The 446905-nt window shown below is 65.0% G+C and carries 464 protein-coding genes, 3 tRNA genes, 2 pseudogenes and 2 riboswitches (2 of these 471 running past the window's edge); of the genes and pseudogenes, 220 read left to right on the top strand and 249 right to left on the bottom strand.

The features are described 5' to 3' along the window. The 5 genes in view from HOY44_RS07390 to HOY44_RS07370 are tightly spaced (each overlapping or abutting the next) and all read right to left on the bottom strand, a layout consistent with a single transcriptional unit that may run on beyond the window. On the bottom strand, positions 1-340 hold the start of the coding sequence (locus HOY44_RS07390; RefSeq protein WP_287433977.1) for a DUF7146 domain-containing protein. The gene continues 878 nt to the left of window position 1, outside the view; only the first 340 of its 1218 coding nucleotides appear in the window; its start codon is at positions 338-340; its stop codon lies off the left edge, out of view. Next, a complete protein-coding gene (locus HOY44_RS07385) occupies positions 340-636 on the bottom strand; it encodes a hypothetical protein (RefSeq protein WP_287433975.1) in 297 nt (98 codons plus the stop codon). The genes HOY44_RS07390 and HOY44_RS07385 overlap by 1 nt, the downstream gene beginning before the upstream one ends. Beyond that, positions 636-1280 (bottom strand): MT-A70 family methyltransferase, encoded by a 645-nt coding sequence (locus HOY44_RS07380; protein ID WP_353806611.1) that lies wholly within the window; start codon positions 1278-1280, stop codon positions 636-638. The genes HOY44_RS07385 and HOY44_RS07380 overlap by 1 nt, the downstream gene beginning before the upstream one ends. Then, positions 1277-1798, bottom strand: coding sequence for a YfbR-like 5'-deoxynucleotidase (locus HOY44_RS07375; protein WP_287433971.1), 522 nt, complete (start codon positions 1796-1798; stop codon positions 1277-1279). Before HOY44_RS07375 ends, HOY44_RS07380 begins: the two co-directional genes overlap by 4 nt. Beyond that, positions 1791-1991 carry a hypothetical protein gene (locus HOY44_RS07370; RefSeq protein ID WP_287433969.1) on the bottom strand — a complete coding sequence of 67 codons (201 nt, stop codon included), beginning with the start codon at positions 1989-1991 and terminating at the stop codon, positions 1791-1793. Before HOY44_RS07370 ends, HOY44_RS07375 begins: the two co-directional genes overlap by 8 nt. A 785-nt stretch (positions 1992-2776) precedes the next feature. On the opposite strand from HOY44_RS07370, the gene HOY44_RS07365 reads away from it, so the two are divergent. Further along, a complete protein-coding gene (locus HOY44_RS07365; protein ID WP_287433967.1) occupies positions 2777-3064 on the top strand; it encodes a hypothetical protein in 288 nt (95 codons plus the stop codon). A 35-nt stretch (positions 3065-3099) separates the two neighbouring features. Here HOY44_RS07365 and HOY44_RS07360 read toward each other — a convergent pair whose 3' ends face one another. Continuing rightward, positions 3100-3576 (bottom strand): hypothetical protein, encoded by a 477-nt coding sequence (locus HOY44_RS07360; protein WP_287433965.1) that lies wholly within the window; start codon positions 3574-3576, stop codon positions 3100-3102. A 424-nt stretch (positions 3577-4000) separates the two neighbouring features. Beyond that, the gene (locus HOY44_RS07355; protein ID WP_287433963.1) at positions 4001-4174 is read right to left on the bottom strand and encodes a hypothetical protein; all 174 of its coding nucleotides are present in this window, start codon (positions 4172-4174) and stop codon (positions 4001-4003) included. A gap of 869 nt (positions 4175-5043) precedes the next feature. Between HOY44_RS07355 and HOY44_RS07350 the strand changes: the two genes are divergently transcribed. The 8 genes and pseudogenes from HOY44_RS07350 to HOY44_RS22635 all read left to right on the top strand — a co-directional run. After that, positions 5044-5289, top strand: coding sequence for a hypothetical protein (locus HOY44_RS07350; RefSeq protein ID WP_287433961.1), 246 nt, complete (start codon positions 5044-5046; stop codon positions 5287-5289). 168 nt (positions 5290-5457) lie between these two features. Further along, entirely contained in the window at positions 5458-6099 is a 642-nt protein-coding gene (locus HOY44_RS22640; protein WP_353806610.1) for a helix-turn-helix domain-containing protein, read from the top strand. Positions 6100-6319: 220 nt separating this feature from the next. Next, positions 6320-6535 (top strand): hypothetical protein, encoded by a 216-nt coding sequence (locus HOY44_RS07340; protein WP_287433958.1) that lies wholly within the window; start codon positions 6320-6322, stop codon positions 6533-6535. Next, positions 6532-6726: a hypothetical protein gene (locus HOY44_RS07335; protein WP_287433957.1), complete on the top strand. Its 195-nt coding sequence runs from the start codon at positions 6532-6534 to the stop codon at positions 6724-6726. Before HOY44_RS07340 ends, HOY44_RS07335 begins: the two co-directional genes overlap by 4 nt. Positions 6727-7039: 313 nt before the next feature. Then, positions 7040-7411 carry a hypothetical protein gene (locus HOY44_RS07330; RefSeq protein ID WP_287433956.1) on the top strand — a complete coding sequence of 124 codons (372 nt, stop codon included), beginning with the start codon at positions 7040-7042 and terminating at the stop codon, positions 7409-7411. Beyond that, complete coding sequence (locus tag HOY44_RS07325; protein WP_287433954.1) at positions 7408-7623, top strand: hypothetical protein; 216 nt, start codon at positions 7408-7410, stop codon at positions 7621-7623. The genes HOY44_RS07330 and HOY44_RS07325 overlap by 4 nt, the downstream gene beginning before the upstream one ends. A gap of 523 nt (positions 7624-8146) precedes the next feature. Continuing rightward, positions 8147-8368 (top strand): hypothetical protein, encoded by a 222-nt coding sequence (locus HOY44_RS07320; protein WP_287433952.1) that lies wholly within the window; start codon positions 8147-8149, stop codon positions 8366-8368. Between the two features lie 130 nt (positions 8369-8498). Beyond that, a pseudogene (locus tag HOY44_RS22635) lies at positions 8499-9518 on the top strand (recombinase family protein); the annotation flags it as partial. Positions 9519-9542: 24 nt separating this feature from the next. On the opposite strand, the gene HOY44_RS07310 reads toward HOY44_RS22635, so the two are convergent. The 6 genes from HOY44_RS07310 to HOY44_RS07285 form a co-directional block, all read right to left on the bottom strand. Then, entirely contained in the window at positions 9543-9857 is a 315-nt protein-coding gene (locus tag HOY44_RS07310) for a hypothetical protein (protein ID WP_287433949.1), read from the bottom strand. Between the two features lie 208 nt (positions 9858-10065). Continuing rightward, a tRNA-Met gene (locus HOY44_RS07305) sits at positions 10066-10142 on the bottom strand. Between the two features lie 63 nt (positions 10143-10205). After that, the gene (locus tag HOY44_RS07300; RefSeq protein WP_287433948.1) at positions 10206-10670 is read right to left on the bottom strand and encodes an SH3 domain-containing protein; all 465 of its coding nucleotides are present in this window, start codon (positions 10668-10670) and stop codon (positions 10206-10208) included. Between the two features lie 53 nt (positions 10671-10723). Continuing rightward, positions 10724-11581 carry a mechanosensitive ion channel family protein gene (locus tag HOY44_RS07295; protein WP_008333643.1) on the bottom strand — a complete coding sequence of 286 codons (858 nt, stop codon included), beginning with the start codon at positions 11579-11581 and terminating at the stop codon, positions 10724-10726. A gap of 80 nt (positions 11582-11661) precedes the next feature. After that, positions 11662-12096: a large conductance mechanosensitive channel protein MscL gene (mscL, locus tag HOY44_RS07290; RefSeq protein ID WP_008333644.1), complete on the bottom strand. Its 435-nt coding sequence runs from the start codon at positions 12094-12096 to the stop codon at positions 11662-11664. A 161-nt stretch (positions 12097-12257) separates the two neighbouring features. Next, the gene (locus HOY44_RS07285) at positions 12258-12449 is read right to left on the bottom strand and encodes a PLD nuclease N-terminal domain-containing protein (RefSeq protein ID WP_008333645.1); all 192 of its coding nucleotides are present in this window, start codon (positions 12447-12449) and stop codon (positions 12258-12260) included. Positions 12450-12868: 419 nt separating this feature from the next. On the opposite strand from HOY44_RS07285, the gene HOY44_RS07280 reads away from it, so the two are divergent. Further along, complete coding sequence (locus HOY44_RS07280) at positions 12869-13303, top strand: hypothetical protein (protein ID WP_287433946.1); 435 nt, start codon at positions 12869-12871, stop codon at positions 13301-13303. Positions 13304-13369: 66 nt separating this feature from the next. On the opposite strand, the gene HOY44_RS07275 is transcribed toward HOY44_RS07280, so the two are convergent. The 9 genes from HOY44_RS07275 to pyk all read right to left on the bottom strand — a co-directional run bounded on the left by HOY44_RS07275 (position 13370) and on the right by pyk (position 20877). Continuing rightward, positions 13370-13816, bottom strand: a complete 447-nt coding sequence (locus HOY44_RS07275; protein ID WP_287433944.1) for a YtoQ family protein — start codon at positions 13814-13816, stop codon at positions 13370-13372. 151 nt (positions 13817-13967) lie between these two features. Beyond that, positions 13968-16373, bottom strand: a complete 2406-nt coding sequence (pheT, locus tag HOY44_RS07270; protein ID WP_287433942.1) for a phenylalanine--tRNA ligase subunit beta — start codon at positions 16371-16373, stop codon at positions 13968-13970. A gap of 24 nt (positions 16374-16397) precedes the next feature. Beyond that, positions 16398-16820 carry an ASCH domain-containing protein gene (locus tag HOY44_RS07265; protein ID WP_287433940.1) on the bottom strand — a complete coding sequence of 141 codons (423 nt, stop codon included), beginning with the start codon at positions 16818-16820 and terminating at the stop codon, positions 16398-16400. Between the two features lie 2 nt (positions 16821-16822). Then, the gene (locus HOY44_RS07260; protein ID WP_287433938.1) at positions 16823-17104 is read right to left on the bottom strand and encodes a YrhK family protein; all 282 of its coding nucleotides are present in this window, start codon (positions 17102-17104) and stop codon (positions 16823-16825) included. Between the two features lie 84 nt (positions 17105-17188). Continuing rightward, positions 17189-18262, bottom strand: coding sequence for a phenylalanine--tRNA ligase subunit alpha (gene pheS / locus HOY44_RS07255; protein WP_287433936.1), 1074 nt, complete (start codon positions 18260-18262; stop codon positions 17189-17191). Positions 18263-18480: 218 nt separating this feature from the next. Beyond that, on the bottom strand, positions 18481-18843 hold the full coding sequence (gene rplT, locus HOY44_RS07250; protein WP_008333654.1) for a 50S ribosomal protein L20: 363 nt from the start codon (positions 18841-18843) through the stop codon (positions 18481-18483). A 14-nt stretch (positions 18844-18857) separates the two neighbouring features. Beyond that, positions 18858-19058 carry a 50S ribosomal protein L35 gene (gene rpmI / locus HOY44_RS07245; RefSeq protein WP_008333655.1) on the bottom strand — a complete coding sequence of 67 codons (201 nt, stop codon included), beginning with the start codon at positions 19056-19058 and terminating at the stop codon, positions 18858-18860. A 109-nt stretch (positions 19059-19167) separates the two neighbouring features. Next, positions 19168-19392 carry a hypothetical protein gene (locus HOY44_RS07240; RefSeq protein ID WP_287433934.1) on the bottom strand — a complete coding sequence of 75 codons (225 nt, stop codon included), beginning with the start codon at positions 19390-19392 and terminating at the stop codon, positions 19168-19170. 39 nt (positions 19393-19431) lie between these two features. Further along, complete coding sequence (gene pyk, locus HOY44_RS07235; protein WP_008333657.1) at positions 19432-20877, bottom strand: pyruvate kinase; 1446 nt, start codon at positions 20875-20877, stop codon at positions 19432-19434. A gap of 153 nt (positions 20878-21030) precedes the next feature. On the opposite strand from pyk, the gene HOY44_RS07230 reads away from it, so the two are divergent. From HOY44_RS07230 to HOY44_RS07220, 3 genes are all read left to right on the top strand, one after another. Beyond that, positions 21031-21771: an N-formylglutamate amidohydrolase gene (locus HOY44_RS07230; protein WP_287433932.1), complete on the top strand. Its 741-nt coding sequence runs from the start codon at positions 21031-21033 to the stop codon at positions 21769-21771. 18 nt (positions 21772-21789) lie between these two features. Then, positions 21790-22104, top strand: a complete 315-nt coding sequence (locus HOY44_RS07225) for a DUF1244 domain-containing protein (RefSeq protein ID WP_287433931.1) — start codon at positions 21790-21792, stop codon at positions 22102-22104. 89 nt (positions 22105-22193) lie between these two features. After that, positions 22194-22988, top strand: a complete 795-nt coding sequence (locus tag HOY44_RS07220) for a DODA-type extradiol aromatic ring-opening family dioxygenase (RefSeq protein ID WP_287433929.1) — start codon at positions 22194-22196, stop codon at positions 22986-22988. Positions 22989-23055: 67 nt separating this feature from the next. Here HOY44_RS07220 and HOY44_RS07215 read toward each other — a convergent pair whose 3' ends face one another. The 5 genes from HOY44_RS07215 to dgcN all read right to left on the bottom strand — a co-directional run bounded on the left by HOY44_RS07215 (position 23056) and on the right by dgcN (position 28106). Then, entirely contained in the window at positions 23056-23646 is a 591-nt protein-coding gene (locus tag HOY44_RS07215; protein ID WP_008333662.1) for a helix-hairpin-helix domain-containing protein, read from the bottom strand. Positions 23647-23655: 9 nt separating this feature from the next. Next, positions 23656-25101, bottom strand: coding sequence for an OmpA family protein (locus HOY44_RS07210; protein ID WP_287433927.1), 1446 nt, complete (start codon positions 25099-25101; stop codon positions 23656-23658). A gap of 81 nt (positions 25102-25182) precedes the next feature. Continuing rightward, positions 25183-26043 (bottom strand): D-amino-acid transaminase, encoded by an 861-nt coding sequence (locus HOY44_RS07205; RefSeq protein ID WP_287433924.1) that lies wholly within the window; start codon positions 26041-26043, stop codon positions 25183-25185. A 9-nt stretch (positions 26044-26052) separates the two neighbouring features. Further along, a complete protein-coding gene (gene dgcA / locus HOY44_RS07200) occupies positions 26053-27018 on the bottom strand; it encodes an N-acetyl-D-Glu racemase DgcA (protein ID WP_287433923.1) in 966 nt (321 codons plus the stop codon). Between the two features lie 83 nt (positions 27019-27101). Then, the gene (gene dgcN, locus HOY44_RS07195) at positions 27102-28106 is read right to left on the bottom strand and encodes an N-acetyltransferase DgcN (protein WP_287433922.1); all 1005 of its coding nucleotides are present in this window, start codon (positions 28104-28106) and stop codon (positions 27102-27104) included. A 384-nt stretch (positions 28107-28490) separates the two neighbouring features. Here dgcN and HOY44_RS07190 point away from each other — a divergent pair, with 384 nt between their 5' ends. After that, positions 28491-29450: an L-malyl-CoA/beta-methylmalyl-CoA lyase gene (locus HOY44_RS07190; RefSeq protein ID WP_287433921.1), complete on the top strand. Its 960-nt coding sequence runs from the start codon at positions 28491-28493 to the stop codon at positions 29448-29450. Between the two features lie 29 nt (positions 29451-29479). Beyond that, a complete protein-coding gene (locus HOY44_RS07185) occupies positions 29480-30739 on the top strand; it encodes a glycosyltransferase (protein WP_287433920.1) in 1260 nt (419 codons plus the stop codon). Here the strand turns inward: HOY44_RS07185 and HOY44_RS07180 are convergent. Genes HOY44_RS07180 through HOY44_RS07170 form a run of 3 tightly spaced genes read right to left on the bottom strand, consistent with a single transcriptional unit; the run spans position 30736 to position 32560 of the window. Further along, positions 30736-31341: a GyrI-like domain-containing protein gene (locus HOY44_RS07180; protein ID WP_287433918.1), complete on the bottom strand. Its 606-nt coding sequence runs from the start codon at positions 31339-31341 to the stop codon at positions 30736-30738. The genes HOY44_RS07185 and HOY44_RS07180 overlap by 4 nt on opposite strands. Next, positions 31338-31727: a DUF1801 domain-containing protein gene (locus HOY44_RS07175; protein WP_287433917.1), complete on the bottom strand. Its 390-nt coding sequence runs from the start codon at positions 31725-31727 to the stop codon at positions 31338-31340. Before HOY44_RS07175 ends, HOY44_RS07180 begins: the two co-directional genes overlap by 4 nt. Beyond that, positions 31724-32560, bottom strand: coding sequence for an AraC family transcriptional regulator (locus HOY44_RS07170; RefSeq protein ID WP_287433915.1), 837 nt, complete (start codon positions 32558-32560; stop codon positions 31724-31726). Before HOY44_RS07170 ends, HOY44_RS07175 begins: the two co-directional genes overlap by 4 nt. A gap of 118 nt (positions 32561-32678) precedes the next feature. Here HOY44_RS07170 and HOY44_RS07165 point away from each other — a divergent pair, with 118 nt between their 5' ends. After that, positions 32679-33644 (top strand): acetyl-CoA carboxylase carboxyltransferase subunit alpha, encoded by a 966-nt coding sequence (locus HOY44_RS07165; RefSeq protein WP_008333694.1) that lies wholly within the window; start codon positions 32679-32681, stop codon positions 33642-33644. A gap of 85 nt (positions 33645-33729) precedes the next feature. Here HOY44_RS07165 and HOY44_RS07160 read toward each other — a convergent pair whose 3' ends face one another. The 4 genes from HOY44_RS07160 to HOY44_RS07145 are packed head-to-tail and all read right to left on the bottom strand — an operon-like array spanning position 33730 to position 36641. Further along, the gene (locus HOY44_RS07160; RefSeq protein ID WP_287433913.1) at positions 33730-34335 is read right to left on the bottom strand and encodes a pyridoxamine 5'-phosphate oxidase family protein; all 606 of its coding nucleotides are present in this window, start codon (positions 34333-34335) and stop codon (positions 33730-33732) included. Then, on the bottom strand, positions 34322-35065 hold the full coding sequence (locus HOY44_RS07155) for a lysophospholipid acyltransferase family protein (RefSeq protein ID WP_008333696.1): 744 nt from the start codon (positions 35063-35065) through the stop codon (positions 34322-34324). Before HOY44_RS07155 ends, HOY44_RS07160 begins: the two co-directional genes overlap by 14 nt. After that, on the bottom strand, positions 35065-35970 hold the full coding sequence (locus tag HOY44_RS07150) for a cell division protein FtsX (RefSeq protein WP_008333701.1): 906 nt from the start codon (positions 35968-35970) through the stop codon (positions 35065-35067). Before HOY44_RS07150 ends, HOY44_RS07155 begins: the two co-directional genes overlap by 1 nt. Further along, entirely contained in the window at positions 35967-36641 is a 675-nt protein-coding gene (locus HOY44_RS07145) for a cell division ATP-binding protein FtsE (RefSeq protein ID WP_008333703.1), read from the bottom strand. The genes HOY44_RS07150 and HOY44_RS07145 overlap by 4 nt, the downstream gene beginning before the upstream one ends. A gap of 164 nt (positions 36642-36805) precedes the next feature. Here HOY44_RS07145 and HOY44_RS07140 point away from each other — a divergent pair, with 164 nt between their 5' ends. Further along, positions 36806-37645 (top strand): zinc-ribbon domain-containing protein, encoded by an 840-nt coding sequence (locus HOY44_RS07140; RefSeq protein ID WP_287433909.1) that lies wholly within the window; start codon positions 36806-36808, stop codon positions 37643-37645. A 68-nt stretch (positions 37646-37713) separates the two neighbouring features. Here the strand turns inward: HOY44_RS07140 and HOY44_RS07135 are convergent, their stop codons facing one another. Beyond that, the gene (locus HOY44_RS07135; protein ID WP_287433907.1) at positions 37714-39633 is read right to left on the bottom strand and encodes an FAD-dependent monooxygenase; all 1920 of its coding nucleotides are present in this window, start codon (positions 39631-39633) and stop codon (positions 37714-37716) included. 150 nt (positions 39634-39783) lie between these two features. Between HOY44_RS07135 and HOY44_RS07130 the strand changes: the two genes are divergently transcribed. Continuing rightward, complete coding sequence (locus HOY44_RS07130) at positions 39784-40230, top strand: MarR family winged helix-turn-helix transcriptional regulator (protein ID WP_287433905.1); 447 nt, start codon at positions 39784-39786, stop codon at positions 40228-40230. Between the two features lie 93 nt (positions 40231-40323). Here HOY44_RS07130 and HOY44_RS07125 read toward each other — a convergent pair whose 3' ends face one another. Continuing rightward, complete coding sequence (locus tag HOY44_RS07125; RefSeq protein ID WP_287433904.1) at positions 40324-42912, bottom strand: TIGR02302 family protein; 2589 nt, start codon at positions 42910-42912, stop codon at positions 40324-40326. 36 nt (positions 42913-42948) lie between these two features. Continuing rightward, positions 42949-44214 carry a diaminopimelate decarboxylase gene (gene lysA, locus HOY44_RS07120; RefSeq protein WP_287433903.1) on the bottom strand — a complete coding sequence of 422 codons (1266 nt, stop codon included), beginning with the start codon at positions 44212-44214 and terminating at the stop codon, positions 42949-42951. A gap of 143 nt (positions 44215-44357) precedes the next feature. Here lysA and HOY44_RS07115 point away from each other — a divergent pair, with 143 nt between their 5' ends. The 3 genes from HOY44_RS07115 to HOY44_RS07105 all read left to right on the top strand — a co-directional run bounded on the left by HOY44_RS07115 (position 44358) and on the right by HOY44_RS07105 (position 47035). After that, a complete protein-coding gene (locus HOY44_RS07115) occupies positions 44358-45179 on the top strand; it encodes a class I SAM-dependent methyltransferase (RefSeq protein ID WP_287433900.1) in 822 nt (273 codons plus the stop codon). A 180-nt stretch (positions 45180-45359) separates the two neighbouring features. Further along, on the top strand, positions 45360-46265 hold the full coding sequence (locus tag HOY44_RS07110) for a LysR family transcriptional regulator (protein ID WP_008333711.1): 906 nt from the start codon (positions 45360-45362) through the stop codon (positions 46263-46265). Positions 46266-46423: 158 nt separating this feature from the next. Continuing rightward, entirely contained in the window at positions 46424-47035 is a 612-nt protein-coding gene (locus tag HOY44_RS07105) for a Crp/Fnr family transcriptional regulator (protein ID WP_287433899.1), read from the top strand. Here HOY44_RS07105 and HOY44_RS07100 read toward each other — a convergent pair. Further along, positions 47032-48162: a GNAT family N-acetyltransferase gene (locus tag HOY44_RS07100; RefSeq protein WP_287433897.1), complete on the bottom strand. Its 1131-nt coding sequence runs from the start codon at positions 48160-48162 to the stop codon at positions 47032-47034. The genes HOY44_RS07105 and HOY44_RS07100 overlap by 4 nt on opposite strands. Positions 48163-48314: 152 nt before the next feature. Here HOY44_RS07100 and HOY44_RS07095 point away from each other — a divergent pair, with 152 nt between their 5' ends. After that, positions 48315-49109, top strand: a complete 795-nt coding sequence (locus tag HOY44_RS07095; RefSeq protein ID WP_287433895.1) for an SDR family NAD(P)-dependent oxidoreductase — start codon at positions 48315-48317, stop codon at positions 49107-49109. Positions 49110-49112: 3 nt separating this feature from the next. Here HOY44_RS07095 and HOY44_RS07090 read toward each other — a convergent pair whose 3' ends face one another. The 6 genes from HOY44_RS07090 to HOY44_RS07065 form a co-directional block, all read right to left on the bottom strand. Next, a complete protein-coding gene (locus HOY44_RS07090; protein WP_287433894.1) occupies positions 49113-50060 on the bottom strand; it encodes an OmpA family protein in 948 nt (315 codons plus the stop codon). Next, entirely contained in the window at positions 50057-50623 is a 567-nt protein-coding gene (locus HOY44_RS07085) for a peroxidase-related enzyme (protein WP_287433892.1), read from the bottom strand. The genes HOY44_RS07090 and HOY44_RS07085 overlap by 4 nt, the downstream gene beginning before the upstream one ends. A gap of 1 nt (position 50624) precedes the next feature. After that, entirely contained in the window at positions 50625-51368 is a 744-nt protein-coding gene (locus tag HOY44_RS07080; RefSeq protein ID WP_287433890.1) for a GNAT family N-acetyltransferase, read from the bottom strand. Further along, positions 51365-52096 carry a competence/damage-inducible protein A gene (locus HOY44_RS07075; protein ID WP_008333724.1) on the bottom strand — a complete coding sequence of 244 codons (732 nt, stop codon included), beginning with the start codon at positions 52094-52096 and terminating at the stop codon, positions 51365-51367. Before HOY44_RS07075 ends, HOY44_RS07080 begins: the two co-directional genes overlap by 4 nt. A 119-nt stretch (positions 52097-52215) precedes the next feature. Next, positions 52216-53391 (bottom strand): acetyl-CoA C-acyltransferase family protein, encoded by a 1176-nt coding sequence (locus HOY44_RS07070; RefSeq protein WP_040885769.1) that lies wholly within the window; start codon positions 53389-53391, stop codon positions 52216-52218. Positions 53392-53441: 50 nt separating this feature from the next. Next, positions 53442-53903, bottom strand: coding sequence for a MarR family winged helix-turn-helix transcriptional regulator (locus HOY44_RS07065; RefSeq protein WP_008333729.1), 462 nt, complete (start codon positions 53901-53903; stop codon positions 53442-53444). A 114-nt stretch (positions 53904-54017) separates the two neighbouring features. Between HOY44_RS07065 and HOY44_RS07060 the strand changes: the two genes are divergently transcribed. Then, complete coding sequence (locus tag HOY44_RS07060) at positions 54018-55205, top strand: MFS transporter (RefSeq protein ID WP_287433887.1); 1188 nt, start codon at positions 54018-54020, stop codon at positions 55203-55205. Here HOY44_RS07060 and HOY44_RS07055 read toward each other — a convergent pair. Next, a complete protein-coding gene (locus tag HOY44_RS07055; protein ID WP_287433886.1) occupies positions 55202-56521 on the bottom strand; it encodes a DEAD/DEAH box helicase in 1320 nt (439 codons plus the stop codon). The two genes, HOY44_RS07060 and HOY44_RS07055, sit on opposite strands and share 4 nt — an antisense overlap. A gap of 365 nt (positions 56522-56886) precedes the next feature. On the opposite strand from HOY44_RS07055, the gene HOY44_RS07050 reads away from it, so the two are divergent. Next, on the top strand, positions 56887-57909 hold the full coding sequence (locus HOY44_RS07050) for an aspartate-semialdehyde dehydrogenase (protein ID WP_008333736.1): 1023 nt from the start codon (positions 56887-56889) through the stop codon (positions 57907-57909). Here the strand turns inward: HOY44_RS07050 and HOY44_RS07045 are convergent. Continuing rightward, the gene (locus HOY44_RS07045; protein WP_287433885.1) at positions 57906-58388 is read right to left on the bottom strand and encodes a hypothetical protein; all 483 of its coding nucleotides are present in this window, start codon (positions 58386-58388) and stop codon (positions 57906-57908) included. The two genes, HOY44_RS07050 and HOY44_RS07045, sit on opposite strands and share 4 nt — an antisense overlap. Before the next feature lie 123 nt (positions 58389-58511). Here HOY44_RS07045 and HOY44_RS07040 point away from each other — a divergent pair, with 123 nt between their 5' ends. From HOY44_RS07040 to HOY44_RS07015, 6 genes are all read left to right on the top strand, one after another. After that, positions 58512-60146: a mucoidy inhibitor MuiA family protein gene (locus HOY44_RS07040; RefSeq protein ID WP_287433884.1), complete on the top strand. Its 1635-nt coding sequence runs from the start codon at positions 58512-58514 to the stop codon at positions 60144-60146. A gap of 222 nt (positions 60147-60368) precedes the next feature. Then, positions 60369-60554, top strand: coding sequence for a hypothetical protein (locus tag HOY44_RS07035; RefSeq protein ID WP_008333739.1), 186 nt, complete (start codon positions 60369-60371; stop codon positions 60552-60554). 23 nt (positions 60555-60577) lie between these two features. Next, positions 60578-60838, top strand: coding sequence for a hypothetical protein (locus tag HOY44_RS07030; protein ID WP_287433882.1), 261 nt, complete (start codon positions 60578-60580; stop codon positions 60836-60838). A 220-nt stretch (positions 60839-61058) separates the two neighbouring features. Then, the gene (locus HOY44_RS07025) at positions 61059-61235 is read left to right on the top strand and encodes a hypothetical protein (RefSeq protein ID WP_008333741.1); all 177 of its coding nucleotides are present in this window, start codon (positions 61059-61061) and stop codon (positions 61233-61235) included. An 86-nt stretch (positions 61236-61321) separates the two neighbouring features. Next, positions 61322-61495 (top strand): hypothetical protein, encoded by a 174-nt coding sequence (locus HOY44_RS07020; protein ID WP_008333744.1) that lies wholly within the window; start codon positions 61322-61324, stop codon positions 61493-61495. Between the two features lie 54 nt (positions 61496-61549). After that, complete coding sequence (locus tag HOY44_RS07015) at positions 61550-61732, top strand: hypothetical protein (RefSeq protein ID WP_008333746.1); 183 nt, start codon at positions 61550-61552, stop codon at positions 61730-61732. 53 nt (positions 61733-61785) lie between these two features. Here the strand turns inward: HOY44_RS07015 and HOY44_RS07010 are convergent, their stop codons facing one another. Genes HOY44_RS07010 through HOY44_RS06990 form a run of 5 tightly spaced genes read right to left on the bottom strand, consistent with a single transcriptional unit; the run spans position 61786 to position 65021 of the window. After that, positions 61786-62400, bottom strand: coding sequence for a CDP-alcohol phosphatidyltransferase family protein (locus HOY44_RS07010; RefSeq protein WP_287433879.1), 615 nt, complete (start codon positions 62398-62400; stop codon positions 61786-61788). Continuing rightward, positions 62397-62774 carry a hypothetical protein gene (locus HOY44_RS07005; protein WP_287433877.1) on the bottom strand — a complete coding sequence of 126 codons (378 nt, stop codon included), beginning with the start codon at positions 62772-62774 and terminating at the stop codon, positions 62397-62399. The genes HOY44_RS07010 and HOY44_RS07005 overlap by 4 nt, the downstream gene beginning before the upstream one ends. Then, positions 62774-63718 (bottom strand): phosphatidate cytidylyltransferase, encoded by a 945-nt coding sequence (locus HOY44_RS07000; protein WP_287433876.1) that lies wholly within the window; start codon positions 63716-63718, stop codon positions 62774-62776. The genes HOY44_RS07005 and HOY44_RS07000 overlap by 1 nt, the downstream gene beginning before the upstream one ends. Continuing rightward, positions 63715-64371 (bottom strand): lysophospholipid acyltransferase family protein, encoded by a 657-nt coding sequence (locus HOY44_RS06995; protein WP_287433875.1) that lies wholly within the window; start codon positions 64369-64371, stop codon positions 63715-63717. The genes HOY44_RS07000 and HOY44_RS06995 overlap by 4 nt, the downstream gene beginning before the upstream one ends. After that, on the bottom strand, positions 64371-65021 hold the full coding sequence (locus HOY44_RS06990; RefSeq protein ID WP_008333755.1) for a carbonic anhydrase: 651 nt from the start codon (positions 65019-65021) through the stop codon (positions 64371-64373). Before HOY44_RS06990 ends, HOY44_RS06995 begins: the two co-directional genes overlap by 1 nt. A 142-nt stretch (positions 65022-65163) precedes the next feature. On the opposite strand from HOY44_RS06990, the gene HOY44_RS06985 reads away from it, so the two are divergent. The 3 genes from HOY44_RS06985 (at position 65164) to HOY44_RS06975 (ending at position 67886) form a co-directional block, all read left to right on the top strand. Next, positions 65164-65541, top strand: a complete 378-nt coding sequence (locus tag HOY44_RS06985) for a hypothetical protein (protein ID WP_040885106.1) — start codon at positions 65164-65166, stop codon at positions 65539-65541. A gap of 84 nt (positions 65542-65625) precedes the next feature. Next, positions 65626-67011, top strand: a complete 1386-nt coding sequence (locus HOY44_RS06980) for a leucyl aminopeptidase family protein (protein ID WP_287433873.1) — start codon at positions 65626-65628, stop codon at positions 67009-67011. Then, positions 67008-67886 (top strand): C40 family peptidase, encoded by an 879-nt coding sequence (locus tag HOY44_RS06975; protein WP_287433871.1) that lies wholly within the window; start codon positions 67008-67010, stop codon positions 67884-67886. The genes HOY44_RS06980 and HOY44_RS06975 overlap by 4 nt, the downstream gene beginning before the upstream one ends. On the opposite strand, the gene HOY44_RS06970 is transcribed toward HOY44_RS06975, so the two are convergent. The 3 genes from HOY44_RS06970 to HOY44_RS06960 all read right to left on the bottom strand — a co-directional run bounded on the left by HOY44_RS06970 (position 67887) and on the right by HOY44_RS06960 (position 71179). Then, positions 67887-68222 (bottom strand): DUF2794 domain-containing protein, encoded by a 336-nt coding sequence (locus tag HOY44_RS06970; protein WP_040885109.1) that lies wholly within the window; start codon positions 68220-68222, stop codon positions 67887-67889. A gap of 345 nt (positions 68223-68567) precedes the next feature. Continuing rightward, complete coding sequence (locus tag HOY44_RS06965; protein WP_138421917.1) at positions 68568-69491, bottom strand: AEC family transporter; 924 nt, start codon at positions 69489-69491, stop codon at positions 68568-68570. 38 nt (positions 69492-69529) lie between these two features. Beyond that, entirely contained in the window at positions 69530-71179 is a 1650-nt protein-coding gene (locus tag HOY44_RS06960; RefSeq protein ID WP_287433870.1) for a Y-family DNA polymerase, read from the bottom strand. Between the two features lie 176 nt (positions 71180-71355). On the opposite strand from HOY44_RS06960, the gene HOY44_RS06955 reads away from it, so the two are divergent. Next, positions 71356-71796: a c-type cytochrome gene (locus tag HOY44_RS06955; RefSeq protein ID WP_287433868.1), complete on the top strand. Its 441-nt coding sequence runs from the start codon at positions 71356-71358 to the stop codon at positions 71794-71796. A gap of 51 nt (positions 71797-71847) precedes the next feature. On the opposite strand, the gene HOY44_RS06950 is transcribed toward HOY44_RS06955, so the two are convergent. Both HOY44_RS06950 and HOY44_RS06945 read right to left on the bottom strand, forming a co-directional pair. After that, positions 71848-72120 carry an I78 family peptidase inhibitor gene (locus tag HOY44_RS06950; RefSeq protein WP_287433867.1) on the bottom strand — a complete coding sequence of 91 codons (273 nt, stop codon included), beginning with the start codon at positions 72118-72120 and terminating at the stop codon, positions 71848-71850. Beyond that, positions 72117-72398 carry an I78 family peptidase inhibitor gene (locus tag HOY44_RS06945; RefSeq protein ID WP_138421913.1) on the bottom strand — a complete coding sequence of 94 codons (282 nt, stop codon included), beginning with the start codon at positions 72396-72398 and terminating at the stop codon, positions 72117-72119. Before HOY44_RS06945 ends, HOY44_RS06950 begins: the two co-directional genes overlap by 4 nt. Positions 72399-72498: 100 nt before the next feature. Here HOY44_RS06945 and HOY44_RS06940 point away from each other — a divergent pair, with 100 nt between their 5' ends. From HOY44_RS06940 to mbfA, 4 genes are all read left to right on the top strand, one after another. After that, positions 72499-73629, top strand: coding sequence for an S-(hydroxymethyl)glutathione dehydrogenase/class III alcohol dehydrogenase (locus HOY44_RS06940; protein ID WP_287433864.1), 1131 nt, complete (start codon positions 72499-72501; stop codon positions 73627-73629). Between the two features lie 91 nt (positions 73630-73720). After that, complete coding sequence (locus tag HOY44_RS06935; protein WP_287433863.1) at positions 73721-74506, top strand: hypothetical protein; 786 nt, start codon at positions 73721-73723, stop codon at positions 74504-74506. A 54-nt stretch (positions 74507-74560) separates the two neighbouring features. After that, positions 74561-75265, top strand: coding sequence for an NYN domain-containing protein (locus HOY44_RS06930; protein WP_008333773.1), 705 nt, complete (start codon positions 74561-74563; stop codon positions 75263-75265). 73 nt (positions 75266-75338) lie between these two features. Continuing rightward, on the top strand, positions 75339-76319 hold the full coding sequence (gene mbfA / locus HOY44_RS06925) for an iron exporter MbfA (RefSeq protein ID WP_008333776.1): 981 nt from the start codon (positions 75339-75341) through the stop codon (positions 76317-76319). A 13-nt stretch (positions 76320-76332) separates the two neighbouring features. Here mbfA and HOY44_RS06920 read toward each other — a convergent pair whose 3' ends face one another. The 5 genes from HOY44_RS06920 to HOY44_RS06900 all read right to left on the bottom strand — a co-directional run bounded on the left by HOY44_RS06920 (position 76333) and on the right by HOY44_RS06900 (position 80977). After that, positions 76333-77283, bottom strand: a complete 951-nt coding sequence (locus HOY44_RS06920) for a 2-hydroxyacid dehydrogenase (protein ID WP_287433859.1) — start codon at positions 77281-77283, stop codon at positions 76333-76335. After that, positions 77283-77621 (bottom strand): tRNA-binding protein, encoded by a 339-nt coding sequence (locus tag HOY44_RS06915; protein WP_008333779.1) that lies wholly within the window; start codon positions 77619-77621, stop codon positions 77283-77285. Before HOY44_RS06915 ends, HOY44_RS06920 begins: the two co-directional genes overlap by 1 nt. Continuing rightward, positions 77618-78433, bottom strand: coding sequence for a pyrroline-5-carboxylate reductase (gene proC / locus HOY44_RS06910; RefSeq protein WP_287433857.1), 816 nt, complete (start codon positions 78431-78433; stop codon positions 77618-77620). Before proC ends, HOY44_RS06915 begins: the two co-directional genes overlap by 4 nt. A gap of 113 nt (positions 78434-78546) precedes the next feature. Beyond that, on the bottom strand, positions 78547-79050 hold the full coding sequence (locus HOY44_RS06905; protein WP_008333781.1) for a type III secretion system chaperone family protein: 504 nt from the start codon (positions 79048-79050) through the stop codon (positions 78547-78549). Positions 79051-79369: 319 nt separating this feature from the next. After that, positions 79370-80977, bottom strand: coding sequence for a GMC family oxidoreductase (locus HOY44_RS06900; RefSeq protein ID WP_287433856.1), 1608 nt, complete (start codon positions 80975-80977; stop codon positions 79370-79372). Between the two features lie 168 nt (positions 80978-81145). Between HOY44_RS06900 and HOY44_RS06895 the strand changes: the two genes are divergently transcribed. Beyond that, the gene (locus tag HOY44_RS06895; protein ID WP_287434731.1) at positions 81146-81868 is read left to right on the top strand and encodes a LytTR family DNA-binding domain-containing protein; all 723 of its coding nucleotides are present in this window, start codon (positions 81146-81148) and stop codon (positions 81866-81868) included. Positions 81869-81921: 53 nt separating this feature from the next. Further along, on the top strand, positions 81922-82938 hold the full coding sequence (locus tag HOY44_RS06890; RefSeq protein ID WP_287433855.1) for an LLM class flavin-dependent oxidoreductase: 1017 nt from the start codon (positions 81922-81924) through the stop codon (positions 82936-82938). Here the strand turns inward: HOY44_RS06890 and HOY44_RS06885 are convergent. Both HOY44_RS06885 and HOY44_RS06880 read right to left on the bottom strand, forming a co-directional pair. Next, positions 82914-83657, bottom strand: a complete 744-nt coding sequence (locus HOY44_RS06885) for an IclR family transcriptional regulator (RefSeq protein WP_287433854.1) — start codon at positions 83655-83657, stop codon at positions 82914-82916. The two genes, HOY44_RS06890 and HOY44_RS06885, sit on opposite strands and share 25 nt — an antisense overlap. Continuing rightward, a complete protein-coding gene (locus HOY44_RS06880; protein WP_287433852.1) occupies positions 83650-84075 on the bottom strand; it encodes an acyl-CoA thioesterase in 426 nt (141 codons plus the stop codon). The genes HOY44_RS06885 and HOY44_RS06880 overlap by 8 nt, the downstream gene beginning before the upstream one ends. A gap of 89 nt (positions 84076-84164) precedes the next feature. Between HOY44_RS06880 and HOY44_RS06875 the strand changes: the two genes are divergently transcribed. From HOY44_RS06875 to HOY44_RS06850, 6 genes are all read left to right on the top strand, one after another. Continuing rightward, positions 84165-86891 (top strand): benzoate-CoA ligase family protein, encoded by a 2727-nt coding sequence (locus HOY44_RS06875; protein WP_287433851.1) that lies wholly within the window; start codon positions 84165-84167, stop codon positions 86889-86891. A gap of 65 nt (positions 86892-86956) precedes the next feature. Next, positions 86957-88135: an ABC transporter substrate-binding protein gene (locus HOY44_RS06870; protein WP_287433850.1), complete on the top strand. Its 1179-nt coding sequence runs from the start codon at positions 86957-86959 to the stop codon at positions 88133-88135. Positions 88136-88189: 54 nt separating this feature from the next. Continuing rightward, on the top strand, positions 88190-89113 hold the full coding sequence (locus tag HOY44_RS06865) for a branched-chain amino acid ABC transporter permease (RefSeq protein WP_138421902.1): 924 nt from the start codon (positions 88190-88192) through the stop codon (positions 89111-89113). Position 89114: 1 nt separating this feature from the next. Next, positions 89115-90086, top strand: coding sequence for a branched-chain amino acid ABC transporter permease (locus HOY44_RS06860; RefSeq protein WP_287433847.1), 972 nt, complete (start codon positions 89115-89117; stop codon positions 90084-90086). After that, positions 90083-90835: an ABC transporter ATP-binding protein gene (locus HOY44_RS06855; RefSeq protein ID WP_287433846.1), complete on the top strand. Its 753-nt coding sequence runs from the start codon at positions 90083-90085 to the stop codon at positions 90833-90835. The genes HOY44_RS06860 and HOY44_RS06855 overlap by 4 nt, the downstream gene beginning before the upstream one ends. After that, positions 90835-91536, top strand: a complete 702-nt coding sequence (locus HOY44_RS06850; protein ID WP_008333797.1) for an ABC transporter ATP-binding protein — start codon at positions 90835-90837, stop codon at positions 91534-91536. Before HOY44_RS06855 ends, HOY44_RS06850 begins: the two co-directional genes overlap by 1 nt. Positions 91537-91613: 77 nt before the next feature. Here the strand turns inward: HOY44_RS06850 and HOY44_RS06845 are convergent, their stop codons facing one another. After that, entirely contained in the window at positions 91614-92963 is a 1350-nt protein-coding gene (locus HOY44_RS06845; RefSeq protein ID WP_287433844.1) for a flavin monoamine oxidase family protein, read from the bottom strand. 144 nt (positions 92964-93107) lie between these two features. On the opposite strand from HOY44_RS06845, the gene HOY44_RS06840 reads away from it, so the two are divergent. The 6 genes from HOY44_RS06840 to HOY44_RS06815 are packed head-to-tail and all read left to right on the top strand — an operon-like array spanning position 93108 to position 99236. Then, the gene (locus tag HOY44_RS06840; protein ID WP_287433843.1) at positions 93108-94088 is read left to right on the top strand and encodes a 3-oxoacyl-ACP synthase III family protein; all 981 of its coding nucleotides are present in this window, start codon (positions 93108-93110) and stop codon (positions 94086-94088) included. Beyond that, positions 94078-95061 (top strand): NAD-dependent epimerase/dehydratase family protein, encoded by a 984-nt coding sequence (locus HOY44_RS06835; RefSeq protein ID WP_287433842.1) that lies wholly within the window; start codon positions 94078-94080, stop codon positions 95059-95061. The genes HOY44_RS06840 and HOY44_RS06835 overlap by 11 nt, the downstream gene beginning before the upstream one ends. Then, positions 95058-95882: an MBL fold metallo-hydrolase gene (locus HOY44_RS06830; protein ID WP_287433839.1), complete on the top strand. Its 825-nt coding sequence runs from the start codon at positions 95058-95060 to the stop codon at positions 95880-95882. The genes HOY44_RS06835 and HOY44_RS06830 overlap by 4 nt, the downstream gene beginning before the upstream one ends. After that, positions 95879-97129: a F390 synthetase-related protein gene (locus tag HOY44_RS06825; protein WP_287433838.1), complete on the top strand. Its 1251-nt coding sequence runs from the start codon at positions 95879-95881 to the stop codon at positions 97127-97129. The genes HOY44_RS06830 and HOY44_RS06825 overlap by 4 nt, the downstream gene beginning before the upstream one ends. Next, positions 97126-98256 carry a GNAT family N-acetyltransferase gene (locus HOY44_RS06820; RefSeq protein ID WP_287433837.1) on the top strand — a complete coding sequence of 377 codons (1131 nt, stop codon included), beginning with the start codon at positions 97126-97128 and terminating at the stop codon, positions 98254-98256. The genes HOY44_RS06825 and HOY44_RS06820 overlap by 4 nt, the downstream gene beginning before the upstream one ends. Next, on the top strand, positions 98253-99236 hold the full coding sequence (locus HOY44_RS06815) for a Rieske 2Fe-2S domain-containing protein (protein ID WP_287433834.1): 984 nt from the start codon (positions 98253-98255) through the stop codon (positions 99234-99236). The genes HOY44_RS06820 and HOY44_RS06815 overlap by 4 nt, the downstream gene beginning before the upstream one ends. On the opposite strand, the gene HOY44_RS06810 is transcribed toward HOY44_RS06815, so the two are convergent. The 6 genes from HOY44_RS06810 to HOY44_RS06785 form a co-directional block, all read right to left on the bottom strand. Further along, the gene (locus HOY44_RS06810; RefSeq protein ID WP_287433833.1) at positions 99221-100378 is read right to left on the bottom strand and encodes an ATP-grasp domain-containing protein; all 1158 of its coding nucleotides are present in this window, start codon (positions 100376-100378) and stop codon (positions 99221-99223) included. The two genes, HOY44_RS06815 and HOY44_RS06810, sit on opposite strands and share 16 nt — an antisense overlap. 38 nt (positions 100379-100416) lie before the next feature. Further along, the gene (locus HOY44_RS06805; RefSeq protein ID WP_008333809.1) at positions 100417-101367 is read right to left on the bottom strand and encodes a dipeptide ABC transporter ATP-binding protein; all 951 of its coding nucleotides are present in this window, start codon (positions 101365-101367) and stop codon (positions 100417-100419) included. Beyond that, complete coding sequence (locus HOY44_RS06800) at positions 101364-102338, bottom strand: ABC transporter ATP-binding protein (protein WP_287433830.1); 975 nt, start codon at positions 102336-102338, stop codon at positions 101364-101366. Before HOY44_RS06800 ends, HOY44_RS06805 begins: the two co-directional genes overlap by 4 nt. Before the next feature lie 2 nt (positions 102339-102340). Next, positions 102341-103252 carry an ABC transporter permease subunit gene (locus tag HOY44_RS06795; protein WP_008333824.1) on the bottom strand — a complete coding sequence of 304 codons (912 nt, stop codon included), beginning with the start codon at positions 103250-103252 and terminating at the stop codon, positions 102341-102343. Between the two features lies 1 nt (position 103253). After that, a complete protein-coding gene (locus HOY44_RS06790) occupies positions 103254-104261 on the bottom strand; it encodes an ABC transporter permease subunit (protein ID WP_287433829.1) in 1008 nt (335 codons plus the stop codon). A gap of 98 nt (positions 104262-104359) precedes the next feature. Further along, positions 104360-105931, bottom strand: coding sequence for an ABC transporter substrate-binding protein (locus HOY44_RS06785; RefSeq protein WP_008333828.1), 1572 nt, complete (start codon positions 105929-105931; stop codon positions 104360-104362). 299 nt (positions 105932-106230) lie between these two features. Between HOY44_RS06785 and HOY44_RS06780 the strand changes: the two genes are divergently transcribed. Further along, positions 106231-106599 (top strand): GFA family protein, encoded by a 369-nt coding sequence (locus HOY44_RS06780; RefSeq protein ID WP_287433825.1) that lies wholly within the window; start codon positions 106231-106233, stop codon positions 106597-106599. 10 nt (positions 106600-106609) lie between these two features. Here the strand turns inward: HOY44_RS06780 and HOY44_RS06775 are convergent, their stop codons facing one another. Beyond that, complete coding sequence (locus HOY44_RS06775) at positions 106610-107794, bottom strand: M24 family metallopeptidase (RefSeq protein ID WP_008333832.1); 1185 nt, start codon at positions 107792-107794, stop codon at positions 106610-106612. A 161-nt stretch (positions 107795-107955) separates the two neighbouring features. Here HOY44_RS06775 and HOY44_RS06770 point away from each other — a divergent pair, with 161 nt between their 5' ends. The 8 genes from HOY44_RS06770 (at position 107956) to HOY44_RS06735 (ending at position 121158) form a co-directional block, all read left to right on the top strand. Continuing rightward, complete coding sequence (locus tag HOY44_RS06770) at positions 107956-108435, top strand: Lrp/AsnC family transcriptional regulator (protein ID WP_008333834.1); 480 nt, start codon at positions 107956-107958, stop codon at positions 108433-108435. Positions 108436-108544: 109 nt separating this feature from the next. After that, positions 108545-110020, top strand: a complete 1476-nt coding sequence (locus HOY44_RS06765; protein ID WP_287433823.1) for an NAD-dependent succinate-semialdehyde dehydrogenase — start codon at positions 108545-108547, stop codon at positions 110018-110020. Positions 110021-110044: 24 nt separating this feature from the next. Next, positions 110045-111415, top strand: coding sequence for an aspartate aminotransferase family protein (locus tag HOY44_RS06760; protein WP_008333837.1), 1371 nt, complete (start codon positions 110045-110047; stop codon positions 111413-111415). A gap of 152 nt (positions 111416-111567) precedes the next feature. After that, positions 111568-112620: a quinolinate synthase NadA gene (nadA, locus tag HOY44_RS06755; protein ID WP_008333839.1), complete on the top strand. Its 1053-nt coding sequence runs from the start codon at positions 111568-111570 to the stop codon at positions 112618-112620. Between the two features lie 14 nt (positions 112621-112634). Further along, positions 112635-114185, top strand: coding sequence for an L-aspartate oxidase (locus tag HOY44_RS06750; protein WP_138421884.1), 1551 nt, complete (start codon positions 112635-112637; stop codon positions 114183-114185). Continuing rightward, a complete protein-coding gene (nadC, locus tag HOY44_RS06745; protein WP_287433820.1) occupies positions 114182-115030 on the top strand; it encodes a carboxylating nicotinate-nucleotide diphosphorylase in 849 nt (282 codons plus the stop codon). The genes HOY44_RS06750 and nadC overlap by 4 nt, the downstream gene beginning before the upstream one ends. 201 nt (positions 115031-115231) lie before the next feature. Next, positions 115232-117043, top strand: coding sequence for an autotransporter assembly complex protein TamA (locus HOY44_RS06740; RefSeq protein ID WP_287433818.1), 1812 nt, complete (start codon positions 115232-115234; stop codon positions 117041-117043). After that, positions 117043-121158 (top strand): translocation/assembly module TamB domain-containing protein, encoded by a 4116-nt coding sequence (locus tag HOY44_RS06735; RefSeq protein WP_287433817.1) that lies wholly within the window; start codon positions 117043-117045, stop codon positions 121156-121158. Before HOY44_RS06740 ends, HOY44_RS06735 begins: the two co-directional genes overlap by 1 nt. 248 nt (positions 121159-121406) lie before the next feature. Here HOY44_RS06735 and HOY44_RS06730 read toward each other — a convergent pair whose 3' ends face one another. The 3 genes from HOY44_RS06730 to HOY44_RS06720 form a co-directional block, all read right to left on the bottom strand. Beyond that, entirely contained in the window at positions 121407-122072 is a 666-nt protein-coding gene (locus HOY44_RS06730; protein ID WP_287433815.1) for a hypothetical protein, read from the bottom strand. Positions 122073-122163: 91 nt separating this feature from the next. Continuing rightward, complete coding sequence (locus tag HOY44_RS06725; protein ID WP_287433813.1) at positions 122164-122820, bottom strand: hypothetical protein; 657 nt, start codon at positions 122818-122820, stop codon at positions 122164-122166. A gap of 131 nt (positions 122821-122951) precedes the next feature. After that, entirely contained in the window at positions 122952-123593 is a 642-nt protein-coding gene (locus tag HOY44_RS06720) for a hypothetical protein (RefSeq protein ID WP_287433811.1), read from the bottom strand. Positions 123594-123745: 152 nt separating this feature from the next. Here HOY44_RS06720 and HOY44_RS06715 point away from each other — a divergent pair, with 152 nt between their 5' ends. Further along, positions 123746-125959 (top strand): sensor histidine kinase, encoded by a 2214-nt coding sequence (locus HOY44_RS06715; RefSeq protein WP_287433810.1) that lies wholly within the window; start codon positions 123746-123748, stop codon positions 125957-125959. Beyond that, entirely contained in the window at positions 125956-126603 is a 648-nt protein-coding gene (locus HOY44_RS06710; RefSeq protein ID WP_008333850.1) for a LuxR C-terminal-related transcriptional regulator, read from the top strand. Before HOY44_RS06715 ends, HOY44_RS06710 begins: the two co-directional genes overlap by 4 nt. On the opposite strand, the gene HOY44_RS06705 is transcribed toward HOY44_RS06710, so the two are convergent. Together HOY44_RS06705 and HOY44_RS06700 are read right to left on the bottom strand one after the other, a co-directional pair. Further along, entirely contained in the window at positions 126600-127133 is a 534-nt protein-coding gene (locus HOY44_RS06705) for a helix-turn-helix transcriptional regulator (RefSeq protein WP_212747992.1), read from the bottom strand. The genes HOY44_RS06710 and HOY44_RS06705 overlap by 4 nt on opposite strands. 330 nt (positions 127134-127463) lie before the next feature. Further along, entirely contained in the window at positions 127464-128579 is a 1116-nt protein-coding gene (locus tag HOY44_RS06700; protein WP_287433807.1) for a HupE/UreJ family protein, read from the bottom strand. Between the two features lie 64 nt (positions 128580-128643). On the opposite strand from HOY44_RS06700, the gene HOY44_RS06695 reads away from it, so the two are divergent. Then, on the top strand, positions 128644-129444 hold the full coding sequence (locus tag HOY44_RS06695) for a DUF4198 domain-containing protein (RefSeq protein WP_287433805.1): 801 nt from the start codon (positions 128644-128646) through the stop codon (positions 129442-129444). A gap of 157 nt (positions 129445-129601) precedes the next feature. Here HOY44_RS06695 and HOY44_RS06690 read toward each other — a convergent pair whose 3' ends face one another. Further along, positions 129602-130225, bottom strand: coding sequence for an arylesterase (locus HOY44_RS06690; protein ID WP_287433804.1), 624 nt, complete (start codon positions 130223-130225; stop codon positions 129602-129604). A gap of 67 nt (positions 130226-130292) precedes the next feature. On the opposite strand from HOY44_RS06690, the gene HOY44_RS06685 reads away from it, so the two are divergent. Together HOY44_RS06685 and HOY44_RS06680 are read left to right on the top strand one after the other, a co-directional pair. Then, positions 130293-130961, top strand: a complete 669-nt coding sequence (locus HOY44_RS06685) for an ABC transporter ATP-binding protein (RefSeq protein WP_287434730.1) — start codon at positions 130293-130295, stop codon at positions 130959-130961. Beyond that, positions 130958-133477, top strand: a complete 2520-nt coding sequence (locus HOY44_RS06680; RefSeq protein ID WP_287433803.1) for an ABC transporter permease — start codon at positions 130958-130960, stop codon at positions 133475-133477. The genes HOY44_RS06685 and HOY44_RS06680 overlap by 4 nt, the downstream gene beginning before the upstream one ends. Here HOY44_RS06680 and creD read toward each other — a convergent pair. From creD to HOY44_RS06620, 12 genes and pseudogenes are all read right to left on the bottom strand, one after another. Further along, positions 133461-134864: a cell envelope integrity protein CreD gene (creD, locus tag HOY44_RS06675; RefSeq protein WP_287433802.1), complete on the bottom strand. Its 1404-nt coding sequence runs from the start codon at positions 134862-134864 to the stop codon at positions 133461-133463. The genes HOY44_RS06680 and creD overlap by 17 nt on opposite strands. A gap of 195 nt (positions 134865-135059) precedes the next feature. Next, on the bottom strand, positions 135060-135839 hold the full coding sequence (locus tag HOY44_RS06670; protein ID WP_008333876.1) for a succinate dehydrogenase iron-sulfur subunit: 780 nt from the start codon (positions 135837-135839) through the stop codon (positions 135060-135062). 12 nt (positions 135840-135851) lie between these two features. Next, positions 135852-137657 carry a succinate dehydrogenase flavoprotein subunit gene (gene sdhA / locus HOY44_RS06665; protein WP_008333878.1) on the bottom strand — a complete coding sequence of 602 codons (1806 nt, stop codon included), beginning with the start codon at positions 137655-137657 and terminating at the stop codon, positions 135852-135854. Between the two features lie 10 nt (positions 137658-137667). Next, on the bottom strand, positions 137668-138045 hold the full coding sequence (gene sdhD / locus HOY44_RS06660; RefSeq protein WP_008333881.1) for a succinate dehydrogenase, hydrophobic membrane anchor protein: 378 nt from the start codon (positions 138043-138045) through the stop codon (positions 137668-137670). Between the two features lie 10 nt (positions 138046-138055). Further along, on the bottom strand, positions 138056-138439 hold the full coding sequence (sdhC, locus tag HOY44_RS06655; protein ID WP_287433799.1) for a succinate dehydrogenase, cytochrome b556 subunit: 384 nt from the start codon (positions 138437-138439) through the stop codon (positions 138056-138058). Positions 138440-138608: 169 nt separating this feature from the next. Further along, a complete protein-coding gene (locus HOY44_RS06650) occupies positions 138609-138848 on the bottom strand; it encodes a DUF4344 domain-containing metallopeptidase (RefSeq protein ID WP_246146584.1) in 240 nt (79 codons plus the stop codon). Between the two features lie 18 nt (positions 138849-138866). Beyond that, positions 138867-140141, bottom strand: a pseudogene (locus HOY44_RS06645) (DUF4344 domain-containing metallopeptidase); the annotation flags it as partial. Positions 140142-140179: 38 nt separating this feature from the next. Further along, the gene (locus tag HOY44_RS06640) at positions 140180-140725 is read right to left on the bottom strand and encodes a hypothetical protein (protein ID WP_138421867.1); all 546 of its coding nucleotides are present in this window, start codon (positions 140723-140725) and stop codon (positions 140180-140182) included. A gap of 28 nt (positions 140726-140753) precedes the next feature. Continuing rightward, positions 140754-141788, bottom strand: a complete 1035-nt coding sequence (locus tag HOY44_RS06635) for a MaoC family dehydratase (protein WP_287433797.1) — start codon at positions 141786-141788, stop codon at positions 140754-140756. Between the two features lies 1 nt (position 141789). Further along, entirely contained in the window at positions 141790-141993 is a 204-nt protein-coding gene (locus tag HOY44_RS06630) for a DUF1737 domain-containing protein (protein ID WP_008333892.1), read from the bottom strand. Positions 141994-142002: 9 nt separating this feature from the next. Then, a complete protein-coding gene (locus HOY44_RS06625; RefSeq protein WP_287433795.1) occupies positions 142003-142548 on the bottom strand; it encodes an NnrU family protein in 546 nt (181 codons plus the stop codon). Positions 142549-142551: 3 nt separating this feature from the next. Next, complete coding sequence (locus tag HOY44_RS06620; protein WP_008333896.1) at positions 142552-143406, bottom strand: HpcH/HpaI aldolase/citrate lyase family protein; 855 nt, start codon at positions 143404-143406, stop codon at positions 142552-142554. Between the two features lie 280 nt (positions 143407-143686). Here HOY44_RS06620 and HOY44_RS06615 point away from each other — a divergent pair, with 280 nt between their 5' ends. Beyond that, entirely contained in the window at positions 143687-143998 is a 312-nt protein-coding gene (locus tag HOY44_RS06615) for a hypothetical protein (RefSeq protein ID WP_138421863.1), read from the top strand. On the opposite strand, the gene HOY44_RS06610 is transcribed toward HOY44_RS06615, so the two are convergent. Beyond that, complete coding sequence (locus HOY44_RS06610; protein ID WP_008333901.1) at positions 143991-144743, bottom strand: sulfite exporter TauE/SafE family protein; 753 nt, start codon at positions 144741-144743, stop codon at positions 143991-143993. The genes HOY44_RS06615 and HOY44_RS06610 overlap by 8 nt on opposite strands. 152 nt (positions 144744-144895) lie before the next feature. On the opposite strand from HOY44_RS06610, the gene mdh reads away from it, so the two are divergent. After that, positions 144896-145858 (top strand): malate dehydrogenase, encoded by a 963-nt coding sequence (mdh, locus tag HOY44_RS06605; protein ID WP_008333903.1) that lies wholly within the window; start codon positions 144896-144898, stop codon positions 145856-145858. Between the two features lie 217 nt (positions 145859-146075). On the opposite strand, the gene HOY44_RS06600 is transcribed toward mdh, so the two are convergent. Together HOY44_RS06600 and HOY44_RS06595 are read right to left on the bottom strand one after the other, a co-directional pair. Continuing rightward, complete coding sequence (locus tag HOY44_RS06600) at positions 146076-147092, bottom strand: glycosyltransferase family 2 protein (protein WP_287433790.1); 1017 nt, start codon at positions 147090-147092, stop codon at positions 146076-146078. Continuing rightward, positions 147085-148137 (bottom strand): glycosyltransferase family protein, encoded by a 1053-nt coding sequence (locus tag HOY44_RS06595; RefSeq protein ID WP_287433789.1) that lies wholly within the window; start codon positions 148135-148137, stop codon positions 147085-147087. Before HOY44_RS06595 ends, HOY44_RS06600 begins: the two co-directional genes overlap by 8 nt. Positions 148138-148257: 120 nt before the next feature. Between HOY44_RS06595 and HOY44_RS06590 the strand changes: the two genes are divergently transcribed. The 10 genes from HOY44_RS06590 to lpdA all read left to right on the top strand — a co-directional run bounded on the left by HOY44_RS06590 (position 148258) and on the right by lpdA (position 159377). Beyond that, a complete protein-coding gene (locus tag HOY44_RS06590) occupies positions 148258-148809 on the top strand; it encodes a TetR/AcrR family transcriptional regulator (protein WP_008333909.1) in 552 nt (183 codons plus the stop codon). Positions 148810-148989: 180 nt separating this feature from the next. Next, a complete protein-coding gene (gene sucC / locus HOY44_RS06585) occupies positions 148990-150183 on the top strand; it encodes an ADP-forming succinate--CoA ligase subunit beta (protein ID WP_008333911.1) in 1194 nt (397 codons plus the stop codon). An 11-nt stretch (positions 150184-150194) separates the two neighbouring features. Then, entirely contained in the window at positions 150195-150941 is a 747-nt protein-coding gene (locus HOY44_RS06580) for a sulfotransferase family 2 domain-containing protein (protein WP_287433787.1), read from the top strand. A 2-nt stretch (positions 150942-150943) separates the two neighbouring features. Further along, positions 150944-151828 (top strand): succinate--CoA ligase subunit alpha, encoded by an 885-nt coding sequence (sucD, locus tag HOY44_RS06575; protein ID WP_138421857.1) that lies wholly within the window; start codon positions 150944-150946, stop codon positions 151826-151828. A 59-nt stretch (positions 151829-151887) separates the two neighbouring features. Beyond that, positions 151888-154863 carry a 2-oxoglutarate dehydrogenase E1 component gene (locus HOY44_RS06570; RefSeq protein ID WP_138421856.1) on the top strand — a complete coding sequence of 992 codons (2976 nt, stop codon included), beginning with the start codon at positions 151888-151890 and terminating at the stop codon, positions 154861-154863. 4 nt (positions 154864-154867) lie between these two features. Then, positions 154868-156391: a 2-oxoglutarate dehydrogenase complex dihydrolipoyllysine-residue succinyltransferase gene (gene odhB / locus HOY44_RS06565; protein ID WP_287433785.1), complete on the top strand. Its 1524-nt coding sequence runs from the start codon at positions 154868-154870 to the stop codon at positions 156389-156391. Positions 156392-156482: 91 nt separating this feature from the next. After that, positions 156483-156875: an MAPEG family protein gene (locus HOY44_RS06560; RefSeq protein ID WP_008333921.1), complete on the top strand. Its 393-nt coding sequence runs from the start codon at positions 156483-156485 to the stop codon at positions 156873-156875. Positions 156876-156991: 116 nt separating this feature from the next. Next, the gene (locus HOY44_RS06555) at positions 156992-157489 is read left to right on the top strand and encodes a hypothetical protein (RefSeq protein ID WP_040885127.1); all 498 of its coding nucleotides are present in this window, start codon (positions 156992-156994) and stop codon (positions 157487-157489) included. 7 nt (positions 157490-157496) lie between these two features. Beyond that, positions 157497-157907, top strand: a complete 411-nt coding sequence (locus HOY44_RS06550) for an MAPEG family protein (RefSeq protein ID WP_008333925.1) — start codon at positions 157497-157499, stop codon at positions 157905-157907. A gap of 84 nt (positions 157908-157991) precedes the next feature. After that, the gene (gene lpdA, locus HOY44_RS06545) at positions 157992-159377 is read left to right on the top strand and encodes a dihydrolipoyl dehydrogenase (RefSeq protein WP_287433782.1); all 1386 of its coding nucleotides are present in this window, start codon (positions 157992-157994) and stop codon (positions 159375-159377) included. A gap of 447 nt (positions 159378-159824) precedes the next feature. Here the strand turns inward: lpdA and HOY44_RS06540 are convergent, their stop codons facing one another. From HOY44_RS06540 to HOY44_RS06530, 3 genes are all read right to left on the bottom strand, one after another. Then, on the bottom strand, positions 159825-161009 hold the full coding sequence (locus tag HOY44_RS06540) for an amino acid aminotransferase (protein ID WP_008333928.1): 1185 nt from the start codon (positions 161007-161009) through the stop codon (positions 159825-159827). A 37-nt stretch (positions 161010-161046) separates the two neighbouring features. Further along, positions 161047-161904 carry a 3-mercaptopyruvate sulfurtransferase gene (gene sseA, locus HOY44_RS06535; RefSeq protein WP_040885129.1) on the bottom strand — a complete coding sequence of 286 codons (858 nt, stop codon included), beginning with the start codon at positions 161902-161904 and terminating at the stop codon, positions 161047-161049. Between the two features lie 92 nt (positions 161905-161996). Then, complete coding sequence (locus HOY44_RS06530) at positions 161997-162584, bottom strand: TetR/AcrR family transcriptional regulator (RefSeq protein WP_287433780.1); 588 nt, start codon at positions 162582-162584, stop codon at positions 161997-161999. Positions 162585-162635: 51 nt separating this feature from the next. On the opposite strand from HOY44_RS06530, the gene HOY44_RS06525 reads away from it, so the two are divergent. After that, entirely contained in the window at positions 162636-163067 is a 432-nt protein-coding gene (locus HOY44_RS06525) for a VOC family protein (protein ID WP_287433777.1), read from the top strand. Here HOY44_RS06525 and HOY44_RS06520 read toward each other — a convergent pair. The 5 genes from HOY44_RS06520 to HOY44_RS06500 form a co-directional block, all read right to left on the bottom strand. Continuing rightward, a complete protein-coding gene (locus tag HOY44_RS06520; protein ID WP_287433776.1) occupies positions 163064-164098 on the bottom strand; it encodes a permease in 1035 nt (344 codons plus the stop codon). The genes HOY44_RS06525 and HOY44_RS06520 overlap by 4 nt on opposite strands. Further along, on the bottom strand, positions 164095-164460 hold the full coding sequence (locus tag HOY44_RS06515) for an ArsR/SmtB family transcription factor (protein ID WP_287433774.1): 366 nt from the start codon (positions 164458-164460) through the stop codon (positions 164095-164097). Before HOY44_RS06515 ends, HOY44_RS06520 begins: the two co-directional genes overlap by 4 nt. Positions 164461-164673: 213 nt before the next feature. Further along, positions 164674-165117 (bottom strand): YaiI/YqxD family protein, encoded by a 444-nt coding sequence (locus HOY44_RS06510; RefSeq protein WP_008333947.1) that lies wholly within the window; start codon positions 165115-165117, stop codon positions 164674-164676. Next, entirely contained in the window at positions 165114-165944 is an 831-nt protein-coding gene (gene fghA / locus HOY44_RS06505) for an S-formylglutathione hydrolase (protein ID WP_287433769.1), read from the bottom strand. The genes HOY44_RS06510 and fghA overlap by 4 nt, the downstream gene beginning before the upstream one ends. A 73-nt stretch (positions 165945-166017) precedes the next feature. Continuing rightward, on the bottom strand, positions 166018-166593 hold the full coding sequence (locus HOY44_RS06500; RefSeq protein ID WP_008333950.1) for a YqgE/AlgH family protein: 576 nt from the start codon (positions 166591-166593) through the stop codon (positions 166018-166020). A 116-nt stretch (positions 166594-166709) separates the two neighbouring features. Here HOY44_RS06500 and HOY44_RS06495 point away from each other — a divergent pair, with 116 nt between their 5' ends. Further along, positions 166710-167510, top strand: coding sequence for a protein-disulfide reductase DsbD domain-containing protein (locus HOY44_RS06495; protein WP_287433767.1), 801 nt, complete (start codon positions 166710-166712; stop codon positions 167508-167510). On the opposite strand, the gene HOY44_RS06490 is transcribed toward HOY44_RS06495, so the two are convergent. From HOY44_RS06490 to HOY44_RS06475, 4 genes are all read right to left on the bottom strand, one after another. Next, the gene (locus tag HOY44_RS06490; RefSeq protein ID WP_287433765.1) at positions 167502-170858 is read right to left on the bottom strand and encodes an efflux RND transporter permease subunit; all 3357 of its coding nucleotides are present in this window, start codon (positions 170856-170858) and stop codon (positions 167502-167504) included. The genes HOY44_RS06495 and HOY44_RS06490 overlap by 9 nt on opposite strands. 3 nt (positions 170859-170861) lie before the next feature. Continuing rightward, a complete protein-coding gene (locus HOY44_RS06485; RefSeq protein WP_287433764.1) occupies positions 170862-172334 on the bottom strand; it encodes an efflux RND transporter periplasmic adaptor subunit in 1473 nt (490 codons plus the stop codon). A gap of 105 nt (positions 172335-172439) precedes the next feature. Continuing rightward, a complete protein-coding gene (gene moaB / locus HOY44_RS06480; RefSeq protein ID WP_287433763.1) occupies positions 172440-172982 on the bottom strand; it encodes a molybdenum cofactor biosynthesis protein B in 543 nt (180 codons plus the stop codon). After that, entirely contained in the window at positions 172979-173773 is a 795-nt protein-coding gene (locus HOY44_RS06475) for a uracil-DNA glycosylase (protein WP_287433762.1), read from the bottom strand. The genes moaB and HOY44_RS06475 overlap by 4 nt, the downstream gene beginning before the upstream one ends. A gap of 118 nt (positions 173774-173891) precedes the next feature. Between HOY44_RS06475 and HOY44_RS06470 the strand changes: the two genes are divergently transcribed. The 12 genes from HOY44_RS06470 (at position 173892) to HOY44_RS06415 (ending at position 180808) form a co-directional block, all read left to right on the top strand. Then, on the top strand, positions 173892-174848 hold the full coding sequence (locus HOY44_RS06470) for an aspartate carbamoyltransferase catalytic subunit (protein WP_287433761.1): 957 nt from the start codon (positions 173892-173894) through the stop codon (positions 174846-174848). Continuing rightward, a complete protein-coding gene (locus HOY44_RS06465) occupies positions 174845-175393 on the top strand; it encodes a hypothetical protein (protein ID WP_287433760.1) in 549 nt (182 codons plus the stop codon). Before HOY44_RS06470 ends, HOY44_RS06465 begins: the two co-directional genes overlap by 4 nt. After that, positions 175390-175782 carry a hypothetical protein gene (locus HOY44_RS06460; RefSeq protein ID WP_287433758.1) on the top strand — a complete coding sequence of 131 codons (393 nt, stop codon included), beginning with the start codon at positions 175390-175392 and terminating at the stop codon, positions 175780-175782. Before HOY44_RS06465 ends, HOY44_RS06460 begins: the two co-directional genes overlap by 4 nt. Then, positions 175779-176327, top strand: coding sequence for an aspartate carbamoyltransferase catalytic subunit (locus HOY44_RS06455; protein WP_287433757.1), 549 nt, complete (start codon positions 175779-175781; stop codon positions 176325-176327). Before HOY44_RS06460 ends, HOY44_RS06455 begins: the two co-directional genes overlap by 4 nt. Then, positions 176324-177586 carry a dihydroorotase gene (gene pyrC / locus HOY44_RS06450; RefSeq protein ID WP_287433756.1) on the top strand — a complete coding sequence of 421 codons (1263 nt, stop codon included), beginning with the start codon at positions 176324-176326 and terminating at the stop codon, positions 177584-177586. The genes HOY44_RS06455 and pyrC overlap by 4 nt, the downstream gene beginning before the upstream one ends. A gap of 47 nt (positions 177587-177633) precedes the next feature. Continuing rightward, a complete protein-coding gene (locus HOY44_RS06445) occupies positions 177634-178023 on the top strand; it encodes a GNAT family N-acetyltransferase (protein WP_287433754.1) in 390 nt (129 codons plus the stop codon). Positions 178024-178032: 9 nt separating this feature from the next. Continuing rightward, positions 178033-178638 carry a glycerol-3-phosphate 1-O-acyltransferase PlsY gene (gene plsY / locus HOY44_RS06440; protein WP_008333965.1) on the top strand — a complete coding sequence of 202 codons (606 nt, stop codon included), beginning with the start codon at positions 178033-178035 and terminating at the stop codon, positions 178636-178638. Next, positions 178635-178856, top strand: coding sequence for a toxin-antitoxin system YwqK family antitoxin (locus HOY44_RS06435; protein ID WP_008333966.1), 222 nt, complete (start codon positions 178635-178637; stop codon positions 178854-178856). The genes plsY and HOY44_RS06435 overlap by 4 nt, the downstream gene beginning before the upstream one ends. A 93-nt stretch (positions 178857-178949) precedes the next feature. After that, positions 178950-179399 carry a DUF805 domain-containing protein gene (locus HOY44_RS06430; RefSeq protein WP_008333968.1) on the top strand — a complete coding sequence of 150 codons (450 nt, stop codon included), beginning with the start codon at positions 178950-178952 and terminating at the stop codon, positions 179397-179399. Between the two features lie 28 nt (positions 179400-179427). Beyond that, positions 179428-179880 carry a DUF805 domain-containing protein gene (locus tag HOY44_RS06425; protein ID WP_008333971.1) on the top strand — a complete coding sequence of 151 codons (453 nt, stop codon included), beginning with the start codon at positions 179428-179430 and terminating at the stop codon, positions 179878-179880. Positions 179881-179969: 89 nt separating this feature from the next. Next, positions 179970-180359 carry a DUF805 domain-containing protein gene (locus HOY44_RS06420; protein ID WP_287433752.1) on the top strand — a complete coding sequence of 130 codons (390 nt, stop codon included), beginning with the start codon at positions 179970-179972 and terminating at the stop codon, positions 180357-180359. Next, positions 180356-180808 carry a DUF805 domain-containing protein gene (locus HOY44_RS06415; protein ID WP_287433751.1) on the top strand — a complete coding sequence of 151 codons (453 nt, stop codon included), beginning with the start codon at positions 180356-180358 and terminating at the stop codon, positions 180806-180808. The genes HOY44_RS06420 and HOY44_RS06415 overlap by 4 nt, the downstream gene beginning before the upstream one ends. Before the next feature lie 15 nt (positions 180809-180823). Here HOY44_RS06415 and HOY44_RS06410 read toward each other — a convergent pair whose 3' ends face one another. The 5 genes from HOY44_RS06410 to HOY44_RS06390 form a co-directional block, all read right to left on the bottom strand. Continuing rightward, positions 180824-181531 carry an ABC transporter ATP-binding protein gene (locus tag HOY44_RS06410; protein WP_287433749.1) on the bottom strand — a complete coding sequence of 236 codons (708 nt, stop codon included), beginning with the start codon at positions 181529-181531 and terminating at the stop codon, positions 180824-180826. Next, complete coding sequence (locus HOY44_RS06405) at positions 181528-182298, bottom strand: ABC transporter ATP-binding protein (protein ID WP_287433747.1); 771 nt, start codon at positions 182296-182298, stop codon at positions 181528-181530. Before HOY44_RS06405 ends, HOY44_RS06410 begins: the two co-directional genes overlap by 4 nt. Beyond that, positions 182295-183557 carry a branched-chain amino acid ABC transporter permease gene (locus HOY44_RS06400; protein WP_138421831.1) on the bottom strand — a complete coding sequence of 421 codons (1263 nt, stop codon included), beginning with the start codon at positions 183555-183557 and terminating at the stop codon, positions 182295-182297. The genes HOY44_RS06405 and HOY44_RS06400 overlap by 4 nt, the downstream gene beginning before the upstream one ends. After that, positions 183554-184486: a branched-chain amino acid ABC transporter permease gene (locus tag HOY44_RS06395; RefSeq protein ID WP_008333979.1), complete on the bottom strand. Its 933-nt coding sequence runs from the start codon at positions 184484-184486 to the stop codon at positions 183554-183556. Before HOY44_RS06395 ends, HOY44_RS06400 begins: the two co-directional genes overlap by 4 nt. Positions 184487-184577: 91 nt before the next feature. After that, positions 184578-185813, bottom strand: a complete 1236-nt coding sequence (locus tag HOY44_RS06390; RefSeq protein ID WP_287433744.1) for a branched-chain amino acid ABC transporter substrate-binding protein — start codon at positions 185811-185813, stop codon at positions 184578-184580. A gap of 163 nt (positions 185814-185976) precedes the next feature. Between HOY44_RS06390 and HOY44_RS06385 the strand changes: the two genes are divergently transcribed. The 12 genes from HOY44_RS06385 (at position 185977) to HOY44_RS06330 (ending at position 196706) form a co-directional block, all read left to right on the top strand. Beyond that, positions 185977-187164 carry an acyl-CoA dehydrogenase family protein gene (locus HOY44_RS06385; RefSeq protein ID WP_287433743.1) on the top strand — a complete coding sequence of 396 codons (1188 nt, stop codon included), beginning with the start codon at positions 185977-185979 and terminating at the stop codon, positions 187162-187164. Between the two features lie 4 nt (positions 187165-187168). Next, a complete protein-coding gene (locus HOY44_RS06380; protein ID WP_287433741.1) occupies positions 187169-188275 on the top strand; it encodes an acyl-CoA dehydrogenase family protein in 1107 nt (368 codons plus the stop codon). Continuing rightward, entirely contained in the window at positions 188272-189090 is an 819-nt protein-coding gene (locus tag HOY44_RS06375) for an SDR family NAD(P)-dependent oxidoreductase (RefSeq protein ID WP_138421828.1), read from the top strand. Before HOY44_RS06380 ends, HOY44_RS06375 begins: the two co-directional genes overlap by 4 nt. 4 nt (positions 189091-189094) lie before the next feature. Beyond that, positions 189095-189553, top strand: a complete 459-nt coding sequence (locus tag HOY44_RS06370) for a MaoC family dehydratase (RefSeq protein ID WP_138421827.1) — start codon at positions 189095-189097, stop codon at positions 189551-189553. Beyond that, on the top strand, positions 189550-190479 hold the full coding sequence (locus HOY44_RS06365) for an SDR family NAD(P)-dependent oxidoreductase (RefSeq protein WP_287433738.1): 930 nt from the start codon (positions 189550-189552) through the stop codon (positions 190477-190479). Before HOY44_RS06370 ends, HOY44_RS06365 begins: the two co-directional genes overlap by 4 nt. Before the next feature lie 14 nt (positions 190480-190493). Beyond that, positions 190494-191696 carry an acetyl-CoA C-acyltransferase gene (locus HOY44_RS06360; protein ID WP_287433737.1) on the top strand — a complete coding sequence of 401 codons (1203 nt, stop codon included), beginning with the start codon at positions 190494-190496 and terminating at the stop codon, positions 191694-191696. An 81-nt stretch (positions 191697-191777) separates the two neighbouring features. Beyond that, positions 191778-193013 carry an acyl-CoA dehydrogenase family protein gene (locus tag HOY44_RS06355; RefSeq protein WP_287433736.1) on the top strand — a complete coding sequence of 412 codons (1236 nt, stop codon included), beginning with the start codon at positions 191778-191780 and terminating at the stop codon, positions 193011-193013. After that, positions 193014-193670, top strand: coding sequence for a histidine phosphatase family protein (locus HOY44_RS06350; RefSeq protein WP_287433734.1), 657 nt, complete (start codon positions 193014-193016; stop codon positions 193668-193670). Between the two features lie 7 nt (positions 193671-193677). Further along, positions 193678-194700 (top strand): phosphotransferase family protein, encoded by a 1023-nt coding sequence (locus tag HOY44_RS06345; protein ID WP_287433732.1) that lies wholly within the window; start codon positions 193678-193680, stop codon positions 194698-194700. Then, positions 194693-195475 carry an SDR family NAD(P)-dependent oxidoreductase gene (locus HOY44_RS06340; protein ID WP_287433729.1) on the top strand — a complete coding sequence of 261 codons (783 nt, stop codon included), beginning with the start codon at positions 194693-194695 and terminating at the stop codon, positions 195473-195475. Before HOY44_RS06345 ends, HOY44_RS06340 begins: the two co-directional genes overlap by 8 nt. An 11-nt stretch (positions 195476-195486) precedes the next feature. Further along, entirely contained in the window at positions 195487-196305 is an 819-nt protein-coding gene (locus tag HOY44_RS06335) for an IclR family transcriptional regulator (protein ID WP_008334005.1), read from the top strand. Continuing rightward, positions 196302-196706 (top strand): PaaI family thioesterase, encoded by a 405-nt coding sequence (locus HOY44_RS06330; RefSeq protein WP_287433726.1) that lies wholly within the window; start codon positions 196302-196304, stop codon positions 196704-196706. The genes HOY44_RS06335 and HOY44_RS06330 overlap by 4 nt, the downstream gene beginning before the upstream one ends. A 213-nt stretch (positions 196707-196919) precedes the next feature. On the opposite strand, the gene HOY44_RS06325 is transcribed toward HOY44_RS06330, so the two are convergent. From HOY44_RS06325 to HOY44_RS06310, 4 genes are read right to left on the bottom strand one after another with little or no spacing between them, the layout of a single operon-like run. Beyond that, a complete protein-coding gene (locus HOY44_RS06325) occupies positions 196920-197978 on the bottom strand; it encodes an acyl-CoA dehydrogenase family protein (RefSeq protein ID WP_287433725.1) in 1059 nt (352 codons plus the stop codon). 1 nt (position 197979) lies between these two features. Next, a complete protein-coding gene (locus tag HOY44_RS06320; RefSeq protein ID WP_287433724.1) occupies positions 197980-199167 on the bottom strand; it encodes an acyl-CoA dehydrogenase family protein in 1188 nt (395 codons plus the stop codon). Between the two features lies 1 nt (position 199168). After that, on the bottom strand, positions 199169-201265 hold the full coding sequence (locus tag HOY44_RS06315) for a 3-hydroxyacyl-CoA dehydrogenase NAD-binding domain-containing protein (protein WP_287433723.1): 2097 nt from the start codon (positions 201263-201265) through the stop codon (positions 199169-199171). A gap of 18 nt (positions 201266-201283) precedes the next feature. After that, the gene (locus tag HOY44_RS06310) at positions 201284-202798 is read right to left on the bottom strand and encodes a class I adenylate-forming enzyme family protein (protein WP_287433722.1); all 1515 of its coding nucleotides are present in this window, start codon (positions 202796-202798) and stop codon (positions 201284-201286) included. 217 nt (positions 202799-203015) lie between these two features. Between HOY44_RS06310 and HOY44_RS06305 the strand changes: the two genes are divergently transcribed. Then, on the top strand, positions 203016-203873 hold the full coding sequence (locus HOY44_RS06305) for an urea carboxylase-associated family protein (RefSeq protein ID WP_287433721.1): 858 nt from the start codon (positions 203016-203018) through the stop codon (positions 203871-203873). A 6-nt stretch (positions 203874-203879) separates the two neighbouring features. On the opposite strand, the gene HOY44_RS06300 is transcribed toward HOY44_RS06305, so the two are convergent. The 4 genes from HOY44_RS06300 to HOY44_RS06285 are packed head-to-tail and all read right to left on the bottom strand — an operon-like array spanning position 203880 to position 210608. Continuing rightward, on the bottom strand, positions 203880-205949 hold the full coding sequence (locus HOY44_RS06300) for a hypothetical protein (protein WP_287433720.1): 2070 nt from the start codon (positions 205947-205949) through the stop codon (positions 203880-203882). Then, complete coding sequence (locus HOY44_RS06295) at positions 205946-208738, bottom strand: DUF4159 domain-containing protein (RefSeq protein ID WP_287433718.1); 2793 nt, start codon at positions 208736-208738, stop codon at positions 205946-205948. Before HOY44_RS06295 ends, HOY44_RS06300 begins: the two co-directional genes overlap by 4 nt. Continuing rightward, positions 208738-209604: a DUF58 domain-containing protein gene (locus tag HOY44_RS06290; protein ID WP_287433716.1), complete on the bottom strand. Its 867-nt coding sequence runs from the start codon at positions 209602-209604 to the stop codon at positions 208738-208740. The genes HOY44_RS06295 and HOY44_RS06290 overlap by 1 nt, the downstream gene beginning before the upstream one ends. Continuing rightward, the gene (locus HOY44_RS06285; protein ID WP_287433714.1) at positions 209601-210608 is read right to left on the bottom strand and encodes an AAA family ATPase; all 1008 of its coding nucleotides are present in this window, start codon (positions 210606-210608) and stop codon (positions 209601-209603) included. The genes HOY44_RS06290 and HOY44_RS06285 overlap by 4 nt, the downstream gene beginning before the upstream one ends. Before the next feature lie 271 nt (positions 210609-210879). On the opposite strand from HOY44_RS06285, the gene HOY44_RS06280 reads away from it, so the two are divergent. Beyond that, positions 210880-211464 carry a DUF1285 domain-containing protein gene (locus HOY44_RS06280; RefSeq protein ID WP_171042870.1) on the top strand — a complete coding sequence of 195 codons (585 nt, stop codon included), beginning with the start codon at positions 210880-210882 and terminating at the stop codon, positions 211462-211464. 3 nt (positions 211465-211467) lie between these two features. Here the strand turns inward: HOY44_RS06280 and HOY44_RS06275 are convergent, their stop codons facing one another. From HOY44_RS06275 to HOY44_RS06260, 4 genes are all read right to left on the bottom strand, one after another. Beyond that, on the bottom strand, positions 211468-212172 hold the full coding sequence (locus HOY44_RS06275) for a hypothetical protein (protein WP_287433711.1): 705 nt from the start codon (positions 212170-212172) through the stop codon (positions 211468-211470). Positions 212173-212280: 108 nt separating this feature from the next. Beyond that, entirely contained in the window at positions 212281-212970 is a 690-nt protein-coding gene (locus HOY44_RS06270) for a HupA family protein (RefSeq protein ID WP_287433709.1), read from the bottom strand. Positions 212971-213045: 75 nt separating this feature from the next. Further along, positions 213046-213369, bottom strand: coding sequence for an ArsR/SmtB family transcription factor (locus tag HOY44_RS06265; RefSeq protein WP_008334031.1), 324 nt, complete (start codon positions 213367-213369; stop codon positions 213046-213048). Positions 213370-213445: 76 nt separating this feature from the next. After that, complete coding sequence (locus tag HOY44_RS06260) at positions 213446-214126, bottom strand: hypothetical protein (RefSeq protein ID WP_287433707.1); 681 nt, start codon at positions 214124-214126, stop codon at positions 213446-213448. A 415-nt stretch (positions 214127-214541) separates the two neighbouring features. On the opposite strand from HOY44_RS06260, the gene HOY44_RS06255 reads away from it, so the two are divergent. The 5 genes from HOY44_RS06255 (at position 214542) to HOY44_RS06235 (ending at position 217145) form a co-directional block, all read left to right on the top strand. Next, positions 214542-214889 (top strand): AtpZ/AtpI family protein, encoded by a 348-nt coding sequence (locus tag HOY44_RS06255; RefSeq protein WP_287433705.1) that lies wholly within the window; start codon positions 214542-214544, stop codon positions 214887-214889. Continuing rightward, positions 214879-215640, top strand: a complete 762-nt coding sequence (locus HOY44_RS06250; RefSeq protein WP_008334041.1) for a F0F1 ATP synthase subunit A — start codon at positions 214879-214881, stop codon at positions 215638-215640. The genes HOY44_RS06255 and HOY44_RS06250 overlap by 11 nt, the downstream gene beginning before the upstream one ends. 74 nt (positions 215641-215714) lie before the next feature. Beyond that, entirely contained in the window at positions 215715-215951 is a 237-nt protein-coding gene (locus tag HOY44_RS06245) for a F0F1 ATP synthase subunit C (protein WP_008334043.1), read from the top strand. Positions 215952-216031: 80 nt separating this feature from the next. Next, positions 216032-216583 (top strand): F0F1 ATP synthase subunit B', encoded by a 552-nt coding sequence (locus HOY44_RS06240; RefSeq protein ID WP_040885150.1) that lies wholly within the window; start codon positions 216032-216034, stop codon positions 216581-216583. A gap of 4 nt (positions 216584-216587) precedes the next feature. Continuing rightward, positions 216588-217145, top strand: coding sequence for a F0F1 ATP synthase subunit B (locus HOY44_RS06235; protein WP_287433704.1), 558 nt, complete (start codon positions 216588-216590; stop codon positions 217143-217145). Positions 217146-217205: 60 nt separating this feature from the next. Here HOY44_RS06235 and HOY44_RS06230 read toward each other — a convergent pair whose 3' ends face one another. Genes HOY44_RS06230 through HOY44_RS06220 form a run of 3 tightly spaced genes read right to left on the bottom strand, consistent with a single transcriptional unit; the run spans position 217206 to position 218647 of the window. Continuing rightward, positions 217206-217532 carry a hypothetical protein gene (locus tag HOY44_RS06230; protein ID WP_287433702.1) on the bottom strand — a complete coding sequence of 109 codons (327 nt, stop codon included), beginning with the start codon at positions 217530-217532 and terminating at the stop codon, positions 217206-217208. Further along, positions 217532-218233, bottom strand: coding sequence for a DUF599 domain-containing protein (locus tag HOY44_RS06225; protein WP_287433699.1), 702 nt, complete (start codon positions 218231-218233; stop codon positions 217532-217534). The genes HOY44_RS06230 and HOY44_RS06225 overlap by 1 nt, the downstream gene beginning before the upstream one ends. Before the next feature lie 3 nt (positions 218234-218236). After that, on the bottom strand, positions 218237-218647 hold the full coding sequence (locus tag HOY44_RS06220) for a CopD family protein (protein WP_008334049.1): 411 nt from the start codon (positions 218645-218647) through the stop codon (positions 218237-218239). A 102-nt stretch (positions 218648-218749) separates the two neighbouring features. On the opposite strand from HOY44_RS06220, the gene HOY44_RS06215 reads away from it, so the two are divergent. The 6 genes from HOY44_RS06215 (at position 218750) to HOY44_RS06190 (ending at position 224870) form a co-directional block, all read left to right on the top strand. Beyond that, positions 218750-220180 (top strand): FAD-linked oxidase C-terminal domain-containing protein, encoded by a 1431-nt coding sequence (locus HOY44_RS06215; protein WP_287433697.1) that lies wholly within the window; start codon positions 218750-218752, stop codon positions 220178-220180. An 84-nt stretch (positions 220181-220264) separates the two neighbouring features. Then, positions 220265-221389, top strand: coding sequence for an FAD-binding protein (locus HOY44_RS06210; protein WP_287433695.1), 1125 nt, complete (start codon positions 220265-220267; stop codon positions 221387-221389). Further along, positions 221390-222676, top strand: a complete 1287-nt coding sequence (gene glcF / locus HOY44_RS06205) for a glycolate oxidase subunit GlcF (RefSeq protein WP_287433693.1) — start codon at positions 221390-221392, stop codon at positions 222674-222676. Between the two features lie 84 nt (positions 222677-222760). After that, positions 222761-223591, top strand: coding sequence for a trypsin-like serine peptidase (locus HOY44_RS06200; protein WP_287433692.1), 831 nt, complete (start codon positions 222761-222763; stop codon positions 223589-223591). 139 nt (positions 223592-223730) lie between these two features. Then, complete coding sequence (locus HOY44_RS06195; RefSeq protein ID WP_040885152.1) at positions 223731-224186, top strand: Hsp20 family protein; 456 nt, start codon at positions 223731-223733, stop codon at positions 224184-224186. 165 nt (positions 224187-224351) lie between these two features. Then, complete coding sequence (locus HOY44_RS06190; protein WP_287433690.1) at positions 224352-224870, top strand: globin domain-containing protein; 519 nt, start codon at positions 224352-224354, stop codon at positions 224868-224870. A 182-nt stretch (positions 224871-225052) separates the two neighbouring features. On the opposite strand, the gene HOY44_RS06185 is transcribed toward HOY44_RS06190, so the two are convergent. The 10 genes from HOY44_RS06185 to HOY44_RS06140 all read right to left on the bottom strand — a co-directional run bounded on the left by HOY44_RS06185 (position 225053) and on the right by HOY44_RS06140 (position 235904). Continuing rightward, entirely contained in the window at positions 225053-226531 is a 1479-nt protein-coding gene (locus HOY44_RS06185; protein ID WP_287433688.1) for an NAD-dependent succinate-semialdehyde dehydrogenase, read from the bottom strand. An 87-nt stretch (positions 226532-226618) separates the two neighbouring features. Then, positions 226619-227173 (bottom strand): hypothetical protein, encoded by a 555-nt coding sequence (locus tag HOY44_RS06180; protein WP_287433687.1) that lies wholly within the window; start codon positions 227171-227173, stop codon positions 226619-226621. A gap of 59 nt (positions 227174-227232) precedes the next feature. Then, complete coding sequence (locus HOY44_RS06175) at positions 227233-228225, bottom strand: P1 family peptidase (protein WP_287433686.1); 993 nt, start codon at positions 228223-228225, stop codon at positions 227233-227235. Positions 228226-228305: 80 nt separating this feature from the next. Beyond that, a complete protein-coding gene (locus HOY44_RS06170; protein ID WP_287433684.1) occupies positions 228306-229046 on the bottom strand; it encodes a glucose 1-dehydrogenase in 741 nt (246 codons plus the stop codon). A 36-nt stretch (positions 229047-229082) separates the two neighbouring features. Beyond that, the gene (locus HOY44_RS06165) at positions 229083-230240 is read right to left on the bottom strand and encodes a winged helix-turn-helix domain-containing protein (RefSeq protein ID WP_287433682.1); all 1158 of its coding nucleotides are present in this window, start codon (positions 230238-230240) and stop codon (positions 229083-229085) included. Positions 230241-230351: 111 nt separating this feature from the next. Further along, positions 230352-231803, bottom strand: a complete 1452-nt coding sequence (locus HOY44_RS06160) for an aldehyde dehydrogenase family protein (RefSeq protein ID WP_287433680.1) — start codon at positions 231801-231803, stop codon at positions 230352-230354. Continuing rightward, entirely contained in the window at positions 231796-233382 is a 1587-nt protein-coding gene (locus tag HOY44_RS06155; RefSeq protein WP_287433679.1) for an ABC transporter ATP-binding protein, read from the bottom strand. The genes HOY44_RS06160 and HOY44_RS06155 overlap by 8 nt, the downstream gene beginning before the upstream one ends. Then, complete coding sequence (locus tag HOY44_RS06150; RefSeq protein WP_502710682.1) at positions 233379-234200, bottom strand: ABC transporter permease; 822 nt, start codon at positions 234198-234200, stop codon at positions 233379-233381. The genes HOY44_RS06155 and HOY44_RS06150 overlap by 4 nt, the downstream gene beginning before the upstream one ends. After that, positions 234197-235144 (bottom strand): ABC transporter permease, encoded by a 948-nt coding sequence (locus HOY44_RS06145; protein WP_287433678.1) that lies wholly within the window; start codon positions 235142-235144, stop codon positions 234197-234199. The genes HOY44_RS06150 and HOY44_RS06145 overlap by 4 nt, the downstream gene beginning before the upstream one ends. Positions 235145-235376: 232 nt before the next feature. Continuing rightward, on the bottom strand, positions 235377-235904 hold the full coding sequence (locus HOY44_RS06140) for an SRPBCC family protein (protein WP_287433676.1): 528 nt from the start codon (positions 235902-235904) through the stop codon (positions 235377-235379). 290 nt (positions 235905-236194) lie between these two features. Here HOY44_RS06140 and HOY44_RS06135 point away from each other — a divergent pair, with 290 nt between their 5' ends. The 3 genes from HOY44_RS06135 to HOY44_RS06125 are packed head-to-tail and all read left to right on the top strand — an operon-like array spanning position 236195 to position 240277. After that, the gene (locus HOY44_RS06135) at positions 236195-236872 is read left to right on the top strand and encodes a response regulator (protein WP_287433675.1); all 678 of its coding nucleotides are present in this window, start codon (positions 236195-236197) and stop codon (positions 236870-236872) included. Between the two features lie 34 nt (positions 236873-236906). Beyond that, complete coding sequence (locus tag HOY44_RS06130; RefSeq protein WP_287433674.1) at positions 236907-238082, top strand: FIST N-terminal domain-containing protein; 1176 nt, start codon at positions 236907-236909, stop codon at positions 238080-238082. Continuing rightward, positions 238079-240277, top strand: coding sequence for a hybrid sensor histidine kinase/response regulator (locus HOY44_RS06125; RefSeq protein ID WP_287433673.1), 2199 nt, complete (start codon positions 238079-238081; stop codon positions 240275-240277). Before HOY44_RS06130 ends, HOY44_RS06125 begins: the two co-directional genes overlap by 4 nt. Before the next feature lie 73 nt (positions 240278-240350). On the opposite strand, the gene HOY44_RS06120 is transcribed toward HOY44_RS06125, so the two are convergent. From HOY44_RS06120 to HOY44_RS06080, 9 genes are all read right to left on the bottom strand, one after another. Further along, positions 240351-241820, bottom strand: a complete 1470-nt coding sequence (locus HOY44_RS06120) for an ABC transporter substrate-binding protein (protein ID WP_040885792.1) — start codon at positions 241818-241820, stop codon at positions 240351-240353. Between the two features lie 120 nt (positions 241821-241940). Beyond that, positions 241941-242618, bottom strand: a complete 678-nt coding sequence (locus tag HOY44_RS06115) for a DUF1523 family protein (protein ID WP_008334103.1) — start codon at positions 242616-242618, stop codon at positions 241941-241943. A 7-nt stretch (positions 242619-242625) separates the two neighbouring features. After that, positions 242626-242901, bottom strand: a complete 276-nt coding sequence (locus HOY44_RS06110) for a hypothetical protein (RefSeq protein WP_008334104.1) — start codon at positions 242899-242901, stop codon at positions 242626-242628. A gap of 4 nt (positions 242902-242905) precedes the next feature. Continuing rightward, complete coding sequence (locus HOY44_RS06105) at positions 242906-244255, bottom strand: DUF6638 family protein (protein WP_287433669.1); 1350 nt, start codon at positions 244253-244255, stop codon at positions 242906-242908. Positions 244256-244394: 139 nt separating this feature from the next. Next, the gene (locus HOY44_RS06100; RefSeq protein WP_287433667.1) at positions 244395-244730 is read right to left on the bottom strand and encodes a hypothetical protein; all 336 of its coding nucleotides are present in this window, start codon (positions 244728-244730) and stop codon (positions 244395-244397) included. Continuing rightward, positions 244727-246664: an AAA family ATPase gene (locus HOY44_RS06095; protein ID WP_287433665.1), complete on the bottom strand. Its 1938-nt coding sequence runs from the start codon at positions 246662-246664 to the stop codon at positions 244727-244729. Before HOY44_RS06095 ends, HOY44_RS06100 begins: the two co-directional genes overlap by 4 nt. Before the next feature lie 95 nt (positions 246665-246759). Continuing rightward, positions 246760-247902: a hypothetical protein gene (locus HOY44_RS06090; protein ID WP_008334108.1), complete on the bottom strand. Its 1143-nt coding sequence runs from the start codon at positions 247900-247902 to the stop codon at positions 246760-246762. After that, the gene (locus HOY44_RS06085; protein ID WP_287433664.1) at positions 247895-248104 is read right to left on the bottom strand and encodes a hypothetical protein; all 210 of its coding nucleotides are present in this window, start codon (positions 248102-248104) and stop codon (positions 247895-247897) included. Before HOY44_RS06085 ends, HOY44_RS06090 begins: the two co-directional genes overlap by 8 nt. Before the next feature lies 1 nt (position 248105). Continuing rightward, positions 248106-249185: a coiled-coil domain-containing protein gene (locus HOY44_RS06080; RefSeq protein ID WP_287433662.1), complete on the bottom strand. Its 1080-nt coding sequence runs from the start codon at positions 249183-249185 to the stop codon at positions 248106-248108. 156 nt (positions 249186-249341) lie between these two features. Between HOY44_RS06080 and HOY44_RS06075 the strand changes: the two genes are divergently transcribed. Continuing rightward, positions 249342-250622 (top strand): acetylornithine deacetylase/succinyl-diaminopimelate desuccinylase family protein, encoded by a 1281-nt coding sequence (locus tag HOY44_RS06075; protein WP_287433660.1) that lies wholly within the window; start codon positions 249342-249344, stop codon positions 250620-250622. Positions 250623-250724: 102 nt separating this feature from the next. Here the strand turns inward: HOY44_RS06075 and HOY44_RS06070 are convergent, their stop codons facing one another. From HOY44_RS06070 to HOY44_RS06055, 4 genes are all read right to left on the bottom strand, one after another. Continuing rightward, positions 250725-252203: an inorganic phosphate transporter gene (locus tag HOY44_RS06070; RefSeq protein ID WP_287433658.1), complete on the bottom strand. Its 1479-nt coding sequence runs from the start codon at positions 252201-252203 to the stop codon at positions 250725-250727. Positions 252204-252287: 84 nt separating this feature from the next. Continuing rightward, positions 252288-252746 carry an NUDIX hydrolase gene (locus HOY44_RS06065; protein WP_287433657.1) on the bottom strand — a complete coding sequence of 153 codons (459 nt, stop codon included), beginning with the start codon at positions 252744-252746 and terminating at the stop codon, positions 252288-252290. 102 nt (positions 252747-252848) lie between these two features. Next, positions 252849-255263, bottom strand: a complete 2415-nt coding sequence (gene hrpB, locus HOY44_RS06060; RefSeq protein WP_287433656.1) for an ATP-dependent helicase HrpB — start codon at positions 255261-255263, stop codon at positions 252849-252851. A gap of 36 nt (positions 255264-255299) precedes the next feature. Then, on the bottom strand, positions 255300-255929 hold the full coding sequence (locus HOY44_RS06055) for a DUF3108 domain-containing protein (protein WP_083783417.1): 630 nt from the start codon (positions 255927-255929) through the stop codon (positions 255300-255302). A gap of 150 nt (positions 255930-256079) precedes the next feature. Here HOY44_RS06055 and meaB point away from each other — a divergent pair, with 150 nt between their 5' ends. The 3 genes from meaB (at position 256080) to HOY44_RS06040 (ending at position 261111) form a co-directional block, all read left to right on the top strand. Then, positions 256080-257057, top strand: a complete 978-nt coding sequence (gene meaB / locus HOY44_RS06050; protein ID WP_287433653.1) for a methylmalonyl Co-A mutase-associated GTPase MeaB — start codon at positions 256080-256082, stop codon at positions 257055-257057. A 350-nt stretch (positions 257058-257407) separates the two neighbouring features. Next, positions 257408-259231: an ABC transporter ATP-binding protein gene (locus HOY44_RS06045; RefSeq protein ID WP_287433651.1), complete on the top strand. Its 1824-nt coding sequence runs from the start codon at positions 257408-257410 to the stop codon at positions 259229-259231. Positions 259232-259278: 47 nt separating this feature from the next. Continuing rightward, positions 259279-261111 (top strand): ABC transporter ATP-binding protein, encoded by a 1833-nt coding sequence (locus HOY44_RS06040; protein ID WP_287433650.1) that lies wholly within the window; start codon positions 259279-259281, stop codon positions 261109-261111. 1 nt (position 261112) lies between these two features. On the opposite strand, the gene HOY44_RS06035 is transcribed toward HOY44_RS06040, so the two are convergent. Continuing rightward, on the bottom strand, positions 261113-262330 hold the full coding sequence (locus HOY44_RS06035; protein ID WP_287433648.1) for an MFS transporter: 1218 nt from the start codon (positions 262328-262330) through the stop codon (positions 261113-261115). Between the two features lie 242 nt (positions 262331-262572). Here HOY44_RS06035 and HOY44_RS06030 point away from each other — a divergent pair, with 242 nt between their 5' ends. The 5 genes from HOY44_RS06030 to rpmB all read left to right on the top strand — a co-directional run bounded on the left by HOY44_RS06030 (position 262573) and on the right by rpmB (position 265865). Continuing rightward, on the top strand, positions 262573-263220 hold the full coding sequence (locus HOY44_RS06030; RefSeq protein WP_040885162.1) for a DUF1236 domain-containing protein: 648 nt from the start codon (positions 262573-262575) through the stop codon (positions 263218-263220). 147 nt (positions 263221-263367) lie between these two features. After that, positions 263368-264120 carry an alpha/beta hydrolase gene (locus tag HOY44_RS06025; RefSeq protein ID WP_008334130.1) on the top strand — a complete coding sequence of 251 codons (753 nt, stop codon included), beginning with the start codon at positions 263368-263370 and terminating at the stop codon, positions 264118-264120. A gap of 57 nt (positions 264121-264177) precedes the next feature. Continuing rightward, entirely contained in the window at positions 264178-264390 is a 213-nt protein-coding gene (locus tag HOY44_RS06020) for a hypervirulence associated TUDOR domain-containing protein (RefSeq protein ID WP_008334131.1), read from the top strand. A gap of 1 nt (position 264391) precedes the next feature. Continuing rightward, the gene (locus HOY44_RS06015) at positions 264392-265363 is read left to right on the top strand and encodes a DNA topoisomerase IB (protein WP_287433646.1); all 972 of its coding nucleotides are present in this window, start codon (positions 264392-264394) and stop codon (positions 265361-265363) included. Between the two features lie 214 nt (positions 265364-265577). Continuing rightward, positions 265578-265865, top strand: coding sequence for a 50S ribosomal protein L28 (gene rpmB / locus HOY44_RS06010; protein WP_008334140.1), 288 nt, complete (start codon positions 265578-265580; stop codon positions 265863-265865). 212 nt (positions 265866-266077) lie between these two features. On the opposite strand, the gene HOY44_RS06005 is transcribed toward rpmB, so the two are convergent. Beyond that, on the bottom strand, positions 266078-267091 hold the full coding sequence (locus HOY44_RS06005) for a class I SAM-dependent methyltransferase (protein WP_287433644.1): 1014 nt from the start codon (positions 267089-267091) through the stop codon (positions 266078-266080). A gap of 119 nt (positions 267092-267210) precedes the next feature. Here HOY44_RS06005 and HOY44_RS06000 point away from each other — a divergent pair, with 119 nt between their 5' ends. Beyond that, on the top strand, positions 267211-267549 hold the full coding sequence (locus HOY44_RS06000; protein ID WP_287433642.1) for a hypothetical protein: 339 nt from the start codon (positions 267211-267213) through the stop codon (positions 267547-267549). A 34-nt stretch (positions 267550-267583) separates the two neighbouring features. Then, positions 267584-268063 carry a copper chaperone PCu(A)C gene (locus HOY44_RS05995; RefSeq protein WP_287433639.1) on the top strand — a complete coding sequence of 160 codons (480 nt, stop codon included), beginning with the start codon at positions 267584-267586 and terminating at the stop codon, positions 268061-268063. Here HOY44_RS05995 and HOY44_RS05990 read toward each other — a convergent pair. Then, positions 268060-268746 carry an NAD-dependent deacylase gene (locus HOY44_RS05990; protein ID WP_287433637.1) on the bottom strand — a complete coding sequence of 229 codons (687 nt, stop codon included), beginning with the start codon at positions 268744-268746 and terminating at the stop codon, positions 268060-268062. The genes HOY44_RS05995 and HOY44_RS05990 overlap by 4 nt on opposite strands. 73 nt (positions 268747-268819) lie before the next feature. Here HOY44_RS05990 and HOY44_RS05985 point away from each other — a divergent pair, with 73 nt between their 5' ends. The 10 genes from HOY44_RS05985 (at position 268820) to HOY44_RS05940 (ending at position 280544) form a co-directional block, all read left to right on the top strand. After that, the gene (locus HOY44_RS05985; RefSeq protein WP_287433635.1) at positions 268820-269245 is read left to right on the top strand and encodes a hypothetical protein; all 426 of its coding nucleotides are present in this window, start codon (positions 268820-268822) and stop codon (positions 269243-269245) included. A 77-nt stretch (positions 269246-269322) separates the two neighbouring features. Continuing rightward, positions 269323-270117 carry a 3-oxoadipate enol-lactonase gene (gene pcaD, locus HOY44_RS05980; protein ID WP_287433633.1) on the top strand — a complete coding sequence of 265 codons (795 nt, stop codon included), beginning with the start codon at positions 269323-269325 and terminating at the stop codon, positions 270115-270117. Beyond that, positions 270117-270830 carry an alpha/beta fold hydrolase gene (locus HOY44_RS05975; protein ID WP_287433632.1) on the top strand — a complete coding sequence of 238 codons (714 nt, stop codon included), beginning with the start codon at positions 270117-270119 and terminating at the stop codon, positions 270828-270830. Before pcaD ends, HOY44_RS05975 begins: the two co-directional genes overlap by 1 nt. Positions 270831-270908: 78 nt before the next feature. Continuing rightward, entirely contained in the window at positions 270909-272000 is a 1092-nt protein-coding gene (locus HOY44_RS05970; RefSeq protein WP_287433631.1) for a Zn-dependent alcohol dehydrogenase, read from the top strand. A 322-nt stretch (positions 272001-272322) separates the two neighbouring features. Then, positions 272323-273039, top strand: coding sequence for a Crp/Fnr family transcriptional regulator (locus HOY44_RS05965; protein ID WP_287433630.1), 717 nt, complete (start codon positions 272323-272325; stop codon positions 273037-273039). After that, positions 273029-275206, top strand: coding sequence for a cyclic nucleotide-binding domain-containing protein (locus HOY44_RS05960; RefSeq protein ID WP_287433629.1), 2178 nt, complete (start codon positions 273029-273031; stop codon positions 275204-275206). Before HOY44_RS05965 ends, HOY44_RS05960 begins: the two co-directional genes overlap by 11 nt. Further along, the gene (locus tag HOY44_RS05955; RefSeq protein WP_287433627.1) at positions 275203-275583 is read left to right on the top strand and encodes a DUF3307 domain-containing protein; all 381 of its coding nucleotides are present in this window, start codon (positions 275203-275205) and stop codon (positions 275581-275583) included. The genes HOY44_RS05960 and HOY44_RS05955 overlap by 4 nt, the downstream gene beginning before the upstream one ends. Before the next feature lie 136 nt (positions 275584-275719). Beyond that, positions 275720-277102: a TolC family protein gene (locus HOY44_RS05950; protein WP_287433626.1), complete on the top strand. Its 1383-nt coding sequence runs from the start codon at positions 275720-275722 to the stop codon at positions 277100-277102. Next, positions 277099-279237, top strand: coding sequence for a type I secretion system permease/ATPase (locus tag HOY44_RS05945; protein ID WP_287433624.1), 2139 nt, complete (start codon positions 277099-277101; stop codon positions 279235-279237). Before HOY44_RS05950 ends, HOY44_RS05945 begins: the two co-directional genes overlap by 4 nt. Further along, entirely contained in the window at positions 279237-280544 is a 1308-nt protein-coding gene (locus HOY44_RS05940; protein ID WP_287433622.1) for an HlyD family type I secretion periplasmic adaptor subunit, read from the top strand. The genes HOY44_RS05945 and HOY44_RS05940 overlap by 1 nt, the downstream gene beginning before the upstream one ends. On the opposite strand, the gene HOY44_RS05935 is transcribed toward HOY44_RS05940, so the two are convergent. Then, entirely contained in the window at positions 280490-282787 is a 2298-nt protein-coding gene (locus HOY44_RS05935; RefSeq protein ID WP_287433621.1) for a CHASE2 domain-containing protein, read from the bottom strand. The two genes, HOY44_RS05940 and HOY44_RS05935, sit on opposite strands and share 55 nt — an antisense overlap. Positions 282788-282985: 198 nt before the next feature. Between HOY44_RS05935 and HOY44_RS05930 the strand changes: the two genes are divergently transcribed. The 3 genes from HOY44_RS05930 to HOY44_RS05920 all read left to right on the top strand — a co-directional run bounded on the left by HOY44_RS05930 (position 282986) and on the right by HOY44_RS05920 (position 288914). Then, positions 282986-287524, top strand: coding sequence for an Ig-like domain-containing protein (locus HOY44_RS05930; RefSeq protein WP_287433619.1), 4539 nt, complete (start codon positions 282986-282988; stop codon positions 287522-287524). 78 nt (positions 287525-287602) lie between these two features. After that, positions 287603-288568, top strand: coding sequence for an MDR family oxidoreductase (locus tag HOY44_RS05925; protein WP_287433618.1), 966 nt, complete (start codon positions 287603-287605; stop codon positions 288566-288568). 4 nt (positions 288569-288572) lie between these two features. Beyond that, a complete protein-coding gene (locus HOY44_RS05920) occupies positions 288573-288914 on the top strand; it encodes an ArsR/SmtB family transcription factor (RefSeq protein ID WP_287433617.1) in 342 nt (113 codons plus the stop codon). A 95-nt stretch (positions 288915-289009) separates the two neighbouring features. Here HOY44_RS05920 and HOY44_RS05915 read toward each other — a convergent pair whose 3' ends face one another. Further along, positions 289010-289909, bottom strand: coding sequence for a LysR family transcriptional regulator (locus HOY44_RS05915; RefSeq protein ID WP_287433615.1), 900 nt, complete (start codon positions 289907-289909; stop codon positions 289010-289012). Between the two features lie 127 nt (positions 289910-290036). Here HOY44_RS05915 and HOY44_RS05910 point away from each other — a divergent pair, with 127 nt between their 5' ends. The 5 genes from HOY44_RS05910 (at position 290037) to HOY44_RS05890 (ending at position 296716) form a co-directional block, all read left to right on the top strand. Further along, positions 290037-291044, top strand: coding sequence for a TAXI family TRAP transporter solute-binding subunit (locus HOY44_RS05910; RefSeq protein ID WP_040885167.1), 1008 nt, complete (start codon positions 290037-290039; stop codon positions 291042-291044). A gap of 108 nt (positions 291045-291152) precedes the next feature. After that, complete coding sequence (locus HOY44_RS05905; RefSeq protein WP_287433612.1) at positions 291153-293069, top strand: TRAP transporter permease; 1917 nt, start codon at positions 291153-291155, stop codon at positions 293067-293069. Then, positions 293056-294102 carry an amidohydrolase family protein gene (locus tag HOY44_RS05900; protein WP_287433610.1) on the top strand — a complete coding sequence of 349 codons (1047 nt, stop codon included), beginning with the start codon at positions 293056-293058 and terminating at the stop codon, positions 294100-294102. Before HOY44_RS05905 ends, HOY44_RS05900 begins: the two co-directional genes overlap by 14 nt. Beyond that, complete coding sequence (locus HOY44_RS05895; protein ID WP_287433608.1) at positions 294099-295748, top strand: FAD-dependent monooxygenase; 1650 nt, start codon at positions 294099-294101, stop codon at positions 295746-295748. The genes HOY44_RS05900 and HOY44_RS05895 overlap by 4 nt, the downstream gene beginning before the upstream one ends. Next, complete coding sequence (locus tag HOY44_RS05890) at positions 295745-296716, top strand: amidohydrolase family protein (RefSeq protein ID WP_287433606.1); 972 nt, start codon at positions 295745-295747, stop codon at positions 296714-296716. The genes HOY44_RS05895 and HOY44_RS05890 overlap by 4 nt, the downstream gene beginning before the upstream one ends. 254 nt (positions 296717-296970) lie before the next feature. Here the strand turns inward: HOY44_RS05890 and HOY44_RS05885 are convergent. The 8 genes from HOY44_RS05885 to HOY44_RS05850 all read right to left on the bottom strand — a co-directional run bounded on the left by HOY44_RS05885 (position 296971) and on the right by HOY44_RS05850 (position 300016). After that, positions 296971-297047 (bottom strand) — tRNA-Arg (locus tag HOY44_RS05885). Between the two features lie 52 nt (positions 297048-297099). After that, complete coding sequence (locus tag HOY44_RS05880) at positions 297100-297276, bottom strand: hypothetical protein (protein WP_008334176.1); 177 nt, start codon at positions 297274-297276, stop codon at positions 297100-297102. A gap of 83 nt (positions 297277-297359) precedes the next feature. Continuing rightward, positions 297360-297536: a CTP synthetase gene (locus tag HOY44_RS05875; protein WP_287433604.1), complete on the bottom strand. Its 177-nt coding sequence runs from the start codon at positions 297534-297536 to the stop codon at positions 297360-297362. Continuing rightward, positions 297533-298018, bottom strand: coding sequence for a cytochrome b (locus tag HOY44_RS05870; RefSeq protein ID WP_287433603.1), 486 nt, complete (start codon positions 298016-298018; stop codon positions 297533-297535). Before HOY44_RS05870 ends, HOY44_RS05875 begins: the two co-directional genes overlap by 4 nt. Before the next feature lie 68 nt (positions 298019-298086). Next, a complete protein-coding gene (locus HOY44_RS05865; RefSeq protein ID WP_287433601.1) occupies positions 298087-298308 on the bottom strand; it encodes a hypothetical protein in 222 nt (73 codons plus the stop codon). A 63-nt stretch (positions 298309-298371) separates the two neighbouring features. After that, positions 298372-298746: a DUF4112 domain-containing protein gene (locus HOY44_RS05860; protein WP_138421752.1), complete on the bottom strand. Its 375-nt coding sequence runs from the start codon at positions 298744-298746 to the stop codon at positions 298372-298374. A gap of 83 nt (positions 298747-298829) precedes the next feature. After that, positions 298830-299261, bottom strand: a complete 432-nt coding sequence (locus HOY44_RS05855) for an FAD synthase family protein (protein ID WP_008334192.1) — start codon at positions 299259-299261, stop codon at positions 298830-298832. Next, the gene (locus HOY44_RS05850) at positions 299234-300016 is read right to left on the bottom strand and encodes a LicD family protein (RefSeq protein ID WP_287433598.1); all 783 of its coding nucleotides are present in this window, start codon (positions 300014-300016) and stop codon (positions 299234-299236) included. Before HOY44_RS05850 ends, HOY44_RS05855 begins: the two co-directional genes overlap by 28 nt. Positions 300017-300271: 255 nt before the next feature. Between HOY44_RS05850 and HOY44_RS05845 the strand changes: the two genes are divergently transcribed. Beyond that, positions 300272-300826, top strand: a complete 555-nt coding sequence (locus tag HOY44_RS05845) for a hypothetical protein (protein ID WP_287433597.1) — start codon at positions 300272-300274, stop codon at positions 300824-300826. A gap of 513 nt (positions 300827-301339) precedes the next feature. Here the strand turns inward: HOY44_RS05845 and lepA are convergent. Next, a complete protein-coding gene (gene lepA / locus HOY44_RS05840) occupies positions 301340-303139 on the bottom strand; it encodes a translation elongation factor 4 (RefSeq protein WP_287433596.1) in 1800 nt (599 codons plus the stop codon). A gap of 124 nt (positions 303140-303263) precedes the next feature. On the opposite strand from lepA, the gene HOY44_RS05835 reads away from it, so the two are divergent. After that, on the top strand, positions 303264-303428 hold the full coding sequence (locus HOY44_RS05835; protein WP_008334195.1) for a glycine zipper domain-containing protein: 165 nt from the start codon (positions 303264-303266) through the stop codon (positions 303426-303428). Between the two features lie 9 nt (positions 303429-303437). Next, positions 303438-303596 carry a hypothetical protein gene (locus tag HOY44_RS05830; protein ID WP_171042862.1) on the top strand — a complete coding sequence of 53 codons (159 nt, stop codon included), beginning with the start codon at positions 303438-303440 and terminating at the stop codon, positions 303594-303596. Positions 303597-303603: 7 nt separating this feature from the next. Here HOY44_RS05830 and HOY44_RS05825 read toward each other — a convergent pair whose 3' ends face one another. Then, positions 303604-304443, bottom strand: coding sequence for a helix-turn-helix domain-containing protein (locus HOY44_RS05825; protein ID WP_287433590.1), 840 nt, complete (start codon positions 304441-304443; stop codon positions 303604-303606). Between the two features lie 119 nt (positions 304444-304562). On the opposite strand from HOY44_RS05825, the gene HOY44_RS05820 reads away from it, so the two are divergent. Further along, positions 304563-304790, top strand: a complete 228-nt coding sequence (locus HOY44_RS05820; RefSeq protein ID WP_287433588.1) for a DUF2061 domain-containing protein — start codon at positions 304563-304565, stop codon at positions 304788-304790. Between the two features lie 97 nt (positions 304791-304887). On the opposite strand, the gene HOY44_RS05815 is transcribed toward HOY44_RS05820, so the two are convergent. Next, positions 304888-306093, bottom strand: a complete 1206-nt coding sequence (locus HOY44_RS05815; protein ID WP_287433586.1) for a glycerophosphodiester phosphodiesterase family protein — start codon at positions 306091-306093, stop codon at positions 304888-304890. A 119-nt stretch (positions 306094-306212) separates the two neighbouring features. Here HOY44_RS05815 and HOY44_RS05810 point away from each other — a divergent pair, with 119 nt between their 5' ends. Then, positions 306213-307160 (top strand): 1-phosphofructokinase family hexose kinase, encoded by a 948-nt coding sequence (locus tag HOY44_RS05810; RefSeq protein ID WP_287433584.1) that lies wholly within the window; start codon positions 306213-306215, stop codon positions 307158-307160. Positions 307161-307244: 84 nt separating this feature from the next. Next, positions 307245-307547, top strand: a complete 303-nt coding sequence (locus HOY44_RS05805; RefSeq protein WP_287433583.1) for a hypothetical protein — start codon at positions 307245-307247, stop codon at positions 307545-307547. Here HOY44_RS05805 and HOY44_RS05800 read toward each other — a convergent pair. The 6 genes from HOY44_RS05800 to HOY44_RS05775 are packed head-to-tail and all read right to left on the bottom strand — an operon-like array spanning position 307544 to position 312547. Beyond that, a complete protein-coding gene (locus HOY44_RS05800; RefSeq protein WP_287433582.1) occupies positions 307544-307987 on the bottom strand; it encodes a low molecular weight protein-tyrosine-phosphatase in 444 nt (147 codons plus the stop codon). The genes HOY44_RS05805 and HOY44_RS05800 overlap by 4 nt on opposite strands. Positions 307988-307990: 3 nt before the next feature. Further along, positions 307991-309205: an endonuclease/exonuclease/phosphatase family protein gene (locus tag HOY44_RS05795; RefSeq protein ID WP_287434727.1), complete on the bottom strand. Its 1215-nt coding sequence runs from the start codon at positions 309203-309205 to the stop codon at positions 307991-307993. Positions 309206-309217: 12 nt separating this feature from the next. Next, positions 309218-310186: a threonine ammonia-lyase gene (locus HOY44_RS05790; RefSeq protein ID WP_287434726.1), complete on the bottom strand. Its 969-nt coding sequence runs from the start codon at positions 310184-310186 to the stop codon at positions 309218-309220. Further along, on the bottom strand, positions 310183-311013 hold the full coding sequence (locus tag HOY44_RS05785; RefSeq protein WP_287433580.1) for an alpha/beta fold hydrolase: 831 nt from the start codon (positions 311011-311013) through the stop codon (positions 310183-310185). The genes HOY44_RS05790 and HOY44_RS05785 overlap by 4 nt, the downstream gene beginning before the upstream one ends. After that, a complete protein-coding gene (locus HOY44_RS05780) occupies positions 311013-311702 on the bottom strand; it encodes a haloacid dehalogenase type II (RefSeq protein WP_287433578.1) in 690 nt (229 codons plus the stop codon). The genes HOY44_RS05785 and HOY44_RS05780 overlap by 1 nt, the downstream gene beginning before the upstream one ends. Before the next feature lie 56 nt (positions 311703-311758). After that, entirely contained in the window at positions 311759-312547 is a 789-nt protein-coding gene (locus tag HOY44_RS05775) for a hypothetical protein (protein WP_287433576.1), read from the bottom strand. Positions 312548-312737: 190 nt separating this feature from the next. Between HOY44_RS05775 and HOY44_RS05770 the strand changes: the two genes are divergently transcribed. After that, positions 312738-313364, top strand: coding sequence for a hypothetical protein (locus HOY44_RS05770; protein WP_287433574.1), 627 nt, complete (start codon positions 312738-312740; stop codon positions 313362-313364). Between the two features lie 9 nt (positions 313365-313373). Here the strand turns inward: HOY44_RS05770 and trmB are convergent, their stop codons facing one another. Continuing rightward, positions 313374-314087: a tRNA (guanine(46)-N(7))-methyltransferase TrmB gene (trmB, locus tag HOY44_RS05765; RefSeq protein WP_287433572.1), complete on the bottom strand. Its 714-nt coding sequence runs from the start codon at positions 314085-314087 to the stop codon at positions 313374-313376. 146 nt (positions 314088-314233) lie between these two features. Between trmB and HOY44_RS05760 the strand changes: the two genes are divergently transcribed. Continuing rightward, positions 314234-314662: a DoxX family protein gene (locus HOY44_RS05760; RefSeq protein ID WP_287433570.1), complete on the top strand. Its 429-nt coding sequence runs from the start codon at positions 314234-314236 to the stop codon at positions 314660-314662. Between the two features lie 158 nt (positions 314663-314820). Here HOY44_RS05760 and metK read toward each other — a convergent pair whose 3' ends face one another. The 11 genes from metK to miaB form a co-directional block, all read right to left on the bottom strand. Then, complete coding sequence (metK, locus tag HOY44_RS05755; RefSeq protein ID WP_287433568.1) at positions 314821-315987, bottom strand: methionine adenosyltransferase; 1167 nt, start codon at positions 315985-315987, stop codon at positions 314821-314823. A 6-nt stretch (positions 315988-315993) separates the two neighbouring features. Continuing rightward, positions 315994-316042, bottom strand: a riboswitch (SAM-SAH riboswitch). Positions 316043-316054: 12 nt separating this feature from the next. Next, positions 316055-317584 (bottom strand): apolipoprotein N-acyltransferase, encoded by a 1530-nt coding sequence (lnt, locus tag HOY44_RS05750; protein ID WP_287433567.1) that lies wholly within the window; start codon positions 317582-317584, stop codon positions 316055-316057. Beyond that, positions 317585-318475, bottom strand: a complete 891-nt coding sequence (locus HOY44_RS05745; protein ID WP_138421735.1) for a hemolysin family protein — start codon at positions 318473-318475, stop codon at positions 317585-317587. Positions 318476-318499: 24 nt separating this feature from the next. After that, complete coding sequence (gene ybeY / locus HOY44_RS05740) at positions 318500-318988, bottom strand: rRNA maturation RNase YbeY (protein ID WP_287433565.1); 489 nt, start codon at positions 318986-318988, stop codon at positions 318500-318502. A gap of 39 nt (positions 318989-319027) precedes the next feature. Continuing rightward, positions 319028-319957 carry an SDR family NAD(P)-dependent oxidoreductase gene (locus HOY44_RS05735; protein WP_287433563.1) on the bottom strand — a complete coding sequence of 310 codons (930 nt, stop codon included), beginning with the start codon at positions 319955-319957 and terminating at the stop codon, positions 319028-319030. Positions 319958-320019: 62 nt separating this feature from the next. Further along, the gene (locus HOY44_RS05730) at positions 320020-321003 is read right to left on the bottom strand and encodes a methylenetetrahydrofolate reductase (RefSeq protein WP_138421732.1); all 984 of its coding nucleotides are present in this window, start codon (positions 321001-321003) and stop codon (positions 320020-320022) included. Continuing rightward, positions 321000-321569, bottom strand: a complete 570-nt coding sequence (locus tag HOY44_RS05725; RefSeq protein ID WP_008334252.1) for a methylenetetrahydrofolate reductase C-terminal domain-containing protein — start codon at positions 321567-321569, stop codon at positions 321000-321002. The genes HOY44_RS05730 and HOY44_RS05725 overlap by 4 nt, the downstream gene beginning before the upstream one ends. 132 nt (positions 321570-321701) lie before the next feature. After that, positions 321702-322712 carry a PhoH family protein gene (locus tag HOY44_RS05720; RefSeq protein WP_040885179.1) on the bottom strand — a complete coding sequence of 337 codons (1011 nt, stop codon included), beginning with the start codon at positions 322710-322712 and terminating at the stop codon, positions 321702-321704. A gap of 284 nt (positions 322713-322996) precedes the next feature. Next, a complete protein-coding gene (locus tag HOY44_RS05715) occupies positions 322997-323332 on the bottom strand; it encodes a hypothetical protein (RefSeq protein ID WP_008334249.1) in 336 nt (111 codons plus the stop codon). Next, on the bottom strand, positions 323329-323916 hold the full coding sequence (locus HOY44_RS05710; protein WP_050771986.1) for an OmpA family protein: 588 nt from the start codon (positions 323914-323916) through the stop codon (positions 323329-323331). Before HOY44_RS05710 ends, HOY44_RS05715 begins: the two co-directional genes overlap by 4 nt. A gap of 195 nt (positions 323917-324111) precedes the next feature. Continuing rightward, the gene (gene miaB / locus HOY44_RS05705) at positions 324112-325443 is read right to left on the bottom strand and encodes a tRNA (N6-isopentenyl adenosine(37)-C2)-methylthiotransferase MiaB (RefSeq protein WP_287433561.1); all 1332 of its coding nucleotides are present in this window, start codon (positions 325441-325443) and stop codon (positions 324112-324114) included. Between the two features lie 135 nt (positions 325444-325578). On the opposite strand from miaB, the gene HOY44_RS05700 reads away from it, so the two are divergent. From HOY44_RS05700 to HOY44_RS05690, 3 genes are all read left to right on the top strand, one after another. After that, the gene (locus HOY44_RS05700) at positions 325579-326448 is read left to right on the top strand and encodes a hypothetical protein (protein ID WP_008334243.1); all 870 of its coding nucleotides are present in this window, start codon (positions 325579-325581) and stop codon (positions 326446-326448) included. A 152-nt stretch (positions 326449-326600) separates the two neighbouring features. Then, positions 326601-327029 carry an FKBP-type peptidyl-prolyl cis-trans isomerase gene (locus HOY44_RS05695; RefSeq protein ID WP_008334242.1) on the top strand — a complete coding sequence of 143 codons (429 nt, stop codon included), beginning with the start codon at positions 326601-326603 and terminating at the stop codon, positions 327027-327029. Positions 327030-327128: 99 nt separating this feature from the next. Continuing rightward, positions 327129-327581, top strand: coding sequence for an SRPBCC family protein (locus HOY44_RS05690; protein ID WP_040885177.1), 453 nt, complete (start codon positions 327129-327131; stop codon positions 327579-327581). Here the strand turns inward: HOY44_RS05690 and irrA are convergent, their stop codons facing one another. Beyond that, positions 327582-328004: an iron response transcriptional regulator IrrA gene (gene irrA, locus HOY44_RS05685; protein WP_008334240.1), complete on the bottom strand. Its 423-nt coding sequence runs from the start codon at positions 328002-328004 to the stop codon at positions 327582-327584. Between the two features lie 206 nt (positions 328005-328210). Between irrA and fabA the strand changes: the two genes are divergently transcribed. The 6 genes from fabA to HOY44_RS05655 all read left to right on the top strand — a co-directional run bounded on the left by fabA (position 328211) and on the right by HOY44_RS05655 (position 333472). Next, positions 328211-328720 carry a bifunctional 3-hydroxydecanoyl-ACP dehydratase/trans-2-decenoyl-ACP isomerase gene (gene fabA / locus HOY44_RS05680; RefSeq protein ID WP_008334239.1) on the top strand — a complete coding sequence of 170 codons (510 nt, stop codon included), beginning with the start codon at positions 328211-328213 and terminating at the stop codon, positions 328718-328720. 43 nt (positions 328721-328763) lie between these two features. After that, on the top strand, positions 328764-329993 hold the full coding sequence (locus HOY44_RS05675) for a beta-ketoacyl-ACP synthase II (protein WP_138421728.1): 1230 nt from the start codon (positions 328764-328766) through the stop codon (positions 329991-329993). An 11-nt stretch (positions 329994-330004) separates the two neighbouring features. Next, entirely contained in the window at positions 330005-330793 is a 789-nt protein-coding gene (locus HOY44_RS05670; RefSeq protein ID WP_287433559.1) for an enoyl-ACP reductase FabI, read from the top strand. Positions 330794-330934: 141 nt separating this feature from the next. Continuing rightward, positions 330935-332287 (top strand): 3-phosphoshikimate 1-carboxyvinyltransferase, encoded by a 1353-nt coding sequence (aroA, locus tag HOY44_RS05665; RefSeq protein ID WP_287433557.1) that lies wholly within the window; start codon positions 330935-330937, stop codon positions 332285-332287. A 62-nt stretch (positions 332288-332349) separates the two neighbouring features. After that, the gene (locus tag HOY44_RS05660) at positions 332350-332856 is read left to right on the top strand and encodes a hypothetical protein (protein WP_287433556.1); all 507 of its coding nucleotides are present in this window, start codon (positions 332350-332352) and stop codon (positions 332854-332856) included. Positions 332857-332860: 4 nt separating this feature from the next. After that, positions 332861-333472: a (d)CMP kinase gene (locus HOY44_RS05655; protein ID WP_287433555.1), complete on the top strand. Its 612-nt coding sequence runs from the start codon at positions 332861-332863 to the stop codon at positions 333470-333472. A gap of 90 nt (positions 333473-333562) precedes the next feature. Here HOY44_RS05655 and HOY44_RS05650 read toward each other — a convergent pair whose 3' ends face one another. The 3 genes from HOY44_RS05650 to HOY44_RS05640 all read right to left on the bottom strand — a co-directional run bounded on the left by HOY44_RS05650 (position 333563) and on the right by HOY44_RS05640 (position 335823). Further along, a complete protein-coding gene (locus tag HOY44_RS05650; protein WP_287433554.1) occupies positions 333563-334240 on the bottom strand; it encodes a sulfotransferase family 2 domain-containing protein in 678 nt (225 codons plus the stop codon). Next, on the bottom strand, positions 334237-335343 hold the full coding sequence (locus tag HOY44_RS05645; protein WP_287433552.1) for a sulfotransferase family protein: 1107 nt from the start codon (positions 335341-335343) through the stop codon (positions 334237-334239). Before HOY44_RS05645 ends, HOY44_RS05650 begins: the two co-directional genes overlap by 4 nt. 87 nt (positions 335344-335430) lie before the next feature. Further along, positions 335431-335823 carry a DoxX family protein gene (locus HOY44_RS05640; protein WP_287433550.1) on the bottom strand — a complete coding sequence of 131 codons (393 nt, stop codon included), beginning with the start codon at positions 335821-335823 and terminating at the stop codon, positions 335431-335433. A 250-nt stretch (positions 335824-336073) separates the two neighbouring features. Between HOY44_RS05640 and rpsA the strand changes: the two genes are divergently transcribed. From rpsA to HOY44_RS05585, 11 genes are all read left to right on the top strand, one after another. Continuing rightward, entirely contained in the window at positions 336074-337756 is a 1683-nt protein-coding gene (gene rpsA, locus HOY44_RS05635; RefSeq protein WP_040885185.1) for a 30S ribosomal protein S1, read from the top strand. A gap of 115 nt (positions 337757-337871) precedes the next feature. Beyond that, positions 337872-338051, top strand: coding sequence for a hypothetical protein (locus tag HOY44_RS05630; RefSeq protein ID WP_040885186.1), 180 nt, complete (start codon positions 337872-337874; stop codon positions 338049-338051). A gap of 236 nt (positions 338052-338287) precedes the next feature. Next, positions 338288-338569 carry an integration host factor subunit beta gene (gene ihfB, locus HOY44_RS05625; protein WP_008334268.1) on the top strand — a complete coding sequence of 94 codons (282 nt, stop codon included), beginning with the start codon at positions 338288-338290 and terminating at the stop codon, positions 338567-338569. A gap of 13 nt (positions 338570-338582) precedes the next feature. After that, the gene (locus HOY44_RS05620) at positions 338583-338933 is read left to right on the top strand and encodes a lipopolysaccharide assembly protein LapA domain-containing protein (RefSeq protein ID WP_008334269.1); all 351 of its coding nucleotides are present in this window, start codon (positions 338583-338585) and stop codon (positions 338931-338933) included. 10 nt (positions 338934-338943) lie between these two features. After that, positions 338944-339582 carry a phosphoribosylanthranilate isomerase gene (locus HOY44_RS05615; protein ID WP_287433547.1) on the top strand — a complete coding sequence of 213 codons (639 nt, stop codon included), beginning with the start codon at positions 338944-338946 and terminating at the stop codon, positions 339580-339582. Further along, on the top strand, positions 339579-340031 hold the full coding sequence (locus HOY44_RS05610) for a GNAT family N-acetyltransferase (RefSeq protein WP_287433546.1): 453 nt from the start codon (positions 339579-339581) through the stop codon (positions 340029-340031). The genes HOY44_RS05615 and HOY44_RS05610 overlap by 4 nt, the downstream gene beginning before the upstream one ends. Positions 340032-340066: 35 nt before the next feature. Then, the gene (locus tag HOY44_RS05605) at positions 340067-340321 is read left to right on the top strand and encodes an N-(5'-phosphoribosyl)anthranilate isomerase (protein ID WP_287433545.1); all 255 of its coding nucleotides are present in this window, start codon (positions 340067-340069) and stop codon (positions 340319-340321) included. Positions 340322-340393: 72 nt separating this feature from the next. Then, positions 340394-341629 carry a tryptophan synthase subunit beta gene (gene trpB / locus HOY44_RS05600; RefSeq protein WP_008334273.1) on the top strand — a complete coding sequence of 412 codons (1236 nt, stop codon included), beginning with the start codon at positions 340394-340396 and terminating at the stop codon, positions 341627-341629. Between the two features lie 154 nt (positions 341630-341783). Beyond that, entirely contained in the window at positions 341784-342290 is a 507-nt protein-coding gene (locus HOY44_RS05595) for a hypothetical protein (RefSeq protein ID WP_287433543.1), read from the top strand. Further along, positions 342253-342813, top strand: coding sequence for a hypothetical protein (locus HOY44_RS05590; protein ID WP_287433542.1), 561 nt, complete (start codon positions 342253-342255; stop codon positions 342811-342813). The genes HOY44_RS05595 and HOY44_RS05590 overlap by 38 nt, the downstream gene beginning before the upstream one ends. Continuing rightward, a complete protein-coding gene (locus HOY44_RS05585) occupies positions 342813-343397 on the top strand; it encodes a helix-turn-helix transcriptional regulator (RefSeq protein ID WP_287433541.1) in 585 nt (194 codons plus the stop codon). Before HOY44_RS05590 ends, HOY44_RS05585 begins: the two co-directional genes overlap by 1 nt. A 48-nt stretch (positions 343398-343445) precedes the next feature. On the opposite strand, the gene HOY44_RS05580 is transcribed toward HOY44_RS05585, so the two are convergent. From HOY44_RS05580 to pth, 7 genes are all read right to left on the bottom strand, one after another. After that, positions 343446-343964, bottom strand: a complete 519-nt coding sequence (locus tag HOY44_RS05580; RefSeq protein WP_008334277.1) for a hypothetical protein — start codon at positions 343962-343964, stop codon at positions 343446-343448. 251 nt (positions 343965-344215) lie between these two features. Further along, positions 344216-344938, bottom strand: coding sequence for a hypothetical protein (locus HOY44_RS05575; protein ID WP_287433539.1), 723 nt, complete (start codon positions 344936-344938; stop codon positions 344216-344218). A 274-nt stretch (positions 344939-345212) separates the two neighbouring features. Further along, a complete protein-coding gene (locus HOY44_RS05570) occupies positions 345213-345878 on the bottom strand; it encodes a hypothetical protein (RefSeq protein WP_287433537.1) in 666 nt (221 codons plus the stop codon). 330 nt (positions 345879-346208) lie between these two features. Then, entirely contained in the window at positions 346209-346583 is a 375-nt protein-coding gene (locus HOY44_RS05565; RefSeq protein ID WP_138421714.1) for a DUF2237 family protein, read from the bottom strand. After that, complete coding sequence (locus HOY44_RS05560) at positions 346564-347733, bottom strand: serine hydrolase domain-containing protein (protein WP_287433535.1); 1170 nt, start codon at positions 347731-347733, stop codon at positions 346564-346566. Before HOY44_RS05560 ends, HOY44_RS05565 begins: the two co-directional genes overlap by 20 nt. Before the next feature lie 30 nt (positions 347734-347763). Continuing rightward, the gene (locus HOY44_RS05555) at positions 347764-348795 is read right to left on the bottom strand and encodes a DUF2332 domain-containing protein (protein WP_287433534.1); all 1032 of its coding nucleotides are present in this window, start codon (positions 348793-348795) and stop codon (positions 347764-347766) included. Further along, positions 348792-349475, bottom strand: a complete 684-nt coding sequence (gene pth / locus HOY44_RS05550) for an aminoacyl-tRNA hydrolase (RefSeq protein ID WP_008334284.1) — start codon at positions 349473-349475, stop codon at positions 348792-348794. The genes HOY44_RS05555 and pth overlap by 4 nt, the downstream gene beginning before the upstream one ends. A gap of 106 nt (positions 349476-349581) precedes the next feature. On the opposite strand from pth, the gene HOY44_RS05545 reads away from it, so the two are divergent. Further along, positions 349582-350259: an FkbM family methyltransferase gene (locus tag HOY44_RS05545; protein WP_287433533.1), complete on the top strand. Its 678-nt coding sequence runs from the start codon at positions 349582-349584 to the stop codon at positions 350257-350259. 51 nt (positions 350260-350310) lie between these two features. On the opposite strand, the gene HOY44_RS05540 is transcribed toward HOY44_RS05545, so the two are convergent. Then, the gene (locus HOY44_RS05540; RefSeq protein WP_040885193.1) at positions 350311-350952 is read right to left on the bottom strand and encodes a 50S ribosomal protein L25/general stress protein Ctc; all 642 of its coding nucleotides are present in this window, start codon (positions 350950-350952) and stop codon (positions 350311-350313) included. Between the two features lie 298 nt (positions 350953-351250). Between HOY44_RS05540 and HOY44_RS05535 the strand changes: the two genes are divergently transcribed. Next, positions 351251-352390, top strand: a complete 1140-nt coding sequence (locus HOY44_RS05535) for an MFS transporter (RefSeq protein ID WP_287433531.1) — start codon at positions 351251-351253, stop codon at positions 352388-352390. A gap of 262 nt (positions 352391-352652) precedes the next feature. Here the strand turns inward: HOY44_RS05535 and HOY44_RS05530 are convergent, their stop codons facing one another. Next, positions 352653-353816, bottom strand: coding sequence for an alpha-hydroxy acid oxidase (locus HOY44_RS05530; protein WP_008334288.1), 1164 nt, complete (start codon positions 353814-353816; stop codon positions 352653-352655). Positions 353817-353925: 109 nt separating this feature from the next. Between HOY44_RS05530 and HOY44_RS05525 the strand changes: the two genes are divergently transcribed. The 3 genes from HOY44_RS05525 (at position 353926) to HOY44_RS05515 (ending at position 355586) form a co-directional block, all read left to right on the top strand. Beyond that, positions 353926-354699: a ZIP family metal transporter gene (locus HOY44_RS05525; RefSeq protein ID WP_287433530.1), complete on the top strand. Its 774-nt coding sequence runs from the start codon at positions 353926-353928 to the stop codon at positions 354697-354699. 93 nt (positions 354700-354792) lie between these two features. Beyond that, positions 354793-355131: a hypothetical protein gene (locus HOY44_RS05520; protein ID WP_287433529.1), complete on the top strand. Its 339-nt coding sequence runs from the start codon at positions 354793-354795 to the stop codon at positions 355129-355131. Further along, entirely contained in the window at positions 355128-355586 is a 459-nt protein-coding gene (locus HOY44_RS05515) for a MaoC family dehydratase (RefSeq protein WP_008334291.1), read from the top strand. The genes HOY44_RS05520 and HOY44_RS05515 overlap by 4 nt, the downstream gene beginning before the upstream one ends. 18 nt (positions 355587-355604) lie before the next feature. On the opposite strand, the gene HOY44_RS05510 is transcribed toward HOY44_RS05515, so the two are convergent. Both HOY44_RS05510 and HOY44_RS05505 read right to left on the bottom strand, forming a co-directional pair. Beyond that, a complete protein-coding gene (locus tag HOY44_RS05510; protein WP_287433528.1) occupies positions 355605-356162 on the bottom strand; it encodes a LapA family protein in 558 nt (185 codons plus the stop codon). Then, the gene (locus HOY44_RS05505; protein WP_287433527.1) at positions 356159-357820 is read right to left on the bottom strand and encodes an NAD+ synthase; all 1662 of its coding nucleotides are present in this window, start codon (positions 357818-357820) and stop codon (positions 356159-356161) included. The genes HOY44_RS05510 and HOY44_RS05505 overlap by 4 nt, the downstream gene beginning before the upstream one ends. A gap of 149 nt (positions 357821-357969) precedes the next feature. Between HOY44_RS05505 and HOY44_RS05500 the strand changes: the two genes are divergently transcribed. Then, positions 357970-359754 carry an MORN repeat-containing protein gene (locus HOY44_RS05500; protein ID WP_287433526.1) on the top strand — a complete coding sequence of 595 codons (1785 nt, stop codon included), beginning with the start codon at positions 357970-357972 and terminating at the stop codon, positions 359752-359754. A gap of 72 nt (positions 359755-359826) precedes the next feature. Here the strand turns inward: HOY44_RS05500 and HOY44_RS05495 are convergent, their stop codons facing one another. From HOY44_RS05495 to HOY44_RS05480, 4 genes are all read right to left on the bottom strand, one after another. After that, the gene (locus tag HOY44_RS05495) at positions 359827-361110 is read right to left on the bottom strand and encodes an NAD(P)/FAD-dependent oxidoreductase (protein ID WP_287433525.1); all 1284 of its coding nucleotides are present in this window, start codon (positions 361108-361110) and stop codon (positions 359827-359829) included. A 149-nt stretch (positions 361111-361259) separates the two neighbouring features. Continuing rightward, a complete protein-coding gene (locus HOY44_RS05490) occupies positions 361260-361850 on the bottom strand; it encodes a TetR/AcrR family transcriptional regulator (RefSeq protein ID WP_287433524.1) in 591 nt (196 codons plus the stop codon). 146 nt (positions 361851-361996) lie between these two features. Then, positions 361997-363526 (bottom strand): cryptochrome/photolyase family protein, encoded by a 1530-nt coding sequence (locus HOY44_RS05485; RefSeq protein WP_287433523.1) that lies wholly within the window; start codon positions 363524-363526, stop codon positions 361997-361999. Further along, on the bottom strand, positions 363520-364188 hold the full coding sequence (locus HOY44_RS05480) for an SDR family NAD(P)-dependent oxidoreductase (RefSeq protein ID WP_287433522.1): 669 nt from the start codon (positions 364186-364188) through the stop codon (positions 363520-363522). The genes HOY44_RS05485 and HOY44_RS05480 overlap by 7 nt, the downstream gene beginning before the upstream one ends. Before the next feature lie 259 nt (positions 364189-364447). On the opposite strand from HOY44_RS05480, the gene HOY44_RS05475 reads away from it, so the two are divergent. From HOY44_RS05475 to HOY44_RS05445, 7 genes are all read left to right on the top strand, one after another. Continuing rightward, positions 364448-366010, top strand: coding sequence for a 2-isopropylmalate synthase (locus HOY44_RS05475; RefSeq protein WP_287433521.1), 1563 nt, complete (start codon positions 364448-364450; stop codon positions 366008-366010). Positions 366011-366223: 213 nt separating this feature from the next. Continuing rightward, a complete protein-coding gene (locus tag HOY44_RS05470; protein ID WP_040885198.1) occupies positions 366224-367261 on the top strand; it encodes a rod shape-determining protein in 1038 nt (345 codons plus the stop codon). Positions 367262-367302: 41 nt separating this feature from the next. After that, the gene (gene mreC, locus HOY44_RS05465) at positions 367303-368274 is read left to right on the top strand and encodes a rod shape-determining protein MreC (protein ID WP_287433520.1); all 972 of its coding nucleotides are present in this window, start codon (positions 367303-367305) and stop codon (positions 368272-368274) included. Next, positions 368271-368810, top strand: a complete 540-nt coding sequence (locus HOY44_RS05460; RefSeq protein ID WP_138421699.1) for a rod shape-determining protein MreD — start codon at positions 368271-368273, stop codon at positions 368808-368810. Before mreC ends, HOY44_RS05460 begins: the two co-directional genes overlap by 4 nt. Then, entirely contained in the window at positions 368807-370750 is a 1944-nt protein-coding gene (mrdA, locus tag HOY44_RS05455; protein WP_287433519.1) for a penicillin-binding protein 2, read from the top strand. The genes HOY44_RS05460 and mrdA overlap by 4 nt, the downstream gene beginning before the upstream one ends. Next, positions 370747-371886, top strand: a complete 1140-nt coding sequence (gene rodA, locus HOY44_RS05450; protein WP_138421698.1) for a rod shape-determining protein RodA — start codon at positions 370747-370749, stop codon at positions 371884-371886. The genes mrdA and rodA overlap by 4 nt, the downstream gene beginning before the upstream one ends. Then, positions 371886-372815, top strand: a complete 930-nt coding sequence (locus tag HOY44_RS05445; protein ID WP_287433518.1) for a 2-hydroxyacid dehydrogenase — start codon at positions 371886-371888, stop codon at positions 372813-372815. The genes rodA and HOY44_RS05445 overlap by 1 nt, the downstream gene beginning before the upstream one ends. 103 nt (positions 372816-372918) lie before the next feature. Here HOY44_RS05445 and HOY44_RS05440 read toward each other — a convergent pair whose 3' ends face one another. From HOY44_RS05440 to mgtE, 4 genes are all read right to left on the bottom strand, one after another. After that, complete coding sequence (locus HOY44_RS05440) at positions 372919-374697, bottom strand: SLC13 family permease (protein WP_287433517.1); 1779 nt, start codon at positions 374695-374697, stop codon at positions 372919-372921. Between the two features lie 64 nt (positions 374698-374761). Beyond that, entirely contained in the window at positions 374762-375574 is an 813-nt protein-coding gene (locus tag HOY44_RS05435) for a TIGR00282 family metallophosphoesterase (RefSeq protein ID WP_138421695.1), read from the bottom strand. 43 nt (positions 375575-375617) lie between these two features. After that, entirely contained in the window at positions 375618-376166 is a 549-nt protein-coding gene (locus tag HOY44_RS05430) for a 5-formyltetrahydrofolate cyclo-ligase (RefSeq protein WP_287433516.1), read from the bottom strand. Next, positions 376166-377548 (bottom strand): magnesium transporter, encoded by a 1383-nt coding sequence (mgtE, locus tag HOY44_RS05425; protein WP_287433515.1) that lies wholly within the window; start codon positions 377546-377548, stop codon positions 376166-376168. The genes HOY44_RS05430 and mgtE overlap by 1 nt, the downstream gene beginning before the upstream one ends. A gap of 124 nt (positions 377549-377672) precedes the next feature. Between mgtE and guaD the strand changes: the two genes are divergently transcribed. Continuing rightward, positions 377673-378959, top strand: coding sequence for a guanine deaminase (gene guaD / locus HOY44_RS05420; RefSeq protein WP_287433514.1), 1287 nt, complete (start codon positions 377673-377675; stop codon positions 378957-378959). 89 nt (positions 378960-379048) lie between these two features. After that, a complete protein-coding gene (locus tag HOY44_RS05415; RefSeq protein WP_138421692.1) occupies positions 379049-379711 on the top strand; it encodes a methyltransferase domain-containing protein in 663 nt (220 codons plus the stop codon). A gap of 1 nt (position 379712) precedes the next feature. Here the strand turns inward: HOY44_RS05415 and HOY44_RS05410 are convergent, their stop codons facing one another. From HOY44_RS05410 to trxC, 3 genes are all read right to left on the bottom strand, one after another. After that, positions 379713-380444, bottom strand: a complete 732-nt coding sequence (locus HOY44_RS05410) for a SapC family protein (RefSeq protein ID WP_287433513.1) — start codon at positions 380442-380444, stop codon at positions 379713-379715. A gap of 109 nt (positions 380445-380553) precedes the next feature. Continuing rightward, a tRNA-Ala gene (locus HOY44_RS05405) sits at positions 380554-380629 on the bottom strand. Positions 380630-380687: 58 nt separating this feature from the next. Continuing rightward, on the bottom strand, positions 380688-381134 hold the full coding sequence (trxC, locus tag HOY44_RS05400) for a thioredoxin TrxC (protein ID WP_138421690.1): 447 nt from the start codon (positions 381132-381134) through the stop codon (positions 380688-380690). Positions 381135-381209: 75 nt separating this feature from the next. Here trxC and HOY44_RS05395 point away from each other — a divergent pair, with 75 nt between their 5' ends. Beyond that, positions 381210-381395 (top strand): hypothetical protein, encoded by a 186-nt coding sequence (locus HOY44_RS05395; RefSeq protein WP_287433512.1) that lies wholly within the window; start codon positions 381210-381212, stop codon positions 381393-381395. Between the two features lie 18 nt (positions 381396-381413). After that, positions 381414-382598: a geranylgeranyl reductase family protein gene (locus HOY44_RS05390; protein ID WP_287433511.1), complete on the top strand. Its 1185-nt coding sequence runs from the start codon at positions 381414-381416 to the stop codon at positions 382596-382598. Between the two features lie 156 nt (positions 382599-382754). Here HOY44_RS05390 and HOY44_RS05385 read toward each other — a convergent pair whose 3' ends face one another. The 6 genes from HOY44_RS05385 to gcvT all read right to left on the bottom strand — a co-directional run bounded on the left by HOY44_RS05385 (position 382755) and on the right by gcvT (position 388941). After that, complete coding sequence (locus HOY44_RS05385; protein ID WP_287433510.1) at positions 382755-383735, bottom strand: class I SAM-dependent methyltransferase; 981 nt, start codon at positions 383733-383735, stop codon at positions 382755-382757. A gap of 64 nt (positions 383736-383799) precedes the next feature. Next, positions 383800-386646 carry an aminomethyl-transferring glycine dehydrogenase gene (gcvP, locus tag HOY44_RS05380; protein WP_287433508.1) on the bottom strand — a complete coding sequence of 949 codons (2847 nt, stop codon included), beginning with the start codon at positions 386644-386646 and terminating at the stop codon, positions 383800-383802. 11 nt (positions 386647-386657) lie between these two features. Continuing rightward, positions 386658-387011: a VOC family protein gene (locus HOY44_RS05375; protein WP_287433506.1), complete on the bottom strand. Its 354-nt coding sequence runs from the start codon at positions 387009-387011 to the stop codon at positions 386658-386660. Then, complete coding sequence (locus tag HOY44_RS05370; protein WP_287433504.1) at positions 387008-387472, bottom strand: SRPBCC family protein; 465 nt, start codon at positions 387470-387472, stop codon at positions 387008-387010. The genes HOY44_RS05375 and HOY44_RS05370 overlap by 4 nt, the downstream gene beginning before the upstream one ends. Further along, on the bottom strand, positions 387469-387828 hold the full coding sequence (gene gcvH / locus HOY44_RS05365; protein ID WP_287433502.1) for a glycine cleavage system protein GcvH: 360 nt from the start codon (positions 387826-387828) through the stop codon (positions 387469-387471). Before gcvH ends, HOY44_RS05370 begins: the two co-directional genes overlap by 4 nt. Positions 387829-387846: 18 nt before the next feature. Beyond that, positions 387847-388941, bottom strand: coding sequence for a glycine cleavage system aminomethyltransferase GcvT (gene gcvT / locus HOY44_RS05360; RefSeq protein WP_287433500.1), 1095 nt, complete (start codon positions 388939-388941; stop codon positions 387847-387849). A 139-nt stretch (positions 388942-389080) separates the two neighbouring features. Continuing rightward, a riboswitch (glycine riboswitch) is annotated at positions 389081-389180 on the bottom strand. A gap of 68 nt (positions 389181-389248) precedes the next feature. On the opposite strand from gcvT, the gene HOY44_RS05355 reads away from it, so the two are divergent. The 4 genes from HOY44_RS05355 (at position 389249) to HOY44_RS05340 (ending at position 391978) form a co-directional block, all read left to right on the top strand. After that, on the top strand, positions 389249-389815 hold the full coding sequence (locus HOY44_RS05355; protein WP_138421682.1) for a gamma-glutamylcyclotransferase family protein: 567 nt from the start codon (positions 389249-389251) through the stop codon (positions 389813-389815). Between the two features lie 220 nt (positions 389816-390035). Beyond that, a complete protein-coding gene (locus tag HOY44_RS05350; protein WP_138421681.1) occupies positions 390036-390896 on the top strand; it encodes a branched-chain amino acid aminotransferase in 861 nt (286 codons plus the stop codon). Between the two features lie 201 nt (positions 390897-391097). After that, entirely contained in the window at positions 391098-391553 is a 456-nt protein-coding gene (locus HOY44_RS05345; RefSeq protein WP_008334356.1) for a universal stress protein, read from the top strand. A 35-nt stretch (positions 391554-391588) separates the two neighbouring features. Next, complete coding sequence (locus tag HOY44_RS05340) at positions 391589-391978, top strand: hypothetical protein (protein WP_287433497.1); 390 nt, start codon at positions 391589-391591, stop codon at positions 391976-391978. On the opposite strand, the gene HOY44_RS05335 is transcribed toward HOY44_RS05340, so the two are convergent. After that, the gene (locus HOY44_RS05335) at positions 391953-392846 is read right to left on the bottom strand and encodes a DMT family transporter (protein ID WP_287433495.1); all 894 of its coding nucleotides are present in this window, start codon (positions 392844-392846) and stop codon (positions 391953-391955) included. The two genes, HOY44_RS05340 and HOY44_RS05335, sit on opposite strands and share 26 nt — an antisense overlap. Before the next feature lie 104 nt (positions 392847-392950). Here HOY44_RS05335 and HOY44_RS05330 point away from each other — a divergent pair, with 104 nt between their 5' ends. Genes HOY44_RS05330 through HOY44_RS05320 form a run of 3 tightly spaced genes read left to right on the top strand, consistent with a single transcriptional unit; the run spans position 392951 to position 394513 of the window. After that, positions 392951-393511 carry a NifU family protein gene (locus tag HOY44_RS05330; RefSeq protein WP_008334363.1) on the top strand — a complete coding sequence of 187 codons (561 nt, stop codon included), beginning with the start codon at positions 392951-392953 and terminating at the stop codon, positions 393509-393511. Next, complete coding sequence (tsaB, locus tag HOY44_RS05325; protein ID WP_287433493.1) at positions 393501-394103, top strand: tRNA (adenosine(37)-N6)-threonylcarbamoyltransferase complex dimerization subunit type 1 TsaB; 603 nt, start codon at positions 393501-393503, stop codon at positions 394101-394103. Before HOY44_RS05330 ends, tsaB begins: the two co-directional genes overlap by 11 nt. Positions 394104-394114: 11 nt before the next feature. Then, positions 394115-394513 (top strand): GNAT family N-acetyltransferase, encoded by a 399-nt coding sequence (locus HOY44_RS05320; protein ID WP_287433492.1) that lies wholly within the window; start codon positions 394115-394117, stop codon positions 394511-394513. Here the strand turns inward: HOY44_RS05320 and HOY44_RS05315 are convergent. Continuing rightward, entirely contained in the window at positions 394510-395124 is a 615-nt protein-coding gene (locus HOY44_RS05315; protein WP_008334370.1) for a PAS and helix-turn-helix domain-containing protein, read from the bottom strand. The two genes, HOY44_RS05320 and HOY44_RS05315, sit on opposite strands and share 4 nt — an antisense overlap. Positions 395125-395213: 89 nt before the next feature. Between HOY44_RS05315 and HOY44_RS05310 the strand changes: the two genes are divergently transcribed. The 8 genes from HOY44_RS05310 to HOY44_RS05275 all read left to right on the top strand — a co-directional run bounded on the left by HOY44_RS05310 (position 395214) and on the right by HOY44_RS05275 (position 402979). After that, the gene (locus HOY44_RS05310; protein ID WP_008334372.1) at positions 395214-396407 is read left to right on the top strand and encodes a substrate-binding domain-containing protein; all 1194 of its coding nucleotides are present in this window, start codon (positions 395214-395216) and stop codon (positions 396405-396407) included. 65 nt (positions 396408-396472) lie between these two features. Further along, positions 396473-397237, top strand: coding sequence for an ABC transporter ATP-binding protein (locus HOY44_RS05305; RefSeq protein WP_008334375.1), 765 nt, complete (start codon positions 396473-396475; stop codon positions 397235-397237). Next, entirely contained in the window at positions 397234-397947 is a 714-nt protein-coding gene (locus HOY44_RS05300; RefSeq protein WP_287433489.1) for an ABC transporter ATP-binding protein, read from the top strand. Before HOY44_RS05305 ends, HOY44_RS05300 begins: the two co-directional genes overlap by 4 nt. A gap of 235 nt (positions 397948-398182) precedes the next feature. Continuing rightward, positions 398183-399169, top strand: coding sequence for a branched-chain amino acid ABC transporter permease (locus HOY44_RS05295; RefSeq protein ID WP_138421675.1), 987 nt, complete (start codon positions 398183-398185; stop codon positions 399167-399169). 11 nt (positions 399170-399180) lie between these two features. Next, positions 399181-400239 (top strand): branched-chain amino acid ABC transporter permease, encoded by a 1059-nt coding sequence (locus HOY44_RS05290; RefSeq protein WP_287433488.1) that lies wholly within the window; start codon positions 399181-399183, stop codon positions 400237-400239. Beyond that, positions 400236-401099: an alpha/beta fold hydrolase gene (locus HOY44_RS05285; RefSeq protein WP_138421673.1), complete on the top strand. Its 864-nt coding sequence runs from the start codon at positions 400236-400238 to the stop codon at positions 401097-401099. The genes HOY44_RS05290 and HOY44_RS05285 overlap by 4 nt, the downstream gene beginning before the upstream one ends. Positions 401100-401164: 65 nt before the next feature. Further along, complete coding sequence (locus HOY44_RS05280) at positions 401165-402325, top strand: amidohydrolase family protein (RefSeq protein WP_287433486.1); 1161 nt, start codon at positions 401165-401167, stop codon at positions 402323-402325. Positions 402326-402361: 36 nt separating this feature from the next. After that, positions 402362-402979 (top strand): nucleoside/nucleotide kinase family protein, encoded by a 618-nt coding sequence (locus HOY44_RS05275; protein ID WP_008334395.1) that lies wholly within the window; start codon positions 402362-402364, stop codon positions 402977-402979. Here the strand turns inward: HOY44_RS05275 and HOY44_RS05270 are convergent. Next, positions 402969-403475, bottom strand: a complete 507-nt coding sequence (locus HOY44_RS05270) for an Lrp/AsnC family transcriptional regulator (protein WP_171042857.1) — start codon at positions 403473-403475, stop codon at positions 402969-402971. The genes HOY44_RS05275 and HOY44_RS05270 overlap by 11 nt on opposite strands. A gap of 61 nt (positions 403476-403536) precedes the next feature. Here HOY44_RS05270 and putA point away from each other — a divergent pair, with 61 nt between their 5' ends. Genes putA through HOY44_RS05255 form a run of 3 tightly spaced genes read left to right on the top strand, consistent with a single transcriptional unit; the run spans position 403537 to position 408782 of the window. Continuing rightward, on the top strand, positions 403537-406953 hold the full coding sequence (gene putA, locus HOY44_RS05265; RefSeq protein ID WP_287433484.1) for a bifunctional proline dehydrogenase/L-glutamate gamma-semialdehyde dehydrogenase PutA: 3417 nt from the start codon (positions 403537-403539) through the stop codon (positions 406951-406953). A gap of 60 nt (positions 406954-407013) precedes the next feature. Further along, a complete protein-coding gene (locus HOY44_RS05260; protein WP_287433483.1) occupies positions 407014-407949 on the top strand; it encodes a diacylglycerol/lipid kinase family protein in 936 nt (311 codons plus the stop codon). Beyond that, positions 407946-408782, top strand: a complete 837-nt coding sequence (locus HOY44_RS05255; protein ID WP_287433481.1) for a metallophosphoesterase family protein — start codon at positions 407946-407948, stop codon at positions 408780-408782. The genes HOY44_RS05260 and HOY44_RS05255 overlap by 4 nt, the downstream gene beginning before the upstream one ends. Here the strand turns inward: HOY44_RS05255 and HOY44_RS05250 are convergent. Next, positions 408750-409562, bottom strand: a complete 813-nt coding sequence (locus tag HOY44_RS05250; protein ID WP_287433479.1) for a division plane positioning ATPase MipZ — start codon at positions 409560-409562, stop codon at positions 408750-408752. The two genes, HOY44_RS05255 and HOY44_RS05250, sit on opposite strands and share 33 nt — an antisense overlap. A 320-nt stretch (positions 409563-409882) precedes the next feature. Here HOY44_RS05250 and HOY44_RS05245 point away from each other — a divergent pair, with 320 nt between their 5' ends. Both HOY44_RS05245 and HOY44_RS05240 read left to right on the top strand, forming a co-directional pair. Then, positions 409883-412015, top strand: a complete 2133-nt coding sequence (locus HOY44_RS05245) for a calcium-binding protein (protein WP_287433478.1) — start codon at positions 409883-409885, stop codon at positions 412013-412015. Between the two features lie 156 nt (positions 412016-412171). Continuing rightward, on the top strand, positions 412172-412828 hold the full coding sequence (locus HOY44_RS05240) for a hypothetical protein (RefSeq protein ID WP_287433477.1): 657 nt from the start codon (positions 412172-412174) through the stop codon (positions 412826-412828). A 58-nt stretch (positions 412829-412886) separates the two neighbouring features. Here the strand turns inward: HOY44_RS05240 and rpmE are convergent, their stop codons facing one another. The 12 genes from rpmE to ffh form a co-directional block, all read right to left on the bottom strand. After that, a complete protein-coding gene (gene rpmE, locus HOY44_RS05235) occupies positions 412887-413108 on the bottom strand; it encodes a 50S ribosomal protein L31 (protein ID WP_008334405.1) in 222 nt (73 codons plus the stop codon). 11 nt (positions 413109-413119) lie between these two features. Continuing rightward, a complete protein-coding gene (gene rplS, locus HOY44_RS05230) occupies positions 413120-413500 on the bottom strand; it encodes a 50S ribosomal protein L19 (protein ID WP_008334407.1) in 381 nt (126 codons plus the stop codon). Positions 413501-413775: 275 nt separating this feature from the next. Further along, the gene (locus HOY44_RS05225; RefSeq protein ID WP_287433475.1) at positions 413776-414060 is read right to left on the bottom strand and encodes a GNAT family N-acetyltransferase; all 285 of its coding nucleotides are present in this window, start codon (positions 414058-414060) and stop codon (positions 413776-413778) included. Next, positions 414057-414680 carry a CDGSH iron-sulfur domain-containing protein gene (locus HOY44_RS05220; protein WP_287433474.1) on the bottom strand — a complete coding sequence of 208 codons (624 nt, stop codon included), beginning with the start codon at positions 414678-414680 and terminating at the stop codon, positions 414057-414059. Before HOY44_RS05220 ends, HOY44_RS05225 begins: the two co-directional genes overlap by 4 nt. Before the next feature lie 70 nt (positions 414681-414750). Continuing rightward, positions 414751-415548, bottom strand: coding sequence for a tRNA (guanosine(37)-N1)-methyltransferase TrmD (trmD, locus tag HOY44_RS05215; protein ID WP_287433473.1), 798 nt, complete (start codon positions 415546-415548; stop codon positions 414751-414753). A gap of 156 nt (positions 415549-415704) precedes the next feature. Then, positions 415705-416634, bottom strand: coding sequence for a hypothetical protein (locus HOY44_RS05210; protein ID WP_287433471.1), 930 nt, complete (start codon positions 416632-416634; stop codon positions 415705-415707). A gap of 53 nt (positions 416635-416687) precedes the next feature. Further along, positions 416688-417494, bottom strand: a complete 807-nt coding sequence (locus HOY44_RS05205) for a hypothetical protein (RefSeq protein ID WP_287433470.1) — start codon at positions 417492-417494, stop codon at positions 416688-416690. Next, positions 417491-418003, bottom strand: coding sequence for a ribosome maturation factor RimM (rimM, locus tag HOY44_RS05200; RefSeq protein ID WP_138421659.1), 513 nt, complete (start codon positions 418001-418003; stop codon positions 417491-417493). The genes HOY44_RS05205 and rimM overlap by 4 nt, the downstream gene beginning before the upstream one ends. Before the next feature lie 81 nt (positions 418004-418084). After that, on the bottom strand, positions 418085-418483 hold the full coding sequence (gene rpsP, locus HOY44_RS05195) for a 30S ribosomal protein S16 (protein WP_287433468.1): 399 nt from the start codon (positions 418481-418483) through the stop codon (positions 418085-418087). A 35-nt stretch (positions 418484-418518) separates the two neighbouring features. Further along, a complete protein-coding gene (locus tag HOY44_RS05190) occupies positions 418519-418848 on the bottom strand; it encodes a chorismate mutase (protein WP_407943647.1) in 330 nt (109 codons plus the stop codon). After that, positions 418845-419453 (bottom strand): GNAT family N-acetyltransferase, encoded by a 609-nt coding sequence (locus HOY44_RS05185; RefSeq protein WP_287433467.1) that lies wholly within the window; start codon positions 419451-419453, stop codon positions 418845-418847. Before HOY44_RS05185 ends, HOY44_RS05190 begins: the two co-directional genes overlap by 4 nt. Before the next feature lie 99 nt (positions 419454-419552). Beyond that, on the bottom strand, positions 419553-421058 hold the full coding sequence (gene ffh / locus HOY44_RS05180) for a signal recognition particle protein (protein WP_287433466.1): 1506 nt from the start codon (positions 421056-421058) through the stop codon (positions 419553-419555). A 393-nt stretch (positions 421059-421451) separates the two neighbouring features. Here ffh and HOY44_RS05175 point away from each other — a divergent pair, with 393 nt between their 5' ends. After that, positions 421452-422222, top strand: a complete 771-nt coding sequence (locus HOY44_RS05175) for a putative nucleotide-diphospho-sugar transferase (RefSeq protein ID WP_287433465.1) — start codon at positions 421452-421454, stop codon at positions 422220-422222. Here the strand turns inward: HOY44_RS05175 and HOY44_RS05170 are convergent. The 4 genes from HOY44_RS05170 to HOY44_RS05155 are packed head-to-tail and all read right to left on the bottom strand — an operon-like array spanning position 422219 to position 423943. Then, positions 422219-422677: a hypothetical protein gene (locus HOY44_RS05170; RefSeq protein ID WP_287433463.1), complete on the bottom strand. Its 459-nt coding sequence runs from the start codon at positions 422675-422677 to the stop codon at positions 422219-422221. The two genes, HOY44_RS05175 and HOY44_RS05170, sit on opposite strands and share 4 nt — an antisense overlap. Next, positions 422674-423120 carry a hypothetical protein gene (locus tag HOY44_RS05165; protein WP_287433461.1) on the bottom strand — a complete coding sequence of 149 codons (447 nt, stop codon included), beginning with the start codon at positions 423118-423120 and terminating at the stop codon, positions 422674-422676. Before HOY44_RS05165 ends, HOY44_RS05170 begins: the two co-directional genes overlap by 4 nt. Positions 423121-423128: 8 nt before the next feature. Further along, a complete protein-coding gene (locus tag HOY44_RS05160) occupies positions 423129-423602 on the bottom strand; it encodes a hypothetical protein (RefSeq protein WP_287433459.1) in 474 nt (157 codons plus the stop codon). Continuing rightward, positions 423599-423943, bottom strand: coding sequence for a hypothetical protein (locus HOY44_RS05155; protein WP_287433458.1), 345 nt, complete (start codon positions 423941-423943; stop codon positions 423599-423601). The genes HOY44_RS05160 and HOY44_RS05155 overlap by 4 nt, the downstream gene beginning before the upstream one ends. Before the next feature lie 302 nt (positions 423944-424245). On the opposite strand from HOY44_RS05155, the gene HOY44_RS05150 reads away from it, so the two are divergent. Together HOY44_RS05150 and HOY44_RS05145 are read left to right on the top strand one after the other, a co-directional pair. Beyond that, the gene (locus HOY44_RS05150) at positions 424246-425112 is read left to right on the top strand and encodes a LysR family transcriptional regulator (protein ID WP_008334440.1); all 867 of its coding nucleotides are present in this window, start codon (positions 424246-424248) and stop codon (positions 425110-425112) included. Next, on the top strand, positions 425109-426008 hold the full coding sequence (locus HOY44_RS05145) for a DMT family transporter (RefSeq protein ID WP_287433456.1): 900 nt from the start codon (positions 425109-425111) through the stop codon (positions 426006-426008). The genes HOY44_RS05150 and HOY44_RS05145 overlap by 4 nt, the downstream gene beginning before the upstream one ends. A 3-nt stretch (positions 426009-426011) precedes the next feature. Here the strand turns inward: HOY44_RS05145 and HOY44_RS05140 are convergent, their stop codons facing one another. The 11 genes from HOY44_RS05140 to xdhA form a co-directional block, all read right to left on the bottom strand. Beyond that, complete coding sequence (locus tag HOY44_RS05140) at positions 426012-427166, bottom strand: lipocalin-like domain-containing protein (RefSeq protein WP_287433455.1); 1155 nt, start codon at positions 427164-427166, stop codon at positions 426012-426014. A gap of 41 nt (positions 427167-427207) precedes the next feature. Further along, entirely contained in the window at positions 427208-428272 is a 1065-nt protein-coding gene (locus tag HOY44_RS05135) for an NAD(P)/FAD-dependent oxidoreductase (RefSeq protein ID WP_287433453.1), read from the bottom strand. Positions 428273-428362: 90 nt separating this feature from the next. Next, positions 428363-428914, bottom strand: a complete 552-nt coding sequence (locus tag HOY44_RS05130; protein WP_287433451.1) for an EF-hand domain-containing protein — start codon at positions 428912-428914, stop codon at positions 428363-428365. Positions 428915-429064: 150 nt separating this feature from the next. After that, complete coding sequence (locus tag HOY44_RS05125) at positions 429065-430150, bottom strand: BMP family ABC transporter substrate-binding protein (RefSeq protein WP_008334445.1); 1086 nt, start codon at positions 430148-430150, stop codon at positions 429065-429067. A gap of 1 nt (position 430151) precedes the next feature. Further along, a complete protein-coding gene (locus HOY44_RS05120) occupies positions 430152-430904 on the bottom strand; it encodes an ion transporter (RefSeq protein ID WP_287433449.1) in 753 nt (250 codons plus the stop codon). Between the two features lie 40 nt (positions 430905-430944). Further along, positions 430945-431868: an ABC transporter permease gene (locus HOY44_RS05115; RefSeq protein WP_008334450.1), complete on the bottom strand. Its 924-nt coding sequence runs from the start codon at positions 431866-431868 to the stop codon at positions 430945-430947. A 119-nt stretch (positions 431869-431987) separates the two neighbouring features. Beyond that, positions 431988-433079 carry an ABC transporter permease gene (locus HOY44_RS05110; RefSeq protein ID WP_040885823.1) on the bottom strand — a complete coding sequence of 364 codons (1092 nt, stop codon included), beginning with the start codon at positions 433077-433079 and terminating at the stop codon, positions 431988-431990. 2 nt (positions 433080-433081) lie between these two features. Next, positions 433082-434614, bottom strand: coding sequence for an ABC transporter ATP-binding protein (locus tag HOY44_RS05105; protein WP_287433448.1), 1533 nt, complete (start codon positions 434612-434614; stop codon positions 433082-433084). Beyond that, positions 434589-435560, bottom strand: coding sequence for a xanthine dehydrogenase accessory protein XdhC (gene xdhC, locus HOY44_RS05100; protein ID WP_287433446.1), 972 nt, complete (start codon positions 435558-435560; stop codon positions 434589-434591). The genes HOY44_RS05105 and xdhC overlap by 26 nt, the downstream gene beginning before the upstream one ends. A gap of 88 nt (positions 435561-435648) precedes the next feature. After that, the gene (gene xdhB, locus HOY44_RS05095; RefSeq protein ID WP_287433445.1) at positions 435649-437922 is read right to left on the bottom strand and encodes a xanthine dehydrogenase molybdopterin binding subunit; all 2274 of its coding nucleotides are present in this window, start codon (positions 437920-437922) and stop codon (positions 435649-435651) included. Then, positions 437919-439295, bottom strand: coding sequence for a xanthine dehydrogenase small subunit (gene xdhA, locus HOY44_RS05090; RefSeq protein ID WP_287433444.1), 1377 nt, complete (start codon positions 439293-439295; stop codon positions 437919-437921). The genes xdhB and xdhA overlap by 4 nt, the downstream gene beginning before the upstream one ends. A gap of 295 nt (positions 439296-439590) precedes the next feature. On the opposite strand from xdhA, the gene HOY44_RS05085 reads away from it, so the two are divergent. Further along, a complete protein-coding gene (locus HOY44_RS05085; RefSeq protein ID WP_287433443.1) occupies positions 439591-440415 on the top strand; it encodes a DUF6544 family protein in 825 nt (274 codons plus the stop codon). Here the strand turns inward: HOY44_RS05085 and HOY44_RS05080 are convergent. From HOY44_RS05080 to HOY44_RS05060, 5 genes are read right to left on the bottom strand one after another with little or no spacing between them, the layout of a single operon-like run. Continuing rightward, positions 440385-440861 (bottom strand): SRPBCC family protein, encoded by a 477-nt coding sequence (locus HOY44_RS05080; protein WP_287433442.1) that lies wholly within the window; start codon positions 440859-440861, stop codon positions 440385-440387. The two genes, HOY44_RS05085 and HOY44_RS05080, sit on opposite strands and share 31 nt — an antisense overlap. An 11-nt stretch (positions 440862-440872) precedes the next feature. Further along, positions 440873-441325, bottom strand: a complete 453-nt coding sequence (locus HOY44_RS05075; protein WP_287433441.1) for an SRPBCC domain-containing protein — start codon at positions 441323-441325, stop codon at positions 440873-440875. After that, positions 441322-441777 carry an SRPBCC family protein gene (locus HOY44_RS05070; protein WP_287433439.1) on the bottom strand — a complete coding sequence of 152 codons (456 nt, stop codon included), beginning with the start codon at positions 441775-441777 and terminating at the stop codon, positions 441322-441324. The genes HOY44_RS05075 and HOY44_RS05070 overlap by 4 nt, the downstream gene beginning before the upstream one ends. Then, complete coding sequence (locus HOY44_RS05065) at positions 441774-442124, bottom strand: ArsR/SmtB family transcription factor (protein ID WP_287433437.1); 351 nt, start codon at positions 442122-442124, stop codon at positions 441774-441776. The genes HOY44_RS05070 and HOY44_RS05065 overlap by 4 nt, the downstream gene beginning before the upstream one ends. Positions 442125-442179: 55 nt before the next feature. After that, complete coding sequence (locus tag HOY44_RS05060) at positions 442180-442641, bottom strand: SRPBCC domain-containing protein (protein WP_008334472.1); 462 nt, start codon at positions 442639-442641, stop codon at positions 442180-442182. A gap of 120 nt (positions 442642-442761) precedes the next feature. Here HOY44_RS05060 and dnaE point away from each other — a divergent pair, with 120 nt between their 5' ends. Then, on the top strand, positions 442762-446277 hold the full coding sequence (gene dnaE / locus HOY44_RS05055) for a DNA polymerase III subunit alpha (RefSeq protein ID WP_287433435.1): 3516 nt from the start codon (positions 442762-442764) through the stop codon (positions 446275-446277). A 235-nt stretch (positions 446278-446512) separates the two neighbouring features. After that, positions 446513-446905: the start of a formate/nitrite transporter family protein gene (locus HOY44_RS05050; RefSeq protein ID WP_287433433.1), read on the top strand. Its footprint extends 468 nt past the window's final position; only the first 393 of its 861 coding nucleotides appear in the window; its start codon is at positions 446513-446515; the stop codon falls past the right edge of the window.

The following is a 446905-nucleotide window of genomic DNA, read 5'->3' as shown; positions in this document are numbered from 1 at the left end:
CGATCATCCAGTCGATCGCCGCGCCAAAATCACAGGCCAGGACGTGACGTACCAGGTTCACGCCGCCCCCGTTCGCACCGCAGCTGCGGCAGTTGAAAACGCCCTTGGCCGCGTTGATCGCAAATCGATCCGTGCCGCCACAGGCGGGGCAGGGACCGACCAACTCGCCAGACTGGCGCTTGAGGTTCGGGATCTGCAGCCGTTGCACCAGCTCGCCAATCGGCAGGGCCTTGGCCTGCGCCTTGCGGTCCTCGATCACGGCATTGAGCGCAGCCTTGGCCTCCGCCTCGTTCCCACCGTGGGATGCCAGGAGGTCGCGATATGTGGCCCGCATATCCATCAGCGTCCGCAATCCGCACGGCGTTGCCAGTCATACTCGGGAGGATTCTCGACCTGCGCGGGGAACTGGGCCTGCACCCAATCGACAAGCGCAGCACCGGCTCGGGCCTGGTCGCCACATGCGATTCCGTCGAGGTAGAACCTGACCGCCTCGGACGCATCGTCATCCAGGCGCAGCGGGTCGCCCAGTAGCAGGATCGACAGCGCGATCCCGTCGCGCGGCGTGGCACGGCCGTCCTTGGCTTTCATCCCGGCCGCGAGGGCGGCCATCGGGAAAGAGAACGGGCGCGACGACATCAGGCTGCCCCTTGAGTGCAGAATTTGTCGGTCTGATTGCCCCATGCGCGCCAGCCTGGGCGGGCCTGCCGGGAAAACAGCTCGATCCGTGGCACATCGGGCAAGAGCGCCTCGGCGGCCACAAAAGCCTCGTCGGGCTTGCGGGAATGCTCGCGGGCGACCGCTTCGATCGTCACCGTGCTCTTGGGCCAGTCGCCCTCAAACAGATCGATGTCGCAGTAGGTCGGGATCGTCGAGCGGGTCGACCGGGTCGCCTTCGGCTTGCCGCGCTTTCCGATCAGAAACGGTTCGTTCGACGAGCGCAGGACATATCCGGTCCCGAACGCCACCTTGCCGTGCACCGTGCGCTTAACCCAGGTGCCGGCCGTCGCGAACTCGAAATTCCAGGCGTCGAGCACCTCGAACGCCTCGCGCAACATCGGGTTCGTGGCCCAAAGCCATAGGAGGCAATTGTCGGCCGCGAGCACTTCGACGGGTAGTGACTTGATCCAGTCGAGCGAGGTGCACTCGTAGTGCGCCGTCGCGTTCTTACCCTCGCCCTTGGCCGAGAAATTCTCGAACCGCCAGGGCGGGTCGGCCATGATCAGGCCGAACCCGCCGCCGGGGCGCAGATCCGCAAACTGTTGGACGACGTTCGCGGTCATCCGCGCCATCCCATCCGCTCGATCGCGTCGCAGACCTGTTCGGCCTGGTGCGGCAGATCATGCATGAGCTCGGCTGTCGTTTTGATCAACCAGGCGCGGCATTCCGGCCAGCCATCGCCATAGAGCACGTGCGGCGCATGGTGCGCGGCCCACATATAGGCGTCGAGCCGATCCGCGAACTTGAGCCAGGCGCGGTCGTACTCCGCCAGGTATTCCGGTGCGATCAGGTCGTCCCAAATGTCGCGCGCGGCGTTGGCTTCTATCTCTGCAAGCCGGATCGCAAACTCCCGATCGGCATCTTTGGTCGGAGCCTTAACGTCGCCGACGACGCTTTCGCCGTCGTCGTGCGTGAGGGCTTCTCGAATCAGCACGAACGAGGGGTTCGGATGTAGGGCGATCAAGATCCGCGCGACACGGGCCGAGTGACCATCGATCCGGTCGCAGGTATGTGCGAGGTCTGGGTTCATATGCCAGCGGCGCACGAACCCGGCGCGAAAGATGGCGACCAGATCAGGCATCGTCGTCCCCGATCCCAAGCAGCTGCTCGCCCTCGATTTTCGCCTTGGCAAAGGCCTCGTCATCGCCCTCGCGTGCCGCCATGATCAGATCAACAAGGATCTCGGTTGCGCGATCTACCTTGTGCGCGGTCGCTTTGGCGATCCGCTCGACCTCCTCGTCGTCGAAGGTCCCGTTCAACGTCAAATCAGTCATGCCGCACCGCCTTTCAAATCGGCCGGGGCGTGACCTTCGCCACCTGGGGAAGTGTCTGCCGCGAGGGGCGCCCCGGCCTCCAGGCGGGGCTGCAACACCGCCCGGTTCTGATTGAGAAAATGGATCGCGTCGGCCTCACCCAGGGAGGGAGAAGGGATCGCCAGGCGCTGCATCGGACGGGCACGCGTCCCGACCGGTGGTTCTGAATGAGTAGAGCGGCACGCCGCAGCGCACGCGTCCGCCCCAACGGGTGCACCTCGGGGCGGGACAGACGCAGTCGCCGCGACTTTCCATTGGGCACTCAAACCTGCCCCCCAGGTTTCAGGACCAGACCCGCGCGGTGGCGAAGCGCAACGACCAGCAGCGCGTTGATGTCGGATTTGAAGTACGCAGTCGCGTTCCCGGAATTGTCGAATCAGGAATGCATAAGTTCCCAATCGGTCCCGCCGGCGGGCCAGCGTCGGATTGTAACCATGCTTGCGCCTTTCTTGCAGCTGGATCGGCACACGTCCGCCCCAACATTGAGGCGGTAGGTTGCGGTACGGCGAACGGTAAGCACGTGTTGCCGAGACTGTTGAAATTCCAAACTTTTCTCTGGACGGGTTAACCAGACCCTCGGTAGGGAAACCCATACCATTCAAAGAAGTACTGGGCGGTAAGACGAAATGAGAAACGCAACTCAAGGCCAAGAACTGACCCCGTGGCGGGTCGTATATCTGGACGATTTTCGTCAGTCCTCGCGACTGCGGCCGAGCCGCGAACAGGCCGTGGTTGCCGACGCTAGAATGCTCCGCGAACTCGCGGACCCGGAGTGGGAGCAGGACATTATCGAGGCGCGTGCTCTGCTGAAGGATCTCAATGTTCGTAAAGCCGGAACTCCGTTCCACCGGGCATCGACGGGGTTGCTTGACTCGGACGTGGTGATGGTTGCCGTCATGCTCCTCGCTACGGGTGCAGTCGCAGTCTGCGCGGTGGGTCTCACTGGCCTCCCACTCGTCCCGGTCGTCGTCGCAACAGCTGGCGTAATGGCTTTGGCGTTGTCTTGCATTCAACGCCTGCACCGGACCACCTGATGCACTAGTCGCCCTGGGCATTCGCTTGAGCGGCGTCATTTCGAACACCGCACTTTCATCATCAAAGCGGCGCGGTGGCGCAAAGCGGCCGTCACCAGTTCGTCGATCTCCCGGATCTGTTCCGTCGCTTCGCCAAGCGTATAGTCGCGTGGATCGGGCGAGCCGTCGGAATGTGCGACTGCATGAAGGGTGACCACGTCCGCAAACTCTTTGGATATCCCGGCCATATCCGACCAGCTCGGTCCGGATAGATCGACGGGATGAAACACGCCGCCGGCAAGAGCCGAGAAGTGCTGCGCCATGGGCAGCGCGGCCCCCGGCTCGATCCGGCCCAGCCGATCCAGATGGTTGACGCCAAGCCCGCCGGGACGATCCTCGCGTTGTTCTGTGCCGTAGCTGAGCGTCGAGATCGCAATCCCTGCCTCGAGCGCGGCCGCTTCGATTCCGCCGTAGGCGGCGATGACCTGTTGTACGGTGGATTGGATCGAGCCAGGGCGAGTTCTGCGAGTCATCGCGAAACCTCCTGCAGGGCGTGGTGATTTGAGTGTGCCCGGCGTCTGAACCGCGCCACCGACGGGCGGGATATCCGTAAGGCGGGAAACGTGCCTTGTTCAGGTCCTGGACATCTGAGACTGTCCGAACATCCTTTCGAATAGGCAATCTGCTTTGGCCATTGTCTGGACCGAAGGGTGGCGCGGTGATCTCCGACTAAGTCGGCGCTGTTAAACCCGTAAATCTGATTCGGGTTTGAACGTTCGAAACCGAAAACTTCGTCCTTATTTTCGGCAAGATATGAACGATCAAGTGCCCGGCGAGCGCCCCGGGTTTTCCCAAAACACCAGCCGATGGACGGCAATGTGTCGAGGTTGCCCCAATCGCGCATTTTGGGTGGGTAGGGTTTCACGACTACCGAAAAACCTGATCCTCGGGTCTCATTTAGGTCAGCTGAAAAGTAAGAAGGTACAAAACAATGACCATGTCGTCTGAGACAAAAATCGACATCGGCACTCGGGTTAGCCTCATGGACTCGATGACCGAAAGGGCTGTTTCTACATTTGCAAAACCCTGCCTGATCATGGGCCTGGTCTCGGCCTTGGCAATCTCGGTCATGGCGCCGTCCATACCGATCGCATGCATCGCGCTTGGATTGTTTGCAGCGCAGCTCGTTGCGTTCGCTGTTGCGACGTGGATCCAGGGAAAGTCCTACAACCGAGATCAACGGCACTATTAATAAGAGCGCGAAGCCAACGCTCGGACAAATGCCCCGTCGGAAAGACGGCGCATGGCTCCTGCATTCGCGCAACCCACCGAAGGACGAGGCGCACGTGAACGAAACAGGGACAATTTCGCAAGACGTTGCGTTCTGCAACAGGCGATATTTGCGATATGCAAACGGAGCCGATATCAGACACTGAATCTCAAAAGTATAGGATGGTGATATCCTTACTTGCCATTGCGCCGATGGTTTCGCAGTCTTCGGGCTTCGATTGGCGACACCAGAGGGAGATGCGGAATGGATGGTCGGATCTACGGGCCTGCTTACGACGACCCGCGTCACCGCCCCCATACAAGCAGCCGCCCAACCTTTGGATGTCTGATGCACCGGTCGCTGACCTTCGGCCTTGTGGTCGCTCTTGGTGCCTGTCTCTGGTGGGGGCACGGGTTTTGGTCGATTGCCGGCATCGCGATAATCGCGTGGGGCATCGGACTGGGTGCGCAACTCCTTTACGTGCGAAGGGTTTCTTAGATCACAGACAGCCGAGGGGACGGGGCGCGCTCTCGACGTCCGCCAGGTTGGCCCATCGCCCTTCTTGCGATCCGCGCCGTAGCCCGTGCCGAGGCATCCATGAAGTCGATCCCCGGCTTTCTTCTGAAATTCTCGCTCCACAGTGCCGCTGCCGAAGCCCCGATATATGCCGAACTCTCGGTCGGTTAGCGTCACGCTCCGCCCTCCGTCTCGAAAGGACAGGCCATCCACCATGGACTGGAAAAAGCACTTCCTCGCGCTGGACACGCCGCAGGGTACATTGGCGATCCATCGCCTTCCCGACGGATATCATCTGTTTTTCGACAACGAGGATCTTGGCTGCTACGCATCGCTGGCCTCAGCGTTGGAAGATCTCAGTTCTGGGAAAACCTTCCGTCGGTCGAACGGTGAACCCATCTCATACAGGTGTCCCGAAGACGCTGACGACTGGCAGCTTCGATCATATTCGTTCCGGTAGGGCGACTGCGCCGCCTTTGGAGAAGGGGTACTGGCAGGATTACGAAGGTGCCCTTGAGCTATCTCGTCGGGTTTGTCGAACGACACACCCAGAGTGCCTAAATTTTCACTGCAGAGCAGGACGCCGTGTTGGTCTGCGGGTAGGAAAGGTGTGGGAGCCTGACGGGTCATGCGGCGTCCTCCCGTGGCCTGCCGTGGGCGGCGTCAGCCAGGCGAACAAGGTCCGCAGCCGATACCGCAAGCTGACGATCGTGGGCAGCGCGCAGAATGGGGGCGAAGAATTTCGAAGGGATTGGCCGATCTTTGGCCCATTTGTGGACGCTTCCAACTTGAACGCCGAGGTCGGCAGCGAAACTGGTCCGGTCAGGCCAGAGGGAAATCAGGTCGGAAAACGTGTTCAACTTGTCCATGGCGCTCAGTTGTATGGACAAAATGTCCATATATCAAGTGCGGACATGTTGTCTGTGGACGATTTGTCCAATACTCCGCATGTGTGGGTCGTAGATCAGTGATGACATTGGGACCAATGGTCAGCTTCAATATCGATCCAGTCGAGGTAGGGCGCCGACTTCAAAGGTTGCGCGAGCACCACAATCTATCCGCAGGGGCTTTTGCCGATTCCGTGGGGATTGATAGGTCGACGTACTCGAAGCTTGAGCAGGGCAAGCGCCTCATCAAAGCTGACTCGGCCTTCGCGATTGCAGAGCGATGGGGTGTCTCAATGGACTTCATCTATCGGGGGCGGTTGACCGAGTTGCCGCACAGCTTAGCCGATGCTCTCATGCAAGCGCGAACCAACGGCGAGCGGTAAGCTCGGTCTACCGATAATCTGAAAATTATGGCGATGACGATTAGCGTGCGGTCATCCGGATCAATACGGTCGTCCATGGGATTCTCGGGAACAATATGTGAACACCTCCTATGGTGAGGCTGGCGTGCGCTCAAGGCAATAGACAACTTGTCCATTTTTCTTCTTGATAGTGGACAAAATGTCTATAATGTAGAGTGTCATCAACCGATGGAGGCCCCGCATGCCGTGCCAAGTCCCCGCCCAGCCCCGATCCCGCATCGACGCAGCGCATGTGTTGGCAAATCCCGCCGCATATGCCGACCGGCCCACGCTGGTCCATCTGGCCCAACTCGTCTGCGCCAGCGCCAAGGGGCAGGCACTGGCCCAGACCCGCAACGAACAGGTCCGTGCTCCTTGCCGCCCGCGCCTGATCGTCATCGAGGGTGGTCGCACATGATCAGCACGCTGATTGAGATTTTCGCGATGTCCGTTCTGGCCCTCGGTACCGGCTTCCTCGCCGCGACACTCAGCAACGACGAAAACTACGCCTCGGCCATTGTCATAGCTTTCATCGCAGTGATGGCCGCATGGGTCATCCCCAGCCCCATCGAATACGCCGTCATCGGCGGCGGCGCGGTGCGGCCATGAACCTCCCAGTTCACAAAGCCCCTACGGACAAGTATGCTTTACTTGGCGTGACCGGGGGGTGTGGCGCAAGCGCAATGCTTTTCCGGCCCTCCATCCAGCTAACCCCATGGCTCGTCACGCACCGCACCCCTCAGTCGTTTGCCGCCAAGCAGGTCCCTCCGGGGGGTGCGGACCTGGAACAACATACGTTAGTAGACGTTGTGGTCCGAGCCGCTCGCGGCTACCGTCTTCCGGGCGTGACCCTGGACGGGAGCGCGGCAGCGGGACGGAGAACGCCCTCCTTCTCCCCGCTGCCGCGTGACGCGAGTCCCTCATGACCGCGCGAGCCGACTTCCTCACCCGCCTCGCGCGCCTCCCCTCGACAGATTATTTCGATGCATTCTTCGCCGAGTCGATCGAGCATGGCGGGCGCTTCGACTTGGGCGCCAGCAAGACGATCGAGTTGCACGACGTGTCGGTAAACCACGAGACGACCGAGGGCGCGATGATCGCCTGGGTCCGCGCGGCCCGAGCGAAAGAGATAGAACTGGATCTGATCTGGGCCGAAATGGTCTTGAAAGATCCGCAGGCGTTTGGCTGCGAACGACGCAAGGCCGCACGCCTGATCCTATTCCACTGCCACGATGCCGCGCTCCGGATGATGGCGCAAGCGGAATTGGGCCGTCTGAGCGGGGAGGCGTCATGAGTATCCGTGAATTCGTCCGCTTCTGGACGGCCAACCCTTTTCTGCTCCCCGTCGAAAAGCCACGGCTCAAAACGCTCGAGGGACTTCGCCGACCGCTGCATGACCGCGCGATCCGCGTTGATGTTCCCGACGAGACCCGCCCTCACGTCGGGCTGCAACGGGTAAATATCCTCCCTGATGGTCGGCGTGCCGTGAGAAGGGGGCCGGCATGAACGTAGTCTTTGACCCCGCGACCCTTAAAGACCATCCTGCCGGTCTCCCTGCCGAGTCGCGCACAGTTATGGCGTGCGACGGGCTGACTTCCGGGGGTCGATCCTCTTCGACCCCCGGACTTTCCTCGACACTTCGCTCTAGCCGCTGTGCGCGACATGCAACACTTACTAACGGTTGTAGCGCCGCCCTGTGCGTAAGACCGAGGCTAAGACCGTGAAGAGTATTGGATTCGAAGCTAGGTCAACGACGGCTTGTAGAATTGGAGTTGTTCGAAGTCTTGCTGGTATCTTTCGAGGTCAACCCGCAAACGCTGTTCCGTCTCCAGATCATTCTGAAGTCTTGCCCGTTCGAGCCGCAGCTCCAACACTTGGATCAGACTCTCCAGGACCCGAGCATGACGTTCGTAGAGTTCCGGCACTGTCTTTTCTCCACTTTCGACTTCCGAGATGTTGGAAAGTTGCATTTAAGCCATTTGTTTTCAACAAGGTTGTCGCGAACTGGAAATGCTTGCAGGGCCGCACGTTGCCGGAACACACTGCCCTGAACAACGCTCGCAGCCAACGCGCCCGCGAACACGCCGCAGTCATGATGGCAACCGAAGCCCTGTCGGACCTCACAGCCGACCAGGCCGTCGCGATCATCCGCACGCACCTGCGCACCCGTCTCGACATCGAGGCAACGGCCCTGCACACCCTCGCCAACCAGCTGGGCCGCCACGCAGACGACATCGAACGGCAAGGTTGATGCCCGGACTGCGACCCTCCCAGCCAAGCGAGGCACCGCCTCCGGACCCACGGTTGCTCGATCTTGCGCGAGCACTTGCCAGGGCGCATGCGCGGGCCGATCATGAACGGGCCACCCGGGGAGAGAAGAAATGCAGCGAATCGACGGCCGACGCGCCGCCCTCTACGCCCGATTCTCGACGGACCTGCAAAACGACCGCTCGATCGAGGATCAGCTTGCGCTTTGCAACGGATACGCCGTCCGCGAAGGGTTGACGGTTACCCATCGCTACGAAGACCGCGCGAAATCGTCCGCGACGCTCTTCGGTCGAGACGGCCTCTTGGCCCTGATTGCAGACGCCAAGGAACGGGTTTTCGACGTGATCGTGGTGGAGGCGCTGGACCGCATTAGCCGAAACCCGGCCGACCTTCACCCGCTGTTCCAGACGCTCGACTTCGTAGGGATCCGAGTGCTCGAAGTGCACCGGGGGCAAGCCGACGCGCTGACCGTCGGCATCCAAGGCCTGTTCGGCCAAATGTTTCTCGACCAGCTGAAAGAAAAGACCAGGCGCGGGCTTGCCGGCGTGGTGCGTGACGGGCGCAGCGCCGGGGGCAGGGCCTATGGTTACGCGACCGTGCCCGGTCAGCCAGGCCAGCTGACGGTCGTCGAAGGCGAGGCCAAGATCATCCGCCGGATTTTCGACGAATACATCGGTGGCGCCACGACGCGCGAGATTGTCGCTCGACTGAACGCAGAGGGTATTCCGGCACCGCGGGGCAGTGTCTGGCGCTCGACGGTGCTGACCGGGAATGCCGCGCGCGGCTATGGCATACTTTGGAACGACCTCTACGATGGCAAGCGTATCTGGAACCGCGTGCGAATGGTGCGCGATCCGGAAACTGGTAAGCGCGTGAGCCGCACGAACCCGGAATCGGAATGGCAGATCGAGGCGGCCGAGCATCTGCGCATCGTACCGCCCGCAACCTTCGCCGCCGTCCGAAAGTTGCGTCTCGCGCGCATGGAGCTGAGGGGAGAGAAGCGCAAACGCCCGGCGCGGCCTCTGTCCGGACTGATGGCCTGCGACTGCTGCGGCGGCTCCATCGTGATTCGCGCACGCCGACCGAATGGCGCGGTCCAGGCGGCCTGTTCGAACGCGGTGGAAGCTGGCACCTGCACAGAGCGGAAGTCCGTCCGGCTAGACCAGATCGAAACTGCGGTGTTCGCCGAACTGGCCCAACTCTTGCGCGAGCCTGACGTAATGGGTGAATACCTGAAGGCTTATCACGAAGAACGTCAGCGCCTCGCCCGCGAAAAGGGGCGGACCCGTGCCACACTTGAACGTTCGGCGGCCAAGGCACGCGGTGCCTTCGACCGGGCCCACCAGCTCTACATTGACGGGGTGACGGACGGTCCTAAGGCTAAGGCCAGCATCCTCGAATTGCGGCTCGCGGCCGAGCGGGCCGAAGCTGCGTTGGCGGAAGCTGACCCGCCCGAGGTCCTTACACTGCATCCTGACGCGACGAACCGATACTTGGCTGCGCTCACCGATCTCGCACCATCACTGTCTGACCTCGACACGCCCGAAGCGCGCAAGGCAATGGATACGATCAGAGAGTGGATTTCGGAGATTCGTGTGCGACGAGAGGGCGACGAAGTCCACGTAACGGTCTACGGATACCTCGCCGCCCTCGTCGAGCCATCCACCCGGCGGGGCGAGATGGTAGCGTGGGGCGGACTTGAACCGCCGACCCCAGCATTATGAGTGCTGTGCTCTAACCGGCTGAGCTACCACGCCATTCACACGAAGGGGCAGATAGCCGCCGGGGCGGGGCGTGTCAACGCACAAATGGCGGGTTTTTCAGCGGTGGAGGTATTTCTCGAACGCCCAGCCGACCGCGCCGCTTTGATGCTTCACCCGCACCCATCCGCCGGACCGCTCAAGCAGGGTGACGGCTTCGCCATTATACATCGGGCGGATGATCTGGTAGCGCGTGCCCGGTCCGGTCCGAAGGTTCAGGTATCCGTCGTTCGGCGAATACACGTACCGGACGTTGGTCGCGGCGGGACGGACGAGGTACTTGGCGAAGGCCCAGCCGACGGCACCGCTTTCATGCCGGACCCGGACCCAGCCGTTCGCGTATTCCAGCGTCTCGACCGCGCTGCCGTGATACATCTTGCGGATGATATCGTATTGCGAGCCGGGGCCTGTGCGCAGGTTCAGGAACCCGTCGCCGGGGGAATTCACCAGCAGGCGTTCGGCACGGGCTGTCGTCGCGGTGACCAGCGCGGCGGCGGCGGACGTCAGGAACAGACGGCGTTTCATGGAACCCTCCCCTCGGTGTGACGAGGGAAGGATACCACGGTTTCGGAATCGCGCTATGCGTCAGACGCGCGCGCGACGTTGACCACGTCGCCTTCGTCAGATTTGACGTAGAGCGTGCGATGCGGGAACGGGATCGAAAGCCCGGCCTCGTCGAAGGCGGCTTTCAGGCCCTTGGTGAACTCGAATTTCAGATCCCAGTAATCGGCGGCATCGGCCCACATGCGCATGGTGATGTCCACCGAACTGTCGCCCAGATTGGTGACCTTCGCCCAGGGCTCCGGATCGTCATGCACCCGTGCGTCGGCGCGAGCCATGTCGAGCATGACCTCGATCGCCTTGTCCATGTCGTCGGAATAATCGATGCCCATCACGATATCGACACGACGGGTCGCATGGTGGGACCAGTTGGTGATGATCGCCCCCCATGCTTTTCCGTTCGGCACCACGATCTGCACGTTGTCCGGCGTCGCGAGCTCGGTGAAGAACAGGTTGATCTCTTTCACCGTGCCGGCGGTGCCGTCGATGGCGATGTATTGCCCGTTCCGGTAGGGCCGGAAGAGGATAATCATGAAGCCCGCCGCAAGGTCCGAAAGCGTGCCCTGCAAGGCAAGCCCGATGGCCAGCGTGGCCGCGCCCAGCATGGCGACGAGCGATGTCGCCTCGATCCCGAAGATGTTGAGCACGGTGATGAGGACGACCGCGATCAGAACCCAGCGCACGATGGACGAGATGAAGCTGCCCACGGTCGGGTCGATCCGCTTGGCGCCCTCGATCCGCTTGCGCACCATGCGCGCGACGGCGGCGGCAAGTATCCAGCCGACGATCAGGATGACGAGAGCTTTCACCCCGTTGACGATGTAGGGCAGGAACTCCCCGAACTGGTCGAGCCAGATGGCGATTTGGTCTTCCATGATGTGTCCTTATCTCCTGTGCTGCTCGGTCATAGAAAAAGGGCCCGGAGACCGGGCCCTGTGTCGTGTCTCAGGCGCGGTCAGCCTTTGGCGAGGGCGTCGCGGATTTCCGTCAGAAGCTGGATTTCCGGCGGCGTCGGCGGCGCTTCGGGCGGGCTGACCTCTTCCGGTTTCTCGGCAAGATCCTTGATCCGGTTCACGGAGCGAACCAGCAGAAAGACCACGAAGGCGATGATGAGAAAGTTGATGACCGCCATGATGAACGATCCGTAGGCGAAGATCGACGCGCCGGTTTCCCGCGCTGCTTCGAGCGATGCGCCCGCCGGCACCTCGCCGCTCAGGACCGCGTAGTTGTTGGTGAAATCGATTCCGCCCGTGAACAGGCCGATGATCGGGTTGATCAGGTCTGCGACCAGTGACGACACGATGGCCGTGAAGGCCGCGCCGATGATGATCCCGACGGCCATGTCCATGACATTGCCACGGGCGATGAAGTTTCTGAATTCCGTCAACATTTTCCAGCGATGCTCCCATGCTGCCCGGACCACGCACTCGGCCCTGCGTAAACCTTAACACGGGGTGCAAAAAAACTGGAAGGGCCGGAACGCGAAACCCCGCCGCAGATCGGCTGCGGCGGGGGCGTGAAACACGTGGGGCGCGCGAAGCACGCCTCAGGTTAGACCGCAGCGCGGTTCGACTTCGGACCGGCGACGAGCCAGATGATGAAGCCGAGAAGCGGCAGGATGATGACGAGCAGCGCCCAGAGCACTTTGGAACCCGTCGATGCGCCGGACGAGAAGATCGAGATCAGCGCCCAGATGTCGAGCGCCAGAAGAATGATGCCGAAAAGGCCAGAAAGTTCGAACATGTGTATCTCCATTCAGGATCGGTCGTAGAGCGACCTTTGGATTTGGAGAATGAACGCAGGCACACCCGCGCATGTTCCCTGCGGGCGCATAAGTGCTTGCAGGCGCGTCGCTTCAGGCCATCAAGACTGCCGGCTCGCAGGTCTTCGGGATCACGGCCTGTAAGTCGCGCAGGACATGCCAACGGCCAAAAAGTTCCATCCCGCGGCGCGAAAACCACTGCCCGGCCCTGTGTCGGCAATGCGCTGCCGAACCCCGCCGCCTTTCCCGCTCACGGCGGGCAAGGTTCAGCCGCCCCTTGGCGAACGGTCGCTGAATCGCCGGGCCGCTGCCGCCGGGGGCTTCAAACCGCCGCGCATCGTTGTTTGGTCTGAGGCGAGGGGCATCGGACCCCCGAACGTAACCATGAAAGGAAACGATCATGAAACCGACCAAGACCCTGACCATCCTCCCGCTCGCATTCGGCGCCGCCCTGGTCGCCACAACGGCCTCGGCTCAGACGATGAGCTTCGATGGCATCGATCAGAACGGCGACCGGGTGCTCGAGATGGCGGAACTCGAAGCGGCCTTCGGTGCCAATGCGCAGGCCGCGCTGACCATGTACGACACCAACGGCGACGGCATGGTGGAGCGCAACGAAGCCGCCAGCGCGCAGGCCAGCGCCAGCGCGAATGTCGGTGGCGCCGTGCAGGGCATGGAAGACGAGACGATGCAGTCCGCCGAGACCGCGCTCGACGACGTGACGGGCACGGTGCAGGACGCGGGCGACGACCTTGCCAATGCGACCTCGGACCTGCTGGACGACACCTCGGTCAGCGGTGGCGCGACTGTCGACGGAACGGTCATGTCCAACTGATACCGGGCCGTGGAAGCGTGAGTGCTTCCGCAAAGGGGCGTCCATCCGGGCGCCCCTTTTTATATGTCAGGTCGGCAGTTTGCCGGTCAGCACGTACCGCAGAATGTCCACCACTTCTCCAGGTGTGCGCGTCACGGCAAGTGCGGCGGCATCGACCTCCTTCAGCGCGTGGTCATGTTCGGCCGGTTGCAGGATCACCAGAGACTTGCCCAGAGCGGCCGCCATACCTGCGTCGAAAGCCGCGTTCCACTGCTTGTATTTCTCGCCGAAACGCACGACCACGACATCGGCGTCCTCGATCCCCTTGCGGGTGCGGATCGCGTTCAGTTTGGCGCCCTTGTGGTCGTGCCAGAACTTGTCCGACTCCTCCCCCATGATCGCCACGCCGCAATCGTCGGACGCCGCATGATCGGTGACGGGCGACGAGAATGTCACGTCCAGCCCCTGCGAGCCGTCGATGATCCGCTCGCGCCAGTCCGTGTGGATTTCGCCGGACAGATAAACTTTCAGCATGATGAACCTCTCTGTCTGTGTCGTTCGGGCTGCTGGCACCGGGGCCCTGCTTCTCTGGTCCCCAAATACCTCGGGGGGTCCGGGGGGCTGGCCCCCCGGCGGGTCGGACGGGCTCTGCCCGTTCGACCCCACTCAAGATGCAGGCTTACGGTCAGCCGCGCAGCGTGCCGCCGGTGGCTTTGCCCACCTTTTCCACGATCTTGGCGGCCACCGCCTCGATCTCCTTCTCGGTCAACGTGGCGTCGGTCGGCTGCATCCGCACGGTGATCGCGATGGATTTCTGCCCGGCCTCACCCAGCTTGCCGCCGGTGAACTGATCGAACACGCGCACGTCCTCGATCAACGCCTTGTCGGCGCCCGCGGCGGCGTTGACCAGCGTCAGCGCCTCGACATCCGCATCGACCACGAAGGCGAAGTCACGTTCGACCGGCTGAAGATCCGAGATCGTCAGCGCGGGCCGGGTCGCGTTCGATTTGCGCGGCAGCGGGATTTCCTCGGGATAAAGGGTGAAGGCGACCGCCGGCCCCTTCACGTCCATCTCGGCCAGCACCTTGGGGTGCAACTCGCCGAAGACGCCGAGCACCTTTTTCGGGCCCAGACAAATCTTGCCGTGCCGACCCGGATGCCACCAGCCTTCGGCACCGCGCAGGATCTGCACCTTCGCGGGCGCGCCCATCGCGGCGAGGATCGCCTCGGCGTCGGCTTTGGCGTCATAGATGTCGAACCCGCGCGCCGCACCATGCACGTCCTTCGGCCCCGTCGCCCCGACGAGAATGCCGGAGATCGCCAGACGTTGCTCCTCCGGTTCGCCGCCATGCCAGATCGCACCGACCTCGAACAGGGCGAGGTCCATGAACCCACGGGCCTGATTGCGGGCGGCGGCCTGAAGCAGCCCCGGCAGCAGGTCGGGGCGCATGTGGCTCATCTCGGACGAGATCGGGTTTTCGAGCTTGGTGGCATCCTCGCCACCCGCGAACAGCGCGGCGCTGGCCGCGTCGATGAAGCTGTAGGTCACGCATTCGTTGTAGCCGAGCGCCGCCGCGGTGCGCCGGCCGGAGTTCTCGCGCACCTGCATCGGGGTCAGAACGGGTTTCGGCACGCCGGTCGAAGCGCGCGACATCGGCTTGCCCACCAGCTTGGTCAGCGATGCGATACGGGCGACCTCTTCGACCAGGTCGGCCTCGCCCAGCACGTCGGGGCGCCACGACGGCACGTGGGCCATGTCGCCCTCCATGACGAAGCCGAGCGCCTTGAGCGAGGCGCGCTGCGTTTCGGCCGGGATGTCCATGCCGACAAGCGACGAACAGCGGTCGGTGTCGAGCTTGTAGGCGCGGTCGGTGTTCGGCACCTCGCCTGCCGTCACCACCTCGGACGCCTCGCCGCCGCACAGATCAAGGATCATCTGCGTCGCCAGTTCGATCGCCAGCGGGTTGAACGCCGGGTCGATCCCGCGTTCGTTGCGATACCGCGCATCCGAGTTGATCTTGAGCGCGCGGCCCGTGCGCGCGATCTGGATCGGCTCCCACACGGCGGCTTCGAGGAAGACGTTCACGGTATCCTCGGTGCAGCCCGACTCCTCACCGCCCATGATGCCGGCCACGCTTTCGACGCCCCGGTCATCGGAAATGACCACCATCCCCGGCTCGAACGTGTAGGTCTTTTCGTCGAGCGCCAGTAGTTGCTCGCCCCCGGTCGTCTTGTGGATGCGCAGGTCGCCCTGAACCTTGTCCGCGTCGAAAACGTGGAGCGGGCGGTTCTGGTCGTAGGTGAAAAAGTTCGTCACATCGACCAGCGCCGAGATCGGACGCAGACCGATGGCCTTTAGCCGCTTTTGCAGCCACGCGGGGCTGGGGCCGTTCTTCACGCCTTTGATAAGGCGGCCTTGGAAGATGTAGCAGCCATCGTCGCCTTGGGTATCGCCGTCGATGGTGACGTTGATCGGACTCTTGAAGGTGCCTTTCACGTTCGCTTCCGGCGCGGGCTTCAGTGTGCCAAGACCACGTGCCGCCAGATCGCGCGCCACGCCGCGCACACCCAGCGCATCGGGGCGGTTCGGGGTGATCGCGATGTCGAACACCGGGTCGACCTTGGAAGGATCGTTCTCGGCCAGCCAATCGACGAATTTCTGGCCCACGTCGCCGGAGGGCAGTTCGATGATCCCGTCATGCTCGTCCGACAGCTCCAGCTCACGCTCCGATGCCATCATGCCGTGGCTCTCGACACCGCGGATCTTGCCGACGCTCAGCGTCACGTCGATCCCCGGCACATAGTCGCCGGGTTTGGCGAGCACGACCGTGATCCCGGCCCGCGCGTTCGGCGCGCCGCAGACGATCTGCTTGTCGCCCTCGTCGGTCTCGACCGTGCAGACGCGCAGACGGTCGGCATCCGGGTGCTGCTCGGCATGTTTGACCTTGGCCAGCGTGAAGACGCCCAGCCGATCAGCGGGGTTGATGACCTCTTCGATCTCGAGCCCGAGGTCGGTCAGGGTTTCCGCGATCTCGTCCACCGAGGCGGTGGTGTCGAGGTGGTCTTTCAGCCAGGAGAGTGTGAATTTCATCGTCTTGTCCTCGTTCGGCACCGCTCAGCGGTCTGCCAGATCCTCTACCAGTTCGAAGTGCTCGAAGAGCAGCATCATGTTCTCGTCGAACCCGCCGTTGCGGGTGAAATAGGCCTCGTGGTCTGCGCGCCAGCCTGCGAGGTCGTCGTTTTCGCCCTCGGCCAGCGCCATCTCTTCGGTCACGTCCTTGAACGCCACCTCGTCCACCTGCGTCGTGCGGATGACGAGCGCGGGGGTGCCGTCCCAGTTCATCGCGATGTCGCAGCGGCCCACCTTGGGGCGCGCATCGGGGTCGCCGTCGAACTCCGACAGCCGCTCACAAGTCGCGGTCTTGGTCCCAGCGCGCACGAGCGCGAGCAGGTCCGCGCAAAGCTTCGGGGTGTCCCCGAAGGTGAAGTTGCCCGCACCGGGATAGGTCTGGTTCAGGTCTTCCATGTCGTCTGTCATGGTCAATCCTCGGCCCGTTCGGCCAGCGTTTCGTATTTGCCCATGCGGTAGAGCTTGATTTCGCGGATCAGGCGGATGGTCGGTTTGGCCGCGAAGCAGAACGAGCCGATCACGAAAAGCCACGTGGCCGCGTATTGCGTCGCGTCCGAGAAAAACAGGAACGACCCCACCACGAAACAGATGGCCGCCACGAAATCGACGACCGTGTAGGCGATCTCATACTTCGCATAGAGGTCGCGGGCTGCCTCGGACTGCTGTCGGTTTTCGTGTCGGAAGAGGGGCATTCGTGTTTTCGTCCTCTCGTAGGGTGGGTGACAACCCACCGATGTCCGGGCAAGGCGGGTTCGCACCCGCCCTACGGTTTCGATCTATCGCGACAAGCCCCCCCGCATCGTCGGCATATCCAGTGCGGCGAAGCCGTAGTGGCGGAGCCAGCGAAGGTCGCTGTCGAAGAAAGCGCGCAGGTCCGGGATGCCGTATTTCAGCATGGCGATCCGGTCGATGCCCATGCCGAAGGCGAAGCCCTGCCATTGGGTCGGGTCGACGCCTGCGGCCTCGAGCACCTTGGGGTGGACCATGCCGCTCCCGAGAATTTCCATCCAGTCATCGCCCTGACCGACCTTGAGCTGTCCGCCCTCCCACGAGCAGCGCAGATCGACTTCCGCCGACGGCTCGGTGAACGGGAAGTGTGAGGCGCGGAAGCGCAGTTCGACTTCGTCCACCTCGAAATAGGCGCGGCAGAATTCCTCAAGCGTCCACTTGAGGTTCGCCATCGAGATATCGCGGTCGATGGCGAGGCCTTCGACCTGATGGAACATCGGCGTGTGGGTCTGATCGTAGTCCGAACGATACACACGGCCCGGCGCGATCACGCGGATCGGTGCGCCCTGCTTTTGCATCGCGCGGATCTGCACGGGGCTGGTGTGGGTGCGCAGCACATGCGGTGGGCGATTGTCGCCCGGATCGCGGTGCATGAAGAAGGTGTCGTGCTCCTGCCGCGCGGGGTGGTGCGGCGGGATGTTGAGCGCGTCGAAGTTGTGGAAATCGTCTTCGATCTGCGGGCCTTCGGCGACGGCGAAACCCATGTCGGCGAAGATCGTGGTCACTTCCTCGGTCACTTGGCTCACAGGGTGGATCGTGCCGACGCGCCGGTCGCGGGCGGGCAGGGTGACGTCGAGCCATTCGCCCCGGAGACGCTCGTCCAGCGCTGCATCTGCGAGGGCCGATTTCTTGGCGGCGAGGGCCGAGTTGATCTCGTCCTTCAGCGCGTTCAGCTTCGGCCCCTGCACCTGACGCTCTTCCGGCGTCATCTTGCCAAGCTCGCGCATGGCCAGCGCCACTTCGCCCTTCTTGCCGACGGCCTGAAGGCGGATGTCTTCGAGCGTCGCTTCGTCGGCGGCCCCGGCCACCAGTTCCAGATATTTCTGCCTCAGATCGTCCATCCCGGACCCCCTTGGTTTCAGTCGCCCTTCTGCTAGCACAGGAGGGGGTGTTTGCAAGTGCTCCGGCCCCGGCTCTCCAAGGCCCTTGGCCCCGCTGCGCCCGGACCCCGCGAAGACGAGCCAGAGGCTCGGATGAGCGGTGCCGGAAAGCAAAGAAGCCGCAGACCCCCTGCGAGGTCCGCGGCTTCCTGTGTTTCCAAATCCCTTACGGGAAAAGCTTACGCGAGCGCGGCCTTCGCCTTATCGACGATGGCACCGAACGCATCCGGCTCGTTCACGGCGAGGTCGGCGAGAACCTTGCGGTCCACTTCGATCCCGGCGGTGGCGAGGCCGTTGATGAATTTCGAGTAGGTTAGCGCCTCGTCATGCGCGCGCACGGCGGCGTTGATGCGCTGGATCCACAGCGAACGGAAGTTCCGCTTGCGGTTCTTGCGGTCGCGCGTGGCGTACTGGTTCGCCTTGTCGACGGCCTGCGTGGCGGTCTTGAAGTTGGTCGAGCGGCGGCCGTAGTAGCCTTTCGCGGCGTCGAGCACCTTCTTGTGGCGGGCGTGGGTCGTGGTTCCACCTTTGACTCGGGACATGGTCGTGCCTCCTCTTAGCGGTCGTAGGGCATCATCGACTTGACGATTTTCGCGTCAGGAGCCGACATGACAGTTGTCCCGCGTGCGTCGCGGATGAATTTCTTGTGGCGTTTGATCATGCCGTGGCGTTTGCCGGCCTGACCGCTGATCACCTTGCCGGTGGCAGACACCTTGAACCGCTTTTTGCAGCTCGATTTGGTCTTCATCTTGGGCATTTGCGTCTCCGTATATCTTTGACGTGACACGCGACTCGGCATGCCTCTCGAGCCGGCCGCGCTTGGAAATGCGGCGTATACGGGGGTTGGCCTCGTCTGGCAAGGGGGATCAGAAGAAATAGTGGCCGATCACGTTGACGAAGGCCTCGGGCACGTCGGCAAGGCTGTAGCCGCCCGGTTTCTGCGTGATCGCATATCCGATCAGACCCCCGCCCACAACGATCAGCAGGGCTGAGACACGGGGCGGGCGCCGGTCGATCCATGCGCCCATGGCGGACGGAATGGCGAGGGCGAGGATGATGACGCCGATCACCATGTAGAGGTCAAAGGGCATCGCGCACCCGGCCGCTGAAGTCTGAGAACATGGTCCCAGTTATTCAGGGTCGGTGGCGAAAATCAATCTTTCGGCGCAGGGGGCGACGCGCAGGATGTTGGTGGTGCCGGGCACGTTGAACGGCACGCCGGCAGTCACGACGATCTGGTCGTCCTCGGTCGCGATGCCCGAGGTGCGCGCCGCGCGGGCCGCCGCGACGACCGCCATCTTGAACCGGTCGATCCGCCCGGTCATGAAGCTTTGAACGCCCCACGACAGGCACAGGCGACGCGCCGTTCCGGTCAGCGGGGTGAGCGCGATGATCGGCACATGCGGCCGCTCGCGCGCGACCAGCAGCGCCGTGGTCCCGGATTGCGTGAAACAGGCGATGACCTTGATCTCGGTCGCTTCCGCGATCTCACGGGCCGCCGAGACGATCCCGTCGGCGATGGTCGTGCGTTCCACGGTGCGCGAGCGGTCGATCACGTCGCGATAGGTCGGGTCGCTTTCCACCTCGACCGCCACGTTGTTCATCGTCGCCACCGCTTCGCGGGGGTAGTTCCCGGCGGCGGATTCCGCCGACAGCATGATCGCATCGGCGCCTTCGTAGATGGCGTTGGCGACGTCCGACACCTCGGCGCGGGTCGGCACCGGGCTTTCGATCATCGATTCCATCATCTGCGTCGCCACGATCACGGGTTTCGCGGCGCGGCGGCAGGCATGGACGAGGCGCTTCTGAATCGGCGGCACGTTCTGGACGGGCAGTTCCACACCCAGATCGCCACGGGCGACCATGATTCCGTCCGAGGCGTCGAGGATGGCGTCGAAATCACGCACGGCGGAGGGTTTCTCGATCTTCGACAGAACCGCGGCGCGACCCTGTGCTAGGGCGCGGGCCTCTTCCACGTCGGCGGCACGCTGCACGAAAGAAAGGGCAAGCCAGTCGACGCCCAACTGGCAGGCGAATTCGAGGTCTTCCTTGTCCTTGGGCGACAGCGCCGCGAGGGGGAGCACGACGTCCGGCACGTTCACGCCCTTGCGGTCCGAAATCGTGCCGCCCACGATGACCTCGCAATTGGCGAAGTCGTCCCCGCATTCCTTGACCTTCAGGCGCATCTTGCCGTCATTGACCAGCAGGGTCGATCCGACTTCCAACGCCTGAAAAATCTCCTTGTGGGGGAGGCAAACGCGATGGTTGTTGCCCGGCGCGGGATCGAGGTCGAAGCGGAACATGTCGCCCTCTTCGATATCCGCGGCTTCCGCGATGAACGTGCCGCAGCGCAGTTTCGGCCCTTGGAGGTCGGCGAGAATCGCGATCGGCCGTCCGGTTTCCTTTTCGACTTCGCGGATCGCGGCATGGCGGGCGCGGTGCTCGTCATGCGAGCCGTGGGACATATTGAGGCGGAAGACGTCCGCCCCCGCGTCGGACAGGGCGCGGATCATCTCGCGGGTGGAGGATGCGGGTCCGAGCGTCGCGACGATCTTGGTATTGCGGGAGCGTGTCATTGTGCCTCGTCTGTTTGCGGTAACAGTCGCATCGTCTGTATCCGGTGCCTGTGCCTATCGCAACGGCAACTGCTGAAATCGCGGGCAAAAAGCGGGCCTTTTGCTTTGCCTGCGTCTCCGCTACGCAGGTTTGGCGAAAATCACGACAGGCGCATGACGTATCACCCGTTTCACACCTTCGGCGAGGACCGGCCCGGCCGCTGGCTCGTCACCTGCGACCACGCGACGAACACCGTGCCCGCCGAGGTGGCGGGCGGTGACCTTGGCCTGCCGCCCGAAGACATGGCACGCCATATCGCATATGATCCCGGCGCGGCGGGGGTGAGCCTTGCGCTTGCGGAACTTCTGGACAGCCCCTGCATCTGCTCGAACTTTTCCCGCCTCGTGATCGACCCGAACCGGGGCGAGGACGACCCGACGCTTCTGATGAAGCTTTATGACGGCTCGATCATCCCGGCCAATCGTCACGCGGGGCAGGCCGAGAAAGAGCGTCGGCTCAACCTGTGCTACCGCCCGTATCATCAGGAGGTCGCGCGGCTGGCCGCGCGGCAGGACGATACGATCTATGTCGCGATCCATTCCTTCACGCGCCAGCTTCGCGGCCGCGATCCGCGCCCGTGGCATGTTGGCGTGCTCTATGCCGAGGACGAACGCTTTTCGGCACCGCTGATCGAGCGATTGCACCGGGAAACCGATCTCGTCGTCGGCGCGAACGAGCCCTATGGCGGCCATCTGGACGGTGACAGCGTCGACCGGCACGCGACCCTTCATGGCCGTGCGAACGTGCTGATCGAAGTGCGCAACGACCTGATCGAGACCGACCAGCAGCAATACGACTGGGCCGCACGGCTTGCCCCGATCCTTGAAGAGGTGCGGGCGAAGGCCGATCTTTGAGACATGATGGAGGACCGAATGGACGACCAGACCCGTATCGAACTTGAAGCCGCCGCGTTCCGCCGCCTGCGCCAGCACTTGATGGAGGATCGGCCGGATGTGCAGAACATCGACCTGATGAACCTCGCCGGGTTCTGCCGCAACTGCCTGTCGCGCTGGTATCAGGAAGCCGCGAACGAACGCGGGATCGACATGTCGAAGGACAAGGGCCGCGAGATTTTCTACGGCATGCCCTACGACGACTGGAAGGCCGGGAACCAGACCGAGGCGGGGCCGGACAAGCAGGCTGCCTTCGAGAAGGCTTTCAAAGAGAACGTCACCGACAAGTCCTGATCCTTATTGCACAGAAACTGTGAGAACATCACGGGTTCTGTGCGCAATCGGGTGGGCTTATCTAGGTCGAAACGATCGGAGTTATCGCCATGGCACGTATGCCCACCTATTTCATCTCACACGGCGGCGGCCCCTGGCCGTGGATCGAAGACATGCGCCGCAACTTCGCGGTGCTTGAGAAAAGCCTCGCCGCCATGCCGGACGAGCTGCCGGAAACGCCGAAAGCGGTTCTGATGATCTCGGGCCACTGGGAAGCGGGCGAAGTGCGCGTCATGCACTCCGAAAAACCCGGCATGGAATACGACTATTTCGGGTTTCCGCCGCACACATATGACGTGGTTTACCCCGCGCCCGGTGCGCCGGAGATCGCCGAGAAGGTCAAGTCACTGCTCGATGGGGCGGGGATCGAGGCCGTGCTCGACGACACGCAAGGGTTCGACCACGGCACATTCGTTCCGGCCTATATCATGTATCCCGAAGCCAAGGTGCCGGTGTTTCAGGTGTCGATGCTGAAGGGATACGACCCGGAAGCGCATTTCAGGATCGGCCGGGCGCTCGCCCCGCTGCGTGACGAGGGGGTGCTGATCGTCGGATCGGGCCTGAGCTATCACAACCTGCGCCGGTTCGGACCGCAGGCCGAGGTGCCGTCGAAGGCCTTCGACGATTGGCTGGCGGACGCGTTGGGGCAAGCGCCCGAAAAGCGGACCGAGGCGTTGATCCATTGGGAAGACGCGCCCTACGCCCGGATCTGTCATGCGCAGGAAGACCACCTTGTGCCGCTCTTCTCCGCGCTGGGTGCGGCCGAGGACGGGACGGCCACGCGCGTCTATCACGAAGACGGGATCTTTGGCGGTGTCACGGCGTCGAGTTGGCGTTTTGACTGACCGACCCTAAGAACTGAGACGAAAACGCCCGGCCAATGACCGGGCGTTTTTCTTGGAACAGGCGGGTTCAGTAGACGTCGCCGTCCTTCACCTTTTTGGAAAAAGCCGTGGCGCCGCCGTCGGCGAGCACGCGGGCCTGTTCGACCCAGCCGTCGCGGGTCACGCGGCCCTTGAACCCTTCGAGGTTGTCGTCGACCCATGACACCTCGGCCGGTGTCCACGCGGCGATCTGGTCGAAATGATAAAAGCCGAGCTTGTTCACCAGCGTTTCGAGCTTCGGCCCGATGCCCTTGATCTGCTTCAGGTCATCCGCCCCGCCTTCGCGCGGCCCGTCGATGGTCGCTGGCTTGACGGCGGCAATCGGTGCCTGCGGCTGGTCCGGTTCGCGGGTGGGCACGACGGTCGGACCGCTGGTGCCGGACTCACTCCGCTCGAGCGACGCGACCTTGTCTTGCAGGCGCGCGATCTCGGCGGCCTGATCGGTGCCCGCCTCACGGCAGGTGGCGAGTTCGGCACGCAAAACCTCGACCTCGCCGACCGCCGCGGTCGGCGCCTTGCGGCGACCCCACACGATCCATCCGACGATCAGGCCCAGAATGGCGGCAAGCACCAAGAGCACGACCATTTCGGTGATGAGAAAACCCCAGTTCTCGAACATTCGCCCCTCCTACTTGGGCCATTCGAAGGTCGTGCGCCGGTTGGCCGCGCGCCCTTCTTCCGTATCGTTGTCGGCGATCGGCTCGGTCTCGCCGAACCCCAGCGCCTGCATTCGTCCAGCGGGCACGCCACGCGCGACAAGGGCATCGCGCACGGCATTCGCCCGCGCGACCGACAGCCGGTAATTCTCGTTATCGTCGCCTTGGCTGTCGGTGTGCCCGCCAATCGTGACCCGCATTCCGATCTTGTCGGTGCAATGCAGAAGCAGCCCCGCCATGTCGTTGATGATGCTCATGGACGCTGTGTCGAGCTCGGCCGATCCCGTGACGAACTGGATCTGACGCCCCGCCTGCACCTGCGCCGCGGCATCGTTGCAGGCCTGTTTGGAAATCTCGAAGTCGTAGACCGGAAGCCAGTAACCTGCCGAGGCCACCTGATCCGCCCCGGTCGCACGGTTGGTGCGCGTCACCCAGTCGTCCGGCGCGTCGCCGGCGGTGATCTCTATTCTGGCGTCGTCCCCAAGGGCGGCGCGAAGCTCCGACGTGACATAGCCGGGATCGAGACCCGGCGAGGCGACGCCGGTCGCGATGATCTGGCCCCCCTCGTCGCGCAACGACAGACGTTCGAGGTCGGGCAGAAGGCCGGGAAGGTCGGACAGCCGCTCGGGGAGCGCAGCATCCATGCCGAAGGTGGTGGTGGTGTCGCCCGCGATATCGGTGAAGCCGAGCGCCTCGGCCATGGCGGGCGCATCGAAGTTTTCGGGCACGGTTCCGAAGGCCGAAAGACCTTCGCCTGCGTCGTAGATCAGTTCGAACGACACGACGCCGGTGTCGAGCACGTCGACCGAGACGACCCGGTCGATCCCTTCGGGCAGGGCGTTCAACGCGGTGGTGGCGGCCTTCGCCTCGCGCGGGGTGGCGGCGGTGCCCGACAGGATCGCGGTCATGCCGGTCAGCGCGAAACTGCCCTCGTCCAGCGGCCCCAGCGCGTCGACGCCCGCGCCCACGCTCTCGGTCCAGCCTTCGGGCGCACCCGAGGCGAGGGGCAGGTCCATCGCACCTGTCGCGCCATGTCCAGCCGCGACTTCGGCCTGCGCCGCGCTGGGCGCCGAGCCGGTCAGGGACAGCGACCCGTCGATCCCCTTGGCCAGGGCGGTTTCATAGGGGTCGGCCACGGGTAGGACATCGACATCGTCCGAGCGCACCACACGCCGCCCTTCTACCGCGTCGAGCGAGGCGACGATGTCGATCAACTCGTCCTCGGTGTCGGCCGTTCCGGTCAGCGTGATGTCGCGGCCCGACACCTCGACCCGCATCGGGTGTATCGCACCCGTGACGACACCTTTCGCGGCGACTTCGACCTCGTCTTCGATGGTCCGTGCCTGATGGCTGCTGCCCCACCATGCCAACCCGGCGATACCGGCCACGAACAGGACCAGACCCAGCAATATCCGCATTTCATTCCCCCGTTCGGGTGTTTTCCCCCGGTGTGGCACCACAAGGCCGCATGCGGCCCAATGGTTCAAGGAAAAACAGGGTCAGATCGCGGCGTTGCGGCTTTCTTCAAGGTAGATTTCGCGCAGGCGGGCGGCCACGGGGCCGGGTCTGCCGGTGCCCACGGTCGCGCCGTCCACTTCCACCACGGGCATGACGAAGGTCGAGGCCGAGGTGATGAACGCCTCGTCCGCGTTCTGCGCTTCTTCGATGGTGAAGGGGCGTTCTTCGACCTTCATCTGCGCTTCGGCGGCAAAGCGCAGCACGGCGGCGCGGGTGATCCCGTGCAGGATGTCCGTGGACAACTGCCGCGTGATGATCGTGCCGTTCTTGACGATATAGGCGTTGTTCGACGTGCCTTCGGTCACCGCGCCGTCTTCGACCATCCAGGCATCATCCACGCCCGCCTTCTTCGCCATCATCTTGCCCATCGACGGGTAAAGAAGCTGAACGGTCTTGATGTCGCGCCGGCCCCAGCGAATGTCCTCGATCGAGATGACCTTGATGCCCTGTTTGGCCACCGGGCTGTCGGCCAGCCCCGGCTTGTTCTGAGTGAACAGCACGACGGTCAGCGGCGTGTCTTCGTGCGGAAAGGCGAAGTCGCGGTCGCCCGGTGCGCCGCGGGTGACCTGCAAGTAGATCATCCCCTCGTCGATACCGTTCTTGGCGACCAGTTCGCGGTGAATGGCGAGCAGATCGTCGGTACTCATCGGCATGGCCATATCGAGTTCGCTCAACGACCGTTCCAGCCGCTTGGCGTGGCCGTCGAAGTCGATCAGCTTCCCGCCCAGAACGCTCGTCACCTCGTAGACGCCATCGGCCATCAGGAACCCACGGTCGAAGATCGAAACCTTGGCCTCTTCTTCCGGCACGTAGTCCCCGTTCACATAAACGATGCGGCTCATGGCTGTCTCCTAACCCCAGAGGCCGGGGGTGGGCGGGTGCACACCGGCCTCGTCGAATTTCAACGGTTCGTCGCGGTCTTGGGCGAGAAGCAGCGGGCCGTCAAGGTCCGTCACCATCGCGCCCTGCGCCACGAGCGTCGCGGGGGCCATGGCGAGCGAGGTTCCGACCATGCAGCCGACCATGATCCGGTAGCCTTCGGCCAGAGCGGCCTCGCGCAGCCGCAGCGCCTCGGTCAGCCCGCCGGTCTTGTCGAGCTTGATGTTGATGACGTCGTATTTTCCCTTGAGCGCGGCCAGCGTCGAACTGTCGTGGCAGGACTCGTCGGCGCAGACGGGCAGGGGGCGCGCGATCTCGGCCAGCATGTCGTCTTCGCCTGCGGGGAGGGGCTGTTCCACCAGCGCGACGCCAAGGCGCACCATGTGGGGCGCGAGATCGGAATAGACCTCGGCGCTCCAGCCCTCGTTCGCGTCCACGATGATCCGCGACTTGGGCGCGCCGCGCCGCACGGCTTCGAGTCGCGCCATGTCGTCGGCGGTGCCGAGCTTGATTTTCAGGAGCGGACGATGCGCGTGCTTGCGCGCGGCCGCCTCCATCGCGTCCGGCTCGCCCAGCGACAGGGTATAGGCGGTGATCTCCGGTCCCGGCTTGGGCAGGCCCGCCAAGTCCCACACCCGCTTGTCTGCGTGCTTGGCCTCCAGATCCCACAGGGCGCAGTCCACGGCGTTGCGGGCGGCCCCGGCAGGCAGAAGCGACTGCAACGCGGTTCGGTCGAAATCCTCCGGCAGCCCCTCGACCTCGGCGCTGACGCTCGCGATGGTCTCATTGTAGCGCGCATAGGGCACGCATTCGCCCCAGCCCTCGGCGCGGCCATCCGACACGCGCACCGTCACGACCTCGGCCGCCGTCTTGGAGCCGCGCGAGATGGTGAACACCTCGGCCAGTGGGAAACTTTCGGACGTCACCGACAGGCGCATCGCGTCCTCCTTCTCTGTTTCCGGAAACCTCGGGGGTGCGGGGGCAGCGCCCCCGCCTTGGTCCGGGGCATCAGCCCAGGAAACTACCCCATCTCCGCCAGCGCATCCACCAGCTTGGCCGATCCGAAGCGGTAGGGGTCGGTCGCAGGCAGGCCAAGACGCTCTTCGACCTCGGCAAGGTATGCCTTGGCCTCGGCCTCTTCCATGTGCTGCGTGTTGACCGAGATGCCGACGACTTCGCAGGCCGGGTTGCCCACGCGGGCCAGCGGCAGGGCGGTGTCGCGCAGGGTTTCCAGCGACGGGGGCTGATAGCCGGGCAGGCCGCGCATGTGATCGCGCGTCGGCTCATGGCACAGGATCAGCGCATCGGGTTGCCCCCCGTGGATCAGCGCCATGGTCACGCCCGAATAGCTGACGTGGAACAGCGACCCCTGACCTTCGATCAGGTCCCAGTGGTCGTCATCGTTGTCGGGCGTCAGCCATTCGATCGACCCGGCCATGAAATCCGCGATCACGGCGTCGAGCGGCACGCCGTCGCCGGTGATGAGGATGCCGGTCTGGCCCGTGGCGCGGAAGGTCGATTTCATGCCGCGCTCGCGCATCTCGGCATCCATCGCCATGGCGGTGTACATCTTGCCGACCGAGCAATCCGTTCCGACGGCGAGGCAGCGTTTGCCGCTGCGCTTCTCGCCGTTCGCGATGGGGTATTTGACCGACGGAACGCGCACGTCGTGCAGGGTCTGCCCGGTCGCCTTCGCCACGGCCACGAGGTCTTCCTCGTCGCGCAGCAGGTTGTGAAGCCCGCTCGCCAGATCGAAGCCTTCCTCGAGCGCGGCGATCAGGACTTTTTTCCAAGCCTGACTGATGACGCCACCCCGGTTCGCGACGCCGATGACGAGTGTCTTGGCGCCAGCTTCCTTGGCTTCGGCAAGTGTCATGTCGGGCAATTTCATGTCGGCCTTGCATCCGTCCATCCGGAATTGACCGACGGCGTTCTCGGGGCGCCAGTCCTTGATGCCCTGCGCCACTTTCGCGGCAAGGGGGTCGGGCGCATCGCCGAGGAATAGAAGATATGGTGTCTGGATCATGTGTCACTAACTCACGAGTGTCGCGTTTGATCCCAGATTGCCATGCTGCGTCTGCGAAATGCTCCCGATTCTTGCGTCAGTCGCGTCGTGATTGGGAGAAAACATGGATATGGCGCAAATCTTGCGCAGAATATCCCGCGGATTGCCCTATCTATCGTCGAAGGAAAGCACAATGGCAATGCAACGCCCAAGTTCGATTCTGCGGTCTTTGGCACTCAGTTGGTTCCCAGTTCCCGCCTGCCTCTGCCTGACCGAGCGAAATCTGCAAAGGATCGAACTCCGGGTAGATCTAAAATGCTGCGGGTGCGAAAAACATGGTTGAAGGCTGCTGCGCAATAATCTAACCGGAAAGGCGACAAAAACGAAACGACGTTGCGAGGCCTCATGTCCTTCCGTATCCAACCCGCCGCTCCCGCCCGCCCGAACCGCTGTCAGCTCTTCGGCCCCGGCTCGAACACCAAGCTGTTTGCGAAGATGGCCGCGTCGGACGCGGATGTCATCAACCTCGACCTCGAGGATTCGGTGTCGCCATCCGACAAGGACACCGCGCGCGCCAATGTGATCGAGGCGATCAGCACGGTGGACTGGGGCAAGAAAACCCTGTCGGTACGGATCAACGGGCTCGACACCCCGTATTGGTATCGTGACGTGGTCGATGTGCTGGAACAGGCAGGCGACCGTCTTGACCAGATCATGATTCCCAAGGTGGGCTGCGCGGGCGACATCTACGCGGTCGATGCGCTCGTCACGGCGATCGAACGTGCGAAGGGTCGCGAAAAGCCCATCGATTTCGAGGTCATCATCGAAAGCGCCGCCGGCATCGCCCATGTGGAAGAAATCGCTGCGGCCTCCCCCCGCCTCGTCGCCATGTCGCTGGGCGCTGCGGATTTCGCCGCCTCGATGGGTATGGCCACGACCGGGATCGGCGGCACGCAAGAGAACTACTACATGCTGCATGAGGGCCAGAAGCACTGGTCCGATCCTTGGCATTGGGCACAGGCGGCCATCGTCGCGGCCTGCCGGACGCACGGGCTTCTGCCGGTCGATGGGCCCTTCGGCGACTTCTCGGACGACGACGGTTACATCGCGCAGGCCCTGCGGTCCGCGACCCTCGGCATGGTCGGCAAATGGGCGATCCACCCCAAGCAGATCGCGTTGGCGAACAAGGTCTTTACCCCGTCCGACGCGGCGGTGGCGGAAGCGCGCGAAATCCTCGCCGCGATGGAAGAGGCCAAGCGCACCGGCGCCGGGGCGACCGTCTACAAGGGGCGCCTCGTCGATATCGCCTCGATCAAGCAGGCCGAAGTGATCGTCAAACAGTCGGAGCTGATTGCCGGGTCGTAACATGCAGGCACCCGCGATAGGGTGCTCACATGCGGATCCTGATCCTCACTTACGGCTCGCGCGGTGACGTCCAGCCCTTCGTGGCGCTCGGGCGCGCGCTCGTCGCACGCGGGCACGACGTCACGCTTGGCACCGCGCGTAGGTTCGAGACGTTCGTGCGCGAGGCCGGTCTGGGATTCGCCCCGATGTCCGACGCCATGCTGAACCTTCTGGATACCGAAGCCGGGCGCGACATGATGGAATCGACCCAAGGCGTGCTCCAGTCGCTGAAATGGACGGTGATGCTGACCCGCACGGTCGGACCGGCCCAGGCCGAACTGATCGGCGACAGCTGGGCCGCGGCCGAGGCGGTGGACCCGGACCTGATCGTGTTTCATCCCAAGACCTACGCCGGGCCTCACATCGCGGAAAAGCGCGGCATCCCAGCGGTCCTCGCGATGCTGGTGCCGATGATGGTGCCGACGGGCGAGCGGCCGAATGTCGGCTTTCCCGATACCGGCTGGCAGTGGTGGAACCGGTTCTCCTATCGCTTCGTCAACCGGACCATGGCGTTTTCCGCCGGGCGGCACGTGCGCGAGATGCGGGCCGAGCGCGGGTTGCCGAAACAGCGGCGTTTCGATCTGTTGCGCGACAGCCGTGGGCGGATGCTGCCGGTGTTGAACGCGGTCAGCCCGTCGGTTCTGCCAGCCCCGCGCGACTGGCCCGACGAGGCGGTGATGACAGGCTACTGGTTCACGGACCACGGCGACTGGACGCCGCCAGACGACCTCGCCGCATTTCTGGAGGCCGGGCCGCCGCCGGTCTACGTCGGGTTCGGGTCGATGGCGGGCCGCTCGCCCGGGCGGCTGGCAAAGGCGGTGATCGAGGCGCTGACCCGGACCGGGATGCGCGGGATCATCGCGACCGGCTGGGGCGGGCTAAAACCGGCGGACCTGCCGGACACCATCCACAAGATCGAAGGTGCGCCGCACGACTGGCTGTTTCCCCGCATGGCAGCGATCGTGCACCACGGTGGCGCGGGCACGACGGCGGCAGCGATCCGGGCGGGCAAACCTCAGGTTATCGTCCCGTTCTTCGGGGATCAGCCGTTCTGGGGAAAGATCATGGCCCAGCACGGCGTCGCACCCGACCCCATCGCGCAGAAATCACTGACGGCGGACAATCTGGCCGAGGCCCTGCGCCGTGTGACAGGCGACCCTGCCATGGCGCGAGCCGCCGAGGCGCTTGGCGCGGCGGTGCGGCAGGAGGACGGTCTGAAACGTGCGGTCGAGGTGATCGAGGCCGCCTAGGCCGGCTTCACCGGCTGGCGCAGGATGGTCTTGAGCTTCTCCGGCGCGGTGCGCCCCGGGTTCGACAGGTAGACCTCGTGATGCGGCCCGGCGAAGGTGACGCCAGCTTCTGGCATCAGTTCGTCGTGCAGTTCCGCAAGCTTCGGGGCCTCGTCGGCGTAGGGGCCGATGTGGAGCATCTGAAAGCAATCGCCCTCGTCGATGATCTCGAGCCGGACCTCGTCACGGCGCGGGCCGGGTTTCGCAGACTTGCGGGCGGCGTCGAGAAAGGTCGTGTCGATGAAGTCCGGCATCCGGATCATGGCCTGCCATTCCCATTCCTCCCGTCGGCCTTGCACGAAAGCGGTCGGGTCTGCGGCCCACCACTGGGTCGACAACGGCGGAATGGTGAAGTCGCGCCCTTCGGCCTTGGCGGCGAATTTCATGGCATAGGCCAACGGATAGAGCGCGGACATCGCTTCGGCATAGGCCGGGCCGTCGGGCGCGCCCTTGCCGGTGATCGCGAGGTAGGGAATGGGCGGCAGGGTCAGCCTTTGCCAGACACCGGGCTTGCCGCCGTAATAGGCTTTGTCCGACTTGCGGATTTCGAGTTTCGCGGTCATGCCGCCCTCCTGTGCCATGTGAGTGCCCGCGCGATGAGCGGGGCGAGCGCGTCGTCGTCGATGTCGGCGTCCTGCGCGAACAGGACGGCCCGGTTGCCCTCGGTTTCGAACCGCCCTCCGGTCATGTCGCGAAAATCCGCGATCAGCGAGGTGCGGCAATGCGCATAAAGCGCGAAGCCGCCGGTCGCGGGGGTGCCGAGCCGCAGGGTCGAGCCATGCGGGGCGAGATAGGCTGGCTGACCCCACCGCAGCGCCTCGGTCACTGGGCCGGCGCTGGTCGTTTCGGCCACCGCGAAGATCAGACCGCGCAGATGCAGAAGGCCCCGCCTCGCGCCCTCCGGGGCCGCATCGAACGCGGCCCGCACGTCGTCGAGCATCGGTGTCATAGGAGCGGCACGCCGATGAGCGTCACCAGATCGTCGGGGGCCGTGTTCATGGGGGTGTTTACGTAAAGCTCGAACGGAGGCGCCTCGCGCGGCATTTCACCCGCAGTCGCGAGCCACTCGCCGAACAGATATTTATAGGCCTGCGCTAGACCCGTGTAGGGCCCGGTATGGGTCAGGATGGCGTGCTTGCCGCCCTCCAGCCGGACTTCCCTGAGCGGCGGGGCGATCTCGGCGGTCTCGTCCATCTCGAACCCGGCGGCGGATCTCAGATCTTCGGCGGCCCCGCTTTCCGGGTCGTCGAAATAGATGCCAAGCATCGCGCCAAGATGCGGGCCAAGGCCGCGCGCCATGACCGTCGATCCGGCCTTTTCGAAGGCTTCGCCGATCTGGATATAGGGGCCTCGGTGGTCGATCACGCCAAGCCGGCGGGCTGGTTGGTCTTCGATCTTTACGTCATACATCTGCGTCTCTCCCGATGTGCCAAGTCGCAGGGGAGGGACCGGCTGGGCATGCGCGCGAAACTCGGACGGGGTGCGCCCGAAGGCGTCGCGGAAACTGCGCGAAAAGCTGCGCGCGTTGTCGTAACCCATCTTCGCCGCCACGTCGGCCACCGGGGCATCCGACGACAACAGTTCCAGCCCGGCGCGGTGCAGGCGCACACGCCGGATGAAATGGGCCACGGGTTCCCCGGTGACGGCGGTGAAGACCCGGTGGAAATGGAACCGCGACAGCGCGGCCACATCCGCGAGCGTGTCGAGCGACAGGTCGCCGTCGAGATTGTCGTAGACGTAATCCAGAACCCGGAGCAGTCGTTTCTCGTAATCGTTCGCCATTCCGGTCGATCTCCCTTGCCCGTCTTTCTGCCATCGGGCGAGGTCACAAATCTTGCCGAGTTGCAATTCGCCCCCGTGAAACCTTATATCGGCCCAAACTGTCCGGCGAGGCGCGCGTATGACCAAGAACTATCTCGACTTCGAAAAACCGCTCGCGGAAATCGAGGGGAAAGCCGAAGAGTTGCGCGCGATGGCGCGGGCCAACGAAGAGATGGATGTGAAGGGCGAGGCCGAGGCGCTCGACAAGAAGGCCGAGCAGATGCTCGTGGACCTCTACAAGAACCTCTCGCCCTGGCGGAAATGTCAGGTCGCGCGCCACCCGGAGCGGCCCCACTGCAAGGACTACATCGACGCGCTGTTCACCGAATACACGCCGCTGGCCGGCGACCGGAACTTTGCCGACGACCACGCCGTCATGGGCGGGCTGGCCCGGATGGGCGACATTCCGGTGATGGTGATCGGGCATGAAAAGGGCCACGACACCAAGTCGCGGATCGAGCGCAACTTCGGCATGGCCCGGCCCGAAGGGTATCGCAAGGCGATCCGGCTCATGGATCTTGCCGACCGTTTCGGCCTGCCGGTGGTGTCGCTGGTGGATACGCCCGGTGCCTATCCGGGCAAGGGTGCCGAAGAACGCGGGCAGTCCGAGGCGATTGCACGCTCGACCGAAAAATGCCTGTCGCTGAACGTGCCGCTCGTGTCGGTCATCATCGGCGAGGGCGGTTCCGGCGGGGCCGTGGCCTTTGCCACCGGCAACACGGTGATGATGCTGGAGCACTCGGTCTATTCGGTCATTTCGCCCGAGGGCTGCGCGTCGATCCTGTGGAAAGACGCCGAGAAGATGCGCGAGGCCGCCGAGGCGCTGCGCCTGACCGCGCAGGACCTCAAGAACCTCGGTGTGATCGACCGGATTATTTCCGAGCCGGTGGGCGGTGCGCATCGCGGCGTGGGTCAGACCATCGCGGCCGTGGGCCATGCCATCGAGGCGGAGCTGAAGGCGCTGGGCAAGAAAAAGCCGGGCGAGCTAAAGACCTCGCGGCGTGAGAAGTACCTCAAGATGGGGTCGCAGGGTCTGGCGGCCTGACGCACGCCCGGCTCATCCGAGCCGCTGGCCCGTCTTCGCCCATGCTTGCCCGCGAGGAGCCGCTGTCAGGCGCGCGAAGAGCTTGTCACCACAGTGTGTCCTTCGCGCGCTCACCCCATTCAAGGTCATAGGTCGCCCCGTCGAACGCGCCGTCCGTCACGTCGCGCAGCATGTCGCCCACGCTCGGCAGGCCCTCGGCATCGTTCCGTTCCCACAGCCCCGCCCGCAGAACGGCGCGTGCGCATTGGGAATAGACTTCGCGAATCGTCACCACGATCACGGACTTAGGATTGCGCCCCTTGTGCTCGAACCGCCCGGTCAGCGTCGGGTCGTCCGTCAGCACCGCCGTCCCGTTCACACGCATCACGTTCATCGACCCCGGCACCATGAACATGAGCGACACCCGCCCGTCGCGCACGATATTGCGGAGCGTGTCGAGCCGGTTGTTACCCTTCCAGTCGGGGATGGCGAGCGTGCGCACATCCAGTTCCAGCGCCACCGGCCCATCCTCGCCGCGCGGGCTGGCATCGGTTCCTTCCGGCCCCACGGTCGAGACGATGCAGAACCGCGAGGCGGCGATCCATGCGCGGTAGCTGGGCGTGAGCCGGTCGGTGACCTTGATCGTCGCAGGGTCGGAGGGCTTCGCAGGATAGAGCGCCTCGAGCGCCGCGATGGTTTCAATCACCTTCATAGCTGTCCGGGTCGAACCCCGCCTCGCGCATCAGCCGGTCGGAGTTCTTTTCGACCGTTTCCTCCAGCACCGCCTGAAACGTCTCGATCGGCAGGCCCGGTTCGATCGCGGGCAGGAATTCCAGCACCGCCGTGCCCGGGTACTTGGTGATCCCGTTCTTTTTCCAGAACACGCCCACGTTCGTCGCCGCCGGAATGCAGCGTTGTCCGCTTTCGGTGTAGATCACGCCGGAGCCGATCTTGTAGGGCTTCTTCGCCCCCGCCGCGACGCGCGTGCCTTGCGGAAAGATGATGAGCTGACCGGGGCGGGACGCGCCGCTGGCGACATCGGCCATCATCTGCTTCACCGCCGCACCGCGCTTGCCGCGATCCACGGGGATGCAGCCGATGGCCTTGGCGAAGTAGCCGAGCACGGGGGCGTAGACCAACTGCTTCTTCATGATGAACTTCGGGCGCGGCACGGCCGACACGATCAGGATGATGTCGAAAAAGCTTTGGTGTTTCGAGCAGATCAGAACCTCGTCCGTCGGCACCTCGCCGCGGATTTCGGATTTCAGCCCGATGACCCATCGCGCGAGGAACCGGACCACAGCGGTGTAGTGGCTTACGGCCGTATAGGCGTAGTCGCGGTCGATGAGCGTGAGGAAAAAGTAGATGACCCCCATCACCCCCATCGCGCCATACATCAGCCCGGCGAAGAGGATCGAGCGGATGAACTGGATGGCCTGCATCAGGTCAACTCCCGCAGCGTGCTGTTGGCGGCGGCGCGCGTGGCGGCAAAGGCCACGATGGCCGCGAGCAGCGGAATAGCGAAGGGCAGGGCCCAATGCCAGCCCTGGAAGCCGAGACCGGTCAGGAACTGGCCCCCGATGTCGGCGGACGGCAAGAGCAGGATGGCGATCATGCCGACGATCATGCCGACGCTCGCCCCGATCAGCGCACGCAGGGTGAACCGGCGCACGAAGGCCCCCGCGATGTAGCTGTCGCGCGCCCCGACGAGCCGCAGGACGTGGATCACCTGTGCGTTGGCCGCCAGTGCCGCGTTGGCGGCAAGCGTAATCATCGCCGCCGTCGTCAGCGTGATGAGCAGGATCGAGATCGCGCCCAGCCCGCGCAGGCGTTTGGCCGCGCGCACCAGCGGGTCGCGCCAGCGGGTGTGATCGTCGAGCACGGCGCCCGGCGCTTCACCGGCAAGGCGTTGGCGCAGCCCCTCGGCGTCGTAGCCGTCGCCCTCTTCGATCACTTCGATCAGTCGGGGGATCGGCAGGGTGTCGAGCGGAAGGTCCGGGCCGAACCACGGTTCGAGCAGCGCGCGCTGTTCCTCGTCGGTGAGAACACGCGCATCCGCGATGCCCGGTGTCGTGCGAAGCACGTCCATGACGGCGATCACCTGCTGGTCCACCTGACCCTCGGGCGCCGACACGCGGATGGTCGACGATTGGGCCAGCGCATCGCCCCATTGCTCGGCCAGACGCCCGGTGGCGAGCGACAGGGCCAGCGCGAAGACAGCGAGAAAGGCCATGGCACCGGACGCGAACAGGGTCAGGCGCGCCGTGAAGCCGGTCGGCGGCACCACCCGGTCGGCCTGCGCGTCGCCCGTGAGAAGCGTCAGGAAACTGGCGAAACGCGAGATCACAGGTCCGCCCCCGCCAATTGCAGCCGCCGGTCGGAAATCCGCAGCACCCGCGCCTGAACCTGTGCTTTGGCTTGCCGGATGAGGTTCATGTCATGGGTCGCAATCATCACGGTCTTGCCCATGCGGTTCAGTTCGATGAGCAGGCGCAACAGGCGCAGCGACATCTCCCAGTCCACGTTGCCCGTGGGTTCGTCCGCCAGAATGACCTCGGGCGACATGATGACGGCGCGGGCAAGGGCCGCGCGCTGGCGTTCGCCCCCCGACAACTCTGGCGGCAGCGCCTCCATCTGGTCCTGAAGCCCGACCCAGCCCATCAGGTCCGACAGGTCCTGAAGCTCGGTATCGCGACCCGACACCATCAGGGGCAGGGCCACGTTCTCGATCACCGTCATGTGGTCGAGGAATTGAACGTCCTGATGCACGACGCCGATCCTCCGCCGGGCCTCGGCCACGTCGTCGCGCGTCATCGTGCGCACGTCATGGCCGAAGAGGGCCGCGCGGCCCTGCGTCGGCACGAGCGCCCCGTAGCACAGCTTCATCAGCGTGGTCTTGCCCGCGCCCGATGGTCCGGTCAGGAAGTGGAACGACCCCGGCGCCAGCTTGAGCGACACGTCGGACAGAAGCGGCCCGCCCCCGCTGTAGCCGTAGGAGACTTCCTCGAATTCGATCACCGCCCCGCCTCTCTTTCTTCGGAACCGTTTTGCCCCACGGTGTGAATTGTTTCAATCTCGGGATTGCAAAGGTTTGATTTTCCGGGCTTTGCTTCGCATAGTGGCGCAAACGGGTGGACCGGGCGACCGGGGAATACGAAGGACAGGGCGAGGTTACAGGTCATATGCGGCTGGTATGCCCGAATTGCGGTGCGCAGTACGAGGTCGACGATCGCGTGATCCCCGAGGGTGGACGCGACGTTCAATGCTCGAATTGCGGTCACGCATGGTTCCAGCGCAGCGCGAACTGGCAGGAGCGTGCGCCGGATCACGACCCCGACGCCGCACTGGCCGCGCCCGAAAACACCCACGACAGCCAGACCGCCCCGGACGAAGACGACGGGGGTGACGAGCCGGAAACACCCGCTCCGGCCCGGCCACGGCGCGAGCTCGACGACGGGGTCCGGGACATTCTCGCCGAAGAGGCGCAGCGCGAAATGGCCGCGCGCGCCCATGAGGGCGGGACAGTCGAGACCCAGGGCGAGCTGGGCATCGAGGATTACGGCGACCCGGAAGAGGAACGTCGCCGCATCGCCCGCGAACGGATGGCCCGGATGCGCGGGATCGAAGAGGGCGAGACGCTTGAGCCCGAGGTCGCGCCGCCGCCTTCCCCCGGCCCGCAGGCGCGTCGGGACATGTTCCCCGATATCGACGAGATCAACTCGACCCTCGATACACCGGACAGCGCCAAGCCGAAACCGAAGCGGACGCCGCGCCCGGCTGCCGACAAGGACAAGGGCCGCGAACCGCGCGGTGGGTTCAGCCGTGGGTTTTCGATCGTGGTCCTGCTGGTCGCCATCGCCTTTGGGCTTTACGTTTTCGCGCCCAGGATCGTGGAGCTGTTCCCCGGACTCACGGACACCATGGTCGCCTATGTCGACCTCGTGAACCGCCTGTTCGGCTGGATCGAAGGGCTGATGCAGGGTGTCGTCGACAAGCTCGAGGATGCCGCGGGCGAGGGCTGATCGTCACCACATGAACAAGAAAAAGGGTGCCTCACGGGCACCCTTCGTCGTTTCTCGGTCCGCTCATGTCAAACGGGGAGCAGGATGTCCGCGAAAAACGCCGACAGTTCGTCGTAGCCATCCAGCGGCAGCACATGGGCGACATACTGGTCCGGGCGCACGACGATCATGCAGCCCTTGTCGCGGTCGATCCCACGCATCTCGTAGATGTCGCCCAGCCCCTTGTGGTCGAGGCAGAAGACCTTTTCGTAATCCTGCAACCCAAGCGGGCCTTTGATCGGTTTCAGCAGCGACGGCATCTTCTCATACGCCATCTTGTCGAACGTGGTCTGAAAGATCGCGCGCAGGTCGATGACGGCGTCGATATCCTCGTCCTCGCGGGTGTGGCGCACAACGGGCGAGGCCGGGTCGCTCTCCAGCCAGTCGGCCAGCTTGTGCAGCGCCGAACCCGGCTCCGACGTGTCCTCCTTGCCGCCGAAGGCATAGATGCGCCAGCGCCCGTCCGCCTCGGCGGCGTGGCCAAGCTGCATCTGCATCGCATCCGACACCCGCACGACAGGGGCCGAGTGGAACCTGCGCCCGATCTCCTCCCCCGTGGCCAGCGCCTGATGGGTCGGCGCGCCCGTCACCCGCGACGGGTCGTACTTGACGGCCAGCCCTCCGGTGAATTCGAGGTTCTCGATGAAATGCTTCTGGATGCGTGGCATGTCGGTGCCGTCCAACTCGCTCTCGCCCGGCGGGGCCGACATGATGCGCGCCCATTTGTGGTCGGTCTCGACCAGCCGCTTGGCTTCGGTCAGCCGCTCGGCGCGGTAGGTGTGCAACAGGCTCGCATCGGCCCGGCCCGTCAGCACATGCGCCAGCTTCCAGCCAAGGTTGAAGGTGTCCTGCATCGACACGTTCATGCCCTGACCCGCCTTCGGGCTGTGGGTATGGCAGGCATCGCCCGCCGTGAAAACGCGCGGATTGCGCGTGGCACGGTCCTCGGGCGGCACGTCGTCGAATGTCTCGGAAATCCGGTGCCCGATCTCGTAGACCGACCACCACACCACCTCTTTCACGTCGAGCGTGTAGGGGGTGAGGATGCGCTGGGCCGCGGCGATCATATGATCCTGCGTCAGGTTGCGCGCCGACACCCGTTCGTCGGGGTTCAGCTTGTCGAGTTCGACATACATGCGGAACAGGTAGCCACCTTCGCGCGGCAGGATCAGGACGTTGCCTTCGGATTTCGACGCGATCAGGCACTTCTGGCGCACGTCCGGGAAATCGGTATTGGCGAGAATATCCATCACGCCCCAGGCCTGATGCGCCGCGTCCCCTTCCAGTTTGCCGCCGATGGCCGTGCGCACCGACGACCGCGCCCCGTCGCAGCCGACGACGTAGTTCGCCCGCACCACATGGGTTTCGCCCGCGTTGATCCCGGTGTTTTCGAGGATCACGGTCACCGGATGATCCTCGGTCGTGGTGTCGACGGTCAGGTCCTTCACCTGCCAGGAATAATCCGGCACGTTGCGGGCCGCCGACTTGCGCGCGACGTCGAGGAACAACTCGTGCACCCGCGCCTGATTGATGAGCGTGTGCGGCATTTCGGAGGAATCGTCGGCCACGTCCTGCACCCGCCCGATCCGCTTGATGTGGCCGGGGTTCGCGGTGTCCGGCACCCAGAAATTCGTCTGGTTCACCCAATAGCTCTCGCGCTTGACCTTCTCGCCGAAGCCGAAGGCCTGAAACATCTCCATCGTCCGGGTGTTGATGCCGTCCGCCTGACCCTTCTCGATCGGGCCGGGTTTGCGCTCGACCAGCATGGTGTCGATCTCGGGAAACTGCGAAAGCTGCGCGAACAGGCAGGTGCCCGCGGGGCCGGAGCCTGCGATCAGCACGTCGACCTTGTCGGGCAGGGGGGCGAAGGGCGCGCGGTCGCGCCGTCCGGGCGCCGCCTTTTTCAGGTCCGGGTCACCGCCGCGAAAGCCGTCTTCGTAATACTGCATGGTCCATCCTCCTCTCGCGGCGCGGGTCGCACCGACCGTCCGGCAAATTAATATCTATACATATCATTTTCCGTCAAGGAAAAATAAGTATACATATCATATCTGCCAAGCTACTGTCTTTGCGATGGTTTCGGGCAAGGAGGGCCGGGGATGGAAGCGCAGGGCATGGCCGGGCACCTGATTCGGCGCCTCAATCAGGTCTCGACGCAGGTCTTTACCAAAGGGATGCAGGCGGCGGGGTACGACCTCACCTCCGTGCAGTTCGCCGCGATGGACGCGATCCGGGAGGAACCGGGGATCGATCAGGCCACGGTCGCCGCGAAAATCGCCTATGACCGTGCCACCATCGGCGGCGTCATCGACCGCCTCGTCCAGAAAGGGCTGGTCGAACGCACGGTCTCCAAACGCGACCGCCGCGCCCGCGAAGTGCGCCTGACGCATGAGGGCGAAACGCTGTTCGCCGACATCCTGCCGCTCGTGCGCGCGCTTCAGGCCGACATCCTGCCGGGCCTCACCGAGGATCAGCGCGTCACCTTTCTGGCCTTGGCGCGTCAGGCGGTCGCCACTGCCGAAACCGCCGCGCAATCCGGCGACTGACGCGTTCCTCTTCTCTGGTCTGAAAATACCTCGGGGGGTGCGGGGGGCTGGCCCCCCGCCTTGGTCGGGTCGCGCCACGGCGCGATCCGAAACTCAGAACAGGTCCAGCAGTCGTTCGATGTAGTCGCGTTCGACCTGCGGGCGCTCTGTTTCACCCGACCGGCGGCGCAACTCTTCCATCAGTTCCTCGGCCCGGCGATAGACGTCTTCGCCATCGGCGAGCGGGCTGTCAGACGACAACGCCCCGCGCTCGCCCGCCTCGCGACCCAGCGGGTCACGCTCGTTGCCCTGCGGCCCGCCGCGGTTCGCGCTTTGCTCGCCGCCCTGCTGGCCTTCCTGCTGTTGCTCGGCCTCGCGCCGCATCGCGTCTTCGAGGTTGCGCATCCCTTCGCGCATTTCCTCCATCGCATCGGCCTGACGGTCGAGCGCACCCGAGGTGTCGCCCCGTTCCAGCGCCTCGGCGGCTTCGTCCATTGCGCGGCCCGCACGGTCCAGCGCGTCGCGTGCCGCTTCGCCCTCTTCCGTGCCGGCACCGGGCAGGTTGTTGCGCTGGCGTTCCAGTTCGCGCTCCAACTGCCGCTGGCGCTGCGACAGGCTGCCCTGAAGGTCGCTCTGACCTTCCTGCGTGCCCTGCTGGCCCTGTCCCGGCTGCCCCTCACCGGGCTGGTTCTGACCCATCTGGTCGCCGTTCTGGCCTTCCTGGCCCTGCTGACCTTGCTGTTGCCCCTGCTGACCTTGCTGTTGCCCCTGCTGCTGACCCTGTTGGCCCTGCTGTCCTTCCTGCTCTTGGAACGTCTCGTCGGACAGGTCGCGCTGGTTGCGCAGGGTCTCCTGCAAGCCGCGCATCGCCTGTTGTCCCGGCGACTGCTGGCCCTGACCCTGCTGCTGGGTCATCTGCATGTTTTCCATCATCTGCTGAAGCATCTGGAGCATCTGCGCCGCTTCCTCGGTCCGGCCCTCACGCATCAGTTCCTCGATGCGGTCCATCATCTCCTGCAAATCCTGCTGGGTCATCTCCATCGTGTTGTCGCCCTGATCAGGCTGGTCCAGCTGGTTCTCGGGCGGCTGCGCGTTCTGCGCCAACTGCTCCATGTAGTCGCGCATCGCCTCGCGCAACTCGTCCATCAGTTCCGACAACTCGTCCGGGGTCGCGCCCTGCCGCATGGCTTCCTGCAACCTCTCCTGCGCCCGGCGCAGCCGTTCGAGCGCGTCGTTCAGCGCGCCTTCCTCCAGTTCGATGGCAAGATCCCAAAGTGCCTGAGCCACCTCGTCGCGCACCGACGGGTTCAGGTCTTCTTCTTCAAGCGGACCCAGCGAGGCGCGCAGCATCTCGGCTTGTTCGGCCTTGGGGAAGAAATCCTCCGGGCGGTTCGAAATCGCGCGCAGGATACGGGCCGACGCCGCGGCGTTGTCCGTCGTCCAAAGGATGTCGCGGCGCATCTCGATGACGGCCTGAGCGATGGGGTTCAGAAACCGGCGGCCCGGCAACACGATGTCGAACGGGGTACTGGTCCCGGTCTGGCCCGCCGCGTCGGTCGCGGTGAACGTCACCGAAACCGGCAGTTCCGCCCAGGGGTGCTGCGCGAAGTTCTCGACCAGAAGCTCCTCGACCTCCGAGCGGTCGCCGCGGAAGGGCATCGGCAGATCGACAACGATCGGCTCGCGCGGTTCGGGCTCGGCGGCAAGGCCGAAGCTGCGGTCGACGCTCGGCATGTCGATGGTGACCTGCGCCGTGCCGGTGGCCACACCGTAATCGTCGGTCGCGCGAAAGCCCTGACGCATCTCGCCAGCGAGGGTGCGGGACAACTCGCCCGACACCTCGATGGCCGGGTCCGCGTCGTCGATCGCGCTCACCTGCCATTCGTCATCGCCAATGGTGAGTGTGCCGTCGGTGTCGATGGTGAACAGGCGCGTCGGCACCGGCTCGGTCGGCGGTTCCTCCGACCATGTCTCGGTAATCTCGATCTCGTCGACCTTGCCGTAAAGGCGCAGGGTGACGCGCGAGCCTTCGGGCACTTGAAGCGTGCCGGGGGCCTGATCGCCAAGGTAAAGCGTGGGTTTCCCGGTGTAGGACGGCGGTTCGACCCAACCCTCCCAGCTTGCCTGTGCGACGGGGTCGCCACCCGCGCCGGGGATCATGGCGGTCAGCCCCGGACCCGCGGCGCGCACGCCGAAGAGCAGCGCGACCGCGAGGGCGGTCAGCGCGATGAGGCGGATGGCATAGGGATCGCGCGGGGCGAGGTCGGCGCGCGGAGCCTGACCCTTGGCCGCGTCCAGCTTGGTCGCCATGCGCGCAAGATGCGCCTCCCACACGGCGCGCGAGCCGAGGTCGGTTGCCCCGACGGCCTGTGCATCGGCCAGCGCCGCAATGGGCGCGCCGGGGAGAGAGGCGTCGAGACGCGCCATCGCGTCGATCTTGGTGGGGGCCCGGTATCGGGCGAAGCCCAGAACCAGCGTTGAGATCCCCGCGATCACCACAAGCCCCGCGACGACCTGCGTGACCAGCAGCGGCGCGATAGCGGCAAGGCCGGACAACGCCCATGCGAGGGCGAGGAACAGGACTGTGGCAAGGGGCCAGAACGCGCGTGTCAGCCGTTCGACGAACAGCCCCGCCCATGTCAGGCGGAGCGGGCGTTTCACGCGCGCGGCGGCGGCTTCGGGGAGATTGTCGTAACGCTCCATCGGGGCCTTTCGCTGTCTCGCGGCCCCGAATTTAGGTCAGAGCCACTCAGGTATCGTATCGCGGGCCAGCATCTCTTCATAGGTGGGACGCGCGCGTATGACCGCAAAGTGATCCCCGTCCACCAGCACCTCGGGGATGAGGGGGCGCGAGTTATACTCCGACGCCATCACCGCGCCGTAAGCCCCTGCCGAACGGAAGGCGACCAGATCGCCCGCGCCCAAGGGCGGCAGATTGCGCTGCTTGGCGAAGGTGTCGCCGGTTTCGCAGACCGGGCCGACGATGTCGTGCGGAGCCTGTTCGACACCCGGCTTGGCCTCGATCACCGGCACGATGTCGTGGTGCGCGTCATACATCGACGGGCGCACGAGGTCGTTCATCGCACTGTCGAGAATAAGGAAATCACGGCCTTCGCCATGCTTCAGATAGATCACCGAACTGACCATGAGGCCCGCGTTGCCCGCGATCAGCCGCCCCGGTTCGATCTCGATCTCGCAGCCCAGATCGCCCACCGTCTCGCGGATCACCTGCCCGTATTCGAGCGGCAGGGGCGGGGCCTGATTGGAGGTCTCGTAAGGGATGCCGAGCCCGCCGCCGAGGTCCAGCCGAATGATCTCGTGCCCGTCCTCACGCAATGCGTGAGTGAGGTCCGCGACCTTCTCGTAGGCTGCGCGGAAAGGCGCCAGATCGGTCAGCTGTGATCCGATGTGAACGTCGATCCCCACGGCTTTCACACCGGGGAGGCCGCGAATCTCGGCATAGACCTCGCGCGCCCGCGCGATGGGAATGCCGAACTTGTTCTCGGACTTGCCGGTCGCGATCTTGGCATGGGTCTTGGCGTCGACATCCGGGTTCACACGGATGGTCACCGGGGCCACCGTGTCCATAGACATGGCGACCTCGTTCAGCGCCAGAAGCTCCGGCTCGCTTTCCACGTTGAACTGGCGGATGCCGTTTTCCAGCGCGAGGCGCATCTCGTCGCGCGTCTTGCCGACGCCGGAAAACACGATCCGGTCGCCCGGAATACCGGCGGCCAGCGCGCGGCGATACTCACCGCCCGACACCACGTCGGCACCCGCCCCCAGATCGCCCATCAGCTTGACGACGGCGAGGTTGGAGTTGGCCTTCATCGCGTAGCAGATCAGGTGATCCATGCCCGCGAGCGCATCGTCGAACACTTGATAATGGCGGCGCAGGGTCGCGGCGGAATAGACGTAGAAGGGCGTGCCGACACTGCGGGCGATATCGGTGACCGACACGTCCTCGGCGTGCAGAACGCCGTCCTTGTAGATGAAGTGGTCCATTCCGGCCCCCTGAGAAATGCCCGAACGCCCTACACCGCGCGAAACCCGCGATCAATGAGGATCGAAGGCGGTTTCCTTTGGAGAATCGACCGGGCGGGTGCTTTCATGGGCTTGGCAGCCGGACACATCGGAAGGGCCAAGCCATGGACACGCGCGAATTCGCAGACCTCGAGCGCCGGGAATGGGCCGATGCCGATGTCGCGCGGTCCTATGCCAATGCCTTTGCCAAAGCCTCGGACATGGTGGTGCCGCATCTGGTGGCGGCGGTGGACACTGGACCGGGGCGGACCGTGCTCGACCTTTGCTGCGGCCACGGCAACGTCGCGGCGGGGCTTGTCGCAACGGGCGCGGATGTGACCGGGCTGGATTTCTCGGCCGCCATGCTGGACCTCGCGCGGGCCAATGTCCCGGATGCACGCTTCGTCGAGGGCGACGCCATGACCCTCCCATTCGCAGGCGCGGACTTCGATGCGGTGACCATCGGTTTCGGAATGCCGCATCTGCCCGACCCACCCGCCGCCCTGCACGAGGCGCGGCGCGTTCTCAAACCCGGCGGCAGGATCGCCTTTTCCGTCTGGTGCGGGCCCGAGGTCGACACGGCGCTGGGCTATGTCTTCGACGCCATCGCCACGCATGGCGACCCGTCCATCGTTCTGCCACCGGGGCCGGGGGCGAACGATTACGCCGACCCCGACACGGCCTATCCCGCATTGGACGCCGCCGGGTTCACGGATTTCACCTGCGAAACGGTCCCGTCAGGCTGGGACGTCACCGATCCCGGCGCGCCCTATGACTTTTTCCTCGAAGGTACGGCGCGGGGCGGGGCGCTTCTGCGCCCGCAGCCCGATGCGCAGGCCCGCGCCATTCGCGCAGCGGTCGTCGCCCGCGTCCGCGCCAATCATGGCGACGGCCCCCGTTGGAATGTGCCCATTCCGGCTGTCGTCATCTCGGCGCGCGCGATTTAGGGCAATCCGGCCTGTGGATAAGTGATTATCCGCGGTGGGCGAACGGAAAACGCGGTCTCGTTTCCACGCCAAACCCAATTCCCGAGAAAACCAACCTTTTGTCCGGAACGCATCACAGTCTTGCCCGATTTGGCGGCGATACAATTTCTTGTTGGGGCGATGACTGTAGAAAGATCAATTATGGACCGACTGACCGAAATGGAGGCCTTCGCCACTGTCGTGGACCAAGGCGGCTTCACGGACGCGGCGAAGAAAATGGGGATTTCCAAGTCTGCCGTCTCCAAGCACGTATCCTCGCTGGAGGCGCGCCTCGGTGCCCGCCTTCTTAATCGCACCACGCGCCGCGTCTCGCCGACCGAAATCGGTCTGGCCTACTACGATCGCGCCCGCCGCGTTCTGAACGACGCGGGCGAGGCCGACGCACTGGTGACCTCGATGCAAAGCGCGCCCTCGGGCCTTCTGCGCATCTCGGTGAACACCGACTTCGGCGTGAACCACCTGTCGCCGGTTCTGGGCCAGTTCCTTCAGGACTTCCCGGACGTGAACGTGAACATGGTTCTGAACAACCGCTACGTCGAGCTGATCTCGGAGGGCTTCGACATGGCCATCCGCGTGGGCGAGATGGAAGACAGCAGCCTGCGCGCCCGCAAGATCGCGGACACGACCCGGCGCATGGTCGGCAGCCCGAACTACTTCCAGAAATACGGTCGCCCGATGCGCATCGACGACCTGAACGAACACAAGCTTCTGCACTACAGCTCGCAATCCTCGGGCAACGTGTGGAAGGTGCCGGCCCCCTCGGGCGAAGTGCGTCAGGTGCGCACCGCCGGGTGGCTTTCGGTCAACGACGGTCAATCGCTTCTCAACGCCGCAATCGCCGGTCTCGGCATCGCTTACCTGCCCTCCTTCCTCTATGCCGACGCGTTGGAGCAGGGGCTGGTCGAGGACGCGATCCCCGAGCTTCCGATGGATGTGCAGGGCATTTACGCGGTCTACCCGCCGGGCCGTTTCACCCAGCCCAAGGTCCGTGCCTTCATCGACTTCCTTGTCGCGGCATTCAACGACAAGGGCCCCGACAACTGGTAATACGGACGGTCGGTCCAGACTTTCCCAGCCTGACATGAGGGCAACCTGAGCACCAGAAGGATGGCAGTCCTCTGGTGCTCGTTCTTTTTTGCAGGCGACGACCCTTCGGATGCGAATGTCTTTTGCGCGACGTGTCGGGAAAGGTTAAACTGTTAAGTATGAGCGAATTGCCCTGGATCGACATCGCGTCTTATGTCGCCTCGTCCCTGGTGTTCGTTGCCTTTTTCATGAAGGCGATCCTGCCGCTCAGATTGATGGCCATCGCATCGAATGTCGCCTTCATCGTCTATGCCTTGGGCGCGGGGCTTTTTCCGATCCTCGTCCTTCACCTTTGCCTCTTGCCCCTCAATGCCTGGCGTATTCTGCAACATATGGCGGTCGTGCGGCGTGTGCGCGATGCCGCGACCGGAGCGCCGGACATTCGCAAAATCCTGCCGCTGATGGAGATGCAGACCTATGGCGCAGGCGACGTGATCTTCCGCAAGGGCGATCCGGGCCGGTCGCTCAGGTATCTGGCGGAAGGTCGCGTTCGGTTCGACGAAGTGGGGGTCGAGATCGGCGAGGGAACCGTGTTCGGCGAGATCGCTCTGTTCCTCGATACCCAAAGCCGCACCGCGACCGCGACCTGCCTGACCGACTGCACGGTTTATCGGTTGTCGAAGGAAAAGGTGATCGAACTCACCGTGCTCGATCCGGGTTTCGGGCTGTTCCTGACGCGCATGGTGGCCGAGCGTCTTCAACAGAATGTCGAGGCGACGCGGTCCGCCTAGGTCGGGCGTCGCGCGGTCCACATGCTCCCGGCCTGTCGCCCCGCATCGCAAGCGAGCGCGAGCGCACCGCGCGGGTTGAAGGGGTAGATCCGAACCTTGGTCGCTTCGACGCCCTGGTCCGTCCAAGTGCGTTTGAAGTCGTCGAGCCGCCCCTGAAAGTCGATCCTCGACACACCCTTCCCGGCCAGCTCCCGCAAAAGGTAGAACTGCTTCAGGATACCGGGCGCATACTTGCGGTAGTCTTCGTCATAAGCGGTCTTGTGCGCCCAGTAGGTGCCGCCATAGAGCTCGCCGATGCTCATGGCGATGGATTTGCCGTCGAGATCGAGAAAGGTCAAATGCAGCCGCCCATGTTCTGCCAGCGTGCGGCAGTAGAAGCGGAAGAAGCTTTCCTGCTGCGGGTCGGTCGCAAGCGCGACTCCGGCGCGGGATTTCCACCCGCTCGCCTCGATCGCGAGCGCAGTGTCGAGCAGGGCGTCGACGTCCGACACGGACGGGGTCAGAAACATCGTTTCGAGCTTTCCAAGCTCCGTCAGCCGTCGTTCGCGCCGACGGATGGATTGCGCGGTCTTTTTCTTCAGGTGCTGCGACGGGTCCGTCCATGTCGCGTCGAGGTTCAGCCACGGCTTTGCCAGCCCCGGCAGCGGGCGTGTCAGCACCAGTGCGCGGCCACGGGCCTCGTCCCGAAGGGCGGGGATGAGGGGCGAATGCGCCGGATAGTCGCCAAGCGTGATCGGGGCCCCGAAACCGATGAGGGCACGGGCAATCGCGGGAATAGCCGCTTCCGAACGGCGCGGAATTTCGACCCCGCCGCCTTCGTTACCCAGCAGGCTATACCAGCCGATCGCGTCGCGCCGCCGCATCAGGGGGATGAGTGCCTCGGGCCGCTCCGCATCGCCGACAAGGATGATCTTGGACTTGTCGCGCACCCCGTAGGACTTGAGCGAAATGTCCGACCAGACGCGCAGGTTCATCGGCGTGCGCCGATCCTCGGGCACGACCGCATCCCATGTGGCGGCCGAAACTTCATCGAGATCGACCGTGCGTATCGGCTGAAGTGCGTCCAGCGTTTCGGACTCCTCGCGTCCCAGTGTGCCCGAAGGGGTCATGTCGTCGGCAGTCAGCATATGTTCGGTCAGGTCTCGATAACAGTCTGGGAGGCCAGTGGTTCGAAGTGATCGAAAGTCAATTTACGGAACAATCCGGCGATAACATGGCAATTGACCCGAAAATGCGCGCGCTATTAAGTGGACATAAGTGACCAGATAAGGGGGCCAAGATGAAACTCGAAGGTAAGGTGATCGTCGTCACCGGCGGCGGCAGCGGCATCGGTCAGGAGCTGGTGCTCGCACTTCTCAAGCGCGGCGCACTGGTGGCCGCCGTAGACCTGCGGATGGAGGGGCTCGACGAGACGGCGGCCAAGGCGAACGCCGGGGATCGGCTTTCGCTGCACGAAGGCAATATCGCGGATCGGGAGGCGGTCATGGCGCTGCCCGCCGCCGTCGAAGCGGCCCATGGCGCGGTGGATGGCCTTATCAACAACGCGGGCGTCATCCAGCCTTTCGTGGATTTCGCGGATCTCGACATGGCGGTGATCGACCGGATGGTGAACGTGAACCTCGTCGGTCCGATCAATGTGACCAAGGCCTTCCTGCCTGCGCTCATGGCGCGGCCCGAGGCGCATCTGGTCAACGTGGCCTCGATGGGCGGGTTCATCCCGTTTCCGGGGCAGACCATGTATTCAGCGACCAAGGCGGGCGTGAAGCTGCTGACCGAAGGCATCTATGCCGAACTGATGGACACGAAGGTCGACGTGTCCTGCGTCATGCCGGGAGCCGTGAACACGCATATCGCCGAGAACTCCGGCATCGAGATGCGCGGCGGTGCCGACGCGTCGAGTGCGCGCATGACGTCGGCTCCCGATGCGGCCCAGATCATCCTCGACGGGATGGAGGCGGGCAAGCTCCACATTCTCGTCGGGTCCGATGCCAAGATGCTGTTCCGTCTCGTGCGGCTCGCCCCGACATGGGCCATCGGGTTCATCCAGAAGCAGATGGCGAAAATGGTGAAGTGACGCCTAGTCGGTCGTCACGAGGATCGCCTCGACGCGGCGATTGAAGGTGCGCCCCTCGTCCGACTGGTTCGAGGCGAGGGGGGAGAGATAGCCGATCCCTTCGGCTTCCAACTGGCTCGACGGCACGCCGTGGGCGGTGACGAGCCGCTCGAGAACCGACGTCGCGCGACGTTTCGAGATCGCGATATTCGCCGAGAGCGGGCCTTCGGCATCGGTATGCCCGACAAGGGCCACGCGCCGGGTCGGGTGGCTTTTCAGATAGGCGGCGAGGTCGGTGAGGCTGTCATACGTGCCGTCACCCAGAGCCGATGATCCGGTTTCGAACCTGAGATCGGTCAGAACATACCGCCCGACGCTTTCCATCGCCTGACCCACATCGCCAAGCGCCTCCTGCGGCACGGCGGTCTGGGTTTCGGGCGTTTCGGCTTTGGACGAGGTGACGGTGGGGTCCGGCAATTCGCCACGAGGCCCGACCTCGATCACCTGAATGTATCCGGCGCTTGCGGATCGGCTGACCAATACCGACGCGAACATGCCGCTGTCGCCGGGGACGTGGGCCGACAGGAACATGAAGTCGCCAAGGTCGACATGCATTTCGGGTTCGTGGACGACATCGGTGTCGAAACGGAAGTCGTAGCCTCCGCAGCTATCCTCATCGCATTCGAACAGGATGTCGTAACCGTCGTCGATCAACTGCTGACGAAAACCCAGCATGATCTGATAGCTGGATTGCCCGGTGCCGCCGATCCGGTAGGCCCGGGTCAAAACCGCGCCCTCAGTGCGGATGGTCGGCATGACGTCGCCATTGTGGGCGCCGATCGGCAGATCATAGGTTCCGCCCGTCTCGCGCTCCTCGAACCTGAGCGCGGCGCCGGACGGCAGCAGCACTTCGGCCGCCACCGGGGCGGCGAGCCAGAGGCACGCAAGAGCGAAGGGGGCGGGACGGATCATCGGGCCTGCGCGTGATACTCGTCGTTGGGTTGCATGTCCGTCGCGGCGGCGACCCGGTTCGACATATTGTAGAACCCGACGGTCGAGGCGATGTCGAAGATGTCGCGATCCGAGAAGCCCACGTCGCGCAGCGCCTGACGGTCGCTTTCCTCGATCTTCGCCGGTGTCTCGGTCAGTTTTTCGGCGAAATGCAGCATCGCGTCCTGCCGTGCGTCCAGATGGGCGGCGCGGAAGTTCATCACCATCGCTTCGCCCAGCTTCGGGTCGCCCGACAGCTGGCGCACGGCGGCACCGTGGGCGACGAGGCAATAGAAGCATTTGTTCACGCTCGACACCACGACCGCGATCATCTCGCGTTCCAGCTTGGACAGGCCGGAGTCGCCCAGCATGAGATCGTTGTACATCGCCGTGAAGGCGTTGAGCTTTGCGATGTCGAAAGAGTAGGCGCGCAGGACGTTCGGCACCATGCCGAGCTTTTCCATGCAGATGTCGAAGTATTTCTGCGTCGCCTCCGGCAGCGGATCGACGGGCGGCAGGTTCAATGCACCCAAGGGTTCGCTCATGTCAGGCCTCCTCCGATTTGATCCGGTAGTGATATTGCCCGCGCAACGTCATGCCAAGTGCGGCATAAAGCGGGTTCGCCGCGGTATTGCCCTGCGTCACGGCAAGGCCGATCACGTCGGCCCCGTGATCCAGCGCCCAGACGGCGCAGCGTTTGACGATCTGCCGCGCCACGCCCTTGCGCCGCTCGTCGGGGAGGACGTGAAGCGCGTGGATCAGGGCGAGGTTGTCGTGGATCGCCACGAACGCCGCCCCGCCCGGATAATCGCCCGACCGCATCAGCACCCCGGCTTTCGGGCCGCCCGCACGCTCCATCACCGCCTGACGTTCCGGCCCGATGCCGCCGTCCTGCCAGATGTCGCGGATCAGGTTGAGCGGCGGCCACATGGCATAGCACATGCCCATCTTGAACGCGCCGTCGCCGGCCAGTCGCCGCGCATCGGCAGCCCAGAGGTTCGTGGGGTCCTTCACCTCGTAACCATGCGCGGCGAGCAGGTTGTCGAGGGCCCCCTCACCGTCGCGCACCATGAATTGCGGCGTCTGGCCGAGCGCCCGCATGGCCGCTTCGGCCGTCGGCAGGTCGGCTTCGGTGACGGGCCAGTCCTCGGTGGCCGATGACACGCGGCTTCCGCCCCCCTTGCCTTCGCGGATGGTCCAAGCCCCTTCGCGATGGATCGAGGCGGGCGGCCAAGTGGCCAAGACAGCTTCGACAAGGGTTCGGCTGTCGGGGAGGGGGACGTGGTTCACGCGAGGTTTCCCGGAAAAAGTTCGGCCAGTTTGACCATGGCCGCATCGACCTCGGACCCGTCATGGCCCCGGATCACGATGTTCGAGCCGAAAGCGCCGTTGTGCTGGAACGGGTAGGAGCCGATCGAAAGCGTCGGATGGGCTTCGGCCAGCCCCCGCAGAGGGCCGGCGATCTCGCCCTCGGGCAGTTCGATCCGAAGGGTCTGGCTCAGAAGCGGTGCGCCCCCCTTTATGGTCGGCAGGACCGAGGCGACCATCGCTTCGAACACGCTGGGCACACCGGCCATGACATGCACGTTTTCGATGGTGAAGCCGGGGGCGACGGACACGGGGTTTTCGATCAGCGTCGCGCCGTCGGGTATCCGCGCCATACGCATCCGTCCTTCGGTCGCCTCGACCCCACGGCGCTCGAAGAACGCTGTGAGTAGCGCGCGTGCGTCATCGCGAATGTCGATATGGACACCAAAGGCTTCGGCCACGCAGTCCGCGGTGATGTCATCGTGGGTCGGGCCGATCCCGCCCGATGTGAACACCTGATCGTAAGCCTCGGACAGGGACTTCACCGCGTTCACGATGGCGTCGCGGTCGTCGGAGACCACCCGCGCCTCTTTCAGATCGATCCCGTGCTGCGTCAGCGCCTGCGCCAGAACATGCATGTTGATGTCGCGGGTGCGGCCCGAAAGGATCTCGTCTCCGATGACGAGCATCGCGGCGGTGGGGTTTGTCATATCTCGCTCCCGGTATGGCGTGGCGCGAATCTAGTCGCTTTTGCCGGGGGCCAAAAGGCCGAGTTGACCGGGGATGGGCGAAGGTTGGCCGGGCGGGGCGGGCCGCCCGGCCAGGTGGATCAAAGCCGTTCGATGGCGATGGCGATGCCCTGACCGCCGCCGATGCACATGGTGATGAGGCCGATCTTGCCGCCGGTGCGCTCAAGCTCGTACATCGTCTTGACCGTGATGATCGCGCCGGTGGCGCCGACCGGGTGGCCCAGTGCGATGGCGCCGCCGTTCGGGTTCACCTTGGCCGGATCGAATTTCAGCTCGTTCGACACGGCCAGTGCCTGCGCCGCGAACGCTTCGTTCGACTCGATCACGTCGAAATCCCCGACCGAAAGGCCCGTGCGCTGCATCAGGTTCTGCACCGCCGGGATCGGGCCGATGCCCATGACCTCGGGCCTCACACCCGCGTGGGCGTAGCCCAGAATGCGGAACTTCGGCGTCAGGCCCGCCTTTTCGGCCGCCTCGGCGCGGGCGAGCACGATGGCCGCTGCCCCGTCGTTGATGCCGCTCGCGTTGCCTGCGGTGACGCTACCGTCCTTCTTGAACGCCGGGCGCAGTCCGGCGAGGGCTTCGGCGGAGGTCTGTTTCGGGTGCTCGTCGGTATCGAAGGCGACGGTGTCGCGCTTGACCTTCACCTCGACCGGAACGATCTGGTCCTTGAAATAGCCCGCCTCGATGGCCTTGGCCGCGCGGGTCTGGCTTTCCAGCGCGAAGGCGTCCTGATCCTCACGGCTGATCCCGCATTCGCCCGCCACGTTCTCGGCGGTGACGCCCATGTGGCCGGTGCCGAACGGGCAGTTCAGCGCGCCCAGCATCATGTCCTGCGCGCCTGCGTCGCCCATTTTTTGACCCCAGCGGGCCTGCGGCAGGATGTAGGGCGAACGGCTCATACATTCCGCACCACCCGCAAGACCGAAGTCGGCGTCGCCCAGCATCAGGTTCTGGGTCACCGAGACGATGGCCTGCGCGCCGGACCCGCACAGGCGGTTCACGTTCATGGCGGGGGTGGTGTCGGGCACGCCCGCCTCCATCGCCGCAACGCGGGACAGATACATATCGCGGGGTTCGGTGTTGATGACGTTGCCGAAAGCGACGTGCCCGATTTGGCCGCCCTCGACGCCGGCGCGGGCGAGCGCCTCTTTCGCCGCCGTAGCGCCGAGTGTGATGGGGGGCGTCCCGGCCAGCGATCCGCCGAAGGTGCCGATGGCGGTGCGTGCGCCGCCGAGAATTACGATGTCAGTCATGAAGTCCTCCGTGTATACGCCGACCATCTACAAAATATGCAGATAGTCCATCAGAACGTTCCGTCAGCCGGATCTCTTTCCCGCGTCCGGGTGGTCAACAGGACCACCGCATCGCGGAAGGCGTCGTACTTGTCACCCAGAACGTCACGTAGTTCGGCGTCGTAGCCCTGCGCGATCGGGGCGAGCGTCTCGATCATTTCGCGTCCCTTGTCGGTCAGGGTAAGCTGGACGAGACGTCTGTCGGTTTCGTTCACCACCTTCTTGACGTATCCGCCCGCCTCGAGCCGCGTGGCCGCCCGGCTGACCTTGGGTTTGTCCATGCCGACCCGGCGCGTGATCTCGCGCACCGAAACGGCGTCTTCTTGGCTGAGATGCGCGACGACGCGCCATTCGGCAACCGTGATCCCGTAGCGTTCGCGATAATGGTAGGAAAACCCGGCGCTGACGGCCCGCGACAGTTCGTTCAACTGGTACGGCAGAAAGGTTTCGAGGTCGAATTTCGTCACGGGCATCCCCCTTTTGGCGGACATATGACGTGAAGGATCGCTAGGGCGCAAGGCTCGCACCCTTGTCATTCCCCGCGCTTTCGGTCCATCTGGCCGGACGCGGAACGGGAGGAGGACCACATGCGCGCCGGGATCGTCACACTCGTGGTGGCTTACGTGTTGAGCCAGTTCTATCGCGCCTTCCTTGCCGTCATGGCGCCGGTGCTGAACGCCGACATCGGCGCGACGCCCGAGGATCTGAGCCGCGCCTCCGGCCTTTGGTTCCTCGTCTTCGCCGCGATGCAGATTCCCGTGGGCTGGCTTCTGGACAACGTGGGGCCGAAAAAGACCTCGTCGATCCTTTTTGGGATCGGGGCTGCCGGGGGCGCGGCCCTGTTCGCCGTGGCGCAGGGGCCGGGCACCGTGAACATGGCGATGGCGCTGATCGGTATCGGGTGTTCCCCGGTGCTGATGGCCAACTACTTCACCTTCGCCCGCGTGTTCGAGCCGCGCGTGTTCGGGACGCTTGCGGGCGTCGTTCTGGGCACGGGCACGTTCGGAAACGTGGTCGCGTCCTATCCGATGGCCTGGGCGGTCGAGACGATGGGGTGGCGCGAAACCATGTGGGGACTTGCCGCGATCAGCCTGCTCATCGCGCTGGTCATGGCGGTGCTGGTCAAAGACCCGCCGCCGTTCGAGCATGAGCCGGGGGCCAAGAAGGGCTCGGTCCTCACGCTGCTCGCCATTCCGGCGCTGTGGTTCATCATCCCGATCCAGATCGTGAACTACGCCCCCGCCGCAGGTCTGCGTGGGCTTTGGGCGGGACCGTATCTTGAGGATGTCTTCGGCCTGACCTCGAACGGGATCGGGATCGTCACGCTGGTCATGGCGCTTGCGATGATCGCGGGCAACTTCCTTTACGGCCCGGCGGACCGCCTGTTCGGCACGCGCAAATGGGTGATCTTCTTCGGCAACGGGCTGGCGGCGTTGAGCCTGTTCGGCCTCTGGCTCTTCCCCGACAACAGCGTGGTCACGACGACTCTGCTACTGTCCGCCGTCGGCCTGTTCGGCGCGTCCTTCCCGCTCATCATGGCGCACGCGCGGGCGTTCTTCCCGCCGCATCTGGCAGGGGCCGGGGTCACGCTTATCAACCTGATGGGGATCGGGGGCGTGTCGCTGTTCCAGTTCGCGTCGGGCGGCATCTTCGCGGCAACGAAAGAGGGCGCAGCCTCGGCGGCCGCGCCCTATCAATCGTTGTTCCTGTTCTTCGGCATACCGCTTCTGATCGGGCTGGCGATCTACCTCTTCAGCACCGACCGCACGGATTAAGCGGCGCTCCGGCTCCGCGAACGGCGGCGGCGCTGGCCGCTGCGGGCGGGTTTCTTGGCGCCCTGACCCTCGGACTTCGGTTTGGCCGCCGCTTTGGGCTTGCCGCCACCGCGCCGCGGGCCACGCCCGCGACCGCCGCCACCGCCATTTCCGCCGCGACCCTGTTTCGGGGGCGCGAGTTCTTCGGGCCGGTTGCCGCCCAGAACCGGAATGTCGATCTTCATCAGCTTTTGGATGTCGCGCAGGTAGCCAAGCTCATCGCCCGTGACGAGCGAGATCGCGTCGCCATCGGCGCCTGCGCGCGCGGTGCGGCCGATCCGGTGAACGTAGTTCTCGGCCACGTTCGGCAGGTCGAAGTTGAACACGTGGCTCACACCCGGAATGTCGATGCCGCGCGCGGCCACGTCGGTCGCGACGAGAACGCGGGCCTTGCCGTCACGAAACGCGGCAAGCGCCCGGTCGCGCTGACCTTGGCTCTTGTTGCCGTGAATCGACACCGCGTCGAAGCCAGAAGCGCAAAGCTGCTTCATCAGCCGCTCGGCCCCGTGCTTGGTGCGCGCGAAGACCAGCGACAGACCGTCCGGCTCGTCCGAAAGGTAGGCTTTCAGGATGTCGATCTTGTCGCCCTTGTCCTGCGCCCAATGCACGCCTTGGGTGATCTTGTCGGCGGCCTTGCCCGGCGCGGCGACCTGCACCTTGACCGGATCGGTCAGGTAGGCGCGGCTGAGTTCCTCCATCTGTTTCGGCATGGTGGCGGAGAACAGCATGGTCTGGCGCGGCGTGCCAAGTTCCGGCGCGATCCGGCGCAGGGCGTGGATGAAGCCCATGTCGAGCATCTGGTCGGCCTCGTCGAGCACCAAGAACGTCGCCGTGTCGAGGCGCACGGCCTTGCGGTCCATCAGGTCGATCAGGCGGCCGGGGGTGGCCACAAGAATGTCGGTGCCTTTGGCGAGGATTTGCACCTGCTTGTTGATCGACTTGCCGCCGACCACGGTGTTCACCTTGATATGCGTGCCTTTGACATAGGCGATCAGGTTGTCGGCGATCTGGTTCACCAGTTCGCGCGTCGGGGCGAGGACGAGGGCGCGCACGCCCTTCGGCTCGCGTTTGTCATGGCCGCCGAGTAGCTGTTGCACGAGCGGCAGACCGAAGGCCGCCGTCTTGCCGGTGCCGGTCTGGGCCAGACCCAGAACGTCGGTGCCCGCAAGGGCGTGGGGAATGGCCTGCACCTGAATGGGCGAGGGGGTCTGGTATCCCGCAGCCTTCACGGCGGCGAGGAGTTTCGGGTCCAGCCCGAGATCGTTGAAGGTCGTCATATTGTCTTTCCGCGAAGCGCAAAGGCTCCGCCTGTCCGGCGCATCGGCGCCGTCATCGCTGGGACGCGCACGGGCCTCATGACAAAGCGATTGCCTGCCACCGTCCGGCGCGAAGCCCCCCGCGTGAAATGGGAACCTGTATCGGGGCGCTTCGCCCCTGCATCCTGACCCTGCCGCCCATGTTTTTGGTCGTTGTCGTGGCGACGGCGGCTCACGCGGCCGCGGTCAGGATGAGCGGCATATCGGGCGTGCCGTCACAAAAGTCAATGGAGCCTGTCACGAATGGTGAGCGATGAAACTCTTTCACCTCTCTCTGCATTCCTGTATCAGCGCCCGAAACCTGAGACACCGAAAAGGAGAGCCAGATGGGCTACAAGGTCGTCGTCTGCGGCGCCACGGGGAACGTGGGTCGCGAAATGCTCAACATCCTGGCCGAGCGCCAGTTCCCGGTCGACGAGATCGCCGCGCTCGCGTCGCGCCGGTCACTGGGAACCGAGGTGAGCTTCGGCGACAAGACCCTGAAGACCCAGGACCTCGACCAGTTCGATTTCTCGGGCTGGGACATGGCGCTGTTCGCCATCGGCTCGGACGCCACCAAGAAATACGCGCCGATCGCCGCCAAGGCCGGTTGCGTCGTGATCGACAACTCGTCGCTCTACCGCTACGACCCGGACGTTCCGCTGATCGTGCCGGAGTGCAACCCCGAGGCGGTGCACGGCTATTCCAAGAAAAACATCATCGCGAACCCGAACTGCTCGACCGCGCAGATGGTCGTGGCGCTGAAGCCGCTGCATGACCGCGCCAAGATCAAGCGCGTCGTTGTCTCGACCTATCAGTCGGTCTCCGGCTCGGGCAAAGACGCGATGGACGAGCTGTGGAACCAGACCAAGGGCATGTTCGTGCCGGGTCAGGAGGTCGAGCCGTCGGTCTATCCGAAGCAGATCGCGTTCAACTGCATCCCGCAGATCGACGTGTTCATGGATTCGGGCGACACCAAGGAAGAGTGGAAGATGGTCACGGAGACGAAAAAGATCGTCGATCCGTCGATCAAGGTCACCGCGACCTGCGTGCGCGTCCCGGTCTTCGTCAGCCACTCCGAGTCGGTCAATGTCGAGTTCGAGGAATTCCTCGACGAGGACGAAGCCCGCGAAATCCTGCGTCAGGCGCCGGGCCTGCTTGTCGTCGACAAGCGCGAGCCGGGCGGCTACGTCACCCCGGTCGAGGCTGTGGGCGACTTCGCCACTTTCATTTCGCGCATCCGTCAGGACGTCACGATCGAGAACGGCCTGAACTTCTGGTGCGTCTCGGACAACCTGCGCAAGGGCGCGGCGCTGAACGCGGTTCAGATCGCCGAGCTTCTGGGCCGCGAGGTTCTGAAAAAGGGCTAATCGTCCTCGATCAGAATGAGATCATCGTCGCCGTCGGGGGAAACTCCGGCGGCGATGTCATTCAGGATGTGCTGCATCCGGTGCGGATGGCCCGGCATCGGGCAACGGAATTTGCGCACGAAGCGCGCATAGGCAAAGCCAAGCTCAGACGATTTGCACAGCCGCGCGCCGGTCACGCGGTCATGGATCGTCAGGCCCCCGCCCGCGGGCCGGACCTCATACCCTTTCAGCGATAATCTCCCGGCAAGGTCCGCCCATCCATTCGCGCTGGCCATCTCTGCTGCGAGGAGCCGCTGAAGGCGGGCGACGAGCGGCTCATCCGCCTGGTTGGGCGTCTTCGCCCCGGTGTGGCGTTTAATTTCCTTCTCGACCAAAGCCCGCACGATCTGGCCCGGCGTCAGATCACGCGCTTCGGCAATACGCTCAAGCCCCCGGATCATTTCGGGCGGCATGGACAGGGTGACGGGTTCAAGGGTCATACCCCACCCTCCCGCATCGTCCTTAACGATCGGTGAATTCGCGCCGACGAAAATCCCGGTGCTATGCCCGCGCCCCGCCCCGCGTTAGCGTGCCTTCACCTCAATTCAGGAGAGCACCCAGTCATGCGCGCCACCGTTTCCCTCATCGCTCTGATCGCCGCCGTTCCCGCTCAGGCCGATACCTTCTTCGCGCAGGCCCCAGTGGCCGAAGCGATCATCTATCCCGACGGGGCGACACTGACCCTGCGCGCCGAACTCGATCTGCCCGCGGGCGAGCACGTCGTCATGGTGCCTTACCCCGAGGCCGACGGCATGGGCAGCCTGCCGCGTATCGCGGTGAGCGAGGGCGTGGTGGTCGGCGCGCTGGGTTTCCGGCGCGACGTGGTTTCAGACGCGCGCGACCTTTATACCGAGGCGCAGGAGGAAGCAGCCGCCCGGATCGACCGAGCCGAACAGGCGCTCGAAGCCAAGATGGACGAAATCGAGGTGGCTCGGGTGGACCTTGCGGCCTTGCAGGCCAAAGCCGACTATCTTGCCGCGATTACACCGCCGGCCGAGGCGACGGCGGAGGAAATCCTCGCCATCGCAGACCTCGTCGCGACGCAGACGGCCGAAACCCGCGCCGCGCTTCTCGTCGCCAAGGCTGCCCTGCGGCCGTTGGAGGAAGAGCTTTCCGATCTGAAGGGTGACCTTGCCGCTGCCCAAGCCGCGCTCACCCGCCTGTCCCCGCCCACGACCGAGAACGACATGCTGACCGTCGAGGTTGTCGTCGCCGAAGCGGGGCCGGTTGCGCTTGAGATGACCGAGCAGAGCTGGGCCGCTGGCTGGCGCGTGGATTACGACATGAACCTCGACCGCGAGGCGGGCGAGATCACGATGGACCGCAAGCTGATCGTCACGCAGGACGACCGGAGGGCCTGGACCGATGTGGCGCTGACCCTGTCGACCGCACGGCCCAACGACCGCATCGCGCCGAGCGAGGTTTATCCGGATATGGCCGATATCTTCGACCCTGAGGAGCGTCGCCCGATCCCGATGGCCCCGCGCGCGGAAATGGAGATGGCGGACGAGGATATGGCCGTTGCGGGAATCGTCGCCGAACCCGCGCCGATGAAAACGGCCGGTTTGCAGATCGACGGGCTTGCGGTGTCCTATGTCTATCCAGACCCGGTGTCCATCGCGCCGGGCGAGGCGGCCGAACTTGCGCTCGACACGCTGACCATACCGGCCGATGTCACCATCGAGGCCGCGCCGCGTTGGGACGAGACCGCGTTCCTCATGGCCGAATTCACGAACGAGACCGGCGAGCCGATCCTGCCGGGCGAGGCGAGCTTGATGCGCGACGGTCATTTCGTCGGGCGCATGGCGATCCCGATGATCCCGGCGGGCGGCGACGAGGAGCTGGCGTTCGGCCCGATGGAATCGATCCGGCTCGACACGATCCTCAAGCGCAATGCGGAAGGGGACGCCGGGATCATCAACCGATCCTCCACGCGCGTTCAGGACATCACCTTCACCGTCGAGAACCTGTCGGACGAACCGCAGGAGGTTCGCGCACTCTTTCCGCTGACCTTCTCGGAGAAGGAGGATCTGGAGGTCGAAATCGTCGCGTTGCCCGCGCCGGACGAAACCGACGTCGATGACCGCCGGGGCGTGTCGGCCTGGGATCTGACGCTTGCGCCGGGCGAGACGCAGGAGGTCGAGATCACGATCACCCTCGACTGGCCCGAGGGGCAGGTGCTCAGTTGGAACCCGTGACGACCGGTCGATTTTAACTCAACTAAAATCGTTTCCTTGAGGCACCGTTTCGCCGCAAGTCAGCGCGATTTGTGACCGAATTCTTAGCGACAACGTAGGGGTCGGCGGACAAGCCGACCCTGCGGCAAAGCCCGCTCGGCCCGAGAGGCCCCAGCCGGAAACCGGTTTTCCCTTCTTCAGAACAGCGGGCCAACAGCGGCCCCGAGCAAGGACCGGATCGTCATGAACAGCATCGTCATCGCCTTTCCCAAGACACGCGCCGCCAATTCCAATGCGCCGCGTCTGCCTATGGCTGCCGCGAACATCGTGTCGCTCGAACGGTGGAAAGGCCGCACGCGCCCGCACCGCACCGCGAACGGCGTGTTCTTCATGACCCGTGTCCTCGCCACCTCCGGCGATTTCGCCTGATCCAACATTCCGGGAGAATTACCATGACCGCCTTTAACGCCACCACGACCACCGTTCTTGAAAGCGAAGGGTGTGAGGATCTGCCGATCGTCGAAAAGGTTCGCCGGGGTCGTCTAGCCGCGCTTGCCGCACTGCGGGCCGTGACGGCCGACTCAGGCAACGTCGTGTCCATTTTCGACGGCACCCTGCCCAAGCGCGCGGACCGTCCGGTTTTCCATACCTGCCGAAAAGCCAGTGAAAACAAGCTCCCGCCGCTGATGCTTACGAATCCCATTGCGGCGTGAATGCGACTCACTTGTGTCGGGGGTCATGGCAGGGCCGCATTTGAACCGGCTGGTTACCGCGAACTAGGGCGAAGGTGGGTCTGAAAGGGGCAAAAACCGGTATTTTTAGGTGTCGAAAGGGTGAAATGCCCCAGTCTTGCCCCATTTGGGCACATTTCCCGCCCGAATCGGGGCGCAGCTTTGTCCTCATCGGAACAGAAAAGTGCCAACGAGGTTTAGAATGGCTGCCACCGCTCAGAACCAGAAAGACGAAAAGGTCGTTCGCTTCCCGAAGCCGTTCAAAGGCATCGCGAACCGCGACCGGAAAAAACGTCTGCCCGAGCTGTCGAGCACCGACATCGAGGATTTCTTCTCGAATGCCGACAGCAAGGGCACCATCAAACGACTAGCGGCCTGACCACCGCGCTCTCCTGACCACCTGACCAAACCTGACCACACGGCCACACAAAAACAAAACGGCCACAAAATCCTGGGGAAACCAAAATGACCAACGTTATCGACTTCACCGCCTACGCCGCCAAAGCTCCGAAAGCTGCCGCTGGCAACGTCTACCAGAACAACGTCGTGTCGATGGCCGACTGGAAAGCCGCCGCGAATGCCCGCCGCTGCAACCACGTCACCACCGACGTCCTCGCCTCCGGCGGTTCCGTCGCCTGAGCGACTGACCCCGACGCCCCCCCAACGACACCCCTGAATTCTGGAGACACCCCAATGACCCTCATCGAAAAAGCCCGCGCCGGACGCCTTGCCGCTCTCGCTTCGCTGGATGCCGCCAACGACCACGCTCACAATGTGGTTTCCATCTTCGACTTCGAACCTGTGAAAAAGGCCCAGCCGATCCCGGCCTTCAGCTCGATCCGTTCGCAAGGCTCCGTGGTGCGCCTCGCCGCCTGATCGGCCCCGACAGTCGGAAAGACGGATGCGGACGCCCTCGCCGCATCCGTTTTTCATTTCCGGGACAACGCTTCGCGAAAACGGACCGCCCGCCTTACGAAGGTCAGGACCGTCCCGATCAAAACCACCCAAAGCGCAAGTTCCAGGGTCGCATGACCGGCGATCCGGGGCAGCGCAATGGCCAGAAGCGCCGCGATGGTTATCGCCGCCATGCGGTGCGGTTTCGCCATCGGGCCTGAGAAATCCGCGTCCAACCCCTGCGCGACACGTGCTTCACGGACATAGGCCGTCCCGACGGCGACCGATCCGACCGCCCACCCGAGGGCGGGGTTGTCGACGGCAAGACCCGCACCGACAAGTATGGCGACATCCGCGATCCGGTCGGGAAACTCATTCCAGAACGCGCCGTCCGCGGACGCTTTCCCCCCTTCGACCGCCACCATGCCGTCGAGCAGATTGCACAAGAGGCGCAACTGGATCGCCGTGGCTGCAACCACCAGCCAACCATCGGCAACGCCGCGCGAAGCCCAGAACGCCACACAGGCGAGGCCGGCGAACAGCACGGAAGCCATCGAGATCGCGTTCGGCGTGACCTGCGTTCGGGCCAGCCCGCGTGCCAGTGCTTTGGCCCAGCCCGCGCTGCGTGTCGCAAGCGGGCGGCGGGTCACTGTGCCCGGCTCGGTGCGAAGGACCGCCGAAGTGTTAAAGTGTACGTCGCGCCATAGATCGTGGCGACCGTGAAGGGCACGATAACCGTGGCCCAGAAGGCGGGCGTGCCTGCGAGCGTGTGGATCACGGTGAGCATGGTGGCCGAAATCGTGCTTGCCGCAAGCGTCGGCGGCAGCACGCCCGTCGTGCGTTGGGCCACCCATTCCAACGCTTTCTTGATGAAGAACGTCATCGTGCCCGTGATCGCCCCCTGCACCAGCCCGGCGATCAGGGCGGCCGGCCACGGATGACCGAGGTTCGCGATGAAGGCCCAGCCCCCCATCAGGAGGACGCCCGCAAGGACGTGAGCGATATTCGAATGCAGAACTGCCATTAGACCGACCAGAAATACCTTACGACGTGGAAAAATACGGGCGCGGAAAACACAACGGAATCAAGACGATCGGTAAAGCCTCCGTGGCCTGCGATCAAGTGCCCCCAGTCCTTTACGCCCTTATCCCTTTTGATAGCTGACATTACCAATCCGCCGAAGAATCCCATGAGAGTGACGAGAATGGCAAGTAAGGCTGCCTGCCATATGGCGAAGGGCGTGAGCCATGCGAGAAGCGCCCCGAGGGCCGAGGCCGAAAGAACGCCGCCGGCAAACCCCTCCCACGTTTTCGAAGGCGACAGGGATGGGGCCACCGGGTGACGCCCGATCAGCTTGCCCCAGACGTATTGCAGCACATCCGAGCCCTGAACGACGACGACGAGCCATGCGATCAGCAGCACTTCGCGGCCTTCGAAGCCCGGAATGTCCAGCGTCAGAAGCGCCGGAACGTGGGAGGCGGCGAAAACCGCGACCATCAGGCCCCATTGGGTTTCGGCTACGCGGCTCAGAAAACGCGAGGTGTCGCCGCGCAGGGCGACGAGGATCGGCATGAATAGGAAGGCGTAGACCGGGATAAAGATCGAATAGAGGCCATACCAGTCGATGTAGATCAGCCAGTATTGCACCGGGATGACGACGAAGAACGACACCAGAAGCGCCCAGTGGTCGGCGCGGGCCTTGACGGTGAGGGTCAGGAACTCGCGCAGTGCCGCAAAGGACATCAGTGCGAACAGAACGACGACGCCGATGCGACCGAACAGAAGCGCGAGCGCCAGAAGGAACACCATCGCCCACCACGAATTGATTCGGGCGTTCAGGTTTTCGATGACCGTGTTCGTGCCGTCCGCGTCGAAGCGACGGCGCAGCACCTCGCCAAGGCCTGACGCCAGCGACAGAACCACCACGACGGCGAGCAGGAGGCGAAAGAACTCTTCGGGGGCGTTCATGCGTCACGCTCCGGCTTGAGGGCGACCAGCGCCTGTTCGGCTCGCTTCAGGAACGCCTCTTTCGTTTCCCCGTCGCCCAGATGGATCGGCGTGCCATAGGTGACCGTGCACAGCAGCGGCACCGGAACGATCTCGCCCTTTGGCAGGATGGCATTCAGGTTTTCGATCCACGTCGGCACGAGATCCACCTTGGGCCGCTTCGAGGCGACGTGGAACAGACCCGTTTTGAACGGCAGGAGCGGATCGGGCCCCATGTTGCGCCCGCCTTCGGGAAACAGGATCAGGCTGGAGCCTTCGTCCAGCGCGCCGACCATGAGCTCGACAGGGTCGTCCGCCCGGTTTTCGGGGTTCCGGTCGATGAGCACCGCGCGAAACACGTCGCGACCGGCGAACGCGCGAAGCGGCGACTTGAGCCAGTAATCGGCGGCGGCCACGGGCCGGGTGCGGTCACGTAAAGCAGGGGGCAGGACGGCCCATGCGAGCACGAAATCCCCGTTCGACGTGTGGTTGGCGTAATAGATGCGTTGGGCGGGAACCGGGTCGATCCCCGCCCAGATCGCCCTAGGGGCCGTGACCAGCCGGGCGAAAAGAACGATGGCATGTCCTGCGACGAGCGCCGCGAAGGCTTTCAGTCCTCGCAGCGCCCGGTGCATCAGACCGGCTGGAAGGAGTCGGTTTCGGTTTCGTAGAACAACAGCCCGCCTTCCCCGATGTCGTGCCACAGGCCATGCAGCGAAAGCTCTTCCTTCTTCACGGCGTCCGCCACGAAGGGGAAGGTCATCAGGTTGTCGAGCGACACCTTCACGGCTTCTTTTTCAAGGTGATCGACGCAATCCTGCCCGGAGTGGTGGTCCTTGATCCGGTCATAACCCGGTTGCAGCACGTCCATCCAGCGACCGACGAAACTTTCGGGCGCCTTCAGCTCGGGCGCGGCGCCGGTGGCCATGTCGTAGAAACCCTTGACGCCCCCGCAGGACGAATGGCCGATCACGATGACATGCGCGACCTTGAGTGCCGTGACGGCGTATTCGATGGTCGCCGAGGTGCCGTGCCGATTCCCGTCCGGTTCATAGGGCGGCACGAGGTTCGCGATGTTACGGTGAATGAAGAATTCACCCTGATCGGCGCCGAAAATCGACGTCACGTGCACGCGGCTGTCGCAGCAGGAAATGATCATCGCGCGGGGATGCTGTCCCTCGCTCGCCAATCGGCGATACCATGATTTGTTCTCGGAATAGCTCGTCGCTTTCCAGCCTTGGTAACGCTGGACAAGATATTTCGGAAGCGGTCTCGCGTGGTCCATGCTTCTCCCCGTTGTTGCGCGCGGTCAAAGCTGTTTAGGCGGATTTTTCGGGAAATTCGAGTGATTTCAAGATCACGCGGAAACCTTTTCTTGAGGCTGAGGGTGCACGGTTCATGCGCTTTGAGGGGAAAGGGTGAAGGTGATGTCAGTTGCCGTTTTGAAATTGGCCGAAGCGGTCGCGCTCGACCGCGACCAGTTGGAGGTGCTTTACCGGCAATTGGGTCCGGTCGGGGCCGACAAGGTCGTGCAGCACGCGCTCGAGGAATTGTCGGCGCTGCTCGAAGCCCTGCCGGGGGATTACCGCGATGGACGCTTCGACGATCTCACGGCCGGGGCGCGCGCGCTTGCCGCAGTGGCGCAGCAGGTCGGCATGACCAAGCTTGCGCGCGTGTCGCGTGATTTGTCCGATCTCTCCTCCGGACGCGACGCCCCGGCGCTGGGCGCTGTCATCGCGCGGCTGGAACGGATCGGGGATCGGTCACTGGTCGCTGTCTGGGATATGTCGGACGGGATCGGCTGAGGGGCGCAGGCCCCGCGCGGCCCCCGTTGCAGGTGCCCGCACATGGGATAGGGTGGCGCGGTCGACAATCTGACCGGAGCCAACATGAGCCTGACATTCGCCGCACCGACCGATGATGCCATCCCCCTGACGCTCGTGCCGAAGGAGTCGCTTGCGAAGGTCAAGGAATCCCTGCCGGACAGCCATGCGGCATGGCTCGACGCAAGCGGCTATTCCGCAGGTCTCGGGGTGGTGCTCGTCTTGCCGGGCAAAGGCGGCAAGATCGACGGCGCTCTCGTCGGATTGGGCGATGCCAAGGCGCGCGCGCGAATGCGGTTCGGCACGGCAAAGGCCCGCGCGGCGCTGCCGGAGGGGACCTACCGGCTTGTCACGGACCTGACCGGCCACGCGCTTGACGAGGTCGCGTTGGGCTGGCTTCTCGCCGGTTACACCTTCGAGAAATACGCCAAGCACCCCGCGCCCAAGGCCGGACTGATCGCGCCCGATGGGGTCGATGCGGCGCGGTTGCAGGCGATCGCGGCGGGTGAGGCACTGACCCGCGATCTCATCAATACGCCCGCAAGCGATATGGGGCCGGCGGACCTTGCCGATGCGGCCCGTGCGCTGGCGGACGAATTCGGCGCCGAGATCGACGTGATCGTCGGCGACGATCTGATCGAACAGAATTTCCCGATGATCCATGCGGTCGGCCGCGCCGCCGTGCGTGCGCCGCGCCTGATCGACATGCACTGGGGCGAAAGCGGGCCCACCCTGACGCTGGTGGGCAAAGGCGTGTGCTTCGACACCGGGGGGCTCAATCTGAAACCGGGCGCGTCGATGGGCCTTATGAAAAAGGACATGGGCGGCGCGGCGACCGTGCTTGGCCTCGCGCGGATGATCATGGCGCTGGGGCTGAAACTGCAATTGCGCGTTCTGATCCCCGCGGTCGAAAACGCCGTCTCGGGCGATGCTTTCCGGCCGGGCGATATCCTGATCAGCCGCAAGGGGCTGACGGTCGAGATCAACAACACCGACGCCGAGGGGCGGCTGGTGCTGGCCGATGCGCTTGCACTGGGGGACGAGGATATGCCGGACCTGATGGTGTCGATGGCGACGCTGACGGGGGCCGCGCGGGTGGCGGTCGGCCCGGACCTCGCCCCGTTCTACGCGACGGACGAGATGGATGCCGACGCGCTGCGCGTGGCCGCGCCGAAAGTGGCGGACCCGGTCTGGGAAATGCCGTTCTGGACGCCGTATGACGCGATGATCGAGCCGGGGATCGCCGACCTCGACAACGCGCCGAAGGGCGGGTTCGCAGGGTCGATCACGGCGGCCCTGTTCCTGAAACGCTTCGTGACCGACACCGACCGATACGTGCATTTCGATATCTTCGGTTGGCAGCCTTCGGCGGCCCCGGCACGGCCCGTCGGCGGCGTGGGACAGGGGGCGCGCGCGCTCCTCGAAGCCCTGCCCGGGATGCTGAAACTGTGACCGACCGACGGCTTCTGAAATCGAACGGTCGCGTCGCGCATGTGTCGTTGCGGGGTCAGGTCGACGCGGAAGCCTTTGTCGAAGGCGAGCGGCGGAGTGTCGCCGTTCCCGTCGCCACGCTCAGAGATGCCTTGGACCCCGCCAAACGCCTGCGGGAACTGGTGCTTCACGACACCTTCGTCGTGCTCGACGAGTCGGACGGGCGTTGCTTCGGGTTTGCCGAGAAAGACGGATATGTCGGCACCATCGCGTCCGACCTCCTCGCCGAACCCGGTTTTGAGCCGACCCACATCGTCTCGGCGCGTCAGAGCTATCTGGTCGGTTCGCCCGAACTTAAGACCGGAGACGAGGCATTGCCGATTTCGCACGGCTCCCGTCTGACCGTCTTCGCCACGCATGAGGGCGGTCGTTGGGGCGAGGTGGACATGCGGCGGCGCCCGAGCGAGATCGACGGGCACAAGACCGGACGCACGCAATACGTGCCCATGGCGCACCTGCGGCCCATCGCCGAGGTCGAAACCGATCCGGTCGCCGTCGCCGAGCGGTATCTGGGAACGCCTTATCTGTGGGGCGGAAATTCCGGGTTCGGACTGGATTGTTCCGGGCTGGTTCAGGCCGCTTTTCTCGCCTGCGGTCTGCCTTGTCCGGGTGACAGCGACATGCAGAAGTCACTCGGTGAAGCGGCCGAGGGTCCGGCGCGGCGCGGCGATCTTCTGTTCTGGAAGGGGCATGTCGCGATGGTTGCGGACGAGACGCGGATCATCCATGCCAACGCCCGTGCGATGGGGGTCACATACGAGGACATGGAGGCGGCGATTGCGAGGATCGAGGCGCAGGGCGATGGCCCGGTGACGGCGCATCGGCGCCTGCCGTAATCACTCGACCGCGCGGATCAGCTTGCGTTCGAGCACGCGGAGCACCGTCTTGAGGTCCGCGCCACGTTTCAGGATCTGCCCGTCCATGCCGATGACCGAATACTGGCCCTGCTTTCCGCGCAGCTTCGGCCGTTTCTCGATCCGGTAAAGCGGGTTTTCGGCGGCTCTGCGGAACACCGAAAAGATTGCGACGTCTTTCAGGAAACTCATGCCGTAGTCGCGCCATTCGCCGGCGGCGACCATGCGTCCGTATAGGCCAAGAATGATGGAGAGCTCGTGGCGGTTGAATGCCACCTTCTCGTCTACGTTACGAGGGAACGGAGTGGGCGCGTTCATGGGGCAAGCCTGCGCCCAATTCGACGGTAAATCAATCCCCGGATGAGTGCGCCCGATTCACGACACAAAAAGACCGCTGGTTTACCGCGGGTCGCCCAAAATGGCGCCGCGATTGGTATGCAAACCTGACCCTCGAAGCGCAAGCTTCCCCGGTGCCGCGTCAACAGCCCCCACCCAGTTTGCGGCGCCGGGATCCAAAACCCCACCCCAAGCGGTGGGGTTTTGCATTTTTCCGCCTACGTGCCGGAAACAAGGGCGCTGGTTTTGCTTGATTGTGTTGGTGATTTGCACGGGACGGGCTGCTCCGTCATGCAAGGCTGGGCCGCCTTGCGGAAATCAGGGGCTTCAGCCCACCAGCGCGATGACCCCCGCGACCGTGAAGATCGACACGGCGGTCGAGACGAGGATGGCGGCCGACACCCGCATCGGTGCCACCCCGTAATGCTGGGCGAGGATGAAGACGTTGCCCGCAACGGGCAGGGCCGCCGTCGCGATCATGACCTTGGCCGAGAAGGCGTCGAGCGTGAATACGAAGATCGCCATGACGGCCACCGCCGCGGGATGCAGGACCAGTTTGGCGAAGGACAGCCAGACCGCGACCGACAGCCGTTCGGCCGATTTCGAGGCGAGCGAGGCGCCGATTGCGAAGAGCGCGCCGGGGGTGGCCGCCGCCCCCAGAAGGGTCAGCATTTCGGTGACGGGGCCGGGGAGCGGAATGCCCGTGGCCGACCACGAAAAACCGGCGACGATGGACACGATCATCGGGTTCTTCACCAGCCCCATCGCCACGGTGCCCAGAACCTTGGGGCTGACACGTCCGTCACGCGTTCCCGTAATGAGGATCACGATGAGCGACGAGAACACGACGAGGTCCACGGCAAGGCACAGCATGACCGGCCCGATCGCCTCTTCCCCGAACAGAAGCGCCAGCATGGGCACGCCAAGGAAGCCGGTGTTGCCGATCACGGCGCATTGCGCCTCGACCGCGGCCTGTTCCACGCCGATGCGGCGAACGAGGGCGACGATGGTCGCGACGATGTAGATGGCCGAGGTGCCGATCAGGTAGGCCCAGATGAACGGCCAGCTCACCACGTCGCCCAGATTGAGCGTGGCCGAGAACCTGAGCAGCATCGCCGACAGGGCGAAGTAGAATACGAACTTGGTCAGTGCCGCCGTCGCTGCTTCCGAGAAAAAGCCCGTGCGCCCCGCGAGATAGCCAAGCGCGATCACGGCGAAGAAGGGAAGAACCTGGATAAGGACAGCGACCATGACCTGCCCCTAGCATGACCTGCGGGCGGCCACCATCCTCAAGCGAAGGCGCCGTGACAGAACCATCCGGCGCTCTGCGCGGCACCGTGGGCGAAGTAGAGCCACAGCCGTTCGCCCCGCGTCGTCGTCACCACCCAGTAGTCGCGCTGCCCGGTGCGCCAGGCGGGATCGTCCAGCCACCATTCCGGGGCGAGCCGTTCCGGGCCAAAGGCGCTGGCCACCCCGTGATCGCGTCCGCGCCAGCGAAAGGTCTCGGGCAGATGGGGCAGGTCGGGGATCATCACCGGCTCCGGCGGCCACATCCTGAGGGGCCGTTCGCGGGCCGGGGCCTGCCAGTTCGTCGCGGGCTGGGAAAAGGCGGCGGCCAGCACGGTGGCGCCCTTTTCGGGGATATGGCTTTCCGCCGGGTGCAGGCGCACCATCGCCTCCAGCCCCAGCCGCGTGCCGATCCGCCCCAGAAGGTCGTCGAGCGCCGCGCCCGGACCACGGTTCGACACGGTCGCGCCCGCCTCCAGATGCCCGCGATGCTGGGTGGCGTGCACCGGCTCGTGACTGGTCACCACCAGCCGCACCGCGTCGATGCCGAAGCCCGCGTCGACGTCGGACAGCTTCATGCCCAAGAGCGGGCGCATCCGGTGCGGGTCGGCGGTGGGGCGGGCCAGCCCGATCTCGACCGCCTGCATGGTGTGGTCGGACCGCGAGAATTCGGCCCTGACCCGCCGTGCGCCTCGGCCCGCGCGGGTCAGGCGGTCGCACAGCTCCGGCAGCAGGCGGTCGAAACAGGCGAGCAGATCCTCCTCGAGCCCGATGGGATCGGGCAGGCCCATACGCACGGCGAAGCGCACCGGGGGACGGGCGGGCGAGACGGGTTCGGGTTCGACGCCCAGCGCCTGATCCAGCCGGCGCACCATGTGCCGTCCGAACCGGCGGGCCAGACCTGCGCGCGGCGTGCCGAACAGGTCGTCGATCCGGCGCAGCCCCAGCCGCGTCAGCCCCTCGACCGTCTCCGTTTCAAGCCGGAGCGCGGCGACGGGCAGGGGGCCGATGGCCTGTCTGGTCTGTCCCACGGGCGCGATGCGCGGGGCGACCGACTGCGTGGCGGGCTTGGGGGCCGTGCCGCCGCGCGTCCAGTGTTTGCGCTTCACGGCACGGGATCGTGTCGCGCGCGCCTCCTGATCGATGGCGTCGCCGGAGCGGTGTCCGCTGCCCGCCACATTCGCGAACCGCGCCAGCGCCCATGCCGCACCCAGCGTGTCGGCCAGCCCCAGCCGAACGGTCAGCCCCAGCGTGGCGCATTCCCGGTCGATCTCGGCGGCAAGCTCTTGTTCGCCGCCGAACAGATGCGCGCAGCCGGTGATATCGAGGATCAGGCCGTCGGGCGCCTCTTCCGAGACCCACGGGCTGAAACGCCCCGCCCAGCGGCGGAGCGTGGTGAGGAACGCGGCCTCGGCCACCGGATTGGCGGGTCGCGAGGTGAGGCCCGGACACATCGCCCGCCCGTCGCGCAGAGGCTGGCCAAGGCTCAGGCCCGCCGCCTGCGCTTCCGCGTTCATCGAGGCGATCACCTGCGCCCCGCGCTGATCCTCGACCACGACGAAAGGCCCCGCGGGCAGGCCGCGATCGAGGCGCAGCAGGCGCTCGGCGGCGAGGCGGGGGAACCACAGCGACAGATGGCGTTTGGCAGGCATGGCGGGCGGCAGCGCGGCTAATGTTCACTTAATGTTCTCATAGGCGAACCGCAGGGCCGGAGTCGAGTCCCGGCAGTCCCCCGCCTCCTGACGGGGATGTGACTATGCAATCATGCCGCACCCGCTAAGGTGACCCGGAGACGCGCAAAACATATTGATCGCAAAGGGAAATCCAGATGAACGTCAAGACACTCCTTGCTTCCGCCGCTCTGGCCACGGCCGCTTTCGGCATCGCGGCCCATGCCGAGTCGGACAACCCGACCATTCAGGCGCGGCAGCAGGCGATGAAAACCATCGGTCAGAATTTCAAGATCGTCGGCGACACGGCCAAGGGCACGATGGAATTCGACGCGGCCGCCATTCAGGCCGCTCTCACCACGATCTCCGAAACGGCGGCCACGGTGCCCACGTTGTTCGAAGAAGAGGTGGTGGACGCCGAAAGCGATGCGTCGGACGACATCTGGGCCAACTGGGACGATTTCGTGAGCAAGGCCGAGGCGCTTCAGGCCGCAGCGGCAGATGCGTCCGGCATGGTGTCGAGCGCGGATGATCTTGGTGCGGTGATGGGCTCGGTCGGCGGGGCCTGCGGCGCCTGCCACAAGCCCTACAAGCTGTAAGTCCGGCGGGGCGTCCAACGGGCGCCCCGCACAGCCCTTAAAGGGAACGGATCACCCGCACCAGATGCGGGTGATGACCTCGTTCTCGTCCAGATCGACGTTAAGGCGGTTTTCCAGATAATCCCGCGTCACCGCATCGCCGGGCCGGATGATCCGAAGGTCCGGCCATTCGATCCGCGTGTTGGCATAGGGCTGGCCCACGAACTCCTGAAATGCCGGAGCCGGGCAGACGCCCAGTTGCCCGCTCGGATCATAGGTCACCGTCGCCCCCTGCTCGCACGCGGCGAGCGCGACGGCCGCGATGGCGAGCGCGCCCCACTTCATCCGCAATAGACCTTGGTGATGATGCCCGCCTCGTCGGTGTCGATGTTCAGCCGGTCCGCGCGATAATCCATGGTCACCATCGAACCGGGCTCGAGGATACGGAGATCCTTGGACCGCACGAGTTCGGGGTGGTTCGAGATGTCGTCACCGACCAGCGATTGCATCTGGTCGGCCGCGCAAAGCTGCGGTTCGGGCATGGGCGCCGATGCGACGGGAGCCTCGGTCTGGCAGGCGGCGAGCGCCAGAAGCGCGGCGGGGATAAGGGCGAATTTCCACATGCGTCCTAGATATCCGTCCTTGGCGCAGGCGCAAGGCCATGCCATTGAACGGACGCGAATATTCGCCCAAGGTAGACGAAAGCGATTAGGGAGAGTTCTTATGAAAACGCGCGCCGCCGTTGCCACGCAGGCCGGTAAACCCCTTGAAATCATGGACGTGAACCTGGCAGGGCCGAAAGCCGGCGAAGTGCTCGTCGAGATCAAGGCCACCGGCATCTGCCACACCGACGAATTCACCCTGTCCGGCGCGGACCCCGAAGGGCTTTTCCCGGCCATTTTGGGCCATGAGGGCGCGGGGGTCGTTGTCGAGGTCGGCGAGGGCGTGACGGCGGTGAAGCCGGGCGATCACGTGATCCCGCTCTACACGCCCGAGTGTCGCGAATGCTATTCCTGCACCTCCGGGAAGACGAACCTCTGCACCTCGATCCGTGCGACGCAAGGGCAGGGCGTCATGCCGGACGGGACCAGCCGTTTCACGACGCTCGATGGCGACCCGATCCTGCACTACATGGGCTGCTCGACGTTTTCGAACCACACGGTGTTGCCCGAAATCGCGCTCGCCAAGGTGCGTGAGGACGCGCCGTTCGACAAGATCTGCTACATCGGCTGCGGTGTGACCACGGGCATCGGCGCCGTCATCAACACCGCCAAGGTGGAGATCGGCGCGACCGCCGTGGTGTTCGGGCTGGGCGGGATCGGTCTGAACGTCATTCAGGGCCTGCGCCTTGCGGGGGCCGACATGATCGTCGGCGTCGACATCAACCCGTCGAAAAAGGAAATGGCCGAGAAATTCGGCATGACCCATTTCGTGAACCCGAAGGAGCTGGACGAGGATATCGTCCCCTATCTGGTGAACCTGACCAAGCGGCGCGGCGACCTGATCGGTGGGGCGGATTACACCTTCGATTGCACGGGCAACACCACCGTCATGCGTCAGGCTCTGGAAAGCGCGCATCGCGGCTGGGGTGAATCGATCATCATCGGCGTCGCGGCGGCGGGGGCCGAGATTTCGACCCGTCCGTTCCAGCTGGTCACGGGCCGCGTCTGGAAGGGCACTGCCTTCGGTGGCGCCAAGGGCCGCACCGACGTGCCGAAGATCGTCGACTGGTACATGGACGGCAAGATCGAGATCGATCCGATGATTACGCACACCATGCCGCTCGACGAGATCAACACCGGCTTCGACCTGATGCACAAGGGCGAGTCGATCCGGTCGGTGGTGCTTTACTGACCCACGCCAGACGGCGTCGGAAAGAACGGCCGGAACCGCAGGGCGGTCTCCGGCCGTTGTCTTTCGGTGAGCAGCCACTATCGGAGGAAACATGACCCCCTTGGACGTCATCGAACTGACCATAGGCGCGGTGATCGTCGTCTATGTTTTCGTCGATTTCATTTTCACCACCATCGGAACGAACGTCTATTTCTTCGTCTCCCATCGGCTTGCCCGTGGCGTGTTCGCGCTGCATCGCACCCTGCCTGACATGCGCTGGAAATATCACGTCGTCGGTCCGCTGTGCATGAGCGTCGTAGCGATCTGGTGGATCGCCGGGCTGGCGGTGGGCTGGACCATGATACTTCATGCGCTCGAACCCGGTATTCTGCGCCAAGAGCCGGAAACGCCGGCCTCGCTGATCGGGGCGCTGTCCCACGCCGGGCACATGCTGTCCACGGTCGGCGGCGGGATCACCAAGGCCGGGTCTATGGCGTCGGCGCTCTTGGGTGTCACGGCGGCGGTGACGGGTATGGTGGTTCTGACCCTGTCGGTCAGTTTCATCCTCTCGACGACACAGACCGTGCTGGCCGGTCGGTCGCTTTTGATGCTGACCCATGCCATTCCGCCGGAGGACGTGGATTTCAAAAGCACGATCCTGCCCGATGTTGCGAGCCTCGTGTCCAACATCAATTCCGCGCCTTTCGCGCTGTTCTACAGCCATCCCGAGCCGGAAATGCGCCTGCCCGGCGCTCTCGCCTCGCTCTATCGCCAGACCGAAGGGGACACGCGCGCGGCGCTGGATCGGATTCTGAGCCGCATCGCGCTGGTCGAACGGCTGGACGGTCCCGGTGATCTGGACGACTGGGCCAAACAATACGACATCGCAAGCGGGTGACGGCGGCGACCAAGTAGGATACCGAAGGCGCAGCCACACGAAGGACAGCCCGACATGCCCGAAACCAAGCCTCTTCTCGCCGTCCTGATCGACGCCGACAATATCCCCGCCCGCTTCGCGGATGGCGTGTTGAAGGAGATCACGACCTATGGCGAGCCTGCGCTGCGCCGCGTCTATGGCGACTGGTCCTCGCAAAGGCTTGGCCCCTGGAAATCCAAGGTGCAGGAACTGGGGATGGTTGCGCATCAGGAAAGCGCGAACACCAAGGGCAAGAATGCCTCCGACATCGGGTTGGTGATCGACGCGATGGACCTTTTGCACACCGGGCGGTTCGACGGTTTCGTGCTCGTCTCGTCCGACAGCGACTTCACCGCATTGGCCAACCGCATCCGCGAACAGGGCCTGACCGTGATCGGGATCGGCGAAGGCAAGACGCCGGAAAGCCTGCGCAACGTCTGTTCGCGCTTCGTCATGATCGAAAACATCGTGGATGAAGAGGCCGAGAAACCCGCCGAGAAGAAAAAGGGTAAACGCGACCCGATGGACGCGCTGCCGCTGATCTTCGGGGCGATGGCCAAGATCGATCAGGATGGCGAGTGGTTCCAGCTTGGCGTCGTCGGCCAGACCATTCAGGCCGACAACCGGGACTTCGACACCCGCAGTTACGGTCGCGCGAAATTGTCGGACCTGATCCGCGACACCAAGCGGTTCGAGATGAAGCGCGAGGGGAACCACGTCTACGTCCGCCGTCTGGACTGAGGCCGCGACAAGCTGGACCCTTGAACTTGGCGGGCGCGTCGCTAGTTTGGAATCGTTCCAAATAGGTGTGCATATGGTTCCCGGATTCTCATTCTCCCGCCGTCGGTTCTCCGATCTGTCCGAGCAGGAAGTGCTCGCGCTCGCCATTTCCAACGAAGAGGATGACGCGCGCATTTACCGCCAGTATGCCGAGCGTCTGCGCGAGGAATATCCCTCCTCCGCGAAGGTGTTCGATGAAATGGCGGCGGAAGAGGACAACCACCGCAAATGGCTGATCGACGAGCATGAGCGCCGTTTCGGCACGGTGATCCCCTTGGTCCGGCGTGAGCATGTGGCAGGATATTTCCAGCGCCAGCCGGTGTGGATGATCGAAAACCTCGGGCTGGAGCGGATGCGGGCGCAGGCGCGCGAGATGGAGCGGCAGGCGGAACAATTCTACCGCAAGGCCGCCGACCGCTCGTCCGATGCCGCCACGCGCAAGCTTCTGGGCGATCTCGCGGCTGCCGAGGCCGGGCACAATGACGTGGCCGGGCAGCTCGAACGCAAATACCTTTCGGGCGAGGCGCGTGAGCAGGAGGACGAAGCGGCGCATCGCCAGTTCGTCCTCACATGGGTGCAGCCGGGGCTGGCGGGCCTCATGGATGGGTCGGTGTCGACGCTGGCGCCGATCTTCGCTACGGCGTTCGCGACGAAAGACCCGCAGACCACGCTTTTGGTCGGTCTGGCGGCGGCGGTCGGCGCGGGCATCTCGATGGGCTTCACCGAGGCCGCGTCGGACGATGGCGAACTGTCGGGGCGCGGCTCTCCGGTCAAGCGCGGGGTGGCATCGGGGCTGATGACCACGCTCGGCGGTCTGGGCCACGCGCTCCCCTACCTGATCTCGGATTTCTGGACCGCCACGATCATCGCCATCATCGTGGTGTTCGTAGAGCTTTGGGCGATCGTCTGGATTCAGAACAAATACATGGCGACACCCTTTTTCCGCGCCACGTTCCAAGTGGTTCTGGGGGGCGCGCTGGTGTTCGCGGCAGGGGTGCTCATCGGGGGCGGTTGACGCCCCCGAGGCCTCAGACCGGGTTGACCAGGTTTCCTTCGGCGAAGAACGACAGGATGTTGTCCACCGCCAGCATCCCCATCGCCGTGCGCACCTCAAGCGTCGCGGTGCCGAGATGGGGCAGGAGCGTCACGTTCTCCATCGCTCTCAGCGCCTCGGGCACCTCAGGCTCGTTCTCGTAGACGTCGAGCCCGGCCCCGCCGATGTCGCCCGCCCGAAGCGCGGCGATGAGCGCGGCCTCATCGACAACATCCCCGCGTGAGATGTTCACGAAGATCGCATGGTCCGGCATCGACGAGAAAACGTCGCGCCCGATCAGGTGATGCGTCTCGGCCCCGCCCGGAACGGCGACGACAAGGAAATCGGCAAGCGCCGCCACATCCTCCAGACGCTCACGCTGGCGCGCCGGAAACCCGACCTTCTTGGGCGAGCGGTTGTAGAAGATCACGTCCATGCCGAAGCCGTGGTGGCAGCGTTTCGCAATCGCCTGTCCGATCCGGCCCATGCCGATAACGCCCAGCGTCTTGCCGGTGACATGCTGGCCGAGCATCTGCATCGGACCCCAGCCCTCCCACTGACCGGCCCGCACGATCCGCTCGCCTTCGCCCGCACGTCGCGCGGTCATGAGGATCAGCGTCATCGCGATATCCGCCGTCGCATCCGTCACCGCGCCGGGGGTGTTGGACACCGCCACCCCATGCGCCTTGGCCGCCGCCACGTCGATATGGTTGTAACCGACCCCGAAATTGGCGAGCAGCTTGCAGCGGATGTCGCCCGCCGCCTCGAACACCTCGCGTGAGAACGCGTCGCCCAGTGTCGGCAGCACCGCATCGAACCCGGTAAGAGCCGCCAGCATCTCATCCCGGTGGAGCGGTTCGGTCGACTCCCGCAAGGTCACGTCGTGGGCGGCGCCCAGTTTGTTCAGCACGGCGTCGGGCAGGGGGCGGGTGACGAGGATCTCCATCAGAAAAGCCGCCCGCCGTTGGGCACGGATTTGTCCGGGGTGATGAGCACCACTTCGCCATCCGCATCCGGCACGCCAAGGACGAGGATTTCCGACATGAATTTGCCGATCTGGCGCGGCGGGAAATTCACCACCGCCATGACGCCCATGCCGATCACGCTGGTCTCGGTGTAGTGTTTGGTGATCTGGGCCGAGGATTTCTTGACCCCGATCTCTTTCCCGAAATCGACCCAAAGCTTGATCGCGGGCTTGCGCGCCTCGGGGAATGGCTCGGCCTTGACCACGGTGCCCTTGCGCACGTCGACCTTCAGGAAATCGTCAAAGCTGATCTCGCTCATGCGCCCAGTTCCTTGTCGCGCTTGATCGCGGCCTCGACCGCGCGTTCCAAGAGCGGCGGAAAGCCGTCGGTCTCGTTCATCAGCACTTCGAGGGCGGCTTGCGTCACCCCGTTGGGCGAGGTCACGTTGACGCGCAACTGGCCCGGGTCTTCGTCGGCGTTCTCGGCCAGATGTCCGGCGCCCGCGACAGTCGCTTTTGCCAGTTGCAACGCCAGTTCCGGCGCCAGCCCATTCGCCTCGCCCGCCGCCGCCATCGCTTCGATCAGGTGGAAGGTATAGGCAGGCCCGCAGCCAGAAATCGCGGTCACCGCACTCATCTGCTCTTCGCTTTCCAGCCGCACCACCTGACCCACGGCGGACAAGAGCGCCTCGGCCAGATCGGCGTGATCGGCACCCGCCGCGCCGTTCCCGATGATCGCGGTCACGCCACGGCCCACGGCGGCAGGCGTGTTGGGCATCGCGCGCACTATGGGAGTCCGATCGCCCAGCATGTCCTCATAGGTGGCAATGGTGATCCCGGCGGCGACCGAGACGAACAGGGTGGACCCGTTTCCCATCGCCTTCAGCGTCGGCAGCGCATCGGCCATCATCTGCGGTTTGACCGCGACCAGAACCACCGCAGGCGCAGGCGGCAGATCGGCGTTCAGGTTCAGACCGTCCAGCCCCTGCAACCATTCCGACGGCTTCGGGTCGTTGACCCAGACCGACGTGGCGGGAAGCCCGCCATCCAGCCAGCCCTTGAGCATCGCCGAGCCCATCTTGCCGCAACCCAGAAGGACCATGCCCTTCTCGCGGATGTCGTTCATGTCCATCGCTTGTCTCCTTCGTCGGCGCGGAGACTAGGCGGGCGGCACCCGGTGCGCAATGCGGATACGAAAACAGGGGGCCGAAGCCCCCCGTCGCCGTTCATTGGAGATGAATTTCGTCAGGCGCGACCGTAAGCCTCGGCCATCGCGATCTGCATGGCGGCTTCGACGCTCTTGTCGCCCCAGTTGACCAGTTGGAAGGCCGGGTAGAAGCGTTCGCAATTCTGGACGGCCGAGGAAATCAGGCGTCCGATCTGCTCGGGCCCGGCCATCTGCCCGCCGGCCAGAACGAGGCCGTAGCGGAACACCATCAGGCGCTGTTCGTGCCAGTAGGTAAAGGCCCCGTCCCACACCATGTCGTTGGTGGCGTTGAGCGCCTCGTAAAGCATGGCGAGTTTTTCTTCGGGCGGCTCCATCTCGAACGTCGTGATGAGCCGGAGCGTTTCGTCGTAGGGGCTCCAGGCGAGCGTGATCGAGTAGGTGCGCCACTGACCTTCGACCGCCATCGCGATCTGGTCGTCGGCCACACGGTCGAAGTCCCAGGCGTGGCTTTCCGCGAGAGTTTCGACGATGTCGATTGGATGCAGGTCTTCCGCTTCGAGATAGTGCTCGGTCGCCGCCATGGCTTGCCCCTTCTGCTCGCTTCAGCCTTTGCGGATGCAGAAACGCAATGGCTGGTTGCCTGTACAGGGTGTGGCGTCTAGTGCGCCCCATCCCTACTAGATATCGTGTGATATTCGTTGACTCCTGTAAAGGAGAAAGTCGAAAATCCGCTTTTTCCTAACGAATCGAGTCGCTTGAGGACTCGCGACTTGCACAAATCACGCAATTTTTTCGAGATTTCCGGGCGTTAACCATCGTCAGGTGCGCGATTTGCAGCCGAACGGCGGGGGCCGTTCCGGCAAGTTGGTGCCGGGTCGGGCGGCGCGGCCCGCGATGCGCTCAGGCGGCTCTGCCCCGGATCATGTCGGCGGCCTTTTCGGCGATCATGACGGTGGGCGAGGCGGTGTTGCCCGAGGTGATCGTCGGCATGACGCCCGCATCGACGACCCGCAAACCGTCGATCCCGTGGACCTTGAGGTCCGGTCCGACGACGGCCATCGGGTCGGTTCCCATCTTCGTGGTGCCGACCGGATGGAAAATGGTCGAAGCGATGTCGCCCACGCTGCGCAAGAGGTCCGCATCCGTGGCGATGGCGGGGCCGGGAAGGAATTCCTCGGGCGCGTATTTCGCCATGGCGGGCATTCTCATCAGTTCGCGCGCCTGCTGCACGGATTTGACGGCCACCAGTTTGTCCTTCTCGGCGGACAGGTAATTCAGCCGGATGTCCGGCTGTTCGCCCGGATCGGTCGAGCGCAGATGCGACGTGCCACGGCTTTCGGGCCGGAGGTTGCAGACCGAGACGGTGATACCGGGGAACGGGTGCAGCGGATCGCCCAGCTTGTCGGTCGTCAGCGGCTGCACGTGATATTCGAGGTCCGGTGTCGCGACGCTGTCGTCCGACCGGGTGAAAATGCCCAACTGCGAGGGCGCCATGGCAAGCGGCCCGGAGCGTTTCAGCGCATATTCCATGCCCATCCGGGCCTTGCCGATCAGCGAGTTGGTCAACTGGTTCAGCGTCTTGGCGCCGGTGACCTTGTAGGCGGTGCGGATCTGAAGGTGGTCCTGAAGGTTCTTGCCGACACCGGGGAGCGCATGGGCGACATCGATCCCGAAGTCGCCGATCACGTCGGGGTCGCCGATCCCCGAGAGTTCCATGAGCTTGGGAGAGTTGAGCGACCCGGCGGCCAGCAGCACCTCGCCCGCCGTCCGCGCCTCCTGCGCCGCGCCGTTGACGCTCCACCGCACGCCGACCGCGCGCTTGCCATCGAGGATCAGGCTTTCCGCCAGCGCCCCTGTCACCACGCGCAGGTTCGAACGCCCCTGAGCCGGGCGCAGGAACGCCTTGGCCGCCGACCAGCGCACGCCGCCCTTCTGGTTCACGTCGAAGAAGCCGACACCTTCGTTCAGCCCGTCGTTGAAGTCCGGAGAGAACGGGATGCCGAACTGGATCGCCGCTTCCTGCACCGCTTCGAGAATATCCCACTTCAGGCGTTGTTTCTGGACCTTCCATTCGCCGCCGGACCCGTGAAGGTCCGACGCGCCGCCGTAGTGATCTTCGCTCCTGCGGAAATAGGGGAGGACATCATCCCAGCCCCAGCCCGTGTTGCCCAGTTGCCGCCAATGGTCATAGTCCGCCGATTGCCCACGCATATAGATCATGCCGTTGATCGAGGTGCAGCCGCCGACGACCTTGCCGCGGGGATAGGCGAGCGACCGTCCGTTCAGACCCGGTTCCGGTCCGGTGGTCATCATCCAATCGGTCTTGGGGTTCCCCATCGTATAGAGATACCCTACCGGCACATGAATCCACGGGTAGGTGTCCTTGCCCCCGGCTTCCAGCAGGAGAACGCGGGTGCCCGGATCCTCGCTCAGCCGGTTCGCAAGCACGCATCCGGCGGTTCCAGCGCCGACGATGATGTAGTCCCAGTTGCCGCCGATATCCGCCATGACCCGCTCCCAAGTTTTCAACCGCTTCCATAGTCCCCGTGGCCAAGTTGACGCAAGGTTCGAGGGACGATTTGTTTCGCGTGCGACGAATTGCGCAAAGTGACGGGATCGCTTATTTCATCAGCCATGAGGGCGGGCTATCGGCGCAAGATTCTTGTTGTGCTGGTCATGACGGTGGTTGCCGTCGTGACCGGACCCTTTGGCACATTCTTCGATCTCACCATTCTCGAACGGGCCTATTACTGGCCCGTCGCACTGGTGTTCATTACGGTGCCGATGATCGCGCTGACCGAGTTGACGCTTTATCGCCTGCCCGGAAACCTGCACCCGATCCTGCGCATCGCCATCGGTGCCTTTATCGCCGGGCCGATCGGCGCGACCGCGCTCTTGGTGCTCGATACGATGGTGCGGCATGCCGAGTTCACGCCCTACAACCTTGGCTTCCGGTGGGTGTTCGTCACCCTGATCGGCTTCGGGGTCGGGGTGTTCGAGGGCTATCTGCGCCCGATGTACCATGCCGCCCCCGAGCCTCAGCCCGACGCCGAAAAGACCGCGCCGAAACCGGCCGAACCGGAGCCGCCCCTGTTCGTGCGCAACCTCGAACCCGAACTTGGGACCGAGCTGATCTCGATCACGACGCAGGACCACTATCTCGATGTCGTCACCTCGAACGGTGCGGGCCGCATTCTCAAGCGAATGTCCGACGCGCTCGCAGAGTTGAACGGCTATCCGGGAATGCAGATTCATCGGTCGCACTGGGTCGCGCTTCACGCGGTCGAGCGGGTCGAGAAGGACGGTCGCAAATGTCAGGTGGTTCTGAAAAACGGAACGACGTTGCCGGTCAGTCGCCCGAACGTGCCTGTCCTGACGGAAGCGTTGGAAAAACGCTAGGGTTCTCGACACGGGCCGGGCGGATGCCTAGGTCTGTCGGGAAAGGATCCGCCATGACCGCCTATTCCATCCTCGATCTCGCGCCCGTTCCCGATGGGTCGACGCCCGCAGACGCCCTCGGCAATTCCGTCGATCTGGCCCAGCACGCCGAACAATGGGGCTACACCCGGTACTGGTTCGCAGAACATCACAATTCGACCGGGATCGCGTCCGCCGCGACCTCGATCATGATCGGTCATGTTGCGGGCAAGACGAACACGATCCGCGTGGGGGCGGGGGGCATCATGCTGCCGAACCACGCGCCGCTCATGGTGGCCGAACAGTTCGGAACGCTTGCGACGCTATACCCCGACCGGATCGACCTTGGTCTGGGCCGCGCGCCGGGCACGGATATGGCGACCGCGCGCGCCCTGCGGCGGATCATGCAGCAGGCGGATACCTTTCCCGAGGATGTGGTCGAACTCATGGGCTATTTCGAACCGCTGACGGAAGGTCAGCGGATCAAGGCGATTCCGGGCGCGGGCACGCGCGTGCCGGTCTATATGCTCGGCTCGTCGCTCTTCGGGGCGCAACTGGCCGCGCATCTGGGCCTTCCCTACGCCTTCGCCTCGCATTTCGCGCCGGACGCGCTGGACGATGCGCTTCATGTCTATCGCTCCAACTTCCAGCCCGGTCAGATCGAGAAGCCCTATTTCATGCTGGCGGCCAATGTCTTCGCCGCCGACACCGACGACGAAGGCAAACGGTTGCGCACGTCGATGCAGCAGGCGTTCCTGAACCTGCGCACCGGCAAGCCGGGGCCTTTGCCGCGGCCCGTCGACGATGCATCGCTCATCGCGACGCCGGATCAACTGGCGATGGTGAACCATGCGCTGCGTGTCACGGCCGTTGGCGGGCCGGACCGGGTGGCCTCACAACTGAACGCGCTGATCGAGCGCTACCAGCCTGACGAAATGATCCTCACGGGCATGATCCATGACCACGAGGCGCGCAAGACATCGTTCCGCATCGCGGCGGACGTTCTGTCGGACCATGCGGGCACCGCTCAGGCGGGTGTCGGCGCAGGTTGAGACAATCGCGCGCAGAAGGCTTTCAGCGCGGTCACCGGCGCACTGTCCGGTTCGGCGATTGAAACGTCGGTGCCGATCAGCGTGACCGCCGCCTCGACCTCGCCCTGCCAATTGAGCACCGGGGCCGAGATCGCCGCGAGGCCGGGGATGAGATCGCCGGAGACCCAGGCATAGCCGTCATCGCGCACCTGCGACGCGATGCTGCGGGCGTCCAGTGACGGCTGCGCGTCGCACTCCTCGGCGAGTTTTGCAGCGATGACGTTCGGTTGGGCCCATGTCAGGAAGGTGCGGCCCGTCGCCGACCCCAGAAGGGGCATGGTCGTTCCCAGTCCAAGCGTGGTGACGATGAACCCGGCGGCACGCTCCCAGCGGATGATCGTCGGCCCGAAATTGCCCCAGATCGACAGCATCGCGGTCAGGTTCGTCTCGGCGCACAGGTCGGGCAGGGCATCGGCGGTTCGGTTGACGAAATCGAGCCGCGCCATGGCCGACAGCCCAAGCGCGATGGCACCGGGGCCGAGGTCGTATTTCCCGGACTTGCCCGCCTGCGCCACCAGTCCCGCGTTCACGAAACTGGCGAGGTAGCGGTGCACCTTCGACGCGGGCATGTCGACCCGTCGGGCAAGGTCGGAAAGCGAGAGGGGGGCGTTGGCCTGTGCCATCGCCTCGAGAACCCGCAACGCGCTGTCGAGCGACTGTATCCCGGCACTGTCAGCCATGATCCACCCCCTCGATCAAAGCGCGCAATAGGTCGGTCGGTGCCGCCGTCAGCCGCCCCTCGCGTTCGGCGAAGATACCGCGCGTTTCGTAGCCTTCGACCAGAACACGGTCGCCGATCCGCCCCGTATAAGGCACCGTCAGGCTGCGGTTGGCCCAATTGATCGGGCCGAGGTCCAGCGTGAACAGGTCGCCGTCCAGTCCGGGCGACCGGAAGTCCGCGTCAGCGTGCATAAGGCCGATACCGCGCGCGCCCAGTTGTCTGCAAAGTGCTGCGTGGCCGCCGTGGCGCTCCAGCAGAAATGTGTGAAAGCACCTGTCGAACCAGCGAAAGAAGTTGGGATAGAACACGATCCCCGCCGCGTCGCAGTGGCCGAAGCTGATCTGGACGTCGATCTGGAAAAGCGGTGTTTCGGCCATCTATTTTTCCGTTCTGTAAAACTTGTTGCATCATGCGGAATCGTTTCATACGATCCCGGGCAACGCAAGCTAGACCGAGGGAGGGCGGAATGGCTACGCTCAACACCATCGAAATCGTGGGCGGCGGCCCGGGCGGGCTGTATTCCGCGATCCTGTTGCGCCGCGCGTTCCCCAACGCCCGCGTCCGCGTGACCGAGGCCAGCCCGCGCGGCGTCACCTGGGGCTTCGGTGTCGTCTTTTCGGATCAGGCGCTCGATTTTCTCAAGGCCGACGACCCCGAAACCCATGACCTGATCGCGCCGCAGATGGAACGCTGGCGCAACATGACGCTCAACCACCCGGACGGGGCGGTGACGCTGGAGGGTGTCGGCTTTTCGGCCATCGGCAGGCTGGAACTCCTGATAATCCTTCAGGACCGCGCCGAAGCGGTCGGGGCCGAGTTGGTGTTCGACACCCTTATCGACGACATCGACGCGCTCGACGCCGACCTCGTGATCGGCGCGGACGGCCTGAATTCGGTCGTGCGGCAAGCCACGCCCGAGGCGTTCGGGGCGACCGTCGAGAACATGACCAACCGCTTTGCGTGGTTCGGCACGGACCGGCCTTTCGACACGCTGACCCAAACGTTCGTGCGCCACCCGAAAGGGGCGATGAACGCGCATCATTATCGCTACGCGCCGGATATGAGCACCTTCATCGTCGAGATCGAAGAAGGCGGGTTCTTCGCGCACGGCTTCGACAAGATGGACGAGGATCAGACCGCCGCCTATTGCGAAGAGGTCTTTGCCGACGTGCTGGAAGGCGCGAAGCTCATCAAGAACAAGTCGGTCTGGCGGCAATTCCCCAAACTCTGGTGCGAAAACTGGGTGTCGGGCAACCGCGCCCTGATCGGGGATGCCGTTCACACCGCGCATTTCTCAATCGGGTCAGGCACGCGCCTTGCGCTCGAAGACGCCATCGCGCTGGTCGAGGCGATGAAGCGTTCGGCCACTGTCGAAGAAGGCCTCGCCGCCTATCAGGCCAGTCGCCAGCCCATCGCGAAAAAGATCGTGACCGCCGCCAACACCTCTTGCGCGTGGTATGAAACCTTCGGGGAGCGGATCGAGCAAAAGCCGCTCGACTTCGCGATGAGTTACATGACCCGCTCGGGCCGCATCCCGCGCGACCGCCTTCGCAAAATCGCGCCGGAGTTCATGGCGGCCTATGAGGCGCTGCGCCCCGAGATCGCGGACCCTGTCACCGACGACACCCCCGGCGCGCGTGAAATCGGGTTCGACAAGTCGAAGCATCCGAACTGCTCTTCCGTCCTGTGGGACAACCTCGACCGTAACCCGGACAAGGTCGCGCTGACCGGACCTGCGGGCGACGTGACATATGCCGACCTAATCGCCGATGCCGCCCGTTGGGGTCATGCGTTCAAAGCTGCGGGCCTGATCCAGGGCGACCGCATCGCGTTTTTCCTCGACGATACGCCAACGTATCCTGCGGCCTTCTTCGGCGCGGTGCGGGCCGGGTTCGTGCCCGTGCTGCTCAACACCATGACGCCGCCCGATGTTCTGGCCTACTACCTCGAAGACAGCGCAGCACCCTTGGCCCTGACCGAACCGGGTTTGGTCGAGGTCTTCGCCAAGGCAGGCACCCGCGTGCCACTGATCGTGAATGGCGAGGCGCCCGCCGGCACCCGCGCGGCTGCCGATTTCATCGCAGGTCAGCCCGACACGCTCGATCTTGCCCCCACCGGGCCGGACGACATGGCGTTCTGGATGTATTCCTCGGGCACCACGGGCCGCCCCAAGGGCATCGTCCACCTGCATCACGACATGGCCTACAGCCAGCAGAGTTTCGCGGCGCATGTGCTGAAGCTAAGGGAAGACGACATCTGCTTCTCGGTGCCGAAAATCTATTTCGCCTATGGCTTCGGCAACGCCTTCACCTTCCCGTTCTCCATTGGCGCGACCACGCTTCTGATGCCGGGCCGCCCGACGCCCGACGCCGTGCTGGACATGATCGAGACCTACAGGCCCACGGTGTTCTATGGCCTGCCGACGCTTTACACCGCGATCTGCAACGCGCCGGGCATCGCGAAACGGGATCTGTCGTCGCTGCGGCAATGCATGTCGGCGGCGGAAACCCTGTCCGAGGACGTGTTCAACCGCTGGAAGGCGCTCACGGGCCTTCCCGCGATCGAGGGTCTCGGGTCGACCGAGCTTCTGCATGTCTACCTGTCGAACACCGCCGAGGAACAGCGCCTTGGCGCGGCGGGCAAGGCGGTGCCGGGGTATGAGATCGAATTGCGCGACGCGGACGGAAACCGCGTCGGGTCCGGGGTCGACGGTGTCATGTATGCGCGGGGCGGATCGTCCGCGCCGTGCTATTGGAACCGTCCCGACAAGACCGCCGACACGATGCGCGGCGACTGGATCTACACCGGCGACCGTTTCATCGAAGAGGATGGGTTCTACTATTTCCAAGGCCGCGCCGACGACCTCATCAAAGTGTCCGGTCAGTGGGTCTGGCCGCTGGAAGTGGAGCGTTGCCTGAACGAACACCCGGATGTCCACGAATGCGCCGTGCTGGCACATGAACTACCCGACCGGCGCATGACGTTGCGCGCGGTCGTCGCCTTGCGGCAAGGGCACGCGCCGCGTGAAGGGCAGACCGAAGCTTTGCAGAATTTCGTCAAATCGAGACTCGCCCCCTTCAAGTATCCGCGTTTCGTCAGCTACATTGAAGATCTGCCCAAGACCGGCACCGGGAAACTCGACCGTCAGGCCGTGAAGGCGATGCCGGTAGACGGAGCGGAACGCCTTGCATAGGGTGCAAGTGTGAAAAGCAACGGTCCGATAAGCCCGAGGAACGGGCGGACCACCAGGGAGGAACCATGAAACGCATTATTTCGGCGGCACTGGCCGCCACAATGTTCACGAGCGTCGCGCAGGCGGAATCGGTCAAGATCGGCTTCGTCACCACGCTCACCACCCCCGCCGCCGTGATCGGCAACCAGATGGAAAACGCGGTGAACCTCGCCGTCGAGCATCTGGGCGGCAAGGCGGGCGATCTGGATATCGAAGTGATCTTCGGCGACGACGGCTTCGCACCGGAAACCGGCAAGCAGGCGACCGACAAGCTGGTCAAGCAGGACGACGTCGATTTCGTCGCGGGCTACATCTGGTCCCACGTCCTGCTCGCCTCGCGCAAATCCGTGCTCGACGCGGGCAAGTTCCTGATTTCCGCCAACGCGGGCCCCAGCCAGATGGCCGGCAAGCTCTGTGATCCCAACTTCTTCTCGACCTCGTGGCAGAACGACCAGACGCCCGAGGCGATGGGCGACGTTCTGAACGATGCCGGGGTGAAATCGCTCTATATCATGGCGCCGAACTATGCCGCGGGCAAAGACATGGTGGCCGGGGTCGAGCGCACGTTCGAAGGCGAAATCGTCGGGCGCGACCTGACGAAATGGGGCGCCGACGCGCAACTCGACTTCTCGGCCGAACTCGCCAAGGCGCGGGCCTCGGGTGCCGATGGTATCTTCGTCTTCTACCCCGGTGCGGCGGCCGGTGCCTTCATCAAGCAGTACGACCAGGCCGGCCTTGCCGAAGAGCTTCCGCTCTACTCGGTCTTCACCGTCGACGCGATCTCGCTTCCACGCCTGCAAGAGGCCGGGTTCACCGCTGTTCTGGGGTCGCAGACCACGCAGGAATGGGATCCGACGCTCGACAACGAAGCGAACGCCCGCTTCGTCGCGGATTACAAGGCGCAGTTCGGCGGTTACCCGTCCTACTACGCGGCGCAGGCCTATGACTCGATCATGCTGATCGCGTCGGCGGTCGCCAAGGTCGGCAACACCGAGGACACCGACGCCCTGCGCGCGGCCCTCAAGGAAGCCGATTTCGACAGCGTCCGGGGCGAATTCACCTACGGCAACAACAACATCCCGATCCAGAACTTCTACCTGCGCGAAGTGGTCGAGGATGCCGATGGCGTCTGGACCACGAAGGTCGTGAAAACCGTCTATGAGAACGCTCAGGACAACTTCGCGGCCGAGTGCCCGATGGAGTGATCCTCAATCCGGCGCGGGCGGCCCGACTGCCCGCGCCAACTCCGGGAGCCCCCCTTGGATTTTGCACTACTCGTCATTCAGACCCTCAACGGTCTGCAACTCGGGCTTTTGCTGTTCCTCGTCGCCTCCGGGCTGACGCTGGTGTTCGGCATCCTCGATTTCGTCAATCTCGCCCATGCGTCGCTTTACATGATCGGCGCGTTCATCTGCGCCACCCTCACGTTCGCGCTGGGCAATTTCCTGATCGCCGTCATCGTGGCCCTGCCGCTGACCGGGCTGATCGGATGGGCCGTTGAACGCTTCGTCGCCCGGCCTTTGTATGAGCGTGACCACCTCGACCATGTGCTTGCCACCTTCGGTCTGATCCTCGTGTTCGAAACCCTCGCCCACCTGATCTGGGGGCCCGAGGGGATCGCCGTGCCGCTCCCCGAATTCCTTCAGGGCCAGATCGTGCTGTCGGAAACGCTCATCATCCCGTCCTACCGCTTCCTCATCATCGGGGCCGGGCTCGCCGCCGCCGGGGGACTGTTCTGGATGGTCAACTTCACGCGCCTCGGCATGTTGATCCGCGCGGGTGCCTCGAACCGCACGATGGTCTCGGCGCTGGGCATCAACATCGAAATGCTCTTCGGCCTCGTCTTCGCCATCGGCGCGACGCTCGCGGGTCTGGCCGGGATGCTCGTCGCCCCGATCACCGAAGCCAACATCGGCATGGGCAACTCGATCATCATCACCGCCTTCGTCGTCATCATCGTGGGCGGCATCGGGTCGATGAAAGGGGCCTTCGTCGCGGCGCTTCTGATCGGCCTGATCGACACGCTGGGCCGCTCGTTCCTCGACGATATCTTCAAGATCTTCATGTCGCCGTCCGCCGCCGAGAACTCGGCCCCCGCGATCTCGGCGATGCTCATCTACATCATCATGGCCGTGGTTCTGGCGCTGAAACCGCAGGGCCTGTTCCCTCCAAAGGTGCGCTGAGATGAGCCGTCGCACCATCATCACCCTCGTCGTCATGGCGCTGCTCGCGGTGCTGCCGCCAGTGTTCTACCTGACCGGCAACGCCTTTTACCTCGACCTCGCCACGCGCCTGACCATCCTCGCCATCGCGGCGGTCAGCCTGAACCTGATCCTGGGTTATGGCGGGCTCATAAGCTTCGGCCACGCGGCCTACCTCGGGATCGGCGCCTATGCGGTCGGTATCCCGGCGCATCACTGGCTTTACGGCGGTCTTGAAAGTCTCGGCCTCGCCACCACGTCGGGCTACGTGCAGATCCCGCTGGCGATCGGTGTCGCGGCGCTCTTCGCCCTCGTCACCGGTGCGATCTGCCTACGCACCAAGGGCGTCTACTTCATCATGATCACGATGGCCTTCGCGCAGATGATGTACTACGCCATCGTCTCGATCGAGGAATACGGCGGCGACGACGGGCTGGTGATCGACACCCGGTCCGAGCTGCCCTTCATCGACCTCGACGACCCGCTGCAACTCTTCGGCCTCGCCTATGTCTCGCTCGTCGTCGCGATGCTGATCGTGCGGATGATCGTGAACTCGCGCTTCGGCATGGTCCTGCGCGGGGCCAAGGGCAACAATGAGCGCGTCGTGATGCTGGGCTTCAACACCTACCTGTTCCGCCTGACCGCCTATGTCATCGCGGGGGCCATGGCGGGCTACGCCGGCGCGCTTCTGGGCAACTTCACCACCTTCATTTCGCCCGAGATGATGGACTGGGGCCGCTCCGGCGAGCTCATGTTCATGGTGATCCTTGGCGGAACCGCCACCCTCGTCGGCCCGGTGATCGGCGCAACGCTCTTCATCGTTCTGGAAGAGGTGCTGTCGTCGCTCACCGTCTACTGGCATCTGCCGTTCGGCCTCCTGTTGCTCGCCGTCGTGCTCTTCGGCAAGGGCGGGATCATGGGGATGCTGCGCGCGGACAAGGAGGACAGCGAATGACCATGCTGGAAACCAGATCGCTGATGAAGTCCTTCGGCGGCATCCGCGCCACCGACGACCTGACCCTGTCGGTCGAGCCGGGCGAACTGCACGCCATCATCGGCCCCAACGGCGCGGGCAAGACCACGCTCATCACCCAGCTTTGCGGCTCGCAGAAACCCGACAGCGGCACGATCCTTTACAAGGGGCAGGACATCACGCGCGTCCCCGCCCACAAACGCGCCCGGCTGGGGATCACGCGCAGCTTCCAGATCACCTCGCTCATCCTCGACATGACGGTGATCGACAACATCGCGCTGGCGGTGCAGGCGCGTCAGGGGTCGTCGTTCCGACTGGTGCGCAATGCGCGTAAGATTTCCGCGATCCGCGACCGCGCGATGGAGCTATTGACCCGCGTGGGCCTGTCCGACAAGGCGCATATGGTGACCAGCGCCCTCAGCCACGGCGAACATCGCCACATGGAAATCGCCATCGCGCTGGCCGCCGAGGCCGAACTCATGCTGCTCGACGAACCCATGGCAGGGCTGGGCGCCGAAGAAACCCGTGCCATGATCGACCTTCTGAACGGCATCAAAGGCCAGCACACCATCGTCCTCATCGAACATGACATGGACGCGGTCTTCGCGCTGGCCGACCGGATTTCGGTGTTGGTCTACGGCCACATCATCGCGACCGGCTCGCCCGCCGAAATTCGCGCGAACAAAGACGTCGAAGCCGCCTATCTGGGCGAAGAAAGCGGGGCCGCCTGATGCTGGACGTATCCGACCTCACCACCCATTACGGCACCTCGCAGGCGCTGTTCGGCATGAACTTCTCATTGGGCACCGGCGAGGTGGCCACGCTTCTGGGCCGCAACGGCATGGGCAAGACGACCACGATCAATTCGATCATGGGGATCGTGAAGGCCTCCGGCGGGTCCATCGTCTTCGATGGCGAGGAACTGGTGGGCCGCCCCTCGTTCCGCACCGCCAACCTCGGCCTCGGTCTCGTCCCCGAAGGCCGCCAGATCTTCCCCAACCTGTCCGCGCGCGAAAACCTCGTCGCGACCGCGTCCAATCACCTGAACCAGCCCGACCCCTGGACCATCGACCGCGTCTTCGCGCTCTTTCCTGAGCTTGAAAGCCGCGCCTCCTCGATGGGCAACCTGCTCTCGGGCGGCGAACAGCAAATGCTCGCCATCGGTCGCGCGCTCATGACCAACCCCAAGCTTCTGATCCTCGACGAAGCGACCGAGGGGCTTGCCCCCCTCATCCGCCAGAAAATCTGGTCCGCGCTGGCCGACATCCGCGCCACGGGCCTCTCGATCCTCGTGGTCGACAAGAACCTTCACGACCTCATGCGCCTCGCCGACCGCCATTTCATCGTCCAGCGCGGCGAAGTCGTCTGGTCCGGCACCAGCGCCGAGTTGCAAGCCGACCAGACCGCCCGCGAAACCTGGCTCGGCCTCTGATCTTTCCGGTCTGAAAATATCCCGGGGGGTGCGGGGGGCTGGCCCCCCGCCGGCGCGACCGCAGAGCGGGCGCAACCTCAGGGGTCTTCGATCCACTCCGCCGCCCATTGCCCGGACAGATAGGCACCGTGCGTGGTCGCATGATAGTCGAACGTCGTGTGCTCGCCCGCGAACACCAACCGGGCTGACGCCGGGGTCTCGAACGCCTTCCACAGGCCCCGCGACGCACCTGCGACGGGAAACGAGTAAGCCCCCCGAAACAACGGATCGGTCGACCAAGCGGTCTTCAACACGGCCGTCGGCGCACCGGCACCGTCGAATGCGGCGTCGAGCACCTCCAGCGCATCCTGCGTCGCCTCTGACGTGCTCATCCGGTCCGCCACGGGGGCGTAAGCGCCGAAAGACAGGCCCAAAAGTATGTTCTGGTCCGAGAAGGTCCGGTAGTTCAGCCAGTAATTCCAGCGCCCGCGCGGCTCGGTCACGATGCCGAAATACTGCGTGTCCACGTCCCAGAACGCCTGATCGAATTTCAGCGCGATCTTGGTCACGGTGCCTATGCCGATGCCCCGGATGGCGTCGGCATAGGCGGCCCGCAAGGGTGGGTCGAAGGTGACATCGCCCGCTTTCAGCACGCCCAAGGGCAGGGCGCAGACCACGTTGTCGCCGGTCACCTCGCCCCACGGGCCCGAGACCCGCGCGACCGACCCGTGCGCGATGCCCGTCACCCGATGCCCCGTGCAGATGTCCAGCCCCAGCGCCAAAGGTGCGAGCAGGCGGTCGTAGCCGTCCGGCAGGATCACGTCCGTGCCGGGAAACGCCTCGTCCTCGAAGGCGAGCGCCGCCGACACATCTTCCAACGGCGCGCCGAGATCGAACTCCACATAAGCCGATAGCATCCAGCGCGCTTCGGGGGTGCGCAGGATGTCGGGGTCGATGTCGTCGATCAACGCGGCGAGGCTGCGGGGATCGTCCTCACCCCCAAGCTCGTCATACAACGCGTCCTCGAAATCTTCGTAGAGCGTGTCCAAAGCCTCGGCCACGTCCTCGCCCATGTCGGTCCCGTTCGCATAGAGAACCTCAAGACTGTCGTCATCGGTCACGAAGGTCGGTGCGCCCAGGTCATCCGCAAGTCCCGCCACCGGGTTGCCGCGCCCCGGCCCGTGAATCCAGCCCGCGCCCCACTCGAACGGAGCGCCAAGGCTGTGATCGGTCCGGATGCGGCCGCCGATCCGGTCGCCGGCCTCCAGCACCACGACCTCCGCGCCTGCGTCCTGCAACCGCCGCGCGGCGGAAAGCCCCGCGATCCCGGCGCCGACGACGATCACCTTCCGGCCGCCAAGCGTCTGCGCCTGAACGCGTCCGGCGCGGGTCGCCGCCAGCGCCGCCAGCGCGAACCTGATGGTGTCCCGGCGTGAAAGACGTGTCATGACGTGGTCCCCGATCCGTTCCCCCAACGCTATGTAAGCGACCGCGCGCCGTCCAGCGCGATGTCCGGGCTTGGGAATTCGCGAGCGGCGGCGTACATAATCATCCGGGTCCGCCAAAGACGGCGGGGAAGCGGAGGAACAGGGTTGATCACCATCCTCGGGACAGGCCGGGCGCTTCCCGCCCGCTGCGTCAGATCCGACACCTTCGATGAACGGATCGGCAAACCTGTCGGCTATCTCGCTGAAACGACTGGTGTCGCCGCCCGCTATGTGTGTGAGGCGGAAAGCCAGATCGACCTCGCCGAAACCGCGTGTCGGGCCGCGCTGGAGGATGCCGGTGTGGCGCCGGGCGACATCGACCTGATCCTGTGCGGCAGCGCGGTGCCCTATCAGCCGATCCCGGCGACCGCCCCGGCTGTCATGCAAAGGCTGGGCCTGGCGGATGGAAGCGCAGCCGCGTTCGACGTGAATGCGACGTGCCTGAGCTTCCTGACCGCGCTCGACACCGCTGCCCGTATGATCGCAACGGGGCAAGCGACCCGTGCGCTCGTGGTCGCGTCCGAGATCGCCTCGCGCGCGCTGCCGTGGGACAGGCAGCCCGAAGTCGCGGCGCTGTTCGGGGATGGCGCGGCCGCGGCGGTCGTCACCAAGGCGACCACAGGTGGTATGGTGGCGAGCCTTATGCGGACCTATCCTTCGGCTTACGATGCCTGTTCGCTCGGCTCCGGTGGCACGCGCTTCGACTACCACAACGATCCCGATGGATTCGCCGCCCATGCGTGGTTCGGGATGGACGGGAAAGAGCTTTTCCGCCTTGCCTCCCGCCATTTCGGGGCATTCGTGGACGACCTGCTCGCCCGCACTGGCTGGGCGCGCGACGACGTCGACCTCGTCATCCCGCATCAGGCCAGCCCTGCCGCGCTCACCCACATGATCCGTCAGACCGGCTTTGCCCCCGACCGGGTGGTCGACATCATCGCCGAACACGGCAACCAGATCGCGGCCTCGATCCCCTTCGTGCTCGATGTGGCGCGCCGGACAGAGCGGATGCCCGAAGGGACGCGGACGCTTTTCCTCGGCACGTCGGCGGGTGTGTCTTTCGGAGGCTTGGCCTATGTCGCCTGAGCGCATCCTCGTCACCGGAGCGACCGGGTTCCTTGGCAGTGCGCTGGTGCGAAGGCTTCTGGCAGATGGCCGGGAGGTGGTCGCGCAGGGCCGGGACCCATCCGGGTGCGCGGCGTTGACGGCGCAGGGCGTTCCCGTCCTGCGATGGGACGTTTCGGTGCCCCTGTCAAACGTACCGCCCACCTTGGCCGGTATCACCCACATCGTCCACGGCGCGGGTCTGTCGTCGCCCTTCGGCTCTCGTGCAGCCTTCGAAGCGGCGAATGTCATCGGCACCCGGAACGTGGTCGATCTTGCCCGCCGCCTTGGGGTTCGTCGCTTCGTTCAGGTGTCCAGTTCGACCGTCTATTTCGCCCTGCGTGACCAATTGGGCCTGCGTGAGGACGACCCGCTTCCCAAACCCTTCAACGAATACGCCCGCACCAAGCGGTTGTCGGAGGAAATCGCGCTTGCCGCACCGGACATCGGCCCCCTCGCGATCCGCCCGCGCGGGCTGTACGGGGCAGGGGACACAGTGCTTCTGCCGCGTTTGCTCAAGACCGCCGCCGAACGCCCCCTCCCGCTTCTGCGCGGTGGGGCGGCCCGGATCGACCTGACACATGTCGAGGATGTCGTCGCCGCGATCATCGCCGGGTTGGACGCGCCGACAAGCGCGGAAGGCGAGGTTTTCAATGTCACCGGGGGCGAAACCATTCCAGTGACGCATCTCGCTGAAAGCGCCTGCGCCCGCGCGGGCGTTTCGCTTCGTTGGCGCAAGGTGCCCGTGACCCTCGGCCTCGCAGCGGCATGGTCCGCCGAAAGGGCCGCGCTCCTGACAGGGAAAGGCGAACCCGCCATCACCCGATATGCGCTGGCGCTCTTCGCCTATGCCCAAAGCCTCGACATCTCCAAGGCCGAGCGCGTGTTGGGCTGGACGCCCCGCATCGGGTTCGAGGAAGGGCTGGATCGCACGTTCGTGAAGGCGGACCCATGACCCCCGTCTTCGCCAACAGCGCCACCGTCCGCGCGCGTGAAAGCCTGATCCTGCGCGGGGGGCGGCGCAGGCCGGTGGAGCTTCGGGTGCGTTTCGGTCTGTTGGATCATCCGCGGATCGGCCCCGTCCTGATCGACACGGGATATACACGCGAAACGGTCGAAGGCGCGCGCAGTCTGGCGCTTAGGGCTTACGCACGCGCGCTTCGGCCCCACCTGAACGAAGCCGGCCAGCCGGGCGCCGTTCTGTCCCGCCATGGTGTATCGCCGAAGGATGTCGCCTGCATCATCCTCACCCATTTCCACGCCGACCACGTATCCGGCCTGCGCCAGTTTCCCAACGCCCGCATCATCGCCTGTGACAAGACTTTCGCGGCGATCAGTCGACGGGGTGCATTGGCCAACATACGCCACGGTATCTTTCCCGAACTCCTTCCAGACGATATCGCAACCCGCCTCACAGGGTTTTCGACCCTGCTCCGATCCGAGGTCACATTGCCCGGCGGCCAACCCGTCGGGGTGGATGTGTTCGGCGATGGCTCGGTCCTGACCGTCGACCTGCCCGGGCATGCCGAGGGCCACGTGGGCCTGTTCTTCCCGTCGCTTGCAACGCCGCTGCTTTACGCCACCGACACGCAATGGATGCTGGACGCACTCGCCCACGGTCGCGCACCGGGCCTGCCCGCCTCGGTCATCTCGGACGATGTGAGCGCCGGACTGAAAAGCACCCGCGCCGTCCGGGCTTTCCGCGATGCGGGGGGGCAGGTCATGCTCTGCCACGACCCGGCGCAGCAGCCCTATGACTTGGAAACCGCGTTGTGATCGCCTTCGTCGAAGCGATCGGCACCTACGTCACGGCGCGGCGCATGGCCCGTCCCGGCATGTCGCGGGAAAGGTTCGAGGCATGGCAGGCCCGACAGGTCGACATCTGGCTGGCACGAGATCTGCCGCGCGTGGCGGCCTATGCCCACAGGCCGAAAAGGCTGTCCGATCTGCCGATCACCGACAAGGCGACGCTCATGTCCGATTTCGCCGCCTATAACGTGCAGGGCCTGACCGCCGATGACGTGCGTCAAGCGATACAGGCGGATTGCCGGATCGGAAGCCTGACCGTGGGGCAGAGCACGGGAACCAGCGGCAACCGTGGCTATTTCGTCATTTCGAATGGCGAGCGGTTCCTGTGGCTCGGCGCGATCCTCGCGAAAGCGATCCCCGACATGCTGCTGGGGGGCGCGCGGGTGGCGGTGATCCTGCCGCAATCCACGCGGCTTTATGATGCTGCCCGCCGGACCCGGCGCATCGACCTGAGGTTCTTCGATCTCGTCGCGGGGCCGGAGGTCTGGCAAGACGACCTCGCGGCCTTCGACCCCACCGTCCTCATCGCCCCGCCGCGACTGCTGCGCCATTTCGCCGAGACGGGTCTTGCTCTCGCGCCCCGCCGCACCTTCGCTGCCGCCGAAACCCTCGACCCGGTGGACCGGCCCGTGATCGAAGCGGCCTTCGGTCCGCTCGAACAGATCTACATGGCGACCGAAGGTCTGCTGGCCGTGACCTGCCGAGATGGCACGCTGCACCTGTGCGAGGATTCGGTGAAGTTCGAGTTCGAGCCGGTGGGCGAAGGCCTCGTCTCGCCGCTCGTCACCGCATTCCGGCGGCAGGCACAGATCATGGCGCGCTACAGGTTGAACGACCTCCTGCGCCTGTCCACCTCGCCCTGCCGCTGCGGCTCGCCGCTTTTGGCCGTGGACGAGGTCGTGGGGCGGATGGACGATATTTTCCGTTTCGCAACTGCGGTGCTGACGCCCGACGTGATCCGAAACGCGGTCGTGGACGCGCACCCGGCCATTCAGGACTTCCGCGTGATCCAGACCGGCCCCTCGACCGTCCGGCTTATCCTGTCCCCTGACATGTCGGGCGAAGTGTGCGAGGCCGCGTTGGCCGCCCTGCGCACCCTGTTCGCGGCGCGGGCGGGCGGGGTGTCGGTGTCGCTCGAACGCAGACCCCTCGCGCTCGATACGGGCCGCAAGCTGCGCCGCGTCGAATGTCGGCTGCCGAAAGCGGCAGGATGATCGCGGATCGACATATCAGCCCTGGCGCAGAAAACGACCCGGTCAGTGTCGCGGCCCTCGTATCGCTGTTTCGCGATCACCCGTCCCGCGACCTGATTGCAAACCTCACCACCCGCGTCGAGGTGCTGGAGGCGCGAGGGAAGACCTTTCCGATTACGCTGAACGACCGGACGGAACGCGGCAATTGCTACATCTGCCGACCAAGCGCGGGTTATATCGACTACGGGTTGGACGAGACCCGCCATTTCGTATCGAACCCCGCGCTACGTGCCGCCCTTCGCGGATTGATCCGGGCGTGCGGGCCGGTTCTTGCGGCAAGCGGGCTCGACCATCAGGTGCAGGTCAACAACTGGCTTTTCTCGACCAATCCGGTGCCCGCGCTCACCTTGTCCGACGTGACGTCCATCCGCGATACTCTGGTGGGCCGACACCCGGACCGCGCGATCGTGCTGCGGTCTTTGAACAGGCTGGCGGATCGCGACACCATCTCGGCACTGGGGCAGGCCGGGTTCATCCTGTTGCCAGCGCGTCAGGTCTATATCTTCGCGGACCGCAGTATCGCCCCGAAGCTCAGCCGCAACATGAAGTGGGACCGCAAACTGATGCGCGCGACGCCACATGCGGCGGTCGCGAACGAGGCGTTCGGTACCGAGGATTTCGCCCGTGCGGAAACCCTGTACGGTATGCTGTATCTGGACAAATACACGCCCCTCAACCCGCAATACACGGCGCTCTGCCTGCGTGAGTTGCAACGAAGGGGGATCGTCGAATTCGCCGGCTTCCGGGATCGTGAGACGGGCATACTGACCGCCGTGACCGGCCTGTTCCGGTCCGGCACGACGCTGACCCAGCCCATCGTCGGTTACGATACGTCACGCCCGCAAGAGGAGGGGCTTTACCGGATGCTGATGGCGCTCTCGCAGGATCGGGCCAGCGCAGAGGGGTTGTTTTTCAACATGAGCGCCGGGGCAGCGGAGTTCAAACGGCTGCGCGGGGCCGAACCCGTGATCGAATACACCGCCGTCTACGTCGCGCATCTGGGGCAGCGCGAACGTGCGGCGGTCCGGGTGATGGAGCGGGTGCTGACCCGTGTGGGCGTGCCGCTTCTGGAACGGTTCGGCCTATGAGTGACCAATGGCAAGCGGTGGCGCTTTCCCGCGCGCTTGGGCGCAAGCCGAAACGGGTGTTCTTCGCGGGTGTGCCCGTGGTGCTGTTTCGCGATGGGCAGGGCAAGGCTGCCGCTCTGCACGACCGCTGCCCCCATCGCTTCGCCGCGTTGTCCGAAGGCAGGACCCGGAACGGCGAGGTCGAATGCCCCTATCATGGCTGGCGTTTCGGGGCGGACGGCCGATGCACCGCGATCCCCGGCCTCGTCGGCTCGTTGCCGCATTACCGCACCCGCCGTTTCGCGGTGACCGAGGCCAAAGGCGCGATCTTCCTGTCCGAAGGCGCGCCGGAAAAGGCCCCTTACGTCCACTGCCTGCAAGGTCAGGACGTGATCGTCCGTCACGTGACGAGTTCCACGCGTTCGACCCTGATCGACACGGCCGAAAACATCCTCGACGCCACGCATACGCATTTCACCCACAAGGGCCTGCTGCGCGGACTATCCGCCAAACCATACACGGTTGCGGTCGAGGTGACGGGCGGGCCGGGTTGGGTCGAGGCCCGCTATACGGGCGAGGACCGGGCGCAAGGCGTGATCTCGAAGCTGCTGGAGGGCGAGCGGGTCAAGACCATTGGGCGCTATCGTCATCCGGGCATTGCCGAACTCGAATACTGGGGGCCGAAGGGGATGGTGCTGGCGACGACCTTCCACTTGCGGCAGGCAGACGCGCATACGGTCGAGGGGATCGGCTGGCTCATGGGTCCGAAGCAGGGCGGGCTCGGCTATCTCAAGGCGCTCGCCTTCAAGCCGATGTTCCGGATCGCGTTGGAGCAGGATCGGCGCGTTCTGTCGACGGCCTTGGAGAACGCCCGACATGCGCCGGTCGCGAAGCCGGTGATCGGACCGCTGGATTTCCTGCGCGAAGACATTGCGCGCATACAGGCGGGCGAGATGCCGCTGGCCGCAGCCACGCCGCGCCGGTTTCAGATCGAGCTTTGATCCGGTCCGTTCCATTCGATGTCGTATGTCGTCGCGGCGAGCAGGCTGATGCGTCGGCGTAGTGCCAGCCGCGCGAATTCGACCAAGGCCATAAGCTGCGCCCTTTGTGCCCCCGGATCGTCGGGCCAGTCGAGCAACTCGTCCGTCTCTTGTCTGATGCGAAGGAAATCTTTCAACCGGCCCTTTGCCAGCGCCGGGGCAAGGCCGTAGACCCAGAGCGCGAGGTGCACGGCCTGCGGCCTTGTCACGTCGGGGTCGCAGATGGCCTGTCCCGCCAGCATCCGGGCGAAGGCTGCGCCGTCGCGAAAGACATGCAGACCGCTGGTTGCCCGTGGATTGCATTCGAGCGGCAGAACCCGGCCGTCCGCCAGACGCATCAGATCGAAAGACACCTGTCCGCTCCAACCCGTTCCGGCGACGAACCGCTTCACGAACGCCGTCACCGCCGCGTCCTCGACCGGGGCGAAGGCGACCGCCGCCCCCGTGCCCGCCCGTGCGAGCGCACGGTAGGTGGCGAGGGCAGAAAGCCGCCCTTCATGCGCGACGCCATAGGCGCAAAGCTCGGTGCCCGGCAGATAGTCCTGCGCGACCCATGGCCGCGTGGGGGAAGGCGTGATCGCATCCAGCCCGCGCGGATCGGGTCGGATCAGAACGTGTTCGGCAAAGCGGGACCAGACCGGCTTGAACACCATGTCACCGGCGCGGGCCCGAACCCTGTCGAGATCCGCAAGACCGCGCAGCAGGTGCGTCTCGGGCACGTCGAGGCCAAGGCCCGCGCAAAGTTCGATGAAGGCGTGTTTGGAATGCACTTGCGCGAGGCGGTCGAACCCCGGCGCGAACACCGGAAGTTCCAGCCCGGCCTCGTCGCGCAGGCGGGCGAGGTGAAAAACCTCTTCGCAGGTCGGCAGGATCAGATCGACGCCCTCGCGCGCAACGATCCGCGAGATTGCCTGCCCATAAGCGTCCGTTTCGAAGCGTGGCGATGGCGTGCGCTCGTACCGTGCGAACCGGGTCGCGGCCCCGATCGGGCGGCGCATCGTGTCGGTGAGAACGACCCGGTGTCCCGCGCTTCCCAACAGCCGCGCCATGTGCAGCGCGACGGGCGCGCGGGCGCCGGTGACGAGGAATGTCTGTCTCTCCATGGCCGGACGCTAGGGGGCGTCAGGCCCCCGCGCAAGCGTCAGCCCTCGGGATACCAGCAGGCCGCCGGATGCTCGCCCATCAGGTCCGGGCGCTGCTCGCGGCATTTGCTCTTGGCCTTCCAGCAGCGCGGCGCGAAGGGGCAGCCGTCGGGAATGTTGAGCGGCGAGGGCAGTTCGCCCTCCAGCTTGATCCGCTTCTTTTCCGGGTTCGGCTCGGTCGACGGCGTCGCCGAAAGTAGCGCCTTGGTGTAGGGATGCCGGGGGTTGCCGAAGACCGCCTCTTTCGACCCGAACTCCACGGGTCGCCCGAGATACATCACCACCACGTCGTCGGCCACATGCCGCACCACCGACAGGTCGTGCGAGATGAAGAGATAGGCGAGGTCCAGACGCTCTTGCAGATCGAGCAGCAGGTTCAACACCTGCGACTGGATCGACAGGTCGAGCGCCGAGACGGGTTCGTCCAGCACCAGAAGCTTGGGCTCCAGCATCAACGCACGGGCCACCGCGATCCGTTGGCGTTGCCCGCCCGAGAACATATGCGGGAAGCGGTCGTAATGCTCGGGCCGAAGCCCCACCAGCTCGATCATCTCGCGGGCTTTGGCCTGCCGTTCCTTGGCCGACATATCGGGGCGGTTGATCTTGAGCGGCTCTTCCAGAATGGCACCCACCCGGTGACGCAGGTTGAGCGACCCGTAGGGGTCCTGAAACACGATCTGCACCGTGTCGCGCAGCGTGTCCCAGTTGTCGGGCGTCACGTCCTTGCCCGCGATGTTGAGCGTGCCCGCCGTCGGCTCTTCGATCATCGTGACGAGCCGCGCGAGGGTGGATTTGCCGCACCCGGACTCCCCCACGACGGCGAGCGTCTTGCCGGCCTCGATAGTGAATGAGGCTTCCGACAGCGCCTTGACTACGCTGGGTTTAGAAAACAGGCCGCCGCCCACTTCGTAGTGGCGGGCGAGGTTCTGCGCGGTGACGACGGTGTTCATGCCACGCCCTCCTTCGCGTTGACCGGGTAGTGACAGCGCGCAAGGCCGAGTTCCGGCGGCTGCACCGGCGGGTCGATTTTGCGGCAGGTGTCGTTGGCGAATTGGCAGCGCGGCGAGAACAGGCAGCCTTCGGGCCGATCGTACTGCCCCGGCACGACGCCCGGAATGGTCGGCAGATGCCGCTCTGTCGCGCGTTCCGGCAGGGCCGCGAGCAGGGCCGAGGTATAGGGGTGGTGCGGTTCAGCGAAAAGCTTGCGCACCTCCTGTTCCTCGACCTTTTGCCCGGCATATTGCACCTGAACGCGCTGCGCCGTTTCGGCCACCACGCCCATGTCGTGCGTGATGAGGATCAGGCCCATCCCCGTCTCTTTCTGAAGATCCGTCAGCAGGTCGAGGATCTGCGCCTGAATGGTCACGTCGAGCGCGGTCGTCGGCTCGTCGGCAATGAGAAGGCGCGGCTTGCATGCGAGCGCCATCGCGATCATCACCCGCTGGCTCATCCCGCCCGACATCTGGTGCGGAAACGCCTTGAGCCGTTTTTCGGGGTCCGGGATGCCCACGAGGTCGAGCAGTTCGACCGCCCGCCTGTGGCGTGCCGCGCGGTCCATCTTCATGTGGATGCGCAAGCTTTCCTTGATCTGGAACCCGACCGTGAAACAGGGGTTCAGCGACGACATCGGCTCCTGAAAGATCATCGACATATCGCGCCCGATCACCTTGCGCCGCGACTTGGCCGACATGCCGCGCAGGTCCACGCCGTCGAAGCTCATCTCGTCGGCGGTGATCGTCGCGGTCCACGGTAACAGCCCCATCATGGCGAGCATCGAGACGGACTTGCCGGAGCCGGATTCGCCCACGATCGACAGGATGTCGCCCTCGTTCACGGTGATGTCGACGCCGTCCACGGCGCGAAACTGGCCGCCGGCGGTGTCGAAGTCGACGCTGAGATTGCGGATATTGAGGAGGGTCATCGTCAGCTCCTCTTCAGTTTGGGGTCAAGCGCGTCTCGCAGGCCGTCGCCCATCAGGTTGATGGCCAGCACCGTGGTCAGGATCGCGACACCGGGGAAGGTGACGACCCACCACGCGCGCAGGATGAATTCGCGGCTTTCGGCCAGCATGGTGCCCCATTCCGGTGTCGGCGGCTGCGCCCCCATGCCGAGAAAGCCCAGCGCGGCCACGTCGAGGATCGCGTTCGAGAACGACAGCGCCGCCTGCACGATGATCGGGGCAAGGCAATTCGGAAGAACGGTGACGAACATCAGTCGTGGCAGTTTCGCCCCCGCGACCCGCGCGGATACCACGTAGTCCTTGGACAACTCCGTCATCACCGCCGCGCGGGTCAGGCGCACGTAGTGCGGTTGAAGCACGATGGCGATGGCGATCATGGCATTCAGCAGCGACGGCCCGAGGATGGCGACGAGGACGAGCGCGAGCAGCAGCGACGGGATGGACAGGATGATGTCCATGATCCGCATGATGATCGTGTCGAGCCAGCGGGGTGCGAACCCGGCGATGAGCCCGGTCAGAATGCCGCCGGTCGCCGCGAGGATCACGACGATGGTGCCGACGAGGAACGAATAGCGCGCGCCGTAGATCAGGCGCGACAGCATATCCCGCCCCAGCGGGTCGGTGCCCAGCGGATAAGTCCAGCTTCCGCCGTCCTGCCACGCAGGCGGCACCAGCGTGGCGCCTCGGTTCTGGGTGGACGGTTCGAACGGGGAAATGAGCGGCGCGAAGATCGCGACGATCAGGAAGAAGATGAACACGTAAAAGCCGATCACGGCCCCACGGTTCTCGCGGAAGTAACGCCAGAATTCCTTGAACCGGCCGGGGCGGACGGTCGTGGTCGGCGTGGTGTTGGTCGATGAACTCACGTCTGCCATGTCAGCGCTTCCGGATCTTGGGGTTGATGAGACCGTAGAGCAGGTCGACGATCAGGTTCACCACCATCACGAGAAGTGCCACGAGCAGCAGCCCGCCCTGCACGACCGGGTAGTCGCGGCGATAGATGCTGTCGACCATCCACTTGCCGATGCCCGGCCACGAAAAGATCGTCTCGGTCAGGATGGCCCCTGCAAGGAGCATGCCGACGGACAGGCCGATCACGGTGATGACCGGGATCATTGCGTTCCTGAGCGCATGGATCCCGTTCACCCGCGGCGGGGTCAGGCCCTTGGCGCGGGCGGTGCGGATGTAGTCTTCGCCAAGCACCTCGAGCATGGCCGAGCGGGTCTGGCGCGCGATGACGGCGAGCGGGATGGTGGCGAGCACGATGGACGGCAGGATCAGGTGCCTTACGGCCGAGACGAACGCGCCATCCTGCCCCGACAACAGAGAGTCGATCAGCATGAAGCCGGTCACGTCGGGGAAATAGTAAAGCAGGTCGATCCGGCCGGACACGGGCGTCCAGCCCAGATTGCCCGAGAAAATGATGATGAGCAGCAGCGCCCACCAGAAGATTGGCATCGAATACCCGATCAGGGCCGAGGACATGAGCGCGCGGTCGAAGAACTTGCCGCGGTTCACGGCGGCGATGACGCCCGCCGGAATGCCCAGCGTGATGGCGATGACGATGGCGCAGAACGATAGCTCCAGCGTCGCCGGAAACAGCGCGAAGAACTCGTCGAAGACGGGGCGCTTGGTGACGTAGCTGGTGCCGAGATCGCCCTGAAGGACGCCGGTGAAGAAATCCCAGAACTGCACGACGAGCGGGCGGTCGAATCCGAACTGCTGGTAAAGCTCGTTGTAGCGTTCTTCGGTCATGCCGCGTTCGCCCGCCATGACGATGATCGGATCGCCTGGCAGCACGCGGATGAAGGAGAATGAGATGATGGTGACCCCGATGAACGTCGGGATGAAGGTCAGGAGCCTCCCGATCAGGTAACGTAGCATCAGCGGGTCCTGCGGTTCGGCTGGGCGTCGGCCTGGCTTGTACGGATCATATCGGCTCCGGTCGGAATGGCGGGGCCCGCAGGCCCCGCCAATTTGCGTTATTCAGCGAGGGAAACCTCGGTGAAGATGTGGCCGCCGAGCGGGTGGACTTTGTAGCCCTCCACTTCGGGGCGCATCGGCATGAACACGACCGAGTGCGCGATGGTCGCCCACGGGGCCTGCTCTTTGAAGATCACCTGAGCCTCTTCATAGAGCGCGGCGCGCTCTTCCTGCGTCGGCAGGGTCTTGGCTTCCTGAATGATCTCTTCGAACGGCTCGTGGCACCACTGGGCACGGTTCGAACCGCCCACACCGTCACAGCCCAGGAGCACGGCGAGGAAGTTGTCCGGATCGCCGTTGTCGCCGGTCCAGCCCAGCAGGACGGCACCGTCACGCTCGACGTCTTTCGAGCGGTCGAGGTATTCGCCCCACTCGTAGGACACGATCTCGACGTCCACACCGATCTTGGAGAAGTCTTCCTGGATCAGTTCGGCCATACGGCGTGCGTTCGGGTTGTAGGGGCGCTGCACCGGCATCGCCCAGACCTTCATCGAAAGGTCGGACACACCGGCCTCTTCGAGCATCGCCATCGCGCCTTCGGGATCGTAGGCATCGTCTTCGATCGCGTCGTTGTAGGACCACATGGTCGGCGGGATCGGGTTCTTGGCGATCGAGCCGGAGCCCTGGAACACCACGTCGATGATCGCCTGCTTGTCGATCGCCATGTTCAGCGCCTTGCGCACCATCGGATTGTCGAACGGTGCCTGCTGCGTGTTGTAGGCGAGGTAGCCGACGTTCAGCCCTTCCTGCTCCATCACGTTGATGCCGTCGTCATCCATCATCGCCTGAATGTCGGCGGGGTTCGGATAGGGCATCACGTGGCATTCGCCGGCGGACAGCTTCTGGTAGCGGACCGAGGCGTCGGGCGTGATCGCGAAGACCAGATTGTCGACCTTCGGCAGGCCTTCTTTCCAGTATTCGGGGTTCTTGGCGTAACGGATCACCGCGTCCTTCTGGTAGGCCACGAATTCGAACGGTCCGGTCCCGATGGGCTGCTGGTTCAGCATCTCGGGCGTGCCGGCTTCGTCCATCGCGTCGGCGTATTCCTTGGACTGGATCGAGGCGAAGTCCATGGCGAGGTTCGCGATGAACGGTGCTTCGGGACGGGTCAGCACGAACTTGACCGTCATGTCGTCGACCTTCTCGATGGACGAGATCAGGTCGGGCATCGACATACCGTTGAAGTATTCCCAGGAGCCTTCGGTTTCCATCTGGCGCATGAAGGAATAGACCACGTCATCCGCGTTGAAGTCGCGGGTGGGGGTGAAGTAGTCCGTTTCGTGGAACTTCACGCCGGAGCGCAGGTTGAAGGTCACTTCCAGACCGTCTTCCGAGGTTTCCCAGCTTTCGGCCAGACCCGGAACGACGTTGGTGGTGCCCGTCTCGAATTCGACGAGGCGGTTGTAGATCGGGTGCGACGAGGCGTCGAAGGTCGTGCCGGACGTGTAGAGCGCCGGGTCGAAGCCTTCGGGGCTGCCTTCGGAGCAATAGACGAGCGTCGATTGCGCCGAAGCGGTGCCCGCGAGCAGGGCGAAAAGGCCCGCTGCGGTCAGTGTTTTTCTTAGAGACATTTGTAACTCCCTGTTTGGGTCTCTCGCTCTGATCGGTCTTGCCTGAGGGAGGGTGCCGGACCCGGCGGCTCCATAAACGGAACCGCCCGCCTCACGGGCGGGCCAAGCTTGTTCTCCCTGTCATCCGGGGTCTTGCGCCCCATGTGATCAAATTTCTTACGACGCAGTCGGGTCGAGACAACCCGTGCCGTTGCGTCAACTTTGACCATCAGGTCAAACTCACGCAACCCTTATTTTTGTGAGGTGAATTGGACGGGTTCGAACAAACCGACAGGGCGCGGGTGGAAAGGGGATCGGGTATGGAAACGGTGACGGGCGGCTGCCTTTGCGGAAATCTGCGCATATCGGCGCGGGGCGTGCCGGATCGCGTCGGGCTGTGTCATTGTCTGGATTGCCGAAAGCATCATGGCGCCGTGTTCTTTGCGGCTGCGTTCTTTCCCGCGGACGCCGTGACGGTGGACGGAGAAACGAAGCAATACCAGGGCCGCCATTTCTGCCCCACCTGCGGCTCGTCCGTATTCTCGGTCAGCGAGGGCGAAATCGAAGTGCATCTCGGCACGCTGGACGAGCCGGGCGTGTTCGAGCCGACATATGAGCTGTGGACCTGCCGACGCGAGCCGTGGTTGCCGCAGATGCCGGGGGTCGAGGGGGTCGAGCGCGACGGCTGAGCCCGACCTCTCAGTCCTTCACAAAGAGCTTCCGCTCGACGTTGCAGAGGGTCTGGGCCGGGCCGTCCTCGGTGATGAGAATCGTCTCGGTCGTCTCCAGACCCCAGTCGTCCATCCACAGTCCGGGCATGAAATGGAAGGTCATGCCGGGTTCCAGCACGGTTTCGTCGAAGGCGCGGATCGACACGGTGTGCTCGCCCCAATCCGGCGGATAGGACAGGCCCACGGCATAGCCCGCGCGGTTGGGCCGTTCGATCCCGACCTTCAGCAGTTCCACGTCCAGCGCCCGCGCGATGTCGCAGGCCCGGTTGCCCGCGCGCGCCACTTCGATCCCTTGGTTCAGACCTTCGGTCAGCGCCTCGGACGCGTCCTTCATGTGCTTGGGCGGCTTGCCGAAGAAAATCGTCCGACTGAGCGGCGCGTGGTAGCGGCGATAGCATCCCGACTGCTCGATGAACGTCGCTTCGCCCTTCTTCAGCGCCTCGCCGTTCCACGTCAGGTGCGGGGCCGAGGCATCCGCGCCCGAGGGCAGGAGCGGCACGATCGCCGGGTAATCGCCCCAACTGTCGTCCTCGCCATGCACCGAGGTCTTGAAGAGTTCGCCCACCAACTCATGCTTGAGCATCCCCGGCTCCGCGATCTCGACCGCTTTGCCGATCACCAGTTCGGAAATGCGCGCGGCGCGGCGCATGAACGCCAGTTCCTCGTCCGACTTCCTGAGCCGCACCCAGTTCACAAGCGTCGAGGCGTCGATGAAATCCGCCTCCGGCAACCCCTCGGCCAGCACGGCGAAGGCGCGGGCGGTGAAGAAGTAGGTCTCCATCTCGACCCCGATGCGCTTGTCGCCATAGCCCATGATCCGCAGGTGGCTGGCAAGATCCTCCATCGGGTGAATGTCGGGCGCCTGAATATAGCGGTCGGCGTAGTAGATGATTTCGTCATCATCCATCCAGACCGTGCGTCGTGCGCCATTGGCATCCTGTAGCCGCCCCCACCAGATCGGTTTGCCGTCGAGCGGCAGGATCACCCCCTGATGCACATAGAACGACCAGCCGTCGTAGCCCGTGATGTAATTCATGTTCGACGGGTTCGTCAGGAACAGAACGTCGATCCCCATCGCTTCCATGGCGGCCCGTGTCTGGGCGATGCGGCGGTCGAATTCCCCTTGGGTGAAATGCGCATTCTCGATCGGCATGACGACTCCCGTTCCGTCTGGGTTGCTTGGGTCAGGCAGAGGATGGCGGAAAAGCCCGCAGGTTCAATGACTTTCTGGCGCAGTTACGTGCGGGTTGGTTCGGTGAGGCCGAAATGCGTTCCTGCTGTTGGGAACCGCGAAAGTCGTGATAAAGGCCTGATATGGTTGCCCTCGACGCCACAGACCTCGCCATCCTCAAGGTGCTCGCCCGCGATGGGCGTATCACCAAGGCCGCGCTTGCCGATGCGGTGGGGCTGTCGCCCACGCCCTGCTGGAACCGCCTGAAGCGGCTGGAAAAGGCCGGGGTGATCGACGGCTACGGCGCGCGCTTCGACCTGCGCAGGATCGGGCCGTCGGTGACGGTCTTCGTTGCGGTCGAGATCGCCGATCACACCGCCGCCAGCTTCCGCATCTTCGAAGACGCGCTCACCCGGTATGACGAGATCACCGCCTGCTGGGCGCTGGGTGGCGGTTACGATTACCTCATGCAGGTCGTCACCCGCGACATCGACGCCTATCAACGCCTGATGGACGTGATGCTCGACGCCCGCATCGGCCTGTCGCGGTATTTCACTTACATCGTGACCAAGCCCGTCAAAGGCGGCCCGCCGCCCCTGGGTCTGATCGCGGGAGAGGAATAGTCTCTCAAACCCTGCGGGCAGGAGAGGAATCCTCTCCGCAAGAGAGCAAATTCAGCCTCGACGCCCGCGCGAATCCCTCATTTTGAGCCCATCGAACAGGAGGCTTGAGATGCTCGACACAGCGATCCCGACCCACGTGGACATCACCGACAAGCGGCTTTTGCGCAGCTTCGCCTATGTGAACGGCAAGTGGCGCGCGGCTTCGGACGGTGGTTCGTTCAACGTCACCGACCCCGCCAACGGCGCTTTCCTCGGCGAAGTCGCCAAGCTGACCGCAGAGGATTCCAGTTCTGCCGTCGACGCCGCGCAGATGGCCTTTGCCGACTGGTCCATGACTCTGCCGCAGGAGCGTGCCGCGATCATCCGTCGCTGGTTCGACCTGATGCTCGCCCATAAAGAGGATCTCGCCCGCATCATGGTGCTGGAGCAGGGCAAGCCGATCTCCGAAGCGCGGGGCGAAATCGACTACGCCGCCTCGTTCGTGGAGTTCTATGCCGAAGAGGCCAAGCGCCCGAACATCGAAGGCGTGACCAGCCACCTCCACGATGCCGAGGTCGAGCTGTGGCTCGAACCGGTCGGTGTCGTCGCCCTCATCACCCCGTGGAACTTCCCCTCCGCGATGCTGACGCGCAAGGCCGCCGCCGCGCTTGCCGCAGGCTGCACCATCGTTGCGCACCCGTCGCACGAAACCCCCTATTCCGCGCTCGCGCTGGCGGAACTCGCGGAACGCGCGGGCGTGCCGCCGGGCGTCTTCAACGTCGTCACCGGCCACGCGCCCACCATCGTCGAGCCTTGGACGCAGGACCACCGCGTCCGCGCCCTGTCCTTCACCGGCTCGACCGAAGTGGGCCGGCTCCTCTACCGCCAGTCCGCCGCGACCGTGAAACGGCTGGTCATGGAACTGGGCGGCCACGCCCCGGTGATCGTGTTCAAGAACTGCGATCTGGACGAAGCCGTTGCCGAGACGATGAAGGCCAAATGGGCGACGTCCGGGCAGGATTGCCTTGGCGCGAACCGCATCTATGTCGAACGTGCTGTCTATGACGAATTCTGCCAGATGTTCACCGAAGCGACCGAGGCGCTGACCATCGGGCGCGGCATGGACGACCCGGACATCGGCCCGCTGATGAACGAGAAAGCCGTGGCCAAGCAGGAGGAACACGTCGCCGACGCGCTCGCCAAAGGCGCGACGCTCATGTGCGGTGGCAAACGCACCGAGCATGGCGATCTGTTCTACGCGCCCACCGTGCTCAAGGACGTGACCGACGACTGCCTCATCATGCGTGAGGAGACCTTCGGCCCCGTTGCCGCGATCACCCCCTTCGACAGCGAGGACGAGGTGGTGCGCCGGGCGAACGATACGGAATACGGTCTTGTGGCCTATGTCCACTCGATGGACCCGCGCCGTATCTACCGCCTGACCCGCGCGCTGCAATACGGCATGGTTGCGGTGAACCGCACCAAGGTCACGGGCGCGCCGATCCCCTTTGGCGGCACAAAACAATCCGGTCTGGGCCGCGAAGGTGCGCGGCGCGGCATGGAGGAATTCATGGAAATCAAATACGTCTGCCGCGACTGGGCGTAACCATCGAGTAAAAAAGGAAAAACGATGCTCAAGAACGATCAACTCGACCGCTGGGACCGGGAAAACTTCTTTCACCCGTCCACGCACCTCGCCCAGTTCGCCCGTGGCGAAGCGCCGAGCCGCGTCATCCAGACCGGCAAGGATTGTCACATCACGGACCGTGACGGGAACGAACTGCTCGACGCCTTCGCCGGGCTCTACTGCGTGAACGTCGGCTATGGCCGCCCCGAAATCGCCGAAGCCATCGCCGAGCAGGCCAAGGAACTGGCTTACTACCACGCCTATGTCGGCCACGGCACCGAGGCGTCGATCACGCTTGCCAAGATGGTGCTCGACCGTGCGCCGGACCATATGTCCAAGGTCTATTTCGGCCTGTCTGGCTCGGACGCGAACGAAACCAACATCAAGCTGGTCTGGTATTACAACAACATCCTTGGTCGTCCCGAAAAGAAGAAGATCATCTCGCGTTGGCGCGGCTATCACGGGTCGGGCCTGATGACCGGGTCGCTGACGGGCCTGCACCTGTTCCACAAGAAATTCGACCTGCCGCTGGAACAGGTGATCCACACCGAGGCACCGTATTACTACCGCCGCGAGAACACCGATATGACCGAAGAGGATTTCGTCGGTCACTGCGTCTACGAACTCGAGCAACTGATCGAACGGGAAGGGGCCGACACCATCGCCGCCTTCATCGGCGAGCCCGCGCTGGGCACCGGCGGCCTTGTCCCGCCGCCTGCGGGCTATTGGGAGGCGATCCAGAAGGTGCTCGAAAAGCACGACATCCTGCTCATCGCGGACGAGGTCGTGACCGGCTTCGGGCGTCTCGGGTCCATGTTCGGCTCGGACCACTACGGCATCAAGCCCGACCTCATCACCATCGCAAAGGGCCTGACCTCGGCCTATGCGCCGCTGTCGGGGTCCATCGTGTCCGACAAGATGTGGAAGGTGCTGGAGCAGGGGACGGATGAGAACGGCCCCATCGGCCACGGCTGGACCTATTCGGCCCACCCGATCGGCGCGGCGGCGGGCATCGCGAACCTGAAGCTGATCGACGATCTGAACCTCGTCCAGAACGCGGGCACCGTCGGCGCGCATTTCAAGGCGGCGCTCAAGGCCGAGGTTGGCGACCATGCCCATGTGGGTGAAGTGCGTGGCGAAGGCCTCCTTTGCGCGGTCGAATTCGTGAAAGACCCGGAGACGCGCACCTTCTTCGACCCGTCCGAGGGGATCGGCGCCAAACTCGCCGGTGCGCTTCTGTCCGAGGGCGTCATCGCGCGCGCCATGCCGCAGGGCGACATCCTCGGTTTCGCGCCGCCCTTCTGCCTGACCGAAGCGCAGGCGGACGAGATCGCGACCAAGCTCGGGCGCGCCGTTCGCAGCGTTCTGGGATAAGCACGCGGCGGGGCCGATCTTGAATTTCGGCCCCGCGACCCCATATTAGGTCAGCAAAGCAGACCTAAAACCCCTTCTAAACAGCGGTTTACCTTGCAGCTTTGCATCCAAGGTGCTTGAAGGGGCCGGTATGACCCGGAAAGGGGGCGGACATGCTCGATTTTCGCACCATGCGTCAGGAACTGGCCGAGGTTTACGACCTCGCGCCCAACCCGGACCTGGCCGAGGAAATGAAGGACGACTACGCGAAGATGGATCGCGTGGTGTCGCCGCCCGAGTGGGCCGTGGCCGCACCCTATGTGCGTGCGATCAACCGCCTGAAAAAAGAGAAGAACGCGGTCATCCTCGCGCATAACTACATGACGCCGGACATCTATCACGGCGTGGCCGATTTCGTGGGCGACAGCCTGCAACTCGCCATCAAGGCGACCGAGGTCGAGGCCGAGACCATCGTCCAGTGCGGCGTGCATTTCATGGCCGAGACGTCGAAGATCCTGAACCCGGCGAAACGCGTGTTGATCCCGGATATGGAGGCAGGTTGCTCGCTCGCCAACTCCATCGGGGCCGAAGGCATCAAGCAGATGCGCGCGCAATATCCGGGCGCGCCTGTCGTGACCTACGTGAACACGACCGCCGAGGAAAAGGCCAACTCCGACATCTGCTGCACCTCGTCCAACGCCGCCGCCATCGTGCGCGCGCTGCCCGAGGACACGATCATCATGGCGCCGGACCAGTATCTGGCCCAGAACGTCGCGCGTCAGGTGCCGGAAAAGAACATCGTCTGGTGGAACGGCTCCTGCGTGGTGCACGAAAGCTTCACGGCACAAGACCTCAAGGACTATCGCCAGTGGAACCCCGACACCACGATCATCACGCACCCGGAATGCCCGCCGGACGTGGTGGACGAAAGCGATTTCTCCGGCTCCACCAGCGGGATCATCAACTACGTGCGCGAGCACAAGCCCAAGCAGGCGCTGCTCGTGACCGAGTGCTCGATGGCCTCGAACATTTCCGACGAGCTGCCCGAGGTGGATTTCGTCGGCCCCTGCAACATGTGCCCCTACATGAAGAAGATCACGCTGGAGAAAATCCTGTGGTCGCTTCACGCGGGCGTCGAAGAGGTGCACGTCGATGAAGACGTGGCCGCCAAGGCGCGCGTGGCGGTCGAGCGGATGATCGACCTCAGCAAGAAACTGGGCATCTGATAGGGGCGACCCCCATGAAAACCGAACGTATCGTCATCGTCGGCGCGGGTATGGGCGCGCTCTATGCGGCCCTGACGCTGGCGCCACGCCCCGTGCTGATGATTTCGCCCGAACAACTTGGCGAGGGCGCAAGCTCGGCCTGGGCGCAGGGCGGTGTCGCCGCCGCGATGGCCGCGTCCGACACGCCCGAGGCACATGCCAAGGATACCATGACCGCAGGGGCGGGGACCGTGGATGGCGAGGTGGCCGCGATGGTCACCCGGCACGCCGCCGAACATATCCTCGACCTGACCGCGTTCGGCACGCCCTTCGACCGTGATGCCCAAGGCAACTACGTGATGAGCCGGGAGGCCGCGCATTCCGCCGCGCGCGTCGTGCGGGTCAAGGGCGACCAGGCGGGTCGTCAGATCATGGAGACGTTGATCGCCAAGGTCCGCGCCACGGCATCGGTGCAGGTCATCGAAGGCGCTCTCGCGACCGGGCTCGAAACCGAAGGCGAGCGCGTCACCGGCGTCTGGATCAGGCACACCGACCCCGCCTCCGGCCCCGTGCTGATCGAAACGCCCGCCGTGCTTCTGGCCGGTGGCGGCTCCGGCGGGCTTTACGCGCATACGACGAACCCGCCGCGCATCCGGGGGCAGGTCATCGGCTTCGCCGCCCGCGCGGGCGCCGTGATCGCCGATCCTGAATTCGTGCAATTCCACCCCACCGCAATCGACATGGGCGAAGACCCCATGCCGCTCGCGACCGAGGCGCTCAGGGGTGAGGGTGCGATCCTCGTCAATGCCGATGGCGAACGGTTCATGACGACCGTGCATGAGGATGCCGAACTCGCGCCGCGCGACATCGTCGCCCGCGAAATCTTCAAGCAGACGCAGGCGGGCAAACGCCCGATGCTCGACACGCGCGCCGCGCTGGGCGCCGAGGTGCTGACCCGTTTTCCGGCGGTGGCCGAGGCCTGCGCGCGCGCCGGGTTCGATCCGGTCGAAAACCCGATCCCCGTCGCGGTCGCAGCGCATTACCACATGGGCGGCGTGGACACCGACGAACATGGCCGCTCGTCGCTCGACCGCCTCTGGGTCTGCGGCGAAGCGTCGTCCACGGGCCTGCACGGTGCAAACCGGCTCGCCTCCAACGGCCTGCTGGAAGCCTTGGTTTATGGCAAGAAAGCCGCCGAAGACATCGCGCGAACGCTTGGCGACATTCCCGAGGCCGAAGAACTGACCTTCACCTTCCCGACGGGTGGCGAGGACGTGGACGAAGCCGCCGTGATGGACCTGCGCCGCACCATGACCACCCATGTCGGTGTGCGCCGGAACGCCGACGGGCTGAAACAGGCGCTGGCCACCATCGCCGGGCTCGAAGCCGCGGCCAACAACGAGACCATGCGCAACATGACCGCGACCGCGACCCTTATCGCCGCCGCCGCGCTGACCCGCGAGGAAAGCCGGGGCGGGCATTATCGCGACGACTTTCCCGAGCAGGTTCCCGCGCTCGCCCATCGCACCAAGATCACGCTGGAGGCCGCCGTCGGCATCCGGGACGCCGCCAAGGATATGGTATGACCTACGCCACGCTGCCCGACATCGTTCTGGAACCCATCGTGCGCAATGCGCTGATGGAGGATCTGGGCACCTATGGCGACGTCACCACCCGTGCCGTGATCCCGCCCGCCACGACCTATGACGCCGCGATCAACGCGCGTGAGCCGGGGATCGTCTCGGGCATGCAGATCGCGCGCATCGCCTTCGGCCTGGTCGACCCCTCGCTTGAAATCGAGCCGCTCGTCGAGGACGGTGACACCATCGCGCCCGGCGACACGCTCATGCGTATTCGGGGCAAGGCCGCATCGATCCTGTCGGGCGAACGCGTGGCGCTGAACTTCGCGGGCCGCCTGTCCGGTATCGCCACCATGACCGAGTCCTTCGTGGCGAAGACCGAAGGCACCAAGACCCGGATCACCTGCACCCGCAAGACCACGCCGGGCCTGCGCGTGGTCGAAAAACTCGCCGTTCTGCATGGCGGCGGCTTCAACCACCGCTATTCGCTCTCGGACGCGATCCTCATCAAGGACAACCACATCGCGGCCGCCGGGGGTGTGCGTGCGGTGCTGGAGGCGTCCAAGGCGGTGGCCAGCCACATGATGACCGTCGAGATCGAGGTCGATACGCTCGACCAGCTTGCCGAAGTGCTCGACGTCGGCGGGGCGAGCGCGGTTCTGCTCGACAATATGGACACGCCGACATTGATCGAAGCGGTCAAGATGACGGGCGGGCGCCTGCCCTTGGAAGCATCCGGCAACATGAAGCTCGAGCGCATCGCGGAAGTTGCCGCGACGGGCGTCGATTACATCTCGTCCGGGGCCCTGACGCACTCGGCCCGGACCCTTGATCTCGGTGTGGATTTTTAGCCCTAAAATCCGAGACTTAGAGTCGTGACTGCGAAGTCGGGACGCTATATCTTGCGTCTTTTGTATGTGTCGCCACGACCACTACGTCGGCGGGAACGGGTCATTCCGGTCACAACTCGGTCATGACCGCTAGCAGCGGCGTCTACTTCCGGTTACGATTCACGGCACGAGCAAACGCGCGAACCTGGGGATCGCGAATTCATGAGGCCAAAATTTCGCCTGACGCGGCTCCTGCCGACCGCCGTCGCAATGGTATGTCTTGCGACCATGTCCGCGACGGCGCTGGACGATATCCAATTCAATGTCGAAGGCGGCGGAGCGTTGCAGAAGGACCTCGAGTCCGCGTCGCTCCTGTTGTCCGTTCAGGAAGAGGGGATCGACGATCCCCGTGATCTGCTCGCCACGTCGCTGGCGGAATACGAGCGGCTTCTGAACACGCTTTACGCCAACGGGCATTACGGCGGCGTCATCAATGTGCGGCTCGACGGGGTCGAAGCCGCCGCGATCCAGAATTTCAACGTGCCGAGCACGGTCCGCAGGATCACGGTCGATGTGCGTCCGGGTCAGCAGTTCCATTTCGGCAGCACCCAGATCACGCCGCTGGTGCAGGGCACACAGAAGATCGACGAATTCCGCAACGGCGAGCCGGCCTATTCGACGGTCATTCAAAGCGCGGTGGAAAGCGCGGTGGACGATTGGCGTCACGCCGGGCGCGCCAAGGCGACCGTGCGCGATCAGGACCTGACCGCGAACCATCAGAACAAACTCATCAACGCACGTATCTGGATCGACCCAGGTCCGCTGGTCCGGTTCGGGCAGCTTCGCCACACGAATGCCTCGGCCGTCCGCACGAGCAAGATCGAACGGATCGCCGGACTGCCCGAGGGCGAAGTGTTCGATCCCGACGAGGCCGAAGCGGCGGCCAACCGTCTGCGCCGCACCGGGGCTTTTGCCTCGGTCGTTCTGCGGGAAGCCGAAACGCTGGGCCCCGGCAACACGATGGACATGCTGCTGACCACGGCGGACATGAAGCCGCGTCGGTTCGGGTTCGGGGCCGAACTGTCGTCGATCGAAGGGCTGGGGCTGTCGGCCTACTGGATGCACCGCAACCTTTTGGGCGGGGCCGAACGGTTCCGCGTCGATGCCGCGGTCAACGGCATCACGCCCGCGCTTAACAATCTCGACGTGGAACTCGACGCGCGTCTGGATATCCCTGCCGCCTTCGGCACCGACAACGACGCCTATGTGGAGGTGGCCGGGCTGTGGCTGCGCGAACCCTCCTACAACATCCTCGGCGCGGGGATCGAGGCAGGTGTGAAGCGCTATTTCAGCCCGAACCTCGAAGGCGAGATCGGCCTTGGCTTCGCTTATGCGCAGGTGACCGACAGTTTCGGCACGCGCAGTTTCACCACCGTCAAGGTTCCCGCCATGGTCGAATGGGACAAGCGGAACGACAGCCTGAACCCGACGCGGGGCTTTTACGTGCGTGCGGATGCCCAGCCGTTCTTCGATATCGGTCGGGGCGTTGGCGCTTGGGGCCTGCTCGATGCCCGCGTTTACCGTGGCTTCGGCGAAGACGACCGCTTCGTCCTCGCGGCGCGGGGACAGGTCGGCACCGTGGTCGGCCCGAACCCGTCGCAGACCCACCCTGATCTGCTGTTCTATTCGGGTGGCGGCGGCACGGTGCGCGGCCAGCCCTACCAATCGCTCAACTTCGCCTCCGGCACCGGCACGGTGGGGGGGCAGGCCTTCCTCGGCGGCCAGTTCGAGGTGCGCGTCAAGGCGACCGATACCATCGGTGTCGTCGGGTTCTTCGACGTGGGCTACCTTGGCGATACGGGGTTCTTCGGAGGCACGACCGCATGGCACTCCGGCGCGGGTCTGGGCGTGCGCTACAACACCGCGCTCGGTCCGATCCGGCTTGACGTCGGTTACCCCGTCACCGGCGGCGTCCGCTCGCCCAACCCGCTGCGCAACGTGCAGCTTTATGTCGGGATCGGGCACGCCTTCTGATGAAAAGATTTCTCGCCCTTCTCGCCACGCTCACCCTCATCGGCCTGCCCGCAGGGGCGCAGGACGACACGACCGAGGAAGAGGACAAGTCGATCCTCGAATCCTTCCTCGAAGAGAACCTGTCGTCCGAAGGGATGGAGGTGACCGTCAACGGTTTCTCCGGTGCCTTGTCGCGTGAGGCGACGATGCAGGAGATGACCTTTGCCGATGCGGAAGGCGTCTGGCTCAGGTTGGAGGACGTGGCGCTCAACTGGAACCGGGCCGCCGTGCTGCGCGGGCGGATCGAGGTGCGCGAGTTGTCGGCGGGGCTTATCGAACTGGCGCGCCTGCCCGCGGGCGGCTCATCCGGCCCTTCGGCGGAAGCGTCAGATTTCACGCTGCCGGACCTGCCCGTTTCGATCGACATCGGCCTGATCGACGCCGAACGCCTCGTCCTCGGCGCGCCGGTTCTGGGCGAACGCATTGAAATGACGCTCGAAGGCTCAGCCAATCTCGCCGACGGCGAGGGGGCGGTCGATGTGGCGCTGTCCCGCACCGACGGCGAATTGGGCGACCTGACCCTTGCCGGGTCTTATTCGAACACCTCCAAGGTGCTTGCCGTGAACCTTCGGCTCGAAGAGGGGCAGGGCGGCATCGTCGCGAACCTCGCAAGCCTGCCGGGCGAGCCTGCACTGTCGGTGCGGGTCGAAGGCGAGGACCGGCTCGACGATTTCACGGCGAACATCGTGCTGGCGACCGATGGCCAGAACCGGCTGGCCGGGCAGTTGCGCGCAGCCGCCGTGGTCGATGGTGAGGGTGAGTCTCAAAAGACCCAGTTGCAGATCGAAGCCGATCTGGCAGGTGACCTGCGCCCCCTGTTCGAAGAGCAGTATCAGGCGTTCTTCGGGGGGGAGAGCGTGCTGCACCTCGACGCGACCCGGTTCCAGAACAAGTCGATCCGGGTGGCGGATCTGTTCCTCAAGACCGAGGCGCTGGAACTGCGTGGCGACGCTTTGGTCTCGGCGAAAGGCTGGCCGCAGAATGCGCAGATCACCGGCACGCTGGCCAATGCGGACGGATCGCCCGTGGTGCTTCCTATTGCAGGGCCGGAAACGCGGATCGGGTCCGCCGAGATCGAATTCGACTATGACGCCCTGCGGGGCGAAGGCTGGGTCGGTGCGATCGAGCTGGAAGGTTTCGCGCGCGAAGACATGGCGCTCGCCGCGCTCAACGTGTCGGGTGCGGGAAAACTGCGCTCCGGCGGCGGCGATACCATTCCCAGCGTGGGGGGACGTGTCGTCATATCGGCGGACGGGATCGACCTTGGGGACGAGCCGCTAAATGCCGCCGTGGGCGAGCGCATCACCGGCAACCTGATTTTCGCCAAGGCCGACAACACGCCCTTTCGGTTCACCGACGTGGATATCTCGGGCGAGGATTACGGCCTGACCGGCGACGTGACCCTGCGGACCGAGGTCGAGCAACTCGACCTCGTCTCCGAACTCGACCTGAGGCTCGAAGCCGAACGGCTGGCCCGCTTTGCCCAGATTTCCGGTCAAGACCTCAAGGGCGCGGCGTCGCTGTCGATCAAGGGCTCCGTCGCCGTGCCGGATGGGCCGTTCGACCTTGAAATCGACGGCGCGACCCAAGACCTTTCCGTGGGGATCGCCCAAGTCGACAGCCTCTTGGCGGGGGAAAGCCGGATTTCCATTGCGGCGGACCGGAACCAGCAGCGTACGGCGATCAACCGTTTGACCATCGCCGGGCCGGGCATCACGGCCTCGGCCATGGGCGAGTTGCGCACCAATGGGAGCAGTCTGGATGCGCAGATCGAATTGCCGGATGCGTCCCGGCTGGATGAACGGCTCTCGGGTCGGCTCGCGCTGAACGCGACGGCGGTGCAGGTGCGCGACGACTGGACGGTCGAGGCGACGGCGACAGGCCCCGGTGGCCTCGACGCGGACATCACCGGGACGGGCACCATCGCAGACGGCGCCATCGGCCCGGTTCAGGCAACGCTCGTCGCGGCGCTCGACAGTATTGCCCCCTATTCCGGCCTTGCCGGAACCGATCTGGGCGGGGCGGTCGATCTGACCGCCTCGGTGGATGCGGACCTGACCACCATGGCGGTCGGTCTCACCGGGTCTTTGCAGGGCCGGAACCTGTCGTTTCGCATGGGGGACACCGATCAGTCTTTCGCGGGCGCGAGCGAGCTGGTGTTCGACGTGAGCCGGGATGCGGCGGGCGCGCTCGCCGCCGACGTCACCGCGCGTGGCCCCGGCGGGCTGATCGCGGATATCGAAGGCACCGGCGCGATGGTCGATGGCAAGATCGGCCCGGTCGCGGCGACGGTGAATGCCTCGGCCAATTCCATTGCGCCCTATTCGGGCCTCGCAGGCCGCGATCTGGCGGGGTCGATCGACCTGTCCGCCAGCGTCGAGGCGGACCTGACCACCATGGCCGTCTCGCTCGACGGCAGTTTGCAGGGCCGGGATCTGTCGTTCAGCGCGGGCGAGGTGGACCAGCTTCTTGCCGGTGGTAGCGAGGTCGTGTTCGACGTCCGGCGCGACGAGGCGAGCAAGATCTTCGTCGACAGGCTGACGGCGAACACGCCGCAGGTCAGCCTGACCGCCGACGGCACGTCGGAAGGGGGGCAGAGCCGCGTGAACTTCGATGCGCGCTTGGCCGATGTCGGGATTTTCGTGCCCGAGTTTCCCGGAGTCTTCTCGGCAAGCGGCACGGCTGTCCTGACCGGCGACGATTACCGCGTCGATATCTCGGGCCAAGGGCCGGGCGGGATCACCGTGAACGTGGCGGGCAGCCTTGCCAGCACGATGGACAACGCGAACCTGTCGATTGACGGGACGGTGCCGCTCGCCCTCGCCAATGCTTTCACCGGACAAAACCGCGTCGACGGCACCGCGAGCGTGAATGTGAATCTCAACGGCCCCCTTGCGCTGACCTCGCTGTCCGGCACCGTGCGCACGACGAACGCGCGCGTGGCGGTGCCCAGCCTGCGGGTTTCGCTCGACCCGATTCAGGCCAACGTCAATCTCGGGAACGGGCGCGCCCGGCTCGAAGTCGGGGCGGCCGTATCGTCGGGCGGGCGGATCGAGATTGCGGGGCCGATCACGTTGGAACCGCCGTTCAACGGCGATCTCGTCATCCGGCTTCAGAATGTCGGGCTGACCGATCCATCCCTCTATGACACGCAGATCAATGGCCAGTTGACGGTGAGCGGCCCGTTGACGGGCGGTGCCCGGATCGCTGGAACCGTGCGCCCCGGCGTGGCCGAGATCCGCATTCCATCGTCCGGCTTCGGCGTGGCCGGGACCGTCGAGGGGCTGCGCCATGTCAACGAACCCGCCGCCGTCTATGCGACCCGCGTGCGGGCCGGACAGGTCGGCACGACCGCAAGCGGCAATTCGGCGGGCGGTCCGGCGTTCCCGCTCGACATCGTCGTGGATGCACCGAACCAGGTCTTCATCCGTGGGCGCGGGCTGGATGCCGAAGTCGGCGGGCGTTTGCGCCTTACGGGCACCACGAACGACATCGTGCCTCAGGGCAGCCTGTCCCTGATCCGGGGGCGACTGTCCCTGCTTGGCAACCGCATCGAACTGACCGAGGCGCGCGCGACGCTCGAAGGTGATTTCGACCCCTTCATCGCGGTGACCGCCGAGACGACCGTGGACGATACCGCGATCCAGATTCGGATCGACGGGCAGGCGACAGACCCCGAGATCACCTTTTCCTCGGTGCCCGATCTGCCGCAGGACGAGATTTTTTCGCGCCTGATCTTCGGGCGTTCGATTTCGGAAATCTCCGCGCTTCAGGCGCTCAGGCTCGCTAACGGCATCGCGACGCTCACCGGACGGTCCGGGGGCGGCGTGATCGGCAACCTCAGGCAGGGGTTCGGTCTGGCGGACCTCGACATCGGCCAGAACGACGACGGGGCGCTCGCGGTGCGGGCCGGGGCCTATATCTCGGAAAACATCTATACCGGCGTCGAAGTCGGGGCCGATGGCGAGGCCGAGGTGAACATCAACCTCGACCTGACCAAGAACCTGACGGCACGCGGCGCGGTGTCGAACAAGGGCGAAGCGTCCATCGGCATCTATTTCGAGCGCGACTACTGAAACGAAAGACGCCCCCCGGTGGCACGAGGGTTCGGAAGGAACCTCGGGCCTCGGGGGGCGCTTCGCTCACGGCGTACTGAAATGGCTTCTGAAATCGCCCTCTGAAATTCTTCCGCGCCGTCAGGCACGGTGCCGATGGTCGATTACCTGAAGCCCCACTGGTCCGGGTGTGCCCCCGGATCCCTTGGGTTTATCGTGGACTTTCAGTCTCAAGTTGTAACCCCCCTGAACAGGGGGTTTGCCGAGTCTCAGTTGGCGACGCCGTAGAATTGGCCGGTGACGATAGCGTCGTTCGCGGTGCCGGTGATGGCAGATACGCCGCCGCTTGGGTTGATGTTGAACTGCGCCTCCCCCGTGACCACACGGGCGTTGGAGCCACGGAAGTCACCTTGAAGCCAGCTTCCCTGCGCGGTGCCGAACCCGGCCTGAAGCCGGTTGCGCACCCCGGTGTCGTCGTTGCGAAGCGTTCCGCCGATCGACACGAACATCGTGGATGCGGCGGTGGGTCCGAAGCCGGAGGTCAGAACCTGGTTGAGGGGCAGAAGCCCGGGCGCGTCGTCGCTGGAGAGTTGCCCGGAATAGGTCACCCGCTGCCCGTTGACGGTGCCCGCGAAACCGCCGGCCGTCGCGGTGATCGGATCGGTCGACGAAAACGAGGCTTCCATGATGAGACCCCCACGGATCGAACCGGATTGGGTCGTGCCGGATATGGTGTCGATCTGGATCTCGCCCTCATAGGTCGCCGACCCGAAAATCGGGACCGCTGCGGGGGTAAGCGCGTTGTTCGTCGCGAAAACGGTATCGAACTGCGCCTCGGTCGTTGTGTTGGTGTCGAAGTTGACCGTGGAGCAGGCCGACATGGCCGCACAGGCCAGCGCGGCGGCAAAGGGCCGCGCGAAACGTAAGTGATTCAAATGGAGTCTCCCCGAAAAGCAGATGCAGACCGGACGAGATTAGCTTTCAAGAACTTCCTTGTCTCGCTGCAAAACACGTCATCCGAACGGATCAGGGCGTCTGGCGATCTGCCCATACCTCGACACTCGCGTCGGCTTCGGTCGACCGTCCGGTGATCGCCGAGGTGCCGGCGTTCGGCGCGATCCGGAACGTGCCGTCGCCCACCAGAGAGTCGCCGGTTCCCCGGAAAACGCCATCGATCTGCGATCCCGCTTTCAACGTGTTTTCGACCCCGCTTGCGTCGTTGACGAGCGTGCCGCCAAGGTCGGCCGTGAACCAGCTTCCCGGACCGGGCGGATCGAAGACCGTGCCTGTCCGCCGCTCCGGGTTCATGTCGAGCGCGTAGAGATCGCTCAACGTGCCGGAATAGGTCACCGGCACCCCACCGATCTCTCCCGCAAAGCCCCCGGCGGCGACCTCCAGCGTTCCGGTGTATTCGTCGAAGGTGCCGTCGATCTGAAGCCGACCCCTGATCGATCCGTTCCGGGTCGTTCCGTCGGAGGTATAGATCTGAAGCTCCCCGACATAACGGGCGGTGGTGTCCTTGGGTGCGGTAGCGATGCCGATGAACGGGCTGTTTCGCGGCACCCAGATCGCGGCGAACTCCGCCTCGGTCGATGTGGTCGGGGCGAAAACAGGCAGGACACGGGGCGTCGTCGGGTCGGTCGGGTCGGTCGTGCCCGGCGGGTTCTGAACCGACGCATCCACGACCGCGCATCCGGCGACGAGGGCCAGAACGGAAACGGGAAAACCAATGCGCGTCGATCTGAAAATGCGTGGCAACCAATCCGGGGGCAAATCCCCATGCCCCCGGAGGCTAGCCTGTCACGCGGGCCGTGTCACTGTTCGGCGTAGAACTGGCCGCCGGTCGCGGCACCGAAGCTTGCGCCGGTGATGGCCGAGGTTCCGCCGGTCGGCGTGATCGCCACCCCGACAGCCCCCGCCACGGCCTGACCGTCCGTGCCGTAGAAGTTCCCCATCAGGTTCGACCCCGGCTCGAACTTGTTCTCGACCCCGGTCGCGTCCTCGGTCAGCGTGCCGCCGAACGACAGCGCCATCGACGTGGTCTCGCCACCCCCGGCAATCGCGGGCAGGGCCGCGGTGCGGATTTCGTTGAAGGCCGAGCGGTCGGTCGACTGGTCATGCGTGAGCGTGCCGGAGAAGGTGGTCTGCTGCCCGTTGATCTCGCCCGCGAAATCCGTAGCCGACATGGTGAACGGCGTGGCCGAGGCGAAGTTCGCCGTCAGTTCGAGCGCACCGCGGATCGACCCGCTTTCCGACCCGTTTTCCAGCGTCAGGATCTGCATTTCACCGTTGTAGGTTGCCGAGCCCGACAGGGGCGTGGTCGTCACGCCAAGCCCTGCGGCGGCCAGAAACGCTTCGTTGAATTCTTCGGGCGTCGCGCTGACGCCATTGTTGCCGAAACAGCCCGCCAACATGGAAGTGGCGGCCAGCGCCGCGCTGATGTGAATGAGTCTCATTGGTATACCCCTCCAGAAATGACTGGCTTCAAATGGGGGTGGGGGTTCCATTTTGGCAATCCCCCGGTTCTGGGGGTGTGGCCCCCGGTTTCAGGGGGTTTCGCGGCCCGCCACTTCGCGGCAAGATCGCAAAAAAGGGGATAGGGACAAACGTGCGCGTTTTCGCTCCGGTGCGGATTTTCCTTGCGGTCGGGCTGTTCGGTCTGGCGCTGGTCGTGGCCGCCGTTGTGCTGGCGACACGTCAGCCGTGGCTGGGGCTCGATCTCAGGCTCGACGACACGGGTCAGGCGGTCCTGATCGAGAAGAGCGAGGGGCCTGCGGTCCTGATTTCCGAATGGTATCGGCTGGAAGGTGTCGAAGGCGAAGACGGGGTGCGCGTGCCGGTCGGCCCCACCACGATCATCGAAGAGCCGGACCAACTGTCGGACTTCGACACGCTCGATCGGTTCCGTGCCGAACAGGACGGGATCGCGCGCGCGATGCGTTCGGACCTCGTGACCCTGCATCTTGCGGCACCCGGCGACGTGACCCGCGAGGTGACTGTCACACCGCGTCCGCACCGCCCGATCTCGGACCTGCCCGCGATGTTCTGGGTGCAGGTTTTCGTCGGGCTCAGCGGTATCCTGATCGGCGGGTGGATCTGGTCCCTCGCGCCCGGTCGCAGGCCGCAGGCGTTCCTGATGCTGACGGGGGTCGGTCTGGCGCTGTCCTCGACGGCGGCGGCGATCTATTCGACCCGCGAACTGGCGCTTCCGGCGTCATATTTTCAGGTGTTGGGGCCGTTGAACCTGACGGGCTCTTTGACGTTCGGGGCCGGGGTCATCGGCCTCTTCCTGAGTTACCCGGCACAGATCGGGCCAAGGTGGCTTGCCCTCGTGCAGGTCGGCGTCATCGCGGCGTGGCTTGTGGGGGCCTTTACGCGGGTCATTCCCGATTACACCTTCGCCTATCAGCTTCCCATCGCCACCGCGATGCTGGTGCTCGTATTGCTGGTCGCGTTGCAGTTCCGGCGCGCGCGCAAGGCCAAGGATCTGCCCGCCCGCGCGGCCCTGCGCCTGTTCGGGCTGTCGGTTCTGATCGGGGCGGGCAGCTTCGTGGGCCTCGTCACCGTGCCTCAACTCCTCGGTCTCGAAGCGCAGGTTTCCCAAGGCTATGCCTTCACGCTGTTCCTGATCTGCTACCTCGGCCTCGCCCTCGCCGTGCGGCGGCACCGGATATTCAACCTCGATCAATGGGCGTTTCGCATCCTTTTCTTCGCCGTCGGCGCGCTTTTCCTCGTCTGCCTCGACGCGGCCCTTATATATGGCCTGTCGCTGGAACGCGCCCCTGCGCTTGGCATCGCGCTTTTCACCGTCGCCTTCTTCTACCTTCCCTTCCGCGAAGCCGTGTCGCGCCGCTTCGCACGTTGGCGCGGGCAGACCACGGTCGAGGCGTTCTTTCGCGATGTCTCGACGGTGGCGCTGACCAAAGACCCGCAGGAACAGGCCCTGCGCTGGGACGAACTGCTTCAGGCGATGTTCCAACCGCTTTTCATCGAAACCGGGCCGAACGTCACCGAACACGCGGAGCTTGCGGGCGAAGGTGTCTTTCTCGTCCTGCCCGCGGTCGCCCCGCTTCCGTCCCGGCAACTCAAATGGGCGGCTGGCGGTCGGCGGTTGTTTTCGGACAGCGATGTGCAGAAGGCCGAGGAACTGGTCGATATCCTGTCCCAGCTTATCGAAAGCCGAAAGGCGTATGAAACGGGCGCCGCCGAAGAGCGGTCGCGCATCGCACGCGACATCCACGACAACATCGGCATCCAGCTTCTCGGCGCGCTGCATTCGCAAGATCCGAAGCGCAAGGACGTGCTGATCCGTGAAACGCTCGCCGATCTGCGTGAGATCATCGACAACCAGACCGGGCCGGGGCTGGACCTTGGCAATCTGATCGCGGACCTGCGCCTTGAACTGTCCGAAGTGCTCGAAGCGGCCGGGCTTTTGGTCAACTGGCCGCTTGGCGCGAACCTGACGGGCTACAATCTGAGCCCCCGGATCGCCCACGCCCTGCGGTCCGTCCTGCGCGAATGCGTCAACAACGCCATCCGCCACGCCGGTGCGCGCGAGGTGGGTGTCGGCTTCGACGTCCAGAAGGGCCATGTCCGCATCACGGTGACCGACGATGGCCGGGGGTTCGACCCGAATGCGGACGTGTTCGGACAGGGGGTTCAGAACATGCTCGTGCGCGTGTCGGCGCTGGGCGGGCACCTCAAGGTCAGCCCGGCAGCGCCCGGAACCGAACGGCCGGGAACGCATATTCTGGTGGACCTGCCGCTCATGCGCGGCGCGATCGACGACGATGACGACGGCATGATGGAGGCTGCGCAATGAAACGCGCTCTGATCCTCGAAGACGTTCAGGAAACCCGCATCTGGCTGGGCGAGATCGCCTTGCGTGCTTTTCCCGACCTGACGATCACCGAAGCCGCCACCATCGCGGCCGCGCATGTGGCGCTGGACCGTGACCTGCCGGAGATTGCCCTCATCGACCTTGGGCTGCCCGACGGGTCCGGTCTGGAGATCCTGCGCAAACTCAAACAGAAATCCCCGACCAGCATCGCGGTCGTCACGACGATCATGGGGGATGACGTTTCGGTCGTTTCGGCGCTGTCCGCCGGGGCGGACGGGTATCTGCAAAAGGACCAGACGCAGGACCAGATGGTCGCCCAATTGCGCCAGATCAGCCACGGTATTCCCGCGCTGTCCCCTGCCGTGGCGCGCCGGATCATGGGGCATTTCTCGCGTACCGGCCCTGTGGCCAACGACGACGGGAAACTCACGGATCGGGAAACAGACGTGCTCGCCCTGATCTCACGCGGTCTGCGCAATGCCGAAGTCGCCCGCGAACTCGGCCTCGCGGAAAGCACGGTCGCGGGCTACATCAAGACGATCTATCGCAAATTGGGGATCTCGTCGCGCGCGGAGGCCGCATGGCACGCGACCCGGCTGGGCCTGTCCGAGAACCGTCGGGGTTAGCCGACCAGCCCAAGATCACGGGCGATCATCGCCGCATGGGTCCGGTTCTTGGCGTCGAGTTTTCGGATAACGGCGCGCACGTGCATTTTCACCGTCACTTCCTTGATGTTGAAATCGTGCGCGATTTCCTTGTTCTGGAGGCCCTTGCAGACACCAGCCAGCACCTGCAACTCCCGGTCCGACAGTTTCTGCGCGACGACACTCGGATCGGGAAGAACGTCCTCGTTCAGGGTCGGAATCCTGAGGCCCGTATGCATCAGCGACAGCAGGTGGCCCATGGCCGCGCTCGGCATGTCGTCGGTCAGCACCGCGCCCGCCCCGTTCACGATACAGCGCCAGACGGTCGAGGGACTCGCCTTATGCGGGAGTACGATCGCCACCGGCTTGCCTCGGCTACGCGAAATCGTCGAGAACGCCGACCTGAGGTTGGCCTCGCTGACAGAGGGGACGTGCAGGACGATGACGTCCAGTTCCTTACCATCCGTGCGAAGCCGTTGATCGGCCTGAAAACAATCGGAGACGCGATCCACGGAAACCTCGGCCCCACCGATGTGCGCCGTCGCAATTTTGTCTGTAATACTTGCCAAGTCGCTGGCGACCAAAACCTTCACCAACTGTCCCCTTTCGCACGTTGGTTCGCGCGACCGCTCTTCCCAGTCCAAGCAGGCATTACACAACTGCTGGTTAGCCAAAACCTATCAATAAGGATAAATCGCCGCGCTTTTCCTCAAAACCTGAAGAATTTCGAAGTTTCCTGTTCCGCAAAATGCAGGCCTGCGCGGAATCGAAAAAACCCTGTGTTTAAATAATGTTAGGAAGGGTAAGGTTTTCCTTACCCTACGGCAGTCCCGTCTTGCGCGTCAGGGAATCAACCGCTCGACCGCCCACCAAAGGCCCATCAGGCCGATGAGAACGGACGCGGGCACGACGATGCGCTGGCGATACCAGGGCCTTGCGCCGAACCAGACGGTAATCGAGAAAAAGGCGGTCGTGACGATTGCGATCTGGCCCAGTTCGACGCCGATGTTGAACGCGATCAGACTGGCGAGGAAATACGCGGGCGAGAGCCCGATCTCGCCCAGCACCGAGGCGAAGCCGAGGCCGTGCAACAGGCCGAAGCCAAACACAACCATAAGGCGCATTCTGGATAATTTCGGTCGAAGAATGTTTTCGACCGCGACATAGGCAATCGACAGGGCAATCAGAGGTTCCACGATGCTTGCAGGCACCGAAACGACACCAAGGCTCGCCAGAGCGAGCGTAATCGTATGGGCGACGGTAAACGCCGTGATCTGATACAACAGCGGCCGCACTTCGCGTGAAAAGAAAAACAGGCCGAGCACGAAAAGAATATGGTCGAGGCCCTTGGGCAGAATATGCGTGAAGCCGAGCCAGACGTAATTCGCGAAACTGGCAAGTCCGGTGATTTCGACCGTCCCGGTCCGGGGCATCGGCGCCGACATCTGTCCGGGGCCGAGAAAGGCCGAATACGCCTCCTGACCTTCCGGGAGATCCTGAACGATCTGGCGCAGGATGATCGGGCCGTATTGCGCGTCCCATCCCACCGTCACGTCGCTCCCATCGTCCGGCAGGGTGGCGCGCAGGATCACTCGGCTTTCCCGCGGCAACGCGTCGCTCACGGCCTCGGCGGTCGACGCCTCGACCAGTTCGGGCACGAGCATCGTGTCCCCGGCCTGCATCCGCACGCCGTCCGACAGGTCCGGCCAGGCGGCTTGCAGCCGTTGCGAGAACGCGTCGGGGGAAAGCGCGCGCAACGCGTCATAGGCATCTGCACGTGGGGAATTGTTTGTGTCGGTCACCGATGACAGGTCGATCCCCGCCACCATCGCCTCGCCCTGAAGGATGATCGACATCTCGAGGCTGTCCTCGCCGATCTCGATATCCGCGATGGCGGGCGACATTTCGTGCGCCGTGGCCGGTGTCGACAGGGCCATCACGATAACGACAAGCCACATGCCAAGCGTTGACAGTGGCCGCCATGCTGCCACCCTGCACCCCCGACCCAATAATGGATGCCCCATGCGCCTGCTCGCCTCTCTCTTCGCCTTCTTGTTCTTCGTCCCGGCCGCCACGGCCCACGAATTCTGGATCGAGCCTGAAACCTATACGGTCGACCCGGGCGATCCGATCATCGCGGAACTGCGGGTCGGGCAAGATTTCAAGGGCGCGGCCCAAACCTATTTTCCCGACCGTTTCGCGCGGTTCGATGTGAAAATGGGGGAAACCACCCGTGCTGTCGAGGGCCGTATCGGTGACAGGCCCGCGATGACCTTTGTCCCGGAAGGCGAGGGGCTTGCCGTCGTGATCCACGAAACCAAGGGCCATACCCTGCGCTACAGCAGCCGCGACCTCTTCGAAAGCTTCGTCGAGCACAAGGATCTCGGCGACGTGTTGGAGCGCCACGCGGCGCGCGACCTGCCCGAACTCGAGTTTCGCGAGGCCTATACCCGCTATGCCAAATCCCTCGTCGCGGTCGGAGACGGGGCCGGCGCGGATACGGCGGTGGGCTTGCACACCGAAATCGTCGCGCTGACAAATCCCTATACCGACGATACGTCGGACGGAGTCGGGGTGCGCGTGCTGCTGGATGGAAAACCGCGGGCCGATGCGCAGGTCGAAGTGTTCGCCCGCGACGGCGACGGGAACGTCACCCAGAGCTTCTATCGCACCGACGCGGCGGGCGAGACGGTCATTCCGGTCGACCCCGCGACCGAGTACATGGTGGATGCGGTCGTCATGGAGGACACCGGCAACGACGACCCTGAGGCAGGACCGGTCTGGCACTCGGCCTGGGCCAACCTGACGTTCCGCACCCCCTGAAGACCGAGCGGAGACGCGCAAAAGCGCGTCACAGGTTTTGCGCGGCCCCGCCTCTGGCGGGCCAGCGCGGTGGGGGGAGGCCAGCCTCCCCATCGCCGGTGGCAGGCCACCGTCGATTCCCCTCCGAGGTTTCCGGAAACGAAGAAGAGCGGACCCGTCAGTCGCCTGCGCGTGCGTAGAGTTTCATCGCATAGGGCCCGATCTCGGCGACGTTCAGCTTCACGCCCTGTGCATTCGGGTGGATGCCGTCGCGCTGGAAACCGTCGGTGCGCGACATCTCGCCCCGTCCCATCGCCTTGCCCATGCCCTGAAAGATGTAGGGCATGAAGATCATATCGGGGTGGCGCGCGGCGATGCGGGGATACATCTCGTCGAAGGCGCCTTTGTATTCGGGGCCGAAATTCGCGGTGGCGCGGTAGCCGACCAGCATGACGGGCAGGTTTTTCGCCTTCACCTTCTGGATGATCTGTTCGAGGTTCGCTTCGATCGAATTGAGCGGTATGCCCCGCAGGAGATCGTTGCCGCCGAGCGCGATCATGACCGCGTCAACCTCATCCGTCAGGGACCAGTCCACGCGGTTCAACCCGCCCCGCGTCGTGTCGCCCGAGACGCCCGCGTTGATGATCTTCACATCCGCGCCGCGAGCCTGCATCCAGCCCTGAAGCTGCGGCACCAGCCCGGCCTCCGCCGGAAGGCCGTAGCCCTGTGTCAGGCTGTCGCCCAATGCCAAAATCGTGACCTCTTCGGCGATGGCGGGCATGGCGAGGAAAGGGAATATCAACAAAGACTTGGATATGACCCGCCGCAGCCCATATCCCTTGGGCACGATCCGTGAAAAGGCTTTCCGCATGACCGACCCCGTTCTCGACCTGACCGATGCCAAGCTGAGCCTCATGGGCAATGCCGGGCCGGTCGATATCCTGCGTGGCATCACGCTTTCGGTCGCACGGGGGGAGACGTTGGGGCTGACGGGGCCAAGCGGTTCGGGCAAATCATCGCTCCTGATGTTGATGGGCGGGCTGGAGCGCGCGAACTCAGGCCGGGTGGCCGCTTTGGGCCAAGACCTCGGGCCGATGGATGAGGATGCGCTCGCCCGCTTTCGTCGGGATCATATGGGTGTCGTGTTCCAGTCATTCCACCTCATCCCGACGATGACGGCCATTGAAAATGTCGCGACCCCGCTGGAACTGGCGGGAACCCGCGACGCCTTCGACCGGGCCGAGGCGGAGCTGGAGGCGGTGGGGCTGGGCCATCGAAGCGGGCACTACCCGTCGCAGATGTCGGGCGGCGAGCAACAGCGGGTGGCGCTGGCGCGGGCCGCCGTCACGCGGCCGGAGATTTTGCTGGCCGATGAGCCTACGGGCAACCTCGACGGGGCCACCGGGCAGGCGATCATGGACCTGCTCTTCGGGCTGCGGGATCGCCACGGGTCGACGCTTGTCCTGGTCACCCATGCGCCGGAGCTGGCCGAACGCTGCGACCGGGTCATCGGATTGGCCGACGGGGTGCTGGCGTGAGTGTTGCGTGGCGTATCGCCCGACGGGAACTGCGCGGCGGCCTCACCGGGTTTCGCGTGTTTCTGGCCTGCCTCGCGCTGGGTGTCGCGGCGATCGCGGCGGTCGGGTCGGTGCGCTCCGCCATTCAGGCGGGGATCGCCGAACAGGGGGCCGTGCTGCTGGGGGGCGATGCCTCGGTCCAATTGACCTATCGCCGGGCGTCTGCGGACGATCTGGACTACCTCGCCAGCGTGGCGGACGAGGTGGGGGAAGTGATCGACTTCCGCTCGATGGCGCGGCTTCCGGGCGACGCCGATACGGCGCTGACGCAGGTCAAGGCGGTGGATGGGGTCTACCCGATCTATGGTCAAACCGTGCTGGACCCGGTCATGCCGCTGGACGAGGCGCTCGAGCTGCGGGACGGTTTGCCGGGCGCAGTCATGGCACCGCTTCTGGTGGAACGGTTGCAGATCGCGCCCGGCGACACGTTTTTCCTCGGCGCGCAGGAATTTCGGCTGTCGGCGCGGCTCATGTCCTTCCCCGACGATGGCTCCGGCGGGTTCGATTTTGGGCCGCCCACCTTGGTTCACATCGACGGGCTGGCGAACTCAGGGCTTATCACCGAAGGCACGCTGTTCAACTCGGAATACCGGATGCGGCTGCCCGACGGGACCGACCTTTCCGCGTTGGAAACACAGACGATGCAGGCGATGGCGGGGTCCGCCCCGCGCTGGTCCGACGCCCGCAACGGCGCGCCGGGGGTGAGCGAATTCGTCGATCGTTTGGGCAGTTTCCTCGTGCTGGTCGGGCTCGCGGGGCTGGCCGTGGGCGGTGTGGGGATTTCGGCGGCGGTTCGCAGCTATCTGGACGAAAAGACCGAGGTGATCGCGACGCTCAAGACGCTGGGGGCCGGGCGCCGCACGATCTTTGCCGTCTATGCGTTTCAGATCGGGGTGCTCGCGGTGAAGGGGATCGTGCTGGGGCTGATCCTTGGCGCGCTCCTCCCCATCGTCTTCGGTCCGATCATCTCGGCGGCTCTTCCGATCCCCGCCGACATCACGATCCGCCCCGGACCCCTTGCCGAAGCGGCCCTTTATGGCTTGATCGCGGCGGCGCTGTTCACGCTCTGGCCGCTGGCCAAGTCTGAAAACGTGCGCGCCGCGGCGCTGTTTCGGGATGGTGGTACGCCGGAGGGCTGGCCGCGTCCGGTCTATGTGCTGTCCACCGGTGTCCTTCTCGCCCTGCTCGTGGGGGTGGCGACGTGGTTTTCGGGCATGGAGCGGATCGCGCTCTGGTCCGCTTTCGGCATCTTCGTGGCGTTTCTGTTGCTCGTGGGCGCTGGCCGTGCGGTGAAGGGGCTGTCGCGTCGGCTGGCCCGTACACGCGCGCTGCGCGGGCGGCCGATGCTGCGCATGGCGCTGGCGTCGGTCGGCGGGCCGGGGAACGAGGCGGCCTCGGTGGTGCTGTCGCTGGGGCTTGGTCTTTCTGTCCTCGCCGCCGTGGGGCAGGTGGACACCAATCTGCGCGGCGCGATCCAGCGCGAACTGCCGGACATCGCGCCGAGTTTCTTCGTCGTCGACATCCAGCCCGACCAGATCGACGCGGTGCGCGACCGGGTGACGAACGACCCCAAGGTCAGCCGGATGGACGCGGCCCCGATGTTGCGGGGGATCATCACGCAGATCAACGGGCGCGACGCGAAGGAGGTCGCGGGCGATCACTGGATCGTCGAGGGCGACCGGGGCGTGACCTATTCCGCCGCCCTGCCGGACCGGACCAAGATCACGGCAGGCGAATGGTGGGCCGAGGATTACGCGGGCGACCCGCTTATCAGTTTCGTGGCCGAGGAGGCCGAGGAAATCGGGCTCGAGATCGGCGACACCATGACGATCAACATTCTGGGGCGGGAAATCACCGGAACGCTCGCCAGTTTCCGGGACGTGGATTTTTCATCCGCCGCGATGAACTTCACCATCGCCATGAACCCCGCCGCGCTTTCCGGTGCACCGCACAGCTGGCTCGCCACGATCTATGCCGAGGACGACGCCGAGGCGGCACTCATGCGCGATATCACCCGGACCTATCCCAACATCACCATGATCTCGGTTAGCGACGCGATCGGCCGGGCGACCGAGTTGCTGGGCACCATTGCCGCCGCGATCACCTATGGCGCATTGGTCACGCTCGCCACGGGCGCGGTCGTGCTGATCGGCGCAGCGGCGGCGGGCGAAAGGGCGCGGACCTACGAGGCGGCGGTGCTGAAAACGCTGGGCGCGCCCCGCGGGCGCATCCTTGCCGAGTTCGCCTTGCGCTCGGCCATCCTCGGCGGGGCGGCCGGGATCGTCGCGGTGTTCGCGGGGGGGCTGGCGGGTTGGGCGATCTCGACCTTCGTGATGGACACGACGTTCGTGTTCGAGCCGGTCTCGGCTGCCGCCATCGTGATCGGCGGCGTGGTCGTCACGCTGCTCGCCGGGCTGGCGTTCGCGTGGCGGCCGCTTTCGGCCCGGCCCGCGCGCGTGCTCAGGGCGCGGGAGTAGGGGGCGGCTCTTTCTTGCGGCGGAGCGGTCTTGCGTCCTCTCCCGCATACCAATCCTCGTCCCGCGTCATCCACATGGTCGCAGCCAGCGCGATAAAGGCCAGCGTGGAGCCTGCGATCAGCGCATAGTCGGTGGATTGCAGGATCAGGTAGAGCACGGCGTAGAGCACCACCAGCATGACGAAGAGCACGCTGGTGCGCGCACCGAGTTTCAGCCCGAACCAGCCGAACATGGTGATGAGGATGATCGTCGCGGCGGAGGACAGCAGATAGGCCGTGCCGAACCCGATCTGTTCGGCATAGGCGACCATGAGCAGCACGAAGGTCGTCTGACTGAGCCCGATCAGGATGTATTGCACCGGATGCGCGGGCCGCGTGGTATGGCGGTCGATCAGAAGCACGGTCAGGAAGGTCAGCGCGATGAACAGGATGCCGTATTTCGCCGCGCGAAACGCCTTTTGGTAGAAATCGTTGGGCTCATAGTAATCGACGCCGAAGGCCATCTGGTTGCGCATGGCGTCGGTATAATCCTCGCGGCTCAGTTGCGGCAGGGTGCGTGCGAGGTGCGGGATCGTCCATGTCGCCTCGAACCCGTCATCGGTGATGGTCGAGCCGTCGGGCAGAAAGCCCCCGGTGAAACTCGGGTGCGGCCAGTCCGAGGCGAGCGTGACGGCGGTCTGCCGTCCCACCGGCGCGATCTTCAGCGTCTGCGCCCCATTGAGGCCCAGACGCATCGAAAACGCCTCCATCCCGCGCGGATCGCCCAGATCGGCTGTGATCCCGGCGCTGTTGCCCGCGGATGCGAGCGGTTCGATTGCCACGTCTTCGCCGTCCACGGTCAGCTCGGCCACCCCGCGCAGGGCGGCGTTGGAGCTGATGTTGAGGATAAGGTAGGCTGCATCCCATCGGATCACCTCCTGCCCGCGTGCTTGGGCTTCGATCTGGTCGGTCGGAAAATCGAACGCCATATCGACGTCCGCGCGATAGACCGGCACGTTGAAGATACCGCGATGGCGCATCTCGGTCGTGGTGTCGATGGTCACGTCGAAGCGGTCGGGATTCACGTAGATCGAGCTGCGCCACACGGTTTCGCGCTTGGTCACGCTTTGCAGCACCGGGTTGCCGTTGCCATCGGTCTGAATGTTGCCGGTCGCAGGGTCCGTCACCTGCTCCTGCACCACCCGGTCGATAGTTTCCTGCACCGGGACGACGAGGATCGGGCCGGATATCACCTGCGCGCCGCCCCATTCGCGACCCACCTCGACCATGGCGTCGCGGGAATAGTTCTTGCGCGAATTGATGACCTCGGAGGCGAGGATCAGGGGAATGACCATGAGGATGGTCAGAATGCCGACGATGAGAAACCGAAAGCCCAGTGAACGCCGCATGAAAGTCCTCCCTGAATGGGCGCGATCATGCGGCGGAACGACGGGGTGCGCAATGTTCTTGGGCGGTGGGGCGGTGCTCATCGCCGGGCTTGTGCCCGCTCTTCACGATGAGAGCGCCGCGCGCTTGAAGAGCGGGACGCAACAAAAAGCCCCGCCGGAGCGGGGCTTTGGGATCGTTGGGCCGGCCTGTGCCGATCAGATCGTGCGTTGCACCATCTTTTTCTTGATCTCCGCGATGGCCTTGGCCGGGTTCAGACCCTTGGGGCAGGTCTGCGCGCAGTTCATGATCGTGTGGCAGCGGTAGAGTTTGAACGGATCTTCCAGATCGTCCAGACGCTCGCCCGTCGCCTCGTCGCGCGAGTCGATGATCCAGCGATAGGCGTGGAGCAGCGCGGCGGGGCCGAGGTAGCGTTCGGAGTTCCACCAGTAGCTCGGGCAAGAGGCCGAGCAGGAGGCGCACATGACGCATTCGTAAAGACCGTCGAGCTTCTTGCGGTCTTCGATCGACTGGCGCCATTCCTTCGCCGGAGCGTTCGTCTTGGTTTCGAGCCACGGCATGATCGACGCATGTTGCGCGTAGAAATGCGTGAGGTCGGGGACGAGGTCGCGCACGACGTCCATGTGCGGCAGCGGATAGATTTTCACGTCGCCCTTGATCTCGTCGAGACCGTAGATGCAGGCGAGGTGGTTGCCGCCGTCGATGTTCATCGCGCAGGAGCCACAGATCCCTTCGCGGCAGGAGCGGCGGAAGGTCAGGGTCGGGTCGATCTCGTTCTTGATCTTGATGAGCGCGTCCAGAACCATCGGACCGCAGGTGTCCATGTCGACGAAATAGGTGTCGACGCGCGGGTTCTGGCCGTCATCCGGCGTCCAGCGATAGATCAGGAACTTGCGCACGTTCTTGGCGCCCTCGGGCTTGGGCCAGGTCTTGCCGGTCCGGATGCGCGAGTTCTTGGGGAGTGCGAATTCAACCATGGATCTCTCTCCTTAGAACGTCCGCGCCTTGGGCGCGATTTTCTTGAGTTCGATGCCGCCCTGATCCTCTTTCGTGAGCGGATCGAGAATGACGGGGCGGTAGCTCAGCGTCACCTTGTCGCCGTCGACGCGGGAGATCGTGTGCTTGCGCCAGTTCTCGTCGTCGCGGGCGGTGTGATCCTCCATCGCGTGCGCGCCGCGGCTTTCCTTGCGAGCTTCGGCGCCGACGATGGTGGCCAGCGCGTTCGGCATGAGGTTGGTCAGCTCCAGCGTTTCCATCAGGTCCGAGTTCCACACCAGCGAGCGGTCGGTGACCTTGAGGTCGGCCAGCTTGCCCGCGATGGCGGTCATCTTCTCGACACCCTCTTTCAGCGTCTTGTCGGTGCGGAACACGGCGGCGTCGGCCTGCATCGTCTTCTGCATTTCAAGGCGCAGTTCGGCGGTCGGCGTGCCGCCGTCGGCGTGGCGCAACCCGTCGAAACGGTCGAAGGCCGCGTCGATGGAAGCCTGGTTCGGGGTCGGCACCGGGGACTTGGCGTCCACCACCTCCCCCGCGCGGATCGCGGCGGCGCGGCCGAACACGACGAGGTCGATCAGCGAGTTGGAACCAAGGCGGTTCGCCCCGTGGACCGACGCGCAGCCCGCTTCGCCCACGGCCATGAGGCCCGGAACGACGGCGTTCGGGTTGTCGGCGGTGGGGTTCAGAACCTCGCCGTAGTAGTTCGTGGGGATACCGCCCATGTTGTAGTGAACGGTCGGCAGAACCGGGATCGGCTCTTTCGTGACGTCCACGCCCGCAAAGATTTTCGCGGATTCGGAGATACCCGGAAGCCGCTCGGCCAGCGCCTCAGCGGGCAGGTGCGAAAGGTTCAGGTGGATGTGGTCGCCCTCGGCCCCGACACCGCGCCCTTCGCGGATTTCCATTGTCATCGAGCGCGAGACGTAGTCACGCGGGGCGAGGTCTTTGTATTGGGGCGCGTAACGCTCCATGAACCGCTCGCCCTCGGAGTTGGTGAGATAGCCACCTTCGCCGCGCGCGCCCTCGGTGATGAGACAGCCGGAGCCGTAGATGCCGGTCGGGTGGAACTGCACGAATTCCATGTCCTGAAGCGCAAGGCCCGCGCGCGCCACCATGCCGCCACCGTCGCCGGTGCAGGTGTGGGCGGACGTGGCCGAGAAATAGGCGCGGCCATAGCCGCCCGTCGCCAGCACCACCATCTTGGCGTTGAACACGTGCATGGTGCCGTCGTCGAGCTTCCAGCACACCACGCCCTGACACACGCCGTCGTCGGACATGATGAGGTCGATGGCGAAATATTCGATATAGAACTCGGCGTTGTTCTTGAGCGACTGACCGTAGAGTGTGTGCAGGATCGCGTGACCCGTGCGGTCGGCGGCGGCGCAGGTGCGCTGCACGGCCGGGCCTTCACCGAATTCGGTGGTGTGGCCGCCGAAGGGACGTTGGTAGATCTTGCCCTCTTCGGTACGCGAGAACGGCACGCCGTAGTGTTCGAGCTCATAGACGGCGGCGGGCGCTTCGCGGGCGAGGTATTCCATCGCATCCGTGTCGCCCAGCCAGTCGGACCCCTTCACGGTGTCGTACATGTGCCACTGCCAGTTGTCCGGCCCCATGTTCGACAGCGAGGCGGCGATGCCGCCCTGCGCGGCCACCGTGTGCGAGCGGGTCGGGAACACCTTGGTCACGCAGGCGGTTTTCAGACCCTGCTCGGCCATGCCCAGCGTCGCGCGCAAGCCCGCGCCACCGGCACCGACCACGACCACATCGTATTCGTGCGTTTCGTATTCGTATTCAGCCATGTCTTGTCCCTCAGGCGCCCAGCGAGATGCGGATGACGGCGTAGACGCCGACGAGCGCGAACAGCGTGCAGAGCAGGCGGGTGGCGATGATGATCACCATCCCGGCGCGGCCATGCACGTAATCTTCGACGACCACCTGCACACCTTGGAAGAGGTGCAGGAAGGCGGTCAGGAAAAAGGCGATCGCGATGATCGCGTTCACCGGATGCGCGTATGCGGCGCGCACCGCTTCGTATCCGTCGCCAAGGTTGTAGGCGAAGGGAAAGACGAAGAGCGGCACGAGGAACAGGAGCGCGATGGCGCTGATCCGCTGTTCCCAGAAATGCCCGGTGCCCTGCTTGGCGGAGCCAAGGCCTTCGACGCGGGCGCGGTCGGTCTGATAACGCATGATGTCCCCCTTATCCGACGATGATGGTCACGATGACCATGACGACGGCGAAGCCGATGCCGATCAAGGCCGAGCGGTTCACGGTTTTCTGTCCGAAGTGCGAACCCGTGTCCCAGATCAGGTGCCGAACGCCGTTGGCGAAGTGCAGCCAGAGCGCGCAGATCGACAGGAAGAACACGATATCCCCGAACCATGAGGTCAGGACCGCGCTGGCCGTCTCGAAATACTCGGGCCCCGTTGCGAGCGCGAGGAAATACCAGACGATCAGAACGCCGGAAAAGCCCGTGGCGACGCCGGTGATCCGGTGCAGGATCGACAGTTTCGCATTGAGCGGAAGGCGATAGGCCTGAAGGTGGGGGGAGAGCGGGCGGTTGCCCTGGTTCACATCAGCCATGAAGCGACCTTTCGATGCAGTTGGCGACGAGCTGTTTGCAATTCGGCCCCATCCATAGACAAAATTGACCGAGAGTCACGGGTGGATTCCACCAAATCGCGTTTGATCGGCGCTAACGTGAAGATTTTGTGACATTTGTGATCACGGTCAAAGTCCGCGTGATCACAAATCACCAATCCGCCATTTCTGCGAGGAAATCGACATATTCGGTGCAGATCGTGATCTCGCGATATTCCGGGTCGTAGAAGGCGTTCGCCTCGCCGCAACCCGCGTATGAGATCACCAGATCGTCGTCGAGGCTGAATTCCGCGTTCAGCGCGTCGATCTCGTCGAACAGAAGATCGGCGATATAGTCGTCCCGCTCGAATTCGCCCGCCACGAAGGTTTCTCCTTCTCCGGCCTCCGCCATCGCGTCCAAGACCTGTCCCCACGAGGTGTTGGCCTGATTAAACTCGTCCTCGCACCATTCGGCGCGCTCCTCGGGCAGGCCGAGCTCCTCGGCCACGTCGTCCCGCTCGTCCGGGTTGGCGCCGTAAAAGATGCAGACGAGGTTGTAATACCGTTGTTCGTCCGGTCCGTGCACGTCCCAGAACACCGGCTCTTCCCCGGCCTCGCGGGCCATGTCCGCCTCGGTCAGGAACCCGAAGGCCGCGTCATAGGCGATGCCGACCGCGTCCTCTTCTTCCCAGAACGCATCGACGAGCAGGATCGACAGAACATCCGCCGCGTCCTCCTCCTGCCCGAAGATCGGCACGTCCTGAATGTCGATCAGGGCGTGGCCCAGTTCGTGATAAAGCGTGGCCAAGATGTTCGATTCCACGAAGGCTTCCACATCCTGCGCCACCGCAAGAGACGGCAGTCCCACAAGGGCCGCCGTGGCGAGTTCTTTCAGCAATTCGGTATCCCCCTAGCGGGCCATATTGGCCAGTTCTTCCCCAAATTCCGTGCAGATCTGAATCTCCAGCAGGCCCGGGTCGTAAAAGGCATTCGCCTCGCCGCAGGGGATCACGCTGATATTCAGTGTCTCGGGCAGAACCATTTCGGCATTCAGCCGTGCGACTTCGCTCCGCACGAAACGGGTCAGATGGTCGTCCTCGTTCATCACCCAGTCGAGCCGGATGGTCTGCCCCGGCGCATCGGTGACCAGACCATCGAGCACCGCGTTCCATGACGTTTCCGCAAGCGCATATTCCTCGTCGCAGGTGCGCGCCCGCGCTTCGGGCAGATCGAACAGATCGACAAGGTCGGCCCGCATGTCGGTATCGACCCCGTACATGAGACAGGCGAAATTGTAATAGCGTTGCAGGTCCGGCCCGTGCACGTCCCACAGCGAAAGGTCGTCGCGATGCTTTCCCGCGCCTTCCGCGAAGAGCCAGTAGTTGCGGGCCACATCGCCCGCCATGCGCTGCACCGTCACGTCGTCATGCAGCCGGTTCATCAGGACGACCGCGAAGGTGTCGGCCGCGAATTCCTCCGGCCCGTAGATCGGCAGGTCCAGCAGGTCGATCAGCGCATGGGCCAGTTCGTGATAAAGCGTCTCGGTGACGTTCGCCTCGACATAAAGCTGAACGGGATCGACGCGGGCAGGGGCGGCCTGAAGGGTTTGGCCGCCCGGCTTTGCGAAGGTGTAGAAATCCTTGTCCCCTTCGGCGTGCGCCGGAGAGAAAGACAGGGCGAGGGCGATGGCAGCCGCGAAACGCATGGCTACATGAGGGCGCGAACCGCGGGCGCCGTCAAGAACTAGCTGTCGCGGCACCGAAACCGAAACCGCGCCGCGGTCGCCTCGGCATCGGTCGGTCCGACATACATGACCTGACAGGTTTCCGTTTCCTGCGGGAACCTCAGCAATTCGCCGGGAAGCAGGTTATGCTCCTCGCCGTTGAAATAGACGCCGGCCCAGGTCTCGCTCCCGCTTTTGAAACGGTGGAAGCCGAGGCTGGCGAAATCGCCGTCCGGCGCGTCGAGGTCGACCGCGCTGTTGGGCGGAAGGTCGAAGACACCGCTGAAGACGCGCAGGTAAGAGCCGCTTTCGCCACTGTTGTCGGCGGTTTCGGCCAGAGCCTGCGAAACGCCGCCCAAGGCGCTGATGGCCTTTTCCAACTGTTCGTCGTTCTGGGGCGCGATCCCCTGATCCGAGATCGACGTGGCGATGCTGTCGAGACTAGCGACGAGGTCGTCGATGGTGCTGACCGTCGTATCGGTGGCGCGATCGAATAGGGCGAAACCGGCGACGCCGGCAGCCAGCAGTCCGCCGACGAAGCCAAGCCCCTCTTTCAGAAATTTCATGTGCGAATACCCCTAAGTAACGGGGTCATCACATCGGCATCAGCGCCCAGTAGTCAAGATCGAGCATCACGTGGGGCAGGTATTTCCCGTCCTCGCCCTTGAGCGCGAAGTCCTGAATGTCGCCTTTGGTCGCCACCAGCCGCAACCGCACCGCCCCCACGCCGGGCGACGGGGTTTCGGCCTTGTCGAGCACTTCGGACCATGCCCGCACGGTGTCGCCCGCGAAGCAGGGGTTGGCATGGGCGCCCGCGTTCAGGCCGACGATCATCTGCGCGTTGGCCAGACCGTTGAAGCTGAGGCTCCGGGCCATCGAAATCACGTGCCCGCCGTAGATCAGGCGCTTGCCGTCCTCGCGGTTGGTCGCGTCGAAATGCACCTTGGCCGTGTTCTGCCACAGGCGCGTGGCGATCATGTGTTCGGCTTCCTCGACGGTCACGCCGTCCACATGGTCGATCTTTTCGCCGATCTCGTAATCGCCGAACCTGTGCCGCTCGCCCGCCAGCTTGAACTCGTAGCGCGAGAAGTCGAGCCCTTCGGGGATCACCAGATCCTCCACGGGCACGACCTGTTTCAACTCCGGCACCAGCGTGTCAGGCGCATCGGCGGAAAGGTCTTTCTTCCGCACCATGACCCAGCGGATATATTCCAGCACCGGCTCGTCATGCTGGTTGTAGCCGGTCGTCTTGACGTAGACGACGCCCGATTTGCCGTTCGAGTTCTGTTTGAGCCCGATCACCTTGGATTCCGAGCGCAACGTGTCGCCCGGCCAGACCGGTTTCAGCCAGCGACCCTCGGCATAGCCAAGGTTGGCGACCGCGTTCAGGGAGATGTCCGGGACGGACTTGCCGAACACCACGTGGAACGCGGCAAGATCGTCGAACGGTGACGCATCCAGCCCGCATTCCCGCGCGAATTCGTCGGAGGAGTAGAGCGCGTGACGGGCCGGGTAGAGCGCGTGATACATCGCACGCTCGCCCCCCGATACCGTGCGCGGCACGGCATGGGTAATAACTTCGCCGATGCGATAATCCTCGAAAAACCGGCCCGGATTGGTCTTTGCCACGCTATTGCTCTCCCAGCTTGATGTCGGGGTGGTAGTCGCCGGGGGCGTCCTTGGTGACGGCCTGACCGCAGCGCATCACGCCGTTGGCCGCGTCGAAGGCATAGGTCGGGCTGCCGTGAAGCACCCAGCCCTTGTTCAGGGCCGCCGTCACCTTGTGGCAGAACTCCGACGTGTCGTCGGCGGACAGAAATCGATAGAGTTGCATGGCTGCTCCTTATCCGAACGCCGGGTAGCCGAGCCAGTAGTGGACGCCCGCGATGGCGGCGAAAACGACGACGGCACCGACCGCAGCTCCGATTTCCTTGCCGACCGGGAAGGGTCCGGTGTTCTTGGCGGGTTTGGCTTGACGGTTGATGAGGATCACTTCGATCACGGCCCAGGCCAGAAGGCCCCCGAACAGCACGAAGGACGGCATGTCGCCGTTCACCAGCAGGTGCGCGATGGCCCAGGTTTTTACGCCGGTAAGCTGCGGGTGGCGGATCTTGGACGTGATCCACGTTTTCATGCCGGACGCCGCGAACAGGTAGGCCGCGAACAGCATGAGCAGGTTGTTGATGCCAACCATCGCGGGGCTGCGGCCCCAGTAGACCGACCCGTCCCACATCCGGTAGCCGATCACCATCAGGACGATCCCGGCGAAAGACAAAAGCGCGACGGGCCCCTTGGCCTTGTCGCCCATATTGGCGCGCGCCGCGGGCGCGATACGTTTGAACAGATGCGCGAGCGCCCAGATGAGGACGCCCAGAATGAGAACGAGCATGGCTTATCCTTCGAGACTGGCGATGGCCTCTGCTTTCGCGAGCAGAGCTTTCGCGGTCACGATATGCAGATTCTCCACGATCTTTCCATCGACGACCGCCACGCCCTGTCCCGATGCCTCGACCTCTTCGAAGGCCGCGATCTGGCGGCGGGCGAGGTCGATGTCGGCCTCGGAGGGCGCGAAGAGCTCGTTCGCGATGTCGATCTGGGCCGGGTGGATCAGCGTCTTGCCGTCGAAGCCGAGGTCGCGGCCCTGTTCGCATTCCGCGCGCAGGCCGTCGTCGTCCTTGAACGCGTTGTAGACACCATCGACGATCAGGGCGCCAGCGGCACGGGCCGCGATCAGGCTGATCTGAAGGCTGGTCATGACGGTGGAGCGGTCGGGCGTGACGCGGCAGCCCAGTTCCTTGACCAGATCGTTGGTGCCCATGACGATCCCCGCCAGTCGCGGGTGGGCCGCGATCTCGCGCGCGTTCAGGATGCCCTCGGGCGTCTCCATCATCGCCCAGAGCGGGACATCGGGGATCATGTCGGCCAGCGTTTGCAGGTCATAGGCCGAGTTCACTTTGGGCAGAAGCAGCGCGTCGATTTCGGCGCCCTGCATCGCCTCGACGTCCTGACGACCCCAGACCGTATCGAACCCATTAATGCGCACGATCCGCATCCGGTTGCCGAAGCCGCCCTTGTCCAGTTCCGCGCGCAGGGTGGCCCGCGCATCCGCCTTGGCGTCGGGGGTCACGGCGTCTTCGAGGTCGAAGATGATCGCATCGGCGGGCAACCCCCGCGCCTTGTCCAGCGCCCGCTCTTTCGAGCCGGGAATGTAGAGCACGGAGCGGACGGGGCGCGTCGATTGGGTCATGATTCTACCTCTGAGCAATTTTGTTGCGCGAAACCAACATGGAGCGCACGAATTGGCAAGGGTCAATGTGCCGCAATGCAGAAAAACGCGGGCGAGACGACGCAACGCTCCTGCGGTTAACCAAACTTTCGGGGATGTGGCGCGAGGATGAATGCACAAGCCGGGCGACGGAGGCCCAATGCGGTTGGCCATCACGCCACGGGGACAAGCCCGGCGATGTCACAGGGTTTGCCGTCGGACTACCGGCTGGCCAGCAAGCCCCGACCTGAAGGACCGAACCATGAAACGGACCCTTATCGCATCGACCCTCGTCTGCCTGTCCACGCTCGCCGCGTCGACCGCAGCCGCCCAGACCGCCAATTGCTCGACCCGTGACCATGTCGTCGGACACTTGGCCGACCGCTTCGGCGAGGCGCGCCAGTCAATCGGACTCGCGTCCGGCAACCGGATCGTCGAGATGTTCGCCTCGCCCGAAACCGGCACATGGACCCTGACCATGACCACGCCCGACGGGCGCACCTGCATCATCGGTGCGGGCCAGGCCTGGGAACGTGTCGAGGACGAGGTGACGCCTGCGGGCCAGCCTACGTAAGCGCATCCGCGATCAGCTTGGTCCCGGTGAGGACGAGGAGCGTATATGTGATCGTGAAATAAAGGCGCTCGGGGATGATGTCGTGAAGTTTGACCCCGAGCCAGACGCCGATCACCGCGGCGGGAATCAGCATCACGTCCGCCTTGAGCGACTGCCAAGTGAAGATGCCCAGAAACATATAGGGCACGAACTTCATCAGGTTGATCGCCCAAAACACAAGGACGGTGGTCGCCTGATACGTCGTCTTGTCCAGCCCGCGCGACAGAAGGAAGACCGCGGCGGGCGGGCCGCCAGCGTGACTGACGAACGAGGTGAAGCCACCGACCGTGCCCGAGATGAGCCCGCCGGTTCGGCCCATCGGCTGCCGGGCGGGCCGAAGCAGCCCGAATTTCCGCGCCAGCTGAAACGCGACGAACCCGATCGCGACGGCGCCGATCAGCAGCCTGAACAAATCCGGATCGGCCAGATGGTAGAAGACCGCACCAAGCGCCACACCGGGAATGGCGCCGAGGATCAGCATCAGTGCTGCGAAGCGATCCCACTTCTTCCAGTAGGGCTTGAGCGCGGTGACATCCATCAGCATGAGAAGGGGCAGCATCAGACCGACGGCCTGTCCGGGTTCCAGAATCAGCGCCAGAAGCGGCGTCGCGGCAAAGGCCGCACCGGACCCGAAGCCGCCCTTGGAAATCCCCGCGAAGATCACGGCCGGGATCGCGACGAGGAAGAACATGAGGTCGATTTCCAAAGCGCGCGCTCCCGAAGTCTCTGATTGCCCACACCTTTAGCGGTATCAACGGGGCCTGCAAGGCATCCTGCCGCAATGCAGCGCCCTTGCGCCGTCTGGTGAACGGGGCTAGGCAGCGCGAGGACAGTAAAACCTGATCGGAGATCAATCACATGGCTCGACCCAAGATCGCGCTCATCGGCGCAGGCCAGATCGGCGGCACGCTCGCTCACCTCGCCGCCCTCAAGGAACTCGGTGACGTCATCCTTTTCGACATCGCCGAAGGCACCCCGCAGGGCAAGGCGCTGGACATCGCGGAAAGCGGCCCGGTCGAAGGCTTCGACGCGGCGCTGAAGGGCACGAACGATTACGCCGACATCGCGGGCGCGGACGTCTGCATCGTCACCGCCGGTGTGCCGCGCAAGCCCGGCATGTCGCGTGACGACCTCCTCGGCATCAACCTGAAGGTGATGAAATCGGTCGGCGAAGGCATCCGCGACAACGCGCCGGATGCTTTCGTGATCTGCATCACCAACCCGCTCGACGCGATGGTCTGGGCGCTTCAGCAGTATTCCGGCCTGCCGCCGGAGAAGGTCGTCGGCATGGCCGGCGTTCTGGACGCCGGTCGTTTCCGCCACTTCCTGTCGGTCGAATTCGACGTGTCGATGAAAGACGTCACCGCCTTCGTGCTCGGCGGCCACGGCGACACGATGGTGCCGCTGGTGCGCTATTCGACCGTCGCCGGTATCCCGCTCCCGGATCTGGTGGAGATGGGCTGGACGACGCAGGACAAGCTCGACGCGATCGTGCAGCGCACACGTGACGGCGGCGCCGAAATCGTCGGCCTGCTCAAGACCGGCTCGGCGTTCTATGCGCCCGCCGCCTCGGCCATCGAGATGGCGGAAGCCTATCTCAAGGACCAGAAACGCCTGCTGCCGTGCGCGGCATGGGTCGATGGTGCGCTGGGCCTGAACGGCATGTATGTCGGCGTTCCGACCGTGATCGGTGCCGGCGGCATCGAGCGCATCGTGGACATCAAGATGACCAAGGACGAGCAGGCGATGTTCGACAACTCGGTCGAAGCGGTGAAGGGCCTTGTCGAAGCCTGCAAGGGCATCGACTCGAACCTCGGCTGATCGCAGTCCACAGGTAAGTTTAGAGAGGGTCGGGCGGTTGCCTGGCCCTTTTTCGTTTTGGGGGGGTGAAGGGGCTGCGTTAACCTTTGGCGAGGTTGTGTGGAGTTAAGTCTTTGGAAGAAAAGGGATGTTTTCGGGGAGGATACTAGAATCCTAGTATCCTAGGATTCTGACTCGCGCGTCCAAGAGCCCTTTCCGAACCACGCCCCACCGTCCCTCATCCCGGCGCAGGCACCGCAAGCAGGGCGCCCCGACGTGCCGCCACTTCTGCGGCAAGTTCGTCCAGACGGGGGGCGAGGGCGAGGTCCAGCCGCGCGCCGGTCGCATCGAATTCCACCTGCGGAGCGTGACGCGCGACGATGCCCTCGATATCGAACGGCACGCTGTGCAGTGCCCCGCGCGCCGACAGGGTCGCAAGCGTGTCGGCCGGCAGTCGATAGGTCCGGTCGAACCGCTCGAGCGCCGCCGCTCTCACGTCCTGCGCCGCGATGATTTCGCGCAAAGCGGCGTAACGTGCCGGCCGCATCAGGATGCGCCGCTCCGATTGCACGGCATAGCGGAGTTGCTTCACCGCCCAGTGCGTCGGCGTCAGCCCTTCGAAATGCAGAATGCGCATCCTTTCGGCTCTGCGCCGCGGCCGCGGCCCGTCTGGCCCCATGACCCGGTGCGTCACGACGAGGTGGGGCGTCAAAGCGGGCACCATCGGCTTGGCCGAGGCATAGCCGGCCATCCCCTTCGGCTCCAGAAAACGGGCGTCATCGCCGTAAATGTCGGCCAGCCCGCCCTCGACCGCGCTCCGGAACGCACCGGCGAAAAGCCCCGTATCGCCGGGCGCCAAGACCCGTTCCCACGGCGGAACGGCCAGCCAATCCGCGTCACCCACCGCGTCCACGTCGTGCCAGACCCCTTCCGGTGCCCAGAGGAACTCGTCCGCGTCCAGATGGATCAGCCAATCCGCCAGCCCCCGTGCCACGGCCCACCGGAAGTTGGTGTTCTGCCGCGGCGTCTGTATGTCCGGCCGCCTGTCCCATCCAAACGCGGCCCAATGCGCGGCGTCGCAGCGGATCACGCGAACGCCGTCCAGACGGTCCAGCACCGCCGCTGCCGGATCTTCGGGGTCGTCGAAGAACAGCGTGACTTCGGCCCCCATGTCGAGGTGATGGCAGGCGAAGGCGAGCACGAGGTCAAGCGGCTCGCGCACCGTCGCGACGACGCCCCAACGGCGATCAGGCATTGCGTCTGGCCTGACGCTTCTGGCGGACGATGGATTGCGCACGGGCCGAAAGCTCGGCCCGATGCAGCCGGTCGAACCCCTCTGCGCTGAAACCCGGCGAAAGATGCGGGGCCACCCGCGCGACCGCCCCCGCCACATCCACAGGGTAGTCAAAGAGCGCCCCGGCCTCGCGCAGTGTCGCGGCCTCGTCCTCGTTCAGGCGATAGAGCGCCTCATAGACCCGCGCCCCGGCCCGCTCGGGGTTCGGCGCCTGTAGGATCGCGCCGATCGAGGCCATGCGCTGTGTGTTCAGAAGCTGGTTCATGGCCGCGCCCTGCTCGGCATAGCGCAGGTTCTTGAGCGCCCAATGCGCGGGCGTGATCCCGTCGAAATGCAGGATGCGCGCGCCCGGTGCCGGGACCGACGGGCGCACCGGCGCTCCTTCGGCGTCGCGCACCTTGTGGATGGCCAGAAACCCCTCGCCGACGCGGGCCATGGCCTTGCCCGCGGAATAGCCGCCCATGCCGCCCGACAGCGCCGCCGCCCGCTTGCCATAGACCCGTTCCGCCAGACCGGGCATGTCATGCAACGGCCCGCGAAAAATCCCGCCGTAGATCTCGCCGTCCGGTGCCGCCTGCCAGCATCTCTCGACATTGGGAATATGAAGCCACGCGCCTTCGGGCACCTGCGACAGCTCGTCGGCCAGCGGCCCCGGCAACCAGAGCAACTCATCGGCATCCGCGTGAAGCAGCCAGTCCAGATCGCTTTGCGCCATGACCCGGTTCGCATTCACCGTCTGTCGTTTGGTTTGAAGCGCGGGTGGCTTTGCGAACCCGGCCTCTCGCCAGTAGTCGGCGTCGCATAGCGTCACCGTGACACCGGGAATGGTCGCCGCCACCTTGGCCGCCGGGTCATGCGGCACGTCGAAGAACAGGTGAACCCGCTCGGCGCCCAGTGCGAGGTGATGACAGGCGAAGCCCACGATCAGCGCGACCGGCTCGCGCACCGTGGCCACGACGCCCCAACGCGGCGGTTTTCCCGATGCAGTCGATACGTTCTGTTTCACTTGGGGGTCATTTGTGCCGTGATTTGTGTTAAGCTAGGGTCATTGACGGCTTCAAGTCCAGTTAACCCTTTTGTTTTGGTGTTCGAGGCGTCACAACACGATGACGGACAAAGGACTGACATGGCAGTTAAACGCAGGGCGGATTTCGCCGAAAATCGTGTGCGCATCCTCGAGGCTGCGGATGAAATCTTCGTCGAGCGCGGCGTCGGGGCACCACTCGACTCCATCGCGCAACGGGCCGGCGTGGGGCGCGCGACGTTCTTCCGGCACTTTCCGGACCGCCGCGCGCTTATCAACGAAATGCTGGATCTGTTCCTGAGCAAGCTCGAAGAAACCAGCAGCAAGCTGGACGTGACCGAGACGTCGATCAACGAAATCACCCCGATGTTCTACGATCAGATGATCCACTACGCGCCGGTCGCCGATTTCCTGCGCGCGCAAAGCCGCGAAGACCCGGTTCTGCTCGAAGCCATCGACCGCTTCCACGCGCTGCTCCGCCCCCATGTTCAGGCCGCGATTTCGGCGGGAACGGTGCGCGAGGATCTGCGCGAAGCCGACATCGTGATCTTTGCCGTCATGCTGGCAGCCGCCGCGACCACGCCGAATATCGGGCCCGAAGGCCGGCGCGCCGCCTATGACCTGATGATGCGCGGGCTGCAAAAACAGGGCTGAGGCCCCGAATCTCCGCTGCGACCGGCTGACGCACCGGAGTTTTGTGATCACGACTTCGCGGGGTGTGATCACAAGCTGCGCAATTCTTGGCCATTTTATCGGTAACACCGAAAAATACGTTTCATGGCGGTTCGCGCGGGTGCATGTAGGGCCCGAACGCAAACCAGATGGGACGAGTTCATGAACATCCATGAATATCAGGCGAAGGCGCTCCTTCGCGATTATGGCGCTCCGGTCTCCGATGGCCGTGTGGTCATGAAGGCCGAAGAAGCCAAGACCAAAGCCAGCGAACTGGACGGCCCGCTCTGGGTCGTGAAAGCCCAGATTCACGCTGGCGGCCGCGGCAAGGGCCACTTCAAGGAAGAAAGCGCCGGCGAAAAGGGCGGCGTGCGCCTTGCCAAGTCGGTGGAAGAAGCCGCCGAAGAAGCCAAGAAGATGCTCGGCCGCACGCTGGTCACGCACCAGACCGGCCCGGCGGGCAAGCAGGTCAACCGCATCTACATCGAAGCAGGCTCGGGCATCGAAACCGAACTGTACCTCGCGCTGCTGGTGGACCGCCAAACCTCGCGCGTGTCCTTCGTCTGCTCGACCGAAGGTGGCATGGACATCGAAGAGGTGGCCGCGTCGACCCCCGAAAAAATCCTGTCCTTCTCGGTCGATCCCGCGACCGGCTATCAGCCGTTCCACGGCCGCCGCATCGCCTTCGCCCTCGGCCTCGAAGGCCCGCAGGTCAAGCAGTGCGTGTCGCTGATGGGCACCCTTTACAAGGTGTTCACCGAGCGCGACATGGAGATGCTCGAGATCAACCCGCTGATCGTCACCGACGGTGGCGACCTCAAGGTGCTCGACGCCAAGTTCGGCTTCGACGGCAACGCGCTTTACCGCCAGCCGGACATCGCCAACCTGCGCGACGAGACGGAAGAGGACTCGAAGGAACTCGAGGCGTCCAAGTACGACCTGAACTACATCGCGCTCGACGGTGAGATCGGCTGCATGGTGAACGGCGCGGGCCTCGCCATGGCGACGATGGACATCATCAAGCTCTACGGTGCGGAACCGGCCAACTTCCTCGACGTCGGCGGCGGCGCCACGAAAGAGAAAGTGACGGAAGCCTTCAAGATCATCACGTCCGACAAGAACGTGAAAGGCATCCTCGTGAACATCTTCGGCGGCATCATGCGCTGCGACGTCATCGCCGAGGGCGTGATCGCCGCGGTGAAGGAGGTCGGCCTCGAAGTGCCGCTCGTCGTCCGCCTCGAAGGCACGAACGTCGACAAGGGGAAAGAGATCATCGCGAACTCCGGCCTGAACGTGATCGCTGCCGACGACCTGAAGGACGGCGCGCAGAAGATCGTGAAAGCGGTGAAAGGCTAAGGCCCGGACGAATGGTCTTCGTGGTCCCGACATACAACCTCGTTTACGCGGCCGTTCCCAAGGCCGCGTGCACGTCGTTGAAACGGGCCATGTACCGGCTCGAGCATGGCGCCGAGTTCAGGGGCGTCGAGGCGAACGGCAAGCGGCTGGGGCTCCAGCAGGCCTTTCCGACGACGCGGTTCGAGCGGGGTGATTTCGCCCAGCTCGAAAACCCCTGGCTTTTCGCCGTGATCCGTGACCCCGCCGAACGGGTGTTGTCCACCTGGTCGGAGCGGGTCATGGGGGCGGGCCGGTTGGAGATTGCGAACGACCGGCGCATGGGATCGGGTCTGACCCGGATCATGCGCAAGGTCACCGGCGGGATGGGGGCGCAGCCGATGCTGGACCCGCGCCCGACGCTCGACCAGTTCGTGCTGAACCTCGACCATTATGCCGCGACCTATCCGGCCGTCGCCCATCACGTGCAGTCGGCAAGCTGGCTCCTTGGCCCCGATCTGGGGATCTACGACCGCATCTATACAGTGCGCGAGCTGGACCAGCTTCAAACCGACATCCGCGCGCGTACCGGTGTGGCCGATTTCACCATTCCGCACCGGAACGCTTCCCCAAAGGCCTACAGGGCCACGATCGACGACCTGTCGGACGCGGCCTTTGACGCACTCATGACGTGGCTGGCACCCGAATACGACTTTCTGGGACAGTGGGTCGATATGCCCCGCCGCGACCAACGCAACACGCAACAGACAGGAACCATATAACAATGGCCGTACTCGTTGATGAAAACACCAAGGTGATCTGCCAGGGCTTCACCGGCTCGCAGGGCACCTTCCACTCGGAACAGGCGATCGCCTATGGCACCAAGATGGTCGGCGGCGTGACCCCCGGCAAAGGCGGCCAGACGCACCTGGATCTGCCCGTGTTCAATTCGGTCCACGAGGCCAAGCACAAGACCGAAGCCAACGCTTCCGTCATCTACGTGCCGCCGCCCTTCGCCGCCGACTCGATCCTCGAAGCCATCGACGCCGAGATGGAGCTGATCGTCTGCATCACCGAGGGCATCCCGGTCATGGACATGATGAAGGTCAAGCGCGCGCTGGAAGGGTCGTCGTCGATCCTGATCGGCCCGAACTGCCCCGGTGTCATCACGCCCGACGCCTGCAAGATCGGCATCATGCCGGGCCACATCCACAAGCGCGGCACCGTCGGAGTCGTGTCCCGCTCGGGCACGCTGACCTATGAGGCCGTGAAGCAGACCACCGACGTCGGCCTTGGCCAGTCGTCCTGCGTCGGCATCGGCGGCGACCCGATCAAGGGCACCGAGCACATCGACGTGCTGGAATGGTTCCTCGCGGATGACGAGACCGAGTCGATCATCATGATCGGTGAAATCGGCGGCTCCGCCGAAGAAGAAGCGGCACAATTCCTTAAGGACGAAGCCAAAAAAGGTCGCAAGAAGCCCGTCGCGGGCTTTATTGCCGGGCGCACGGCCCCTCCGGGCCGCCGCATGGGCCACGCTGGCGCGATTGTGGCTGGCGGCAAGGGCGGTGCCGAGGACAAGATCGAAGCCATGAAATCGGCTGGTATCGTCGTCGCGGAAAGCCCGGCCCAGCTTGGCGAAGCCGTGCTGGAAGCGATCGGCAAGTAAGAAAACGCGCGTGTCCGGTATGGTCCGGGCGCGCGTAAACCATTTTGTCAGGTGAAGCCATGACGGACCAAAGCCCCAACGACCAGTTCCATGCCTCTTCGTTCATGCAGGGACACAACGCCGAGTATCTTGAACAGCTCTATGCCAAATACGCCAACGACCCGAATGCGGTCGACGAGGCATGGCAGGCGTTCTTTCGCGAGCTTGGCGATGACGAGGTGTCGGTCAAACGCGAGGCGCAGGGGCCGTCGTGGATGCGCGCCGACTGGCCGCCGCAGCCCAGCGACGACCTGACCCACGCGCTTGACGGTCAATGGCCCGCCGAGCCGGAAAAAGCGCCAAAAGACCTTGCGAAGAAAATCGCGGACGAGGCGTCGAACCGCGAAATCGAGATTTCCGAGGATGCGATCAAACGCGCCGTGCTCGACTCGGTCCGCGCGCTGATGATTATCCGGGCCTACCGGATCAGGGGTCACCTTGCCGCCGACATTGACCCGCTGGGGATGCGCGACACCTCGGGCCATGCCGAGCTTGACCCGAAATCCTATGGCTTCACCGAGGCCGACATGGATCGCCCGATCTTCCTCGACAATGTGCTCGGGCTCGAAGTCGCCTCGATGCGCCAGATCATCGACATCGTGCGCGCCACCTACTGCGGCACCTTCGCGCTGCAATACATGCACATCTCGAACCCGGAAGAAGCCGGTTGGCTCAAGGAACGGATCGAAGGCTACGGCAAGGAAATCCGCTTCACCCGCGAAGGACGCCGCGCGATCCTGAACAAGCTGGTCGAGGCCGAAGGTTTCGAGAAATTCCTGCACGTCAAATACATGGGCACCAAGCGGTTCGGTCTGGACGGTGGCGAAGCCTTGATCCCGGCGATGGAGCAGATCATCAAGCGCGGCGGCAACCTCGGTGTCGAGGAAGTCGTCATCGGGATGCCTCACCGGGGTCGTCTGTCGGTGCTGGCCAACGTGATGTCCAAGCCTTACCGCGCGATCTTCAACGAGTTTCAGGGCGGCAGCTTCAAGCCCGAGGACGTGGACGGGTCGGGCGACGTGAAATACCACCTCGGCGCATCGAGCGACCGGGAGTTCGACGGCAACACCGTCCACCTGTCGCTGACCGCCAACCCCTCGCACCTCGAAGCGGTGAACCCGGTCGTGCTGGGCAAGGCCCGCGCAAAGGGCGACCAGCTGAAGGACCCCGAGCATCACAAGGTGATCCCGGTGCTTCTGCACGGGGACGCGGCCTTTGCCGGGCAAGGCGTGGTGGCCGAGTGTTTCCAGCTGTCGGGTATCCGTGGCCACCGCACCGGCGGCACCATCCACATCGTCGTGAACAACCAGATCGGTTTCACCACCGCACCCTCGTTCTCGCGCACCTCGCCCTATCCGACGGATATCGCGCTGATGGTGGAAGCCCCGATCTTCCACGTGAACGGGGACGATCCCGAGGCGGTGGTTCATGCCGCCAAGGTGGCGACCGAGTTCCGGCAGAAGTTCCACAAGGACGTGGTGATCGACATCTTCTGCTACCGCCGTTTCGGCCACAACGAGGGGGATGAACCGATGTTCACCAACCCCCTCATGTATAAAGAGATCAAGACCCACAAGACGACGCTGCAACTCTACACCGATCGTCTGGTGAAGGATGGCCTTATCCCCGAGGGCGAGATCGAGGATATGAAGGCCGCGTTCCAGGCCCACCTCAACGAAGAGTTCGAGACGGGCAAGGATTACAAGCCGAACAAGGCCGACTGGCTGGATGGGCGCTGGTCGCACCTCGACAAGCAGGGCGAGGATTATCAGCGCGGCGAAACCGCGATCTCCGAGGACACGTTCCAGGAGGTCGGGCGCGCGCTGACCACCGCGCCGGACGGCTTTACGCTGCACAAGACCGTGGGGCGTCTGCTCGACACCAAGGCCGAGATGTTCAAGTCCGGCAAAGGCTTCGACTGGGCCACGGCCGAGGCGCTGGCCTTCGGTTCGCTCTTGACCGAGGGCTACCCGGTGCGCCTTGCCGGGCAGGATTCCACGCGCGGCACGTTCTCGCAGCGTCACTCCGGTCTCATCAATCAGGACACCGAGGAACGCTATTACCCGTTGAACAACATCAAGTCGGGTCAGGCGCGCTACGAAGTCATCGACTCGATGCTTTCGGAATACGCGGTGCTCGGGTTCGAATACGGCTACTCGATGGCCGAGCCGAATGCGCTGACGCTGTGGGAGGCGCAGTTCGGCGACTTCGCCAACGGCGCGCAGATCATGTTCGACCAGTTCATCTCGTCGGGCGAGTCGAAGTGGCTGCGTATGTCCGGCCTCGTCTGCCTGCTGCCGCATGGCTACGAAGGGCAGGGGCCTGAACACTCCTCGGCCCGTCTTGAGCGGTTCCTGCAAATGTGCGGCGCCGACAACTGGATCGTCGCCAACTGCACGACGCCCGCGAACTACTTCCACATCCTGCGCCGTCAGCTTCACCGCTCCTACCGCAAGCCGCTGATCCTGATGACGCCGAAATCGCTTCTGCGGCACAAACATGCCGTGTCCGAAGCCGCCGATTTCATTTCCGGCTCGTCCTTCCACCGCGTGTTGTGGGACGATGCGGATGCGCAGAAGCGGACCGGCCACGCCGATATCGAGCTGAAGTCCGACGACAAGGTGCGCCGCGTCGTGATGTGCTCCGGCAAGGTCTATTACGACCTGCTCGAAGCCCGTGACGAGGCGGGGATCGACGACGTCTATATCCTGCGGGTCGAACAGTTCTATCCCTTCCCGGCGCTGTCGCTCGTCAAGGAAATGGAACGCTTCCCGAATGCCGACGTCGTGTGGTGTCAGGAAGAGCCCAAGAACCAGGGCGCGTGGACGTTCATGGAACCCAACATCGAATGGGTCCTGTCGCGCATCCGCGAAACCAACTACCGGCCCAAATACGCCGGCCGCGCCGCCTCGGCCTCGCCCGCGACGGGTCTGGCCAGCCAGCACAAAGCACAGCAAGCCGCGCTCGTTAATGACGCGCTGACCATCGAAGGATAAGATCATGAGCACCGAAGTCCGTGTTCCCACGCTGGGCGAAAGCGTGACCGAAGCCACCGTCGCGACGTGGTTCAAGAAACCCGGCGATGCCGTGCAAGCAGACGAGATGCTATGCGAGCTTGAAACCGACAAGGTGACGGTCGAAGTTCCGGCCCCCGCTGCCGGTACGCTGGGCGACATCGTCGCGAACGAGGGCGATACCGTGGGTGTCGACGCGCTTCTCGCCACGATCGAGGAAGGCGAGGGGGCCAAGCCCGCCAAGTCGGAAAAGAAAGACGCGCCGAAGGATGAAGCCAAATCCGAAGCCCCCGCTTCGGGTGGTGGCGACAGCGTCGACATCATGGTCCCCGCGCTGGGTGAATCGGTGTCCGAGGCGACCGTTTCGACGTGGTTCAAGAAAGTGGGCGACACTGTCGCGGCGGACGAGATGCTGTGTGAGCTTGAAACCGACAAGGTGTCGGTCGAAGTGCCCGCGCCCTCCGCTGGCACGATCACCGAAATCCTCGCGGACGAGGGTGAAACGGTTGCCGCCGGTGCCAAACTCGGCGTGATCTCGGCCTCGGGCGACGCCCCGGCCCCTGCGCCGAAGTCCGAAGCGCCGAAGAGCGATGAGGCAAAGTCGTCCTCCGGCAAGGACGTGGAAGACGCGCCGTCCGCCAAGAAGATGATGGCCGAGGCCGGGCTCAAATCCGATGACGTCAAGGGCACGGGCCGCGATGGCCGCGTGATGAAAGAGGACGTGCAGGCCGCGATTTCGGCCTCCAAGTCCGCCGCGTCCTCGCCCGCACCGGCCAGTGCCCCGCGCGCGCCCGTTTCGGCCGACGACGAGGCCCGCGAAGAGCGCGTGAAGATGACACGCCTGCGCCAGACCATCGCCCGCCGTCTGAAGGAAGCGCAGAACACCGCGGCCATGCTCACCACCTACAACGAGGTGGACATGACCGAGGTCATGGCGCTGCGCAACGAATACAAAGACCTGTTCTTCAAGAAGCACGGCATCAAGCTCGGCTTCATGTCCTTCTTCGTGAAGGCCTGCGCCCATGCGCTGAAAGAGGTGCCCGAGGTGAACGCCGAAATCGACGGCACCGACGTCATCTACAAGAACTACGTCCACATGGGCGTGGCCGTCGGCACGCCTACCGGGCTGGTCGTGCCGGTCGTGCGCGACGCCGATCAGATGTCGTTCCACGGGATCGAAGCCAAGATCAACGAGCTCGGCAAACGCGCCCGTGACGGCAAGCTGTCCATGGCCGAGATGCAGGGTGGATCGTTCACCATTTCGAACGGTGGCGTCTACGGCTCGCTCATGTCTTCGCCGATCCTGAACCCCCCGCAGTCGGGCATCCTCGGCATGCACAAAATTCAGGATCGTCCGATGGTCGTGAACGGCGAGATCAAGATCCGCCCGATGATGTACCTGGCGCTCTCCTACGACCACCGCATCGTCGACGGCAAAGGCGCCGTGACCTTCCTCGTCCGGGTGAAGGAAGCCCTCGAGGATCCGCGCCGTCTTCTGATGGATCTGTAAGGTGGGGTGGGTTGGCACCCACCCTACGGTCCCCTGTGGGACGGGTGGGGCGGGTGCAACCCACGCTGGCGCTTGGTCGGAGGCCGAATGAATGTCCATCGCGCTTTGGGGACTGGTCGGATTGGCGCTGCTGGTCCTCGTCTACGTCAGCACGGACAGCTTTCTTCTGAAAGGCAGCGTGGGCAACGCATGGACGGTCGGCGCGCGGGACAACCCGCCCGAGATCGGCCCCATTGCGGCGCGCGCCCATCGCGCGCTTTGGAACCTTCTCGAAACCGCCCCCGCCTTCCTCGCCGTCACGCTTGTCGCGGAACTCACGTCGCGGGGCGGGGCTTGGGTCGCGTGGGGCGTCGCGCTCTATCTTGGGGCGCGGGTCGCCTATCTGCCCGCCTATCTCTCGGGTCTGCCTTGGGTGCGCACGGCGTTCTGGCAGGTGGCCACGCTCGGCATCGTCCTCATCCTGATTGGAGTGCTGGTCGGATGATGTTTTCCGCGCCTGATCGCCAATCCGTGAACACCCGGCGGGGGGCCGTTGACGCCAAGACCCTTCCCGCGCGATATGGCCGCGCCCCGCTTCGGGGTGTTAACAAAGGCCCCAACATGCATATCCGCCGCGCCCTCCCGCTTCTCGCTCCCCTCGCGCTTGCCGCCTGCACCGTGCCCGCCCAGATCGATCAGGCGCCGGTGCCCTACACGGCGCTCAAACCTCTGAACGAGGTCGGCACGTCGTCGTTCAGCGTGCGGGTGATGAATGGCGCGAGCCGCATTCCGAAAGAGATGACAGGCATCCCCTGTACCTTCGGCGGCGACGGCTTCGTGTCGTCCTTCACCGCGCCCGCAATCGTGACCGCCCCGAACATGGGCGCGCGCACGCCAGCCGCCTCGGTCAAGTGTAGCTTCGAGGGCCGGACCCAGACCCGCGCGCTTCAGGCGCAGAACAAGACGCTGGGCGACATCACCGGAACGGTGTCGGCAGGCGCCAACGCGGGCGTGGTCGGCGTGCTCGTGGGCGGAGCCGTGGCCGCCGCCCAGACCGTCACCCGCGACAAGACCGCCGATGTCTGGGGCTACCCGGACGTGACCATCACCTTCGACTGAGGCCAGCATGACACCGGAACTCACCGTCCTCGCACTTGCCGCCCTGCTACAGGTCGTGCAGTTCGCCCTGATGGCGATTCCGGCGAACCTCGAGCTCGGTGTCGGCAAAACGGCGTCGCCCCGCGATACGTCCCGGCTGAAGACCCCGCTGGTCGAGCAGGTTTCGGACCGGACCGGTCGGCTCATGCGCGCCTTCACCAACCATTTCGAAGCGCTGATCCTCTTCACCATCGCGGTCGTGGTGGTGTCGGTGTCGGATCAGTCCACCGGCTTCACGGCGGCCTGCGCCTGGGTCTACCTCGGCGCGCGCGTCCTCTACATCCCGGCCTATGCCTTCGGCTGGGTGCCGTGGCGGTCGTTCATCTTTTTCGTCGGCCTCTTGGCGACGACGCTCATGATCCTCGCCGCGCTGTTCTGAGGCGGGGATGACAATCGTATGTACGGCATGTGCACATGATGTGTACGCGCGGTGCACAGCAAGAAACGGCCAAAGGAGGGACCTATGGCAGACTATGATGTGATCGTGATCGGCAGCGGGCCGGGGGGCTATGTCTGTGCGATCCGGTGCGCCCAACTGGGCCTCAAGACCGCCTGTGTCGAAGGGCGCGATACGCTCGGCGGCACCTGTCTGAACGTCGGCTGCATCCCGTCCAAGGCGCTTCTGCACGCGACCCATTCGCTGCACGAGGCCGAGCACAACTTCGCCACCATGGGTCTCAAGGGCAAATCGCCCTCGGTCGATTGGAAGCAGATGCTTGCCTACAAGGACGACGTGGTCGGCCAGAACACCAAGGGCATCGAATTCCTGTTCAAGAAGAACAAGGTCGACTGGCTCAAGGGCTGGGGCAAAATCTCGGGCAAAGGCGAGGTCACGGTCGGGGACGAGACCCACAAAGCCAAGAACATTGTGATCGCGACCGGGTCCGAGGCGTCGAGCCTGCCGGGTGTCGAGATCGATGAGAAGGTCGTCGTGACCTCCACCGGCGCGCTGGAGCTCGGCAAGATCCCGAAGAAACTGGTGGTGATCGGCGCAGGCGTCATCGGGCTTGAGATGGGGTCGGTCTACGCACGGCTCGGCTCCGAGGTTACGGTGGTGGAATACCTCGACACGATCACCCCCACGATGGACGCGGAGGTGTCCAAACAGTTCCAGAAGCTCTTGAAGAAGCAGAGGCTGGAGTTCGTTCTGGGGGCCGCCGTCCAGGGCGTCGAGGCCATGAAGACCAAGGCCAAGGTGACCTACAAGCTGAAGAAAGACGACAGCGAAGAGGTTCTGGACGCCGACGTGGTGCTCGTCGCCACCGGTCGCCGCGCCTTCACCGATGGGCTGGGCGCAGCCGAAGCGGGGGTCGAAATGACCGACCGCGGCGTCATCAAGACCGACCACTGGAAGACCAATGTCGACGGCATCTGGGCGATCGGCGACGTGACCTCCGGCCCGATGCTGGCGCATAAGGCCGAGGACGAAGGCATGGCGGTCGCCGAGTCGATCGCCGGTCAGGCGGGTCACGTGAATTATGACGTGATCCCCAGCGTGATCTACACGGTGCCGGAAGTGGCGGCTGTCGGGAAAACCGAGCAGGAGCTGAAGGATGAGGGGCGCGACTACAAGGTCGGCAAATTCTCGTTCATGGGCAATGCGCGCGCCAAAGCGGTGTTTCAGGGCGACGGCTTCGTGAAGATCCTGTCCGACAAGGCGACCGACCGGATCCTCGGTGTCCATATCATCGGACCCTCGGCGGGCGACCTGATCCACGAGGCCTGCGTGGCGATGGAATTCGGCGCGGCCGCCGAAGACCTCGCCCGGACCTGCCATGCTCACCCCACCTTCTCGGAAGCGGTGCGCGAGGCGGCGCTGGCCTGTGGCGACGGACCGATCCACATGTAAGAAGCATTGCGCCGCGGGCTATGCCCGCGTCGCGACGGCGCCTCGCTGCGCTCGGCTGGCGAAGACCTCGACAGATCGCGCGGAATGGCGATCGGGTAGGGGGGCTGTCTGCCCCCCTCGCCCTGCGGGCTCACCCCCCGAAGGTTTCCGGAAACAGAGAAGATGAACGGTCCACCCCCTGCTTATATGGCAGGGGGCTTCTCCGTTTACGGCCCTGGCTCCTCAGCTGGTGCCGCATTCCAAAGATAGCGCGTTAACCTTAATGAGTGGTAAACCCGCCCCTTCTCTGTTTCAAAAAACCTCGGGGGGCGTTGGCCAGCTTGCTGGCCGGCGCGGGGGCAGCGCCCCCTCTGACTTCGACGTCAGTGCGGTTTTGGAGGTCCGAAACGCAAACGCCGCGCCCGAAGGGCGCGGCGCGTCGCGACGGCGAAGCCGGCGCAATCCCTGTCAGACACCCGCGTCGACGATGGCGTCCGCAAGGATGTCGACGGTATCCTTGTTCAGCCCGGCGATGTTCATGCGGCTGTCGCCGACCATGTAGATGCCGTGCTTTTCCTTCATCGTCTCGACCTGTTCGGGGGTCGCACCCAAGCGCGAGAACATGCCGCGGTGTTCGGCGAGGAAACCGAAACGGTCGGAACCGGTGCGCGCCTGCAACGCCTCGGCGAGTTGCGTGCGCAGGCCGAGCATGGTGTTGCGAACCTCTTCCAGCTCCGTCTCCCATTCGGTGCGAAGCGCCGGATCGTCGAGGATCATCTGCACCACACGCGCGCCGTGGTCCGGCGGGAACGAGAAGTTCTGACGGTTCAGGTGCGTCAGGTTCTGCTGTGTGACGGCTTTCATCTTGTCGTCGGGCGACACCGCCATCAAAAGGCCCGTGCGTTCGCGATAGACCCCGAAGTTCTTGGAGCAACTCGCCGCGATCAGGCTTTCGGGCAGGGTCGAGGTGATGTGGCGCACGCCTAACGCGTCCGCTTCGAGCCCGTCACCGAAGCCTTGATAAGCGATGTCGATCAGCGGAAGCGCCTGTTTGGCGCCCAGAAGCTCGGTGACTTCCTTCCACTGTTCCATATTCAGATTGGCGCCAGTCGGGTTGTGGCAACAGCCGTGCAGGATCACCACGTCGCCTGCCGCCACATTGCCGAGGTCAGCCATCATGCCGGAGAAATCAACAGCGCGCGTGTCGTTGTCGAAATAGCGGTACGGCGTCATCTTCATCTTGAGATGCTTGATGATCGACAGGTGGTTGGGCCAGGTCGGGTCAGACACCCAGACGGTCGCATCGGGGTTCGCCATTTTCACAAGTTCCAGCGCCTGGTGAATTGCGCCCGTGCCGCCGGGCTGGGCGGCCGCGGCGAGGCGGCCCTCTTCGACCGCGCCGTTCAGCACCAGACCGGACAGCGCCTTGACGAAGGCCGGGTCGCCGCCGAGAGCGGTGTAGCTTTTGGTCGTCTCTTTTTCGAGCAGCTGTTTTTCCGCCGCTTTCACCGCGCGCATCACCGGGGTGTTTCCGGTGGGGTCCTTGTAGACTCCGACGCCGAGATCGACCTTGGTGTCGCGCGGGTCTTCGCGGTACTCGACCATGAGCGCCATGATCTTGTCTTGAGCTTGTGCGTTCAGATGTTCGAACATCTCTCTCTCCTTGTCAGCCCGAAGGGGCCGTTCGCATTCAGGCGTCGCCGGTGGCGATCTTGAGGTCGTTGTACATGCCCCATTCGGCCCACGACCCGTCATAGATCGCGTGGCGCGGGTGGCCGAGGCGGGCGAGCGCGAGGTCGATGATCGCCGCGGTCACGCCGGAGCCGCAGGACGAAATGACAGGTTTGGCGAGGTCCACGCCTGCCGCCTCGAACACGGCTTTCAGGCCGTCCTCATCCTTCATCGTTCCGTCCGCGTCCAACAGGTCGGTGAAGGGCACGTTGCGCGAATTGGGGATATGGCCCGAGCGGAGGCCTTCACGCGGCTCGGGCGCTTCGCCTTTGAACCGGGCGGCGGAGCGGGCATCGACGATCTGCCAGTCACCAAGTTTGGCGGCAGCCGCCACCTGCGTCACGTCCTTCACCATGTCGGCCTGACGGGACACGGTCATGTGGCGGTCGCGGATGACCGGCGGCATGTCTTCGGTCGGGCGGCCTTCGGCCAGCCATTTCGGCAGGCCACCGTCCAGCACGGCGACATCGGTCTTGCCCATCAGGCGAAAGGTCCACCAGACACGCGGGGCGGAAAAAATGCCGTTGGAATCATAGACCACGACCTGATGACCGTCGCCGATCCCCTTGGCGCGCATTCGCGACATGAATTTTTCGACCGGCGGGGCCATGTGGGGCAGGTCGGAGCGGGCATCGGAAATCTCGTCGATGTCGAAAAACCGCGCCCCCGGAATGTGCGCTTCGTCATATTCCGCCTGACCGTCGCGCCCGGCATCGGGCATGTGCCACGACGCGTCGATGATCCTGAGATCGGGATCGTTCAGGTGCTGGGCGAGCCAGTCGGTCGAGACCAGCGTTTTCGGATCGTCCTTGGCCATCGTGCTCCCCTCGTTCACGGGTCCGGTCTTGCCTAGCGCCGGGGGGGCGGACTGGCAAGGGGGACGGCGGGGGGCGACGTGGCGAAACGGCGTTATTTCGCGGGGGTGAGCAGCTTCAATGCGCCGTCGACCAGTGCGGCGGCGAAGGCGTCGTCGAGCGGCTGGTGACCTGCGAGCAGGCGGTAGAGGACGGGGCCGTAAATCATGTCGAGCGTGACTTCGATCCCGGCGGGCGGGGGGATCTCGCCCCTGTCGGCGGCGGTGGCGATCAGGCTGCGCCCCGCCTCGCGCGAGGACAGGATCACGCGGTTGCGGAAGGCACGGGTGAGTTCGCTGTCCGGATCGGCGGTGGCGAGCGCCATTGCGATCTGGCGGCCACGGGTCGTCGCGAAGGCGCGCACGAGGTCGGTGAGCTGGCGAGAGAGGGCGTGTTCCAGTGTCGCGCCCTGAGACTTGCTTTCAGGAAAACCCGCCATGAGCGCGGCCATCGCAAGCTCGGAAGCGTTGGCCCAGTGGCGATAGATCGTCGGCTTGCCAACACCGGAGCGGGCCGCGACCGCCTCGACTGACAAACGGCCGAAGCCCTGATCGAACAGGATCTCGCGCGCGGCGGCGAGCGCCTTGTCACGGGCGGCCTTGGAGGGTGGGCGACCGCGAGGTTTGGGGGTGTCTTGACTCATTTCATTACGATACGTAACGTAAATATGCGAGTCGGGCAAGGATGGACGGCCATGAAACTCATTCCCTATATCGTCTGCCGGGACGCGCCGGCGGCCATCGATTTCTACGTTGCTGCCTTTGGTGCGGTCGAGGATTTCCGGATGACCGAGCCGGGCTCCGGCAAGCTGGGCCATGCTGAGCTGGAGATCGGTGGCGCGCGGCTGATGCTCGCTGATGAATGGCCGGATTTCGGCGCGCTCTCGCCCGACAGTATCGGTGGCACGGCGGTCACGCTTTACCTTCAGGTCGAGGATGTGGATGCGGTCGTCGCACAGGCCGAACAGGCCGGCGCGATGGTGCTGCGCGCGCCAGCCGATCAGAGTTTCGGGGAACGCACGGCGACGGTGCAGGACCCGTTCGGGCACCGCTGGATGCTGGCCACGGTCAAGGAAGTGCTGACCGGGGAAGAAATGCAGAAGCGGTGGGAGGCGGAGGTCGGCTAGACCACCGCCTGAAAGACGAGCCCCGCAAGGATCGCGCCCAAGACGCCGAGGCCGAGGTAAAGCGCGAAGACACGCGGCTTCACCAGCGCCCAGACCGCAGCCATCGCCGGGATCGAACTGACCGCGCCCGCGACCATGAAGGACATGGCGGCCCCGGCGCTCATCCCCTGTTCCATGAGACCGGCGAGCAGGGCGGGCGCCACGTAGCTGTTGAGATAGGCGGGCATACCGACCAGCGCCGAGAGCGCGATGGGGCCAGCGCCCGTGCCGCCCACGACCGAGGCGATCATCTCGGCGGGCATGTAGGTGATGAGCAGGGCCTCCAGGATATAAGCCAGCACCAGCCATTTGGTGAGGAACACGAGGTTTTCCCATCCTTCGTGGCGGAAAGCCTCGCGGCGCGCGGGCTCGGTCCAGATGCGCCAGTGCGGGCGCCCGGTGGCCGGGTTCGCGCCGCAGCCGCATCCCTGTTTCGGGCGGGGTTTGGCGACGTTCGCCAGCAGACCCGCGCGTGAGAGCGCCATGGTCGCGAAGCCTCCGAATAGGCCGAGGCCGACGGCGGCGGTGGCTTTGCCGATGGCGAAGGGCCAGTCGAGTACCGCCGCGGTGATGAGGAGCGAGCCCGGGTCGATCAGGGGCGATGCGAGCCAGAAGGCCATGATCGCGGCGATGGGTGCCCCGAGCGCGATGAGGCCCGCGACGAAGGGAATGACCTCGCAGGAGCAGAACGGGGCGAGGCCGCCGAAGAGGGCGGCGAGGACGATGGCAGATGCCTCGCGCCCCTCGAAGGCGCGCCCGATCAGGGTTTCGGCACCGGAAGCCTTGAGATAGGCGACCAGAGCGACCGCCATGAGAATGAAGGGCAAGGTGCCTGCGAAGGCGCGGGCGGCATCGGTGCCGATTGTCGAAAGACGGGTTGGGTCGAGAACGGCGACCGTGACTAAGGCGAGGGCCGACGCCGTCCACGGGGATTTGAGGCGCTTCGCAATCTCGCCGACAGATGGCGCGCGCGGTGCTGTGCTGTCGGTCATGCCGCTTCTCCCCCGGTGCAGCCGCATGTGCCGTCGCAGCCGTCTTTGGCGCAGTCCGATCCGCAGGTATCGCTGGATTCGTCGGCGCAGCATTCCTCGACGATGTAGGCCGCTAGCGCACGCAATTGGTCGAAGCTCGCCCGGCTGATCGTCTCGCGCCCCTGCCGTTCCTGAAGGACGAGGCCGCCCGCGACGAGGAACTTGAGGTGATGGGCGAGGGTCGAGGGTGCGATTCCGGTCCGCTCCTGGATGCGGGCCATGTTGAGCCCGCTTTCACCGGCGCGCACGAGGGATTTCAGAACCGACAGGCGGGATTCCGATCCAATGGCAGAGAAACCGGCGGAGGCCGCTTCGGGGGTCATGACGATACCTTTCAACTAATAAACTAGATTTATAGTTGATTCGGTCCGTCTGTCCAGTCTGGTGCGGATTTGGCGTGCTTGGTGGGGTGAAGGCGGTGGTCTTGGTATGCACCAGAATCCTAGGATACTAGGATTCTAGTATCCTGAAATGCATAGATTTCAGCGAGTTACAGGCAGCTCACGCCTCCAGCGTTAACGAAGTTCTTAACTCGCTCAACCAGCAGCGCGTCTGAGCGCCCGCTCCAGCCCATCGCGAAAACGCGACCGATCCGCTTTGGAAAACGCCTTGCCACCACCCTGCCGGAACGGGTCCGCAGCCCGGAGGTCCGCCATGAGATCACGCGTGGCAAGCACCTGTCCGATGTTCGCGACCGTCAGCGCCTCGCCGTCATGCTTGACCACCTGTGCGCCTGCTTCGACGCATTTCGAGGCGAGCGGGATGTCCCCCGTCACCACCACATCGCCGGGCCCGGCGCGGTCTGCGATCCACTTGTCCGCTTCGTCCGGTCCGTCGGGCACGTAGATCACCTCGATCAGAGGGTTGGACGACGGGCGAAGACCGCCGTTACATACCAGCGCCAGCCGGACTTTGTGGCGTGTGGCCACAGCTTCCGCCTCGGCCTTGACCGGGCAGGCGTCGGCATCGACGTAGATCACCCGTAAAGCGCCTCGGCGTGGAAGGCGACATGCTCTTCCATGAAGCTCTGCACGAAGAAATACGAATGGTCGTAGCCCGGTTGCAGCCGCATGATCGCCTGCTGGCGCTTCTGCCCGACCTCCTGCATAAGCGTCTCCGGCATGAGTAGATCGATGAACTGATCCTTGGTGCCGGTGTCGACCAGCATCGGCCCGTCGAACCCGCGTTCGCGCATCAGGAACACGGCGTCATGCGCTTCCCACGCGTCCTGATCGTCGCCGAGATAAGCGGTGAGTTGTTTCTGCCCCCAGTCCGAGGCGGTCGGGTGGCAGATCGGTGCGAAGGCCGAAATCGAGCAGAACCGTTCCGGCAGGGTCATCCCGATAGTAAGCGCGCCATGGCCGCCCATCGAATGCCCGGTGATCGACTGGCGTTCGGGGTCGAGGGCGAAGTGGTTGAACAACAGCTCCGGCAGATCCTCGGTGATGTAGTCCCACATGCGGAAATGCTGCGACCACGGCGGTTCGGTGGCGTTGACGTAAAAGCCCGCGCCTTGCCCAAGGTCATAGGCTTCGTCGTCGGCCACACCCGGTCCGCGCGGCGACGTGTCGGGAAAGACGAGCGCGATCCCATGTTCGGCCGCCCAGCTTTGGGCACCGGCCTTTGTCATCGCGTTCTCATGCGTGCAGGTCAGGCCGGACAAATACCACAAGAGCGGCACCGGCCCTTCGCGGGCTTCCTCGGGCAGGAACAGCCCAAAGGTCATGTCCGTGCGCGTCGCGTTCGAGGCGTGGGTATAGACCCCCTGAACCCCGCCGAAGCAGGCGTTTTCAGACTGTATATGCACGGTTGACCCCTCCTTCGTTCACTGCGCCGACCTGAACATGAGGGGCGTGGAAGGGCAAGCGGTTGGTGATGTTTCAGGCGCGCCCGCCGCCGGACGACAGGACCGAAGGGTCGATCCCCAGCTTGCGCAGCGCGCGCGACCATTTGGACTCGTTGTCGCTGTCGAACACGATGGCCGCATCGGCATCCACCATCAGCCAGGCGTTTTCCTGCAACTCGCCCTCGAGCTGGCCCGGTCCCCACCCGGCATAGCCGAGCGCGGTCAGCGCCTTGTCCGGCCCGTCACCGTTCGCGATGTCGACAAGGATATCCTTGGTCGCCGTCATGCCGAAACCGCCGTCGACCGCGAGCGTGCCTGCGCTGCCCTCGTAGTCGCCGGAATGGAGGACGAAGCCGCGCCCGCCCTCGACCGGGCCGCCGAAATGAACGTGGATGCCGGCGCTTCCGGCACCGCGCCCGATCTCCAGTTGGTCGAGCACGTCGTCGAGCACGATATCGGGAACCGTCTTGTTCACGATCAGGCCCATCGCGCCTTCGTCCGAATAGGCGCACAGGAACACCACGCTCGATTCGAACCGGGGATCGCCCATGCCGGGCATCGCGACGAGCAGCTTGCCCGTCAGGTCGCTGAAATTCACAGGCGTCTTCATGTCTCAAAGATGGGCATGCGGGCCACAGGTTTGCAAGGGCTTCGCTCGGATCGCGGGGGACTGGCAGGAATGTGACTTTTGCTTCACGCGATGCTGGCTATATCGGATGCATGAAGTTGCGAACTGCCCCCCTTTTGCTCGCTTTGGCGATGCTGGCCACGCCTGTGTCGGCCGAGCCTGCGCCTGCGAACGTCACGCTCCTGCCCGGCTGGCGCATGGAGAACGGTCATCACATGGCTGCGATCCGCGTCGATCTGTCGGATGGGTGGAAGACCTACTGGCGCGCACCGGGCGAGGGCGGCATCCCGCCTGAAATCGACTGGTCGCAGTCGTCGAACGTGGCCGGAGTCACGTTTCATTGGCCGGTGCCGGAAGTGATCCGACGCGACGGGATGACGACGATCGGATACGAGGACGAACTCGTGCTGCCGGTCGAACTCGTTCCCGCGCGCGGCGGCGAAGCCATTCATATCGACGCCGACGTGCTGGTCGGCATCTGCGAGGAAATCTGCGTGCCGCTCGAGACCGGCTTCGATTCGGTCCTGCCAGCCGACCTGACCGCGCCCGATCCCGTGATCGAACGCGCGTTGGCGGCCCGGCCGGACACGGCCGCCGAAGCGGGGGTGTCCGCCGCCAGTTGCACGCGCGAGGAGCTTTCCGACGGTGTGCGCCTGACCGCTCAGATCGACATGCCGTCGCTGGGTGGCGATGAACTGGTGGTCATGGAGGCCGCGAACCCGGCGATCTGGGTGTCGGAAGCCGTGGCCACGCGCGAAGCCGAAGGTGCGCTCATGGCGCATGCGGATTTCGTGCCGCCGAACGCACGACCCTTCGACATCGAGGGCGACGAGGTGCGACTGACGGTCATCGGGGCGGGTCGCGCCGTGGATATTCCCGGCTGCGATCTGTCAGAGTGACTTCGGCCTGACGATAAGGGCCGTTACATAGGCCCCGACCGCGACCAGCGCGGCCCCCAGAACGAAAAGACCCGTCGCCGCGCCGATCGTCCCGGTCCCGCCGGGCATCGTTCCGGTGATCAGCACCCATCCCATCGTCGCCACGAACAGCGCAGCGATAAGACTGGCCGACACCGCCATGATCCGCATGACCCAAGGCGCACGGTGCCCGATGGCAAGACCGTGGCGCAGCGCGTTCATCTGCCGCCGGACGTCTTCTTGCATGGCGAGGATCGCGGGCACGACGAGCAGGACGAGGAAGAAGCCGAAGCCCAGCCCATAGACGAGCGTGACGACCGTGGGTTTCAGGAACTGCGCCTGTTGCGAGCTTTCGAACAAGAGCGGCAGCAGGCCCAGCACCGTGGTCGCGGTCGTCAGGAACACCGGGCGCAAACGGTCGGCCACCGCGTCGACTATAGCCGGGCGAATGCCGCGTTCGGCAGCGTATTCATCGACGGTCGACACCAGCACGATGGAATCGTTGATGATGATCCCGACCATGCCGATCAGCCCCACGACCGAGAACATCGACAGCGGAATGTTCCAGGCATGGTGGCCATATATCGCGCCGATCAGGCCGAAGGGGATGATCGCCATGACGACGAGCGGACGTGTCCAGCTTGAAAAGATCCACGCCAAAACGATGTAGATGCCGACAAGGCACAGGACGAGGCCGACCATGGCGTCGGAGAGGAACTGATCCTCCTGCTCGCTCAGGCCGGACAGGCGGTATTCGACGCCGTAGTCCTCGGCGATGGTGGGCAGGATGGTCTGCTCCATCGCAAGCTGAATTTCGGCGGCCCGGTCGGCGTCGCCTTCGTCCATGTCCCCCGTCACCTCGACCACGCGCAGGCCGTTCTCGCGGTTGACGCTTGCGAACCCGGTGCGGGAGGTGACGCGCACGATGTCCGAGAGGTTCACGTAGTTCCCCGCATCGGTGCGAAGCTGCGACTTTTCGAGGAAGGCGAGGGAAAGCTCTTCCTCCGGCAGTTCGACCCGGATCGCGGCGGAGCGCATTCCGTCGGGATAGGTCGCAGCCTCGATCCCAGACAGGCGATTGCGCAGCACTTGCCCGACATCGTCGATGGCGAAGCCCAAAGCCTGCCCCTGCGGGGTCAGTTCCAGAACCAGTTCTTCCTTGTCGTAGGCGAGGCTGTCTTCCAGTGCCGATATTTCCGGGAAATCGCCAAGCGCGGTCTTGAGTGCTTCGGCAGCGGCTTTCAGAAGCTCGTTGTCGGCCCCCATGAGTTGAATATCGATGGCATCCCCGCCCGGCCCGAACCGGCCGCCGCGGAACGAGAATTCTTCGAGCAGCGGGTGCTGCGGCACCGCGTCCTGCACGATCGAGACGAATTCGAACGAGGAATAGGGGCGAAGATCGGCGTCGATCAGTTCGATGGTGATCGCGCCCAGAAGGTCTTCGTCCTTGTCCTCGGCGCTGGCAAGGCCACGGCCCGACGAGCCGCCGATTTCGGCGAGGACATAGGTGATCGGATTGCGCCCGTGCTCCTCTTCAAGCCGTTGTCCGGTCGCGTCGACCGAGGCCTGAAGCTGGCGCAAGAACCTGAGCGTATCCTCGCGCGATGCGCCGTTCACCATCGCGAAGCTGCCGGTCACGGTGCCCTGCTCGGGGGCGTTGAAAAAGCGGAACGGCACGTCGCCCCGGATGAACAGCCCGGCCTGCGTGGCAAGCAGCAGAACGCCCCCCGCAAAGACCGCGTATCGCGCGGTGACGACCCATGTCATGAGCGGACGGAACAGCGTCTCGCGGAACCAGCGGAACCCCTTGTTCACCTGACGGGACGGCCAGTCATACCAGTGTTCCTTCGCCGCATGGGCGAGTGCGTGCGACATATGGTTGGGCAGGATCAGGAAGCATTCGACGAGCGAGGCGGTGAGGACCGCGATCACGGTGAAGGGCACGTCCGCGATGAATTCACCGAACCGGCCCTCGATCATGGTCAGCCCGAAAAAGGCGATGATCGTCGTCAGGGTCGACGAAAACACGGGCGAGAACATGCGCCGCGCCGCGTTCTCGGCGGCTTCGACCGGGGCCTCGCCCCGCCGTCGCGCCCGGAAATCGGCGTGCTCGCCCACCACGATGGCGTCGTCCACGACGATCCCCAGCGTGATGATGAGCGCGAAGAGCGAGATCATGTTGATGGTCAGCCCGAACATATACATGATCGCGACCGCAGCCAGCATGGACACCGGAATACCCGCCGCGACCCAAAGCGCCGTGCGCGCGTTCAGGAACAGAAACAGCGTGATGAGAACGAGGACGAGGCCCATCGCCCCGTTTTCCATCAGGATATTGAGGCGTCCGGTGATAAGCTCGGCCCGTGTGCGCACAAGGTCGATGGACACGCCCTGCGGCAGCGTCGTCATCATCCGTTCTGCGACCTGTTCGACCGTGCGCTGGATGCCGATGGCGTCGCCCGCAGCGTTGCGGTCGACCCGCACGGTCACGGCGGGGTTGTCGCCCACGAAAAAGGTGCGGGCGCGGTCCACGCCCTCCACCCGAACCGTGGCCACGTCGCCGACGGTCAGCGTCGCGCCGTCCAGTTCCGAGCGCAGCACGATGGCCTCGATCTCGTCCGCCGAACGCTTTTCGACGCCTGCCCGGATGCGTGCCGCGCCCGACGCCACGTTGCCCGCCGGGCTCGCCTCGGCCTCGCCCGCGATGGCCTGGGCGATCTGCGCCATGGTCACGTCGTAGCGGACAAGATCGGCGGTCTTGACCTCGACCACCGTCTGCGGGGCGACGACGCCCTGAATGGTGGTGCGCGTCACACCCTCTTGAAACAACCGTGCGACCATTTCGTCCGAGAACCGGGCAAGCTGGTCGATGCCCACGGGTCCGGTGATGACCACATCCGTCACCCGGTCGCGCCAGCCGCCGCCCGAGACGTTCGGGTCTTCGGCGGCGTCGGGCAGGTTCGAGACGCTGTCGACGGCGGCCTGAACGTCGTCCAGTGCCTGCGCCATGTTCCAGCCGGGTTCGAACTCCAGCCGGATATAGGCGGACCCTTCGCGGGCACGTGACGAGCTTTCGTCCACGCCGTCGATGGCCAGAAGCGTGGGTTCGAGCACCTGAATGATGCCCGCGTCCACGTCTTCGGCGCCGGCACCGCTCCACGTCACCGTCACGCGGATGTCGTCGACGACGACGTCGGGAAAGAACTGCGCGCGCATGTTGGGCATCGCGGCAAGGCCCGCAACCATGAGCAGCACGAAGAGCAGGTTCGCCACCGTGGCGTGGCGGGTGAAGTAGGACAGGATGCCCCCGGCGTTGACGCGACCCGCCATGGATCAGCCCCCCATCCGGCTTTCGATGCGCTCGATCATGTTCGCGGGCACTTCGGGCTGGCGCAGCTGGGCGAGGATGCGATCCTTGATCTCGGGCGGCATCATCTGGTTGCCTTCGACGAACGAGATCAGACGCGACCGGCGTTCTTCGTCGAGCGTGACCATCGCCGGCGCGGCCGGCACCCCTTCGGCGCCTTCCGCGTTTTCGTCCACCCGTTGCGGATTCACGCGGATGCCGGCGCCAAGGGTCGGGGTGCGTTCCTCGACCACTTCCCGGCCTTCCAGATCGCCGATATCGATCAGCACCGTGTCGCCCTGACGGCGGGCGACGGTGACCGACACCTCCTGAAGCCTGTCCTCTTCGCCCAGCACCAGAACCGTGCCGGACGATGACAGAGCGGTCGCGGGAATTTCGGCCACCCCTTCCAGTTCCGGCTCCCGAATTGTGACGGTCACGAAATCGCCGGGCCGAAACCCGGTCGCGCGGGCAAGCGTCGCGAAGATCAGGCGGCCGGTCTGGCCGTCGCCGACAGCCGCGCTTTCGCGGGCGATCGTGCCGGTGGTGACGAGGTCGAGGTCGTTCAGGTCGAGACTTACGACGACTTCCGCCGGGACGAGGTTGCCCTCGCTGTCGATGAGGCGGGTGTATTGCGCGGTCGACAGGCGGAAACTGACCTCCAGCGCGTCCGGGTCGACCAGCGTCGCGATCTGTTCGTTCGCGGTGACGAGCCGACCTTCGAGCGCCGCCACATCGGCCAAGGCGCCCGAGAAGTCGGCGCGGATGGTCGCCTCGTTCAGCCGCCGCTCGGCCTCCTTCAAAGCGATGGTGGATCGGTCGAGCGCGATCTTGGCCGACGAAACGCGGGCGCGGGCAGCGTTGATGTTCGAGCGGGCCGAGAGCACCGCCTGTTCCGCCGAGCTTTCGGCCAGTCGCGCGGTTTCGAGATCGGCCGCGAGACCCACGCCGCGGTCGAGCAGGTCCTGCTGGCGGGTAGCGGCGGTCTGCCGCAGTTCGTACTGGCGCTGGGCGCTGGCAAGGTCGTCCTGTTCGAGGATCAGCGCGGCCTCGGCATCCGACACTTCCGCCTCGGCATCCGCCATGTCGGCGCGGGCCAGCGCCACGGCGTCTTCGAGGTCCGACGGGTCGATCCGCACGAGCATCTGTCCGCTCTGGACCCGCCCGCCTTCGACGAAATTCTCGCCCAGTTCCACAACGGTGCCCGCGGTGCGCGCACGGATTTCCAACGTGCGGCGCGAAACGACCTCGCCGAAGGCTTCGAGAACGGGTGAAACGGTCTGGCTTTGAACCGGCACGAGCGCCACGGAATAGACCCGCTCGCGCGCTGGCATCGAGCCGGACGTGCGCGCCATGCGCGTTTCAACGGCATCGCGCACGATATAGGCGGCCAGCCCCAATCCGGCGACGGTCAACGCGGCAAGAAACAACCCTGTCAGGGAACGGCGGAGAAAGCGCATGTGGCGTCCCGTTTCAAATCAGACAATTCACCTTGCCCGCACCCAATGCCGCTGGCAATCGGGCACGGCTGACAAGGCCGTTACGATTTCAAACGGCCGTCGGCTTCATTTCCGTCGCTTGTGTTCGTCGAGACGCGGAAAAATCTCGACGAAGTTGCAGGGCGCGTGGCGATAGTCGAGCTGATAGGCGAGGATATCGTCCCAAGCGTCCTTGCAGGCCCCGGTCGAGCCGGGCAGCGCGAACAGGTAGGTGCCGTTCGCCACGCCACCCGTGGCACGGCTTTGCACCGCAGATGTGCCGATCTTCTGCATCGAGACCATCGTGAACACGGTCGCGAAGGCTTCGATCTCTTTCTCGTAGACGTCGCGATGCGCCTCGACCGTCACGTCGCGACCCGTAAGCCCCGTGCCGCCGGTCGAGAGGATCACGTCGATCTCGGGGTTGGCGCACCAGTCGCGGAGCTTGGTCGCGATGACTTCGCGCTCGTCCTTCACGATGATGCGATCGGCAAGCACATGGCCCGCCGCTTCGATCCGACCCACCAGAGTGTCGCCGGAGCGGTCATCTTCGACTGTGCGGGTGTCGGAGACGGTCATGACCGCGATGCGGACCGGAATGAACTCTTTCGACGTGTCGATGCGGCTCATGTCTTGGCCCTCAGCTTGGCTTGGATGTCGAGAAGGTCCGCCCAGGCCTCGCGTTTGGAGATCGGGTTTCTGAGCAAATAGGACGGGTGGAACATCGGAAGCGCCGGTTTGCCCAGCACCTCGGTCCACGTGCCGCGCAGCTTGGTGATCCCCTGACGGTCCAGAAGCGCGGTCAGGGCGATGTTGCCCATCGGGATGATGATGTCGGGGTCGGCCAGTTCGATGTGACGCAGAAGGAACGGCGTGAACATCGCGATCTCTTCCGGCGTCGGGTTGCGGTTGCCCGGTGGGCGGTAGGGCACGACATTGGTGATGTAGAGCGCGTTTTGCGCGTCGGGCGTCGTGCGGTTCAGACCGATGGCCGCGAACATCTGATCGAGGAGCCGCCCTGCGGGGCCGACAAAGGGCTTGCCTTCACGGTCCTCCTCCGCCCCCGGTCCTTCGCCCACGATCATCACGCGGGCGTCCGGGTTGCCGTCGGAAAACACGAAGGACCGCGCACCTTTCTTGAGCGGCGAACCATCGTAGGCCTGCATCGCTTCGGCCAGCGCCTCGAGACTGCCGGCGCCAGCGGCGTGTTCCTTGGCGACCGCCACCCAATCTGTGCGGGGCACCTCGCGCAGCGGGGTCGGGCCTTCGGGCGCGGGGGCAGGCGCTGCGGGTGTTTTTGGTGGCTCCGGCTTCAGCTCGTAGCGGTCGATCGGCGCCTCGGCGACCGCATCGGTCACCCCAAGCTCGACATACCATTCGAGCAGTGCTTTCGCCTGATGCCAGTCCAGAGCCGATTCCATGCCGGTGAACCTAAGCCCCGGCGCGAGGGCCGTCCATGGCGCTCGCGCCGCACCCCCGTCTCCGGGGATTGCCCGTCTCCGGCCCGCTTCCTATAAGCGGGGACGAAAGGGGCCGCCGATGACATTCCGCCACCGTCACCTTCTGGGGATCGAACCGCTTCATCCCACGGAAATCACGACGCTCCTCGATCTGGCCGATACATATGTCGATCTGAACAAATCGCCCCACAAGCGCCGCGAGGTTCTGTCGGGGCTCACTCAGATCAACATGTTCTTCGAGAACTCGACCCGCACGCAGGCGAGTTTCGAGCTTGCGGGCAAGCGTCTGGGTGCGGACGTGATGAACATGGCGATGCAAGCGTCCTCGATCAAAAAGGGCGAGACCCTGATCGACACGGCGCTGACGCTGAACGCGATGCACCCCGATCTGCTGGTCGTGCGCCATCCGCATTCGGGGGCGGTGAACCTGCTGGCCGAAAAGGTGAACTGCGCGGTCCTGAACGCAGGCGACGGCAAGCACGAACATCCGACGCAGGCGCTTTTGGATGCGCTGACGATCCGGCGGGCGAAGGGGCGGCTGCACCGCCTGACCATCGCGATCTGCGGTGACATCGCGCATAGCCGCGTGGCGCGTTCGAACCTGATCCTTCTGGGCAAGATGGAGAACCGGGTGCGGCTCGTCGGCCCGCCGACCCTCATGCCGTCCAAGATCGAAGAATTCGGGGTCGAGGTCTATGACGACATGAAGGCCGGGCTGGAAGACGCCGACGTCGTCATGATGCTCCGGCTTCAGCGCGAACGGATGGACGGCGGCTTCATCCCGTCCGAGCGCGAGTATTACCACCGTTACGGGCTGGACGCCGACAAGCTTCGGCTGGCCAAGGACGACGCTATCGTCATGCATCCCGGCCCGATGAACCGGGGGGTCGAGATCGACGGGACCATCGCCGACGACATCAATCGCTCGGTCATTCAGGAACAGGTCGAAATGGGCGTGGCCGTGCGCATGGCGGCGATGGATCTTCTCGCCCGAAACCTACGGGCCGAGACCGAAGACGAGGGAGTCATGGTATGACCGCCGATCTGAGTTTTCCCGGCCCGAACGCGCCGCGCACCATCTTCGTCTTCAAGCTCGACATCGACCCGAACGAGGTCGAGGCGTGGTCGAAGCCGGACGAGGCGGGGGACATGCATCTGGAATATGCGCTGGGCGTGAAGAAGCTTGACCCGGCGCATGTCGAGGTCTTTCCCGTAAGCCAGATCACGGAATTCGGGCTGACACGGTATCTGACCGACGCCAGCGGCATGAGCGTCGAAAGCGTGGCGGCGGATGCCAAGAAACTGTCGGCCCTGCGCGGTGTCATCGTGCTCGTCCACAACAAGGCGGTCTCGGGCGAGGGCGAATTCAAGCCGCGCAACGAGGCGGAGTTCGTGGGGCGCTACACCGAGGCGCAGAGCCTGTCGGTCTCGACCCCGACCACGAGCTATGAGGCGACGCGCGGCACCCTGTCGGGCGGGACGACACCGGGCAAATCGGGCGGACGGATGCCGTGGGGTATTCTGGTGATTTCCGCTGCGGCGATCATCCTCATCGCCGCAATCCTCGTGGGGCTGGCATGACCGAAGAGACCATCGCGACCTTTACCGGCAACCGCACGACCTACATCAAGGAGCACGTCATGCTCGCCGCAATCGGCTCGGTCGCGGCGGTCGGCGTGTTGATGGCGATGGGCAACGAACATGCGTGGACCGGCGTGGTCGGCGCGGTCGCGGCGATTGCGGTGCGCGGCGTCTATGTCGCCTCGGAACAGATCGGGCAGGACTGGGTGCTGACGCCCACGACGCTGATCTCGCCCGCCGGGGTTCGTATCCCACGGACCGAGATCGCAAAGGTGCGCACGATCTTTTCCGCCGCGCAGGTCATCACCCGCACCGGCGACAAGTACATGATAAAGTATCAGTCCGACCCTGCGGCGACCGCGGCCACCATCGAAGGGGCGCGCGCATGAGCACACCGACCGGCTGGGAAGGCATCCTCGACGAGGGCGAGGTAATCTTGTGGCAAGGCCGCCCCGGACAGGGGTTTCACGTCGGGGCGGGCAGCCTGATCGGCGGCGTCTTCGGCCTGTTCTTCGCGGGTTTCGCGGTGTTCTGGATGGTCATGGCGTCGAACGCGCCGGGAAATTTCTGGATGTTCGGGCTGATCCACTTCAGCGTCGGCCTCGCCCTGTCCATCGGTTCCGTCGTCGGGCCGACGTGGAAACGGCGGCATAGCTGGTACACCCTGACCGACCGCCGCGCCTTCATCGCCACCGACATGCCGTTCAAGGGCCGCAACCTGAAAAGCTATCCCATCGGGCCGAACACCGTGATCGACTACAAGCAGGGCAACCCGGCCACGATCCATTTCGCGGAGGAATGGAAGAAGGGCAGCAAGGGCGGCAGCTACAAGGTCAAGATCGGGTTCGAGCGGCTCGAGAACGGGGACGAGGTGATGCGTCAGGTCCGTAAGGCACAGGAAGTGGACGAGACGATGATCCGGGAGCACACATGACCATCCGCACCTTCTTCAACGCCCGGCTGATCGACCCCGAGGCGGGGACCGATGCGATGGGGTCGCTGACCATCGAGGATGGCGCGATCATCGCGCGGGACGGGCGGCCTGCGGGCGAGGTGATCGACTGCGGCGGCAAGTGCCTCGCGCCGGGGATCATCGACATCGGCGTGAAGATCGGTGAACCGGGGGAGCGGCACAAGGAGGGGTTCCGCACGGCGGGCCGCGCGGCGGCGGCGGGCGGGGTGACCACGATGGTCACGCGGCCCGATACGACGCCCGCCATCGACACGCCCGAAACGCTGGATTTCGTCAAGCGCCGGGCGCGGGAGCGGGCTCCGGTGCGGGTGCATCCGATGGCCGCGCTGACCAAGGGGCGCGAAGGGCGCGAGATGGTCGAGATGGGGTTCCTGATGGACGCGGGCGCGGTGGCGTTTACCGACTGCGACCATGTGATCGGGGACAACAAGGTGTTTTCCCGCGCCATGACCTATGCCCGCTCGGTCGGTGCGCTCATCATGGCGCATCCGCAAGACCCGTCGCTGACGGCGGGGTCCGCCGTGACTTCGGGAAAGTTCGCGTCGCTGCGCGGTCTGCCGGCGGTGTCTCCGATGGCCGAGCGGCTAGGGTTGGAGCGCGACATGGCGCTCGTCGAAATGACCGGAGTGCGCTACCACGCCGACAACCTGTCGACCGCCGCCGCGCTGCCCGCGCTGGAGCGGGCCAAGGCGGCGGGTCTGGACGTCACCGCCGGGGTGAACATTCATCACCTGACGCTGAACGAACTGGATGTGGGCGATTACCGCACCTTCTTCAAGCTGAAGCCGCCGCTGAGGTCCGAGGATGACCGCAAGGCGATGGTCGAGGCCGTGGCCTCGGGCCTGATCGACATCGTCTGTTCGATGCACACGCCGCAGGACGAGGAATCGAAACGCCTGCCGTTCGAGGAAGCCGCCAGCGGCGCGGTCGGATTGCAAACCATCCTGCCCGCCGCGCTGCGCCTGATCCATGACGGATCGATGGACCTGCCGACGCTGTGGCGCGCGCTGTCCACCAATCCGGCCAAGCGTTTCGGCCTGCCTGGCGGCACGCTGGCCGAGGGGCGGCGTGCCGACCTCGTTCTGTTCGACCCCGACGCGCCTTTCGTGCTCAACCGTTTCACGTTGGAGAGCAAATCCAAGAACACGCCCTTCGACGAGGCGCGGATGCAGGGCAAGGTTCTGGGCACATGGGTCGGCGGGCAGCGGGTGTTCGGGTGATCCGGCCAGCTCGGCCAGACGACCTTGCGACTCTCGGGGATGTCGCGATGCGGTCAAAGGCGCATTGGGGCTATGACGCCGATTTCCTCGAGGCCTGCCGCGAGGAGCTATCACCCACCGCCGTCGACCTCGGCCCCGGTCTTATGACGTGGGAGGACGAGGCGCCAAGGGCCGTGGCCCATGTGGTCATGGCGGGCGACGTGGCCGAGCTTTACCTTTTGTTCGTCGCGCCCGAGGCGATGGGGCAGGGGATCGGGCGCGACCTTTTCGGCTGGGCGTGCGACTATGCCCGCGGCGAGGGGGCCGAACGGCTGGGGCTTGACGCCGACCCCTATGCCACGCCGTTCTATGAGAAGATGGGTTGTGTTCAGGTCGGCGAAGTGCCCTCGGCCACGTGGCCAGACCGGATGCTGCCGCGAATGGAATACCAACTGTAGAGGCCAAGAATGCCCGAAGCTGTCACACTTCTACCGCTCCTGATCGTCACGGCGCTGGTCGCCTATCTCGTCGGGTCCATTCCGTTCGGGATCGTCATGGCGCGGCTTTTCGGGCTGGGCGATCTGCGCAAGATCGGGTCCGGCAACATCGGTGCGACGAACGTCCTTCGCACCGGCAATAAGCTGGCGGCGGCCTTGACCCTGATCCTCGATGCCGGGAAAGGGGGGTTCGCGGTGCTGATCGCGCGGGCGTTCTTTGCCGAGGATGCGGGCCAGATCGCAGGCTTCGCCGCCTTCTTGGGCCATTGCTTCCCCGTCTACCTCGGGTTTCGGGGCGGCAAGGGGGTGGCCACATGGCTCGGCACCCTGTTCGCGCTGGCCTGGCCGGTGGGGATCGCCGCCGCGCTCACATGGCTGGCGACGGCGGGGCTTTTCCGCATCTCGTCGCTCGCCGCGCTCGTGGCCGCGGCTCTCACCCCGCTCTGGGCCTGGGTGCTGGGCTTTCCGACCACCATCGCGCTGCTCGTCGCACTGGCGGTTCTGATCTATATCCGCCACCACCAGAACATCGCACGCATCCTCGCCGGAACCGAAAGCCGGATCGGCAAGAAATGACGGACGAGGCGTTCGAGCACTTTCACAAGGACGGGTCGCTCTGGGCGAAGGGGACGCTGCGCGATGGCGAACAACACGGGTATTGGGAGTTCTTCCGAAAGGACGGCACGCGGCTGCGTTCGGGCCATTTCGAACGCGGCGTGCAGGTCGGAGAATGGACGACCTATGACAAGGACGGCGCGCCCTACAAGGTCACGCGCATGAAACCGAAACCGTGAATATGTGAAGCCGCACGGTCCAAAAAGTTGATTTTCGGCGGCTTTCAGGCAAACTGAACTCAATAACATTTTCGAGATCAGGGAGTTGGGACAATGAACATGATGCAGGCGGTGCAGACCGTCTTTTCGAAATACGCGACCTTCTCGGGACGTGCGCGCAGGGCCGAATTCTGGTGGTTCGTGCTGTTCTACATGATCGTGAACCTTGTGCTGAGTATCGTGGACTCGTTCCTGTTCGGCACCACGACGACGACCGAGAACGGCTTCTCGGCCTCGACCGACACGCCGTATCTGTCGATGGTCTGGTGGCTTGCGACGATCATCCCCTACCTCGCCGTCAGCGTGCGGCGGCTGCATGACATCAACCGCGTCGGCTGGTGGCTGTTCATCGGTCTTATTCCGCTGGTCGGCTTCATCGTGCTGATCGTCTGGTTCGCCACCGGCGGCGACAAAGGGGCGAACCGTTTCGGTCCCGATCCGATCGACGGCAGCGACGGCGACGGGGGCGAGACGTATTCGGACACCTCGGTTCCGCGTGTGTGACACTGGCATCTGAAGGGGAGATGGCACCATGAACATGATGGAGGCGGTGAAATCCGTCTATTCCAACTACGCGAAGTTTTCCGGGCGTGCCCGGCGGGCGGAATACTGGTGGTTCTACCTGTTCTACCTGATCGTCTATCTGGTGCTGGGCGTGGTGGACTCGCTCCTCTTCGGCACGACGACGACCGGTGACGGGAGTTTCTCGGCCTCGACCGATACGCCGATCCTGTCGGGCATCTTCGCGCTCGGCTCGCTCATCCCGAACCTCGCGGTCGGGGTGCGGCGTCTGCACGACATCAACCGTCGAGGCTGGTGGCTGCTGATCGCGCTCATCCCGCTCGTCGGAATCATCATCCTGATCGTCTGGCTGGCGAAAGCCGGGGACAAGGGGCCGAACCAGTATGGCGGCGATCCGATCAGTGGCGAAGGCGAGGGGCCGGCAGAACCCTCCTACAGCGAGACCTCCATTCCCAAGGTCTGAGACGTGGGTTAGAACATCGAAGGGGGCGGCCATAGCGCCGCCTCTTTTTACACGGGGACCGGGGCAGGGAACCGAAGGGAGACAGGCAGATGGACATGAAGATCGCCGTCGAGACGGTGTTGCGCGACAAGTACGTGGAATTCAACGGACGTGCGCGGCGCGCCGAGTTCTGGTGGTTCATCCTGTTCGTTTTCGTCGTCTCCACGATCCTGTCGCTCATCGACATGGCGCTGTTCGAGGGCGTGTTGCAGGACATCGGGCCGCTCTCGGCGATCTTCACGCTCATCACGCTGATCCCCGCCATCGCCGTGACCGCGCGACGCCTGCATGACGTCGGACGCTCGGGCTGGTGGCAGCTTCTGTTCCTGCTCCCCGTCATCGGGTTCCTGGTGATCCTGTTCTGGGCGGTCCAGAAGGGCACCGACGGGCCGAACGAATACGGCCGCGACCCGCTGGGCGGCACAGCCCCCGCCGCATGATCCGCGCCATCGCGCAGGCGCTCCGCAATTACGCGACCTTCCGGGGCCGCACCGGGCGGCGCGAGGCATGGTGGTTCCTCGCCTTTTTCATCGTCGGGAATTTCCTTTTGGTGAACCTGACGAAATTCGCGCTTCTGGGCGAGATCTACGGGCTGGCCAAGTGGGCTTCGCTCGTGTCGTGGTTCTTTTTCTGGTCAATGATCCTGCCCATGTCCGCGCTGACCGCGCGGCGTTTGCAGGACATCGGGAAACCCGGCGCGCTGACGATCCTGCCGACCGCCGCCGTCATGCTGGTCAGCGTGAACGAACGGCGGCTCATCACGCAAGGCTATGAGGCGCTGATCCCCGTGTTCATCGTGGCGACGCCGATTTTCGTCTGGTTCTTCTACTGGCTCGCGCGGCCCGGTGATCCGGGCGACAACGCATATGGGCCGCCGCCGGGCGCCTGAACGCCCGGCGATAGGTCACACTTCGAGCCACTCCGCCCGCACATCGTCGCGCTCGGCGAACTCGGCGGGGGTGCCGGAATAGACGATCTCGCCATGACCCATCACATAGACCCGGTGGGCGATGCGCAGGGCAATCGACAGCTTCTGTTCGACCAGCAGGATCGCGACACCCGTCTTGGCGATTTCCGCGATCATGTCACCGATCTGTTGCACGATCTTGGGGGCCAGCCCCTCGGTCGGCTCATCGATGATGATAAGCTCCGGGTCGCCCATGAGCGTGCGGCACATGGTCAGCATCTGCTTCTCGCCGCCCGACAGCACGCCTGCGGGATTGTCGGCCCGCGCCCGCAAGTTCGGGAACATGTCCAGCATCTCGTCGATGGTGTATTTGCCCGGATTGCGCATGTCCTTGACGCCGAGGACAAGGTTCTGGCGCACGGTCATCGAGGGGAAGATGTCACGGCTTTCGGGCACGTAGCCCAGCCCCATCCGCGCGATCTTGTGGCTTTCCAGCCCCGCGATGGGTTCGCCCTTGAACAGAACCTCGCCGCGCGGCGTCACCTCGCCCATGATCGCCTTGGCGGTGGTCGAACGCCCCACGCCGTTGCGACCCAGAAGCGCGATCACCTCGCCCGGCATGATCTCCATATTCACGCCCCGCAGGACGTGGGACTTTCCGTAATAGGCGTGAAGGTCTTTCACCTGAAGCATCGCTTGGGTCATGCCGTCACCTCTTCGGGAAGGGCTTCATCGCCCAGATAAGCCTCGCGCACGGCGGCGTTGCCGCGGATGCCCTCGGGTTTGTCGGTCGCGATGATCTCGCCATAGACGAGCACGCTGATCCGGTCGGCAAGGTCGAAGATCACGCCCATGTCGTGCTCGACGATCACCAGCGTCTTGCCCTCGCTCGCCCGCCGGATCAGGTCCACGGCGCGGGCGGTTTCCGAATGGCTCATCCCCGCCGTGGGCTCATCGAGCAGGATCACATCGGCCCCACCCGCGATGGTGATCGCAATCTCCAGCGCGCGTTGGTCGGCGTAAGGCAGAAGCGCCGCCGGCACGTTGGCCTTGTCGGCCAGCGAACAATGTTCCAGCACTTCCCACGTCTTTTGCTGCACGGCCTTGTTCGAGCCGATGTTGCGCCACCAGGCATAGCCCTGACCCATCGAATGAAGCACGCCGCAGCGCACGTTTTCGCGGACGGTCATGTTGGTGAAGATGTTGGACACTTGAAAGGACCGGCTGAGGCCGAGCTTGTTGATCTCGTGCGGCGGCATGTCCGAAATGTCCTGTCCATGGAGCGAGACCGTGCCGGCGGTGGGCGTGTAAAGCCCCGAGATCAGGTTGAAGAGCGTCGACTTGCCCGCCCCGTTCGGCCCGATGATCGCGTGACGCTCGCCCGGCACAATGTCGAGCGAAACGTCGTTGATGATCTTGGCCGGACCGAAGCTTTTGTTCAGCTTGTCGAGCGAAAGCGCAGGGGTCGTCATGCGGCCTCCTTGTCTTTGGATGCATAGCGGGTCAGGGCGACCCCGGCGACGGCGGTGACCACGATGATAAGCCAGCTCAGGACGTTCTGGTGGCCAAGGTGCATTCCGAACGGCTCATAGACTTCGCCGTAGCCGTTGGACCAGCGGACCGAGACTTCGACCAGCACGATCAGACCGATGAGCATGAGCAGGATGCCCGCGAGCTTCATCAAGAGCCCCGCGATATACTGGCCCGGATTGCTGCCGCGCAGCCCGTCCCAGATGCCGAACACGATGCCTGCGATGCCGCGCGGGGCGAACATCACGATGGCGATGAACAGCACGCCAAGATACAGCAGCCACGCCTCGGTGAAGTCCGACAGCATCGACTGCATGTAGGTCAGCAGGATCGCCCCGAAGATCGGCCCGACGAAATAGGTGATGCCACCCACGTAGGCCATGATGAGCACGAAGCCCGAGGGCACCAGCGACATCGCGTCCGGCGTGAAGATCTCGTAATTCACGGCCGCCATGCCGCCCGCAAGGCCCGCGAAGCCGCCCGCGAAGATGAACACGAGGTAACGCACGCGCTGCGGGTTGTAGCCGATGAACTGCACCCGCTGGGCATTGTCGCGTGTCGCCTCGGACAGCTTGCCCAGCGGCGTGCGGGTGAAGGCCCACATGCCGACGAGGCCGACGACGGTCCAGAAGGCGATGAACCAGTAAACCTCGCTGATCGGACCCATCGACAGGCCGAACAATTCGACCCCGTTCATCCGGTCGCCCGAGATGCCCTGTTCGCCGCCGAAGAAGCTGTCGAACATGAAGGCGGCGGCGAAGACGAGTTCCGCCACGCCGAGCGAGATCATGGCGAAGGTCGTGCCCGCTTTGCGGCAGGACGGCCAGCCGATGATCGCACCGGCGAGCGCCCCACCGGCGAAACCGACGAGGGGGAGGAAGAACACCGGGAACCCGGCCCACAGGCCCGACCCGTCCTCGATCCAGTTCATCGCGTGCATGGCGACGTACCCGCCGAAGCCGAAGTAGACGGCATGACCGAAGGACAGAAGGCCCCCCTTGCCGAGGATCATGTTGTAGGACAGCGCGAAGACGATGTTAATGCCCATCTGGTGCGCGATGGTGTAGAACGTCCGGCTTGGTCCGACCATCGGGATCGCGGCCAGACAGGCGGCGAAGATCAGGATGGGCAGGGTGCGCTGGCGGAACTTGGCCCCCGCGCTGGGCGCGAGGTTCTGGAAGGTTTGTGTCGTGTCGCTCATAGCTCCTGCTCCCCCATCAGGCCCTGCGGACGGAAGATCAGCATGAGGACCAGCAGCAGGAAGGGCAGGACCGGCGCGAGCGACGAGATGGTGATGTCACCGACCTCCGACGTGGGCGACAGGCCCGTGAAGGCGAAAATCTCGGCGAAGCTCGCGTTGATGCCGACCGCGAAGTTCTGGAGCAGTCCGATCAGCAGCGAGGCGAGGAACGCCCCCTCGAGCGATCCGATGCCACCCACGACGACCACCACGAAGACGATGGGGCCCATCTGGACCGCCATAGCCGGGTCGGTGACGAAGATGTTGCCTGCCATGAGGCCCGCCAGACCCGCGAGCGCGCAGCCGATGCCGAAGACGGTCATGAAGATGAATGGCACGTTATGGCCCAGATGACCGACCATGTGCGGGTGCGTCAGGGCGGCCTGAATGATAAGGCCCGCGCGGGTGCGTTTGAGCAGGAACCAAAGGCCCACGAGCATCGCGATGGCGATGAAGATCACGAAAATCCGGTAGGCCGGAAAGGTGGCGCCGTAGATCTCGAACGCCGCGAAATTCAGAAGGTCCGGCACGCGGTAGTCCACGGCGGTCTTGCCATAGACGATCTTGACGACCTCTTCGATCAGGTAGGCGAGACCGAAGGTGAACAGCAGTTCCGCGACATGGCCGTTCGCATGGACCTTGCGCAGCCCGTAGCGTTCGACGAGCGCGCCGACGAGGCCCACGAGGACCGGCGCGATGAACAGCGCGATCCAGAAGCTCGTGCTGCCGGTTATGGTGAAGGCGAAATAGGCGCCGAGCATGTAAAAGCTCGCGTGCGCGAAGTTCAGAACGCCCATCATCGAGAAGATGAGCGTCAGGCCGGAGGACAGCATGAACAGGAGCAGGCCATAGCTCACACCGTTCAATAGCCCGAAGACAATCGTTTCCATTGGGACCTCGTGGGGGAACGAAGGGCGCCGTACGCTGCCGCACGGCGCCCCATATCAAGCCAGTGACAAGCCCGGATACGGGCGCGCGGAGTTACTCCGGGCGCTCCATTTCACAGGTGGTCGGCTGTTCTGCGCTTTCCATCGAAATCGTGCCCGCATCCACGAGCTTCCATCCGAGGTCGATGTTGTCGACGCCGTATTTCACGTCGTCCGACACCACCGAGATGTAAAGCGGCTGCTGGATCTGGTGATCCTCGGCGCGCATCGTGGCCGAACCGTAGGCGTGCTCGATGGTCAGCCCTTCCAGCGCCTTGGCGACCGGGATCGGATCGGCCGAGCCGGCGGCTTCGGCGGCGGCCACGAACATGTCCATCGCGTTCCAGGCGCGGTGATAGTAGTAGTCGTAGTCCGGGAACCGCTCTTTATATTCCTCGATCAGCGCGTATTGCTCATCCGAGGCTTCGAGGTTCGTGGTGACTTCGGACACCTGATACAGAAGGCCGATGCCCGCTTCGCCCAGCGACGACACGGCACCCTTGGACCCGCCGTAGAAGGTCAGGTAGGGAACGTCCGATCCGCTTTCGGCGGCAGCCTTCATCAGAAGCTGCATGTCCGCGCCCCAGTTGCCGGTGATGACCGCATCGGCACCCGACGAGATGATCTTCTGGATGTAGGGGGTGAAGTCCTTGACCTTGCCCAGCGGGTGAAGCTCGTTCCCGACGATCTCGATGTCCGGGCGCTTTTCGGACAGCTGGCTTTCGGCGGCGGCCGCGACGGCCTGACCGAAGACATAGTCCTGACCGATCAGATAGACCGACTTGATGTCGTCACGCTCGGCGATCCAGTCGGTGATACCGGCCATCTTCATGTCGGCGTGGGCATCGAAGCGGAAGTGCCAGAAGCTGCACAGCTCGTTGGTGAAGGCGGGCGTCACGGCGGCGTAGTTGAAGAACAGGATCTCTTCGCCGGGGTTGCGCGCATTGTGCTTGTTCACCGCTTCGATCAGCGCGGCGGCGACGGAGGAGCCGTTGCCCTGAAGGATGTAGCGTGCGCCGTCGTCGATGGCTTTCTGAAGCTGCACCAGAGACTCTTTCGGGTTCACCTTGTTGTCGTAGCCGGTGACTTCGATCATGTCGCCGTTCACGCCGCCATTGGCGTTGATGTGCTCGGCGGCGAGCTGGAAGCTGGTGTAAGCCGCTTCGCCCGACGGGCCGAACGGACCCGAAAGCGGGTCGATGAAGGCCATCTTGATGGTGTCGGCGCTGGCCGCACCGATCGCGATCACGGATGTTGCAGCCGCCAGAATGGCGGTTTTGCGAAAGTTCATTGAATCCTCCCTTTTTTCGAAAACGCCCGTCTGCGGGTGCCTTCTATGTTCCGCAGTGAAAAACGATGTTTCATCCGAGTCAAGAAATTTGTGAAACTCATTTTCGCCTTGCAGAACTGCGAGGCTTTGTGCCGATATGAAGAAAACGGGAGGAGAATCACCCATGCCTGATATGGGTCAGGAAAGTCTTGCCGACTTTCGGGCAGAGATCGCTGACTGGATCGACCGCACCGCGCCCGCCTCGCTGCGGGACCGCGCCTTTAGTGAAGACGACATTTGCTGGGGTGGCAAGCGTTGGGTTTTCACCTCGGACGACCAGAAGGCTTGGCTGAAGGCCTGCGCCGAGCGCGGGTTGACCGCCCCGACCTGGCCGGAAGCATACGGTGGCGCAGGGTTCAGCCGGGCGCAGGACAAGATCTTCAAGGAAGAGATGGACAGGCTTCGGGTCAAGAAGCCGTTGGACAGCTTCGGCCTCTGGATGCTCGGCCCGGCGCTGCTGGCTTTCGGCACCGAAGAACAGAAACGCCATTTCCTGCCGCAGATCACGCGCGGCGAGGTGCGTTGGTGTCAGGGCTATTCGGAACCGGGCGCCGGGTCGGACCTTGCCAGCGTTCAGACCCGTGCCGAAGACATGGGCGACCATTGGCTCGTGAACGGCTCGAAAATCTGGACGTCCTACGCCGACAAGGCCGACTGGATTTTTGCGCTCGTGCGCACCGACCGGGACGCGCCCAAGCATCGCGGTATCAGCTTCATGCTGATCGACATGGAAAGCGAGGGCGTCACGACCAAGCCGATCCGGCTGATCTCGGGCAAATCGCCGTTCTGCGAGACGTTCTTCGACAATGTGCGCGTGCCCAAGAGCTATGGCGAGGGTCTGTCGGCGATCGTCGGAGAACAGAACCGGGGCTGGGACGTGGCCAAACACCTGCTGACCCATGAGCGCGAGATGATCGGTGGCGGCGGCTCGGGTCTGACCGGCGGGCGCAGCGTGGCGAGTGTGCTGGCGGACGAGGGGCAGGACGATCCCGTCATCATGGGCCGCGCGATGAAACTGGGCGTCGATGAGCTTGCGATGAACCTGACGCTGGATCGCTACAAGGACATGGCGAAACAGGGTGGCGTCGGCAATGCCTCGGCCATGCTGAAATACTACGGGACCGAGTTGAACAAGGCGCGGTTCGAGCTGCTCATGTCCGCTGGCGGGTCCGATGCGCTGGCGTGGGAGGGGCCTTATGGCACGCTCGCGCCGGAATGGCTGCGCACCAAAGCGAATTCGATCGAGGGCGGCACGTCCGAGGTGATGCTCGACATCCTCGCCAAGCGCGTCCTCGAATTGCCGGGGGACTGACGGGATGGCGATGCTGATACCGACCGAAGATGAAACCATGCTGCGCGATGCCGCGCGCGGTTTTCTGGACGACGCGGCCCCGGTCGCGAACCTGCGGGCGAACCGCGATCAGGGCCGTGCCTTCGACCCGGACCTCTGGGCCGAGATGGTCAAGATGGGCTGGGCCGGTGTGCTCGTGGGAGAGGACGAGGGCGGTTCCGACATGGGGTTCGCCGCCGCGAACATTCTGGCCGAAGAGATGGGGCGCACGCTTGTCGCGTCGCCGTTCCTGTCCTCCGCCGTCATCGCGGCCAGCGCGCTGCGCGCGGCAGGGCGGCCGGCCGGAGCAATCGCGTCGGGCGACGTGACCTATGCGCTGGCGGTGGACGAGGGGCCGAAGTTCGCGCCCGCCGCGACCGCGATGCAGGCCAGCGCCGATGGAAACGGGTTCCGGCTGTCGGGCACCAAGACATTCGTGGGCGAAGGCACCAGCGCGACCCGCGTCCTCGTGCTCGCCAAGGCCGAAGCCGGACTGACGCTCTTCGATCTCGAAGCCGACCGCGCGGGCCTGACCCGTGACAAGCTCGATCTCGTCGACAGCCGTGACCACGCCGCGATGACTTTCGACAACGTGCAGGCCACGGGCGAGGATGTCGTGGGCGAAGTCGGGCAGGGTCTGGCCGCGCTGGCTCCGGCGCTGAGGGCCGGACATGCGGCATTGGCCGCCGAGTTGACGGGCCTGTCGGCGGGTGCCTTCGGCATGACCGCCGCCTACCTCAAGGAGCGCAGGCAGTTCGGGCGGCGCATCGGCAGCTTTCAGGCGCTCCAGCATCGGGCCGCGCATCTGTGGTGCGAAATCGAGGTCACCGCCTCGACGATCCTGAACGCGGGTCGTGTGCTTGACGCCACCCCCGATGAGGCCGACCTTGCGGTCTCGCTCGCCAAGGCGCGGGCCACGGAAACCGCGAACCTCGCCGTGCGCGAGGGGGTTCAGATGCATGGGGGGATCGGCATGACCGACGAATACGACATGGGCTTTTACATGAAACGCGCTCGGGTCGCGGCCGAATGGCTGGGCGACTACGGCTATCACGCGGCGGTGGTCGCACGGGCGCGGGGGATGGCGGCATGAACATGACCCCTGCACGTCTTTTCGATCTCACCGGGAAGGTGGCGCTCGTCACCGGCGGTTCATCGGGTATCGGGCGTATGGCGACCGAAGGGCTGATGGCCGCGGGTGCCAAGGTGCTGATCGCCAGCCGCAAGGGCGATGCCTGCGTGGCGGTCGCAGAGGAACTGAACGCGCTGGGCCTGCCGGGAACCGTCGAGGGGTTCGCAGGCGACGTGTCGACGCAAGAGGGCGTCGATGCGCTCGTCGCCGAGGTCAAGACCCGCACCGATCATCTGAACATCCTGATGAACAACGCAGGCCGCACCTGGGGCGCGCCGCTGGGCGAGTTTCCCTGGGACGGCTGGGACAAGATCAACGCGCTCAACGTCACGGGTATGTTCCAGCTCACCCAGGCGCTTCTTCCCCTGCTCGAAGCCGGGGCGCGGGATGCCGATCCGGCCCGTGTGGTCAACACGGGGTCGGTGATGGGCACCGTGCCCAAAGGGGGCGGGGCCTATTCCTATGCCGTGTCCAAAGGGGCTGTGCACCACATGACCGCGATCCTCGCCAACGAACTGGCCGAGCGCGGGATCACCGTGAACGCCATCGCGCCGGGCCCGTTTCCGTCGAAGATGACCGCCTTCGCGCTGACCGATCAGGATCAAGCCGGGCGCACCGCCGACCGTGTGCCGCTTGGGCGTCTAGGGCAGCCCTCCGACATCGCCGCTGCGCTGCAATACCTGTGCGGACCGGGTGGCGCCTATGTCACCGGGGCGATCCTGCCCTTGTCCGGTGGCATCAACGTCCACTCTCCCGGCTCGCTGTTTGCGGAGTGACGCGATGACGCTCGATGAATACCTTTCGCTTCAGGGTCACGAACTCGGCGTTTCGCGCTGGTTCGACATCACGCAGGAGCGGATCGACGCCTTCGCCGAGGTGACCGAGGATCACCAGTATATCCATACCGACCCGGTGGCCGCCGCACGCTCGCCCTTCGGCGGGACGATTGCCCACGGGTTCCTGACCGTGTCGCTTTTGTCGGCCATGACATACGACGGGGTTCCGGCAATCGACGGCACGAAGATGTCCGTCAACTACGGCTTCAACAAGCTGCGCTTTCTGTCGCCGGTGAAGGTGGGGAGCCGCATTCGCGCACGCTTTGAATTGAAATCCTGCGACACGTCCCGGCCCGGTGAAATCACCACCGTGACCAAAGTGACGGTCGAAATCGACGGGGCCGAGAAACCGGCCCTCATCGCCGAGTGGATCGGTCGCAGATATCTGGAGACGAACGAATGAGTGTTTCTTTCGAGGGCCGCGTGGCCATCGTCACGGGCGCCGGGGCCGGGCTGGGCCGGTGTCACGCCTTGGGTCTGGCCGAGCGTGGCGCCAAGGTCGTGGTCAACGATCTGGGCGTCGCGACCGACGGCAGCGGGTCGGGCTCGGACGCCGCGCGCGCGGTGGTCGAGGAGATCCGGGCTGCGGGCGGTCACGCCATCGCCAACGGGGCCGATGTGACCAGCGCCGACGACACCCGCAAGATGGTGGACGAGGCGATTGCCGAATTCGGCCATGTCGACATTCTCGTCAACAACGCGGGCATCCTGCGCGACAAGAGTTTCGCCAAGATGGACCTGTCCGACTTCGCCAAGGTGCTCGACGTGCATCTCATGGGGACCGTGAATTGCTGCAAGGCGGTCTGGACCCACATGGCCGCGCGCGAATACGGGCGGATCGTGGTCACGACTTCCTGCTCGGGCATGTACGGCAACTTCGGACAGTCGAACTACGGTGCCGCCAAGGCCGGGGTCGTGGGGCTGATGAACACGCTCGCCATCGAGGGCGCGAAGAAGAACATCAAGGTCAACACGCTGGCCCCCACGGCGGCCACGCGGATGACCGAGGCGCTACTCACGCCCGAGACGCTGGAATTGCTCCAGCCCGAGACGATCACGCCGGGCCTTCTGGCGCTCGTGGCCGAGGATGCGCCGACCAAGATGGTGCTGGGCGCAGGCGGCGGCTGTTTCGCAGAGATCCGCATCACCGAAACGCAGGGCGTCGCGCTGGTCGGGGACGACCTGAACGTCGACGGCGTGGTCGCCGCGATGGACCGCATTCGTGACCCCGAGGGCGCTGCCGTCATGGACAACGCATTTTCCCAGACACGCAAATACGCCCGGATGGGCGCGGCGGCCCGTGGCCTCCCGCTCCCCTGGGACGAATAGGAGAGGACAGAACCATGCGCGAGGCCGTCATCGTCTCAACCGCCCGCACCCCGATCGGCAAGGCCTATCGCGGGGCGTTCAACAACACCCATGCGCAGGAGCTGATCGGTCATGCCGTTCGCCATGCCGTCGACCGCGCCGGGCTCGAGGGTGGCGAGGTGCAGGATTGCGTGATCGGCACGGCGATCCAGCAGGGCTCCACGGGTGGCAACATCGGGCGTCAGGCGGTCATCCGCGCGGGGCTGCCGACCAGCGTGGCGGGTATGTCGATGGATCGGCAGTGCGCGTCGGGCATGATGGCGATTGCGACGGCGGCAAAGCAGGTCGTGCATGACGGGATGCAGGTGGCCATCGGGGGCGGGGTCGAGTCGATCAGCCTCGTCCAGAACCAGGACATGCGCACCGATCACCTGCGCGACCCTTGGGTGATGGAACATGTGCCATCGCTCTACATGAGCATGTTGGAGACGGCCGAGATCGTCGCGGACCGCTACAACGTCAGCCGCGAGGATCAGGACGAATACGCGCTTCAAAGCCAGCAGCGCACGGCGGCGGCGCAGGCGGCGGGCAAGTTCGACGACGAGATCGTGCCGCTGACCTCGACGCAGGCGATCATCGACCGGGACACCAAGGAAGTGTCCTTCGCCGAGGTGACGCTGGAGAAGGACGAGGGCAACCGCCCATCGACGACCATCGAAAACCTCTCGGGCCTGTCGCCGGTGTTCCGTGACGGGCAGGTCGTGCAGGAGGGCAAGTTCATCACGGCGGGCAATGCCTCGCAACTGTCCGACGGGGCGAGCGCGAGCGTCATCATGGAGGCGAAAGAGGCCGAGAAGCGCGGGCTTCAGCCTTTGGGCCGCTATGTCGGCGTGATGGCCGCCGGTCTCGACCCCGACGAAATGGGGATCGGTCCGATTCACGCGGTGCCGAAACTGCTTGAGGCGCATGGGCTCAAGATGGACGACATCGGGCTGTGGGAGTTGAACGAGGCTTTCGCCTGTCAGGTGCTCCATTCCGCCCGCGTCCTTGGCATTCCGAATGAAATTCTGAACGTGAACGGCGGCGCCATTTCGATCGGCCACCCCTACGGCATGTCCGGGGCGCGCATGGTCGGGCACGCGCTGATCGAAGGAAAACGCCGCGGCGCGAAATACGTGGTCTGCACCATGTGCGTCGGCGGCGGCATGGGCGCGGCAGGGTTGTTCGAGGTGCTCTAGGCGCCAAACACTATTGCCAATAATTGAACACTAGTGTTCAAATAAGCGAGCCGGCATCCGGCCGGACAAGGAGGACAGAATATGGATCTGGGCGTCACCGAAAAGGTCAAGCCACTGATCGAAGCCGTGCGAAAGCTGATGGCGGAAAAGATCGTGCATCTCAGCGAGGAATACGAAGGCGAGATCGGGAACAACCCTCAGAACAACCGTTTCGTGCTGAACGACCGTCAGAAGGAAATCCTCGACGAGCTGAAGTCCGAGGCCAAGAAACGCGGCCTGTGGAACTTCTGGCTGACCGACAGCGAGGCGGGCTATGGCCTGACCACGGTCGAATACGCCTACCTCGCCGAAGAGATGGGCAAGGCGCCGCTGGGGGCCGAAACCTTCAACTGCTCGGCCCCGGACACCGGCAACATGGAAGTGCTGGAGCGCTATGGCACGCAGGCACATAAGGACCGCTGGCTGAAACCACTTCTCGATGGCGAAATCCGCTCGGCCTATGTGATGACCGAGCCGGGCGTCGCCTCCTCCGATGCCGTTCAACTGTCTTTCGAGGCGAAGAAGGACGGGGACGAATGGGTGCTGAACGGTGAGAAATGGTGGATCTCGGGCGCGGGCGATCCGCGCTGCCAAGTCTACATCGTTCTCGCCCAGACCGACCCGGAGGCGGCCAAGCACGGGCGTCATACGATGTTCGTGATGGACGCCGACACGCCCGGCGTCGAGATCCTGCGCCCGATGCAGGTCTTCGGCAACGACGACGCGCCGCACGGCCACATGCACATGAAGTTCACCGACGTGCGCCTGCCCGCCGACGCCGTGATCCTTGGCGAAGGCCGGGGGTTCGAAGTGGCGCAGGGGCGGCTTGGACCGGGGCGCATACACCACTGCATGCGTGCCATCGGTCAGGCCGAACGCGCGCTGGAGCTCATGTGCAAACGCGGCCTGTCGCGCGAGGCGTTCGGCAAGAAGATCGCCTCGCTCGGTGCCAACTTCGACATCATCGCGAACGCGCGGATGGAGATCGAAATGGCCCGGCTTCTGTGCCTCAAGGCCGCCTACATGATGGATACGGTCGGCGTGAAGGAAGCGCAGCCGTGGATTTCGCAGATCAAGGTGGTGGCACCGCTCATGGCGACCAAGGTGGTGGACGAGGCCATGCAGATGCATGGCGGCGAGGGCATCAGTCAGGATCAGCCGCTGGCGCGGATGTACACCAACCTGCGCACCTTGCGCTTCGCCGACGGACCCGATGCGGTGCACCGGCGTCAGGTCGCACGCGCCGAGCTGCGCAAGTACACCAACGAGAAGATCTGAATGGGTCTTCTCACCGTCATACGTCATGCTCAGGCGTCGTTCGGCGCGGCGAATTACGACAAGCTCTCCCAGCTTGGTCATCGCCAGTCCGAGGCGCTGGGCGTGGCGCTCAAACGGCAGGGCTGGGCGTGGCCGGACAAGGTGATGGTCGGCTCGCAAGTCAGGCATCGCGAGACGCTGGAGGGGATCGCGAAAGGCTTTGGCGTCGCGGCCCATCCGGTCGTGCATCCGGGCCTGAACGAGTTCGATTTCTCGGCGCTGCTGGCGGCGCACAAGCAGACCGATGCGCTGCCCGAGCACACCAAAGGTGACCGTGCCGCGCATTTCCGGCAGCTCAAGGCGACCGTGCTGGCGTGGCAGGCGGATGAAATCGAAAACCCGCCGGAGACTTTCGGCGCCTTCGTCGGCCGGGTGCAGGATGCGATGGCGGCGGCCGAGGGCGACACGCTCATGGTCTCGTCCGGTGGCGCGATCAGCCAGATGGTGCGGCTGGTGATGGATGCGCCTGCCGAGCAGCAGATCCTGCTTCAGCTTCAGATGAAGAACTGCGCCGTGAACAAGATCGTGCAGGGCCGCAACGGCACCTATCTGCACGGCTTCAACGAAACTCCGCATATCGACGCCGCCAATGCGGACGAGATGCTGACCTATAGCTGAGGGAGCCATGACCGACACCCAGCAGCTCGACACCGACGCCGTCGCCAAGTGGCTGGAAGCCAATATGGACGGCTTTCAGGGGCCGATCACGGCAGAGAAGTTCAACGTCGGCCAGTCGAACCCGACCTTCCGGCTCGACACTCCCACGGGTCCGTATGTTCTGCGGCGAAAGCCGCCCGGGCAGCTTCTGAAATCGGCCCATGCGGTAGATCGGGAGTTTCGGGTGCAATCGGCGCTGGCAGAGACGGACGTGCCGGTCGCCCGTATGCATGTGCTTTGTGAAGACCCCGACGTGATCGGATCGGATTTCTACGTGATGGAGGCGGTCGCGGGCCGTAACATCGACGACCCGCGTATCCCGGACGTGTCGAACGAGGAACGCGCGGCGATCTATGCCGAAATGTGCCGCGTGCTCGCCGCGATCCACGAGGTCGATATCGAGGCGGTGGGCCTGTCGGACTATGGCCCGCCGGGGAATTACTTCGAGCGTCAGATCGGGCGCTGGACCAAGCAGTACCGCGCGTCCGAGACCGAAAGCATCGCGGACATGGATGCGCTGATCGACTGGCTTCCGACGAACATACCCGACGACGATCAGCGGCGGCTGGTGCATGGCGACTACCGCATCGACAACATGCTGTTCGAGACGGACGGGCCGCGCTGCGCCGCCGTGCTGGACTGGGAGCTATCGACCATCGGGCATCCTTATGCCGATCTCGCCTCGCTCCTCATGCAGTGGCAGATGCCGCCGGGGGCCGAGGGGCGGGGTCTGGCTGGCGTGGACCGGGCGAGCCTTGGCATCCCGACCGACGAGGAGTTCGTGGCGATGTATTGCAAGGCGCGGGGGCTCACGGGCATTCCCGGCATGAATTTCTACATCGCCTTCGCGTTCTTCCGCATGGGGGCGATCATTCAGGGCGTCTATAAACGTGCGCTCGACGGCAATGCGTCGAACCCGGAGCGGGCGATGCGTCTGGGCAAGGCGGTTCCACAATTCGCGGCAGGGGGGCTGAAGGCGGCGCATGGCTGATTTCGACGGGAAAGTGGTGCAGATCACTGGCGCGGCTTCGGGCTTTGGCGCGATGGCGGCGACGGAGTTTGCGCGGGCGGGCGCGAAGCTGATGCTGTCCGACATCAATGGCGACGGGCTGGACGAGGTCGCGCGCAATCTCGAAAGCCTCGGGGCCGAGGTGGTTACCGACGCGCTGTCGGTGTCCGACGACGCTGCGATGCAGGCACATATCGAAAAGGGCGTGGACCGTTTCGGACGGCTCGACATCGCGCTGAACAATGCCGGGATCGGGGGCGGGCTGGCGCGGCTGCCGGACATACCGCTCGACACCTACGATCAGATCATGGAGATCAATGCAAAGGGCGTCTTTATCGGGATGCGCCACCAGTTGCCGGTGATGCTGAAGCAGGGGGCGGGGTCGATCCTGAATACCGCTTCGGCTGCGGGGCTGGTCGGATCGGGGCAGCTCTCGGCCTATGCCGCGTCGAAGCACGCGGTCATCGGCATGACCAAGGCCGCTGCCGACGAGGTCGCGCGCAAGGGCATTCGCGTGAACGCGATCTGCCCCAGCTTCGCGTCCACCCCGATGGTCGAGGCGATGGGCGATGCGATGGGCGAACGCCACGGCGTCAGCCGGGACGATGCCTACGGCATGATCGCCAGCCGTGTGCCGATGCGCCGGGTCGCGGACCCGATGGAGGTGGTTCAGGCGATGCTCTGGATCGTCTCGGACGCGAACACGTTCATGACAGGCCAATCCATTTCGATTGATGGGGGCCTGACCGCTGTATAAAGGGGACTGTCATGGGTAAGGACGATCTGATCGACGACATCGACGCGGATGGTGACCGCAAGTTCGTGACCGCGCTTGCGCGGGGTCTCGACGTTCTCAGATGTTTCCGGCCCTATGAAACGAACCTGACCAATCAGGAAATCGCGCAGCGCACCGGCCTGCCGAAACCGACGATTTCGCGGCTGACGCACACGCTGCGCAAGCTCGACTATCTTGTCTATTCCGAACGCACCGGCACCTACCGCCTTGGCGCGGGCGTGCTGGCCTTGGGCTTCGGGGTGTTGTCGTCGATCGAGATGACCGACCGCGCCCGCGAGGAACTGGCCGCCCTGTGCGATGAAGGGCCGAACCCGCACATCACCTCGGCGCTGGCCGAACAGCACCGGATGCGCGCGGTTTATACGACCGTTCATCGGTCGAAAGAGGCGATTGCGCTGACGATCAACGTCGGAGCGCGGCTGCCGTTGTTCTACTCGGCCATAGGCCGCGCGATCCTTGTCGGCATGACGGAGAAGCAGCGAACCGCACTGGTGGATCAGGGGCTCGCGCAGCTGCCCGACGAGCGGGAGCGGATCATCTCATCGGTCGAAAAGGGCCTGCGCGACTACGAGGAGCACGGGCTTTGCACCGGCTTCGGGGAGTGGCGCAAGGATGTGAACGGGCTGGCGGTGCCGGTGTTTTCCCTGAACGGCGACCGGATCTATGGGTTGAACGTCGGGGGGCCGTCGTTCTTCGTGGAGCCGGATCAACTGCTCGAACATTATGCCGAGCGGGTGAAGCGCGCGGCGCATAACCTGTCGTCGGGGGCACCGGGGAAACCGGCGGCGTGAGCCTCGACCCGTCGCTCATCGAAGACCCGTATGAATTCCAGAAGCTTCTGGGGTTCGAGATCGAGGACTGGTCCGAGGACTATGCCCGGTTCAGGCTGCCGATCACCGATAAGCTGGGCAATCGTTACGGCATTCCGCATGGCGGCGTTTACGCGAGCCTGATCGACACGGTCATGGGGTTCGCTGCCTGCTACACGGGCGACCCGGAAACGCGGCGGCTGGCGATGACCCTTTCCCTGAACGTGAATTACTTGGCGCAGCCCAAGGGCACGGTCCTGATCGCCGAGGGTCGACGGACGGGCGGGGGGCGCAAGAGTATCTTCGCCGAAGCGTCCATCACCGATGACACCGGGGTGACGGTCGCGACCGGAACGGGCGTTTTCCGGTATCGCTCTACCTGACATTTGGAGTTTGCCGGGTGTGTTCGGGGCCGTAATAGGTGCCTGTTCGCAATACCAGAATACTAGGATTCTAGTATCCTAGGCGGCTCTCGATGCCTTTGAATATATCGTAAAATCAGTGACTTGCTAGACTTTCCGCGTCGCCCGGCACCGTGAAAAAGTTAATGCGGGGCGATGGCCCCGCATTGGAATTCGTAAGATCAACTGGCCCGATCAGGCCGCGTAGGTCGCGATCACACGTTCGAGGTGATAGTCCACGTCGCCCAATTGCGCGTCGATCATGACGAGCCGTTTGGCGTAGTGGCTGACCGCGGCCTCCCAGGTCATGGCGATGCCGCCATGCATCTGGATCGCTTCCTCGGCCACCAGCCGCGCTGCCCGGCCGATCAGGGTCTTGGCCATTGCGACGAACTTCGCCTGCTCCTCGGTGCCCATCTTGCTCGCGGCGAGGATGGTGATGGATCGGGCCTGTTCGATCTCGGTCACAAGGTCCACGGCGCGGTGTTGCAGGGCCTGAAACTTGCCGATGGCGACGCCGAACTGCTTTCGCGTGCGCAGATAGTCGAGCAGGATTTCGTTGGTCGCATCCATCGCGCCCACAGCCTCGGCACACAGGGCGAGGCGACCTGCGTCCAGCGCGTCTTCGAGCGCGGCGGTGGCATCGGCGAGCACTTCCGTCCCCGGCGTGGCGTCGAGGAACAGTTCCGCTGCGCCGCCGCCGTCGATCATGGCATAGCCCGTGACCTGCGCGTCCGAGGCCTTGACCTCATAGACCGCGAGGGTGCCACCGGATTTGGCCGCGACGAGGAACACCTCGGCATCCGCGCCGCCATACACCACGGCCTTGCGGCCCGTGAGCTTGCCGTCCTTCGCCTCGGTCTCGATCGCGTCGAGGTCGTAGGGCGCGTCGAGTTCGCCGATGGCGACCGCGTAGCGCACCGAGCCGTCGAGGAGCGCAGATTGGTCGGCCCCGGCGGCGGTCAGCAGTTTCGAGGCCAGAAGCGAGCCCAGAACCGGGGCGGGGCAGATGCCGCGCCCGAGCGCCTCGAACACCGTCGTGATGTCGAAGCCAGCGCCGCCGAACCCGCCCGCATCCTCGGGCGCGAGGGCGTAGAGCACGCCCAACTCGCACATTTCGGCCCAGAGCGCTGTGTCGTGGAACGGCGCGTCATAGGCCACTTTCACGCGGTGGTCGTAGCCGTATTTGTCCGAGATGAAGCGGTTCAGCGAGTCCGACAGCATCCGGCGGTCTTCGGTCAGGGAAAAGTCCATGTCAGAGCTCCAGCATCGCTTTGGTCAGGATGTTTCGCTGGATCTCGTTCGACCCGCCGAAAATCGACAGTTTGCGGTTGTTGAAATAGTCGGCGGCGTTGTTCACGTCGCCCGCTTCGACGAGGGCGGCGTTGCCGAACATCGCCTCGGACGGGAAGGGGGCCGCGGCCGGACCCAGCGCGCGGCGGGCCAGATCGTTCAGCGCTTGCCGGATCACGGTGCCCTTGATCTTGAGGATCGAGGTTTCCGGCCCCGGCGCGCCCTGCGTCTGCGCGGTGTAGAGCATCCGAAGATTGGTGATCTTCATCGCCTCAAGCTCGATCTCGACATCCGCGATCCGGGCGGCGAAAAGCGGGTTTTCGATCAGCGGCTTGCCGTTCCGCTTGGTCCGGCGAGCCAGCGCCTTGACCTCTTCCAGCGCCTTCATGCTGAACCCGACGCCCGCGATGTTGGTGCGCTCGTGACCCAGCAGGAACTTGGCGATTGTCCAGCCCATGTTCTCTTCGCCCACGAGGTTCGCGGCAGGCACACGGACGTCGGTGAAGAACACTTCGTTCACCTCATGCCCTCCTTCGATCAGCTTGATCGGGCGCATCTCGATCCCCGGCGAGGCGAGGTCGACGAGGATGAAGCTGATCCCCTCCTGCGGCTTACCGTCGGTTTTGGTCCGCACGAGGCAGAAGATCCAGTCGGCGTGCTGGCCGAGCGTGGTCCATGTCTTTTGCCCGTTGATGACGTATTCGTCACCCTCGCGCACCGCGCGGGTCTTGAGGCTGGCAAGGTCCGATCCCGCGCCCGGTTCGGAATAGCCCTGACACCACCAGTCGGTCCCGTCGAGGATGCGCGGCAGATAGTGATCCTGCTGTTCTTTCGATCCGAATTTCTGAAGCACCGGCCCCAGCATGGCGAGGCCGAAGGGCACGATGCGCGGGGCGTTGGCGCGAGCGGCCTCTTCTTCGAAGATGTGCTTTTCGACGGGCGACCAGCCGGTGCCGCCGAACTCCACGGGCCAGCCATAGGCGAGCCAGCCCTTGTCGTTCAGGATCGCGTGCCAGCGCTCCATGTCGGCCTTCTCAAGCTCTCCGCCGATCCGCACCTTTTCGGCAAGGTCGTCGGGCAGGTTGTCGGCAAGAAACGTGCGCACCTCATCGCGGAACGCTTCCTCTTCCTTGGTGAAGCTCAGGTCCATCTCACCCCTCCTTGTTCAGATCGGCAAAGGTCGTCCCGTCCTCGGCCATACGCCGCAGGATCGCGGGGACTTTCCAGTAATACGCATCATCCTCGGCATAGCGTTCAATTCGCGCGACGAGTTCTTTCGCGCCGATGGTGTCGGCATAGTGAAGCGGGCCGCCGCGGAAGCGCGGGAAGCCGTAGCCGAACAGGAACACCGCATCCACGTCGATCGGGCGCAGCGCGATGCCCTCTTCGACCACCCGCGCGGCTTCGGAGATCATGGCGGTCATATAGCGCTCGACGATCTCTTCGTCGGTGAACGTCTTGGGCAGGATACCTTTGGCCGCCCGTTCCGCGTCGATGATTTCCAGTGCACGGGGGTTCGGGCGGATGCCCTCGTCGTCGTAGATGTAGAACCCCGATCCGGTCTTGCGGCCGAACATGCCCTCTTCGCAGATCTTGTCGTGGATGCGCACATAGCGTTCGTCGTTCGGTCGTGTTGCCGACATGCGCTTGCGGTTGGCCCAGCCGATGTCGAGGCCCGCGAGGTCGCCGACTTTGTAAGGCCCCATCGCGAACCCGAAATCCTCGAGCGCGTTGTCGATCTGCTGCGGGCTCGCGCCATCCTCCATCAGGTATCCGGCTGTCTTGCCGTAATAGGCGAGGATGCGGTTGCCGATGAACCCGTCGCAGACGCCCGCGCGCACGCCGACCTTCTTCATCTTCTTGGCCAGCGCGAAACCCGTGGCGACCACTTCGGGCGCGGTCTTGTCCGCGACGACCACTTCCAGAAGGCGCATCAGGTTCGCGGGCGAGAAGAAGTGGAGGCCGATCACATCCTCGGGCCGGGACGTGGCCGAGGCGATTTCGTTGATGTCCAGATAGGACGTGTTCGACGCCAGAATGGCCCCCGGTTTGCAGATCTTGTCGAGCTGGCCGAAGATGTCCTTCTTCACGTCCATGTTCTCGAACACCGCCTCGATCACGAGGTCGACGTCGGCAAGCGATTCCATGTCGGTCGACGGTTCAAGTCGCGCCATCGCGTCGTCGCGCTTGGCCTCGCTCATCTTGCCGTGTTTCACGGCACCGTCCAAGTTCCCGGTGATGAAGCCGACGCCCTTGTCGAGCCCCTCCTGCGAAATCTCGATCAGGCGCACCGCGAAGCCCGAGGTCAGGGCCGCCGTGGCGATGCCGGACCCCATCGTGCCGCCGCCGATGACGCCGATCTTGTTGATCTCGCGCGGCGTCGCCTTGCCTTCGGGGATCTTCGACACGGCGCGTTCCGCGAAGAAGGCGTGGCGCATCCCCTGCGATGCGGGGTCTTTCAGCCCTTCCATGAAACTCTTGCGCTCATAGGCCATGCCGTCGGCCATAGGCCCGGTCGACATCCTGACGGCTTCGATCATGTTCGGCGCGGTCGGGTGGTGCTTCATCTTCTTCGCGACCATCTTGGCCGCATCGTCCAGCGCGGCCTCGTCCAGTTCGACGTTCAGATCGCTGGTGCGCCGGGTCTTGAGCTTGCCCGACAGCACGTCTTCGGCGGCGGCGAGCGCCACGTCGCGCGGCTCGCCCGCCTCGAGCCCGTCGATCAGGCCCATCGAAAGCGCCTCTTCACCCGAGACCTGCCGCCCGGACAGGGCCATGTCGAGCGTGTTCTTCATCCCCATCAGGCGCGGCCCGCGCTGGGTGCCGGACGCGCCGGGCAACAGGCCAAGGTTCACCTCCGGCAGACCGACGCGCAGCCCCTTGACCCCCACGCGCGCGTGGGTGCCCATGCAGATTTCCAGACCACCGCCAAGCGCGGTGCCATGGGGGGCCGAGATCACGGGTTTTTCGCTCGCCTCGATCGCGTTGATCGTGTCGGGCAGCGACGGCTCCAGCGGCGTCTTGCCGAACTCCTTGATGTCGGCACCGGCGACGAAGGTGCGTCCCGCGGCGTAGATCGCGATGACCTCGATCCCGGCGTCCGCGTTGGCGGCGGCGACCGCGTCCACCAGCCCCTGACGCACGGCTTGGCCCGAGGCGTTGACGGGCGGGTTGTCGATGCAGATCAGCCCGACCTTGCCCACACGTTCGAGGGTCATGACGTCGTTGATCTTGGTGGTCTCACTCATGGGTGGCTCTGTCCTCTGTCAGGTCGCGACCGCCGCATCCCGCTCGTCGAGCAGGTGGGCGAAAGTCTCGGTCAGTTTGTGTTTCAGAATCTTCCCGGTCGCTGCCGCCGGGAACTGTTCGATGATGAAGATATGCTGGGGCACCTTGTAGGGCACGAGGTGCTCGTGAAGAAAGGCCTTGAGATCCGCTTCGGTCACGCCGGGCTTCGCGGTGACGAAGGCCAGCACTTCCTCGTTGCCGGATACGCGACGCCCGACGACGGCGGTCTGATAGACGTCGGGATGGCGTGTGAGCATCGCCTCGACTTCCGGCGGATAGATGTTGAAGCCCGACCGAATGATGAGTTCCTTCTTTCGGCCCATGATCCAGAGTGTCCCGTCCGGGTCGATCTTCGCGAAATCCCCGGACCGGAAGAACCCGTCCTCGCGAATGGCGGCCCGCGTCGCTTCGGGGTTTCGGTAGTAGCCCTTCATGATGTTGGGACCACGGATCAGAAGTTCTCCGATCCCCTCGTCATCCGGCTCGTCGATGATGCATTCCACACCGTCGAGGATCTGGCCGCAGGACGTGTCGTCGCGCGGGGTGTCGCGCCGGGTGCCCGCGACGCCGGGCGAAGTCTCGGTCAGGCCATAGCCGTTCTGAAGATGCAGGCCGAAGGTCGCTTCGATCTTTTCCTTCCACTCGGGGTCGAGCGGCGCACCACCGGACGAGATATAGCGCAGCTTGGGGGCATCGGGCGGTGTGCCGCGCTTTGCGAGTTCGGCGAGGATCGCCTGATACATCTGCGGCACGGCGGGCATGACGCTGCCGCCTTCGGCAAAGGCGTCGAGGATTGCGGGCGCCGAGAAGCGCGGCAGGAACCGGATCGCGCTGCCCCCGGCAAGCGAGGCGAGGAAGACCGAGGCGAATCCGAAGATATGCGTTCCGGGCAAAACGCCGACGACCAGATCGCCCGGGGCCATCCCGCGCAGGCGCGCCGATATTTCCGCATTCCAGATCAGGTTCCCACGGGTGAGCATGACCCCCTTAGGGGCGGATGTGGTCCCGGTCGTGTAAATCAGAGCCGCGACGGCATCGCGCGGTGTCCCGGTCTCAGGCTCGGGCGCGGTGTTTTCGCCGGGCAGGGGGCCTGCCACCAGAACGTCGCCGCAAGGCAGGGTGCCGCGCGACGTCGCGCCCAAGCGGTCGGCATGGGTTGCGGACGGCACCGATGCCTCGGGCGTGAAGATCGCGAAGCGGGCGCCTGCGTGGTTGCGCAGGGCGTCCAGTTCGTCGTCTGACATGCGGGCGTTCACGGGCATGACCCAGGCACCGAGGCGGCTCGCCGCGAGAATCGCGATGGCATAGGTGGCGCAGTTTTCCGAAACGATCATCAGCCGATCGCCGCGCTCGACCCCTGCGGCCTTGAGCATCCCGGCCATGGTATCGGCCATGGCTTCGACATCCCCGAAGCCGTAGTGCGCCCCGTCATGGTCGACGATTGCAAGGGCGTCGGGCGACTGCCCGCGGGTCAGTTCGTGAATGCGATCCATTGATCCTCCCTCGGGCTCTGGCGGCCCGTATTCGGACCGTAGTCCAGCAAAGCGAGCAGGTCAATATTGTGAAACGACCGTTTGCATTGCGGAATAATGGCCGACCAGATGGTCGATTATTCACGCCCCATTGCGCTGGGGTCAAGTCTGGTCCTGTCCGCCGCCGATCAGCCCGCACGATCTGGCGCGGATCGCCTTAACCGTTATAGTCCGGACCATGACGACGATCCCCAAGACACAGCCCGAAGACGCAGAACAGCGCCGCGCGATCGCGCCGTTGATCTGTTATCCGACCGAAACGCTGCCTGCGCCCGATCTTGCGCTCTATCGGGCGGCGCGGCGGACGGCGCGGAAGGTGGGCGAGGTGCTCGTCCCGCCCCGTGACGCTGCGACCTTCACCGTCCCGGCTGGGTCGTTCTTCCGGATTTCGAGCGTCGAGGGGCCGCAGGTCGGTGACCTGAACCTGTGGAACGCGCAGGATTTGTCGGAGCGATTCTACTCCGGCAAGACCCGCGCCCTTCATGGCACGCATCTGACGGCGGGCGAGCGGATGTGGTCGAGCTTTCCGGGCATGCGGCCGATGGCGACCATCACCGAAGATACGCTCGGCTGGTATGGGATCGACAGCTTCGGCGGTTCGGTCCACGACGTGATCGGCACGCGCTGCGATCCTTACACCAACAATCTGCTGTCGGGCGGACAGTATCACCACTGCTGCCATTCCAACCTGACGCGGGCGCTGGCGGATCACCTTGGGGTCGGTCCGGCCGAGGCCGAGCCGCATGTGCATGACGTGTTGAACGTGTTCATGTGCACCGGCTTCACGCGCGACACGGGACAGTATTTCATGAAGGCCTCGCCCGTGCGCCCCGGCGATTATCTGGAGTTCTTCGCCGAGATCGACCTTCTCGGCGCCCTGTCGGCCTGTCCCGGCGGCGATTGTTCGTCCGAGCACTCGTCGGACACCGCTGCCTGCCATCCGCTGCTGGTCGAGGTCTTCACGCCCGAGGCCGCTGCGCTGGGCGGTTGGATGCCGCCCGCACCCAACGGCTACGACCGCAGCCACGGGCGCTGAACCGGATCAGGCGGTTTTTCGGGTCCGTGCGCGGCCTTCCCACAACCAAGCGGCAACGGCGAGGCCGGCCGCGATCAGCAGCATGAGCCACGGGGGCGCGAGCGGCATGACGCGCAGGTTCTCGACCACGTAGGCCCCGCGCGGGGTGTAGCCGATCCAGCCGCGACCGATGGCGGCGCGGCCCGCGTTGACCGACCGAAGCTGCGGATTGCCTTCTTCGATGGCGGCCGTCCCGCCCCGCATCGCGGCCATGATCGGGGCGAGGGGGTCACCGCTGGCGATAGTTTCCTCGAATTCCTTGGGCGAGGCGGGGCCGACCGCGACGACCGAAGTCTGGTCGCCCTCTTCGAGGCGGAACAGACCGATCTGGGCCGAGGCGAATTCCGAACGGTAGAGGCCGGGTGCGACCTCTTCCATCTGCACCTCTTCCTCGGTCCCGTCCGGGCGGGTGACGGTGACGGAGCGTGCGCCCTCGCTCATGGTGCGGCGGGTGATCGTGACCTGATTGCCGGTGGCTTCCGCGGTCAGCGCCTCTTCCTCAAGCTCCGGTTCCTTCATCATCCAGTGGGCGAGGCGGCGCAGAAGTTCCAGTTGCGGTCCGCCGCCCTCGAAGCCGCGATCCCAGAGCCACGCGTGGTCGGAGGCGAGGAGCGCAACGCGGCCTTCGCCCACGCGGTCCAGTGTAAGAAGCGGACGGTCGCCCGCGCCCTGCATGACGGTCATGCCAGCGGTTTCTTCGAGTTCGACAAGGCGCATCCAGCGGCCCCAGCCTCCTTCGGGCGCGAAGTCTTCCAGCCCGCGCGTGACCGGGTGGCGCTGGCCGAGGTCGGAAATCTGGGGCGAAAACCCCTCTTCGATCACCCGCGCAGTGGGTTCGCCGGGGAGCACCTGACCGAGCGGCGAGCGGGCGAGGCTTTGGGCCGAGGCGAGGTCGGGTCCGGCGGCGACCAGCACGGCGCCGCCCTGTTCGATATAGTTGCGCACCGACAGCAGGTAGCTCGCGGGTAGGATGCCACGCAGTTTGTAGCGGTCGAAGATGATGAGGTCGAACTCGTCGATCTTCTCCATGAACAGTTCCTGCGTCGGGAACGCGATAAGCGACAGTTCCGACACCGGCACGCCGTCCTGCTTTTCCGGCGGGCGCAGAATGGTGAAATGGACAAGGTCCACCGCGCTGTCTGATTTGAGAAGGTTGCGCCATGTCCGCGTGCCGGGGTGCGGCTCGCCCGAGACGAGCAGCACGCGCAGGCGGTCGCGCACGCCGTTCATGGTGACGACCGCGGTGTTGTTGCGGTCGGTCAACTCGCCTTCGAGCGTCGGGGTGGTGAACTGTATCACATTCTGGCCGCCGTGGGTCAGCGTGATCGGCACCGTCAGCTCGCGGCCCGTGGGCACCTGAACCACTTCCGGCTCGCCGCCGTCGATCGAGATCGACAGGTCGACCAGCCCGCTTTCGTCCGCGTCCCCCATGTCGTCGATGCGCAGGCCGATCTGCTGTTCCTCGTCCAGAATGCCGAACGCCGGGGCGTTGGTGACCACCAGCCGCCGGTCCCAGTCCTCTTCCCGGCCGGTCCTGAGCAGATGCAGCGGGGCGGGCAGATCGGGCGCGGCTTCGAAATCGTGGAGGCGGCCGTCCGAGATCAGGACCATCCCGGCGACGCGGTCGCGCGGCACTTCGGCCAGCGCCTCGGCCAAGGTTGTCATGAGGAGAGAGCCGCGATTGTCCGCGCCGTCGCTCATCCGCGTGATGCGCAGTTCCAGACCTTCCGTCGCCGCAACGCGGGCGGTGAGCGCGTCCAGCGCCGCCTCGGTTTGCTCCGCGCGGTCCGACAGGTCTTGGGAGGTGCTTTCGTCCACGATGGCGAGCATGATGTCACCCTCGGGCGCGCGTTCTTCCATCTGAAGTGACGGCCCCGCGAGCGCGAGCAGAAGCGCCGCCGCGCCCAGCATCCTAAGCGCCCAGCCCTTGAGCCCGCGCCAGATGGCGAAGATCAGGATCGCGGCGACGATCCCGCCGGCGATCCAGAGGACCGGCCAGTCGAATGCCGGGTCGAAGATGACGGACGAGGCGTTCATTGGCCGAGCCTTTCCAGCAGGGCAGGCACGTGGACCTGATCCGACTTGTAGTTGCCGGTGAGCACATGCATCACGAGGTTCACGCCGAAGCGATACGCCATCTCGCGCTGCCGCTCGCCTGCAAAGCCCCGGCCCACCGGAAACATCGGCGATCCGTTCTCGTTCACCGCCCAGGCCGACGCCCAGTCGTTGCCGCCGATCAGAACCGGCGTCACCCCGTCGTTGAGGTTGCGAAACGGCATGCCCTCGGCCCGTTCGGCGTCGGGCGGCGAGCTTTCGACCCAGACCGACTCACCGAAATAGCGGCCCGGGAAATCGGCGAGCAGATAGAAGGTGCGCGTCAGCACGTGATCGTTCGGGATCGGCTCCAGCGGCGGAATGTCGAGCGGGCGGGCCAGTGATCTGAGCCGTGTCCCTTCGGCCGTCGCACCCGAGCCGAACCCGGCCACGTCCCCGTCACGCGTGTCGAACACGATCATGCCGCCACCGCGCAGATAGGCGTTGAGCTTGGCATAGGCTTCGGACGAGGGCGCGGGCTGGGTTTCCTCGACCGGCCAGTAGAGCAGGGGATAGACCGCGAGTTCGTCGGTCTCGATGTCGATCCCGACCGGGGCGACGGGTTCGACGGAGGTGCGGGCGAAAAGCTGTTGGCCGAGGCCCAGAAGCCCGGCCTCGGATACGCGGTCGAGTTGGGCGTTGCCGGTGCGCACGTAGGCCAGTGTGACCTCGCCGGCGGCCGCGACCAGTGCCGCTTCGTCGATGGGGGTCGCTTCGGCCTCGTCCTGTGCACGGGCGTTTTGCGGCGCGATCATCAGGGCGACCCCGATCACCGCGGCGGTCGCCGCCGCCTTGCCGCGCTTGCCGCTCAGACGACCCGTGAGGAACAGCGAGGCGATCACGTCGACGGCCAGTGCTGCCAGCGCCAGCAGGAGAAGCCAGCCGGACAGATCGGTTTCTTCGCGCTCGCCCTGCCATTCGGGCACGACGCCCGCGGGCCAAGCGGCGGGGCGCAGGACGGTGTCCTCACCGATCACGTTGACGGCGACGCGGCGATCTTCGTCGGCATAAAGGCCCGGCGGCAGGGCGGGGCCGACGCCCTGTGTCAGTTCCTCGCCGGGCACGCCGGGCCGCTCGCCCGCGTCGTCGAGCGCGCCGAAGCCGTCGAGCAGGGTCTCGGGCACCCATGTCGTGCCTTCCAACTCGCCCGCGTCGGGCGTGCCGGTCCGGGTCGAGACCGCAAGGCGTTCGAGCATCTGAACGAACAGGCCCGACAGCGGAAGCGACGACCATTCGGCATTGGCCGACACGTGGATCAGCACGACCTGACCATCGGCCAGCGTCTTGCGGGTGACGAGCGGGGTGCCATCGACCAGTTCCGCGATGGTGCGCTCGGCCAGCAGGGGGCCGGGTTCGGCCAGAACCTGACTGGTGACTTCGATGTCGTCGGGGATCGCGAGACCGTAGAACGGGCTGTCCTCGGGGAACGGGGCCAGCGTGCGGGGTTCACCCCAGCTCATCGCGCCGCCCACTTCGCGCCCGCCCACGCGCAGACGCACGGGGAGAAGCGGATCCTCCTCGGCGCGGCCCGTGTCGGCGGCGGCAAGGCGTGGTCCGGCGAAGCGCAGCAGAAGACCGCCCTCGGCCACCCATTCCTCCAGCGCGTCCTTGTCACTGGGCGCAAGCGCCGCGACATCGGCAAGGACGACCACATCGGGGCTGGCGGCGATCAGGTCGGACAGCGCGCCCTCCAGCACATCCGCGGTCGGCACGAGAGCTTCGCGCAGGTAGTGAAGCGGCGAAAGCAGTTCCAGCCCTTCCTCGCTGTCGCCGCCGATCAGCGCGACCTTGCGGCGGCGCAGGGTGTCGTCGGCCAGCGTCACGGTTCCGGCGCTGCGCACCCCCTCGACTTCGAACCGGGCGATCCGGTTGCGCAGTTCGGGGGGCAGAGAAATTTCGGTCACCGCTTCGGTCGCACCCTGTTCGAAGGTAAGCGTGGCGCGGGCCAGTTCGCGTTCGATGCCGGCCGGATCGGGGCCCTGCCCGGTCACGTCTATGGTTTGCGCGGCATCGGACGTGGAACGGGTGGCCGACAGGCGCACCATGCCGTCGGCGATCCGCGCCGGTTGCAGACCGATACGTGGGGCAGGCGGCTCCGATACCGTCAGCGCACCGCGCGACTGAAGCTCGCGGGCCAAGGCGGCGCGGGAGTCGCCCGCCAAACCGTCGGACAGCCAAAGCGTATCGAACCCCTCGTCCACCGTGTCCAGCCAATCGAGCGCGGGCGCATGATCGACGGGCCACGCCTTCGGCAGAAGGCCGTCGAGCCGGGCTTGCGCGTCTGCGGCCGAGCGCAGGGGCAGGCCGCCTTCGGGTGGGAGGTCGTTCAGGGCCACCACGGCCACGCGGCGCCCGGTCGATGCCGCAGCCTCCAACCGCCGATCCGCAGCCTCGAGCCGCGGGCGCCAATCGGGCGCGGCGGCGTAGCTATCATCGACCAGCACGACCAGCGGGCCTGAGCCGGTCTCGACCGGCTCCGGGTTCAGGATCGGGCCGGAAAAGCCGAAGATCATCGCGGCGACGGCCAGCATCCGCAGAAGGAGAAGCCACCAAGGGGTCCGGTCGGCCTCGCTGTCCTCGTCCTCGAGACCCAGCAGAAGCGCGACACCCGGAAAGGCACGGCGGATCGGTGCGGGGGGGATCGCGCGCAGGATGATCCAGAGGATCGGCAGGGCGGCCAGCGCGATCAGCAGCCATGGGGTCACGAAACCGATGGGACCGAGCGTGAACATCAGGCACGGCCCTCCAGCGCCTGATACATCCAGAGCAGCGCCGAGGCGGGGCTGTCATTGGTGTGATGCGTGTGAAACCGCCATCCGGTCAGCCCCGCCATCGCGGTCAGCCGTTCCTTGCGCCGTGCCAGCCGGGCCAGATAACGATCCCGCAATTCACCGGCCTTGCGCGTTTCGAATTCAAGCGTGTTGCCCATCGAATGAAACACGGTGCGCCCGTCGAAGGGAAACGCTTCCTCCGAGGGGTCGAGCACCTGAAGCAGAACGCCTTGCACACCCCGGTCGGCGGCGGTGGCGAGCGCCTCTTCCACCGGGTCGGGGTCGGCCATGAAATCCGAGATGAAGACCGCCCGCGAATGGCGCGGCAGGATCGACACGTCCGGCACGCCGTAATCCTGCGGAGTCTTGTCCGTCAGACGTTCGGCCACGCGGCCAAGCTGGACCTCGCCGCGCATCGGGCGGATGCCCATATCGGTCAGCCCCACGCGTTCACCCGCCTGCACCAGCAGCACGGCGGCCGCGAGCGAGAGAAGCGCGGCGCGGTCGGCCTTGGTGACAAGGTTCTTTTCCGACGAGAACTGCATCGACTGGCCGCGATCGACCCAGAAGACGACGGATTGCGCTGCCTGCCATTCTTTTTCGGCGACGAAATGGACGTCGGACCGGGCCGAGCGGCGCCAGTCGATCGACCGGGCGGGGTCGCCGGGCTGGGCCGTGCGGTATTGCCAGAAGGCATCGCCCATGCCGGGTCGGCGCCGCCCGTGTTCCCCCAGCACGACACCCCGGGCCAGTTGGCTGGCCTCGGCGAGCAGGGGGGGGAGCGGCGCGGCGAGCGCCTCGGCCCTTGGGCGCAGGGGAAGGGTCAAGCGGCGGCCTCGGACAGGCTCAGGCTTCCGACCACACCGTCGATGATCCCGCCCAGAGAATCGCCGCGGGCACGCGCGGCGTAGGTCAGCGCCATCCGGTGTATGAGCACCGGGCGGGCCAGCGCGCGCACGTCGTCGGGGCCGGGGGCGAGCCGCCCGTCCATCAGCGCACGTGCACGGGTCAGCAGCATCAGGGCCTGCGCGGCACGGGGGCCGGGGCCCCAGGCCACGGATTCCCGCACCGTGTCGGGGGCGGACGAGTCGTCCGGGCGGCAGGCCCGCACCAGGTCGAGGATCATCTCGACGATGTTCTCGCCCACCGGCATCCGGCGGAGCAGGCGCTGCGCGGCGATCAGGTCGTCGGTGTTGAACACGGCACTCGCCTGTTCCTCGTCCGCGCCGGTCGTGGCCAGAATGATGTCACGCTCCGCGTCGCGGTCCGGGTATTCGACATCGACCTGCAAGAGGAAACGGTCGAGCTGCGCTTCGGGCAGAGGATAGGTGCCCTCCTGCTCCAGCGGGTTCTGGGTCGCCAGCACGTGAAACGGCTTGTCGAGCGCATGTTCGTGGCCCGCGACCGTCACCGCGCGTTCCTGCATCGCCTGAAGCAGCGCCGACTGCGTGCGCGGCGACGCCCGGTTGATCTCGTCGGCCAGCAGGAGTTGGCAGAACACCGGACCCTGAATGAACCGGAACGAACGGGTGCCGTCGGCGCCCTCTTCCAGAACCTCGGAGCCGAGGATGTCGGCGGGCATCAGGTCGGGCGTGAACTGGATGCGCCCCCCCGACAGACCCATGACGGTCGACAGCGTTTCCACCAGTCGTGTCTTGCCCAGACCCGGCAGACCGATCAGAAGCGCGTGACCCCCGGCCAGCATCGCCGCCATGACCTGTTCGACCACGGTGTCCTGTCCGATGATCCGCTTGGCCACCATGCTGCGCGCCTCGGCCAGCCGGCCCCCGAGCGCCTCGATATCCGCCACGAGGTCTTCTGCTTCGTCCATGACACGTCTCCGATCTGTTCGTCGGGATCAGTAAAGGGCAAGGACCGGGGGGAAGCAAATGACAGTTATGACAAAAGCCGTTCACGGCACCGTGTCGGCGGCCCTTGCGGAAAATCGAGGCGGATTCTCGCTGTTCGCGTGCCGGAATAGAACGCGGACTGCCCGTGCGGGCAGGTGGCCCATGGCGGGAATCCGGCACCCGCTTGCCGAGGTTCACGGAACGCGGGCCGGATGATACGTGTTGAGAGGGCCAAACAACCAAGGTGCACGGATGACAAAGACCACGATGACCGGACAAGTCGGAATCAGCGCCGAAAGCCTCGCCTCGTCCGCGAAGAAGGCCGCCAAGGGCGGCTTGCCGCCCGTGGACAAGTGGAACCCCGAATTCTGTGGCGATCTGGACATGCGCATTGCGCGGGACGGGACTTGGTTCTACCTTGGCACGCCCATCGGTCGGCATGAGCTGGTGAAACTGTTCTCGTCGATCCTTCGCAAGGACGGGGACGACTATTTCCTCGTGACGCCGGTCGAAAAGGTCGGGATCACCGTCGATGACGCGCCCTTCGTGGCGGTCGATTTCGCGCGCGAGGGCGACGCGCTGCGTTTCGTCACCAATGTCGAGGATGAAGTGCTGGCGGGCCCCGATCACCCGATCCGCGTGGTCCGCGACCCGGAAACCGGCGAGCCGTCGCCCTACGTCAACATTCGCCGCAACCTTGAAGCCCTGATCGACCGCAAGAGCTTCTACCGTCTCGTCGAGATCGGGGAACATGCCGACCATGAGGGCGAAAGCTGGTTCGGCCTGCGTTCGCAAGGCGCGTTCTTCCCGATCATTCCAAGCGCGGAACTGCCCTGAGCCTTAGTCCCGCTTGGCGTATCCGTTCAGGTAGGCGTCGATCTTGTCGCCGTTCAGGGTCATCTCGATGTTCCCGAAATTCGTGCCCGTGATCCTCACGCCGTCGGCGTCCGCGCCGGTCAGGAAGCCGTAGATCGGGGCGTCGATGTCGATGTCGGTATCTTCGCCGGTCAGGTTGCCCGAAAGCCGCGTGTTGATGTGCTGATCGGTGATCGTCGTCTCGGCGATCTCCAGCGCACCGGTCAATATCGCCAATGCGTCGGCATTCGTCGCTTCGACGGCGGTGGTCTTCGCCTCTTCGGGCGTCAACGCGCGGTCGGTCAGAAGCGACTCGAATCCGGCGAATTTCGGGTCGTAGACCGGGATGCGCCCCGCGTTCTCCACCCGCCCGGAAATGGTGCCGCTCGACGCCGAGAACGCGGCTTCCAGCGTCATCGAGGCGAGCATCAGGTCGTGGTCCGTCGCGCCGGGTCGGGTCATGTCGAGGTACATTCCACCCGTGTAGGTGGCTGTCCCGCTGGTGGGCAATGTCGCGGTCTGGTCGGTTTCGTCGGTCGCCAGAATCGCGGCGGTGTAGGCGAAGGCAAAGGCTTCGATCCATCCTTCGTCGCTGCCGACGCCCGTCGTCGACGCAATGGTGCATCCACACAGGGACAACGCGGAAACAGGCCAGACCAGATACGACCTGCAAGTCGTCAAGTAACGCATAACGAATCCCCTAAGTGTCCTAATCATTACATTGATGCACAGAACCCGCGATGCGGCCAGAAATACCCTGCATCCGCGAACACGCTCATGGGGTGAAGATGGTTCGGGTCATCGGGCGACCGCGATGCTCTCGAACCACCCGATCAGGGTTTCGCCGTTCCTCGTCGCGCTGAACAGACTCCCGATACTCGGATCGAGCGTGCGGCCATGCGTGTCGTTCACCGCGACCACTTCGCCTGAGTTTCCAAGGATGTTGCACTGCAAGACCCCGTCAAAGGTCGTCTCGCCGCCCGCGCCATGTTCGACCGATCCCGAGGCGCTCGCGAAGAAAACACCGTTCTGCACGGGTGTTTCGGCCAAGGTGATCTGGCCTGAGACCGCTTTCGCAGGCCGCAAGGCCGCGGTGATCCTTGCGCGTGCGGCGTCCGTATCCACGCAATACCCGCCGCACGAGACGTTGCTGTCGACCGGGTCTTCGTAAACCCCGAGGTTTTCCAGCACGAGAAAATCGGACACCTCCCCTGAAATGCGCCCTCCCGTGGATGAGAACGCCGCGTTGTAGGTCGCAAGCCCGACGTAAAGGTCTTTCGTGTTTCGGTTCGGATCGACCGCACTGACTTCGGCGATCCCTTCATACCGTGCCGTGCCGGAGGTGGGGACATTCGCCGCCTGCTGATCGACCGTTGCGTAGAAGTAGGCGCGTTGGGCGTCGACCCAGACATCTGCGTGTCCGGACCCCATGCATCCGGTCAGGGTGGTCAGCACCCCCATCGACAGGAGCAGTCGAAATGAACTCATGGACAAACCCTCAACAATCGTTCTGAGGGTGGCGTATCAATGCTGCCCGATCAAGCGCCGAGCCTGCATGCGCCATCAGTCCTTGAGCGTGGCTTCCAGAAACCGCTCGAAATCGTCGAGGTTCACCGGCTCGAACTGTCCGAACCCCTGCATCCAGACGCTCGCCGCCTTCAGCGCACCGGGTTCCAGCTTGCACCACGTGACCCGCCCGAGTTTTTCCTGACTGATGAGGCCTGCGGCGGTCAGGATGCGCAGATGCTTGGAAATCGCGGCCAGCGACATGTCGAAGGGTTCGGCCACGTCCGTCACCGCCATGTCGTCCTCGAGGAGCATGGTCAGGATCGCCCGGCGCGTGGGATCGGCCAGCGCGGCGAAGGTGAGGTCGAGCTTGTCATTCACGTTATGGGCGTAGGTCGCGCGGCGGCTTTGGTCAATGCACTTGGCGGGCGGGGGTGTTCCCCGCCCACCCGTGGGATCACTTTCGGGAGAGCGACAAAAGGATACCGAACCGATCCTGACCGCCCTGGTCGAAGCTCAAACCGTCGTCAGAACTCCCATAGACCGCCAGGTATTCGGCACCGTCGCCCATGAAAGCGCCGCTCGTCTGGCCTGACAGGTCGGTCACGCGCGTCCCGCTCGTCAAAGTGCCGTCGGTCGCGAACGTCAAGAAGGATGGGTCGTATTCGCCGCGCGCGGTCAGGATAACTTCGCCGTCGACGACCGATGCGTTCTGCATAATGCTCTTCAACGCGCGTTCCTGTTCCGCCGTCGTATCGGCGCTGGCGTATGCGTTCAGCACCTGCTCCAGTTCCTGAACGCTCAGATCCTCGCGAACCACGAAGTTCTCGAGCTTGCCGTCAATGTCGGCCTCGTATCCGGTGAACCGCGCTTCATAGGTCGATGTCCCCGCGAATAGATCCTGTCTCGTGGTCGCCTGATTGCCGACCGCGATCGTGGCCTGACCCTCGTATGTCGCCGTCCCCGAAACCGGCATGTCGTAAGTTGCGTCCGCGTAGAGTGCGCCCTCCGTCGCTTCGGACGCAGCATAGTAGGCATCGAGCCTTGCATCACGCAGACCGGCGGCATCCGACGACATCTGACACCCGGCGAGCAGGATGATGGGGCCTGTGAAGGCACCGTATTTTCCGAATTTCATTATTTTCCCCTTCTGGTTCCGACGTCAGGTCGGAGCCAGTACCGATACTAGGCGTCTTGATAGTAAGCAACTATTTAATTTTATTGGACAATTTCGTACAAGTGGGTCGCTTTCGAGTGAGTATTCTGAGCGTCGTAGCGACGAAATGCCGATTGGCCTGAAGCGCATCCGGTTGCGGGCCGGGACCGTCTTGATCGGGCGCGGTCGAGCATGATCAACCAAAAGGTTGAATATGCCCGGACGCACCAAACGGTCCGCCCGCGCGGGGACGCGCGCCCCGTTTCGGATTCTCGATATTCGAAAAATTCAACCATTACAGATACTTAACTCCCGTTCCCGCGGAGCGTTCCGGCGTTGACTCCTCACGTCCCACGGATTAGCAATCCGGCAACTCTTCGAAGGGGGCAAATCCGACTTGGCGAACCCGCTGGACGATCTTCCGAAAGACCGCCTGAAGGCGCTCGAGGACCGGATCGCTTCGCGAAAGCCGAAAGCCGAGGATAGCCCCCACCAGAAGAAGGACTATGCGATGGCGAACCTCGCCTGGCGCATGGTGATCGAATTGGTGGCCGGTCTGGGGATCGGTTTCGGGATGGGATACGGGTTGGATTACCTGTTCGGCACTTTGCCCCTGTTCCTCGTCATATTCACGCTGCTCGGGCTGGCAGCCGGCATCAAGACGATGCTGAACTCGGCCCGGGAGCTTGGGGAAAAACAAGCGGCCAAGGCCGCAGATGGTAAGGAAGACGCTCGTGGCGACTGAAGCACATGGTGAAGAAGGCGGCCTGGTATTCCACCCGCTGGACCAGTTCATCGTTAAACCGCTGTTCGGTGAGGCGGGTGACGCGGTTCATTGGTACACGATCACCAACGTTACCCTCTGGATGGCTCTGGCCGTCATCGCCATCGTCGCCCTGTTCGTCTTCGGCTCGCGCGGCCGGGCCATCGTGCCGACCCGCACCCAGTCGATCGGCGAGATCCTTTATGGCTTCACCTACAAGATGGTCGAGGACGTGGCGGGCAAGGATGCGGTCAAGTTCTTTCCCTACATCATGACCCTGTTCATGTTCATCCTGTTTGCGAACTACCTTGGCCTTCTGCCGATGTCCTTCGCGACCACCTCGCACATCGCGGTGACCGCCGTGCTCGCGCTGGCCGTGTTCCTGACCGTGACCATCGTCGGTTTCGTCAAGAACGGCGCCAAGTTCCTGGGTCTCTTCTGGGTCTCGTCCGCGCCGCTCGCCCTGCGCCCGATCCTCGCGATCATCGAGCTGATCTCGTACTTCGTGCGCCCCGTCAGCCACTCCATTCGTCTGGGCGGCAACATCATGGCCGGCCACGCCGTCATGAAAGTGTTCGCAGGCTTCGCCGCCGTCGCGGCCATTTCGCCCTTCGCCGTGGTGTCGATCACCGCCATCTACGGGCTCGAAGTGCTCGTGGCCGGTGTTCAGGCCTACGTCTTCACGATCCTGACCTGCGTCTACCTGCACGACGCACTGCACCCGTCGCACTAATCCAAGGACAACGGGGGCTCAGGCCCGCTTAACCCAAGAATATCAACTCGAATTCCATCGTAAGGAGAAACATCATGGAAGGCGATATCGCACAACTCGGTCAATTCATCGGCGCTGGTCTTGCTGGCATCGGTTCGGGCGCTGCCGCCATCGGCGTGGGCCACGTGGCTGGTAACTTCCTCGCCGGCGCTCTGCGCAACCCGTCGGCTGCCGGCGGCCAGACCGCCACGCTCTTCATCGGCATCGCCTTCGCGGAAGCTCTGGGGATCTTCTCGTTCCTCGTCGCGCTTCTGCTGATGTTCGCCGTCTGATCCTGCCGAACCATCCTTACGACCGGTGGGGTCGGCGCTAGCCGATCCCACCGAAGTATTCAGGGTTCCAGGAGGACACGATGGCAACTGAAACAGAAAACGGCGTAGCCGACGCGGCGCATGGCGCAGCCGAGGCCAGCGGTGCTGGTATGCCGCAGCTCGAGTTCTCGACCTTCGGGAACCAGATCTTCTGGCTCGTCGTCGCGCTCGTCATCATCTTCTTCGTGCTCTCCAAGATCGCGCTGCCGCGCATCGCGGGGGTTCTGGCCGAACGTCAGGGCACGATCACCAACGACCTCGCCGCAGCCGAAGAGCTGAAGCAAAAGGCCGTTGACGCCGAAGAGGCGTACAAGAAAGCACTGGCAGACGCCCGTGCCGAGGCGAACAAGATCGTCGCCGACGCCAAGGCCGAAATCCAGTCGGACCTCGATGCCGCTCAGGCCAAGGCCGATGCGGAAATCGCCGCCAAGACCGCCGAGTCGGAGAAAGCCATCTCCGAAATCCGTGCGGGTGCGCTGGAAAGCGCGACCGAGGTGGCGAAGGACACGACCAAGGAAATCCTCGCCGCGATGGGCTTTTCGGCAGATGCCAAGACCGTCGACGCTGCGGTTTCCGAACGGATCAAGGGGTAAGGCCATGAAGAAACTTCTGACCCTTCTCCCCCTCGTCGCCGCCACGCCCGCGCTGGCCGCGACCGGCCCGTTCATCTCGCTCGGCAACACCGATTTCATCGTGCTGCTGGCGTTCATCCTGTTCGTTCTCGTGCTGGTCTACTTCAAGGTGCCCGGCATGATCGGCGGGATGCTCGACAAGCGGGCCGACACGATCAAGGCCGAACTCGAAGAAGCCCGCGCCCTGCGGGAAGAAGCGCAGACCATCCTCGCCTCCTATGAGCGCAAGCAGCAGGAAGTGAAGGATCAGGCCGCGCAGATCGTGGAACATGCCAAGACGGAAGCCGCCGAGGCTGCCGAACAGGCGAAGATCCAGATCGCCGAGTCGATCAAGCGCCGCCTTGCCGGTGCGGAAGAGCAGATCAAGTCGGCCGAAGCCGCCGCGATCAAGGATATCCGCGACACCGCCATCGCCGCCGCCATCGGCGCGTCGAAAGAGGTGATCGCCAAGAAGATGACCGCGACCGAGGCGAACAAGCTGATCGACGCGTCGATCGGCGAGGTCGAAGCCAAGCTTCACTGAGCTTCACACGCGATAATTTGGAAAACCCGGGCCACGCGCCCGGGTTTTTCGTTTTCGGGCCTAGCGTTCGACGGGCGCGCGCGTGTCGCCCCACCCATCCACAAGGCAGCGCGCCCGAATGGTCAGGGCGCCATCCGGCACCTCCGACAGCGTGAGGCTGCGGGTAAAGGGCTGCTCGTCCACATGGGGATGCACCAGTTCCCGGATGCCGAGCGAGGTGCCGTCCGGCCCGAACACCTCCCACGCATCGGCATAGTGATCCCAGCCTTCGTCCGGGTGGCTCAGGGTCACGTTGACCGTCGTCCCCTCAAGCCACGCGCGTTCGATCACCGGCACGTCGGCCAGCGCGGGCAGGGGGATGAGGGCAAGGATCAGCGCGGGTTTCATTAGGGGTCCGGGGTCATCAGGGTCTTGCGGGAATTCGATGCGAACTCCCGCCGCCAGAGGACCACGAAGGTGATGACGGTTGCAATCAAGAGTGCGAGAGGTCCCAAAAGCCATGCCAGCGCTGCCATCGCGAAATAGACGGCCCTCAGGCCCCGGTTGTAGCTGCGCGCCGCGTTGATGTTGATTTCGGCGGCCTTTTCGGCGCGAGGGTAGGCGGCGGGATCGCTTGGGTCGTTGGGCACGCTCGCCATGACGATGGCGTTGTAGCCGAACAGCCGATGCGACCAGACGAAGGCCAGAAATCCGGCGGTCACGAAGAGCAGGACGAAGAGGATCTTGATCTCCCACACGATCTGCGGGGCTTGGGCGTCGATCAGATCCTCGGCCACGTTGCCCAAGCGTTCCGCATTGCCCAGAAGCGCGAGGCCAGATCCGATGGCGATCATGCAGGCCGAGGCGAAGAACGTCGTGCCCTGCCGAAGCGACGACAGCACCGAGGCATCGAAGATGCGCGGTTGGCGCGTCACGAATTGCTTCATCCAGTCATGACGATACTGGCGCATGACCCGGCCCATTGACGGGCGGTGATCCGGCGAATGTTCGATCAGCCAGCGGATGCCGATCCAGGCCATGAGGAGTGACGCCACGGCCACGCCGTCGAGCCATGAAAACGCGGCGAGAACCTCGGCCACCGTTCCCATCGGTCAGAACGGCTTGGCCACGACGGCCCAGAGGATCGCGATGACGACGAGGACCGAGAGTTCGTTGAAGATGCGCAGGTACTTGTCCGACTGCTCGAACGATCCACGCTGCGCCTTGATGACGAGCCGTCCGGTCCAGACGTAGTGCACCGCGAGCAGGGCGACGAGGCCGAGTTTCAGCCAGACCCAGCCGGGAAACCCCTGATCCCATGCCATCCACAGCCCTGTGATCGCCGCGATCACGCCGAGGCCCGCCGAAAAGCGGTACAGGCGGAAAGTCAGGTCACCGATCGGCCCCTGCGCCGTGTGACGGTCCCAGTCGCGCTTCCAGTAGATGATCGCGCGGGGAACAGCGAAAATCGACGTCATCCAGCCCATCACGCAAAGGATGTGTATGATCTTGACCCAAGCCATGATGCGAGATGACTCGACATCCGATGCGAGCGCAAGGGCGATACACCGGTTTGCGTCGGTGCCGCGCGGGCCGTATTACGGTTCGGGACAGGGAGGTGCGCCATGCAGATGCCAGAACCGCGCGAGGACATCCTCGCCCGAAAGGACCGGATCGTATCGCGCTTGCGCGAGGTGTTGCCCGCCGACGCCGTGATCGACGACGGGATCGAACTCAAGGCATATGAATGCGACGCCCTTTCGGCCTATCGCTGCCCGCCGATGTGCGCGGTCCTGCCCACCTCGACCGCCGAGGTGAGCGCGGTGATGAAAATCTGCCATGCCGAGGGCGTTCCGGTGGTCCCGCGTGGCTCCGGCACATCGCTCGCCGGTGGGGCGCTGCCCACGGCGGACAGCGTGATCCTTGGGGTGGCGCGGCTGGCGGACGTGCTGGAGGTCGACTACGCCAATCGGTTTATCCGGGTCGAGGCCGGGCGCACCAACCTGTCGGTGACTGGCGCGGTGGAGGCGGACGGGTTCTTCTACGCCCCCGATCCGTCAAGCCAGCTCGCCTGCGCGATTGCGGGAAATATCGCGATGAACTCCGGCGGGGCGCATTGCCTGAAGTACGGGGTCACGACCAACAACCTGATGGGCGTGACGATGGTCATGGCCGATGGCGAAGTGATCGAGATCGGCGGCGCGCATCTGGACGCGGGCGGGCTGGACCTTTTGGGTCTCGTTTGTGGGTCCGAGGGCCAGTTGGGCGTCGTGACCGAGGCGACCCTGCGCATTCTCGCCAAGCCGGAGGGTGCGCGACCCGTGCTGATCGGTTTCGACTCGAATGTCGTGGCCGGGGCCTGCGTGTCCGACATCATCAAGACCGGCATCGTGCCGGTCGCCATCGAATTCATGGACCGCCCCTGTATCGAGGCGACCGAGGCTTTCACCGGCGCGGGCTATCCCGATTGCGAGGCGCTGCTCATCATCGAAGTCGAGGGCAGCGAGGCCGAGATCGACGACCAGCTGTCGCGCATCATCGCCATCGCCGAACGCCACGACCCGGTGGAGGTGCGCCAGTCGGCTTCGCCCGAGCAGAGCGCCAAGATTTGGCTCGGGCGCAAGTCGGCCTTCGGCGCGATGGGGCAGATCAACGATTACATGTGCCTCGACGGGACGATCCCGGTCAGCGAATTGCCGCATGTGCTGGGCCGGATCGGGGAGTTGTCGGATCAATACGGGCTGAAGGTCGGCAACGTGTTTCACGCGGGCGACGGCAACATGCATCCGCTGATCCTCTACAATGCCAACACCCCCGGCGAGCTTGAGAAATGCGAGGCGATGGGCGCGGATATCCTGAAGCTCTGCGTCGAGGTGGGCGGCTGCCTGACCGGCGAGCACGGGGTCGGGATCGAGAAGCGCGACCTGATGGGGGTGCAATACACGCCCGAAGATCTGGACACGCAGATGGCGGTGAAGGACGTGTTCGATCCGGGGTGGCTTCTGAACCCGGCCAAGGTCTTTCCGCTCGACGTGAGCGCGGCGCGGCGCGGATAGATCTCGCCCGGGCTTGCGCCCGGTCGACCCGGTCGGGGGGCCAGCCCCCCGAACCCCCCGAGGTTTTTTGAAACAGAGAAGATGATGCGGATCGAGAGTGAGACGGACCTCGCGGAGGCGGTGAAGGGGGCGAACGGGCCGCTGCGGATCAAGGGTGGCGGCACGCGCGACGTGGGCGCGCCGGTCGTGGGCGAGGTGCTGGAGGTCGGGATCATTGGCGTGACGCTCTATGAACCGGGGGCGTTGACGCTGGTGGTCGGGGCCGGGACGCCTTTGGCCGAGATCGAGACGCTTCTGGAGGCCGAGGGGCAGAGGTTGGCGTTCGAGCCGATGGATCATCGTGTGCTCTTGGGCACCTCGGGCGTACCGACCATCGGGGGGGCGGTTGCGGCGAACGTGTCGGGGCCGCGGCGCATCCAGTCGGGCGCGGCGCGCGATTTCACGCTCGGGGCGCGGTTCGTCGATGGCGCCGGGCGCATCGTGAAGAACGGCGGGCGGGTGATGAAGAACGTCACCGGCTACGATCTGGTCAAGCTCATGGCCGGGTCCTGGGGCACGCTCGGGGTGTTGAGCGAAGTGAGCCTGAAGGTGCAGGCGCGGCCCGAAGTGCAAGCCTCGCTCGTCGCCGAGGGGCTTTCGCCCGCTCAGGCGGTGGGGAAACTGTCCGCCGCGTTGGGATCGCCCTTCGATGTCACGGGGGCGGCGCATCTGGTGGGCGGGCGCACGCAGGTGCGGCTCGAAGGGCTGGCGGGGGCGGTCGCATACCGGACCAAGGCTTTGCAGGACGGGCCGCTTGCAGGGTTCGAACTGGTCGAGGGGGCCGCGAGTGCGGCGCTCTGGGCCGAGGTGCGCGATGTGGCGCCCTTTGCCGGAACGGGTGCGGCGGTGTGGAAGGTCAGCGTGAAGCCGGGGGATGCGCCGGGGCTGCTGGACGGTCTGGGCGCGCGGGTGAGCGATGCTGTGCTCGACTGGGGCGGGGGGCTGATGTGGCTCGCCGTGCCGGACACGGGCGACTGCGGTGCCGAGGTGTTGCGGGGCGAGATCGCGAAGCTTGGCGGGCATGCGACGCTGGTGCGCGCGCGTGCCGAGACGCGGGCCGCCGTGCCGGTGTTCCAGCCGGAGCCTGCGCCCATTGCGGCACTGAACCGGCAGATCAAGGCAAAATTCGATCCTCGGGGCATTCTCAACCCCGGTCTGATGGGGGTGTAGGTGCAGACGTTTTTCTCGGATGAGCAACTGACCGACCCCGGCATCGCCCGGTCGAACGAGATCCTGCGCGCCTGTGTGCATTGCGGGTTCTGCACCGCGACCTGTCCCACCTATCAGGTGCTTGGCGACGAGTTGGACAGCCCGCGCGGGCGCATCTACCTCATCAAGGATATGCTGGAGAGCGGGCGGCCCGCCGACGAGAAGACGGTCAAGCACATCGACCGGTGTCTGTCCTGTCTGGCCTGCATGACGACCTGCCCGTCTGGCGTGCACTACATGCATCTGGTGGATCATGCGCGGGCGCATATCGAGAAGACATACAAGCGGCCCTTGATGGATCGGCTGCTGCGCTGGACGCTGGCGCGCATCCTGCCCTATCCGGGGCGGTTCCGGCTCGCTCTGTTAGGGGCGAAGATCGGCAAGCCGTTTCGCGGGTTCGTGCCCGACGCGCGGCTCAGGGCGATGCTCGCGATGGCGCCCAAGCAGATCCCGCCGGTCAGCCGCAATGACGATGCGCAGGTGTTTCCGGCGACGGGGCCGCGCAAGAAGCGTGTCGCGCTGATGACGGGCTGCGCGCAGCGGGCGCTGGATACGGACATCAACGACGCGACGATCCGGCTTCTGCGGCGGCTCGGATGCGACGTGGTGGTGGCCAAGGGGCAGGGCTGCTGCGGGGCGCTGACGCATCACATGGGCAAGGAGGCCGAAGCGCATGGGACGGCGGCCAAGAACATCCGCGCGTGGGTCGCCGAGATGGATGGCGAGGGGCTGGACGCGGTGGTCATCAATACGTCCGGCTGCGGGACGACCGTAAAGGATTACGGCCACATGTTCCGCACGACCGATATGGCGGCGGACGCGGCGCGGGTGTCTGCGATTGCGATGGACGTCTCGGAACTGCTCATGCAACTCGATCTGCCCGAGGGCACGCAAGACATGCGCGTGGCCTATCACGCGGCCTGTTCGCTTCAGCATGGCCAGCAGATCAAGACCTATCCCAAAGACCTGCTGAAACGCGCCGGGTTCGAGGTGGTGGAGCCTGCCGACAGTCACCTGTGCTGCGGCTCGGCGGGAACCTATAATCTGATGCAGCCGGAGATTTCTGCGCAACTCAAGGACCGCAAGGTGCGCACGCTCATGGCGAAAGAGCCTGAGGTGATCACGGCGGGCAACATCGGCTGCATGATCCAGATCGGGAGCGGCGCGGACGTGCCAGTGGTGCACACTGTCGAGCTTCTCGATTGGGCGACGGGCGGGCCGCGTCCGCGCAAGATGGCAACAGACTGAGGTGGGCCGCGCGCCGGGCCACATTTTCGCCCTAAACCCCCGGTAGCCCGAACCTCGACCCGAATTGCAGGCCGAGGTTCGCCCATGATCCGATTGTTCGCCGCCCTCATGGCGTTTTTCGCAGCGATGCCCGTGGCCGCGGACCCGTCCGAACTGCGCGCGCTGATGACGGCGAACGACAGCAAAGGGTGGGAAGCGGTCGGGCGGCTGAATATCGCGGACGAGGCGTTCTGCACTGGGGCGCTGATTTCGGAAACGCTCGTCCTGACCGCGGCGCATTGCGTTTACAATGCCGATACGGGCGAGCGGTATCCGGCGAACAGCATCGAGTTTCTCGCAGGCTGGCGCAACGGCCGCGCGGTCGCCTATCGCAGCGTGCGGCGCTACGTCGTGAACGAGGCGTATGACTTCGCGGGTGAGGATAACACCCGGCGCGTGGCGAACGACATCGCGCTTCTGGAACTCGACCAGCCGATCCAAAAAACCAACGTGGCCCCCTTTGCCGTGGGCGACTGGCCGCGCAAGGGCGATGAGGTCGGTGTCGTGTCTTACGCCTTCGACCGGGCCGAGGCCCCGTCGATACAGGAGACGTGCAAGGTGCTGGGTCGTCAGGGTGGATCGCTGGTGATGAACTGCGACGTGGATCACGGATCGTCCGGTGCGCCGATTTTCATGATCCAGTGGAACCGCCCGGTGGTGGTGTCGGTGGTGTCGGCCAAGGCCACGGCGGGGCGGCTTCCGGTGTCTCTGGGCACGAGTCTGGGCGATACGCTCGACACGCTGAAGGTGGCTCTCGCCAATTCGGACGGCATTTTCGTTCATGTCGCGGCCCCGACCGAGGGGGCCGCGCCGGTCGTGGTGCGCCGCGATACGGGCGCGGCGTCGACCGCCAAATTCCTGCGTCCGGGCGGCTGATCCCGAACCGTTCGTGCGGGTCTTGAAACCCCGAAAATCCTTCCCCATCTGACTATCACGGGCGCCGATGACCGGGTCCGTATCCCCGCCTGTCCCCTTGGGAAGGCTCAACATTGTTATTGCTCAGATGAGGATGACCATGCGTACGATCGATATGCAGCCGCTCTACCGTGCCACCGTCGGTTTCGACCAGATTGCCGACCTGATGGACCGGGTGTTCACCAACGACGTGAGCCGTGAGAGCTACCCCCCTTACAACATCGAAAAGACCGCCGACGACGGCTGGCGTATCTCGGTGGCCGTGGCCGGCTTCACCGATGAGGAGCTGGGCGTCGAGGTGAAGGAAAAGTCGCTCGTGATTTCGGCGAAAAAGGCCGAGGACGGCGAGCAGAAGACTTACCTCCATCGCGGCATCGCGACCCGCGCGTTCGAGCGCCGTTTCCATCTTGCCGACCACGTCCGCGTGACGGGCGCCGTGCATGAGAACGGCATGCTCCACGTCGATCTTGTGCGCGAAGTGCCGGAAGCACTGAAGCCGCGCCGGATCGAAATCGCGAAAGCGAACGACATCGAGGCGAAAGCCATCGAGGCCTGATCCCGGGCCACATCCAAAGGTGCAGACGCGCGGGTTTCGGCCCGCGCGTTTTTCTTTGCGTCGGGTTTGTTTCAAAAACGCCGCGTTCCGGCCACGGTTAGTCACCCATCTTTAACGCGACCCCGGCCATACCCATCCTGCGTGACTATTTTGAGGAGTGGGGTAATGCCATTTGAAAACTCAGGTTTGATCCGGGCGTGCCTGAGCGATCTGTATTCGGTCCGGATCGAATTTTCCCGCCGGTTCTACGACCGGTTCTTTGAACAGGTGCCGGAAGCGCGTCGCCTGTTCGTCCACAATCAGGACAAGCAGGCGCTGATGCTGTATGCCGCCGTCGCGATGACGATGCGTGGCATGGAATCCGGTCGCGATCTGGATGGGGAGCTGATCGAGTTCGGCAAACGCCATGCGCGGCTGGGGGTGAAGCAGGATATGTTCCCGATCTTCGGTTCGACCTTTCTGGAAACGCTGATCGAATACCTGCCGCATCACGACCATCCCAAGATCGCGAAAGCGTGGTGGGGCGGTTTCACAGATATGTCCACGCCGATCATCGCCGGCATGATCGCCGAACAGGAGGAGATGATGGCGGACAAGAGGTTGTTCAGGAAGGAAGCCGAAGAATCCGCGGTCATCCGCCTTGGACGCCGGATGGAGGCGACGATGGACCTTCGGCTGCACTGAAACGAAACGAGCGGGGCAAAACCCCGCTCGGTCGCCTTGGCCGCACCTACGACCGCGTCATGCGCGGGCCAATTCACCGAACGGGCCGCGCAGGCTTCAATTGAAGTGGCCCGCGTGCCGCCCCGGCCAAAGCCGGGACGCCGCGCCCTTTACGTCTCGGGTTCCCGGACAGCGCAGAAACTTTAGACGGACATGCAGATGTATTTCAGTTCGAGGAAATCCTCGATCCCGTGCTTCGATCCTTCGCGGCCAAGCCCGGACTGCTTCACACCGCCGAACGGGGCGACCTCGGTCGAGATGATGCCTGTGTTCACCCCGACGATGCCGTATTCCAGCGCCTCGGCCACCTTGTAGACCCGGCTGAGATCGCGGGCGTAGAAATAGCTGGCGAGGCCGAAGATGGTATCGTTCGCCTTCTGGATCACATCGGCCTCGTCGGTGAAACGGAAGAGCGGGGCGAACGGACCGAACGTCTCGTCGGTCGCGCAGGCCATGTCCTGCGTCGCGTTCTTGACGATGGTCGGCTGATAGAACAGCCCACCCAGATCGTGCGGCGCGCCGCCGAGGATGATCTCGCCGCCCTTGGCGACCGCGTCGTTCTGGTGCTCTTCCACCTTCTCGACCGCTTTCGACGTGATGAGGGGGCCGAGGTCGGTCTCCGGGTCCAGCCCGTCGCCGACCTTGAGTTTGGCGACGGCAGCCGCGAATTTCTCGGCGAAGGTGTCATAGACCCCGTCCTGCACGTAGATCCGGTTGGCGCAGACACAGGTCTGGCCGTTGTTGCGGAACTTGCAGGCGATGGCGCCCTGAACCGCTTCGTCGAGGTCCGCGTCGTCGAACACGATGAAGGGGGCGTTGCCGCCCAGCTCCATCGAGCATTTCATGACCTGATCGGCGGCTTGGGCCAGAAGGATGCGCCCGACGCCCGTCGAGCCGGTAAAGGTCAGCTTCCGCACGGTCGGGTTCTCGCAGAACTCCTTGCCGATGTCGGACGAGCGCGACGAGGTGACGACGCTGAACAGCCCCGCCGGGATTCCCGCCCGTTCGGCCAGCACGGCGAGGGCGAGTGCGGACAGCGGCGTTTCACCCGCCGGTTTGGCCACGAAACCGCAGCCTGCGGCAAGCGCCGGGCCGCATTTCCGCGTGATCATGGCATTGGGGAAGTTCCACGGCGTGATCGACCCGACGACGCCCACCGGCTGACGGATGACCATAAGGCGCTTGTCCGGCTGATGGCCGGGGATCGTCTCGCCATAGATGCGCTTGCCCTCTTCGGCGAACCACTCGATGAAGGACGCGCCATAAGCGATCTCGCCCTTGGCCTCGGTGATCGCCTTGCCCATCTCCGCCGACAGGATCGCGCCCAGATCCTCCTGGTTCTCCATCATCAGGTTGAACCATGTGCGCAGGATGTTTGCGCGTTCCTTCGCCGTCATCGCCCGCCATCCGGCTTGCGCCGCCTCAGCCGCCGCGATGGCGCGCGCGGTCTCGGCCCGGCCCAGATCGGGGACGGTGCAGATCACATCGCCCCGCGCGGGGTTCGTGACTTGGAATGTGGCGCCATCGTCGGCGTCGATCCATTCCCCGGCGACATAGGCCTTGGTCGCCAGAAGCGAGGGGTCTTTCAGAAGTCCGGCCAGATCGGTGGTGTCGCGCGGCATGGCATCCTCCATTGCTTAACGTGTTAATTGTGTCGCTCTAAAGCGAAACGGGGCCTTTGGCAACGCAAGCCGATCCGGACGCGTAGCTCAACCCCCGAAGTCTTCGAGCGCCTCGAAGTCCATGGTTTCGAGGACGGAGAGAACAAGCTCCCGTTCGCCGCCCTCGGCCCGGATCAGAATGCGCCCGTCGATCAGCCCGGTGATCTCGTCGTCGTCGACGATGAATTTCTCCCGCCCGATCCGCTCGACCTTCATCCCCAGAAGGGCGGCGTTCTGAAGCATCCCGCCGAATGCGGTGACCATCGGGTTGTCGACCATGATCGAGATCGAGAATTCGTCGGACCCATTGGAATAGGTGCCCTCGGTCCCGACGCCGCCGCCCAGCATCGCCATTCCCGTGCCGACGTCCGTGTCGACCTCGACCGTATAGCCCGCGGGCGGCTCGGGCAGGAACCGCTCCAGCGCGGTCGTCTTCATCGCCCGCATCAGCGACTTGGCGTAGTCCAGTTCCTCGATGGCATAGTCGATGTCGCCCTCCTCATAGGCCTGAAGGGCCGAGGACAGGGTGTCGGTCACTTCATCGGCAAGAAGCGGGGTCGCGGCAAGGGAAAGGGCGGCGGCGAACGCGGCGATACGGGTCATGGTGTCCTCCGAATGACTGGCTGAAATCGCGAGGAGTGTCGGCGCATATCGGCGTCCGGTCAATCGCCGCCGAAACGCGCGGCCCAGGTGGGCATCACGTCGCCCGGTTGCGCGGATGCGGTATAGACCGCGCGCGCAATGGCACGGGCAAGACAGGTGGCGGCCGCATGACCGATGTGCATCAGGTCGATGTCGGGACTTGCAAGCGCGCGCGTGCCGGTGGCGGCGGCGAAGACGAGGTCACCGTCATGCGGCGTGTGACTCGGGTGGATCGCGCGCGCCATTCCGTCGTGGGCCGCCGTTGCCATGCGGGTGGCCTGCGCCTGTGTCAGGGCCGCGTCCGTGGCCACGATGGCGATGGTCGTTGCCGTTCGGGGGGTCAGCTTCGTGACCGGCGTTTCGCCCGGGTCGAAGCCGGTGACAGGTCCGCGCGCCCCGAACTCGCCGTCGAATTCCCAGGGGCTGGCCCAGAACTGGCCCAGTGGCCCCACGACACCGCCCACCGGGTTCGCCGCGACCAGAGCCCCGACCGTCACCCCGTTGTCCAGCACGAGCGAGGCAGACCCGAGCCCGCCTTTCAGGTCCGCCGTCAAGGCCCCCGTGCCCGCGCCTTCGCTGCCGAGAGAGAAGTCCTCGCGCGCTGCCTCATACGCTGCGCGCCCCAGTGCCTTGTAAGGGTTCTCGCCCCAATCCTTGTCTCCGCCATTGATGAGGTCGAACAGGATCGCGCCCGGAACGATCGGCACGTTCACCGGCCCGACGAAGAACCCACGCCCCGCCGCGCGTAGCGCATCCGCCACGCCTGACGCCGCATCCAGCCCGAAAGCCGAGCCACCCGATAGCACAAGCGCGTCGACCTCCTGCACCGTCTTGTCGGGGGCGAGCAGGTCGGTCTCTCTCGTGCCCGGCGCCCCGCCCATGACATGCACGCCCGCGACGAAGGGCTTGTCGCCCACCAGAACGGTCGACCCTGTCTTGATCTTGGCGTCAGAGGCGTTGCCGACCCTCAGGCCCGCCACGTCGGTAATCAGGTTTCGCGCTCCGGGTCGCATCGCCGCCCCTTCTCTGTTTCAAAAAACCTCACGGGGGTCCGGGGGTGTGAAACCCCCGGCCCGTGCCGCTGGCGTTGCCCTCAGATGCAGCGCCCGCCGTCTACTTCCATCGCGACCCCTGTGACCATGCTGGCCTCGTCCGAACACAGAAAGCAGGCGGCGTTGCCCATGTCTTCGGGCGTCGAAAAGCGGCCCAGCGGGATCGTGGACACGAATTTGGCGCGCATCTCGGGTGTATCCTCGCCCATGAACGACTGCAGGAGGGGGGTTTCACCGGCCACGGGGGCCAGCGCGTTCACGCGGATGCCGAAGGGGGCCAGTTCCACCGCCATGGTCTTGGTCGCCGTGATCATCCAGCCTTTCGAGGCGTTGTACCAGTTCAGGTTCGGCCGCGGGCTGAGACCTGCGGTCGAGGCGATATTGAGGATCGCGCCCTTGCCCGCCGCCTTCATGTCGGGGACGAAAGCGCGGGCCATGAGGTAGACCGATTTCGCGTTCACCGTGAGCACGCGGTCGAATTCGTCCTCGGTGACCTCTTCCATCGGTTTCGGGAGATGGGTGACGCCCGCGTTGTTCACGAGGATGTCGATATCCCCCAGCGCCGCTTTCACGTCCCGCGCGAAGGCTTCGACCGACGCGGCTTCGCCCACGTCCACGGACAGGGCGACTCCGCCCACTTCCTCCGCGATCGTCTGTGCGGCGTCGAGGTTGATATCTGCCACGCAGACCTTCGCGCCTTCGGCTGCGAATTTGCGCACGATGCCCGCGCCGAAGCCCGAACCGCCGCCGGTCACGATCGCTGTCTTGTCTTGAAGCCGCATGGTCCTCTCCCGATTTTGCCGCGAGACTGACGCAGGTCAGGGGCGGGGGCAAGTCCACGTGACGCCGGTCAATCCGCCAAACCGCGCAAAGCGGTCGAGCTCCGCGTTGAGCCGTGCGGTGCGCCCTGCGCCCCAGCGCACACCCGGCTCGGGCCAGAAGCCCGTGACGGTCAGCATGCCCGAGGCCTTGTCCGCCTTCACCTCCGTCCGCCCGACGAACCGGTCGCCTTCGAGCAGGGGATAGACGTAGTATCCGTAGACACGTTTGGCCTGCGGCACGAACATCTCGTTTCGGTAGTGAAAGCCGAACAGACGTTCGGTGCGGGCGCGGTCGCGAAACGCGGGGTCGAACGGGTTCACGATACGGATGCGGCTGGTCGGGTCGGCCAGATCGGGCAGGCGGGCGAGGTGCTCGGGATGCGCAAAGGACCGGGCCACGGTGCCGTCCGCCGCCTCGACCTCGACCGGGACGAGGTCGGCGCGCTCGATCCAGTCACGGGCCTCGGCGGGGCCCGTCGCATCCCAGTAGCGGTTAAGTTCGCTTGTGTTGGCCAGACCGAGCCGCGCCATGGCCGCGTCATGCAATGCGCCGGCCTGTTCGGCCTCGCTCCGCCCATGATCGATCGCGCCCAAGACGCGGTCGCCCAGATCGTAGAACTTGACGAAATTTTCCCGGTGGCAGGTGGCGAGGTCGCCCGCATACCACATCTGGTCCAGCGCCTTTTTGTGCGGCGGGCGCGCCCACATTTCCCGGCTTTCGACCTTGGTGTCGAAGGCATGGGTGGACAGGGCCCCCTCCTCGGCGATGCGGGCGCGGATCGCGTCGATCTCGCCACGTGCGAGTCCTGACTGATACCACGCGCCGCGCGCGGCCTTCGCGCCGAGCCTGCGAAACTGGCGGTGCCAATCGGGCAAAACCTCGCGCGGGATGAGCGAGGCGTCGTGGGTGAAATGTTCGAACAGCTCTCGCCGGGCCAGATGTCGCCAGACCCGGCCTTCGCGATAGGTCTGGGCGCGGCTCCACAGGATGTGGTCGTGGGCGCGGACCACGTTTCGGATCGTGTCGATCTGAAGAAAGCCAAGGTCGCGGATGATGGCCATAACGTCCGGCGCCCGTGTCGGCGCGTCGAGCAGGCCGTGGGCCGCGAGCCAGAGGCGGCGGGCGTCGCGGTTCGTCAGGCGTGTTACGATCACGGGGCTTTCGCCCGCTGGTGCGGGCGATCCCTTGGGGGAGGCGCTTCCTTCCTCAAACCCCCACCGGCGTATTCGTGGACCGATGAAGAGCAGCGGGCCGTGTGCAGAGTATCAGCCATGTTTCGCGGCGACGGTCTTGAGCGTCGAGAAGCCGTAAAGCGCCTCGAACCCCTTTTCGCGGCCGTGGCCGGATTTGCCGGTGCCGCCGAAGGGCAGTTCGACGCCGCCGCCCGCGCCGTAATTGTTGATGAAGACCTGACCGGCGCGGATTTTCTTGGCCATACGCATCTGGCGGGCACCGTTCTCGGTCCAGACGCTCGCGACGAGGCCGTAATCGGTGCCGTTGGCGATGGCGATGGCGTCTTCTTCGGTCTCGAACGGGATCGCGACCTGAACCGGGCCGAAGATTTCCTCCTGCGCCAGCGGGTGATCCGGGGGCACGTCGGCAAAGAGCGTGGCGGGGACATAGTGGCCCCCCTCCGGCGCGCCTTCGGCGATGGAGCCCATGCCGGCCACGCGCAGGTCGCGGCCCTTTTCCAGATAGCCCGTCACGATGTCTTTCTGCTTGGCCGAGATCAGCGGGCCGAGGTTCGCATCGGTGCGCGCGGGGGCCGAGATCATCGCGTCGTATCGTGCCGCCATCGCCTCGATCAGTTCTTCGTAGATCGGGCGCTGGATCAGGACGCGGGACGAGGCCGAGCAGGTCTGGCCCGCGTTCTGGATGCAGGCGCCGACGAGGAAGGGGATTGCTGCGTCGAGATCGGCATCCGCAAAGACGATCTGTGGCGACTTGCCGCCGAGTTCGAGCGTGACCGGGACCACGTTCCGGGCCGCCGAGGCCTGCACGAGCGACCCGACGCCAACGGAGCCAGTGAAGCTGATGTGGTGCACGCCGGGGTGGGAGGTGAGCGCCGCGCCCGCCTCTTCCCCCAGTCCCGGCACCACGTTCAGCGCGCCGGGGGGCAGCCCCGCCTCTTCGGCCAGCGCCACGAAGGCCAGCGCGGTGAGGCAGGCTTCCTCGGCGGGTTTCAGGACGCAGGCGTTGCCCATGGCGAGCGCCGCACCGACCGAGCGGCCGATGATCTGCATCGGGTAGTTCCACGGGATGATGTGTCCGGTCACGCCGTGCGGTTCGCGCAAGGTATAGACGGTGTAGCCGTCGAGATAGGGGATCGTCTCGCCATGCACCTTGTCGGCGGCGCCCGCGTAGAATTCCATGTAGCGGGCAAGCGCGATGGCGTCGTTGCGCGCCTGCGTGAGCGGTTTGCCCACGTCGGTCGCCTCGATGATGGCGAGGTCGTCGATCCTGCGTTCGACGAGGCGCCCGATCTCGGCGAGGATGCGACCGCGTTCCAGCGCGCTCATCCGGCCCCAGTCGCCATCCAGTGCGGCTTGCGCGGCGGTGACGGCGGCGTCGATGTCTTCGGCGGTGCCGCGCGCGATGGAGCCGATGATTTCGCCCGTCGAGGGGTCTTCGAGGTCGAGCTGTGCGCCGCCGAAGGGCGCGCGCCATTCGCCGCCGATATGCACCTGCGTCGCGTCGTACCAGAGATGATCACGCATGTTTTGCCTCCTGCCAGTCTTCGGGGATGCGCGGGGTCGCGGCGATGAGTTGCTGCGTATAGGGGTGCCGGGGCGCGTTGAACACGGTTTGCGTCTCGCCCGCCTCGACGATCTCGCCCGCCTTCATCACCATCACCCGGTCGGTGACCGCGCGCACGACGGACAGGTCGTGGGAGATGAAGATATAGGCCAGCCGATGCTCGGCCTGAAGCCGCGCGATAAGGTCGAGGATCTGGGCGCGGATCGACACGTCGAGCGCCGAGACCGCCTCGTCCAGCACGATCAATTCGGGGCGCGTGATGAGCGCGCGCGCGATGGCGATGCGCTGACGCTGGCCGCCGGAGAATTCGTGAATGTAACGGTCCATCGCGTCGGCGGGGAGGCCCACGTCCCTGAGCACTTCGGCCACCCGTTCGCGCCGGTCGGCGGGCGGCGTGGGCATGAGGTGGAAGGGTTCGGCCACCAGTCGTTCGACCCGCCAGCGCGGGTTGAAAGAGGCGTAGGGGTCTTGGAACACGACCTGAATGCCGGAGCGCAGGGCGTTCGGGAAATCCGGGCCGATCCGTTTGCCGAAAGCGTCGATCGTGCCGCCCTGCACCGGGTCGAGACCCAGAATGGCGCGGGTGAGCGTGGATTTGCCGCAGCCGGATTCACCCACGAGGCCAAGGCTTTCGCCCGCGTGAAGCTTGAACGACACCTCGTTCACGGCGCGGAAAGGGTCCGAGCGACCGAACAGACCGCGCCGCCTGCCGGGGTATTCGCGCACCACGCCCGCGAGGTCGAGGATCACGTCGTCCGGGGGCAGGGGGCTGCGCTGGGGCTGGTGCGATGTCGCGGCGAACAGGCGCTTGGTATAGTCGTGCCGCATCCCGCGAAAGAGCGGTTCGGTGGCGTCCGCTTCGACGATCTCGCCCTCTTTCATCACCGCGACCTGATCGGCCATGCCCGCGACCACGGCAAGGTCGTGGGTGATGAGGAGCAGCGACATGCCGCTCTCATCCACCAGTTCGTTCAACAGGTCGAGGATCTGCGCCTGCGTGGTGACGTCGAGCGCGGTCGTCGGTTCGTCGGCGATGAGAAGCTCGGGCGAAAGCGCGATGGCCATTGCGATGGCGACGCGTTGACGCTGACCGCCGGACAATTCGTGCGGGAAGCGCGACAGCGGGAAGCGGTCGGGGGGCAGGCCCACGCGGGTCAGTTTTTCGGCGGCGATGCGATGGGCCTCGGCGCGCGAGGCCTTGCCGTGGATGAGCAGGGTCTCGGCCACTTGGTCGCCGATGGTCTTGACCGGGTTCAGCGCCGTCATCGGCTCCTGAAAGATCATGCCGATCCGATTGCCCCGGATGCGGTTCAGTTGTTTCTCGCCCGCGTCGAGCAGGTTTCGGTCGTCCAGCATGACCCGCCCGGTGACCTCGGCGCTCCGGGGTTGAAGGCCCATGACGGTGAAGGCGGTCATGGACTTGCCCGAGCCGCTTTCGCCCACGAGCGCGGTCACCTTGCCCGGTGCGATGTCGAACGACACATGGCGCAGGATCGACGCCTCGCCGATGGTGAGGGACAGATCTTCGACCCGGATCATGCGCGGCCTCGTCTCAGCCGCGGATCGGTCAGATCGCGCAGACCGTCGCCCATGAGGTTGAGTCCCAGCACCATCGCGACGATGGCCAGACCCGGCCAGAGGGCGAGGCGCGGGGCCGAGTAGATCATCGTCTGCGCCTCCGACAGCATCCGGCCCCAGCTTGGCGTGGGCGGCTGCGCGCCGAGGCCGATGTAGGAAAGGGCCGCTTCCGCAAGAATGCCCAGAGAGAACTGAATGGTGCCCTGGACGATCAGCAGGTTCAGGATGTTGGGCAGGATATGCTCGGCGCTGATCCTGAGCCGCCCCTTACCGGCCACGCGGGCCGCGAGGATGTAGTCGAGGGTCCAGAGGCTGAGTGCGCCGCCGCGCGTGACGCGGGCGAAAACAGGGATGTTGAAAATGCCGATGGCGAGGATCGCGTTCACGGCGGACGGGCCGAAGACGGCGGTAATCAGGATCGCGATGACGAGGGAAGGGAACGCGAAGACGAGGTCGTTGCCGCGCATGATGATCTCGTCGATCAGCGATCCCCGATTGGCGGCGGCGGCGAGACCCAGCGGCACGCCGATGACGATCCCGATCCCGACGGCCACGATGGCGACCGCGATGGAGGTGCGCGCGCCGACCATGAGCATGGACAGCGTGTCGCGCCCGAAATGATCGGTGCCGAGCCAGTAGGTCGCGCTCGGGGCTTGCATCTTGTCCGAGATGTTCAGCGCGGCGACATCGTGGGGTGTCCAGACGAAGGACAGGAGCGCGACCAGCACGAAGAAGGCCGACAGGATCACGCCGAAAATGAGCGTTGCGGGCACCTTCATCGTGGCTTCCTCAGCCGCGGATCGACGGCGGCATAGGCGATGTCGACGAGGAAGGTGACGAGGATCACCGCGAAGACCAGCAGCATGACGAGGCTTTCGACCACGACGAGGTCGCGCTGGGTGATGCCTTGGAAGATCAGGCGACCGAGGCCGGGCAGGTAAAACACGTTCTCGATGATGATCGCGCCCGCGAGCAGGAACGAGAACTGAAGCCCGATGATGGTGAGCACCGGAATGAGCGCGTTCCTGAGCGCGTGGCGGGTGGTGGCCTGTCCCCGGCTCAGACCCTTGGCCCGGGCGGTGCGGATATAGTCCTGCCCGAGCGTTTCGATCAGCGCCGAGCGCATGACGCGGGCGAGGATCGAGGCTTGCGGCAGGGCAAGGGCCACGGCGGGCAGGGTCAATGCCTTCAGTCCGGGCCAGAGGCCTGCATCCCAGCCCGGAAAGCCGCCCGCGTTGAACCACCTGAGCGTCACGGCGAAGATGAAGACGAGGATCATCGCGAACCAGAAATTCGGCACCGCGATGCCGAGCTGGGTGGCCCCCATGATCCCGTAATCCGCCACCGAACCGCGGGTGGAGGCCGCGATCAGACCCACGGGAATCGCGATGATCGTGGAGAGAACCAAGGCGTAGAGCGCAAGCGGCACCGAGACGTTCAGACGTTGGGCGACGAGTTCCGACACCGGCACCTTGTAGGTATAGGACGTTCCGAAATCGCCGGTGAGCATCCCGCCCATCCAGCTGAGGTAGCGTTCCGGGATCGAGCCGTTCAGGCCAAGCTGATCGCGCAGCGCCTCGACCGCTTCGGGGCTTGCATTCATGCCGAGCATATAGGCCGCCGGATCGCCCGGAATGACCTCGATCACGGCGAAGATCACCACTGAAGCCACGACGAGCGACAGGGCGAGGGACAGGGCACGGGTAAGGGCGAACCGCAGCATGGGGGGAGCCTATGCCGGGGCGTGGGGAGGGGAAAGGGGGATTGCGGCCCGGAGGCTTGGCGAAGGTCCGGCCTGTCCCGATCGGGCGCCGGGGCCGGTCAGCGGTTCGCGAAAGGGGCGGGCCGACAAGCGGCCCGCGCTCTGGGAGCCTTCGGGTCCGGTTCCCGGAGCCGAAGGCGGAATGAGGGGCGCTGCCCCTCAAACTCCCCGAGGTTTCCGGAAACGAAGAAGATCAGGATTTCGAGAATCGGCGCTTCAGCCAGCCTTTCTTGTCGTCCGGCGCGTCGCCTGCGCCCTCGAGTGCGGTTTCGGCTTCGGCCGGTCCTTCGACCACCTCCTGAAACCGCGTGAAGAACTGGTCGGTCATTTTCTTGGCGAAACCGTCGATGATGCGGCTGCCCAACTGGGCGAGCTTGCCGCCGACCTTCGCTTCGACTTCGTAGGTCAGCCGCGTGCCGCCCTCGATCTCGTCCAGCCTGACCCTGGCACCGCCCTTGGCGAACCCGGCGGCGCCGCCCTTGCCTTCGCCCATCAGCGTGAGGGCTTCCGGCTGCGTCATGTCCGACAGCGTGACCTGGCCTTTGAAGGTCGCTTTGACCGGGCCGACCTTCTGCACGACGACCGCCTCGAAGCCGTCCTCGACCGAGCCAGACATTTCCTGACACCCCGGCACGCAGTCTTTCAGGACATCCGGGTCGAGCAGGGCGTTCCAGACGGTCTGGCGGTCGGCGGCGATGTCACGGGAATCGGTGAGTTCCATGGTCTTGTCCTGTCCTCTGGCCCGTCGGATTGGACCGGTCGGGGTGTCTGCGGGGTCGTGGGCGCGCGACCTGTGCATGGTCACCGTCCGGCAAGCACGGTCGTCGCGTGCCCTCGATCATCGGGTCCGGTGATACGCGGCGCGGCGCGGTCCGACTATGCGACCTTCGTTCAAGTGGCCGGCGCGCGCCTTATTCGACCTTTGGCGCATATTTCGACCCCTTTCCGATTTGTTAGGGTAAGATGGACAGACCAGCGCGCGCCTTGCGCCCCAGACGGGACCGAAGCCTTATGGACATCACCTCCGCCCTCATCGTCGACGACCATCCGCTGTTCTGCGATGCGCTCGCCATGACGTTGCAGGCGGTCGGCGGGATCAGGAGCGTCACCACGGCGGGAAGCCTGACAGCCGCGATGGCCGAGGTCGAAGGTGGCGCATCGGTCGATCTGATCGTGCTCGACCTCAATCTGCCCGATGTCGACGGTCTCGACGGGCTGATCCGTCTGAGAAAGGCGGCGGGCGTTCCCGTGTTGGTCGTGTCGTCGATGGCGGACAACCGGATGATTTCCGCGGTGACCGAAAGCGGCGCGTCGGGGTTCGTTCCGAAGCATAGCCCGCGCGACGTCTTTCGTGCGGCCATCGACACGATCCGGGCCGATGGCCAATACCTTCCCGATGGCTACGTGACGCCGCAGGAAACCGAGGCGAGCGGGCCGCGCCGGGGCGACGACGCCGCCACGCGCATCGCCACGCTTACCAATCAGCAAGCCCGCATTCTGCAACTCATCTGCGAGGGCAAGCTGAACAAACAGATCGCCTATGATCTGTCCATCGCCGAGACGACGGTGAAGGCGCATGTCACGGCGATCATGCGAAAACTTGGCGTGCAGAGCCGAACGCAGGCGGTTCTGATCGCCAAGGAGACGAGCTTTGCGAGCGTCTTGCAGGGGGCGGCGCGTCCGGCATAGGCTCGCCTCCGGGGGGAATTGAGGGAGGAGCCGTGTGGGCCAGCTCGACGCTGCCGCACTGACACGCAGCTATCCCGCAGACGTTCTGCGGACCGTCCACCTGCGCCACGACGACCTCGACAGTCTCGCCGGGCTTGCGGACCGGATGCGCCCGGAAGACATGGAACTGATCGTTCTGTTCGTCTCATCGATGGCCGATTTCGACGAGGTGCTCGCCCGCATCAGCGCCTGTTGCGCAGGCACGCATGTGATCGGGTGTTCGACGGCGGGTGAGATTTCGCCCGACGGCTACGCCGAGGGTGAGATCGTCGCGGTCGGTTTCCCCCGCGATCTGTTTCGCGCGAAGATCCACCTTATTCCCGATCTCGACGACATCGCGCCGCAGAACCTGATCGACCGCATGATCCAGAGCCGGGGCGAGCTGGACTCCGAAAAGCCGGACTGGCGTTTCGAATTCAACTTCGTGCTGATCGACGGGCTGTCCAAACGCGAAGACGCGCTGACATCGGGGCTGGCGATGGGTCTGGGCCCGGTGCCGCTGTTCGGCGGCTCGGCGGGAGACGGGACCGATTTTGAAGAGACCTTCGTTCTTTTCGATGGTCAGGCCTATCGCAATGCCGCCGTGCTGGCGCAGTTTCGCACGCGTTGCCCGGTGCGCGTGTTCAAGACCGACCACCTGATCCCGTCCGATACGCGCATGGTTGTGACCGGCGCCGACCCGGAACGGCGCACGGTGCATGAGATCAACGCCGAACCGGCCGCCCGCGAATATGCCCGCATCCTCGGCAAAGACCCGGAGCAGCTGACGACCTTCACCTTCGCGGCCCATCCCGTCGTGGTGCGCATCGGTGGGCAGCATCATGTGCGCGCCATCCAGCGGGTCGCCGAGAACGGCGACCTCGTCTTTTTCTCGGCGATCGACGAGGGTCTTGTCCTGACGCTGGCCGAGGCCGAGAACATGGTGGATCACCTGCGTCGCGAGCTTGGGGCGCTGTCCGATGACGGGCCGCCCGCCAATATCCTCGGCTGCGACTGCCTGCTTCGCCGGATGGAGGCGCAGGAGAACCAGATGACCGGGGAAATCTCGTCGCTGCTGCGGGAAAACCGGGTGATCGGGTTCTCGACCTACGGCGAGCAGTTCAACTCGATGCATGTGAACCAGACCCTGACCGGCGTGGCGATCTATCCGCCCGAGGAGGACAGGCCATGATGCGCGGTATCCTCAACCCCGAGGACCCGATCGAGCGGCAGAACGAAAAGCTCATCAAGATCAGCGAGGCGCTGATGCGCCGGATCGAACAGAACACCGATGCCGAAGGCGCGGCCTATGCCCAGTTCCAGCGGGCGGCCATGCTGGAGGAAGAGGTGCAGGAGCGCACCCGCGATCTGGAACATGCGCTCGATCTGCTCAACACCTCGAACGCGAAACTCGCCGAGGCGAACCGCGAGGCGGAAGAGGCGCGCTCGAACCTCGCCAATGCCATCGAGACCATTCAAGAAGGGTTCGCGCTGTTCGATCCCGACGAGAAGCTCGTCATGTGCAACAGCCGCTTCGGGCTGCACATGCCCGACATTCGTGCGGCGTTCGTGCCGGGGCTCGATTTCCACGACTACGTGCAACTCATCAGCCGGTCGCGGTTCCGCGAACATGCCGACAGCGAAGCGCCGGAGGACTGGGCGCGCGGGCGGCTGGAACGGCACAAGGACGACCACGTCATCTTCAATGTGCGGATGATCTGGAATCGATGGGTGCAGGTGTCCGAGCATCGCACGCCGGACGGCGGCACCGTCATCATCCAGACCGACGTGACGGACATCATGCGGCTCGAGCGGCAGGAACGCGAACGGATGCTCGACGATCAGGCGCGGGTCATTCAGGCGACGCTCGAACAGCTCAATCAGGGCGTTTGCATCTTCGACGCGCAGGCCCGGCTGGTGGGCTGGAACCAGAGGGTCGGGGAACTCCTGTCGATGCCGGCCACGTTGATGCGGATGGGGATCCGGTTTTCCACGCTGCTCGACCGGTTTCGCGACGACATCTCGTTCACCGACGGGACCACCATCGAAACGGTCGAGGCCTGGGTGCAGATGCCCGGTGGCCGCCCGCCGGTCAATTTCGAGGTCAAGCGCGGCCCCATGCTGATCCTTGCGGTGACGGCGCAGGAGATGCCGGATCAGGGGTTCGTCATCAGCTTTACGGATGTGACGGCGGAACGTGCGGCGGTCCGTGCAATCAAGGATGCCAACGAAATGCTCGAAGCGCGGGTGGCGGAACGCACCCTCGCCCTGAAGGAGGCCCTGTCGGAAGCGGAACGCGCGAATGCGTCGAAGTCCCGTTTCGTGGCGGCTGCGAGCCATGACCTCCTGCAACCGCTCTCGGCCGCGAAACTCTATCTGGCGTCGCTGGAAGGCGAGGGGGAAAGCCCCGTCGTGGCCAAGGTCAGCCGGGCTTTGGAAAGCGTCGAACACATTCTCGACGCCCTTCTCGACATCTCGAAACTCGATATCGGCAAGGCCGCGCTGCACGAGGCACCGGTGTCGGTGGGGACCGTGCTTGCGCAACTGGGCGAGGAACTCATGCCCGTCGCGCGGCAGAAGGGCCTCGATTTGCGGATGGTCTCGACAAGTGCGGTGGTCCGAAGCGACCCGACCTATCTTCGGCGCATCCTGCAAAACCTCGTCTCGAACGCGCTGCGTTACACGGATACGGGTCGTGTGCTTGTCGGTGCGCGGCACGTGCCGCGCGGGGTGCGGATCGAAGTCTGGGATACCGGTCCCGGCATTCCCGAAGATCAGCAGCAGGCGATTTTCGACGAATTCCGCCGCCTCAACGCCTCTGCCAGCGCCGCCGAGGGCATGGGCCTTGGCCTCGCCATCGTCGAGCGGGCCTGCCGGCTTTTGGGGCATGACCTGACGCTCACCTCGGCACCGGGCATCGGCACGTGTTTCCGGGTCACCCTGCCCCTGCATGACGGCGCGGCGCTTCATCCCGAACAGGCAGCACCACGGGGCTGGAACGCGCCACGAAACCTCGGCGCGGAACTCGTCCTCCTGATCGAGAACGACGCGGATGTTCTGCGCGCACTCACCACGATCCTCGAAAAATGGGACTTGTCCGTGCTCGCCGCCAGGAGCGAGGCGGAAGCGCATGACTTGGTGGACGAGGTCGGCGTCGCCCCCGACGCGATCATCGCCGATTACCAGCTTGACGACGACAGGCTCGGCACCGATGCGATTGCATCGCTCAGGGGGCGGCTCGGCCCGATCCCGGCCTGCATCGTCTCTGCGAACCGAAGCCCCGAACTGATCGCGGCCTGCGGCAAGCTCGGCCTCACGTTGTTTCCAAAACCTCTGGAACCGGCCCGGCTTGCGGCTTTCCTTGCGAACGTCGAAGCCAGCACCTGACCCCCTCCGTTCTATCGTCAAAGGAAAAGGGCACCGGGTCGCCCCGATGCCCTTCCCAATCCGTCACGCGGGTTTATTCGACCCAGCGCACGCCCGTCAGATCGTTCGCCTGCGTGGGCGCGTTTTCCCACATGCCTTCGATCTTGGCGTTGATGACGCCGACCTTCGCAAGCTGGAACAGGTAGCCGTTGACGAAATCCTCGGCGATCACCTGTTGCGCCTGCTGGTTCAGCTCTGTCCGCATGCCGGGTTCCGAGGTGACCGAAAGCTCTTCGATCAGGGCCTGGAAATCGGCATTGTCGTACTGGAAGTAGTAGTCGGGCCGCGCGTAGATGTTGATGTCCTGCGGTTCGGTATGGCTGACGATGGTCAGGTCGAAATCCTTGCCGCCGAACACCTGCTCAAGCCACTGCGCCCATTCGAGGTTGGTGATCTCTGTCTCGATACCCACCTCGCGCAGTTGGCTCGCGATGATCTCGCCGCCGTTGCGGGCATAGCCGGGGGGCGGCAGCATCATGCGCAGGGTCAGGTCGGTGGCACCCGCTTCTTCCAGCAGAGCCTTGGCCTTTTCCGGGTCGTAGTTCGACATCTCGGTGAGGTCGACATAGTCCGGGTTGTGCGGCGCGAAATGCGTGCCGATGGGCGTGCCGTAGCCGAACATGGCGCCGTCGATGATGTCCTGACGGTTGATCGCGTGGCTGATCGCCTCGCGCACGCGCACGTCGTCGAGCGGCGGCTGCTTGTTGTTCATGGCGAGGATGGTCTCGCCTTCGGTCGAGCCCACGACCACCTCGAACCGCGGATCGCTTTCGAACTGCGACAAAAGCTCGACCGCCGGGAAGTTCGGGAAGGCGTCGATGTCGCCCGCCATCATCGCGGCGAAGGCGGCGTTGCCGTCCGAGATGAACTTGAAGGTCGCGGTCGACAGCGCGACCGGCTCGCCCCAGTAATTCTCGTTGCGCACCAGCGTCACGTGATCGCCCTGCACCCATTCCGAGAAAGTGAAGGGGCCGGTGCCGATCGGGGTCGTCGCCAGTTGTTCCACCGTTTCCGGTGCCACGATCACCGCGTCGCCCCAGGCCATGTTGAACGGGAAGTTGCCGTTGGGTTCGGACAACGTGACCTCGACGGTCAGCGGCCCGGCGGCGGTCACGCTTTCGATGCCCGCGAACAGCGCCTTCTGCGCGTTGGTCGAATCCTCGGCGCGTGCGCGGTCGAGCGAGAAGACCACGTCATCGGCGTTCATCTCGGACCCGTCGTGGAACGTCACGCCTTCGTTGAGGTAGAAGGTATAGACCATCCCGTCTTCGCTCACGTCCCAATCTTTCGCCAGTGCCGGCTGGACCGAGCCGTCGGGCCCGAAGCGCGTGAGACCCTCGAACACGTTGGCATAGACCACCTCATCGATGGCGGCCGCAGCGCCGCCGGTCGGGTCGAGGTTGGGCGGCTCCAGCACCATCCCGATGCTGATGGTGTCTTGTTGGGCGAGTGCGGGCCCCGCGACGAGCGCAAGCGCAGCCGCGGTCAGATGCAGGTGTTTCATGGAATCTCCCTCTTGGTTCTCGTTGGTCTTTTCGCCCATTCAAGGCGAGGCGCCGTCACGTGGCAAGGCACATTCGCCTGATGGTTGACGTAACGTCCATCGGTAAGGCCCCGGAACGGGTTACTTTCCCGTCCAGCTTTTCCACCACCGGGTCACGCGCCCGCGCCGTTCGTCGGCATAAGCATCGACCTTGTCCCATGCGTCCCGCCCGTCCTGCATACGCGGGTCGATGGCGCGTTCGCGGAACTGCCGCCACATCGCGCGGACGAACAGGATCGCGGCGCCCAGCAGAATGAAGAAGATGATGTTGAACCACGGGATCACGGTCACGTTCGGCCCTTCGACGGGCTTGATCGCGATCATGTTGGGATAGATGGTGAAGAACCTGTTGCGCCAGCCGTATTTGGTGATGACCACCCATTGCTCGTTGCCGGGGGATGACACGTTCGCCAGCGCCTCGGCTTGCAAATCGGACGAGTCGAACTTGAAATAGGGCGGCCAGATCCAACCCGTATCCTCGTTGCGGTAGACGAACACCCGCTCGCTGTCGCGCTGGAAGAAGCCGAAGAACCACGTGCGTTTCTTGACCGTGTTGATGAGCCGCACGTCGCGCGTCGGCATATCCGTATTGGCGCTGTCGGTCTGGGCGTAGAACGGACGGTTCAGTGCCGAGAAATCCATGCGGATGATCTCGGTCCCGGTGATCCGGGCCACGTCGTGCCGGGGCAGCACGTAGTAGAGCAGCAGCGCGAAGGCGACGACCAGAATGGTTACGATCGTGTTGCGGACATAGCGCATAGGGGCCTCAATTCGCGTTGGTGATATAGAGAACGGCGCCGACGAAGATCGCGGGCACCACGTAGATGAGCAAAAGCAGCTTGGGCCGGATCGAGTCGTTGTAGTCGATCATGCCTTGGGTGATGAAGGTCTGGCGCGCCATCTTGTCGCCGCCGCCGGGATGGTCTTCATCCCATTCCTTTTCCAGCTTTTCATGCCGGACCGAGCGGGAATACCACGCCACGCACAGGTAGACGACGCTGCACAGCAGGAACAAGACGACGATCAGTCTGAGAAGAGCCATTCGGTTACCTCCTGACGGCGCCCCAAGGGCCAACCAATTCGATTATATCGTCTTTCGGCGTGGGCGAAACCGGCTTGGCGGGCGGTTCCTCCCCCCCGAACAGGGCCTCGCGCGCGCCCGCCTTGTTGGCGGCGTAGTCGCGATACAGGAATTCGGCCACGTATTCCTTCTTGGCGTCCGGCCAGTCGTGATAGGCGGCATAGAACGCCTGCTTGTGGCAGATGAAGAGCTGCCGGATGTCGAGCGGGGCCAGTTCCGACAGCAGCATGTTGATGAGATCGCGGTCCGGGTGATCGGGCCGGGCGCGAAGGGTGTAGAAGTAGCTCGCATCATCGCTGGCGATCCGGGGCCATTTGCCGCCATTCAGCGCCCAGCGGACAAGCTGGTTCAGCTTGAGAAACTCCTCGGGCAGCGACGACCCCATCCGTTGCGCCAGCCGATGCAGCGCCCGGTGGTCCATCCCGTCGATCTCCACCCCTTGCGTGGTGGCCGCATCGACAAGGATGAAATCCATCTTCTGCCGCAGGATCGCTGCGCCATCGACGCCGCGCGCCTTGATGATCGGCTCGACCAGCTCGTTCACCTCAAGGAACGCGGCAATCCCATTCCGGTCGGCAAAGTCGAACGTGTTCTCGATCGGCAGCACGCCCAGCGGCTCTTTCGGCCCGACCGAGATGACAGCCGGTTCCGCCACGTCGCGAAACACGTAAAGCCCGCCGAAATGCGCGGTCCAGAAATTGTCCTGCGTATAGGTCGGGCGGGCAAGGTCGATGGGCTGTCGTGTCACGTCGCCCGTGGTCTTGGCGAGCGTAATCATCTCGGCGATCAGCACGTCGTCGAACCAGGCGTCCTCTTCGCTCTGAAACCGCTCGATCTTGGCTGCCAGATCGCGCGCGTTCTTGACGTGGCTCTGGGTCGTGTCGGCGTTCACGGTGATCGTTCGAATGTCGAGCAGCCGCGCCGCCTCGGACACCTCGAACACCGAATTGTCGAGTTCCCCAGCGACGGCGTCATTGGCGGTGAGCGCGAAAAGCTTGGCCTCGTTTTCCTCGATGAACTGCCGCAGGATGCCCCGCGAGGTCGAGAATTTTGCATTGAGCAGCGGCGCGGTCTTCTGCTCGGTCGTCAGGATGATGAACAGCCGGTTCACGCCGTTGGGGTTGAGGTAGAGGTGGTCGCCTAGTTCCTCGCCCACCTCGTAGGAATACCCCGAAATGTCGATGTGAAACTCGCGCAGCGCGGTGCGCTTGCCGGTGAGGGAGTGCAGCGCGCGGTTGTAGCGTTCGATCAGGGCGGGGGAGTCCACCCGGATCAGGTTGCCGAACATCAGGCCGCGTTGGATGAGGCGTTTCATTTGTTGCACTCCGGTTCGCGTCTGACCCCGCCGGGCCGCGCGCGGCCCGGTGAGCGCCCGAACCGCCCCCCCGGGGCGGGCGCTTTACGCCCACCCCGGCGGCCCGGGCACTCACCTCTGGTCTGCAACACGAATTCCATCACGCCCCCTTCCGCGTCCGCCGGAAGCTCCAGAAGAACGCCGCCACATAGGCCGCGATCACCACGAGCGTTCCGCCGAATGTCACCACCTGAAGCTGCCCGCCGCAGACGCCCAGCGGGTCGACCCCGGCCCAGCCGTAGACCCAGAGCGTCATCACGGCGAGCCGCGCGCCCAGTTGCAGCACGACCAGCGACACGACGATGATGGCGAGGATCACCCATGCGTTCGCCTCGCGCATCTTGCCTGTCGCGCGTCCCACGAACCACGCCGCCACCGCGACCGCGATGGCCAGAACCAGCGTCAGGCCGACGGCATATCCGCAATCCATCATCATCGCGACTTCGCCTCCACATACCGCCGCTTGGCCTCTTCGGTCAGCCCGAACTCGCGCACCATCTTCTCGATGGCAACCTCGTCCGACTTGTCGGCATAGCGGAATTCGCTGTCGGCGTAGCGGTTGATCTCCTGAATGACCATCTCGATGGTGATCGGCTGGCGCAGTTCCTCGATCATTCCCTTCTTCTCGTCGTAGGATTTGAAGAGGAACAGATCCGGCTCCTCCATCCATTCATCAGGCAGTTCAAAGTCCATCGCGCGGACCTTGACGGCATCGGTGATGTTCTTGATCGCGCGCCCCGTGAAGCGATGATCGGCCTCCTGAATCCCCTTCAGATAGGTGCCCAGCTTGGCGATCGTGTCGAGTTTGCCGATGTCCTTTGCAACGCTTTCATAAACCCGGAGCAGCCCGTCCTCATGCGGCTTCGAATGGCTCTCGAAACTCGCCGCGACCGCTTTCTTGATCTCCTGCGCGGCATAGAGGTCATGGCTGCCCAGCGGAATGTCGTGGTTCTTGCCCATGAGCAGCGCGAGGATGTCGATGTAATCCTCCCGCGTCTGCGGCCCGTCGACAAGGAACCGGGCGCCCGCCCGCTGGCGCAGCGCGTCGTCCACATTCTCCGGGTAGTTCGAGAACATCCCGAAGGTGCAGTTCCCGCGCACGACCGTGTTGGCGCCCGCAAAGCTTTCCATCAGCACGGCGGTGATTTCCAACTGCCCCGCACTCGACTGCCGGTCGCCGCGTTTGCCCGCAAGCTGGTCGATGTCGTCGATGGTGCCGAAGCCGATCACGTTCGGGTCGATCACGTTGTTGATGAAGGCCTTGGCGTTCTGCGCCGACTTGCCCTGATAGCTGTCGATGCTTTCGGTGGAAAGGTTCTGATAGCGGAAGGGATACCCCGCCACCTCGCAATAGCCGTGAATGAGGCCCGCCATCATCTGAATGAGCGTGGTCTTGCCCGTGCCCGGCGCACCGTCCCCCATGAAGGTGAAGATGAACCCGCCTAGATCAGCGAAGGGGTTCAGCTTGCGGTCGAAATCATAGGCCATGAGCATCTTCGACAGCTTCATCGCCTGATACTTGGCGATGTGGTTGCCGACCACCTGATGCGGCTTCTTGAATTGCATGGTCAGGGTCGAGCCACGTGCCTTGCGGCTGGCCGCGAAGCCCGAAATCGTGAAATCGTCCGCTTCGATCCGGTAGTTGGCACCCTTGAACGGCTCCAGCCGCGGCGCGGTCTGGGCGCGCAGGGACACCTTTTCCATCAAAGCCTCGGCAAAGGCGGTGACGGTGGCTACAAGGCGCGGCTCGTCGGCGGCGTGGCTCGCGATCTCCTGATCCAGTTCCCAAAGCGCGCCGTGCAGGGCGAGAAGCGCATTGTCCGTCAGCACCTCTTCGACACTGCCGACCTCGACGGACACTTCGCCCGCGTGGGAGGCGAGCAGGAACGAGGTTGCGTTGGCGAAAACGCCCAAAACAGCCAGCGCCTCACCCGCCAGCAACTCCGCGAACTCCACCGACCGTTCGCGCGGAAGGGCGCCGCCAAGGTTCGCCTTCTTCAACTCGGCCAGCCCAGTCTGCTGCGCATAACCCTCACCGACGGCAAGCGCGATGGCGATGGCCCGCCGCAGCGAAAACAGCACCGACGCCTCGACCGGGGACACGAGCGGGTCGTCGCCCCCCACGGCCTCGACCCGCTGGGCCAGATGAACCCCGTTGGGCTTCGCGGTCGAGCGGGTCACCAGCCCCGGCGTGGTCGAGCGGAACCGCCGCGTGCGCGTCACGCCCGGCGAACGCTCCACCGGCGCCTCGGCCCGCGCCTTGCCGATCCTTGGGGCATGTTCGAAACCCTCGAGCATTGCCGCCGCCGCCTCGTAATGCGCGCGGATCTCCTCCTCCGAGAGCTCCATCTGGTCAGCGGGCAGCGACATCCCTTATCCTCTTCTTCGTTTCAAAAAACCTCGGGGGGTCCGGGGGGCAGCGCCCCCCGGCGGGTCGGACAGGGCGCAGCCCGGTCCGAAACCGATCAAGAATAACTCAAAACCTGCCCTCCCGGGCTTACGACGAATTTGCGCACGTCCCGAAACCCCGGCGGGTTCTTTTCGGCCAGCACCTGAAACGGGCGTTGCGGCAGGATCACCGCACGGGTCATGCGGGTGGCGCCGGTGTCGGCACCGCGCCCGGAAAAGGGGTCGAGCGCGAAGATCTGCCGCTCGACGCTACCGAACCAGCCGGATTTCTCGCGCTCCACCCGCTCGCTTTCCAACTCCTCGACGGTCCAGGCCAGCGCCCAATCCTCGCCCTCCGGGGCACGCGCCTCTTCCAGCACCTGACGCAGCGGGCCGGTCTGGCGCGTATAGGCATGGGAATACATCGGGCCGATGTGGATGCGGCGCAGGCGCTTGGGGTGCAGGTCGTCGAAATCGCGGTCGAACCCGCTCGCGATCGTCACGAGCTTCAGGCCGCCGACGGATTGCGCCATGAGGTGTTGCTGGGCCTGCGGCCAGCGGGTCTCGTCTTTGGGCAGGGCGGTGCGCCCCGTGTCCTCGCATTCCATGAGATAGATGGTGGGAAGGTTCAGTCCGCTGTCGTAGACCGCCCAGTGCAACAGGTAGCGCCTGCGCGGCTCGCGCCCGTCCGACAGGTTCCCCATCCAAAGCGAATCCGGGTCCATCTGCGGCCAGAACAGGTCACCCTTGGCCAGTTCCTCATAGTAAAGCCGCTGGCTCATCGCGAATTGCAGCTTGGTCGGGATCGTCTGGCGCCCGACGATCTCTTCGATCATTTCGTCCTTGAGCTTCGCCGTGGACGGCATGTTCTTGAGGTGCTTCATCGCCTGCGCCGCATCCGCCGACATCTGAAGCAGTTCGGCATGGATCGGGAAGCCGCTTTCCTCGCGGTCGAAGGTCAGCTTGCCGGGCGCCATGCCCTGCACCCGACCCGACATATGATACTTGTTGGCAAGCGCCCGGAAGGTGAAGCTGAGGTTCACGATGTAGCGGGCGATGACCGAAACTTCGTCGCGGCTCAGGCTGCCCTCGGCCTCCATCTGCGCGGCGACCCGGCCCAGATGCGTCGTGATGGATTGCCATTTCGAGAAATAGCGCCGCGTGACACTCGTATCTTCGAGGTCGGTGTGGTCGTGGGTCAGGGCGTCTGTCTCAGGCATGATCGCCCTTGGTCTTTTCCCAGCGGCCAAGTCCGAACAGGCGCATCAACCCGACCGTCAGTCCGCCGACGATGAGACCCATGACGATCTTGCCGCCAAGGGTTTCCAGCGGCCCGGCATCCTTGGTCAGAACCGCCAGCCCGGTGCTGATGCCCAGCACCAGCGCCACGACCACGGCCCATTTGACGACCCGCACGACCATATCAGGCCCCGTAAAGGTTCTTGTCGTGTTTCTCGACGATTTCGGCGAACCGGCGGGCGAAGCGTTCGTCCGCCTTGGCCTTGGCTTCCAGCACGTCACGCGCGAACACCATGTGTTCCTCGTGCGCTTCCATCATGTCGGCCATCTTCTGGTTCGTCGCCGTCCCGATCGAGGCCATGGCGGCCTGCGCCTCCTGATCGGTCTTGACCCCGATCTCGTTGATCCGGTGCGCCACGTCCTGTTGCTGGGCGGTCTTCAGCGACTTCGACAGGGCATCGTAGAGCACGACGCGCTGCTTGGTGTCCGTTTGCAGCTTGTTGATGAGCACCAACTGCGTCGCGGCCTGATTTTGCAGGGAGTCGACCCAGGTCTTGCCCTTCTCGATGTAGCGTTCGAGCGTCTGCGAGCGGGCCAGTTTCACCTGCTCCTGCTGCACCATCTCGTTGTATTTCGCGTTCAGGTCGGCAAGTTCGCTTTCGAGTTTGGTCCGTGCGGCGGCGTCCTGTTCCATCGAAATCTTCTGCTCAAGCTCGATGATCTTCGGGTCCAGCGCCTGAATGTCAGCTTTGAGTGTTTCAAGCTCGCCCACCACCATTTCGCGCTCGTCCAGCGTTTCGGTCAGGTTCACTTCGACGCGCGTCTTCTGCTCGTTCAGCATGTCGAGCTGGCTTTGCAGAAGCTGCACGATCACGTCGGATTTCGAGATGAGGTCCTGAAGCTTGTCGTCGATGGACGCCGTTCGCATCCGCTCCTGACGCAGGCTTTCCGAACGGTGTTTCGAGAACACGCCGACGAAGGTTTCCCAGCCGGTCTTGGACCGCATCTCGTCGAAGTCCTTCGAGAACCCGGCGGTCACGTCGTCCAGCCCCATGATGAGTTCGGCGATATTCGCGTTCATCACCTGCGTATGGGCGTGCACGTCATCCAGCGTCGCGTTTTCGATGTCGATGGAGATGTCCGCGCCCGTGTTCAACTTGTCGCGGGCGGTTTCGATCCGGCTGGTCAGCTCGGCGATCTTCGATTGCGCCTCCTGCACCTGGGCCTGGCTTTCCTTGATCTGCGCATCGAGATTTCCGGCCATGACATCCTCAAAGTTAATGGGCGTAACATTATCTGATATGGTGAGCCTACCGCGAATGTGAAGAGGGCGTCACCCCGCAAATCGGGGGCGTGGGCAAAATTAGCGGCAGCGCCGTTTGCGATTGCCCCCCGCCGCCGGCCCGCCTAGCTTTGCGCCATGACCGAGACCCAATCCCCCGTCATCCGTGAAGTCGAAGCCCGGCGCGAGGCGCTCGTCGCCCTGTGTCAGGATCTTATCCGTATCCCCACGTTGAACCCTCCGGGGCGCGACTACCCGGAAATCTGCGAGATGCTGGGCGAGCGGTTGCGCGGCGCAGGCTGGCAGGTCGAACTGATCCGGGCCGAGGGAACGCCGGGCGACAGCGACACATGGCCCCGCTGGAACATGGTGGCCCGCTACGAAGGCGCGCGGCCCGGCGACTGCGTCCACTTCAACTCACATCACGACGTGGTCGAGGTCGGGCATGGCTGGACCGTGCCGCCTTTCGACGGGGTCGTGAAGGACGGTCGCGTGTATGGGCGCGGGGCCTGCGATATGAAAGGCGGGTTGGCCGCCAGCGTGATCGCCGCCGAGGCGTTCATTGCGGCCAATCCTGATTTCGCGGGCGCGGTCGAAATCTCGGCCACGGCGGACGAGGAAACGGGCGGCTACGGCGGCGTCGCTTACCTTGCCGAACGCGGATACTTCGACCCCGAGCGCGTGCAGCATGTCATCATCCCCGAGCCTTTGAACAAGGATCGTATCTGTCTGGGCCACCGTGGCGTCTGGTGGGCCGAGATCGAGACCCACGGGCGCATCGCCCATGGCTCGATGCCGTTTCTGGGCGACAGCGCGATCCGGCATATGGGCGCGGTGCTGGAAGAGATCGAGGCGACGCTTTATCCGCTCCTCGCCTCCAAGCACACGGCGATGCCGGTCGTGCCGGAGGGGGCGCGGCAATCGACGTTGAACATCAACTCGATCCACGGCGGCGAACGCGAGCCGGAAGACGGCTACACCGGTCTGCCCGCACCCTGCGTGGCCGACCGCTGCCGCATCGTGATCGACCGCCGCTTCCTGATCGAAGAGGACATCGACGAGGTGAAAGCCGAGGTCCGTTCGCTGCTGGAAAAGGTCAAAGCCGAACGGCCCGGTTTCGACTATGAGGTGCGCGAGCTCTTTGAAGTGATCCCGTCGATGACGGATGAGGATGCACCTGTCGTGCGCTCGACTGCGGCGGCGATCGAGAAGGTTCTGGGGAAGCGGCCCGATTACGTCGTCAGCCCCGGCACCTATGACCAGAAGCACATCGACCGGATCGGGCGGCTCAAGAACTGCATCGCCTACGGCCCCGGTATCCTCGACCTGGCGCACCAGCCGGACGAATGGGTCGGGATCGACGACATGGTGGACAGCGCGGGCGTCATGGCGCTGGTGCTGGAAGAACTGCTGACCTGATTTCGCGCCAGCACGCTGGCACGACCCGGTTGGGGGGAGGCCAGCCTCCCCCCAAACCCCCCTCCGAGGTATTTTAGGACCGAAGCAGAAGCGGGCTTGGCTTCAGGGTGTAAGCAGGTTCAGGACCGTGAAGATCAGGCCCGAGAGCAGCGCGGCAGCGGGAACGGTGATGATCCAAGCCGCGACGATGGTCATGAAATGCGAGCGGCGGACCAGCTTGCGGCGGCGGCGTTCTTCGGGCGGCAGACGACGCTCGACGCCGCGGCGCTGCGCGTTCTGGCGGTAGCGACGTTCAGCATGCCATTCGCGGAAAAAGCCGACGCCGAAAACGCCGCCGACCGCGATATGGGTCGAGGACACCGGCAGGCCGAGCCACGAGGCGACGATCACGGTGATGGCGGCGGACAGCGCCACGCAGTAGGCGCGCATCGGGTTCAGCTTGGTGATCTGGCTGCCGACCATGCGGATGAGCTTGGGGCCGAACAGGACCAGACCGAAGGAGATGCCGAACGCGCCGATCACCATGACCCATGTCGGAATCGAAACCTTGCCCGCGAATTCGCCCACCTGCTCGGCATGGACGATGGCCGCCAGCGGGCCCACCGCGTTCGCCACATCGTTCGCACCGTGCGCGAAGGACAGGAGGGCCGCGGAAATCACCAGAGGCAGGCCGAACAGAACCTTGAGCGACTTGTTGCGGTTTTCCAGCCCTTCCGATTTGCGCCGGATATAGGGGCGCGAGAGCAGTGTGGTGACCACGGCGGTGACGAGGCCGATCAAAAGCGCCATGGGCAGGTCGATCGCCACGATCCGCTTCAGCCCCTTGACCGCGAGATAGGTCGCGAAGGCCCCGGCCATGATGCCGATCAGCACCGGCACCCAGCGGCGCGCGGCGGCGATCTTGTCGTCGACGTAGATGATGTTGGCCTTGATGAAGGCGAGGAAGGCGGCGGCGACCGCCCCGCCCAGAACCGGCGAAATGACCCAGCTTGCGGCGATGGCACCCATCGAGGGCCAGTTCACCGCCGACAACCCGGCTGCGGCGATGCCCGCACCCATGACCCCGCCGACGACCGAATGGGTGGTCGAGACCGGCGCGCCGACCCATGTGGCGAGGTTCACCCAGAGCGCGGACGAGATCAGCGCGGCCATCATCGCCCAGACGAAAATGCGCAGATCGGCCATCGAAGACGGGTCGACGATGCCCTTGGAAATGGTCGAAACCACGTCGCCGCCCGCCAGAAGCGCGCCCGCGCTTTCGCAGATCGCCGCGATCAGGATTGCGCCACCCATGGTGAGCGCATTGGCCCCGACGGCGGGGCCCATGTTGTTGGCGACGTCGTTGGCACCAATGTTCAGCGCCATGTAGGCCCCGAACCCGGCGGCGACGATGACGATCAGGCTACCTGGCTGGAACCCGAAGAAAAGCGCGGCACCCAGCCCCGCGACGACGATGAAGGCGAGCGACACGCCCAGACCGACCATCGGCCGCGACACGTATTGCGTGCCGCGCTCGAGGGTCGCGATGCGGTCGAGGTCTCTGTCCAGCGTTTTCCACTGGTTACCGCTCTTTTCGGTCATCCGTGCCCCGTTACCTGTCTGTTACACGCCTGTCACAATCGCGCTGCGCGTACCGCACGGAACGGCGAATTGCAACGAAAGCGGTCAGAAACGACGCAGGATATCCTTGAGCCCGTCTTCTTCGACTAGCTCGGCGGCTTCGTCCACGGGAAGCCAGCGACGCTCGCGCTCGCCCGCTTCGGGATAGTCGTCGGACAGGTCGGCCACTTCCACCGGATAGACGACGGTGTCGCAGGGCGTCGGAAGGCCCTCGTCCCGGTCCTTGATGTAGTCGAACGTGCCCAGCGACGTCTCACCCACCGCCTTCGCTTCGACCCCGGCTTCTTCCCAGGCTTCCATGCGGGCGGCTTCGGCGGCACTCATGCCGTCCATCGGCCAGCCTTTGGGCAGAATCCAGCGGCCCGTGCCGCGCGATGTGATGAGAAGTACGTCTTTGCCGCCAACGGTTTTGCGGTAGCAGAGCGCCGCGACCTGGAACTTGTTGGGGCGCTTGATGAGAGGTTTGAACACCTCGTCCCACGCCTTTGAAAAAAGGGTTGCCATCCGAAACCGCCTGTATCGTTTATTTTTACTTGGTGATCCAAACTAGCTGTAAACGCTCCAAAAATCAACTTTGTTCGCGAAATGTGCCGAGAACGTGAGCCCTTATGTCCCGCGTGGCTTCGCGCGCAGCGTCGGCGCGGCGTCCGCGGGGTTCTCGGGCCAGGGGTGTTTGGGGTAGCGCCCGCGCATGTCCTTGCGGACATCGGCATAGGTGTTGGCCCAGAACGCGGGCAGGTCGGTCGTGGTCTGAACCGGGCGCCCGGCAGGCGACAAGAGCGTGATGCGCAGGGGCGTTCGTCCGACGGTGGGGTGGTCGGTCACGCCGAACATCTCCTGCAAGCGGACTTCGATTTCAGGGGCCTCGCCGGAATAGTCGATGGGCACCTTGCGAGCCATCGGCGTGGTGAAATGCGAAGGCGCCGCGCGGTCGAGGCGCTGCATCTGGTCCCATGTCAACGTGGCGCGCAGCGCGTCGTGGATGTCGAAGGCCTTCCAGTCGCCCGTGCTCCGAACGCCCGAAATGTGCGGCAGCAGCCAGTCTTCCAACGAGGCCATCAGCCTGTCGTCGGACAGGTCCGGCAAGTCCGGGTCGCTCGCGCGCACCAGCGCCACGCGGGCGCGGAACCGTTCGGCGGCGGGGGAGGGGGAGAGGCCGAGCTGGCGCACCCCGTCGAGCATGGCGCGCGCCACCAGCTCAGGGTCCGCATCGGACCAGACCCGGTCGTTCAGGGCGATGGCGCCGAACCTCTCCTGCTCCCGCGCGATCACGCGGCCCTCGCGTCGGGACCATTCGCAGACCTGCTGCCACGCGATGCGCTCGCCGTGGATCGCCCGCAATTCGGCTTCGCTGATCGGGATCGCCTGCCGGATGCGGGCTTCGCGCGGATTACCGTCGGTGTCGGTCACGACGATCAGCCGCGTGCCGGCCAACGGGTCGGCCTCGTCCATCACCGCGCCCTTGCCGCCCGAAAGCACATAGCGCGGATCGGTGCCTTTCCGGCGCAACCCGACGCGGTCGGGATAGGCGAGCGCGACCATTTCCGCCGGGCTCATCTTCTGCTCATGGTCGGTGAGCCGGGACAGGCGTTTCGCTTCGGCCCGGATGCGCTCGACCGCTCCGCGATTGGCATTGTAGCGGCCGGGATCGCGCAACGCGGCAATCCGCAGCGCAAGGTCGCAAGATGCGCCACGGGGCAGGGGGTCACGGTCGGCCAGAAGCGCGGCGAGGTCGGCCGCGCCCCGTCCGGCGACGGCCAGCATATGTCCGAGACGGGGATGAAGCGGCAGCCGCGCCAGAGCCTTGCCGTGGTCCGTTATGTGCCCGCCGTGCAGCGCCCCAAGGTCGGTGAGAAGCGCGCGCGCCTCGTCCAGAACGCCGGGATTGGGCGGGGTCAGAAAAGCCAGTCCCTCACCATCTCCCGCGCCCCATAGGGCGAGTTCCAGCGCCAGCGGGGCGAGGTCCGCGACCTCGATCTCGGGGGGCGCGAAGGCAGGCAGCGCGCCCTCTTCGCCCTTGGTCCACATCCGGTAACAGGTGCCTTCCGCGACCCGGCCCGCGCGGCCCCGGCGCTGTTCGGCCTCGGCTTTGGATACCCGTTCGGTCACCAGCCGCGACATGCCGGAACCGGGATCGAACCGCGCCCGGCGCGCGCGGCCCGCATCGACCACGACGCGCACATCTTCGATGGTGAGCGAGGTTTCGGCGATAGCCGTGGCGAGCACCACTTTGCGCCCCTCGCGTGCAGGGCGGATCGCGGCGCGCTGGGCTTTCATCTCCATCGCCCCGAACAGCATGTGGACATGGCAGTGCGGCGGCAGCGACATGGCCGACGCGACGCGGCGGATCTCGCCCTCGCCGGGAAGAAAGACGAGCAGCCCGCCCTCGGTCTCGGACACGGCCCTTTCGGCCAGCCCGGCCACGGCGGTTTCGAACCGCACCTCCTTGCGGATCGGCGCGTCGAGCCACCGGGTTTCGACCGGAAACGCCCGCCCCTGCGATCGCAACACCGGAGCACCGTCCAGCAGGTCGGCCACGGGGTCGGCGTCCAGCGTGGCGGACATGACGATCAGCACAAGGTCTTCGCGCAGCGCCCCGCGCGCTTCCCATGCAAGCGCAAGGCCGAGATCGGCATTCAGCGAGCGTTCGTGGAATTCGTCGAAGATCAGCGCGCCGATCCCGGTCAATCCGGGGTCCGATTGCAGCATTCGTGTCAGAATACCCTCGGTCACGACCTCGATGCGGGTGGCCTTGCCGACCTTGGCCTCGCCCCGGATGCGATAGCCGACGGTGTCGCCCACCGCCTCGCCCAGCGTTTCGGCCATTCGCTCGGCCGCCGCCCGCGCGGCCAGACGACGCGGTTCCAGCATGACGATCCGGCCGGGGATTGCGTCCAGCAGGGCAAGCGGCACCCGTGTCGTCTTGCCCGCGCCGGGCGGGGCCATGAGAACCGCACGCCCCTCGGCCCGGATGGCCGACAGGAGGTCGGGGATCACGTCGTCGATAGGTAACGGTGTCATGGCTCGCTTATCGGCGAGGTGCCGGGGCGGGGCAAGTCAGCGTGGCGTGATGGTCACGTCGCCATAGACGGTCTGGGTCCGCACTTCGGTCAGCACATAGGCATCCCCCCGCGCGGTATAGGTCAAACGCAAATCGTGGCGGCGCTTTTCGAGCTCCTCGGCGCTGTAGCCCGCGACCCGCGTCATCGACCCGGTGCAGGTGATCGTGCTGGCGGTGCGGGCCACCTCGACCAGCGACAGGTCGTTGGTCCGCTCGCCGTCGAACAGCCTCCGGTCAAGCGCGCACCCGGCCTCACGCGGGCGGGGGGAGAGGGCATAGACCATCGCGGTGTTCGGATCCCACCGCCTGTCGCCGCTCGGAAAGGTGATCGCGGCGTTGGAGACGCGTTGCCCGGTGTCCATCCGTTCGCCGTAGCTGCGCGGGATCGGAAGGTGCCCGGACAGAAGCCCGCGCGACTGCATGATGAATTGGACCTTCTTCACGACGCCGGCCACGCCGGACGTGTGAAACTGCGACCGGAAATCGAAGCGGTCGGCGTCGCGGCTGTGGTCTACCGTCAGGGTGCCGATCGTGATCCCCCGCAGTTTGATCTGGAACTGGTCGGCTGCCGCGGCGGGCAGCGGTCCTGCGACAAGGGCGGCGAGGGCCAAAGCTCTCCAGTCCATGGCGTAGGCTCCTGAAAATAGGTTTCGGCAATGGGCGGTCAGAAACGTGTGGTCATAATGAGGGGGCAGGCCCATCTGGCAACCCCTGATCTTGCCCGGCTGGACATCGGCGGACGGGCGTTGCAAGACGGTCCAAACCGGAGGGCTTGGATGGACATCGACGATCTGGCGAAGCGGGTGATGGCCGGCGAACGGCGCGCGATGAGCCGCGCGATCACGCTTGTCGAAAGCGGCCGAGCCGATCACCGGGCGCAGGCCGTCGATCTGATCGAGGCGCTGAAAACCTCCGGCAACACGGCCTTGCGCATCGGTCTGTCCGGCACGCCGGGCGTCGGCAAATCCACCTTCATCGAAGCCTTCGGGATGTTCCTCTTGGACCGTGGTCTCAAGGTCGCCGTGCTTGCGGTCGACCCGTCCTCGACCCGGTCGGGCGGTTCCATTCTGGGCGACAAGACCCGGATGGAGCAGCTGTCGCGGCAGAAGGATGCGTTCATCCGGCCGTCGCCTTCGCAAAGCCATCTGGGCGGCGTCGCGCGGCGCACGCGTGAGGCGATCGCGATCTGCGAGGCGGCGGGTTTCGATGTCGTGCTGGTCGAGACGGTGGGCGTCGGCCAGTCCGAGACGATGGTCGCCGAGATGACCGACCTGTTCCTTCTGCTGCTCGCCCCGGCGGGCGGCGACGAGTTGCAGGGGGTCAAACGCGGGATCATGGAGATCGCCGACATCATCCTCGTCAACAAGGCGGACGGCGAGTTGAAATCGACGGCGACCCGGACCTGTGCCGACTATGCGGGCGCCTTGAAGCTCCTGCGCAAGCGGTCGCAGGACCCGGAAGGGTTTCCCAAGGCGATGACCGTGTCCGCCTATACGCAGGACGGTCTGCCGGCCGCGTGGGAGGCGATGGAAACCTTGTCGGACTGGCACAAGGAAGCCGGTCATTTCGACGCCCGCCGCGCCGAACAGGCCCGGCACTGGTTTCTCGAAGACCTGCGGGCCGGTCTGTTGGCGCAACTCGATCGCGACCCCAAGGTGAAGGCGATGGTTCAGCGGCTGGGACAGGACGTGGCCGAAGGCGCGATTTCCGCGACCGCCGCCGCCGATGAGGTGCTTGCCGCGATGCGCGGATGACCCGAAAAAGGTCGCGCCTGCGGCGCGGCATGGCAAGCGCGACCCCGCCTGCGGCAGGGTCACGCGGATGGGGGAGGCCAGCCTCCACGTCGCGCTGAAGCGCGACTCCCCTCCGAGGTATTTTTGGACCAGAGAAGAGCGATCCGGCAGTGCTCGGTCAGACAGGGGTGACAAAATGCGGTCGGCAGGCTATGACCGTGCCATCCCATGACGGAGGTCAAGATGCCAACAGACAGGTTCTACGTTCACGCCTAACGGCCCGGACCTGTCGGGCTGTGCGCAGCCCATTCGCATCTTTTCCAGCACAATTCAGACATTGCTGGCCCGTTTTCAGACCAAGAGTCCCCGTCATGTTTCGTTTTTTCGAGAGTCTCGTGAACCCCTTCGCCCCGTTCCGCGAAGACACGCCGCCCGGCCACTACTGGCCCTACATCAAGTCGCAACTCGGTAACTTCCGTCGCATCCTGCCGTTCATGGCGCTGACCGGGATGTTCGTCGCGATCACCGAAACCGCGATCATCGCCTATTCGGGCCGGGTCGTGGACCTGCTCGACACCGGGCAGGCCGGGTTCTGGGCCGCGCATGGGTGGGAACTGGCGCTCGCCGCGCTCTTCATCCTTTTGCTCCGTCCGCTCATAATCGGCCTCAACTCGCTGTTTCTTGAAAACGTGCTGGTGTCCAACATGCAGGATCAGGTGCGCTGGCGGGCGCACAAGCACCTGCTCGGCCAGTCCATGAGTTTCTTCCAGAACGATTTCGCCGGGCGGTTGTCGAACCGCGTGATGCAGCTTGGCCCGGCGGTCGAGGACAGTGTGTTCATGGCGTTCGAGGCGCTCTGGTTCTCGGCCACATACGTGATCGCGGCGGCGTTCATCGTGAGCCAGATGGACCCGGTCCTCGCCATTCCGCTGGTGCTCTGGGTCGTCGGGTTCGTGTGGTACACCCTGTTCATCTCGCAACGCGTGGGTGCGGCGAGCGAGAAGTGGTCGGATGCCCGAAGCCTCGTCACCGGGCGGATCGTGGACGCCTATGCCAATGTCGAGACGGTGAAACTGTTCGGTCAGGGCAATGCCGAGGAGGTCTATGTCGGCTCCGCCATGCGCCGCCACCGGGCACGGCTGCAACGCTTCCTGAGGCTCATGACCGAGATGGCGGTGGGGCAGAACCTGCTGAACGGCCTGCTCATCGCCGGAATGCTCGGCCCCGCCGTGTGGCTTTGGTCAATCGGACGGGTCACGGTCGGCGACGTGGCGGCGGCTTCCGCGCTGACGCTGCGCCTCAACGGCATGTCCGGCTGGCTCATGTGGGTGGCGATCCGGATGTTCGAACATGCGGGCGTGATCCGCGAGGGGCTGCGCTCGATCTCGGTCGATCACGCCGTGGTGGATGCGCCGGGCGCGCCCGCCCTCGTGGTGCATAAGGGGGCGATCCGTTTCGACGACCTGTCGCATCACTACGGCAAGGGGCAGGGCGGGCTGGATCACGTTACGCTCGACATTCCCGCCGGGCAGAAGGTGGGGCTTGTTGGCCGGTCGGGCGCGGGCAAATCCTCGCTCGTGAACCTCCTTCTGCGGTTTCGCGATGCCGAGGGCGGTCGCATCCTGATCGACGGTCAGGACGTAGGCCAAGTGACGCAGGACAGCCTGCGCCGGTCCATCGGCATGGTGACGCAGGACTCGTCGCTTTTGCATCGGTCGGTCCGGGCCAACATCCTTTACGGCAGGCCCGATGCGACCGAGGCGCAGATGGTCGAAGCCGCGCGGCGGGCCGAGGCGGATGGGTTCATCCGCACGCTCGCCGACCCCAAGGGGCGCACCGGCTACAACGCGCAGGTGGGCGAGCGGGGCGTGAAGCTTTCGGGCGGACAACGCCAGCGGATCGCCATCGCGCGGGTCATGTTGAAGGACGCGCCCATTCTGGTGCTGGACGAGGCGACGAGCGCCTTGGACAGCGAGGTCGAGGCCGCCATACAGGAAACGCTCTACGGGATGATGGAGGGCAAGACGGTGATCGCCATCGCGCACCGGCTGTCGACCATCGCGGCGATGGACCGGATCGTGGTGATGGACGAAGGGCGGATCGCCGAGGACGGGACGCATGAGGAACTGCTCGCGCTGGGCGGCACCTATGCCGGTCTCTGGGCGCGCCAGTCGGGCGGCTTCCTCGGCGGATAACGCGGGGGTGACTTGGCCGCCGCACGCCGAGGGCTTAGGTAGAACCGGTGAAGATCGCGAACCTCATAGACCCGTTCCGCCCGGCGGACGGCCCGCCGCCCGGCACGTTCATCGCCTTCGTGCGCTGGACGCTGAAGGGCGCGTGGCCGGTCCTGTGGCTCGCGGCCTTCGTTTCGGTACTCGCGGGCCTGTCGGAAACCGGCACCGCCTGGGTGCTTGGCAAGGTCATCGACGGCGTCGTGGAAAGCGGGCGGGAGAACTTTTTCTCGGCCCGCAACCTTGGCCTTTTCGCGCTTACGCTGGGCTTTTTCATGGTTCTGCGGCCTGTGATCTTCGCCATTTCGAACCTCATGACGCAGGTGGTGGTCACGCCCGCCATCGCGCCGCTGGTCATCATGCGGCTGCATCGCTGGATGCTCGGCCAGTCGGTCGATTTCTTCGACAACGACTTCGCCGGGCGGCTGGCGCAGAAGCAGGCGCAGACCTCGAACGCGATGACGAACTTCGTGACCGAGGCGATCAACGTGGTCGCCTTCGCGCTCGCCTCGCTCGTCGGGGCCTTTGCGCTGATCGTGTCCATCGACCTTTGGCTCGCGCCGATCTTCATCCTGTGGTTCGTGGCCTATGCCGGGGTGATCCGGTATTTCATCCCGAAGGTGCGCAAGCGCGCCAAGGCGCGGGCCGGGGCGCGGGCGGTGGTCACGGGGCGCGTGGTCGACACGATCACCAACATCCGCACGGTGAAGCTTTTCGCCAATGCCGGGCATGAGGACGGATCGGCGCTCGACGCGGTCAAGACGTTCCGCGACACGGTCATTCACTTCGGCCAACTCTCGGCCACCTTCCGGCTGGTCCTGATGACACTCGCGGGCACCTTGCCGGTGATGCTCGTCGGGGGCACGCTCGTCGCGTGGCAGGGCGGCACGGCGACCGAGGGCGATATCGTCGCCGCCGGGACGATTTCGGTCCGGCTCGCGCAGATGACCGGGTGGGTCAGCTTCGCGCTCATGGGGCTTTACCGCGACATAGGCGAGATCGAGGACGGGATGCGCACGCTCACGCCCGACAAGCAATTGCGCGATGCGCCGGGGTCGACGGACCTTGCGATCAGCGAGGGCGAGATCCGGTTCGAGGGTGTGGATTTTGCCTATGGCCGGTTGAAGGGTGGCGTGCAGAACATCGACCTGACGATCAGGTCCGGCGAAAAGCTGGCCATCGTCGGCCCGTCGGGTGCGGGCAAGTCGACGATGGTGTCGCTCCTCCTCAGACTCTACGACCCCGAGGCGGGGCGCATCACCATCGACGGTCAGGACATCCGCACGGTGACGCAGGACAGCCTGCGCCGAGCCATCGGGATGGTCACGCAGGACACGGCGATGTTCAATCGCTCGGCTTGGGACAACATTCTTTACGGTCGTCCCGAAGCGGATGAAGAGGCGGTGATCCGCGCCGCCGAACGGGCCGAGGCGCATGACTTCGTGACCGATCTCGTAGACGCGGATGGGCGCGAAGGGTATGACGCGCATCTGGGCGAGCGCGGGGTGAAGCTGTCGGGCGGCCAGCGCCAGCGCATCGCCATCGCGCGCGCGATCCTCAAGAACGCGCCCATTCTGGTGCTGGACGAGGCGACTTCGGCGCTCGACAGCGCGGTCGAGGCGGCCATTCAGGAAACGCTCTACGACGTCATGTCCGACAAGACGGTGATCGCGATTGCACACCGCCTTTCGACCATCGCCCACATGGACCGGATTGTCGTGCTGGACGAGGGCCACATCGTCGAGCAGGGCAGCCATGCCGAGCTGCTCGCACAGGGCGGGATTTATGCCGATCTCTGGGCGCGCCAGTCCGGCGGGTTTCTGGGCGAGGCGGCAGCCGAATAGGTCAGTCGCCGACCGGGCGCATCCAGATTGCGAGGGTCGCGACCGCGCACAGCGTCAGCAACGTGACCACGGCAAAGCCGATGGATTGCCATTCGGTGAAGGCGGACAGCAGAAAGGCGAGCGCCGCGGTCGAGCCGGTGTTGGCCAGCATCCAGATCGACATGACGCGGCCGCGCAGTTCATCCTCGAGCCGCGCCTGCACGCCGATCTGCAAAGATACGCCGACATAGGTCGACGCGAATCCGATCGCCGCGGCTGGCGGGAGCGCCCAGTTGAAGCTCGGCGCGAAGGCGGTGCCGAGGATACCCGCGAAGCCGACCCAGATCAGAGCGAACCGCAAGAGGCGGTGCCGCACCAGCCGGTTTCCCGCGACGACCTGAAAGACCGCCGCGATCAAAGCGCCGCCACCGACGCACGAGGTCAGCAGCCCCAGCCCGGCGGCGCCGCGTTCGAAGACGCCATCCGCCAGAACCGCCATGATCTCGGGAAAGCCGCGCAGAATGCCGAGCGAAGCGACGGCGAGTAGGATCGACCGCCGGATCGGCCAGCGTTGCCAGACGACGCGGAATCCTTCGCTCAGATCGTCGATCATCCGGCCATGCCCGGAATGATCGCCTTCGCGCGGGATCAGCGTCGGCGCGATCACCACGTTCGGGATCGTCATGACCAGCGCGAGGCACGCGGCCGGCAACGTGCCGAATTCGGCGATCAGCATCCCGCCGAGCGCCGGGGCGAGGAGCCGCCCGATGTTGAAGTTCAACGCCGAGAGCGCGACCACCGACCCGATCGCGGGCCGCTCCACAAGGCGCGGTCCCAGCGACTGGCGCACCGGGTGGTAGCACGACATGACGGTGCCGAAGGTCAGCGAGACGAAGAAGAGCGCCGGGGCGGTCAGGACGTCGAGCAGCATCAGGGTTATCAGAAGCGCGGGCGCCCCCATCATCGCGAAGGCCACGCGCCGGAAGGCGAGCCGCGTGGACATGCGGTCGATGACCGCGCCGAAGAACGGGCCGAAGATCGCGACGGGAAGGAGCGTGGTCGCCGCGATCACGCCCACGAAGGTCGCGGAATGGGTCAGATCCCACGCAAGCCATGACATCAGGATGCGACTGACCCATCCACCGTTCGTGCCCGACACCGCGCCCACATAGAACCGCCGGAACTGCGGATAGGACAGGGCGCGTTCGCTTGCCTCCGGGATGTCGGGAATGTCGGTCATGGGGCGGTTAGACGCCAAACCTGTGCCTTGTGCAAGCATTTGCGCCTGACAGCCATGTGGGGGTCGGCAGGCAAGTTTCCGCGCGCGGTCGCGGGTCGTTTCCCGTGGAATCCGGGCGGTTCCGACGGCCCACAAGCAAACCTCCGCCGAATGTCCCGGATGCGTTGGAACGTATCGCGGGTCCGAGCCGTTGTCGCACCACGCTCAAGGGCGATCACGCCCGAAAAGAGAAGGAGAATGAGATGTTTAAGAAAACTCTGCTGCTTGGGTCCGCTGCGGCCCTGACCCTTGGTGCCGGCGCGGCCTATGCCGCCGAAGGGACCGCCTCGGCTGCGACCGACCTGAACATGCGCGTCGGCCCCGGCCCGAACTATTCCATCGTCGACGTGATCCCCGCCGAAGGCATGGTCGACCTGAACGGCTGCGTGCCCGGCGGTGGCTGGTGCGAAGTGACGTTCGAAGGCACGACCGGCTGGGCCTATTCGCCCTACCTGACGGTTGAAGAGACCCCGGTCGCCGAGATGCAGAACGTCACCGTCATCGAGTATGAAGAAGACAACAACGCGGGCGAAGCGGCCTTCGTGACCGGCGCGGCGGGTGCTGCGGTCGGCGCGACGCTGGGCGGCCCGGTCGGCGCCGTTATCGGCGGCATCGTCGGTTCCGCGACCGGCGGCACGGCGGCCTCGCTCGAGCAGGAGGTCGTGACCTACGTGCAGGCGAACCCGGTCCAGCCGGTGATCCTCGAAGGCGAGCCGGTGGTCGGCGTGACCGTTCCGCAGGAAGTGCAGACCTACGAGGTTCCGGAGTACCAGTATTCCTACCTCAACGTGAACGGCGACACCGTGATCGTCGACAACGAGAGCCGTCAGATCGTGCGCGTCGTGCGCTAACGACCTGAACAGGTTCGGACGACCCTTTGAGCGGCTCCCGCCAGAACGGCGGTGAGCCGCTCATCACGTCCATATGATGTGTCCGTTCATTGATTGGGAACAATATAGGCTTAGTTGCGTTGTCGGGGTAACCGAAAGGACAGTGACATGACCGCCAGTATCCATTACCTCCGCCCGTATCACGAGGCCCGTCTGGACGATATTCCGCTGCTCTGGACCCTGCCTGAAGGTGACCCCACCGGCATCGTGATCCACATCCCCGACTTCGGACAGCGCAAGGAAGAGACCACGGGTCTGCTCGAGCTTTTCAATCGGCAGGGTCTGATCGCGGTGACGCTGGACCTGCAACGTCACGGCGCACGCCGGGATGGCCATTCGCTCGAAGCCGAGGTGGCGAACGATTACACCCGTGTGCTCTGGACGCTTCTCGGCGAAACCATCCTCGACATCCCGACCGTCGCGACATGGGCGCGCCGCCGTTTCGGCGACCTGCCGCTTTCGCTCTCGGGCTTCGGCCTTGGGGGCGATGTGGCGCTGGGGGCCGCGCGCATGGTCAGCCGGGTCAAGGACGTGACCGTGGTGGGCGCCTCGCCCGACTGGACCTGTCCGCTCGACGGGTTCGACAAGATGACGGGCGCTGCCGACACCCGTGCTGGCGTGTTCCGTCAGATGCTGGAACCGATGACCCACGCGGCCGATTACGTCGGCCAGCGCATCCACTTCCTGCGCCTGCGCGGTTCGGACCGCTCCGCTGCCATCGACCAGTTCAAGTCGCAGATCCTCGATCTGTCGACCGGAGAGGGCGGCGAAATCGTCACCACAACGCTCGCCGCCCGCGACGGTGTCGATTTCGCCGACCCGACCGTCTGGTGGCCTCACATGGGGGCCGTCGCCGCCTGACATCGGAACCCGGCCTTCCGCTGCCGCGTTCATACGGCACCCGGAAGGAGGCTTGAGATGAGCATTACGGTCGGCGACACGGTGAAATGGCCCTGGGGCAACGGGACCGCCAAAGGCACGGTGCGCAAACGCTATACCCAGAAGGTCACCCGCAAGATCAAGGGGTCCAAGATCACGCGGGACGGGTCCGACGACAACCCGGCGCTGGTCATCAAGCAGGACGACGGAGACGAAGTGCTCAAGCTCGCTTCCGAAGTGAAGTCGGCGTGACATGGTTCCTGCGGGCCTGATCTACTACCCTGACAATCGCCCGGGCATCACCCGGATGCGGCACGGGCGGGGCTTTACCTACAAAGGAGCGGATGGCACGACCATCGCGCGCGGGCCCGAACGCGCCCGGCTGGAAGCCATGGCGATCCCGCCGGCCTATGAGCGTGTCTGGATGACCCCGAAGGACAACGGACATCTTCTCGCCACCGGATATGACGCCCGTGCGCGAAAGCAATATCGGTATCACCCGGACTGGTCCGAGGCGCGGTCGCAGACCAAGTACAGCGAACTCGCCGCGTTCGGGCGGCTTCTGCCGACGATCCGGCGCCGGGTGGCGCGCGACCTGAACGAAGAGCCGGGGGAGCGGGAATTCGCGCTGGCCGCCACGCTGGCGCTGATCGACAAGCTGGCGCTGCGGGTCGGCAACCCGACTTATGCCGAAGAGAACGGCTCTTACGGCGCGGTGACCCTGACCCGGCGCCACCTGCGGCTGAAGGACGGCGAGATGCAGATCGCCTTCACCGCGAAGGGTGGCAAGCGGGCCAGACGCCGGGTCACCGACAAGCGGTTGATGAAGGCGCTGGCACAGGCGCGCGATCTTCCCGGCGCGGAACTGATCACCTGGGTCGATGACGACGGCACGCCGCATGGGGTCACGTCGCAGGGGCTGAACGCCTATCTCGCCGAAGCTGCCGGAAGGGACGGTGTCACCGCCAAGGTCTTTCGCACCTGGACCGGCACCCTTGCCGCGTTCCGCACCGTGCTTGACGGTGAGGGGCATACGATCAAGGCCTTGTGCGATGCTGCGGCGGACAGGCTTCAGAATACACCCGCGATCGCGCGCAAGAGCTATATCCACCCGGCAGTCATCGAGCTTGCGGGGGTGGAACGACCCAAGCTGCCGAAACCCGACCGACTGCCGGGACTGGTGGCGGGCGAGGGGGCGTTGCTCGCGTTTCTGGATCGCCAGTGATAGGGCCTGCCCGGTTGGCGCGTCGGCCAGCGGGGATATGGCGACAAACCCCTGTTTTTCGGGAGGCGACTCACTTGACGCACCCGGAAAAACCGCCTAAAGCCCGCGGACGGAATTCAGGGCGCTGCGCGTGCGGCGCCCGTTTGTATTGACTGGCAAGTCTGGAAAACGGCGAAAACGCCCCGGAAACTGCCCGATAGATGAGGATGAACCCATGTCGCGCGTCTGCGAACTGACTGGCAAAGGCCCCGCAACGGGCAACAATGTCAGCCACGCCAACAACAAGACCAAGCGTCGGTTTCTGCCGAACCTGAACGACGTGTCGCTGGTCTCCGAGACCCTCGGTCGCCCGATCAAGTTCCGCATCTCGGCCTCGGCCCTGCGGACCGTCGACCACCGCGGTGGTCTGGACAAGTTCCTTGCCAAAGCCAAGGACGCGGAACTGTCGGCGAAGGCGCTGAAGGTCAAGAAAGAGATCGCGAAGGCTCAGGCCAGCGCCTGATCGCTTCCTGACGGATTTTGGAAACGGCCCTGCCAGAGCGGCGGGGCCGTTTTTCTTTGTGGGTGCTGCCGAAAGGTGCGCGCCAAGGCGCGCGCAGGGTTTGCGCCGCCTCGCGTTCCGCGAGTCGTCGCGATGGGGGAGGCCAGCCTCCCCCGAGTGCGTTTTCGCGAAAACGCCCTCCACCCCTCCGAGGTTTTCGGAAACGAAGAAGATCAGGGGCGGGTGCCCTGTGCGAGTTTCGTCATGCCCGGGATGAGGGGGCCGACGGCGACATCCGTGAACCCGGCGGTTTCGATCGCTTTCGCGAGCCAGTCGTCGTCGAGCGAGCGGGCCTCGGGCGTGAAGGCCGTGTGCTGGAGTTGCCAGAGCGCGGTGTTTTTCGGCCCCGACAGGTCGGCGTCGACCACGAAGTCATGGATCAGCAGGCGCCCGCCCGGCGCGAGGTGGGCGAAGGCCTTTGCGATCAGACCCTCGTGCGCGTGATCGGGCACGCCCGAAAACAGGTAGGACATGAGGATCGCGTCCTGCCCATCGGGCCAGTCGCCCTCAAGCGCGTTGCCGTGGCGGTAGGTCACACGGTCCGACAGCCCCGCGTCGGCCACATAGGCTTCGCCCAGGGCGGCGACGTTGGGGAAGTCGATGACCGTCGCCGTGAGGTCGGGGTTCGCCTTGCACAGCGTGATCGCGAAGGCCCCCGTGCCGCCGCCCAAGTCGAGCAGGGTGCGGACCCCGGACAGGTCGACGCGCTTGGCGAGGCCGCGCGCCGGGCCCAGGGATCCGGCGTGCTGGCTTTCGGAATAGAGCCGCGCCTCTTCGGGGTCGGAGAACCACTTGTCGTAGCTGTCGGTCGCATCCTCGGCCATGTCGCCGGACAGGGCATCGTCGATCTGGTCCATCAACGGATACATCTGCTGACCCACCTGCCGTTCGAGGTAGTCGGAGAAGTCGTATTTCGCCCCTTTCACCAGAAAGGCGGCGGCGGCGGGGGAATTGGCGAAGGTGCCGTCATCGTCGACCGTCGTCAGGTCGAGGCTGGTGAGCGCGGTCATGAGCGTGCGGCACCGCTCGGTCGGCAATCCGACCCGTTGGGCCAGCGTGCCCGCGTCCAACGGACCCGCGGCGAGCGTCGTGAAGATGTCGAACTTGATCGCGGCGAACAGGGCCTTGGACCCCATGTAGGCGAACGCGATATCTGAAATGTCTTCGGCTTCGGTCAGGCCGGCCATCTGTCTCCCCTCATGTTGGTGTAGGGGCAGCCTAGGCCGGTTCCGGCCCAAGACCAACCCGATACCTGCGACGTCATGGGACTTGCCGCCCGCTTTCGCCCGCGCTACCTCGACAGGCGATGAAACGGCTCGTTGCCATAGTTCTAAGCACGCTCATTGCGTTTTCCGGCGTGGTTCTCGCCGGGGCCAAGGGCGTGCCGGCGGTACACGGCACGGACATCGTCATCTGTTCCGGCGTGAACGTGACCACGATCACCATCGGGCCGGACGGCGAGCCGGTCGAAAAGGTCGAGGTCTGTCCGGAAGGTCACACGATCTTCGGCGCCGTCTTCGCCGTGCCGGACATGCCCACGCCGTTGGCACGGCTGGTCGCGACGGTCGCCCCGGTCGAGCCGGAAGGGCGCCTGTCGCGCGATGAACTCAGCCCCTCGGCACGGGGGCCTCCTGCGGCGGTCTGAACCCAAACCTTAGACACCCTTTCAGGAGACAGCAATGAAACGCATCCTTCTTGGCGCGCTGACCGCCGCCACCTTCGCTCTGCCCGCCACTGCCGGCAGCGAGATCACCATCACCGACGCCTATGCCCGTGCCGCCGGCGCCTCTGCCATGGCGGGGGCCGCGTTCTTCGTCATCGAGAACACCGGCAACGAGGACGACCGCCTGATCGACGCGCGTTCGGACATCGCCGCCAAGGTCGAGCTTCACACCCATATCGAGGGTGAAGGCGGCGTCATGCAGATGCGGCAGGTGGAAGACGGTTTCCCGGTCGCGGCCGGGTCCAGCCACGTGCTTCAGCGCGGCAGCGACCACGTCATGTTCATGGGGCTGAAAGCACCGATGGAACAGGACGCCACCGTCACGGTCACCCTCGTGTTCGAGAAAGCCGGAGAGATCGAGGTGGACATCCCCGTCGACCTCGAGCGGCAGCCGAACATGGGCGGCATGAACCACGGATCCATGGGGTCGAACTAGCGCCCCAGCACCTCGTCGACCCATAGGGGCACCACCTGCGATGCCGGGCCATAGCGCCCGGCGTCGAACAGGCCGCGCGCGTCCGTGGGTTCGAGATTGAGTTCGAGCGTCGCGGCGCCGTTCTGTTTCGCCTCGGTGACGAAGCCTGCCGCCGGATAGACGTTGCCCGATGTGCCGATGGCGACGAACAGGTCCACCTCGGCCATCGCGTCGTAGATCCGTTCCATGTGGTAGGGCATTTCACCGAACCAGACCACGTCGGGCCGCGTTGCCTTGGTCCCACAGGCGGGGCAGGGATCGTCGACCGACATCTCGTCCGGCGCGTCCCACCGATGGTCGCAGGCCGCACACAGGGCGCGCGCCAATTCGCCGTGCATGTGGATCACCCGGGTCGCGCCGCCGCGCTCATGCAGGTCGTCGACGTTCTGGGTGACGAGGATGACGTCTTCGCGCGCCGAGACGAGTTGGCCGAGCGCGACATGCGCCGCATTCGGCGCGGCCCCCCGGCAGTTGGCGCGGCGGGCGTTGTAGAACGTCTGGACGCGTTTCGGATTGCGCGCGAACCCTTCGGGCGTCGCGACTTCGTTCAGGTCGTACTTCGTCCAGAGCCCGTCCATGTCGCGAAACGTGCCAAGACCGCTTTCCGCCGAAATACCCGCGCCTGTGAGGATGAGGATCGTCATGGGGCGAGACTAGGCCGCTTGACCGGGCGCAGTCCACCAGCAAGGATCGTGACAAAACGGGGAGGGATATCCGATGAAAGCACCGTGGCATTTGTGGGTCGTGGGCGTGCTGTCGCTTTTGTGGAACGCGGGCGGCGCCTATGACTGGGTGATGGCTCATTTCGCGGCGGACAGCTACATGGGCATGATGACCGAGGAACAGCGCGCGTGGTATTCCGCCTTCCCGCTCTGGGCCGAGATCTTCTGGGCGCTGGGCGTCTGGGGCGCTGTGATCGGGTCGATCCTTTTGCTTCTGCGGTCCGGTTTCGCGCAACTGGCCTTCGTCCTGTCGCTGATCGGGCTGTTGGGCAATACGCTCCACTCGCTCACCAGCATGGGCAACGCGCTGGTCGACATGATGGGGCCGGGGTCGATGGCCTTTACGGCTGCGATCATTATCGTGGCGCTTCTGTTGTGGTTCTACGCCCGCGCGATGGCGCGAAAGCGCGTGCTCCGCTAATCCCTTGTCCCGGCCCCGACGGGGCGTGACCTTTCAATTTCCGTGCCGGGCCGCGACGTTCGGAGCGAGGAGGATTCATGCAGATCGCAAGGCTCGCGGATATCCGCGTCCACTATGACGACAGGGGGCCCAAGGACGGCCCGACCGTGTTGTTCGCCAATTCGCTGGGCACGGATTTCCGGCTTTGGGATCGGGTGGTCGCGCGGCTGCCGGACCATCTGCGCCTGATCCGCTACGACAAGCGGGGTCACGGGCTGACGACCGCGCCGGACGGTCCTTATTTCATGGGTGACCTCGTGCAGGATGCCGGGCGGTTGCTCGACCATCTGGAGGTGCGCGACGTGGTGGTCGTGGGCCTGTCCATCGGCGGTTTCATCGCGCAGGGGCTGGCGGCCGAACGGCTCGACCTGATCCGCGCGATGGTGCTGTCGAACACGGCCGCCAAGATCGGCACCACGGCGATGTGGGAGGAGCGGGTGGCGACGGTCCGTCGAGACGGGGTCGAGGCGCTGGCGGACGCGACGATGGAGCGGTGGTTCGCCCGGAAGTTCCGCGACAGCGACCCGGACACGGTCGAGGCTTTCCGCAACATGATGGTGCGCCAGCCGCTCGAAGGTTACGCGGGCTGCGCCGCCGCCATCGGCGAAAGCGATCTTTACGAGTCCACCGCGCGGCTCAAACTGCCGACACTTGGGATTGCCGGGTCCGAGGACGGGTCTACGCCGCCCGATCTGGTGCGCGAGACGACCGAACTGGTCGCGGGGTCCAGATTCCACCTCATACGCGGGTCCGGGCATCTGCCCTGCGTCGACAACCCGGACGAATACGCCCGAGTGCTCACCACATTCCTCACCGAGATAGGACATATCTGATGGCGCATTTTCTGCTTGTTCATGGCTCGAACCACGGGGCTTGGTGCTGGCGCGACGTGGTGCCGGAACTCGAGGCGCTTGGGCACACAGCCACCGCGCTCGACCTGCCGTCGCATGGTGCTGACAAGACTCCCATCGCGGATGTCACGCTGGATGGGTATGCCGACAAGATCCTCGCCGCGCTCGACGGTCCGACCATCCTCGTCGGCCATTCGGCGGGCGGCTACGCGATCACGCAGGCCGCCGAACGCGATCCGACCAACGTGGCGGGCCTCGTCTTTCTGACCGCCTATGTGCCGCAGCCGGGCAAGAGCCTTGTCGACATGCTGGGCGAGGCGCCCGAGCAGCCGATGAAAGGCGCGTTCGACATGGCGCCCGACAAGAAGAGCTTTCGGTTCAAGCCGGAATTCCTGACCCGCGCGCTCTACGGCGACTGTCCCGATGGCACCTATGACTACGCGATGGCGCATATCGGGTGGCAGCCGCTTTCGACCCAGACCGTGCCCGCCACTCTGACCGGGGCCTCTGACGCCGTGCCGCGGCGCTATATCTTCTGCACCGAGGATCGCGCCATACCGCTCGCCCATCAGAAACAGATGGCGGCCGGGTTCAGCGCGGACGAGACCTTCGACCTCGCCACCGGGCATTCCCCGTTCTTTTCGGCCCCCGGAGCCTTGGCCGACATCCTCGACCGGATCGCGAACGCCACGTAAGTCAGTTCGCACTTGCCTTGCCGGGCGAACCGGATCAAAAGCATTTGCGAAACGGCGTTTCATTTTCGGGAGGGCAGCATGGACAACATCAAGGCCGCGGTCTGCCGCGAACACGGCAAGCCGCTCGTGATCGAGGAGATCACCATCCGCCCCCCCGAAGCCGACGAGATCGAGGTCGAGGTTCACGCGGTCGCGATCTGCCAGTCCGACATTTCCTTTGCCGAAGGCGGGTTCGGCGGTCCGGTCCCGGCCGTCTACGGCCATGAAGCATCGGGGAAGGTCACACGGGTCGGGGCGAACGTGCGCGGTTTGGCCGAGGGCGACACGGTCGTCGTCACGCTCATCCGCGCCTGCGGCCATTGCCCATCGTGCCAGACCGCGCGACCTGTGACCTGCGAAACGCCGTATGACTCGCTTACCGAAGGGCCGCTCAAGACCGCTTCGGGCGATCCGATCTATCAGGGGCTGGAAACCGGGGCGTTCGCGGAAAAGGTCGTCGTTCTGGCGTCACAGGCGGCCAAGATCCCCGACAGCGTGCCGATGGACAGCGCGGCCCTACTGGCCTGCGGGGTCATCACGGGGCTTGGGTCCGTGGTCAACGTGGCGAAGGTGCGCCCCGGACAGAACGTGGTGGTGATCGGCGCGGGCGGCGTGGGTCTCAACGCCATTCAGGGCGCCCGGATCGCGGGCGCGGCGCGGATCATCGCGGTCGACATGACCGAGGACAAGCTCGCCATGGCCAAGGAGTTCGGCGCGACACATGGCGTTCTCGGCACCGAGGAAAAGCCGTGGTCTGCGGTCAAAAAATTGACGGGCGGACGTGGGGCGGACGCGGTCTTCGTCACCGTGGGTGTCGCGCCGGTCTATGATGTTGCGCCCCGCTACCTCGCCCCGGGCGGCGAGGTCATCATGGTCGGGCTGCCGCACGCGACCGAGAAGGCGAAGTATTCGCCGCTCGGCATGGGCAACGCCAGCCAGGGCATTCAGGGCACGATGATGGGCGACACCGTGATCCGCCGCGACATCCCGTGGATGGTCGATCTGTATGAGCAGGGGCGGCTGAAACTGGACGAGTTGATCTCGAACCGCTTTTCGCTCGACCAGATCAACGAGGCGATCGCGAGCACCAAGTCGGGCAGCGCCAAGCGCAATGTGATCGTGCTGAAGTAAGGTCTGTTCCGGCGCTGCTCTTCTTTCAGGGTGACGCTGTGCCAAGCGAGATTGTGCGCTGTTCCCGACCGCTCCCGGGGCTGCCCCTCCATGCGACGGCGCATCCCTCCGGTGGTAAAAGACACGATGAATGCCTGCGGGACGCACCGCCCGCAAACCGCGCCGATGCAGCCGCGATCAGCGTCGCGCACATAATAGGGGTGCGGGCGAAATCGACTTTCGAGGCCAGACGAATCTTGCCGACCGGGAAAGGCACGATAAAACAGGGGGATGAGACAAATAGACTTTGGTTCGCCCGAAAATCACGTTAGGCACGTTTGCGATGATCGCGTTTGACACACTCACCCCTTTGGCGCTTGTAGGATTTCTGGGTGTCGTGCTCTACGTCGGCGCCTACGCCATGCTCGCCTTCGGGGCCATTCGCGGAAACGGCTACGTCTATCCGGCTTTGAATCTGGTCGCGAGCCTTCTGGTCCTCGCCGGTCTCGCGGACGCCTTCAACTGGCCCGCGGCTGCGCTTCAGATCGGCTGGGCGGCGATTTCGGTCTTCGGCATCGTGCGTATCTACCTTCAGAACTCCCGGCTCAACTTTTCCGAGGAAGAGCAGACGCTCATCGCCTACGGGCTGCCCCGGATGTCGAAGCCGACCGCACGCAATCTGCTCAATCGGGGTGTCTGGGTGAATGCCGAGCCGGGCACGATCCTGACGGCCGAGGGCGAATGCGTGACGCATCTGCACTTCATGCTGCACGGGTCGGCAGCGGTGAAATCGGGCGGGGCCGAGATCGCCGAGATCAAGCGCGGTTTCGTGGGCGAGATGAACGTGATGGAAGCGGCGCCCGCCTCGGCCACGGTCACGGTCGCCGAGCCGTCGCGCATCTTCACCGTTTCGGGCACCACGCTGCGGTCTCTGGCCGAAAGCGATGCGGATTTCGCGTCGAGCCTGTCCGTTCATCTGGCGCGCTCGACCAAGGAAAAGCTGATCGAAGCGAACCGCAAGCTGTCTGCGCCGGCCAGAACCCCGGACCATGTCGACTGACGTTCAAGGCAGGGTGCCGCTACCAAGACGCGCACTCGCCGGTGTCGTCATGGGTTTCGACAATCTGGGCCGTTGCGTCGCGCTGGCGAGCCTTGTGTTCACCGGCAGTCTGGTGGCCGGTGCGCCGCTGTCCATCGTCCTGTTTCTTCTAAGCGGGATCGTCGGGACCGGAACGCTTCTGCTCAACCGTTACTTCGTCGGGCCCGCGTTCTCGAACGTGCAGAATACAACCGTCGCGATCCTGCTGCCTGCGGTCGTGATGGTCGGCGCGTTCGACATGCCCGACGAGGCGAGGATCGTCACGGTTTTCACCCTTCTCGGGGTGACCGCCGTTCTCGCCGGGATCGCCATGCTCGTGATCGCGACGATGGGGTGGAGCCGGTATGTCCAGCTTATCCCGTTCCCGGTTTCATCCGGCTATCTGGCTGCGACCGGGGCGCTTCTGATCGTGTCGGCGCTGCGCATGGTCTGCCCGCCCGACCTGTGCATGTCGGGCGTGACCGGACCGATTTCGCCCGCCGAGGCATGGCTCGTCGCGCTCACGCTCGTGACCGCCGCGATCTTCTTCCTCGCGATCCGTATATGGCCGAACTACGGGCTGGTGGGGGCGCTGTTCACCGTGCTCGCGGGGTTCTACATTGCGTTGAGCGTGCTGGGCATCGGCATCGACGAGGCGCGGGGCGTCGGGCTGTTGCCTGCCATCGACCCGTCCCGCGTGCCGCTCGACCTGCACCCCGACATGATCCGCGCGGTGCGCTTCGACCTCATTCTCGACGCCGCGCCCGTCATCGTCGCCGCCGTCATCGTCAGCCTGTTTTCCGCGATGCTCAACATCACCGGGGTCGAACTGGTCCTGCGTCGCGACATGAACACCGTGCGCGAGCTCAAGCGCGAAGGTGCGATCAACATCGCGACGGGTCTGCTTGGAAGCACGGTGAATTTCCTCAGCTCCTCCAACACCACCGCCGCGCTTTTGCTGGGCGGGCAGGGGCGCGTGACGGGTGCCGTCACCATTGCGGTTCTCGCCCTCGGCATGGTGTTCGCGCGTCCGATCCTCGCCTTCGTGCCGCCCTTCCTGACCGCCGGGCTGCTGGTCTTTTTCGGCGTGTCGATCTTCAACCGTTGGTGGCTGGGCACGCGCGCCCAGCATTCGCTTGCCGAGTGGCTGCTGGCCGGGGCGATCGTCCTCGCCTCGGTCACGATCGGGATGCCCGCCGCCGTCGTTCTGGGCCTGACCGCGGCGTCGGTGATCTTCGTGATCTCATATGCCCGTCTTCCGGTGGTGCGCGCCGTGTCCGACCTGACCGTGACGCGCTCCACCGTGGATCGCGGGCGCAAACAGGCGAAGTATCTCAAGAAACACGGCCACGAGGTCGGGGTCGTCGCCTTGCAGGGGTTCCTGTTCTTCGGCTCCATCGAACGGCTGATTTCCCGTGTCCGCGACCTGATGGACAGTCAGGTGGATCTGACGACCGTGATCCTCGATTGCAGCCGGGTCAGCCGTATGGATGCCTCCTCCATGGCCGCGCTCGAAAAGCTGGACATCCTTGCCCAGAGCCGTGGCGTGAAGGTCGTTCTGGCGGAACTGAACGCCGACACGGTGCGCGAGGTGACGCGCAGCGGCGTGATCGGCCCCGACAGCAACCTGTCGTTCGCCAAGACCACCGATATGGCGCTCGAGGCGGCCGAGGATGCGCTGATCGCCCGGATGAAGCCCGCCGACGCGCAAGATGACGCTTTGTCGTCGCTCGTCTCGTTGCTGGGCGACGCCGGGGCGGCGGAGCGCCTGTTCGCCCAGATGGAGCGCGAGGTGGTTGCCGAAGGCACGCGGATCGTCACGCAGGGCGAGACGTCGGGCGATGTCTACCTGTTGGAAAGCGGGGCGCTTTCAGTGTCGATCCGCACCTCGGACGGCCACAGCATCCGGGTTCTGAAACAAAGGCCCGGCGCCATCGTGGGCGAGATCGCGGCCTATGCGGGCATCCCGCGCACGGCCGATGTCATTGCCGACGTGGATTCGGTCGTTTACCGTCTGAGCGAGAAAAAGGTGCGGGAGTTGCAGGACACGGCTCCGACACTGGCGGCCCATTGGCACAAGGCCATGGCGGCGGGGCTGGCGGAAAAACTCGACCGCACGAACAAGATACTGGGGCAAAGGGCATCATGACACCGGCTTTCGTTCTGCTCATCCTGCTGCTCTTGCAGTTCAAGCATCTGCTGGCGGACTATGTCTGGCAGAACGGCTGGATGATCGCGAACAAGGGCAATTACGGCCATCCCGGCGGGCTGGCGCATGCGGGTCTTCATGCGCTCTTGACCGTGATCGTGCTGGGCGTGACCGGCTTCGCGCTGTGGCCGATCCTGATCCTCGGCCTTCTGGAATTCGCGATCCACTATCACATCGACTTCGCCAAGGACCGGATCACGCGGGTGCGCAAGCCGGACCCGAAGAAGCGCGAATACTGGGTGTTTCACGGCATAGACCAGTTCTGCCATCAGGTGACGCTCGTCGGAGTCGTCGCCGCGCTCTTGTGGTTTGGCTGACACAGACGGGGCGGGCCTGACCGGGAGTCGAAAGCAGGTTTGCACCCAACGGGCAAATCCATATTCTTTCACGAGTATTTGCAAATTTGAGATTCTGCCGCATGGAAGTCTGCCCGTGCGGCGAGGGGAGACAGGGATGATCCGCCACGCCGGACAGTGGGCCGCAGCACTCGGGCTATCGCTCGCGCTGGGCGTCCCGGTCCAAGCCGAAAGCCTGAAATCTGCCGTTCAGGCCGCTGTGACCGAAAACCCGACGGCCCGCGTGCGCAATGCGGACGTGCAGGCGACGACTCTCGACCTGTTGGCCCGCGAACGCGATTTCCTGCCCACGGTGACCGCGACGGCCGAGGCGGGGGCCTATTACTACAACGACCCCGCGCGTCTGGCGCCCGCCAACAACAACCGGGTGACGGCCGGCGCACGCGCGAATGTCGAAGCGAAATACGTCATCTTCGACGGGTTCCGCCGGGCCAATGCGGTCTATCGCGACGCGGCGCGGGTGGACGAGTCGATCTTCCGCCTGCTCGATGCGTCGGAAACGCTCGCCCTGTCGGCGGTCGAGGCCTATATCGACGTGCTGCGCCATCGCAACCTCGCCGCCGTCACGCGCCAGAACCTCGTCAAGCATCAGGACATCGGCAATCAGGTCATGGACCTCGTCGACGGGGGCCGGTTGCCTGCCTCCGAACGGTTCGAGGTCGATCAACGTATCGCCGCCGCGCGTCTGGTCGGCGTGCAGGTGCAACAGGCCCTTCGCGATGCCGAGGATCGGTATGAGGCGGTCGTGGGCCACAAGCCCGAGGGGCCGATGTCGATGCAGTGGGTGCGCAACCTGCCGCTGACGAAAGAGGCGTTTCTGCGTCAGGCCGTGGCCCAGAGCTTTCAGGTCAAGGCCGCCGAGACCGCGATCCGGCAAAGCCGCTACGACGAAGAAACCGTCCGGTCCGGCACCTTGCCGCAGGTCGCCGCGCGCACCGGGGTGAACGCGGGTCTCAATCAGAACGGCGTGCCGGGCCGCTCGGTCGATGCCTATGCCGCCGTCGGTGTGGAGTGGGAGATCTTCTCGGGCGGGCGCAAGGCGCAGCGATCCGCCGCGATCATGCGCACCGTGCAGGCTCAGGCCGCGCGGGATGCCGTGGTGCTCGACGTGCGCGAACTGGCCGCGACCACGTGGAACGCCTATTCCGCCAACATCGAACGCACGGTGCTGATCGACCGCCAGCTTTCCGCGACGCGCCGGACGGCGGATCAGTATTTCACGCAGTTTCAGGCCGGCACCCGCAGCCTGATCGAAGTGCTGGGCGCCGAGGCCGCGTGGTTCAACGCCCGCTTCGAAGACGTGAGCGCCGAAGCCTCATACGCCTTCAACCAGTATCAGATGCTCGCCGTCGAAAGTCGTCTGGCCAGCCATTTCGGCGTGCGTGCGTCCAACATGGCGCTGGCCCCGGGTTTTGAACGCCGCGCGGTCGAAACCGGACCGTTCTCGGTCTTTTCGACGGACATCCCGGCGCTGAAATGAACCAGTCACCTGCGGCGACAACCGGGAACGGGTCCGACGCCGGACTCCGGACCGCCGCATGGCTTGCCGATCACCACAACCGCCCGCGGACGGATGACGCCGCCCGCGCGCGTCTGCCGGGGGGCGAAGACACGCGCCGACCCGAAGTGCTGTCGCGCGCGCTGGCGTCGGCGGGCCTACGCGCCCGTATGGTCACGCGCCGCCCGGACCGGCTGGACCCGGCGACGCTCCCCGCGATCCTGTTCGACTTCGAGGGCACGCCCTTCGTCGTCACCGCCGCACGGGGCAACCGGCTGACAATCGTGGAACCCGCGAAAGACGGGCTGGAGAGCGAGGTCAGTCCCCGCGAATTGCGCCACCGCGCCCGGCGCATGGCCATGCTGGTCACGACCGATGAGCAGCGCGACGAAGCTGCCGGACCCCCGGACGGCCACTGGTTCTGGCGTCCGATGCGCGACAACCGCTGGGCTTGGGTGCAGATCGTGATTGCGGCGCTCGGGATCAACCTTCTGGGCCTCGCCATGCCGATCTTCGTGATGAACGTCTACGACCGCGTGATCCCGAACCTCGCCTTCGTCACGCTGACCACGCTGGCGCTGGGCGTCGGCCTTGCCGTTGCGCTCGACTTCGCGCTTCGGTCGGTGCGGGCGGCCGTGCTCGAGCGGATCGGGCGTCGGCTGGACGTCGGCATCTCGGCCACGCTCTTTCGCCATGCGCTTGGTCTCAGGCCCGCCGATATGCCCGGCGGCGCACTGGGCACCGCCACCTTTCTGCGCGACTTCGAAATGGTGCGGGAGTTCTTCGGCTCCCAAAGCCTCGTCGCCGCCATCGACCTCGTGTTCATCGGCATTTTCATCGCGGTGCTCTGGCTGATCGTCGGGCCGCTCGCGCTCGTCCCGCTGATCGCGATCCCGATCATGCTGGTCCTTGCCTTCGCCGCACAGACCCCGATGGGCAGCGCCGTGGCCAAGGCGCAGGCCGCTGCGAACCGCCGCCAGAAGGTGCTGATCGAGGCGCTCGCGGGGTTGGAGACCGTCAAATCCCTGAACGCCGAACCCGTGATGCAGCGCGAATGGGATGCGGCCACCGCCGCCTCGGCTAGGGTTTCGGGACGTTCGCGGTTCTGGTCCAACTTCGCGGCCAACGGCACCATGGTCATCCAGCAAGGCGTGAGCATCGGGATCATCACCTGGGGCGTGTTCCTGATCGCGGAGGGGCGCATCTCCATCGGCGCGCTGATCGCCGCCAATATCCTGTCGGGCCGGGCGCTGGCCCCCTTGGGCGCGATCGCCCAGACCGTGTTTCGCGCCCAGCACGCCCGGCGGGCGATGGCCTCGCTCTCCGACCTGATGGCGGTGAAACCGGAGCGCCGCGACACGATCACCAGTCCGCTGGTCGTCGGCACGGGCCGGGTCGAGACGAAGGGCCTGACATTCACCTATCCCGGCAGCACCGTGGCCGCCGTCAACGACGTGACGCTCGACATCGAGCCGGGGGAAATCGTCGCGCTCGTCGGGCGGGTGGGATCGGGGAAATCCACGCTCGGCAAGTTGATGAGCGGGCTTCTGGCGGCCCAGCAGGGCACGATCCTGATCGACGGTCAGAACATTACGCAATACGACCCGGCAGAACTGCGCCGCGGTGTCGGTTACCTCCCGCAGGAGCCGGAGTTGTTCACCGGAACGCTGGCCGAAAATCTAACCATCGGCGCGCCGCGCGCCACGTCGGACGAGATCGCGCGCGCCCTGTCGCTGTCCGGCATGGACGGCTTTGTCGCGACACTCCCCAACGGCTTGAACACCTTTATCGGTGAGCGGGGCGGCAACCTGTCGGGGGGTCAGCGTCAGGGCCTGTCGCTTGCGCGCCTCATCCTGCGCCGCCCACGCATCCTGTTCCTCGACGAGCCGACGAACGCGATGGACCGGGACATGGAAACGCAGGTGACCGAGCGTCTGTCGGGCCTGCGCGAAGATGGCGCCGCGCTGATCCTGTGCACGCACCGCCCCGGCCTCGCCGCGCTCGCCGGCCGCATGATCGTCATGGACAAGGGCCGCAAGGTGCTTGACGGGTCCAGCCAGCAGGTCCTCGGCACGCTCAAACAGGCAGCTCTGACCCGGCAGGGGGAGGCAACCTGATGTTCGGTCCGACCATCGACGAGGACTACGTGAATGCCGCCGGAGCGGGGCCACAGGGCGAGGGGCGGCGCGGGGCGCTTTTGTTGACGGTTCTGGTCGCGGGGATCGCCGGGTTCATCTGGTGGGCCGCCGTGTTCGAGATCGAAGAGGTCACGCGCGGCGCCGGTCGTGTGGTGCCGAGCCAACAGGTGCAGGTGATCCAGAGCCTCGAGGGCGGGATCGTGCGCGAAATTCTGATCGAAGAGGGCGCGACGGTCGATCGGAACGCGCCGCTTTTGCGGATCGACGACACCGCAGCCGGCGCGCAGCGCGGCGAACTTCTGGAACAGGAAGCGACGCTGATGGCCGAACTCATCCGGGTTCGCACCGAAGCCGAGGGGGGCGAGGCGCTTGCCTTTCCCGAAACTCTCGCCGCCCGGGCGCCCGAGGCTGTCGCGGCGGAGCAGGAGGTGTTCGCCTCCCGCCGTTCGCAGCTTTCGTCGGAATTGCAGGTGCTTCAGGATCAGCTGACCCAAAGGCGGGCCGAAATCGAAGAGGCGCGCGCGATGATCGCCAAGCTGGAGGGGCAGATCGCCCCGCTGGCCGAAGAGGTGCGCCTGACCCGGCAATACGTGGAAACGGGCGCGGTCACGCAGATCGAGCTGTTGCGGCTGGAAACCCGACTTGCCGAGCTCGAGGGCGACCTTGCCGTGAGCCGCGCGCGGATGCCCCGGCTCGACGCCGCCATTGCCGAGGCCGAAGCCCAGCTTGAAACGGCGCGCCGTGCCTATGTTCTGACCGCGCGCGAACGGCTGGCGCGGGTGCAGGGCGAACTGTCCGTTCTGCGCGAAACCCTGCGGGCCGCCGAAGACCGCGTGACGCGCACCACGCTGCGCGCCCCCGTGCGCGGGGTCGTGAACACGCTCAACGTCACCACCATCGGTGCGGTCGTCGGCCCCGGCGATCCGCTGGTCGAGATCGTGCCGGTCGACGACCATCTGCTGATCGAAGCGCGCATCAGTCCGCAGGACGTGGCTTTCCTTCGGCCCGGTGACCCGGCCTCGGTCAAGATCACCGCCTTCGACTACGTGGTCTACGGTTCGCTGTCGGGCACCGTCGAACGGATCGGCGCGGACACCCTGACCGACGAGGACGGCAACGCGTTCTTTCAGGTCGCCGTGCGCACCGACAGCACGGATCTTGGTGGAAACCAGATCAGCCCCGGCATGGTGGCTCAGGTGGATATCCAGACCGGACGCAAGACGGTGCTGGATTACCTGTTGAACCCGTTCCTGCGCGTTCGGGACGAGGCGCTGCGCGAGCGGTAACCGGCAGGGCCGCTATTTCGAGGTGGCGACAAAGACCCCGTCCCAGTCGCCGGGGGGGGCGTGCCGCGAAAGGCCGCCACGCGCCCGCGATACAATTCGACATACCCGTCCAGAGCCAGCCCAGCCGATTGTCCCGCATCGGCCAGCGCCGTCAGCGCCGCGTCGCAGGCATCCCAATCCTGCGTCGCATAGGCGACGCGCATCCGGTGGTTCGCCTTCGCCACGCGCGGCCAATCGGGATGGGACAACAGGTCAGGTCCGCCCAGCAATCCGAAGATCGTCACCGGCAGGGTCTTGCCCTTGACCCGGACAAGGTCGATTTCGAGCATCGCGAAATCGGTGCCCACCCCGTCGTGAACGCTTTCGGAGATGATGATCCCCAGTCCATAGGTCTTGGACAGCCCTTCGAGCCGGGACGCGAGGTTCACCGTGTCGCCAAGCGCGGTGTAGTCGAACCGCGTGTCGCTACCCATGTTGCCCACGGTGCAGGGGCCGGTGGACATGCCGATGCCCACGTCGATCAGCAGCACGTCTTCACCCTCTTCCGCGATCCGCTCGCGGTTAATTTCCTGCACCCGGTCATACATCGCCAGCGCAGCGCGACAGGCGGCATGGGGGTGGTCGGGGATGTCGAGCGGGGCGTTCCAGAACGCCATGACGGCGTCGCCCATGAATTTGTCGATGGTGCCCTTTTCGGCGAGGATCGCGTTGGACAGGGCGGTGAGGAAGCGGTTCATCAGGTGGGTCAGGCCCACCGGGTCGGTGCGGTAGCTTTCCGCAATGGTGGTGAAGCCGCGCACGTCGGAAAAGAGCAGCGTCAACTCCTTGCGCTCGCCGCCCAGCGTCAGGGCGTCGGGGTTTTCCGACAACTGGTCGACAAGATCGGGCGACACATACTGACCGAAGGCCGACCTGATCTGCCGCCGCATCCGTTCCTCGCGCAGATAGTTCAGGCTGGCCATCAGGATCAGCGTCAGGACCGCGGTGATGATCGGGAAGGTCGGGTCGAGCAGCAGGCGCCGCGCGTCGAAGGCGTACCACGACGCGCCCGCATATCCGGCCATGACGACGACGGCGAGGATCATGACGAAGCTCGCCCGGAACGCGGGCACGAGGGTCACGATCACCAGCCCGAGAAGCGCGGTGATGACCAGCTCCACCGCGATGGTGGTATTCGGCCGCTCCAGCATCGTTCCGGCAAGGATGTTTTCGAGGATCTGAGCGTGAATCTCCACACCCGCCATCGAGACACCCAACGGGGTCGGGCGGAAGTCTTCCAGCCCGATGGCGGAGGTGCCGACAAAGACGAGGTGCCCGGCAAGCCGCCCCTGCGGCATCCGTCCGGTCAGCACATCGGCGGCCGAAACATAGCGCGCATCGTTCGACGGTGTGAGATAGGGCCAGACCGACCCGTCCGCCGCCGTCGGCACCAACTGCCGGGCGACCACGACGCCCTCGATCCCGGCGGCATTGGTGCGCACGGCAAAGGCGTCGCCCCCGGTCGCGGCGCGCAGAAGTTCGGGCGCCAGACCGAGCCTCAGGCTGTCCTGAACCATCAGGACGAGCGGGGCGCGCCGATAGATGCCGTCCGGGTCCGGCCGCGTGGAAAACACGCCATGCCCCAGCGCCGCGTCTTCGATCACCGGCAGGTTCTGCAAGAGACGGGGGTATTTCTGGAGGAACGGCGTCGGGTCGTCGCCGAGGATCGCGTGCGGCACCTCGCGGATCGGGGAGGCATCGCCACGGTCGCCGGCAAGGCGCACGCTGGTCTGGCCCGCCACGACGCGGGATCGGGCGATGGCTTCGGCGAAGAGCTGATCGTTGTCCGGCAGATCGACCAGTTCGTCGCGCAAGGCGTCCGGCAGACCGGGTCGCTCGGTAAGTCGGGCGGGCGAAAGGCGATCCGGTTCGGAAAAGATGACGTCGAAGGCGATGGCCGCCGCCCCATCCGTTGTGATCGCATCGACGAGGCCGGCAAGACGATCCCGTGGCCACGGCCATTGCCCCAAGGCTTCGATGCTGGCGTCGTCCAAATCCACGATGGCGACCGGCTGGCGCGTGAACTCACGCGGTTTGATCTGCTGAAACAGGTCGAATGCCCCGAACCTGAGGGCCTGAACCGGAGATGGGTCCGCGATCCGCAGCGCCAGAAGCAGGCACACGAGGCCGAGGCCAAGGGCCCTTGACGACGTGAACCGGCGCACCCCGCTTGCGAACCGTGTCCAGATACTCCCTGCGCCCATACCGCCCCTGCCTGTTGTCCCGCCAAGCAAACGGGCGCGGGGGCCGTGGGTCAATCCTCAATCGAAACAATGCCCCGCCGATGGCGCGCGCAAGGCGCATCCGCGAAACCATTCGACACCCAAGATGCAATTTTCTTTCGAATCGGGTAAGAAAAGATGGCAATTTTGTGAAGCTACATTTCTTAGGCACGGGACATTATGCGCCAGCTCGACTTCTCGACCGGCTCCGGGGCCGCGCCATCGGCTGTTCAATACGTGACGAGTGCCGACCCGGTCGTCGTCGATGACCGCCCGATCTTTACCGCCGATTTCAGCCGCGAGGGCTATGACCTCGTCCTCGCCTCGCCCGGCCAACCCGACCTCCGGCTCGTCGATTATTTCCTGCAAGAGACGCCCCCCGATCTCGTGGCCGGGAACGGCGCGGTCCTGCGCGGCGATCTGGCCGCGCGGCTCGCGGGTCCGATCATGCCCGGTCAGTATGCGCAGGTCGGAGGCGCCGCCAGCACCGATCCCATCGGTCAGGTCGAGGCGCTGGACGGCGTGGCCTTCGCCGAACGCGCCGACGGAACGCGCGTGCAACTGGACGTGGGTTCCAAGATCTACCAGAACGACGTGCTCATCACCGAGGGCGGCAAACTGTCGGTCACCTTCGCCGACGGGACGATCTTCACCCTCGCCGCCGACAGCCGCATGGTCATCGACTCGCTCGTCTACGACGCCGAGTCACAGGACGGGAACAGCGGTGCCTTTTCGCTGATCGAGGGCGGGTTTGTCTTCATCGCAGGCGAGGTGGCCAAGACGGGCGGCATGGACGTCACGACGCCGACCGCCACCATGGGCATCCGGGGCACGACCGTGCTGGTCGAGATCACCACGCTGGACGGCATCTCGACCGTCGAAGTGTCGCTCAACACCGACCCGGATGGCGGTCAGGGCGCGTTCGAATTGCGTGATCTGGACGGCAATCTGATCGCGACCATCGACTCGACCGACACCAAGTGGATCGTGTCGCCCGTCGAAGGCGAAACGCGCGAGGTCGTACGGACGGCGGAGGACCTGGCCGACGACCAGACGCTCCTCCTCGACGCCGCCCGCGCCTATGCGCTCGCCTTTGAACGGGTCGATGCCGGCGGCGCCTTCGTCGAACTCGTCTCGAACGCCGGGTCCGGGTCGAACGGCCCCAACATCGGCGACGACACCGGGACGCAAGGCAACCAGAGCGACCCGGACAACACACCGCCGCCGCCGCCCGGCACCTCAGGCGGCACAACGGGCGGCGCGCCCAGCCCGCCGCCGCCCACGACCCAGACGGGGGGCGACGAGGCACCGCAGAATACGGCCCCCGAAGCCCGGAACGATGCCAGATCGACGGTCGAGGACGGCCCGGTGACCGGCAACGTGCTGTCGAACGACAGCGATACGGACGACGACGACCTGTCGGTCATCATCAATACGCGGCCCAAGCACGGGACGCTCACGATCGGTCAGGACGGCAGCTACAGCTACACGCCGGAGCCGGACTTCAACGGGACCGACAGCTTCACCTACACGGTGTCGGACGGAAACGGCGGCACCGACAGCGGCACCGTGACCTTCACCGTGACCTCGGCGCAGGATGCACCCGTCGCGGTGGACGATGCGCTGACCCTCGCGGAAGACGCCGGTCCGGTGACCGTCAACGTGCTCGCCAACGACAGTGATGCCGACGGCGACACGCTGAGTGTCATCGACTGGTCCGTGCTGGACGTCGAAGGCCCGTGGACGCCGGGGGAGGATGGCGACATCAGCTTCGCTCCGCCCGCCGATTTCAACGGATCGGAAACCATCGAATACACCGTGTCGGACGGGCACGGGAACACGGATACGGCGAAGCTCACCGTCACGGTCACACCCGTCGGCGACGCGCCCGTTGCCGACGATCAGGCAAGCGAAACGGCTGAGGATACGCCGGTTCAGATCCTACCCGCGTTCGCGACGGTAGATGCCGACGGCGACTCGGTTTCGATCATCGCGTTCACCCAAGGGTCATTCGGCACGGTCGTGGACGATGGCGAAGGCGGGTTTCTTTATACCCCAGCCGAAAACGCCCACGGCACCGACAGTTTCACCTACACGGTCAGCGACGGCACGGGCGCGACGGACATAGCGACGGTCAGCGTGACGGTGACACCCGTCAACGACGACCCCTTCGCGACGCCCGAGAGCCTGACGGTGGCCGAGGACGGTTCGGGCGTGGTCTATCCCGCCTTCGACGGGACCGACGTGGACGGCGACCCGGTGTCGATCAGCGGCTATTCGCAGGGTTCCAACGGCAGCGTGGACACGGACGAAGAGGGCGGGCTGGTCTACACCCCCGACGCGGACTTCAACGGCACGGACAGTTTCACCTACACGGTGAGCGACGGGCAGGGCGGGACGGACACGCAGACGGTGACCGTCACGGTGACACCCGTCAATGACGACCCTGTCGCGACGCCCGAGAGCCTGACGGTGGCGGAGGACGGTTCGGGCGTCGTCTATCCCGCTTTCGACGGGACCGACGTGGACGGCGACCCGGTGGCGATCAGCGGCTATTCGCAGGGTTCCAACGGCAGCGTGGACACGGACGAAGAGGGCGGGCTGGTCTATACCCCCGACGCGGATTTCAACGGCACCGACAGCTTCACCTACACGGTGAGCGACGGGCAGGGCGGGACCGACACGCAGACAGTCAGCGTCACGGTGACCCCGGTGGAAGACGGACCGGAGGCCGTCGACGCCGCCGTCAGCACGGATGAGGATGTGGGCGTCACCGTCTATCCGTCGTTCGCGGGCACCGATCCGGACGGTGACGAGGTGTTCATTTCGGCCTATTCCCAAGGGGCGCACGGTTCGGTCGCACCCGATCTGGAAGGCGGCCTGACCTATACGCCGGACCCCGATTACAACGGAAACGATACGTTCACCTATACGGTCAGCGACGGGAACGGGAACACGGACACGGCCGAAGTCACCGTCACGGTGGACGCGGTGAACGATGCGCCCAGGGCGCAGGACAGCGTGCTCGAGGTCGATGTCGATACCGCCACCGCGGGCGCGGTCGTGGCGACCGATACCGAGGGCGATACGCTGACCTACACGGTGGCCGAAGCGCCGGACCACGGCACGGTCGAGCTGGATGGGGATGGGGGCTACATCTATACGCCGGACGAGGGCTACGCCGGGTTCGACCACTTCGTCATGCAGGTCTCGGACGGCAATGGGGGGAGCGATCTTGCCACCGTAACGCTCGAGGTCGCGCAGGAGAATTTCCCGGTGTCGGGCGGGCAGTCCGTCTCGCTCGCCCTGTCGGAAGAGCCGGTGGGCGATGCTCCGGCCGGGAACCTCAGGATCGGCGTGAGCGAGGTTCAGTCCAACATGATCAACCTGTCCTTCGCGCTGGATGCGTCGGGGTCGGTCGGGTCGACGGGGTGGAACCAGATGCGAGCGGCCGTCGGAAACGCGCTGTCGGCTTTGTCCGACCAGTTCGCCGGGTCCGAGACGACCGTGAACGTCCAGTTCATCCGCTATGCCTCGGACGTCAGCTACAACCAGACCTTCGACCTCGTGGAAGACAAGGTCGCACTCATCGACGCGATCACGACGCTCGGCTTTACGGGGGGCGGCACGCAGTGGGACGACGCGCTCGATGCGGCGAAAGGCTTTTTCGACGCATCGGAATCGGACGCGGCGAATGCCACGAACATTCTCTACTTCGTCACCGATGGGCAGCCCACCTCGAACTCGCCGTGGGAAACGTCGCTTCAGAACATCGAGAACGCGCCCTATGACGTCGACATTCAGGCTTTCGGCATAGGATCTGGATACAACACGACCCAGCTTGCGCGGGTCGACAGCGACGATGAACCGACGGCGGTTTCGGAGCCGGGCGCTCTGCTCGCCGCGATACAACAGTCTCCCCTGTTCGCCGCGCAACTCGTCGGGCTGTCGATTTCGCTGGTGGCGGACGGTGTGGAGCATCTGGGCATTGCCGACGAGACGAGCCCGGCGCTGACGTCCGACGGCCTGAACTTCGACCTGCCGCTGGCCGAGATCGCCGGGATCGGGGAGCTTCTGGGGGAAGAGAACCTGTTCTCCGCATTCGCGACGTTCGATCTGGACGGTGACCTCGGGACCACGGACGATCAGGTGACGATCAATTCGTTCGAACGGATCGCGAAGAAGGACGTGGCGCAGACCCTTGCGGGCACCGACAAGTCCGACCTCCTGCTGGGCAGCGGCGAGGATGACGTGCTGTCCGGTGGCGCCGGGGACGACATCCTTGTCGGTTTCGGCGGGACCGATGTGTTCGACGGCGGCGCGGGGCGGGACCTTCTGGAACTCGCGACCGGGGCTGCCTCGGACTTGATCGAGACGCTTTCGGGGTCCGATATCGAGGCCATAAGCCTGTCGAACGGGCTTGCCGATACGCTGTTCCTCGACGTGACGGACGTCATCAACCTGTCCTCGACGGCGGATACCGACCTCGAGCTTCTGTTGAACGCGGCATTGGGCGAGAGCGCCACGATCCTTGGCGAGACGGGCGATGTCATCACGCTTCTGCCCGATGGTCCCGGCGCGTGGCAAGCGGTCCAGAGCGGCGTGGACGATGGGCAGGGCAACACGCTCGACATCTATCAGTTCGTCGAAGGCGGCGTGGTGATGGCGACGCTGGGCATCGACGACGACGTGACCGTGAACATTCCGTTGCCTGCCTGATCCGCTTCGCTTGACGGCCAGGCCGCGCGCGCCTAGCGTCAATTCGAAAATTTTCGAACTGACGACGGGAGGTGCATGATGCGTGCATGGGTTCAGAACGACAAGGAAACGCGCGGCGGCTGGGCCGAGATCGACGAGGTCGTGCCGGGTGATGGCGAGGCGCTGATCCGCGTCACGCATTCCGCGATCAACTACAAGGACGGGCTGGCGCTGACCGGCACCTCGCCCATTTTCCGTAGCTTTCCGATGGTGCCGGGCATCGACGTGGCTGGCGTGGTCGAGCACGATCCCTCGGGCCGCATGGCGCCGGGCACGGACGTGGTCATCACCGGACATGGCATGGGCGAAACGCGCTGGGGCGGATATGCCGAAAAGCTCGCGGTGCCCGCCGACTGGCTGATCGCGATTCCATCGTCGATGTCGAACGAACATGCCGCCGCGATCGGGACCGCGGGCCTCACGGCCGCACTTTGCCTCGACGCGCTCGAGGATCATGGCGTGCGCCCGGACAGCGGGCCGATGGTCATCACCGGCGCGTCGGGTGGCGTGGGCGGCTATGCCGTCGCCCTTGCCGCAACCGCCGGGTTCGACGTGAAGGCGGTTTCGGGCCGGTCCTCGGAAAAGGACTACCTGATGGGCCTCGGCGCCTCGGAAGTGGTCGACCGCGCGCCGTTCGAGGACAAGCCCCGTCCGCTGGGGAAAGAACAATGGGCCTCGGCCATCGACGTGGCGGGTGGCGAAATCCTCGCCAATGTCATTTCGGGCATGCAGTATGGCGGTGCGGTCGCGGCCTGCGGGCTGGCCCAGTCTATGAACCTGCCTACTTCGGTCGCACCCTTTATCCTGCGGGCGGTCGCGCTGCTCGGCGTCGATTCCGTCTATGCGCCGCCCGAAAAGCGCGCGCGGGCCTGGGGCCGGTTCACGCCGGAAGTGGTGAAACGCTTCGACCCGATGCTGGTGCGCGAGAAATTCGACGCGGTCGACGGCTTGGCGCAAGACCTGCTCGACCAGAAAATCCGGGGCCGGGTCGTCCTGTCGTGGTGACGCGATGACGGGCCCGGACAACCGCACGCTGGACCTTTTCGAGGCGCTGGGGCATCCCCTGCGCCTCAGGATGGTCGAGATGATGGCGGCGGTCGACGACCTCGCCTGCACGACGCTGGAAGCGGAATTGCCGATCGCGAAATCGACGATTTCCTACCACGTCAAAATCCTCTCGCAAGCCGGGCTGATCGAGGTGCGGCGGGACGGACGGTGGTTCAACTACCGCCTGCGTCGTGACGTGCTCAAGGACAAGCTAACGGATTTCGCGGCCTCACTCGACCAGCCGCGCCCGGCGTCTGACGCGCGGCATTCGCAAGCCGGGGCGGCAGGTAAACGCGCCGGGTGAGGGTGAGGTCCACCCAAAAGCGGTGCCCTGCCAGTCCTGGCCGTGCAGATCGGCTGGAGCGCCGGAAACCACCGTCCCGGCCACTCGGCAAGACCCTACTCCTGAAGGTCTTCCGCAAGCATCTCGATGAACCGCTCTGCACTATGCGATAGCGTATGGCGGCGGCGCTTCACGAGGCCGGCGTCGCGAGCCACGACCGGGTCGACAAGCGGGACGCTGCGAATGCCCGGGGCGGGTTGCGCGCGGGCGAGCCGGCCGGGCAGGATGGCGAAGCCGATGCCGCAGGCCGACATCCAGGCCGCGCTGCCCAGAAAGCCCACCTCGGCGACCACGCGCGCCCGAATGTTGAGCTTGGCCAGCGTCGTTTCGACCATGCCGCGCACCCCGTAGTCGCGGCGCGACAGGATGAGCGGTTCGTCCTTCAATTCGCGCCACCCGACGCAATCGCGTTCGGCGAACGGGTGGTCGACTGCGCAGATGATGCAGAGCGGATCGGAATTGAGGCTTTGCCAGTCGAGCGCGGACTTGTCCTCGGGCTCGGTCCCGATCCCGAAATCGGCCCGTTGCTCGATGATATTGGAATAGAACTGATCGGGCGCGCAATCGTCGAGGATCAGGCTGACGGCGGGATAGGCGGCCCGGAACCGGCGCACCGTTTCGGGCAGAAGCGTAAGCCCGGTCGCGGGGGTCGCGGTCAACCGGATGCGGCCACGTTCGAGGTCGCGCAGTCCGCGAATGGTCTCTTCCAGCGTCGACAGGTCGCCGAGGATGCGTTCGACCAGACCGATCACGCTTTCGCCCGCCGCCGACGGGGCCAGCGACCGCGTCGTGCGCTCGAACAGCGTGGCGCCAAGGACCGTCTCGGCCTGCCGGATCAGAACGCTGGTGGCCGATTGCGTGATGTTGAGCGCCTCTGCCGCAGCCGAAATCTGGCCGGTGCGATAGACCTGCTGGATCGCGCGAAGCTGTTTCAGGGTGAGGCGTGAGACGGACATCAGATACATCAATTAAATTCATGAATAAATTAGAAAAATTCGATTATCTTATCAAGTATCCCGGTTTAGCCTGTCATCACACGTCGGTCGCACCGAAGAAAAGACGACGGCGTGCAGGGAGGAACACATGATTTCGAAGATCAAAGGACTTGCCGCCTCGGTGGCACTTGTCGCTTCAATGGGCTTTGCAGCGGATGATGCGGCCGCACAGGGGCGCGTCACCATCGGGACCAACCCGCAGGGCTCGCTCTACTACACGATCGGCAGCGGGATCGCGGCTGCGCTTCAGGATGCGATGGGGCGGCAGGTGACGGTGCAGCCGTTCACCGGCTCGTCGGTCTATCTGCCGCTTATCTCGGCGGGCGAAGTGACGGTCGGATTGAACTCCGCCATCGATGCCGGCGGCTGGTATTCCGGCGAAACCTCGGGCGAGGCGCTGACGGACCTGCGCGTGCTGGCCCGTCTCTGGCCGCTCCGGCAGGCCTTCATCACCCGTGCCAACGATGGGATGACCGAGGTCAGCGACCTTGCGGGCAAACGCACGGTGATCGACATGACCGCGCTGACGGGTGTGACCGCCGTGAACCTCGCGACGATTCAGGCCGCGGGCCTGACGCGCGACGATGTCGAACCGGTCGAGGTGTCCGGTCTGAAAGCCGGGCTCGACGCGCTCGTCGAAGGCTCGGTCGATGCGACCGCCGCGGCCATCGGCATCCCGCTGACGCAGCAGGCCAACGCGGCGATCCCAGGTGGCATCCGCTATCTCAGCCTGACGGGAGAGACCGCGACGGAGGCCTTCTTCGATGAGACTCTGCCGGGCGTCTACCCGCTCGAGGTCGGTCCGAACCCGGCCATGCCCGAGATCACCGAGCCGGTCGTGGTGTCGGCCTACGACATCTTCCTGACGACCAGCGCGGCGCTTTCGGATGAGGAGGCGACCGCCATCCTCACCGCGCTCTACGATGCCTTCCCGCAACTGCGCGAGGATTATCCGCCGCTGCGTGGCGGTGCGCAGGACGCGATGGGCAACGCAAGCAACACGGTGCCGTATCACCCGGCCGCCATCGCCTTCTTCCAAGAGAAGGGGTTGTGGACGGACGCGAACGAAGCCCGCGAAGCGAGCTTCGCGCAGTAACCGCGAAACCGGCGGCCGGGTCCGGCCCGGCCGCCACGTCTCGTCGCCCAAGGGGCGTTGATCGGTGTGCCGGTTTCCCGGCGCACGCCCAATCCCGGAGCACCAGAAATGCGCGCCGTCGCCGCTGTCCTTGCCGCGAGCCTGCCTTTGCTCGGCATCGCGTGGACCTTCAACCTGCCGGGCCTGCTGGGGCAGGTCTACATCACCGAGCAATACCTCGCGGTGATTTTGGGCCTGACCGTGCTCGCCGGATTGGTGCTCAAGCGCCAGCCCCCGGTGCCCGTGGTCGTGGATGTGGGGTTCGGTCTGCTCTCGCTCGCCGGCTGGTGGTGGCTGGCCCTGAATTATCAGGACTGGCTGCTCGACCCGGTGAACAGGGGGCCTGAGAAATGGGTGCCTGCGGTCGTGGGCATTCTCGGCCTGTTCGAAGCGACCCGCCGTCATTGCGGGCTGGTTCTGAGCGCACTGGGCGTCGGCTTCATGCTGTACGGCTTTATCGGTCACTTCGCGCCCGGCATCTTCGAAGCCGCCTATCTGTCGCCGCCCCGCTACCTCCTTTACGTCTACAACGACTCGAACGGCGTGCCGGGGCTGGTCCTCGGTGTCGGGGCCACGCAGATCCTCGGGTTCATCATTTTCGGCGCGGTGCTGACGGCGGTGGGTGGCTCGGCGGCCATGACCGACCTTGCGATGGCCACGATGGGCCACCGGCGGGGCGGCCCGGCCAAGGTCGCGATCCTCGCCTCGTCGCTGTTCGGCACCCTGTCGGGCTCGACCGTCGCCAACGTCATGTCCACCGGGGTCGTCACGATCCCGATGATGAAGAAAAGCGGCTGGCCTGCGCGCCATGCCGGGGCGATCGAGGCCGTGGCCTCCAACGGCGGCCAGATCGCGCCGCCGGTCATGGGCGCGACGGCCTTCATCATCGCCGAGTTTTTGCAGATTTCCTATACCGACGTCGTGATCGCGGCGCTTCTGCCTGCGGCGTTCTACTATATCCTGCTCTATCGGCAGGTGGACAGCTACGCCGCCACGAACGGGCTGATCGGCGAGCCGCGCGAGTCGCTGCCGCGCCTCGGTGCGGCGCTCAAAGGGAGCACGCCCCTGATCGTTCCGCTGGGCGTGTTGATGTATTTCCTGTTCTGGCTGGGCTATGCGCCGGGCAAGTCGGCGCTTTATGCCTCCGGCGCGGCGCTTGTTCTGTATCTCGCGACGGGAATGCGGCTTGTGTCCGGGCTTCGCGAACTCCCCGGAATCCTCGTGAGGGCCGGCGAAACGCTGATCCCGATCCTGCTGGTCTGCGCCATCGCCGGTATCATCATCGGGACGATCAACGTGACCGGGCTCGGCTTTGCGCTGACGCTCGCCCTCGGCAATATCGCCGAACTGGGCGGGGTGCTGCCGCTGCTCCTCACCACCGCCGTTATCGCCATCGTTCTGGGCGTCGGAATGCCGACCTCGGGCGTCTACGTGGTGGTCGCGGTGCTGCTGGCCCCTGCGCTGGTGCGTCAGGGGATCGACATCACCGCCGCGCATCTTTTCATCCTCTACTTCGGCCTGCTGTCGATGCTGACGCCGCCGGTGGCCATCGCGAGCTATGCCGCAGCGTCAATCGCCAAGAGCGATATGTGGCAGACCGGCGTGACCGGGGTGCGGCTTGCCTTCGTGGCCTATCTGCTGCCGTTCGTCTTTGCCTTCAATCCCGCGCTTATCATGGACGGCACATGGCTCGAGATCGCGGTCTCCTGCGCGACCGTCTATGCCGGAGGATACATTTTGGCCGACATACTGGCCCGAAAGCACGCCTTCGGCGGCGGGCTGGGTCGGATCGCGGCGGCGCTCGCAGGGCTCGTCCTGTTCTGCGCGACGGCGGTCTTCGATCCCGCCCATCCGGTCGCCGTGGTCGCGGCCGTAGGCAGTATCGCCCTCGTGGTCCTTTTCGGCTGGCAGGCACGGCGCGCTGCGGCCCTTCCAGAGCTTTCCACCAAAACCCCGAAGAACGGAGAATCCGATGCCCGAGCATAACCCGAACCCGCCCTACAAACGGATCGCCACCGAAGAGGCGTGGCTGCCGCAGGAGATTCTCGAACTCTACCGCGCCGAGATCCGCGACAAGGCGATCAACGAACCCGGCTTTCAGGCGCTCTGGGGCTTCTTCGCAGGCGACAATCCGATCGCCAAGGATCACAACCGCCGGATCGTCGATCTGGGAGAGGAACGGCTTTCGGACATGGACCGCGCGGGCATCGACATCGCGGTTCTGTCGCTGTCTTCGCCCGGCGTCCAGATCTTCGACGCCGCGACCGCGACGAGCCTGGCCATTCGCGCCAACGACGAACTCGCCGAAGGGATCGCGAAGAACCCGGATCGCTACGTGGGTCTGGCCGCGTTTTCGCCGCTCGACCCGGAAGGCGGCGCGAAAGAGCTCGAGCGCGGCGTGACCAAGCTGGGCCTAAGGGGCGGCATCCTGAACTCGCACACGCTCGGCACCTATATGGACGACGAAAAATACTGGGCCGTTTTCGAAGCGGCCGAAAGCCTCGGCGTGCCGATCTACCTGCACCCGAACACGCCGTCGCCGCAGATGTTGGAGCCGTTCCTGTCGCGCGGTCTCGACGCGGCGGTTTACGGTTTCGCCTGCGAGACGGGGCTGCACGCGTTGCGGCTGATCGTGTCCGGGCTGTTCGACCGGTTCCCGAAGCTTCAGATCGTGCTCGGCCATACCGGCGAGGCTTTGCCGTTCTGGCTCTACCGGCTCGACTTCATGCACACCCGTCTGTCGCATTCGAACCGGTATCCGGGCGTCGGGCCGCTCAAGCGCAAGATGTCCGAATACCTCCGTGAGAACTTCTACTATACCTCCTCCGGCGTCGGGGACCCCAAGCCGGTCATGTACGTGCAGGACGTCATCGGTGCCGACCGCATGATGTATGCGATGGATTATCCGTGGCAGTACGTGGTCGAGGAAACCGCGTTCTTCGACGCAATGCCGGTGCCGCCCGAGACGCTGAAGGCGTTCTACGAGGATAACGCCCGGAAGGTCTTCGGCATCTCATGACCGACCTGTCCGCAGATGTCGTGATCGTCGGTGCCGGCCCTGTCGGGCTGACGCTGGCGATGGAGCTTGATCGGCACGGTGTCTCGACCCTGATCGTCGAAAAGCGCCGCGCCGGTGAACCGCCGAGCGTCAAGTGCAATCACGTCTCGGCGCGTTCGATGGAGATCTTCAGGGGCCTCGGCATCGCCGACGATATTCGCGCGACCGGCCTGCCGGACGACTATCCGCACAGTGTCAGCTATCGCACCACACTCACGGGGCGCGAGATCGCCTGCGTTCCCATCCCGTCGCGTGCGGGGCGGGAGCGCGGCGATCCTGGACCGGACACCGACTGGCCGACACCGGAACCTCCGCATCGCATCAACCAGATCTATCTCGAACCCGTTCTGTTCGAGGCGGCGCAGGCGCGGTCGGGGATCACGGTGCTGAACGAGGCGGAAGTGACGGATTTCACCCAATCCGCCGGCGGCGTCCGGGTCGAGATATTGGGGGCGGGCGGCGAGGCTCTCAGCGCCCAAGGCCGTTATCTCGTCGGATGCGACGGCGGGCGGTCCATGGTTCGCGGTGCGATCGGTGCCAAGCTTCGCGGTGACGCGGTGGTTCAGCGCGTGCAATCGACCTACATCCGTGCGCCCGGTCTGATCGACCTGATGGAGGTGCCGCCGACATGGGGGATGTTCGCCTTCAACCCCGTGCGCACCGGCGTCGTCTATTCCATCGACGGGCGCGAAACATGGCTCGTCCACAATTACCTGAGGGATGACGAGGCCGATTTCGACAGCATCGACCGCGACTGGGCGATCCGGCAGATCCTTGGGGTCGATGACGATTTCGAATTCGACATGCTCGCGCGCGAAGACTGGTTCGGGCGCCGGCTGGTGTCTGACAAGCTGCGCGAGGGCAACGTCTTCATCTGTGGCGACGCGGCGCATTTATGGGTGCCATACGCGGGCTACGGCATGAATGCCGGGATCGCGGATGCGCACAATCTGGCTATGCATATGGGCGGGGTCTTTGCCGGTTGGGCCGACCCACGGTCACTGGACGCGCACGAAGCGGAACGACTGCCGATTACCGAGCAGGTGTCCTATTTCGCGATGAACCATGCGCATGAGATGGCCCGCAAACGCAAGGCCGTGCCGCCCGAGATCGACGAGGACACGCCCGAAGGCGCGGCTGCGCGCGAGACGGCGGGGCGGGCGCTTTATGACCTCAACGTGCAGCAATATTGCTGTGCGGGCCTGAACTTCGGCTATTATTACGACGCCTCCCCGCTGATCGCGAAGGACGGCACGCCGCCGCCCTATACGATGGGCAGTTTCACGGCTTCGACCGTTCCGGGCGCCCGCCTGCCGAACGTGCAGGTGGATGCGGAGCGGTGGCTCTACGACGTTCAGGGCGACCGCTTCGCCTTGGTGCGCACCGACACATCCGTCGACGTGGATGCGCTTCTGGACGCGGCGCGGGCCGCCGGTTTGCCGATCACGGTGATCGACCTGCCCGACGCCCCCGCGCCCTATGCCGAGGCGCTGGTGTTGGCCCGCCCGGACAACCACATCGCATGGCGCGGGAACGCACTCCCGCCTGACCCGGCGGCCCTTGTCGCACTGCTGCGGGGCGCCAAGATGGCCGAGGTGGCGGCATGATCGTCGACGTCCACACGCACATGCTTACCGAAGACTACCTTGATCTGCTGCGCCGCGAGGGCGGGCCGGACTATACGTTCCGCACGCTTCCCGGCGGGGGCGAGGTGATCGACAAATGCGGGGTGCCGTTCTTCACGCTCCTGCCGCCGATGTGGGATTTCGACCAACGCATTCGCGACATGGACGCCGCCGGGGTCGATGTCTCGGTCATCTCGCTGACCTCGCCCAATGCGATCTTCCCGGATGCCGATTTGGGCAGGCGCGCGGCCCGGCTGATGAACGATGCCTTCGCCGAGGCGCGCACCGCCCATCCCGATCGCCTGCGGTGGTTCGCCTCGCTCCCGTGGACCGATCCGACCGCTGCGGTCGAGGAACTCTTGCGCGCGGTCGCGCTCGGGGCCTCGGGCGTCATCGCGGTCGCGACCGTTGACGGCACGCCGCTCACGGATCGCGCCTTCGCGCCGATCTGGGCCGCGATCGACGCGGCGGGCCTGCCGGTCTTCCTGCATCCGTCCGTGCCGCCCGGCGGCGAGGCGCTGGGTCTTGGCGACTACAACCTTTCGCCTCCGGTCGGCTTCGTCTTCGATACCACGCTCGCAATCAGCCGGATGCTCTACGACGGGTTTTTCGACCGCTATCCGAACCTGCACATGATCCTAGCCCATGGGGGCGGCACGCTGCCGTTCCTGATCGGGCGGCTGGATATTTGCCACGAGCGCATCCCGGCCTGCGCGGCCGGCACGAACAATCGGCCCTCGCGCTTCCTTGACCGGATCTACCTCGACAGTGTGGTTTACACCAAAGGCGCCCTCGACTTGTGCATCGAGACGGTGGGCGCGGATCGGATTCTGTTCGGGTCCGACTACCCCCACAACATCGGGGACATGAAGGGGCGGCTCGACCTGCTCCGGGCAAGTGCGGCGGCGCACGAAGGCGCGGCGGCGAGCCTGTTCGGTCTGCTGGACTGACGGCTTGGGAAGGCAAGCCGTTTTCGTGAAACGGGGCAAGGCAATGATGGGCGTTCGACCACGAAACGAGGGTTAGGCATTGGCCCGGAAACTGCGGCGGTCTGGCCAGCTTGCGTCCGAGCGGCGGGATTTAGCTAGGGTCTCTGCACGCAACCGTCGAAACTGCGTGCGGGAAGTGCCAAGCAAAAGCGCACCCTGCGCTTGACCACTGCGACGACAAGACGACCAATTTCGTGCCAATGACCTGATGTCCTTGGCGACCCCTCCAGGACTCGAACCCGGAACCTGCTGATTAGAAGTCAGCTGCTCTATCCAGTTGAGCTAAGGGGCCGCTTGCAGGCGAGATAGCCGCAGCAACCGACCCCATGCAACCGCTTTCACGCCTATCCGCGCAGCTTGCGGCCCACCATCCACACGACCGGCAGCGCCACTACGAAGCCCGCGACAGCGGCCCAGACGATCGGCATGGTCGTGGTGTAGCCAGCCGTCAGCGCGGCGACGATGAAAATACCGGCGAGCGTCGTGCCGCCCATGGCGTAAAGCGCAATCCAAAGGAACATCGTTCCCTCCCCAATTCACACGCGCGTTCCGTGTGAAGATGGGGGGGCCGGGCCGGACCTGTCCTTGATCTACGTCATTCCGTTTACTGAATACGTTTGGCGATGAAGAAGGCTATGGGCCACGCGATCAGCCAGCCCGCGACGGCCGAGGCCAAGAGAGGCCAGAGGCCGGTCACACCCGACACCAGCGCGATCACGAGGGCCACGCCCGCGAGCGTGGCCCCGATGATCGAGTGCATCATGAAGACGAGGCGGGTCACGGGTTCGGGCGCACCATCCGCGTCATGACGTCGGACTTGAAGATCACTCGTTGCGCGACCGCGCCGAGGAAGTGGATCAGCACGACGATGAGCAAAACGGTCTTGAGCAGTTCATGCCCCTCGGCCGCGTTCTCGATTCCGCCGAACCAAGCGACCGCGCCCGACACCGGGACGAGGATCATCAGAAGATAAAGGGTGACGTGCGTGGCATGTGCGGCAAGCTTCAGCACGGCAGGCTCGTTCTCGGGCAACGGCGGGGCACCCCGCCGCAACTTGATCGCGAGCCGCCAGATCGCCAGAGCCAGAACGGCCAACCCGGTGAACACGTGCTGCGCCACAAGCGCGTTGCCCTCGTAGCCGCCTGTGCGCATGAGGCTGCGCCACGCCTCGGACATGGCATCGTGAAACACGAATTGCGCGGCGATCAGAAGGAAGATGGCCCAGTGCAGAATGATCTGGGTGCGGGTATATCCATGCGGCATGGCGAAGCTCCGGGTTGTTCACCCCTAACATACGCCACGCCACGGCAATTCCGTCGCGGTAATTCGCCTCAGGCCGGGATGTGCCGGTCGGTCTTCCAGTCGGGATCGTCGCGGCGCACCTTCTTGGTGTCCCATAGGCCCGCGGGGATGCCCACGATCAGCCCGACGACGCCGGCGACCACGAAGGTCACCCATGTGAACAGCCCCAGCGCAAGCCCGGCGATCACCACCACACCGGCGACGCAGAGCGCCCAGAGCGGGATGAAAAGCAGTCTCCAACCATGTTTCATGATGTGTCTCCTTTGCCGCTCAACGCGCGGGCAAAGGGGCCGGTTCCGATGCGCGTCGGGCCTCTAGGCACCGTTCGCAAGCGCCTCGCGCAGAAGCGCGGCGTTCTTGCGGTGCGACTTGAACACGAGGTCGAACAGATCACCGACGAGCGGGATGCTCCCGATGACGTAATCGACGCCCGCATTCCACGCCATGCGCCCGATGGTGCGCTTGGGCACGCCATGTTTCCACGCGACCGACATGATCCAGAGCGAGGGCAGGAGCATCGCCGTATCACCCACGCCGGGGATCAGCCCGATGATCGAGTCGAGGCCGAAGCGCAGGCGCGTGCCGGGGATGCCGTAGCGCGTGTCGAGCAGTCGGGCGACCCGGTCCACGCGGGCAAGATCCTCGGCACGGTCGGGCAGTCGGGCGGTCAGGGAAGTGTCGGTCGGCATCGGTATCTCCTTCGGGAAACCGAACGACCGCCCGCGCGCTCTTGTTCCGCCCGGGGGCGGATGCCGCAGGGGCCAAGCGGGCGTCAGAGTGTCCCGTCCGCCAGACGCCGCCGCACCGTTTCGATGATCTGCGAGGTCGAGATGCCCTCGTGATAGGGCAGCCGCCGAAGCAACCCGCGCCGTGTCATCGGCTCGAACGCCTCTTCGAACCCCTCGCCGAAATAGACGAAATGATCGGGGCGGAACCGCTGATACCGCGCCTCATAGCTGTCCGCGACTTCCGGCAGCGGGTCGATATAGGCCTCATCGACCCAGCGCACCGCCTGAACCTGTTTCAGCCGTTCCTCGGCGGGCAGGATCGGCGTGCGCTTGTAGCTTTCGACGACGGTATCGACATGGACGCCCACGATCAGGTGGTCGCCGAATGCCTTGGCCTCGCGCAGCGCGGCGAGGTGGTTGGAGTGCATGAGGTCGAAGACCCCTGTGGTCAGAACCACGGAATGCGGTTTCGCCATCCTCGTCTCTCCTTGATTTCGAGCGGCGGCATCGGGTCGGCGGGGGGCATCGGCGGCGGCCCGTCGCCCGCACCCTGCGCCTCGGTCCAGCGCCCCGCGACACGGCGCAGAAATTCGGGCGCGCCGGTGGCCCGGACAAGGCCGGGCGGGCTGAAGAAATGGTCCCAATGGGTGACGTGCACGCGCCAGCCGGGGCCGTAGAAGGCACCGAGTATCCGCTCGGGCGCGCTCGGACGCCAGAGCCTGACCCCACCCACGGTGAACCGTTCCCGGCCCGTGTGCGGAAACCCGTAGGTGAGGAAGCCGTTGCGAAAACACCCGGTCGAATGCAGCATCGGCTGGTCGTAGAACGCCGTGCCGTCCTCGCAATAAAGTCCCGCAATATCGATGTGAAAGCTGTCGCGGGAGACGCCGACATTGACCAGCCTGTTCTGCACGAAGATCTGGCGGAACGGCACGAACCCGGCACACGCCAGCGTGGCGACAAGGTCGGGGGTCAGGGCCTCCAGCGGCAGCTTCACGTCGATGTCGTTGTCGCCGGGAATGAAGCCCGCGTCCCGGATCAGGCCGAGGAGCGTGCCGTCCGACACGAAATGCGCGACCCCCGCCTTGTCGAGTGTGCGGGAGAGGTCGCCAAGTGTCGCCAACGCCGCCTCCCAATGGTCTGAGAGCATACGAAACCGGGGCCGCTCATCTGCGCCCAACCGCTCCATCCGGACGCCCACCCGGTGCTTGATGACGAGTTGCAGGTTCACGGTGTGGGTTGTCCCTTCTCGTACAGCATGGACGGTTTAGCGTTATGAGGCCAACCCCTAAGTGGCACACCGCATGAAGGACAATCCGCTCTGTCTTTTGAGTTGCTGCGCAACACAGGTGTTGCTGGTAGATTGATCCATAACCTAGGCGTTGACGGTCTCAAGTGGAAAGAAAGTGCTATCCGGGAGTGCGCGGCGCTAAACATGCATTAACCAAAAAATGGTAGGTTTGAAGGGAATGCAAAGGAGCGGCAAATGAAAGACATTTTCTTGGCACTGGTGCCGGTTTCGTTTGCGGTTGTGTACGCTACCGGTGCCCAGTTCCTATCTGGGTATTATGACTTTTTCGGTATCAATTTGTCCGAACTAAGTTTGTCTTTGGAGCAGGTTGCACGCGGCGCTGCCGCGCCTATGAGTAGGACTCTTGAACCATTTTTTGTCGCATTAAGCGTAGGAGTGTTCATACTTGTGTTATTCTTTGTGGGACACGATGCGAAAAGAATCGTACCTAGCCTAATCATCTTGAGTGCTGGTGTTTTCTCTCTATGGCTAGTTTACGCTTTATCCAAAGCTTACGATCTCGGAGTAGTTGAAGGCAGGAAGGCTCTCGCGACACTTCCTCAATTCTACGAGATTTCAGATGATCCAGAGTTTTCTGGGATTGCTTTTCCGGCGAACGTCTTGCCTCGGCTTGTGGTGGCGACGTCTTCCACGTATTATCTTTACGGTGACACAGGTGCTGAAGGTGAAAGATGGGTGATACGAGTTCCCCGCGAGGAAACTTCGGTTACTGGTGCGTTTATTCAATAGTCTTGATGTCGTTGACGCTGCTACCGGTAGTTGCGAAGGGGCAAAATTCCGAGGTGTCTGATCTTGGTATGTCCGAGGTTGGCTTCAGCGTAAACGACACAATCTATGTGCATTCAGACTTACCTAGAAGATATGCTCGAATTGTTGAGGTTTCTCAAGATTACCTAGTGATAGAGTACTGCAACAGCATGGAGCGGAGGACGGTAGACGTTAGTCCCGTTAGAAGCACGACTGCTCGCTGTGGCCAGACATACAATAGCCCTGAAAAAATGGCCTCTCCGGATGATTACTTGGGGGCCGACATATATAATTCAAACCTAGAATTTATATCCAACGTGCTAGAGGTGGAAAAGGTCTCGGAATCCGAATGGGTTGGCTATTACGAAGAGGACGGTATGCGTCATAATTTTTACTTCGGCGATCCCTCGATTTTGTGGTCTAGTGGCATAAAAGGATCAAGCGAACCAAACTACAGCATAATTATGCAAAATGAAAAGTCGAGCGGGGCTGACATCACCCATCCATCTTCAAAGCCGAGATAAACGCCTCCTGCGGGATCTCCACTTTCCCGAACTGGCGCATCTTCTTCTTACCGGCCTTCTGCTTCTCCAGCAGCTTTTTCTTCCGGGTCGCGTCGCCGCCATAGCACTTGGCCGTCACGTCCTTGCGCAGCGCCGAAAGCGTCTCTCGCGCGATGACCTTGCCGCCGATGGCCGCCTGGATCGGGATCTTGAACATGTGGCGCGGGATCAGGTCTTTGAGTTTCTCGCACATCGCCCGGCCGCGCATTTCGGCGCGGTCGCGGTGGACCATCATCGACAGCGCGTCGACGGGTTCGTCGTTCACAAGGATCTGCATCTTGACGAGGTTGTCCTGCCGGTAGCCCTCGATCGAATAGTCGAAGCTCGCGTAACCTTTCGTTACCGATTTCAGCCTATCGTAGAAGTCGAAGACCACTTCGTTCAGCGGCAGGTCATAGACCACCATCGCGCGTGACCCGGCGTAGGTGAGGTCGAGCTGGATGCCACGACGGTCCTGGCAGAGTTTCAGCACGTCCCCCAGAAACTCGTCCGGGACCATGATCGTCGCCTTGATGCGCGGTTCCTCGACGTGGTCGACATAGGTCAGGTCGGGCATGTCGGCCGGGTTGTGCAACTCCTGCATCGTCCCGTCCTTCATGTAGATGTTGTAAACCACCGAGGGCGCGGTGGTGATGAGTTCGATGTCGTATTCGCGTTCCAGCCGGTCACGCACGACTTCCAGATGAAGGAGACCAAGGAAACCACAGCGGAACCCGAAGCCGAGCGCGGCCGAGGTCTCCATCTCGTAGCTGAACGAGGCGTCGTTCAGGGCGAGTTTCTCGATCGCGTCGCGCAGATCCTCGAACTCCGCCGAATCCACGGGGAACAGGCCGCAGAACACCACCGGGATCGACGGGTTGAAGCCGGGCAGAGGCTTTTCGCACCCCTTCTTCTCATGCGTGATCGTGTCGCCGACCTTGGTGTCGCGCACCTGTTTGATCGACGCGGTGATAAAGCCGATCTCGCCCGGTCCAAGCTCCTTCACGTCCTGCATCTTGGGGCGGAACACGCCGATCTTGTCGATCTGGTGAACCGTGCCGTTCTGCATGAACATGACGCGGTCGTTCTTCTTCATTTTGCCGTCCATGATGCGCACCAGCACGACGACGCCCAGATAGGGGTCATACCAACTGTCGACCAGCATGGCCTTGAGCGGTGCGTCGGCGTCGCCCGTGGGGGCGGGCAGGCGGTGCACGATGGCTTCCAGCACCTCGCGGATGCCCTCGCCGGTCTTGGCCGACACTGCAATCGCGCCCGAGGCGTCGATCCCGATCACGTCCTCGACCTGTTCGGCCACCCGCGAAATGTCGGATGCGGGCAGGTCGATCTTGTTGAAGACCGGCACGATTTCATGATCCGCGTCGATCGCCTGATAGACGTTGGCCAGTGTCTGCGCCTCGACCCCTTGGGTCGAGTCCACGACCAGCAGCGAGCCTTCGACCGCGCGCATGGACCGGCTGACCTCATAGGCGAAGTCGACGTGACCGGGCGTGTCGATCAGGTTCAGCACATAGGACTGGCCGTCGAGCGCGTCGTATTCGATGCGCACGGTGTTTGCCTTGATGGTGATGCCCCGCTCGCGCTCGATATCCATGGCGTCGAGCAACTGCTCTTTCATGTCGCGATCCGGCACGGTGTTCGTGGCCTGGATCAAGCGGTCGGCAAGTGTGGATTTCCCGTGGTCGATATGGGCGACGATGGAGAAATTGCGGATGTGAGCGAGGTCAGTCATGGCGGTGGGAGATAACACCCTTCCGACAGGCGTGGAAGTGGGCAAAATCGTGCTGGCGGGTTTTGTTTGCAAGGCCCGGATATGTTACGTGACAGATATGCTTTTACTGTGAAAGGAGGCCGGCATGAGGCTGAACATGGGTATCTGCGTCGCCTTGGGCATCGCCATCGGTGCGTCGTTCGGGGCGGCCACCGGGGCTGCGGCCGAGGGGGCCGCCTGGGGCGTGGCGCTGGGTGCCGCCATCGGCGCGGTCGCCAGTGGCCTACGCAGCCGGATGGACCGGGGCTAGGGAACCGCCATGAACATGGGGGCCGCCATCGCGCTGGGCATCGGGATCGGCACGGCCATCGGCGTGGCGATGGACAATGTCGGCGCGGGCATCGCGATCGGGGCCGGTATGGGCGCCGCTATCGGCGCGGCGCTGTCCGGCCGCACGAAGGACGACGACGAGACCTGATTTCGGCTCACAGCTGCGCCAGATACCGCCCGAAATCGCGCGCATCCACCTCCGCCTCGCGCACCAACCAGTCGAAGTGCTCGGTCAGCGACCGCAGACGCGAGGATTCGCGAAAGGCGAGGTAGAAGCGCCCGACGTAGATGACCCCGATCAACGGTCCATAGACCGTCAGGGGTGCCGAAAACACGCGCCGCGCGTCATACAGGAACACCCGCAGGCTGGGAAAATACTCCTCGTGAAGCGCGATCAGATGGTCGATCTGCGCCTGTCGCGCGCCCGCCTCCAGCCCCCGATAATAGCCTTCGCCTGCGGCCAGCGCCGTCACCTCCTGAACGGGCAGGGCGATCTCATGATCGGATGACCGGGCGCGCAGGAAATCCAGCCGCTCGCGCATCGCGGAAATCGCCTGATCCGACGTCTTCGACAGGAAATCCGCGTATTCCCAGCGCAGCACATCCTCGGTCTTGAGCATATCGGGCAGGGTCGCGGGCACGTGGCGCACCTTGTACCCAGCCGCCTCGCGATACCAGTCGAGAAGCTGTTCGTCGGCGGGGGTGCGGTCGGCCTCGGTCATCTGCATGGCCGCCGCGATGGCGTCGCCGGGCCGTTCGGGCCGGTCGGTGAGCCCCAGCAGCCAGTCGGTCGACACGCCCAGTTGCTGCGCCAGGTCGGCGGTCAGCTGGGCCGAGGGCAGGCGTGCGGCCTCGGAATCCAGAACCTGCGATATCGTGGACCGATTCACGCCCGTCGCACGGGCGATCCCGGCGCGGCTGGCCCCCGCGAGGGTCATCGCCGACAGCAGGCGTTCACGGAACAGGCTCGCACGGTCGCGCTTGTCGATTTTCATAAGCGATGTTGTCTATTATAAACAAATGGCCGGTTCAGTTTACGGGTAACAGACTTCGCGCCCACCCGTCCAGCCGATAAGCCGTTCCCACGCAACGCCAAAACGAACGGGAGCCTCGGATGGACACCGCGCGCCGCACAGTCGCGAAAGCGATCACATGGCAATTGCTCGGCCTCGTCACGACCACCGTTCTCGGCTATGTCGCCACCGGATCGCTCACCGCAGGCGGGGCGCTCGCCCTCACGTCGGCGCTCGTCGGCTTCGTCTGCTACGCAGCCCACGAACGGCTCTGGTCCCGCATCCACTGGGGCCGCATCTTCCCACAAAACGACAAAAGCGCGACCTGAGCCGCGCCTCTTCTCTGTTTCCAAAAACCTCGGGGGAGCGCGAGGGGGCAGCGCCCCCTCGCATGGATCGCCGCGGGCTTGCCCGCGGCGAAACCGCTTACATGCCCTGCGCCATGCAGTTTGCGTAGTAGGTGACGGTCGCGGGCCAGTCCGAGAACACGCCGTCCACGCCCACGTCCTGCGCCAGCACGTCGAGCACGGTGAAATAGTCGGCGTCGTTATCCACGGCCTCGGCGACAGACTGGTAATACCAGCCGCCACCGGTGGTGAGCGGGCCGGAGCGCTCCAGCGTCCACGTGATAAGGTTCAGGCCAGCGTCCTTCGCCGCCAGCGCATACTCCGACGCGGCGATTTCGCCGTCCTTCACCGTGACCAGCATGTTGATCGACGGGGCGAGGTAGTTGACGCCCTGATCCACCAGCGCCGCGAAATCCTCGTTCCACGTCTCGGCGTTCTGCTCGTCGAAGCCCTCGGACCATTCGACCAGATACACCGCCTGTTCACCGAACTCCGGTTCGTTCTCGATCCAGTAGAGCACGTCGTCGAGGTTGAAGGATTGCGGCCAGACGCGGTTCGGCGCGATGCCCGCGTCCTTGTATTCGTCGATCATCTTCTGGGCGTAGTCGGCCTGCGTGAACCCGTCGAAGGGCATTTCGACCGACGGCGATTTCAGCTCGGGCGTGAAGTCGGCGCCCAACTCGTCGAACAGGGCGATCGACTCGGCATGGGTCATCAGCGTGCCGCCCATGGCCGCGTAAAGGTCGGTGCGCCAGCCGGCGGTGCCGTCCAAATAGGCCTCGACGGTTTCGCCCGCCGGGTTCGCGGCATCCATCTTGCCAATCAGCGTGCGGAACTCGGCCAGCGTGATGTCCGAGGTGCGGCATTCGGCGGCGGCGGGGGTGTCGCCGTCGGCACCGACGAACGGCGTGGTGCACTTCGCGCCGAGGTCCGTGGCAAGGATGTCGGTCGTGGTGTGCAGGTCGTTCTGCGCGTGACGGCAGACGAGTTCCTTGTCGGCCGTAAAGGTCACGTCGCATTCGAGGATACCGGCCCCCATCCGCGCGGCGGCGCGGTTCGATTCCACCGTGTGCTCGGGGAACATGAGCGGTGCGCCACGGTGGCCGATCGAGAATTTCTGCGCGGTCATGTCCATGTCCTGACAGGCCATGAGCTTGTCCTTGAGCGCGCCCTCTTCCATCCGGTCGATGAGGTAGTAGGGGCGGGGGCCCAGTTCGATGGGGGCGGCGATGGCGGCGCCTGCCAGCATGGTGCCGGCGAGGGCGAGGGTGAGCGTGCGGGTCATGTCGGAATACTCCCTTTTGACGTGTCCGGTGCGCATAGAATGGGCGGGCTTGAAACCGGGGCATGACGGTTTCGCGAAACCTTGGTGACAGTCCCTCCGGGGGCGGCTAGCGTCTGGCCATGACAGGCATTCTCACCGTGACGTTGAACCCCGCGCTGGACGTGTCGACCTCGGTCGACAGGGTGCGGCCCGAGGACAAGCTGCGCTGCGCCATGCCGTCGCTCGACACCGGCGGCGGCGGCGTCAACGTCGCGCGCGCCATCGGCGAGCTTGGCGGGCGGGCCGGGGCCTTCGTCGCGCTGGCGGGGCATACGGGTGCGCAGTTTCGCGATCTTCTGGAGGACGAACCGCTCGACCCGGTGGTGTTCGACATTCCCGGCGACACGCGCCAGTCGCTCGCCGTGACCGACGAGGGCACGGGCGAGCAGTTCCGGTTCGTCATGCCGGGGCCGCGCTGGTCGCCGGATCTGGCCGAGGCCGCGATCCGGGCCATCGTCGCGGCCGCGCCACGGGACGGTTTCGTGGTTCTGTCGGGCAGCCAGCCGCCCGGCGTCCCGGTGCATTTCCCCACCGGACTGGCCGCCGAGATCGAAGCGGTGGGGGCGCGGCTCATCCTCGACACCTCCGGCCCGCCGCTGCGCGCGCTTCTGGGGGTCGGCCATGCCCGCCATCACGTGCTCAGGCTCGACGGGGCCGAGAGCGCCGAACTGGCGGGACGAAGGCTCGTCACCCGCGAAGAAGTCGCGGATTTCGCGCAATCCCTGATCGTGGGCGGGATCGCCGAGGTCGTGGTGCTGGCGCTTGGGGCGGACGGGTCGGTTCTGGCGACCGCGCAGGGGCGCTGGCACGCCAATACCATCGACGTTCCGGTGAAGTCCAAGGTCGGCGCGGGCGACAGCTTCGTGGGGGCCTTCACGCTGGCCCTGTCGCGCGGAGCGGCGCCCGAGGCCGCGCTGGTGCAGGGCTGCGCGGCGGCCTCGGCCGCCGTGATGACGGATGCGACTGCGCTGTGCCGGCGCGAAGATGTCGAGGCCTTGGCGCGCACCGCCACCCTGACGCCCCTGTGACAGCGTGACTGTTTCGCAAACCACCAAAGCGTGCTACCTTCCGCGCCCATTGGACAACGGTGTTTCGACAGTCAGGGATCGACCATGAAACGCATCATTCTCGGCGCGGGCCTCGCGCTCGTGCTGGCCGCCCCGGCCTCGGCGGCGGGCATCATCGAAAGCGCCTGCATGAAATCGGGTCGCACGGCGGCCTCTTCGGTTCTGTGCAACTGCATTCAGGGCGTGGCCGATCAGCTGCTCGCCCCGCATGAGCAGCGCAAGGGCGCCGCGTTCTTCGCGGACCCGCACAAAAGCCAAGAGACGCGCCAGAGCGCGGATGCAAACGACGGCGCCTTTTGGCGCAAGTGGAAGGATTACGGCGTGATCGCAGCGAAAAGCTGCGGTTAGATCGCCTTCAGCAATCCCTTGGTGCAGGCTTCGACAAGGTCGAGCGTCTCGTCGAACGCGCGGGTGTAATAGGGGTCGGGCACGTGATCCATGCCCGTCTCGGGTGCATAGTCGGTGAACAGGCGCACGGGCGTCGTGTTGCCGGGTGGGCGCTTCCGTTCGATGTCGCGCAGGTTCTCCGCGTCCATCGCGAGGATCAGGTCGAAAGTGTCGAAGTCGGCCGCATCGAACTGGCGGGCCCTGAGCGGTGACAGGTCGTAGCCGCGCCTGCGCGTCGCGCGCTGCATATCGCCATAGGGTGGCTCGCCGATATGCCAGCCGGACGTGCCCGCGCTGTCGAAGGTCAGGTCATGGTCCGCGCCCATCTTGCGCGCGACGCCTTCGGCGGTGGGCGAGCGGCAGATGTTGCCGAGACAGACGAACAGGATACGCGTGGTCACGGCTCAGTCCTCACCGTCGCGCAGCCTGAGGTGCGCCTTGATCTGCCCGTGGTCCGAAGCGAGTTTGTTGTAGGGGGCTTCGGGGTGCGAGCCGTCGGTGATGTGGTCGTTCAGCACCGAGAAATACTCCATATCCGCGATCCGCTTGTCGTAATCCGGGTGGAAGTGGCGGCTGAGGTAAATCTGGTCGATGCTTTCGAACACCCCCGCGAAGGCGGTGGTATAGACCATGTCGCGCAAGGATTTACGCACGAACAGCCCCTCGGCGGCGTGCAGGCGGTTGCGCTCCACCTGTTCCTTGATGGTCGCGGCTTCCTCCGCCGAATAACGGTCGGAATAGCTTTCGGCGTCGTGGCGCAGCATCCACTGGTAGTTGCGGAACGGCACCTCGCCCGAGACGATCTCGGAGCTCACCGCATGTTCACCGTCGTTGAAGTCGCCCATAACGGCGACCGGATGGCCCTTGGCCAGCTCCGCCACAATCTCACGCCGCAGCACCCATGCTTCGGCCATGCGGCGCACGGCGGCGCGCATGGACCCCATCGCGCGGCCCACGGGATCGTAATGAACAAGGTCTTCTTCCGGGGCGAAGTCCGCGCCTTCGGGCCTGATGAACTCGCCCAATTTCGACTTCAGGTGGCAGTTGAAGAGGGTAATGACCTGATCCCCAACCGGAATTCGAACCTTGAGGATCGGGCGCGACAAGCGGCGCAGGGTGAACGCTCCGGCGTCGAGGTCGCCGTCCAGACCGCGCAGGGGTTGGAACGGGATGGTCAGGGGCGTGGTGAAATCCTGAATGACCTCCGGTTCCCCCACGAAGCCGAAGCGCGACAGGACCGCCACACCGGGGCGGCGCTTGCCGGGCTGCCCCGTGTCGGCGGCATTGCGGGCAAAGGCCAGCGCGGCGTCGTCATAAGGCTCCACCCCCAGTTTCCGGAAAATGACCTTGCGATGATACGCCTTGCCCTTCGACGGGATCACCGCGTCGTTCAACGTGCGCGCCCGGTCGGAAGCCTCCGCGATCACCTCGCGCAGCGGTTCCTCTTCGAAAATCTCCTGAAACCCGATCACATCGGCATCCAGATCGACAAGCTGGCTTGCCATCCAGTCGCGCTTCCACGCGAATTCCTCGGGCGTGTAGGACTGGAACTCGTAATACTCCTTGTCCGGCCCGATCAGGTTCTTGACGTTGAAGGATGCGAGGGTGAACTCCATCAGGGGCTCCCTGTGTCAGAGGGTGTCGAGGGCTTGGGCGAAACTCGTCGGGTCCACGTTGCCACCGGAGGCGACGACGATCAGCGTGTCGGCCTCGGTCTCGCGCGCATGGAACAGCGCGGCGGCCAGCGCAACGGCGCCGCCGGGTTCCACCACGATCTTCAGCCGAAGGAAGGCATGTGCCATGGCACGCAAAGCGTCGGCATCGGGCACGGCGAGGCCGGGTCCGCAAAGCGCGTGCATGATCGGGAAAGTCAGTTGCCCTGGTGCGGGCGTGATGATCGCGTCGCAGATCGAGCCGGTGAGCGCCGGGTTGCGCTGGATGCTGCCGGCGGCGAGCGACCGTGCCACGTCGTCGAACCCCTCCGGCTCGACCGGCCTGACCCGCATTCCGGGTGCTTCGGCGTTGAGCGCGATGGCCGTGCCGGAGGTCAGCCCGCCACCCCCGCAGGGGATCAGGACTTCGGCTTCCGTGACGCCAAGCGCCTTGGCCTGCGCCGCGATCTCAACCCCCACGGTGCCCTGGCCCGCGATCACCTCGGGCTCGTCGAACGGTTTGATGAGCGTCAGCCCGCGTTCCTCGGCCAAAGCCGCGCCGATCGCGTCGCGGTCTTCCGTCGCGCGGTCATAGGTCACGACCTCGGCCCCCAGCGCGCGGGTGTTTTCAAGCTTCAGCCGCGGCGCGTCCGACGGCATCACGATCACCGCAGGCACGCCGAAATCCCGTGCTGCCTGCGCGACACCCTGCGCATGGTTGCCCGAGGAAAACGCGATGACCCCTTTCTTGCGCACTTCGGGGTGAATCGAGGACACCGCCGAGCGTCCGCCGCGATACTTGAAGCTGCCGGTGACCTGAAGGCATTCGGCTTTGACCAGAATACGCTTTCCCGCGATCTCGTCGAGAAACGGAGAATAAAGAAGCGGTGTCACGCGGGCATGGCCGTGAATGCGGATCGCCGCCGCCCGGATCATGTCGAGGTTCATCGGCAGTCGTCCAGCCACGCGTTGATCGTTTCGACCGCCTCCGGTTCGTCCAGAAACGGCGCATGGCCGCGCCCCGGCACTTCGGCGTAGCGCATTTCGGGGATGCGTTTTCGCATTTCGGCTGCGGTCTCGGCGGTCAGCACGTCGGACCCGGCGCCGCGAATGACGGCGAGCGGTTTTGCGGCCAGAGCCATGAAGAGCGGCCAGAGGTCCGGCATCTCCGCAATCATCGCGGCGAGGAAACTTTCACGCAGGGCGGGATCGTACCGAATGTCGAGGCCATCGTCGGTTTCGACGTAGGACCGCTCCGCTTCTTCGCGCCAACGGGACGCGGGGACGTCTTCGAACCCGTTGACCGTCTGCGCCCGGATCGTGGCCATTTCGTCCAGCGTGGCGGCTTTGGGTTTGCGCCCGATGTAGCCGTCGATAACCTTCAGCCCTTCGCGATCCACCACGGGGCCGACATCGTTCAGGCAGACGCCCAGCACCCGGTCGGCCTGCGTCGCGGCGATCACCATCGAGATCAGGCCACCGCGCGACGTGCCCAGAAAAGCCGCCTTGTCGATCCCCAGATGCGCCATCAGGGCCAGAACGTCACCCGCCTCGGCAGGCACGGTATAGGTCGACCAATCGGCCCGGTCGCTTTGCCCGCGCCCGCGATAATCCATGCGGATCAGGCGCACATTCTTCAGGTGCGGCGCGACGAAATCGAAATCGCGATGGTTCCGGGTGAGGCCGGACAAGGCGATCAGGGGCAGCCCTTCGCCCTCGTCGGTATAGGCGATGGACAGCCCGTCAGGCGTCGTGAAGTGCTGAACCTCGGTCATCAGATGGCCTTCGCGATGTCGGGAATGGTCGTGAGATCGGTGAGCATTTCGTGCGGCGGGTGACCAAGCCGGTCCATCGGTTCGCCCGCGCGGTTCACCCAGGCCGTGAAGAAGCCGTATCCGCAGGCCGCCGAGGCATCCCACCCGTTCGACGAGACGAACAGAACCTGCTCGTTTTCGCAGCCGAAGCGTTTGTTCACGAGATCATAGACCGCATCCGCCGGTTTGAAGATGCCGACGCTTTCGACGCTCAGGCAATCGTCGAGAAGATCGCCGATCCCCGCGGACTGCACGGCGCCGTCCAGCATGTCCGGGGAACCGTTGGAAAGGATCGCGGTCGAAAAGCCCGCCTCTTTCAGCGCGGCGAGCACCGCCGGCACTTCCGGATAGGCCGAAAGCTCCCAATACAGCGCCAGCAGGCGTTCGCGCAGCGCCTCGTCGCCGAGCAGCCCCTGTTTGTCGAGTGCCCAGTCCAGCCCGTCCTGCGTGACGGTCCAGAAATCGGTGTGTTCGCCCGTGACCGCGCGCAGCCATGTGTATTGCAGTTGTTTCGTGCGCCAGTCGGCGGCGAGGGCGGGCCAGACCTTGGCCAGCGCCTCGTTCCCCGGTTCCTCCGCAGCCTCCCGCGCGGCGGCGGACACGTCGAACAGCGTGCCGTAGGCGTCGAAAATGCAGGTGGTAATGACCATGATGTCCTCCCGTTTCGAGCGGGAGACTTGCATGGGTGCCGCGCGAGGGAAAGGGGTCAGAACTGCCCGGTCACGACCAGCAGCACCCACCAGCCGCCGAGGAAGAAGGCCGAAAGGGTGGTGAGGTAGGCCGGGATCGCCGTCATGAGCGCGCGGCCGGGCATCGGCGGGCGTTCCTTGGGGATCGGCGGGCGGATCGCATAGGCCAGTGCGCCGATCACCGAAATCAGGAACAGGCCGGGCGTATCCGTGGCCCACGACATGCCGATCATTCCAGCGAAGAGCGAGGCCGCGGGCAGGGCCGAGACGCGCAGAAAGCCGGGGCGCATCATCAGTTGCACCAGCGTGCCGCCGGACAAGGGCCAGATCGGCAGAAGCGCGATGAAGTTGAACGCGCCGAGCGTCAGCGCCAGCGTGCCGAAAAGGTGTTGCAGCGGGTGGCCCGCGAACAGGTCGGACAGGGCGAAGGCCAGCACCATCGGGGCAAGGCCCAGCGCGGGGCCCATGAGCACGACGAAGAAATGTTCGAGATCGGTGAGATGCGGATCGCGCGACACCGGCCCGGACCGGGGCATCGGGATGAGGCGAAAGCGCACGTCCGCGTGGCCCGCAAGACGGTGACCCAGCACGATGCCAAGCTCGTGTATGGTAAGCGCGATCAGCAAAGAGGCGCTCGTCACGACGTCGAAGGTCAGCGCGATGGCGGCGAGGATCGTGCCCAGAATGATGACGTGGGAGCCCGAGACACCGATCAGCGGAATGGGTCTGCGGCCTGCGTACATGGCGGGTCGCACTACCGTCACGGTAGCGCCGACCAACACCATGCTTAGCAGAAAAAAGGTCATGTGACCCCGGCGTTCACAGGGGGCCGCCCGGAGAGATTACGAGGGACGTATCCGGGGCGGCCCTGCCTTTCTTATGCCGGGATTGCGGCAGGTCAGGCAACGATTAAGGCCGAAACTGATTGTTTCCAATTGCGCGGTGGCGCGAAACGGGGGTCAATGTGCCCATTGTCCACGCATCGGAGGATCGGACATGCCCAGACGGCTAGAGATGCTGCGCAGCCATGCGCGCGAGACCCGCGAAGCCCTCGAGGCCGAATACGAGCGCCGGATCGAGGCGCTGGGCGGGCGATGGGAGCGAGGGCGGCTGATCTTCGACGCCGAGGTGCGGCGGCGTCAGAGGCGCGCCAGACAGGCGTTCGCCGAATATGTGCGCGGCATCAAGCCGCTCAACGTCATCACCGCGCCGGTGATCTATTCCGTGCTCATCGCCTTCGTTGTGATGGACCTGTTCGTCACGGTCTACATGCACGTCTGCTTCCCGGTCTACGGCATCCCCAAAGTGCGCCGGCGGGACCATGTGAAGGTCGACCGCCACCGGCTGCCCTATCTCAACTGGGTGCAGAAGGTGAACTGCGTCTATTGCGGATATGGAAACGGCGTCATCGCCTATGCCCGCGAAATCGCCGCGCGGACCGAGGCCTATTGGTGCCCGATCAAGCACGCGGAACGCTGGGACGGGGCGCATGACCACTACGCGGGCTTCATGGACTACGGCGACGAGCGCGATTTCGTCTCGCGCTGGGCCGACAGCCGGTCGCAGATCACCGGGGGAAAGCGGGCCGACCGGCCCGTGCGCGTGGATGTGAACCAGGACTAGGGAAGCCGGTCAGATCCGGCGGAAGGTCAGGTAATGCGGCACGCGGCCTTCGCGCAGGGCCTTTTGTTCGTAGCGGGTCGACAGCCAGTCGCCCCAAGGCTCGCGCCAGTCGGCGGGGCCTTCGGCCTGCCAGTCGAACCCGGCCTTCGGCACTTCTTCAAGCGTCTGGCGCACGTAGTCGGGAATATCGGTGGCCACGCGGAACTCGGCCCCCGGTTTCAGGACGCGGTGCAGCGGTTCGAGGTGCTCGGGCGTCACGAAGCGACGGCGGTGGTGGCGTTTCTTGGGCCACGGGTCCGGGTAGAGCAGGAACGCTTTCGAGATCGAACCATCCGGCAGCACGTCGAACAGGTCGCGCGCATCGCCCGCGTGGACGCGGATGTTCGTCGCTTCGGACTGGCGCAGCTTGCCCAGCATCATCGCGACCCCGTTCACGAAAGGCTCGCAACCGATCAGGCCGACGTTCGGATAGGTCTCGCCCTGATGGACAAGGTGCTCGCCCCCGCCGAAGCCGATTTCGAGCCAGACGTCGCGCCCGCCGAACAGGCTGGCGAGGTCGAGGTTTTCACGTTCCGGGTTTTCGTCCCAGCCAACCGGGCCGGGGGAAAGTTTCGGCAGGTCTTCTTCGAGATAGGCGACCTGGCTATCGCGCAGACCCTTGGCCTTGAACCGTCCGTAGAAATTGCGCCACGGCGCGCCACTCTGATGTCTCGTCTCGCTCATGCGCCGCGCATACCCGCAGGCGGGAGGCGGATCAATATGTGCTGGTGTGCACATAAAGTGTATGAAATTGGAGAATGGTGCAGGGAGCGGCGCTGATGCATCTCTTGGCCATCGCCCGGACGGGCCAACAGTCAAGGAATGAAACCATGAACGCACAAACGCTCGCCTATGCCGCGCCTCTTGCCCGGCTTCTCCTCTCCGCGATGTTCATCATCTCGGGTCTTCAGAAAATCACCGGATACGCCGGGACCGCAGGGTATATGGAGGCGATGGGCGTGGCCCCCGGCCTTCTGCCCATCGTGATCCTCGTCGAAGTCGTGGGCGGGATCGCGCTGCTCGTGGGCTTTCAGGCGCGTCTGGCGGCCTTTCTGCTCGCCGGGTTCTCGGTCGTGTCGGGGCTTCTGTTCCACCTGATCCCGTCCTTCGGGATGGAGGATGCGATGGCCGCGCAGGGTCAGGTGATCTCGTTCATGAAGAACGTGACCATCGCGGGCGGGATGCTGATGGTCGTGGCGTTCGGCCCGGGCCGCGTGTCGGTGTCGCGCAAAGAGGCTGGGCTCGTACCCGCCGAGTGATTTCGCCCGGACTTGCGTCCGGTCGACCTGAGTGGGGGAGGCGCAGCCTCCCCCACACCCCCTCCGAGGTATTTTCAGACCGAAGAAGAGGACGGGTAGTGCCAAAATGAAAGGCCCCGGCATAGTGCCGGGGCCTTGCGTCATTCATATCGGGCTCGTCAGACCGCCGCTTTGAACGCGTCCACGAGGTCCGTCTTTTCCCACGAAAAGCCCCCGTCGTCCTCGGCCGGACGGCCGAAGTGGCCGTAGGCCGCCGTGCGCTGGTAGATCGGGCGGTTCATGCCGAGATGTTCGCGGATGCCGCGCGGGGTCAGGTTCATCACCTTGGCCGCCGCCTTTTCGATCGCGGCTTCGTCCACCGTGCCCGTGCCATAGGTGTCGACGTAGATCGACAGCGGTTTGGCGACGCCGATGGCGTAGGACAGTTGCAGCGTGCATTTCTTGGCAAGGCCCGCCGCCACCACGTTCTTGGCGAGGTAGCGCGCGGCATAGGCCGCCGAGCGGTCCACCTTGGTCGGGTCTTTGCCCGAAAAGGCGCCGCCGCCGTGGGGGGCCGCACCGCCATAGGTGTCGACGATGATCTTGCGGCCCGTGAGGCCCGCGTCGCCGTCCGGCCCGCCGATGACGAACTTGCCGGTCGGGTTCACGTGCCATTCGGTCTCGTCCGTGATCCACTCGGCCGGCAGCACCTCTTCGATGTAAGGCGTGACGAGCGCGCGCACGTCGTCGGAGGTCATGGTGTCGTCGAGGTGCTGGGTCGACAGGACGAGCGAGGTCACCGCGACGGGCTGGCCGTTTTCATACCGCACCGAAAGCTGGCTTTTGGCATCCGGGCCAAGCTGGACCACGCCTTCGTTCTTGCGGGCATCGGCCAGACGCTTGAGGATCTTGTGGGCATAGAGGATCGGGGCGGGCATGAGCGCCGTCGTCTCGTCCGTCGCGTAGCCGAACATGATGCCCTGATCGCCCGCGCCCTCGTCCTTGTTGTCGGCTGCGTCGACGCCCTGGGCGATGTCGGCGGACTGGGCGTGAAGGTAGTTGTCGACCTTCATGTTGGCCCAGTGAAAGCCCTTCTGTTCATAGCCGATGTCCTTGACGCAATCGCGCGCGATCTCTTCCACGCGTTCGATCACGCTGGCGGGGCCGCGCACCTCGCCGCCGATGACGACGCGGTCGGTGGTCGCGAAGGTTTCGCAGGCCACGCGGGAATAGGGGTCTTCGGACAGGAAGGCGTCGAGAACCGCATCGGAAATCCGGTCGCAGACCTTATCCGGGTGGCCCTCGGAAACGGATTCCGAAGTGAATACGTAGTTGGATCGTGCCATGAAAAGTGCTCCGTTATGATATCCCCGCCACGTCAGGAAGCCGTTGTGGCGGTTGGGTCACCTTGCGTTACAGGGGTGCCGCAACCGGGTCAACGGATTTGCGCCGCGCGAAGGCCAGAAGCCCGGCGAACAGCGCCGAAAGCGCCACAATGAAGGGCAGATCGCCGATCCAGGCATAGACCGTGGGCGGCAGAGGTGCGGGAAGGGCCGCGTCGAGGAACCCGGCTTCGTTGAGCGGCAGCGCGGCGGTGACATTGCCCTTGGCGTCGATCATGGCGCTGATCCCGGTGTTGGCGGCACGTGCGAGCGGCAGGCCGAACTCGATGGCGCGGAACCGGGCGTGGACGAGGTGTTGCTGCGGGCCGGAAAAGGTGCCGAACCACGCATCGTTCGTCAATTGCAGGATCATGTCGGCGCGTCCCTTCGCGCCCCGGATGTCGCGCGGAAAGATCGCCTCGTAGCAGATCAGCGGCAGGGCCTTGCCCAGCGTGCCGGGAAGCTGGTGGATCACCGGGCCGTCGCCCTCTTCGAAGCCATAGCCGGATTGCTGGGCCAGACCCCGGATGCCGATCTTGGCGAGCTGGTTGCCGAAGGGGACGAATTCCCCGAACGGGACGAGGTGGTGCTTGTCGTAAATCCACGCAGGCTCGCCCGGCGCATCGTAGTAGACGATGGAATTGCGATAGGTCGATCCCTCGCGCCGCTGGATGCCCGCCACGAGGGGCGCGGGGGCGGCGGAGCGGAAGGCGCGTTCTTCAAGCAGCGGGGCTTGACCCTGAAGCGCGGGGATCGAGGTTTCGGGCCAGACCACCAGATCAGGCTCGCGCCCATCGGCGGGGGCCGAGGAGAGCGCCGTGGCGCGTTCGAAGAAGGTCATGACCCAGTCCGGCTCCCACTTCAGGTGCTGGGCCGCGTTGGGCTGGACGAGCCGCAGGACGTTTTCGGTCGTGGGGGGCAGGGGCCGCTGGTCGGCGAGAAAGCCGAAACCGGCAAGCGCCACGCCCGCCGCGACCACGCCGACCCTGAGCCAGCCGGAATAGATCGCGACATAGATGAGCGCCGCGAAGAAGAGTGTGACCCAGCCGAGCCCATAGGCGCCGATCCACGCCGCAATCTGCGCGACGGGCGTATCGATCCAGATCAGCCCCGGCCCGCCCCACGAAAAGCCCGTGAAGGCCCAGGCGCGCACGTATTCGGCGAGCCCCAGCGCGATGGGCAGTGCGACCCAGCGCAGGGCCGGGCGGACGAGCGCGGCAAGGGCCGAGGCCACGCCCCAGTACAGCGCCATGCCGCCAGCGAGCAGGATGACCGCGAAAGGTGCCATCCAGCCGTGTGCCTTGATGTCGACGAGGAAGGGATTGACCAGCCAACTCCACTGCACCGCGAAGAACCCGGTGCCGACCATCCAGCCGAGCACGCCCGCGCGCTTCCAGCTCGGGGCGTCCAGAACCAGACCCAGGCCCATCGCGAAGGCGACGATGCTGACGGTATAAAGGCCGAAAGGTTCGTGACCGACCGCGGCCATGCCGCCAAAGAAAAGGGCTGCGAACAGCCCCTTCCACTTCGCCGCGGCAAGCCGCTGCATCGCCTCGCGCATCTACGCCTTGCCTTCGCCCGGAAGCCTGACGCGCAGGCGCTTGATCCGCCGGGGTTCGGCATCGACCACTTCGAACTCGGCACCCGAGGGATGTTCGATCACCTCGCCGCGCGCGGGCACGCGGCCCGCCTCGAGAAAGACGAGACCGCCCAGAGTGTCGATCTCTTCCTCTTCCACGTCCTCGGTGACGAGCGACAGGCCCGACGCCTCTTCGAATTCTTCAAGCGGCGCGCGCGCCTCGACCAGCCACGACCCCGAAGGTTCCTGCATCCACAGGGCGCCCTCTTCCAGATCGTGTTCATCTTCGATCTCGCCGATGACCTGCTCCACGAGGTCTTCGAGCGTCACCAGACCGTCGACGCCGCCGTATTCGTCGATGACGAGCGCCATGTGCATCCGGTCCGTCTGCATCTTTTGCAACAGGACGCCGATGGGCATGGATGGCGGCGCATAGATCAGCGGGCGAACGAGGTCGCCCATATCGAAATCCGGGCTGTCGCCGTTGAAGCCGTGCTTGAGCGCGAAATCCTTGAGGTGGACCAGCCCGATGGGCGTGTCCAGCGTGCCCCGGAACACCGGCAGGCGCGTGTTACCGGATTCGCGGAATTTCTCGACCAGATCGGGGAGCGAGATATCCTCGGCGACCGCGACGACCTCGACCTTCGGGATCATCACGTCCTCCACGCGCATCCGGCGCAGGTTCAACATGCCAAGGGGAACGGCGCGGGCGCTGTCGCCACCGCCAGCCGGAGCATCATGTGCTTCGGCCTCATCCGTGTCCGAGGGGCTGAGCGCCCCGATGATACGTCCGAAGAATCCTTCGGACCGTGCGTTTTCCTCTTCCTCGCGCGCGCTCTGCGCCGCGCTAGAAGACCCGTCGGTGTCGCCCATCTGTCCTTTCCACTGGCCCGGAGATCACGTCTCCGTCCCTCCATATGGGTCGGCGAGACCCATCTTGCCAAGTATTTCCGTTTCCAGCCCTTCCATCAGGGCCGCATCTTTGTCGTCTATGTGGTCATAACCCAACAGATGAAGGGTTCCATGTACGACAAGATGGGTCACATAATCCACCATCGGTTTGCCGGCCTCGGCGGCTTCCCGCGCGCAGGTGTCATAGGCGATGGCGATATCGCCCAGTTCCATGTCCTCGGGCGGGTAGGGGTCGCCCCCCGGCTGATCCGCGCCGCGTTCCTCGGATGGCCATGACAGCACGTTGGTCGGCGTCGGCTTGTCCCGGAACTCGGTGTTGAGCGCGGCGATCCGGTGGTCGTCGCAGGCAAGCAGCGCAATCTCGGCACCCGCGATGCCCAGCCTTGCGAGTGTGGCCGCGCAGGCGGTTTCGGCCAGAGCTTCGAGCCCCAGCGCCACCCAGCGGTCGTCCTCATATACCACGTCCACGATCATGGGGTCGCTCTTACCCGGCTTCGGGCGTCACGGGAACGCTCATTGCGCCATCACGTCGTCTTGCCGCACCCCGGTCAGATCCTCGCTCACCGCCCAGAGCCGCGCCGCGATATCCTCGCGCTCGGCGTAGTCGGCGGTCGAGGCGACACCCACCGGGCCGACCAGCTCGCGAAAGCCCACCGGGCCATAGTTGCCGCCGCCGGTCACATCATCGGCTGTGGCGGCGTAGAGGATCGCTTCCGACGCCTTTTCCGGCACCTGCGAGATGAACGGGATGATGAAGGTGCCGACGATCCAGCCCATGATCGGGATGGTGGCGAGGCGGTCATAGACTCCCTGCGAGCGTGAGAAACCCGGGTGCGCGGCGACCGAGGTGATGCCCCAGCCCCGCGCCTCGCTGCGCCGCTGAAGCTCTTTCGCGAACATCAGGCAGGCGAGCTTGGTCTTGCCATAGGCCACCATCGGCTTGAACTTGCCCTTGGTCTGAAGGTCGTCGAAATCGAACTCGCCGTATTTGTGCGCCCCGGAGGACAGCGCGACGACCCGCGCGTTCGACCGTGACAAGAGCGGCAGCAACCCGACCACCATCGCGAAATGGGCAAGGTGGTTGACCCCGAACATCATCTCGAACCCGTCCTTCGTCTCGCTGCGCCCCAGTTCGGCCATGACGGCGGCGTTGCAGATCAGGATGTCGAGCTGGTCCAGCTCGGCCAGCGTCTTGGCCGTGAAGGCCTTGACCGAGGCCATGTCGGCAAGGTCCACCTGCCGAAAACTGAGCGTGGCTCCCGGCACCTCGGCGCGGATCTTGTCCAGCACCGCCTCGCCCCGTTCGACCGAGCGTCCGGCCATGATGACATGCGCCCCGGCACGGGCGAGACCCGCGACGATCGCGGTGCACAGCCCGCTCGTTCCCGTGACCATCGCCACCTGGCCGTCGAGCGACCCCATATCCTCAGGCGTCCATGCCATGCGTCACCTCGTGTTGTCGGGACGAGGCGTATCATCCATCGCGTCGGCTGTATACGCGGGCCTCAGGCGCTTTGTTTCTGGGGCCGGGCGATGCCCGCCTCGCGCAAAATATCTGCGACCAGATGCTCTCGCCGATAGGCCATGATGTGCACGCCCGAGACGCCCGCGATATCCTTCACCTGTTGGATCAGTTCGACACAGATCCTGCGACCCTCGTCCCCCGGTTTCTCGGCCTTTTCCAGCCGGTCGATCACGCTGTCGGGGATATGGATGCCCGGCACGTTCGAGCGCATCCAGCGCGCGGCCTTGGCCGAGGCGAGCGGGCCGACGCCGGCAAGGATGAACACCCGCTTGTCGAGGCCCATATCGCGCACCCGCTCCATGAACCGTTCGAAACGCGGAATGTCGAAGATGTAGTTGGTCTGGATGAAATCCGCCCCCGCCTCGACCTTTTTGGCGAGCCGGTCGGCGCGATAGTCCACCGGATCGACACAGGGGTTTTCGGCCGCCCCGATGAAAAGGCGCGGGGGTTTTGCGATCTCGCGCCCCGACAGGAACCGCCCCTCGTCGCGCATCGTCTTGATGAGCCGGATCAGGGAAACGCTGTCCAGATCGAACACCGGCTTCGCGCCCGGCTGGTCCCCGGCGCCCACATCGTCGCCCGTGAGGCACAGCACGTTGCGCACGCCCATCGCGGCAGCCCCCAGCACGTCGCCCTGAATGGCGATCCGGTTCCGGTCGCGACACGAAATCTGGTAGACCGAGCCATGCCCCGTGCGCGTGAGGAGCGAGCAGATGCCGATGGACGACATGTGGCAATTGGCCCCGGACGCATCCGTCGCGTTGATCGCATCCGTGACCTCGGCCAGCGGTTTGGCGGCGGCGAACACATCCTCGGGGTCGGCGCTGTCGGGCGGGTTCAGTTCCGAGGTGACGGCGAATTCGCCCGCCCTCAGGGTGCGCTCGAGCACGGACCCGGCCTTGTGCCCCTCCGGGATCGGCTCATAGGGTCGGATCGCGTTGGGGTCGGAGTAGAACATGCTCATCGCGCGGCCCCTTCCTTGCGGGTCTCTTCGGTCAGCGGGGCGGATGTCGGTGCACTGGCGCGGGCCTCGGGGTAGGTGCGCGCCAGTGCGGTGCGGTTCGCCTCGGTCGCTTCGGTCAATTGCTGCACGCGTTCCCGGCTGGCGCGCAGCCAAGCGGAGCTCCCCTCCAGCCGCCGATCCACGGGGGGCAGTACGACCCCGATCTTGTCGCCGTGCTTCATCCGCGAGGCGCCATCCCATGCCTCGACCCAGACGCAACGCATGTCGGGCTTCACCTCGCAGAACCCGCCCGGACGCACCCCGCCGCAGGGGCCGTTGCGCAACTGCTTGGGGCAGTTCATCGGACAGGACATTCCGGTCGAGGACAGCACGCATTGCCCGCACATCTTGCAGTCGAACAAAAGCCCCTTGGTCACGCGCTCGACGGCGGCGACGGGGCGTTCGAGCCGCGCATATCCGAGCTTGGACAAGAGCGGGTCCAGCGAGACGAGAAGGCTTTCGAGCCTTTGGTAAACCCATTCGAACTGGCGTGAGCGGCGGACTGCGAAGCGGCGCAACGCGTACATGGCGACCTCCCTCTGGCTGCCCCCACGATAACGCAAACTTCGGAAAATCCAGAACAATTCGTCGGGATTTCGTTTCCTCCAAAGAAAAAGCGCGGGCGTTTTCGGCCCGCGCTTTCCTTAACGTGGTCCGTATCAGCCCTTGGCCGGGTCGGCCGCGTCGTAGGCTTCGATGATCTTGGCGACAAGGTGGTGGCGCACTACGTCCTTCGCCGTGAAGTAGTTGAACGCGATGTCGTCGATGCCCTTCAGAAGCGTTTCGGCATCGTGCAGGCCCGAGTTCACGCCGCGCGGCAGATCCACCTGGCTGCGGTCGCCGGTGATGACCATGCGCGAGCCTTCGCCAAGCCGGGTCAGGAACATCTTCATCTGCATCGTCGTGGCGTTCTGCGCCTCATCCAGCACGACGAAGGCGTTCGACAGCGTGCGCCCCCGCATGAAGGCCAGCGGCGCGATTTCGATACGCTTCTCGGCGATCAGCTTTTCGACCTGCTTGCCCGGAAGGAAGTCGTTCAGCGCGTCGTAAAGCGGCTGCATGTAAGGATCGACCTTTTCCTTCATGTCGCCGGGCAGGAAGCCCAGACGCTCGCCCGCTTCGACGGCGGGGCGCGACAGGATGATCTTGTCGACATGGCCCGAGATGAACAGGTTCACCCCCACGGCGACGGCGAGATAGGTCTTGCCGGTGCCCGCAGGTCCGATGCCGAAGGCCAGTTCGCGTTTGAACAGGTTCTTCACATAGGCCTTCTGCGCGTCCGTGCGCGGTTCGACCAGCTTCTTGCGGGTCTTGATCTCGACCCGGCCGCCCTTGAACATCTCAAGCTGCGCATCCGGGCCGGGACCGTCTTCGTGGTGGCCCATGCGGATCTCGCCGTCGATGTCTCCGGCCTCGATCTGCTTGCCCTGTTCGAGCCGCTGATAAAGCGCCTGCAAGACCGCTGCCGCCTGCCCACGCGCCTCTCCGTCACCGACGACGGCAAGCTGGTTGCCACGGCGCAGGATATGCACGTTCATCTGGTGTTCGATCTGGGCGAGGTTTCGGTCGAATTCCCCGCACAAGTCGATGAGCAATCGGTTGTCGGGAAACTCCAGCAGGGTTTCGTGAATGTCTTCGGGTTTCGGCGGGTTTAACGCATCTAGTCCCAAGTATGTCTCCGTATCACGGGTGCCTGTACTAATGATGGTGCCTCCGACCCCTCGCACACGCAAGCATTAGTGCGCGAAATTTACGCAACTGATACAAAAAGGGCGCTTTCGGGTCGGCTTCGGATTAAGCGGTGTGCACAAATGAAAGCCCCGACGGGCGCGAATGGTTCCCGTGCCCTGTGATGTTATCCATCCGAGACTGAACGAGTCGTTGTCGGGGCGTGCGGCAAAGGAAAAGGCCCGGCGCTTGGCCGGGCCTCGTCGATGTCTTCGGTGGTGCCGGATCAGCGCGGCAGGTAATCCGGAAGGTCCGGCGACACGCGCCATTCGCCGATGACGGCACCGCGCGGCAGTTCGTTGGAGCAGCGCGGCAGGCCCGATTTCGGGTCCGAGCGGTCGCCGCCGTAGCCTTCGAGGCCATCGTCGGTGATCCACGCTTCGCAGCCGTCGGGCAGAACCGCGACAGCGGCGATGCCGTCACGCGGGCCGGGGGAGTCGCCGATGGTGCGGTCGACGTTGGTCGCGATCAGCTTTGGCGCGCCGCCATCATAGGCGGTGGCCGAACAGCCTGCCACGACGACAGGCGCGAGCAGCGCAATAAGTGCGGTCTTCATTTTCATGGGTTCGGGTACCTGTAGCAGACGATTTCCACGCGGCGGTTCTTTTGCATGTTGGCCGCAGAGTTGTTGGGCGCGATCGGACGGCGCTCGCCGAAGCCGACGACACGGTCCACGACCGCCCCCGACTGGCGCGCGACACCGGCCACGGTGTTGGCGCGGTTCTGCGACAGGCGCATGTTGTATTCGTCCGACGCGCGGCTGTCGGTATGCCCGTAGACGGCATAGGCGAAGGCGCCGGCGCTTGCGAAGAACTGGCGCAGCCACTGCTGGCCCTGCGCGGTCAGCTGGTAGCTGTCGGTCTTGAACAGGACATCCGTGTTCTGAACGGCACAGGTGTTCTTTTCCAGACACATATGGCGCCCGGTCTTGGGATCGCGGCGCGACACCATATACCCTTCGACGCCACCGTCCGCCCACCAGTGCATACATCCATCCGGGTCTACCCAAAGCCCCCAGTTGATCTTGCCGGTGACTGTCACTTGCGATTGCGCTGCGGCTGGGGTCGTGACCCCCGCAGCAGCGGAGAGCCCCAGAACGGCTGCGGCAGCCAGCGTTCTGAGACTGGAAATAACCCGGTACTTCACTCCTGATCCCCCAAAAAATGGCCGTGTGGCGACGGCGCGATATCTATTGGAGGAAGGTTAAACCGATGAAAGTCTTTATGTAAATGCTGGGCAGATTGAATTTGTCCAAGCTGTGTGGACATTCTGTATCATATATGTGGATTGCTAGTGATTGCTGGGAAAATCCACACAATTCCTAGTGTTAGTGAGTGGGCCCTACACCAAGGCGCCGGCCAGGGAATTGGGCCCAGCCTCGGTGATTCTCACCCGTCTGAGGTCGCCGGGGGCGATTCCCTCGGCTTTCACGTGAACGGCGTGAAGGTAGTCGGATTTCCCGGCCATCTGGCCCTCCATCCGGCCCGGTTTTTCAAACAGAACGCCGATTTCGCGGCCCACCATGCCGTCCATCACGCCGCGCGCCTGTTCGTTGATGAGGGCTTGCAGGCGGTGCAGTCGGTCCGACGCCTCGGCCTCGTCCACCAGCGGGCGTTCGGCGGCGGGCGTGCCGGGGCGCGAGGAATACTTGAAGCTGAAGGCCTGCCCATAATTCACGGCACGGATCAGGTCGAGCGTGTCCTCGAAATCGCGATCGGTTTCTTCCGGAAAGCCGACGATGAAATCGCCCGAGATCAGGATGTCGGGGCGGGCCGCCCGGATGCGTTCGATCAACCGCAGGTATTCTTCGGCGGTGTGCTTGCGGTTCATCCGTTTGAGGATGCGGTCCGACCCCGATTGCACCGGCAGATGCAGGTAGGGCATCAGTTTCGCGCATTCGCCATGCGCCGCGATCAGGTCGTCGGACATATCGTTGGGGTGCGAGGTGGTGAAGCGGATACGCTCCAGCCCGTCGATGTCGTTCAGCGCCCAGATGAGCCGCGCGAGCGACCAGTCGCCGCCGTCGCCCGCCCCGTGATAGGCGTTCACATTCTGGCCCAGCAAAGTGATCTCGCGCACCCCGCGTTCGACCAGTTCGCGTGCCTCGCGCAGAATGCGCTCCGGCGGGCGGCTGACCTCGGCACCGCGCGTATAGGGCACGACGCAGAAGGCGCAGAACTTGTCGCAGCCTTCCTGCACGGTCAGGAACGCGGTCGGCGCACGCTTGGCGGCGGGCCGGTTCTTCAGCACCTCGAACTTGTCCTCGAGCGGGAAGTCGGTATCGAGCGCCTTTTCGCCGCGGCCGACCTTTTCGACCATCTCGGGCAGGCGGTGATAGGTCTGGGGGCCGACGACAAGATCGACCATCGGCTGACGCCGCATGATCTCTTCCCCTTCGGCCTGGGCCACGCAGCCTGCGACGCCGATCTTCAGATCCGGTTTCGCATCCTTCAGATCCTTGAACCGCCCCAGCTCGGAATAGACCTTTTCGGCGGCCTTTTCGCGGATGTGGCAGGTGTTCAGAAGGATCATGTCGGCCTCGTCCGGCGAACCGACTTCGACATAGCCCTGACCGCCCATGGCCTCGGCCATGCGCTCGCTGTCGTAGACGTTCATCTGACAGCCGTAGGTGCGGATGAACAGTTTCTTCGGGTCCGTGCTCTGATCGGTCATGTCGCGCGTTCTCCGGGGCCTTCGATCAAGGCGGCGTCGTAACGCGTTTGCCCTATCGCCGCAACGGTTGCATTGGCGCGGGCGTTCAGGGAAAGTTTACCCAGACCCCGCCACAAGGGGCATTTGGGGCAGAGAATGCGTTACACATCGCTCGCACAGTTCATCGACCGGGGCAAAGCGGCCTTTGCGAAGGGGCCGGTGGCGCTGATCTTCGTCGAGGATCTGGTCGAGGTCGAAAGCACGATCCGCTACCACCAGTTGACCGGGTTTCGCGGGATCGTTCTGTTCGCGCCAAGGGAACTGGACCTGACCCATTCGCTCGAACAGGAAATTCACCGGGTGGATTATCCGGTGCTGCATGTCGGCGACGTTCAGAAGGCGGTGAATGCCGTCATCGACATCGCCGAGGGCACTTGGCTTTATTACTGCTACAACGCCGAATACCTGTTCTTTCCGTTCTGCGAGACGCGCAACGTCAACGAACTTCTGGTGTTTCACACCGAAGAACGGCGCAGCGCGATGCTGGCCTATGTGGTCGACCTCTATGCCGGTGATCTCAAACGCTATCCCGATGCGGTTTCGCTCGACCATGCCTGGCTCGACAAGTCGGGTTACTACGCACTCGGGCGACCGGACCCCGAGAACAACAATTACCCCAAGGAGCGGCAGCTCGATTTCTTCGGCGGCCTGCGCTGGCGGTTCGAGGAACACGTGCCCAAGGACCGGCGCAAGATCGACCGGATCGCATTGTTCAAGGCCCGTCCCGACCTCGTTCTGCGCGCGGACCACACGTTCAACGACGAGGAATACAACACCTACGCCTGTCCGTGGCACAACAACCTGACGGCGGCGATCGTGAGCTTTCGGACCGCCAAGGCGCTGAAGTCCAACGCGGGGTCCACCTTCGACATTCCGACCTTCAAATGGCACAACTCGGTGCCGTTCGACTGGACGTCGCAGCAGCTTCTGGACCTCGGGCTGATGGAGCCGGGGCAGTGGTTCTGACTGGTTGAGCCCCGTGGTGAGCGCGGCGCGGCGAAGCAGAGGCCCCGGGTTTACATCAAATCACATGCGCCTATGTTTAGGGGGAACCCCGCAAGCACCCGCGCGTTCACGCGTGGCCTTGCCGAACTCACTCCCGACCAAACGAGGCACTTATGACCGAAGTCAAATCGGGCGACACCGTCCGTATTCACTACACCGGCACGCTGAACGACGGCACCGTCTTCGACAGTTCCGACGGGCGCGATCCGCTCGAATTCACCGTGGGCTCGGGCCAGATCATCCCCGGACTGGACAAGGCGATCCCCGGCATGACGCCCGGCGACAAGAAAACCGTTCCGGTCCCGGCGGACGAGGCCTATGGCCCGCATCATCCCGAAGGTGTGACCGAGATTCCGCGCGGCGACATTCCCGCCGACATTCCGCTGGAAACCGGCATCATGCTTCAGATGTCCACGCCGGACGGGCGTCAGATCCCGGTCACCGTGACCGACGTGACCGAGGAAAAGGTCACGATCGACGCCAACCACCAGCTTGCGGGCAAAGACCTGACGTTCAACATCGAACTGGTCGAAATCGCCTGATCCGACCCGACCGGGGGTCTCCGCCGACGGCGATGCCAAGGCGGAACACCCCCCGGCGGCCCGGCGTTTTCCCTTCGACAGACTAGGAAGGAGGACGCCATGACCGCTGTAATGGCCAAAGCCGCCACGATGATCGCCGCGCCTCCGCTCGTATGCTACGAGGCGTTCGCGACCCCCGACCGGATGACGGAATTCTGGTTCCCCAGGGTGTCCGGCCCGATCGAGAAGGGCGTGACCCTGACGTGGTACGTGGGCACGGCGCCCGATGCCCATCCCATCACCGTCGAGGTGGTCGAGGCGATGCCGGGAGAACGCATCGACATCCGCTGGGGCGACGGAACGCAGATGACCGACGTGTCGTGGACCTTCATCGAGAAGGGCCCGATGACCGAGGTGAAAGTCACCGAAACCGGGTTCGAGGGCGACGAGGCCGCGCAGGCGGCGCAAGCCATCGATTCAACGGGCGGTTTCAGTCAGGTGCTCATCGCCGCCAAGGCGCTGATCGAGCACGACGTATCCATCAATGTGGTCGAAGATCGCGCGGCCGGCTGATCAGCGTTTGGCGCGCAGCCGGATCACTACGTCGACTTTCGACACTTCGGCCCCGTCCGGCGCCGCCGGGAGGGCCGCGATTTCAAGATCTTCCTCGGGCGCATCCATCAGCTCACCCGAATCTTCCCAGAAGAAATGCGGGTGGTTCGTGGTGTTGGTGTCGAAATAGCCCTTGGTGCCGTTCACGAGGATTTCGCGCAGAAGCCCGACCTCGGAGAACGACCGAAGCGTGTTGTAGACCGTCGCAAGCGATACCTTTTCACCAGCCTCGCGCGTCGCGTCGAACAGGCTTTCGGCGGTGACATGCCGATGCTCGCCGTCGCCGACCAGCAGCGCCGCGATGGCCACGCGCTGCCGCGTCGGGCGCAGCCCGGCGCTTTCGAGCCACTTGCGGCCCATATCCTGTGACTGGCTGTGGGTCATCTTCACCCTCTGACTTCGTCTGGCGGTATATATAGTCAACAATACCTGTGCATTTCAATCGGATTCCCCGCACCCACCGTGAAGGCGGGGCAGGACCCACCGTGAAGGCAGGGCAGGAGCGCCGCACTTGCCACTCACTTCGCGCGGGTGATAGACGGGCCGAAGCAAACCGATGTACCGTTCATAACACGTAGCCAGGGGGCCTGATGGCAGAGTATCCAACGAGTTTCGACAAGGACGACCTGCTGAAGTGCGCCCGCGGCGAGCTTTTCGGCGAAGGAAACGCGCAGCTTCCCGCGCCGCCGATGCTGATGATGGACCGGATCACCGATATTTCGGGTGACGGCGGCAAGCACGGCAAGGGCCACGTGGTCGCGGAATTCGATATCGTGCCGGATCTTTGGTTCTTCGACTGCCATTTCCCCGGCAACCCGATCATGCCTGGTTGTCTCGGCCTCGACGGTCTGTGGCAGCTCACCGGTTTCAACCTCGGCTGGCGCGGCTGGCAGGGGCGCGGCTATGCGCTGGGTGTGGGTGAGGTGAAGCTCACCGGCATGGTCCGGCCCGACCGCAAGAAACTGACGTATTACGTGGACTTCACGAAAGCCGTGCAGACCCGTCGCCTCACGATGGGTGTCGCCGACGGGATCGTCGAAGCGGACGGCGAAGTCATCTATCAGGTCAAGGACATGAAGGTCGCGCTTTCGGAAAGCTGACCGAAACCATTCGGGGACGGGCGCACCAGATAAGGAGCCAGAAATGCAACGTGTCGTCGTGACAGGTCTTGGGGTCGTGTCCCCCATCGGTCTGAACACCGAAGAGGTCACGCAGTCGCTGAAGGCTGGCCGCTCAGGCATCACCGCCAATGCGGACATGGCCGAATACGGCTTTCGCAGCCAGATCGCGGGGGCGGTGGATATCGACCTCAAGGAAAACGTGGACAAACGCGCACTTCGGTTCATGGGGCCGGGCGCGGCCTATGCCTATCTCGCGATGGGGCAGGCGATTGCCGATGCCGGGCTGGACGACTCCGACGTGGTCAACGAACGCACGGGGCTGATCGCTGGCTCTGGCGGCCCGTCGACCAGTTCGATGTTTCAGGCCCACCAGACGGTTCTGAAATCCGGTTCGCCCAAGCGCATCGGCCCGCTCGCCGTGCCGAAATGCATGTCCTCGACGATCAGCGCGAACCTCGCCACGCAATACAAGATCAAGGGCATCAACTACTCGATCACCTCGGCCTGTTCCACGTCGCTTCACTGTATAGGCAGCGCCGCCGAGCAGATCATGATGGGCAAGCAGGACGTGATGTTCGCGGGCGGGGCTGAAGAGCTCGACTGGACCCTGTCCTGCCTCTTCGATGCGATGGGCGCGATGTCGTCCAAGTTCAACGACACGCCCGACAAGGCCTCGCGCGCTTTCGACAAGGACCGCGACGGGTTCGTGATTGCGGGCGGCGGCGGGATCGTCGTGCTCGAAAGCCTCGACCACGCGCTGGCGCGCGGTGCCAAGATCTATGGCGAAGTGACGGGATTCGCCGCCACTTCGGACGGGCACGACATGGTCGCCCCGTCGGGCGAGGGCGGCGAACGGGCCATGCGGTTGGCGCTGTCCACGCTGCCCGAAGGTCGGAAAGTGGGCTATATCAACGCTCACGGCACCTCGACCCCGGTCGGCGATGTCGGAGAAGTGGAAGCGGTGCGCCGCGTCTTCGGCGAAGGCTCCACCCCGCTCATCAGTTCCACCAAGTCGATGACCGGCCACGCGCAAGGCGCGGCGGGTGCGATGGAGGCGATCTTCTCGATCCTCATGCTGGATCAGGATTTCATCACCCCCTCGATCAACGTCGAAACGCTCGACCCGGCGATCCACGAGGGCGAGATCGCGACGACACTGGTCGAAAACGCGGGGCTCGACACCGTGATGACCAACAGCTTCGGCTTCGGCGGGACCAACGGGTCGATGCTGATCAGCAAGTATAACGGATAGGGACCGGGGACATGGGTGAGTTGATGAAGGGCAAGCGCGGCCTTGTCATGGGCGTCGCCAACGATCGCTCCATCGCGTGGGGGATCGCCAAGGCGATGGCCGACGAGGGCGCGGAGCTTGCCTTTTCCTATCAGGGCGAGGCCTTCGGCAAGCGGGTCGAACCGCTGGCCCAGTCGCTCGGCTCCGACATCCTTGTCGATATGGACGTGACCGACGATGCCAAACTCGACGCGGGCTTCGCGGCCTTGTGGGAACGGTGGGACCGGATCGATTTCCTCGTCCATGCCATCGCGTTTTCGGACAAGTCGGAACTGACGGGGCGGTTCCTCAACACCTCCCGCGCGAACTTCAAGAACTCGATGGATATCTCGTGCTACTCGCTGATCGAAGTGGCGCGTCGGGTCGAGCCTTACATGACCGAGGGCGGCACGATCCTGACCCTGACCTATGGCGGGTCCAACCGCGTGACGCCGTTCTACAATGTGATGGGCGTGGCCAAGGCGGCGCTGGAGGCGAGCGTGCGCTACCTCGCCAACGACCTCGGCCCGCAGGGCATCCGCGTGAACGCGATAAGTCCCGGTCCGATGAAAACGCTGGCGGGCGCGGCCATCGGCGGCGCGCGCAAGACGTTCCGGCACACCGAGGCGAACTCGCCCCTGCGCCAGAACGCGACGCTCGAATCCATCGGCGGCACGGCGGTCTATCTCGCCTCGCCGTATGGCGAATGCACGACGGGCGAGATCATCACCGTCGATTGCGGGTTCCACGTGCTCGGGATGCCGCAGCCGGAAAATCTGTAAGCTCACGACCATCTATCAATGCAGGGGCGCGGGCCACGGTCCGCGCCCTTTTCGTGTCCGGCGCATGGGCCGGACGCTCTGCCGGTGGACGCCCCGATTGACCTGCGCTATCAGCGCCCGAACGCAGCGAGGAGGCTTTCCATGTCCGGCCACGGCACCCCGATCCCGATGACCAGCCGCAAGTCCGGCCCGCTCAAGGGCGTGGCGGACGTGCCGGGGGACAAGTCGATCAGCCACCGCTCGCTCCTGCTCGGCGCGATGGCCGTGGGTGAGACCCGCGTGACCGGGCTGCTCGAAGGCGAAGACGTGCTGGCGACCGCTGCGGCAATGCAGGCTTTCGGGGCCGAAGTGGAGCGGCTGGGCGACGGCGCTTGGCGGGTGAACGGTGTCGGCGTCGGTGGCTTTGCCGAGCCTGAAGACGTGATCGACTGCGGCAATGCGGGCACCGGCGTGCGGCTCATCATGGGCTGCATGGCGACCTCGCCGATCACCGCGACCTTCACGGGCGACGCCTCGCTCCGCTCGCGCCCGATGGGCCGGGTGACTGATCCCATCGCGCTGTTCGGCGCGCAAAGCTACGGACGCACGGGCGGGCGGCTCCCGATGACCGTGGTGGGCGCGAAGAACCCGGTGCCGGTGCGATACAAGACGCCCATGGCCTCGGCGCAGGTCAAATCCGCCGTGCTGCTTGCGGGCCTCAATGCCCCGGGTGAGACCGTGGTGATCGAGGCCGAGGCGACGCGCGATCACACCGAGCGGATGCTGGCGGGGTTCGGGGCCGAGATCAGCGTCGAGGACACGGGCGAGGGTCGCGTCATCACGCTGGTTGGTCAGCCGGAACTGAAGCCCCAGACCATCGCCGTGCCGCGCGATCCGTCCTCGGCGGCGTTCCCGGTCTGCGCGGCGCTGATCGTGCCGGGGTCCGACGTGCTGGTGCCGAACATCGGCCTGAACCCGACCCGCGCCGGGCTGTTCACCACGCTCATCGAAATGGGCGCGGACCTGACCTATGAGAACGAACGCGAAGAGGGGGGCGAGCCTGTGGCCGACCTGCGCGCGCGTTTCTCGCCCGACATGAAAGGCATCCGTGTGCCGGAAGAGCGTGCGGCGAGCATGATCGACGAATACCCGGTACTGTCCGTGGTCGCGGCCTTCGCGACCGGCAAGACCGAGATGGTCGGGGTGCATGAGCTGCGCGTCAAGGAAAGCGACCGGATCGACGCAATGGCGCGTGGGCTCGAGGCGAACGGGGTCACCATCGAGGAAGGCCGCGACTTCATGACCGTGCACGGCTTGGGTCCGGACGGCGTGCCGGGGGGCGGCACCGCTGCCGCGCGGCTCGACCACCGGATCGCGATGAGCTTCATGGTCATGGGGATGGCGTCCCAATCGCCCGTGAGCGTCGATGACGGCCAGCCCATCGCAACCTCGTTCCCGATTTTCGAGCCGCTGATGACGGGTCTCGGCGCGACCATCGAGCGTTCGACCGCCTGATATTGGCGGTTCCCTCGCCGCCGTTCCTCTGGCTTAGTGACGGCGGGGCTTGGGAGCGACGCATGGGACGCATCGGGATTTTCTGGATTTTGCTCGCCGTGACGCTTTTGGTCTACGGGCTTCTGGTCGGCTGGGCCGGGCAGGACATGATCGCGCTCACCAACGGGGCGTCGATCCCTGACCTGCGGGTAACGGGATATGGGGTCGATGACATCCGGGCGCTGCTCGACGGGGCCGAGCCGGGGTTTCCCGAAGCCTATGCGCGCATCTCGCGGACATGGGACGTCGCCGTGCCGGTCCTGTTCGGTGTGACCTTCGCCTACGGGATCTGGCTGGGGGGCGGGGCGTGGCGCTGGTTTGCTCTGGTGCCGGTGGTCATGGGCCTGTCCGACCTGACCGAGAACGCGCTGGTCACGCAAAGCCTGCTCACTGGCCCCGACGCCCTCGATCCGGGCACGATTGGGCGGGCGAGCGCCGCCACCATGCTCAAATGGCTGCTTCTGCCTGTGTCGATCTTGCTCCTCGTCGCGACTTTCTTCAAAACGCGGGCACGAGCGAGCAAGGGGTAGCGGTTTGAGCTTCACGGTAGCAATCGACGGGCCTGCGGCAGCGGGCAAGGGCACGATTTCCAAAGCGGTGGCGAAGCATTTCGGCTTCGCGCATCTGGACACGGGGCTGCTCTATCGCGCCGTGGGCAAACGTGTGCTGGACGGCGAAGACGCGGTGGCGGCGGCCCGGTCGCTGCGCGCCGAGGACCTCGAAGTGCTGGGGCTGCGCACGCCCAAGGTCGCGCAGGCGGCGAGCAAGGTGGCGGTCGAACCCGAGGTGCGCGAGGCGCTGGTGGATTTCCAACGCGCCTTCGCGGCGCGCGCAGGCGGCGCGGTTCTGGACGGGCGCGACATCGGCACCGTGATCTGCCCGGAAGCCGCCGTGAAGCTTTTTGTGACAGCCAGCCCCGAGGTGCGGGCGGTCCGGCGGCACAAGGAATTGCTCGAAACCGGGCATGACGCGGGTTACGACAGCGTTCTGGCTGACGTGCGCGCGCGCGACGAGCGGGACCGGACCCGCGCGACGGCGCCCCTGAAGCCGGCGGATGACGCGGTGACCATCGACACGAGTCACATGACGATCGAGGCGGCGGTGGCGGCGGCGGTCGCGGTAGTGAACAAGGTGCGCGGGGCCTGAGAGGTTTCGCCCGCTTGCGCGGGCGACCCGCTGGGGAGGCGCTGCCTCCCCAGACCTCCGAGGTATTTGTGGACCAGAGAAGGTGGACCGTCAGGCCCCTTTGCCGAAACTCGGGAAGAGGCGGCGCTTCGGTTGGCCCGCGTCTTCGATGTAGCCGAATGCTTCGAAGTCTTTCGCGTAGAGGACGACGATCTGGTCCAGGTCTTTGTCAGCAAGGTCGCGGCGCGTTGCGCCATCCACGCTCCGGTTTCTATGGGGGAGCGGGGCCCCGAGGTTTGCCGGATTCTGGAGTGCAGGCCAGTCACGACCAAGCGTTTCGAGATGGAATATCCGGTCTGGCAGGAGCGTGCCGTCGTCGCCCGCCAAGAAATCGACCTGCGGACGGACGAAGTGGAACTTGGCGCTGCGGTCGTCCGGGTCGCGCATGAACTGCGCAGGCAGCCAGTCGTGGACGAACTCCCCCAGAGTCTCGACCGGGCGCAGATGGTTGAACAGCGACACGGCGCGCGCGATTGGGTCGCGGACCACGGCGAAGGTGAAATAGTCCGCCCACATCTCATCCGTCACGTAGTGGTGGCGCGTGTAGTCGCGCGCGGACAGATGGGCGAGACGGGGTGGACCGACGGCTTTCGACGGGTTGCGCCCCAGCATCAGCGGCGCGCGCTGGCCCCATGTCAGGCCCAGATCGTCCAGAAACGCCTGTTCGACGCTTTGACCGCCGCATTTCGGGATATGGACGAAGATCGTGCGGTGGGGATGCGAGATCATGCGCCGAACCGGGCCTCGATGAGCGGCTTATAGGCCTGCCAACCCCGCGCCATGGCCGGGTCGATCCCCTGACGCACCTGCCATTTGGACAGGGTCGGCATGTCGCCCCCGGATTTCTCGGGCGCGGCGCAGGCGTCGGTCCAGTCGAGGCCGAGCGCCGTCAGAACGGGGGTCAGGGTGGCGCGCGGCGCGGCTGTCAGGGTGTCGAGGTGGATGTCATGCCACGCGGACCCCGCGCGCGCCGCGCCGAGCGCACAGAAGTCGAGGTGTCGGTCGTATTGCGCGCTCAGATCGCCCCAGTCGTAGCTGTAGCGGTGGCCGTCGCGGAAGTCGTTCTTGAAGCAGGACCAGCAGGTCGCCTGTTTGTCGCGGCGCATGTGGATGATCTGGGCGTCGGGAAACAGCATCGGGATCGCCCAGGCGAAGTAGTAGTTCTCCGGCATCTTGTCGACGAAGATGCCTGTGTTCGGGACGCCTTGCAGATAAGCGGTGCGGGCGGCCTCGAGCCGGTCGATGTCCAGCCCGTCGAGAAAGGCGATGTGCGGGTTGCGGCCCGTGCCGTCGCGCATGAGCGCAGGTCCAAGCGCGATCCGTTCGCCAAGGTTCGTGATTTCGGGGTGTGCGGCGAGCATTTGACTGATGAGCGAGGTGCCGGAGCGCGGCATTCCAAGGACGAAGACCATCCGGGGCGGTCTCGCGTCCAGCCGCAGGTCGGGGGCGGCGCGCACGGCGGCAAGCGTGTCGCGGGCAAGCGCCGCCATCGCGCCGTTGTCGTATCGGACGCCTTTCAGGCGATTGGCCGCGACCACCGCGTCGAAGGCTCGCTGGGGTTTGCCGAGATCGTCATAGGCCTTGCCCAACATGAACAGGAGTTGCGCGCGCAGCGGGGCCGACAGCGCCTTTTGCTTCGCGAAGCCTTTGATCCGGGCCAGCACCTTGTCGCCGGGAGTATAGGGCGTGCCGTAGGTGTAGATCCACAGACCGGCGAGGCTGCCGGGATCGGCCGCGAACACCTTGTCGAGCGCCGCGTGCATTTCATCGAACCGGCCCGCGTTCAGGGCCGCTTCGGCGGTGACGAGGTGCTGGTGCAACGTGTCGGTCATGATCTTCCCTTCACGGCGCATTCTGCCCGACATCGAGACGCCATGGAAAGGTGCCGCGCGGGTCCGCCCGCCGCTTTCACGCGCCGGTCAAAGCGTCCGCGCCAGCGGGAACAGGGCACGCAGCCGGGGCGAGCGAAGCCACAATCCGCCCCACATGAAAAGGCCGAGGTAGATGGAGAAGAGCTTGTTCGACAAAAGCGGCATGTCGGCGAAGACCTGCATCGTCATCGCACCGCCGAGGATCGCCATCGACAGCACCGCGCCAAGCACCGCCGTCGCCGGCACGGCATAGAGCAGCACGCAGATCAGTTCGAGGATGCCGATGATCAGAACCGGACTGCCTTCCCACCCGAGCGACACCATCGTTTCGTCGGCAATCGGCATCCCGGACAGTTTCGGATAGACCGACGCGCCGAGGATGAAGAGGATGTAGAGGCCGGACAACACCCAGCCGAGACGTGTCATGGTCTTCTGCGACATGAAAAACTCCTGATCGAACGCGTCATCGAAGCACTGCCGCTCCCCGTCCTGTCAAGGTGCTTTGCCCTTGCGTTATGGGGCCGAGAGCCGTATACGCGCGCCCAGACAGGCGTTAAGCCGCATGCCAGAGAGCGAGCAGGGTCGGGCAACCGGCCCTCTTTGTTTTGCGTAAGCCCGTCTGGAAACCCATGAAAGACCGGCGGAGACAACCGTCTGGCCCGAATAGAACTGTAAAGGAACTGATCCGCTTATGAGCGCTAACGCATCTATGGAGGAATTCGAGGCCCTCCTTAACGAATCCCTCGAAATGGACACGCCGGACGAAGGTACGGTTGTCAAAGGTAAGGTCATCGCTGTCGAAGCCGGCCAAGCCATCATCGACGTCGGCTACAAGATGGAAGGCCGTGTCGATCTGAAAGAATTCGCAAACCCCGGCGAAGCGCCCGACATCACCGTCGGCGACGAAGTCGAGGTTTACCTGCGCGCGGCTGAAAACGCCCGTGGCGAAGCCGTCATCTCGCGCGAGATGGCCCGCCGCGAAGAAGCCTGGGACCGTCTGGAAAAAGCCTATGCCGACGACGCTCGTGTCGAAGGTGCGATCTTCGGTCGCGTCAAAGGCGGCTTCACCGTCGATCTCGGCGGTGCCGTTGCGTTCCTGCCCGGTTCGCAGGTCGATGTCCGCCCCGTGCGCGACGCCGGCCCGCTCATGGGTCTCAAGCAGCCGTTCCAGATCCTCAAGATGGACCGCCGCCGTGGCAACATCGTCGTGTCGCGCCGTGCCATCCTTGAAGAGAGCCGCGCCGAGCAGCGTGCCGAAGTCATCGGCAACCTGTCCGAAGGCCAGACGGTCGAGGGCGTGGTCAAGAACATCACCGAGTACGGCGCGTTCGTCGACTTGGGCGGCGTCGATGGCCTGCTGCACGTGACCGACATGGCTTGGCGCCGTGTGAACCACCCGTCCGAGATCCTCTCGATCGGCGAGACGATCAACGTTCAGGTCATCAAGATCAACAAAGAGACGCACCGCATCTCGCTCGGCATGAAGCAGCTTCAGGAAGATCCGTGGGATCTGGTCGCTGCCAAGTATCCGCTCGAGTCGGTCCACAAGGGCCGCGTCACGAACATCACCGACTACGGTGCGTTCGTCGAGCTGGAGCCGGGTGTCGAAGGCCTCGTCCACGTTTCGGAAATGTCCTGGACCAAGAAGAACGTCCACCCGGGCAAGATCGTGTCGACTTCGCAAGAGGTCGAGGTCATGGTTCTTGAGATCGATCAGGCGAAGCGTCGCGTTTCGCTCGGCCTCAAGCAGACCATGCGCAACCCGTGGGAAGTCTTTGCCGAGACGCACCCCGAGGGCACACAGGTCGAAGGCGAAGTCAAGAACATCACCGAATTCGGTCTGTTCATCGGCCTCGACAACGACATCGACGGCATGGTGCACCTGTCGGACATCTCGTGGGACCAGCGTGGCGAAGACGCGATCCAGCAGTTCCACAAGGGCGACGTGGTCAAAGCCGTCGTCACCGAGGTGGACACGGACAAAGAGCGTATCTCGCTCTCGATCAAGGCGCTCGACGGCGACCCGTTTGCCGAAGCCGTTGGCGGCGTGAAGCGCGGCCAGATCATCACCGTGACCGTGACCGCGATCGAAGATGGCGGGATCGAAGTGGAATACGAAGGCATGAAGTCCTTCATCCGCCGCTCCGACCTGTCGCGTGACCGTGCCGAGCAGCGCCCCGAGCGTTTCCAGGTCGGTGACCACGTCGACGTGCGCGTGACCAACGTGGACGCCAAGTCGCGCCGCCTCGGTCTGTCGATCAAGGCCCGCGAGATCGCCGAAGAGAAAGAGGCCGTGGAACAGTTCGGTTCGTCCGACTCCGGTGCTTCGCTCGGCGACATCCTCGGCGCCGCGCTCAACAAGGGCGACGAATAAGCCTTTCGCGTAAAGCGATGAGAATTGAGACGGCCCCGGAGCGTTCCGGGGCCGTTTTCTTTTGTCGCGGCGACATGGCGCGCCGACCGCGATACACTTGGTTCAGGAGGGGCGTATGAGACAGAAACGCAAGGAATGGATGGGTGTCGTCGGCGCATTGGGTCTGGCCGCGTTTCTTTTGGGATTGTTCGGCGGCATCTACTCGCTCGGTATGGCGATCGCGCTGTCGGTGTCGGTGTGGGCGGTCGGTGCCACGCTCGTCCTCGCCCTGACCGACCCGCCCGAGGGCGACTGATCCGGCCCCCGAATCATAAGGTGCTAACCATGCGGTTCGCGGGGCCGTGGCGGGCGGTTTCGCCGGGCGCACCACCTAACGGTCGGGATTTCCATGAAAAAATCGGCACTTTGCCGCCAAATTCGGCGCGCGGCCCAAGCCTCGGCTGTTTCGCGACGAAATCTTTCCCCCTATAGTCAGGGGGTAAGCGGCGTGCTGCCAACAAACGCCGGTCAGTCCTTCGGGGGGAAGACGGGATGATCCGTTCGGAGCTCATTCAGAAGATCGCGGACGAAAATCCGCATCTCTACCAGCGCGATGTCGAGCGCATCGTGAACACCATCTTCGAAGAAATCATCGAAGCGATGGCGCGCGGCGACCGGGTCGAGTTGCGCGGTTTCGGCGCCTTTTCCGTCAAGCAACGGGATGCCAGAGTAGGGCGGAACCCGCGCACGGGTGAATCGGTTGATGTCGAAGAGAAGCACGTGCCTTTCTTCAAGACCGGCAAGCTGCTGCGCGACCGACTGAACGGGAACTGAAAGGCCCTTTCCCATGCGTTACATTCGCTACGCGTTTCTGGGCGCGCTGGCCGTGGTGCTTATCACCGTGGCGCTCGCCAATCGCAACATCGTCGAACTTCGTCTGCTGCCGGAAGAAATGGCCGGTTTTCTGGGCTGGAGCTGGACCATCAATCTGCCGCTTTTCATCGTCATCTTCCTCGCCATCATCGCGGGCGTGATGATCGGGTTCGTCTGGGAATGGTTCCGGGAACACAACCAGCGCGCCGAAGGGCGCCGGGCCAAATCCGCCGCCGTGAAGTTGGCGGGCGAGGTGCAGAGCCTCAAGCGCGAGAAGGCTGGGCCGAAGGACGATGTTCTGGCGCTTCTGGAGGATGGGCGGTAAGCACACGCCCATGACCGACATCCGAGTGAAAATCTGCGGGCTGACGAGCGCGGAGGCGGTGGCCGCCGCTGCCGACGCCGGTGCGCGTTATGTCGGCTTCGTGTTCTTCCCGAAATCCCCGCGCAACATCTCGGTCGATCTGGCTGCGGAGCTGGCCGCCGAGGTGCCGCCGGGCATCGCCAAGGTCGCGCTGGTGGTGAACGCGGACAACGCGGTGCTTGACGAGATCACGTCGCGGGTGCCGCTCGACATGCTGCAACTTCACGGCTCTGAAACGCCGGAACGGGTGGCCGAGGTGCGCGCGCGCTATGGCCTGCCGGTGATGAAGGCGGTCGGGATCGCGGATGCCGCCGATCTTGCGCGCATCGACGACTATATCGGCGTCGCCGACCAGATCCTCGTCGATGCCAAGCCCCCGAAAGAGGCGGAGCTTCCCGGCGGCAACGGTCTGGCGTTCGACTGGCGGCTTTTGCAGGGGCGGCACTGGACGGTGCCGTGGATGTTGGCCGGCGGCCTGACCCCCAGAAACGTGGCTCTGGCGGCGAAGCTGACGGGTGCACGGCAGGTCGATGTCTCGTCGGGCGTGGAAAGCGCGCCGGGGATGAAGGACGAAGGGCTCGTCCGAGACTTTCTGGGGGCGGTCCGGTGACCGTGACCTTCCGCGCCGCGCGCGCCGACGATGTGCCCGCGGTGATGGCCCTGCTCATGGAGGATCGCGCGCCGGGTGCGCAGCCGGTGCGGGACGACGATCCGGTCCAGATGTACCTCGCCATGATCGCCGACGGCACGACCCAGCTGGTCGTGGGGTGGCGCGCGGGCGAGGTCGTGGCCTGCTATCACCTGACGATCCTCCACCTCGTGTCGCCATCCACGCCGATCCGCGCACAGGTGGAATCGGTGCGTGTGCGCGCGGACCTGCGCGGGCAGGGGATCGGCGCGGCGATGATGCGCGATGCCGAGGACCGGGCGCGGGCGGCGGATGCCACGCTCATGCAGTTCACGTCGAACGCCTCGCGCGGTGACGCGCACAGGTTCTATGAACGGCTGGGGTTCAAGGCGACGCACGCAGGATTCAAGAAGGATCTGATCGCGCGTTAACCGGGGATTCACCGCGACTCGGCCATGGTTAACCCATGACACATCTCATCCCGCCTCAGAGCCCCGACCACTGGCTGTCCGCAGCTTTCACCTCCAACACCGCGACCTCCGGCGGCGTCATCAAGCGCCGGATCAGCGACATCGACCGGATCGTCGGGCGCGACCGTTTTCTGGGCGAAGTGCGCGCGCGCGGGTTTCAGGCCGTCGAAAACGGCGACAACCTGATCGTCTTCTGCAATGCCCAGCCCGTGCGGCTGGCCGCCCCCCGCGCCGGGGTCACGTCCCACTGATTGCCACGCTGCCGTGCTTGCTCTTGCCCGATGCCTATTCTAGGAACGGGCAAGACTGCCCGGGAGCGCGATATGGCTGACGATCTCTTCAATTCCTTCATGAACGGCCCTGACGAGAAGGGCCGGTTCGGCGATTTCGGCGGGCGTTTCGTGTCCGAGACGCTCATGCCGCTGATCCTCGAGCTTGAAGCGCAGTACGAACATGCCAAGACCGACCAGAGCTTCTGGGACGAAATGGAATTCCTGTGGAAGCACTATGTCGGCCGCCCGTCGCCGCTCTATTTCGCCGAGCGTCTGACCGAAGAGCTTGGCGGGGCGAAAATCTATCTCAAGCGGGATGAGTTGAACCACACCGGCGCGCACAAGATCAACAATGTGCTGGGGCAGATCATCCTCGCCCGCCGCATGGGCAAGACCCGCATCATCGCCGAAACCGGCGCGGGCCAGCACGGCGTGGCGACGGCGACCGTCTGCGCCAAATTCGGGCTGAAATGCATCGTCTACATGGGCGCGCATGATGTCGAGCGTCAGGCGCCCAACGTGTTCCGCATGAAGCTTTTGGGGGCCGAGGTCGTTCCGGTGACCTCCGGTCGCGGCACGCTGAAGGACGCGATGAACGACGCGCTGCGCGACTGGGTGACCAACGTGCGCGACACGTTCTACTGCATCGGCACGGTGGCCGGCCCGCACCCCTATCCGGCGATGGTCCGCGATTTTCAGGCGATCATCGGCAAGGAAGCCAAGGAACAGATGATGGAGGCGGAAGGGCGCCTTCCCGATACCATCATCGCGGCCATCGGCGGCGGGTCCAACGCGATGGGCCTGTTCTATCCGTTCCTCGACGACAAATCCGTGCGCATCATCGGCGTCGAAGCCGGCGGCAAGGGCGTGAACGAAAAGATGGAACACTGCGCGTCGCTGACCGGCGGTCGCCCCGGCGTGCTGCATGGCAACCGCACCTACCTGCTTCAGGACGAAGACGGTCAGATCCTCGAAGGGCATTCGATCTCGGCGGGTCTGGATTATCCGGGCATCGGGCCGGAGCATTCGTGGCTGCATGACATCGGGCGCGCCGAATACGTGTCGATCACAGACACCGAGGCGCTCGAAGCGTTCCAGCTTCTGTGCCAGACCGAAGGCATCATTCCGGCGCTGGAGCCGTCTCACGCGATGGGCCATGTGATGAAGATCGCGGGCGATCTGCCCAAGGATCACATCATCTGCATGAACCTGTGCGGGCGCGGCGACAAAGACATTTTCACGGTCGCCAAGGCGCTGGGCACGGATATGGCGGGTCTGAGCGACTAGTGATCGGCCTATAAACTCAGGTTTAGACCCGTCTGCGCCGGGTTTAAAACGCCGGTCATAAACCCGACGCTCATAGCCTGACCCATGCGTTCGCCGCAGCCTCTCCTCGGGTGCCACGATCCAGGCGCCGGAGGAGAACGCAAAGGAACGCATAATGAAACTCGACATTTTCAAAGTGACGGCAGCCGTATTGCTGTCGGCTGGTATCGCATCGGCCGCGCCGCAGGACACGATCAACGAGATCGTGAAGGGGCTCGCAGGCGAAGGGTTCACGCGGGTCGAAATCAAGAACCGACTGAATGGCGTCAAGATCGAAGCCCACGGCCCGAACGGTTCGGTGGAGCGGATCTACGACGGGAACGGCGTGCTGGTGAAGGAAGAAACGCACAGCCGTCAGGGCACGTTCGGCTTCGGTGACCGGGATCGGGACCGGGATCGGGACCGCAGCGGCCAACGCAGCGCCACCAATGGTTTCGCCCATGACGACGACGGCCCCGACCATGACCGCGACGACGATCACGGCGGCCGTGACCGGGACCGCGACCGCGACCGTGACGACCACGGCGGGCATGACAGTGACGACGACCACGGTGGGCGCGACCGCGACCGCGAAGACCGTGACCATGGCGGTCGGGATCGCGAAGATCGCGACGACGACTGAGCCTGCGACACAGGAACGCTCCCATCGCGATTGCGGCATCGGGTGGGGGCGTGCCATCTTGCGGGCGGGAGGAATGGATTTGCGGCGTCTCGTGATCGTGGCGGTTTGGCTTTTGGCGGGCACCGGGCTCGCCCGCGCCGACGTGGATCTCGACACGCTGATGCGCAGCCTGTCGCAACAGGGGTTCACGCGGATGCAGGTCTCGACGACCCTGCTGGGCAGAACCCGGATTTTCGCCACCTCAGACCAGTTTCATCGCGAAATCGTCGTGAACACGAACACGGGCGAGATCCTTCGCGATTTCTGGCAGGTGCGCTCCGAGTCCTCGTCCCGGTCCCAGGCGCAGATCCTCGATCCGTCCGGGGTGAGCGACAGGGACGACCGCGACGACCGAAGCGGATCGTCGGGCTCAAGTGGCCGCTCGGGGCGGGACGATCGCGACGACAGAGACTCGTATGACGACGACGACGATTACGACGACGACGACCGTGATCGCGACTCCGATCGTGAGGATGACGATTGATGCAGGGGCGGAGGCGACTGGCGCAGGACCGGGTCATCATCGTGATCGCGCTGGTCGTTCAGGCGCTCTGCGCCGGGTTCTTCATTTCCGACATTCTTTCCTCGCGCATCGGGTTCAGAAGCACGCCGATCCCGTGGCGGATGCGCGAGCTCATCGAAATCGGGGCTGCGCTTGGGCTCCTGCTCGGGTTCGTGCTGGGCGTTCTGGCTCTGACGCGGGTGCGCCGCCACCACCGGCTGGCCGAAGAGCGCCTGCGCGAGGCGTCGGCGGCGTTTCTGGACCTCGTGGCCAAACGGTTCGACGACTGGGCCCTGACGCCTGCCGAACGTGACGTGGCGCTGTTCGCCATCAAGGGGATGAGTCTGGCCGATATCGCGGCGGTCCGGGGCACGTCCGAAGGCACGGTCAAGGCACAGACCAACGCCATCTATCGCAAAGCGGGGGTGAGCGGCCGGGCCCAGATGTTGAGTGACCTGATCGACACGCTGATGGACGATCAGGTGATGCAGGACTTTCCGCCACCGACCGTCCCCGAACCGCATGAGATCGCGGCCAAGACGCGCGACGTCGAAGCCCGCTCATGAAAAGAGGCGGCGCACTGCGCCGCCTCTGATCCGTGAGAGAGACCTCACTTAGTTGGTGGAGTTCTTCACTTCCGTATCGGACTCCGTCTCGGCGTCGGCCGAAGCGCTTTCTTCCAGATCGTTGGTGGCTTCAGCGCCGCCACCGGCTTCGGTCCGGGTGTTCAGGTCGATGTCGATGTCGGGATCGATCGAACCTTCTTCCGGCAGAATCTCGGTGGTCTGGTTGCTGACGTTCGTGTCATCCGAGTCTTCGATCTCTTCGTCGGTGAAGATGGTGGTCGCGGCGTACTGGTCCACGCCCATTTCCATCTGCGTCATGGTGTCGGACACGACCATGCCGTCGGCGTCGAGGATCAGAATGCGGCCACCAGCGTCGCTGGACGCCATGAAGGTCAGGTTGCCGTCGCGGCCCTGACGCACGGTGTTCACATCGTAGCCTTCGGCGGTCAGGTCGGCCATGCCCTTGGCATAGACTTCCTGATTCAGGCCCGATTCCACGTTCTGAGCGAAAGCGGCCGTGCCGGCGATGAGGGCGACGGTCGAAAGGGTCATCAGCTTGCGTTTCATAACTTCAGTCTCCTGTTGTCCCCGCGTCTCGTTTAACCGCGGGCCCCGGCTGTTGTTGGCGGTCAGTTCACGTGGACCCTCATGGTCCGTCGAGGACCGCCCGCCGGGCGCTATGGTCTGCCAACACGAGACTCGATCATTTGGTTCCTCACCCCGGTGCGTTTTTTTCAAATGATTGATTTTTTAAGAAAAAGGGTGGCGCCAAGCGTTGGCGCCACCCTGTCCCCACCGATGTGATTTCGCCCCTGCGGTCAGGAGCCGAGACCCACGGACACGTCGAGGCCGATGCCCAGTCCGCCGTTCTTGCTGCCCGAGGCGCTGACGTCGGCATCGACATCGGCGTCGAGGCCCGATTGCCCGTCCGACGACCCGACCGCCGCGTCGACATCGGCGTCGAGACCGAGACCGGACGAGCCGTCCGCGCCGGATGTGCCGACGCTGGCTCCGGCCTCTGCCGCAAGGCCCGCACCGCCGTCCGAGCCAGCCACGCCGACGCCCACGTCTGCGTCGATGCCAGCGGCGACATCCGCCCCAGTGGAGCTGCCGTCGGTCGCCGGCCCATCGCTGCCGGGGTTTTCTCCGCCAGCCATGTCGTCGCCGTCACCCGGCGGCGTCATCGGATCGTCGGACGCGGCGTCTCCCGTCCGACCGTTTCCGGTATCCGGGCCGACCGGTGTGGTGACAGACTGGCGGGCGGCGGTGCGCAGGTCGCCGGTGCAGGCGACCTGTTCGTCCGACACCACGGTGCCGTCTTCGGACAGGATCAGGATCCGCCCGTCGTCACCGGCGCAGGCGTAAAACGTCAGCCGCCCCAGGCTGTCCTGGCGAACGGTGCCGACCGAATACCCTTCGGCGCGAAGTTGCGTGGTGCCCATCTGATAGACGCTGTCGTTCAAAGCCGTCTGTGCGATGGTCGGTGCTGCGGAACAGGCAGCGGCGATCGTTACTGCGGAAACACGTTGCGTAAAAGTCATTGTCTGGTCCTCTTCGGTCTGCGGTGACCCCCACCCAGATGGGGACGCGACAACCCGAGGCTTGATCGGACGAACCCGCCCGACCATCGGGCTGAACACGTAACCTACATGTTGGCCAAACTGCCGGCGGCCCGGATCAGTTCCCAATTGAGACGCAACAAATCGTTTCGCGTGAAAGTTGTGGCGCTTCCGCAATGAGAAGAGGCGGCACCGAAGTGCCGCCTCTCGCAAAGGTCAGGTCTGTCGGTCAGCTGTGTGACCGTGCGACCCCGGATTAGCTGTCGCTGTCAGCCGACAGGCCAAGGTTCAGGCCGGTGTTGAGGCCGATGGACGCGCTGCCGTCGCCATCGTCGCCTTCGCCTTCGACCGACACACCGGCGTCCACGCCAGCGCCAAGGCCGACCGAGGCGGAGTCGCCGCCGTCGTCGCCTTCGGCGTCGATCCCGACGTCAAGGCCGGTGCCGACGTTGACCGAGGCGGAGCCGTCGCCATCGTCGCCTTCAGCGTCGATGCCGATGTTCGTGTCCGACCCCACGCCAGCCGACAGGCTGCCCGAGTCGTCGCCATCGTCCGACATGGTTTCCACACCGATCATGGTGTCGGAGTCGGCCATTGCGCTCAGCGAGCCGCCGTCTTCGTCACCTTCGGCTTCGATCGCGGCCGAGGCGCTCAGGTCGGTCATCGTGTCCGACATGACGTCGCCGTCTTCGCTCATGATGAGGATACGGCCATTGGTGTTGTTGCGGGCCATGAAGGTCAGCGAACCTTCGCCGTCCTGACGCACCGAGTCGACGTTGTAGCCGTCGCCGCGCAGTTCAGCCATGCCCATCGCATAGACTTCTTGGTTGAGTTCAGCTTGGGCCGAGTCCTGTGCGAAAGCGGTCGCGGCAGGCGTAGCGGCCAGAAGGGCGATCGCAGTCATCGTAGCAAAGCGGTTCATAATCTCTCTCCAATCTGCTGTGGCACCCCTTGGATGCCCCTTCCAATGCGTTGGTCGCCGGGATCGCATCGACCGTCGTGGCCGGATGAGGGCGCCCCCCGTTGGAAGCTGTGACCGGACAACAGCCTCAAAGACCGAAAGTTCCTGTCTCGGCTGCGAAAAAACTTTAATTTTTCCAATGGGCTATCGGCTGAAACTTTTCGCGGGGCGGACTCGTGCCAGTTCAGTTGGTGCTGGAAACAAAGAGAATTTTTTTGAAGTGACTGTTCGCTTCGGGGGCCGGACGCCAGCCACGGCCAAATCAAGGGCCGCAACTTTTTTTCGGGTCGTTCAGATCGAATGCTCTTCCAGCACCCTCAGCGGGACGACTTCGAGCGCGCGTCCGTGGGTCGCTTCCAGCCGGACCTTGGGCGCGCACCCCTCGTCATGGGCCTGAAGGAACCGGGCGGCACACAGGCACCACTGATCGCCGGGCTTGAGGCCGGGAAAGCTGAACTCGGGCCGGGGTGTCGACAGGTCGTTGCCCACGTATTTCGAATAGGCGAGGAACTCGGCGGTCATGACCGCGCAGACCGTGTGATTGCCGGTGTCCGCGTTGCAGGTGTTGCAATAGCTGTCGCGGAAGTATCCCGTCTTGGGGTCGTCCGAGCATAGCAGCAATGTCCCGCCAAGGACGTTGATCGGTTCAATCGGTTCTGGCTTCATGGGCGGTCCGGGTGATCTGTCTCAGTCTCTCGACATTGTCTTCGAAGACGCCGGGTTCGGTAAAGCCCCGGTCGGCTGAATTGATCGCGATGACGACGTCGCGGGTGCGGTCGATCCAGATGTATTGACCATAGACGCCGATGGCGAAGACCTCGCCGGGCTGCGGATCGGCGGGCAGCCACCATTGGTAGCCATAGCGCGCCTCTCCTTGCGCGGTCGGCGCTGTGGGGGTCGTCGATGCCTCGACCCAGTCGGCGGGAACGATCTGCTGCCCCTGCCACATGCCGTCCTGCGCGATCATCTGGCCGAAGCGGGCATAGTCGCGGGTCCGCAGGTTGAGACCGCCCAGCACAAAGGCATTTCCGTCGCCGTCCGCCATGTAATAGGGGTCGGCTTCCAGACCGAGCGGCTCGATGATCCGGTCTTCGAGAAGCGGTGGAATGCGTTCGCCCGTCGCGCCGCGAATGACCATGCCAAGCACATGGGTATCCATCGAGACATAATACCACTCCGCCCCCGGCTTGGCACGACGATCCATCAGGTCGCGGGTGAAATCGTCAAGCGACCCGCCAAGCGCGATCACGCGGCCCATGCGGTTGATGTCGGACCAGAAGTCCAGATAATCCTCGTCGAACGCGACGCCCGAGGCCATGTTCGCCACCTGCGCGATGGTGGCACCGTCATAGGCCGTCCCTTCGAGCGATGGGGCATATGTGGTGACCGGATCGTCGATGGAGGCGATCACGCCCTCGTCGATCATGATGCCGAGCAGCGCCGACAGCCAGCTTTTGGCGACCGACCATGACACGCGTCGATCTTCGGGCGCGGTGCCTTGGTAATAGTCTTCATGGACGATCTCGCCCCCGGACAGGACGACCATCGCGGTCACGGTGCGGGTTTCGATCCAGTCGTCGATCCCATCGGGCAGCGTCACCGCCTCGCCCTCGGGCAAGGGCGAAACCGGGCCGTCGCCGCGCGACATCGGGACCGTGTTGAACAGCGCGTCCATGTTCGAGAAATTCTCGACGATGCGCCCCTCGTCGAACAGCGTCTGCACGGCCATGAGACGCTTGAGTTCCTCGCCGCGCGTGATGCCGATCAAAGCGGCAATCGCGACGACGGCGACGAGGATGTAACCCAGTTTGCGCATGATAGCACTCCCGATGCCCGGACTATGGCGTCAGGGGGCCTGCCAGTCCACCCAACGCCCGTGGAAATCGACGCGGCCGAGGTCGTGCACCTCGCCGCCGGGCCATGTGGTCAGCGTCATGGCCGCGCCCGGCCCCTGTCCGTCGGCTTCCATCGACAGCCGCGCGATGGGGGCGTCGAGGGTCGCGGCCTTGCCCGCCGCCTCGAACGCGATTTCACAGGCGGCCTTGGTGGCGGGCGGGAAGTATTGCCACGCGATCGTGTGGAACACGAGGTGGATGTGGCCGGGCCGCCGGATCGCCACGCGGATCGGCAGGAACGACATGGCGTCGCTCTGATCCACCTGCGCGTCATAGACCGCGATCGCCGCCCGCGTGCGCTCGATCCGCTCGGGCTGGTCGGCCCAGAGGTAGGACAAGAGGCGGCGTTCATCCGCCGGGTCGTGCACGTCCAGTGGGGCCACGTCGATCCCGCGCCGGTCCGCAACCTCGATCTTCGCCTCGGGCGGGCAGGGGCCGGTCCAGTCGGGCGACAGCGTGACGGCGGGATCGGCAGGCCCGCGATAGCCGCAGGGCAGGTCGAGCGCGTAGCGATCCCACATCAGGTTCAGTCCGGCGCTCGCGCCCAGTTCCGTCAGCACGAAGGGCAGGCCATAGCGGTCGGCGAGCCAGTGACCGGCGGCGATCATCACCGCCGAGCGTCGCACCTCGTTCGTCTGCGGCGGCAGCGCGAGATAGGTGAGCAGCGTGTCGGTCCGGGTGGCGAGCGCCGCGTCGAGGGCGGCGCCAAGCGTCGCGTCGTCCGTCGCCGGGTTCGGCGGGTAACAGGCGGCAAGGTCCGGGTCTTCGCCCGCCAGCACCAGCGCGTGCAGCCCGCCCAGCAGGCGCAGGGGCACCGATTGGCCCGAGGGGCCGATGTCGCCCTCGAAGGCGAGCATCCGGTCCATCACCGGGCTTCCCGGTGCGATGCGGTCAGCGACAAGGCGCAGGACACGAGCGGAGAACGGCGAGCCGAGAGCTTCGTTGCTCTTGGCCTGTTCGCGGAAGGCGGTGGTGAGACTCATCTGAACTTGTCGACCAGTTTCTGAAGCGGTGAACGGTCTTCCTGCGGTGCCGGCGGCTCCTTTGCCTTCGCAGGGGCGGGTTTCGGCGCGGGTTTTTCGGGCTTGGGTTTGGCACCCCCCGTGCGCAGCGCAACGGCATTGGTGAATTTGGCGTTGTCGTCCGTCACAAGATGCTCGGCCCCGTCCGAAATGCCGCGCAGCATGTCGTCGAGCCACTTTTCTTCCTGCTTGGCGAAGTCGGACAGCACGTAGGGCGACACGCGGTCCTTGTGGCCCGGATGCCCGATGCCCAGCCGGACGCGGCCATAATGCGGGCTGATATGCTGGTGGATCGACCGCAACCCGTTATGGCCCGCATGGCCCCCGCCCAGCTTCAGCTTCACCTTGAACGGCGGCAGGTCCAGCTCGTCGTGGAACACCGTCACGTCCGTCGAGTCGAGCTTGTAAAAGCGCATCGCCTCGCCCACCGACTGACCCGACAGGTTCATGAACGTCTCGGGCTTGAGCAGGATGACCTTCTCGCCACCCAGGTTGCCCTCGCTCACCTGTCCCTGAAATTTGGACCGCCACGGGGCGAAGCCGTGATCCTCGCGAATCCGGTCCACGGCCATGAAGCCGATGTTATGGCGGTTGCCCGCGTATTTGCTGCCCGGATTGCCGAGGCCGACGAACAGTTTCATGGCGGCAATCTAGGGGCGGACGGGCGCGAGGTAAATGTCCTGCCGTCCCGCTGGACTTTCATCCCGCCCGGTCTAGGATCGTCGCCAAAACCGGGCAGGGCGGATCATGGCGCAATTCACTTTGAAAGACATCACGCTTCGCGTGCCGGGCAAGGCGCTGACCAAGCCGCTGCGGGTGGCGTTGGAGACGGGCCGCTACGAATGGAACGAGCGCGACGCGATCGAACGGCATGTGAAGCCGGGCGACAAGGTGCTCGATATCGGGGCGGGGGCCGGCTACATCTCGATCATCGCCGGGCGCGCGGCGGGGCCCGAAAACGTGATCTCGGTCGAAGGCAACCCGGTGATGATGGAAGCGCTGCGCCACAACCTCGACGAAAACGGGGCGCAGGCGACGCAGGTGCTGCACGGGGCCGTGGTGGCCGACAATTTCGACGAGGAGACGGTTCTGTTCGCGGCGCGCGATGCGTTCTGGTCGTCCTCGATCGCGAACGAAAAGACCAATCCCGACAAGATCGTCGAGGTGCCCGCGCTGAAGCTGTCGGCGCTGCTCGACGAACACCAGCCCACGATCGTGTCGATGGATGTGGAAGGGGGCGAACTGGAACTGTGCCAGCAGCCCTGGCCGCCCTGTGTGCGCATGGTGGTGATGGAAATTCACACGAGCCAATATCCGCCCTCGGCGGTGAAGGCGATTTTCGACGGCATGTCGAGAAACAACATGACGCTCATGCCGTGGGGCACCCGCGGAGAGGTCATCGTGCTGCAAAGGTGCGATAAATGAAAAACGGGGCCTGATCGGCCCCGCTTCGTTTGTTCCACGATGGGAAGAGACTTACGCCTCTTCGCCCTCGGTCACATCCTCTTCGGCTTCGCCCTCGTCCTCGTCCGCACCGGCGGAGCGCAGGCCCGACGGGGCCGAGATGTTGGCGATCACGAAATCACGCTCGACGGTCGGCTTGGCGCCCTGCGGCAACTCGACGTCCGAGATGTGGATCACGTCACCGATGTCACGGCCGGCGAGATCGACGACGATCTTTTCGGGAATGTCACCCGCGACCACATCAAGCTCGACTTCCGGACGAACGTGCACGACCACGCCACCCTTCTTCACGCCCGGAGCCTTCTCTTCGTTGATGAACTCGACGGGAATGAACAGGTTGATGCGCGATGTGCGGCGCAGGCGCAGGAAATCGACGTGGGTCGGAAGATCCTTGACCACGTCGCGCTGCACGTTGCGGCAGATCACGCGGACATCGTCCTGACCTTCAACCTTGAGGTTGAAGAGGGTCGACAGGAAACGACCGTCCTTGAGCTTCTTGAGAAGCATGTTGAAGTTGATGTTGATCGGCAGCGGATCGACGTCGCCACCATACACGATACCAGGTACGTTGCCTTCGCGGCGTGCTTGACGAGCGGCCCCCTTGCCCGTCCCCGTCCGTACCGTGGCGTGAAAGTCAGGTATTTCACCAGCCATGGGTTTTCTCCAGATTGTAAAGGTCTGCGGCGTTCCTCCAAGGGTGCAACCCCGCATGAGTGCGCGCGTATACGCGGGAATCATGGGTTTGGGAAGGAAAAAAGCGCGCGCGCCCCGGCGGCCTCGCGGTGGCCCGCCGGGCCGGGCGAACGGGGCGCACTTTTCTTCATCGTTCTCCGAATACTTCGGGGAGTGCGAGGGGCAGCACCCCTCGTATGGTCCGACGGGGGCGCAGGCCCGCCACGAAACACGAATGCGTCGTGACGCCCGTTCCCGTTTGCGCTATCGGTCCCGGTGCATGACCCTGTACGACGCCCTCAGAATCTCCCGCGGACCGGCCTTCGTCCTGATGGCGACGGGCGTCTATTGGGGTGGCCTCGCGGGCATGATGCCCGACGTCAAGGCGCATGTGGCGGCCTCTGACGGGGTGATGGGCGCGGTGCTGGTGGCCCCCGCCGCGGCCTCGATCCTCGCGATGGGGGCGGCCCCCTGGGCTGCGCGCCGGTATGGCGGATATACCCTTCCGGTCGCGGCGATCCTGATCGCGCTGACGCTGCTTCTGTATCTCGTCGCCGATACGCCTTTGGCTCTGGCCGGCGCGCTGTTCGCGGGCGGCTTCGCGGTCGCCTTCGCAGATATGACCGCGAATATCCGCATCGCCCATGTCGAGGCGCGGCGCGACGTGCACCTGATGAACCTGAACCACGCGGCCTATTCGTTTTCCTTCGCGATCACGGCGCTTCTGATCGCGGGTCTGCGCGGCGGCGGATGGGATTTCAGAACCATCGCGATGATTCTGTCCGGCGTCGCGCTGGCCTATGCCGTGCTGGGGTGGGACAGTCGCGACCCGTCGAGCGGCGATGACGAGGCCGAGAGCGGCCCGGCGCGCCCGCCCATGATCGTGGTTCTTCTGGCCGGGGGGATGCTGTTCTGTTCCTTCGTGGCCGAGAACGCGACCGAAGGCTGGACCGCGCTGTTCATCGAACGCACGCTCGGCGGCGCGGTCGGCGAGGGCAGCTTCGGTCCCGCCGTCTTCGGCTTCGTCATGGGGGCCGCGCGCCTGTCGGGGCAGGCGCTGGTGCGGCGACTGGGGGCCGAACGGCTCATCCTGTCCTCGGCGGTGCTGGCCGTGATCGGGGCCATCGTGATCGCCCTCTCGCCGAGCCAGATCGTTATGCATGGCGGGGTGGTTCTGACCGCGCTCGGCGTTGCGGTCATCGTGCCCTCGACCAACTCGATCCTTGCGCGAAAAGTGAAAGGTCCGGCCCGGTCCATCGCCATTTCTCGGGCCTGGATGTTGGGATTGTTGGGGTTCTTCATCGGCCCGGCCCTGATGGGCGGGCTCGCGGAACTGGGCAGTCTGCGCCTGTCCTTCGCCGCCGTTGCGGTCTCCTCCGCCGCGATCATCCCGGCGGTTCTGGCGCTGTCGCGTCGGTAGAGTTTCCGAATTGTGCGGGCTGACGCCCGCGCAGGATGTGCGCGTCCCAGCCTCTGGCGGGAACACGCGGTGGGCGACCTTGCCCGACGGCGCATGCGGAGACGACGGTCGGAGCATGGGCTGGGGAGGCGCTTGAGGGGGCGATCCGCCCCTCAAGGCGCCATGTCCAGCATGAGGCGAGTCGCCTGCGCGTCAAGGACGAGCCGCGCCGGGGCGCGGTCGCTGGCGCGATCCTTGACCCGCAGACGACTCGCGGGTGCTCTTAGGCCCAGTCGCCGGAGAAATCGCGCGGGATGCGCAGGATGTCGCGGTCGACCTGATTGATGTCGCGGTGTCCGCAGAACGCCATGGAGGTGTCGAGTTCCTTGTGGATCACCTCCAGCGCGCGGGTCACGCCCGCTTCGCCCATCGCGCCCAGACCGTAGACGAAGGCGCGGCCGATATAGGTGCCCTTCGCGCCCATCGCCATTGCCTTCAGCACGTCCTGACCGGAGCGGATGCCGCTGTCCAGATGCACCTCGATCCGGTCGCCCACCGCCTGAAGGATCGGGTCCAGCGCGCGGATCGACGAGAGCGCCCCGTCCAGTTGGCGCCCGCCGTGGTTCGACACGATGATCGCATCGGCACCCACCTTGGCGGCCATCACCGCGTCCTCGGCTTCCATCACGCCTTTCAGGATCAGCGGGCCGCCCCACATCTCTTTGATCTTTTCGATCTTGGACCAGTCGAGCGAGGGGTCGAATTGATCGTTGGTCCAGGACATGAGCTTGGACGGGTCCGAAATCCCCTTCACATGCCCGACGACGTTTCCGAAACTGCGCCGTTTCGTGCCCAGCATCCCCATGCCCCAGCGCCATTTGGTCGACAGGTTCACGAGGTTTCGGACGGTGGGTTTCGGGGGGGCGGAAAGGCCGTTGCGAATGTCCTTGTGCCGCTGCCCCATGATCTGAAGGTCGAGCGTGATGACGAGCGCCGAACAGCCCGCATCCTTGGTGCGCTGGATCAGCCGCGACAGGTAATCCTCGTCGCGCATGACGTAGAGCTGGAACCAGAAGGGGGCCGTGGTGTGCTCGGCCACGTCCTCGATCGAGCAGATCGACATGGTGGACAGCGTGAAGGGCACCCCGAATTTTTCGGCGGCGCGGGCTGCCTTGATCTCGCCATCCGCGGATTGCATCCCGGTCATGCCGACCGGGGCGAGCGCGACGGGCATGGCCACGTCCTGTCCGATCATCTGCGTCTTCGTGGTCCGGTTCGACATATCCACGGCCACGCGCTGACGCAGGCGGATCGCGTCGAAATCCGATACGTTCTCGCGAAAGGTCTGCTCGGTCCACGAACCGCTTTCGCAATAGTCGTAGAACATCTTGGGCGCACGACGCCGGTAGAGGCGTTTGAGATCGTCGATGTTGGTGATGACGGTCATGGCTACCTCCCCCGGACCTGCTGTCCGCGCGACGCTACAGCCGGCGATCACCGTGCGCAACGCGACCGATTGCGCTTGCGCCCGGCGCGACGCCCCGCAAGGTGGCGCCATGTCTATCGTATTGATCGGATTGCTGGCGAGCCTTGGCGCCGGGCTCATGACGGGGGTCGGGGCGCTGCCCGTTCTCTTCGGTCGCACCATCACTCGGAAATGGTCGGACATGCTCTTGGGCTTCGCGGCCGGGGTGATGATCTCGGCCTCGTTCTTTTCGCTCATCCTGCCCGGTCTCGATATCGCCAAGGCGGAAACGGGAAGCGTCTGGGCGGCTGCGGCCATCGCGGCGGGCGGGATTGTTCTGGGCGCGCTTGCCGTCTTTGCGATGAACGAAGCCTTGCCGCATGAGCATTTCATCGCCGGGCCCGAGGGCGCGGACCCCGGTGCGCTGTCGCGCATCTGGCTGTTCGTCATCGCGATCACGATCCACAACTTCCCCGAGGGTATGGCCGTGGGTGTCGGGTTCGGCGGCGGCGACGTGGCCAACGGCATGTCGCTGGCCACCGGCATCGGCCTTCAGAATGCGCCCGAGGGGCTTGCGGTCGCCGTGGCCCTGCGCGGGCTGGGGTATGCCAAGGGGCGCAGTTTCCTGATCGCCCTCATGACCGGGCTGGTGGAGCCGGTGGGCGGGCTGATCGGTGTCGTTGCGGTGACCATGGCCGAGGCGCTGCTGCCCTGGGGGCTGACCTTCGCCGCCGGGGCCATGCTCTATATCATCAGCCACGAGATCATCCCCGAAACGCATCGCGGCGGGCACCAGCACCGTGCGACGACCGGGCTTATCGTCGGACTGGTCCTGATGATGTTTCTGGATGTCACGCTGGGCTGATCGCCGGGCCGGTGGCCAAGTTTCGCTTGCGCATGTCGCGCCACATGGCACTGTCGCCGCATGACAGCACGCACTGCCTTACGAATAGGTCTCTTGCTCTGGAGCGTCGCGTTCATTCTGGCGTTCATCGACTTCGGAATGACCGAACCATCCAGCGACGGGTTCACCGCTGGGCTGAACAAGGTCGGCAAGTTCATGGCGTGGCAGGCGGTGGCGCTCGTCATCTCCGTCATCGTCTGGGTGATCGGCAGCCGGTTCGAGCGTCGATCGGCCCAACGGGTCGCAAGCCGTATTCCGGGGATCATCATGATCGCGATCGCACTCGCGTTCGGCCTGTTCATCCTGAGCTCGGGCCTGATCGGCGGCATGGCGGGCGGAACCGAAACATCCCCACAAATGCCGGTGACCAAACCGGCGGAGCCTGCGCAGTGACACAAAGGTATTTCGAGGATCTGCCGATCGGGTTCACCTACCGATCCGGCGAGGCGGAGCTGACCCGCGAGGCCATCGTGAAATTCGCCCGCGAATGGGACCCGCAGCCGTTCCATGTCGACGATGCGGCGGCGGCCGAAAGCCATTTCGGAACGCTGATCGCCTCGGGCTGGCACACGCTTCTGATCGCTTTCAACCTCGCCATGCAGTCGGGCGTCTGGGACGAGGCGTCGATGGGCGCCTCGGGGATGGACGAGGTGCGGTGGTTCCTGCCAGCGGTTCCGGGCGACGTCATCCACGTGCGGGCCGAGGTCGTGACGGCGGAACGGTCGAAATCGCGGCCCGACCGGGGGCGGGTGAGTTTCCGCAACGACGTGCATCGCGCCGACGGCAAGCGGATCGCGAGCTATATCGGCAACCACCTGATGAAGGCGCGCGGCACCTCGCTTGCCTGACGCATCCCCGAGGGGCGATCAGGCAGGGACGTGTCCGGACTTGGCCGGCGCGGGTTCCGGCGCGCCCGACACCTCCCAAACGTCGCGTTGACCGATTATCTGCTCTTTCGGTGCGTGGGTCACGGTCAGCCCGGCATTTTCGATCAGGGCGAGCACTTCGCCCACGATCATGTCGGGCGAGGTTTCGGCGCGGCCCACCGGGATCGGACGGCGCAATTCGCGCTTGCCGGAGGGGAACAGCGTGAGCGTCTCGTAGGTGCCCGAGCCGCGCCGTTCGACGCGCACGATATGGCTCCACGGGATCGGGCCATGAACGCCGACCTGCGCGCCCTCGGGCGTCAAAAGCGCCAGCCGCCGCCGCATATGGGTTTCGGTCAGCCCGACCCAGCCCAGCATTACACCGATCAGAACCGGCACGGCGAGGATCACGCCGAGCGGCGTTTTCCACAGCGCATCGAGATCGGTCGTCGCCACGTTGAAGATGCAGATCACACCCAGCGCCAGAAACGCCGCCCCGATCCAGCGCATCGTCCGGAACGACGGCGGGGCCGCGTGGATTTCCAACGTATTCGTCATGTCTTGTCCCGCCAGCGGTTCACGATGGGATAGCGGCGGTCGAGCCAGAAGCTACGCATCGTCAGGCGTGCGCCCGGTGCGGATTGGAAACGCTTGTATTCCGAGATGAAGATCAGGTGTTCCACCTTTTTCACCGTGTCCCGGTCGAAGCCCTGCGCCACCAGCTCGGCCACCGACAGTTCCTTGTCCACCAACCCTTCTAGAATGGCGTCCAGCACCTCGTAAGGCGGCAAGCTGTCGCTGTCTTTCTGATCGTCGCGGAGTTCCGCGCTGGGCGGTTTGTCGATGATTGACACCGGAATGACTTCGCCTTCGGGGCCCATCATCCAGTCGCGGTGGTTCGCGTTGCGCCAGCGGCACGTCTCGAACACCCGCATTTTGTAGAGGTCTTTGATCGGGTTATAGCCGCCCGCCATGTCGCCATAGATCGTGGCGTATCCTACCGCGACCTCGGACTTGTTGCCTGTGGTCAGCAGCATTTCCCCGAACTTGTTGGACATCGCCATGAGGAGCAGGCCGCGCAGGCGGGACTGGATGTTTTCCTCGGTCAGATCGGGGGTGTAGCCCTCGAACAGTGGGGCGAGCGTTTCCGTCACGGCGTCGCGGGGGCCTTTGATCGGCACGAAGTCGTAGTGACAGCCGAGCCTCTCGGCCACCGCCTTGGCGTCGTCCAGCGAGCCTTGGCTGGTGTATTCGGACGGCAGCATCACGCAGCGCACGTTTTCGGGGCCAAGCGCGTCGGCGGCGATGGTCGCGACGATAGCGCTGTCGATGCCGCCGGACAGACCCAGAAGCACCTTCTTGAACCCGGTCTTGCCCATGTAGTCGCGCAGGGATTGCACCATGACGCGGTAGTCGGCCTCATAGGCAGGCAGGGCGGGCACCACCTCACCCGGCACGATGCGCCAGCCGTCGTCGCCTTTTTCGAGGTCGACGTGCCGGATCACCTCGTCGAATTCGCGAAACTGGAAGGCAAGCTCGCCCTGCGCGTCCATGCCGAAACTCGCGCCGTCGAACACCTGATCGTCCTGCCCGCCGACCATGTTAAGGTAGATGAGCGGCAGGCCCGTCTCTTCGACGCGCGCGCGCATCACGCTGTGGCGCGTCTCGACCTTGCCCCGGTAATAGGGCGAGCCGTTCGGCACGGCGAGCACCTCGGCACCCTTTTCGGCAAGGTCTTCGCAGACCGCATCGGGCCACCACGCATCCTCGCAGATCGGGATGCCCAGCGTGAGCGGCCCGACCTTGATCGGGTCTTGCGGTTCTGCGTGGCTGAACAGGCGTTTTTCGTCGAACACCGTCTCGTTCGGCAGCATCTGTTTCAGGATGCGCCGACGTACCCGCCCGCTTTCGAGAATCCAGTAGGCGTTATACAGGTCTTTGCCGTCGTGATAGGGGCAGCCGATCCCCATGACCGGGCCATCGGCCACGTCTTTGGCCAGCGCCTCGCACGCCTCCATCGCCTCGGACCAGAAGGCCGGGCGCATCACAAGGTCTTGCGGCTGGTAGCCGGTCAGGAAGCTTTCGGTCAGCATGACCATGTCGGCCCCGGCCTCTTTCGCGGCGGTCCACGCCGTGCGCGCCATGTCGGCATTGCCGGGAATATCACCCACAACAGGGTTCAACTGGGCCAGTGTCAGGCGAAAGGTGTCAGCCATGTCCATCCTCGCGAGGTCGCGACCCTCTTAGCGGGGTTCATGGGCAGGGAAAAGCCGGGTGCCGTGATTGTCATGCGAAAACAATTGTCTCTCATGGCCCTGACGCTTAGGTTTCGCACACTTTCCGAACGAATGCCCACGAGGTTCTCATGTATCGCGCGATGCGTCTTGTCCTTCCCCTCGCCGCCAGCCTGTGCGCCAGCGGCGTCTTTGCGCAGGACGGGGCCGATACGATGCAGTATGACGACGGCCGCGTCTATGAAGGCACGTTCAAGGACGGGCAGCCCCACGGACAGGGCACGCTGCGTACCCCGGCGGGTTACGAATACACCGGCACCTTCGTCGAGGGCGAGATCCGGGGCGAGGGCGTCGCGCGCTTTCCCAACGGCTCGGTCTACGAAGGGAACTTCGCCGCCGGCAAGCCGCATGGCTTCGGCAAGATCACCTTCGCCGACGGTTCGAGCTTCGAAGGCGACTGGGTCGACGGCAAGATCACCGGGACCGGGATCGCGGAATACGCCAATGGCGTGACCTACGAGGGCGGACTGCGCGAGGCGCTGCATCACGGGCGCGGCAAGATGGTCAGCCCGTCGGGCTTCACCTACGACGGCGAGTGGAACATGGGCCAGAAGGACGGGACGGGCACCGCGACCTATGCGGACGGCTCGACCTATTCCGGCGGGTTCTCGAACGACCAGCGGCAGGGGCAGGGCACCTATGTCGGAACCGACGGGATGCGCTACGAAGGCCAGTGGGTCGCGGGCCAGATGCACGGCTCCGGCATCCTCACGCAGGCCAATGGCGACGTCTATCAGGGCCAGTTCGTCGAAGGTCAGCGGTCGGGCGAGGGCAAGGTCACCTATGCCAGCGGCGACAGCTACACCGGCGCGTTCCTGAACGATCACCGCAGCGGGCAGGGCATCTTCGCCGGCGCGGACGGGTATCGCTACGAAGGCAACTGGGTCGACGGCCAGATCGAAGGCGAAGGCACCGTGACCTATCCCGACGGGTCGGTCTATCAGGGCACCTTCCGCGCGGGCCTGCCCGACGGCAGTGGCACGATCACCTATCCCGACGGCGGCACCTATGTCGGCGACTGGCGCGACGGGGTGATCGAAGGCACGGGCCGCGCGACCTATCCCAACGGCTCGACCTACGAGGGCAGCTTCGTCTCGGCGCTGTTCGACGGCGAAGGCACGCTGACCTTCGCCGAAGGCCACGGCTACACCGGCGGCTGGAAGGCTGGCAAACGCCACGGTCAGGGGCGCGAGGAATACGCCGACGGCTCCGTCTATGACGGCGGCTGGGCCAATGGTGAACGCGACGGGCAGGGCACGCTGACGCTGGCCGACGGGTTCACCTATACCGGCGAATGGAAAGACGGGATGAAACACGGCATGGGCACCGCGACCTATGCCAACGGCGACGTCTACGAAGGCATGTTCGCGAACGACCAGCGCAACGGGCAGGGCACGGTGGCCTATGCCTCGGGCGAGCGGGTGTCGGGCGCATGGGTCAACGGCGTGATGTCGTCGATGCTCGAAGGGGGCACGCCCGCGCCGATCGTCCCGGCCGCGACCGAAGCCGAACCCGAAACGCCCGCGGCCGAACCCGAGACACCTGCGACCGACCCGGAACCTGCTGCGGAGCCCGAGCCCGCCCCAGAACCGGAACCAACACCGGAACCTGCGCCCGAGCCTGAGCCTGAACCCACACCGGAACCCGCGCCGACGCCCGAACCCGAGCCCACGCCGGAACCCGCGCTTGCCCCTGCGCCCGAGCCGGAGCCTGCGCCCGCTCCGGCACCCGCTCCGGCACCTGCGCAAGAGAACCAGTCGTCGGATCAGAACAATTCGGCCGCGCCCCGCGTGCCGTCGGGGCCGCCGCAGGCGCCCGAGATCAATTCGACCTTGGGAAGCGGCGGACTTTACTGATCCCGACATCCTCGACCACGAAAAAGGCCGCCCACTGGGCGGCCTTTTCCCTTTTCCGATCCTAGGGCTGCTTCAGCGGCCCTGAATCTTGTTGATCTTCATGATCTTCATTGCGGTCTTTTCGTACCACGGTTCGCTCACGCCCTTGCGGACCTTGCGCATGAAATACCACTCGAAGGCCAGCTTCGCCCAATGCACCCATTTGCCTTCCGACGCCCAGTTCACGTTGCGCGGCGGGTTCTGGGGCATGGCGAGGAACGCGGCCCCCCTGTCGCCGAAATCGGCAAGGCAAAGCGCGTTCCAAGACGGCAGGTTGTTCGGCTCCTCTCCCGCGAGAATGCGGGGCAGGTTGTGGGCCGTCGCGGTCACCATCGACTCGATCATGAACCCGGTCTTGGGCACGCCCGTCGCGACGGGGGTCGCAACAGGCGGTGCGATGGCGATGGCGACGCCGATCCCGAAGATGTTGCGGTATTTCGGATTGCGCTGGTATTCGTCGACGATGACGAAGCCGCGCGGGTTCACGAGCCCCTCGATGCCCCGGATCGCCGGGATGCCGCGAAAGGCGGGCAGCATCATCTTGTAGGTCGCCGGCACCTCGTGCGTCTTCTTCTCGTTGCCGTCCTCGTCGAACTCGGTGACGTGGACCGCGCCATCGGTGAACTTGTCGGTGCGCGCGTTGGTGATCCACTTGATGTCGCGGTCGCGCATCGCGCTTTCCAGCATCGACTTGGTGTCGCCCACGCCGCCAAGGCCTAAGTGGCCGATATAGGGTTCCGACGTCACGAAGGTCATCGGCACCTTGTGCTTGGTCTTGCGGCGGCGCAGATCCGTGTCGAGCGTGAACAGGTATTCATAGGCCGGGCCGAAGCAGGACGCGCCCTGAACCGCGCCCACGACGATGGGGCCGGGGTTCTTGCAGAACGCCTCCCACGTGCCACCCTTGCCGCCCGATTTCTCGGCATGTTCGATGGTGCAGACCGAGTTCGTGTGACCCTCGGGTCCGAACCCCTCGATCTCGTCGAAGGCAAGCTCCGGCCCGGTCGCGATGATGAGGTAGTCGTATGTGACCTCGGCCCCGCTTTCGAGCTTGATCTTGTTTTCGTCGGGCACGAGTTTCGTCGCGCCGTCGCAGATGAAATCGATCCCCCGGCGTTTCATCACCGGAGCGAGGTCGATGGTGATCTCGTCCTTCGAGCGCCAGCCGACACCGGCCCAGGGGTTCGACGGGGTGAACTGGAAATAGGGCTTGTTCGATATGAGCGTGATGGTGTCGCTGCGTGTCAGCGTTTCCTTCAGCTCATAGGCCTGGATGGTGCCCCCAAGGCCCCCGCCCAGAACGACCACATGCGCCATGATGTCTCCTCCCACAAGAGGGGCGCAGCGATCCCACCAAGCGCCCGAGCAGGCCGCGACAGTGCGGCCAAGGGCGATTGTATACTATCGGAGACCGAAAAACGGAAGCATAAATTCATATTTTAGAATGTTACATTCCGCCGCAGGTTTCAGGTGCGGATCATCGCGATCAGGTTGTCCGCAAGACGCGCGCCTTCTTCTTCCAGATCGAAGGTCTGGCCCTTCAAGGTCCAGTCGAGCGTGAGACCATGAAGCGACGAAAGCACCACACCGGCCACTTCCGACGGTTTCAGGTCGTGCCGGATGATCCGTGCGCCCTGACCCTGCTCGACCAGCCCGGCGACCATCGACGTGCGCTCGGAATGCATGGCATGGAAACGGTCGCGCAGCGCGGCGTTGTCGGCCTGAAGCTCCAGCGAATGCAGGATCGAGGGCAGGGCGGGCCGCCATTTGACCAGATCGACGAAATTCTTCACGTAGTCGCGCAGCCCGTCCAGAGCGTCTCCCGCGGTGCGCGCGATGCCTTCGATGTCGGTCACGATCCGCTCGCTCACGGCGTCCCAGATCTCGGCCTTGGTGCCGAAATGACGGAAAATCGCCGGCTGGGTCACCCCCACCGCATCTGCAAGGTGCTGTGTCGTCACGCGGTCCGGCCCCATCGTCGCCGACAGCTGGATCACCGTGTCCACGATTTCGGCTTTGCGGTCGGCGGCGCTTTTTCTTCTGCGCACCTGGTCCACGAATACCTCCTTTTCGACCGGCCCATCCGGTCATGTCTGGAAATCCTGACAGCAAGGACTGACTAACAGTGACTCATATGGGCTTTAAATACGATAGTGAAATACAACTTTTGGCCGTGCAGGCCGATTTTCGCTTGGGAAGTGGGTTACGGAGTCTCACCATTATCGAGTCGGGCCAAGAATTCTTCGGCTTCCGACAGGATCACCTTTTTCCGGTCCGTGTCCATCCGGTCCCACGTCGCATAAATCGTTCCCATGCGGGGATTTTTTCGGAACCTTTGCGCGTGCCGGTCAAGGAACCACCAGTAGAGCAGGTTGAACGGACAAGCGCCTTTCCCGGTCTTCTTGCGCACGTCATAGGCGCAACCGTCACAATAGTTTGACATCTTGTCGATATAATTGCCGGACGAGACATAGGGCTTGGACGCGATCATGCCGCCGTCCGCGAACTGGCTCATGCCGATCGTGTTCGGGGCCTCGACCCATTCGAACGCGTCGGCATAGACGGACAAGTACCAGTCGTGCACCTGCGCCGGGTCCGCGCCGATCAGAAGCGCGAAGTTCCCGGTGATCATCAGGCGCTGAATGTGGTGGGCATAGGCGTTTTCGCGCGTCAGGGTCACCACTTCGGACAGGCAGGCCATATCGGTCTCGCCGCCCCAATAAAGCCACGGCAGATCGCGGTCGTGGCGCAGCGCGTTGCGGCCGGTGTAGCCGGGGCCGTCCATCATGTAGATCCCGCGCACATATTCGCGCCAGCCGAGGATCTGGCGGATGAACCCTTCGGCCGAATTGAGCGGCACCTTCCCGTCGCGATAGGCCGCTTCGGCGCGACGGCACAGATCGAGCGGGTCCAGAAGCCCGATGTTCAGCGCAGGCGACAGGATCGAGTGATACAGATGCGCCTCGCCGGTCAGCATCGCGTCCTGATAGGGGCCGAAGTCCTTAAGGCGATTCGCGATGAAGTCGTCGGCGGCCTTCGCGGCCTCTTTCGCCGTCGTCGGATAGGCGAACCCGTCCAGATCACCGAAATGGTCGGCGAATTCGTCGGCGACAAGCTCCACCACCTCCCGCGTCACGTCATCGGGCTTGAACCTCGGCACCTTCGGTTGGAACAGGTCCGCCTCGGCGGGCTTTCGGTTGTCGTGGTCGTAATTCCACTTGCCGCCCTCCGGCTTGTCGCCATCCATCAGGATGCCCGTCTTCTTGCGCATCAGCCGATAGAAATACTCCATGCGGAGTTCCTTGCGGCCCTCGGCCCAATCCTCGAATTCCGACTGGGTCGAGATGAACCGGGTGTCGGGCAAGCGCGTGACCTTGAGCGGCAACTCGTCCAGAAGTTCGATCAACCGCCAGTCGCCGGGGGTGGTGCAGATCACCTCCTGCGCGCCGAATTCGTCGGCCCGGCGCAATAGCTCCCCGTCGATGGTCTGTGCATTGCATTCGTCGGTGAGCCGCGCATAGGCCACGGTCCAGCCGTCTTCGATCAGCTGCGCGGCGAACTTGCGCATCGCGGCAATGATCAGCGCGATCTTCTGCGGATGGTGCTTGGGGCTTCCCGCTTCGCCCCGGACTTCGGCCATGACCACCACATCAGTTTCGCGGTCCGCTTGCGCCAGCGACGATAAGGTCGGGGTCAGTTGATCCCCAAGGACAAGGATCAAGCGGCTCACCACTCCACCCGCTTGCCCTGCCAGTCGAAGAACAGCCCCGTGTCCTCGGGCGTCAGACCGCCCAGAACGCCCAGCAGGTTCGCGGCGGCCTGGTCTGGCGTGACCTTGTCGTAGCCCGCGCCGTGCACGGCGGTCAGGTCCGTTTCGACCGTGCCGGGGTGCAGGGCCACGCAGACGGCCTGTTTGTGGGTGCGGGCAAGTTCGATGGCGGCGCCGTGCATGATCTGGTTGAGCGCGGCCTTGGCGGCGCGGTAGCCATACCAGCCGCCCAGCCGGTTGTCCCCGATGGACCCGACCCGCGCCGAAAGGGCCGCAATGGTCGCCGGGCGGTCGCGGGGCAGAAGGCGGGCGGCGTGGCGCAGGACCAGCGCGGGGCCGATGGTATTGGTGCGAAACTGCGCCTCCAGCGCGGCGGCATCGATCTGGCGCAGCGCCTTTTCGGGGCCGTGCCCGTCGATCTCAAGCGCGCCCGTGGCGATGAAGATCAGATCGACCGGGCTTTCGACGCCCCCGAGCAGCCGATCCACGCTTTCGGGGTCGCCATAGTCCAGCCCGCCCGCGCTGCGGGACAGACCAGTGACCGACCAGCCGTCCGCGTTGAGCTGCCGCGCGATGGCCCTGCCGATCCCGCCCGATGCGCCGATGATGAGTGCTGTTTTCGTCATGGGGTGCTTACGACACGCATGGGCCCCCAGACCAGTTCCGCCGAAAAATCACTTTTCATTCACGCTGGGCGGGGTATAAATCCGCCCCATGACGATGATGGCACATATTCTCGGTTCGACCGGCGCAACCCCGCGCCCGTCCCGTCGTGCTGCCCTCCTCCTTCTTAGCCGCCTCTGAGCGTGCCGTCGGCGCGAGCGCTCAGGGGTATGCAACCGCGCCAGCGAACCCAAGGCTAAGACAGACAAGAGAGACATTCCCATGACCGACAAGAGCGAACAGGATCGCGTCCTGATTTTCGATACGACCCTGCGTGACGGCGAACAAAGCCCCGGCGCGACCATGAGCCACGAGGAAAAGCTCGAGATCGCGGAAATGCTCGACGACATGGGCGTCGACGTGATCGAAGCGGGCTTTCCCATCGCCTCCGAGGGCGATTTCGAGGCGGTGAAGGAAATCGCCGTCCGCTCGAAACAGTCCACGATCTGCGGGCTGTCGCGTGCGAATTTCAAGGACATCGACCGCTGCTATGAGGCGATCAAACACGCGGGCCAGCACCGCATCCACACGTTCATCGGCACCTCGCCCCTGCACCGGGCCATCCCGAACCTGACGCAGGACGCGATGGCGGACCTGATCCACGACACCGTGACCCATGCCCGCAACCTGACCGACAACGTCCAGTGGTCGGCGATGGATGCGACCCGGACCGAGCACGACTATCTCTGCCGCGTCGTCGAAATCGCGATCAAGGCGGGTGCGACGACGATCAACATTCCCGACACGGTGGGCTACACCGCGCCGCGCGAAAGCGCCGACCTGATCCGTATGCTGATCGAAAAGGTGCCGGGCGCGGACGAGGTCGTGTTCTCGACCCATTGCCACAACGATCTGGGCATGGCGACGGCCAACAGCCTCGCCGCCGTGGACGCGGGCGCGCGCCAAATCGAATGCACGATCAACGGGCTGGGCGAACGCGCGGGCAACACCGCGCTGGAGGAGGTCGTGATGGCGATGCGCGTGCGCAACGACATCATGCCCTATGCCACCCGGATCGACACCAAGAAGATCATGGCGATCAGCCGCCGTGTGAGCCAAGTGTCGGGCTTCCCGGTGCAGTTCAACAAGGCCGTGGTCGGCAAGAACGCCTTCGCGCATGAAAGCGGCATCCATCAGGACGGGATGCTGAAGAACGCCGAGACGTTCGAGATCATGCTGCCCGAGGACATCGGCCTCGCCTCGTCCTCGCTGCCGCTGGGCAAGCACTCGGGACGGGCGGCGCTGCGCGACAAGCTCAAGGGTCTGGGCTACGACGATGTAGGCGAGAACCAGTTGAAGGACGTGTTCGTGCGGTTCAAGGCTTTGGCCGACCGCAAGAAAGAGGTCTACGACGACGACATCATCGCCCTGATGCAGGTGGTGTCGGGCGACGCGGTGAACGAGCGGATCAAGCTCAAATTCCTGCGGGTGATCTGCGGCACCGAAGCGCCGCAATCCGCCGACATCAACCTGACCATCGACGGGGTGGATCACCAGCACACCGCGACCGGCGACGGTCCGGTGGACGCGACGTTCAACGCGGTCAAGGCGCTGTTCCCGACCGGCGCGCGGCTGGAACTCTATCAGGTGTCCGCCGTGACCGAAGGCACGGATGCGCAGGCCACGGTGTCGGTGCGTCTGTCCGAAGACGGGCGGATCGCCACCGGCCAGTCGTCGGATACGGATACCGTGGTCGCCTCGGCCAAGGCCTATATCACCGCGCTGAACCGGCTTCAGGTCCGCAAGAAATCGACCCCGGAAGTGCGCTACACCGACGCGAGCTAACCGGGAGGGCCGCGCTCATCCGGCCCTGCGACCCGTCTTCGCCCAGACGGCGATGAGAGGGCAGCGCCCTTGAAGAGCGGGCGGGCTGGGCAGAATTTTGCCGGGGCCGCCTGCGCACCCCCTTTCACCTGCGCCCCTTGGCTCATATAAGGCGTCACACCCCCGGCCTCGCGTCGGGGGCTTGGGTATTGGGACTGACGGAAGACACCGAAAATGGTAGGAATCTCTGGACTTTTCTCGTCCGACATGGCGATCGACCTCGGGACGGCGAACACGCTCGTCTACGTGAAGGGTCGCGGTGTGATTCTCAACGAACCTTCGGTGGTCGCCTACCACGTCAAAGACGGCGTGAAGAAGGTGCTCGCCGTGGGCGAGGACGCCAAGCTGATGCTGGGTCGGACCCCCGGTTCGATCGAAGCCATCCGCCCGATGCGCGAAGGCGTGATCGCCGACTTCGACACCGCCGAAGAGATGATCAAGCACTTCATCCGCAAGGTTCACAAGCGCACGACCTTCTCCAAGCCCAAGATCATCGTTTGCGTGCCCCATGGGGCCACCCCCGTCGAAAAACGCGCCATTCGCCAGTCGGTCCTGTCCGCAGGCGCGCGGCGTGCTGGCCTGATCGCGGAACCCATTGCGGCGGCCATCGGGGCGGGGATGCCGATCACCGATCCGACCGGGTCCATGGTCGTCGACATCGGCGGCGGCACGACCGAGGTGGCCGTCCTGTCCCTGGGAGATATCGTCTATGCGCGCTCGGTCCGCGTCGGTGGCGACCGGATGGACGAAAGCATCGTCAACTACCTGCGCCGCCAGCATAACCTGCTCATCGGCGAAGCGACCGCCGAGCGCATCAAGACCTCCATCGGCACCGCGCGGATGCCCGACGACGGGCGCGGGGCGAGCATGATGATCCGGGGCCGCGACCTGCTCAACGGTGTGCCGAAGGAAATCGAGATCAGCCAGGCCCAGGTGGCCGAGGCGCTGGCCGAACCCGTGCAGCAGATCTGCGAGGCGGTGATGACGGCACTGGAAACCACGCCGCCCGACCTCGCTGCCGACATCGTCGACCGGGGTGTCATGCTCACCGGCGGCGGTGCGCTTCTGGGCGAGCTCGACCTCGCCCTGCGCGAGCAGACCGGGCTTTCGATCTCGGTGGCGGACGAGTCGCTGAATTGTGTAGCCTTGGGCACCGGCAAGGCACTGGAATACGAAAAGCAACTGCGTCACGTTATCGACTACGACAGTTGAGGGGCCACGTGGCCCGCACCCCGAGACGATAGGGGATCAGATTGGCAAGGTCCAAGGCAAGGACAGAGGACTATGTGGGTCCGGTCAGGCGCATCCTGATCGGTCTGACGCTGTTCGTCCTCTTCGCCCTGTTCCTGCTCTGGCGGATCGACAGCCCGCGGGTGGAACGCTTCCGGGCGCAGCTTGTCGATGCCGTGGTGCCGAATTTCGAATGGGCGCTGGTCCCGGTGACCAAAACCGCCGACGCGATCGAGAATTTCCAGAGCTACCAGCGCATTTCCGAGCAGAATCAGGAACTGCGCCGCGAATTGCGCCAGATGCAGGCGTGGAAAGAGGCGGCGCTGCAACTGGAGCAGGAGAACGCCAAGCTGCGCGACCTGAACAACGTCCGCCTCGACGCGCGCCTGTCCTACGTGACCGGCGTGGTGCTGGCCGATTCCGGGTCGCCCTTCCGCCAGTCGGTGCTCATCAACCTCGGCGCGCGCGATGGCGTTGTCGATGGCTGGGCGGCGATGGACGGACTGGGCCTCGTCGGCCGGATCGCGGGCGTGGGCGAGCGCACCAGCCGGGTGATTTTGCTCACCGATTCCAACAGCCGCATTCCGGTGACCGTGCAGCCCTCGGGCCAGACCGCGATCCTGACCGGCGACAACTCGGCGGTGCCGCCGCTGGGCTTCGTCGACAACCGCGATCTCGTGCGCCCCGGCGACCGGGTGCTGTCCTCGGGCGACGGCGGCGTATTCCCCGCCGGGCTTCTGGTGGGTGAGGTGGTGCAGGGCAAGGATCGCCGCCTGCGCGTGCGCCTTGCGGCCGATTACGAACGGCTCGAATTCCTGCGGGTCATGCGCTCGCACCCCGGCGAAGTGGTGACGGACAACGGCGCGCTTATCGTGATGAACCCGGTCATGGCCCCCGTGGCCGACGGCCTGCCGCCCGAATGCCTCGACCTCGAAGAAGGGGCGGAGCGGCCTGAAACCTGCCCGGCGGAGGAAACGGCGGAGGTCACGCAATGATCGACCCGTATCTCGCCCGCAGGCTGCTTTACATGCTGCTATTTCTCGGCATCAGTGCGCTGATCCTGTTCACCCGGATGCTGCCGCTACACAATGGCGCGCAGAATTTTCCGCCGCCCGATCTGATCCTGTGCTTCGCCTTCGCCTGGACCGTCCGGCGCCCGGATTATCTTCCGGTCCTGCTGGTCGCGGCCATCCTTCTCGTCGGTGACATGCTGTCGCTCGCCCCGCCGGGCATCGCGCCGTTGCTTGCGATCCTGGGGCTGGAGGCGCTCCGCTCGCGCCGTGGCCTGCTGGCCGAACAGGGCTTTGCGCTCGAATGGGTGTCGGTCGGCGCGATCCTGACCCTGATGATGCTGGCCGAGAGACTGATCCTCGGCGTCTTTTTCGTTCCGCAGGTCGGGTTCGGCATGTCCGTTCTGAACCTGTTGGTCACGGTGGTCGCCTATCCGGTGGCCGTCCTGATCTCGTCGCTCGGGTTCCGCATCGAATGGCTGAAACCCGGCGCCCTCGACCCGGAGGCGCGGCCCGCATGAGACGCACCCCCGCCGATACCGAGAAAAGCGCCAAGCGCATCACCCGGCGCGGCCTGCTTCTGGGCACGGCCCAGCTTGCGCTGGCGGGCGTTCTGGTGGGCCGGATGCGCTATATGCAGGTCGATCAGGCCGACGAATACCGGATGCTCGCCGACGAGAACCGGATCAACATTCGCCTGATCCCGCCGGTGCGCGGTCTGGTCTATGACCGCAAGGGCGTCCTGCTTGCCGGGAACGAGCAGAACTACTCCATCGTCATGGTGCGCGAGGATGCGGGCGACCCCGAAGAAATCCTGACCCGGCTGCAGAAACTCGTCTGGATTTCGGAAGAGGACAAGCAAAAGGCGCTGGACGAGATGATGCGCCGCTCGCCCTTCGTGCCCGTGACGGTGGCCGAACGTGTCGCGTGGGAAGACATCTCCAAGGTCGCCGTGAACGCGCCCGCCCTGCCGGGTGTCACGCCCGAGGTCGGCCTCAGCCGGGTCTATCCGCTCGACAGCGATTTCGCCCATGTGGTCGGCTACGTCGGCCCGGTGTCCGATTATGACCTGTCCAAGATCGAAGACCCGGACCCGGTGCTTCAGATCCCACGTTTCCAGATCGGCAAGACCGGGGTCGAGAACAAGCACGAAGAGGATCTGAGGGGCGAGGCCGGGACACGCCGGATCGAAGTGAACGCCGTGGGCCGCGTCATGCGCGAGATCGACAGGGAAGAGGGCATCCCCGGCGCGAACCTGCAACTGACGGTGAACCACGCGCTCCAGAATTTCTCGGAAGCGCGTCTGGCGGGAGAAAGCGCGGCGGCGGTGGTGATGGACCCGCGCAACGGCGATATCCTCGCCATCGCCTCAGCACCGTCCTACGACCCGAACAAGTTCGTGCGCGGGATTTCCAGCCGCGATTACAACGCGCTGCTCGAAGACCCGTATCGCCCGCTCGCCAACAAGACGGCGCAGGGCACCTATCCGCCCGGCTCGACCTTCAAGATGGTCGTGGCGCTCGCGGCGCTCGAGGCGGGGGTCATCGACGACAAGGAAACCGTGACCTGCCGGGGCTACAAGGAAGTCTCAGGCCGACGCTTCCACTGCTGGTCGCGTGGCGGGCATGGCCGGGTCGATCTGGTCCGCTCGCTCAAGGAATCCTGCGACGTCTATTACTACGAGCTTGCCGAACGGGTCGGGATCGAAGCGATTTCCGCGATGGCGCGCAAGCTGGGGCTGGGCATCCGGCCCGACGTGCCGCTGTCCGGCGTGGCCGAAGGGCTGATGCCGACAAAGGACTGGAAGCGCGAGGTTCGTGGCGGCGACTGGATGATCGGCGACAGTCTGAACGCGGGGATCGGGCAGGGCTTCGTGCTCGCCTCGCCGCTGCAACTCGCCATCATGACCGCCCGCATCGCCAGCGGCACCGCGATCGAACCACGCCTCGTGCGGTCGATCGACGGCGTCGAACAGCCCGTGCGCGGGACCGATGTTCTGGACATCGACCCCTCGCACCTCGCCGCCGTCCGCCTCGGCATGTACGAGGTCGTCAACGGCACGCGGGGCACAGCCGGGCGCTCGCGCATCGTGGCCGACGGAATTCGCATGGCCGGCAAGACCGGCACCAGTCAGGTGCGCAACATCACCGCCGCAGAACGTGCGGCGGGGGTGACCCGGAACGAGGATCTGCCGTGGAACCGCCGCGACCACGCCCTGTTCGTCAGCTTCGCGCCCCATGACGCGCCCGAAGTGGCGGTGTCCGTGGTCGTGGAACACGGCATGGGCGGCTCGCTGGCCGCCGCGCCCATCGCCCGCGACATCATGCTCGCCGCGCTTTACGACGACATTCCGCCGCTCGACGCCTATCCCTCGCCCCAGCGCGGCACGATCCGCTCTCAGTTCGAAATGATGAACCTGCGCGAACCGCTCGCCCCGTCGCAAGGCAGGTCGCGGGCATGAGTTTTCTCGAATACAACGTCAAGTACACGCCCACCGGGCTGTCCAAGGTCTTTTACTTCAATTGGGTGCTCGCCCTGTTGCTGGCCGCCGCCGCCAGTATCGGATTCCTGATGCTCTACTCGGTCGCGGGCGGGTCGTTCTCGCCTTGGGCCGAGCCGCAGATGAAGCGGTTCGCGGTCGGCTTCGTGATGATGTTCATCGTCGCGATGGTCCCGATTTGGTTCTGGCGCAACATGTCGGTTCTGGCCTTCGCGGTCTCGGTCGCGCTGCTTGTCGCGGTAGAGTTCGTGGGCGACGTGGGCATGGGCGCGCAGCGTTGGATCGACCTCGGCTTCATGCGCCTGCAACCGTCCGAGCTGACCAAGATCACCTTGGTCATGGTGCTCGCCGCCTATTACGACTGGCTCGACGTCGACAAGGTCTCGCGCCCACTCTGGGTGCTGGTGCCGGTCGTGGTCGTGCTGTTTCCCACCTTCCTCGTCCTCAGCCAGCCCGACCTCGGCACCGCCATCCTGCTGGTCGGCGGCGGCGCGGTGGTGATGTTCCTTGCGGGGGTCCACTGGCTTTACTTCGCCGTCGTCGGGGCCGGGGGCGTCGGGCTGGTGGCCGCCGTCTTCACCTCGCGCGGAACCGAGTGGCAGCTTCTGAAAGATTATCAGTATCGCCGGATCGACACCTTCCTCGACCCGACGACCGACCCGCTCGGCGCAGGCTACCACATCACCCAGTCCAAGATCGCGCTGGGGTCGGGCGGCTGGACGGGCCGGGGATTCATGCAGGGCACCCAGTCGCGCCTGAACTTCCTGCCCGAAAAACACACCGACTTCATCTTCACGACGCTGGCCGAAGAATTCGGCTTTGTCGGCGCCGCCTCGCTCCTCGCCGTCTATGTGCTCATCATCGTGTTCTGCATCGCAAGCGCCGTTCGTAACACCGATCGATATGGGGCGCTGCTGACGCTCGGCATCGCCGCCACGTTCTTTTTCTTTTTCGCGGTCAACATGTCGATGGTCATGGGCCTCGCCCCCGTTGTCGGTGTGCCGTTGCCCTTGGTCAGCTACGGCGGCTCGGCCATGCTCATCCTGATGATCGGGTTCGGCCTCGTCCAATCCGCGCACGTCCACCGGCCCCGCTGATGCTGAAGGTTCAGTGCCTCGCCCCCCGCCGCCTCGTCGCGGAGTGGACGCCGCATCTGGAGGCGGCCTTTGCCGAGGCCGGGATCACCGCGTCCCTCGGCACCGACTTCGCACCCGAAACGGTGGACTACGTGATTTACGCGCCCGGCAAGGGCGCGGCGGACCTGTCGGATTACACGCGCACGAAAGCGGTGCTCGGTCTCTGGGCCGGGGTCGAAAGCATCATCGCGAACGACACGCTGACCCAGCCCTATGCGCGCATGGTCGATACGGGCCTGACCGAAGGCATGGTCGAATGGGTGACAGGCCATGTCCTGCGCCATCATCTTGGCCTCGACCAGCACATCACCCGAACCGCGCCGGACTGGACCCACGCCGCCCCGCCCCTCGCCCGTTCGCGCAAGGTCGCGGTGCTGGGGCTGGGCGAGCTTGGCGCGGCCTGCGCGCGCGCGCTGTCGGCCCTGAACTTCGGCGTAACGGGGTGGAGCCGGTCGCCCAAATCCATCCCCGGCGTCGCCTGCTTTCACGGCGCGGCGGGGCTGGACGAGGTGCTGACCAGTGCCGAAATCCTCGTGCTGCTCCTGCCCTCGACGCCCGATACCGAGAACACGCTGAACGCCCGGACGCTGGCGCTCATGCCCGAAGGCGCCGTGATCCTGAACCCCGGACGCGGCGCGCTGATCGACGACGACGCCCTGCTCGCGGCGCTCGACGCGGGGCACATCGGGCACGCGACGCTCGACACCTTCCGCATCGAACCGCTGCCCGAAGATCACCCCTACTGGTCGCACCCACGCGTCACGGTCACGCCCCACATCGCGTCCGAGACCCGGCCTGAAACCGCGTCCCGGGTCGTGGCCCGGAACATCAGGCGGGTCGAAGCCGGCGAGCCGCTTCTCAACGAGGTCGACAAACGCCGGGGCTACTGACGCCCCGTTCTGCTTCTCTGGTCCGGAAATACCTCGGAGGGGGTGTGGGGGAGGCTGGCCTCCCCCGCCTCGGTCGGACGGGCGCAAGCCCGTTCGAAACCGCTCAGAGCGGCCAGATCAGCGGGATGACCGCGCTCACCAGCAGGCCCATCGACAGGTTCAGGGGAATCCCCACCTTCATGAAATCGGTGAACCGATACCCGCCGGGGCCATAGACCAGTGTGTTGGTCTGATACCCGATCGGGGTCGAAAAGCTGGCCGAGGCCGCGACCATCACCGCCACCACGAGAGGGCGGGGGTCATAGCCGATGGCCGTGGCGATCCCGATGGCGATGGGCGTGACCACCACCGCGACCGCGTTGTTCGAGACGAGCTCCGTCAGAACCGAGGTCAGCAGGTAGATCGACCAGATCAGCAGGAAGGGCGGGAGGCCCTCGATCACGGGCGCCAGCGCGTCCGCGATCATCTTCACGGCGCCCGAGGCGTCCAGCGCGGCCCCGATGGCGAGCATCGAGAAGATGAGCGCCAGAAGACTGCCCTCGACCTGGCTGAAGGCCTCGTCCGCATCCACGGCGCGTGTCAACAGCACCACCGCCACGGCGATCACGGCCACGGCGAGGATCGGGGCGACCCCCAGACCGGCCAGCGCCACGATCCCGAACAGCGACAAAAGCGCGATGGGCGCGTGCCCCCGGCGAAACGCGCGGCCTGACGGTTTGGACACGTCGACAAGGTCCATATCCGCCGCCAGTCGCTGGATATCCTCCTGCGCGCCTTCCAGAAGCAGCGTATCGCCCACCCGCACGGTGATGTTGTCGAGTTGCTGGCCGATGTTCTGGTTCCGGCGATGCACGGCCAGCGGATAGACCCCGTAGCGCCGGCGCAGGCGAAGCTGGCCCAGCGTGCGCCCGATCATCTTGCAGCCGGGCGAGATCAGCACCTCCACCGTCGTCGTTTCGACCGCCGACACCTGATCCACCCGCTTGAGGCTCTTGTTCGCCTGAAGCGACAGCAGTTCGGTCATCTGGGTGCGCAGAACCACGCGGTCCCCGACCTGAAGCTTCACGGCGGCGAGGTTGCGGCGCAGCGAGACGTCGCCGCGCACCACGTCGATCAGCCGCACGCCTTCGCGTTTGAACAGCTGCACCCCGTTCACCTCGCGCCCGATGAGGTTGGAGTCCGGCGGGATCACCGCCTCGGTGAAGAACTTTTTGCGCGAGCGGTCGGTGAGCAGCCCCGCCATCGTGTCGCGGTCGGGCAAGAGATGCGGCGCCACGATCCAGAGATAGGCCATGCCCCAGATCACGACGAGCAGCCCGATGGGCGTGATCTCGAAGATCGAGAACGGCTCCAGCCCCGCCGACCGCGCCACGCCGTCGACCAGCAGGTTGGTCGAGGTGCCGATCAGCGTCAGCGTGCCGCCGAGGATCGCGCCGTAGGACAGGGGGATCAGCAGTTTCGACGCCGAGATGCCGAGCCGCCGCGCAAGCTGCGTGAACACCGGGATCATCACGACGACGACCGGGGTGTTGGACACGAAGGCCGAGGCGAAGACGACGAACCCCATGAGGGTGGCGAGGGCGAGCTTCGGCCGCGCACCCGCCTGCCGTTCCGCGATGTTGGTGAACCAGTCCAATGCGCCGGTGCGCACCAGCGCCCCCATGATGATGAACATGCAGGCGATGGTCCAGGGTGCCGGGTTCGACAGGACGGCGAGCGCGTTCTCGTAGGGCAGGACGCCGGTGACGAGCATGACGGCGACCCCGCCGATCGCGACCACTTCGGTCGGAAAGACCTCGCGCAGGAAGAGCAGGAACATGACGCCGACGACGATCAGCGCAACGATGGGTTCGACTGACGGGGAAAGTTGTAGAACGTTCATGCTGCCTGTGCCTTGACCGGCTCATCTAAACCGGGCCGCCGCGTGCGGGCAAGCGCGGAAGGGGTCAGGGTGCCGACTGTTGCAGCTTTCCACCCTCGCGCACCATCTCGATCCGCACCGCCTTGCCGGTGGCGTCGTCGGTCTCGACGTACAGGCCCGAGAGCGTCGCGTCCTCATTCGCGGGGTTGAAGCGGCCCTTGGCCATGCCGGTGACGAACCGGCGCAGCGGCTCGGCCTTCTCCATCCCGATCACGGAATGATAGTCGCCGCACATCCCGGCATCGGTGAGATACGCGGTGCCACCGGGCAGGATCATCGCGTCGCCGGTTGGCACGTGGGTATGGGTGCCGACGACGATGCTCGCCCGCCCGTCGAGGAAATGACCCATCGCCATCTTCTCCGACGTCGCCTCGCAATGCACGTCGACCAGCGCGGCCTGCACGGCGCCGCCGAGGTTGAAGGGCTTTAGGGCCCGGTCGATATACCCGAACGGGTCTTCGAAGGCGCGTTTCATGAACACGTTGCCCAGGATCTGCGCCACCAGCACCCGGCGGCCCCGATGATCCTCGAACACCCGCACACCGCGCCCCGGCGCGTCCTTGGCGAAATTGAGCGGGCGGATGATGCGGGTTTCACGCTCGCAATAGGACAGCATCTCCTTCTGGTCGAAGGCATGATCGCCCAGCGTCACCACGTCCGCGCCCGCCTCGAAGATCAGCTTCGCGTGGGCCTCGGACAGGCCCGCGCCATTGGTGGCGTTCTCGCCGTTCACCACGACGAAATCGAGCTTCCAGTCTTTGCGGAGGGTGGGGAGGCGATCCGAGATCGCCTGACGGCCGGCGCGGCCCATGACGTCGCCAAGGAAAAGTATCTTCATGGATCGTGACTAGGACGTTGCCGGGGCGAGGGCAAGCGGGCGCTCACCCGAAGCGCAGCGTTTCGACCTCGGTCACGATGGCGTCGAGCGGCTGGTCCGTGGGTTCCAGCGGCAGGTCGGGAAGTTCCTGCGCGGCGAAAGCATAGCCGATGGCGAGGGTCGGGCGCAGCGCCCGCAGCGCCGCCAATGTCCGGTCGTAGAACCCGCCGCCATAACCCAGCCGATTGCCCGCACGGTCGAAGGCCACAAGCGGGACGATCAGCACATGCGGCTCCACGTCCGGCCCGTCGGCGGGCCATCGGGTGCCGTATTTCCCCTCGACCAGCGGTGTGTCCGGCGTCCATAGGCGGAAGGTGAGGGGAAGGCCCAACTTGGGCGTGACCGGAACGCCCACCGGGCCATCCCCGGCCATTTCCGCCATGACGGGTCGCGCATCGACCTCCGAGCGCATCGGCAGGTATCCGGCCAGTGGCCTGCCGCGATGCTCATGCAGCACGGCCCTGAGCCGCGCCTGCGCCGCCTGCGCGCGCGCCGGGTCGTGCACCGCGTCACGGGCGGCAAGCGCGCGGGCGCGGGCCTCGGCCTTGTCCATCACAGCAGTACGATTCCGGCGAGGCCGAGGAAGGCGAAAAACCCCACCACGTCGGTTACCGTGGTGACGAAGGTGCCGGAGGCCAGCGCGGGGTCCACGTTGAACTTGTCCAGAACGACGGGGACGAGCACGCCCGCCAGCCCCGCGACCATCAGGTTGATGACCATGGCCGCCGCGATCACCGCGCCCAGCATGGGCGAGCCGAACCAGATGATCCCGACGATCCCCATCACGATGGCGAAGACCGCCCCGTTGATGAAGCCAACGGCGGCCTCGCGACGGATCACGCGCCAGACGTTCGAGGAGGTCAGGTCTTTCGTCGCGATGGCCCGCACCGCGACGGTTAGGCTTTGTGTGCCCGCGTTCCCGCCCATCGACGCGACGATGGGCATCAGCACGGCCAGCGCCACGAACCCGGCGATCACGTCTTCGAAGAGCGCGATGACGAGCGAGGCGATGATCGCGGTGCCAAGGTTCACGGCCAGCCACGGCAGGCGCGCGCGCACCGTTTCGCTCACCCGGTCGTTGAGTGACCCTTCCCCGACACCGGCGAGGCGCAGGATGTCCTCTTCATGCTCTTCGTCCAGAATGATCATCGCGTCGTCGATGGTGATGACGCCGACGAGCCGGTCGTCTTCGTCCACAACCGGGGCCGAGATCAGGTGATACTGGTTGAACGCATAGGCCACATCGCCCTCGTCCTGCGTCACCGGGATGGTGCGAAAGCTGTCCTCAGTGATCTCGGACAGGGCGGTGGTGCGGGGCGAGGCCATGATCTTGCCCAGCGTGACATAGCCCGTGGGCCGCATCCGCGGATCGACGAGAATGACGTGATAGAACTGGTCCGGCAGATCCTCATGCGCGCGCATGTGGTCGATCAGATGGCCCACGTCCCAGTGCTCGGGCGCCGCCACAAGCTCGCGCTGCATCAGACGGCCTGCGGATTCCTCGGGGTAGGACAGCGACTGTTCGACGGCGGCCCGGTCGGTGATCGCCAGCGCGTCGAGGATGATTTCCTGCTGCGGTTCGTCCAGATCCTCGATCAGGTCGACGACGTCGTCGGTGTCCAGCTCGCGCACGGCGTCTGCCAGAACCTCGGGATGCAGCGCCTCGATCACGCTTTCGCGGACGCTCTCGTTCAGTTCCGACAGGATGTCGCCGTCGAATTCCTTGCCGTAAAGCTGGACGAGGCGCAGGCGCGTATCCTCGTCCACCTGTTCCAGAAGGTCGGCGATGTCGGCCGGGTGAACCGGCTCCAGTGCCTCGATCAGCGCATCGCTGTCACCGTCGCGCAGGGCGACGAGAACCGGCTCGACCGTCTCACGGTCAAGCGCGTAGCTGTCCTCTTCGTGAATCTCTTCGGTGTTCAGGTCTTCCGCCATCTTTCACCCCGCCTGTTGTCGCGGGCGACATTAGGGGAAGGCCGGGATGAGATACAGGGGGAAAGGCCGTGGACCTTGCCCCAAGCCCGGCCTAGGTTTTGCGAGTCACCAGCGCGGAAGCCCCATGAAAATCATCCTCGGTCAGACCCTGTCATTCCTGTCGGACCCGTTCGCGGGCGACCCCGAAGCGTCGGCGCTCTGGGATCGCCGGTCGGGCGTCGTCGTGGACGACACCACGGGAACCATCGTCGAGATCGGGCCGGCGGACACGTTGAAACGCCTGTGGTCCAATGCGGTGGTCGAGGATCACGGCGACGCCCTGATCCTGCCGGGCTTCATCGACGCCCACGCGCATTACCCGCAGACCGGCATCATCGCCAGTTGGGGCAAACGCCTGATCGACTGGCTGAACACTTACACATTCCCCGAAGAGGCGCGCTTCGGGGATGCGGGCTATGCGGCCGAAGTGGCATCGCGGTATTTCGATCTGGTCCTGTCCAACGGCACGACCACGACCGTCAGCTTCTGCACCATCCACCCGGAAAGCGTGGGCGCCTATTTCGCCGAGGCGCAGAAACGCGGGATGCGCGTGTTCGGGGGCAAGACCTGCATGGACCGGAACGCGCCGGACAATTTGCGGGACACCGCGCAATCGGCATACGACGACTCGAAGCGGCTGCTCGCACGGTGGCACGGGCAGGGGCGGCTGTCCTACGTCATCACGCCGCGCTTCGCGCCCACCTCGACGCCCGAACAACTCGAGGCGCTGGGAAGCCTTTGGGCCGAGAACCCCTCGTGCCTGATGCAGACGCACCTGTCCGAGCAGACGGAAGAGATCGAGTGGGTCATGGGGATGTTTCCCGAGGCCACGGATTACACCGACATCTACGACCGCTTCGGCCTCTTGCGCGAGGGCGCGCTGATGGGCCACGCGATCCACCTGTCGGCCCGTGAACGAGCGCGGTTGAAGGAGGTGGGGGCATCGCTCATCCATTGCCCGACCTCCAACACCTTCATCGGCTCCGGCCTGTTCGACATGGCCGGGCTGAGAGCCGAGGGGCAGAAGGTCGGGCTCGCCACCGACACCGGGGGCGGGTCGTCGTTTTCCATGCTGCGCACCATGGCGGCGGCCTATGAGGTCGGGCAACTGCGCGGCACGCCCCTGCACCCCGCGCACCTTTTGTGGCTGGCCACCGCCGGATCGGCCGAGGCCATCGGAATGGGGCAGACCATCGGACGGCTCGCGCCGGACTACGAGGCGGACCTCGTGGTTCTCGATCTCGCCTCGACACCGGGGATCGAACAGCGCGCGGGCCGGGCCGAGACGATCTGGGAACAGGTGTTTCCCACGATCATGATGGGCGACGACCGGGCCGTGGCCGCCACCTATGTTGCCGGGCAACGGGTCTGAGGATAATCGGATTTTGGCCGGTTTTCCCTTGATCTGACTGCATCCTTCGGAATCCTTGTCGTAAAAAGACAAGAAGATCGGGCGGACAGATGCACAAGGAAACGATCACGCTGATGAAAAAGGCGTTCCGCAAACACGTGGCGGAACGCGATCCGGGGCTTGTCCTAGACGTCGGGTCCGTGGGCAAGCGCCCGTGGTTTCGCCAGGTGTGGGAGGACGGCGGCTGGACCTATCATGGGATGGACATGAAGGCGGGACCGAACGTCGACATCGTGCTGGACGACCCCTGGCGGTTCGAGATCGAGGACGGCAGGTATGACGCCGTCATCTCGGGCAACATGCTCGAACATAACGAGTTCTTCTGGCTGACCTTCCTCGAAATGTCGCGGGTGCTGAAACTGGGCGGCGTGATGGTGCATGTCGTGCCGTCGCGCGGGCCGGAACATCGCGATCCGCAGGACTGCTGGCGCTGGTATCGCGACGGCATGTTCGCGATGGCGAAATGGGCCGGCTTCGATTGCGTCGAGACGACGACGGACTGGTCGGACGAACACATCGCGTATTACGAGACCAAGAACAGGGCGCGGGCCAAGCGGCTCACGCGCACGCGGCGGCACGCCGACAACTTCTGGGGCGACACCGTCGGCGTGTTCGTGAAGACCGCCGAAACCCGCGATACGCTTGGGATGGACTACATCCGGCGCTTCGCCGCGCAACACCCCGAAGGCGCCGCGCAGCTCGCCGCCGAATAGCTCAGGCCGCCTGCGCTTCGCTTTCGTCCTTGAGGACACGGGTCAGCGACACGCTCATCAGATGGGCGTAGATCGCGGGCAGGATACCGGCTGCGCGCAGCCGCAGGAACGCCTCGTCCGGCAGGGCCGACAACGCCTGTTCGTTGATGACCGCGAAGCCCTGTAGGCTGGTCGTGACCTTGCCGTTCGCATCCTTCGCCTCGATGGTGATGGTCTGGAACAGCGCCAGTTCGTTCAGCACGGCAAGCGCGGCTTCGGTCCGCTTGGCCGAGGCCGCGTATTCGGTGACGAGGGTGACCACCCGCCCCATGAAATCGGTCTGCTTGCCGTCCGCGTCAAACAGCGCGGTGCCGCCATCGGTCTCGGCGAAGCCGGGGAACTCCGCGTCCACGCAGATGATCGGGTCGGCCCCGTCCTGTTCGCCCAGAATGAAAGGATAGCGCCGCAGATAGGCGGGGAGGTAGCGGCGGTTCCAGCGCCCGTCGGCATCCACGAACTGATTGTGGCCCGTGGTCAGCCCGCACAGAAAGACCGGCGTATACCCGGTGCCGGTGGGCACGAACACGATCGGCAGGTCATGCGCTGCCGCCATGAACTCGTCGAACACCGCCGGGATCAACTGCGCCTCGCGGGCGAAGCCGAACGGCTCGGCCTCGGGTGAAATCTGGAACTTGCGATGGTTCACGGTCGAGAGCGCCTCGACCTTTTTATAAAACATTGGCAATTGGGTCATCGGAACGCCTCGTCTGAAAATTGGTCCCGAGACTGTCCGACGAGACGCGCCCGGAGTCAAACACGGGGGCGCCGCAAACCGGGCCACGACATTGCCGATGGAGGGAATTTGGTGGAGCCGATCGGGATCGAACCGACGACCTCGTCATTGCGAACGACGCGCTCTCCCAACTGAGCTACGGCCCCAACGCGGTGGTATCTGGAGGTTTCCGGCCCCGCTGTCAAGCGGGTAACGCCGCCTGTGTCACGCCCCGACCTTGGCTTTCGACCGCACGAAATCCTCGATCCCCTTGGCGGGCATCGCCCCCGCCTGCCGCGCGATTTCGCGACCGTTCTGATAGAGGATCAGCGCGGGAATGCCCCGGATGTTGTTCTTCATCGACACCTTGGGGAATTCCTCGGTGTTGATCTTGGCCAACCGCACATTCGGAGCAAGCGACTGGGCCGCTTTCTGGAACTCCGGCGCCATCATCCGGCACGGCCCGCACCACGGGGCCCAGAAATCGACGAGCAAGGGCAGATCGTCGGCCTTGGCGGCCTTGGCCAGCGTCGTCGGGTCCAACTCGCGCACCTTGCCGTCCACCAGCTTGGTGCCGCAGGTGCCGCATTTCGGGCCTGCGCCCAGCTTGTCTTCTGGCGCACGGTTCAGGCTGCCGCATTCGAGACAGGTAAGTTTGACGTGTTTGGTCATGTCGGACCTCGTAAATATTCTTTGGAGTGAATATGTATCCGGGCGGATCGCGGTTCAAGGGGCAAGTGGCGGCAAATGCGCGAATGGGCAGACCTCACCAAGGACGAGCAGACCGCGCTGCGTCTGGCCTATCAGGATGAGATAGACCGAAACCCGCGCACCTGTTCGATGGACGAAAAAGTGACACGGTTCACCAACTGGCTCGCCACGCGCGGGGTGGCCTTTTCCGCCGCCGACCTTTCGCCTAACAAGGCCCGGTAAAGGATCGGAGCGCATGTCATGGCAGATCAGGATTTCGATGTCGTCGTGATCGGCGCCGGACCGGCCGGGTCGTCCGCCGCGAAAAGGGCCCGTGACCTCGGCCTAACCGTCGCCCTCATAGACCGGGCGGTGTTCCCACGCCCGAAGCTTTGCGGCGCGCTCATCAGCCCCCGTGGCAACAAGGCGGTCAAACGCGTCTTCGATATGGAGATGTCGCCCGAGATGTATCTCGTCTCGCGGCAGGTGGCGTTCAAATGGGATGGCGAGGAACTGAACCGTTTCGACGCGCCCTATGATCTGACCTATACCTACCGGCTCGATTTCGACCACTGGCTGCAACAGGCCGCCGTCGCGGCGGGCGCCGTGGACATGCAGGGCACGCGGGTTGAGACGATCCGTGACGCCGACAACCTGCTGGAACTCTCGGACGGGCGCCGGATCGGCTACAAGGTTCTGATCGGCGCGGACGGGGCCGCCAGCCCGGTGGCCAAGCACATCCTCGGCGCGGCCTACGACCCCGACAAGATCGGCTTCGCGTTCGAGACCGAGGCACCGGGCGGCTGCGAACCCGAGGCGCTTATGTCCATCGACTTCGACATCGTGCATTGGGGCTACGGCTGGAATTTTCCCAAGGCGGGCAGCCGCACCATCGGGCTGGGCGCGATCCGGTCGGTAGATCAGGATCTCAAGAAACGCATGGCGCGCTATCTGGCGCATGAAGGCGTGGATCCGGACAGCGTGACGATCAAGGGCGCGCATATTCCGCTGGGCGACTTCAAGGAAAAGCCGGGCAAGGGCAACGTGCTGCTCGCAGGCGATGCGGCGGGGTTCGTGGACGGGATCACGGGCGAGGGGATCGCACTGGCCATCGAAAGCGGGGCCGAAGCGGCCGAGGCCGCCGCGCAGGTGATCGGCGAGGGGCGGCCTCAGCGCGCCGACCGCGCCTATTTCCCGCGCATCAAGTATATCCAGACCGATCTGGAAAAGGTCCGGCGGCTGCGGGTGATCGCCTACAGCTCCGCCATGCGCGATCTGTTCAAGGAAAAGCTCAGGACCTCGACCATGATGCGCTCGTCCCTGTTCGAGGTACTGGCGGGAAACGCGACCTATGCCGACATCGAAAAGCGGGTCGCCAAGCGTGCCTTCATGTCGGTTGCACGGGGGCTGTCGTCCTGGCCCACCAAACTCGCGCGCCGGGGCTGACGGACGCGGGAGTTTTGGGGTGGTGGTGACCGGAAGTCCGTGATTAACGCATTGAAATCATGATGCAATACGTCACTCTCAGGATACTAGGATACTAGGATACTAGGATACTAGGATACTAGGATACTGGGATTCTGGTATCCCCGCCGCGCCCGCTCAGACCGCCTTGGGCCCCACGGCCCGGATCAGACCATAGCGCGTTATGCCGTTCTCGCTCGCGGGGTCGGACGCGCCGCCGTACATGATGTAGATGCCAAGGAACCCGGCAACGGCATTGCGCGCGAGGTGCTTGGGAACGTAGGGGCGCAGCAGCCGGTATTTCCACTGGGTCAGGAACTTCAGCCCGACCCGGCCCAGACGTCGACAGGTGCCCAGACCCTGCATCGAAATGTCCTCGGTTGTGACGTCGGTGAACCCGGCGCGCGCCAGCGCATCCTCCCACGTGCCCCAGACCGCATAGCCGTGGGGAACCGCAAGGCACAGCTCGTTCAGGACCAGCGCCTCTTTCAGATCGTCCGATTTCGATTCCCAGTCCGTGCGACGGAAGGCGTCGTGGAACATGAAGGTGCCGCCGGGAGCGAGCCGGGCCTTGACGCGTTCGATCACCGCGTCGATCTCGGGCGAATGGCACAGGGTTTCGACCGCGAAGATCAGGTCGAACTGGCCCAGATCGTCGGGCAATTCAGTAAAGCTCGACCGCACCGCGCGGAAATTCGGCAGATGCGCCCCGCGTTCGTTGGCCTTGGTGATATGCGCTTCGATCAGGTCGGTCGCCACCACCTCGACCTCGGGCAGGGCCTCGGCGATGACGCGGGCGTTGAAGGCCTGACCGCACCCAAGTTCGAGGATACGCCTCGCCCCGATCTTCCGCGCCTCGGCGATGACCGTGTCGGCTTGCGCCCGTAGCCCGTCGTGGGTGTATTTCCCGTCATCCGACAATGCCATGTGCATCGCCGCATGGGGGTTGTAGCGTTCGTAGCCCCAACGCGATTGCAGGTAGTAGGCGGTGACGAGCCGTTCCGTCGGTGTCGACAGATCACGCAACAGGCGGTCCTTGCCGAACCGCCTGTCGATCAGCGCCAGAGCATCCGTCACCGAATAGTCCGTCAGTTTCGGATCGTTCGTCTTCTGCGCCATGACCGCTCTCGTTTGCCCCGGCGGCTTGGGTAGCAACCGATGCGCGCTTTGACCAGCGCCAAGATCACTCGGCGGCTTCGACGTAATCCTCGAGCGGCGGGCAGATACAAACGAGGTTCCGGTCGCCATAGGCGTTGTCGACCCGGTTCACCGGCGGCCAGTACTTGTCGACGCGGAACGCGCCGGGCGGATAGCAGCCTTGTTCGCGGCTATAGGGCCGGTTCCAGTCGCCCACCAGATCCTCGACCGTGTGCGGCGCGTGTTTCAGCGGGTTCGCCTCCGCATCCGCGCGCCCCTCTTCGATGTCGCGGATTTCCTCGCGGATCGCCAGCATGGCGTCGCAGAAGCGGTCGAGCTCGGCCTTGGTCTCCGATTCCGTAGGTTCGACCATCAGCGTGCCCGCCACCGGCCAGCTCATCGTGGGCGCGTGAAAGCCACAGTCCATCAGGCGCTTGGCGATGTCGTCCACGGTCACGCCTGCGCTGTCGGCGAAGGGGCGGGTGTCGATGATGCACTCATGCGCGACATGGCCGGCCTCGCCCTTGTAGAGCACGTCATAGGCCCCGCGCAGCCGCGCCGCGATATAGTTGGCGTTCAGGATCGCGACCCGCGTCGCCTGTGTCAGCCCCTCGCCGCCCATCATCAGGATATAGGCCCAGGAAATCGGCAGGATACTGGCCGAGCCATAGGGCGCGGACGACACCGCACCGATGCCGCCCTTGAACGGATCGGGGGGCAGATGCGGCGCAAGGTGCGCCTTGACCCCGATCGGACCCATGCCGGGGCCGCCGCCGCCGTGCGGAATGGCGAAGGTCTTGTGCAGGTTCAGGTGGCTCACGTCGCCCCCCAGCTCGCCCAGCTTCACGAGACCCACGAGCGCATTCAGGTTCGCCCCGTCGATATAGACCTGCCCGCCGTGTTCATGCGTGATGGCGCAGACGGTGCGCACGGTTTCCTCGAACACGCCGTGCGTGGACGGATAGGTGATCATCGTCGCGGCCAGCTTGTCGCCCGCCGCCTCGGCCTTGGCGCGGAAATCGTCCAGGTCGATGTCGCCGTTCTCGGCCGATTTCACGACCACCACCTTCATCCCCACCATCTGCGCGCTCGCCGGATTGGTGCCGTGCGCGCTCATCGGGATCAGGCAAACATCGCGCTCGTCCTGCCCGTTCGCCGCGTGATAGGCGGCGATGGTCAGAAGCCCCGCATATTCCCCCTGCGCGCCCGAGTTGGGCTGCATCGACATCGCGTCATACCCGGTGATCGTGCAAAGCTTGGCCTTCAGATCTTCGATCAGCCGGTGGTAGCCCCGCGCCTGATCCTCGGGGGCCAGCGGGTGCAGCATCGCGAATTCGCGCCACGAGATCGGGATCATCTCGGCCGCCGCGTTCAGCTTCATCGTGCAGGAGCCGAGCGGAATCATCGCCCGGTCCAGCGCCAGATCGCGGTCGGCCAGCCGGCGCATGTAGCGCATCATCTCGGTCTCGGCCCGGTTCATGTGAAAGACCGGATGGGTCAGGTAATCGCTGTCCCGCAGGATCGAGTCTGGCAGGCGGTAATCCGTGTCCGACGGATCGTCCTCGGCCTCGATCCCGAAGGCGCGCCAGACCGCTTCGATGGTGGCGGAGCGGATCGCCTCGTCCATCGTGATCGCCACTTTGGTCTTTCCGACCGGGCGCAGGTTCACGCCCTGAGACCGCGCCGCGTGAAGCACGCCTTTCTGAAGCAGACCGACCTCGACCGTGAAGGTGTCGAAGAATGCACCCGGCCCGATCTCGAATCCGGCCTCTTCCAGCTTCTTGGCACAGCGCAGCGCCTTGCGGTGAACGCTCTGCGCGATGGCCTTCAACCCTTCCGGCCCGTGGAAAACCGCATAAAAGCTCGCCATGACCGCCAGAAGGGCCTGCGCGGTGCAGACGTTCGACGTGGCCTTTTCGCGCCGGATATGCTGCTCGCGGGTCTGAAGCGACAGGCGATAGGCTTTGTTGCCGCGCGCATCCACGCTCACGCCCACGATCCGCCCCGGCATCGACCGCTTGTAGGCGTCCTTGGTCGCCATATAGGCCGCGTGCGGGCCGCCATAGGCCATGGGCACGCCGAACCGTTGGCTGGTGCCGACGGCGATATCGGCCCCCATCGCGCCGGGTTCCTTCAGCACGGTCAGGGCCAGCGGGTCCGCCGACACGATGCCGATGGCCTTCGCGTCGTGCAGGGCCGCGATTTGCCCCGTGAAATCGCGCACCTCGCCATTGGTGCCGGGATACTGAAAGATCGCGCCGAACACCGCCTCGGGGTCGAGCGTATCGGGGTCGCCCACGATCACCTCGATCCCCAAAGGCGCGGCGCGGGTTTTCATGACGGCGATGTTCTGCGGGTGGCAGTTCTCGTCCACGAAGAACCCGGTCGCCTTCGACTTGGCCACCCGATGCGCCATCGCCATCGCCTCGGCACAGGCCGTCGCCTCGTCCAGAAGCGAGGCATTGGCGACCTCCAGCCCGGTCAGGTCCGAGATCATCGTCTGATAGTTCAACAGCGCCTCGAGCCGCCCTTGGCTGATCTCCGGCTGATAGGGCGTATAGGCCGTGTACCACGCCGGGTTCTCAAGGATGTTGCGCTGGATCGCGGGCGGGGTGACCGTGCCGTGATAGCCTTGTCCGAGGAGCGAGGTCAGAACCTCGTTCTCGCCCGCCGTTACGCGCATCCGATGCAGCATCTCGCGCTCGGACAGGGGCGCGCCGAAGTCGAGCGGTTCGTCCTGTCGCAGGCTTTTCGGAATCGTCGCGTCGATCAGCGCGTCCAGACTGTCGGCGCCGATCACTTTCAGCATCTCGTCCATCTCGCTGGGCGACGGGCCGATGTGGCGGCGGTTTGCGAAGTCGTAGGGGTCGTAGCCGGTGGGCGTGAAGGTCATATCGGTTTCCTTCAATTGATATGGGTCACGACGTTCACGAGGTTGCCCTCGGGGTCGGAAAAGTAGAAGCGGCGAATGCCCCACGGCTCATCCACGGGGCCATAGGACAGGGTGATCTGGCGAGCGTTCAGGCGGTCGAGCGTGGCGGCGAAAACGTCGACTTCGATCGAGATGACGGGCATGTCGGTGCCCGATCCGCCCTCGCTGGCGGTGTGTAGTTCGATCTGGTGGGACTGGTCGTTTTGCAGGAACGCGATCCAGCCCATGTCCATCGGAACGTCGAGGTCGAACACCTCGGCATAGAACCGGGCGAGTGCCACGGGATCGGTCGCGGGCAGGTTGGGCACGATGCGGATGACGGTCATCCTTCCACCTCTGCGGCGAGCTTCGCGAGGGACGAGGCGAGCGCGGCTTCATGCACGGCCCGGTCGATCCCCGGCGGCACGTTCTTGGCGGTCACGGACACCTTGGTCCCGCCTGCGGCGGCGATATGGTCCCACGTCATGCGCATGGTGCCCGCGTAAGCGTCGTCGGTGCTTACGAAGTCGACCTCCTGCACGATGCGAGTCGGCTCGTCGAGCGCGACGAAGCGCCCGTGCACCTCGTCCGTACTGGCTTGCGTCTTGCCCACGCCCGTCTCGGTGAAGGTCAGGCGCAGGCGATACGCGCCGCCCGGTGTCGGGTCGAACGCCAATACCTCCATCGTGGCATCGTCGGGCGGTAGCCATCGCACCAGCCGGTCCGGGTCGGTCTGGGCCGCCCAGACCTCTTCGGGCGAGGTGGCGATGAAGCGTTCCGCCCGGTCGGTGCGACCGCCGTCGATCACCCGATGAAGTCCTTGTATCCGTTCTCGTCCATATAGTCGTCCATCTGCTCCGGCTCGGACGGCTTGATCCTGAAGAACCACGCTTCGCCCTCGGGGTCGTCGTTGATCTTGCCCGGTTCTTCCACGATGGCCTCGTTGATCTCGACGATTTCGCCGTCGATGGGGGCAAGGATGTCCGACGCCGCCTTGACGCTTTCGATCACCACGATCTCGTCGTCCTTGGTCACTTCGGTCCCGACTTCGGGCAGTTCGACGAAAACGATGTCGCCCAGTTGCTCGGCGGCGTGGGCGGTGATGCCGACCGTGACGATCCCGTCCACGTCATCGAGCCATTCGTGTTCTTCGGTATATTTCATGCGCGTCTCTCCTGTTGGTCAGCGTTTGAAGGTGGCGGGACGGAAGGGCAGGGGCGCGACCGTCACGGGAAGCCGTTTGCCCCGCACGTCGCCGAACAGCGTCGTGCCGGGGGCAGCGGATGAGGTGGGAACGTAGCCCATCGACATGGGCCGTTCGATGGACGGGCCGAAGGCGCCCGAGGTGACGGCCCCGATGGGATCGCCCGCGTCCGGGCTGGCGAAAAGCTGCGTGCCCGCGCGCATCGGGGCGCGCCCTTCGGGCAGCAGGCCCACGCGCTTGCGCGGCGCGCCGTTCGCGATCTGGTCGAGGATGGTGGCGGCGCCGGGAAAGTCCGTTCGGTCGGTGCGCCGGACCTTCTGGATCGCCCAGCCAAGGCCGGCCTCGATGGGGGTCGTCGTCGTGTCGATGTCGGAGCCGTAAAGGCACAGCCCGGCCTCGAGCCGCAGCGAATCCCGTGCGCCCAGCCCGATCGGTTCGACCTCCTCCATCGTGAGCAGCGCCTCGGCCAATGCGGTGGCCTGCGCCTCGCCCACGCTGATTTCATACCCGTCCTCGCCGGTATAGCCGGAGCGCGAGACCCAGAGCGCGCCGAAGTCGGAGGGAAACACGGCCACGTCCATGAACCGCATGTCGGCGGCCTCAGGTGCGATCCGCGCAAGTGCGGCCTCGGCTTTCGGCCCCTGAAGCGCCAGCAATGCGCGATCCGTGATAACCTCCACCGCATGGCCCAGATGCGCGCGCAGGTGGGCGATGTCCTGATCCGCCATCGCCGCATTCACCACGAGGAACAGGTGGTCGCCGCGGTTGGCGATCATCAGATCGTCCATGATCCCGCCCGCCGTGTTGGTGAACACCCCGTAGCGTTGCCGCCCTTCGGCCAGCCCGACCACATCGACCGGCACCAGCGTCTCCAGCGCCGCAGGGTCCACGCGCAGGATCACCTGACCCATATGGCTTACGTCGAACAGCCCGGCGGCGGCGCGGGTGTGCAGGTGTTCTTTCATCACGCCCAGCGGATATTGCACCGGCATTTCCCAGCCCGCGAAGGGCACCATCTTGCCGCCGCGCTCCACGTGCAGATCGAATAACGGTGTTCGTTTCAAGTCGCCCATGCGCTCCCGGCTCCCAATCCACCGGGGTGACGCGCCCGGCATCGCGGGGCCGATCCGGCCCGCCCGATGCCCCCTCTGTCCTGTCGCCTGAGATCGTTATCCCTTCGGCGGGCGCCCATGCGCCACTCTCCAGAGTGCTGTCGTCCACGCGGTCCTGAAGCCTGAGAGGTTCCGGGGCGGTTGCTCCTTCGGCACTGGTCCCGGTCAGACGGGCGCCAGATTCTCCCAACGTGGTGCGCTTAACCTACCCGGCGTTGATGCCGGGTCAAGACTTGCCTTCTCGGTTGCTTGCGCAAACAGTGCGGCCATGTCCGACCCATTCTTTTTCGGCTACGGCTCGCTGGTGAACCGGCGGACCCATGCCTACCCCGAAGCGCACCCGGCCCGCGTGACCGGATGGCGGCGCGCGTGGCGCCATTCGAAACGGTTCGACCGCTGCCTGCTCTCCGCCGTGCCCGCGCCCGACGATTACATCGACGGGCTGATCGCCTCGGTGCCCGGCGCCGACTGGGCCGCGCTCGACGAACGCGAAGGGGCCTATGCCCGCCATGACGCGAGTCATGCGGTCACGCACCCCGTGGCCCGTGATCTGGACATCGCGATCTATGCGGTGGACCTTGCCACCTATCCGGTGCCCGGCGACGATCACCCGATCCTCATGTCCTACCTCGACGTGGTCATTCAGGGCTTTCATTCCGAGTTCGGCCAAGCCGGCGTCGACCATTTCTTCGAGACGACCGAAGGCTGGCACGCGCCCGTGCTGGATGACCGCGCGGCCCCGGTCTATCCGCGCCATCAACGGCTCGCAGCCGAGGAAACGGCCCTCGTGGATGACGGGCTGGCCCGGATCGGGGCGCGGATCGTCCGTCTTTGACCTGACCTGTCACAAAACGGAATCAGCCCGACCCTAGGGTAAGCCTGCCCGCGATTCCCGGCCCGACCCGGTGGGGATGACATGGGCCGCGCGCCTGTCCCTACCCATTCCCCTGCGCGCATCCTCGCGCCCCCGGTCCTACCCACCGGGGGCGCTTTTTTGTCCGACTGGACCTTCGGAAAGGCCGGGCATAGGGTCGCGCGAAATCAAGGAGAACGACATGGCGACCGGGACCAATCTGCGCACATATTTCGACGGCACATGGCACGAGGGCGACGTGCCCGTGATGAAGGCCGGGGATCATGGCGCATGGCTGGGCACCACGGTGTTCGACGGTGCACGGTTCGTCGACGGGATGGCCCCGGACCTCGACCGCCATCTGGCGCGGGTCAATGCCTCGGCCGAGGCGCTGATGATAAAGCCGACGGTCGGTGTGGACGAGATGCTCGAAATCGTGCGCGAAGGTCTGGCGCTCTATCCCAAGGACGCCGCTGTCTATATCCGCCCGATGTATTGGGGGATCGAGGGCGGTTATCTCGGCATCCTGCCCGACCAGTCGGCAACCGGGTTCGCCGTGGCGCTGGAGGAAATCCCGATGGCCGCGCCGGATGCGTCGATGACCCTGACGACGACGCGCTTTCGCCGCCCCGTGCTGGAGGACGCCGTGGTGAACGCCAAGGCCGGATGCCTCTATCCCAACAACGCACGGATGCTGGCCGAGGCCCGCGCCAAGGGCTACACCAACGCGCTCGTCGCCGACGCGCTGGGCAACGTGGCCGAAACCGCGAGCGCGAACGTGTTCATGGTGAAGGACGGCGAGGTGTTCACGCCCATCGCCAACGGCACCTTCCTGTCCGGCATCACCCGCGCCCGCCATATCGAGAACCTGCGCGCCGATGGCGTCACGGTGCACGAAGCGGTCTTGAGCTTCGACGATTTCAGGGCCGCGGACGAGGTGTTCTTGTCGGGCAACCTCAACAAGGTCACGCCCGTCACCGAGTTCGACGGGACGATGTATCAGCATGGCCCCGTCACGCGCCGGGTCCGCGAGCTCTACTGGGACTGGGCCGCGAGCCTTTGAGCGTTGGCAGGCGGTGCCGGGCTGAAGCCCCGCGCAGGGTTTGCGCCGCCCCGACTGCGTCGGGCCGCCGCGGTGGCAGCCGCCGTTGGCGGCTCAGGAGGGCCAGCCCTCCAGACCTCCCGAAGTATTTAGAAAACGAAGAAGAACATTGATCGGTTGCGGGTGCTGCGTCATGATCCGGACGGTCGAGGGGAGTGATCCATGCGCAAGTTTCTGGTGGTTCTGGACGACAGCCGCGAGTGTCTGAACGCGATGCGCTTCGCCGCCATGCGCGCGGCCAACACCGGCGGTGGGGTCGAGATCCTGTCGATCATTCCGCCCGAGGAATTCAACCACTGGCTTGGCGTGGGTGCGGTGATGCGTGAGGAAGCCCGCGAGCGGATCGAGGCGCATTACGAGGTGTTCGCCAAGTGGATGCGCGACAAGCAGGGGGTGAACCCCGAACTCGTGATCCGCGAGGGCGAGGCGGTCGAAGAGCTTCTGGCCCAGGTGCGTGAAGACCCGGATGTGGGGGTCGTGGTGCTGGGCGCCGGGTCCGGCAAGAAGGGGCCGGGGCCGCTGGTCACCGCGCTGACGCGGGCGGCGGCGAACCTGCCGGTGCCGCTGACCATCGTTCCGGGCGAGATGTCCAAGGAGCGACTGGAGAGCATCACCTGAGCCGGGTCTGGCTGTCGCTCATCTACCTCGCCGCGATGAGTGGGGCGTTCGTCGCGGCCATGGGGCTGGCCATAGACGAGACCACCGGGATGTATGCGCGGCAGGCGGACGGCGGGGTGTTCGACTGCACGACCCTGACGGGTGCCGGCAGCGACGATCAGGTGTTCTTTTCGCTGATCGTGGTGTTCCTGCCCAGTATGCTTTTGCGTCTCGTGCGGCTGGCGCGCCCCGTGCCGCTCTGGGAGGCGATCGTGCATGGGGTCGCGCTTCTGATCTACATCCAGATCATCATGAACCTTCGCAGCTGCGGCGAGATCGTGGCGACGCAGGCGGTGCGCGACGACTGGCTGTTGCCGGGCGTGGCGGCGGGCCTTTTGGTCGCCAGCGTCGCGATCATCCCTACGCGCGGGGCGGTCCGGGTTTGACGGCGACCCGGCGGCCCTGAGCCAGCGCGATGCCGTTCGACACGGCGAGGGCGCCGATCACCACCGCGCCGCCGATCAGCGCCCATTTGCCGGGGTCTTCGCCCACCACCACCCATGCGAGCACCGGGGCGAGGACGCTTTCGACCAGAAGCAGAAGCGCGACCTCCGCCGAGGGCAGAAAGCGCGGTCCGGTCGCCAGAAGCGCGGTCGAGACGGTGACGAAGAAGCCGCCGTGGAGTGCGACCCAAATCCAGTCGTCCGCGGGGACCGACAACGGGGTGGCGAAGGGAAACAGGACAAGGGCCGCGCCCAGCATCCCCGCCGGAATGGCCGGGACGACCGAGACCGGGCGCAGTTTGCGCGCGACGGTCAAGCCGATCGAGAACACAATGACGATCCCGACCGCGATCAGGTCGCCCTTGAGCGAGGCGCCTTCGGTCTCGCCCGAGCCGAAGGCGATCAGCGCGATGCCGACCGGGACCACGGCCATGGTGAGCGCCGTGCGCCGGGAGATCGCCTCGCCCAGTGCAATGCGCGAGAACAGCGCCGAGGCCAGGGGCATGGCCGCGACGATGAAGACCACGTTCGCGATCGAGGTATGCGCGACGGCGATGACGAACAGCGCACCGCTCGCGCCCGAAGTGGCGGCATAGACCCAGACGAGCGGGCTTGCGGCGAATGTGGCGCGGTAGACGCCGGGGCCACGGGTGACGAGCAGGCCAAGGCCCAGCACCAGCCCGATGAGCAGCGCCTTCCAGAACGCCACCGTCACACCGTCGGTGCCGATGAGACGGACGAACAGGCTGTCGGGCAGGATGAACAGGACGCCCGTGAAGGTGATGAGAAGGCCTTTGAGGTGATCGGTCATGCCTCCATCAATCGTGATTGGCGGCAAAAGGGAAGAGGGAACCGGTCGGGTTGACTTGGAACGATTCCAAGCTCATATGAATACCCGACAGAAAGGCTGTGCAAATGTTCATTCAAACCGAGTCCACACCGAATCCGGCGACGCTGAAGTTTCTTCCCGGTCAGGAAGTTCTTGAGGCCGGGACCGCCGATTTCCCGAGTGCCGAGGCCGCGGCCAAGTCGCCGCTGGCGCAACGCGTCTTCGCGGTGAACGGGGTGAAAGGCGTCTTTTTCGGGACCGATTTCGTGACCGTGACCAAGGCCGACGATGTCGAGTGGGACCACGTGAAGCCCGCCATCCTCGGCGCGATCATGGAGCATTTCCAATCCGGTGCGCCGGTCATGGGCGAGGGTCCGCGCGAAGCGGCCCATGCCGAACATGACGGCCCGGATGCCGAGATCGTGGTTCAGATCAAGGACCTGCTCGATACCCGCGTGCGGCCCGCCGTGGCGCAGGACGGGGGCGACATCACCTTTCACGGGTTCGAACGCGGCGTGGTCTATCTTCACATGCAGGGCGCCTGTGCGGGCTGCCCGTCCTCGACGCTCACGCTGAAGATGGGGATCGAGAACCTGCTCAAGCACTACATCCCGGAAGTGACCGAGGTGCGGCCGGTTGCGGTCTGACCCGACGATCCTCGCTTTCGACACATCGGCCGCGCATTGCGCGGCCGCTTTGCTTGTGGGCGGGGCGATCACGCAGGTCACGGTGGAGGCGATGGCCAAGGGGCAGGCCGAACGCCTGATGCCGCTGTTGCAGGACATGATGACGACGGCCCGGCTGTCCTTCGACGATCTCGACGCGGTGGCGGTCGGCGTCGGGCCGGGCAACTTCACCGGCATCCGCATCGCCGTGTCCGCCGCGCGCGGGCTGGCGCTGGGCCTCGGCAAACCCGCCATCGGCGTCTCGACCTTGGAGGCGCAGGCGCTGGGTCACCCGCGGCCTTGCCGCGCTGTGGCGGATGCCCGGCGCGGGATGGTCTATGTGCAGGTTTTCGGCGGCGGCGACCCGTCGCCCCGTCTGGATGCGGCGGACGCGGTGGGCGACGACCACCCGGTCGCCGGTCCCGTGCCTGCCGAGACGCTCGTGACCCGCATCGCCCAGATCGCCGCCGACCGTCTGGCATCCGGTGCCGAGCTTGCGCGCCCCGCGCCGCTTTACATCCGGGGGGCCGATGCCGCCCCGGCCAGCGACCCGCCTCCGGTGATCCTGCCGTGACACCGGAGCGGATGGCGGACATCTACGCGGCCGCCTTTCCCGATGGCCGGGCATGGTCGGCGCTGGAACTTGCCGGGTTGGTCGGTGGGCCGGGCGGTTTCGCGGTCTACACCGACGCGGGCTTCGCCGTCGGGCGCGCGATTGCCGGAGAGGCGGAACTGGTCACGCTTGCGGTCGCGCCCGAAGCCCGCCGGAGGGGCGAAGGCCGGGCGTTGCTCGCCGCCTTCGATCGCGCCGTGCAGGACCGTGATGGCGAAACCGCGTTCCTCGAAGTCGCCGCCGACAACACGGCGGCGATTGCGCTCTACCTTTCCGCAGGGTGGGCCGAGACCGGGTGGCGCCGGGGGTATTACCCGCGCCCGGCCGGCGCGCCGGTCGATGCGATCCTGATGACGAAACGAGTGGCCTAGCGGGCGACGATCCGCTCGGGCGGCACGCCCGACATGGCGTGAAGCAGGGCGTTGGTGTTGGTCACCCCGAACTTCTTTTGCAGCTTGGCCCGGTGCACTTCGACCGTGCGCGGGCTGATCTCAAGCTCGCGCGCGATTTCCTTCGACGTCATGCCCTCGGCCAGAAGGTTCACCACCTCGGTCTCGCGCCGGGTGAGCGGCTGATAGGGGCGGTGACCCGACAGGTCGGCGAAACTCCAGACCGCGCGGTTCAGCGGGTCGCCCTCGGGCGTCAGGGAATGGCCGCGCGTCCGGCACCAGAACAGCGATCCGTCCTTGCGCGCCATCACGCGTTCATCCCAATATGTGTTGGTCGTGCGCAACTGATCGACACCCCGGTCGCGGATCTTCGCGAACTCCTCCGGCGTCGGGTAGAGCACCTGAAATGACTGGTCGACAAGCTCGCCCGCGCCATATCCGAACATGCGCTCGAACTCGGGATTGCAACTGCGGATCACCCGGCTCTCGGTGATGACGAGGCCGACGGGCGCGTATTCGAAGGCCAGACCCGCGAAGTCGCCGGTGGCATATGCCTGATCTATACGTATTTTCCCCAACTTGCTCAGACCCATCCCAAAAAGCGAGGTTCATGCCACGATATGAACGATCCCGTGCAGGCACAACCATGCGACGGGAAAAGGGAGGACATTCCATGACTATCATGAAACGCGCATTCGCCGCGTTGACCCTTGCTGCCGGCCTTGCCGTTCCTGCCGCCGCGCAGGATGCCGATCCGATCAAGATCGCACTCGTCCACGGCATGTCGGGCAGCCCGCTCGAGGCGTTTTCCAAGCAGACCCACACCGGGTTCGAGCTTGGCCTCGAATACGCCACCGATGGCACGATGGAGGTGAACGGTCGCCCCATCGAGATCATCTACAAGGACACGCAGTTCAAGCCGGACGTGGCGCGCGCCGTGCTGGCCGAAGCCTATGCCGATGACGAAGTTCTGCTGGCCGTCGGCGCAACCTCGTCGGGTGTGACCACGGGCCTTCTGCCCATCGCCGAGGAATACGAGCGCATCCTGCTCGTCGAACCTGCGGTGGCCGACAGCCTGACCGGGCCGGATTCGAACCGCTACGTGTTCAAGACCTCGCGCAACTCGTCGATGGACATGCAGGCGCAGGCGCTCGCGCTGAAGCCGGACGAAAACCTCTATGTCGCCACGCTGGCCGAGGACTACGCCTTCGGTCGTGACGGGATCGCCGCGTTCAAATCGGCGCTCGAAGGCACGGGCGCCACGGTCGTGACCGAGGAATACGTGCCGCAGGGCACCACCGACTACACCGCCGTGGGCGAGCGCATGTTCAACGCGCTCAAGGATCAAGAGGGTCGCAAGGTCATCCTGATCTACGTGGCCGGGTCGGGCGACGCGCCGGGCAAGCTTCAGGCGATGGACCCCTCGCGCTTCGGGATCGAACTGTCGTTCGGCGGGAACATCCTGCCCGCGATGGTCGGCTACAAGGCCTATCCGGGCATGGAAGGCGCTGTGTATTACTACTACGAAGCCTTCGATAACCCGATCAACGACTGGCTCGTGGAAGAGCATCAGGCGCGCTTCGACGGTCCGCCCGACTTCTTCACCGCAGGTGGCATGGCCGCCGCGCTTGCCGTGGTCAAGGCGCTGAACACCGCCGAAACGCTCGACACCGAAGGGCTGATCGCCGCGATGGAAGGCATGTCCTGGGACACGCCGAAGGGTGAAATGACCTTCCGCCCCGAGGATCATCAGGCGCTGCAATCCATGCTGCACTTCAAGATCCGGGTCGATGACGACGTGGCTTGGGCGATCCCCGAGAAGGTCGAGATCATCACGCCCGACATGATGGACATTCCGATCGGTCGCGAAAACTGATCGTCCCGTCCCGGCCGGCCCTGCATCCCCGGCCGGGACACACCCCTGAAAAGACCCTTTCCGACATGACCCAAGCTTCGCTCTCCACCCGGGATCTCACGATCCGGTTCGGCGGCCATACGGCTGTGAACGCCGTCACCTGCGACTTTCGCCCCGGCGAGTTGACGGTGATCGTGGGCCCGAACGGCGCCGGCAAGACGACCTATTTCAACATGATCTCTGGGCAGTTGACGCCCTCCGAGGGGACCGTGACGAAGGACGGGATCGACTTGACCCGGATGCCCGCCTCGACCCGCGCCCGCCATGGTGTCGGCCGCGCGTTCCAGCTGACCAACCTGTTTCCCCGCCTGAGCGTGATCGAGAACATCCGATTGGCCGTTCAGGCCCAGTCGGGCGATGGACGCCGGTTTTTCTCACCGGTTTCCAAACTGACCGAACTCACCTCGCGCGCCGAACGCTATCTCGCCGCTGCGAAGCTTGAAAACAAAGCCGATCTGCCCGCCGCCGCGCTGCCCCATGGGGATCAGCGCAAGCTGGAAGTGGCGCTCCTGATGGCGATGGAGCCGGACATCTACATGTTCGACGAACCCACCGCGGGCATGAGCCTCGACCATACGCCGGACGTGCTCGACCTCATCGCCGAGATCAAGCACGACCACACGAAAACCGTGCTCCTCGTCGAGCACAAGATGGACGTGGTGCGCGCGCTCGCGGACCGGATCATCGTGCTTCACAACGGCGAGCTGATCGCCGATGGCGACCCGACCGAGGTGATGTCCTCGCAGGTGGTGCGCGACGTCTATCTCGGCAATGCGGGGGAGATGGCATGAGCCTGCTTTCCATTCAGAACTTGGACGTCTCGATCGGGCAGTATTCCGTGCTGCACGGCGTGACCTTCGACGTGCCCGAGGGCGGCGTTTTCGTCCTTCTGGGCCGCAACGGCGCGGGCAAGACCACGACCCTGCGCGCGATCATGGGACTGTGGCAGCCCTCGCCGGGATCGGTGAGCTTTCGCGGCGAGCAGATCGCAGGGATGCACACCTCCGACATCGCGAAGAAGGGCATCGCCTTTGTTCCTGAAAACATGGGGATTTTCGGCGGGCTGACCGTGGCCGAGAACATGGTGCTCGCGACCGCCAACGGCAAATTCGACCAGACCCGCCTGAAGCGCGTCTATGAACTGTTCCCGGCGCTGGAGCAGTTCTGGGACAAGCAAGCCTGGAGCCTGTCGGGCGGGCAGAAACAGATGCTCGCCGTGGCCCGCGCCATCATCGAGCCGCGCGATCTGATCCTGATCGACGAGCCGACCAAGGGGCTGGCCCCGTCGATCATCGCCGCGATGGGCGAGGCGTTTCGCGAAATCTCGGCCCAGACCACGATCCTGCTGGTCGAACAGAATTTCGCCTTCGCCAAGTCGCTGGGCCGGGACATGGCGGTCATTGACGACGGGCGGGTGGTTCATACCGGGACGATGGCCGATTTCGTGGCCGATACCGAACTTCAGAACCGGCTTCTGAGCCTGTCGATGGAGGCGGGGTGATGGTCTTGGTCCGATGTGGAAACAGAGCGGGAGCGCCGGACCGGGGGCTGGCGCACCGACAGCCGAACAAGGCGCTTTATAGTGCCATGTCCGAAAAACATCTGAGCGAAGCGTCTACAGAACCCAAGCGCCAGACCGCGGGACGGTCCGGCGCTCGCGCGGCGGCCTGCGGCCTTGATTCCGCGCGTTCGGGCGATCGAGCCTTCGCTTACATTCATCCGAGGAGGCTCGCCTGATGGGTATGCTCGACCGTTTCGGGGGTGTCTTCTGGCTCCCCGTCATCCTCGCCATCATCGCCTTCGTCCTGATCGGCGCGCCGTCTTCGTGGCTGACGCTGACCGTGGCTGGCCTGTCGATGGGTCTGATGATCTTTCTCATGGCCTCGGGCCTCAGCCTCGTCTTCGGCCTGATGGACGTGCTGAACTTCGGCCACTCGGCCTTCGTGAGCTTCGGGGCCTTCGTCGCGGCGAGCGTGCTGGCCTATTTCGGCGGCTGGCTCGGCTCCGACAGCATCCTTCTGAACAGCCTCGCGCTGGTCTTCGCCATCGCTGCCGCCGTCGTGTTCGGCGCGGCGCTGGGCTGGTTCTTCGAGCGGGTCATCGTCAAGCCGGTCTATTCCGACCACCTGCGTCAGATCCTCATCACCATGGGCGCGCTGATCGTGGCCGAGCAACTGATCCTCGCGACATGGGGCGGTTCGCCCGTGAACGTGCCGCGCCCGCATTTCCTCGAGGGCGCGATCATCGTCGGCAACTCGTCGCTGGAGGTCTATCGCCTGTTCGCCTTCTGCCTCGGCGCCCTCGTCTATGGCGGCCTTTTCGTGCTGCTCAACCGGACCCGCATGGGTCTGCTCATCCGGGCGGGCGTCGAGAACCGCGAGATGGTCGAGGCGCTGGGCTTCAAGATCGACCGCCTGTTCATCGGGGTCTTCATGCTGGGGTCGGCACTGGCCGCGATGGGCGGGGCCATGTGGGCGGGGTATGAGACGATCATCACCCCCGCGCTCGGGGCCGAGATGATGGTCATCGTCTTCATCGTCGTCATCATCGGCGGGCTCGGGTCCATTCAGGGCACGCTGCTGGGGGCGATCGTGGTCGCTCTGATGCAGAACTACGTGGGCTTCCTTGCCCCGAAACTCGCGCTCGCATCCAACATGATCCTGATGATGGTCATTCTGCTGTGGCGGCCCTACGGCCTTGCCCCGGCGGTGAAGATCAAGTGAGGGAGGGGACCATGAACGGCAAAATCACCGTCAAGATCATCGCGCTCACCATCTGGGGGCTGCTCCTGTTCTCGCCCTTCCTGTTTCAGGACGTGCGCCAGATCGAGGTCGCCGCGCGGATCGCCGTCTTCATCGTGCTGGTAGCGAGCTATGACCTCCTGATCGGCTACACCGGGATCGTGAGTTTCGCGCATACCATGTTCTTCGGGTTCGGGGCCTACGGTGTCGCCATCGCCATGAAGCAAGGCGACAGCACGTGGGGCTACTGGATCGTCGGGGTGCTGGCGGGTGTGCTGGTCTCGGCCATCGTCGCGGTGCTGATCGGGCTTTTGTCCCTGCGCGTGAAGGCGATCTTCTTCGCCATGATTACGCTGGCGGCGGCGAGCGTGGCACTTGTGCTCGCCTCGCAACTGTCGAGTTTTACGGGCGGCGAGGACGGGATTACCTATTCCGTCCAGTCGATCTTCAAGCCCGCGACCAAGCTTTTGACGGATGACGAGGGCAAGGTGCTGCGCATCATGGACGTGCGCATGAACGGCAAGATCGCGGCCTATTACTTCGTCTTCATCTCCTGCGCGGTTCTGTTCTGGGCGATGCTGCGGATCGTGGCCAGCCCCCTGGGCACCGTGCTTCAGGCGATCCGCGAGAACGAGGCGCGGGCCGAAGGTATCGGCTACCGCGTCGTCGCCTATCGCACCGCCGTGTTCGTCATCGCGGCGACCGCAGCGGCGCTGGCGGGGGCGGTCTATGCGACATGGCTCAAATACACCGGGCCGGATACCACGCTGAGTTTCGCGATCATGATCGACATTCTGCTGATGGTCGTGATCGGCGGCATGGGCACCATGTGGGGCGCGGTGATCGGTGCGACGCTGATGGTCATGGCGCAATACTACCTGCGTGACCTGATGGAGGTGGCCGCGAACGCGACCGAGGCGCTGCCGCTTCTGCCCGACCTTCTCAGTCCCGACCGCTGGCTTTTGTGGCTCGGCATCATCTTCATCCTTCTGGTCTATTTCTTTCCGGCCGGGATCGCGGGCACGATCATCCAGCGGCGGGCGGCGAAATGACCCCGCGCTCGGTCTACCTCCCGCTTCTCGGCCATGAACTGCACGTCATGGAATGGGGCGACGCGACCAAGCCGCTTCTGGTGATGTGGCACGGGCTGGCCCGCAACGGGCGCGACTTCGACGAGCTTGCGATGGCGCTGACGGATCGCTGGTTCGTGGTTTGCCCGGATACCATCGGGCGCGGCTATTCCACGTGGTCCGACCGGCCCGAGACGGATTACGTGCTGCCCAACTACGCGCGCATGGCGGTGGCGATGTTCGACCATTACGGCGCCGAGCGCGCGGCGTGGATCGGCACGTCGATGGGCGGGCAGATCGGCATGACCGTGGCGGGCGATGTGGCACCGCACCGGATCTCGGCCCTCGTCATCAACGACATCGGGCCGGAGGTGCCGGATGCGGCGCTGGACCGGATCGTGACCTATTCCGCCGACCTGCCGACCTTCGAAACCCTGACACAGGCCGAGGCCTGGCTGCGCGAGGTCTATCTGCCGTTCGGGCCGGCGAGCGATGCATTCTGGCGGCGCATGGCCGAGGCGAGCGTGCGGCGCAGGGCCGACGGGCGGCTGACGCTGCATTACGACCCCCGGATCATCGCTGTGCTGGACGGGGACCGCGCCTCGACAAACCTGTGGGAGGTGTTCGACCGCATCACCGCGCCGACCCATGTGGTGCGCGGCGGGCAATCGGACCTGCTGACCGCCGAGATCGCGGAGGCGATGAAGGCGCGCGGACCCAAGCCCGGTGTGACGGTCTATGACGACTGCGGCCACGCGCCGACGCTGACGCGCCCGGCCGATACCGAATGGATCGCCGGGCTCTTGGAGACCCTGGTCGAAACCAGCGCCGCCGACACCTGACCGCACGTCATGTGAGCGACACATAGACCTGTTATCTCAGTTGGAAATTGAGCGCAGGTTCGAAAATGACAACTCTCCCCCCGCTGAGGTTCATGGGCGCCGAGGTGCTGCGTGACGGCGCCTTGTCGCGCGGATCGGTGGCCCTGAAGGACGGTCGGATTGCGCAAGGCGATGCGCCGCAGGTTGACCTGTCGGGCTATCTGGTCCTGCCGGGGATCGTCGATCTGAACATGGGGCCGCTGGGCCGGGCGGGCGCGCTGACCCACGGGGCCGCCTTTGCCGCCTTGGACCGCGAGGCGGCGGCGCATGGCATCACGACGGGCTGGATCGCGCAGGGCTGGTCGTGGAAGGGCGGTGCCAGCAGCCCCGAGGCCGCGATGGATACGCTGGCGGCGCTGGGCATGGCGCGGCGCCGGGCGCTTTGCGATCTCAGGCTGCAACTGCGGGTCGAGACCCACATGCCGGAAACGCGCGAGGCGCTGATCGCCGCTGTGACCGCGCATGAGGTGGATCAGGTGATCTTCACCGACGGGCTGCCCGAAGCCATCGCGATGTCGCACCGGGCGTCGCACAAGCTGGTCGCATGGGCCGAGGCCGAGGGGCGCAGGCCGGAGGAGTTCATCCGCCGCCTGCGCATGGCTAAAGATGCCGCGCCGGATGTGCCGCGTCACCTGCTGGCGCTGGCCGAGGCCTTCGACCGGCTGGGCGTGATTTACGGCAGCCATGACGACCCGGACGGCGAGACGCGCGAGCGGATGGGAACGCTGGGCGCGCGGCTGGCCGAGTTTCCGCTGCGCGCCGGGGCGGCGGCGGTGGCGCGGTGCAACCGAAACCCCATCGTGTTCTGCGCCGCCGATATCCTCGGGGCCGGGCCGCGTGCGGGCGGCGTGTCGACCATCGCGCTTTTGTCCAAGGGGATGGGGGATGCGCTGGCCTCGCGCGATCATCCCGCGGCTCTGGTCGAGGCGGTCTTTGCGCTGGTCGATAGCGGCACGCGTGGATTCGCCGAGGCCTGGGCGATGATTTCCACCGGGCCCGCGCGGATCATGCGGCTTGAGGACCGGGGTCGGATCGAGACGGGACTACGCGCGGACCTGACCATCCTCAATGCCGCGACCCGGACGGTTGAGGGGACGATCTGCGGGGGTCGCATCGCCTATCTGTCCGGCGCGCTCGCCCTGCGGCTCATCGCGGCGCGCGCGGATTTCGCCCTCGCTGCCGAGTGACTTGCGCAGAACTCGCGACGGCGGCAGTGTCGTCGCATGACCGAGATCAGCGAAACCGACCTTGCCGACCTTCTGCGACGAACTTCCGTCGGGCGTTCCCGCGTGCTCGTCGCCGTGGTGGGGGCGCCGGGGTCCGGCAAATCGACACTGGCCGAGACGCTTGCGGGCGCCTTGCCGCAGGCCCAGTGGATTCCGATGGACGGTTTCCACATGGACAACGCGACGCTCGCCGCGCAAGGCACGCTCGAACGCAAAGGGGCGCCCGAAACCTTCGACGCGGCAGGGTTCGTGCGCTTCGTGCGTGCGCTGGCGAGCGGCCAGCAGGCGCATTACCCGACCTTCGACCGGGTCGCCGATGCTGTGGTCCCGCAAGGCGGGCGCATCGCGCCGGATACCCATATCTTCGTGGTCGAGGGCAACTACCTTCTGCTCGACGACGACCCGTGGCGCGAGCTTGCGCGCCTGTGGGACGTGACCGTGACGCTCGAGGTCGACGAAGACGAGCTTGAACGTCGTCTGGTGGAGCGGTGGACGCGGCATGGCCATCCGCCCGAAGACGCGCTCTTTCGCGCCCATAACAACGATCTGGTCAATGCCCGCGTGGTGCGCGACCGCTCCCGCAAGGCCGACTACGTGATCCGGTTCAAAGCGTGACGTAGCTTTGTTCGACCACCGCCTCCATCGCGATGTAGGTGGAGGACGACGAGACATGGGGCAGCGAAGAAATGGTCTCGCCCAGCACGCGGCGATAATCCACGATGTCGCGCGAGCGGACCTTGAGCAGGTAATCGAACCCGCCCGCGATCATGTAGCATTCTTCGATTTCCGGCACCCGGCGCGCGGCGTCGTTGAATTCCTGAAGCGCGGCCTGCCGGGTGTCGAGCAGGCGCACCTCGACATAGGCCACATGGGCCAGCCCCAGCTTTTCGGGTGACAGGATCGCGCGGTAGCCAAGGATGATCCCGCGATCCTCCAACGCCTTCACCCGCGCGGCCACCGGCGTTTTCGACAGACCCACGCGCCGGGCGAGTTCCACGATGGACAGGCGCGCGTTTTCGGTGAGGGCCGACAGGATTCGCCTGTCTATCGGGTCCAACGTATGCTGATCGTCCAATATTAGCCTCAACTTCGGTGCTTTCGCCTGCAACATCGCGAAACAAGGGCGATAAGTCCAGCGTTGAGAGGGTATCCTGCCGCCAAAGGAGCCCTAGATGCGCGATACGCTGATGACCCCGTTTGACGACACTGCCAAATTCGCCCCCGAAGCCGACCTGATCCCCGACCTGATCGTGGATGCCCGCCTGTCCACCAAGGACCGTGCGGCGATTCACTCGCGGGCGGTCGCGCTGGTCCGCCAGATTCGAGAGGGCGAAAGGCCGGGGATCATGGAGCAGTTTCTGGGCGAATACGGCCTGTCCACGGAAGAAGGCGTCGCGCTCATGTGTCTGGCCGAGGCGCTGCTCCGCGTGCCGGACCCGGACACCATCGACGCCCTGATCGAAGACAAGATCGCGCCGTCCGACTGGGGCCGGCACATGGGGCAGGCGGCCTCGCCGTTGGTCAATGCCTCGACCTGGGCGCTGATGCTGACGGGCCGGGTGCTGGACGATCATCAGCCGGGTGTCGCGGGCACGCTCAGGGGCATGGTGCGCCGTCTGGGCGAGCCGGTGATCCGTGTCGCGGTCGGCCAAGCGATGCGCGAAATGGGGCGTCAATTCGTGCTGGGCGAGACCATCGAAGACGCGATCAAGCGGGCGAAGAAGCAGGAGGACAAAGGCTACACCTATTCCTACGACATGCTGGGCGAGGCGGCGCGAACCGCCCGCGATGCGCGGCGCTATCACGAAGCCTATTCCCATGCCATCGAGCGCATGGGGCATGTGGCCCGCGACAAGCCGGTGGCAGAAAGCCCCGGCATTTCGATCAAGCTCTCGGCGCTGCATCCCCGCTACGAGGTGGCGCAGGAAGACCGCGTGATGCGGGAGCTTGTGCCGATCGTCACCGATCTTGCCCGCCAGGCCGCCGAAGCCAACATCGGCCTGAACATCGACGCCGAGGAACAGGATCGGCTGGCGCTGTCGCTCAAGGTGATCGCCGCGGTTCTGAGCAACCCGGCCTTGCACGGCTGGAACGGTTTCGGCGTCGTCGTGCAGGCCTATGGCAAACGCGCGGGGGCGGTGATCGACTGGCTTCACGCCACCGCCGAGGCGCTGGACCGCAAGATCATGGTGCGGCTGGTCAAGGGGGCCTACTGGGACACCGAGATGAAGCACGCGCAGGTCGAGGGACATCCGGGCTTTCCGCTGTTCACGACCAAGCCCGCGACCGATGTGAGCTATCTGGCCAATGCCCGCAAGCTGATCGGATATGCCGACCGGCTGTATCCGCAGTTCGCCACGCACAACGCCCATACCGTCGCCGCGATCCTGCACATGGCCGAGGGGGTTGATTACGAATTCCAGCGCCTGCACGGGATGGGCGAGGGGCTGCACGACATCGTGATGCGCGAAAACGGCACGCGCTGCCGCATCTATGCACCCGTTGGGGCGCATCGCGATCTGCTCGCCTACCTCGTCCGGCGGCTTTTGGAGAACGGTGCGAACTCCAGCTTCGTGAATCAGATCGTGGATGAGGACGTGCCGCCGGAAACCATCGCCGCCGATCCGATCACACAGGTGAGCGAGGTCAAGCGGGCCGAGGTTCTGGCGAAACCGTCCGCGATTTTCGGGGCCGGGCGCCTGAACTCGCAGGGCTACGACCTGTCCGACGCGGCGACGCTCGCGCGCATCTATGAGGCGCGCGAGATCGAGATGCCGGGGGCAAAGCCGATCCTGTCGGACCGTCTGGGAACGGGCACGGACCGGCAGATCGTCAACCCGGCGACGGGAGAGGGCATTGCGACCGTGACCGATGCGGATGCCGACAGCGTCGAGCGCGCGCTCGTCGGGGCGGCGCCGTGGGATGCGCCCGCCGCCGAGCGCGCGGCGATCCTGCGCCGGGCGGCCGATCTTTATGAGGATGCGCTTGGCCCGCTCTTCGCCGCGCTCCACCGGGAAGCGGGCAAGACGATCCCCGATGCGGTGGGAGAATTGCGCGAGGCGGTCGATTTCCTGCGCTATTACGCGAACGAGGGCGAAAAGCTGACGGCAGGCCCGCGCGGCATCATCGCGGCGATCAGCCCGTGGAACTTCCCGCTCGCGATCTTCACCGGGCAGATCGCCGCCGCTCTGGCCGCAGGCAACGCGGTGATCGCCAAACCCGCCGAGCAGACGCCGCTCGTCGCCGCGATGGCCGTGCGCCTGATGCACGAGGCGGGGGTGCCGCGCAGTACGCTGCAATATCTGCCGGGCGACGGGGCCACGGTGGGGGCGACACTCACCTCGGATGCGCGGGTGGATGGCGTGGTGTTCACGGGGTCCACCGAAACGGCGCGGATCATTCAGGGCGCGATGGCCGAACACCTCGCCCCCGGTGCGCCGCTGATCGCGGAAACCGGCGGGCTGAATGCGATGATCGTGGATTCCACCGCTCTGCCCGAACAGGCGGTGCGCGACATCGTCGCCTCGTCCTTCCAGTCGGCGGGGCAACGCTGTTCGGCGCTCCGGTGTCTTTACGTGCAGGAGGACGTGGCGCCGGCGCTGATCGAGATGCTCAAGGGCGCGATGGACGAGCTGGCGCTGGGCGATCCGTGGCATCTGTCGACGGACGTGGGGCCGGTGATCGACGGCGAGGCCAAGGCGGGGATCGAGGCCTATGTCGAAGCCCACAAGGCGCGGGTGCTGCATCGGGTGGCGGCGCCCGAGACGGGCACCTTCGTCGCGCCGACGCTGATCGAGGTGGGCGGTATCGCGGATCTGGAGCGCGAGGTGTTCGGCCCCGTGCTGCATGTGGCGACGTTCCGGGCCGAGGATATCGACCGGGTGATCGACGACATCAACGCGCGGGGGTTCGGCCTGACCTTCGGCCTGCACACCCGCATCGACGGGCGGGTCGAAGACCTGTCGCGCCGTATTCGTGTCGGGAACGCCTATGTGAACCGCAACCAGATCGGCGCAATTGTCGGCAGTCAGCCGTTCGGCGGCGAGGGGCTGTCTGGCACGGGTCCGAAGGCGGGCGGGCCGAATTATGTCGCTCGCTTCACCGCGTCGCCCACCCCGATGGCCGATCAGACGTGGGAGATCATTGCCGAGACGCCCGCGGTGAAACGCGCCCTGTCCGATCACAGGGACCAGGTGGTGTCGGAGGAGTTGCTGCCCGGCCCGACCGGGGAGTTGAACCGCCTGACGCACTGGACGCGTCCGCCGATCCTGTGCCTTGGGCCCGGCACCCGCGCCGCCGAGGCGCAGGCGCAGGTGGTGCGCGCGCTAGGCGGCGAGGCCGTCGTGCCGGAAGGCGAGCTGACGCCGGAAGCTTTGGTAACGCTCGACGGTTTCTCGGGCGCGATCTGGTGGGGCGAGGCCGACACGGCGCGCATCTATGCCAAGGCGCTGGCGGCGCGTAAGGGCGCGATCTTGCCGCTTATCACCGGCTATCCCGACCGCGCGCATGTCTGCCACGAGCGGCACCTGTGCGTGGATACCACAGCCGCGGGCGGTAACGCCGATTTGCTTGCGAAGTCTGCCGGGTAGAGGGAACCAATCTCGGGGCGCGCCGTTAGGTCACCGATGTCGACAGAGCGTGCCCCGAGTATGTTGAAGCGAACCAACGAACCACAGTTGATGAACACCCATGTGGTGATCAACGCCCGCTCGGGGCGCCGTGAAGGCACGGCCATCACCGATGCGCTCGAGGCCTGCGTCGCCAAGCATGGCGGTCGGGTGACCTTTCACGTCGACGAACGGGGCGGCTCGGTCGAGAAGCTGACCCGTCGGGCCCTGAACGCCGGGGCATCTGCCGTGATCGCGGCGGGGGGCGACGGCACCATCTGCGGCGTGGCGAACCGGATGGTCGGCTCGGGCGTGCCGCTGGGCGTGATCCCGATGGGGACGTTCAACTATTTCGCACGCTCGCTCGGCATCCCGGAAACGGCCGAGGATGCCGTGGCCGCGATCTGCGACGGCGAGGTGCGCCCGGCGGCCATCGGTCGGGTGAACGACAAGGTGTTTCTGAACAACACCTCGATCGGGGTCTATTCCGCGATCCTTCAGCAGCGTGAAGACACTTATAAGCAATTCGGACGCTCGCGCATCGCCGCCTATTGGTCGGTCCTGCGGGCGCTGGTGAAATTCTACGACCCGATGACGATGAAGATCGAAGTGGATGGCGAGCGGATGTCGGTGAAATCCCCGCTCGCCTTCGTCTGCAACTCGGCCTTCCAGCTTGAACGCTTCGCTCTGCAAGGGGCCGACGAGGTGCGCGAGGGCAAGCTGGCGCTGTTCCTTGCCGATGACGTCGGGCGCTGGGGGCTGGTGAAACACGCCGCCAAACTCGCCGCGCGCCGGATGCAGGAAGGGCGGGACTTCCGCCTCGTCACCGGGCGCGAGATCGTGATCGATCCGGGCAAGCACAAGCGGCTCGTCGTACGCGACGGCGAGAAGGAACCGATGCGCGGGCCCTATCGCATACGGCTGGACCAGCGCGGGCTGGACGTCATCCGCCCTAAGGCCGGCCCGCGTCCGGCATGAGCCGTCTCGTCCACCTGTCCGACCTTCACTTCGGGCGTGCGCGCCCCGAATTGCTCGCGCCGCTGTCCGATGCGATTAACGCCGCGCAGCCGGATCTGGTCGTGGTGTCGGGTGATCTGACACAACGCGCCCGGTCGCGGGAGTTCGCGGCGGCGCGGGAGTTTCTTGACGGTCTCGGTGCGCGCTGGCTGGCGGTGCCGGGCAATCACGACATTCCGCTTTATCAACCGTGGGACAGGTTTCTGAAGCCGTTCCGAAAATATCGCGAGAACATCGCGCTGGATCTGGAGCCCTGCCACGAGGGCGAGGATTACCTTGTCGCGGGTCTGAATACGGTGGATCGGTTCGCCGGGCAGCGGGGCCGGGCACGGGCGGGCGCGATCCGGCGGGTCTGTTCCCTGTTTGACGGTGGGCCGGACGACCGGTTCAACATCCTGATGGCCCATCACCCGTTCGAGCAGGATCATGCGAGCCACAAGACACCGATGAAACGGGCCGAGCCGATGCTGGAGCGGCTCAAGGCCTGCGGCACCCATGTGGTGCTGTCGGGGCATCTGCATATGTGGCACACCGGCCCGTTCCTGACGCGCCCCGGCCATGTCGGCCCGATTCAGGTTCATGCCGGCACGAGCCTGTCGAGCCGCCTGCGCGGCGAGGTGAACGATTTCGCCCTGCTCGACATGACCGGCGACCGGCTGACCGTTACGCGCATGGCGGTCGAGGCCGACGGCACCGATTTCACCGAGCGCACGCAGGCGCGGTTCAAGCGTCAGGGCGCCGGGCTGGTGCCGCTGGACGGGTCAGAAATCGACGGTGACGCCTTGCAGCTTTAGCTCTTTCATCAGGTCGCGCAGTTCCTGACGCGCGGCCACGTTCGAGATGTTCATCTGACCGACGACGCCCACGTCGCGCAGGTCGAGAAGCGTCAGGCCGCGCGGGAACAACTCGCGGAAGATCACCCGTTCGTTAAAGCCGGGCGCGGTGCGGAACCCGATCCGGCGCGACAGGTTCTTGAGCGCGTCGCCCATCTTTTTCTTGTTAATCATCGCCTGTGCCCCCAGCCGGTTGCGCACCACGATCCAGTCGATCGGCTTAAGACCCGCCTGCGCGCGAAGCTGGCGCGCGTTCCACACCATCTCGGCATAGACCGAGGGGCCGAGCACCTTGTTCGAGTCGCTGTCGATATGGGCGAGCAGGTCGAAATCGACGAAGCTGTCATTGAGCGGGGTGATGAGCGTGTCGGCCAGCGTATGCGCCACCTGACTTAGCCGGGTGTGGGAGCCGGGGCAGTCGATCAGGATGAAATCGCAGGTCGGCTCGATCTCGGCCACGGCTTGCGAGAGCCTGCGGTCATAGGGATTTTCGCCGGGCTTGAGGCTCGCCTGATCTATTTCGGGCAGTTCGTGGTAGACGGGCGAGGGCAGGTCCACGCCTTCCTTGGCGATGGTCGCGGCGCGGTTCGCCATGTAGCGGCCGAAGGTCCGTTGACGCAGGTCGAGGTCGAGAACGCCGACCTTGAAGCCCAGACGGGCCAGCGCGGTCGCCACGTGCATGGAAACGGTCGACTTGCCAGCCCCGCCCTTTTCGTTCCCCACAACGATGATATGCGCCACGCCCGGCCCCCGAAACTGTCCCGATGATGCGCCTGTGCCGACGCTTTGCCACACTATATGGTGGGAGGTCGGGATTTGGAAGCGGAACCGCCCTTGCCCTGACGCGACGAAGGCCATCCGCATCCGGCGGCGAAGCACCCGGCGAAGCGCATCGGCGCGTGATGGCGCGGGGGTGGGCCGGAGGGGTCCGCACAGTCTGTTTCCAAATCGCTCATAGGGAAATGTGGCAGGAATAAGGTAAGAACAAGGCGGGTTTGGGGGCAGATAATGGCGGTTTCGTCGCATTGCGACGGAATACTTGTCTGCGGACCGGGGGACCCATGAAGCTCGAACTCACCCATCAGCCTGCGACGGGCCTGACGGTGCGGTCAGAGCTGTTCGGCGGCAACACGCTTTATTCTCTCAACTCGCTCGACCCGGACGGCAGCTTCGTGCAAGCGGTCGATCAGCTTGGCGTCACCGGCCTGCGCTATCCCGGCGGGACGATGACGGAGGAGTGGGGGGCCGCGTTCTATGACGATCCCAACACGCTGCCCGCCCATGTGACCGATGCCTACAGCTTCATCGGGCTGGACGCCTTTCTCGACTGGACCACCGCGCAGGGCCGGGCGGCGACCATCGTGCTGCCGACGAGCCACCTGTTCGTCGGCGACCCCGTGGGGCAGGCGCCGCGCAGGCTCGACATGGCGGCGGTGGCCGAGATCGGGGAGTTCGTCGCGGACCTCGTCGCGCGCCACCCCGAGGCGGTGATCGACGGGTTCGAGATCGGGAACGAATACTGGGGCGCCGTGGATCGGGTGACCTCGCAGGAATACGGCATCCTCGCGAATGCCGTGGCGATTGCAGCGCAGGCCGGACTGGACAGGGTTCTGGGGGCGGGGGCCGATCAACCCGCAATCCTCGTCCAGTCCGGCCAACAATGGGGCCGCGATTTTAAGCTGGGCGGGGTCTATTACGGCAACGGGATGGATTGGCCCGCGAAGGTCACGCAGGCCAACATCGACGTGCTGGCCGAGCTCACCGACGCGGCGAAGGTGGCGATCGACGGGTTGATCGAGCACTACTATTTCGTCGAAACGACCGATCCCCTGAACATCGGGGACACCGCGCCGGAAAAGGCCGACCGTTACTTCCGCGAAATGCAGTGGGACATCCGTCAGTGGAGCGCGGCCTTCGATCCGGCGCGCCACGGGGTGCTGGACATCGCAGTGACGGAATGGGGCGTTGCGTGGGAAGCGCGCGAGCAATGGGGGCTGAAATCGGCGGGCGTCGTGCTGGAGATGTTCGAAGGGCTGGTGCGGATGGGGGCCAGCAGCGCGAATGTCTGGCCCATCGAACTGGACGGCTCGGTCGATTTCGCGGGCAGCCACACTGACCGGGACGGGGCCGATAGCGACAAGCTGACCGCGCGCGGGCAGGCGTTCCGGCTGATGGCGGAATACACCATCGGGCTGGAGGTGCTGGACAACGGGTTCAGCGCCGCGGATGCGGCGGTCCAGACGGTCGAGGTGAACAGCTACGGCAGCGCCGACCGCTTCGTCGTCTTCATCTCGTCGCGCGACGCGGCGACACAGGATGTCGAGTTGGATGTGTCGGCCTATGTGCCGGGGTTTTCGTCGATGTCCGGCCAGCGCATATCGCTCATCAACGACGCGGCCCACTGGAACGAGGCGCGGTGGTTTGCCGAAACCGACCCGCTGTCGGCGGGCGATCTGGGCAATTCCGCTGTCATCGACGTGACCCTGAAACCGTTCGAGGTGGTCATGGTCGAATACGTTCTGAACGCCGCTGCCGACCGCTTCGCCGCACCGGAATATATCTCGGGCGCCATGACCGCCGACCGGATTTACGGCACCGACGGCAGCGATGAGATCTGGGGCCGGGCCGGGCACGATTTCATCAACGCGGGCGGCGGCGACGACTGGGTGCAGGGCAACAAGGGCCGCGACAAGATTCTGACCGGGACCGGGGACGACTTCACCAAGGGGCGCAAAGGGCCGGACACGATCCTCGGCGGGCCGGGGGACGACGACCTGCGCGGCAATCGCGGGCATGACCAGATTTTCGGCGAGGCGGGCCACGATACCCTCAAGGGCGGGCGGGGCAACGACTGGCTTTACGGCGGGAGCGGGGATGACGTCATCATCGCGGGGCGCGGTGACGACGTTCTGGTCGGTGGACCCGGACACGACATTCTGAGCGGAAAGCAGGGTGCGGACCGCTTCGTGTTCAAGGGCGCGGGGTCGAACGTGGTCACGGATTACGACGCGGGCGAGGATACGCTCGACCTGTCCGAAACGGGTGCGCGCTATTCCGACCTTACCATCGTGAACACGACGGCACGGATCGACGGCGAGAGGACCACGGGCGCTCTCATCGACTACGGCGAAGGGACAGCGTTCCTCGTCGCAATCGACGCGCGCGACCTTGGTGCCGACGATTTCGTGTTCTGAGGATCACCGGGGCCTCTCTTCGTCCAGCCGGGCGGGGGCCACGGTGTGCGCAGGTCGGCGGGTGCGGCCGGCCTGCGCAATCACGCATGACCACCCTTGCCGCGCATGGCAAAAGGCCGGACAGTGGGCCACGATTGCCCCAGACTGCGTTTCGCGATGCCGATTGACCTGAACTTCACCCTCGACGTCATCACATGGGAAGCCGTCTCGGCGCTTTCGGGCCTGATGATCGCGGGTGTCGGTTTCGTCATCAGTCGCAACCTCAGGCGCCACGACCGGCACACGCAACGCTATGCGCTTTTGGGCGAATACCGGCGCGAAGTGACTGCGTTTTCCAAAGAGTACTTCGAAATCGTCGCCGATGTGCTTGCGGTGCGCGACAGCGTGGAAGACCCGGCACAGGTGCGCGCCGAACTCGAACGCCTCGCCACCCGGCTGTCGGGCATGGTGGATGCGGGGCGGTTTCTGTTTCCCAACGACACGAGCGGAGACAACGCGTTCGGCTTTGAAAAAGGCGATGCTTTCGCGGGCCGGCGACGCCCGGCGCTAGACGCGATCCTCGCCGCCTATCACGCGGTGAAGGCGATGAAGACCGAGGGCGACTATCGGCAGGAGAAGCTTGCCGAAGCTCTGGCCCAACTGAGGAAAACGGGCGAGCCGCTGTCCGAACCGATCCGGGCGAACGATCCGGTCTACCTGCTGATCCAGTCGCGCCGCTGCTACCTGAACGCCGTGGTGCCCGAGACGCAGCCGGACGAATGGCGGCGCATGTTCTCGGACATACTGGCCCCTGTGCTGCGGGCGACGAAATAGCCCAACGAAAAACGCCGCCCGTGTGGGGCGGCGTTTCCGATACGTCTTGCGGGCTGGCTCAGAAGCCGAGACCGGCGTACTTGTTCTTGAACTTCGACACGCGGCCGCCGGTGTCCATCAGGCGGGACGAGCCCCCGGTCCAGGCCGGGTGAACGGTGGGGTCGATGTCGAGCGACAGCGTGTCGCCCTCGGCGCCCCAGGTCGATTTCATCTGCACCACGGTGCCATCGGTCATCTTGACGTCGATGATGTGGTAGTCCGGATGGGTTTCCTTTTTCATCTCGTCTCTCCTCAGGCTTTCGCTTTGAGCGGCTTGTAGGTGGTGTCTTCCGCGATACGGGCCGATTTGCCGCGACGCGAACGGAGGTAGTAGAGCTTGGCGCGGCGGACTTTACCGCGACGCACCACTTCGATCGACTCGATGTTGGTCGAGTAGAGCGGGAACACGCGTTCCACGCCTTCGCCGAAGGAAATCTTGCGAACGGTGAACGAACCGGCAATGCCCGCGCCGTTCTTGCGCGAAATGCAGACGCCTTCGTAGGCCTGCACGCGGGTGCGCGTGCCTTCGGTCACCTTGTAGCCGACGCGGATGGTGTCACCCGCTTTGAAATCCGGAATGTCTTTCCCGAGCTCGGCAATCTGCTCGGCTTCCAGTTGTGCGATCAGGTCCATCGGACCACTCCTATACTGCTCACGGTTGACCCGCGAAGTTTGACGCGCCTCAGAGCTCCGTGTCTTCGACTGGGTCCGCTTGTCGCTTGCGCGAGCGCCCACCGGAGGGTTCAGGTCACTGTTCCTTTGGTCTCGTCGTCCGGCCGACCTGCCCACCGAAGAAGCGGGTGCCCTGGCATTGGACAACGGCCCGGATGCCCCGCGAGGGGCCCGGACGGGCAGCGTATAAGAGCAGAATCACTTTGGATCAAGGCTTTTGAACGCCTCAAATCCCTTTATTGCATGACGTCCGACCACTCCGGGTGGCGGGCGTATTGCGCTTTCACGAACGGGCAGAGCGGGATGATGCGGTAGCCGTACTCGCGGGCGTCGGCAATCAGTGCCTTGACCAGCGCCTGACCCACGCCTTGCCCCTTAAGCGCGTCGGGAACCCCGGTGTGATCGGCGATGATGAGGGTGGCGCTGGTGCGCGAATAGGTCAGTTCCGCCTCGTGCCCGTCGACCACGGCGACGAAGCGCCCCTTGGTCTCGCCCTGTTCCTTGGTGACGTCGATGCTCATTCGGTCGTAAACCCCGCGCGTGTGTGGCTGCCGTCGCAGAATGGCTTGTTGGCTGATTGTCCGCAGCGGCACAGAAACATCTTTTCGCCGACCGCGACCTGACGGCCCGAGGCCGCGATGACCTCCACATGCCCCTCGATCTTCACCGGGCCATTGGGCAGCGGTGTGACGGTCAGATCGCCGCCGATCTCGGTTTCCTGCGCGTCCTGCGTTTCGGGTTCGCTGGTCGCCGTGAACCCGGCGGAGACGTGGGAATTATCGCAGAAGGGTTTGTTTTTCGACTGTCCGCAGCGACACAAGAGCATCCGGGTCGTCGGCGCCTCGTCGATCCACAGATCACCGCGCAACTCGTTCGGCCCGTTCTCCCACAGGCGCACCGTATTGACGGGCGGGACCTGTTCGCCCATGCCGCCGTCGTGGCGCGTGTAGCTGAGCGCACCGGAGGGGCAGGCGTCGATCACGCGCGCGATCTCGGCGGCGCGGGCGTTCTCGGGGAACAGCCAGCCGCCCGGCGTGCCGGGTTTGAACACGGCGGGCAGACCCAGCACACAGCGGCGCGCGTGGATGCATGTCGATCCGTCGAACTGGATGGTGATCTCGTCGCTCTTGGCGCGGGACATGGGCGCTCCTGCCTGTGCGGTCGGGTCGAGCCTAGCCGGGCAAGGGGGGTGGCGACAAGCGTGCGCTTGGTCAGTCGTCGCGGTAGCGCGCCCAAAGGTCGGGGCGACGGTCACGGGTCAGGGCCTCGGACTGCGCGCGGCGCCATTTCTCGATCTCGCCGTGGTTGCCGGACATGAGCACCGGCGGGATCGCGCGCCCGCGCCATTCGGCGGGCCGGGTGTATTGCGGATGCTCCAGAAGGCCCGAGGAATGGCTTTCTTCTTCGGTCGAGGCGGCGTTGCCGAGCACACCGGGTAAAAGCCGCACGGTCGCGTCGATCATCGCCTGCGCCGCGATTTCGCCCCCGGTCAGAACGAAGTCGCCCAGGCTCACCTCTTCGATCGCATATTCTTCGAGCACGCGTTCGTCCACGCCTTCGAACCGGCCACAGAGCAGGGTGATCCCGTCGCCCGCCGCCCAACGGCGCGCGGTGGCCTGATCGAACAGTCGCCCGCGCGGGGACAGGTAGACGATGGGCCAGCGGGCGCGGTCCATCGGCGTGCCTTCGCGCGCCCGGTCGAGCGCCTGTGACACCACATCCGCCCGCAGCACCATCCCGGCGCCGCCGCCCGCCGGTGTGTCATCCACGTTGCGGTGCTTGCCCTCGCCGAACTCGCGCAGCGCGATGGTCTCCAGCCCCCACTTGCGCTCGGCCAGCGCACGGCCCGTCAGGCTTTCGCCCAGCACGCCGGGGAAAGCCTCGGGAAACAGCGTGATGACCCGCGCGCGCCAGTTGCCCACGAGGTCGGGGTTGTCCTCCATCAGCGAGCGGGGGCGCAGGGTGGGGCGTACGGCCAGCCGACCGTGGGATTTGGGCGGGTTTGTCATGGCCGCGCTCATAGCGCGGGGCGCACGGCTTGGGAAGTCGCCAGCGTGAAGGGTCCGTCGATGGCGCGTGGCTGAAATCAGGGCCATGGTCGGAAGCGCCCGGCACTACGGCGCACCGATGGCGTCGGTCAGAGGGTCTTGCGACGCATCTGCCGTTCAGGCGGATATCCGGTCGCGTCGCTGCCGGGCGATCTCTTCATAGCCTTCGCCGGGAAACGCCGCGTTCAGTTCGTCCAGCCAGACGGGATCGGGAAGTTGCGCGTTCGGCGCGCCCTCGTCGATGAGTGTGGCGAGAAGGCTGCGCGCCTCGGAGCGGACGCCGGGGTCGCTGGCGTTCAGCATCAGCATCGGCGCGATGCCGCCTTCGCCACGTTCGACGAGCTTACGCCGGATATAGGGGCTGGCCACGAACCGCAGGAGGCCGAGATCGACCCGGCGATCCTCGACCCCGTCGACCATGCCCGCCGCGTCGTAGAACGGGTCGAAACCGGCGACGTCGGCTTGCTGTTCCAGATCCTGAACGATGGGGTCGATCATCGCGACGTTGGCATTGGCGGGCAAGCCCCTGAGCGCCGCGACCGTCTGATCGACGGCGGCCTGAACGTCCGGTGACGGTTCCGGGTGAACCTCGGCCCAGTCCGACGCCCGTCCGTCGTTCATGGCTTCGAGCTCTTCGATGGCGCTGTCGAGAAAGACGTTCATTTCGGCATTTTCGGAATACCGCAGCGCCCCGACGACGGCGGCGAGGGCGGTCATCAGGATGGGCAGCCACAGCGGGGCGGCGAGCGGGCCTGCGAACCGCGCGACGAGCGCCCCGCCCCCGAAACAGACGGTGACCAGCACGAACTGCACCGCCGCCATGATCGCAAGGCCCGCGATCCCGGCGGGGTCGCTCAGGTCCGGGCGGCGGCTTGCGGCGATGAAAAACAGGAAGGCGAGGGCAAAGACGGGCAGGGTGGCCAGCGGATGCCCGGCCCAGCCCGACAGGATCGGACCCGCGTAAAGCGGCACGAAGACGAGGGCGAGGCCCGCGCGACTGTATGGCCCGAACGACAGTTGCCTCTCTCCCTCGTGTCTGGCCCGCACCCCCGATCCGTCGAAGCCGACGGGCGCATGGCATACGGTGCGGGTCGCCTTTGTCAGTTACCGGAGTGCCCGGCGTCGATCAGCGCCGCCTTGGCCTGTCTCAATGCGGATTTGGACATCGCCTGCCGGTTGAGGTCAAGGAAGGAGGCCTGAATTTCGGGCGTCTGTCCTTCGTTCGCGCGTGCGACAGGGGTCAGGCGGGCGCGCAGGTCACCCGGCACACGCGCGAGATCGAGAAGCGCGCCCGCTGGGCCTTCGGCGGTGTGGCCCCAGTCCTCCAACGCGGCGATGGCGACGGGGATCGGGGCGAGCGCGCCCGCCATGCGCTGCGCCTCTTCGGCGGGCGAGGCGAGGGCGGGGAAATGGCCACGGAAAGTCTCGAAATCCTCGGTCAGCCGGATCGAGCGGAGCAGGTGGCCGTAGACCGACCTGATCCACGCCTCACGCGCGCGGGTGGTGTAGAAAAACGTGATCTCGACACTCTCGCCAAAGCGGCGGCGCAATTCGGCGACGATCGCATGGGCGAGTTTCAGCGACGGCCCGAAATAGGATGTCATCAGGGCACCGCCGACCTGATGGTGGCCCGGCATTCCGCCCGAGAACGTCTCGCGCGAGAGCACGATCAACTCGTGATCCGGTATGGATTTCAGGAACTTGCGCAGCGACCGCCGAAACCGGGCAAGCCGCCACGGATAGGGGCGCTGGGCATAGATGCGGGCGTCGGCCCCGGCGCCGAGAAACTCCATCTTGCCGTAATAGGCCAAGACGGGGGCGAGCGTTTCGCGGTTCGCCGCCATGAAATCCTGCAAGCTCGTCGTGCCGGTCTTGTGATACCCGGCATGGACGATGACGCGCGTCATTCCGGGAACGTCCCCTCCGGCGGGTCGATCACGATGCGGCCTGCCGTCAGGTCCACGGTCGGCACGTTGGCGCGGGTGAAGGGCACCAGTGCCGGTGTCTTGAGCCCCGGTCCCGCGACTTCGATCAGGTCGCCCGCGCCGTGGTTGTGGACCGCACTGACGCGCCCGACCTCGGCCCCGCCGGTATCGAGCACGGTCAGGCCGATCAGGTCGGCATGGTAGAATTCGTCATCCGGCAACGACGGCAACGCGTCACGGTCGGCATAGAGCCGCACGCCTTTCAGGGCATCGGCCTGTTCCTTGGTGGTGATCCCGTCGACATCCGCCGCGAAGCCGGTCTTGATCGACCGGGTCAGGGACAGGGTAAAACTGCGCGCCCCGTCTTCGGTCCAAAGCGTCCCGTAGGTTTCGATATCCTCGGGCTCGGCGCAGAAAGACTTCACGCGCACCTCGCCACCGACCCCGAAAGATCCGGCGAACGCGCCGACGCAGATGCGATCCTCGCTCACGGTCCAAGGCTCCCTTGCTCACGAAAAAGGCGCGGGGCCATGTAACCCCGCGCCCTGATATGTTCCAAGCGAAACCGGAGCTTACTCCGTGGTTTCCTCGGCAGCGGCCTCTTCGGCCGGCTCTTCGGCGGGCGCAGCGGCAGCGGCGGCCTTTTCGGCCTTCTCTTCAGCGCGTTCCTGAGCTTTCTTGCCCGGCACGGCCTTGTTCGGGTTGTTGCGCTCTTTCTTTTCGAGCACGCCGGCGGCTTCGAGCATACGGGCCACGCGGTCGGTCGGCTGGGCGCCCTTGTCGAGCCAGGCTTTGACGGCGTCGAGGTCCATCTTCACGCGCTCTTCCGAATCCTTCGGCAGCAGCGGGTTGTAGGTGCCCAGCTTCTCGATGAAGCGGCCGTCACGCGCCATGCGCGAGTCGGCGGCGACGATGCGGTAGAAGGGGCGTTTCTTGGTGCCGCCACGGGCGAGGCGAATTTTCATAGCCATGATGAGTGTCTCCTGAGATTAGCTATGGAAGGGGCTCAAGCCCCTGATTCCTGATGTTTTTCGTGGTGGTGAATGACTTCCTGAATGATGAAGTTCAGAAAAGCCTTGGCGAATTCAGGGTCGAGGTCGGCCTGAACCGCCAGATCTTCGAGACGCGCGATCTGGGTCGCTTCGCGCGACGGATCGGACGGGGGAAGGTCGTGCTGGGCCTTGAGTTTCCCCACGGCCTGCGTGTGTTTGAACCGCTCGCCCAGCGTGTAGACGAGGATCGCGTCGAGACGGTCGATCGAAGCGCGGTGTTCTTTCAGAACCTCGGCCGCGCGGGCGGTCACGTCGGTGGTCATGTCGGTCTCCAACTGGCTCATGCGTAAGCCTCCATCCCGCCGTCGCCGCCCATCGGCGCGTGACGGTAGACGCGGCAGTCGTCGTTGACGGCGGCCTCGGCCACAGCATCGCGGAAGGCCCCGAGTTTTTCGGCCAGTCGGGCCGAGCGGTCGTTGCCATGTGCGACGTAGGAGACGAGGCGCTCCAGCGCCAAGGCCCCCAGCGCATGGTCGCGCGCGGCCTGAGCCGCCTCGGTCGCGAAGCCGTGGCCTTCGGCCTCATCGGTCAGGAAAAAGCCAAGCTCTGGCTCCTGATCGCCCGGCTCCATGTTGACCAGAACGAAGCCGGCAACGGCGCCCGTGTCCTTGCGGATCACGGTCCAAAGGCCATGGCCGCGCAGCAGCCATCCGGCCACGGTGCAGGTGAAATCGAGGTAAGCGTCTTCGCGGCTCATCGGTCCGTGCATGTGCAGGGCGCGCTCGGACCCCATGATCGCGGCATAGGTCGCGAAATCGTCGAGCATCGGCGCGCGCAGCGTCAGGCGCGGGGTGTCGAGCACGGGCAGCATCGCCTGCAGCCGGTCCGCGAAGATCGCGGCCGGGCCAGAGGCGGGCAGTTCCCATGGCTGACACACGCCGTCCGTCATCCGCGCACGGCCCCGACAGAGCGCGCACGCACGGGACACGGGGCAGACACGCTGCCCGCCGTCAGCGCGAACACGATATGCTGGATGAAGCTGGTCATCTTATTTCTTCTTTCCAAAACCGGACAGGTCCGACGGCATCTGCATGCCGCCCATATTCCCCATGCCGGGAAAACCGCCCGCAGCGCCCTTCTGGGCGAGCATCTTGGCGGCTTCGTCGAGTTTCTTGGGATCTTGGAACTCGGTCGGGTCCACGTCCTTGCCGAACATGGATTTCATCGCGTTCTTCAGCATCCCGCCTTTGCCCATCTTGCCGAGCTTCTTCATCATGTCGGCCATCTGGCGGTGCATCTTGAGCAGTTTGTTGAGGTCCGCGACCTCCATCCCCGCGCCCGCAGCGATCCGCTTTTTGCGGCTGGCCTGAAGGATCTGGGGATTGCGGCGCTCGTGCTTGGTCATCGAGTTGATGAGCGCGATGTGACGGCGCAGCATCTTGTCGTCGAGCCCCGCGGCGGTCAGGCCCTTGGCCGCTTTGCCCATGCCGGGGAGCATCCCCATCACGTTCTCCATGCCGCCCATTTTTATCATCTGCTCGAACTGGCTTTTCAGGTCGTTCATCGAGAACTGACCCTTGGCCATCCGGCGCATCATTTTTTCGGCCTGCTCGGCCTCGATGGTTTCCTGCGCCTTTTCCACGAGGGCCACGATGTCGCCCATGCCGAGGATGCGGCCCGCGATCCGGTCCGGCTCGAAGGTTTCGAGCGCGTCCAGCTTCTCACCCACACCGACGAAGCGAATGGGCTTGCCCGTCACGGCGCGCATCGACAGCGCCGCCCCGCCGCGCCCGTCACCGTCCATCCGGGTCAGGACCACGCCGGAGATGCCGACCTTGGCGTCGAACTCTTCCGCGACTTCCACGGCGACTTGACCGGTCAGACCATCGACGACGAGAAGCGTTTCACGCGGGTTCACCGCTTTGGACACATCCTCGACTTCCTGCATCAGGACTTCGTCGATCTGAAGACGACCGGCGGTGTCGAGCAGGTAGACGTCATAGCCACCCATCGTGGCCTGCTGCTTGGCGCGCTTGGCGATGTCGACAGGCTTCTGCCCCTCGACGATCGGAAGCACGTCGACGCCGATCTGGCCCCCCAGCACTTCAAGCTGGTGCATGGCCGCCGGGCGGTAGACGTCGAGCGAGGCCATGAGGACGCGCTTGTTCTCGCGCTCCTTGAGGCGTTTGGCGAGTTTGCCGGTGGTGGTCGTCTTGCCGCCGCCTTGAAGGCCGACCATGAGGATCGGCGCGGGCGCGTTGTCGATCTTGAGCTTGCCGGGGTCTTCCGCGCCGGTGAGTACCGAGACCAGTTCGTCGTGCACGATCTTGACGACCTGCTGGCCCGGCGTGACCGACTTGGTTACGGCCTGCCCGGTGGCCTTGTCCTGCACCGCCTTGACGAAGTCGCGCGCCACGGGGAGCGAGACGTCGGCTTCGAGCAGCGCGACCCGCACCTCGCGCAAGGCGGTTTTGACGTCATCTTCCGACAGCGCACCTTGTTTCGTCAGCCGGTCGAAGACACCGGACAGGCGATCTGAAAGGCTCTCAAACATTGCGGCTCCTTTCGCCGTATTCCGTTTGCTCCCCAGATAGGGGCGGGTGCGCTCGAACTCAAACCAGTAGCGCCCCCGTGGGCGCAACGCGCTGACGGAGGGCGATCCCGGCATAAGCCATGGGACCGGAAGCTTTCGACTTCCGGAAGTTGATGCGGGCAATAAGCGCGCCGCACCACCGAGTCAAGCCTGCACCCGGCTTGTGCCTGCCCGACTGCCCTTCTCTGTTTCAAAAAACCTCGGGGAGGTCTGGAGGGATCGACAGTGTCGCGCCATTGGTCCGAGCGACAATGGCGATGCCCCTCCAGCGGGTCGACGCGGGCGTCAGCCCGCGGCGAAATCGAGAATGCCTTCGCACTTGCACAGGTCGGGGCCTCATGCGCTGATTGGATCATGGACAGGGGCGTCATCTACGTGGCCACGGGGGCCGACTACCGCGATCTTGCGGTCGCCTCTGCGCGGTCCCTGCGTGTGGTCGAACCCGATCTGGCGGTGGACCTGTTCACCGATGCGCCCGAGGCGGTGCCGGAGGGGCTGTTCGACGCCGTGCATCGCATCACCGATCCGCACGACCGCTCGAAACTCGACTGCATGGCCCTGACCCGGTTCGACCGCACGCTGTTTCTGGACTGCGACACGCTGGTGGTGAACCCGCTGGGCGATCTGTGGGACGTTCTCGACCGTTTCGATCTGGCGCTCGCCCATGACGTGCGGCGCAGGTCGGACCTGATCCGGGCGGGCCATGCGGTGACGACGCCTTATGCCTTTCCGCAGCTCAATTCCGGCGTCATGCTCTATCGCCGGTCCAAGGCGATGCGCGCCTTTCTGGCCGAGTGGGTGCGGCGCTACGTGGCGGCGGGCACCTATCGCGACCAGCCGGTGCTGAAAGACCTGCTGTGGGAATCGGACCTGCGGTTCTACGTTCTGCCGCCCGAGTTCAACCTGCGCCGCGTAACCATGCTCGACGCGTGGGAGCCGCTGGATGCGCGCCCCACGATCCTCCATTCGCACCGGTTCATGGACCACATGCGCCATGGCGGCGACCGGATTTCCGACGTGATGGCGCTGATGGATGCCGAGCGTGCGGCGCACGAGGCCGAGTGGGATGCGGCGGGCGGGCGCGACGATCACCCGATCCGGCGGTTCGATCCGAAAGACGACTAGCGCACACCGAGCCAGTCGTTGATCGTCTCCGCGACGGCCTGCTTGTCGCCCGAGGAATAGATCTGGCTGATCGGGTGACGACCCGCCGACTGTCCTTCGTCGATGACGAGCGTGACGCGGGCGGTGTCGGACAGCTCTTCGACGATGGCGCGGGCCACCTCCGTCAGATCATGGCGCACGCGCTTGGTGCCGAAGACGGACTTGTTGCGCAATTCGACCCAGCCTTCGGGGCGGTGGAACACGGCCTGCGCGCGACGCACGAAGGCCCCGAAGCCGATGCCGCCGCAGACCACGCCCAGCAGGATCACGGTGACCCCCTTGAGCGTATCGCCTGCCGACAGGATCGCGATGCCGAAGACGAGGAACCCGAGGATGAAGGCGATCAGGCCGAGGCTCATCCACACGGGCCGGTATTCGACGATGAGCAGATCGGGGGTGTTCTCGGTCACTTTCATCGGGCCAGCCAGTCGTTGATCGCCCGCGCGACGCGGTCCGGTGTCGGGCCGGACAGGAAGGCGCGGGTGAGTTGGTGGTGCCGGTCGCCTACGACCAGCGCCGTGCGCCGGATCGCTGGACCGTCGTGGGAGCGGATGGTGTCGACCACCGCCCGCTCGACCCCGTGCAGAGGCAGGGTCCGGCGCGAGAGGCCCGCGTCGTCGCACCAGAGGATGTCGGCCATGCCCGTGGTCCGGTCCAGCGTCACCGTCGTGTGGGCGAGAAAATCGTAATGGACGAGAAGTGCGAGGACGAGGGCGAGCGCAAGGGGCACCGCCGCCCAGACCGACCCGTGCCGTGCAAGGTCCACCCCGACCGCAAGCGCCACGCCCGCGAGGGCCGCGAGCATCAGCATCAGGCTGTGCGGGCGGTGTTCGATCACCAGCCGGTCCGGTCGGTTCACCGCAATTCTCATTCCACCCCCAGCCAAGCGTTGATCGCGTCCTTGCACCGCTGGTGCCCGGGTCCGTTGGAATAGGCAAGGGTGATCGGGTGGTGTCCCGCGCTTTCGCCCTCGGGGATCACGAGAACCACACGCCACGTGTTCGACGTGCCGGCACTGCGCAGAATGTCGAGTTCGGCGTGGGACACCTCGGACAAGCCGTGGCGCACCGTTTCGGTCGAAAAGACGGATTTGCGGCGGAGTTCGATCCAGCCCTCGGGGCGGTGGAACACCACCTGAACCCGCCGCACGAAAAGGGCGTATCCGATCAGGCCGAGCCCGCCGCCGAAGCCACCGAAGATCAGCCCCGCCCAGATCCCTTCGGAGACGAGGAAAAAGCCGACGGCGACGAAAGCGAGGATGAACAGGATCAGCATGACCGCGAAGACCAGCGGCCGGTCGTCGATGACGAGCAGATCAGGGGTGTCGGTGGTGACTTTCACTGTGCCCCCAGCCACTCGTTGATCGCACGGGCCGCCCGTTCGTGGCCCGAGCCCGAGGAATAGGCGAAGGTGATCGGGTGAAGGCCTGCGCTTTCACCGGTGTCGAACACAAGCGTCACGCGGTAGGTCGTGCCACCCTCGGACGACCGATTGCGCTCCACGATGGCGCGGGAGACATCGCGCAGGTCGTGGCGGACTTTGAGTGCGCGAAAGACGTTCTTGCGGCGAAACTCGACGTAGCGGTCCGGGCGGTGGAACACCACCTGAACCCGCCGCACGAAAATCGCGAAGAAGAGCAGCCCATGCCGCCGCCCGGGCCCGCGAAGACCAGCCCCCACCATTCGCCGGCAGCGAGGATACCCAGACCCGCACCGAGAAAGACCAGCGTAAAGACGATCAGCATGAACGCGATGAACACGGGCCGGTCTTCGACGATCAGGAGGTCCGGGGTGTGGGTGATGACTTTCATGGCTCCGCGCGGCTGACATGCGAAAGCTACCGCCTTGGCGCGAAGGGGAAGGGCGTCGTCCTCGGTGGGTCGTGATGGGTCGGGCAACGGACCGCCGCGAAAACCCGACCTTGCCTCTCTCCACATCCCGTGCTTCCTTCTGCCCCAAGTGTTCACATGCGCACAGGAGGCGACATGCAGGATTGGGACGGGCTGCGCACCGCCTTCGAAGTCGTGCGGCACGGGACGGTCTCGGGTGCCGCGCAGGCGCTGGGCGTCCACCATGCGACGGTGATCCGCCACATCGACGCGCTCGAGGCGCGATTGGGGGTGAAGCTGTTTCAGCGTCACGCACGGGGCTACACGCCGACCGAGGCGGGCGAGGATCTGGCGCGGGTCGCGCAGGCCACGGACGATCAGTTCGCCCAGCTTTCGGCGCGGCTGTCGGGGCAGGGCAGCGCCGTGCAGGGCGAGCTGGTGGTGACCACGCTCGCCTCGTTCACCCGGCGGCTGATGCCGGTTCTGGCCGAGTTTCAGGCCCAGCACCCGAGCGTGACGCTGGTCTATCGCACCGGCCCCCGGATTTTCCGTCTGGAATACGGTGAGGCGCATGTGGCGATCCGGGCGGGCAGCCCGCCCAAGGAACTCGACAATGTGGTGCAGGAACTGGCGACGCTGAAAACCGCGCTTTATGCCGCGCCGTCCTATGTCGAACGGCGGGGGATGCCGACCGAGGCGGACCTCGTCACCCATGATTTCGTGGGTGCCGATGATGAACAGACCCGCGCGCCGGGGCTGCGCTGGATGTCGGCCAACATCCCGCGCGACCGAGTCGTGTTCCGGGCCATCGACGATCTGTCGCTTTACGAGGCTCTGCGCGCGGGCGTCGGCCTTGGGTTCTCGCCCGTGGCCGAGGCCGGGCCGGACCTTGTGCAGGTCTTGCCGCCGCGCGACGAATGGTCGGCGAAGCTTTGGCTCGTCACCCATGTGGACCTGCACCGCACGGCCAAGGTTCAGGCGCTGACCCAGCACCTCAAGGCCAGCCTCAAGGATTGCGAATGAGCGAGCGGTTCGGCGGGGCCGAGGCGGTCAAGGGCCATGGGGCCATGCTTGCCTTTTCGATGCTGGTGGGCGGGTCGTTCACGCTTGGCTCGCTTACGGCGAACCTGATCGACCCGGTGGCCTACATGGCGCTGCGCTTCGCGATCGCGGCGGTGATCCTTGGCGTGATCGGGGTTGCGACCGGGGCGATCCGGCTGCGCGATGCACGGGCGCCGTGGCGCTGGCTGGTGCTGGGCGCCGTGTTCGGCAGCTATTTCGCGCTGATGTTCGAGGGGCTCAAGACGGCGATGCCGGTGGCGGCCTCGGCGGTGTTCACGCTGGTGCCCGTCATGACGGCGGCGTTTTCGTGGCTGCTCTTGCGGCAGGTCACCACGCGCCGGATCGCGTTGGCCCTGACCGTGGGCGCGGTGGGGGCGCTCTGGGTCATTTTCCGGGGCGACCCGGCGCGGCTGGCCGCGTTCCAGATCGGGCGGGGCGAGGTGATCTATTTCATCGGCTGTATCTCACATGCCCTCTACGTGCCGCTGATGCGCAAGCTCAGTCGGGGGGAGAGCGCGATTGCCGCGTCGTTCTGGGTGCTGTCGGCCGGGTTTCTCGTGCTCGCGGGATACAGTGCGCGCGACCTTGTCAGCGTCGATTTCGGGGCGATGCCGCCGATCTTCTGGGTCGCGCTCGCCTATCTGGCGATCGGGGCGTCGGCGATGACCTTCGTGCTTCTGAACTTCGCGACCATGCGTCTGCCCGGCGCCAAGGTCATGGCCTATACCTATCTCACGCCCGGCTGGGTGATCCTGTGGGAGTTGGCGTTCGGGCACGGGTTGCCGGACCTCTGGACGCTGCTTGGCCTGCTCATCACCGCCGTCGCGATCCTGATGCTTCTCAAACACGAAGCCTGAGGGTCAGCGCCGCCGCCATCGGTCTCGGATCGACAGGACGGCGGCGTAACCGGCGAGTTCCAGCCGCGCGGGCCCTTCGATCATGTGGCCGTCCAGCGTGCCCTCGAACCCGGCCGCGCCTTCCCAGACCGTCAGGCCTCCGGGCAAGGGGATTTCCTGATCGTCGGTCAGGGGCGTCACGAAGGTCTCGAAACCGAGATCGGGCACCTGCACCGACCATTGGACCGGGTAGTCGGCCCCCGTGGCCGGGCTGCGCCAGAACCGGACCGGAACGGCATCGTGGCCCTGCGGCAGGGCGATGGGCTGACCCCGGTCGAAGAGCACGGTCGAGGCGGCCCGAGTCGTGCCCGTGGGGCGGTCGTGATGGCGGCTGAGCATCAGGTGCCAGTCGGGCCCCAGCGAAAGCGCGAACCAGTCCCAGCCCAACAGCGCCTTGCCGCGCGGGGCATCGGCCAGCATCCAGCCCTCCAGCGCACCCCATTGCCGGTCGAACCACAGGCTTCCCGTGACGCTTTCATGCCCGATCCGGCCTGAAAGCGGGAGCGCGGGGGCGCATTGGTAGTGAAAGCCCGCAGCGTGACCCGCCGAGAGGCCCGCCGCATCTTCGTGCATGACCTCGTCGGGCATCGGCACTTGCGCCTCGAGGCCGCTCCCCGCGCCGGTCGGCAGGGTCAGGCGCAGAAGACCCCGCATCGGATCATGCGCGAGGAGGAGGCCGCCGCCGCTTGCCGCGAAGGGATCGGTGCCGAAGCGGACACCCTTGGGGTCGACCGTGAGCGCCGGGTGGCGGAGCGTGAGGGTCGCGTTGTCCTTGCGGTGACGCCAGAGGGCGAGTTGCATGAGGCCGGGCACCCAGTTCGGCACGCAGGATTTCGCGACCTCGGCGGCGATCCGGTCTTCGATTGCGAGGATGCCGGGCGTCACGCGGGCCTGGGCTTGGGTCTTGCCCGTCACCTCGTCCAGCACATGCGTCAGGACGACCGAGCCCTCGGTGCCGCCGATCTCGGCGCGAAACAGGGCGAACATGAACCGCAGGCGGGTGGTTTCACCCGTGACATGGCCCTGACCGAACCACCATTCCAGCTCGGCCCCCGCAACCGGGGCGAGCCGGAGGGGGCCCGTGCGCAGCGGCGCGCCGGTCTGGGTCGGTCCATCCATATTCGGATATTTCCCCGCCAACCCGTCGCGTGCAAGCGCGTTCAGCGGAAGCGGGCGGGGTCGCAGGCGCCGACGATGTCGGGCGGCACCTCGGGCGCGGTGCCTGTGACGAGCGCGGCGAGCAGGCGCCCGGCGGCCGGGGCGGTCTGAAAGCCGTAGCCGCCTTGCCCCGCCATCCAGTAGAAATCGGGCGCCGCCGGATCGGCCCCGATCACAAGCTGACGGTCGGGCGAGAAGGTGCGCAGCCCGGCCCAGTTGGCGAGCATGCGCGTGACCTCGCCCGTGATATGCTCTTCGAAGTGCATGAGCCCTTCTGCCAGCACCATGTCGTCGGCCCATGCGTCCATCGGGTCGCTCGGGTCCTCCTCGGACGGCGAGACGATCAGGGCGCCCGCGTCGGGCTTGGCATACCAATCCTCGTTGGCGCCGATCAGCATGGGCCAGTCGCGGGCGTCGGTGCCGCCGGGCACGTCGATGCGTGCCATGGAGCGGCGCAGCGGCCTGATCCCGATGGGGGCGAGGCCCGCCTGTTCCGCGACCCGGTCGGCCCAGGGTCCGGCGGCATTGACCAGTGTGCGGGCGCGGTAGGTGACCTCGCCCGCCTCGACCTCCCACCCGTCGCCCCTGCGGATCGCCGTCACCGGGGCGCGGGTCACGACCTGACCGTTCGCGCGCACCCGTTTGGCATAGAGTTGCAGGAGCGCATCCGTGTCGATGTCCCAGGCCTCTTCCCGGTGGGCGGCGCAGGTGATGACCGCCGGGTCGAGGATCGGCACGAAGGACAGGGCGTCGGCGACCGGGATCGGCGAGAGCGACAGGTCGGCGGCGATATGGGCGAGCTTTTCCTCTTCCCCCGCGCGCCCGACGGCCATGACGCCGCGCGGGCTGGTCAGACCGGTGTCGTGCAGGTCGCGGGCCGAGGCGAGGCTCAGGGCCTTGACCGAGGGTGCGCCGTAGGTCGGGATGAAGATCGCCGCCGAGCGCGACGAAGCGTGGTAGCCCAGCACATCCTCGGCTTCGAGTAGGGTGACGGTGCCGTGCGCGGCGAGGTGGGCGCCTGCGGTGAGGCCGGCGATGCCGCCGCCGATGATGAGAAAGTCGTCCATGGCGCGACGCTGACATGGCGGGTTGCCAATGAAAAGGCCCCGCAGGTTTCCCTGCGGGGCCGGGCCGGTGCTCTGACAGGGACGCGAGGGTCAGAAGCGCGGGCCGAAGTCGTCAGCGGTGATCGCGCCATCGCCGGAGCGGTCGCGGCGCTGGAACCAGTCGGCGGTGGCGTCGGTGAATTCGGCGAGCGACAAGAGGCCGTCGCCGTCCGCGTCCATGGCGGCGTGATCCTGCGGCTGCTGGCCGTGACCCATCCGGCCCTGACCGCCATGCTGGCCCATCATCTTGCCCTGGCGCTGACCCATGCCGTCATGCTGGCCCATGCCTTCATGCTGACCCATGCGCGGACCCTTCCCCTGACGGCCTTCGGCGTGCTGCCCGGCCCGCATCGTCCGGCGCATCCCGTCGCTGGCGGTGTCCATCGCGGTCAGCTCGTCCGCGTCGAGCGAGCCGCTTTCATCCGCGTCGAAGGTCGCGAAGGTCTCGGCACGGTGCTGGATCGCCTCGGCCAGCGTGACGCGACCATCGCCGTTCGCATCCCATTGGTCGAGGAAGCCCTGACCCCGGGCATCCGCAAGGGCGGGGAGGGCGAGTGCGGTTGCGATCGCGGTGGTGAGAAGTGTGGTGCGAAGCTTTGTCATTTCTGTCTCCTATGCGTTCGATCTGAAACATATACGGCTAGGCGAATGTGTTCCGTCGGACCTGCGACCGCCTGCCGCAGAAGTGGCACCGCATCGCAAAAGAAAAGGCCCCGCCGAAGCAGGGCCTTTCCGGTCGGACTGTCGCCCGGATCAGTTCGGGATCTCGCCTTCGATACCTTCGACGTAGAAGTTCATGCCCGCGAGCGTGCCGTCGTCGGCGGTTTCGCCCTCGCCCAGCCATGCCGAACCGTCCTGCTTGTTGAGCGGGCCGGTGAACGGGTGGTATTCGCCCGCGCCGATGGCGTCGCGCAGGGCTTCGGCTTCGGCTTTCACCTCGGCCGGAACCGCGTCGGTGATTTCACCGATGCCGACCATGCCCGGTCCGATCCCGTCCCAGGTGTTCGTCGATTCCCACGTGCCGTCCATGACCGCCTTCACGCGCTCGATGTAATAGGGCGCCCAGTTGTCGATGATCGACGAGACGCGCGGCATCGGGGCATATTCGGACATGTCCGAGGCCTGACCGAAGGTGTAGACGTTGCCCGCCTCCTGCGCGGCGGCCTGCGGGGCCGTCGAGTCGGTGTGCTGGAGGATCACGTCAGCGCCTTGCTCGATCAGCGCCTTGGCGGCGTCGGCCTCTTTCGCCGGGTCGAACCAGGTGTAGGCCCAGACGATCTTGAACTGGACATCCGGGTTCACCTTCTTGGCGTGGATGTAGGCCGAGTTGATGCCACGGATGACTTCCGGGATCGGGAAGGAACCGATGTAGCCGATGATGTTACTCTCGGTCAGGTTGCCCGCGATGTGGCCCTGAACCGCGCGGCCTTCGTAGAAGCGGGCCGAATAGACCGACACGTTGTCGGCGGTCTTGTAGCCGGTGGCGTGCTCGAACTTCACATCCGGAAACTTCTCGGCCACCGCGATGGTCGGGTCCATGTAGCCGAAGGACGTGGTGAAGATGATGTCCGCACCCGAGAGCGCCATCTGGGTGATCGCGCGTTCGGCGTCGGCCCCTTCGGGCACGTTTTCCTGATAGACGGTTTCGACCATGTCGCCGAACTCTTCCTCGACCGCGAGGCGGCCCTGATCGTGTTCGTAGGTCCAGCCGCCGTCGCCGACGGGGCCGACGTAGATGAAGCCGGCCTTGACCGGTTCGCCATGGCTTTCGGCTTGTGCCATGCCCGCCAGTCCGACCGCGAGCGCGGCTCCGGCGAGTAGTTTGGTGACAGTTTTCATGTCAGTCTCCCTTGTTGGATTCCTGTTGGTTCGGGTCCGGATCGCGCGGGTCGAGTTTGGTTTCCGCCTCGAGCAGCGCGGTCGTTACGATGGCCGCCGGGACCGCGAAGATCCCGAGACCGATGAAGAGCATTATGGTGGTCATGATCCGGCCACCCCCCGTGATGGGGAACATATCGCCGTAGCCCACGGTGGTGAAGCTGACCACCGACCACCATAGGGCGGCCGGGATCGACGAAAAGACCTCGGGCTGGACCGGGTTTTCGAACACGTAGATGCCGACCGCCGAGATGTAGAGCAGAAGGGTCGAGACGACGCCCCAGACGACGAGTTCGGATTTCACCTGACTGAAGGCGCGAAGCAGACGGTTCAGCGCAGGGGCCGTGTTGAACAGCTTGATGAGCCGCAGAAGCCGGATGAGCCGCAACACGCGGATCGCCTGAAACGCGGGGATGAACATCAGAAGGGCCGGAAGCCATGCCAGAAGGTCGATGACACCCCAAAAGCTGAACACGTAGCGTGACGGTCTGGTGGCGGCATAAAGGCGCAGGAAATACTCGGCTGCGAAGACGAGGACGATGAACACCTCGAACGAGATGAGCAGCCTGCGCGTGCCCGGTGCGAGCCCCGGCAGGGTTTCGACCGCGATGGCGATGGCCGACAGAACCACGAGCACGTCCATCGCAAGCGCGACCCGCCCCCCGATCCGCGCATGCGTCCCGTCCAGAATTTCCAAGATCTCGGTGCGTGACACTCATCCCTCAGACCGTTGGGCCTCGCCTTCGCCGGGGCCGTCAATGCGACGCATGGAACACCCGACCGAGTGAGCCCGGAGCCCCGTGATTGCCCCGGACGGAGATTATGACCAGCACGAGAATGGTCACAAGGTAGGGGCTCATCGACAGGTACTCGACGGGAATGGTCGAACCGGCTGCCTGCAAATTGAGCTGTAGCACGGTGATGCCGCCGAACAAATAGGCGCCGAGCAGAATGCGCCAAGGCCGCCACGAGGCGAAGACGACGATGGCGAGCGCGATCCAGCCTGCGCCCGAGGTCATGCCCTCGACCCATTGCGGGACCCGCACGAGGGAGACGTAAGCGCCGCCCAAGCCCGCCATGGCACCACCGAAGGCGATGGCCATGAAACGCACGCGCACGACCTTGTAGCCGAGGGCGTGCGCGGCGGAGTGGTTCTCGCCCACCGCGCGCAGGACGAGGCCCGCACGGGTGTAGGTGAGCAGATACCAGACGGCGGCGACGAGAAGGAGCGAGACGTAGACCATCGGGTCGTGGCGAAAGAGGATCGGGCCCAGGACCGGGATGTCCGACAGGATCGGAATGTCGAGCTTGGAGAAGCCCGGCGCCTTGATCCCGACATAGGGTTTGCCGATGAGCGACGAGAGCCCAAGGCCGAAGAGGGTCAGGCCGAGGCCGGTCGCCACCTGATTGGACAGAAGCACCTGCGTGATGACCGCGAAGATCATCGACAGCGCCGCGCCCGCGACTGCGGCGGTCGCGAAGCCTGCCCAACTGGAGCCGGTGTTGACGCCGATGGCGAAGCCGACGACGGCGCCGGTAATCATCATGCCCTCGACGCCCAGGTTCAGGACGCCCGCCTTTTCGACCACCATCTCGCCCAGTGCGGCGAGCAGGATCGGGGTCGAGGCCACCATGAGCGAGGCGATGAGAAGGATCGGGTTGATCGAGCCGAAATCCATATGCGCCTCCTAGCAAGCGGTGCGGGCGTGCGCCCGCGCTGTGGGAGCCGCGCCTTTGGGCGCGGCGGATTCCGGGGCGCTGCCCCGGACCCCGGGATATTTCGAGACCGGAAAGACCCTCATTTCGCGACCTCCGGCGTGCCGATACGGATGCGGTAGTTGGCGAAGACGTCCATCGCGAGCAGGAAGAATAGGAGCATCCCTTGGAAGAGCTGGATCGCGGCGGCGGGCATGCCGAGCATGAGTTGGGCGAGTTCCCCGCCGATATAGGTGAGCGCCATGAGAAGCCCCGCGAGCAGGATGCCGATGGGGTTCAGGCGACCCAAGAAGGCCACGATGATCGCGGTGAAACCGTAGCCCGAGTTGAAGTCGATCGAGATCTGGCCTGCGGGGCCGGTGACCTCGAACAGGCCCGCGAGACCCGCGAGCGCGCCTGCGGTGCCGAGGCAGAAGATGATGAGGCGCGTGGGCGAGACGCCTGCGAAGCGCGCCGCGCGAGGGGCTTCGCCGGCGAGCCGGATCGCGAAGCCCATTTTGTGCCGCGACATGAGGACATAGGCGAGGATCACCGCGATGAAGGCGGCGACGACGCCCCAGTGCATCCCCGTGTTCTCGATGATTTCGGTGTTGGAGGCCGCCGGAAAGTCGCGGCGGAAGTTGCGCGAGCCGGGAAAGCCCATGCCGTCGGGGTTCCTGAGTAGGCCGGAGGAGACCGAGGCCAAGATGTTCTCGGCCACGTAGACCAACATCAGAGAGACGAGGATTTCGTTGGTGCCGAAGCGGGTTTTGAGAATGGCCGGGATCATGGCCCAGGCCCAGCCGCCGAGGGCGCCGGCGAGCACCATCAGGGGAAAGAGCAGGGGGCTTTCGGACGGGTAGAGGGCGAGGCCCGCGCCCGCGCCGACCACCGCGCCCATGATGTATTGCCCTTCCGCGCCGATGTTCCAGATGCCTGCCCGGAACCCCAAAGCGAGGCCGGTGGCGATCAGGATCAGGGGGCCCGCCTTCACCAGAAGCTGGGGCCGGGAATAGGGGCCAAATTGCGGATCAAAGAGCGGATCCCAGAAGATCGTGCGGATCGCCTCCAGCGGGTTCGCGCCCAGAATGGCGAACATGATGCCGCCCGCGATCATCGTCGCCACCACCGCCATGAGCGGGGTCAGGGCGGAGAAGAGCCGTGAGGGGGCGGGGCGTTTTTCGAGGCGGATCAGGCTCATACGTGGGCCTCTTCGGGGTGGGCTTCTTCCATGTCATGCGCGCCGCCCATCATCAGGCCGATGGCGTCGATGGTGATGCCTTTCGCGGGGCGGGGCGGGGCGAGGCGGCCTTCGGTGATCGCGGTGATGCGGTCGGAGACGTCCATCAACTCGTCGAGATCTTGAGAGATGCAGATGACGCCTGCACCCTTGGCGGCGAGGTCGAGGATCGCCTGCCGGATCGCGGCGGCGGCGGCGGCATCGACGCCCCATGTGGGCTGGTTCACGACGAGCACGGTGGGCCGCTGCAGGATCTCGCGCCCGATCACGAATTTCTGGAGATTGCCGCCGGAGAGGGCACCTGCGGCGGTCTCGGTCCCCGGCGTGCGCACGTCGAAGGCCTTGATGACGCTGGCCGCGAAGTCACGGGCCTTGCCCCATGCCACGAAGCCGTTCTTCGTGAGGTTTTCGCGGATGTCGCCGGTGAGCAGCGCGTTTTCCGTCAGGCTCATCTCGGGCGCGGCGGCATGGCCCAGCCGTTCTTCGGGTGCGGCGAGCAGGCCCACGGCGCGGCGGGCATTGGGGCCCATGCGGCCGACCGGGGCGCCTTCGAGCGTGATGGTCTTCGGCGCGGTGGTCCGCTCGCCCGAGAGGGCGGCGAGCAATTCGTCCTGCCCGTTGCCCGCGACGCCCGCGATGCCGAGGACCTCGCCCGCCTTCAACTCGAACGAGATGTCGCGCAGGCGGGTGCCGAATTCGTCGGCGGGGGCGAGTGTGAGGTTCTCGACCGTGAGCAGCACCTCGCCCGGTTCGGCATAGTCGCGCGAGGGCGTATGGAGGGTCTGGCCCACCATCATCTCGGCCAGTTCGCGGGCGGATTTCTCGCGCGGATTGCACTCGCCCACCACCTTGCCGAGGCGCAGCACGGTGGCGTGGTCGCAGAGCGCGCGGATCTCTTCGAGCTTGTGGGAGATATAGAGGATCGCGGTGCCTTCTGCCGAGAGCTTGTTCAGCGTTTTGAACAGGATCTCGACCTCCTGCGGGGTCAGGACCGAGGTCGGCTCGTCCATGATGAGAAGCTTGGGGTTTTGCAAAAGACAGCGAATGATTTCAACGCGTTGACGCTCGCCGGCCGACAGGTTTCCGACCCGGCGCGTGGGGTCGAGCGGCAGGCCGTAAGCCTCGGACACGTCGGTGATCTTCTTGGCGAGTTCACGCATGGGCGGCGGATTGTCCATGCCGAGTGCGATGTTTTCGGCCACGTCGAGCGCGTCGAAGAGGGAAAAGTGCTGGAACACCATCGCGACCCCGGCGGCGCGGGCGGCATGGGGGTTCGCAGGCTCGAACGGGGCGCCGTTCACCTTCATCTGGCCGCTGTCGGGTTTGACGAGGCCGTAGATCATCTTGACCAGCGTGGACTTGCCCGCGCCGTTTTCGCCCAGAAGCGCATGGACCTGACCGGGAGCGATGGCGAACGACACGCCATCGTTGGCGACCACGCCCGGATAGGCCTTGGTCAGCCCGTCAATCGCCAGATAGGCGTCTATCATTCCCTGTCCCCTTGTCCCCCAGCGCGCCATCCCCTGCGCGCGCGACGTCCCTCACGATATCGGCCGCCACGCCGAGCGCAATCGCGGCGGGGTGTTTGCCGAGCGCCTTGTCCCCGATGGGGCAGCGGATGCGGTCAATTTCGGCAAACGGGTGGCCCGATTGCTGCAAGCGTTTGCGAAAGCGCGCCCATTTGGTGTCCGAGCCGATGAGGCCCGCGCTGGCGAAACCGCGGGTGAGCAGACCGTCGCAGATCGCCTGATCGAGCGCGTGGCTGTAGGTCATCACGATGTGATGCGCGTTCGTCGGCGCAAAGCGGGTCGCCTCGGCGATGTTCGGGGCGGGGAGGGCGGTGACGCCCTCGGGTATCGTGCCGGGGAAACGGTCGGGGCCGGTATCCACCCAGGTGATCGCGAGACCGGGCAGCGCGGTCAGGGTGGCGACCAGCGCACGGCCCACGTGGCCTGCGCCCCAGATCCAGACAGGGGCGGGCGTGGTGGTGATCGGTTCGATCATCCAGCCGTCGACGAGGGCCGGGGCAGGGGCGTCGCCCTGATTGCGGGCACGGGTTTGAATTTGCTGGACTTTCAGCGTGGCGGGGGCGTCCGTGATCGGGCGGCAGAAGGTGTCGCCTTCGGGCAGCGATGTCTCGGTGAATCGTTCCCAGAGCAGGCGCACGCGGCCGCCGCAGCATTGGCCCATGTCGGGTCCGAGGGCGACGGTGCGGGTGGCGATGTCGCGGCCTTGGGTGAGCATGGCGCGGGCGGTGGCCACCGCTTCGTATTCCAGCGTGCCGCCGCCGATGGTGCCGTCCTGCCCGTCCGGCCAGACGGTGACGGATGCGCCGACCTCGCGCGGGGCGGAGCCTGCCACCTGCGTCACGACGACGCGCACCACGGGGCCGTGGTCTGCGATCAGGGTGGCGAGGTGGGCGCGGTCGAAGCTCATGCCGCGCCCCTTGTGCGGGTGGAGAACCGGGAGGGCCAGCCCTCCCGGACCCTCCCGAAGTATTTTTGAAACGAAGAAGGGGCGGCGGTCATGTGCGCACCTTCTTGGCCGCCATGTAGACCCGTTCCGGTGTCGCGGGGGCGCTCAGGTTCGGGTAGGCCTCGCCACAGGCGCCGACGGCGTCGGAGAGCGCCATGAGGGCCGAGATGCCGAGCATCAGGGGCGGTTCGCCCACCGCCTTGGAGCGGTAGATGGTCGGCACGTGGTTCTCGCCGTTCCAGAGGGCGACGTTGAACACGTCGGGGCGGTCGGAGCAGGCCGGGATCTTGTAGGTGGAGGGGGCGTGGGTGCGCAACACGCCCTTGTCGTCCCACACCAGTTCCTCGGTGGTGAGCCAGCCCGCGCCCTGCACGAAGCCGCCTTCGATCTGGCCCACGTCCACGGCGGGGTTCAGCGACTGGCCGACGTCATGAAGGATGTCGACGCGCAGGATCTTGTTCTCACCGGTGAGCGTGTCGATCACCACCTCGGTGATCGCGGCGCCGTGGGCGAAGTAGTAGAACGGATGGCCCTTGCCGATGGTGCGGTCCCACGAAATGTCCGGCGTGGCGTAGAACCCGGTGGCCGACAGGCTGATCCGGTTCTCATGTGCGAGCTTGGCGGCTTCCTCGAAGCTGAGGACGGTGTTGCCCGCCGTCACCTTGCCATCGGCGAAGAGGACATCCTTGGGTTTCACCCCGTCGACCGCGAGGAAGCGCGCGATCCGGTCCTTGATCTGATCCACGGCGTTCTTGACCGCCATGCCGTTCAGGTCGGACCCGGACGAGGCGGCGGTGGCCGATGTGTTGGGGACCTTGCCGGTGTCGGTCGCGGTGATCCTGACCCGGCCCATGTCGATGCCGAATTCGCCCGCCGCCACTTGGGCCACCTTCTGGAACAGGCCCTGCCCCATCTCGGTGCCGCCGTGATTGATGGTGACCGACCCGTCGGCGTAGACGTTCACCAGCGCGCCCGCCTGATTGAGGTGGGTGAGGGTGAAGCTGATCCCGAATTTCACGGGGGTCAGCGCGATGCCCTTCTTCAGGATCGGGCTTTTCTCGTTCCACGTCCTGATCGCGTCGCGCCGGGTCTTGTAGTTCGCGGTGTCGGCCAGTTGCCGGACCAGATCGGGCAGGATGAAGCCCTTGACCGGCTGGCCATAAGGCGTCTCCTGCGGTTTGGATTTCTTATAGAAATTGGCCTGCCGGAACTCCAGCGGGTCCATCCCCAGCCGGTGGGCCATGTGATCCATGACCCGCTCGATCCCCACCATGCCCTGCGGGCCGCCGAAGCCGCGAAAGGCGGTGGCGGAGCAGGTGTTGGTCTTCATCCGGTGCGAGGTGATGCGGATGTTCGGGATGAAATAGGCATTGTCGGCATGGAGCATGGCGCGGTCGGCCACGGGAAGAGACAGATCCTGCGACCAGCCGCAGCGCACGTATTGGTCGAACTCGACCGCGACCAGCTTGCCCTTGGCGTCCACCCCAGCCTTGTAGGCGATGCGGAAGTCGTGGCGCTTGCCGGTGATGATCATGTCGTCATCACGGTCGTAGCGCATCTTGCACGGCTTTCCGGTCAGATGCGCGGCCACGGCGCAGGCGATGGCCAATGCGTTGCCCTGGCTTTCCTTGCCGCCGAAGCCGCCACCCATGCGCCGGGTTTCGACCCGGACGGCATGGAAGGGGGTGCCCAATGCCTCGGCCACCTTGTGCTGGATCTCGGTCGGGTGCTGGGTCGAGGTCGCCAGCACCATGTCGCCGTTGTCCTGCGGCGAGGCGAGGCTGATCTGGCCTTCGAGATAGAAATGCTCCTGCCCGCCGATCTCGATCTTGCCTTCGATGATCGTGTCGGCCTTGGCCATGGCCGGGTCCACGTCGCCGCGTTTCCATGTCAGCGGCCCGCCCTCGAAATAGCTGCGCACGGCGACGGCATCGTCGATGGTCAGGATCGCGGGCTTGGGGTCGATGACCACCTCGGCTTTCGCGGCGGCTTCGCGCGCCAAACGGTGCGAGGTGGCGACGACGAGAAAGATCGGCTGGCCGTGGTAATGCACCTCGCCGGGGGCGAGGAGCGGTTCGTCATGGGCCGCCGACGAGATGTCGTTGACGCCCGGCAGATCGGCGGCGGTGATGACGCGGACCACCCCCGGCGCGGTGCGCACGGCGGTCAGGTCCATGGACGAGATCACGCCGCGCGCGACGTGGCTGAGACCGAAGGCGAGGTGCAGGCAATCGGCGGGCACGGGGATGTCGTCGATATAGCGCGCAGCTCCCGTGACGTGCATCGGTGCGGAGTCGTGGGGAAGGGGCTTGCCCATGCTCATGGCGCGACCTCCCGCACGTCGGTGGGTTGCCCCTGATCCTCGCGCCAGACCCGCTCCAGCATGTTGGCCGCCGTTTCCAGCCGGTAATTCGCCGAGGCCCGCATGTCGTTCATCGGGCGGAAATCTTCGGCGAAGGACCACTTGGCGTTGCGGACCGTCTCGATGGTCCACGGCTTGCCGACCAGCGCCTTTTCGACCGCCTTCGCGCGCATCGGCGTGCCTGCCATGCCCCCGAAGGCAATGCGGGCGGATGAGACGATTCCGTCTTTCAGACGGATATTGAAGGCACCGAGCACCGCGGAAATGTCCTGATCGAACCTTTTCGACAGTTTGTAGACCTTGAGCCGGTCCTCGCCCTCTTCCCGCGGGATCACCACCGCCTCGACGAATTCGCCGGGTTCGAGATCCTGTTTGCCGTATTCGAGGAAAAAGTCCTCGAGCGGCATCTCGCGCGTGTCGTCGCCATGCCTGAGTTGCAGCATTGCGCCCAGCGCGATGAGCGGCGGGGGCGTGTCGCCGATGGGCGAGCCGTTGGCGATGTTGCCGCCGACCGTCGCGGCCGAGCGCACCTGATGCGAGGCGAAGCGGTCGAGCATGGCCGAGAAGGAGGGATAGCGTTTGGCGATGGCGAGGCGGAAGGCTTCGACACTCGCCGCCGCACCGATCCGGATCATGTAGGGCGCGGTTTCGATGCGCCGCATTTCCTCGATCTGGCTGACGAAGATGACGGTGCCCAGATCGCGCAGGCTCTTGTTGACCCACAGGCCCACGTCTGTCGCCCCCGCGATGAGCGTGGCCTGGGGGTGGGCGCGCAGAAGCTCCGCCAGCGCCGCCGTTGTCGTCGGCTGGAAATCGTTGACATAGCCGCGCAGGGCCGGGCCGGTGGGAATGTCGCGCAGCCAGCCGGGCACCGGGCGGCGCGCCGCGTTGGTAGCAGCCCGCACGATCGGGGCATAACCCGTGCAGCGGCACAGGTTGCCCGCCAGTTGCAGGTCGTGATCCGTTTCGCCGTTGATCTGGCCCACGGCCATCGACACCACGAAGCCGGGGGTGCAAAAGCCGCATTGGCTGCCGTGGTGTTCCACCATCGCCTGTTGCACCGGGTGCATTTCGCCATCCGGTGCGGCCAGCCCCTCGACCGTCGTCAGGGTTTTGCCGTTGATCTGCGGCAAAAACAGGATGCAGCCGTTCAGCGCCCGCGTGCCCGCCTCGTCCGTCACCATGACGGTGCAGGCCCCGCAGTCGCCCTCGTTACACCCTTCTTTCGTGCCGGTGAGTCCGCGCGTCTCGCGCAGCCAGTCGAGCACCGTCGTGGTCGGAGACACGCCGGTCAACTCCACGGTCTCTCCGTTCAGAAGAAACGCGATGTCCATGCCCTGTCTGTCCCGCCGCTTTACCGTTGTCACCCCATTCACGTCCTTCGATGCGGCGTAGAAGGACCGGGTTATCCAAAGCAGGAAAGCGCAGAAAATGGGCGCTGTCTACCCGCGTGCCGGTCACGGAAGCGGCGTAAAGCGTTGGAATTGCCCTTGAACCAAGCGGTTCATCGGCGAATTGCCCGAAATAGCGGCAGGGCGCGGGCCCGCCGGGGGCTGCTCGTCGGCTTGATCCTGCGCAAGGACGGGGGCGTCCGGGGTCGTATGATCGGGGCTTTGGCGGGAGGTTGGGATGAAGATCGTTCTGTGGATCCTTGGGCTGGCGCTGCTGGCGGCGATTGTGGCGACGGCGGCACAGGCCCTTTTCGTGAGCCGGACCCTCGCGGCGCGCGAAGCGCGTCTGGCCGTCACGAAGGGCGGCACGCTGCGCGACGACCTGCCCGAAGTGGTGCGCGCCTTTGCCGAACGCGGGTTGGCGGGGGCGCCGCCGGGCCGGGTCGTGCGCCTGCGCCAGAGCGTCGAGATGGTGCTGAAGCCGGGGGCCGGGTGGCAGCCGATGCGGGCGCGGCAGGTCATCGGGATCGACACTGCGGGCTTTGTCTGGGTGGCGGCGATGACGGTGGGACCGATCGCGCTGGTCAAAGCCATCGACGCGTTCGGCGAGGGGCGCGGGATGCTCGACATTCGTGTGCTAGGCGCGTGGCGGATGGGTGTGTCGCAGGGGCCGGACGCGGACCGGGCCGAGGCCGCGCGATACCTTGCCGAACTGCCGTGGTCGCCCGACGCGATCCTGCTGAACCGCGATCTGATCTGGAGCGAAACGGCGGACGGGGTCGAGGTCGCGCTGGACACGGCAGGGGGCGAGGCGCGGGTCGCGTTCTACTTCGACGCGGCGGGCGACATCGTGCGCATGACCGCGAAGGACAGGGCCGCGACGCAGCCGGATGGAAGCGTCTGGCTTCTCGACTGGGCCGGTCACTTTTCGGACTACGGCATGGTCGGCGGGCGCCGCATCCCGCGCCGGGGGGAAGTGGGCTATATATATCCCACCGGCTACGAGGCCTACTGGCGCGGGACGATCACCGATTACAGGGTCGAGGCGAGGTCGCCCAACTGATCTATGGCCGTGCCCCAGCCGTCGAAAAAGCCCATGCTTTCGTGGCTGACGCGCGTCGCGACGTCCGCGTGAAGCGCACGGGCGGTGACCTTGGTCCCGGCCTCGGTCGCTTCCAGCATGTAGACGCCTGTCAGGAACGCGCTGCCCTTGGGGTGAACGCCCGGCGTCATCGCGTCGGTGAAGGCAAATGTCCGGCCCTCGTCCGCGATCAGGACGCAGCCGGGGCCGGCGTCCTGCGTTTCCCCGTTCGGGCCGAACATCGGCGTGTGGAAGATGCCGCCCGGTCGCGGGTCGATCATCGCGCCGCGCACCTGCCATGGCTTCGGGCAGAACCACTGGGCGAGGAGGTCCGGGTCGGTCAGGCAGCGCCACAGGGTCGCGGGCGTGGCGGAAACGGTGCGGGTCAGTTCAAGGTCGGTGGCGGGGTTGAAAGCGAAAGGGTCCATCGGGTGTCCTGTCATTTGAACGTGGAGACGAGCGCGTCGATCAGGGCTTCCATGCCGCCCTGCCGCATTTCGGCCCCGTCCGAGCCTTCGAAGAAGACGCCCGCTTCGGTGTAGTCGAGCCGGGTGCCCGCTTCGGTCGGGGTAAGCTCCACCGTCGCCAGCGAGGTGGAGTGCACGCGACCATCCCACGACATCGAATAGGCATAAACGATGCGTTCGTCCGGCTTGATGTCGAAATAGGTCGTCGCGTTTTCGTGGATGCCCGTGGCCGGACCTTCGGTCATGGTGAACCGCCCGCGCTCGCTCCCGCCGACCCGGAAATCCAGTTCGTAGTCGGAGGCCGACAGGTGCGGGTTCAGGAACCACGCGCGTTTCAGGTCTTCGTCCGCGAAGGCGCGAAAGACGCTGGCGGGGCTGGCCGCGATGGTGCGGGAAACAGAGAAATTGCCGTGTTCGATGGTCATGATGCGCTCTCGATATGGTGGATCAGATTGGCGATTGAGGTCGTCCAGCCGCCCTTGGTTCCGGCGAGCATTCCGTCGCCGACGAAGGATGTGGTGTAGACGTCGAGGGTCAGGCGCGTGCCGGCCTCGGTCGCGCCGAAGACGACGCTGACCTGCGAGGCGGCGAGGGGCGTGTCGCCCTTGCGCACGATTTCCGTGAAACTGACCGAGGCGGGTTCGTCGAGTTTGTGATAGCGCGTCTCGACCATGTAGGTCGGGTCCGACTTCGGGCCGCAACGATGCAGCCCGGTTCCGCCGTCGCGAGGGTCGTGTTCCAAGACCTCCAACACCTCGTCAGGCGAGGGTGGCGACCAGATCGCGCGCGCTTTCGGGTCGAAAAAGGCGGCCCAGACGGCGGCGGGCGGGGCCGCAATCCCGCGCTCCAGCGTGAAGCGATCGTTGTCGAGGCTCATGTCTCGTCCTTCGGAAAGGTGTTGGATTCCGCTTCGATCCGTTTCGCGACCGCTTCGAGCCGGTCGAGGCGGCCCTCCCACACCCGTTTCTGGCGTTCGATCCAAGTTTCGGCGGGGCCGAACGCCTCGGGCGTGAGGGCGACGATGCGCTGGCGGCCGACCTTGCGGCTGGTTACGACGCCCGCGTCCTCAAGCCGGTCGATGTGCTTGAGGAAAGAGGGCAGTGCCATGTCGTGCGGGGCCGCCAGTTCCTTGATCGGCGCTTCGCCATGGGTCAGCCGTTCCACCACGTCGCGGCGGGTCTGATCGGCGAGCGCCAGAAACAGGATATCCATTTGGTTAGCCATGAAGCTAACTATTCACGCGACGCGATTCGAGGCAAGGGAAAAGTTACCCCACAGGCTAACTGTTTTCGGATATGTCGGCGGACAGGCCGTCGAGCTTGGCGATGCCGTCGTCCCAGCTGGCAAGGGCGCTGGGTTCGGACCCTTCGGCCTGCATCAACGCCGCTTCGAGCCGCGTGCCCGAGGCGATCTCATGCAGGTCGATGACCAGCGTCGCCGGATTGGCGGCCCCGGTCGGGCGATACTCGGCCCCGAGCGCGGTGGTGATGACCAGCCGGGTGGGGGCCTGCGCGTCGATCACACAGGCTGAAATGGTCTCGAGCTTCGCACCGGCGCGCGCCAGCGTGAGGTCGAAGCGACCGCCGCGATGCGGCTCGACGATTGCACCGGCAAGATCCTCGCCGAACGGTTTGAACCACTCGACGAGCAGCCGACCGTCGGTCAAAGCGCGATAAACCCCTTGGGGTCTGGATTTCAGATACCGGGTCGTGCGGACTTCCTGATTGGGTCCGGGAATCATGTCTGCCTCATGTCTCGTTTTGCGCGATCTTGAGGGTCTGCACGCGAGACCGTCCATCACATTTGCGACCCGCGCACGATCCCGGCTTGCTCCCGCCGACCGGGGGCCTAGTCTGGGCGTATGGCTGCCACTCCCCGATTCATTCACCTTCGCGTCCACACGGAATATTCGCTTCTCGAAGGCGCGGTTCCGGTCAAGAAACTCGCCGGTCTGTGCGAGAGCATGGACATGCCCGCCGTCGCCGTGACCGACACGAACAACATGTTCTGTGCGCTTGAGTTTTCCGTGACGGCGAGCGGGGCGGGCGTGCAGCCGATCATCGGGTGCCAGGTGACGGTCGCCTTCGATGCGCCGGAGCCGGGCGAGCAGCCCAGACCCGGCGCGCCCGTGGTCCTGCTGGCCCAGAACGAGGGCGGCTACGAGAACCTGATGAAGCTGAACTCCTGCCTCTACCTCGACAAGCACGGGGCGCTGCCGGAGGTCACTCTGGCGGAGTTGGAGCGGTATTCGGCGGGTCTTATCTGTCTGACCGGCGGGGCCGAGGGGCCGGTGGGTCACTGGCTTCAGCAAGGCAATCGTGCCAAGGCGCAGGAGCTGATGACGTGGTTCCACCGCGTGTTCGCGGATCGGCTGTATGTCGAATTGCAGCGCCATCCCGGCGAAGGCGGGCAGCTGACCGAACCGGAACAAAAGACCGAGCGCGGGTTCGTGGAAATGGCCTATGCGATGGGCATTCCGCTGGTCGCGACGAACGACGTCTATTTCCCCAAGACCCAGCTTTATGAGGCGCATGACGCGCTGATCTGTATCGCCGAAGGGGCCTATGTCGACCAGCAGGAGCCGCGCCGCCACCTGACGCCGCAGCACTATTTCAAGAGTCCGCAGGAAATGGCGACGCTGTTCGCCGACCTGCCGGAAGCGATCGAGAACACCGTCGAAATCGCGCGCCGCTGCGCCTTCATGGCCTATCGCCGCGACCCGATCCTGCCCAAGTTCGCCGACGACGAGGTGGACGAATTGCGCCGTCAGGCGAAGGAGGGGCTGGAGGCGCGTCTCGCGGTGATTCCGCATGCCGCCCCGGTCGAAGAATACGAGGCGCGGCTGGAGTTCGAGCTGGGCATCATCGAAGGCATGGGGTTTCCCGGCTACTTCCTGATCGTTGCCGACTTCATCAAGTGGTCCAAGGACAACGGCATTCCCATCGGGCCGGGGCGGGGGTCGGGTGCAGGCTCGCTCGTGGCTTACGCGCTGACCATCACCGACCTCGATCCGCTGCGCTATTCGCTGCTGTTCGAGCGCTTCCTGAACCCGGAACGTGTGTCGATGCCCGACTTCGACATCGACTTCTGCATGGACCGGCGGGAAGAGACGATCCGCTACGTGCAGGAGAAATACGGGCGCGACAAGGTGGGCCAGATCATCACCTTCGGTGCCCTTCTGTCCAAGGCCGCGGTGCGCGACGTGGGCCGGGTGCTGCAAATGCCCTATGGGCAGGTGGACCGGCTGTCCAAGCTGATCCCGGTCGAGGGCGTGAAGCCCGTTTCGATCACACAGGCGCTCAAGGACGAGCCGCGCCTGCGCGAAGAGGCGCGCTCGGAAGAGGTCGTGGAACGGCTTCTGCGCTATGCCGAGCAGGTCGAAGGGCTCTTGCGGAACGCCTCGACCCACGCGGCGGGTGTGGTGATCGGGGACCGGCCGCTCGATGCGCTGGTGCCGCTCTATCAGGATCCGCGCTCCGACATGCCCGCGACGCAATTCAACATGAAATGGGTCGAGCAGGCGGGGTTGGTGAAGTTCGACTTTCTGGGCCTCAAGACGCTCACGGTCATTCAGAACGCCATCGACCTGATCCACGGGCAAGGGCGCGACCTGCATATCGGGCCGGACGGGGCCGAGATCTACACCCCTGCCGAGGGCGGGGAGAACCAGATCAACCTGATCCCGCTGGATGACGAAAAGACCTACCGGCTTTATGCCAGCGCCAAGACGGTCGCCGTGTTCCAGGTGGAATCGACGGGTATGATGGACGCGCTCAGGCGCATGAAACCGACCTGCATCGAAGACATCGTGGCGCTCGTGGCGCTTTACCGTCCCGGCCCGATGGAGAACATCCCGACCTATTGCGAGGTCAAGAACGGTCAGCGCGAAATCGAGTCGGTGCATCCGCTGATCGACCATATCCTCGAAGAGACGCAGGGCATCATCGTCTATCAGGAACAGGTGATGCAGATCGCGCAGGAGATGGCGGGCTACAGCCTTGGCGGCGCCGACCTGCTGCGTCGCGCGATGGGTAAGAAGATCAAGGAGGCGATGGACGCCGAGCGCCCGAAATTCGAAAAGGGCGCGGCCGAAAAGGGCGTGGACAAGAAGAAGGCGAGCGAGGTGTTCGACCTTCTCGAAAAGTTCGCCAACTACGGCTTCAACAAGTCCCACGCGGCGGCCTATGCCGTGGTCAGCTACCAGACCGCATGGCTCAAGGCGAACCACCCGGTCGAGTTCATGGCGGGCGTCATGAACTGCGACATTCACCTGACCGACAAGCTGGGCGTCTATGCCGAAGAAGTCCGCCGGGGGCTGGATATCGAGATCGTGCCGCCTTGCGTGAACAGGTCCGAGGCGATGTTCAGCGTGTCGGAAGGCCGGGTTGTCTATGGTCTCGGCGCGCTGAAGAACGTGGGTGTCGAGGCGATGAAGCTGATCGTCGAGGCACGCAAGGTTGAGGGCCGCGAAAAGCCCTTCGTGAACCTTTACGACGTGGCGCGGAGGGTGGACCTGAAGCGTGTCGGAAAGCGCCCGATGGAAATGCTGGCGCGGGCAGGTGCCTTCGACGAGCTCGACGCCAACCGGCGGCGGGTTTTCGAAAGCCTCGACGCGCTGGTGAGCTATTCGGCGGCGATCCACGAACAGCGCGACAGCGCGCAGGTCAGCCTGTTCGGCGAAGCGGGGGATGATCTGCCGGAGCCGCGCCTATCGAATGCGCCGGACTGGCTGCCCAACGAACGGCTGGCCGAAGAGCACAAGGCGATCGGGTTCTACCTGTCCGGGCATCCGCTGGACGACTACATGGCCGCGCTCAAGCGCAAGGGCGTGGTAACGCTGGAAGAACTGACCAAGAAGGTCCAGCGCGCGCCCTGCGTCGCCAAGATCGCGGGCGCGGTGTCGGCCAAGCAGGAGCGCAAGTCGGCCAAGGGCAATCGCTTTGCCTTCGTCGCCATGACCGACCCGACCGGGGCCTGCGAGATCACGGTGTTCTCGGAAACCCTGGAGCAGAACCGGCAGTTTCTGGAAACCGGCATGAACGTCGTGGTGACGGTCGAAGCGACCTATGAGAGCGAGCAGCTGAAACTGCTCGCCCGGTCGGCCGCCCCGGTGGATACGGTGGTGCAGGACGCGGGCGGCATGGCGCTGAGGGTCTATGTCGACAGCCCCGGCGTGGTGGCCACGGTCGCGGGCCTGCTCGAGTCGGCGCGCGAACAGGCCAAGGGCGCGCGGCCCGGTGCGGTCAGTTTCTGCCTGATGGACCCGACCCTGCCCGGCGAGGTGGAAATGGACATCGGTGCCGAATTTCCGCTGAACCCGCAGATCAAGGGCGCGCTGAAGTCGTTGTCTGGCGTCGTCGACGTCGAGGAAGTCTGACGTTTCCGAAAGGAGCGGGCTGAAGCCCGCGCTTTGGGAGCCTGATCCGCCAAGGGCGGCTCAGGCGATCAGGGGGCGCTGCCCCCGCTCTCATTTGCAGGCAAATGAGTGCCCCCCCGAGGTTTTTTGAAACAGAGAAGAGGCGGGCGCGTCCGGGGCGGGAGCCGTCGAGTTCGGCTGTGACTGAACCTTTCCGGCCTTTGCGCCGTTATAAGTCGGACACGAGGACCGTTACATGCACGACCATCCCCCCGACCGCGACAGCCCCGCGCCCGATCCCGCACTCGAGGAAGAAGAGCAGCAGGAGGAGATCAAGGAGGCGTCCAAGCTGTCGCCGACCACCATTTACGAGGTGATCCGGCTGGATGGCGAGGAAGAGCTTCGGCGCAACAAGTTGTCGCTCATGTGGTCGGGCATCTCGGCCGGGATCGTCATCAGTCTTTCGGTCCTTGGCGAAGCGATCTTTCGCGCGCACCTGCCCGATACGCCGGCGCGTTACCTGATCGAGAACCTCGGCTATTCGCTGGGCTTCCTGATGGTGATCGTGGGGCGGATGCAGTTGTTCACCGAGAACACGATGACCACGGTGCTGCCCCTGCTCGACAAGCCCGGCTGGGGTGTTCTGGGG

Source organism: Maritimibacter sp. (assembly GCF_016774595.1).
Taxonomy (GTDB): Bacteria; Pseudomonadota; Alphaproteobacteria; order Rhodobacterales; family Rhodobacteraceae; genus Maritimibacter; species Maritimibacter alkaliphilus.
This window is presented reverse-complemented; position numbering and strand designations above follow the sequence as displayed.

Coding starts and splice junctions, on each gene's coding strand:
- HOY44_RS06235 (WP_287433704.1), top strand. CDS start 216,588: ATGAAGAAACTTCTGACCCTTCTCCCCCTCGTCGCCGCCACGCCCGCG.
- HOY44_RS05895 (WP_287433608.1), top strand. CDS start 294,099: ATGACCGACCTGTCCGCAGATGTCGTGATCGTCGGTGCCGGCCCTGTC.
- HOY44_RS05820 (WP_287433588.1), top strand. CDS start 304,563: ATGGACACCGCGCGCCGCACAGTCGCGAAAGCGATCACATGGCAATTG.
- HOY44_RS05430 (WP_287433516.1), bottom strand. CDS start 376,166: ATGGACAAGGCCGAGGCCCGCGCCCGCGCGCTTGCCGCCCGTGACGCG.
- HOY44_RS07275 (WP_287433944.1), bottom strand. CDS start 13,816: ATGCTGAAAGTTTATCTGTCCGGCGAAATCCACACGGACTGGCGCGAG.
- HOY44_RS06720 (WP_287433811.1), bottom strand. CDS start 123,593: ATGAGACTCATTCACATCAGCGCGGCGCTGGCCGCCACTTCCATGTTG.
- HOY44_RS05415 (WP_138421692.1), top strand. CDS start 379,049: ATGCACAAGGAAACGATCACGCTGATGAAAAAGGCGTTCCGCAAACAC.
- HOY44_RS06170 (WP_287433684.1), bottom strand. CDS start 229,046: ATGCGGCTTCAAGACAAGACAGCGATCGTGACCGGCGGCGGTTCGGGC.
- HOY44_RS05445 (WP_287433518.1), top strand. CDS start 371,886: ATGCTGAAGGTTCAGTGCCTCGCCCCCCGCCGCCTCGTCGCGGAGTGG.
- HOY44_RS06140 (WP_287433676.1), bottom strand. CDS start 235,904: ATGGAACTCACCGATTCCCGTGACATCGCCGCCGACCGCCAGACCGTC.
- HOY44_RS06390 (WP_287433744.1), bottom strand. CDS start 185,813: ATGAACTTTCGCAAAACCGCCATTCTGGCGGCTGCAACATCCGTGATC.
- HOY44_RS06110 (WP_008334104.1), bottom strand. CDS start 242,901: ATGGCTCTTCTCAGACTGATCGTCGTCTTGTTCCTGCTGTGCAGCGTC.
- HOY44_RS05175 (WP_287433465.1), top strand. CDS start 421,452: ATGGACAGGGGCGTCATCTACGTGGCCACGGGGGCCGACTACCGCGAT.
- HOY44_RS06015 (WP_287433646.1), top strand. CDS start 264,392: ATGGTTCCTGCGGGCCTGATCTACTACCCTGACAATCGCCCGGGCATC.
- HOY44_RS05585 (WP_287433541.1), top strand. CDS start 342,813: ATGCAGGGGCGGAGGCGACTGGCGCAGGACCGGGTCATCATCGTGATC.
- HOY44_RS05085 (WP_287433443.1), top strand. CDS start 439,591: ATGAAGATCGTTCTGTGGATCCTTGGGCTGGCGCTGCTGGCGGCGATT.
- HOY44_RS05440 (WP_287433517.1), bottom strand. CDS start 374,697: ATGAACGTTCTACAACTTTCCCCGTCAGTCGAACCCATCGTTGCGCTG.
- dgcA (WP_287433923.1), bottom strand. CDS start 27,018: ATGCGCCTGTCGGTGACGTCCGAAAGTTTCCCACTGGCCGAGGTGTTC.
- rpsP (WP_287433468.1), bottom strand. CDS start 418,483: ATGGCTATGAAAATTCGCCTCGCCCGTGGCGGCACCAAGAAACGCCCC.
- HOY44_RS07135 (WP_287433907.1), bottom strand. CDS start 39,633: ATGCAGTATTACGAAGACGGCTTTCGCGGCGGTGACCCGGACCTGAAA.
- HOY44_RS06150 (WP_502710682.1), bottom strand. CDS start 234,200: ATGAAGGTGCCCGCAACGCTCATTTTCGGCGTGATCCTGTCGGCCTTC.
- HOY44_RS05225 (WP_287433475.1), bottom strand. CDS start 414,060: ATGAGCATCGACGTCACCAAGGAACAGGGCGAGACCAAGGGGCGCTTC.
- HOY44_RS06160 (WP_287433680.1), bottom strand. CDS start 231,803: ATGCGTGATCATCTCTGGTACGACGCGACGCAGGTGCATATCGGCGGC.
- HOY44_RS06800 (WP_287433830.1), bottom strand. CDS start 102,338: ATGACCCTCCTCAATATCCGCAATCTCAGCGTCGACTTCGACACCGCC.
- nadC (WP_287433820.1), top strand. CDS start 114,182: ATGACCTACGCCACGCTGCCCGACATCGTTCTGGAACCCATCGTGCGC.
- HOY44_RS05830 (WP_171042862.1), top strand. CDS start 303,438: ATGAACATGGGGGCCGCCATCGCGCTGGGCATCGGGATCGGCACGGCC.
- HOY44_RS05065 (WP_287433437.1), bottom strand. CDS start 442,124: ATGGCTAACCAAATGGATATCCTGTTTCTGGCGCTCGCCGATCAGACC.
- HOY44_RS05940 (WP_287433622.1), top strand. CDS start 279,237: ATGTTCGGTCCGACCATCGACGAGGACTACGTGAATGCCGCCGGAGCG.
- HOY44_RS06890 (WP_287433855.1), top strand. CDS start 81,922: ATGACCGCCTATTCCATCCTCGATCTCGCGCCCGTTCCCGATGGGTCG.
- HOY44_RS06620 (WP_008333896.1), bottom strand. CDS start 143,406: ATGACCCAATCGACGCGCCCCGTCCGCTCCGTGCTCTACATTCCCGGC.
- HOY44_RS06260 (WP_287433707.1), bottom strand. CDS start 214,126: ATGAAATTCGGAAAATACGGTGCCTTCACAGGCCCCATCATCCTGCTC.
- HOY44_RS06460 (WP_287433758.1), top strand. CDS start 175,390: ATGACCGAAGAGACCATCGCGACCTTTACCGGCAACCGCACGACCTAC.
- HOY44_RS06325 (WP_287433725.1), bottom strand. CDS start 197,978: ATGGACTTTTCCCTGACCGAAGACCGCCGGATGCTGTCGGACTCGCTG.
- pheT (WP_287433942.1), bottom strand. CDS start 16,373: ATGAAATTCACACTCTCCTGGCTGAAAGACCACCTCGACACCACCGCC.
- HOY44_RS06435 (WP_008333966.1), top strand. CDS start 178,635: ATGACGGACGAGGCGTTCGAGCACTTTCACAAGGACGGGTCGCTCTGG.
- HOY44_RS07280 (WP_287433946.1), top strand. CDS start 12,869: ATGAAACCGACCAAGACCCTGACCATCCTCCCGCTCGCATTCGGCGCC.
- sdhD (WP_008333881.1), bottom strand. CDS start 138,045: ATGCGTTATCAGACCGACCGCGCCCGCGTCGAAGGCCTTGGCTCCGCC.
- dgcN (WP_287433922.1), bottom strand. CDS start 28,106: ATGATCCAGACACCATATCTTCTATTCCTCGGCGATGCGCCCGACCCC.
- xdhB (WP_287433445.1), bottom strand. CDS start 437,922: ATGAGCATGGGCAAGCCCCTTCCCCACGACTCCGCACCGATGCACGTC.
- xdhC (WP_287433446.1), bottom strand. CDS start 435,560: ATGAGCTTCGACCGCGCCCACCTCGCCACCCTGATCGCAGACCACGGC.
- HOY44_RS06350 (WP_287433734.1), top strand. CDS start 193,014: ATGGGTCTTCTCACCGTCATACGTCATGCTCAGGCGTCGTTCGGCGCG.
- HOY44_RS06990 (WP_008333755.1), bottom strand. CDS start 65,021: ATGGACCACGCGAGACCGCTTCCGAAATATCTTGTCCAGCGTTACCAA.
- HOY44_RS05615 (WP_287433547.1), top strand. CDS start 338,944: ATGACCGACATCCGAGTGAAAATCTGCGGGCTGACGAGCGCGGAGGCG.
- HOY44_RS06310 (WP_287433722.1), bottom strand. CDS start 202,798: ATGGATCGCATTCACGAACTGACCCGCGGGCAGTCGCCCGACGCCCTT.
- HOY44_RS06285 (WP_287433714.1), bottom strand. CDS start 210,608: ATGGACGAAGCAGAAGACCTCGTGGCGGATATCGAGGCGCTCGGGGGC.
- HOY44_RS06315 (WP_287433723.1), bottom strand. CDS start 201,265: ATGAGTGAGACCACCAAGATCAACGACGTCATGACCCTCGAACGTGTG.
- HOY44_RS06295 (WP_287433718.1), bottom strand. CDS start 208,738: ATGTTCACGCTCGGTCCCATCGGTTTCGTGACCCCATGGCTGCTGATC.
- HOY44_RS06740 (WP_287433818.1), top strand. CDS start 115,232: ATGAGGCCAAAATTTCGCCTGACGCGGCTCCTGCCGACCGCCGTCGCA.
- HOY44_RS07385 (WP_287433975.1), bottom strand. CDS start 636: ATGTCGTCGCGCCCGTTCTCTTTCCCGATGGCCGCCCTCGCGGCCGGG.
- HOY44_RS06400 (WP_138421831.1), bottom strand. CDS start 183,557: ATGAGCGACACGACACAAACCTTCCAGAACCTCGCGCCCAGCGCGGGG.
- HOY44_RS06080 (WP_287433662.1), bottom strand. CDS start 249,185: ATGGCCGGAAATCTCGATGCGCAGATCAAGGAAAGCCAGGCCCAGGTG.
- HOY44_RS05775 (WP_287433576.1), bottom strand. CDS start 312,547: ATGACCTTTTTTCTGCTAAGCATGGTGTTGGTCGGCGCTACCGTGACG.
- HOY44_RS05475 (WP_287433521.1), top strand. CDS start 364,448: ATGACCGACAAGAGCGAACAGGATCGCGTCCTGATTTTCGATACGACC.
- HOY44_RS05540 (WP_040885193.1), bottom strand. CDS start 350,952: ATGGCTGGTGAAATACCTGACTTTCACGCCACGGTACGGACGGGGACG.
- HOY44_RS07130 (WP_287433905.1), top strand. CDS start 39,784: ATGGAAGCGCAGGGCATGGCCGGGCACCTGATTCGGCGCCTCAATCAG.
- HOY44_RS06920 (WP_287433859.1), bottom strand. CDS start 77,283: ATGGAGATCCTCGTCACCCGCCCCCTGCCCGACGCCGTGCTGAACAAA.
- xdhA (WP_287433444.1), bottom strand. CDS start 439,295: ATGGACATCGCGTTTCTTCTGAACGGAGAGACCGTGGAGTTGACCGGC.
- sseA (WP_040885129.1), bottom strand. CDS start 161,904: ATGGCCAAGGACGATCCGAAAACGCTGGTCTCGACCGACTGGCTCGCC.
- HOY44_RS05910 (WP_040885167.1), top strand. CDS start 290,037: ATGATTTCGAAGATCAAAGGACTTGCCGCCTCGGTGGCACTTGTCGCT.
- HOY44_RS05870 (WP_287433603.1), bottom strand. CDS start 298,018: ATGCCGCATGGATATACCCGCACCCAGATCATTCTGCACTGGGCCATC.
- HOY44_RS05915 (WP_287433615.1), bottom strand. CDS start 289,909: ATGTCCGTCTCACGCCTCACCCTGAAACAGCTTCGCGCGATCCAGCAG.
- HOY44_RS06430 (WP_008333968.1), top strand. CDS start 178,950: ATGAACATGATGCAGGCGGTGCAGACCGTCTTTTCGAAATACGCGACC.
- HOY44_RS05735 (WP_287433563.1), bottom strand. CDS start 319,957: ATGGCATGGACGCCTGAGGATATGGGGTCGCTCGACGGCCAGGTGGCG.
- HOY44_RS05555 (WP_287433534.1), bottom strand. CDS start 348,795: ATGAGTCTCACCACCGCCTTCCGCGAACAGGCCAAGAGCAACGAAGCT.
- HOY44_RS05220 (WP_287433474.1), bottom strand. CDS start 414,680: ATGTCCCGCGCCAAGAGCGACGAGATCACCATCCAGTTCGACGGATCG.
- HOY44_RS05780 (WP_287433578.1), bottom strand. CDS start 311,702: ATGGTCATTACCACCTGCATTTTCGACGCCTACGGCACGCTGTTCGAC.
- HOY44_RS06950 (WP_287433867.1), bottom strand. CDS start 72,120: ATGAAGTGGGGCGCGCTCGCCATCGCGGCCGTCGCGCTCGCCGCGTGC.
- HOY44_RS06175 (WP_287433686.1), bottom strand. CDS start 228,225: ATGCGACCCGGAGCGCGAAACCTGATTACCGACGTGGCGGGCCTGAGG.
- HOY44_RS06880 (WP_287433852.1), bottom strand. CDS start 84,075: ATGGCCGAAACACCGCTTTTCCAGATCGACGTCCAGATCAGCTTCGGC.
- HOY44_RS06850 (WP_008333797.1), top strand. CDS start 90,835: ATGCTGGACGTATCCGACCTCACCACCCATTACGGCACCTCGCAGGCG.
- HOY44_RS06375 (WP_138421828.1), top strand. CDS start 188,272: ATGAACATGACCCCTGCACGTCTTTTCGATCTCACCGGGAAGGTGGCG.
- HOY44_RS05310 (WP_008334372.1), top strand. CDS start 395,214: ATGAAACGCGCATTCGCCGCGTTGACCCTTGCTGCCGGCCTTGCCGTT.
- HOY44_RS05990 (WP_287433637.1), bottom strand. CDS start 268,746: ATGACGATCCTCATCCTCACAGGCGCGGGTATTTCGGCGGAAAGCGGT.
- nadA (WP_008333839.1), top strand. CDS start 111,568: ATGCTCGATTTTCGCACCATGCGTCAGGAACTGGCCGAGGTTTACGAC.
- HOY44_RS07100 (WP_287433897.1), bottom strand. CDS start 48,162: ATGCTGACTGCCGACGACATGACCCCTTCGGGCACACTGGGACGCGAG.
- HOY44_RS05770 (WP_287433574.1), top strand. CDS start 312,738: ATGCCCAGACGGCTAGAGATGCTGCGCAGCCATGCGCGCGAGACCCGC.
- HOY44_RS05945 (WP_287433624.1), top strand. CDS start 277,099: ATGAACCAGTCACCTGCGGCGACAACCGGGAACGGGTCCGACGCCGGA.
- HOY44_RS05480 (WP_287433522.1), bottom strand. CDS start 364,188: ATGACGAAAACAGCACTCATCATCGGCGCATCGGGCGGGATCGGCAGG.
- HOY44_RS07095 (WP_287433895.1), top strand. CDS start 48,315: ATGAAACTCGAAGGTAAGGTGATCGTCGTCACCGGCGGCGGCAGCGGC.
- HOY44_RS06360 (WP_287433737.1), top strand. CDS start 190,494: ATGCGCGAGGCCGTCATCGTCTCAACCGCCCGCACCCCGATCGGCAAG.
- HOY44_RS06180 (WP_287433687.1), bottom strand. CDS start 227,173: ATGACCCGTATCGCCGCGTTCGCCGCCGCCCTTTCCCTTGCCGCGACC.
- sucD (WP_138421857.1), top strand. CDS start 150,944: ATGGCCGTACTCGTTGATGAAAACACCAAGGTGATCTGCCAGGGCTTC.
- HOY44_RS06355 (WP_287433736.1), top strand. CDS start 191,778: ATGGATCTGGGCGTCACCGAAAAGGTCAAGCCACTGATCGAAGCCGTG.
- HOY44_RS07075 (WP_008333724.1), bottom strand. CDS start 52,096: ATGACAAACCCCACCGCCGCGATGCTCGTCATCGGAGACGAGATCCTT.
- HOY44_RS05505 (WP_287433527.1), bottom strand. CDS start 357,820: ATGGCTGACACCTTTCGCCTGACACTGGCCCAGTTGAACCCTGTTGTG.
- HOY44_RS07170 (WP_287433915.1), bottom strand. CDS start 32,560: ATGGCGAACGATTACGAGAAACGACTGCTCCGGGTTCTGGATTACGTC.
- HOY44_RS06750 (WP_138421884.1), top strand. CDS start 112,635: ATGAAAACCGAACGTATCGTCATCGTCGGCGCGGGTATGGGCGCGCTC.
- HOY44_RS05300 (WP_287433489.1), top strand. CDS start 397,234: ATGAGCCTGCTTTCCATTCAGAACTTGGACGTCTCGATCGGGCAGTAT.
- HOY44_RS05060 (WP_008334472.1), bottom strand. CDS start 442,641: ATGATTCCCGGACCCAATCAGGAAGTCCGCACGACCCGGTATCTGAAA.
- HOY44_RS05080 (WP_287433442.1), bottom strand. CDS start 440,861: ATGGACCCTTTCGCTTTCAACCCCGCCACCGACCTTGAACTGACCCGC.
- HOY44_RS06415 (WP_287433751.1), top strand. CDS start 180,356: ATGATCCGCGCCATCGCGCAGGCGCTCCGCAATTACGCGACCTTCCGG.
- HOY44_RS05245 (WP_287433478.1), top strand. CDS start 409,883: ATGAAGCTCGAACTCACCCATCAGCCTGCGACGGGCCTGACGGTGCGG.
- trxC (WP_138421690.1), bottom strand. CDS start 381,134: ATGACCAAACACGTCAAACTTACCTGTCTCGAATGCGGCAGCCTGAAC.
- proC (WP_287433857.1), bottom strand. CDS start 78,433: ATGGACATGAACGACATCCGCGAGAAGGGCATGGTCCTTCTGGGTTGC.
- HOY44_RS06195 (WP_040885152.1), top strand. CDS start 223,731: ATGCGTACGATCGATATGCAGCCGCTCTACCGTGCCACCGTCGGTTTC.
- HOY44_RS07050 (WP_008333736.1), top strand. CDS start 56,887: ATGGGCTACAAGGTCGTCGTCTGCGGCGCCACGGGGAACGTGGGTCGC.
- trmB (WP_287433572.1), bottom strand. CDS start 314,087: ATGAGCGAGACGAGACATCAGAGTGGCGCGCCGTGGCGCAATTTCTAC.
- HOY44_RS05700 (WP_008334243.1), top strand. CDS start 325,579: ATGCGTTACACATCGCTCGCACAGTTCATCGACCGGGGCAAAGCGGCC.
- HOY44_RS05900 (WP_287433610.1), top strand. CDS start 293,056: ATGCCCGAGCATAACCCGAACCCGCCCTACAAACGGATCGCCACCGAA.
- mgtE (WP_287433515.1), bottom strand. CDS start 377,548: ATGGCGGAAGACCTGAACACCGAAGAGATTCACGAAGAGGACAGCTAC.
- HOY44_RS06455 (WP_287433757.1), top strand. CDS start 175,779: ATGAGCACACCGACCGGCTGGGAAGGCATCCTCGACGAGGGCGAGGTA.
- HOY44_RS06475 (WP_287433762.1), bottom strand. CDS start 173,773: ATGGAATCGGCTCTGGACTGGCATCAGGCGAAAGCACTGCTCGAATGG.
- HOY44_RS06580 (WP_287433787.1), top strand. CDS start 150,195: ATGGTCTTCGTGGTCCCGACATACAACCTCGTTTACGCGGCCGTTCCC.
- HOY44_RS06395 (WP_008333979.1), bottom strand. CDS start 184,486: ATGGAAACGATTGTCTTCGGGCTATTGAACGGTGTGAGCTATGGCCTG.
- HOY44_RS05255 (WP_287433481.1), top strand. CDS start 407,946: ATGAGCCGTCTCGTCCACCTGTCCGACCTTCACTTCGGGCGTGCGCGC.
- HOY44_RS05315 (WP_008334370.1), bottom strand. CDS start 395,124: ATGGGTCTGAGCAAGTTGGGGAAAATACGTATAGATCAGGCATATGCC.
- HOY44_RS06270 (WP_287433709.1), bottom strand. CDS start 212,970: ATGAGTTCATTTCGACTGCTCCTGTCGATGGGGGTGCTGACCACCCTG.
- HOY44_RS07295 (WP_008333643.1), bottom strand. CDS start 11,581: ATGGAAGACCAAATCGCCATCTGGCTCGACCAGTTCGGGGAGTTCCTG.
- HOY44_RS06870 (WP_287433850.1), top strand. CDS start 86,957: ATGAAACGCATTATTTCGGCGGCACTGGCCGCCACAATGTTCACGAGC.
- HOY44_RS06005 (WP_287433644.1), bottom strand. CDS start 267,091: ATGGCCGGCCTGACCGAAGCCGAAGACATTTCAGATATCGCGTTCGCC.
- HOY44_RS05620 (WP_008334269.1), top strand. CDS start 338,583: ATGCGTTACATTCGCTACGCGTTTCTGGGCGCGCTGGCCGTGGTGCTT.
- HOY44_RS05460 (WP_138421699.1), top strand. CDS start 368,271: ATGATCGACCCGTATCTCGCCCGCAGGCTGCTTTACATGCTGCTATTT.
- HOY44_RS06105 (WP_287433669.1), bottom strand. CDS start 244,255: ATGAAACGCCTCATCCAACGCGGCCTGATGTTCGGCAACCTGATCCGG.
- HOY44_RS07030 (WP_287433882.1), top strand. CDS start 60,578: ATGACCGCCTTTAACGCCACCACGACCACCGTTCTTGAAAGCGAAGGG.
- HOY44_RS06465 (WP_287433760.1), top strand. CDS start 174,845: ATGACCGCCGATCTGAGTTTTCCCGGCCCGAACGCGCCGCGCACCATC.
- HOY44_RS07190 (WP_287433921.1), top strand. CDS start 28,491: ATGTCCTTCCGTATCCAACCCGCCGCTCCCGCCCGCCCGAACCGCTGT.
- HOY44_RS06785 (WP_008333828.1), bottom strand. CDS start 105,931: ATGTCTCTAAGAAAAACACTGACCGCAGCGGGCCTTTTCGCCCTGCTC.
- HOY44_RS05285 (WP_138421673.1), top strand. CDS start 400,236: ATGACCCCGCGCTCGGTCTACCTCCCGCTTCTCGGCCATGAACTGCAC.
- HOY44_RS06970 (WP_040885109.1), bottom strand. CDS start 68,222: ATGAACGCGCCCACTCCGTTCCCTCGTAACGTAGACGAGAAGGTGGCA.
- mdh (WP_008333903.1), top strand. CDS start 144,896: ATGGCTCGACCCAAGATCGCGCTCATCGGCGCAGGCCAGATCGGCGGC.
- HOY44_RS06980 (WP_287433873.1), top strand. CDS start 65,626: ATGAGCCTGACATTCGCCGCACCGACCGATGATGCCATCCCCCTGACG.
- HOY44_RS05125 (WP_008334445.1), bottom strand. CDS start 430,150: ATGAAAACTGTCACCAAACTACTCGCCGGAGCCGCGCTCGCGGTCGGA.
- HOY44_RS05745 (WP_138421735.1), bottom strand. CDS start 318,475: ATGGGCGACACCGACGGGTCTTCTAGCGCGGCGCAGAGCGCGCGCGAG.
- HOY44_RS06300 (WP_287433720.1), bottom strand. CDS start 205,949: ATGAACGCCTCGTCCGTCATCTTCGACCCGGCATTCGACTGGCCGGTC.
- HOY44_RS05185 (WP_287433467.1), bottom strand. CDS start 419,453: ATGACGGACGGCGTGTGTCAGCCATGGGAACTGCCCGCCTCTGGCCCG.
- rodA (WP_138421698.1), top strand. CDS start 370,747: ATGAGTTTTCTCGAATACAACGTCAAGTACACGCCCACCGGGCTGTCC.
- HOY44_RS05565 (WP_138421714.1), bottom strand. CDS start 346,583: ATGAAGCCAGAACCGATTGAACCGATCAACGTCCTTGGCGGGACATTG.
- HOY44_RS05510 (WP_287433528.1), bottom strand. CDS start 356,162: ATGACGAATACGTTGGAAATCCACGCGGCCCCGCCGTCGTTCCGGACG.
- HOY44_RS06485 (WP_287433764.1), bottom strand. CDS start 172,334: ATGCGCTTTCTCCGCCGTTCCCTGACAGGGTTGTTTCTTGCCGCGTTG.
- HOY44_RS06710 (WP_008333850.1), top strand. CDS start 125,956: ATGAAACGCGCTCTGATCCTCGAAGACGTTCAGGAAACCCGCATCTGG.
- plsY (WP_008333965.1), top strand. CDS start 178,033: ATGCCCGAAGCTGTCACACTTCTACCGCTCCTGATCGTCACGGCGCTG.
- HOY44_RS06945 (WP_138421913.1), bottom strand. CDS start 72,398: ATGTGGAAATTCGCCCTTATCCCCGCCGCGCTTCTGGCGCTCGCCGCC.
- HOY44_RS05345 (WP_008334356.1), top strand. CDS start 391,098: ATGCGCAAGTTTCTGGTGGTTCTGGACGACAGCCGCGAGTGTCTGAAC.
- HOY44_RS06955 (WP_287433868.1), top strand. CDS start 71,356: ATGAACGTCAAGACACTCCTTGCTTCCGCCGCTCTGGCCACGGCCGCT.
- HOY44_RS05340 (WP_287433497.1), top strand. CDS start 391,589: ATGAGTGGGGCGTTCGTCGCGGCCATGGGGCTGGCCATAGACGAGACC.
- HOY44_RS07370 (WP_287433969.1), bottom strand. CDS start 1,991: ATGACTGATTTGACGTTGAACGGGACCTTCGACGACGAGGAGGTCGAG.
- HOY44_RS06810 (WP_287433833.1), bottom strand. CDS start 100,378: ATGGAGAGACAGACATTCCTCGTCACCGGCGCCCGCGCGCCCGTCGCG.
- HOY44_RS06965 (WP_138421917.1), bottom strand. CDS start 69,491: ATGGTCGCTGTCCTTATCCAGGTTCTTCCCTTCTTCGCCGTGATCGCG.
- HOY44_RS06275 (WP_287433711.1), bottom strand. CDS start 212,172: ATGCGTTACTTGACGACTTGCAGGTCGTATCTGGTCTGGCCTGTTTCC.
- HOY44_RS05580 (WP_008334277.1), bottom strand. CDS start 343,964: ATGAAACGCAAGCTGATGACCCTTTCGACCGTCGCCCTCATCGCCGGC.
- HOY44_RS06930 (WP_008333773.1), top strand. CDS start 74,561: ATGCCCGAAACCAAGCCTCTTCTCGCCGTCCTGATCGACGCCGACAAT.
- HOY44_RS05105 (WP_287433448.1), bottom strand. CDS start 434,614: ATGATAGACGCCTATCTGGCGATTGACGGGCTGACCAAGGCCTATCCG.
- HOY44_RS06470 (WP_287433761.1), top strand. CDS start 173,892: ATGACATTCCGCCACCGTCACCTTCTGGGGATCGAACCGCTTCATCCC.
- HOY44_RS05950 (WP_287433626.1), top strand. CDS start 275,720: ATGATCCGCCACGCCGGACAGTGGGCCGCAGCACTCGGGCTATCGCTC.
- HOY44_RS05785 (WP_287433580.1), bottom strand. CDS start 311,013: ATGACCGAGGTTCAGCACTTCACGACGCCTGACGGGCTGTCCATCGCC.
- HOY44_RS06420 (WP_287433752.1), top strand. CDS start 179,970: ATGGACATGAAGATCGCCGTCGAGACGGTGTTGCGCGACAAGTACGTG.
- HOY44_RS07045 (WP_287433885.1), bottom strand. CDS start 58,388: ATGACCCTTGAACCCGTCACCCTGTCCATGCCGCCCGAAATGATCCGG.
- lepA (WP_287433596.1), bottom strand. CDS start 303,139: ATGACTGACCTCGCTCACATCCGCAATTTCTCCATCGTCGCCCATATC.
- HOY44_RS06045 (WP_287433651.1), top strand. CDS start 257,408: ATGTTTCGTTTTTTCGAGAGTCTCGTGAACCCCTTCGCCCCGTTCCGC.
- miaB (WP_287433561.1), bottom strand. CDS start 325,443: ATGACCGATCAGAGCACGGACCCGAAGAAACTGTTCATCCGCACCTAC.
- HOY44_RS05960 (WP_287433629.1), top strand. CDS start 273,029: ATGTCGACTGACGTTCAAGGCAGGGTGCCGCTACCAAGACGCGCACTC.
- trmD (WP_287433473.1), bottom strand. CDS start 415,548: ATGACAAACCCGCCCAAATCCCACGGTCGGCTGGCCGTACGCCCCACC.
- HOY44_RS07340 (WP_287433958.1), top strand. CDS start 6,320: ATGCCGTGCCAAGTCCCCGCCCAGCCCCGATCCCGCATCGACGCAGCG.
- mbfA (WP_008333776.1), top strand. CDS start 75,339: ATGGTTCCCGGATTCTCATTCTCCCGCCGTCGGTTCTCCGATCTGTCC.
- meaB (WP_287433653.1), top strand. CDS start 256,080: ATGGACATCGACGATCTGGCGAAGCGGGTGATGGCCGGCGAACGGCGC.
- HOY44_RS07105 (WP_287433899.1), top strand. CDS start 46,424: ATGAGCGAATTGCCCTGGATCGACATCGCGTCTTATGTCGCCTCGTCC.
- HOY44_RS05500 (WP_287433526.1), top strand. CDS start 357,970: ATGTATCGCGCGATGCGTCTTGTCCTTCCCCTCGCCGCCAGCCTGTGC.
- HOY44_RS05970 (WP_287433631.1), top strand. CDS start 270,909: ATGGACAACATCAAGGCCGCGGTCTGCCGCGAACACGGCAAGCCGCTC.
- HOY44_RS06405 (WP_287433747.1), bottom strand. CDS start 182,298: ATGACGACCCCTGCGCTTTCGCTCGACAAGCTGAACAAAAGCTTCGGT.
- odhB (WP_287433785.1), top strand. CDS start 154,868: ATGAGCACCGAAGTCCGTGTTCCCACGCTGGGCGAAAGCGTGACCGAA.
- HOY44_RS06735 (WP_287433817.1), top strand. CDS start 117,043: ATGAAAAGATTTCTCGCCCTTCTCGCCACGCTCACCCTCATCGGCCTG.
- HOY44_RS05070 (WP_287433439.1), bottom strand. CDS start 441,777: ATGAGCCTCGACAACGATCGCTTCACGCTGGAGCGCGGGATTGCGGCC.
- HOY44_RS07380 (WP_353806611.1), bottom strand. CDS start 1,280: ATGACCGCGAACGTCGTCCAACAGTTTGCGGATCTGCGCCCCGGCGGC.
- HOY44_RS06630 (WP_008333892.1), bottom strand. CDS start 141,993: ATGCAACTCTATCGATTTCTGTCCGCCGACGACACGTCGGAGTTCTGC.
- HOY44_RS06905 (WP_008333781.1), bottom strand. CDS start 79,050: ATGGCGGCGACCGAGCACTATCTCGAAGCGGAAGACCTGCATCCAATC.
- HOY44_RS06685 (WP_287434730.1), top strand. CDS start 130,293: ATGACCGACCCCGTTCTCGACCTGACCGATGCCAAGCTGAGCCTCATG.
- HOY44_RS05335 (WP_287433495.1), bottom strand. CDS start 392,846: ATGACCGATCACCTCAAAGGCCTTCTCATCACCTTCACGGGCGTCCTG.
- HOY44_RS07300 (WP_287433948.1), bottom strand. CDS start 10,670: ATGAAACGCCGTCTGTTCCTGACGTCCGCCGCCGCCGCGCTGGTCACC.
- HOY44_RS06790 (WP_287433829.1), bottom strand. CDS start 104,261: ATGCTACGTTACCTGATCGGGAGGCTCCTGACCTTCATCCCGACGTTC.
- HOY44_RS06490 (WP_287433765.1), bottom strand. CDS start 170,858: ATGGCGGGTCGCGTCAACGCCGGGGGCATCCTGTCCTACTTCACCCGC.
- HOY44_RS06650 (WP_246146584.1), bottom strand. CDS start 138,848: ATGGCGGAGGCCGGAGAAGGAGAAACCTTCGTGGCGGGCGAATTCGAG.
- HOY44_RS05640 (WP_287433550.1), bottom strand. CDS start 335,823: ATGTCGCAGAAGACCATGACACGTCTCGGCTGGGTGTTGTCCGGCCTC.
- HOY44_RS06995 (WP_287433875.1), bottom strand. CDS start 64,371: ATGCACCGGGCGCTGCGAGGACTGAAAGCCTTCGCGGCGCTCGTCGCA.
- HOY44_RS06190 (WP_287433690.1), top strand. CDS start 224,352: ATGCCATTTGAAAACTCAGGTTTGATCCGGGCGTGCCTGAGCGATCTG.
- HOY44_RS05715 (WP_008334249.1), bottom strand. CDS start 323,332: ATGAAAATGAAGACCGCACTTATTGCGCTGCTCGCGCCTGTCGTCGTG.
- HOY44_RS06775 (WP_008333832.1), bottom strand. CDS start 107,794: ATGCCGATCGAGAATGCGCATTTCACCCAAGGGGAATTCGACCGCCGC.
- HOY44_RS05410 (WP_287433513.1), bottom strand. CDS start 380,444: ATGACCCAATTGCCAATGTTTTATAAAAAGGTCGAGGCGCTCTCGACC.
- HOY44_RS07175 (WP_287433917.1), bottom strand. CDS start 31,727: ATGACACCGATGCTCGACGACGTGCGGGCCGCGTTCGATGCGGCCCCG.
- HOY44_RS05190 (WP_407943647.1), bottom strand. CDS start 418,848: ATGAGCCAGTTGGAGACCGACATGACCACCGACGTGACCGCCCGCGCG.
- HOY44_RS05535 (WP_287433531.1), top strand. CDS start 351,251: ATGACCCTGTACGACGCCCTCAGAATCTCCCGCGGACCGGCCTTCGTC.
- HOY44_RS07265 (WP_287433940.1), bottom strand. CDS start 16,820: ATGACAGACGACATGGAAGACCTGAACCAGACCTATCCCGGTGCGGGC.
- HOY44_RS06695 (WP_287433805.1), top strand. CDS start 128,644: ATGCGCCTGCTCGCCTCTCTCTTCGCCTTCTTGTTCTTCGTCCCGGCC.
- HOY44_RS07360 (WP_287433965.1), bottom strand. CDS start 3,576: ATGACTCGCAGAACTCGCCCTGGCTCGATCCAATCCACCGTACAACAG.
- HOY44_RS07355 (WP_287433963.1), bottom strand. CDS start 4,174: ATGACCGAGATTGCCAAGGCCGAGACCAGGCCCATGATCAGGCAGGGT.
- HOY44_RS05985 (WP_287433635.1), top strand. CDS start 268,820: ATGAAAGCACCGTGGCATTTGTGGGTCGTGGGCGTGCTGTCGCTTTTG.
- HOY44_RS07365 (WP_287433967.1), top strand. CDS start 2,777: ATGCTCCGCGAACTCGCGGACCCGGAGTGGGAGCAGGACATTATCGAG.
- HOY44_RS06900 (WP_287433856.1), bottom strand. CDS start 80,977: ATGGCGGATATCGGCGGCAACTGGGACTACATCATCGTCGGCGCTGGA.
- HOY44_RS07035 (WP_008333739.1), top strand. CDS start 60,369: ATGAACAGCATCGTCATCGCCTTTCCCAAGACACGCGCCGCCAATTCC.
- HOY44_RS06220 (WP_008334049.1), bottom strand. CDS start 218,647: ATGGCTTGGGTCAAGATCATACACATCCTTTGCGTGATGGGCTGGATG.
- pth (WP_008334284.1), bottom strand. CDS start 349,475: ATGAAACTGTTCGTCGGCCTCGGCAATCCGGGCAGCAAATACGCGGGC.
- HOY44_RS06960 (WP_287433870.1), bottom strand. CDS start 71,179: ATGCCTGCCAAACGCCATCTGTCGCTGTGGTTCCCCCGCCTCGCCGCC.
- HOY44_RS06365 (WP_287433738.1), top strand. CDS start 189,550: ATGAGTGTTTCTTTCGAGGGCCGCGTGGCCATCGTCACGGGCGCCGGG.
- trpB (WP_008334273.1), top strand. CDS start 340,394: ATGGCTGACGATCTCTTCAATTCCTTCATGAACGGCCCTGACGAGAAG.
- HOY44_RS06875 (WP_287433851.1), top strand. CDS start 84,165: ATGGCTACGCTCAACACCATCGAAATCGTGGGCGGCGGCCCGGGCGGG.
- HOY44_RS05295 (WP_138421675.1), top strand. CDS start 398,183: ATGGGTATGCTCGACCGTTTCGGGGGTGTCTTCTGGCTCCCCGTCATC.
- HOY44_RS05145 (WP_287433456.1), top strand. CDS start 425,109: ATGAGCGAGCGGTTCGGCGGGGCCGAGGCGGTCAAGGGCCATGGGGCC.
- HOY44_RS07285 (WP_008333645.1), bottom strand. CDS start 12,449: ATGTTCGAACTTTCTGGCCTTTTCGGCATCATTCTTCTGGCGCTCGAC.
- sucC (WP_008333911.1), top strand. CDS start 148,990: ATGAACATCCATGAATATCAGGCGAAGGCGCTCCTTCGCGATTATGGC.
- HOY44_RS05375 (WP_287433506.1), bottom strand. CDS start 387,011: ATGACCGTCATCCGCATCGTGCCCAACCTGCCCGCGACCGATCCCGTG.
- HOY44_RS07020 (WP_008333744.1), top strand. CDS start 61,322: ATGACCAACGTTATCGACTTCACCGCCTACGCCGCCAAAGCTCCGAAA.
- lpdA (WP_287433782.1), top strand. CDS start 157,992: ATGGCAGACTATGATGTGATCGTGATCGGCAGCGGGCCGGGGGGCTAT.
- HOY44_RS07185 (WP_287433920.1), top strand. CDS start 29,480: ATGCGGATCCTGATCCTCACTTACGGCTCGCGCGGTGACGTCCAGCCC.
- HOY44_RS05825 (WP_287433590.1), bottom strand. CDS start 304,443: ATGAAAATCGACAAGCGCGACCGTGCGAGCCTGTTCCGTGAACGCCTG.
- HOY44_RS05595 (WP_287433543.1), top strand. CDS start 341,784: ATGAAACTCGACATTTTCAAAGTGACGGCAGCCGTATTGCTGTCGGCT.
- HOY44_RS07140 (WP_287433909.1), top strand. CDS start 36,806: ATGCGGCTGGTATGCCCGAATTGCGGTGCGCAGTACGAGGTCGACGAT.
- HOY44_RS07220 (WP_287433929.1), top strand. CDS start 22,194: ATGGCACGTATGCCCACCTATTTCATCTCACACGGCGGCGGCCCCTGG.
- HOY44_RS06095 (WP_287433665.1), bottom strand. CDS start 246,664: ATGTCGCTGCCCGCTGACCAGATGGAGCTCTCGGAGGAGGAGATCCGC.
- HOY44_RS05435 (WP_138421695.1), bottom strand. CDS start 375,574: ATGAAGATACTTTTCCTTGGCGACGTCATGGGCCGCGCCGGCCGTCAG.
- HOY44_RS06230 (WP_287433702.1), bottom strand. CDS start 217,532: ATGAAACCCGCGCTGATCCTTGCCCTCATCCCCCTGCCCGCGCTGGCC.
- HOY44_RS06320 (WP_287433724.1), bottom strand. CDS start 199,167: ATGGACCTGAGCTTCACCAAGGAAGAGGAAGCGTTCCGCGATGAGGTG.
- metK (WP_287433568.1), bottom strand. CDS start 315,987: ATGGCACGATCCAACTACGTATTCACTTCGGAATCCGTTTCCGAGGGC.
- HOY44_RS05470 (WP_040885198.1), top strand. CDS start 366,224: ATGGTAGGAATCTCTGGACTTTTCTCGTCCGACATGGCGATCGACCTC.
- HOY44_RS05530 (WP_008334288.1), bottom strand. CDS start 353,816: ATGACCGTCATCACCAACATCGACGATCTCAAACGCCTCTACCGGCGT.
- HOY44_RS07005 (WP_287433877.1), bottom strand. CDS start 62,774: ATGGCAGTTCTGCATTCGAATATCGCTCACGTCCTTGCGGGCGTCCTC.
- HOY44_RS06335 (WP_008334005.1), top strand. CDS start 195,487: ATGGGTAAGGACGATCTGATCGACGACATCGACGCGGATGGTGACCGC.
- HOY44_RS06525 (WP_287433777.1), top strand. CDS start 162,636: ATGAAACTCATTCCCTATATCGTCTGCCGGGACGCGCCGGCGGCCATC.
- HOY44_RS06410 (WP_287433749.1), bottom strand. CDS start 181,531: ATGACCCAAGCGATGCTTCAGGTGAAAGACCTTCACGCCTATTACGGA.
- HOY44_RS06000 (WP_287433642.1), top strand. CDS start 267,211: ATGAAACGGCTCGTTGCCATAGTTCTAAGCACGCTCATTGCGTTTTCC.
- HOY44_RS06445 (WP_287433754.1), top strand. CDS start 177,634: ATGCGGTCAAAGGCGCATTGGGGCTATGACGCCGATTTCCTCGAGGCC.
- HOY44_RS05845 (WP_287433597.1), top strand. CDS start 300,272: ATGAAAGACATTTTCTTGGCACTGGTGCCGGTTTCGTTTGCGGTTGTG.
- HOY44_RS06245 (WP_008334043.1), top strand. CDS start 215,715: ATGGAAGGCGATATCGCACAACTCGGTCAATTCATCGGCGCTGGTCTT.
- gcvT (WP_287433500.1), bottom strand. CDS start 388,941: ATGGGCGACTTGAAACGAACACCGTTATTCGATCTGCACGTGGAGCGC.
- HOY44_RS06820 (WP_287433837.1), top strand. CDS start 97,126: ATGATCGCGGATCGACATATCAGCCCTGGCGCAGAAAACGACCCGGTC.
- HOY44_RS06550 (WP_008333925.1), top strand. CDS start 157,497: ATGACACCGGAACTCACCGTCCTCGCACTTGCCGCCCTGCTACAGGTC.
- HOY44_RS07230 (WP_287433932.1), top strand. CDS start 21,031: ATGACGTATCACCCGTTTCACACCTTCGGCGAGGACCGGCCCGGCCGC.
- moaB (WP_287433763.1), bottom strand. CDS start 172,982: ATGAGCCGCATCGACACGTCGAAAGAGTTCATTCCGGTCCGCATCGCG.
- HOY44_RS06280 (WP_171042870.1), top strand. CDS start 210,880: ATGACAAAGACCACGATGACCGGACAAGTCGGAATCAGCGCCGAAAGC.
- HOY44_RS06935 (WP_287433863.1), top strand. CDS start 73,721: ATGACCCCCTTGGACGTCATCGAACTGACCATAGGCGCGGTGATCGTC.
- HOY44_RS05955 (WP_287433627.1), top strand. CDS start 275,203: ATGACACCGGCTTTCGTTCTGCTCATCCTGCTGCTCTTGCAGTTCAAG.
- HOY44_RS06155 (WP_287433679.1), bottom strand. CDS start 233,382: ATGATCCGGGTCGAAGATCTGTCCCTCACCATCGGCGAGGCGTCGATC.
- HOY44_RS06845 (WP_287433844.1), bottom strand. CDS start 92,963: ATGACACGTCTTTCACGCCGGGACACCATCAGGTTCGCGCTGGCGGCG.
- HOY44_RS07375 (WP_287433971.1), bottom strand. CDS start 1,798: ATGCCTGATCTGGTCGCCATCTTTCGCGCCGGGTTCGTGCGCCGCTGG.
- HOY44_RS06830 (WP_287433839.1), top strand. CDS start 95,058: ATGACCCCCGTCTTCGCCAACAGCGCCACCGTCCGCGCGCGTGAAAGC.
- HOY44_RS06340 (WP_287433729.1), top strand. CDS start 194,693: ATGGCTGATTTCGACGGGAAAGTGGTGCAGATCACTGGCGCGGCTTCG.
- HOY44_RS05135 (WP_287433453.1), bottom strand. CDS start 428,272: ATGGACGACTTTCTCATCATCGGCGGCGGCATCGCCGGCCTCACCGCA.
- HOY44_RS22640 (WP_353806610.1), top strand. CDS start 5,458: ATGCGGCGTCCTCCCGTGGCCTGCCGTGGGCGGCGTCAGCCAGGCGAA.
- HOY44_RS05645 (WP_287433552.1), bottom strand. CDS start 335,343: ATGACCGACACGTTGCACCAGCACCTCGTCACCGCCGAAGCGGCCCTG.
- HOY44_RS05280 (WP_287433486.1), top strand. CDS start 401,165: ATGACAACTCTCCCCCCGCTGAGGTTCATGGGCGCCGAGGTGCTGCGT.
- pcaD (WP_287433633.1), top strand. CDS start 269,323: ATGCAGATCGCAAGGCTCGCGGATATCCGCGTCCACTATGACGACAGG.
- HOY44_RS06215 (WP_287433697.1), top strand. CDS start 218,750: ATGCAGATGCCAGAACCGCGCGAGGACATCCTCGCCCGAAAGGACCGG.
- HOY44_RS05260 (WP_287433483.1), top strand. CDS start 407,014: ATGTTGAAGCGAACCAACGAACCACAGTTGATGAACACCCATGTGGTG.
- HOY44_RS05495 (WP_287433525.1), bottom strand. CDS start 361,110: ATGGCGCATGTGGTCGTTCTGGGCGGGGGCCTTGGGGGCACCATCCAG.
- HOY44_RS05590 (WP_287433542.1), top strand. CDS start 342,253: ATGGCGGTCGGGATCGCGAAGATCGCGACGACGACTGAGCCTGCGACA.
- lnt (WP_287433567.1), bottom strand. CDS start 317,584: ATGCGCGAGGCGATGCAGCGGCTTGCCGCGGCGAAGTGGAAGGGGCTG.
- HOY44_RS06125 (WP_287433673.1), top strand. CDS start 238,079: ATGATGCGCGGTATCCTCAACCCCGAGGACCCGATCGAGCGGCAGAAC.
- HOY44_RS05905 (WP_287433612.1), top strand. CDS start 291,153: ATGCGCGCCGTCGCCGCTGTCCTTGCCGCGAGCCTGCCTTTGCTCGGC.
- HOY44_RS05170 (WP_287433463.1), bottom strand. CDS start 422,677: ATGAAAGTGACCGAGAACACCCCCGATCTGCTCATCGTCGAATACCGG.
- HOY44_RS06860 (WP_287433847.1), top strand. CDS start 89,115: ATGAGCCGTCGCACCATCATCACCCTCGTCGTCATGGCGCTGCTCGCG.
- HOY44_RS07090 (WP_287433894.1), bottom strand. CDS start 50,060: ATGATCCGTCCCGCCCCCTTCGCTCTTGCGTGCCTCTGGCTCGCCGCC.
- HOY44_RS05965 (WP_287433630.1), top strand. CDS start 272,323: ATGATCGCGTTTGACACACTCACCCCTTTGGCGCTTGTAGGATTTCTG.
- HOY44_RS05670 (WP_287433559.1), top strand. CDS start 330,005: ATGGGTGAGTTGATGAAGGGCAAGCGCGGCCTTGTCATGGGCGTCGCC.
- rpsA (WP_040885185.1), top strand. CDS start 336,074: ATGAGCGCTAACGCATCTATGGAGGAATTCGAGGCCCTCCTTAACGAA.
- HOY44_RS05355 (WP_138421682.1), top strand. CDS start 389,249: ATGTCCGACCCATTCTTTTTCGGCTACGGCTCGCTGGTGAACCGGCGG.
- HOY44_RS06115 (WP_008334103.1), bottom strand. CDS start 242,618: ATGCGCTATGTCCGCAACACGATCGTAACCATTCTGGTCGTCGCCTTC.
- HOY44_RS07060 (WP_287433887.1), top strand. CDS start 54,018: ATGCGCGCCGGGATCGTCACACTCGTGGTGGCTTACGTGTTGAGCCAG.
- HOY44_RS06915 (WP_008333779.1), bottom strand. CDS start 77,621: ATGAGCGAGATCAGCTTTGACGATTTCCTGAAGGTCGACGTGCGCAAG.
- HOY44_RS05350 (WP_138421681.1), top strand. CDS start 390,036: ATGGCGACCGGGACCAATCTGCGCACATATTTCGACGGCACATGGCAC.
- HOY44_RS06760 (WP_008333837.1), top strand. CDS start 110,045: ATGCTCAAGAACGATCAACTCGACCGCTGGGACCGGGAAAACTTCTTT.
- rpmE (WP_008334405.1), bottom strand. CDS start 413,108: ATGAAAAAGGAAACCCATCCGGACTACCACATCATCGACGTCAAGATG.
- HOY44_RS05570 (WP_287433537.1), bottom strand. CDS start 345,878: ATGAACCGCTTTGCTACGATGACTGCGATCGCCCTTCTGGCCGCTACG.
- HOY44_RS06940 (WP_287433864.1), top strand. CDS start 72,499: ATGAAAACGCGCGCCGCCGTTGCCACGCAGGCCGGTAAACCCCTTGAA.
- HOY44_RS06035 (WP_287433648.1), bottom strand. CDS start 262,330: ATGACCGACATTCCCGACATCCCGGAGGCAAGCGAACGCGCCCTGTCC.
- ybeY (WP_287433565.1), bottom strand. CDS start 318,988: ATGATCGTGGACGTGGTATATGAGGACGACCGCTGGGTGGCGCTGGGG.
- HOY44_RS07165 (WP_008333694.1), top strand. CDS start 32,679: ATGACCAAGAACTATCTCGACTTCGAAAAACCGCTCGCGGAAATCGAG.
- HOY44_RS06145 (WP_287433678.1), bottom strand. CDS start 235,144: ATGCTGCGGTTCGCCCTTACCCGTGCCCTGTCCCTCGCCCTGTCGCTC.
- gcvP (WP_287433508.1), bottom strand. CDS start 386,646: ATGACCTTCACGCCCACCGGCTACGACCCCTACGACTTCGCAAACCGC.
- HOY44_RS05320 (WP_287433492.1), top strand. CDS start 394,115: ATGGCGGACATCTACGCGGCCGCCTTTCCCGATGGCCGGGCATGGTCG.
- HOY44_RS05575 (WP_287433539.1), bottom strand. CDS start 344,938: ATGACTTTTACGCAACGTGTTTCCGCAGTAACGATCGCCGCTGCCTGT.
- HOY44_RS07070 (WP_040885769.1), bottom strand. CDS start 53,391: ATGACTGACATCGTAATTCTCGGCGGCGCACGCACCGCCATCGGCACC.
- HOY44_RS07125 (WP_287433904.1), bottom strand. CDS start 42,912: ATGGAGCGTTACGACAATCTCCCCGAAGCCGCCGCCGCGCGCGTGAAA.
- HOY44_RS07325 (WP_287433954.1), top strand. CDS start 7,408: ATGAGTATCCGTGAATTCGTCCGCTTCTGGACGGCCAACCCTTTTCTG.
- HOY44_RS05605 (WP_287433545.1), top strand. CDS start 340,067: ATGACACATCTCATCCCGCCTCAGAGCCCCGACCACTGGCTGTCCGCA.
- HOY44_RS06540 (WP_008333928.1), bottom strand. CDS start 161,009: ATGTTCGAACATCTGAACGCACAAGCTCAAGACAAGATCATGGCGCTC.
- HOY44_RS06120 (WP_040885792.1), bottom strand. CDS start 241,820: ATGAAACACCTGCATCTGACCGCGGCTGCGCTTGCGCTCGTCGCGGGG.
- HOY44_RS06030 (WP_040885162.1), top strand. CDS start 262,573: ATGTTTAAGAAAACTCTGCTGCTTGGGTCCGCTGCGGCCCTGACCCTT.
- HOY44_RS07180 (WP_287433918.1), bottom strand. CDS start 31,341: ATGACCGCGAAACTCGAAATCCGCAAGTCGGACAAAGCCTATTACGGC.
- HOY44_RS05690 (WP_040885177.1), top strand. CDS start 327,129: ATGACCGCTGTAATGGCCAAAGCCGCCACGATGATCGCCGCGCCTCCG.
- HOY44_RS05890 (WP_287433606.1), top strand. CDS start 295,745: ATGATCGTCGACGTCCACACGCACATGCTTACCGAAGACTACCTTGAT.
- gcvH (WP_287433502.1), bottom strand. CDS start 387,828: ATGAAATATACCGAAGAACACGAATGGCTCGATGACGTGGACGGGATC.
- HOY44_RS07205 (WP_287433924.1), bottom strand. CDS start 26,043: ATGAGCCGCATCGTTTATGTGAACGGGGACTACGTGCCGGAAGAAGAG.
- HOY44_RS07115 (WP_287433900.1), top strand. CDS start 44,358: ATGGACACGCGCGAATTCGCAGACCTCGAGCGCCGGGAATGGGCCGAT.
- HOY44_RS05930 (WP_287433619.1), top strand. CDS start 282,986: ATGCGCCAGCTCGACTTCTCGACCGGCTCCGGGGCCGCGCCATCGGCT.
- HOY44_RS05920 (WP_287433617.1), top strand. CDS start 288,573: ATGACGGGCCCGGACAACCGCACGCTGGACCTTTTCGAGGCGCTGGGG.
- lysA (WP_287433903.1), bottom strand. CDS start 44,214: ATGGACCACTTCATCTACAAGGACGGCGTTCTGCACGCCGAGGACGTG.
- HOY44_RS06380 (WP_287433741.1), top strand. CDS start 187,169: ATGGCGATGCTGATACCGACCGAAGATGAAACCATGCTGCGCGATGCC.
- HOY44_RS06640 (WP_138421867.1), bottom strand. CDS start 140,725: ATGAAATTTCTGAAAGAGGGGCTTGGCTTCGTCGGCGGACTGCTGGCT.
- HOY44_RS07310 (WP_287433949.1), bottom strand. CDS start 9,857: ATGCAGTGTAAGGACCTCGGGCGGGTCAGCTTCCGCCAACGCAGCTTC.
- creD (WP_287433802.1), bottom strand. CDS start 134,864: ATGCGGCGTTCACTGGGCTTTCGGTTTCTCATCGTCGGCATTCTGACC.
- HOY44_RS06615 (WP_138421863.1), top strand. CDS start 143,687: ATGAAACGGACCCTTATCGCATCGACCCTCGTCTGCCTGTCCACGCTC.
- HOY44_RS05730 (WP_138421732.1), bottom strand. CDS start 321,003: ATGAGCATGTTCTACTCCGACCCCAACGCGATCCGACCCTATGAGCCG.
- HOY44_RS05155 (WP_287433458.1), bottom strand. CDS start 423,943: ATGGTGGGGGCTGGTCTTCGCGGGCCCGGGCGGCGGCATGGGCTGCTC.
- HOY44_RS06670 (WP_008333876.1), bottom strand. CDS start 135,839: ATGGTTGAATTCGCACTCCCCAAGAACTCGCGCATCCGGACCGGCAAG.
- HOY44_RS06185 (WP_287433688.1), bottom strand. CDS start 226,531: ATGCCGCGCGACACCACCGATCTGGCCGGACTTCTGAAAGACCCCTCG.
- HOY44_RS06560 (WP_008333921.1), top strand. CDS start 156,483: ATGTCCATCGCGCTTTGGGGACTGGTCGGATTGGCGCTGCTGGTCCTC.
- pyk (WP_008333657.1), bottom strand. CDS start 20,877: ATGACACGCTCCCGCAATACCAAGATCGTCGCGACGCTCGGACCCGCA.
- HOY44_RS05140 (WP_287433455.1), bottom strand. CDS start 427,166: ATGGATGGACCGACCCAGACCGGCGCGCCGCTGCGCACGGGCCCCCTC.
- rplT (WP_008333654.1), bottom strand. CDS start 18,843: ATGTCCCGAGTCAAAGGTGGAACCACGACCCACGCCCGCCACAAGAAG.
- HOY44_RS06700 (WP_287433807.1), bottom strand. CDS start 128,579: ATGTGGCTTGTCGTTATCGTGATGGCCCTGTCGACACCGGCCACGGCG.
- HOY44_RS05130 (WP_287433451.1), bottom strand. CDS start 428,914: ATGACAAAGCTTCGCACCACACTTCTCACCACCGCGATCGCAACCGCA.
- HOY44_RS05995 (WP_287433639.1), top strand. CDS start 267,584: ATGAAACGCATCCTTCTTGGCGCGCTGACCGCCGCCACCTTCGCTCTG.
- HOY44_RS07055 (WP_287433886.1), bottom strand. CDS start 56,521: ATGACGACCTTCAACGATCTCGGGCTGGACCCGAAACTCCTCGCCGCC.
- HOY44_RS05935 (WP_287433621.1), bottom strand. CDS start 282,787: ATGGGCGCAGGGAGTATCTGGACACGGTTCGCAAGCGGGGTGCGCCGG.
- HOY44_RS06100 (WP_287433667.1), bottom strand. CDS start 244,730: ATGATGATGGATTGCGGATATGCCGTCGGCCTGACGCTGGTTCTGGCC.
- HOY44_RS05115 (WP_008334450.1), bottom strand. CDS start 431,868: ATGGATTTCGGCTCGATCAACCCGATCCTTCTCATCGCCTCGCTCATG.
- HOY44_RS05270 (WP_171042857.1), bottom strand. CDS start 403,475: ATGTTGCAGGCGAAAGCACCGAAGTTGAGGCTAATATTGGACGATCAG.
- rplS (WP_008334407.1), bottom strand. CDS start 413,500: ATGGACCTGATCGCACAACTGGAAGCCGAGCAGATTGCCGAGCTCGGG.
- HOY44_RS05650 (WP_287433554.1), bottom strand. CDS start 334,240: ATGATCTCGCATCCCCACCGCACGATCTTCGTCCATATCCCGAAATGC.
- HOY44_RS05810 (WP_287433584.1), top strand. CDS start 306,213: ATGACAGGCATTCTCACCGTGACGTTGAACCCCGCGCTGGACGTGTCG.
- HOY44_RS06855 (WP_287433846.1), top strand. CDS start 90,083: ATGACCATGCTGGAAACCAGATCGCTGATGAAGTCCTTCGGCGGCATC.
- HOY44_RS06625 (WP_287433795.1), bottom strand. CDS start 142,548: ATGCTCGTTCTCATTCTGGGCGTCCTCATCTGGGCGCTCGCGCATCTG.
- HOY44_RS06020 (WP_008334131.1), top strand. CDS start 264,178: ATGAGCATTACGGTCGGCGACACGGTGAAATGGCCCTGGGGCAACGGG.
- HOY44_RS06090 (WP_008334108.1), bottom strand. CDS start 247,902: ATGCCTGAGACAGACGCCCTGACCCACGACCACACCGACCTCGAAGAT.
- HOY44_RS07040 (WP_287433884.1), top strand. CDS start 58,512: ATGCGCGCCACCGTTTCCCTCATCGCTCTGATCGCCGCCGTTCCCGCT.
- HOY44_RS06240 (WP_040885150.1), top strand. CDS start 216,032: ATGGCAACTGAAACAGAAAACGGCGTAGCCGACGCGGCGCATGGCGCA.
- HOY44_RS07330 (WP_287433956.1), top strand. CDS start 7,040: ATGACCGCGCGAGCCGACTTCCTCACCCGCCTCGCGCGCCTCCCCTCG.
- HOY44_RS05205 (WP_287433470.1), bottom strand. CDS start 417,494: ATGACGCGCGTCATCGTCCATGCCGGGTATCACAAGACCGGCACGACG.
- HOY44_RS07210 (WP_287433927.1), bottom strand. CDS start 25,101: ATGCGGATATTGCTGGGTCTGGTCCTGTTCGTGGCCGGTATCGCCGGG.
- HOY44_RS06885 (WP_287433854.1), bottom strand. CDS start 83,657: ATGGCTGACAGTGCCGGGATACAGTCGCTCGACAGCGCGTTGCGGGTT.
- pheS (WP_287433936.1), bottom strand. CDS start 18,262: ATGGACGATCTGAGGCAGAAATATCTGGAACTGGTGGCCGGGGCCGCC.
- HOY44_RS05390 (WP_287433511.1), top strand. CDS start 381,414: ATGGCAGATCAGGATTTCGATGTCGTCGTGATCGGCGCCGGACCGGCC.
- HOY44_RS06085 (WP_287433664.1), bottom strand. CDS start 248,104: ATGGTCGTGCGGGTCGTCAAATGGGCCGTGGTCGTGGCGCTGGTGCTG.
- HOY44_RS05330 (WP_008334363.1), top strand. CDS start 392,951: ATGTTCATTCAAACCGAGTCCACACCGAATCCGGCGACGCTGAAGTTT.
- HOY44_RS07350 (WP_287433961.1), top strand. CDS start 5,044: ATGGACTGGAAAAAGCACTTCCTCGCGCTGGACACGCCGCAGGGTACA.
- HOY44_RS05835 (WP_008334195.1), top strand. CDS start 303,264: ATGAGGCTGAACATGGGTATCTGCGTCGCCTTGGGCATCGCCATCGGT.
- pyrC (WP_287433756.1), top strand. CDS start 176,324: ATGACCATCCGCACCTTCTTCAACGCCCGGCTGATCGACCCCGAGGCG.
- HOY44_RS06555 (WP_040885127.1), top strand. CDS start 156,992: ATGCATATCCGCCGCGCCCTCCCGCTTCTCGCTCCCCTCGCGCTTGCC.
- HOY44_RS07065 (WP_008333729.1), bottom strand. CDS start 53,903: ATGCCCGTGACGAAATTCGACCTCGAAACCTTTCTGCCGTACCAGTTG.
- HOY44_RS05925 (WP_287433618.1), top strand. CDS start 287,603: ATGCGTGCATGGGTTCAGAACGACAAGGAAACGCGCGGCGGCTGGGCC.
- HOY44_RS07335 (WP_287433957.1), top strand. CDS start 6,532: ATGATCAGCACGCTGATTGAGATTTTCGCGATGTCCGTTCTGGCCCTC.
- HOY44_RS05560 (WP_287433535.1), bottom strand. CDS start 347,733: ATGCGCAAACTGGGTTACATCCTCGTCGCCGTCGTCGCGATTGCCGCT.
- HOY44_RS06500 (WP_008333950.1), bottom strand. CDS start 166,593: ATGAAGACGCCTGTGAATTTCAGCGACCTGACGGGCAAGCTGCTCGTC.
- HOY44_RS05275 (WP_008334395.1), top strand. CDS start 402,362: ATGACCGAGATCAGCGAAACCGACCTTGCCGACCTTCTGCGACGAACT.
- putA (WP_287433484.1), top strand. CDS start 403,537: ATGCGCGATACGCTGATGACCCCGTTTGACGACACTGCCAAATTCGCC.
- HOY44_RS07015 (WP_008333746.1), top strand. CDS start 61,550: ATGACCCTCATCGAAAAAGCCCGCGCCGGACGCCTTGCCGCTCTCGCT.
- HOY44_RS06370 (WP_138421827.1), top strand. CDS start 189,095: ATGACGCTCGATGAATACCTTTCGCTTCAGGGTCACGAACTCGGCGTT.
- HOY44_RS05545 (WP_287433533.1), top strand. CDS start 349,582: ATGGCGCAATTCACTTTGAAAGACATCACGCTTCGCGTGCCGGGCAAG.
- HOY44_RS06345 (WP_287433732.1), top strand. CDS start 193,678: ATGACCGACACCCAGCAGCTCGACACCGACGCCGTCGCCAAGTGGCTG.
- HOY44_RS05975 (WP_287433632.1), top strand. CDS start 270,117: ATGGCGCATTTTCTGCTTGTTCATGGCTCGAACCACGGGGCTTGGTGC.
- HOY44_RS05880 (WP_008334176.1), bottom strand. CDS start 297,276: ATGTTCCTTTGGATTGCGCTTTACGCCATGGGCGGCACGACGCTCGCC.
- HOY44_RS07260 (WP_287433938.1), bottom strand. CDS start 17,104: ATGCCCCTCTTCCGACACGAAAACCGACAGCAGTCCGAGGCAGCCCGC.
- ffh (WP_287433466.1), bottom strand. CDS start 421,058: ATGTTTGAGAGCCTTTCAGATCGCCTGTCCGGTGTCTTCGACCGGCTG.
- HOY44_RS06025 (WP_008334130.1), top strand. CDS start 263,368: ATGACCGCCAGTATCCATTACCTCCGCCCGTATCACGAGGCCCGTCTG.
- HOY44_RS06770 (WP_008333834.1), top strand. CDS start 107,956: ATGGTTGCCCTCGACGCCACAGACCTCGCCATCCTCAAGGTGCTCGCC.
- HOY44_RS05385 (WP_287433510.1), bottom strand. CDS start 383,735: ATGGCGCAGAAGACGAACGATCCGAAACTGACGGACTATTCGGTGACG.
- HOY44_RS05760 (WP_287433570.1), top strand. CDS start 314,234: ATGAACGCACAAACGCTCGCCTATGCCGCGCCTCTTGCCCGGCTTCTC.
- HOY44_RS06805 (WP_008333809.1), bottom strand. CDS start 101,367: ATGAACACCGTCGTCACCGCGCAGAACCTCGCCCGCCACTACGAAGTG.
- HOY44_RS07025 (WP_008333741.1), top strand. CDS start 61,059: ATGGCTGCCACCGCTCAGAACCAGAAAGACGAAAAGGTCGTTCGCTTC.
- irrA (WP_008334240.1), bottom strand. CDS start 328,004: ATGACCCACAGCCAGTCACAGGATATGGGCCGCAAGTGGCTCGAAAGC.
- HOY44_RS06815 (WP_287433834.1), top strand. CDS start 98,253: ATGAGTGACCAATGGCAAGCGGTGGCGCTTTCCCGCGCGCTTGGGCGC.
- HOY44_RS06065 (WP_287433657.1), bottom strand. CDS start 252,746: ATGGCAACCCTTTTTTCAAAGGCGTGGGACGAGGTGTTCAAACCTCTC.
- HOY44_RS05855 (WP_008334192.1), bottom strand. CDS start 299,261: ATGGCGAAACCGCATTCCGTGGTTCTGACCACAGGGGTCTTCGACCTC.
- HOY44_RS05860 (WP_138421752.1), bottom strand. CDS start 298,746: ATGCCGACCGACACTTCCCTGACCGCCCGACTGCCCGACCGTGCCGAG.
- rpmI (WP_008333655.1), bottom strand. CDS start 19,058: ATGCCCAAGATGAAGACCAAATCGAGCTGCAAAAAGCGGTTCAAGGTG.
- HOY44_RS06590 (WP_008333909.1), top strand. CDS start 148,258: ATGGCAGTTAAACGCAGGGCGGATTTCGCCGAAAATCGTGTGCGCATC.
- HOY44_RS05790 (WP_287434726.1), bottom strand. CDS start 310,186: ATGAACCTCGACATGATCCGGGCGGCGGCGATCCGCATTCACGGCCAT.
- HOY44_RS05395 (WP_287433512.1), top strand. CDS start 381,210: ATGCGCGAATGGGCAGACCTCACCAAGGACGAGCAGACCGCGCTGCGT.
- HOY44_RS06835 (WP_287433842.1), top strand. CDS start 94,078: ATGTCGCCTGAGCGCATCCTCGTCACCGGAGCGACCGGGTTCCTTGGC.
- HOY44_RS07085 (WP_287433892.1), bottom strand. CDS start 50,623: ATGAGCGAACCCTTGGGTGCATTGAACCTGCCGCCCGTCGATCCGCTG.
- hrpB (WP_287433656.1), bottom strand. CDS start 255,263: ATGACACCGTTACCTATCGACGACGTGATCCCCGACCTCCTGTCGGCC.
- HOY44_RS06780 (WP_287433825.1), top strand. CDS start 106,231: ATGGAAACGGTGACGGGCGGCTGCCTTTGCGGAAATCTGCGCATATCG.
- HOY44_RS06530 (WP_287433780.1), bottom strand. CDS start 162,584: ATGAGTCAAGACACCCCCAAACCTCGCGGTCGCCCACCCTCCAAGGCC.
- HOY44_RS05630 (WP_040885186.1), top strand. CDS start 337,872: ATGAGACAGAAACGCAAGGAATGGATGGGTGTCGTCGGCGCATTGGGT.
- HOY44_RS06515 (WP_287433774.1), bottom strand. CDS start 164,460: ATGACCCCCGAAGCGGCCTCCGCCGGTTTCTCTGCCATTGGATCGGAA.
- HOY44_RS07215 (WP_008333662.1), bottom strand. CDS start 23,646: ATGTTCGAGAACTGGGGTTTTCTCATCACCGAAATGGTCGTGCTCTTG.
- rpmB (WP_008334140.1), top strand. CDS start 265,578: ATGTCGCGCGTCTGCGAACTGACTGGCAAAGGCCCCGCAACGGGCAAC.
- fabA (WP_008334239.1), top strand. CDS start 328,211: ATGGCAGAGTATCCAACGAGTTTCGACAAGGACGACCTGCTGAAGTGC.
- HOY44_RS05865 (WP_287433601.1), bottom strand. CDS start 298,308: ATGAAACATGGTTGGAGACTGCTTTTCATCCCGCTCTGGGCGCTCTGC.
- HOY44_RS06305 (WP_287433721.1), top strand. CDS start 203,016: ATGACGACGATCCCCAAGACACAGCCCGAAGACGCAGAACAGCGCCGC.
- HOY44_RS06795 (WP_008333824.1), bottom strand. CDS start 103,252: ATGGCAGACGTGAGTTCATCGACCAACACCACGCCGACCACGACCGTC.
- HOY44_RS05695 (WP_008334242.1), top strand. CDS start 326,601: ATGACCGAAGTCAAATCGGGCGACACCGTCCGTATTCACTACACCGGC.
- HOY44_RS07240 (WP_287433934.1), bottom strand. CDS start 19,392: ATGCCCTTTGACCTCTACATGGTGATCGGCGTCATCATCCTCGCCCTC.
- HOY44_RS05240 (WP_287433477.1), top strand. CDS start 412,172: ATGCCGATTGACCTGAACTTCACCCTCGACGTCATCACATGGGAAGCC.
- sdhC (WP_287433799.1), bottom strand. CDS start 138,439: ATGGCTGATGTGAACCAGGGCAACCGCCCGCTCTCCCCCCACCTTCAG.
- HOY44_RS06425 (WP_008333971.1), top strand. CDS start 179,428: ATGAACATGATGGAGGCGGTGAAATCCGTCTATTCCAACTACGCGAAG.
- dnaE (WP_287433435.1), top strand. CDS start 442,762: ATGGCTGCCACTCCCCGATTCATTCACCTTCGCGTCCACACGGAATAT.
- HOY44_RS06225 (WP_287433699.1), bottom strand. CDS start 218,233: ATGGGAACGGTGGCCGAGGTTCTCGCCGCGTTTTCATGGCTCGACGGC.
- HOY44_RS05305 (WP_008334375.1), top strand. CDS start 396,473: ATGACCCAAGCTTCGCTCTCCACCCGGGATCTCACGATCCGGTTCGGC.
- HOY44_RS06765 (WP_287433823.1), top strand. CDS start 108,545: ATGCTCGACACAGCGATCCCGACCCACGTGGACATCACCGACAAGCGG.
- HOY44_RS05660 (WP_287433556.1), top strand. CDS start 332,350: ATGGGACGCATCGGGATTTTCTGGATTTTGCTCGCCGTGACGCTTTTG.
- HOY44_RS06070 (WP_287433658.1), bottom strand. CDS start 252,203: ATGACCGAAAAGAGCGGTAACCAGTGGAAAACGCTGGACAGAGACCTC.
- HOY44_RS07110 (WP_008333711.1), top strand. CDS start 45,360: ATGGACCGACTGACCGAAATGGAGGCCTTCGCCACTGTCGTGGACCAA.
- HOY44_RS05815 (WP_287433586.1), bottom strand. CDS start 306,093: ATGACCCGCACGCTCACCCTCGCCCTCGCCGGCACCATGCTGGCAGGC.
- HOY44_RS05725 (WP_008334252.1), bottom strand. CDS start 321,569: ATGTACGCGTTGCGCCGCTTCGCAGTCCGCCGCTCACGCCAGTTCGAA.
- HOY44_RS06075 (WP_287433660.1), top strand. CDS start 249,342: ATGACCGAGACCCAATCCCCCGTCATCCGTGAAGTCGAAGCCCGGCGC.
- HOY44_RS05290 (WP_287433488.1), top strand. CDS start 399,181: ATGAACGGCAAAATCACCGTCAAGATCATCGCGCTCACCATCTGGGGG.
- HOY44_RS06520 (WP_287433776.1), bottom strand. CDS start 164,098: ATGACCGACAGCACAGCACCGCGCGCGCCATCTGTCGGCGAGATTGCG.
- ihfB (WP_008334268.1), top strand. CDS start 338,288: ATGATCCGTTCGGAGCTCATTCAGAAGATCGCGGACGAAAATCCGCAT.
- HOY44_RS05150 (WP_008334440.1), top strand. CDS start 424,246: ATGCAGGATTGGGACGGGCTGCGCACCGCCTTCGAAGTCGTGCGGCAC.
- HOY44_RS06135 (WP_287433675.1), top strand. CDS start 236,195: ATGGACATCACCTCCGCCCTCATCGTCGACGACCATCCGCTGTTCTGC.
- mscL (WP_008333644.1), bottom strand. CDS start 12,096: ATGTTGACGGAATTCAGAAACTTCATCGCCCGTGGCAATGTCATGGAC.
- HOY44_RS06055 (WP_083783417.1), bottom strand. CDS start 255,929: ATGGACTGGAGAGCTTTGGCCCTCGCCGCCCTTGTCGCAGGACCGCTG.
- HOY44_RS06985 (WP_040885106.1), top strand. CDS start 65,164: ATGTCAGTTGCCGTTTTGAAATTGGCCGAAGCGGTCGCGCTCGACCGC.
- HOY44_RS07000 (WP_287433876.1), bottom strand. CDS start 63,718: ATGAACGCCCCCGAAGAGTTCTTTCGCCTCCTGCTCGCCGTCGTGGTG.
- HOY44_RS06895 (WP_287434731.1), top strand. CDS start 81,146: ATGACGGTGGTTGCCGTCGTGACCGGACCCTTTGGCACATTCTTCGAT.
- HOY44_RS06210 (WP_287433695.1), top strand. CDS start 220,265: ATGCGGATCGAGAGTGAGACGGACCTCGCGGAGGCGGTGAAGGGGGCG.
- mrdA (WP_287433519.1), top strand. CDS start 368,807: ATGAGACGCACCCCCGCCGATACCGAGAAAAGCGCCAAGCGCATCACC.
- HOY44_RS05675 (WP_138421728.1), top strand. CDS start 328,764: ATGCAACGTGTCGTCGTGACAGGTCTTGGGGTCGTGTCCCCCATCGGT.
- HOY44_RS07160 (WP_287433913.1), bottom strand. CDS start 34,335: ATGAAGGTGATTGAAACCATCGCGGCGCTCGAGGCGCTCTATCCTGCG.
- HOY44_RS06385 (WP_287433743.1), top strand. CDS start 185,977: ATGCCTGATATGGGTCAGGAAAGTCTTGCCGACTTTCGGGCAGAGATC.
- HOY44_RS06600 (WP_287433790.1), bottom strand. CDS start 147,092: ATGCCTGATCGCCGTTGGGGCGTCGTCGCGACGGTGCGCGAGCCGCTT.
- HOY44_RS05075 (WP_287433441.1), bottom strand. CDS start 441,325: ATGACCATCGAACACGGCAATTTCTCTGTTTCCCGCACCATCGCGGCC.
- aroA (WP_287433557.1), top strand. CDS start 330,935: ATGTCCGGCCACGGCACCCCGATCCCGATGACCAGCCGCAAGTCCGGC.
- HOY44_RS07225 (WP_287433931.1), top strand. CDS start 21,790: ATGGACGACCAGACCCGTATCGAACTTGAAGCCGCCGCGTTCCGCCGC.
- guaD (WP_287433514.1), top strand. CDS start 377,673: ATGAAAATCATCCTCGGTCAGACCCTGTCATTCCTGTCGGACCCGTTC.
- HOY44_RS06570 (WP_138421856.1), top strand. CDS start 151,888: ATGACGGACCAAAGCCCCAACGACCAGTTCCATGCCTCTTCGTTCATG.
- HOY44_RS05525 (WP_287433530.1), top strand. CDS start 353,926: ATGTCTATCGTATTGATCGGATTGCTGGCGAGCCTTGGCGCCGGGCTC.
- HOY44_RS07155 (WP_008333696.1), bottom strand. CDS start 35,065: ATGCAGGCCATCCAGTTCATCCGCTCGATCCTCTTCGCCGGGCTGATG.
- HOY44_RS06200 (WP_287433692.1), top strand. CDS start 222,761: ATGATCCGATTGTTCGCCGCCCTCATGGCGTTTTTCGCAGCGATGCCC.
- sdhA (WP_008333878.1), bottom strand. CDS start 137,657: ATGGCTGAATACGAATACGAAACGCACGAATACGATGTGGTCGTGGTC.
- HOY44_RS05805 (WP_287433583.1), top strand. CDS start 307,245: ATGAAACGCATCATTCTCGGCGCGGGCCTCGCGCTCGTGCTGGCCGCC.